The sequence below is a fragment of the Paenibacillus sp. lzh-N1 genome (assembly GCF_002872435.1).
GTDB lineage: Bacteria > Bacillota > Bacilli > Paenibacillales > Paenibacillaceae > Paenibacillus > Paenibacillus polymyxa_C.
The window spans coordinates 1,893,357-2,354,729 of record NZ_CP025696.1; the positions used below are offsets into that span (position 1 = coordinate 1,893,357).

The 461,373-nt window shown below is 45.7% G+C and carries 402 protein-coding genes, 4 pseudogenes and 4 riboswitches (2 of these 410 running past the window's edge); of the genes and pseudogenes, 301 read left to right on the forward strand and 105 right to left on the reverse strand.

Features of this window, described 5'->3' with window-relative positions; all coding sequences use genetic code 11:
- The 10 genes from C0638_RS08595 to C0638_RS08640 all read left to right on the forward strand — a co-directional run.
- A protein-coding gene (locus C0638_RS08595) for an ABC transporter ATP-binding protein (RefSeq protein WP_013373743.1) crosses the window boundary here: on the forward strand, nt 1-201 show its final stretch. It extends 579 nt beyond the left edge of the window; only the last 201 of its 780 coding nucleotides appear in the window; its start codon lies off the left edge, out of view; its stop codon occupies nt 199-201.
- 142 nt (nt 202-343) lie between these two features.
- Entirely contained in the window at nt 344-1,969 is a 1,626-nt protein-coding gene (gene nikA, locus C0638_RS08600) for a nickel ABC transporter substrate-binding protein (RefSeq protein ID WP_058711409.1), read from the forward strand.
- A 46-nt stretch (nt 1,970-2,015) separates the two neighbouring features.
- Nucleotides 2,016-2,960 (forward strand): nickel ABC transporter permease subunit NikB, encoded by a 945-nt coding sequence (gene nikB, locus C0638_RS08605; protein WP_058711410.1) that lies wholly within the window; start codon nt 2,016-2,018, stop codon nt 2,958-2,960.
- On the forward strand, nt 2,960-3,790 hold the full coding sequence (nikC, locus tag C0638_RS08610) for a nickel ABC transporter permease subunit NikC (protein WP_040102553.1): 831 nt from the start codon (nt 2,960-2,962) through the stop codon (nt 3,788-3,790). Before nikB ends, nikC begins: the two co-directional genes overlap by 1 nt.
- A gap of 19 nt (nt 3,791-3,809) precedes the next feature.
- A complete protein-coding gene (locus C0638_RS08615; protein ID WP_058711412.1) occupies nt 3,810-4,631 on the forward strand; it encodes an ABC transporter ATP-binding protein in 822 nt (273 codons plus the stop codon).
- Nucleotides 4,632-4,672: 41 nt separating this feature from the next.
- On the forward strand, nt 4,673-5,482 hold the full coding sequence (gene nikE, locus C0638_RS08620) for a nickel import ATP-binding protein NikE (RefSeq protein ID WP_058711413.1): 810 nt from the start codon (nt 4,673-4,675) through the stop codon (nt 5,480-5,482).
- 140 nt (nt 5,483-5,622) lie between these two features.
- Nucleotides 5,623-6,432: a transporter substrate-binding domain-containing protein gene (locus tag C0638_RS08625; RefSeq protein WP_013373735.1), complete on the forward strand. Its 810-nt coding sequence runs from the start codon at nt 5,623-5,625 to the stop codon at nt 6,430-6,432.
- A gap of 30 nt (nt 6,433-6,462) precedes the next feature.
- Nucleotides 6,463-7,179, forward strand: a complete 717-nt coding sequence (locus C0638_RS08630; protein ID WP_016822612.1) for an amino acid ABC transporter permease — start codon at nt 6,463-6,465, stop codon at nt 7,177-7,179.
- A 4-nt stretch (nt 7,180-7,183) separates the two neighbouring features.
- Nucleotides 7,184-7,951, forward strand: coding sequence for an amino acid ABC transporter ATP-binding protein (locus C0638_RS08635; protein WP_025675738.1), 768 nt, complete (start codon nt 7,184-7,186; stop codon nt 7,949-7,951).
- A 230-nt stretch (nt 7,952-8,181) separates the two neighbouring features.
- Nucleotides 8,182-9,195, forward strand: coding sequence for an asparaginase (locus C0638_RS08640; protein WP_058711414.1), 1,014 nt, complete (start codon nt 8,182-8,184; stop codon nt 9,193-9,195).
- 38 nt (nt 9,196-9,233) lie between these two features.
- Here C0638_RS08640 and C0638_RS08645 read toward each other — a convergent pair whose 3' ends face one another.
- Entirely contained in the window at nt 9,234-10,181 is a 948-nt protein-coding gene (locus C0638_RS08645) for a Gfo/Idh/MocA family protein (protein WP_058711415.1), read from the reverse strand.
- 165 nt (nt 10,182-10,346) lie between these two features.
- Between C0638_RS08645 and C0638_RS08650 the strand changes: the two genes are divergently transcribed.
- Nucleotides 10,347-11,252, forward strand: a complete 906-nt coding sequence (locus C0638_RS08650; RefSeq protein ID WP_058711416.1) for a helix-turn-helix transcriptional regulator — start codon at nt 10,347-10,349, stop codon at nt 11,250-11,252.
- Nucleotides 11,253-11,294: 42 nt separating this feature from the next.
- Here C0638_RS08650 and C0638_RS08655 read toward each other — a convergent pair whose 3' ends face one another.
- The gene (locus C0638_RS08655; RefSeq protein WP_058711417.1) at nt 11,295-11,540 is read right to left on the reverse strand and encodes a DUF6953 family protein; all 246 of its coding nucleotides are present in this window, start codon (nt 11,538-11,540) and stop codon (nt 11,295-11,297) included.
- 211 nt (nt 11,541-11,751) lie between these two features.
- Between C0638_RS08655 and C0638_RS08660 the strand changes: the two genes are divergently transcribed.
- Entirely contained in the window at nt 11,752-13,152 is a 1,401-nt protein-coding gene (locus C0638_RS08660; RefSeq protein ID WP_058711418.1) for a helix-turn-helix domain-containing protein, read from the forward strand.
- A gap of 206 nt (nt 13,153-13,358) precedes the next feature.
- On the opposite strand, the gene C0638_RS08665 is transcribed toward C0638_RS08660, so the two are convergent.
- Nucleotides 13,359-15,101, reverse strand: coding sequence for an ABC transporter substrate-binding protein (locus C0638_RS08665; protein ID WP_058711419.1), 1,743 nt, complete (start codon nt 15,099-15,101; stop codon nt 13,359-13,361).
- A 147-nt stretch (nt 15,102-15,248) separates the two neighbouring features.
- Between C0638_RS08665 and C0638_RS08670 the strand changes: the two genes are divergently transcribed.
- The 4 genes from C0638_RS08670 to C0638_RS08680 all read left to right on the forward strand — a co-directional run bounded on the left by C0638_RS08670 (nt 15,249) and on the right by C0638_RS08680 (nt 18,163).
- Complete coding sequence (locus C0638_RS08670; protein ID WP_058711420.1) at nt 15,249-16,763, forward strand: DUF4153 domain-containing protein; 1,515 nt, start codon at nt 15,249-15,251, stop codon at nt 16,761-16,763.
- A 13-nt stretch (nt 16,764-16,776) separates the two neighbouring features.
- A complete protein-coding gene (locus C0638_RS08675; RefSeq protein WP_013373723.1) occupies nt 16,777-17,343 on the forward strand; it encodes a hypothetical protein in 567 nt (188 codons plus the stop codon).
- Between the two features lie 12 nt (nt 17,344-17,355).
- On the forward strand, nt 17,356-17,511 hold the full coding sequence (locus tag C0638_RS25325; protein WP_167346976.1) for a hypothetical protein: 156 nt from the start codon (nt 17,356-17,358) through the stop codon (nt 17,509-17,511).
- 214 nt (nt 17,512-17,725) lie between these two features.
- The gene (locus C0638_RS08680; protein WP_040102563.1) at nt 17,726-18,163 is read left to right on the forward strand and encodes a hypothetical protein; all 438 of its coding nucleotides are present in this window, start codon (nt 17,726-17,728) and stop codon (nt 18,161-18,163) included.
- Between the two features lie 71 nt (nt 18,164-18,234).
- Here C0638_RS08680 and C0638_RS08685 read toward each other — a convergent pair whose 3' ends face one another.
- Nucleotides 18,235-19,350 carry a WG repeat-containing protein gene (locus C0638_RS08685; protein WP_058711421.1) on the reverse strand — a complete coding sequence of 372 codons (1,116 nt, stop codon included), beginning with the start codon at nt 19,348-19,350 and terminating at the stop codon, nt 18,235-18,237.
- A gap of 686 nt (nt 19,351-20,036) precedes the next feature.
- Between C0638_RS08685 and C0638_RS08695 the strand changes: the two genes are divergently transcribed.
- From C0638_RS08695 to C0638_RS08715, 5 genes are all read left to right on the forward strand, one after another.
- Complete coding sequence (locus C0638_RS08695) at nt 20,037-20,354, forward strand: PTS sugar transporter subunit IIB (RefSeq protein WP_013373718.1); 318 nt, start codon at nt 20,037-20,039, stop codon at nt 20,352-20,354.
- Nucleotides 20,347-20,679, forward strand: coding sequence for a PTS sugar transporter subunit IIA (locus tag C0638_RS08700; protein ID WP_013373717.1), 333 nt, complete (start codon nt 20,347-20,349; stop codon nt 20,677-20,679). The genes C0638_RS08695 and C0638_RS08700 overlap by 8 nt, the downstream gene beginning before the upstream one ends.
- An 84-nt stretch (nt 20,680-20,763) precedes the next feature.
- Complete coding sequence (celB, locus tag C0638_RS08705; RefSeq protein ID WP_040102566.1) at nt 20,764-22,092, forward strand: PTS cellobiose transporter subunit IIC; 1,329 nt, start codon at nt 20,764-20,766, stop codon at nt 22,090-22,092.
- A gap of 71 nt (nt 22,093-22,163) precedes the next feature.
- Nucleotides 22,164-23,573 (forward strand): glycoside hydrolase family 1 protein, encoded by a 1,410-nt coding sequence (locus C0638_RS08710; protein WP_058711431.1) that lies wholly within the window; start codon nt 22,164-22,166, stop codon nt 23,571-23,573.
- 206 nt (nt 23,574-23,779) lie between these two features.
- Nucleotides 23,780-24,490: a GntR family transcriptional regulator gene (locus C0638_RS08715; protein WP_013373714.1), complete on the forward strand. Its 711-nt coding sequence runs from the start codon at nt 23,780-23,782 to the stop codon at nt 24,488-24,490.
- Nucleotides 24,491-24,584: 94 nt separating this feature from the next.
- On the opposite strand, the gene C0638_RS08720 is transcribed toward C0638_RS08715, so the two are convergent.
- Nucleotides 24,585-26,126, reverse strand: coding sequence for a family 43 glycosylhydrolase (locus C0638_RS08720; RefSeq protein ID WP_058711422.1), 1,542 nt, complete (start codon nt 26,124-26,126; stop codon nt 24,585-24,587).
- A 388-nt stretch (nt 26,127-26,514) separates the two neighbouring features.
- Between C0638_RS08720 and hmpA the strand changes: the two genes are divergently transcribed.
- Nucleotides 26,515-27,744: an NO-inducible flavohemoprotein gene (hmpA, locus tag C0638_RS08725; protein WP_058711423.1), complete on the forward strand. Its 1,230-nt coding sequence runs from the start codon at nt 26,515-26,517 to the stop codon at nt 27,742-27,744.
- A gap of 108 nt (nt 27,745-27,852) precedes the next feature.
- Here hmpA and serS read toward each other — a convergent pair whose 3' ends face one another.
- Complete coding sequence (serS, locus tag C0638_RS08730; RefSeq protein WP_058711424.1) at nt 27,853-29,142, reverse strand: serine--tRNA ligase; 1,290 nt, start codon at nt 29,140-29,142, stop codon at nt 27,853-27,855.
- A gap of 579 nt (nt 29,143-29,721) precedes the next feature.
- Here serS and C0638_RS08735 point away from each other — a divergent pair.
- The 4 genes from C0638_RS08735 (at nt 29,722) to C0638_RS08750 (ending at nt 37,157) form a co-directional block, all read left to right on the forward strand.
- Entirely contained in the window at nt 29,722-32,274 is a 2,553-nt protein-coding gene (locus C0638_RS08735; protein ID WP_058711425.1) for a DUF2339 domain-containing protein, read from the forward strand.
- Nucleotides 32,275-32,436: 162 nt separating this feature from the next.
- On the forward strand, nt 32,437-33,786 hold the full coding sequence (locus C0638_RS08740; RefSeq protein ID WP_025675755.1) for a sodium-dependent transporter: 1,350 nt from the start codon (nt 32,437-32,439) through the stop codon (nt 33,784-33,786).
- A 167-nt stretch (nt 33,787-33,953) separates the two neighbouring features.
- A complete protein-coding gene (locus C0638_RS08745) occupies nt 33,954-36,008 on the forward strand; it encodes an acyltransferase family protein (RefSeq protein WP_058711426.1) in 2,055 nt (684 codons plus the stop codon).
- Nucleotides 36,009-36,209: 201 nt separating this feature from the next.
- Nucleotides 36,210-37,157 (forward strand): polysaccharide deacetylase family protein, encoded by a 948-nt coding sequence (locus C0638_RS08750; RefSeq protein WP_058711427.1) that lies wholly within the window; start codon nt 36,210-36,212, stop codon nt 37,155-37,157.
- A gap of 82 nt (nt 37,158-37,239) precedes the next feature.
- Here the strand turns inward: C0638_RS08750 and C0638_RS08755 are convergent, their stop codons facing one another.
- From C0638_RS08755 to C0638_RS08765, 3 genes are all read right to left on the reverse strand, one after another.
- Nucleotides 37,240-38,367 carry a glycoside hydrolase family 88/105 protein gene (locus C0638_RS08755; protein ID WP_025678661.1) on the reverse strand — a complete coding sequence of 376 codons (1,128 nt, stop codon included), beginning with the start codon at nt 38,365-38,367 and terminating at the stop codon, nt 37,240-37,242.
- 49 nt (nt 38,368-38,416) lie between these two features.
- Nucleotides 38,417-39,949, reverse strand: a complete 1,533-nt coding sequence (locus C0638_RS08760) for an MFS transporter (RefSeq protein WP_058711428.1) — start codon at nt 39,947-39,949, stop codon at nt 38,417-38,419.
- 111 nt (nt 39,950-40,060) lie between these two features.
- Complete coding sequence (locus C0638_RS08765; RefSeq protein ID WP_058711429.1) at nt 40,061-41,410, reverse strand: right-handed parallel beta-helix repeat-containing protein; 1,350 nt, start codon at nt 41,408-41,410, stop codon at nt 40,061-40,063.
- Nucleotides 41,411-41,741: 331 nt separating this feature from the next.
- Here C0638_RS08765 and lepB point away from each other — a divergent pair, with 331 nt between their 5' ends.
- Nucleotides 41,742-42,362, forward strand: a complete 621-nt coding sequence (lepB, locus tag C0638_RS08770) for a signal peptidase I (RefSeq protein ID WP_013373702.1) — start codon at nt 41,742-41,744, stop codon at nt 42,360-42,362.
- Nucleotides 42,363-42,455: 93 nt separating this feature from the next.
- On the opposite strand, the gene C0638_RS08775 is transcribed toward lepB, so the two are convergent.
- Together C0638_RS08775 and C0638_RS08780 are read right to left on the reverse strand one after the other, a co-directional pair.
- On the reverse strand, nt 42,456-43,286 hold the full coding sequence (locus C0638_RS08775; protein WP_039271872.1) for a carbohydrate ABC transporter permease: 831 nt from the start codon (nt 43,284-43,286) through the stop codon (nt 42,456-42,458).
- The gene (locus C0638_RS08780; RefSeq protein ID WP_013373700.1) at nt 43,286-44,182 is read right to left on the reverse strand and encodes a carbohydrate ABC transporter permease; all 897 of its coding nucleotides are present in this window, start codon (nt 44,180-44,182) and stop codon (nt 43,286-43,288) included. Before C0638_RS08780 ends, C0638_RS08775 begins: the two co-directional genes overlap by 1 nt.
- Before the next feature lie 122 nt (nt 44,183-44,304).
- Here C0638_RS08780 and C0638_RS08785 point away from each other — a divergent pair, with 122 nt between their 5' ends.
- The 4 genes from C0638_RS08785 (at nt 44,305) to C0638_RS08800 (ending at nt 50,566) form a co-directional block, all read left to right on the forward strand.
- A complete protein-coding gene (locus tag C0638_RS08785; RefSeq protein WP_025676621.1) occupies nt 44,305-46,164 on the forward strand; it encodes a sensor histidine kinase in 1,860 nt (619 codons plus the stop codon).
- Entirely contained in the window at nt 46,157-47,803 is a 1,647-nt protein-coding gene (locus tag C0638_RS08790) for a response regulator transcription factor (RefSeq protein ID WP_058711430.1), read from the forward strand. Before C0638_RS08785 ends, C0638_RS08790 begins: the two co-directional genes overlap by 8 nt.
- Before the next feature lie 106 nt (nt 47,804-47,909).
- Complete coding sequence (locus C0638_RS08795; RefSeq protein WP_040102576.1) at nt 47,910-49,214, forward strand: extracellular solute-binding protein; 1,305 nt, start codon at nt 47,910-47,912, stop codon at nt 49,212-49,214.
- Nucleotides 49,215-49,537: 323 nt separating this feature from the next.
- Complete coding sequence (locus tag C0638_RS08800; RefSeq protein WP_025676626.1) at nt 49,538-50,566, forward strand: NADH:flavin oxidoreductase/NADH oxidase; 1,029 nt, start codon at nt 49,538-49,540, stop codon at nt 50,564-50,566.
- A 93-nt stretch (nt 50,567-50,659) separates the two neighbouring features.
- Here C0638_RS08800 and C0638_RS08805 read toward each other — a convergent pair whose 3' ends face one another.
- From C0638_RS08805 to papA, 3 genes are all read right to left on the reverse strand, one after another.
- Nucleotides 50,660-52,390 carry an ABC transporter ATP-binding protein gene (locus C0638_RS08805; protein WP_102163445.1) on the reverse strand — a complete coding sequence of 577 codons (1,731 nt, stop codon included), beginning with the start codon at nt 52,388-52,390 and terminating at the stop codon, nt 50,660-50,662.
- Between the two features lie 113 nt (nt 52,391-52,503).
- Complete coding sequence (papB, locus tag C0638_RS08810) at nt 52,504-53,907, reverse strand: PapB family radical SAM/SPASM ranthipeptide maturase (RefSeq protein ID WP_102163863.1); 1,404 nt, start codon at nt 53,905-53,907, stop codon at nt 52,504-52,506.
- Between the two features lie 135 nt (nt 53,908-54,042).
- Nucleotides 54,043-54,192, reverse strand: a complete 150-nt coding sequence (gene papA / locus C0638_RS25160; protein ID WP_158657699.1) for a freyrasin family ranthipeptide — start codon at nt 54,190-54,192, stop codon at nt 54,043-54,045.
- 291 nt (nt 54,193-54,483) lie between these two features.
- On the opposite strand from papA, the gene C0638_RS08815 reads away from it, so the two are divergent.
- From C0638_RS08815 to C0638_RS25620, 4 genes are all read left to right on the forward strand, one after another.
- Complete coding sequence (locus C0638_RS08815; RefSeq protein WP_058711026.1) at nt 54,484-55,410, forward strand: ABC transporter ATP-binding protein; 927 nt, start codon at nt 54,484-54,486, stop codon at nt 55,408-55,410.
- Nucleotides 55,403-56,113 (forward strand): ABC transporter permease, encoded by a 711-nt coding sequence (locus tag C0638_RS08820; protein ID WP_013373694.1) that lies wholly within the window; start codon nt 55,403-55,405, stop codon nt 56,111-56,113. Before C0638_RS08815 ends, C0638_RS08820 begins: the two co-directional genes overlap by 8 nt.
- A 27-nt stretch (nt 56,114-56,140) precedes the next feature.
- Nucleotides 56,141-56,878 carry an ABC transporter permease gene (locus C0638_RS08825; RefSeq protein WP_013373693.1) on the forward strand — a complete coding sequence of 246 codons (738 nt, stop codon included), beginning with the start codon at nt 56,141-56,143 and terminating at the stop codon, nt 56,876-56,878.
- Nucleotides 56,879-57,040: 162 nt separating this feature from the next.
- Nucleotides 57,041-57,154: a putative holin-like toxin gene (locus C0638_RS25620; protein ID WP_010347020.1), complete on the forward strand. Its 114-nt coding sequence runs from the start codon at nt 57,041-57,043 to the stop codon at nt 57,152-57,154.
- 182 nt (nt 57,155-57,336) lie between these two features.
- Here the strand turns inward: C0638_RS25620 and C0638_RS08830 are convergent, their stop codons facing one another.
- The 3 genes from C0638_RS08830 to C0638_RS08840 form a co-directional block, all read right to left on the reverse strand.
- Nucleotides 57,337-60,927: a family 14 glycosylhydrolase gene (locus C0638_RS08830; RefSeq protein WP_058711027.1), complete on the reverse strand. Its 3,591-nt coding sequence runs from the start codon at nt 60,925-60,927 to the stop codon at nt 57,337-57,339.
- 271 nt (nt 60,928-61,198) lie between these two features.
- Entirely contained in the window at nt 61,199-63,457 is a 2,259-nt protein-coding gene (locus C0638_RS08835) for an alpha-glucuronidase family glycosyl hydrolase (protein ID WP_058711028.1), read from the reverse strand.
- 41 nt (nt 63,458-63,498) lie between these two features.
- Nucleotides 63,499-65,697, reverse strand: a complete 2,199-nt coding sequence (locus C0638_RS08840) for a glycoside hydrolase family 52 protein (protein WP_058711029.1) — start codon at nt 65,695-65,697, stop codon at nt 63,499-63,501.
- A gap of 166 nt (nt 65,698-65,863) precedes the next feature.
- Between C0638_RS08840 and C0638_RS08845 the strand changes: the two genes are divergently transcribed.
- The 3 genes and pseudogenes from C0638_RS08845 to C0638_RS08855 all read left to right on the forward strand — a co-directional run bounded on the left by C0638_RS08845 (nt 65,864) and on the right by C0638_RS08855 (nt 67,393).
- Nucleotides 65,864-66,808, forward strand: a complete 945-nt coding sequence (locus C0638_RS08845; RefSeq protein ID WP_025676637.1) for a helix-turn-helix domain-containing protein — start codon at nt 65,864-65,866, stop codon at nt 66,806-66,808.
- A gap of 34 nt (nt 66,809-66,842) precedes the next feature.
- Nucleotides 66,843-66,949 (forward strand): annotated as a pseudogene (locus tag C0638_RS08850) (SDR family oxidoreductase); the annotation flags it as partial.
- Nucleotides 66,950-67,135: 186 nt separating this feature from the next.
- Complete coding sequence (locus C0638_RS08855; RefSeq protein WP_025676639.1) at nt 67,136-67,393, forward strand: SunI/YnzG family protein; 258 nt, start codon at nt 67,136-67,138, stop codon at nt 67,391-67,393.
- A 472-nt stretch (nt 67,394-67,865) separates the two neighbouring features.
- On the opposite strand, the gene C0638_RS08865 is transcribed toward C0638_RS08855, so the two are convergent.
- The 4 genes from C0638_RS08865 to C0638_RS08880 form a co-directional block, all read right to left on the reverse strand.
- The gene (locus C0638_RS08865) at nt 67,866-68,768 is read right to left on the reverse strand and encodes an AraC family transcriptional regulator (protein ID WP_058711031.1); all 903 of its coding nucleotides are present in this window, start codon (nt 68,766-68,768) and stop codon (nt 67,866-67,868) included.
- Nucleotides 68,769-69,167: 399 nt separating this feature from the next.
- Nucleotides 69,168-69,515: a KGG domain-containing protein gene (locus tag C0638_RS08870; RefSeq protein ID WP_013373683.1), complete on the reverse strand. Its 348-nt coding sequence runs from the start codon at nt 69,513-69,515 to the stop codon at nt 69,168-69,170.
- A gap of 133 nt (nt 69,516-69,648) precedes the next feature.
- Nucleotides 69,649-70,410 carry an ABC transporter permease gene (locus tag C0638_RS08875; RefSeq protein ID WP_058711032.1) on the reverse strand — a complete coding sequence of 254 codons (762 nt, stop codon included), beginning with the start codon at nt 70,408-70,410 and terminating at the stop codon, nt 69,649-69,651.
- Complete coding sequence (locus C0638_RS08880) at nt 70,407-71,147, reverse strand: ABC transporter ATP-binding protein (RefSeq protein ID WP_013373681.1); 741 nt, start codon at nt 71,145-71,147, stop codon at nt 70,407-70,409. The genes C0638_RS08875 and C0638_RS08880 overlap by 4 nt, the downstream gene beginning before the upstream one ends.
- Before the next feature lie 244 nt (nt 71,148-71,391).
- Between C0638_RS08880 and C0638_RS08885 the strand changes: the two genes are divergently transcribed.
- The 4 genes from C0638_RS08885 to C0638_RS08900 all read left to right on the forward strand — a co-directional run bounded on the left by C0638_RS08885 (nt 71,392) and on the right by C0638_RS08900 (nt 75,580).
- On the forward strand, nt 71,392-71,994 hold the full coding sequence (locus tag C0638_RS08885) for a TetR/AcrR family transcriptional regulator (RefSeq protein WP_025676649.1): 603 nt from the start codon (nt 71,392-71,394) through the stop codon (nt 71,992-71,994).
- A gap of 102 nt (nt 71,995-72,096) precedes the next feature.
- Complete coding sequence (locus tag C0638_RS08890) at nt 72,097-72,735, forward strand: SDR family oxidoreductase (protein WP_013373679.1); 639 nt, start codon at nt 72,097-72,099, stop codon at nt 72,733-72,735.
- A gap of 189 nt (nt 72,736-72,924) precedes the next feature.
- Nucleotides 72,925-73,635 carry an MBL fold metallo-hydrolase gene (locus C0638_RS08895; protein WP_058711033.1) on the forward strand — a complete coding sequence of 237 codons (711 nt, stop codon included), beginning with the start codon at nt 72,925-72,927 and terminating at the stop codon, nt 73,633-73,635.
- Nucleotides 73,636-73,906: 271 nt separating this feature from the next.
- Nucleotides 73,907-75,580, forward strand: a complete 1,674-nt coding sequence (locus tag C0638_RS08900) for a glycosyltransferase 87 family protein (protein ID WP_052452886.1) — start codon at nt 73,907-73,909, stop codon at nt 75,578-75,580.
- Between the two features lie 86 nt (nt 75,581-75,666).
- On the opposite strand, the gene C0638_RS08905 is transcribed toward C0638_RS08900, so the two are convergent.
- From C0638_RS08905 to C0638_RS08925, 5 genes are all read right to left on the reverse strand, one after another.
- Nucleotides 75,667-76,332, reverse strand: a complete 666-nt coding sequence (locus C0638_RS08905) for a hypothetical protein (RefSeq protein ID WP_058711034.1) — start codon at nt 76,330-76,332, stop codon at nt 75,667-75,669.
- A gap of 264 nt (nt 76,333-76,596) precedes the next feature.
- A complete protein-coding gene (locus tag C0638_RS08910; protein ID WP_058711071.1) occupies nt 76,597-77,301 on the reverse strand; it encodes a Crp/Fnr family transcriptional regulator in 705 nt (234 codons plus the stop codon).
- 61 nt (nt 77,302-77,362) lie between these two features.
- On the reverse strand, nt 77,363-77,533 hold the full coding sequence (gene rd, locus C0638_RS08915; RefSeq protein ID WP_013373674.1) for a rubredoxin: 171 nt from the start codon (nt 77,531-77,533) through the stop codon (nt 77,363-77,365).
- Nucleotides 77,534-77,535: 2 nt separating this feature from the next.
- Nucleotides 77,536-78,729 (reverse strand): NAD(P)/FAD-dependent oxidoreductase, encoded by a 1,194-nt coding sequence (locus C0638_RS08920; protein ID WP_058711035.1) that lies wholly within the window; start codon nt 78,727-78,729, stop codon nt 77,536-77,538.
- Nucleotides 78,730-78,765: 36 nt separating this feature from the next.
- On the reverse strand, nt 78,766-80,001 hold the full coding sequence (locus C0638_RS08925; protein WP_058711036.1) for an FprA family A-type flavoprotein: 1,236 nt from the start codon (nt 79,999-80,001) through the stop codon (nt 78,766-78,768).
- Nucleotides 80,002-80,216: 215 nt separating this feature from the next.
- On the opposite strand from C0638_RS08925, the gene C0638_RS08930 reads away from it, so the two are divergent.
- The 9 genes from C0638_RS08930 to C0638_RS08965 all read left to right on the forward strand — a co-directional run bounded on the left by C0638_RS08930 (nt 80,217) and on the right by C0638_RS08965 (nt 91,468).
- A complete protein-coding gene (locus tag C0638_RS08930; RefSeq protein WP_058711037.1) occupies nt 80,217-80,558 on the forward strand; it encodes a cupin domain-containing protein in 342 nt (113 codons plus the stop codon).
- 180 nt (nt 80,559-80,738) lie between these two features.
- Nucleotides 80,739-80,894, forward strand: coding sequence for a hypothetical protein (locus tag C0638_RS25330; protein ID WP_013373670.1), 156 nt, complete (start codon nt 80,739-80,741; stop codon nt 80,892-80,894).
- A 45-nt stretch (nt 80,895-80,939) separates the two neighbouring features.
- Nucleotides 80,940-82,571 carry a response regulator gene (locus C0638_RS08935; protein ID WP_058711038.1) on the forward strand — a complete coding sequence of 544 codons (1,632 nt, stop codon included), beginning with the start codon at nt 80,940-80,942 and terminating at the stop codon, nt 82,569-82,571.
- On the forward strand, nt 82,568-84,334 hold the full coding sequence (locus C0638_RS08940) for a sensor histidine kinase (RefSeq protein WP_058711039.1): 1,767 nt from the start codon (nt 82,568-82,570) through the stop codon (nt 84,332-84,334). The genes C0638_RS08935 and C0638_RS08940 overlap by 4 nt, the downstream gene beginning before the upstream one ends.
- A 164-nt stretch (nt 84,335-84,498) precedes the next feature.
- A complete protein-coding gene (locus C0638_RS08945) occupies nt 84,499-86,166 on the forward strand; it encodes an ABC transporter substrate-binding protein (protein WP_013373663.1) in 1,668 nt (555 codons plus the stop codon).
- A 14-nt stretch (nt 86,167-86,180) separates the two neighbouring features.
- A complete protein-coding gene (locus tag C0638_RS08950) occupies nt 86,181-87,161 on the forward strand; it encodes an ABC transporter permease (protein WP_058711040.1) in 981 nt (326 codons plus the stop codon).
- 390 nt (nt 87,162-87,551) lie between these two features.
- Nucleotides 87,552-88,475 (forward strand): carbohydrate ABC transporter permease, encoded by a 924-nt coding sequence (locus C0638_RS08955; RefSeq protein WP_058711041.1) that lies wholly within the window; start codon nt 87,552-87,554, stop codon nt 88,473-88,475.
- 104 nt (nt 88,476-88,579) lie between these two features.
- A complete protein-coding gene (locus C0638_RS08960) occupies nt 88,580-90,703 on the forward strand; it encodes an endo-1,4-beta-xylanase (protein WP_058711042.1) in 2,124 nt (707 codons plus the stop codon).
- A 48-nt stretch (nt 90,704-90,751) separates the two neighbouring features.
- Nucleotides 90,752-91,468 carry a glycoside hydrolase family 43 protein gene (locus C0638_RS08965; protein ID WP_102163447.1) on the forward strand — a complete coding sequence of 239 codons (717 nt, stop codon included), beginning with the start codon at nt 90,752-90,754 and terminating at the stop codon, nt 91,466-91,468.
- 76 nt (nt 91,469-91,544) lie between these two features.
- Here C0638_RS08965 and hxlB read toward each other — a convergent pair whose 3' ends face one another.
- Nucleotides 91,545-92,102 carry a 6-phospho-3-hexuloisomerase gene (gene hxlB / locus C0638_RS08970; protein ID WP_040102597.1) on the reverse strand — a complete coding sequence of 186 codons (558 nt, stop codon included), beginning with the start codon at nt 92,100-92,102 and terminating at the stop codon, nt 91,545-91,547.
- 4 nt (nt 92,103-92,106) lie between these two features.
- Nucleotides 92,107-92,742 (reverse strand): 3-hexulose-6-phosphate synthase, encoded by a 636-nt coding sequence (gene hxlA, locus C0638_RS08975; protein WP_013312540.1) that lies wholly within the window; start codon nt 92,740-92,742, stop codon nt 92,107-92,109.
- A 444-nt stretch (nt 92,743-93,186) separates the two neighbouring features.
- Between hxlA and C0638_RS08980 the strand changes: the two genes are divergently transcribed.
- Nucleotides 93,187-94,062 carry a hypothetical protein gene (locus C0638_RS08980; RefSeq protein WP_040102598.1) on the forward strand — a complete coding sequence of 292 codons (876 nt, stop codon included), beginning with the start codon at nt 93,187-93,189 and terminating at the stop codon, nt 94,060-94,062.
- Nucleotides 94,063-94,260: 198 nt separating this feature from the next.
- Here C0638_RS08980 and C0638_RS26035 read toward each other — a convergent pair whose 3' ends face one another.
- Together C0638_RS26035 and pepT are read right to left on the reverse strand one after the other, a co-directional pair.
- A complete protein-coding gene (locus C0638_RS26035) occupies nt 94,261-95,097 on the reverse strand; it encodes a methyl-accepting chemotaxis protein (RefSeq protein ID WP_058711044.1) in 837 nt (278 codons plus the stop codon).
- 191 nt (nt 95,098-95,288) lie between these two features.
- Nucleotides 95,289-96,524, reverse strand: coding sequence for a peptidase T (gene pepT / locus C0638_RS08990; protein WP_013373656.1), 1,236 nt, complete (start codon nt 96,522-96,524; stop codon nt 95,289-95,291).
- Nucleotides 96,525-96,755: 231 nt separating this feature from the next.
- Here pepT and C0638_RS08995 point away from each other — a divergent pair, with 231 nt between their 5' ends.
- From C0638_RS08995 to gpmA, 3 genes are all read left to right on the forward strand, one after another.
- Entirely contained in the window at nt 96,756-97,043 is a 288-nt protein-coding gene (locus tag C0638_RS08995; protein WP_013373655.1) for a hypothetical protein, read from the forward strand.
- Between the two features lie 149 nt (nt 97,044-97,192).
- On the forward strand, nt 97,193-97,933 hold the full coding sequence (locus C0638_RS09000) for a Bax inhibitor-1/YccA family protein (RefSeq protein ID WP_013373654.1): 741 nt from the start codon (nt 97,193-97,195) through the stop codon (nt 97,931-97,933).
- A 157-nt stretch (nt 97,934-98,090) separates the two neighbouring features.
- Nucleotides 98,091-98,840 carry a 2,3-diphosphoglycerate-dependent phosphoglycerate mutase gene (gene gpmA, locus C0638_RS09005; protein WP_058711045.1) on the forward strand — a complete coding sequence of 250 codons (750 nt, stop codon included), beginning with the start codon at nt 98,091-98,093 and terminating at the stop codon, nt 98,838-98,840.
- A gap of 64 nt (nt 98,841-98,904) precedes the next feature.
- On the opposite strand, the gene C0638_RS09010 is transcribed toward gpmA, so the two are convergent.
- Nucleotides 98,905-100,398 carry an alpha-amylase gene (locus tag C0638_RS09010; RefSeq protein WP_058711046.1) on the reverse strand — a complete coding sequence of 498 codons (1,494 nt, stop codon included), beginning with the start codon at nt 100,396-100,398 and terminating at the stop codon, nt 98,905-98,907.
- Between the two features lie 261 nt (nt 100,399-100,659).
- On the opposite strand from C0638_RS09010, the gene C0638_RS09015 reads away from it, so the two are divergent.
- Nucleotides 100,660-101,484: an HNH endonuclease gene (locus C0638_RS09015; protein ID WP_058711047.1), complete on the forward strand. Its 825-nt coding sequence runs from the start codon at nt 100,660-100,662 to the stop codon at nt 101,482-101,484.
- A 28-nt stretch (nt 101,485-101,512) separates the two neighbouring features.
- On the opposite strand, the gene C0638_RS09020 is transcribed toward C0638_RS09015, so the two are convergent.
- A complete protein-coding gene (locus C0638_RS09020) occupies nt 101,513-101,908 on the reverse strand; it encodes a rhodanese-like domain-containing protein (protein WP_016822691.1) in 396 nt (131 codons plus the stop codon).
- A 499-nt stretch (nt 101,909-102,407) separates the two neighbouring features.
- Between C0638_RS09020 and C0638_RS09025 the strand changes: the two genes are divergently transcribed.
- A complete protein-coding gene (locus C0638_RS09025) occupies nt 102,408-102,839 on the forward strand; it encodes a DUF1641 domain-containing protein (RefSeq protein ID WP_013373648.1) in 432 nt (143 codons plus the stop codon).
- Between the two features lie 27 nt (nt 102,840-102,866).
- Nucleotides 102,867-104,048 carry an NAD(P)/FAD-dependent oxidoreductase gene (locus tag C0638_RS09030; protein ID WP_013373647.1) on the forward strand — a complete coding sequence of 394 codons (1,182 nt, stop codon included), beginning with the start codon at nt 102,867-102,869 and terminating at the stop codon, nt 104,046-104,048.
- A 95-nt stretch (nt 104,049-104,143) separates the two neighbouring features.
- On the opposite strand, the gene C0638_RS09035 is transcribed toward C0638_RS09030, so the two are convergent.
- Nucleotides 104,144-106,690: a LamG-like jellyroll fold domain-containing protein gene (locus C0638_RS09035; RefSeq protein ID WP_058711048.1), complete on the reverse strand. Its 2,547-nt coding sequence runs from the start codon at nt 106,688-106,690 to the stop codon at nt 104,144-104,146.
- Nucleotides 106,691-106,933: 243 nt separating this feature from the next.
- Here C0638_RS09035 and C0638_RS09040 point away from each other — a divergent pair, with 243 nt between their 5' ends.
- Nucleotides 106,934-107,731 (forward strand): copper amine oxidase N-terminal domain-containing protein, encoded by a 798-nt coding sequence (locus tag C0638_RS09040; RefSeq protein WP_040102604.1) that lies wholly within the window; start codon nt 106,934-106,936, stop codon nt 107,729-107,731.
- A gap of 79 nt (nt 107,732-107,810) precedes the next feature.
- On the opposite strand, the gene C0638_RS09045 is transcribed toward C0638_RS09040, so the two are convergent.
- Together C0638_RS09045 and C0638_RS09050 are read right to left on the reverse strand one after the other, a co-directional pair.
- A complete protein-coding gene (locus C0638_RS09045) occupies nt 107,811-108,854 on the reverse strand; it encodes a stalk domain-containing protein (protein WP_058711049.1) in 1,044 nt (347 codons plus the stop codon).
- Between the two features lie 253 nt (nt 108,855-109,107).
- Nucleotides 109,108-109,284 (reverse strand): CsbD family protein, encoded by a 177-nt coding sequence (locus tag C0638_RS09050; RefSeq protein WP_082689632.1) that lies wholly within the window; start codon nt 109,282-109,284, stop codon nt 109,108-109,110.
- Nucleotides 109,285-109,440: 156 nt separating this feature from the next.
- Here C0638_RS09050 and C0638_RS09055 point away from each other — a divergent pair, with 156 nt between their 5' ends.
- Complete coding sequence (locus C0638_RS09055) at nt 109,441-109,956, forward strand: DUF2179 domain-containing protein (RefSeq protein ID WP_058711050.1); 516 nt, start codon at nt 109,441-109,443, stop codon at nt 109,954-109,956.
- Nucleotides 109,957-110,075: 119 nt separating this feature from the next.
- Complete coding sequence (locus tag C0638_RS09060) at nt 110,076-110,288, forward strand: cold-shock protein (protein ID WP_016822696.1); 213 nt, start codon at nt 110,076-110,078, stop codon at nt 110,286-110,288.
- A 103-nt stretch (nt 110,289-110,391) separates the two neighbouring features.
- On the opposite strand, the gene C0638_RS09065 is transcribed toward C0638_RS09060, so the two are convergent.
- The 3 genes from C0638_RS09065 to C0638_RS09075 form a co-directional block, all read right to left on the reverse strand.
- A complete protein-coding gene (locus C0638_RS09065; protein WP_040103815.1) occupies nt 110,392-111,399 on the reverse strand; it encodes a substrate-binding domain-containing protein in 1,008 nt (335 codons plus the stop codon).
- A gap of 249 nt (nt 111,400-111,648) precedes the next feature.
- A complete protein-coding gene (locus tag C0638_RS09070) occupies nt 111,649-112,848 on the reverse strand; it encodes a glycoside hydrolase family 130 protein (protein WP_058711051.1) in 1,200 nt (399 codons plus the stop codon).
- Nucleotides 112,845-114,020 (reverse strand): AGE family epimerase/isomerase, encoded by a 1,176-nt coding sequence (locus C0638_RS09075; RefSeq protein WP_058711052.1) that lies wholly within the window; start codon nt 114,018-114,020, stop codon nt 112,845-112,847. Before C0638_RS09075 ends, C0638_RS09070 begins: the two co-directional genes overlap by 4 nt.
- 232 nt (nt 114,021-114,252) lie before the next feature.
- On the opposite strand from C0638_RS09075, the gene C0638_RS09080 reads away from it, so the two are divergent.
- From C0638_RS09080 to C0638_RS09140, 14 genes are all read left to right on the forward strand, one after another.
- Entirely contained in the window at nt 114,253-115,572 is a 1,320-nt protein-coding gene (locus C0638_RS09080) for an ABC transporter substrate-binding protein (RefSeq protein WP_013373636.1), read from the forward strand.
- 67 nt (nt 115,573-115,639) lie between these two features.
- Entirely contained in the window at nt 115,640-116,524 is an 885-nt protein-coding gene (locus C0638_RS09085; protein ID WP_102163449.1) for a carbohydrate ABC transporter permease, read from the forward strand.
- 2 nt (nt 116,525-116,526) lie between these two features.
- On the forward strand, nt 116,527-117,360 hold the full coding sequence (locus C0638_RS09090; protein WP_040102609.1) for a carbohydrate ABC transporter permease: 834 nt from the start codon (nt 116,527-116,529) through the stop codon (nt 117,358-117,360).
- 41 nt (nt 117,361-117,401) lie between these two features.
- Nucleotides 117,402-118,451 carry a glycoside hydrolase family 130 protein gene (locus C0638_RS09095; RefSeq protein WP_058711053.1) on the forward strand — a complete coding sequence of 350 codons (1,050 nt, stop codon included), beginning with the start codon at nt 117,402-117,404 and terminating at the stop codon, nt 118,449-118,451.
- Between the two features lie 12 nt (nt 118,452-118,463).
- Nucleotides 118,464-119,423 carry an acetylxylan esterase gene (locus C0638_RS09100; protein WP_058711054.1) on the forward strand — a complete coding sequence of 320 codons (960 nt, stop codon included), beginning with the start codon at nt 118,464-118,466 and terminating at the stop codon, nt 119,421-119,423.
- Between the two features lie 55 nt (nt 119,424-119,478).
- Nucleotides 119,479-119,578, forward strand: a riboswitch (purine riboswitch).
- A 66-nt stretch (nt 119,579-119,644) separates the two neighbouring features.
- Nucleotides 119,645-120,823, forward strand: a complete 1,179-nt coding sequence (locus tag C0638_RS09105) for an MFS transporter (RefSeq protein WP_058711055.1) — start codon at nt 119,645-119,647, stop codon at nt 120,821-120,823.
- 80 nt (nt 120,824-120,903) lie between these two features.
- A complete protein-coding gene (locus tag C0638_RS25335) occupies nt 120,904-121,047 on the forward strand; it encodes an RAxF-45 family protein (protein WP_016822706.1) in 144 nt (47 codons plus the stop codon).
- A gap of 103 nt (nt 121,048-121,150) precedes the next feature.
- Complete coding sequence (gene abc-f, locus C0638_RS09110) at nt 121,151-123,235, forward strand: ribosomal protection-like ABC-F family protein (RefSeq protein WP_058711056.1); 2,085 nt, start codon at nt 121,151-121,153, stop codon at nt 123,233-123,235.
- Between the two features lie 332 nt (nt 123,236-123,567).
- A complete protein-coding gene (locus C0638_RS09115) occupies nt 123,568-124,296 on the forward strand; it encodes an ABC transporter ATP-binding protein (protein WP_058711057.1) in 729 nt (242 codons plus the stop codon).
- On the forward strand, nt 124,293-125,093 hold the full coding sequence (locus C0638_RS09120) for an ABC transporter permease (protein ID WP_082689633.1): 801 nt from the start codon (nt 124,293-124,295) through the stop codon (nt 125,091-125,093). The genes C0638_RS09115 and C0638_RS09120 overlap by 4 nt, the downstream gene beginning before the upstream one ends.
- A 12-nt stretch (nt 125,094-125,105) precedes the next feature.
- Nucleotides 125,106-125,873 (forward strand): ABC transporter permease, encoded by a 768-nt coding sequence (locus tag C0638_RS09125; RefSeq protein ID WP_102163451.1) that lies wholly within the window; start codon nt 125,106-125,108, stop codon nt 125,871-125,873.
- 202 nt (nt 125,874-126,075) lie between these two features.
- Entirely contained in the window at nt 126,076-127,308 is a 1,233-nt protein-coding gene (locus C0638_RS09130; RefSeq protein WP_058711060.1) for an ABC transporter substrate-binding protein, read from the forward strand.
- Nucleotides 127,309-127,324: 16 nt separating this feature from the next.
- Nucleotides 127,325-128,191: a carbohydrate ABC transporter permease gene (locus tag C0638_RS09135; protein WP_025676733.1), complete on the forward strand. Its 867-nt coding sequence runs from the start codon at nt 127,325-127,327 to the stop codon at nt 128,189-128,191.
- Nucleotides 128,191-129,015, forward strand: coding sequence for a carbohydrate ABC transporter permease (locus C0638_RS09140; RefSeq protein ID WP_058711061.1), 825 nt, complete (start codon nt 128,191-128,193; stop codon nt 129,013-129,015). The genes C0638_RS09135 and C0638_RS09140 overlap by 1 nt, the downstream gene beginning before the upstream one ends.
- Nucleotides 129,016-129,125: 110 nt before the next feature.
- Here the strand turns inward: C0638_RS09140 and C0638_RS09145 are convergent, their stop codons facing one another.
- The 3 genes from C0638_RS09145 to C0638_RS09155 form a co-directional block, all read right to left on the reverse strand.
- Nucleotides 129,126-130,811, reverse strand: coding sequence for a DUF4179 domain-containing protein (locus C0638_RS09145; RefSeq protein WP_058711062.1), 1,686 nt, complete (start codon nt 130,809-130,811; stop codon nt 129,126-129,128).
- Nucleotides 130,771-131,331 (reverse strand): RNA polymerase sigma factor, encoded by a 561-nt coding sequence (locus C0638_RS09150; protein ID WP_058711063.1) that lies wholly within the window; start codon nt 131,329-131,331, stop codon nt 130,771-130,773. The genes C0638_RS09145 and C0638_RS09150 overlap by 41 nt, the downstream gene beginning before the upstream one ends.
- Nucleotides 131,332-131,585: 254 nt before the next feature.
- Nucleotides 131,586-132,593, reverse strand: a complete 1,008-nt coding sequence (locus C0638_RS09155) for an acrylyl-CoA reductase family protein (protein ID WP_058711064.1) — start codon at nt 132,591-132,593, stop codon at nt 131,586-131,588.
- 356 nt (nt 132,594-132,949) lie between these two features.
- Here C0638_RS09155 and C0638_RS09160 point away from each other — a divergent pair, with 356 nt between their 5' ends.
- Both C0638_RS09160 and C0638_RS09165 read left to right on the forward strand, forming a co-directional pair.
- Nucleotides 132,950-134,359, forward strand: coding sequence for an MATE family efflux transporter (locus C0638_RS09160; protein ID WP_025676737.1), 1,410 nt, complete (start codon nt 132,950-132,952; stop codon nt 134,357-134,359).
- 290 nt (nt 134,360-134,649) lie between these two features.
- On the forward strand, nt 134,650-135,663 hold the full coding sequence (locus C0638_RS09165; protein ID WP_058711065.1) for a LacI family DNA-binding transcriptional regulator: 1,014 nt from the start codon (nt 134,650-134,652) through the stop codon (nt 135,661-135,663).
- Between the two features lie 180 nt (nt 135,664-135,843).
- Here C0638_RS09165 and C0638_RS09170 read toward each other — a convergent pair whose 3' ends face one another.
- Nucleotides 135,844-136,800 (reverse strand): sugar kinase, encoded by a 957-nt coding sequence (locus tag C0638_RS09170; protein ID WP_013373616.1) that lies wholly within the window; start codon nt 136,798-136,800, stop codon nt 135,844-135,846.
- A 340-nt stretch (nt 136,801-137,140) separates the two neighbouring features.
- Here C0638_RS09170 and kduI point away from each other — a divergent pair, with 340 nt between their 5' ends.
- The 7 genes from kduI (at nt 137,141) to C0638_RS09205 (ending at nt 144,239) form a co-directional block, all read left to right on the forward strand.
- A complete protein-coding gene (kduI, locus tag C0638_RS09175) occupies nt 137,141-137,971 on the forward strand; it encodes a 5-dehydro-4-deoxy-D-glucuronate isomerase (RefSeq protein WP_058711066.1) in 831 nt (276 codons plus the stop codon).
- A gap of 79 nt (nt 137,972-138,050) precedes the next feature.
- Entirely contained in the window at nt 138,051-138,695 is a 645-nt protein-coding gene (locus C0638_RS09180) for a bifunctional 2-keto-4-hydroxyglutarate aldolase/2-keto-3-deoxy-6-phosphogluconate aldolase (RefSeq protein ID WP_013373614.1), read from the forward strand.
- A 49-nt stretch (nt 138,696-138,744) separates the two neighbouring features.
- The gene (gene kduD, locus C0638_RS09185; protein ID WP_040102621.1) at nt 138,745-139,521 is read left to right on the forward strand and encodes a 2-dehydro-3-deoxy-D-gluconate 5-dehydrogenase KduD; all 777 of its coding nucleotides are present in this window, start codon (nt 138,745-138,747) and stop codon (nt 139,519-139,521) included.
- A gap of 248 nt (nt 139,522-139,769) precedes the next feature.
- Nucleotides 139,770-141,008 (forward strand): CynX/NimT family MFS transporter, encoded by a 1,239-nt coding sequence (locus tag C0638_RS09190; protein ID WP_058711067.1) that lies wholly within the window; start codon nt 139,770-139,772, stop codon nt 141,006-141,008.
- Nucleotides 140,989-142,140: a winged helix-turn-helix domain-containing protein gene (locus tag C0638_RS09195; RefSeq protein WP_058711068.1), complete on the forward strand. Its 1,152-nt coding sequence runs from the start codon at nt 140,989-140,991 to the stop codon at nt 142,138-142,140. Before C0638_RS09190 ends, C0638_RS09195 begins: the two co-directional genes overlap by 20 nt.
- Nucleotides 142,141-142,232: 92 nt before the next feature.
- Nucleotides 142,233-143,600: an MFS transporter gene (locus C0638_RS09200; RefSeq protein ID WP_058711069.1), complete on the forward strand. Its 1,368-nt coding sequence runs from the start codon at nt 142,233-142,235 to the stop codon at nt 143,598-143,600.
- A gap of 48 nt (nt 143,601-143,648) precedes the next feature.
- Nucleotides 143,649-144,239 carry a GNAT family N-acetyltransferase gene (locus C0638_RS09205; protein ID WP_058711070.1) on the forward strand — a complete coding sequence of 197 codons (591 nt, stop codon included), beginning with the start codon at nt 143,649-143,651 and terminating at the stop codon, nt 144,237-144,239.
- Between the two features lie 625 nt (nt 144,240-144,864).
- On the opposite strand, the gene C0638_RS09215 is transcribed toward C0638_RS09205, so the two are convergent.
- On the reverse strand, nt 144,865-145,500 hold the full coding sequence (locus tag C0638_RS09215) for an NAD(P)-dependent oxidoreductase (RefSeq protein ID WP_025676748.1): 636 nt from the start codon (nt 145,498-145,500) through the stop codon (nt 144,865-144,867).
- A 260-nt stretch (nt 145,501-145,760) separates the two neighbouring features.
- Here C0638_RS09215 and C0638_RS09220 point away from each other — a divergent pair, with 260 nt between their 5' ends.
- Nucleotides 145,761-146,714: an alpha/beta hydrolase gene (locus tag C0638_RS09220; RefSeq protein WP_013373604.1), complete on the forward strand. Its 954-nt coding sequence runs from the start codon at nt 145,761-145,763 to the stop codon at nt 146,712-146,714.
- A gap of 96 nt (nt 146,715-146,810) precedes the next feature.
- Here the strand turns inward: C0638_RS09220 and C0638_RS09225 are convergent, their stop codons facing one another.
- Nucleotides 146,811-147,308 (reverse strand): DUF1036 domain-containing protein, encoded by a 498-nt coding sequence (locus C0638_RS09225; protein WP_058711218.1) that lies wholly within the window; start codon nt 147,306-147,308, stop codon nt 146,811-146,813.
- 307 nt (nt 147,309-147,615) lie between these two features.
- On the opposite strand from C0638_RS09225, the gene C0638_RS09230 reads away from it, so the two are divergent.
- Complete coding sequence (locus C0638_RS09230; RefSeq protein WP_019688909.1) at nt 147,616-148,173, forward strand: glycerol-3-phosphate responsive antiterminator; 558 nt, start codon at nt 147,616-147,618, stop codon at nt 148,171-148,173.
- 273 nt (nt 148,174-148,446) lie between these two features.
- The gene (locus tag C0638_RS09235) at nt 148,447-150,150 is read left to right on the forward strand and encodes a glycerol-3-phosphate dehydrogenase/oxidase (RefSeq protein WP_040102629.1); all 1,704 of its coding nucleotides are present in this window, start codon (nt 148,447-148,449) and stop codon (nt 150,148-150,150) included.
- 149 nt (nt 150,151-150,299) lie between these two features.
- On the opposite strand, the gene C0638_RS09240 is transcribed toward C0638_RS09235, so the two are convergent.
- A complete protein-coding gene (locus C0638_RS09240) occupies nt 150,300-150,977 on the reverse strand; it encodes a CidB/LrgB family autolysis modulator (protein WP_013373600.1) in 678 nt (225 codons plus the stop codon).
- Nucleotides 150,974-151,345 (reverse strand): CidA/LrgA family protein, encoded by a 372-nt coding sequence (locus C0638_RS09245; protein WP_058711219.1) that lies wholly within the window; start codon nt 151,343-151,345, stop codon nt 150,974-150,976. The genes C0638_RS09240 and C0638_RS09245 overlap by 4 nt, the downstream gene beginning before the upstream one ends.
- 131 nt (nt 151,346-151,476) lie before the next feature.
- On the opposite strand from C0638_RS09245, the gene cidR reads away from it, so the two are divergent.
- On the forward strand, nt 151,477-152,382 hold the full coding sequence (gene cidR / locus C0638_RS09250) for a cidABC operon transcriptional activator CidR (RefSeq protein WP_025676757.1): 906 nt from the start codon (nt 151,477-151,479) through the stop codon (nt 152,380-152,382).
- A 63-nt stretch (nt 152,383-152,445) separates the two neighbouring features.
- On the opposite strand, the gene C0638_RS09255 is transcribed toward cidR, so the two are convergent.
- Both C0638_RS09255 and C0638_RS09260 read right to left on the reverse strand, forming a co-directional pair.
- The gene (locus C0638_RS09255) at nt 152,446-152,619 is read right to left on the reverse strand and encodes an aspartyl-phosphate phosphatase Spo0E family protein (protein ID WP_013373596.1); all 174 of its coding nucleotides are present in this window, start codon (nt 152,617-152,619) and stop codon (nt 152,446-152,448) included.
- Between the two features lie 134 nt (nt 152,620-152,753).
- On the reverse strand, nt 152,754-153,830 hold the full coding sequence (locus tag C0638_RS09260; protein ID WP_058711221.1) for a diguanylate cyclase: 1,077 nt from the start codon (nt 153,828-153,830) through the stop codon (nt 152,754-152,756).
- A 164-nt stretch (nt 153,831-153,994) separates the two neighbouring features.
- On the opposite strand from C0638_RS09260, the gene C0638_RS09265 reads away from it, so the two are divergent.
- From C0638_RS09265 to C0638_RS09275, 3 genes are read left to right on the forward strand one after another with little or no spacing between them, the layout of a single operon-like run.
- Nucleotides 153,995-156,367, forward strand: a complete 2,373-nt coding sequence (locus C0638_RS09265) for an ATP-dependent DNA helicase (RefSeq protein ID WP_058711222.1) — start codon at nt 153,995-153,997, stop codon at nt 156,365-156,367.
- Nucleotides 156,357-156,866 (forward strand): MarR family winged helix-turn-helix transcriptional regulator, encoded by a 510-nt coding sequence (locus C0638_RS09270; protein WP_040102632.1) that lies wholly within the window; start codon nt 156,357-156,359, stop codon nt 156,864-156,866. Before C0638_RS09265 ends, C0638_RS09270 begins: the two co-directional genes overlap by 11 nt.
- Nucleotides 156,867-156,904: 38 nt before the next feature.
- Nucleotides 156,905-157,513: a pentapeptide repeat-containing protein gene (locus C0638_RS09275; protein WP_040102633.1), complete on the forward strand. Its 609-nt coding sequence runs from the start codon at nt 156,905-156,907 to the stop codon at nt 157,511-157,513.
- Between the two features lie 77 nt (nt 157,514-157,590).
- Here the strand turns inward: C0638_RS09275 and C0638_RS09280 are convergent, their stop codons facing one another.
- Complete coding sequence (locus C0638_RS09280; protein WP_025676764.1) at nt 157,591-158,184, reverse strand: hypothetical protein; 594 nt, start codon at nt 158,182-158,184, stop codon at nt 157,591-157,593.
- Nucleotides 158,185-158,396: 212 nt separating this feature from the next.
- Between C0638_RS09280 and C0638_RS09285 the strand changes: the two genes are divergently transcribed.
- Complete coding sequence (locus C0638_RS09285) at nt 158,397-159,353, forward strand: nucleoside hydrolase (protein WP_013373589.1); 957 nt, start codon at nt 158,397-158,399, stop codon at nt 159,351-159,353.
- A gap of 135 nt (nt 159,354-159,488) precedes the next feature.
- Here C0638_RS09285 and C0638_RS09290 read toward each other — a convergent pair whose 3' ends face one another.
- Complete coding sequence (locus tag C0638_RS09290) at nt 159,489-160,673, reverse strand: sensor histidine kinase (protein ID WP_025676766.1); 1,185 nt, start codon at nt 160,671-160,673, stop codon at nt 159,489-159,491.
- 372 nt (nt 160,674-161,045) lie between these two features.
- On the opposite strand from C0638_RS09290, the gene C0638_RS09295 reads away from it, so the two are divergent.
- The 10 genes from C0638_RS09295 to C0638_RS25340 all read left to right on the forward strand — a co-directional run bounded on the left by C0638_RS09295 (nt 161,046) and on the right by C0638_RS25340 (nt 172,313).
- Nucleotides 161,046-161,651, forward strand: a complete 606-nt coding sequence (locus tag C0638_RS09295) for a hypothetical protein (RefSeq protein WP_058711223.1) — start codon at nt 161,046-161,048, stop codon at nt 161,649-161,651.
- On the forward strand, nt 161,635-162,147 hold the full coding sequence (locus C0638_RS09300; protein WP_058711224.1) for a hypothetical protein: 513 nt from the start codon (nt 161,635-161,637) through the stop codon (nt 162,145-162,147). The genes C0638_RS09295 and C0638_RS09300 overlap by 17 nt, the downstream gene beginning before the upstream one ends.
- Before the next feature lie 14 nt (nt 162,148-162,161).
- A complete protein-coding gene (locus C0638_RS09305) occupies nt 162,162-162,539 on the forward strand; it encodes a DUF4280 domain-containing protein (RefSeq protein ID WP_058711225.1) in 378 nt (125 codons plus the stop codon).
- 50 nt (nt 162,540-162,589) lie between these two features.
- The gene (locus C0638_RS09310; RefSeq protein ID WP_058711226.1) at nt 162,590-165,361 is read left to right on the forward strand and encodes an NlpC/P60 family protein; all 2,772 of its coding nucleotides are present in this window, start codon (nt 162,590-162,592) and stop codon (nt 165,359-165,361) included.
- 126 nt (nt 165,362-165,487) lie between these two features.
- The gene (locus C0638_RS09315) at nt 165,488-166,939 is read left to right on the forward strand and encodes an NADase-type glycan-binding domain-containing protein (RefSeq protein WP_058711227.1); all 1,452 of its coding nucleotides are present in this window, start codon (nt 165,488-165,490) and stop codon (nt 166,937-166,939) included.
- 26 nt (nt 166,940-166,965) lie between these two features.
- Entirely contained in the window at nt 166,966-168,378 is a 1,413-nt protein-coding gene (locus C0638_RS09320; RefSeq protein ID WP_058711228.1) for an NADase-type glycan-binding domain-containing protein, read from the forward strand.
- A 25-nt stretch (nt 168,379-168,403) separates the two neighbouring features.
- Nucleotides 168,404-169,411: a glycoside hydrolase family 19 protein gene (locus C0638_RS25630; RefSeq protein ID WP_233902301.1), complete on the forward strand. Its 1,008-nt coding sequence runs from the start codon at nt 168,404-168,406 to the stop codon at nt 169,409-169,411.
- A gap of 35 nt (nt 169,412-169,446) precedes the next feature.
- Nucleotides 169,447-170,721 carry a DUF4163 domain-containing protein gene (locus C0638_RS09330; RefSeq protein WP_233902302.1) on the forward strand — a complete coding sequence of 425 codons (1,275 nt, stop codon included), beginning with the start codon at nt 169,447-169,449 and terminating at the stop codon, nt 170,719-170,721.
- Nucleotides 170,722-170,742: 21 nt separating this feature from the next.
- Nucleotides 170,743-172,137 carry a hypothetical protein gene (locus C0638_RS09335; protein WP_058711229.1) on the forward strand — a complete coding sequence of 465 codons (1,395 nt, stop codon included), beginning with the start codon at nt 170,743-170,745 and terminating at the stop codon, nt 172,135-172,137.
- Nucleotides 172,138-172,166: 29 nt separating this feature from the next.
- A complete protein-coding gene (locus tag C0638_RS25340) occupies nt 172,167-172,313 on the forward strand; it encodes a hypothetical protein (RefSeq protein ID WP_013373577.1) in 147 nt (48 codons plus the stop codon).
- A gap of 247 nt (nt 172,314-172,560) precedes the next feature.
- On the opposite strand, the gene C0638_RS09340 is transcribed toward C0638_RS25340, so the two are convergent.
- On the reverse strand, nt 172,561-172,908 hold the full coding sequence (locus tag C0638_RS09340; RefSeq protein ID WP_040102645.1) for a hypothetical protein: 348 nt from the start codon (nt 172,906-172,908) through the stop codon (nt 172,561-172,563).
- Nucleotides 172,909-172,987: 79 nt separating this feature from the next.
- Between C0638_RS09340 and C0638_RS09345 the strand changes: the two genes are divergently transcribed.
- The 11 genes from C0638_RS09345 (at nt 172,988) to C0638_RS09395 (ending at nt 184,380) form a co-directional block, all read left to right on the forward strand.
- On the forward strand, nt 172,988-174,445 hold the full coding sequence (locus C0638_RS09345; RefSeq protein ID WP_058711230.1) for a lipase family protein: 1,458 nt from the start codon (nt 172,988-172,990) through the stop codon (nt 174,443-174,445).
- A gap of 39 nt (nt 174,446-174,484) precedes the next feature.
- Nucleotides 174,485-174,781, forward strand: coding sequence for a WXG100 family type VII secretion target (locus tag C0638_RS09350; protein WP_058711231.1), 297 nt, complete (start codon nt 174,485-174,487; stop codon nt 174,779-174,781).
- A gap of 504 nt (nt 174,782-175,285) precedes the next feature.
- Nucleotides 175,286-175,630 (forward strand): hypothetical protein, encoded by a 345-nt coding sequence (locus C0638_RS09355; RefSeq protein ID WP_013373571.1) that lies wholly within the window; start codon nt 175,286-175,288, stop codon nt 175,628-175,630.
- A gap of 175 nt (nt 175,631-175,805) precedes the next feature.
- Nucleotides 175,806-176,879 (forward strand): ABC transporter substrate-binding protein, encoded by a 1,074-nt coding sequence (locus C0638_RS09360; protein WP_013373570.1) that lies wholly within the window; start codon nt 175,806-175,808, stop codon nt 176,877-176,879.
- Nucleotides 176,879-177,808, forward strand: a complete 930-nt coding sequence (locus tag C0638_RS09365) for a nucleoside hydrolase (protein ID WP_025676789.1) — start codon at nt 176,879-176,881, stop codon at nt 177,806-177,808. The genes C0638_RS09360 and C0638_RS09365 overlap by 1 nt, the downstream gene beginning before the upstream one ends.
- Before the next feature lie 27 nt (nt 177,809-177,835).
- A complete protein-coding gene (locus tag C0638_RS09370; protein ID WP_013373568.1) occupies nt 177,836-178,657 on the forward strand; it encodes an ABC transporter permease in 822 nt (273 codons plus the stop codon).
- A gap of 6 nt (nt 178,658-178,663) precedes the next feature.
- The gene (locus tag C0638_RS09375) at nt 178,664-179,452 is read left to right on the forward strand and encodes an ABC transporter permease (RefSeq protein ID WP_013312456.1); all 789 of its coding nucleotides are present in this window, start codon (nt 178,664-178,666) and stop codon (nt 179,450-179,452) included.
- 16 nt (nt 179,453-179,468) lie between these two features.
- Nucleotides 179,469-180,527, forward strand: coding sequence for an ABC transporter ATP-binding protein (locus C0638_RS09380; protein WP_025676792.1), 1,059 nt, complete (start codon nt 179,469-179,471; stop codon nt 180,525-180,527).
- Between the two features lie 28 nt (nt 180,528-180,555).
- Nucleotides 180,556-182,283, forward strand: a complete 1,728-nt coding sequence (locus C0638_RS09385; protein ID WP_058711232.1) for an adenine deaminase C-terminal domain-containing protein — start codon at nt 180,556-180,558, stop codon at nt 182,281-182,283.
- A 306-nt stretch (nt 182,284-182,589) separates the two neighbouring features.
- The gene (locus tag C0638_RS09390) at nt 182,590-183,066 is read left to right on the forward strand and encodes a Dps family protein (protein WP_013373565.1); all 477 of its coding nucleotides are present in this window, start codon (nt 182,590-182,592) and stop codon (nt 183,064-183,066) included.
- 150 nt (nt 183,067-183,216) lie between these two features.
- The gene (locus C0638_RS09395) at nt 183,217-184,380 is read left to right on the forward strand and encodes a nitric oxide synthase oxygenase (protein WP_058711233.1); all 1,164 of its coding nucleotides are present in this window, start codon (nt 183,217-183,219) and stop codon (nt 184,378-184,380) included.
- Between the two features lie 12 nt (nt 184,381-184,392).
- On the opposite strand, the gene C0638_RS25345 is transcribed toward C0638_RS09395, so the two are convergent.
- On the reverse strand, nt 184,393-184,566 hold the full coding sequence (locus C0638_RS25345; RefSeq protein ID WP_167346971.1) for a hypothetical protein: 174 nt from the start codon (nt 184,564-184,566) through the stop codon (nt 184,393-184,395).
- A 121-nt stretch (nt 184,567-184,687) separates the two neighbouring features.
- Between C0638_RS25345 and C0638_RS09400 the strand changes: the two genes are divergently transcribed.
- Nucleotides 184,688-185,146 carry a hypothetical protein gene (locus C0638_RS09400; RefSeq protein WP_058711234.1) on the forward strand — a complete coding sequence of 153 codons (459 nt, stop codon included), beginning with the start codon at nt 184,688-184,690 and terminating at the stop codon, nt 185,144-185,146.
- 70 nt (nt 185,147-185,216) lie between these two features.
- On the opposite strand, the gene C0638_RS09405 is transcribed toward C0638_RS09400, so the two are convergent.
- The 5 genes from C0638_RS09405 to C0638_RS09425 all read right to left on the reverse strand — a co-directional run bounded on the left by C0638_RS09405 (nt 185,217) and on the right by C0638_RS09425 (nt 188,408).
- Nucleotides 185,217-185,654 carry an AbrB/MazE/SpoVT family DNA-binding domain-containing protein gene (locus C0638_RS09405; protein ID WP_013373561.1) on the reverse strand — a complete coding sequence of 146 codons (438 nt, stop codon included), beginning with the start codon at nt 185,652-185,654 and terminating at the stop codon, nt 185,217-185,219.
- A gap of 185 nt (nt 185,655-185,839) precedes the next feature.
- Nucleotides 185,840-186,559: a 3-ketoacyl-ACP reductase gene (locus tag C0638_RS09410; protein ID WP_013373559.1), complete on the reverse strand. Its 720-nt coding sequence runs from the start codon at nt 186,557-186,559 to the stop codon at nt 185,840-185,842.
- 119 nt (nt 186,560-186,678) lie between these two features.
- Nucleotides 186,679-187,530: a DUF4097 family beta strand repeat-containing protein gene (locus tag C0638_RS09415; RefSeq protein WP_058711235.1), complete on the reverse strand. Its 852-nt coding sequence runs from the start codon at nt 187,528-187,530 to the stop codon at nt 186,679-186,681.
- A 4-nt stretch (nt 187,531-187,534) separates the two neighbouring features.
- Nucleotides 187,535-188,086 carry a DUF1700 domain-containing protein gene (locus C0638_RS09420; protein ID WP_058711236.1) on the reverse strand — a complete coding sequence of 184 codons (552 nt, stop codon included), beginning with the start codon at nt 188,084-188,086 and terminating at the stop codon, nt 187,535-187,537.
- The gene (locus tag C0638_RS09425; protein WP_013373556.1) at nt 188,079-188,408 is read right to left on the reverse strand and encodes a PadR family transcriptional regulator; all 330 of its coding nucleotides are present in this window, start codon (nt 188,406-188,408) and stop codon (nt 188,079-188,081) included. The genes C0638_RS09420 and C0638_RS09425 overlap by 8 nt, the downstream gene beginning before the upstream one ends.
- Before the next feature lie 379 nt (nt 188,409-188,787).
- Here C0638_RS09425 and C0638_RS09430 point away from each other — a divergent pair, with 379 nt between their 5' ends.
- Nucleotides 188,788-189,321, forward strand: coding sequence for a DUF6985 domain-containing protein (locus tag C0638_RS09430; protein WP_058711237.1), 534 nt, complete (start codon nt 188,788-188,790; stop codon nt 189,319-189,321).
- 88 nt (nt 189,322-189,409) lie between these two features.
- Here C0638_RS09430 and metE read toward each other — a convergent pair whose 3' ends face one another.
- The 4 genes from metE to C0638_RS09450 all read right to left on the reverse strand — a co-directional run bounded on the left by metE (nt 189,410) and on the right by C0638_RS09450 (nt 195,478).
- Nucleotides 189,410-191,728 (reverse strand): 5-methyltetrahydropteroyltriglutamate--homocysteine S-methyltransferase, encoded by a 2,319-nt coding sequence (gene metE / locus C0638_RS09435; RefSeq protein WP_058711238.1) that lies wholly within the window; start codon nt 191,726-191,728, stop codon nt 189,410-189,412.
- Nucleotides 191,729-191,886: 158 nt separating this feature from the next.
- A riboswitch (cobalamin riboswitch) is annotated at nt 191,887-192,082 on the reverse strand.
- A 189-nt stretch (nt 192,083-192,271) separates the two neighbouring features.
- On the reverse strand, nt 192,272-192,769 hold the full coding sequence (gene nrdG, locus C0638_RS09440; protein ID WP_058711239.1) for an anaerobic ribonucleoside-triphosphate reductase activating protein: 498 nt from the start codon (nt 192,767-192,769) through the stop codon (nt 192,272-192,274).
- Nucleotides 192,766-194,715 carry an anaerobic ribonucleoside triphosphate reductase gene (locus tag C0638_RS09445; protein ID WP_058711240.1) on the reverse strand — a complete coding sequence of 650 codons (1,950 nt, stop codon included), beginning with the start codon at nt 194,713-194,715 and terminating at the stop codon, nt 192,766-192,768. The genes nrdG and C0638_RS09445 overlap by 4 nt, the downstream gene beginning before the upstream one ends.
- Nucleotides 194,716-195,007: 292 nt before the next feature.
- On the reverse strand, nt 195,008-195,478 hold the full coding sequence (locus C0638_RS09450; RefSeq protein ID WP_013373551.1) for an AbrB/MazE/SpoVT family DNA-binding domain-containing protein: 471 nt from the start codon (nt 195,476-195,478) through the stop codon (nt 195,008-195,010).
- 233 nt (nt 195,479-195,711) lie between these two features.
- On the opposite strand from C0638_RS09450, the gene C0638_RS09455 reads away from it, so the two are divergent.
- Nucleotides 195,712-198,633, forward strand: coding sequence for a glycoside hydrolase family 3 protein (locus tag C0638_RS09455; RefSeq protein WP_102163453.1), 2,922 nt, complete (start codon nt 195,712-195,714; stop codon nt 198,631-198,633).
- Nucleotides 198,634-198,699: 66 nt separating this feature from the next.
- On the forward strand, nt 198,700-199,197 hold the full coding sequence (locus C0638_RS09460; protein WP_013373549.1) for an Rrf2 family transcriptional regulator: 498 nt from the start codon (nt 198,700-198,702) through the stop codon (nt 199,195-199,197).
- An 87-nt stretch (nt 199,198-199,284) separates the two neighbouring features.
- Here the strand turns inward: C0638_RS09460 and C0638_RS09465 are convergent, their stop codons facing one another.
- Nucleotides 199,285-200,376 carry a diguanylate cyclase gene (locus C0638_RS09465; protein ID WP_058711242.1) on the reverse strand — a complete coding sequence of 364 codons (1,092 nt, stop codon included), beginning with the start codon at nt 200,374-200,376 and terminating at the stop codon, nt 199,285-199,287.
- Between the two features lie 224 nt (nt 200,377-200,600).
- On the opposite strand from C0638_RS09465, the gene C0638_RS09470 reads away from it, so the two are divergent.
- The 3 genes from C0638_RS09470 to C0638_RS09480 are packed head-to-tail and all read left to right on the forward strand — an operon-like array spanning nt 200,601 to nt 204,581.
- Nucleotides 200,601-202,235, forward strand: a complete 1,635-nt coding sequence (locus C0638_RS09470) for a spore germination protein (protein ID WP_058711243.1) — start codon at nt 200,601-200,603, stop codon at nt 202,233-202,235.
- Complete coding sequence (locus C0638_RS09475; protein WP_233902303.1) at nt 202,153-203,454, forward strand: Ger(x)C family spore germination protein; 1,302 nt, start codon at nt 202,153-202,155, stop codon at nt 203,452-203,454. The genes C0638_RS09470 and C0638_RS09475 overlap by 83 nt, the downstream gene beginning before the upstream one ends.
- 26 nt (nt 203,455-203,480) lie before the next feature.
- Nucleotides 203,481-204,581 carry a GerAB/ArcD/ProY family transporter gene (locus C0638_RS09480; RefSeq protein ID WP_058711244.1) on the forward strand — a complete coding sequence of 367 codons (1,101 nt, stop codon included), beginning with the start codon at nt 203,481-203,483 and terminating at the stop codon, nt 204,579-204,581.
- A 120-nt stretch (nt 204,582-204,701) separates the two neighbouring features.
- On the opposite strand, the gene C0638_RS09485 is transcribed toward C0638_RS09480, so the two are convergent.
- Entirely contained in the window at nt 204,702-205,019 is a 318-nt protein-coding gene (locus tag C0638_RS09485) for a YczF family membrane protein (RefSeq protein WP_043921433.1), read from the reverse strand.
- 188 nt (nt 205,020-205,207) lie between these two features.
- Between C0638_RS09485 and C0638_RS09490 the strand changes: the two genes are divergently transcribed.
- From C0638_RS09490 to C0638_RS09515, 6 genes are all read left to right on the forward strand, one after another.
- Entirely contained in the window at nt 205,208-205,603 is a 396-nt protein-coding gene (locus C0638_RS09490) for a Fur family transcriptional regulator (protein ID WP_013373543.1), read from the forward strand.
- On the forward strand, nt 205,579-206,418 hold the full coding sequence (locus C0638_RS09495) for a winged helix-turn-helix domain-containing protein (RefSeq protein ID WP_058711245.1): 840 nt from the start codon (nt 205,579-205,581) through the stop codon (nt 206,416-206,418). Before C0638_RS09490 ends, C0638_RS09495 begins: the two co-directional genes overlap by 25 nt.
- Before the next feature lie 144 nt (nt 206,419-206,562).
- Nucleotides 206,563-206,976 (forward strand): BlaI/MecI/CopY family transcriptional regulator, encoded by a 414-nt coding sequence (locus tag C0638_RS09500; RefSeq protein ID WP_016324858.1) that lies wholly within the window; start codon nt 206,563-206,565, stop codon nt 206,974-206,976.
- Between the two features lie 3 nt (nt 206,977-206,979).
- Nucleotides 206,980-207,840, forward strand: coding sequence for a M56 family metallopeptidase (locus C0638_RS09505; RefSeq protein ID WP_013373540.1), 861 nt, complete (start codon nt 206,980-206,982; stop codon nt 207,838-207,840).
- Nucleotides 207,841-207,962: 122 nt separating this feature from the next.
- Nucleotides 207,963-208,370, forward strand: coding sequence for a DoxX family protein (locus C0638_RS09510; protein WP_013373539.1), 408 nt, complete (start codon nt 207,963-207,965; stop codon nt 208,368-208,370).
- 158 nt (nt 208,371-208,528) lie between these two features.
- Nucleotides 208,529-210,517 carry a methyl-accepting chemotaxis protein gene (locus C0638_RS09515; protein ID WP_102163455.1) on the forward strand — a complete coding sequence of 663 codons (1,989 nt, stop codon included), beginning with the start codon at nt 208,529-208,531 and terminating at the stop codon, nt 210,515-210,517.
- 85 nt (nt 210,518-210,602) lie between these two features.
- On the opposite strand, the gene C0638_RS09520 is transcribed toward C0638_RS09515, so the two are convergent.
- Nucleotides 210,603-211,589, reverse strand: coding sequence for a DMT family transporter (locus tag C0638_RS09520; RefSeq protein ID WP_058711247.1), 987 nt, complete (start codon nt 211,587-211,589; stop codon nt 210,603-210,605).
- A 180-nt stretch (nt 211,590-211,769) separates the two neighbouring features.
- Here C0638_RS09520 and C0638_RS09525 point away from each other — a divergent pair, with 180 nt between their 5' ends.
- The 19 genes from C0638_RS09525 to C0638_RS09620 all read left to right on the forward strand — a co-directional run bounded on the left by C0638_RS09525 (nt 211,770) and on the right by C0638_RS09620 (nt 231,562).
- Entirely contained in the window at nt 211,770-212,627 is an 858-nt protein-coding gene (locus C0638_RS09525) for a LysR family transcriptional regulator (RefSeq protein ID WP_013373535.1), read from the forward strand.
- Nucleotides 212,628-212,696: 69 nt separating this feature from the next.
- A complete protein-coding gene (locus tag C0638_RS09530) occupies nt 212,697-213,410 on the forward strand; it encodes a pirin family protein (RefSeq protein ID WP_025675828.1) in 714 nt (237 codons plus the stop codon).
- 15 nt (nt 213,411-213,425) lie between these two features.
- Entirely contained in the window at nt 213,426-213,764 is a 339-nt protein-coding gene (locus C0638_RS09535) for a hypothetical protein (protein WP_013373533.1), read from the forward strand.
- Between the two features lie 180 nt (nt 213,765-213,944).
- Nucleotides 213,945-215,573 (forward strand): spore germination protein, encoded by a 1,629-nt coding sequence (locus C0638_RS09540; protein ID WP_025675829.1) that lies wholly within the window; start codon nt 213,945-213,947, stop codon nt 215,571-215,573.
- Nucleotides 215,573-216,790 (forward strand): Ger(x)C family spore germination protein, encoded by a 1,218-nt coding sequence (locus tag C0638_RS09545; RefSeq protein ID WP_016324850.1) that lies wholly within the window; start codon nt 215,573-215,575, stop codon nt 216,788-216,790. Before C0638_RS09540 ends, C0638_RS09545 begins: the two co-directional genes overlap by 1 nt.
- A complete protein-coding gene (locus tag C0638_RS09550; RefSeq protein WP_013373530.1) occupies nt 216,783-217,007 on the forward strand; it encodes a hypothetical protein in 225 nt (74 codons plus the stop codon). The genes C0638_RS09545 and C0638_RS09550 overlap by 8 nt, the downstream gene beginning before the upstream one ends.
- Before the next feature lie 43 nt (nt 217,008-217,050).
- Nucleotides 217,051-218,208, forward strand: a complete 1,158-nt coding sequence (locus C0638_RS09555; RefSeq protein WP_058711248.1) for a GerAB/ArcD/ProY family transporter — start codon at nt 217,051-217,053, stop codon at nt 218,206-218,208.
- Between the two features lie 101 nt (nt 218,209-218,309).
- The gene (locus C0638_RS09560) at nt 218,310-219,167 is read left to right on the forward strand and encodes a uroporphyrinogen-III synthase (protein WP_058711249.1); all 858 of its coding nucleotides are present in this window, start codon (nt 218,310-218,312) and stop codon (nt 219,165-219,167) included.
- 198 nt (nt 219,168-219,365) lie between these two features.
- Nucleotides 219,366-219,920 carry an LOG family protein gene (locus tag C0638_RS09565; protein ID WP_016324847.1) on the forward strand — a complete coding sequence of 185 codons (555 nt, stop codon included), beginning with the start codon at nt 219,366-219,368 and terminating at the stop codon, nt 219,918-219,920.
- Between the two features lie 57 nt (nt 219,921-219,977).
- Nucleotides 219,978-220,163: riboswitch (cobalamin riboswitch) on the forward strand.
- A 308-nt stretch (nt 220,164-220,471) separates the two neighbouring features.
- A complete protein-coding gene (gene cobJ / locus C0638_RS09575; protein ID WP_058711250.1) occupies nt 220,472-222,280 on the forward strand; it encodes a precorrin-3B C(17)-methyltransferase in 1,809 nt (602 codons plus the stop codon).
- Between the two features lie 92 nt (nt 222,281-222,372).
- Nucleotides 222,373-223,443 (forward strand): sirohydrochlorin chelatase, encoded by a 1,071-nt coding sequence (locus tag C0638_RS09580; RefSeq protein ID WP_058711251.1) that lies wholly within the window; start codon nt 222,373-222,375, stop codon nt 223,441-223,443.
- Nucleotides 223,440-224,219, forward strand: coding sequence for a precorrin-6A reductase (gene cobK, locus C0638_RS09585; protein WP_058711252.1), 780 nt, complete (start codon nt 223,440-223,442; stop codon nt 224,217-224,219). The genes C0638_RS09580 and cobK overlap by 4 nt, the downstream gene beginning before the upstream one ends.
- 164 nt (nt 224,220-224,383) lie before the next feature.
- On the forward strand, nt 224,384-225,028 hold the full coding sequence (locus tag C0638_RS09590; protein WP_013373522.1) for a precorrin-8X methylmutase: 645 nt from the start codon (nt 224,384-224,386) through the stop codon (nt 225,026-225,028).
- A gap of 74 nt (nt 225,029-225,102) precedes the next feature.
- A complete protein-coding gene (locus C0638_RS09595) occupies nt 225,103-226,248 on the forward strand; it encodes a cobalt-precorrin-5B (C(1))-methyltransferase (protein ID WP_058711253.1) in 1,146 nt (381 codons plus the stop codon).
- Nucleotides 226,241-227,497, forward strand: coding sequence for a precorrin-6y C5,15-methyltransferase (decarboxylating) subunit CbiE (gene cbiE / locus C0638_RS09600; RefSeq protein ID WP_102163457.1), 1,257 nt, complete (start codon nt 226,241-226,243; stop codon nt 227,495-227,497). The genes C0638_RS09595 and cbiE overlap by 8 nt, the downstream gene beginning before the upstream one ends.
- Nucleotides 227,498-227,526: 29 nt before the next feature.
- Entirely contained in the window at nt 227,527-228,243 is a 717-nt protein-coding gene (cobI, locus tag C0638_RS09605; protein ID WP_102163459.1) for a precorrin-2 C(20)-methyltransferase, read from the forward strand.
- On the forward strand, nt 228,240-229,034 hold the full coding sequence (gene cobM / locus C0638_RS09610) for a precorrin-4 C(11)-methyltransferase (protein ID WP_013373518.1): 795 nt from the start codon (nt 228,240-228,242) through the stop codon (nt 229,032-229,034). Before cobI ends, cobM begins: the two co-directional genes overlap by 4 nt.
- Nucleotides 229,027-230,115, forward strand: a complete 1,089-nt coding sequence (locus C0638_RS09615) for a cobalt-precorrin 5A hydrolase (protein WP_058711256.1) — start codon at nt 229,027-229,029, stop codon at nt 230,113-230,115. Before cobM ends, C0638_RS09615 begins: the two co-directional genes overlap by 8 nt.
- Entirely contained in the window at nt 230,108-231,562 is a 1,455-nt protein-coding gene (locus tag C0638_RS09620) for a cobyrinic acid a,c-diamide synthase CobB (RefSeq protein ID WP_058711257.1), read from the forward strand. Before C0638_RS09615 ends, C0638_RS09620 begins: the two co-directional genes overlap by 8 nt.
- A 104-nt stretch (nt 231,563-231,666) precedes the next feature.
- Here the strand turns inward: C0638_RS09620 and C0638_RS09625 are convergent, their stop codons facing one another.
- Complete coding sequence (locus tag C0638_RS09625) at nt 231,667-232,116, reverse strand: AbrB/MazE/SpoVT family DNA-binding domain-containing protein (RefSeq protein ID WP_013373515.1); 450 nt, start codon at nt 232,114-232,116, stop codon at nt 231,667-231,669.
- 430 nt (nt 232,117-232,546) lie between these two features.
- On the opposite strand from C0638_RS09625, the gene C0638_RS09630 reads away from it, so the two are divergent.
- From C0638_RS09630 to C0638_RS09680, 11 genes are all read left to right on the forward strand, one after another.
- Entirely contained in the window at nt 232,547-233,185 is a 639-nt protein-coding gene (locus C0638_RS09630; protein ID WP_017428602.1) for a ThuA domain-containing protein, read from the forward strand.
- 105 nt (nt 233,186-233,290) lie between these two features.
- Entirely contained in the window at nt 233,291-233,650 is a 360-nt protein-coding gene (locus C0638_RS09635) for a phasin family protein (protein WP_013373513.1), read from the forward strand.
- A 1-nt stretch (nt 233,651) separates the two neighbouring features.
- On the forward strand, nt 233,652-235,322 hold the full coding sequence (locus C0638_RS09640; protein ID WP_013373512.1) for an ABC1 kinase family protein: 1,671 nt from the start codon (nt 233,652-233,654) through the stop codon (nt 235,320-235,322).
- 23 nt (nt 235,323-235,345) lie between these two features.
- On the forward strand, nt 235,346-235,918 hold the full coding sequence (locus C0638_RS09645; RefSeq protein ID WP_025677527.1) for a hypothetical protein: 573 nt from the start codon (nt 235,346-235,348) through the stop codon (nt 235,916-235,918).
- A gap of 64 nt (nt 235,919-235,982) precedes the next feature.
- The gene (locus C0638_RS09650; protein WP_016822811.1) at nt 235,983-236,222 is read left to right on the forward strand and encodes a hypothetical protein; all 240 of its coding nucleotides are present in this window, start codon (nt 235,983-235,985) and stop codon (nt 236,220-236,222) included.
- Complete coding sequence (locus tag C0638_RS09655; RefSeq protein ID WP_058711258.1) at nt 236,223-236,627, forward strand: PIN domain-containing protein; 405 nt, start codon at nt 236,223-236,225, stop codon at nt 236,625-236,627.
- 289 nt (nt 236,628-236,916) lie between these two features.
- Nucleotides 236,917-238,365, forward strand: coding sequence for a SulP family inorganic anion transporter (locus tag C0638_RS09660; RefSeq protein ID WP_058711259.1), 1,449 nt, complete (start codon nt 236,917-236,919; stop codon nt 238,363-238,365).
- 219 nt (nt 238,366-238,584) lie between these two features.
- Nucleotides 238,585-239,250 (forward strand): amino acid ABC transporter permease, encoded by a 666-nt coding sequence (locus tag C0638_RS09665; RefSeq protein ID WP_058711260.1) that lies wholly within the window; start codon nt 238,585-238,587, stop codon nt 239,248-239,250.
- Nucleotides 239,231-239,908: an amino acid ABC transporter permease gene (locus tag C0638_RS09670; RefSeq protein ID WP_025677530.1), complete on the forward strand. Its 678-nt coding sequence runs from the start codon at nt 239,231-239,233 to the stop codon at nt 239,906-239,908. Before C0638_RS09665 ends, C0638_RS09670 begins: the two co-directional genes overlap by 20 nt.
- A gap of 17 nt (nt 239,909-239,925) precedes the next feature.
- A complete protein-coding gene (locus C0638_RS09675; protein ID WP_025677531.1) occupies nt 239,926-240,681 on the forward strand; it encodes an amino acid ABC transporter ATP-binding protein in 756 nt (251 codons plus the stop codon).
- 18 nt (nt 240,682-240,699) lie between these two features.
- Nucleotides 240,700-241,578: a cysteine ABC transporter substrate-binding protein gene (locus C0638_RS09680; protein ID WP_058711261.1), complete on the forward strand. Its 879-nt coding sequence runs from the start codon at nt 240,700-240,702 to the stop codon at nt 241,576-241,578.
- A 313-nt stretch (nt 241,579-241,891) separates the two neighbouring features.
- On the opposite strand, the pseudogene C0638_RS26140 reads toward C0638_RS09680, so the two are convergent.
- The 3 genes and pseudogenes from C0638_RS26140 to C0638_RS09700 all read right to left on the reverse strand — a co-directional run bounded on the left by C0638_RS26140 (nt 241,892) and on the right by C0638_RS09700 (nt 244,954).
- Nucleotides 241,892-243,134: pseudogene (locus C0638_RS26140) on the reverse strand (ISL3 family transposase).
- A gap of 200 nt (nt 243,135-243,334) precedes the next feature.
- The gene (locus C0638_RS09695; protein ID WP_058711262.1) at nt 243,335-243,730 is read right to left on the reverse strand and encodes a carboxymuconolactone decarboxylase family protein; all 396 of its coding nucleotides are present in this window, start codon (nt 243,728-243,730) and stop codon (nt 243,335-243,337) included.
- Between the two features lie 27 nt (nt 243,731-243,757).
- Nucleotides 243,758-244,954, reverse strand: a complete 1,197-nt coding sequence (locus C0638_RS09700) for an MFS transporter (RefSeq protein ID WP_442792766.1) — start codon at nt 244,952-244,954, stop codon at nt 243,758-243,760.
- Nucleotides 244,955-245,076: 122 nt separating this feature from the next.
- Between C0638_RS09700 and C0638_RS09705 the strand changes: the two genes are divergently transcribed.
- Complete coding sequence (locus tag C0638_RS09705; protein WP_058711263.1) at nt 245,077-245,913, forward strand: helix-turn-helix transcriptional regulator; 837 nt, start codon at nt 245,077-245,079, stop codon at nt 245,911-245,913.
- Between the two features lie 239 nt (nt 245,914-246,152).
- On the opposite strand, the gene C0638_RS09715 is transcribed toward C0638_RS09705, so the two are convergent.
- The gene (locus C0638_RS09715; protein ID WP_058711265.1) at nt 246,153-246,395 is read right to left on the reverse strand and encodes a helix-turn-helix domain-containing protein; all 243 of its coding nucleotides are present in this window, start codon (nt 246,393-246,395) and stop codon (nt 246,153-246,155) included.
- 168 nt (nt 246,396-246,563) lie between these two features.
- Between C0638_RS09715 and C0638_RS09720 the strand changes: the two genes are divergently transcribed.
- Nucleotides 246,564-246,923, forward strand: coding sequence for a hypothetical protein (locus C0638_RS09720; protein ID WP_058711266.1), 360 nt, complete (start codon nt 246,564-246,566; stop codon nt 246,921-246,923).
- A gap of 249 nt (nt 246,924-247,172) precedes the next feature.
- Nucleotides 247,173-247,280, forward strand: a complete 108-nt coding sequence (locus C0638_RS25165; RefSeq protein WP_016822819.1) for a putative metal homeostasis protein — start codon at nt 247,173-247,175, stop codon at nt 247,278-247,280.
- A 382-nt stretch (nt 247,281-247,662) separates the two neighbouring features.
- Here C0638_RS25165 and C0638_RS09725 read toward each other — a convergent pair whose 3' ends face one another.
- The gene (locus tag C0638_RS09725; RefSeq protein WP_058711267.1) at nt 247,663-248,898 is read right to left on the reverse strand and encodes a PHB depolymerase family esterase; all 1,236 of its coding nucleotides are present in this window, start codon (nt 248,896-248,898) and stop codon (nt 247,663-247,665) included.
- A gap of 411 nt (nt 248,899-249,309) precedes the next feature.
- Between C0638_RS09725 and C0638_RS09730 the strand changes: the two genes are divergently transcribed.
- A complete protein-coding gene (locus tag C0638_RS09730; protein WP_058711268.1) occupies nt 249,310-250,794 on the forward strand; it encodes a phytoene desaturase family protein in 1,485 nt (494 codons plus the stop codon).
- Between the two features lie 25 nt (nt 250,795-250,819).
- Nucleotides 250,820-251,434, forward strand: a complete 615-nt coding sequence (locus C0638_RS09735) for a TetR/AcrR family transcriptional regulator (protein WP_013373502.1) — start codon at nt 250,820-250,822, stop codon at nt 251,432-251,434.
- Nucleotides 251,435-251,499: 65 nt separating this feature from the next.
- On the opposite strand, the gene C0638_RS09740 is transcribed toward C0638_RS09735, so the two are convergent.
- Together C0638_RS09740 and C0638_RS09745 are read right to left on the reverse strand one after the other, a co-directional pair.
- On the reverse strand, nt 251,500-252,918 hold the full coding sequence (locus C0638_RS09740) for an SMI1/KNR4 family protein (protein ID WP_058711269.1): 1,419 nt from the start codon (nt 252,916-252,918) through the stop codon (nt 251,500-251,502).
- Between the two features lie 17 nt (nt 252,919-252,935).
- The gene (locus C0638_RS09745; protein ID WP_058711270.1) at nt 252,936-253,712 is read right to left on the reverse strand and encodes a hypothetical protein; all 777 of its coding nucleotides are present in this window, start codon (nt 253,710-253,712) and stop codon (nt 252,936-252,938) included.
- 158 nt (nt 253,713-253,870) lie between these two features.
- On the opposite strand from C0638_RS09745, the gene C0638_RS09750 reads away from it, so the two are divergent.
- Nucleotides 253,871-255,505 (forward strand): DUF6138 family protein, encoded by a 1,635-nt coding sequence (locus tag C0638_RS09750; protein WP_058711271.1) that lies wholly within the window; start codon nt 253,871-253,873, stop codon nt 255,503-255,505.
- Between the two features lie 165 nt (nt 255,506-255,670).
- On the opposite strand, the gene C0638_RS09760 is transcribed toward C0638_RS09750, so the two are convergent.
- Complete coding sequence (locus tag C0638_RS09760; protein WP_025677540.1) at nt 255,671-256,330, reverse strand: hypothetical protein; 660 nt, start codon at nt 256,328-256,330, stop codon at nt 255,671-255,673.
- Nucleotides 256,331-256,484: 154 nt separating this feature from the next.
- On the opposite strand from C0638_RS09760, the gene C0638_RS26145 reads away from it, so the two are divergent.
- Both C0638_RS26145 and C0638_RS09765 read left to right on the forward strand, forming a co-directional pair.
- On the forward strand, nt 256,485-256,541 hold the full coding sequence (locus C0638_RS26145; RefSeq protein WP_425325345.1) for a hypothetical protein: 57 nt from the start codon (nt 256,485-256,487) through the stop codon (nt 256,539-256,541).
- 217 nt (nt 256,542-256,758) lie between these two features.
- Nucleotides 256,759-257,298: an SMI1/KNR4 family protein gene (locus C0638_RS09765; protein ID WP_058711272.1), complete on the forward strand. Its 540-nt coding sequence runs from the start codon at nt 256,759-256,761 to the stop codon at nt 257,296-257,298.
- 67 nt (nt 257,299-257,365) lie between these two features.
- Here C0638_RS09765 and C0638_RS09770 read toward each other — a convergent pair whose 3' ends face one another.
- From C0638_RS09770 to C0638_RS09800, 7 genes are read right to left on the reverse strand one after another with little or no spacing between them, the layout of a single operon-like run.
- Entirely contained in the window at nt 257,366-257,800 is a 435-nt protein-coding gene (locus tag C0638_RS09770) for an immunity 26/phosphotriesterase HocA family protein (protein ID WP_058711273.1), read from the reverse strand.
- 2 nt (nt 257,801-257,802) lie between these two features.
- Nucleotides 257,803-258,363, reverse strand: coding sequence for a hypothetical protein (locus C0638_RS09775; RefSeq protein ID WP_058711274.1), 561 nt, complete (start codon nt 258,361-258,363; stop codon nt 257,803-257,805).
- A gap of 29 nt (nt 258,364-258,392) precedes the next feature.
- Nucleotides 258,393-259,022 carry a hypothetical protein gene (locus C0638_RS09780; RefSeq protein ID WP_058711275.1) on the reverse strand — a complete coding sequence of 210 codons (630 nt, stop codon included), beginning with the start codon at nt 259,020-259,022 and terminating at the stop codon, nt 258,393-258,395.
- A 29-nt stretch (nt 259,023-259,051) separates the two neighbouring features.
- The gene (locus C0638_RS09785) at nt 259,052-259,558 is read right to left on the reverse strand and encodes a HEAT repeat domain-containing protein (RefSeq protein WP_058711276.1); all 507 of its coding nucleotides are present in this window, start codon (nt 259,556-259,558) and stop codon (nt 259,052-259,054) included.
- A 49-nt stretch (nt 259,559-259,607) separates the two neighbouring features.
- Nucleotides 259,608-260,015: a hypothetical protein gene (locus C0638_RS09790; RefSeq protein WP_013373492.1), complete on the reverse strand. Its 408-nt coding sequence runs from the start codon at nt 260,013-260,015 to the stop codon at nt 259,608-259,610.
- Nucleotides 260,008-260,652, reverse strand: a complete 645-nt coding sequence (locus tag C0638_RS09795) for an immunity 50 family protein (RefSeq protein WP_013373491.1) — start codon at nt 260,650-260,652, stop codon at nt 260,008-260,010. The genes C0638_RS09790 and C0638_RS09795 overlap by 8 nt, the downstream gene beginning before the upstream one ends.
- A 39-nt stretch (nt 260,653-260,691) precedes the next feature.
- A complete protein-coding gene (locus tag C0638_RS09800; RefSeq protein WP_058711277.1) occupies nt 260,692-261,309 on the reverse strand; it encodes a hypothetical protein in 618 nt (205 codons plus the stop codon).
- Nucleotides 261,310-261,632: 323 nt separating this feature from the next.
- Here C0638_RS09800 and C0638_RS09805 point away from each other — a divergent pair, with 323 nt between their 5' ends.
- The 12 genes from C0638_RS09805 to C0638_RS09860 all read left to right on the forward strand — a co-directional run bounded on the left by C0638_RS09805 (nt 261,633) and on the right by C0638_RS09860 (nt 277,032).
- The gene (locus C0638_RS09805; protein WP_058711278.1) at nt 261,633-263,210 is read left to right on the forward strand and encodes a DEAD/DEAH box helicase; all 1,578 of its coding nucleotides are present in this window, start codon (nt 261,633-261,635) and stop codon (nt 263,208-263,210) included.
- A 212-nt stretch (nt 263,211-263,422) separates the two neighbouring features.
- Complete coding sequence (locus tag C0638_RS09810; RefSeq protein WP_058711279.1) at nt 263,423-264,367, forward strand: cation diffusion facilitator family transporter; 945 nt, start codon at nt 263,423-263,425, stop codon at nt 264,365-264,367.
- Between the two features lie 113 nt (nt 264,368-264,480).
- Complete coding sequence (locus tag C0638_RS09815) at nt 264,481-265,494, forward strand: LCP family protein (RefSeq protein WP_058711280.1); 1,014 nt, start codon at nt 264,481-264,483, stop codon at nt 265,492-265,494.
- A gap of 150 nt (nt 265,495-265,644) precedes the next feature.
- Nucleotides 265,645-266,790 (forward strand): AI-2E family transporter, encoded by a 1,146-nt coding sequence (locus C0638_RS09820; protein WP_016822839.1) that lies wholly within the window; start codon nt 265,645-265,647, stop codon nt 266,788-266,790.
- Between the two features lie 138 nt (nt 266,791-266,928).
- Nucleotides 266,929-267,948, forward strand: a complete 1,020-nt coding sequence (locus tag C0638_RS09825; protein WP_016324835.1) for an LLM class flavin-dependent oxidoreductase — start codon at nt 266,929-266,931, stop codon at nt 267,946-267,948.
- A 226-nt stretch (nt 267,949-268,174) separates the two neighbouring features.
- A complete protein-coding gene (locus C0638_RS09830; RefSeq protein ID WP_058711281.1) occupies nt 268,175-269,068 on the forward strand; it encodes an ABC transporter ATP-binding protein in 894 nt (297 codons plus the stop codon).
- A gap of 116 nt (nt 269,069-269,184) precedes the next feature.
- The gene (locus C0638_RS09835) at nt 269,185-269,661 is read left to right on the forward strand and encodes a glutathione peroxidase (RefSeq protein WP_058711282.1); all 477 of its coding nucleotides are present in this window, start codon (nt 269,185-269,187) and stop codon (nt 269,659-269,661) included.
- A 392-nt stretch (nt 269,662-270,053) separates the two neighbouring features.
- On the forward strand, nt 270,054-271,415 hold the full coding sequence (locus tag C0638_RS09840) for an FAD-dependent oxidoreductase (protein ID WP_013373482.1): 1,362 nt from the start codon (nt 270,054-270,056) through the stop codon (nt 271,413-271,415).
- 386 nt (nt 271,416-271,801) lie between these two features.
- A complete protein-coding gene (locus tag C0638_RS09845) occupies nt 271,802-272,647 on the forward strand; it encodes a formate/nitrite transporter family protein (protein ID WP_013373481.1) in 846 nt (281 codons plus the stop codon).
- A 356-nt stretch (nt 272,648-273,003) separates the two neighbouring features.
- A complete protein-coding gene (locus C0638_RS09850) occupies nt 273,004-275,136 on the forward strand; it encodes a molybdopterin-containing oxidoreductase family protein (RefSeq protein ID WP_058711284.1) in 2,133 nt (710 codons plus the stop codon).
- 46 nt (nt 275,137-275,182) lie between these two features.
- On the forward strand, nt 275,183-276,412 hold the full coding sequence (locus tag C0638_RS09855; RefSeq protein WP_040102685.1) for an MFS transporter: 1,230 nt from the start codon (nt 275,183-275,185) through the stop codon (nt 276,410-276,412).
- A 125-nt stretch (nt 276,413-276,537) separates the two neighbouring features.
- The gene (locus tag C0638_RS09860; protein ID WP_025677558.1) at nt 276,538-277,032 is read left to right on the forward strand and encodes a GNAT family N-acetyltransferase; all 495 of its coding nucleotides are present in this window, start codon (nt 276,538-276,540) and stop codon (nt 277,030-277,032) included.
- Between the two features lie 105 nt (nt 277,033-277,137).
- Here C0638_RS09860 and C0638_RS09865 read toward each other — a convergent pair whose 3' ends face one another.
- Together C0638_RS09865 and C0638_RS09870 are read right to left on the reverse strand one after the other, a co-directional pair.
- Nucleotides 277,138-277,686 (reverse strand): GNAT family N-acetyltransferase, encoded by a 549-nt coding sequence (locus C0638_RS09865; RefSeq protein WP_013373475.1) that lies wholly within the window; start codon nt 277,684-277,686, stop codon nt 277,138-277,140.
- 84 nt (nt 277,687-277,770) lie between these two features.
- Complete coding sequence (locus C0638_RS09870; protein WP_058711285.1) at nt 277,771-278,496, reverse strand: hypothetical protein; 726 nt, start codon at nt 278,494-278,496, stop codon at nt 277,771-277,773.
- Nucleotides 278,497-278,702: 206 nt separating this feature from the next.
- Between C0638_RS09870 and C0638_RS09875 the strand changes: the two genes are divergently transcribed.
- Nucleotides 278,703-280,382 (forward strand): glutamine--tRNA ligase/YqeY domain fusion protein, encoded by a 1,680-nt coding sequence (locus C0638_RS09875; protein WP_013373473.1) that lies wholly within the window; start codon nt 278,703-278,705, stop codon nt 280,380-280,382.
- Between the two features lie 126 nt (nt 280,383-280,508).
- Here the strand turns inward: C0638_RS09875 and C0638_RS09880 are convergent, their stop codons facing one another.
- Nucleotides 280,509-281,741 carry an MFS transporter gene (locus C0638_RS09880; protein WP_058711286.1) on the reverse strand — a complete coding sequence of 411 codons (1,233 nt, stop codon included), beginning with the start codon at nt 281,739-281,741 and terminating at the stop codon, nt 280,509-280,511.
- 194 nt (nt 281,742-281,935) lie between these two features.
- Here C0638_RS09880 and mobA point away from each other — a divergent pair, with 194 nt between their 5' ends.
- Both mobA and C0638_RS09890 read left to right on the forward strand, forming a co-directional pair.
- Nucleotides 281,936-282,565, forward strand: a complete 630-nt coding sequence (gene mobA / locus C0638_RS09885; protein WP_025677563.1) for a molybdenum cofactor guanylyltransferase — start codon at nt 281,936-281,938, stop codon at nt 282,563-282,565.
- Between the two features lie 46 nt (nt 282,566-282,611).
- Complete coding sequence (locus C0638_RS09890) at nt 282,612-283,226, forward strand: LysE/ArgO family amino acid transporter (RefSeq protein WP_025677564.1); 615 nt, start codon at nt 282,612-282,614, stop codon at nt 283,224-283,226.
- A gap of 11 nt (nt 283,227-283,237) precedes the next feature.
- On the opposite strand, the gene C0638_RS09895 is transcribed toward C0638_RS09890, so the two are convergent.
- The gene (locus C0638_RS09895; protein WP_040102687.1) at nt 283,238-283,702 is read right to left on the reverse strand and encodes a DUF3592 domain-containing protein; all 465 of its coding nucleotides are present in this window, start codon (nt 283,700-283,702) and stop codon (nt 283,238-283,240) included.
- Nucleotides 283,703-284,047: 345 nt separating this feature from the next.
- Here C0638_RS09895 and C0638_RS09900 point away from each other — a divergent pair, with 345 nt between their 5' ends.
- A complete protein-coding gene (locus tag C0638_RS09900) occupies nt 284,048-284,482 on the forward strand; it encodes an Lrp/AsnC family transcriptional regulator (protein WP_013373467.1) in 435 nt (144 codons plus the stop codon).
- Between the two features lie 99 nt (nt 284,483-284,581).
- Here C0638_RS09900 and C0638_RS09905 read toward each other — a convergent pair whose 3' ends face one another.
- From C0638_RS09905 to C0638_RS09920, 4 genes are read right to left on the reverse strand one after another with little or no spacing between them, the layout of a single operon-like run.
- Nucleotides 284,582-285,514 (reverse strand): 1-phosphofructokinase family hexose kinase, encoded by a 933-nt coding sequence (locus C0638_RS09905; protein ID WP_058711287.1) that lies wholly within the window; start codon nt 285,512-285,514, stop codon nt 284,582-284,584.
- A gap of 13 nt (nt 285,515-285,527) precedes the next feature.
- Nucleotides 285,528-285,842, reverse strand: a complete 315-nt coding sequence (locus tag C0638_RS09910; RefSeq protein WP_013373465.1) for a DMT family transporter — start codon at nt 285,840-285,842, stop codon at nt 285,528-285,530.
- Nucleotides 285,842-286,183 (reverse strand): DMT family transporter, encoded by a 342-nt coding sequence (locus C0638_RS09915; protein ID WP_016822861.1) that lies wholly within the window; start codon nt 286,181-286,183, stop codon nt 285,842-285,844. The genes C0638_RS09910 and C0638_RS09915 overlap by 1 nt, the downstream gene beginning before the upstream one ends.
- A 52-nt stretch (nt 286,184-286,235) precedes the next feature.
- Nucleotides 286,236-286,823: a TetR/AcrR family transcriptional regulator gene (locus C0638_RS09920; RefSeq protein ID WP_040102690.1), complete on the reverse strand. Its 588-nt coding sequence runs from the start codon at nt 286,821-286,823 to the stop codon at nt 286,236-286,238.
- 196 nt (nt 286,824-287,019) lie between these two features.
- On the opposite strand from C0638_RS09920, the gene cls reads away from it, so the two are divergent.
- On the forward strand, nt 287,020-288,531 hold the full coding sequence (gene cls, locus C0638_RS09925) for a cardiolipin synthase (RefSeq protein WP_013373462.1): 1,512 nt from the start codon (nt 287,020-287,022) through the stop codon (nt 288,529-288,531).
- A gap of 42 nt (nt 288,532-288,573) precedes the next feature.
- Here the strand turns inward: cls and C0638_RS09930 are convergent, their stop codons facing one another.
- The gene (locus tag C0638_RS09930; RefSeq protein WP_013373461.1) at nt 288,574-290,070 is read right to left on the reverse strand and encodes a phospholipase D family protein; all 1,497 of its coding nucleotides are present in this window, start codon (nt 290,068-290,070) and stop codon (nt 288,574-288,576) included.
- A 236-nt stretch (nt 290,071-290,306) separates the two neighbouring features.
- Between C0638_RS09930 and C0638_RS09935 the strand changes: the two genes are divergently transcribed.
- The 53 genes from C0638_RS09935 to metK all read left to right on the forward strand — a co-directional run bounded on the left by C0638_RS09935 (nt 290,307) and on the right by metK (nt 351,221).
- Nucleotides 290,307-290,732 carry a DMT family transporter gene (locus C0638_RS09935; protein ID WP_013373460.1) on the forward strand — a complete coding sequence of 142 codons (426 nt, stop codon included), beginning with the start codon at nt 290,307-290,309 and terminating at the stop codon, nt 290,730-290,732.
- Between the two features lie 56 nt (nt 290,733-290,788).
- Nucleotides 290,789-291,493 (forward strand): Crp/Fnr family transcriptional regulator, encoded by a 705-nt coding sequence (locus tag C0638_RS09940; protein WP_040102692.1) that lies wholly within the window; start codon nt 290,789-290,791, stop codon nt 291,491-291,493.
- Nucleotides 291,494-291,550: 57 nt separating this feature from the next.
- Nucleotides 291,551-292,042, forward strand: a complete 492-nt coding sequence (locus tag C0638_RS09945) for a DMT family transporter (protein WP_013373458.1) — start codon at nt 291,551-291,553, stop codon at nt 292,040-292,042.
- Nucleotides 292,043-292,349: 307 nt separating this feature from the next.
- Nucleotides 292,350-293,450, forward strand: coding sequence for a type 2 isopentenyl-diphosphate Delta-isomerase (gene fni, locus C0638_RS09950; RefSeq protein ID WP_058711288.1), 1,101 nt, complete (start codon nt 292,350-292,352; stop codon nt 293,448-293,450).
- Nucleotides 293,447-293,938, forward strand: a complete 492-nt coding sequence (locus tag C0638_RS09955) for a GNAT family N-acetyltransferase (protein WP_025675607.1) — start codon at nt 293,447-293,449, stop codon at nt 293,936-293,938. Before fni ends, C0638_RS09955 begins: the two co-directional genes overlap by 4 nt.
- A 146-nt stretch (nt 293,939-294,084) precedes the next feature.
- Nucleotides 294,085-295,185, forward strand: a complete 1,101-nt coding sequence (ychF, locus tag C0638_RS09960) for a redox-regulated ATPase YchF (protein ID WP_013373455.1) — start codon at nt 294,085-294,087, stop codon at nt 295,183-295,185.
- 336 nt (nt 295,186-295,521) lie between these two features.
- Entirely contained in the window at nt 295,522-296,589 is a 1,068-nt protein-coding gene (prfA, locus tag C0638_RS09965) for a peptide chain release factor 1 (RefSeq protein ID WP_013373454.1), read from the forward strand.
- 3 nt (nt 296,590-296,592) lie between these two features.
- Nucleotides 296,593-297,492 carry a peptide chain release factor N(5)-glutamine methyltransferase gene (gene prmC, locus C0638_RS09970; protein ID WP_058711473.1) on the forward strand — a complete coding sequence of 300 codons (900 nt, stop codon included), beginning with the start codon at nt 296,593-296,595 and terminating at the stop codon, nt 297,490-297,492.
- 75 nt (nt 297,493-297,567) lie between these two features.
- On the forward strand, nt 297,568-298,761 hold the full coding sequence (locus tag C0638_RS09975) for an FtsW/RodA/SpoVE family cell cycle protein (protein ID WP_040102696.1): 1,194 nt from the start codon (nt 297,568-297,570) through the stop codon (nt 298,759-298,761).
- A gap of 214 nt (nt 298,762-298,975) precedes the next feature.
- A complete protein-coding gene (gene spoIIR, locus C0638_RS09980) occupies nt 298,976-299,668 on the forward strand; it encodes a stage II sporulation protein R (protein ID WP_058711474.1) in 693 nt (230 codons plus the stop codon).
- A gap of 180 nt (nt 299,669-299,848) precedes the next feature.
- The gene (locus tag C0638_RS09985) at nt 299,849-301,132 is read left to right on the forward strand and encodes an L-threonylcarbamoyladenylate synthase (protein ID WP_058711475.1); all 1,284 of its coding nucleotides are present in this window, start codon (nt 299,849-299,851) and stop codon (nt 301,130-301,132) included.
- A 143-nt stretch (nt 301,133-301,275) separates the two neighbouring features.
- On the forward strand, nt 301,276-301,836 hold the full coding sequence (locus C0638_RS09990) for a manganese efflux pump MntP (protein ID WP_058711476.1): 561 nt from the start codon (nt 301,276-301,278) through the stop codon (nt 301,834-301,836).
- Between the two features lie 83 nt (nt 301,837-301,919).
- Nucleotides 301,920-302,504, forward strand: a complete 585-nt coding sequence (locus tag C0638_RS09995) for a low molecular weight protein arginine phosphatase (protein ID WP_013373448.1) — start codon at nt 301,920-301,922, stop codon at nt 302,502-302,504.
- Nucleotides 302,505-302,582: 78 nt separating this feature from the next.
- Nucleotides 302,583-302,664: riboswitch (ZMP/ZTP riboswitch) on the forward strand.
- Between the two features lie 206 nt (nt 302,665-302,870).
- Nucleotides 302,871-303,458 carry a TIGR01440 family protein gene (locus tag C0638_RS10000; RefSeq protein WP_058711477.1) on the forward strand — a complete coding sequence of 196 codons (588 nt, stop codon included), beginning with the start codon at nt 302,871-302,873 and terminating at the stop codon, nt 303,456-303,458.
- Nucleotides 303,459-303,579: 121 nt separating this feature from the next.
- The gene (gene glyA / locus C0638_RS10005; protein ID WP_016324828.1) at nt 303,580-304,830 is read left to right on the forward strand and encodes a serine hydroxymethyltransferase; all 1,251 of its coding nucleotides are present in this window, start codon (nt 303,580-303,582) and stop codon (nt 304,828-304,830) included.
- A gap of 148 nt (nt 304,831-304,978) precedes the next feature.
- Nucleotides 304,979-305,887, forward strand: a complete 909-nt coding sequence (locus C0638_RS10010) for a carbohydrate ABC transporter permease (protein WP_439097947.1) — start codon at nt 304,979-304,981, stop codon at nt 305,885-305,887.
- The gene (locus C0638_RS10015) at nt 305,887-306,723 is read left to right on the forward strand and encodes a carbohydrate ABC transporter permease (RefSeq protein ID WP_013373443.1); all 837 of its coding nucleotides are present in this window, start codon (nt 305,887-305,889) and stop codon (nt 306,721-306,723) included. The genes C0638_RS10010 and C0638_RS10015 overlap by 1 nt, the downstream gene beginning before the upstream one ends.
- Before the next feature lie 15 nt (nt 306,724-306,738).
- Nucleotides 306,739-308,004 (forward strand): ABC transporter substrate-binding protein, encoded by a 1,266-nt coding sequence (locus C0638_RS10020; RefSeq protein WP_058711479.1) that lies wholly within the window; start codon nt 306,739-306,741, stop codon nt 308,002-308,004.
- A gap of 350 nt (nt 308,005-308,354) precedes the next feature.
- A complete protein-coding gene (upp, locus tag C0638_RS10025; RefSeq protein WP_013312332.1) occupies nt 308,355-308,984 on the forward strand; it encodes a uracil phosphoribosyltransferase in 630 nt (209 codons plus the stop codon).
- A gap of 111 nt (nt 308,985-309,095) precedes the next feature.
- A complete protein-coding gene (gene wecB / locus C0638_RS10030; RefSeq protein WP_058711480.1) occupies nt 309,096-310,262 on the forward strand; it encodes a non-hydrolyzing UDP-N-acetylglucosamine 2-epimerase in 1,167 nt (388 codons plus the stop codon).
- Between the two features lie 167 nt (nt 310,263-310,429).
- Nucleotides 310,430-310,693, forward strand: a complete 264-nt coding sequence (locus tag C0638_RS10035; RefSeq protein ID WP_016822882.1) for an AtpZ/AtpI family protein — start codon at nt 310,430-310,432, stop codon at nt 310,691-310,693.
- The gene (locus C0638_RS10040; protein ID WP_013312329.1) at nt 310,686-311,066 is read left to right on the forward strand and encodes an ATP synthase subunit I; all 381 of its coding nucleotides are present in this window, start codon (nt 310,686-310,688) and stop codon (nt 311,064-311,066) included. The genes C0638_RS10035 and C0638_RS10040 overlap by 8 nt, the downstream gene beginning before the upstream one ends.
- Nucleotides 311,067-311,095: 29 nt before the next feature.
- A complete protein-coding gene (atpB, locus tag C0638_RS10045; protein WP_040102702.1) occupies nt 311,096-311,920 on the forward strand; it encodes a F0F1 ATP synthase subunit A in 825 nt (274 codons plus the stop codon).
- A 105-nt stretch (nt 311,921-312,025) separates the two neighbouring features.
- Nucleotides 312,026-312,250 carry a F0F1 ATP synthase subunit C gene (gene atpE / locus C0638_RS10050; RefSeq protein WP_007432750.1) on the forward strand — a complete coding sequence of 75 codons (225 nt, stop codon included), beginning with the start codon at nt 312,026-312,028 and terminating at the stop codon, nt 312,248-312,250.
- Nucleotides 312,251-312,359: 109 nt separating this feature from the next.
- Nucleotides 312,360-312,848 carry a F0F1 ATP synthase subunit B gene (atpF, locus tag C0638_RS10055; protein ID WP_040102703.1) on the forward strand — a complete coding sequence of 163 codons (489 nt, stop codon included), beginning with the start codon at nt 312,360-312,362 and terminating at the stop codon, nt 312,846-312,848.
- Nucleotides 312,845-313,390 carry a F0F1 ATP synthase subunit delta gene (locus C0638_RS10060; protein ID WP_013373435.1) on the forward strand — a complete coding sequence of 182 codons (546 nt, stop codon included), beginning with the start codon at nt 312,845-312,847 and terminating at the stop codon, nt 313,388-313,390. Before atpF ends, C0638_RS10060 begins: the two co-directional genes overlap by 4 nt.
- 19 nt (nt 313,391-313,409) lie before the next feature.
- Nucleotides 313,410-314,924: a F0F1 ATP synthase subunit alpha gene (atpA, locus tag C0638_RS10065; RefSeq protein WP_013373434.1), complete on the forward strand. Its 1,515-nt coding sequence runs from the start codon at nt 313,410-313,412 to the stop codon at nt 314,922-314,924.
- Between the two features lie 176 nt (nt 314,925-315,100).
- Nucleotides 315,101-315,967: an ATP synthase F1 subunit gamma gene (gene atpG / locus C0638_RS10070; protein ID WP_013373433.1), complete on the forward strand. Its 867-nt coding sequence runs from the start codon at nt 315,101-315,103 to the stop codon at nt 315,965-315,967.
- Between the two features lie 122 nt (nt 315,968-316,089).
- Nucleotides 316,090-317,490, forward strand: coding sequence for a F0F1 ATP synthase subunit beta (atpD, locus tag C0638_RS10075; RefSeq protein WP_013373432.1), 1,401 nt, complete (start codon nt 316,090-316,092; stop codon nt 317,488-317,490).
- A gap of 70 nt (nt 317,491-317,560) precedes the next feature.
- Nucleotides 317,561-317,974, forward strand: coding sequence for a F0F1 ATP synthase subunit epsilon (locus C0638_RS10080; RefSeq protein WP_013373431.1), 414 nt, complete (start codon nt 317,561-317,563; stop codon nt 317,972-317,974).
- A gap of 346 nt (nt 317,975-318,320) precedes the next feature.
- Nucleotides 318,321-318,572 carry a DUF1146 family protein gene (locus tag C0638_RS10090; RefSeq protein WP_013373430.1) on the forward strand — a complete coding sequence of 84 codons (252 nt, stop codon included), beginning with the start codon at nt 318,321-318,323 and terminating at the stop codon, nt 318,570-318,572.
- 323 nt (nt 318,573-318,895) lie between these two features.
- Nucleotides 318,896-320,251 carry a UDP-N-acetylglucosamine 1-carboxyvinyltransferase gene (gene murA / locus C0638_RS10095; protein ID WP_016324823.1) on the forward strand — a complete coding sequence of 452 codons (1,356 nt, stop codon included), beginning with the start codon at nt 318,896-318,898 and terminating at the stop codon, nt 320,249-320,251.
- A 217-nt stretch (nt 320,252-320,468) separates the two neighbouring features.
- Complete coding sequence (spoIID, locus tag C0638_RS10100; RefSeq protein ID WP_058711481.1) at nt 320,469-321,908, forward strand: stage II sporulation protein D; 1,440 nt, start codon at nt 320,469-320,471, stop codon at nt 321,906-321,908.
- Between the two features lie 70 nt (nt 321,909-321,978).
- Nucleotides 321,979-322,719, forward strand: coding sequence for a stage II sporulation protein SpoIIQ (locus C0638_RS10105; protein ID WP_013373427.1), 741 nt, complete (start codon nt 321,979-321,981; stop codon nt 322,717-322,719).
- A gap of 200 nt (nt 322,720-322,919) precedes the next feature.
- Nucleotides 322,920-323,207: a sporulation transcriptional regulator SpoIIID gene (gene spoIIID / locus C0638_RS10110; protein ID WP_013373425.1), complete on the forward strand. Its 288-nt coding sequence runs from the start codon at nt 322,920-322,922 to the stop codon at nt 323,205-323,207.
- Nucleotides 323,208-323,378: 171 nt separating this feature from the next.
- Nucleotides 323,379-324,377, forward strand: coding sequence for a rod shape-determining protein (locus tag C0638_RS10115; protein WP_016324820.1), 999 nt, complete (start codon nt 323,379-323,381; stop codon nt 324,375-324,377).
- A 123-nt stretch (nt 324,378-324,500) separates the two neighbouring features.
- Nucleotides 324,501-325,385, forward strand: coding sequence for a flagellar hook-basal body protein (locus C0638_RS10120; protein WP_013373422.1), 885 nt, complete (start codon nt 324,501-324,503; stop codon nt 325,383-325,385).
- A gap of 13 nt (nt 325,386-325,398) precedes the next feature.
- A complete protein-coding gene (locus C0638_RS10125) occupies nt 325,399-326,226 on the forward strand; it encodes a flagellar hook-basal body protein (protein ID WP_040102708.1) in 828 nt (275 codons plus the stop codon).
- A 10-nt stretch (nt 326,227-326,236) separates the two neighbouring features.
- Nucleotides 326,237-326,449, forward strand: coding sequence for a DNA-directed RNA polymerase subunit beta (locus tag C0638_RS10130; protein ID WP_007432733.1), 213 nt, complete (start codon nt 326,237-326,239; stop codon nt 326,447-326,449).
- An 899-nt stretch (nt 326,450-327,348) separates the two neighbouring features.
- Nucleotides 327,349-327,795: a 3-hydroxyacyl-ACP dehydratase FabZ gene (gene fabZ, locus C0638_RS10135; protein ID WP_013373420.1), complete on the forward strand. Its 447-nt coding sequence runs from the start codon at nt 327,349-327,351 to the stop codon at nt 327,793-327,795.
- A gap of 97 nt (nt 327,796-327,892) precedes the next feature.
- Nucleotides 327,893-329,611, forward strand: coding sequence for a phospho-sugar mutase (locus C0638_RS10140; RefSeq protein WP_040102709.1), 1,719 nt, complete (start codon nt 327,893-327,895; stop codon nt 329,609-329,611).
- A gap of 260 nt (nt 329,612-329,871) precedes the next feature.
- On the forward strand, nt 329,872-331,887 hold the full coding sequence (locus C0638_RS10145; RefSeq protein ID WP_102163461.1) for a DUF5693 family protein: 2,016 nt from the start codon (nt 329,872-329,874) through the stop codon (nt 331,885-331,887).
- Complete coding sequence (gene csaB / locus C0638_RS10150) at nt 331,863-332,999, forward strand: polysaccharide pyruvyl transferase CsaB (RefSeq protein ID WP_040103817.1); 1,137 nt, start codon at nt 331,863-331,865, stop codon at nt 332,997-332,999. Before C0638_RS10145 ends, csaB begins: the two co-directional genes overlap by 25 nt.
- Before the next feature lie 8 nt (nt 333,000-333,007).
- Entirely contained in the window at nt 333,008-333,769 is a 762-nt protein-coding gene (locus tag C0638_RS10155; RefSeq protein WP_040102711.1) for a WecB/TagA/CpsF family glycosyltransferase, read from the forward strand.
- Nucleotides 333,770-333,906: 137 nt separating this feature from the next.
- Complete coding sequence (locus tag C0638_RS10160) at nt 333,907-335,037, forward strand: glycosyltransferase family 4 protein (RefSeq protein WP_013373415.1); 1,131 nt, start codon at nt 333,907-333,909, stop codon at nt 335,035-335,037.
- A 190-nt stretch (nt 335,038-335,227) separates the two neighbouring features.
- Entirely contained in the window at nt 335,228-339,244 is a 4,017-nt protein-coding gene (locus C0638_RS10165) for an S-layer homology domain-containing protein (protein ID WP_040102712.1), read from the forward strand.
- A 351-nt stretch (nt 339,245-339,595) separates the two neighbouring features.
- Nucleotides 339,596-342,733: an efflux RND transporter permease subunit gene (locus tag C0638_RS10170; RefSeq protein ID WP_102163463.1), complete on the forward strand. Its 3,138-nt coding sequence runs from the start codon at nt 339,596-339,598 to the stop codon at nt 342,731-342,733.
- Nucleotides 342,734-342,752: 19 nt separating this feature from the next.
- Entirely contained in the window at nt 342,753-344,099 is a 1,347-nt protein-coding gene (locus tag C0638_RS10175) for an efflux RND transporter periplasmic adaptor subunit (RefSeq protein ID WP_058710880.1), read from the forward strand.
- A 537-nt stretch (nt 344,100-344,636) separates the two neighbouring features.
- Nucleotides 344,637-347,000 carry a copper amine oxidase N-terminal domain-containing protein gene (locus tag C0638_RS10180; protein WP_058710881.1) on the forward strand — a complete coding sequence of 788 codons (2,364 nt, stop codon included), beginning with the start codon at nt 344,637-344,639 and terminating at the stop codon, nt 346,998-347,000.
- Nucleotides 347,001-347,099: 99 nt separating this feature from the next.
- The gene (locus tag C0638_RS10185; protein WP_058710882.1) at nt 347,100-348,632 is read left to right on the forward strand and encodes a stalk domain-containing protein; all 1,533 of its coding nucleotides are present in this window, start codon (nt 347,100-347,102) and stop codon (nt 348,630-348,632) included.
- A gap of 45 nt (nt 348,633-348,677) precedes the next feature.
- Nucleotides 348,678-349,262, forward strand: coding sequence for a hypothetical protein (locus C0638_RS10190; protein WP_058710883.1), 585 nt, complete (start codon nt 348,678-348,680; stop codon nt 349,260-349,262).
- Nucleotides 349,263-349,398: 136 nt separating this feature from the next.
- Entirely contained in the window at nt 349,399-349,689 is a 291-nt protein-coding gene (locus C0638_RS10195; protein WP_102163465.1) for an alpha/beta-type small acid-soluble spore protein, read from the forward strand.
- A gap of 329 nt (nt 349,690-350,018) precedes the next feature.
- Complete coding sequence (gene metK / locus C0638_RS10200) at nt 350,019-351,221, forward strand: methionine adenosyltransferase (RefSeq protein WP_013373407.1); 1,203 nt, start codon at nt 350,019-350,021, stop codon at nt 351,219-351,221.
- A gap of 127 nt (nt 351,222-351,348) precedes the next feature.
- On the opposite strand, the gene C0638_RS10205 is transcribed toward metK, so the two are convergent.
- The 3 genes from C0638_RS10205 to C0638_RS10215 are packed head-to-tail and all read right to left on the reverse strand — an operon-like array spanning nt 351,349 to nt 356,829.
- Nucleotides 351,349-352,251, reverse strand: a complete 903-nt coding sequence (locus tag C0638_RS10205; protein ID WP_058710885.1) for a TetR/AcrR family transcriptional regulator — start codon at nt 352,249-352,251, stop codon at nt 351,349-351,351.
- Nucleotides 352,252-352,306: 55 nt separating this feature from the next.
- Entirely contained in the window at nt 352,307-355,423 is a 3,117-nt protein-coding gene (locus C0638_RS10210; protein ID WP_058710886.1) for an efflux RND transporter permease subunit, read from the reverse strand.
- On the reverse strand, nt 355,420-356,829 hold the full coding sequence (locus tag C0638_RS10215; RefSeq protein WP_058710887.1) for an efflux RND transporter periplasmic adaptor subunit: 1,410 nt from the start codon (nt 356,827-356,829) through the stop codon (nt 355,420-355,422). Before C0638_RS10215 ends, C0638_RS10210 begins: the two co-directional genes overlap by 4 nt.
- A 267-nt stretch (nt 356,830-357,096) precedes the next feature.
- On the opposite strand from C0638_RS10215, the gene C0638_RS10220 reads away from it, so the two are divergent.
- The 24 genes from C0638_RS10220 (at nt 357,097) to C0638_RS10340 (ending at nt 381,770) form a co-directional block, all read left to right on the forward strand.
- A complete protein-coding gene (locus C0638_RS10220; RefSeq protein ID WP_058710919.1) occupies nt 357,097-359,814 on the forward strand; it encodes a stalk domain-containing protein in 2,718 nt (905 codons plus the stop codon).
- 47 nt (nt 359,815-359,861) lie between these two features.
- Nucleotides 359,862-361,022 (forward strand): sensor histidine kinase, encoded by a 1,161-nt coding sequence (locus tag C0638_RS10225; protein WP_013373402.1) that lies wholly within the window; start codon nt 359,862-359,864, stop codon nt 361,020-361,022.
- Between the two features lie 4 nt (nt 361,023-361,026).
- The gene (locus C0638_RS10230) at nt 361,027-361,749 is read left to right on the forward strand and encodes a response regulator (protein ID WP_013373401.1); all 723 of its coding nucleotides are present in this window, start codon (nt 361,027-361,029) and stop codon (nt 361,747-361,749) included.
- A 167-nt stretch (nt 361,750-361,916) separates the two neighbouring features.
- A complete protein-coding gene (locus C0638_RS10235; protein ID WP_058710888.1) occupies nt 361,917-362,357 on the forward strand; it encodes a hypothetical protein in 441 nt (146 codons plus the stop codon).
- 198 nt (nt 362,358-362,555) lie between these two features.
- Entirely contained in the window at nt 362,556-364,664 is a 2,109-nt protein-coding gene (locus C0638_RS10240; RefSeq protein ID WP_058710889.1) for an ATP-dependent helicase ComFA, read from the forward strand.
- A 96-nt stretch (nt 364,665-364,760) separates the two neighbouring features.
- Nucleotides 364,761-365,588, forward strand: coding sequence for a ComFC family protein (locus C0638_RS10245; RefSeq protein ID WP_233902305.1), 828 nt, complete (start codon nt 364,761-364,763; stop codon nt 365,586-365,588).
- A 383-nt stretch (nt 365,589-365,971) separates the two neighbouring features.
- The gene (locus tag C0638_RS10250; RefSeq protein ID WP_058710891.1) at nt 365,972-366,442 is read left to right on the forward strand and encodes a LysM peptidoglycan-binding domain-containing protein; all 471 of its coding nucleotides are present in this window, start codon (nt 365,972-365,974) and stop codon (nt 366,440-366,442) included.
- A 736-nt stretch (nt 366,443-367,178) separates the two neighbouring features.
- Entirely contained in the window at nt 367,179-367,589 is a 411-nt protein-coding gene (locus C0638_RS10260; protein ID WP_040102724.1) for a TIGR03826 family flagellar region protein, read from the forward strand.
- 195 nt (nt 367,590-367,784) lie between these two features.
- Nucleotides 367,785-368,060 (forward strand): flagellar biosynthesis anti-sigma factor FlgM, encoded by a 276-nt coding sequence (gene flgM / locus C0638_RS10265; protein WP_013373392.1) that lies wholly within the window; start codon nt 367,785-367,787, stop codon nt 368,058-368,060.
- Nucleotides 368,061-368,070: 10 nt separating this feature from the next.
- Nucleotides 368,071-368,571, forward strand: a complete 501-nt coding sequence (locus C0638_RS10270; RefSeq protein WP_058710892.1) for a flagellar protein FlgN — start codon at nt 368,071-368,073, stop codon at nt 368,569-368,571.
- 15 nt (nt 368,572-368,586) lie between these two features.
- Complete coding sequence (flgK, locus tag C0638_RS10275) at nt 368,587-370,167, forward strand: flagellar hook-associated protein FlgK (protein WP_058710893.1); 1,581 nt, start codon at nt 368,587-368,589, stop codon at nt 370,165-370,167.
- Between the two features lie 28 nt (nt 370,168-370,195).
- A complete protein-coding gene (gene flgL / locus C0638_RS10280) occupies nt 370,196-371,104 on the forward strand; it encodes a flagellar hook-associated protein FlgL (RefSeq protein ID WP_058710894.1) in 909 nt (302 codons plus the stop codon).
- A gap of 84 nt (nt 371,105-371,188) precedes the next feature.
- Nucleotides 371,189-371,632 (forward strand): flagellar assembly protein FliW, encoded by a 444-nt coding sequence (locus tag C0638_RS10285; RefSeq protein WP_058710895.1) that lies wholly within the window; start codon nt 371,189-371,191, stop codon nt 371,630-371,632.
- The gene (gene csrA / locus C0638_RS10290) at nt 371,632-371,868 is read left to right on the forward strand and encodes a carbon storage regulator CsrA (protein ID WP_058710896.1); all 237 of its coding nucleotides are present in this window, start codon (nt 371,632-371,634) and stop codon (nt 371,866-371,868) included. Before C0638_RS10285 ends, csrA begins: the two co-directional genes overlap by 1 nt.
- Before the next feature lie 186 nt (nt 371,869-372,054).
- Nucleotides 372,055-372,825 (forward strand): flagellin N-terminal helical domain-containing protein, encoded by a 771-nt coding sequence (locus tag C0638_RS10295; protein WP_058710897.1) that lies wholly within the window; start codon nt 372,055-372,057, stop codon nt 372,823-372,825.
- A gap of 147 nt (nt 372,826-372,972) precedes the next feature.
- Nucleotides 372,973-373,335 carry a flagellar protein FlaG gene (locus C0638_RS10300; RefSeq protein WP_058710898.1) on the forward strand — a complete coding sequence of 121 codons (363 nt, stop codon included), beginning with the start codon at nt 372,973-372,975 and terminating at the stop codon, nt 373,333-373,335.
- An 18-nt stretch (nt 373,336-373,353) separates the two neighbouring features.
- Nucleotides 373,354-374,832: a flagellar filament capping protein FliD gene (gene fliD / locus C0638_RS10305; protein ID WP_058710899.1), complete on the forward strand. Its 1,479-nt coding sequence runs from the start codon at nt 373,354-373,356 to the stop codon at nt 374,830-374,832.
- Between the two features lie 30 nt (nt 374,833-374,862).
- Nucleotides 374,863-375,252 (forward strand): flagellar export chaperone FliS, encoded by a 390-nt coding sequence (fliS, locus tag C0638_RS10310; RefSeq protein ID WP_058710900.1) that lies wholly within the window; start codon nt 374,863-374,865, stop codon nt 375,250-375,252.
- Nucleotides 375,249-375,587: a hypothetical protein gene (locus tag C0638_RS10315; RefSeq protein WP_058710901.1), complete on the forward strand. Its 339-nt coding sequence runs from the start codon at nt 375,249-375,251 to the stop codon at nt 375,585-375,587. Before fliS ends, C0638_RS10315 begins: the two co-directional genes overlap by 4 nt.
- Before the next feature lie 6 nt (nt 375,588-375,593).
- Complete coding sequence (locus C0638_RS10320) at nt 375,594-377,579, forward strand: glycosyltransferase family 2 protein (protein WP_082689626.1); 1,986 nt, start codon at nt 375,594-375,596, stop codon at nt 377,577-377,579.
- Nucleotides 377,580-377,600: 21 nt separating this feature from the next.
- Nucleotides 377,601-379,328 (forward strand): glycosyltransferase, encoded by a 1,728-nt coding sequence (locus tag C0638_RS10325; RefSeq protein WP_082689627.1) that lies wholly within the window; start codon nt 377,601-377,603, stop codon nt 379,326-379,328.
- Between the two features lie 26 nt (nt 379,329-379,354).
- Entirely contained in the window at nt 379,355-380,425 is a 1,071-nt protein-coding gene (locus C0638_RS10330) for a tetratricopeptide repeat-containing glycosyltransferase family 2 protein (protein ID WP_102163467.1), read from the forward strand.
- Nucleotides 380,426-380,485: 60 nt separating this feature from the next.
- Nucleotides 380,486-381,028 (forward strand): CatB-related O-acetyltransferase, encoded by a 543-nt coding sequence (locus tag C0638_RS10335; protein ID WP_058710921.1) that lies wholly within the window; start codon nt 380,486-380,488, stop codon nt 381,026-381,028.
- A gap of 544 nt (nt 381,029-381,572) precedes the next feature.
- Nucleotides 381,573-381,770 (forward strand): cold shock domain-containing protein, encoded by a 198-nt coding sequence (locus C0638_RS10340; protein ID WP_013373372.1) that lies wholly within the window; start codon nt 381,573-381,575, stop codon nt 381,768-381,770.
- 159 nt (nt 381,771-381,929) lie between these two features.
- On the opposite strand, the pseudogene C0638_RS26150 reads toward C0638_RS10340, so the two are convergent.
- Nucleotides 381,930-384,259, reverse strand: a pseudogene (locus C0638_RS26150) (hypothetical protein).
- A 435-nt stretch (nt 384,260-384,694) separates the two neighbouring features.
- Here C0638_RS26150 and hpf point away from each other — a divergent pair.
- The 4 genes from hpf to C0638_RS10370 all read left to right on the forward strand — a co-directional run bounded on the left by hpf (nt 384,695) and on the right by C0638_RS10370 (nt 390,750).
- Nucleotides 384,695-385,255 (forward strand): ribosome hibernation-promoting factor, HPF/YfiA family, encoded by a 561-nt coding sequence (gene hpf, locus C0638_RS10350; RefSeq protein ID WP_016324800.1) that lies wholly within the window; start codon nt 384,695-384,697, stop codon nt 385,253-385,255.
- A gap of 411 nt (nt 385,256-385,666) precedes the next feature.
- Nucleotides 385,667-388,117 (forward strand): preprotein translocase subunit SecA, encoded by a 2,451-nt coding sequence (gene secA / locus C0638_RS10360; RefSeq protein ID WP_013373368.1) that lies wholly within the window; start codon nt 385,667-385,669, stop codon nt 388,115-388,117.
- Between the two features lie 522 nt (nt 388,118-388,639).
- Nucleotides 388,640-389,753 (forward strand): peptide chain release factor 2 gene (gene prfB / locus C0638_RS10365; protein WP_102163469.1). Its coding sequence is split into 2 segments (ribosomal slippage): nt 388,640-388,711 and nt 388,713-389,753, totalling 1,113 coding nucleotides; the frame shifts between segments, so codons are not numbered across the junction.
- 97 nt (nt 389,754-389,850) lie between these two features.
- Nucleotides 389,851-390,750, forward strand: a complete 900-nt coding sequence (locus C0638_RS10370) for a YitT family protein (RefSeq protein ID WP_040102741.1) — start codon at nt 389,851-389,853, stop codon at nt 390,748-390,750.
- 93 nt (nt 390,751-390,843) lie between these two features.
- Here C0638_RS10370 and C0638_RS10375 read toward each other — a convergent pair whose 3' ends face one another.
- A complete protein-coding gene (locus tag C0638_RS10375; RefSeq protein ID WP_040102742.1) occupies nt 390,844-391,731 on the reverse strand; it encodes an SMP-30/gluconolactonase/LRE family protein in 888 nt (295 codons plus the stop codon).
- Between the two features lie 379 nt (nt 391,732-392,110).
- Between C0638_RS10375 and argC the strand changes: the two genes are divergently transcribed.
- The 13 genes from argC (at nt 392,111) to C0638_RS10440 (ending at nt 408,526) form a co-directional block, all read left to right on the forward strand.
- Nucleotides 392,111-393,160: an N-acetyl-gamma-glutamyl-phosphate reductase gene (gene argC, locus C0638_RS10380; protein ID WP_058710906.1), complete on the forward strand. Its 1,050-nt coding sequence runs from the start codon at nt 392,111-392,113 to the stop codon at nt 393,158-393,160.
- Nucleotides 393,161-393,265: 105 nt separating this feature from the next.
- Nucleotides 393,266-394,492 (forward strand): bifunctional glutamate N-acetyltransferase/amino-acid acetyltransferase ArgJ, encoded by a 1,227-nt coding sequence (argJ, locus tag C0638_RS10385; protein ID WP_058710907.1) that lies wholly within the window; start codon nt 393,266-393,268, stop codon nt 394,490-394,492.
- 117 nt (nt 394,493-394,609) lie between these two features.
- Nucleotides 394,610-395,449 carry an acetylglutamate kinase gene (argB, locus tag C0638_RS10390; protein ID WP_013373361.1) on the forward strand — a complete coding sequence of 280 codons (840 nt, stop codon included), beginning with the start codon at nt 394,610-394,612 and terminating at the stop codon, nt 395,447-395,449.
- 52 nt (nt 395,450-395,501) lie between these two features.
- On the forward strand, nt 395,502-396,764 hold the full coding sequence (locus C0638_RS10395; RefSeq protein WP_058710908.1) for an acetylornithine transaminase: 1,263 nt from the start codon (nt 395,502-395,504) through the stop codon (nt 396,762-396,764).
- Between the two features lie 48 nt (nt 396,765-396,812).
- The gene (argF, locus tag C0638_RS10400) at nt 396,813-397,769 is read left to right on the forward strand and encodes an ornithine carbamoyltransferase (protein WP_058710909.1); all 957 of its coding nucleotides are present in this window, start codon (nt 396,813-396,815) and stop codon (nt 397,767-397,769) included.
- Between the two features lie 51 nt (nt 397,770-397,820).
- Nucleotides 397,821-399,056, forward strand: coding sequence for an argininosuccinate synthase (locus C0638_RS10405; RefSeq protein ID WP_013373358.1), 1,236 nt, complete (start codon nt 397,821-397,823; stop codon nt 399,054-399,056).
- 87 nt (nt 399,057-399,143) lie between these two features.
- Nucleotides 399,144-400,556, forward strand: a complete 1,413-nt coding sequence (argH, locus tag C0638_RS10410) for an argininosuccinate lyase (RefSeq protein WP_058710910.1) — start codon at nt 399,144-399,146, stop codon at nt 400,554-400,556.
- Nucleotides 400,557-401,071: 515 nt separating this feature from the next.
- A complete protein-coding gene (locus C0638_RS10415; protein ID WP_013373356.1) occupies nt 401,072-401,323 on the forward strand; it encodes a hypothetical protein in 252 nt (83 codons plus the stop codon).
- On the forward strand, nt 401,316-403,775 hold the full coding sequence (locus C0638_RS10420; RefSeq protein WP_058710911.1) for a cyclic di-GMP-binding domain-containing protein, MshE-related: 2,460 nt from the start codon (nt 401,316-401,318) through the stop codon (nt 403,773-403,775). The genes C0638_RS10415 and C0638_RS10420 overlap by 8 nt, the downstream gene beginning before the upstream one ends.
- A gap of 23 nt (nt 403,776-403,798) precedes the next feature.
- Nucleotides 403,799-404,806: a glycosyltransferase family 2 protein gene (locus C0638_RS10425; RefSeq protein WP_017427078.1), complete on the forward strand. Its 1,008-nt coding sequence runs from the start codon at nt 403,799-403,801 to the stop codon at nt 404,804-404,806.
- A complete protein-coding gene (locus tag C0638_RS10430) occupies nt 404,769-405,188 on the forward strand; it encodes a GtrA family protein (protein WP_013373353.1) in 420 nt (139 codons plus the stop codon). Before C0638_RS10425 ends, C0638_RS10430 begins: the two co-directional genes overlap by 38 nt.
- The gene (locus C0638_RS10435; RefSeq protein ID WP_058710912.1) at nt 405,185-406,786 is read left to right on the forward strand and encodes an ArnT family glycosyltransferase; all 1,602 of its coding nucleotides are present in this window, start codon (nt 405,185-405,187) and stop codon (nt 406,784-406,786) included. Before C0638_RS10430 ends, C0638_RS10435 begins: the two co-directional genes overlap by 4 nt.
- Nucleotides 406,787-406,891: 105 nt before the next feature.
- A complete protein-coding gene (locus tag C0638_RS10440) occupies nt 406,892-408,526 on the forward strand; it encodes a glycosyltransferase family 39 protein (RefSeq protein WP_058710913.1) in 1,635 nt (544 codons plus the stop codon).
- Between the two features lie 79 nt (nt 408,527-408,605).
- Here C0638_RS10440 and C0638_RS10445 read toward each other — a convergent pair whose 3' ends face one another.
- A complete protein-coding gene (locus C0638_RS10445) occupies nt 408,606-409,394 on the reverse strand; it encodes an alpha/beta hydrolase (RefSeq protein WP_058710914.1) in 789 nt (262 codons plus the stop codon).
- Between the two features lie 266 nt (nt 409,395-409,660).
- Between C0638_RS10445 and C0638_RS10450 the strand changes: the two genes are divergently transcribed.
- Complete coding sequence (locus tag C0638_RS10450; RefSeq protein ID WP_058710915.1) at nt 409,661-410,833, forward strand: S-layer homology domain-containing protein; 1,173 nt, start codon at nt 409,661-409,663, stop codon at nt 410,831-410,833.
- 72 nt (nt 410,834-410,905) lie between these two features.
- Here the strand turns inward: C0638_RS10450 and C0638_RS10455 are convergent, their stop codons facing one another.
- Nucleotides 410,906-412,324 (reverse strand): VanW family protein, encoded by a 1,419-nt coding sequence (locus tag C0638_RS10455; protein ID WP_058710916.1) that lies wholly within the window; start codon nt 412,322-412,324, stop codon nt 410,906-410,908.
- A gap of 223 nt (nt 412,325-412,547) precedes the next feature.
- On the opposite strand from C0638_RS10455, the gene ftsE reads away from it, so the two are divergent.
- From ftsE to C0638_RS10500, 9 genes are all read left to right on the forward strand, one after another.
- A complete protein-coding gene (gene ftsE / locus C0638_RS10460; RefSeq protein ID WP_007432660.1) occupies nt 412,548-413,234 on the forward strand; it encodes a cell division ATP-binding protein FtsE in 687 nt (228 codons plus the stop codon).
- Nucleotides 413,224-414,141: a permease-like cell division protein FtsX gene (gene ftsX, locus C0638_RS10465; RefSeq protein ID WP_013373346.1), complete on the forward strand. Its 918-nt coding sequence runs from the start codon at nt 413,224-413,226 to the stop codon at nt 414,139-414,141. The genes ftsE and ftsX overlap by 11 nt, the downstream gene beginning before the upstream one ends.
- 84 nt (nt 414,142-414,225) lie before the next feature.
- Nucleotides 414,226-415,509, forward strand: a complete 1,284-nt coding sequence (locus C0638_RS10470; RefSeq protein ID WP_058710917.1) for a murein hydrolase activator EnvC family protein — start codon at nt 414,226-414,228, stop codon at nt 415,507-415,509.
- A 204-nt stretch (nt 415,510-415,713) separates the two neighbouring features.
- Nucleotides 415,714-417,180: a S41 family peptidase gene (locus C0638_RS10475; RefSeq protein WP_016324785.1), complete on the forward strand. Its 1,467-nt coding sequence runs from the start codon at nt 415,714-415,716 to the stop codon at nt 417,178-417,180.
- A 164-nt stretch (nt 417,181-417,344) separates the two neighbouring features.
- Nucleotides 417,345-418,661 carry a PDZ domain-containing protein gene (locus tag C0638_RS10480; protein WP_058710918.1) on the forward strand — a complete coding sequence of 439 codons (1,317 nt, stop codon included), beginning with the start codon at nt 417,345-417,347 and terminating at the stop codon, nt 418,659-418,661.
- A 178-nt stretch (nt 418,662-418,839) separates the two neighbouring features.
- Complete coding sequence (locus C0638_RS10485; protein WP_016324784.1) at nt 418,840-419,397, forward strand: class I SAM-dependent methyltransferase; 558 nt, start codon at nt 418,840-418,842, stop codon at nt 419,395-419,397.
- A 273-nt stretch (nt 419,398-419,670) separates the two neighbouring features.
- Nucleotides 419,671-420,054, forward strand: coding sequence for a hypothetical protein (locus C0638_RS10490; RefSeq protein ID WP_016324783.1), 384 nt, complete (start codon nt 419,671-419,673; stop codon nt 420,052-420,054).
- 372 nt (nt 420,055-420,426) lie between these two features.
- The gene (locus C0638_RS10495; RefSeq protein ID WP_058712038.1) at nt 420,427-424,491 is read left to right on the forward strand and encodes a glycosyl hydrolase; all 4,065 of its coding nucleotides are present in this window, start codon (nt 420,427-420,429) and stop codon (nt 424,489-424,491) included.
- A 278-nt stretch (nt 424,492-424,769) separates the two neighbouring features.
- Complete coding sequence (locus C0638_RS10500; RefSeq protein WP_058712037.1) at nt 424,770-425,132, forward strand: BLB8/JUQZ-1 family protein; 363 nt, start codon at nt 424,770-424,772, stop codon at nt 425,130-425,132.
- 58 nt (nt 425,133-425,190) lie between these two features.
- Here the strand turns inward: C0638_RS10500 and C0638_RS10505 are convergent, their stop codons facing one another.
- Both C0638_RS10505 and C0638_RS10510 read right to left on the reverse strand, forming a co-directional pair.
- Complete coding sequence (locus tag C0638_RS10505) at nt 425,191-426,333, reverse strand: DUF4179 domain-containing protein (protein ID WP_058712036.1); 1,143 nt, start codon at nt 426,331-426,333, stop codon at nt 425,191-425,193.
- On the reverse strand, nt 426,305-426,880 hold the full coding sequence (locus tag C0638_RS10510) for an RNA polymerase sigma factor (RefSeq protein ID WP_058712035.1): 576 nt from the start codon (nt 426,878-426,880) through the stop codon (nt 426,305-426,307). Before C0638_RS10510 ends, C0638_RS10505 begins: the two co-directional genes overlap by 29 nt.
- 294 nt (nt 426,881-427,174) lie before the next feature.
- On the opposite strand from C0638_RS10510, the gene C0638_RS10515 reads away from it, so the two are divergent.
- Nucleotides 427,175-428,548, forward strand: a complete 1,374-nt coding sequence (locus C0638_RS10515; protein ID WP_102163471.1) for a helix-turn-helix domain-containing protein — start codon at nt 427,175-427,177, stop codon at nt 428,546-428,548.
- 67 nt (nt 428,549-428,615) lie between these two features.
- On the forward strand, nt 428,616-430,013 hold the full coding sequence (locus C0638_RS10520; protein ID WP_058712034.1) for a helix-turn-helix domain-containing protein: 1,398 nt from the start codon (nt 428,616-428,618) through the stop codon (nt 430,011-430,013).
- Between the two features lie 99 nt (nt 430,014-430,112).
- Here C0638_RS10520 and C0638_RS10525 read toward each other — a convergent pair whose 3' ends face one another.
- Nucleotides 430,113-430,463 carry a helix-turn-helix domain-containing protein gene (locus C0638_RS10525; RefSeq protein WP_102163473.1) on the reverse strand — a complete coding sequence of 117 codons (351 nt, stop codon included), beginning with the start codon at nt 430,461-430,463 and terminating at the stop codon, nt 430,113-430,115.
- 132 nt (nt 430,464-430,595) lie between these two features.
- On the opposite strand from C0638_RS10525, the gene C0638_RS10530 reads away from it, so the two are divergent.
- Together C0638_RS10530 and C0638_RS10535 are read left to right on the forward strand one after the other, a co-directional pair.
- A complete protein-coding gene (locus tag C0638_RS10530; RefSeq protein ID WP_102163475.1) occupies nt 430,596-432,017 on the forward strand; it encodes a tetratricopeptide repeat protein in 1,422 nt (473 codons plus the stop codon).
- Between the two features lie 258 nt (nt 432,018-432,275).
- Nucleotides 432,276-432,503, forward strand: a complete 228-nt coding sequence (locus C0638_RS10535; protein WP_013373325.1) for an aspartyl-phosphate phosphatase Spo0E family protein — start codon at nt 432,276-432,278, stop codon at nt 432,501-432,503.
- A gap of 233 nt (nt 432,504-432,736) precedes the next feature.
- Here the strand turns inward: C0638_RS10535 and C0638_RS10540 are convergent, their stop codons facing one another.
- Entirely contained in the window at nt 432,737-433,552 is an 816-nt protein-coding gene (locus C0638_RS10540) for a flagellar motor protein MotB (protein WP_013373324.1), read from the reverse strand.
- Nucleotides 433,536-434,363 (reverse strand): flagellar motor protein, encoded by an 828-nt coding sequence (locus tag C0638_RS10545; protein ID WP_058712197.1) that lies wholly within the window; start codon nt 434,361-434,363, stop codon nt 433,536-433,538. Before C0638_RS10545 ends, C0638_RS10540 begins: the two co-directional genes overlap by 17 nt.
- A gap of 208 nt (nt 434,364-434,571) precedes the next feature.
- On the opposite strand from C0638_RS10545, the gene uvrB reads away from it, so the two are divergent.
- The 3 genes from uvrB to C0638_RS10560 all read left to right on the forward strand — a co-directional run bounded on the left by uvrB (nt 434,572) and on the right by C0638_RS10560 (nt 441,215).
- Nucleotides 434,572-436,563, forward strand: a complete 1,992-nt coding sequence (uvrB, locus tag C0638_RS10550; RefSeq protein WP_013373322.1) for an excinuclease ABC subunit UvrB — start codon at nt 434,572-434,574, stop codon at nt 436,561-436,563.
- Nucleotides 436,564-436,732: 169 nt separating this feature from the next.
- On the forward strand, nt 436,733-439,594 hold the full coding sequence (gene uvrA / locus C0638_RS10555) for an excinuclease ABC subunit UvrA (RefSeq protein WP_058712198.1): 2,862 nt from the start codon (nt 436,733-436,735) through the stop codon (nt 439,592-439,594).
- A gap of 409 nt (nt 439,595-440,003) precedes the next feature.
- A complete protein-coding gene (locus C0638_RS10560; protein ID WP_058712199.1) occupies nt 440,004-441,215 on the forward strand; it encodes a hypothetical protein in 1,212 nt (403 codons plus the stop codon).
- Nucleotides 441,216-441,333: 118 nt separating this feature from the next.
- Here C0638_RS10560 and C0638_RS10565 read toward each other — a convergent pair whose 3' ends face one another.
- Nucleotides 441,334-442,959, reverse strand: a complete 1,626-nt coding sequence (locus C0638_RS10565; RefSeq protein WP_058712200.1) for a nitrite/sulfite reductase — start codon at nt 442,957-442,959, stop codon at nt 441,334-441,336.
- A gap of 353 nt (nt 442,960-443,312) precedes the next feature.
- Here C0638_RS10565 and C0638_RS10570 point away from each other — a divergent pair, with 353 nt between their 5' ends.
- The 4 genes from C0638_RS10570 (at nt 443,313) to C0638_RS10585 (ending at nt 450,155) form a co-directional block, all read left to right on the forward strand.
- Nucleotides 443,313-444,545 (forward strand): S1C family serine protease, encoded by a 1,233-nt coding sequence (locus C0638_RS10570; RefSeq protein ID WP_058712201.1) that lies wholly within the window; start codon nt 443,313-443,315, stop codon nt 444,543-444,545.
- 49 nt (nt 444,546-444,594) lie between these two features.
- Nucleotides 444,595-446,508: a stalk domain-containing protein gene (locus C0638_RS10575; RefSeq protein WP_058712202.1), complete on the forward strand. Its 1,914-nt coding sequence runs from the start codon at nt 444,595-444,597 to the stop codon at nt 446,506-446,508.
- Between the two features lie 241 nt (nt 446,509-446,749).
- Nucleotides 446,750-447,211 carry a GNAT family N-acetyltransferase gene (locus C0638_RS10580; protein WP_058712203.1) on the forward strand — a complete coding sequence of 154 codons (462 nt, stop codon included), beginning with the start codon at nt 446,750-446,752 and terminating at the stop codon, nt 447,209-447,211.
- A 433-nt stretch (nt 447,212-447,644) separates the two neighbouring features.
- Nucleotides 447,645-450,155 (forward strand): U32 family peptidase, encoded by a 2,511-nt coding sequence (locus C0638_RS10585; protein ID WP_058712204.1) that lies wholly within the window; start codon nt 447,645-447,647, stop codon nt 450,153-450,155.
- A gap of 101 nt (nt 450,156-450,256) precedes the next feature.
- Here the strand turns inward: C0638_RS10585 and C0638_RS10590 are convergent, their stop codons facing one another.
- Nucleotides 450,257-450,694, reverse strand: coding sequence for a GtrA family protein (locus C0638_RS10590; RefSeq protein WP_225683697.1), 438 nt, complete (start codon nt 450,692-450,694; stop codon nt 450,257-450,259).
- A gap of 13 nt (nt 450,695-450,707) precedes the next feature.
- Complete coding sequence (locus C0638_RS10595; protein WP_058712205.1) at nt 450,708-451,739, reverse strand: glycosyltransferase family 2 protein; 1,032 nt, start codon at nt 451,737-451,739, stop codon at nt 450,708-450,710.
- Nucleotides 451,740-451,926: 187 nt separating this feature from the next.
- On the opposite strand from C0638_RS10595, the gene galU reads away from it, so the two are divergent.
- The gene (gene galU, locus C0638_RS10600) at nt 451,927-452,808 is read left to right on the forward strand and encodes a UTP--glucose-1-phosphate uridylyltransferase GalU (RefSeq protein WP_058712206.1); all 882 of its coding nucleotides are present in this window, start codon (nt 451,927-451,929) and stop codon (nt 452,806-452,808) included.
- Nucleotides 452,809-452,894: 86 nt separating this feature from the next.
- On the opposite strand, the gene C0638_RS10605 is transcribed toward galU, so the two are convergent.
- Nucleotides 452,895-455,351: an O-antigen ligase family protein gene (locus C0638_RS10605; protein WP_058712207.1), complete on the reverse strand. Its 2,457-nt coding sequence runs from the start codon at nt 455,349-455,351 to the stop codon at nt 452,895-452,897.
- A gap of 229 nt (nt 455,352-455,580) precedes the next feature.
- On the opposite strand from C0638_RS10605, the gene C0638_RS10610 reads away from it, so the two are divergent.
- The 4 genes and pseudogenes from C0638_RS10610 to C0638_RS10625 all read left to right on the forward strand — a co-directional run.
- On the forward strand, nt 455,581-457,506 hold the full coding sequence (locus C0638_RS10610) for a hypothetical protein (RefSeq protein WP_102163477.1): 1,926 nt from the start codon (nt 455,581-455,583) through the stop codon (nt 457,504-457,506).
- A 223-nt stretch (nt 457,507-457,729) separates the two neighbouring features.
- Nucleotides 457,730-458,493 (forward strand): annotated as a pseudogene (locus tag C0638_RS10615) (IS5 family transposase).
- 175 nt (nt 458,494-458,668) lie between these two features.
- A complete protein-coding gene (locus tag C0638_RS10620) occupies nt 458,669-459,685 on the forward strand; it encodes an acyltransferase family protein (protein ID WP_102163479.1) in 1,017 nt (338 codons plus the stop codon).
- 638 nt (nt 459,686-460,323) lie between these two features.
- Nucleotides 460,324-461,373 carry the 5' end (the start) of a glycosyltransferase gene (locus C0638_RS10625; RefSeq protein ID WP_102163481.1) on the forward strand. It continues 1,263 nt past the right edge of the window, so the window shows 1,050 of its 2,313 coding nt (coding positions 1-1,050); it begins with the start codon at nt 460,324-460,326; the stop codon falls past the right edge of the window.

Sequence of the window (461,373 nt, forward strand, 5' to 3'; positions counted from 1 at the left end):
CTAGACATGCTCAAAAGAATGCAACTCGAACGCCAGCTGTCCTATCTTTTTATCACTCATGATCTTCAGTCCACCCGTACGTTCTGTGATCGTGTTGCCGTCATGGTTCAGGGAGAGATCGTGGAAATATTTGAGGATTGGGATGAAGAACTATTGAAGCATGAATACACGCGTGCCCTATTTCAAACATTGGCGGATTAATCCATAAATTCAATATTATAAAAATTCAAAATAAATAATAGCTCTGCTTGCCGAATATTGTTGACAAAATATAATGTGGTACCTATTCTAAATATGATTATGATAATCATTATCACATATATAGAAAAGGGGAAATACATTGATGTCCGTTCGACACCGCAAGACTGCCACCCTTATGTTGGTGACTCTCCTCTTATTATCCGTTATTCTGGGCTGCGCGAAGCAGGAGAACACACCTGCATCCACCTCTACTAACGGAGCTGCCAATGAAAAGTCGATCACGCTATCGTGGCCACGGGATATTGGTACAATGAATCCTCACGTATACAACCCTTCCCAACTTTTTGCACAATCCATGATTTATGAGCCGTTAGTCAGCTACAAGCAAGGAGGCAAGCTGGAGCCTGCTTTGGCTGAATCTTGGACCATATCCAAGGACGGCAAAACATATACGTTTAAGCTGCGTAAAGGTGTGAAATTTTCCGATGGAACGCTATTTAATGCGGCGATTGTCAAAAAGAACTTTGACGCTATTATGAAAAATGAGAAAACGCATAGTTGGCTTGGTATAGTAGGCGTTCTCGACAAAACTGAAGCTGTAGATGACAGTACGTTCCGAATGACGCTCAAAGAGCCATACTACCCGGTTCTTCAGGATCTGTCTGTCGTTCGCCCGTTCCGGTTTTTGGGTGAAGCCGGGTTCCCGGATGATGGAGATACGTCCAAAGGAATTAAGAAACCTGTAGGTACAGGACCTTGGATGCTGGATGAATACAAGCAGGATGAGTATGCAACCTTTAAGCGTAATCCGAATTATTGGGGTACTGCACCGAAGGTGGACAAAATTACGGTCAAAATTATTCCCGATGGTGAAACACGTGTAATGGCCTTTGAAAAAGGCGACCTGGATCTGATTTATGGAGAGGGTGTTATTAGCCTGGATGCTTTCAAACAGCTTCGCGACACGAATCAGTATGTTACTACGCTGTCCGAGCCTGTTGGCACAAGAAGCCTGTTGCTCAACTCGTCCAATCCCAAGCTGGCAGACCTTCGGGTACGTCTGGCACTCCAGCATGGATTTAACAAGCAGGCGATGGTGGAAGGCGTAACCTCAGGGCTGGAGGAAACAGCGGATACGGTTTTATCCAAAAACTACCCATATACAAATGTGGACTTACAGCCAATAGGCTATGATGTGGAAAAATCCAAAGCATTGTTGGATGAGGCTGGCTGGAAGCTGCCCGCAGGCGGCACAGTACGGGAGAAAGACGGACAACAGCTGGATTTTGAGCTGATTTTCGACAAGACCGATCCGATCCAAAAGGCGATGGCTGAAACCATTCAGGCCGAATGGGGAGAGCTGGGTGTCAAAGTGAATCTGACCGGACTGGAGTTGACGGTTCAAATCAAGCGGCTTAGATCCAACCAGTTTGATCTGTATTTCTGGTACAACTATGGTGCGCCTTATGATCCGCATTCCTTTATTAATGTTATTGCCAAGAAGAGCTTCGGAATTTCTGAGGTGTTGAGCGCCCTTCCCATGAAGAAGGATCTGGATCAGCAAGTACACGAAGCACTTTCATCGACAGATAAAACCAAGCGTCAAGAACTGTATGCTTCGATTTTGAAGACGCTCCAAGAGCAATCTGCCATTGTGCCTATTTCGTATATTAAGAAAACGGCAGTGTATCAGAAAAAGATTACTAACTTTGTTTTCCCAGCTAATCGGGATGAAAATCCATTTGAGGGAATTGAAATTGGAAAGTAACTGAAACGGTGAGGTAACGTTAATTTACAGGATAGGAGGACAACTTATGATTAGCTATATCGGGAAGCGAATGGTAGCGGTCATTCCTATTGTTCTCTTTGCCACCCTCGTTACCTTTGCACTCATTCACATTTCACCGGTTGATCCCGCTGAAGCTTATTTGACGGCTGCTCATATTTATCCTACCCCGGAAGTTCTGGAGCAGAAAAGACATGAGTTCGGACTGGATCAGCCATTGCTGACACAGTATATGCATACAATTCAAAGAATCAGTCGGTTGGACTTTGGTACTTCGTATCTGACCAACAAGCCCGTGTGGGATGAGGTGAAGGCTCGATTGCCTGCCACTGTTGAGCTGGCATTAAGCAGCATGGCACTATCCATCGTTGTGAGCATCCCGTTAGGTGTATTGGCGGCGATGCGTAAAAATGGCTGGATCGACATGCTGAGTCAGGGGATTTCGTATTTCGGAGCGTCTATTCCCCAGTTCTGGCTGGGATATTTGTTAATCTTCTTTTTCTCTGTCCGATTGGACTGGCTACCTGTAGAGGGCCGGGGAACGTGGCAGCATCTGGTGTTACCGACGTTGACTCTGTCGCTGGTTCTGATTGCTTTATATACGCGTCTGTTGCGATCCAGTGTGCTGGAACAGCTTCAGGAAACGTATGTACAGTATGCCAGAACCAGAGGAATACGCGAGCGGGTGATTATGCTCAAGCACATACTCAAAATGGCTATGACTCCGCTAATAACAAGTATGGGCATGAATCTGGGCAAGTTGCTGACTGGAACGATTATTGTGGAGCAGGTGTTTTCATGGCCCGGGTTTGGCCGTTATTTTGTGGAAGCCATTTTTAACCGGGATATTCCCGTCATACAATGCTATGTGTTTCTGGCGGCATGCCTGTTCATCGTATGCAATTTGCTCGTTGATCTGGTGCAGTTGTATATGGACCCCCGAATTTCCTCGAAGGGACGAGCAGAGCAGTGATGATAAGGTTGCGTAAAATGTTCAAGGATCAAAAAGTAATCGTGGTTTGCTCAGTCGTGCTGGCAGCCCTTTTTATCATAATGGCGCTGGCTCCGTGGCTGGCTCCCCATGATCCCGTTAAGGTCAATTTACTGCACAAGCTGGAAGGCCCTTCAAAAGAGTATTGGCTAGGAACGGATCATCTGGGTCGGTGTAATCTATCCCGGCTGCTGTATGGAGCACGAATTTCGCTTGGCTTTGCGACATTAATTTTCCTGTCCTCGCTTAGCATCGGTGTTGTAATCGGATCAATTGCAGGTTATTTGGGCGGTTGGGTCGATAGTGTACTGATGCGGTTTTGCGAAGGCATTATGGCGTTTCCCAACTTGGTGCTTGTGCTCGGCATTGTCGGTATTTTTGGGCCGGGTCTCATGCAGGTGCTGTTTGCCTTGATGCTGGTGCAGTGGGTGTACTATGCCCGAATGTGCCGCAATATGGTCGTCAGTCTGAAAGAGCAGAATTTTATAGCGGCCGCAAGGATTAGCGGCTCCTCCTCAGGGGCCATTATCCGGCGGCACATCATTCCAAATGTGCTGCGGCCGATTATGGTCATTGGTACGCTGGAGATGGGCTGGGCGATTATGGACATCTCCGCGTTGTCATTCCTTGGTCTAGGTATCCAGCCGCCGACTCCTGAATGGGGAGCCATGATTCATGAGGGAACGGGATACATCCGCAGTCATCCAGAATTAATGATTTATCCGGGTATCATGATTCTGGTGGTGGTGATGGCCTTCAATATATTGGGGGAGACGCTGTCCGACCGATACGGGATTGCCAAACGTCAGTAAAACAGGAGTGGGGACAACGATGGATGACACGGCCAAGACGCAGGTGCTGGAGGTCAGCGACTTGCAGGTAAAGCTCAAAACTGATGCAGGGGCGGTATCTCTACTAGAACCTACCCATTTTGAACTGAAAAAGGGGCAGGTTCTGGGTCTTGTCGGCGAGAGTGGGAGCGGCAAAACAGTAACCTGTAACGCGCTTCTCCAGTTACTGGATCGCCAGACGATGGATGTGGAAGGCAGTGTCCGTCTGAACGGTCGTGAGTTGAACGGAATGGCAACTGAGGAGATGCGCCGCATTCGGGGCAAGGAAATCGCTTTTATTATGCAAAATCCGATGAGAGCTTTTACGCCAGTATATACGATTGGGGATCAGTTTATGGAAACGATCCGCACGCATACCGGATTAACCAAACAACAGGCTCGCGATCTTGCCATAACGGCTCTGGAAAATATGAATCTGCCTGATCCAGCCAAGCTGATGAAACGTTATTCGTTTCAGTTGAGTGGCGGGATGCTGCAACGGGTCATGATCGCCATTTCCATGTGCCTGCGGCCAGCAGTGGTTATTGCGGATGAACCGACAACGGCACTCGATGTGGTTAATCAGCTACAGGTGCTGAGAGAGTTGGATCGCTTGCGTACGGAATATGACACGTCTATTTTGCTGATCTCGCATGATCTGGGTGTCATCTCCCAAATGGCGGATGAAGTGGCAGTGATGCAGCGGGGACGTATTGTTGAGCAGGCAGAGGTTTTTCAGTTGTTCGACCAGCCACAGCATGAATATACGAAAATGCTGCTGCAGGCCAGACCTAAGTTGTCCCTTCAGGGCATAAATCAGTAGGGCGATTAGTTGCCTATTGGATACTTTCAAAAGGGGAGCGAATGCGTGTGCTGCAAGTGAAGGAAGTAACTCATAGCTATAGAAAGCGCAAATGGCTGGGCCGCTCCGAATCACGTCTCCCTGTGCTCACTGATGTGTCGCTTACCATAGAGAGCGGATTTTGTCTGGGACTGCTGGGAACCAGCGGAGCGGGGAAGAGCACGCTGGGCAAGGTTATTCTGGGGCTGGAGAAGCCGCAGGAGGGTCAGGTACTGTTTCAGGAGCAGGACATCTATAATGGAAGTCCTCAAGTACGCAGGGGATTGCGACGGGATATGCAGGTTGTATTCCAGGACTGCTATTCTGCTGTAAACCCTCGCATGACCGCCGGACAGATTGTCGGAGAGCCTTTGGATAATTACGAGCGGTTATCAGTGCAGGAACAAAAAAGAACGGTAGAAGGCCTGCTGGAGCGGGTGGGTCTCAAGCCGGAGGATCGGAATAAATATCCGCACCAATTCAGTGGTGGACAATTACAGCGGATTAATATTGCACGGGCGATTGCGCTCAGACCCAAGCTGATCGTGCTGGATGAGTCCGTCAGCAGTCTGGATATGGTTCATCAGATGCGCATTTTATCCCTGTTGGAAGAGCTGAAAACTTCATTTGGATTGTCATATCTGTTTATCACGCATGATATTCGAGCGGCTTACGCCGTCTGTGATGGCATTGCTGTGATGGAACAGGGGAGATTAATCGAGCACTGTGATAAGAAAGATCAGATTTTTGAATCTGCTCACCCGGCTGTGCAACGTTTAATTTCGTCCATTTTGCCGGAGCACCCTGCAGACCGTTTTCCACTTCATGAATAACAACTGACCCGCAAGGGTCTTTTTTTGTGCAATATCTGGTTAGATAATCGAAATGAAATTTGCTAGTTGTATTATTTGAATAACTCGTTATAATATAAAATCATAGTAAATTACTTGGATTTCAAAAGGGGATATCACTTATGAAGAAATCTGCTTTAGTAGCAGCGATTGGCCTATCTCTTGTGTTATTAACGGGTGCTTTGAGTGGATGTTCCTCGAAGGAAGCGGCATCAGGGGATAAGGTACTCTATGTGGGGACACAAAATGACTACCCGCCGTTTGCTTTTACGAATGATAAAAACGAGCTGACCGGATACGATGTGGAAGTAGTCAAGGAGATCGATAAGAAGCTGGACGGCTATAAGATTGAATTTGTACCTTCGGGCTGGGATGCGATATTCCTTGCGCTGGATGCGAATAAAGTTCAGATCATCGCAGATGAAGTTGCCAAAAATCCGGAGCGTGAGAAGAAGTATCTGTTCTCGGATGAGTCCTATTTCTCCGCTCAGTCGGTTATTATTGTGAAAAAGGGTAGAACGGATATCCATTCTCTCAAGGATTTGGAAGGCAAGAAGGTAGCCGCCTCGGTAGGGGATTCCTATACGCAGTTGCTAGAGCAGTATAATGCGAAGAACGGGAACAAAATTATTTTAAAATATAACGATACAGGCACTTCGTCCGATAACCTCCAAGACGTGCAAAATGGCCGAGTGGATGCTTATGTGAATGATCCAGTGATGGCCGCAGCAACGATCAAGAAGGAAGGCTTGCAGGTGGAAGCTGTGGGCGAGCCTGTGCAAAGCGATAATATCAATCTGGTGTTCAAAAAGGATAAGCAGGGTGAGGAGCTGAAAGCTAAAATCGACCCGATTATTAAAGAACTTAAAGCGGACGGAACACTGAAAAAATTGTCTGAACAGTGGACAGGCGGAGAATTTATTCCTCAGTAATAACAATGTAAAAAGTAGAGTGGGGTTCCTATGGAAAAGCTGTTTGATTTAGATTATATGCTGAAAAGCCTTCCCCAGATCGTGGAGTATCTCCCTGTTACATTATGGATTGCGTTTGTCTCCATGTTGCTGGGTGCGATCATCGGGTTGGCTACGGCCTTAATCCGGATATACAAGGTGCCTGTCTTGGCGCCCTTGTCTACGTTGTATGTCTCGTACATCCGGGGAACACCGCTCATTGTGCAGCTGTTTCTCGTATATTACGGAATACCCAAGTTTTTGTATTATTTTCAGAGCGAGTATGGCTTCTTACAGCAATTTAATGTCTATGTCATTCCGCCCGAGCTGTTTGCGTTGCTTTCATTTTCGTTGAACCTTGGAGGATATTTGTCGGAGACATTCCGGGCAGCGATTCATTCAGTCGATCGGGGACAATTTGAAGCTGCCAATTCCATCGGCATGAGCCAAACACAGATTATGCTCAAAATTGTATTGCCGCAGGCGCTAACGGTGGCTTTGCCCAATTTGGGAAACACACTGATCAGTACAGTGAAGGATACATCATTTATTTTTATGATTGGTGTCGTCGATATGATGGGACAGGCCAAAATTATGGGCGCGCGAGCGTTGGCTTTTTTTGAGGTCTATGTTGCGGTGTCTTTGATCTACTGGTTGGTGTGCATCATTATTGAGCGCGGGCTTGTTGTGCTGGAGAAGCGTATCCGAATATACGAAAGAAGTGAATAAGGGCATGATTCAACTTCATCAAATTCATAAGCATTTTGGGCAGCATCATGTGTTAAAGGGCATAGACCTGACGGTGGGCAAGGGAGAAGTCGTGGTCATCCTGGGACCAAGCGGATCGGGGAAGTCTACACTGCTGCGTAGCATTAATTTTTTGGAACAGCCAACCAGCGGTATCATTGAAATTGACGGTCTGAAGGTAGATGCGGCCAAGGCAGGAAAAAAGGATATTCTCGGATTGCGGATGGCAACGGCAATGGTATTTCAGCAATATCAGCTGTTTAAAAATTTGAATGCACTCCACAATGTGATGATTGGTCTGACCAGTGTGAAAAAGATGGATCGCAAGCAGGCAAGGGAGATCAGTGAGGGCATTTTGGAAAAGGTCGGGTTAAAGGATCGTATGACCTATTATCCTGCCCAGCTTTCGGGTGGACAGCAGCAGCGTGTTGCGATTGCCCGCGCTTTGGCGCTGAATCCGCAGGTGTTGTTGTTCGATGAGCCAACCTCCTCACTCGATCCTGAGCTGGTGGATGAAGTGCTGTCCGTAATTCAAAAGGTGGCGAGTGAAGGCAATACGATGATTATTGTTACGCATGAGCTTGGTTTTGCGAGGGATGTAGCGGATCGGGTCGTGCTGATGGAGCATGGTGCGATCGTGGAACAGGGGCCGGTGGAACAGTTTTTCAATCATCCGAAGGAAGAACGGACACGACAATTCTTGGGCAAAGCTTTGGGGCAAAGAACGTTACAGGACCAGCCAACATCGCCATAAAAGTACGTGAATGGGTTAAAGGTATGTGCAGTGCTGTAGATTCATTGCAACTATCGTAAAAAGCACGCTAAACAAGTCGCGGTAGGCAGGAAAGTCGGCGCTTGTTTTGTCGTGCTTTTTTAGCCTTACATTCGAAGTTATTTTCCTTTGCAAAGTAGCTAATCACCCTTATTCATGATAAATTCTAAGAACAATAAAGTGAAGTTGTAATCGGGAAGGAACATTGGCAAATGAAAAAGGTTCTGTTCATTAATACCGGAGGAACAATTTCTTCCTCCTATCAGGAAAACGGCCTGACTCCAACCCAATCGGCTGAAAATATTTTGGCTGAAATTCCGGAGCTTCAGGAAATTTGCGAGATTGATGCCTGCAATCTGATGAGCATTGATAGCACCAATACACAACCAGAGGATTGGGCTTCCATCGCTCGGATGGTACATCGTTCGCTCGATCAATACGACGGTATTGTTATTGCCCATGGCACGGATACGATGGCTTACACAGCTTCAGCCCTGAGCTTCATGTTGGGCACTGTAGACAAACCCGTCGTTGTGACAGGTTCGCAGGTATCCATATTGGCGGAGCACAGTGATTCCAAAAAAAATGTAATTGACTCATTCCTGACCGCATGTGGCGAGGTGGCAGGGGTTTTTGTCGTGTTTAATGGCAAAATTATCAACGGTAGTCGCAGCTCGAAAATCAGAACACGCAGCTATAACGCTTTTGAGAGTATTAACTATCCGTACATAGGTCTCGTGGAGAACGGCAAGGTGGTCTATACGGAGGGTGTATTTGCAAATCGTGATACCGTTCGTCACCCATACAATGACGGGTATGCTGCTGAAGTATTTCTGCTCAGGCTGATTCCAGGTACGAATCCCGCGATTTTTGATGCTATTCGGAGTTTGGGCTATAAAGGTATCGTCATTGAGGGCTTTGGTATGGGGGGCGTGCCTTTTAAAGAAAGAAGCCTCATTAGCAAAATTGAGGAGCTGATGAAGGACGGTATGAGTATTGTCGTCACAACTCAATGTCCTTATGAGGGCGGGGACCTGACGATTTATGAGGTAGGTCAGAAGGTACTGGAGAAGGGTGTTATTCCGGGCTATGACATGACAACGGAAGCGCTGGTGACGAAAATGATGTGGGCATTGGGACAGACGACAGACCCGGCCGGGGTAGCCAAGATTATGGCAACGAACTACGCGGACGAAGTGTCCTTGCCTGCGGATACAGCTTCCTGATAGGAAGCTGATTTCCGTAGGTGCCAGCTACATACCGGCTAACGCCGAGCCTGCTCCAGCCTATTTTTAATCTCAATGGCCATTTCCAGTGCTTGTACGGCCGACTCCAGGGGAATGAGGCATTCCGCATGTCCGCCAAAGCATTCAAGTGCATGATCCCAAATTTTTTCGTATGGATTGGCAGATTCGAGATTGATTTTTTGCTTTCCTGATGCGGTATACTCAAATAATGCGGTGGGTATAGGATCGTTTTCGTCACTCTCATGAAATACCAGTTTGGCTTTTTCAAAATAAGCCTCATAGGCTACCGTGAAAGGATAGCTTTTCGGCATATGGGAAGAAGCGATGACTTCTGTGAAGGCATCCCGATGTTGATAATAAGCCCGAACCTGTGCCTGTTCGGGATGGACTACCTCTGTGCCCCACACTGTATATGGATCACAGGGACCCCATAGCCAGGTGAATAAATCCAGTTCATGAATCATGAACTGCGTAGGGATGGAGCTTAGTCCAAGGTCTCCCCACAAGGGAGGGGTTTCTCTTTTCAAGGACAAGGAAATGAGTTTTCCGTATTTTTGTTGGCGATAAGCCTCGTACAGATAGGTATAGGCAGGATCAAACTTAATGAACTGGTTGACCAGAATTTTTTTGCCATATTGCTTCTCAGCTTGTTGCATAAGAAGAGCGTCTTCGAGATGAAAGCAAACCGGTGTTTCACAAAATACATGCTTCCCGTGCTTTAGCGCATCAATGGCATGTGACCTATGCAGGTGGGAGGGCAGGCATAGATCGACGATATCCACGTCCGGATCCAGCAGAATATCCTCTATATTTTGTGTGACTTCTACGTTTAGCTCCTCTTTCAATTTTTGCAGCTTGGTTTCGTTTCTTCCAAATACAATGAGTCTGTTTACCTTGGGATGGTTGTTTAACAGTGAGGCATGATACGCTCCGAATCCCGTCCCCAAAATTCCAATATTCATCATCCATTACACCCCTTACTTCTATGATACACACCTATTGTTGCCAACAGGGTGTCAACAATCTTTGCATCATCTTTTCATTTCGGGTTAACCATCTATTGTGGAGGTATGATTGTGAGACTGCATCGTTTAATCGCGATTTTATTATGTATCGAATCTAGAGGGAGAATGAAAGCCAGGGAATTGGCGTTGGCATTGGAAACCTCTGTACGCTCCATTTACAGGGATATCGACCTTCTGGCTGAAGCCGGAGTTCCGATTGTTACCGCATCCGGCCCGAAGGGCGGAATTTATTTAATGGACGGTTATACAGCGAATCTGAAACAGTTGAATGGCGGGGATGTCATTCAGTTGTATTTAACGGGGATGGGCATTTATACGGACGGGTCCACAGAATCGGGTTTGAAGTTAAAGAATACTTTGCTCAAACTGGAACAGACGATGCCGGCCCCATATCAGTCCGATATTAGGAAAGCCAAAGCGCGGTTTTATTTTGATGATACACCGTGGTGGACGGAACGTGTAACGATTCCTTGCCTGGAAGCCGTGAGAGCGGCAGTGTGGGGGTCCTATAAAGTAACTATTCAGTATGAGAAAGCTGACGGCTCTTGTTCTTCTCGCGATGTACATCCCTATGGACTTGTGGTGAAAAAGGGAGATTGGTATCTTATTGCCTTTTGTGAAGTCGGGCAGGAGGTTCGGACCTTTAAGTGTGAGCGAATTATAGAGATTCAGCCGTCTGCCGAAGTCTTTGAGGTTCCTGGAGATTTCTCACTGGAGCATTATTGGATGAGGCAAGAAAGCACGTTTAAGCAGCTTTGTAGAGAGAAAGAATACTATCCTGTTCTGATCCGAACGACTAAGAAGCAAGCTGGAATACTAGCGAAAAGGATGGAAATCATTCAGTCTGTGCAGGAGGGCAGTCACTTCATTGTAACCGTTAACATGTATAGCTATGAAGCGGCTTGCCGCGATGCGATGGATTGGATCGGCCGGGTTGAAATCGTGGAGCCTGCAATACTCCGACAGTTTGTGAAGGAGGAAATTAGCCGACTCCAGAGGATCTACGGTTAAATCATCAAAAAAACATCTGCCGATAGCAGATGCTTTTGCTTGTTAAGTCCAGGCCCAGAGGAATGCATCACGATCCCAGGCGATTCGGCCACCATGTAGCTTGCGAAATGCCTTTTTGATCTCTTTTTCCAAAGATACATGACCATGCTCGCTTATAAACACATACTGCTCTCCGTATTCAGAGCGTACATATGCAATAGCATCTTTTTGTGTCAGAGTGCCCACTTCACGGATCTGCGCGATCATCCATTGTGCAATTTGTTGTTCTATAGTTGGGGTGTTGTCCATTTGTCGTATCCTTTCCTGCGACCGATTGGGTGTAGCTGTTCAGCTCGCCTCCTGTAGTATACGGCAATTCGGAGAATTATTGAATTTTTTGATATAAATGTACTTATGCAGTTGGCTAAGTGGGCTTTCTTTTGTATAATTAAGGGAATATTCACGGGAATTTTCTTTTTTTGTATTGAAATCATGCAAGTTATCCCTGGGGGTGCCTGATTTGAAGGAAACAACCACTATTCGCGCAGAGCTGGAGCAGTACATCAGACGAGAAGGAATTACGATTAGTAAGTTTGGGGAGAAGACAGGTATTAATGCAGGTACGATCAGTGCCATTATCAACGGTAACCGGCCAATTGCGATGCTGTTGCTGGATCGGATTGCTGCAGGCATGGGGCTTGAAGAAGGGAGTCTCTATGAGCTTTACATTGATGAGTTTATACGGAATACGGCACCGAATTGGCGACGGGTTCGTCCCTTTTTGCATCGCTGTGCAGAGCTGAACAAACTGGATTGTATTAAGCAAGTCGTGGAGTTTATGATGGACTATCTCATATACGCCCCGGCTTTATTTGAGACAGCGGAAGAATTATTCAACGAAGGCAGGCACGAGGCTGCGGCCATTATCTATAAAAATGTCGCGGAAAGCGAGAAGTATCAACATTCCGAGCGGCTGGCGCTATGCCAATACCGTTTGTTTACGATTGCCATTGGTGATGACCAGGATGAAAATTTATGGGCAGCCACACATTTTGAAAGCTTTGTGGAGCGGTTGGGTGAGGCAGACCAATTGGATGCCTTAAGAGACTTGGCTAATACGTATGCCTCCTTGCGGCGTTGGGATAAAGTAGAATGGTTTGCTGAAAAAATGGCTCAAAAAGCTAAAGTACAATATGAGCAAAAATACGGAAATAACAGAAAATCAGAGCGTGGCAAGGAACCTAAGGGACCTTTGTTTATGTATATTGTATATTCTTACGTGCTGCGTGCCGGCGTGTGGGATGAGCGCGGGGATTATCAGAAGGCGCTGGAATATGTATCCCTGTACTCTGATTTGAGCTGGGTGCAAGAGGATACGGAAGAAGCTCAGCGTTTGAAGGCTCTTTGTAGCAACTGGGCTGAGGCCAACGGGTATTTGTATCAGTTGATGTCCGGCAGCTTGGATGTAATTCCACAGTATGTAGATTATTTGGAAAAAAATGAAGGCGAAATTCTAGTGGGGTTACATAAAATAATGGTAGCGGCCAACCGTTATGATTTTAATGTAGATCATGTACTGCAACACTTTGAAAAACAAATTGAGGCATTTGCAGATCAGCATGCCAAGGTAGGCACCTATACCGAGCAAATGTCAGCAGATCTCTATGCACGATTTTTGGCAGAGATGGCTTGTTACGATCTCAACAAACATCGTTATTCCAAAGGTATGAAATTCCTGCTCGAGAGCCTTTCCTATTCCGTCGTGCTGAATGGTAATCCTGTCACCATCAAATGTGTAGGACTATTTGAAAAGTATCGGCATACTGCCACTTCTGAGGACAAAGAGGAGTATAAAAACTTACTTGGAGAGGTAGAGTACATCCATGATAAAAAAGATCGTTTTTTCTCTGCTCGCATTTAATGTTTTTATCCTATTGCATTTTCCACCCGTCACCCCTCCTATAGAAGACCCAAGCGATGTCCACAGTCATGGGCTGGGGGGATGGGCATTGTCATCTCCTGAACCATTCGCATAGAGGGTCTGGATAACATTAAAAAAGGTATTCTCTTATGAAGAAGAGGATACCTTTTTTATTTGGAAGTGCATTTGAAGGAGCGTCCTTGCCGTCAAGTGAGAGGAGTTGGGAGCTGGGCAGGCGGAAACCATACATGACGCAGATCCACCCAGCCCTGGCTGTTAAAGGATACGCCGCGTACAGTAGGAAGATATGCCGTTTGAACGGGCTTTTCATATAAGATATGCAGCTGGTGCTCATCCATGAGCCGAGTTTCGATATGTTCAAATTGCTGCGCTCTGACGGTATGATCAGCTTCCCGTACAATTTCGCGCAGCAGTCTTTCGATATCCACGCGGCTATGCGGCTCCACATGTCCGGATACATTAAGATACAGATCAAACAGGCGCAATTGCTCATCACGGTCACGAAACAGAGAAAAGATGATTAAGTCTGACTCCATACGAATCGATGAACTTTTAAATTCATTCATGGATGCGGCCACGATGTTACAAGTATATCCACAGGATTCGAGCTGGGCCGCGACCCGTTCTGCATCCGCTCTATACTCAGGAATGGTGGCAATTTGCAACGCCGCCAGTGGTTCACATGAATCGTTAGCGTTAGATGAATCCACTGCTGAAGGAAGGGGGCGATGATCCAGACATGCTACAATCCGAGCACGTATTTCCGGGTTGCGCAGCGGTCCGTCCTTGTGTGTGTTACATGTGATAAATTTGCGCACCGAAGCTGCCGAGTGAATCTGGCTCCATGCGGTATCCGTGTCTCTTGCCAGGATAGGATTATGAATAATGTGAAAAGAGGAAGCGGTGTCTTCCATATCCGACGATTCCAGCTTAGTTGCCCACGGGAGTTGGACGATTTCCACCCGATCTAGATGAGCACGACCTTGAAAATAAGGTGCAAAAGCCTCAAGTAGGCACAGGCTTTCGTTCATTTCCGTGACCTTGAAGGCCCCTGTACCGATAGGACGGACGCCAAATGCGGCTTCACCCACCTGATTAAGCTCACGCGGTACAATTGCAGCCCGGCTGGTACACAGGAAGGATAGAAATAGCTCGTTCGGCTCCTTTAGTACAAAGCGTACCATCGTCGGACTCAACGCCTGAACGTGCTGAATTTGCCGGACGATAAAATGGTAAAGTCTCCTTCCCGGCGCCCGGCTCAGTCGCTCAAAGGTATAAACGACGTCTTCTGCGGTCAGTATTTTGCCGTTATGAAACAGCACTTCTTTACGCAGGAAAAAAGTCCACTGCGTACGAGTAGTGTCCACTTCCCAAGCGTGCGCCAGTCCGGGCAAAATCTCGCCGCTCTCGTTCGCCCGGCGGGCCAGCCCGTCAAAGACATGGCTGGATACGAAGGACTCGGCGAGCCAGTTCAAGTACAACGGGTCCAGCGTATAGAGCTGCTGGCGAATAGGCAGACGCAGCGTGTCGATCTGCTGCTGATCACTGCGCACCTCTGCGTGATGCCCGAAATAATTCAGCAGCCAGCCTTGTAAATGCTCCTGCATGGTGGAGGAGCGTGAATGAGCTCGGATTTCATCCAGTGCGCGTTTGATATCATGGCGGTCTATGGCTTGCATCATGGATTGCACGGCAATGTCTTCCGGCTGAATGAGGAAGCGTAGACTGGAACGGCGGCCTCTGCCTCGGCGGGGAGTCCATTGTATCCAGTCGTGCTGCTCCATTTTCTGAATGATCATCAAGGCGTTGCGGTGGGTGCAGTCAAAAATAGCCGCCAGCTCATCCAGTGTAGTCTCTATGGTATAGTTCTCGTCCCTGTCGTCAGCTGCGTGGGAGTGAAGCCGTAAAAATTGGGCGTGAAGTTTCATTCAGGAATGCTCCGTTTCCCCTATGCTTGAGTAAAAGCGTAACTGCTTTTATAAAATAGGAAATTTTATTTCAATTAATTTCTCTTTATCTTCTTATTTTATCATCTACAATAAGGGTTATAAAGCATAGTTGTGGAGGTATTTACCATGCATGACAAGATGAGTGGATCGTCTTTGCCGAAAGCGTCGTTGTTGTCCGCCTTTGCTGGCGCCATTGTGTTGGCGCTGGTTCATCAATATCTGTTCTTCGGACATGGGCTGGGCGTGTCTATGCCTATTTTTGTTATTGTATTTTACGTGTATATGTATTCCTTTAATCGAGATCGTTGCCAGCCCCTTTCATGGATAGGACGTCTGCTGTTCGTGGTCATTATGATGCTGGCACTGACATATGTGCTGTTCGATAACCCGATCTTCTATGTGTTAAATGCCCTGGCTATAGCTGCTCTGATTAGCGTGCATATGGTGTTGCTGTTCGGGGAAAAAAGCCATGGCTGGTCGGAAATCGGTATTATCGGTCAGGCGCTAAGCCATTGGTTTTATCAAAATTTTCGCCATATCGTGACCCCGTTTCGGATGTTTAAGACGGCAGCCTTTCGGAATGTAAAGGATGAGCGTAAGCGTGTATTGGGTAAAGTGATAATCGGTCTACTTATTGCCTTGCCGTTGCTACTCATTATTATATCTCTGCTGGCTTCGGCAGACGGGATGTTCGAAAAGTTGTTATCAGGCATACCCGCATGGATTGGCACATTGACCTTTGGGAGTGGTTTGCCGCGGCTGATCTGGACCTGCTTTTTTACCTTCTGTTTTTTCTGTTACTTGTGGGGATTTGTACAGCCTGCTCCGCGGAATACGGAGAGAGAGGCTCAGCCAGCAGTAGCAGTACCTTATCACGAGCCGGTCGCGATCAAGTTTGATCCTGTCATTACCGCTACAGTGCTGATTGTCATGAATCTGGTGTATGTTGTGTTCGTTGTGCTGCAGTTCGGATATCTGTTTGGTGCATGGGAAGGGGCTTTGCCAGAAGGAACCTCGTATGCTGAATATGCGAGAAGAGGATTCGGGGAGCTGGTTATGGTAACAGGTATCAACTTTGTGCTGATGATCAGTGTATTGAAGTGGACTGAATTCGGCTCAGGTATAGTACAAACATTGAACAGCGGCCTGCTGTACATACTCGTTGGTTGTTCGGGTGTGATGCTGTACTCGGGATATACCCGGCTGGTCATGTACGAAGAAGCATACGGCTATACGTATATCCGCTATCTGGTACACGCATTTATGATTTTTCTAGGCTTGCTGCTGCTCGTTGCAGCTGTGCGCATTCATGTCCGCCAGCTTCCGCTGGCGAAATATTATATTGTACTCGCTCTAATCGCCTATGTCGTCGTGAACTATGTGGGCATTGATGTACGGATAGCTGAAAATAATCTCGAACGGTATCGTACAACATCGGTGATAGACAAGGAATATTTGAGTGAGCTGTCAGCGGACGCGATTCCACTGCTGATTGATTTTAGCCGTAAGGAACATGGAGCGCTGGATGAGTTTTTACAAACCCGCTTGATGAGCATGACGAGAGAAGAATCGAATTGGCCAGAATTCAATTGGGCTAAGTATCGAGCGCAACAGGAATTGCACGACTATATTTTGGAATGAGAGGTGTTTGGGAATGATCGGAACAGATACGACACAGGATATGGTATTAGAGCTACAGGATGAAATGTCACAGTATCAGTATCAATTTGGTGTAAGGCGGAATGATTTTCTCGTGGAGGCTATGTCCTACGGGATGAGTGAGGAGGAAGCCCGTGCTTATGCTATCCAGCGTATTGGCCCGGTCGTTCCCGTCACCTGCATCCCTACGTTGGCTCTAGGCAAAGTGAGACCGCTCAGTCCAATGTTGGCAGCGCGGTACCAATATGCAGGGGATTGGAAGGACATCCATGAGCATCTGCTCCTTCCTGATGAAGTGCTGCGAATCGCAGGTACACAGCATTTTCGCAGCTGGATCAGCGATATGCGAAATTACTGGGTAGAATCGGCCCCTTACCGATTCGGGGATGATCGTCTTTCGCTGCTGTCGGTTGCAAGCGAGAAAGAAGGTCACTTTTCCATGCTCGTCTGGAGGGAACCTGGTGAAGAGCCAGAGGTATGGACGTATGCTTCCCAGCATGAATACCGATTCAGTCATTTGCTCCACTGGTTCAAGTGGCTGAACGGGCGCAGTGAAGAATGAGAGGTACAGGTGATGAAAAAGAATCGTAATTGGATCGTGCTGTTTATTGGCATTGCTGTAATGGTGGGGGTTGCAGACTATTTTACACCCGCTAAGCCTGCGACTACTCCTGAGCTTATCGTTCCAACCGTAATCAGTGAAGAAAGTCTTCAAGTAAGTGATGATTAATCAAGCAAAAGCCCTGGTTATCACTGTGAATGGAATCTGAATAGGAAATATAAAAAGAGTTCATTTTCTGTGGTATTGCGTTGTTAAAGTAAGCCGGAAATCACCCTAATAGTTGAGAGGGAATTGAAGCCAACATCAATTGAATGTGGAGCCATTCAGATGTTCAAGCGACTCCGTCATTTCCTCTACAACTTATATTCAGGGGGAATTTTCAATGGCTAGAAGTGCAAGCACATACGCATCTGTAATCGATGGCTTTAAGGTAGAAACGAACAAAAAGTATTCACCAGTAGGTGGAACAAAATGTAATATCTTCGCGCAAGATGTGATGGCTGCGATGTCGGCTTCCTTGCCAGGTGGCTTAGCCAATCAAATGGCTGATGCTTTACTGAATAAAAAGGCGCCAGGCTGGTCCTCTGTAACTTTTCAGGATGCTCAAAAAAGAGCAAATCTCGGGTACCCTACGATTGGGATCAAAAAAGCGGACGGACATGGTCATGTCGTAGTCGTCAGACCGAAGGGATCATCGATTACGATCTTGAAGGAAGTACAGATCGCTCAGGCGGGGACCAAAAATTACAACAGTAATACTATTAATTATTCTTGGGTGGCAGCTGATCTGCCTGGCGTAAAATTCTATACACACGACTAAGTGGTTTGAGATATTGGCAATCTAAACAACCCTGGAAGCAGATCCATTCGATCTGCCTCCAGGGTTGTTTTTTATTTTGAAACAGAATGTTTAGATACAATGAAGGCTTTGCCTGGCTTGATAAAAGCAACAGCATAACCATTAGAGAAGGAAGAAGATTCCGATCTGTATTCAAGCTTGGTCAGCAGTTGACCTTGGCGATTGATGTAACCGAATTTTCCGTCCGAAACGGATGAGTTTGCTTGTTTACCGACTAAAGCAATGCCTTCCTTGAATGGAGATGTAACGTCATATTTTTGTTGATATTTAATGACCAATGTTCCGGTTTTATCAATAAACCCAACTTCATTTTTCGCATTTTTCACACTGGCCAGACCCTCGCTAAAATCCTGTGCATCCGTAAATTTAAAGGGAATCAAGACTTTTCCCTGTTTATTGATGAATCCCCATTTACCCTTGGCATTTTGTACTGGGGCCAATCCTTCCGAGAAGTCTCCGCCGGATTTGTATTGAGGTGGAATGACTTCTTTGCCTGCCGTATTGATATAACCGTATAGCCCCTTGCTATTTTGAACAATAGCCAAGCCATCCGAGAAACTACGGCTGTATTTATATTGATAAGGAATCGCTAGTTTACCGGAAGCATTCACAAAACCAATCTTCCCAGTGTTAGGGGCATAGGCAAGAGCCAGACCTTCTGTAAATACATATTCTGAATCCACATTTTCTTTAAAATGAGAAAGGATTTTTCCCGTTCGATCTATAATTGCATTTTCTTTGGTGTCTGCTATTGTGACCTTGGCTTTGCCTTCGGAAAAGACATTGGCTTCGGTATATTGGCAAGGAATAACCAGTGTCCCTTTGGTATTAATGTATCCATAGAGATTGGTTTTTGTATTTTTGACTACAGCTCGTTGCTCTTGAAAATCACCAATAGGTTTAAGCTCGGCGGGAAGAGAGAAAGCTTTTTGTCCTTTGGTATTGTAATACACAAGGTTTCCGGCAGATGTTTCAGCGGCCAATAAGCCATCATGGAAAGCACCATCGCTTGAAGGACGAGCAATGTTGTAATCTACAGCGGTTTTAGAGACTTCAATGGTTGTTGTACTGGATGCGGCCCAACCTGTTCCCATAACGGAGAGGCTAGTCACCAGAATCAATGCAGCTAATCCTAACTTTTTCAACATGCATAAGCTCCTTTGTGAGTTGATTTTAACTTCGGGCTTCAAAGAATTCTGCCCTCATACGTAAGGCCTTCCATAATATAGACGATAAAAATGTAGGAATGTTTCTTGATATTCAAATTTTTTCTAATTTTCAGTGTGTGAAAGCTCTAAACCTGACCTACATCTTTCGGATGCTCAACAGAGAGTTGCCGTTACGCATAAACTCATACGGGACCTTGGCCTCCGTCACCCGTAAGCCTTCTGCCTCCAGCTCAAGAATCAAACGATCTAGCAGATCGTGTACCGTTTTTTTATGAAACTCATAGTGAGTCGATCACTATACCTAAACAGAAACTGGGCAGACAGCACGATATTAAACTGTTCATCCTCAAAGCGAAGCTCCGGTAGTACCGCAGCAACGTAGCGTTCTGGGTGCTTCCTCATATATCCTGCGTGCAATCCTGAAGTGCTTGATGCCGCTGCTCGCTAAGCCTCGCACATCTCTTATAGTGAGAATCGATTATTATTGAGAGATTTAAGATATATCAGTTCATTTTTCAAAATAAAGAAGAAAATGTGTCATTTTAAAAAAAGTCTATACATATATGTTAAATGTATAGACAAATTCGAAAAGCGGATTTATAATTACGCTGTAAACGTTTTCTAGTAGTTATCATCCAATCAGACCTTGAAGGGAAGGAATAATCATGAAGAAAATTTTACTGGCGTGCAGCTCAGGTATGTCTACAAGTTTGCTGGTTACCAAGATGCAGGAATATGCTAAGTCCATTGGAGATGAGGCTGAAATTTGGGCAGTAGGTCAAGATCAGGCAGCAGAAGATATGGCTAAGGCTGACGCGGTATTGATTGGCCCGCAAATGAGTTTTCTTAAAGGACAACTGGAAAAGGAAGCATCTCAATATGGTATTCATGTAGAAGTGATCGACATGATGGCCTACGGAATGGTTGACGGTAAGAAAGCCTATGAACAGGCCGTAAAGCTGGTGGAACGCAAAAATGGATAAGATCAATATAGCTGAACTGACGGAAGAGCAAATTAGTTTCCAACTTATTCTTCACAGTGGAAGCGCTCGCAGTAAAGTAATTCAAGCGCTGACTGAGTATCGAAATGAAAATGTAGAAGGTGCGGACGAACTGCTCAAAGAAGCCAAACAAGATTTACGTGCTGCACATGATATCCATTTTCAAATGGTTAAGAAGGAAGCGGGAGGTACTCAAACTCCCTTTTCGCTCCTTCTGATGCATGCCGAGGATCATCTGATGTCCACGGTGACCATGAAGGATCTGGTTAAAGAACTACTGGAGCTGTTCAAATCCAGAAGTTTATAGCAGGACCTGTAAAATTGTGAATTTTGGGACATGAAATGCTTGCAACCCTATTGATGCAAGTCACTTCGCGGGGAGGAATAGGCTTTGTTTGAAAAATTAAGCCGGATACTGATACCTATTGCCGGTAAACTGAACAACAACCGCTATCTTACTGTACTGCGTGATGCATTTATGTTGTCATTTCCATTAACAGTTTTTGGCTCCATCATTGTCGTTATTATCAATCTGCCGTTTCTCAAAGGTTGGATGGGTGACGGTAATTATGCGACTTTTAACAGTCTGCTGAACATTGCGCCGAGTGCCACCCTGAACATCATGACCTTATTCGTAGTTGTCGGGATCGGCTATTATTTATCCCGAAGTTATAAGGTCGAGCCCATATTCGGCGGCATGATCGCGTTGGTCAGCTTCTTGATGCTCACCCCATTTGTGCTGACACAAGAAAGCGGTGCCACGATTGCTGGTGTCATTCCGTTGGATCGAATTGGGGCCAAAGGCATGTTCCTTGGCATGATCGTTGCTTTTATAGCTGCTGAAATTTATCGAAGAGTGACACAGCGGAACATTGTTATCAAAATGCCTCCAGGCGTTCCGCCAGCTGTTGCCAAATCGTTTGCCGCTTTGCTTCCGGCGTGTATCACATTGGGCATATTTTTGATCATTAATGTTGTAGTTACACTGACTCTTCATAATAACCTGCATGATCTGATTTATCATGCTGTACAGGCACCTCTGGTGCATTTGGGCAGTGGTATTATACCTACATTAATTGCTATTTTCTTTGTTCAGCTTTTATGGTTCTTTGGGCTTCATGGTCAGATTATTATCAACTCAGTCATGGAACCGATCTGGAATACGCTGGCACTTGAAAACTACGAAGCGTACTCCAAAGGAGCAGAACTGCCGCATATTATCACCAAGCAGTTTGTGGATATTTATACCGTAGGTATCGGTGGTACAGGTATGACACTGGCAGTCGTGCTCACGATTCTGATCTTTCTAAAGAGCAAGCAATTGAAGCAGGTCAGTAAGTTGGCCATTGGACCAGGTCTATTCAATGTCAATGAACCCGTCATTTTCGGTTTGCCGATTGTGATGAATCCGCTTATTTTTGTCCCATGGGTCATTGCTCCAATGATCGTTACGCTGATTACTTACTTCGCGATGTCCACCGGGCTTGTACCACCGCCTAACGGAATACAGGTCCCTTGGACGATGCCGTTGTTCTTTAGTGGAATGATGGCTACGGGATCTCTAATGGGAGGCGTACTGCAGTTGTTTAATATGGCTGTCGTTTTTGTCATTTGGTTCCCATTCCTGAAATTTATTGATCGAATGAACGTCCGTAAAGAGCAGGAAGAGGAGATTAACCAAGCAGCCATTGCAGGTAAGGATCAAACTGTTGGAATGTAGTGTGAATGAGCCTGAACTAGCGGCTTATTCATTGCAAAAGAGAGAGGAGTAGAGCTGTGAATCATACCGAAATGAAAGATACAGAGCAGCAAGCCATTCAATACTGTTTTCCATCCGACTTCTGGTGGGGGTCATCAGCCTCGGCTACCCAGACAGAAGGAACCGTGGAGGGAGACGGCAAAGGACCGAACATCTGGGATTATTGGTTTGAGCAGGAGCCAAACCGTTTTTATGACGGGGTGGGGCCTGGCGATACATCCCGCTTCTATACTCGTTACAAAGAAGATATTGCACTCATGAAAGAGCTTGGCCATAACTCCTTCCGGTTCTCCATTTCCTGGTCACGCCTGTTTCCGGCAGGAAGAGGTGAATTGAACCAGAAGGCGGTTCAATTCTATAATGCCGTCATTGCAGAGTTGCATGAGGCAGGGATTGAGCCGTTTGTGAATCTATATCATTTTGATTTGCCGATGGCTTTGCAGGAAAAAGGAGGATGGGTAAACCGGGAGACGGTCGAAGCTTACGTGGATTACACTAACACTTGCTTTGAGCTGTTCGGGGATCGTGTAGCCAAATGGTTTACACATAACGAGCCGATTGTCCCGGTGGAAGGCGGCTATCTGTACGATTTCCACTATCCAAATGAAGTGGATTTCGGGAAAGCTGTACAGGTGGGATATCATACCCTGCTATCGAGCGCGAGTGCCATTAAGGCTTACAAAGAAGGCGGTTATAAGGGCAAAATTGGTATTATTTTGAACCTGACGCCAACTTATCCGCGTAGCCAGCACCCGGCAGACGTGCAGGCTGCTGAAATATGCGACGCGTTCTTTAACCGTTCCTTTTTAGACCCATCTGTGACGGGAGAATTTAATCCTTTGCTCGTGGAGTTGTTACGCCAAGAGGGATTCGTACCAAACATGGAAGACGGAGACCGGGAGATTATACGTCAAGGCACTGTGGACCTGCTGGGGATTAACTATTATCAGCCGCGCAGAGTCAAGGCTCGCGAAAGTCTTCCGAATCCAGATGCGCCTTTTGTGCCGGAACGATTCTTCGATTATTACGCCATGCCTGGTCGTAAGATGAATGAGATGCGAGGCTGGGAGATTTATGAGAAGGGCATTTACGACATTCTGACCAATGTCAGGGAGAATTATGGAAACATTGAATGCTTCATATCAGAAAACGGAATGGGTGTTCAAGGCGAGGAAAAATTCAGGGATGAGAACGGCATGATCCATGATGACTATCGCATTGATTTTATCCGTGAGCATCTCAAATGGGTCCAACGTGCCATCTCAGAAGGCTCCAATGTAAAAGGTTATCACTTATGGACATTTATGGACAACTGGTCCTGGACGAACGCTTATAAAAATCGCTATGGCTTCGTATCTGTCGACCTTCAGAACGAAGGCAAAAGATCCGTTAAACAGAGTGGGCACTGGTTCAAGCAAGTGATCGAAAATAACGGATTCTAAGGTGGTGGGTGGTCCTCTGGACCACCTTTTTTTATCACCGAGCCAAGTTCCCCTGTATACTGCTGGTGAGAAAGTATATTGTTCGGTATACTTACTTATACCATAATACCTCGATGTCCCCGCCTGCAGAACCAAAAGAACCAGCGCTACCGATGTTTTTGGTAAAATGCTGACATAAAACAAATTTTAGTACAGGTGGTAGACAGATGAATAAATACCAACGGATTGCACAAGAGGTCAAGAAGCGTATTATAGATAAGACCTATAGCAGTGATGATCCGATCCCCGATGAAATTTCACTGGCCAGTGAGTTCCGGGTAAGTCGGATGACGATTAAGAGGGCATTGGATACATTGGTGTCGGAAGGGCTGTTGAATCGTAAAAGAGGACACGGAACCTTTATCGTCAAATCGGTCTACAATGGTCCGGTTAATGTCGTTGTGAATGAAATGCTGGGGCTGACCAACGTACTGCGCGGGAAAGAAATCAAAAGTAAAATCATAGCCTTTGACGTTCAATTTCCATCTGAAGAGGTAGCGGCGCATCTATTTATTGATGCCAATTCTCCTGTGTATCATGTAGTCCGTCTGCGTATTGTAGAAGGAGAGCCGTATGTGATAGAGCGCACATACATGCCTACCAAGCTGATCAGCGGTATTACCGAGCAGGTGTTGCACGGCTCAGTGTACAAACATATTAAGGAGGAGCTGGGCCTTAATATTGTCAGTTCACATCGTACCATCCGTGCGTCCAAGTCGACCGAGCTAGATTGGGAACATTTGGATTGTGGTGCGGATGATCCGGTTTTAGAAATTGAGCAGGTAGGTTATCTGGATACGGGTATACCGTTTGAATACTCATTCTCACGGCATCGGTATGATAAATTTGTGTTTACCACAGTAAATCGGATACGTTGAGCGAATGAGTACGAAACAGGTGGTAAAGCAAACATGGCAGAAGAAGCCTATCTAATATGGGATTCTCCTGCCTGTTCTTTTTTAATGAAGCAAGTTAATGACCAAGCAACCTGACTTCATGCACCGTTGGGGTGTACCAGTTGTTTGGATTATTAAATAACACCGCATTAACAAGATTGATGCGCACGTAACGGGCTTGGAAGTTAACTTTGTCACTGGTAAAGCCATATGTGGTATTGCTTGTGCGGTCAATGGTGGAATAATGAACACCATCCGTACTATATTCGATTTTATACTTGTAATATGCCTCAGATCCTTTGTACATAAACCATGAAATATCCACTTCGCTAATCGTCTTGGTACTGCCCAAATCGACCTGCCACCATGCAGGCCAGGATGCAGATGTAGCCTTCCATGAAGTTTGAGGGTTACCATCGTTCGCCAGTGAAGCCGGAGAAGCGGAGGCGGCTGAGCTGGCAGTTGCTGTTTTGCCTTGCGCGTGATTCACAAGAGAAGGCAGGATGACTGTGCCTGTGGCAGCATCCAAATCCCAACTACTGTACCAATTGAGGGTTGCCGTTTTATTAGCATCATTCAAGGTCAGTGGCAACCAAATAAATTTGTGATCGCTCAGATTGAGCGGGTTCCAGCGGTCGCCCATATAGATGTAGCTGGTTCCAGCGTTGCCTGTAATTGTGGCGATGGAGTGGATTTGTGAGCCATAAGCCGCCGGATCGCCGAAAGGCGACAAAGCAGACCAGCTTCCAGTCATGGAGCTGGCGGTTGCATAAGCACCCTGATTCGGATACCAGCCGGATGCCTGTGAGGTAAACAGGTAGTAGGTGTTATTCTTTTTCACAACAGCGGGGGCTTCACGATAGCCATTTTCAAAAATCCAGCCAACGAACGACTGCACACCTGTATAATCGGCCGTCAGCTTGAAGATTGCCATCGTATCGTTGGCGCCGCCATTTTTACGGGAAGCTGTAATGAGGTAGCCGCTACCGTCAGTATCCGTAAATACCGTCATATCACGAGACTCATAATTCAGCGGGCGGAAGCTGCCTTGGTAAGTAAAATTCCCGTCGGGTGTATCGCTGGTAGCGACAGCTACGCGACCGAGTGAGTAATCCGTGCCATTTTCATAGTGTGCCCATAATACATATTTTCCGGTGGATTTGTTGTAAATGACTTTGGGACGCTCAATTTTGCTTGAATTCAGCTCAGGGGCGGAATCTTTGGTGAGAATACTACTGCGGAAGGACCAATTTTTCAAATCGGTCGAGGTGTATACGTTCACTTTTTCAAATTTCCAGTTCTCAGCATGCTCGCCGTACCAATAATAAGTGGAGCCTACTTTTAGGATATTGCCGCTGTTTGCCTGAATCGGGTTACCTGCGGTGTCTTTCCAATCTGTTCCGTTCGTAATGGCTGTGCTTGCTATTGCACTCAAGGACAGTTCTGTATTAGCGGCGTCTACGCCTTTCAGCGATGGGTTCATCTCGCTCCCATAGGTTGCTTGCGTAACGCCTGTAGTATTGGCATGTACCGCATCAGGTTGAAGACCTGCACCGACCACTGCGAGTATAATACAAATCCATGCGGCTAACGATTTGCTGTTGTTGATCCACTTCACGATATCATCTGCCTCCTTTAACACGGATAGGATGGGCCAGAAGGGCTTGTCCGGCACCTCACCTTTGATTTTATCTCAACTGGAAGCGTTTACAAGTGGAATAAATTGAAGTCTTTAGAATGGTAAACTGCTGTTAGAAGAAAGAACAAATTTCATCATTACATACAAAATAGGTATATAGATAAGCTCGTCAGTTATATTAGAATTGTTTGTGATTGTGCGCTTTGTCATTGACACGTTCATGAATTATTTCAAATTTAAAGTGACTGGAATCACATAAACGATTTCTTTATGTGGGTATACTTGCCTTAATTGAGGGTTAACAAAAGGGAACTATGTTAATAACAACTATTGTTCATCTTATTATGGAGAGAAGAGGGATACTACGATGTTAAGTGAGCAAACCATTGCAACGATCAAATCGACTGTACCTGTTTTGGAGGTACACGGAACTGCGATCACCAAGCGTTTTTACCAGATGATGTTCGAGGCCCATCCCGAGCTTCTCAATATATTTAATCACGCGAATCAGAAGCAAGGACGCCAACAGGGGGCGCTGGCCAATGCTGTATATGCGGCCGCACAGCACATTGACCGTCTGGAGGAAATTCTTCCGGTGGTACGTCAGATTGCACATAAGCATCGTAGTTTGGGGATTAAGCCAGAGCATTATCCTATCGTCGGGAAATATCTGCTCGCTGCGATCAAGGACGTGCTAGGGGATGCAGCAACAGATGAGATCATCAACGCATGGGCCGAAGCCTATGGTGTGATTGCGAATGTATTTATAGATGTGGAAGCTGAAATGTACAAGGAGGCTGAAGAGCAGCAGGGAGGCTGGTCAGACTTCAAGAACTTTGTTGTGCAGAAAAAGGTTAAGGAAAGCGACCAAATTACGTCCTTTTATCTGGTGCCGCAGGATGGACAGGTGCTGCCTGCATTCGAGCCTGGGCAATATATCAGTCTGCAGTTGCAGATTCCGGGTGAACATAACACCCATATCCGTCAGTATAGCCTTTCCGATGCACCGGGCCAACCTTACTACCGGATATCCGTAAAACGCGAGGACGCCGTCGGGTCTCGCCCAGCGGGTAAAGTATCTGTGTATCTGCATGAGCAGGTGCAGGAGGGCGATGTGCTGCGGGTGTCTGCACCTGCGGGTGATTTTACGCTGGATCAGACAGATCGCAGACCTGTTGTATTGATTAGCGGTGGAGTCGGGCTAACCCCGATGGTCAGTATGTTGGCTTCCTTGGTGAAGTCTGCTCCAGATCGGCCCGTCACCTTTGTCCACGCAGCGGTCAACGGAGATAACCATGCTCTGCGTAATGAGGTGGAAAAGCTGGTCGCCACACATGCACAGGCGGCCGTTCGGTGGTGCTACAGCAGACCAACCGAGCAGGATCGTCTAGCCCAGGCTTTTCACAAGGAAGGACGTTTAGATCTGGCTTGGCTGCAATCCGTAATACCGGAACATAATGCCCAATATTACTTTTGCGGCCCTGTGGGATTCATGCAATCGGTATACGGCCTGTTGAAGGAGTGGAATATCCCTGCATCGGATATCCACTATGAATTTTTTGGTCCTGCCAGTGCATGGGAAGCAGAAGCGCAGTGAGACATTAAAAAAGACGAAGGATCGTTGTCCTTCGTCTTTTTTGTGTTTATTACTGTGAGGAAATCCTACTCATTTGTCTCTACGCTTCTTCAGAGTGTGCCCATATTTTCATGACGTGGGCACACGCAAAAAATCTATATGCTGCGGCATATACTGGCGTAATGCTTCTGGAATGCGAATCGAACCGTCCTCTTGTTGGTGATGCTCTAGCAGCGGGATTAAGATCCGAGGCGAAGCGACCGCTGTATTGTTGAGTGTGTAACAATATTGTAGCTTGCCGTCCGCGTTACGGTACCGGATGTTGGAACGACGCGCCTGAAAATCAAGCAGCTGGGACGACGAGTGTGTTTCGCCGTAAGCCTGTCGACTAGGCATCCATGTCTCAATGTCCACCTGCTTGTAGGTTTTTTGCGACATGTCGCCTGTACAGACAGCCATCTTGCGGTAAGGCAGCTCCAACAGTTGAAGCAAATCTTCCGCATTATGCGTAATCTCCTGAAACATCTGCTCTGAAGCGTCCAGGCTCGCCTCACAGATGATGACCTGCTCCACTTTGGCAAACTGGTGCACACGATACAGTCCGTGCACGTCCCTTCCGGCCGAGCCGACCTCGTTGCGGAAGCATATGGATACCGCCGCCAGCCGAATCGGGTCTGTAACGTCCACAATCTCACCGCTGTAATACGAGACCAGCGGAACTTCCGAGGTGCCTACAAGCCATTGATCCTCCCCTGCGATACGGTACGTCTGATCCAGTCCAAGCGGGAAAAACCCAGTGCTGCGCATTGCCTCAGAGCGTACCATTAATGGAACGTCCAACAGCTGAAATCCTCGTTCGCTTAGCAGATCAACAGCAAGCTGCTGCACAGCCCGGTGCAACGCCACCCCAGCTCCCGTCAGATAGTAGTTACGGGTACCAGCTGTTTTGACACCGCGAGGCACGTCGATCAGGTTGTGAAGCTGGCCGAGCGCCATGTGATCTTTGGGTTCAAATCCAAAGTCAGGTATCGTTCCGACCCGCTCCAATTCTATATTATCTTCATCTGTTCTTCCCCATGGCGTATCTGGCGATACGATATTAGGCATCAGAAGCAAAAGCTGTTGAAACTGTTCCTCTACTTCCTGTTGCGGAACTTCCAGAAGATCTAGTCGTCCGTTAATTTCTTTAACCTGCCGCTTAGCCCGTTCCACCTGTTCATTCTTTCCGGCATGAATCAGTGCCCCAATATCCTGACTGCACTGGTTGCGTGTCTGACGAAGCTGTTCTACTTCCTGAAGCAACTGCTTTCTCCGATCATCCAGGGTTAACAGCTCTGTGACCGATACCTGTATTCCTTTGTCGTCCGCTGCTCTCTGAACTTGCTCTTGATGCTCTCTGATCCATTTGATATCCAACATGACACCGCACTCCTTCTTCGGATAAAAATACAAAAAGCGCCCTCATCCACATGGGACGAGGAGCGCTTTAATCTCGCGGTGCCACCCAAATTGACCGGACAGCATGACTGATGTCATGGCTCTCCAATCCACTTTGCTCCACTTTAACGGGCGGGTCCGGTTTACTTAGGAACATATCGCCATATCGTACACTAACGTATAATCCTTGGCGTAAACGCCTCCGAGTTGGATGCTCTTCATAGGCATAATGTCGTTTGCTTTTTTGTTAGTATACGGATTTTTGGCAAGTTAATCAAGGGCGTGAGTCTGTACATTGGATTACTTCCGTTTTTCAACATGATCTTTCCAATAAAAATAAATACACAGTGTAAATAATTCGGATTTCATGTTTGCGAAGAGGAAAGGTAGGCTTTATTTCTTATGTATATCTATTCTGCTTCATCTGCGATGATGAAACTGGAAGAATATTTAAGTAATAGCCTCAATTCAGCGTCCAAAATGGGCTATAGTCTCTATAATGCTATTTTAATTTCATGTAAAATGTATTGATTACCACAACGAACAGCGATGGAGGAGAACATGGAGGATTTTAAAGATCGTTTACATACGATCCGCCAAGAACAGAATAAGCTGCTCAAGGAGTATCAAACATTAATTGCAGATTACGAAGCTTCAGATATCATTCTGGAGAATGAGGTGCTGCGAAAAAAGTTCGAGGATTATCAGGCTCGCTGCATTCATTTGGAAGAGCGGGTACGACATATTGAGCAGGAAAATGGTAAGCTGCGTACTGCGCTGACAGAGCAAATGCTGAGCGAAAAGGCGAATATGATTCGCATTTCGCGGGAAAAGCTGGAGACCTATTTTGCTTCCAGAACCGCAGAAGGGGAAAATCGGCTGACATCCATTGAGTATGGGGCTAAAAACCGGGTGGACCAGCTTATTCAGCAAACCACTCATGAGCTTAAAGAGGATCAGGACGAGATCGTCGCTAGACTGAGACTATTCTCAGAGGAGATTCGTGACCGGATCATGGAGCAACGCAGGCGGTTTCAGGAGGCAGAGCGCAAATTGCTTCATCAGACGGCACACGAGCTCCATCAACTCGGGGAAGAAGAGATCAGCGAAGAAACGATGCAGAAGCGTATGGAGCAGAATCAGTTTGAAATGATGCTGGGATTGAACTGGATTAACAAGCTAGGGATTTTGCTCATTATCTTGGGTGTGGGAGCCGCTTTTAAATACTCATACTCAAACTGGTTTACAGGAAATATGAAGGGCGTTGCCTTCTTTTTGCTAGGAGCGCTAATGTTGGGCGGCGGCGAGTGGTTATATCGCAAGCAGAAGCAAACCTTTGCGCTCGGGATTTTGGGCGGTGGTATTTCTGTACTGTACGGGTCCATTTTTTATAGCTACTTTTTGCTAGAAATCATAGGAATGTATACAGGCATAGGCTTGTCCGTTCTCGTTACGGTCACTGCTGTGCTGTTGTCATTAAGATATGAATCTCGAACAATATGTTCTTTTGGTTTAGTAGGGGGCTATCTCCCGTTATTCTCCTATATGGCAGCAAACGGGCTGGAAGGAAACGCCGTGTACATCGCAATGGGCTATTTATTCCTGCTGAACTTGCTGATTCTGCTCGTATCCTTCCGCAAACGGTGGGTCATCGTGCAATATATCAGCTTTCTGCTTAATACCCCATTAATGGTTGTACTCGCGTGGTTATCAGACAGCACCATAGCCAGCATGCTATATGCAATCATTACATTTGCAATGTATCTCGGGATGACGCTATGGGTGCCGTTCCGATTCAAAACAAAACTATCATGGCTGGATTTCTCCCTGTTGGCTCTGAATACAGTCGTGAGCTGTTCCGTATTGTATTCTCTATTCGGCGATGCAGGCCTGGATGATTACAAAGGCTTGCTGGCACTCGTCTTTTGCCTGGTGTATGGGGGCTTTGGACAATGGGTTCGTCGGTATATTCCAGAGGAGAAACAAACCAAAATACTATTTTATGCGACATCATTGACCTTTGCCATTCTCATGATTCCATTCCAGTTTGGAGTCAGATGGTTGTCCATGGGCTGGTTAATCGAGGCAGTGCTCCTCACATTATATGGACATCGCTATCGCTTGAAGGAATTAGAGCGTGCAGGCTGGGGTATTCTAGGACTGTGTCTGGGCGCATTCTTTTTCATCGATTTCCCTATATATCTGTTATCAGGCTTTGAGACGGATTATTTTGGGCTCAAATATACGCTCATTACATTGGGAATGTTGATCGTTACTGTCTTTTATGCGATTGAATTTAGCCGTCCGAATGCTTTCAAAAACAATCGTTTGTACGAAATGCATATCATGCAAGGATTTAAGTATGTAGCTTTGGTGAACGTGTACTTCTATCTTTTGTATGAAGCTGGTCATTGGTATAACATCGTCGTATCCGATGAGTTTGCACATTACACCTTGTACAAGGTGTTGTTGTTCACCTGCGTATCTCTGGTGTTAGCTTATTTCCTGCCTAAAGTGAAGCTACTGTACGATCGGGTGATTAAATACTATAGCTTGACATTGTACATCATAGGCTACGCTCTTGCATTGGTGGTTACCGTAGCGATTCCAACCCTGCATGAGGATTACGCGCAGAATACGGCTGCTGATTACGTGGCGTTAATTGTACTGGCAGCCTTTAATGTACTGGTATTCTTCAGCAGCAGGGACTTCCTAAACGCACTGATGACTCGACAGTATAGAAGTAATGAGCTGTATCCGGTCATTATGGGAGTATATTTGTTGGGTATCATTACCGCCTTTCTCGGAGTTCAGTTCCGTCTGGGAGACGCAGGTCTTGTGTTCAGTCTGGTGTATCTGCTGCTGGCTATTTTGTATATTGTATACGGCTTCCTCAAACGAGTGGTCTACATCCGCCGATTTGGATTGGGTTTGACCCTGCTATCGACAGGTAAGCTGCTTTTGTACGATCTACATTTGTTAACGTCAGGAAGCACTATTGTAGCCTATTTCTCCTTTGGGGTTGTATTGCTGGCCATTTCGTATATTTACCAAAAAGTATCCAATCGTATGGGAGAGACCATTATTAAGAAGGATACTGAAGAAAAAATGTAGTTTTTTGTTGTATTGTGTAGATACCGAACATTATGAAAATAAATCCGGTAATAGTGAAAAATTATGCATGACCTTACATCCTACTTACGCTATAATGAGAAAAAATTATTTATGTACGCATGCTCAAGTTTATGCGTAAGTAGAGAGAATGAGGGGGATACCATGAATTTGGGCAAGGGGAAGAATAACCTGTCTGATAAGAATGAACGCTTCTCGTCGGCTGGATTCATTTTGGCAGCGATCGGGAGTGCGGCAGGACTAGGTAACATCTGGAAATTTCCGTATATTACCGGACAATATGGCGGAGCTGCATTTTTCTTGTTGTTTATTGTCTGCTTGTTGCTTGTTGGTTTGCCTGTGCTTTTAGCAGAGCTTGCGCTTGGTCGTGCAGGTCGAGGAAGTGCTGCCTCTGCAATGGTGAAAGTAGGCGGACATCCAATTTGGGGCAAGATGAGCATTATGTTTGTTATCGTGCCGTTTGTTATTTTGTCGTTCTATGCCATTGTAGGAGGATGGACACTGCATTATGCTGTAGAGGCATTTAGCGGAAGTCTGTTTTCTAATAATGATTTTGCTGGCCAGTTCGCTTCATTTTCTTCCGGCTATGCACCGTTGGTGTGGTTGTTAATTGTTTTTGCATTTACAGCAGTCGTGGTTACCCTAGGGGTATCGAACGGAATTGAAAAGTTCAATAAAATTCTGATTCCTGCTAAGGTTATCCTGTTGCTCGTGTTGATGATTAACGCTCTTATGCTGCCAGGTTCTGGTGCGGGTGTATCCTTCTTTTTGAATCCCGACTTTTCTAAGCTGAGTATTGAGTCTGCATTGGTTGCTTTAGGACATGCCTTCTTCTCCCTCTCACTGGGGATGGGGATTATGGTCACATATGGTGCTTATGTGGATCGTCGACAATCGCTGGGTGGAGCCATGCTGGCAGTTGGTGGCGGGGATTTAATTTATGCGTTTATCGCAGGTATGATCATTTTCCCTACAACCTTCTCCTTTGGTATTAACCCTGCCCAAGGACCGTCTTTGGTCTTTATTGCTTTACCGGCTGCATTCTCTGCCATGCCTTTCGGAGCTTTCTTCGGTGGTTTGTTCTTCGTATTGCTGGCGGTTGCAGCATTAGGCTCTATGGTATCCCTGCTGGAGGTACCCGTAGCTTATGTTATGGAGCGATTCCGTTGGGGCCGGGTTCGCTCGGTTGTCATCGTATCGATCCTGTGTCTGTTGCTGGGTGTCCCTTCTGCATTGTCTATGGGGTTGGTTCCAGAGTTAAAGGTGGGCGACAAATCCTTCTTTGACTTTGTTGACTTCACAGCGTCCAACATCTTCTTGCCACTCGGTGGCTTACTGATTGTTATATTCACAGGGTACTACTGGAAAACTGCTGGCGAGCATGCCAATCTCAAGCCTATTTGGTTCCGTGTATGGTTGTTCGGCCTTCGCTATGTTGCACCGATCCTGATGTTGTTGGTATTCCTTCATACTTCAGGGATCATCAAATTTTAATAGATACGAATTTTAAAAAAAGGTATTTTCTTCCTAAGGGAAGAGATGCCTTTTTTTGTATATCTATCAGCAGTTACCTAACTGTGGAAAGGAATGATATAATAAAAACATTGTCATTAATTTTAACTTCAATGAAATCATTACGATTATGAAGTTTTATATAATGAATGAAAAGGCTACAGGGCATCGCACAGACGATGTGCAGGAGAGGGAAAGGGCAGAAGAGCATTGAAACAGACAGAGAGTTCGAATTTGCAAGAAGGACGGCGGCTGAAATGAAGTCTAATCGGTTGTCGTCACAACGTCGTTATATGCCAGGTTTGGATGGACTAAGAGCACTGGCGGTCATCGCAGTCATTGTGTATCATCTGAATCCGGATTGGTTGCCGGGTGGTTTGTTGGGTGTAGGCGTCTTTTTTACTTTGTCGGGGTATCTGATTACAGATATTCTAGTCAGTCAGTGGGATACATATCATAGTTTTAAAATGAAAGATTTCTGGGTGCGTCGTGCCAGAAGGTTGCTGCCTGCCATGCTGACGGTTGTGGCTGTCATTGTCCTGTGCTCGTTGCTTTTCGATCCGTCACGGCTTACGGCCTTGCGCGGAGATGTACCTGCCGCATTGGTGTATATGAGCAATTGGTGGTTTATTTTCCATCAGGTTTCGTATTTTGAAAGTTTCGGCCCTCCTTCTCCGCTTGGGCATCTGTGGTCGCTTGCGGTGGAGGAGCAGTTTTATATCCTGTGGCCTTTACTGCTGGCGCTTGGGCTAAAGTACATGCCCAAGCGTATTGTACTGGCCGGATGGGTGATTTGTCTGGCGTTAATATCCGCGCTCCTCATGGCCGTGATTTACGTACCGGGAAGCGATCCGAGCCGGGTATATTATGGAACGGATACACGTGGCTTTGCTCTACTGATTGGTGCGGCGCTGGCCTTGGTATGGCCAAGCGGCAAGCTGAAAGAGCATGCTTCTGCGAAGGCGCGCCTGCTTCTCGATGGCATCGGTGCAATCAGCTTGCTGCTGCTATGCCACTGGGCGTGGGCCTCGAATGAATATGATCCATCTCTGTACCGCGGCGGCTTGCTGGGGATTGCTGTGGTCACTGCTATTGTGGTCGCAGCGTTGGCACACCCAGTGAGCCATCTCGGTCGCCTGCTTGGACGCAAGCCGCTACGCTGGATAGGCGCCCGTTCCTACGGACTGTATCTATGGCATTTTCCAGTTATCACGCTAACTACACCTCAGGTGGACACCGATGGTGTGCATGTGATGCGTATCGTTATACAATTGCTAGCTACCATACTGCTGGCGTCTCTCTCGTTTAAATATGTCGAGGAACCGATTCGGCACGATGGATTCCGGCACTGGATTGCAGGAATTCGTTCAGCGGTTCGTCGACAGGTGCGGTGGAGATGGATCTCTACAACCGCAACAGCAATGTTTTGTATAGGTATTGGTGTGGGTACAGTTCACCTGTACGTGGTATCTCCTGACGCAACGTTGCAGGCAGCATCTAGTGATGAGCAGCCAATTGCAAAGGCAAAGGCGATGCCGCCGCTTCACGGAACGGTGTCCGTAGCTTCCAAGGAGCCTACAGCCACCAAGTCACAAGGAGTCCAGGACAGTAAAGCTCCGTCCCAAGCCCAGACGCCTAAAAACACGACAGTCAAGGCTGGTACTGCGGATGGCGTTACGACGAAGACGGAACCTTCGACTACATCCAAACAGGCTAAGTCTATGACAGGCGATGGTTCGAGCGTGACCGCCATTGGAGACTCTGTCATGCTCGATGTACAGTCGTACATTCAGGAATACTTCCCGGGGGCCGTTGTGGATGGACGGATCGGCCGTCAAATGACGGAAGCGCCTGCTGTACTGGAGCAACTGAGACAGAACGGACAGCTGGGTAAGACGGTGATTATTGAACTGGGTACGAACGGCGCTTTTACCAAGGACCAGTTATCTGATCTGCTCGCCAGCCTGAAGGATACGAAGCGTATTATACTTGTGAATACCCGTGTACCACGGCCCTGGGAGAGCATTGTGAACAAGCATCTTGCCGAAGCTGCATCCCAAGATCCGCGAATTACAATGATTGACTGGTATGCAGCAAGCTCCGGTAAAAACTCATATTTTGAGCATGATGGAGTACATTTAAAACCTAAAGGCGCTAAAGCCTATGCATCTTTGCTGGCTGAGGCCCTGACGAAGCAATCTTAATGAGCAGAACCGCAATGATATTCATAAATTATGCAAATGCAAGATAAGAAACCACCGGGAGTAGGTTGTGCGTCCCCTGGTTGAAGTGCACCCTTAAACTTTCATTGGCTAAACTTCAGAGTTTTGCAATGTTCGTTGTAAGGTGCCCTTTCACCCTGCTCCGGTGGTTTTTCTTATTTTAGTGTGGAGGTACATAATCTAATGGAAAAGGGTTATTCACATAGTAGAACAAGTGAGCACCGTTTGAAGAGGAACAGAAGAAGGCTGATACTGATTGCTATTATATTATTTGTGGCAGGCTGTATTACTTTTATTGCGATAAAGGTTTCGGATAGCAAGCCACACGCGCCGACCCAGGAGCTTGCTAAAAAAACGGATTCCGGCTCATCAAATGTTAAAGCCAGCGCAGGGGCAAAGGGTAAAGCGACCTCTCCAAAAAATGATCCCGATGTAGAAGACGGTGCCTTTGTCGAAAAATATTTAAATCAGCAAATGCTAGGGCAAATGCCCGATGGAGCTGATGGTAAAAAAGTGGCCTACTTATCCTTTGATGACGGACCATCCGTGACGGTCACACCTCAGATATTAGATATTCTGAAAAAGCAGAAGGTCAAGGCAACCTTTTTTATTGTAGGTAAAGAAGCCAATGAAAATGAGCACACCAGGAACCTTATCAAAAGAATTGTCAAAGAGGGTCACGCGATAGGAAACCATACGTACTCACATAATTATAAATATTTATATCCGAACAGACGAGTAAATACGGATCATGTTATGCAGGAGATCGAGAAGAACAATCAGGTTCTAAAAAGCATTCTGGGGCCAGAATTCTCCACCAGAATGATCCGCTTCCCTGGGGGCCACATGACATGGAACAGAAGAGATCCACAGGGAATGGCTGCTCTGGATAAGGTTTTGCGTCAAAAGGATTACCATCAGGTGGACTGGAATGTATTAACGAAGGATGCAGAGGGAAGATCCAAGAAAGCACCGGCACTAATCAACCAGTTTATAAGGTCAGTCAAAGGTCGAGAAAAAGCAATCATACTCATGCATGACACCTATGGTAAAGAAGAAACGGCCAAAGCATTGCCGCAAATCATAGAATATCTGAAGAAACAGGGATATGAATTTAAGGTTATGAAGTAAGTAAGATAGGCATAAATGAGGAAAGGACGGGGCTGATCGCCACCGTCCTTTGTGCTATCTAAGAGTATATAGTCCGCATCGTTTAGATGCGCTCCGCTTCTCCCATCGCCTGAATGAAAGCGCCAATACCTTTGGGATCGTTAGTTATAATCGGCTCACTGATATAGTAAGCGAAGGTACCATCCCGGCGATCCTTACCTCCCAGACCGCTTACTTGTACTGTTTTGTTCAGATTCACAAGTCCTTCTTCAGTAATCGTGATAAACTCATCAATAATACCTTTACGGATGATTTCCGCCTCTTGACGATAATGCTCTGGCAGATAGCCTTTGCGAACACCTTTGGCAATAGCATATAGAATCATGCAGGAAGCAGATGCTTCCAGATAGTTGCCTTTCACATGGCCCAGATTGAGCACCTGATAAAAGACGCCGCTTTCCTTATCACGCACTTTCAGCAAGGCCTCCAGTGTTTCGTTCAGCATATCGATCAAGACGGGACGATCTGCATGATCTTCTGGGATGTAGTCCAGCACGTCGACGAGTGCCATGACAAACCAGCCCATTGAGCGGCCCCAGAAATTTTTGGAACAGCCTGTTTCCGGGTTGCACCAAGGCTGCTCCAGCTTCTCATCCCAAGCGTGATAGAGCAGACCCGTTTCAGGATCACGCGTATGCTTGTAGCATAGCTTGAATTGCAGGGTCACATCGTCAAACTCTGATGGATCTCCGAATTCGCGAATAAACTCAGCATAGAACGGGGCACCCATGTACAAGCCGTCAAGCCAAATTTGATACGGATAAATTTGCTTATGCCAGAATGCGCCTTCGCTTGTGCGTGGGTGTTTTTCCAGCTGACTGCGTAATTGGTAGGCTGCCTTTTTATAACGTTCATCTCCTGTGGCACGATACAGAGTGAAGAGCAGCTTGCCGTTATTTACGTGGTCAATATTATACTCATCTACTTTATAGCGCTGAATCACGCCATTTTCGTCAACAAAGTGATCCATATGTTTTTTTATATATTCCATATACTTGGGATCACCTGTCAGTTCGCCAACCCATTCCAGACCTCTGTAAATCACGCCATGGTCATATTCCCATTTCTCATAACGTTCTGGACTCCGTTTAAGCACGGATTCGCTCATACGTACAGCCCAGGATTCTGTTTTTGTAGGATTGGTTGTTGGTTGCGAAGTTGAATTTGCCATGATACAGTCACCTCTTCAGTAAAGTTTAATCTGTAATTGTTATTGCTGATTACATAGACGGAGTGTGTGTCTTAGGGTCAACGGGTCTGCTCTTGAAGCCCACATTGTTGTTGCCCCAGCACCGCTCGTAGCTGAAGCCTGTCAGCTGTTCGAACACTTTGCGAGCCTCTGGCTTGGCTGATTTCATCGAGCCGCCGTTTTTGAGGCGGTCAATCTCGGCGATTAGCTTCTTGTGGCTGTCAATATCCAGCTTCATTACGACAGAAGCAATCATCCCGATGATCGCGAGAACAATCGTACCCACCACGAGTACATAAAAGATCGCGTGCTGAGCAGAGACTGGCTGACTTTCAGCTCCGGATACAAAGCCAAAGTGCTGTAACACCCAGCCGAGAATGAAAACGACAACGGCCCGCACCATTTTTCCGGCAAAAGTCATCATACCCGCATAAATACCTTCCCGGCGACGACCAGTTAACGCTTCATCCACATCGGCAAGGAACGTGTATTGATTCCAAGGGATGTAGTAGACGCCACCCGTACCAAGTCCCATGAACAGTGTGATGACATATAGCCACATCATTGTATTAGAGGCTCCCGTCATATAGAGCAGGCCATAACCTGCTACGCTAAAGCAAACGACGACGAGTGCGGCGATGAAAGGCATACGAAACCCTTTACGCACACAGAATTGGATGAAGAAATAGGTAGAAATTAGTTGAATGACAGAGTTAAAGCTGTTCAGATTGGATACCATCTCCGAGCTTTGGAACAAGGAGAAAACAATAAAGTACGTAAAAGCTGAAGTAAACAGCCACTCGGCTGAAAATCCGCCCAGGTACATCCCGAGATGATGACGGAACGTCTTGACCCGAAAAGTGGAGGAAATGTCGATAAACAACTTTTTCATGGAATCTATAAAGGAAAGCGGAGCTTCACCTTCCAGTTCCTTTTGCAGTTCTTCACTTGGACGTTCCCAGGAGTTTTTGTACAAGAAAGCCATGGCAATCAGCAGAATTGCTGCAAAAACGAGACCGGTATACAAGAAAGGCAATGGAGAGTCTTTGCTGTAAGCAGCAATAAAGCGACCAGGGATAAAAGCGGCAGCAAAATTGGCGATTTTACCAAACATGGCCTTCCATCCAGTCAATCTGGAGCGTGCGCCGAAGTCTCGAGTCATCTCGGACGCTAGTGCTTCATACGGCACCATGACAGAGGTGTACACCAGTTCAAACAGCACGTACGTACTCAGGTAATACCAGAAGCCCAGCCCATCTATCCAAAGCATCGGATACACGAGCATCAGCGGGATACCCATCATGATGAAAAAACGGCGTCTGCCGAATTTACGGCCTAAGCGGGTTCGGTGAAAGTTATCGCTGATAAAGCCCATGATCGGATTGCTGACCGCATCTATGATGCTGGCAACAGAGAAAATGGCTGCGGCCTGAACAGGAGACAGTCCGCAAAAGGTTGTATAAAAGTACATTAACCATGCACCGCTAATAGCAAGTGCGCCACTTCCCAGCATGTTACCGCTTCCATAGGCAAGTGTATGTTTCAGTGTGATTTTTCGTTCCATGATCTGTTCACCTCATATTTTGTCTGGTTATGAGGACAATCACCGGTCGCTATATTATGCAGAATTGTCTAGGTTGGTAGATGGGCCAGGCGTCCTGATTAGGTAGGGCTTTTACCGTGCCCCTATATTTCCGCTCGGAGTACCCGAGCCAATCAGATCGCTTCCTTTGGCCAGCTTAAGGAAATCACCCAGCTGGATGGAACCGTCTGCGCCTCGAGTGATGGAAGGCACGAGACTGACAAAGTCGTCTGCACTGGCTGCGAGACCTTTGGCATTCGTCGTTTTTTTGTTTTTCCACCAAACATTTGAGTTATCTTGATCTGTGCCACTTGTTTTATCACTTGCTGTTCCTTCAAAAGAGAGATTGTTAATGAACACGTGTTCACCCTTGTCAAAGGCGAAATTGCTTTGTCCATTGTCCCATGAAGTATTGTTGGTCAAAGTAATTGTGCCAGGGTTGCTATTGTAGGTGAATCCGTGTTTTTTGTTCTGGAAAGCAATACTGTTTTTTACAATATGGTTGACTTTGATTTTGTCTCCACCCAGCTTAAAGCCGTTGCCGTCACTGTTCGCAGTAGACGTTCCATCAGAGGTTTGCCCGTTGTGATGGGCCACACTGTTCAAAATGGTTACGGCACCGATAGGGCCTGTTTCCGTTTTGCTGTACAGATCCCAGCCATCGTCTACGTTGTACGCTGCCAAGCAGTTATCGAACACATTGCCTGATCCTACAGTCAGTTTGGCTGCGAAGCCATCGGCATCCTCACCATTATCGGGATCGGCATTATCGTGAGAGTAGGAATTCAAGATCAAATTGTTCGCAGGCCACTCACTGGTGGAAGCGTTAGGGGAATAACGCCCGAGTTGAAGTCCGGTGTCCCGATTGTGGTGGGTTTCAACATTTTCAATTCGGTTATTACTGCCGCCGATATAGATACCGTTATCTCCGGCACCTTTGACTTCAAGACCTTTGACCAGCCAGAAGTCTCCGTTAAGCTGAAGTCCCCGATTGGCTGAACCAAAGGCCTGAGCAGAAAAATCAAGTACAGGCTTTTCGCTACCGTAAGCGACTAACCCCTTGAGTGAGCCGTTACTGCCGTTATTTCCACGCTGAATTGTAATCGTTGAAGAGTAGGCGTAGTTACCACCGCGCAGGTAGATGGTTTTACCAGGAGCAATTTGTGTCAGTGCTGCTTCGAGGGTGGTAGGACTAGATATCGTGCCTGGATTGGACACGTTACCATTAGGAGCTACATACAGATCACCTGCCGCTAACGTGGTGGAAACAGCTGCTGAATCGGTTGCGCTGACGGCCTCCTCTGTGAGTGTGGTAGAGGGGAGGTTGTTAGATGGAACATCTGCGTAAGCGGTTCCAATAAGGCAAGAAGAAGCAAAAACAAAAGAAACACCGAGTCTTAGAGCGTTAAAGCCGTTTTTTGAACGATCATTCCGTTTAAACATGTAAATTCCTCCTTATCTGAGCTCATATTTTAAAAGAAGATAGCACATATAAAAGTGGATCATGCTGTCTTTCCATTAAAAAACAGGACACCTCCTGGGGGACAGATTGATCTATCATAAGTCCAAAACGCTCTAAGAAGTATATGCACAGTGTAATATATGTTAACGTTTGCATCAACAGTTTTTTGTTGTTTTTTTGATATTGTGAAAAAAAGTTCACACTTTTGTTTCAACTAAAAATATGGTTTTGCAAGGCTGGGAAAATTTGATTATACTTAAACATTATACATATAATAGAAATGAAAACTGGGAGAAAAGGTGGGTTTAGCGCATGGAGAGCGGGAAGCATTTGACGAGTTCAACTTCCGAACCATTGCAGGAAAAGCGACCGCGAATGAACAATGAGATGATCGATTGGCTTAAGGCAATTATTGCAGCCATTGTGCTCGTGTTCATTATACGTTGGCTGTTATTTGCGCCATTTATTGTTGAGGGAGCATCCATGGAACCGAATTTCAAAACAGATGAACGAGTGGTCGTGAATAAGGTGATTTACGATTTTCGTGACCCCAAGGCAAGCGAGGTTGTTGTATTCCATGTAAAAAAGGAACAAAAGGACTTTATTAAGCGTGTTATTGGAGTGGCTGGAGATACAATTCAGTATCAAGGTGATCATCTTTATGTGAACGGTAAGAAAGTAGAGGAGCCATACATTCAAGGAGCTATCCAAGATGCTCACGCCAAGGGAGAATTATATAATAATGTGGACTTCCCAAACGGAACCATAACCGATTCCAAGGTTCCTGAGGGGTATATTTTTGTGATGGGTGACCACCGCAATAATAGTAGGGATAGCCGTGCTATTGGTTTTGTTTCCATCAAGGACATTGTTGGACGTGCGGATGTGATCTTTTGGCCGATGGATAGCGCGCAATGGGTTAAGCATAAATAATGTCAGAGTACGGGCATGGACATCACGAAGACAAGAGGACTTGCGTAAACTTTACGCAAGTCCTCTTTGGGCCATCTGTAAGGGATAGTTGTCTCAGCCTTTGACGGCCCCGGCCACTACGCCCTTAACAATATATTTTTGCAGAAAGATAAATACGATAATGGAGGGCAGCACAGCCATTACCATCGCGGTCATGGCATATTGCCAGTCTGATGTATATTGCCCAACGAAGGTATAGGCAGCCAGCGTAAGTGTTTTGGTGCTGGGTGAGCCGTTAACCATGAGAAGTGGAAGTAGAAAATCGTTCCATATCCACATCACGTCGATAATAACAATAGTGGCGGTGACCGATTTCAGCAGAGGAAAGATGACGGAAAAGAAAAGCCGAAAGCCTGAGGCTCCATCAATCTTGGCGCTTTCGTCAATCTCGACCGGAATGCCTTTCACGAAGCCGTGATAGATAAACACTGCCAGCGGGGCTCCGAAACCCCAGTATAGCAGGCCAAGTCCCCAAGTGCTGTCTGCCAAATTTAAGTCTTTTGCCAGTCGCAGGACAGTGAGCATGATGGACTGAAACGGGATCAGCATCGGCATAATGCATAGCATGTAAATCACGGAGCTCCATTTGCTTTTGGTTCTTGCCAGCTTGTAGGCCGCGATGGAGGATATCAGTACGATACCTGCCAGGCCGACGACGGTGATAATAGTGTTATTCAGAAATAAACGAGGATAGTCAATGAACTTCCATACGTATACGTAGTTATCCAGCGAAAGCTGCTTGGGCAGCGCAATGACGTCGGTCATGACCTCAGCGAAGCTTTTGAACGAATTGTTAATGGCGAGAAACAGCGGGTACAAAAATAACAGCGATAATACAATCATGCCCGCTTCCAGCAAAATACGTCCTGTACGGCTGCGTTGCATCAGGCTTCAACCTCCCTGCGTTTGAAAATAGACAATTGAATAATCGTAATGATCAGTACTGCAACGAATAAAATCAAGGCTTTGGCTGTTCCGTAGCCATACAGATTGTTCTGGAACGTATCTCGGTAAATATCATACGCAATGCTGTATGTCGTACCTCCTGGTCCACCGCCAGTCAGAGATAAAATGACGTCAAACACCTTGATCGAGTTGGTCAGTGCCATGAAGACCGAGATCGTAATCGAGGGTGCGAGCATTGGCAAAATAATACTGAAAAATCTCCGGATCGGCCCTGCTCCGTCAACGATGGCAGCCTCTTTTAGATCCTCAGGTACAGATTGCAAACCTGCAATATAAATGACCATGTAAAAGCCAATGGATTGCCAGATGGATACCGCCAAAATGGAAATAAACGCGAGCCCTTCCTCGCCTAGCCAACTGAGCTGGAAGATGCCCCAGCCTGTACTGTGGTCCAGTGACTCAAAGCCTTGCATAAAGATGAATTTCCATATAAAGCCGACAATAACGAGGCTGAGGATATAAGGTATAAAGAAAGCCGCGCGTAGCCAGGCCGAGCTTTTGAGCTTCATGTCGAGGACGAGTGCCAGCAAAATGGCCAGCACGTTTACCAGCACAATGTACAAAATGGCGTATTTGATTGTAAACCAGGCTGCATGTGCAAAGTTAGCGTCTCCGAGCAGGATTTGCTTGAAGTTATCTAGACCCACGAATTTCGGATGTTTGGATATACCGTTCCACTTGGTCAGGGAATAGCGTATCGTCATCAAAAACGGAATATAAAATGCAATTGTAATGCACAAGATTACGGGCAATGTGAATAAACCAAATTCCAGCTTGCTGCCCTTGTCGCCCCATGTTCCCCTTTTTTTCAGCATAACGCACCTCTTTTTCTCAGCATTTTCCGGTCTTTCGCTCCAAGCTGTTTAAGATATAATGAAAGTATAGGATAGCCCCTAGGGCCGGACCAATGGATTTAAGAAAACAGTTGAGGGTAAAAATGTGTACGCTTTCAAAAGGAGCGGTTATCATGATGTCAGGGCGTGTAGGGACAATTCTTCGATCCATGTGGAAGCGGATTACGCAAAAATTAGTGAACAAGCTCATTCTGCTTTTTACGTCGGTGATTATTCTGGTGGTGGGCTCACTCACGATTATTTCCTATCAGATGATTGAAAAGGAGTCGGTCAACCATAGCATCGCCAGCACGACGAATAATCTGCTGCTGGTCAATCAGAATTTGGAGGATTACTTGGAGGGGATGCAGCAGCTGGCTCTGCCACAGCTTCGCTATAACGATATCATGAACGCGATTGCTAATGAGAATCGGGACTATGCTGCACGAATGGTCATTGAAAATTACTTGCGCAACATGTTTTATTCCCGCAATGATCTGGAAGCGATCTATCTATATGTGGCGGACCGCCATCAATACTACGTAGTGACTAGGGAGACGTATAACATAACGGTACGCAAAGGAATAAACACGGATCTTCCCAAGCTTCCCTGGTATAAAGAGGCGATGGCCAGCACTGCAAACGAATCTTTTCAATCTTTTGTGGAATCCCGCTCTGATATGGGCTATGTGGCGCCGCAAGCCAGTTTTATGGCTTACCATCGAGTGCTGAGATCGATTGCATCCCGTCACCCGCAGGCAGTGTTGTCCTTTTATTACAACACGAGCGCTGTAGATGAAATCATGCGGAATATTCCACTGGGTAAAGGGGATCAACTGATGCTGATCAGCCCCGAACGGGTTCCCTTTTATGTGAACAGTCTTCCGCTGTATGAACGAATGCGTGATTCTGGAGTATTAGCTCAGATCGGAGAGGGAGGAAGCGGACAAGTAACGTGGTCAGACAGCAACAGCAACCAGGAGTATTTGGTCGTTTATGATGCAGGCCAAAAGGACGGGTGGCAGCTCATCAAGCCGATTCCATACCGCCAAATTTATGAAGCCGCTACGACCACACGGAATTGGAGTTATGTCATCGGGGCTTTATTTTTAGGTGTGTCTATTATTTTGGTGACATTGACCTCGAACGCGATTACCCGACCTTTACATAAGCTATCTACCCAGATGAAACGGTTCAGCACCGGAGATTTTGAGGCAAGGGCTCCTGTGAAGGGGCACGATGAGATTGCCTATTTGTCGCTGCATTTTAACGAAATGGTCCAAAGAACCGAAGAACTTATTAATGAGCGCTATCGTATGAAGCTGGTCGAAAAGAATGCCATACTCAAGGCGCTGGAGGCTGAGATTAATCCCCATTTTCTGTACAATGCCTTACAAGCCATATCCACACAGGCATTAAAGCGGGAGATGTTCGACATGGCGGATATGGTGGATGCATTGGCCCAAACTCTGCGCTATTCCATCAACGGCAAGGATATTGTAGCTGCCCGCGAGGAGCTCAGGCATATTGAACGGTATATAGGTCTGCAAAAGGCAAGATTCGGGGCGAGACTTCGAGTCGAAGTGGTATGGGAGGACACGCTGATGGAGCTGCCGATTCCGAGGTTATCCGTGCAGACGTTGGTAGAAAACTCTATCAAGCATGCGTTGGAAAAAGTATCAAGCGACATTCTGATCGTCATTTCGGCCGAATCAGGTGCTACAGACGCTACAATTGCAGTCAGGGACAACGGACCTGGAATTTCAGAGGACAAGCTGAAAGTAGTGCTGGATTCGTTCGATGAAAAATGGGAAGACCGGGAGAGCGAGCATATTGGCCTGAAAAATCTGAACACACGGTTGAAACTTTTGTATGGAGATCAGGCAGGGTTATTCATACTTACGGATGAAACGGGAACAGAAATGAGAATGCAAATTCCCCGGGGAGGAGTCAGCCATGTATAACGTATTGATTATTGACGATGAAGAACCGTTACGCGAAGCCATTCGTATTGTTGGAGACTGGGATCGTCTGGGTATCGAACATATTTATGAGGCGACGAATGGAAAGTTGGGAATGGAGCTGCTGGGTCAGCACTCTATCGATGTGGTGATGGTCGATATGAAAATGCCGGAGATGAATGGCATTGAATTTCTTCGTGTTATCGAGAAGGCATATCCCCATCTGCTGACGATTGTCATTAGTGGCTACAACGACTTTGAATTTACACGACAAGCGATTCAATCGCGGGTGGTAGATTATCTGCTCAAACCTATCAACCGCCAGGATCTGAATCAGGCACTGCGCAAGGCGGTGGACATTCTGGAAAGCCGTAAGCAAAGCCAAGACGAGTTCATTAATCAGAGCATTACGCTAAATATGTCACTACCGAAGCTGAAAGAAAAGCTCTATATGTCCATTTTGGACGGTAGCTTTAAAAAGCAGGCCAATACCGCGTTGCTGTCATTGATTGGAGCAGATCAGCAGGGGAACCGCTTTGGCGTGATCGTGCTGCGGCTGCTGAACAGGGATGAGATTCGCAGGACACGTTTTCATGGCGATGCCGATCTGATGGATTTTGCTGTAACGAATGTATTAGCGCAGACATCAGATGAACGGTTGCGTTGTTTTAGCTTCCCCCATCCGCGAAGAGAGCGTGAGGTCGTTTCTATCTGTACCCTGGCCTCAGGACAACAAGAACATATGTCCCTCCTACTGGCACAGGTGGCACAGAAGGCGGTTGCGAACCTGCATGGGCTGTTCAATATGGTGGTAGTAGCCGGCGTGGGCAAGCTCTGTACAGACGTGGTGGAGTTGGCTTCTGCTTATAGGGATGCCAAGACGCTCATTCACAGCACGGATGTGTTGAAGTTGGAAGGAGAATCTATTCTCCATACGGTGCCCCGGCAAGTGGGTGCGTCAGAGGAAGTGCCATGGACGGATCGACTGTTGTCGATCCAAAAGGATGCTCAGACCGGTCAAGCAAACCGGGCAAAGGTACTACTGAGCGATCTGTTGAAGCAATTGGCAGCAGGCTCTGTTTTCCGTTTGCAGGATGCGGACCGATTGCTGCGGGAGTTCCATTTTTTACTGAGAGAAGCAACGATTGAGCTGGGTACGCCTGTGTCTGCGTCTAATCAGGAGGAAACCTTAGGAGAACTGGGGCGCGTGGTTGAAGGCAATCTGTCTGCTGATTTTACGAGCTTTGCCGACTATAGTCAGAGATTACACCGCATGCTGGAGCTTTACATTGCCGGGGTCCAACATGCACAAGCGGGAAACCAGCCCTTTGATATTACAGAGATCAAAAGGTATATCGACCGTTACTATTTTGAAGATATCAAAATCTCATTTTTTGCCGAAACCTATTTTTTGAGCCGGGAATATCTGATGAAATTGTTCAAACAGCAGTTTGGTTACGGCATTCACGAATACGTACAGAAGGTCAGAATGGACAAGGCAAAGGAACTGCTGGGTGATTCCAGTCTGAAAATTCAGGAAATTTCCGATATGCTCGGTTACAAGGATAAAAACTATTTCAGTAAGGCTTTTCGCAATTATTATCAGGTGTCACCGTCGGAGTATCGCGTGAGCCTGCAATAAACCACTTTTTTACCCTTAACGCTTCACTAATCTGCCTTTTTAAATTGGACTATATTTTTTAGAATGAGCGCATGGACGTTGATCACAAACAGATGGGGGAGTATCCATGTTAAAGAAGATGATGGCGTTATCCGGCAGTTTGCTTTTGACGGTCGGTTTGTTGAGCGGATGTGGAGGCAGCGGCGGCACAGATGCGGCTAAAGAAAGCACTGGCGGCAAAGAAGATTTGAAAACGGTTACAATAAATATGTTTACAGCCTCACCGGAGTATACCGATGCTTTTAACGCGTATATCGAGGAGTATAAGAAGGTCAAACCTAACGTGAAGATCAATCTGGAGATCATGCAGGCAGACTACAACACAATTCTCAAGTCAAAAATAGCTTCAGGTAGTACACCGGATGTGTTCCAGACCACAGCCGGAGGCGACATCGACACCTATGCTGATTATAGCGCCGATCTGACCAATGAACCGCTGGCAGCAGCCATGACGGATGCTGTCCGGGCGAATATGAGTTCCAGTGACGGCAAGGTGCTCGGACTCCCGGTGAAGGGGAACCTGTTTTCGTTGATTTACAACAAAGATTTGCTTACCAAAGCTGGGATAACCTCCCCGCCAAAGACGATTGCAGAGATGCAGGATGCTGTTACCAAGCTGGAGGCGAAGGGCATTACTCCATTTGCGAACGCATATAAAGAGTGGTGGGTATGGAAGCACATCTTCATGCACTATGTAGATGCTGCCGCACAGGATGCAGGCGTGGAGTCGAAGCAGCTCGTTAGTGATTTTATCGCAGGTAAAGCAAAAATCAAGGACTACCCCGTGCTGTACAACAACTTCTTTAGCTTCATTGATTTGACGGTGAAACATGGCACAGATAAGCCGCTGGAACGGGACAGCAATGCGGGAGTAAGTGATTTTGCATCTGGAAAAGCTGCATTTATGACGGGTAAAGGTGCGTGGGATGAGGAAGCGATCAAGAAAATTAACCCTGATCTCAAGATTGGCATCATGGGATATCCGGTGAGTGACAAAGCGGATCAATCGGTCATCATTACCGGTGCAGATCAGGCGCTGCGTATCAATAAGGATTCCGAAGTATCGAAGGAAACAATTGAATTCTTCAACTGGCTGTACACTTCGGAATACGGTAAGAACTGGTTCTCCCAGGTAGCGAAGGTGATTCCTCCAATTAAGGATGCACCGCTTCCTGATCTGGAAATGCCTAAGGAAATGGAAAGCATTTTGAAAACGTCGAAGTCTGGTGATCTGTCTGTCAACTACTCGCTGGATACATTCCACCAAAAGTTTGGCGAGCTGATGCAAGCTTATATTAGCGGCAACATGAACAAGGATCAGGCGGTTGCAGAGATTGAGAAGGCATGGGTTCAATTAGGCTCAGCGCAATAAGACTAGTTTTCACAGAGGCGCCCTTACGGGCGTCTTTTTGTGTTATTGCTAAGAGCCGTCAAAAATGCAGACAAAAAAATATTTAATAATATTTAAATATTTACTTGCAAAAAGTTATTGAGTTGTGGATAATAGATTGTGTGCAATATATACAACTTTACGATATACATAATGACTGCACAGTGCAAATACGAAGGGATACCCCGGTTGGGGGAATCTCTTTATTTCGTTTGGACCGTGCCGATTATGCTTATAATAGACCGTGTAATTTGGAACGCATTTTTTAGTTATGTGGTAGAGATGAAAAAAAGGAGATGAGCGTTTTGAAGACTTCGTTGTTTACACCGTATACACTCAAAGATTTGGAGTTAAAAAATCGTGTGGTCATGGCCCCAATGTGCCAATACTCGGTGACGGCCAAGGACGGAATTCCGAATGATTGGCATCATGTTCACTACCTGAGCAGAGCTATCGGAGGCACGGGTCTGATTATTATAGAAATGACGGACGTGGAACCGGATGGACGGATTACGGATTATGATTTGGGACTTTGGTCAGACGAGCATGTCCCGGCTTATAAAAAGCTGGTCGACGGTATTCATGCGCACGGGGCCAAGGTGGGCATTCAAATTGCTCATGCAGGCCGTAAAGCTGAGGACGCAGCGGAGCCGGTGGCTCCTTCGGCCATTGCATATCCGGATGCGAATTATAAACAGCCGCGCGCACTGACCACGGAGGAAGTGCGTGGCATGGTGCAAAAATTCGCAGATGCTGCCCGCCGGGCGGTTCAAGCGGGCGTGGATACGATTGAGCTTCACGGTGCACATGGTTACCTGATTCACCAATTCCATTCGCCAGTTACGAACAAGCGGGATGACGAGTATGGTAAGGATTTATCCCGTTTCGGCGTTGAGGTTATCCAGGCTGTACGCAAGGAAATGCCTGCGGGTATGCCGTTAATCTTCCGCATCAGCGCGGTGGAATATGTAGATGGTGGATACGATGTGGATCATGCCATTGAGCTGAGCCGAGCATATCAGGCTGCGGGCGTGGACGTGATCCATGTCAGCTCGGGTGGAGAAGGCCCGGCTGGAGCCAGAAAGCCAGGCAACTATCCGGGCTACCAAGTGCCGTTTGCTCGCCAAATCCGCGAGGCGCTAAACATCCCAGTAATCGCCGTCGGTATACTGGATGACCCAGCCTTGGCGCAGTCTGTAATCGGCAATGAGGATGCCGATCTGGTCGCTGTGGGACGCGGATTGCTGCGCGATCCTTATTGGGCGATTCATGCAGCGGTGGCGCTGCGTGGCGAAAAGCCTTCCGTACCTGAACAATATCAACGTGGCTACTGAGGCCTAAGTAATCCCACGTTGTTTATATATAAACAGGCACCTGCAACGAAGTGTACGCTTCGTCGGGTGCCTGTTTTGTTTTATGGGCTGTCTTTATTTGTAGGATGGCTCCGGCACTTCATTTTGTAGAAAATTTATTTGTTTCATATAAGAGTTAGAATAAGTGCTGCTATAAGACATTAGATCCGCATGGCTGCCCTGTTCTACAATTTGACCATTTTGAACAACTAATATATGATCCGCGTGAATGACTGTTTGGAATTTATGAGCAATAATAATGATAGTTCGTTTACCCTTAAGCTCATTTAAAAGGTGCAAGATTAGAGATTCAGTTTCAGCGTCAAGGGCAGAGGTTAGCTCATCCAAAATGAGCACAGGTGCATTGTGAAGCAGTGCCCTGGCGATAGCCAGACGTTGTTTCTGGCCTACCGATAAATCATATTTTCCAGAAATAATATTAGTGTTATATTTTTCGGGAAGGGATGAGATATAGTCATGTAACCCCACCTTCTTTGAAATATTAACAACTTCATCTAAAGTAGCATTTTTATTGCCAAAGGCAATATTATCGAATATGGTTCCTGTTGTTAATAATTCTTCTTGTGTGACTACCGCTATATTTTTATAGAAGTAATTTTTATTCAAATCGTGCAATCTGTTATCCCCATAGTAGATCTCGCCCTTAGTCGGAATGACTTCTCCGGTTAGGAGCTTCACAATAGTCGTTTTACCAGATCCACTTTCACCTACGATACCTAACATTTGATTTTTTCTGATTTCAAATGAGATGTCATCAAGAATAGGAGTAAGATTGCTATAGGAAAAAGAAACACTTTTTACGTATATTCCATTTCCCATAAATCCCTCAATATTTGTGCCGTTCCAAACATCATTTAAATTGAAAAAGTTAAGAATCCTTTCAGCTGAAGCTACCGCTGATTGCACACCTACGTTTAATTGCGACAAGCGTGATACAGGTTGTAGCAACTTGACTATATATGTACTGAAAGCAACCAGTGTACCTAAAGTAATCTCTCCATCAATCAGTAAAAAGCCTCCAATAACTAGTAAAAGTAAAGGGAAAAATCCGCTTAAAAAATTACTGATTATACCTAGTAGCAGTTCTCGCGCAAAAAGTTTTTTCAAAATACGAACCAAAAAGATTTGTTCTCTGCAAAATAGCGCACTACTATATTTTTGACGGTTAAATCTGATTGAAGTCCATTTTTGTTTCAAACCTAACTGAAGGGTTTCTGTCATATTTTCATATTGTTTTTTGTAGGCCACATTTAATTGGTACACTTTCTTTTTGGAATTGTAGTATAAGAAAAAGTAAATAGGGATAAAGATCAGGGAGACCGTTGCCAGTTTCCAATTCATAAAATAGAGAACAACAACGGTTGCGACAATTGTCAGACAGTCCGTAAACATAGCTATAAATGCTTGATTTAGCAATCCAGTAAGAGCCTCGACATCATTATAGAGTAAGGAAATAATTTTTCCGGGGGGCTGATGACTTCGTAAATTAAGATTTTGTTGATAAATATCATTCCTCAATCGGAACTGTAATAAATTTTTGATTTTAAAAATGATTGAATCTCTCAGTGCTCCTGTCAATCCTCCACCAATTAGTAGTAATAAAAAAAGGCTGCCTAAATAGCTGATTTCTTTAGCTGAGAGTGTTTCTGTGTTATAGGAATCTATCAGCCGTTGCATTAAAATAGGTTGGTAGATCATGAATAATATATTTATAACAATGATACTAAGTACAATAATTTGTAGTGCCAGTAAAGGCTTAATGTATTTTCTGATTAGTTGGAACATAAAGTAGGCCCTCCATATTTGGGGATAAAGCCAGATAGAATCAGAGTAGCTAGATCGGCATTGTTAATAAATAATATGAAGTGATATAGAGGCACAATGCCGAGTAGTTATTATTAACCTAAAAGGATACTTCTTTGTTCTTGGGTAAGTTGGAGGTATAAATTTATAGTGGCGTTAATGAAGTTCTTAGTTACTTTGCAAAGTTTACCGACAGGTTGATTGACATTTCCGTTCTCCGCGAAGTTCTCTTGATGGCATCCCCCACCACAGAGATTTTTGGCCCAACACTTTGAACAGGTGGTTCTATTTCTTACTGTTGAATTCTCAATGAAATCATACTGTTTGCTCAATGGATTTTCATCAAATAGATTGCCAATAGAGCATTCATCCTCGCCTACAAAACGATGACAAGGGAACAAATTTCCCCTAACATCAACAGCGGCCGCATTCGTACCCGCTCCACAAAAGTGGATTCTAGGACCGCCGGAATGAATTTTACTAAGCATGCCAAGGACATTGGACATTTTTTTTGCTGTAGCATAGTCTTTCCGTTCCAGCAACTCTCGGAAATGCTCTACGAGTTTAACCATTTCTTTGGATAAAGTATCGTAATGCTCGTCCGATAGGGAATAAAGTGCTGGAGATAAATATATTTTTCTAAACCCCAGTTTCACTAAATGGTCAAAAGATTTAGAAAGGTCAAACTCTGCAGGAGTTACAGTACCTCGTGCGCCAATTTTATGGTCTTGTCTCATTTCTTCTGTGCGTTTCAAAAGTAAATCGTAGGATCCTTGTCCACCTTTGAAAAAACGATTGAAATTATGTGTTTTCTCATCACCATCTATGCTGGTCTGCACAGCAAAATGGTGTTTGTAAAAAAAGTTTTTGATTTTAGGAGTAATAAGTGTACCATTCGTAGTTATTGAAAAAGTAAATTTCTTATTATGAATTTCAGATTGCTCATGAACATACTGCACCGTCTCTTGTATGAGAGGGAAATTTATCAAGGGTTCCCCACCAAAAAAAGTGATATTTAACTGTTCAATTTCTCCCGATTGTTGGATCAGAAAGTCTACAGCAGATCTAGCAATCTCTGATGTCATTTTCCCTTTTTGATTATATTCTCCCTCCTCCCCGTAACAGTAAGTGCATCTAAGGTTACATTCTTGGACCATAAACAACGTCAGAGAGGATAATTTAAACACTTTATGCGATTTATCAAGCACCCCTATTTTTTCAACATCTGATATGTTGGTATCTGTGGTAATAATATATGCTTCTTTCATATTTTGGATGGCTTCTTTTACTTGTGATAATTCATAACGCTTGGCCAAATCCTTAACAACGTGCTCCTCGTTTTTGCCTTTACTATGTAGAATATCGATAATTAATGAGTCAATCTCAAATATGGCATTCGTCACAACGTTATAAAAGAAGGTTTTTGAGGCAACTTCAAACAATTTATAAGGGTGAAAATGAATGATTTCATCTTTTTTATCCTGAATCAGATTAGCCATTTCAAAGACCTCGCTTTTATTATTGGGATATTTTAAGAAAGGGAAAACGGGATTAATTTTAATTAATCCCGTTTGGTAAATAAAGAAATCAAAACATGATATTAACATCTCTTAATAAACATTCCTAGAAATATTCTAGGTATCGGAATTAAAACACCCATCAAGTGTGTCACATGCTGCGCAATAATCTTTAGTATCACAGTAATAGCAGAAATCATTTGCCGAACAACCGTAAGCACGTACAGGTTCTTTAATCCCTGCAATTACGTTAATTTGTTTTAACATCGTTGTCACCTCCTTCTATTAGGCTATGCGGTGTATGGATATGTAAGGTATATAGAAATCATACACTCAAAAAGGAAAAATATGTGTTACAAAATTTTGTATAATATTATTATTTTTTGTATTATTCGAGCGACTTATATCACATCTTTAACTACTTTCAAGATGTAAAATAAATAATTTTGTTATATATGTAAATAAAGTTTATAAGAAGATATAATTGCAATTTTTTATTGATTCATTACTACAATAAATGTATGATAAATGGTGATTATTGTAATGGGAGGTTTAGAAATGGATTATATTATTGAAACGAAAAAGCTCCGCAAACAGTTTGGGACGCCGGTAGCCGTAGACGATGTTTCCTTACATGTGGAGCGGGGGAGCATTTACGGTTTTCTTGGTGAGAATGGAGCTGGCAAGACCACTACCATCCGTATGCTGATGAGGCTGATTGAGCCTACAAGCGGGGAGGTTTTTTTATTTGGCGAACGGCTGGAGAAAAACTATCCGTCTATCTTTTCCAAGATTGGTACAATTATTGAAACGCCGGGTCTATATGAAAACTTGAGTGCACGCGATAATCTGAGAATATGCTGTAAGTACATGGGGATGAAGGATGATGGAAGAATAGAACGTACCTTAACCACGGTAGGTTTAGAGCACACCGGAAAAAAGAAGTTCAAAGATTTTTCTCTAGGAATGAAGCAGCGATTAGGGATTGCCAGGGCACTTGTTCATGATCCTGAGTTGCTCATATTGGATGAGCCAACAAACGGACTGGATCCATCTGGAATTAAGGAAATTCGTCAACTTTTGAAGCGGTTGTGCGAGGAAGACGGGAAAACAATTCTTATTTCCAGCCACATTTTGAGCGAAATTCAGCAGTTAGCTACACACATCGGGATTATACATAATGGAAAACTGTTAGCGGAAGATCGTTTGAGCCGGTTAGAGGAAGGCTTTGAGCAATATACAGATGTAAAGGTAGATGATGCAGAAGCAGTGCAAGCATTTCTGCAAGAGCACATGAAGCAGCTTCAATCTAATGTGATATCCCCACAACAACTAAGAATTCATAGTCAGATTGAGAATACAGCTGCGTTAAATAAGCAGTTAATAGATCATCAGTTTTCAGTCTATGAGATACACACCACAAAGCAGACACTGGAGGAGTACTTTCTAACACTCATTTCAGAAGAGGGTGAGCGGCATGATTAGAGCAGAACTTATTAAGCTTAAAGGCTCTAAAGCCTTCTTGTTGAGCTATATTATATTACTGGCTGTTGTACTGTTGATGTTTGGATTGAGCGCTATTTTTTACAGATATTCAATTGATAATCTGGGTTGGGACTACTATTTTACAAATATTGTTTCCTTGGTCAATATTGCAGCCGGATTTATCAGCTATTACATTTTAACTGGTCATATTTTTGCAAGAGAGTATCAGGAAAACACGCATCTGTTTATGTTTACCACGCCTGTCACCAGGGTTAAATTTTATTTTAGTAAATTGATCCTTATTTATGGATTTATAATGGTATCCTTATTTTTTGTGCTGTTTTTGTCTGCATTATTAGGCATGCTCATTACAGATCGTCCCTTAACGATGGCTATCTGGGTATACCAAATCCATGTGTTTGCTAGAATGTGTGTGATGCATGCCATGTTAATCCCGATCGCCTCTTTTTTTGCTATACGCTGGAAGAGCATTATGGTGGTTGTGCTCGTAGTTTGTACTGCTATATTTTTGAATTTTATATACAAAAGTGAATGGTACCCTTGGATTGTTCCCGTTCTTTTATCTCCCAATGAAGGAAGCGCGGTCAGACATGTCAATATTCCTATAGCGTGGTTCAGCTTATTCGTGATCTTTCTTCTTGGATTGTTTTTATCCGTATGGACATATCAGAGAAGAGCCTAAATGAAGAGTTTTTGAAGGAGGGCTACTATGTTTGACCTGTTTAAAGCAGAGTGCTTGAAACTGAAAAGAACTAAAATTCTTTGGTTGAGTGTGATAATTTTAGCATTAACCATTATTTTGCAATTATATAGTTACGCGGGTAGTCCCAAGTATTCGATAGATCGTGATGGTTGGAATGACTATTTTATGAGTATTGTTACTCTTATTAATTTTCTGACTGGGTATATGAGCTACTACATTTTGACCTGCTATATCTATGCGAGAGAGTATCAAGAGAAGACGCATATTGCCCTGTTTACAAACCCGGTTCGTCGGAGTCGTCTTTACTTCAGCAAGCTGCTTGTTATTTACATGTATATCGCTGTTAGCCTGTTGTTGGCATTTGTACTATCTGCTCTATTGGGTATGTTAATTACGACCAGACCGCTAACCTTTGAAATCGTTAGGCATCAGCTTGGAATCTTCACTAAAATGATTCTTATGCACGCTATGCTCATCCCGATCATTACGTTCTTCGCTATACGATGGAAAAAATTTGTGCCCGCTATTATGGGGATGTGTACGGTTATGTGTTTAAATTTTGTTTTGGTTAATGCACCGGGGAATACCTTTTATCCATGGACAGTACCCGTATTGTTTTCTCCGCATGGCACGCTTGGGAGAACATACACGAATGTCTCTGGAGGGCTCATCAGTATTTGTTTCATTTTTGTGCTGGGACTTTTTTTGGCGTTGCGAAGCTATACCCGTATAGAGACAAAGTAGAGTGTGTAAGCAGAAAAAGACGATGAGTGTCCATATAAGATTGGCTGGATAAGTATGTAAAATGTTGTCGCTTAAGGACGGATTTACGTGCTATAATTCCAGTAACAACAGAATGGCTTAGGTGGGCGGTCGGCTAAGTCTCCCGGAAGGGAGGTGATGCCTGTGGAGGTTAAGGATGCTCTGACATTAATGATGATGTTCGGCACGCTACTAGTAGCGTTGATCGGATTAATCGTTACCATTGTTATTGCGCTGAACCAAAACAAAAAGAAATAGACCGCCCTGCTCAAGGGGAAAACGGTCTATTTCTGTAGATCGCCTTTGAACAGCCGACCGCTCTTCAAAGCGGCTGTTGCCAAGAGTAGGGATGTTACCAGCATCCTTGCTCTTTTTTTAGTATATCCTTCTATCATTTATTTTAGCACATCTGAATAACCAATGTAACTGAATAACGCTGTTTACTTGGTGAAGATTTTAACTTCCTTTGGAGCAAGAGTCACAGTGATCGAACCGTTGTTAATCTGAACGGAGTCGTTGCTCAGCTGGTTAGTCAGGCGGGTTCCGTTGGACAGATTATCGAAGTTGCCAATCGTGCGGGTTTGACTATTCCAGGAGTTGTTGATAAATACGATGGCCTCGTCGCCATTTTTAGAGCGCTGAAAACTGTAAAAGGAGTCGTCCACCCATTTTTCCTTTTGGCTGCCGTTTTGCAGAGCAGGGTGGTTATTGCGCACATTGTTTAGCTTAGCGATGTACTGATACAGGTCATGGTTGGCGTTGAAATTCATATTTTCCCGATTGGCGGGATCATCTCCACCACTATAGCCTTGCTCTGTGCCTTGATAGATAATTGGAATCCCACGCGACGTCAGAGTAAAGCCCAATGCAGCTTTGAGCTGTGGCCATTTGTCATAGTTAGCACCCGGCTTGCCAGAGGCGTCATTCAGGAAACGTTTTACATCATGATTGTCGATAAATACACCGTTAGTCTGAGCATCACGATAGTAACGATCATCGGAGTAGCGGTCCTTGATTTTTCTCATGGATTGATCGTGTCCGAACACGTCCTTGATTGTATAATACATCGGAAAATCTAATGCGGCATCGAGATACCGGGTGTAATCCCCCACATAAGCAGGGTCGCCATGGAAAATTTCACCCATGGTGAAGGTATTGGCGGCTTGGTCAAAATCCTTTAGAAAACCCTTCGGTACATGCTTGGCGGTATCCAACCGCAGTCCGTCAATGCCTGTCTCATTAAGCAGCCATTTGATCCAGTTTTTAAGCTCGTTTGCGGTAGCGGGGTTTTCATGATTTAGGTCATCCAGTCCAGCTACATCACCATTTTCGATTTTCCATTGATTGTTGGAGTTGTAGTCCCCGTCTGTAATGTCACCATTGTGATGATACCAGTCTGCTTTGTCAAAAGGAGCCTTGGCGAACCCGTTCCCCGGTTGGAAATCACCTGTGTGATTCACAACTACGTCCAGCATCACAGCAATATTTTTGTCATGTGCCTTGCGAACCAGCTCTTGGAGCTTGTCCATTGTTCCGAGATGCCCATCTACTGCATAAAAATCATACGTATGATAGCCGTGGTAAGCGTATTCACTCTTTTGCATCGTTACCGGGGTAATCCAGATTGCGGTAAACCCCATATTTTTAATGTAGTCGAGTTTGTTAATAATACCTTGAAAATCGCCACCATGCCACTTGCGCTGATCACTATTGTTGGAATTGAAGCCACCGTAGTTATCGTTGGATGGATCTCCGTTGCTGAAACGATCTGTCATGATAAAATAAATGCTCTGTTTGCTCCAGTCTGTGTTGAGAGAAGTGGGGTTGGAAAGGGTACCCAAATCCATAGGGGTAAAGGCGCCTGAAGGCGCCTCCGTTTGAGCAGTTACTTCAACTCCGTTAGAGTTGGGTGCGTAGGTAGAAGTGCTTACGTTTAAGGATACACCTGAAAGTTTTTCTGCTTGGATAGGTCCTGTAACTTCGTTGAGGTCGGTTGCGTAGGTGGAAGTCACTACGCTGAGGACGCTCCCGGAAGGTGCCCCTGTTCGGATAGTTCCTGCGGCTCCGTTAGAGCCGGGCGTGTAGGTAGAAGTTCCAGTGCTGAAAAGGTAGTTTTTGGTATTGTTACTGTCCCAGTTGTTATTGCCATCATTAAAAGCGGCTTCCAATTGGGAGGCAGAACCGATATCGACGGTAATTTTAGCATAGCCGCTAATTTCGGCATCCTGCATTTTCACACCAGGTGCAGCAGTCCAGCTACCACCAGCCGGACGGTAGTGAATGTAAGGTGAGTTAAAGCCTTTTTTGTAGTATACCGTTACTTTGTTAGTTGTACCGCCGCCATCCCCGGGATTCGCACCCGATGGAGCGCCTGAAGTGATCGTTCCTGCATTGCCACTATTACCGGGCGTGTACGTAGAAGTGCCCGTGCTGAAGGAGTAGTTTTTGGTATTGTTGCTGTCCCAGTTGTTATTGCCGTCGTTAAAAGCGGCTTCCAATTGGGAGGCAGAACCGATATCGACGGTAATTTTAGCATAGCCGCTAATTTCGGCATCCTGCATTTTCACACCAGGTGCAGCAGTCCAGCTACCACCAGCCGGACGGTAGTGAATGTAAGGCGAGTTGAAGCCTTTTTTATAGTATATCGTTACTTTGTTGCCTGTACCGCCATTATTGTCAGGCTTGGCTTTGCTGATGATATATTGTTTGAATCCACTCAACTCACCGGTTGGTGAGCCATCATTGTTGACGAGATTGTTGATGCGCAATAACGTAAACCCGTGATAACCGAACTTCGTGATTTTCTCCTCGATTTTTTGGAAGCCGCTACCGCCTGTCGGAAGTGCATTTTCACCATTCAGGCGAACACCCTTGGCATTCGCGATGGAGGAGATGGTATCAACCAGGGTGGATGGCAGCGAATAATTCGGTGCTGTGCCACTGTCACTCATCTCCAGGCAAGTAAATGTCAAGTCTAGATCGGCATCCTTGAATTTCTGAATGAGACGGTTGTAATCATAATATCCACCCGCTTGTTCTGTGCCGTGCGGCATGGCAGGATTGTTCATTTGCCAGTGCAGACCAGAAATTTTGGCCCCGATCCGGACACCAAACACAGAATCGAAGTTTTTGTGGGCAGCTGCTCCGATGACACCTAGATGCTTCTCAAGCACACTTTGGTACCACGACAGGAAATCCTTTCCATACGCGGAATTATACCCGCCGTTCGTGTAAAATCCGTCCCCGTCGGTCGGTGGATTGATTTGGCTAAGGCTGGTAAGCTTGGTGCCCCAAGCAGCATTAATCTTGTCCAATGATCCGTACTTGTCATTCATAGCTGTGCGGAATGCATTTTTGGCTGTTTCAGTATAAGCTTGGAACTTGCCTCGTCCCGGGTAGCTCCATCCTGCTGCTGGATAGTAGGACGGATAGCGCAATTCCCCGGAAGGACCGCCGCTCAAATAAATTTTGGGAATGATACTTTTATACCCGGCAAAGTTTTCAGCGAATGAGGCATACAGCTCGTCATATTGTTTACCGGTCCCGCTCCACAATGGGGAAAGGGCTTCGCTATTGGCATAGCCGTTTTCGTCCTTGAACTGCATTTCATCTGCACTGCCCTTGCTCGATAGCCAGCTTGGCAGTGGGATGTTGCAGTCATCTCCCACATTTCCTCCACATTTATGCGTTGAGATGATAGGGACCCACTTCAGTCCCGCTTCTTTCACGGCATTTGCATAGGTCTTGTAGTAGCTCCAATCAAACTGGTTATCTCCTGCGCTTTCTACATAGCCCCACCAGACATCAGTGGTAATGGCATACACGCCATTGCTTTTCAACGTTTGTAGCTGCTTTTTAAAGGAACCCCAGTCATTGATTTTCGCCAGCGGTCCCATAACGGAAGCTTGAAAATCATCTGCAACCGCAGCGCTCGCCGTATTAGAGGGTGAGCCAATGAAGGCGGTCAGAGACAGCACAAGGCTTAGTAGAAGCATACACCCTTTTTTCCATAGACTTTGATACAAGGTCAAACCGATCATCCTCCCCAAAGCATAGTCTAATTCGACAACATTTTGTAAACGTCTACAAAAATAGTATAAAGCAAGCGGTTGCACAAAAAGAAGAATTTATTGCACATTAGAGGTGGACAAATATGACATTTTGCGTTAGCAACCGTATGCATAAATTAGACCATACAAAAAAAGACACAGGTCTGATTAAGACATGTGTCTTTTATCGCTATTCCCGTGAAAGGGGAGGAAAAGCCCAGTGTGTATGCAAGCAACGCATGAGACTATCTGCTTAATAGATAGGGCGATTTTTTTCGTCGGGAATACCACTTTTGCGATAAAAATACGTATTGATCCGATCCCGCCATTCCTTGGCGTGCTCTGTCTGATGCTCCAGCCGCGTCAGCACCTGTTCATAGACCAATTCATTTAGATGCTCCCGCAGACTAATCCATGTTGCTTGGAGATGGGCCGCACGTTCGGCACCTTCAAAATGAGTATCATAAATATGCTGTATGACCGTTTGGCTGGAGTGGAGCACGTGCGTATAAGGAACATGGTGAAAGAATAAGAGCAGCTCATCCGGACAGGTGTCTGTAGATTCGTAGATTTCGGCAACAGGAGGAAAATATTGTCCTGCATAGCCCGTTCCAGTTGCAGTCGTGCGATCTACCCCGATCCCCCAGCAATCGGCAAAATGGTAGGTGCCCCACATCGAATATTCATATCCATCTACATCCGGCCCATAGTGGTGATTGGGACTGACCATCCAGCCGACCCCCAGAGGGGCGGTGTAGGACTCGTAGATATTCCAAGAATCGAGCAGCATTTGCTTAATAGTAGGAATCAACTCAGGATCGCCGTAGTCCTTGCCTTGATTGCTAAATGTCAGCCGAACCCATTCATCCGCGATTTCATCTGCGGATAGATCCGGGTCCCATGACAACCGGCCGTAGCCGTAGAGATTGGACTGGGCGAGCAAATGTCCGGTCCAATTGGTGTCTGCACCAATATTGGAAACAGCGGCTATTCCAAAGTTCGTGCCCTTGGGAACATGATTCGTTGGCTCCTCCTGGAAACTGCCGCTGCCTGCATGGACAGTAGCCTTCCTGTGATGAGAACCAGATTCGCTGTTGCTATGCAAAGCGCCACTCACGATACGTTTGATGGTGGAGCCTTTCCCCTGTGCATAGGTGTCAAAATCAAGCACTTCCTTCCATTGCGGAACCAGGTAACATAGATGCTTTTGTTGTCCGGTATACTCCTGTGCAATTTGGAATTCCAGCAGTACCTGAGTGGCTTCCAGCGCGCCGAACAGGGGGGATACAGGCTCTCGCACCTGAAAATCCATAGGGCCATTTTTAATCTGTAAAATGACATTATCCCGGAACAGTCCATCCAGCGGTTTAAAATGGTCAAAGGCCGCGCGAGCCCGATCCGTCTTGCGGTCACGCCAGTCCTGTTTGCAGTCGTAGACAAAGCAACGCCAAATCACACGTCCGCCATAGGGCCGTAGTGCATCCGCCAGCATATTGGCTCCATCGGCGTGGTGGCGTCCATAGCTGAAGGGTCCGGGCCGATTTTCAGAATCGGCCTTGACCACAAAACCACCCAGATCGGGAACGGCTGCGTAAATCTCCTGGGCCTTGGTCTTCCACCATTCAGCTACACCAGGGTCTAGAGGATCGGCTGTAGTTAATCCACCGAGCTGAATCGGGCTGGCATAGTTAATGCTCAAGTAGATTTGGATACCATAGGCGCGAAAGATGGCAGCTACTTTGGCTACATCCGGTAAAAAACGATCTGTTATCAGCTCGGTTTCTACCTGATGGACATTCACATTGTTAATGGATATCGCCTGAATGCCTACAGAAGCAAGTAGACGGGCATAGTCTCGAAGGCGCTCCATATTTGTAGTAAAGGCATTGTTGTTGTAGAAAATAGATGCGCCGGCATATCCACGTTCAACACTACCATCCATGTTATCCCAGTGATTGATCATGCGTATCGGATTAGCTGGATTGGACAATAGGTCTAAACTGGGAGCATGCAATGATTCCTTGGCAGTGGGCTTCAGTTTGCCGTCTAGTCCTCCTTGCAGGTAGCGCAGCAAGTGAAAGACTCCATATAATACCCCTTTGGAGGTCTGACCCGCAATTATAACGCACTGTCCTTTGATATCATCGTGATCTTGACCAGTTGAATCAGCCAGTTTCTTAGCCTCTACCCCGCGAATTCGATAGCCTTCTGCGCTCACTTCTGCCTGTTCCTCTGCACTAAATCGTTCTGCAATACATGAATGGTCTTGGAACGTACCCAGCGCAACGAATGGTACATGGACAGGAATGGTACTCATCTTTGGCTGCTGTCCAAACATAGAGGCCAATCCTTGCTGAAGCTCACTCGCAGCTGTCTGAAGCACTTCATCATCTGTGTCATGAACCACGATGACCCTGCACCAAGCAGGCATTTTTTCTATAAGACGATCGCGGTGGTAGTGTAGCCAAGCGTCATAGCCGCTCCCTTTAGGCATATCCATACGCTTGCTCATATTATTTGAACCTCCTTTGGGCGAGTGAGGGTTCGTTTGTCTTAGACATGCTGCTTCTCATCTTGACTCATATGCTGAGGGAGGGTAAACCGATTCCCTTTGCCTTCATACAGCCACAAAATAGCGGTAACCCCGCGTGGGTAATATTTGCTGCCGTGGGCAATGCCGGAGAGCATTTGGTCGCTCCAGCACCAATAGGATTCTTCAGGATGGAGGAGCCATGAAACATGGGCTGCGTCAGCCGCCTGCCCAGTTTCCTGCCAAGGCAGTTCCAGCAGCTCACGGGCAATAAACTGAGACAGATAGATTTTGCTCAACCAGGAGTTGTTACTGGTCGAGGATAGCTTCCAGCCTCCATCTTCAAATAGACAAACTCCTGGTACCAGTACGGTTTGCAAATGGCGCCGAAGTGCTTGGATATATTCACCGAACCGCCCATCAGGCTCAAGCGCATCCTCGCATCCTGTAAAATAGGGGAAGATCAGCCCTTCAATGGCAGGAATAATCTGTGAGTCGTTGCCTTCCTTAATGACTGCAGGGATATAGCCCTTGTCTGTCATGTGAGCGGTGATCGATGCTGCGCATTTGTCTGCCTGTGAGCCAGCTTCCTGTGAAAGGGAGTTAAGCCCCTTTGAGGCAAATATCTTTTCCAGCGCAACATATACCGCCCAGCATTTGCTGCCTAAATAAATGTTATTGCGGGACTGACCCAAGGATACATCTAGACTATCGTAAGTCGTAATTTCGGCGCCTCCTTGGGTTCTTGAGCTATCCAGGCCCATTAAGCCGTTTCGCTGTGCCGGATCTGGATGATCCCGCCGCAGCATGCTTTCGAAGCAGTCGCACAAGACAGGCAGCATACGTGTCGTAAATGACTGATCCTGTGTCTGCTCGATATATACCGTGGCGCAGCAAAGCCAGTTCACCAGTTCCTCGTGGCTCATGTAAGAGAAGCAGTCGTCAATCCCTGCCAGTTCATAACAGGAGTACCCCTGCCGGGAGAACACATTGGCCACGCCCATATCATGCGTAAACGTGATCCCCCCCGGATAGGATTGTTCCTCTCCCGGGAAGCGCACCTCATCCCGATAGCTGTACCTTTGGACAAACCATTCCAGTTCGTTGCGTACCGTCCATGGATTCAAAATCAATTCATAATAAAGCTGATCTGCCGTCAGATCGAGTGTATTCATCATCCGGTACTCGCCTTCGTTCACAATCCAGATCGGTTCGCCATCCTCTTGCTGACTGAGCAATTGGGTGCTGCCATAATAGCTGTGAATTGCCTGAGCGAGCATAAATTCCTGATCCGGACTCAAGTTCGCCGATTCGATCCAGTCATTCCCCTGAATACAAGCTGCAGTCAGGTCGGTAAAATGCTTCAACGCATAGCTTCCCACGTCTTCAATATCCTTGAACAGCCGGGTATAGTAATACGATGCTTCGATGCCTGTTGTCACAATGCCGCCGCGATAAAAGCATATGGCGAAGGAATACGTGCGCTTCTCTCCTGCGGGAACGTCCATCAGGAGCGCACCCGTTGTGCCCAGGCCAAAGGATAAGTTATCGGCCATGGTCTCCCCAAGCAGCTTCTCCATTGCAAATCCGCTGGCAGGTATGGCTTCACTGCTGTTGGTCACAATAGCCGTGCTTCGTCCTTGACCGATGCCTGTGAGTCTTTCCTCCAATTGGGTAGATTCCGTAGCGTCCCTGCGAGGATCTTCTCCTATAATGCGTATGCCGCTATAGGGATCACTGCCCTGATAGCCGAAAAAGGCTCTTCGTGCAGCAGCACCCTCTGTATTATCGATCGTCAGCTCGGCAAATACTGCCGGAACTAACGCTGCCCGCAGCTCATCTATGCCCGCAATTCCCGGCTCGGGCACCGGGCGAACGGGAGAGTATAGCCGGAACGTCAAATCGCCTGCCTGCCATGTATCTGTTCCTGCTTTTAACTCACGGGTGATGTCCTGATCGGCAAAGGCAACGAGCAGAGGCTCCGTTTTTTTATCCTTTTTCTCCACATCATAGCGGGTACTTTCGTCCTGTGTGGATGCGAAAAAGGGAAGCGCCTCATAGGATCCGCCATCCCTGGATTGCAGTCCGATGTATACATTTTCATCGGCAGGCTTGCCCAGCTCCAGGCCGAGTCCGCCGCGATTACCCTTAAACCCAAGTGTAAAGCTGGAGAATGAACCGATAGGTGCATGCTGCGTGTTATAAAATATATTTTTCGACATATATTGAAACCCCTTTCATGATAAAATGTAACGTTGACTAACTTCAATTAGAGCCTAGCATGACATGTGCCGAGGAACCATTGTCAAATCGCTCCACTATTTATCCAAATCGCGCTGAAAACGATATACTAGAGGATATTGATGTAAATAAGCTAGGAGGGAAAGCATGTCGTCACCACATTTACCTAAGCGTCCCCATGATCCAGCCCTTACGGTCGCCGGAGAGGAATTCTTTTTTCCCGATGTGCGGACTACGGTCAATCTGTTTGCCATTCATACGCGAAGTGTCGGAAGAGACTGGAGTTATCCACCACATGAACATCCGCAATATGAAATTAACATCGTGCTTGCGGGAGAGCAGATCATGGTTGTGGATGGTCGCAGCTATATTCAGCGACAGGGTGATCTGATGCTTTTGCGCCCGGGAATTGTCCACTCCAGCTGTAGTAACGGGGAGGGATTTACGTATTTTTGCATGCATTTCGACATTGATGATAAATTGTTTCTTTCGCTACTGAGCCGTTTGGAGCAAGTGCTTTTTCCTGCGGATGGCACGGTGGCAAGGCAGATGGAGCCAGCGCTGGGCAAGCTGCTTGATCTTTCTGCCCTGGATGACATGGGGATAAATGGTGACTCGGTGGCAAAACGTATGCGGATTCAATCTGCTGTATTTGAACTGTTCGCAACGTTGTGGGAGGCTGTATCCAGTGAAGCTGCTCATCTGCCGGGACGTGGATATGTGCAGGCAGAGCTTGCTCATCAAATTGCCAGTCGTCTTCAGGGCAGAGTCAATCTGTCTTATAGACAGGCCGGCTCGTTGGAAAAACAGGATGGGATCGAGGGGATTTCATCCGAGCTGGGTATTAGCGTGTCCCATTGTAATCGCGTATTCCGTAGTGTTTTTGGCGTATCTCCGCGTGTGTATCTATCCGAGCTTGTCTTGCATGAGGCCAAGCTGCTGCTGGCTGATCCGCAATGGTCGGTGCAGCAAATAGCCGATCTGCTAGGCTATGGGGATATTGCACATTTTAGTAGGCAATTTAAGCGCTGGTCTGGCCAGTCGCCGACATCCTACCGCAAGAGCATAGCCCCTGAAAGCTCATCCGAATAAAAATATATATGATTATAAAATAGTTGTGATATGGCGAGTGGGGTATAATGAGGAAATCGCAATACTGTGTTGTACCTGATGACTAACAAGTTCACCACCGGAAGCGTGCTGTTCCCAGATGGCGGTTATACGCTGATCTAATTGCTGGAAGCTGACGTGTGCATATCCACCAGTCCAATACACATTTACAATGTGTTGGACTGGTTTTCTTTTTACAGGAGATGTAGCGGGATGCAAAAAAATCATCGTATTTATCGGAATAATACTCCAGCAAAGGTCGCATTTCGTTTTACAATTTGTGTTGAAAAAACTTTAGGAGGAAACAGCATGTTGGGAATCGATATAAAAAAGGAGAGTAATAATTTAGTTATTACTTGGCAGTTATCTAGGATAGAAGTATCTCTTGAGGATATTGAAGATGTTTCGTTCGATAATACTTATGCTGGACAAGAGAAAGATGCAATAAGAATAGGTACTCCTTATGCAACAACGGACAGAATTGTAATTAAAACCAATTCAAAGACATATATTTTGTTTACTACAAATGGTCAAAATATTCTTAAAAAAATACAGTCCTATCTTTAATTAGATCCATAAAGATACAGCATGATGTACACGGAGAATGATATTGCATTACTTCATGGACATATATGATCTGTATTGTACCCCATTGCTCAAAATAAGGAATGAGGTATGTACCGTGTTTGTACAGCTTATTTATTTTTAGCGAGTTTCAATTTTCTAATCAAACGATCGATAACATACCCTATGAGATACCAGAAACCTATTGTAGTGAAGTAAACAAGGGATATGGGGATATGTGCTTTGCGCACAAATTGAAAAGATTCATACATCCAAACCAACGGGCTAATAATAGCCAAAAGTATATTATAGTCGTCATATCCCGTAAGATTTACAGCAATAACTATACATGAGACTAGGACCAACCAAAAGCGAAAGGACTTCATGGCCTATACCTCCATTCCATTTTCAAAAGAGAAGCCGCGAGACGATTAATAGCATTCTGATCGCAGCGGCTTCTTGGGATTCTTCTGCTCTACACTTTTCTCACAGGGCGCAACACCGCGTAGCCGTATCCCTCAGGGAAATGCCGTTGATAATCCTGCTTCGTTTCCTCATCCCATTCATACCCCAGGCTGCTAGGATCAAAGTTCCAAGCTTTCTCCTCCACCGTTCTCATAACGTCTCCGTTGTTTTTTAAATAATTGAAGGGTGGGTGAAAAAAAACCAGGTAATCTGATTCGGGGATGTCCCGGCACTTCATTCCTGCGGGAATCTCTCCGGTGTAGTCAGCGGCAACCGGTATTCCATAGAGGTAGCCCTTCTGACCATTCTGATAGAACCAGCCTGCCGTTTGGCCCAATTGTCCGGGAAGCTTGAGGTGAGACATGCTTTCCAGGGTTCCGCAAATTTCATCACAATTATGACCATTTCTCCAGAAATCGCCGTAATTTCGAGAAGAAATATCCCAGAGACCAATAAATTTGTGTGCTGGTATATGCTCAATTTTGACTTCGGCTTCTTGCAAATGCTCTTTAACCATCTTATCCCGCTCCTTCAAATGGTAATGATAAGGAGAGAACACCTCAACGCGAATGGCTAGTGGAATAGGTCTCGGCTCCTTCTGGTATACAGCCGGAGTTACCTCAAATGCTTTTACAAATGCTCGTGTAAAAGCTTCCTGTGAAGAAAACCCATACTTTATGGCCACATCGAGGATGCGGACATTGCTATCCCGGAGTTCAAGAGCTGCCCGGCTAATCCTGCGCATCCACACATAATCCCTTAATGTCATTCCTGTCAGAGAATGAAATTGCTTTGTACAGTAATAAGGGGAATAGCCTAGCTGGTCGGACATTCTCAACAACGATGGCGCTGAGGTCAGATTATTATCAATCCAATCAATCATAAGCTGGACCATTTCGTTCCATTCGTACACGAGGGTTCCCTCCTTTCGACTCCATCTTAACAGCCGGAATGCAGGAATATTTGATTTGAGTTGCATCCTCTAGTGTGTTGCATGGTGCTCAATTCAAGGGCTGCGGTATTTGTCTTGTTCGCAATAAGTAAGATGACATGAGAAAAGAATCTGACTATTCCATTCTTTCATTTGTAATAAAATATGTATGATGGTTATTTAACCTGTATATGTATATTGTATGACGTATGTTCGGATGATGAAAGTAGCCTTTTGATGAAAGTAACTTCCAAACAAAAAGCCTACCTACCGGAACACCGGCAGATAGGCTTTTATAACATAAACATTCACTTACTTCGTATTCTATGCAGTCGGTGCCTTTACATTGCAAATGCATCGACAATGCATCCTGATCTATCGTTAGTTATTTTTACGCTGACGGGCGCGGGCCTCGCCGCCTTTGCGGCCTGCTTCTTCTCTGCTCATTTTCCCGTCGCTATCACTTTGGTCTGAATTGCCACGGGCTTCACCGCCCTTGCGACCGATTTCCTGATAGAACTCCTTGCCATGGTTTTTGGAAGTGGCTTCGCCGCCTTTTTCACCAATCTCCTGATAGAAGTCCTTGCCATGACTTTTGGAAGTGGCCTCGCCACCTTTTTCGCCGATCTCTTGGTAAAATTCTTTGTCGTGATTTTTAGCAGTAGCTTCTCCACCTAAACGTCCTGCCTCTTCGCGACTCATTTTGCCATTTTGGTTGTTGTTAGCCATGTTCAATCACTCCTCATCGAATTTTAGTAAAGCGTCTACGTGTATCTATTAACCCTCGTGTCAGGAATTAAACATGTCTATTTAATTTTGATAAATGGAAATTGGTTGGTAAATAACTGGGTATACCCGTCTATCAGACTTCCCAAGACTCTGTACGCAGTTGTTGCTGGCGGGTAAATAATGTCGGGTAAATGAACAGGCTGAGCAGCACGCTGGTCAAAATGGCAGAGGTCATGGTAGTGAATACGATGAGCAATTGCAAACGCACGGCGACAATTGGATTGGCGCCTGCAATGATTTGTCCGGTCATCATGCCGGGAAGCTGGACAAGCCCAAGTGTTTTCTGCCCCTCAATGGTTGGAATCATACTGGAACGTATACAATTCTTCAGTATAGGGAAGATGGCTTGTCTCGGTGTTCCTCCCAACGCAAGAATAAGCATGATTTCAGGCTTGCGCAGCAGGACTTCCGACTTGAGCCGCGATACCAGCAGACTGGACAAAATCATGGAGCTGCCAATGATCATGCCGCTAATCGGAATCATGTACCGGGCTGTCGCCGGAATGATATGCAGGCCAATTAGAAATGCCTGTGTAACGATTTCCACACACAGCAACGTCAGGAATGACTTCCACATGAGCCGGGGAATAAAACGTCCTTTGCGCGCAACATTTTGAGAAGCTACAGTGATCATGAGCAGAATGAATAACACGATAAATCCGTAGCTTTGCATCCCAAAAATCAAATGCAGTACATATCCAATCACCAGTAGCTGAACGGATGCTCTGATCGTGGCAATAATAATATCTCGGTCCAGACCGAGTTTGAAGGACTTGGACATGACGATGGCGATAAATACAAAACCAAGAGAGAGAATCAAGGCAACAATCGTCATACCCATTCTCCTGCTACAAACCTGCGAGTTTCACTATGCTGTGGAGCGTTAAAAAACGTTTGCGTATCCGTTTGTTCTACCAAACTTCCGTTGATCATCAGCCATGTTTCGTGGCCTACCCTGCGGGCTTGTTCCATATGATGCGTAATCCAGATCATTGTTGTTCCCTCTTCTTTGTTCATTTGAAGCAGCAGTTCCTCGACCTCTTTGACTGAGGTGGGGTCCAGTGCAGAAGTAATCTCATCCAGTAGTAAAATATCCGGACGGTTCGCGAGCGTCCGCGCCAGGGCCAAGCGCTGTCTTTGTCCGCCGGACAGCTCCTGCGCCTTTTGCTCCAGCAGGTCACGGGTAAGTCCTACGCGCTCTAACAGGCCAACCGGATCTTCCAGTACCGTGCCATGCAGCCGCTCTACAGTTTGGAGATTGTAGAGGACCGTCCCTTGAAGCATGGGGGCATCTTGAAAAACCAATGCTACTTTCCGTCTCAGTTCAGGGATTTCCCACTCGGTTATAGGCTTGCCGAGAACGTTGATTTCTCCTTCATCCGATGCTAGCAAAAGATTGCATAGTGAAAGCAGTGTGCTTTTACCAGATCCTGATGGACCGACCAGTGTCGTGATTTTTCCGCGCGGGACCTTTGCCGTAACTCCGTTCAGGACAGCACGTTGTTGTCCCGACCCGGTGAAATATTTAGTGACACGATTAAACTCAATAGCTGGAAGTGGATTGGGTTCCATAAATATAGCTAGCTCCTTTGCAGGGAATCGGAAAAGATATTAAATCTGCTCTATAATCTCTTTGTATTATAGCAGTAATATCCTACCGGCTCTTCTTCTAAAAAAGAGTTAGTGTATGGAGCTGTTGCAAACGGTACTTTCTTTGTATAAACTAACGGGATTAGTTAAGATGAAATAAGAATTTAGTCTGTATATGTATACGAAATTAACCTTACATAGGAATTTAACGAAAGGGGACCGGATGATGTCACCTAGAAATGGAGTAAAGCTACAAGATATCCTGGAGGCTGCCGAGGATGTTGCCAATGAACGAGGGATGGGAGAGGTCACGCTCACTACATTGGCGCAAAAGCTGCATATTCGTCCTCCATCTTTGTACAACCATGTGGACGGATTGAACGGATTGCGTCAAGCGCTGGCATTACATAGCCTCGAGAAGCTAGAGGAAGCATTGATGAGCGCAGCCGTAGGCAGAGCAGGCGAAGAGGCGCTGATTGCTATGGGGAGAGCGTATATGCAGTATGCGCGCGAGCGGCCTGGTTTGTATGAATCGATGCTGTATGCAACCGACCGAAATGATACCGAGCTGAGACATGCAGCGGATCGCGTAGCGGAACTTGTCATTACTGTGCTGTCCAGTGGCTATGGTTTCAACGAAGCGGATTGCATTCATGCAGCGAGGGGATTCCGTAGTCTTCTTCATGGTTTTGCCTCACTTGAACAAAAGGGTGGCTTTGGTTTACCTGTGGATGTGGATCAGAGTATTGAAGTGATGATGGACACCTTTTGCGCAGGTCTTCGCGTGTTACAGCAAAAGCGAGAGGGAGAGCATTCAGATAAAAACTGAGTTCAATCTGATATAGCCCATATGATTGCGTCCTGGACTCAAAGGGTAAAATATATTCAGTATACTGTAAGCGAGAGACCGTGAATACAGGAGGGGATATGAGTGAACGTACTGGTGATTGGTGCCAATGGAAAAGTAGGCAGACATCTCGTTCGCCTACTAGGGCAACATGAGTCGCATCGCGTAAAGGCACTGATCCGCAAACCGGATCAGGCCGAAGCGCTTGAACGTTTGGGTGCAGAAACGGTAGTAGCTGACCTTGAAGGGACGGTAGGTGAAATTGCCGCAGCTATACAAGGCAGTGACGCTGTCGTGTTTACGGCAGGCTCCGGTGGCAACACAGGAGCGGATAAAACGCTGCTCATCGACCTTGATGGAGCAGTCAAGGCGATGGAAGCCGCTGAACAAGCGGGTATCCGGCGCTTCATTATGGTCAGTGCTCTATATGCGGAGAACCGGGAGCAATGGCCCGAATCGATTAAGCCATATTATGTGGCAAAGCATTATGCAGATCGCTTGCTGGAAGCGAGCAATCTGGATTACACGATTCTTCGTCCGGGAGGGTTGACAGATGATGCGGGTACTGGCAAGGTTGCTACCGGTGAAGATCTCACCAGCCATACTATCTCACGTGAAGATGTAGCGGCAACGGTGGTAGCAGCACTAGAGGAAAAGCAGACGTATCATCGAGCGATTGATTTGGTGTCCGGCAGTACGCCTATTGCTGAGGCCATCCGGTAGAGCTGATGAATTGAAAGACATATGCATAATATGGATAAAAGCAGACCCGAAGGTAGGATTCCGGGTCTGCTTTTTGCTTTTTGTATAACGTTCCGACAGGTATTTACGAAATAATTTGCTTAAAACTAATTATATTATTTATAATACTAACATAATTAGTTTATGATCAAGACAAGGAGATGAGATAAAATGCGTATCGTTCAGGTGCAGCATGTGTATCAATTAACGTTTATGCCCCGGCTGTTCCCAGTGAACTGTTATTTGGTGGAGGAGAAAGAGGGGCTTACCCTGATCGATGCCGGATTGCCATACAGTGCTCAGCGTATTGAACAGGCTGCGGCGCGGATTGGGCAGCCGATTATACGAATTGTACTTACCCATGCGCATGGAGATCATGTGGGTGCGTTGGATAAGCTGAAGGCAAAGTATCCTGAGGCGCAAGTATTCATTTCAAGGCGGGATGCTCGGCTACTGAAGGGTGATGTATCGTTGGAGGCAGGCGAACCAGACACTCCTATTCGGGGCAGCGTGCCGAAGAATATCCTTACCCAGCCTGACGTTTTACTGGAGGATGGAGATAACGTGGGTTCGCTGCTGGCGATCAGCGCACCGGGACATACGCCGGGCTCGATGGGATTTTTGGATACCCGTACCCGTGCATTGATTGCAGGCGATGCCTTCCAGACTCGGGGTGGTGTTGCGGTGGCGGGAAGGCTCAAGCCACTGTTTCCTTTTCCAGCACTAGCTACCTGGAACAAGGAAATTTCGCTGCAAAGCGCCAAAAAACTGGCATCTTACAATCCTTCTCTATTAGCAGCCGGTCATGGAAACATGCTGAAGCATCCACAATTTCAGCTGGAAAGAGCGATTATGAAGTTGGAGCAACAATGTTCAGTGTGATGATTACGTATTCAGCCAACATTCAGCCAGAACTCACAAAGTCCTAAGCTAAGGCAGATACAATATGAGGAAAATAGAAACAGAGAGAGGTGCATCGGATTTGAACGTTTGGAAAGCGAACGGTCTGAAATATATACTTCTATTTAGTCTCATATTGTGTGTTGCCGTTAGTATCGTTTCGTTATGGAGTTATTCAGGTAGTTCCGCGTCTCAGTCTGCGGCTGTTAGGCAGGGACCATCCGGCGGGTTCGGAGGGGGAGCAGGCGGAGGCATGGGAGGGCCGGGGCAACGTCCCTCTGACGGTCAGACCGCAGGAAACCGGGGAACAGGAAGTGTAGGACAAGATCAGCAGAATTCTCCCCCAACATCTACGGATGCGGCGAGCAGCTCTGACAGCAAGAATCAGGGGACGACGGGCCAGACGACCAACTCCTCTAGTGAGAATTCGTCGACATCGGGTGACAAAGGTACAACGGCCGGGAATGATACGTCTGCCTCGGTCGGCAGTGGTGTTGCTAGAGACGGGCAGCACAGAGGCCCCGGTGGCATGTCTGGTAACGGATCTGGAATGGGTATGGGCGGTCCTGGCGGTGGTATGGGTGGGGGAAGAAATGGAAATTCTTCATCTGCTTATGCTACTCCGATGGCGTTTTTCGCTGCTTTGTTCTTCGGTGCGTTCGTGTTTATTGCGTATCGTTTTCGGGCTCAAGAATGGAAGCTCGGGGAACGTAACCGGGGACTGATGCTGTGGACTGTGCTGGGTGTGGGATTCTTTTTAAGAATGGCGATCGCCCCATGGATCTCGGGCCACATGGATTTAATGCTATTCCGAAACTGGGCTACGACAGCAGCGGATAGCTTGTCAGGCTTTTACACGAATGGTTCCAGTGATTATCCCCCGTTCTATATTTATATTTTATATGTGATCGGTAAAATCGGCTCTACGGATGCTTTCAGTCCTTATATGTCCGTATTGCTGCGGCTTCCGAATATTTTAGCTGATATCGTGACAGCGTACATGCTGTACCGGTTGGCAAGCAAACGGGTCGGCTATGGAGTGAGCCTCGGATTGGCTATATTCTATGTGTTTAACCCAGCTGTATTTATTAATTCAACCTTCTGGGGGCAGGTAGATTCATTTTTTACCATGCTGATTGTGGGCATGATTGTGCTGCTGGTGGAAAACCGGATCGGCTGGTCCGCTGTACTGTTTACGATAGCGGTATTGATGAAGCCACAGGGGATTATTTATGGGCCGGTTCTGTTCTTCGAGCTGCTGAGACAGCGCAAAATACAGCCTTGGCTGTTGTCCGTTGGTGGTGCCGTTGTGACAACCATTCTGGTCATATTGCCATTTTCATGGGGGCAGGAGCCGCTATGGCTGCTTGATTTATACAAGGGGACAGTTGGCGAATATCCATATGCTTCGGTGAACGCGTATAACTTCTTCGCACTAATTGGTGGCAATTATACGCAGGACACTACAACGCTGTTCCTGTTCAGTTACCATACATGGGGGATGATCTGCATTGTGCTGGTGACTCTGTTTACATGGTGGATGTATATCCGTAGTCGGAAACCACAATTTGCAGCAGCAGCTGCACTGGTACTCATTGCAGGTGTATTTACCTTCGCTTCCAGCATGCATGAACGGTATCTGTTCCCTGCGGCGGCGTTAGCTGTACTGGCGTACCTGTATTTGAAAGATCGCAGATTTTTGTGGCTTGCGGGTGGATTCAGTCTTACGATTTTCCTGAACACCTTTGATATTTTCTATAGCTCCAATTCTCAGGATCATTACGGTATTATTTTGTGTGTGACATCATTGCTCAATGTTTTGTTGTTTGGGTATTTGGTCAAAGTAGTGTGGGATTGCTCCAGGCCGGCTACAATTCAGGCTGCGCTTCCCAAGGCCACCAATATAGCTCCTTTATCCGCAGAATGAGTGATGGGCGGTCACCACACAGGTGATCGCCCATCTTCCAGCGATGAAGGCACGTTCTCAATACGGCGCGCCAATACCTTTTCATTTCACTGCGGCAAGGAAATGTTTCTCTCCACCATAAGAGGGATCAATTTGCGGAATGCTATCGTGCTGGCAGCTTGTTCATCCCTTTGATAGGCTTCATAATCTTTCCTGAAGGTGTTCTGCATTTCCTCCGATAAATGACGGATGTATCGGTGCGCACATTCGGTTACCTGTACCGGCGATCCGAAATCAACCACCAGATCCAAAACGTCCAGCACATAGAATTCCATGGGATTCGACTGTGGCAAAAACCATCCGGTCAAGATGGCTTGTTCAAGCACCTCGTCGAGATTAGCACCATACTTGTCCACCAAAGGAACGACCTTGTCTCGAATCAATGTGATAATTTCCGCCAATTCCTTCTCCCGAGACGTTTCCTTGGCCAGATTCCATACCTTGCCTTTGTTCCGGAAGCTGCTCAAGCTGATAGCCCAATATACTTTTCCGCTTTGCGTATTCATGATTTGGCAATTTACATTAAACTCCAAATAGCTGCCGGCCACATTGAAAGCATTACTCGAAAAACGCACCTCGGCCGTAAAGGGGTCCACGTGCTTGACCATGCTTCGCCTGGATTTATAGTATTTGAATCCGCAAGGCTCACAGGCTGCAGCAATCCTAGAGCAACATTCTCGAAAAATATCCTTGCTGGTTTGATGATCCGCCATATCTATTCCTCCCCATTTTGCTTATTTTATAAAGAGTATGAAGACACAGAAATCTTGGCTTGATTTCAGGCTTATAAACTTTGTATTACTACGCAAAAACAGGTTTACGGTTTCTATTGTTATTTTACAGAATAGCTAATAGCCAAATGCACAGAATAAAAGAAACCGCCCTTTAACAACATGGAAGTGGTTGATGAATCAACTACAATCCATAAGTTAAAGAAGCGGTTTTTTTGTCCTCATGCCAGAGTAACCTGGTATATATCAATCCATATATTCGTTCAGTTTCTGTACATCGCGGATGGTAATCTCACGTGTACCCTTGATATGAATAATCCCCAGCTGTTCAAACTTTCCAAATTTTCGGCTGATCGTTTCACGTGTGACACCCACATAATTAGCCATCTCTTCGCGTGAAAGGGGGAGATTTATTTTAATATAGGAGCCGTCCGGCTTGCCGTATTTGTGGCCGAGTTCGAGAATCATGTAGGCGATACGAATTTCCGGGTCTTTGGTAGCCAGGCTTTGAGCCAGGTTTTCGGTATGTGCCAAGCGTTTGGTAATCGTTTTGAGCAGCCTCAAAGAGATATCGGGATTGTTGCGGATCAACTCCTCCATATCATCTTTGGTGAGCATACAAATATCAGTATCCTTTAAGGCGTACGCACTAAAATTGCTCAACTCGTCGTTATTAAATATATTCAACTCACCAAAAAAATCGCCAGTTGTCAGAATGTGCAGAATTTGTTCTTTGCCCTGAGGTGTCATCTTCAGCAGCTTAACATGCCCGCTTTTAATAATGTACAGCGTATCGGAAGCCTGTTCCTCGACAATCAAGGCCTCGCCTTTCTGGTATTTTCGGTGCCGGATCATAGAGCTAACCTTACACAAATCTTCGCAGGACAAAGAGGAAAAGATAGGCACTTTGCGGGCACAGGGCTCCTGTTCACACTGGCAGGGGCAGGACATCTCATTCACATTCATTCACTCCATTCATCAACCGGAAACTAGAAAGTATAGCGTGTTCTTGTTATTCTGCATCATCTATAGGGGCAAAATGGCTTTGATCCTCACCGCAGACTGGACAAACCCAGTCTTCCGGAAGGTCTTCGAACGCTGTACCTGGCATAACGTCTTCATCAGGGTCACCCATAGCAGGATCATAAACGTATCCACAGGGCTGACATACATATTTTTTCATCTTTAGTTCTCCTTGTCATCCAAAATTTTTGTAAGCTCTGGTGCATCCGGACTGAGTTCTTGGATAATGGCTGCTTTATATGGAAGTGAAGCGAGAGCATCCCCAAAGCCGATCACACCGCAGATAGAGCCGTTTTGTATGAACATACGTGTATAAGAAACTTGATTTTCACGGGTCAGGCTGGTGTCACAGACTTGTTCGTCTACCAGACCGATGGAAAACAAGGGGCTTTCATAGCTGTTGGACAGGGTGACAGGAAGAGGACGCTGGTAAGCTGTGGAGGTACCCGCCATATTAGTGCCTGCTATTTTCCCTTGCTCCATAGCACTTTCCCATAATCCATCTACTCTATTGTGGAACTCGGCTACATCACCTGCCGCATATATATGGGCGGAGCTGGTCTCCATCTGCGCATTCACCAGAATGCCTTGTCCAATATCAAGGCCGATTTGGCGAGCAAGCTCCGTATTAGGTACAATTCCGATAGAGTACACGACATGTTCGCAGGGAATAACAGTGCCGTCCTGCAGTTCTACGCCCTCTACATGATCTGTGCCTGTAATACGCTTTACGCCTTGCCCAAGGCACACCTGGGTACCCTGTTCGATAACTCGGCGGGTCAAAATAGCGGATGCCTTTTCATCTAGCTGGCGAGGCATGAGCCGTTGCGAAGCTTCCAGAATGGTAACGGCATATCCGGCTTGCTGGAAGGACCAGGCGGTTTCTACACCCTGAATACCACCGCCGATGATACATATCCGGTCACCTTGTCGCAATTCCGTTTTAAGTCTGTCTGCATCTTGTCGAAACCGAATATTGTGAACGTTCCTTAGTGAAGCTCCGTCCAGCACAAGCTTACGGTTGTGGGCTCCTGTACACAGCAGCAGCTTGTCATAAGCAACGGTTTGCCCGTTGGCTGTTTCGATGGTGCAGTCCTCTGCGTGTATCGCCGTGATCTTTACGCCGGAATACACATGAATCCGTTGACTGGCAAACCACTTTTCCTTTTTGATCAGGATTTTGTCGCTGTGCAAGTCAGTGAATAGTGCCTTCGAAAGCTTGACTCTGTTATATGGAAGGGAGGACTCTTCCCCGTAAATAGAAATTTCTGCTAGCTCATCATGATCTCTAATCGCTTTTGCCGCGTTGATAGCGGCAACGCCCCCTCCGATAATAACGTAATGTTGGTTATCCATTCGGCATCTCTCCTATTCCCTCTAAGCTTCCTGTGCTCAAATAACACTAAGCAGCAGATCTGAGACGAATTCAGCGGCATTTTTAATTTTTTTCACTTTTTCATCTTCTGTAGGAGAGAAGCGAATGCGTACCGGGAATTCCACATGCGTCATACCTGTTGACTTGATTACATCTGAAGTGCTCTGGACTTTCATATTAGTACCGTTCAAGTAATCCTGTACGACTTCAATGGCTTCACCGCTCCAGCCGTAGGAACCAAAGGCGGCAGCAAGCTTACCTTCCAAATTCATCTTTTGCATTTTTTGCAGCAGATCTTCCAATTTGCCTGTCATGTCGGCATATTTGGTAGAGCTGCCGACGAAAACAGCATCAGCTGAGGTAATACTATTTAATATCTCGGTTTCATCCGCTTTATCTACATCCCATAGCTCCACCTTGATTTGGTTCTCCAAAAAGCAATCTCTCAGGATGTTTGCCATTTTTTTAGTATTATTTTTTAAGGTGGCATAAACAATCGCTACTTTTTTATCATCCTTGGTTTCGGTGCTCATCGATGCGTACAAATCAATAAATTTGGCAATATCATGTCGGATCGCGAAGCCGTGGGAAGGAGCAATCATCTCAATATCCAAGTCAGATACAGCTTCGATTAATGTACGCACATATCTGCGATGAGGATGAATGATAGCCTGATAATATCCGATAAAATCCTCGGTGATATCAAAGCCGGCCTCATCGGCAAATAGATGCTCTACAGCCACGTGTGTGCTGAAAATATCGCAAGGGAACAAGATTTTGTCTTCGATGCAATACGTAATCATAGTTTCTTCTGTATGGAGATAAGGTGTTTCCTTGAACAGCAGTGTCTTGCCTCCAATATCCAGTTGATCCCCGTCCTTGATGACGAGGAAATTCCGATGCTGGAGCTTGTACATCTGCTGAATTTCCGGAACGGCAATCTCCGTGCAGACAATTGTGGCGTTTGCTGCTTTGGAAGCAAGTGCCGCTAACCCGCCGGAGTGATCTGGTTCCGTGTGATTGACGATTATATATTGAATATCCAACGGGTCGATTAATTCCGCTACAGCTTCCGCAAATTCTCTGCCGAACGCCATATCTACGGTATCTACAATAGTTGGTTTTCCTGTTTTCAGCAGATATGCATTATATGTTGTACCCTTTGATAGTAGAAGACGATGAAAGGGGACCTCACGATTATCAATTTTTCCTACCCAATAAATATCCTTTGCCAGCTTAAATCCTGGTTTCATAGGAATAACCTCCTGCTTTTTTGGTTTGTCTGACACAATTCGATTTTAGTTGGATGTGATGATGAAAAAGATGATTGAAATCAAATTTTTGAATATTTCAAAGTATTTATGACTTAAATTTATGTTTGTGATCGCAATCACAAGACGAGCGTAATAATCAAATACAATAAGACTATATAGGCCCAATCCAATTACAAACAGGAGAGTGAATCTACATGAAAAAATCAAACCTCATTCAATTTCAGGAATATAAAGAAGCTGCATTTACAAAACGAATTGTGCATAAGGAAGCCGACAATGTCATTTTTATTCTCAACTTCACCCCTAATGCTGAGCTGCCAACACATAATCATCCAGGAGCGAATGTATATTTGCTTGTTCTGGAAGGAAGCGGTACTGTAACTGTAAATGGTGAAGAAACGGAAGTTGTCCAAGGGGATATGATCCATATGACCGGAGATGAGCACTTTTCCTATCGTGGTAGTGCGGAAGCGAATTCCAGCCTGCATGTGGTGTTGACCAAAACGCCAAGTGAAAACTATGCACAAAATATATAAAGTATAGAAATCGCAAGAAGAGGAACTGCAGTCCAAACATATAAAAGCCGCTTGGTCATTTAGACCAGGCGGCTTTTATATTGGAGAGACACACCCCGGAATACGCTATAAACCGGCTGTCTAGCGGGATTACTGTACCTGTGACAGCGCTGAATGTCTAAGCCACAGTAGGTCACGGTTGTGTTCAGTGAGGAAGAAGCTGGGGGCAATAGTTTTCACGCTTTGGAGCGACCTTATGATGAAATCCCGTCTGTACAAATGGCTTCCGAAGTGCCACAATACGTTTTAAAGGCCATTTTTCTCCAGCTGGAATATCGTGCAAGGCTCGTGAAGTAGTTAACCCCAATAAAATGACGTTTCATCGAAAGGAGGAAGCAGGTTATGAAGCTGCATCGAGCCATTGTAGTGGATGATGAAATTTTCACCCGCAAAGGGCTGATTCAACTTGTCGATTGGGAAATCTGTGGCTTTGAAATCGTGGGTGAAGCTGATAACGGTGAGGATGCGCTGGAGCTAATCAGTCGTCTTCACCCAGACCTGATCATTACCGATATTCGTATGCCTGTGCTGGATGGATTAGAGCTGATTCGATCTGTACTCGAACGGAGTACCCAACATCCTGCTTTTATTATCATGAGCGGCTACAGTGATTTTGCTTATGCGCAGCAGGCACTCCGCTATGGAGTTCATGATTTTATACTTAAGCCGGTTGATGATGAGGACTTTTCGGCTACACTGCGCAAGCTGAGTGAAAGATTGCACCGTGAACAACAGAACGCGCAGCGATATCAGAACCACCTTACAGGCGGGCTGCTAGAGACGATGATGATGAACCCAGTGGATGATGCAGTGGTGACACATTGGGAGCAACAGTTGCGGCTTGGAGAAGCCACGTATATGTACTATGTACTCGTCGAGCTGAACGATCAGCATCCTTGGCACTCCGGTGACGATGGCGTCATGCTATCACTTTTCCAGTTCAGGGAACTTATAGAGCAAGCGCTTCATCGTTTAATGGGCAGCAAGTACCCTCTCTATGTCCATGAGCATCGTAACCGGATTGGTCTTATCGTACCGGACTTCTTTTTAGAGTGTTTTGAAGCCAAGGTGGAAGTTTTTATGAAAGCGCTACAACAGGAGATAGAGGGGATGGAGTCACTAAAAGACCGGTTGGGAAGTCGGGTGTTCGTTTATGCGGGAAGTCCTGTGAATCAGTTGCGGGATATCCAGCAGTCCTATGCCAGTGCAAAGGAGGCAGTGCTCCATAAATACATTCATGACCATAGTGGTATTGTTGTCTATCTGCAGGGAGAAATGCCACCCCTCCACTATAGGACCATTCGTCAGGACGTACTCGATAGCTTGACAGAGCAGATCGAGGAACTCCAATTGGAAGAGCTGCGTGCGACCGTAGATTATTTATTTAGCAGCTTTCGGGAAGAGCATTATGCCCCTGAGGCTATGAAAATGAGTCTGCATCAATGCGTTCTTAGTATCGTGCGGGTCATTCAAAACATGCAGGGAAATGAGCGCTCAATTCAGTCGCTGGAACCGATGATCAACTGGCAGGATATGAATCTGTCGCTGGGTGAACTCCAGCGATTGTTTACAGCCTTTGCCGAGGAAAGTGGAAAATATATTGGGACGCTGCGCAAGGAATGTCAGCAGGGAGGAATCCAGCATATCCGTGCTTACATTGAGCAGCATGCTGACGAGAATATAAGTCTGAAAAATATTGCGGCCCGCTTTTACATGAATCCGGTATACCTCGGTCAATTGTTCAGAAAAACATACGGTGTGTACTTTAACGAATTCCTGCTGAAATTACGCATTCAGGAGGCGAAACGCCTGCTACGGCAGACGGATCTGCGTATATATGAAATTGCGGAGCGCGTGGGCTTCGGCAGTTCAGACTATTTTGTGACTCAGTTTGAAAAGCTGGCGCACGTCACGCCAAGTGAATACCGCAATAGCCTGAGTGTTGGGTACGAGCCAGAGAGGTCCGGCGAATGAAGAGGCTGAGAACTATCCTGGATCATATACGGCTGCGAGATAAAATGCTGCTGCTTTATTTCCTCTGTGTTTTTACACCTATAGTGCTGACCAATCTGATCTTTTACCATGTTACCTCGCAAAATGTGAAGGAACAGCGTATTCAGGATATTACGCGCGCACTGGAACAAATTAAAATTGAATTTCACCGGGAATTTGAAGATGCGATGGAAATCTCGTCTATCTTTTATACCGATTATCGACTCAATGAGGTGTTGGAAGAAACATATCCCCACCCTGCTGACTATATTGCTGTTTATGACTCTTATTTACGTCGTATCTTAAACAATACGTACAGCCCTGTGTACCAATCCGTAGGTGGAATTACGATCTACACTGATAATTCAACGCTGCTGAATTCCGGGGGAATCAGCTTTATAGATGAGAGGGTCAAAAGCTTCCCCTGGTATACCCAAATCCCGCCTGGACGCCAGTCCAAGCCTATATTTGTCCGTACCGACGACAGTACCGACGAGCAGACACACCCCTTCAGCCTGATTCGACGGATGAACTACTTTTATTCCCCAAGTGGTCGTGAAAAAATACTAAAAATAGAGCTGCGAATGTCGTCCATTCGGGAGATTTTCAATAACCTGAATTTACAGGGGAGTCTCTTCCTGCTTAACGAACGGGGAGAAATTGAATACACAAATGATCCCAAGGTGGATATAAACCATAAAAGCGTGGCCTATAGTACCCTCAAGCTGCCCGAGAACACCATGGAGTTCAAGACCAGTTATGTGCTTACGAATAATCTGAACGGCTGGAGCATTGTGGCCGCAGTATCAAGGGATGAAGTGCTGTATGAAATGCAGGAACCTCGCAATTTTGCGCTCTTGTTAACCTGTGTGAATATGCTGCTGCCCACCTTGATCATTATTTGGATTACACGTTCGCTGAACGTGCGGCTTCATCGCATTTTGAAACATGTGAAAAAGGTGAAAAATCAGCATTTTGAACTCATTCCAGGTATGGAGTCGAGTGATGAAATCGGACAGCTAACAGGTGAATTTAATCGGATGACGCTGAGAATCAAACGACTGATTAACGATGTTTATATGGCCGATATTCAGCGAAAAAATCTGGAGATTCAGCGTAGACATGCCCAGCTGAATGCACTTCACAGCCAGATCAACCCCCATTTTCTGTTCAATGCGCTGGAGACGATTCGCATGCGAAGCCTGATGAAGCATGAGGATGAGACAGCCCGCATTATTCATAACATGGCACGGATTTTCCGCAATTCGCTGGTGTGGAACAAGGATCGAGTTACTTTGCGGGACGAGTTGGAGTTGATCCGTTGTTTTCTGGAAGTCCAACAATATCGCTTTGGTGAGCGAATACAGTACGATGTACAGGCGCGCTCTGAAGACTTGGACAATCTGATTCCCAAAATGGTCGTACTGACGCTGGTTGAAAATGCAAGTATCCACGGCATTGAGCCGCTAAAGCATGGGGGACGCATTGAGATTCTTTTTGAGCATGAGGAAGGACGACTGATTCTAACGGTTCGGGATGATGGGGTTGGCATGTCTGTGGAACAGGTGCAGCGCTTATATGGTTACATGCAAAGGCAGGAAGAAATGGGTGAGCGTATAGGTCTGCAAAATGTCATCTATCGTCTAAAACTTTACTACGGGAAACGCTTTGAGCTCGCCATTCGCAGTGCACCCGGCGAAGGTACGGAGATTCGTATAATGATTCCTGCGGATCGGGACCTATAGTTTCCTAAGTAACACCTTTAGATTGACAGGTGAACAAAATGAACGGCATTTTATAAAATGAAAGTGCTTACAATTTAGGATGCGCGGGATTCTCGTTGTTCAAGGGGCGTGCGCATGATATTCACACATAATTGACAAAAGAGGCCGAAAGGGGAAGGTCTGGCATGACAAGCAAAAGGTTCGGAATCATCAGTCTGGTAATGGTTATGATGGCATCTATGATCACTGCTTGCTCAGGGAGCTCGGATAAGGAGCCTGCGTCGGGAGATAGCAAGGAGAAGGTCACGTTCACGTATTTTAATGCCACGGCGGGAAGAGACATTAATACCAATGAAACGCGGATCGGAAAAGTTTTGGAAGATCAGACCGGCGTGAACTGGAAGCTGGAGCATTTGGTAGGGGATTCGAATACGAAGATTGGCACGTTTATTGCAAGCAACGATTATCCGGACGTAATTGTACCGGATGGGACGATTGATAAACTGCTGGATGCCGGGGCTTTCATTCCCCTGAATGATTTGATCGACAAATATGGACCAAATATCAAGCGTGTATACGGACCCTACTACAACCTGATGAAAGCGGAGGATGGGAATATCTATTTCCTGCCGTTTAGCGCGGTGGTCGGCGATTATTTGTCTGCTCCTAACATAGAGCAGGGAGCTTTTTGGATACAGCGCAGAGTGTTGAAGGAGGCGGGATATCCAAAAATAAAAACGTTAGATGAGTACTTGGCTCTGATTCGGAACTATACGAAAAAGCATGCAGACGAGGGATTAACCGGGTACTTGGCGCTAACCACGCAGGATAGGTTTTATGCGCTTACGAATGCGCCGATGCATCTGGCAGGCTATCCCAACGATGGCGGCACAATTATTGATATGAAAACACACCAGGCGACGGATTATGGAGATAAGGACATCACTAAACGGTACCTGAAAGAGCTAAATCAGCTTAACGCAGAGGGCCTGTTCGATAAATCGTCCTTTGTGGACAATTACGATCAATATTTGGCGAAGCTGACCTCGGGCAAGGTGCTGGGCTTTTTCGATTACCGCTGGCAGGCAGGGCAGGCTCTAAATAACCTGCAGGAGGCTTCCAAGCGATCGGGTAATGATGATCTGGAATATGTAGGGCTGCCTGTTGTATACGACCGGAATATAAAGGATCAGTATCTTGATCCGTCGTCATTTGTTAATAACCGAGGCATTGGAATTACAGTCAGTGCCAAGGACCCGGTACGTATTATCAAATTTTTCAACAATCTGCTGACCGACGAAAACCAAGTGTTATCCAACTGGGGGATCAAAGGTGAAACCTATGATGTAGATAAAAATGGGCGCTTTTATCGGACCAAGGAGCAAATTAAAAAGACGGGTGAGGATGCGTTCCGTGACTCATTTGGGTTCAAATATTTTGAATACAGCTGGCCGCGATACGGTAACGGTTCTTCCTTGCCCGACGGCAACTCGGCTAGCCCCGGACGGCAGCCTGAGGTTGCGCGTATGTCGTATACCGAAGGTGATAAAAAGCTGCTAAAAGCAAACGGTGTAGAGTCCTTCTCGCAGATGTTTTCCGCACCTGACGAACGTCCATGGTTCCCAGCCTGGAGCATTCAGGTTGCCCAAGGCTCACCAGCGCAGATCTTTCAGCAAAAGAAAGGAGACCTGCAGCGCAAATATTTCCCGCGCTTGGTGCTGTCTGCACCAGCACAGTTTGATGCCATTTGGAATGAATACACCACCGAGTTTAACAAGCTGGATGTGAAGGCTTTTGAGGAACTGATCACGAAGGAGGTTGCCAAAAAAGTCAAGACGGTCGGGAAAAAATAAAGGAGGAAGCAGCTATGAGCTACACGTCACCGCCACCTGTTACGACCTCCTCGGGTCGTTTGCCGTCCTCACGGCGGACCGGCTTTAGGGGATTTATACACAAGCTGAACCAGCAGCGTGCACTCGTATGGATGTCCGTCCCTTTTTTAATCTGGCTGTTTATATTTAAATATTTACCTCTGTGGGGCTGGACGATTGCTTTCCAGGATTTTAAGCCTGCCCGGAAGCTACTTGATCAGCAATGGGTTGGATTGAAGCATTTTCGTTTTCTGTTCCAGGATGAACACTTTCTGCGGGTGATGCGTAATACGCTGGCGATGAGCTTTATTAACCTGGTGCTGGGCTTTGTCACCGCTATAGCATTGGCGATTTTGCTGAATGAGCTTCGCCAGCTCGTATTTAAACGGGTGGTTCAGACGATCAGCTATTTGCCACACTTTATTTCTTGGGTGGTCGCGGCCAGCATCATTAGTACTGCACTGTCTGCGGACGGCGGTATCATCAATGAGGTGCTGATGTGGCTTGGGCTGATTAAGGAACCTATTCTGTGGTTAGGTGAGGGAAGCTACTTTTGGGGTATTCTCGGTGCGTCGGAGGTATGGAAAAATGTCGGCTGGAATACCATCATTTATTTGGCCGCGATGACCATGATTGATCCCTCGCAGTATGAAGCGGCCGAGATAGACGGAGCAGGACGGTTTCAGCGGATTTGGCATGTGACATTACCAGGATTAAAGCCTGTATTTATCATCCTGCTCATTATGAACATTGGCAACCTGCTCGAATCAGGCTTTGAACCTCAATATTTACTGGGCAACGGCATGAACGTGGATTACTCGGAAAATTTGGATATTTTCGTACTGAAATATGGTATCCAGATGGGGAACTTTTCGCTTTCCATTGCTGCCGGAATGTTCAAAACGGTGGTTAGCTTCATACTGTTGTTTAGCGCCAATTATATTGCGAAGCGGTTAGGGGAGGAGAGGTTGTTCTAAAAAAAGAGTGAGTTTCTGGGGAGGGCTCGTTGTCGCTTCGCGTGCAAATTGTTCTTCCGAACGCTCCGCTTCTTCAGAACAATTCCGCCCGCTCCGCTACTACCCGCCGTAAAGTCACTTTTTTTAAGAACTGAGGGTAGTGGCAGGGAAGAGCTTAAGAAAGGCGCGTGACTCGCGCCTCCTTGTAATAACTGCGTCATGATGGTTGGCTCAGCTTCGCTATCGCCATTAGAGGATGTCTTTGGGAATGGGCTATTCGAGGCGATAGCAGGAGTGCGTGCTTATGCATACTACAGGTGCAAGTCTGTGGATTTTTAACAGGCCGCTTCGCGGACCTCATCAAGACCTTAAGTGCTGGGCTAGGCGATGTTTCAGAAAGGAGAGGAAGTCATGGGCAAAGGGAAGGCCGTACATGGGCGATTTCGGGCGCCCTTGGATCGGATTTTTGATGCGTGCAATGTTGTGTTTATGCTGTGCCTAATGGTGTTCACGCTGTATCCATTTTTAAATACGTTGGCGGTTTCATTAAATGAAGCGAATGACTCCATTCGGGGTGGAATTTATTTGTGGCCGCGTGAATTCACGTGGAGTAATTATGAATTTGTATTCAAGGAAGCGACGATTTTCCATGCTACGTTGATTTCTGTATTACGTACGGTCGCGGGTACAGTGACCTCGGTGTTTTGCTGCGCGATGGTGGCGTATACGATCAGCCGGCCGGAATATGTGCTGCGCAAATTTGTTTCGATTGCTTTTATTTTGACGATGTATTTTAGCGGTGGCTTGATCCCCAATTTTCTCTTAATTCGTGAGCTTGGGATGCTGGGAACCTTTTGGGTGTACATCGTACCGGGGTTAATCGGGGTGTTTAATGTAATAGTCATTCGCTCCTTTATTGAGGGCTTGCCAGAGGGGATTTTGGAGTCGGCGCGTATTGACGGTGCTGGGGAGTTTGCTACTTTTATGCGTATCGTTTTGCCACTGTGTGTGCCGGTGCTGGCAACGGTGTCGTTGTTCACGGCGGTCTCGCAATGGAATTCATGGTTCGATGTATTTTTGTACAATTCGTCGTATGAGCAGTGGAGCACGCTCCAATATGAGCTGATGAAAATTTTGCAAAATTCCAATACGTCCGTTAACGCTCAGGATTATGCCAGCCAGTTTTCAGGGTCAGAAAATCTGGCGAAGGCGGTTACGCCTACCTCTATTCGTGCCACGATGACGATTGTCGCCTCAGTCCCTATTATTTTAGTCTATCCGTTTTTACAAAAATACTTTGTGAAGGGTATGACCTTGGGAGGCGTGAAAGGATAGTAGATATTTTACATTTATTCTAGGAGCCACTTTTAATCCGCAAGTAACTGAAATCCAAGGGTGCCAAATACGAATTCAAAAATTTGAGTGCAGGAGGGACTGCTTTGCGGTCAGGTTGGTATACGCCTTTTTGTCTGGTGCTGGCTGGAGTGCTGTTGTTATCGCCTATCGGATGGTGGGGAATGTCTGTAGCGAAGGCAGCTCCATCTGTGGAACATTCTCCGTCGGTTTCGAACACGGTGCTATCGGCAGGGAAGATCATTGGAGCGTATGGATTTGAGCAAGGAAACAGTGACGGCTGGAAGCCACGGGGAGCTTATACCCAAATTGCATCCGTCACGGAAGTGGCATATGGCGGTACGCACAGTCTGAAGGCAACCGCTCGTACGGCGGCTTGGAATGGAGCAGAGTTAGATGTGAAGCCACTGTTGCTGCCGGATGTGGAGTATGAAATTAGCGGATATGTGAAACTGGACGGCAATGCTGCAATTCCAAGCGTGCTTAAGTTTACGATGGAGCAGCAGCCGACAGGCGGGACTACAGCATGGAAGACCCTAGCTCAGACGGAGACAACAGATACATCGTGGATCAAACTCCAGGGGAGATATACTTTTACCGGGGAGATGAATGCATTGAAGCTGTATGTGGAGAACTCGAATTCTGCTCAGGCTTACTATGTGGATGAGGTGGAAATCAGGCAGGTTTCAGTAACACCAACAAATCCTACAAGTGGGATCGTATCCGGATTCGAAGACGGTACAGCCCAAGGATGGGTATCCCGCTTGGGAGACGAGACCGTGCAGGTCTCGAATGCCGATGCACGGACCGGCTCATACAGTCTGCTGACAACGGGCAGACAAAAGGCATATGCCGGACCCAAGCTGGACGTGACTGCCACAATGCAAAAAGGCAACCGATATACGGTCAGTGCCTGGGTGAAGCTGGCTCCGGGTGAGCAGCCTGCTAAGGTAAGGCTCAGTGCACAGCGTGATTACCAAGGCCAAAGTGCATATGAAACGGTTGTAGGCGATACGGCTGTCACGACAGGGGGATGGGTGCATTTGTCTGGTACGTATACGCTCGCACATGATGCAGATACCGTTTCTATGTACCTGGAATCGCCAGAAGGGACGTCTTCCTTTTATATGGATGATTTCGAATTGTCGCTGGTGCCGCCGCTGGCGATTGAAAAGGACATACCTGCTTTGCATGGATTATATCAGGGACAGTTCAGCATCGGCACAGCGATTGAGGCTTTCCAGACCGAAGGGGCTTACGGAGAACTAGTACAGAAGCATTTTAAAAGCGTCGTTGCAGGGAATGCGATGAAGCCTGTCTCCTTGCAACCATCTGAGGGGCAGTTTCATTGGGAGGAAGCAGACCAAATTGTGCAATTTGCCAGACAGCACGGATTGGGAATTCGTTTCCATACGTTGGTGTGGCATAACCAGACTGGAGATTGGATGTTTAAGGACAAAAATGGACAGCCGATGACGCAGACTGCTGAGAATAAAAAGCTTTTGCTGGACCGCCTGGAGACGCATATTCGCGCCGTTGCGGCCCGGTATAAAAATGTCATTACCGATTGGGATGTGGTAAATGAGGTCATTGATCCTGATCAGCCGGACGGCATGCGCCGCAGCAAGTGGTATCAGATTACAGGAACCGATTATATTGAAAAAGCGTTCCGTGTCACGAGGGAAGTGGCAGGGCCGAACGCGCGATTGTTCATTAACGATTACAATACCCATGAACCGAAGAAACGCGATTTTCTGTACAATCTGGTGCGTGATTTGCTTGCCAAAGGCGTACCTATTGACGGCATAGGTCACCAATCGCATATCCGCTTGGAGTTTCCTGCCATAGCCGAAATTGAGCAATCCATCGAGAAGTTTGCTTCACTTGGGCTGGATAATCAGATCACGGAGCTGGATATGGGCCTTTACTCTAATGATACGGATCGCTACGAAACGATCCCTGAAGCCATGCTGATTCGGCAGGCTCATCGTTATCAGGCGCTGTTCGATATGTTTACACGACAGCAGGACCATATCAGCAATGTGACCATTTGGGGGACAGATGATGGCAATACGTGGCTCAGTACGTTCCCGATTGCCCGGTTGGATAAGCCGCTGCTGTTCGATGAACGGTTAAAGGCCAAATATGCATATTGGGCGCTGGTGGATCCATCCAAAGTGCCGCCGCTACCAGCAGGGAGTAACGAATAAATGATTTGAGACAGAGGAGTAGAGCTGTTCAAAAGGAGAGCTGAAGCTATGGCTACCTTGCGCTATACGAATCCGGTTGTCCCCGGATTTTATCCTGATCCGAGCGTGATACGTGTCGGAGAGGATTATTACATGGCGACAAGCTCATTTGAATACATGCCGGGGTTGCCGATTTTTCATAGCCGAAACCTGACCGATTGGCGGCAGATCGGGCATGCATTAAATCGGCGCAGTCAGATTGATTTGTCCACACGGAAGAGCTCAGAAGGTATATATGCGCCCACATTGCGCTATCATCAGGGTGTATTCTACCTGATTACGACAGATGTGATGGGGATAGGCAATTTTTATATTACGTCTGTGAACCCTGTGGGACCTTGGTCTGATCCGATCCGTATTCCTTACGGAAATATAGATCCGTCCCTGCTATTTGATGACGACGGGAAAGTGTATGTTACCGTACAATCCGGGGCAGATGCCGAGTCGCATATTATTCAGTACGAACTGGATATTGCTACAGGCCAGGCATTGACCGAGCCTGTGGCTATTGCTCATGGAGATGGCGGCGTATGGACCGAAGGGCCGCATCTGTATCACATCGACAGTCGTTATTACCTGCTGTGCGCCTGTGGCGGCACGGGGCGTGATCATCGTACGCTCGTGTATCGGGCCAATAGCCCGTATGGTCCATTTGAACGGATGAAAGAGCCCATGCTTCAGAATGAATATCCAAACTTGTGCAGACAAGAGAATCACCTCATTTAATACAAAAAAAAGCAGGCTGCTTACATGCTCGGACATGTAAGCAGCCTGCCTTGTTATCGCAAAAGAAAAAGCAGTTTTATTCCAAGTTGGCGTGTTGACCATACATGGATTCGGAGGTCAGCTTGCGCAGCTTCATCGTTCTGAGCACCAACGCATCTCCATACAGCAGCAGAGTTTGCTCAAACAGTGAGCCCATGGGTTGAATGGTCTGGTAATCCTTGTTGGAGGGGTCCTTGGGTGCGCCGGGCAGCTTTACGATGATATCGGCCAGTTTGCCGATGGTGGACTCGGGGGCAGTGGTAAGCAGCGCCAGTGAGGCCCCGAGTTTCTTCGCTTTGTCTGCCATGGAGACTAAGCTTTTGGTTTCACCAGAGCCTGAACCGATAATCAGCAGATCTCCCTCGCTCAAGCCAGGGGTTACGGTTTCCCCAACTACGTAAGCTTGAACCCCCATATGCATCAACCGCATGGCCAGCGAGCGAATCATGAACCCTGAGCGCCCCGCTCCTGCTACGAATACCTTATTCGCAGCAGCGATGGAGTGGATCAACTGTTCTGATTCGGTATCGCTGATTAGCTGTGGAACGAATTGCAGCTCCTTGATGACCTCAGATAAATATTGAGAGGTTTCCATTGGATTAACCTTGTTTGATGAGCTGCTGCATTTGCGAAGCTACAGCCTTTTTGTCGTCTTCGCCAGTGATACCGCCGCCTACGATAACCAGATCCGGTTGAGCTTTTACCACTTCAGCCAATGTACTCAGCTTGATGCCCCCAGCTACGGCTGTTTTGGAGTTTTTTACGACTTTTTTGACGGTTTGCAGTGCTTCGAACGGACTTTGACCTTCCGCTTGCAGATCGTAGCCTGTATGCACACAGATGTAGTCAACGCCTAAAGCGTCGATTTCTTTTGCACGTTGCTCCAGGTTTTTAACACCGATCATGTCCACCAGGATTTTTTTGCCGCCCTGTTTCTTAGCTTCTTCTACAGCACCTTTGATCGTTGCATCTTCAGCTACAGCCAAAATCGTCACGATATCTGCACCAGCCTCGGAAGCTTTCAGCACTTCATAGCCCCCTGCGTCCATAACTTTCAGGTCAGCCAGCACTTTTAGATTGGGAAATGCTTCTTTCATTGCTTTTACAGCATGAAGTCCTTCATTGATGACAATCGGCGTACCGATTTCTACGATATCAATATACGATTCTACTTCTTTTACCAATGCGATACCTTGCGGGATATCTACCAAGTCTAAAGCCAATTGAAGTTCCATGTTATTAACTTCACTCCTTAAGTGAATTTGTATTTTAGTGAACAGGTACATGCTTTGTTGAGTCGTACTTATACTTTGTTTTCATGCACAGGTTTGATTGTAAGGCCCCGGTATTCGGTTGAAAAGTACGCACTAATTCGTAACGTAGTTACCCTGGCGATACTATAGACCATGAAACCACCCATATGAGAGCCAATATTTTGTCTTCTTTAGCATTATTTCGATAATGAAAATCATCTATTCGTAACCAGTAGAATATACACATCCATGTCAGGTTGCAAAAGTATGAATGTACCGATGATTGAATTGACTTCAAGTTAGGTTTTGACTATATTTGTAATATACTGGTATGCAAAAAAAGGGAGTCTAACAGCATAACTACCCTGAAGAATAGCCACTAGGCTAGGGGTGACTTTAATTTTCAGGATAGGGAGGCGGGGTTTAGTGGAAGAGGTCCTGAACCACAGGGAAGCTATTTATTTGTTGTCGGACAGCCACGAACTCGATAAAGCTTGTGAGTTGTTTAGAATCAGCTACACACATAATGATTGGGATGAAGCGAACAAGGTTGCGGATTATCTGCATTCGTTGGCTGAAAGCCTGTACCACACCCAACTGAGAAATGCTGCGGACGGCAAGTACGAGACATTGAACACCAAACACCCGCTGGTGTTTTATTATGCTTACAGCTATCTGGCAAAATCAATTTATTATCAGAATATGGGCCAGTATGAGGAAGCCAGAGATTATATTATGAAGTATAGCGAAATGGGTTGGTTTATGGGGCTGGATCAAAGCGGTCACGAAGAAGTAGAGAGATTCCGTTTTCTCGCCAAGGCCAATTTATATACGATTGATTTACTTTCGGGGAAGAAGGAACTTTTACCAGAATATGTTCAGTTTCTTCACGACAATGACGAGGAGCTACTCCCGGGATTGGTTGGTATTGCTGAAGCAGCTAACTTGAACAATTGGGACATTGACGACCTGCTGAACGAGTTTGCCGATGATATTGAGATATTTGAAGGTTATGAAGATAGAGCCAACCGCGTATATTATTTAAAACTGGTCAACCAATTAGCTATTTACCAGTTGAAAAAGAAACAGTACATCGTTGCCTTGAATTATATCCTTGTTTCTCTGCAATTCTCTATTGGTGTAGAAGCCAATACTGATTTTAGGACACTGGTTGCACTGTTCGAGACTTATCGAGATTTGGCAACCCTGTCGCAGCAAGAGCAATACCAAACTATTTTATTAAGGGGGCTTCATAATGAAAAAGGCATTAATCTCGATAACTATGGTCTTAGCGTTTCTTAGTGTTGCTCTTCCGGTAGGAAATACATTGGGACAGTTAGACCCCGTGTATCCTTCGAATCATGGTGTTTTTTCTTATATTGCTTGAGTTTAGATTTGGATTGTTAGACCCAGTAGGGATTTTGTAAATAAGGGGAACGCACTTTTACGCCATTTGCGGATCAGTGCGCTCCCCTTTCTCATGCCAATAAACAATATTAGTTATTTTACAATATAGGAAGTCAGGTTCTCGGCCAGATGTCGCATCGTTTCGCTCGCCTTTTGCATACGCTCCATGACTTCGGTGAAAGAGCCTACCAGAGTCGCCTGCTCTTGAGAAGAAGCAACAATTTGCTCTATTTCCTGCTCCATCTGACGAATGGAGTTCTGTACATCCTTAAGGGCTCCCTCAATATCGACTGTCGCTTTTTTGGACTCTACAGATAGCTTGCGTACTTCTTGAGCAACGACACCAAAGCCTGCTCCTGCTTCTCCGACACGTGCGGCTTCAATCGCGGCATTCAATCCAAGCAGGTTGGTTTGATCGGAAATTTCCTTGATAAATACAGCGACCTGATTAATTTTACCCGAGTTTTGTACGGCAAATTGGGTGTTCTTCAAAATGTGTTCACTGGTAGCTTGTAGCTCCTCTGAATGTGCTGTTACATGCTGCACCATTTCAATGAGCTGCTCGGTAATGGAGTGGTTTTCAGATACGATTTGATCCAGCTGATTTCTGTTGGTCAAATTATAGGAAGCGGCAAACGCTGCAATGACGTCCCCATTATCATCAAGCACAGGAATACTGATCATATCGAGAGGATATCCCAGAACTTCAGCTGGAATGTGGGTCAAGCTGGCCTCATGTCCATTTTTAAGCATGGCGAAATTTTTGTAGCCCTCAAGTAGCTCCGAGCCGGTTTCAAAGCCAAGATTCATACCCTCTGATTGGGTATAAGCCAGAACGTGAGTACGGTCGAAAAGAGCAAGGGTTACTTTCTCCCGCATAATCTGTTGTATGTAGGGAATGGCTGCAATTAATGCATCTATTGTATTCAAGTGGATTACCTACCTTTCTTTACTAAATATATTTTTTATAGTCCTATATATTTGTCGGTCTAAAGACGGATAAAAGTTATAAAAGTATTGAGAATTTAAAGAAAATTCAGAAAAAAAGGCATATCGTTTCATAATAGAAACGATATGCCTTCCGATTTAATTTGAACGTGTCAGTGCTGTGTATAAGCGGCTTACTTGCCACGCTGCTCGAACAATTGTGCAATCCCCACAATAACCTTGGTTGCAAGCACCATGTTATCCACCGACACATACTCGTACTTACCGTGGTAGTTCTCCCCGCCTGTGAAAATATTCGGTGTAGGCAGTCCCATGTAAGACAGCTGTGAACCGTCTGTGCCTCCACGAATCGGCTTGATAATGGGTTCAATATTCAGCTTCGTCATTGCTTCATGAGCGATATCGACGATATGCTTGACAGGCTCAATTTTCTCTTTCATGTTGTAATACTGGTCTCTCAGCTCCAGTGTAATACGGTTGTCTCCATAGGCAGCCTGGAGCTCTTTTACGATATTTGTCAAATAAGCTTTCCGGTTCTCAAAGCTCTCACGATCAAAATCGCGGATAATATAGTATAGTTTGGCTTGTTCTGCTGTGCCAGTAGACTCCAACAGATGATAGAAGCCATCGTACCCATCTGTATATTCCGGGGCTTCATTCACAGGTAATCTACTGTGCAGTTCCATAGCGATTTTGGCAGCGTGGATCATTTTGTTTTTAGCCGTACCGGGATGTACATTTACACCATGAATGGTAATATGAGCAGCCGCGGCGTTGAAGCTCTCATACTCCAGCTCTCCGAGCGGTCCGCCGTCTACCGTATAAGCATATTCAGCGCCAAAAGCGGCTACATCAAAGCGTTCAGGTCCTCTTCCAATCTCTTCATCCGGTGTAAAAGCAACGCGAATTTTGCCATGTTGAATTTCGGGATGATCAATCAGATAGTGGATTGCTGTCATGATCTCTGCGATGCCGGCTTTGTTGTCTGCACCGAGCAGGGTGGTGCCATCTGTTGTGATCAGGGTGTGGCCTTTATATTGAGTCAATTCGGGAAACTCACGTGGAGAAAGGACTACACCAAGTGAGGCATTCAGCGTGATATCGCCCCCATCATAGTTCTCCGTCAACTGTGGCTTTACTCCTGCGCCAGTTAGTTCAGTAGCCGTATCGAGGTGTGCCAGAAAACCAATGACGGGCACTTCTTTATCCGTATTGGAGGGAAGGGTTGCCATCACATAACCATGATCATCAATGGTTACGTCTGTCATACCGATGGCTTTCAGTTCGTCTACCAGGAGGTTGCCCAATGTGAGCTGTCCGGGTGTGGTGGGGCATGTGTGGCTGCTTTCGTCGGATTGGGTATCTACCTGTACATATGTAGTCAGGCGGTCAATCAGTTCCTGTTTCATGTGGTTATCCTCCTTGGGTCATTTCCATTATGGTACGTATTTTATCATGATTAGGCTTATGATATGAAAAAAATGGTTTAACCTTTCAGAATGAAAGGTTGTTTGTAGCACATATAGAGAGATGTTAATCTATGAGTCTTTTAAATTGTGTCTTATTACTGAGTCACTTAACGTTACGTTCATAGATTGGAAGCATAGAATACACTATCAAACGCAAGGGAGGTGAATTCTATGGCGATCCTTTTACCTTCGCAAATTTACAATCTTGCTGCTGGTGTAGGTAAGTCCTTTTTTGAAAACCTGAGAGGCGGTAGTAATGCTACAATTACCGTTAATAATTTCGGTGCCAATCCGGTGGATCTTGTGGTTACCCGTGTCAATGCTCCTGTGATCACTTATACTATTCCGGCGGGCAATAGTCTGACGTTAGAAGTTGCCTTGCTGCTGGTAGCTGCTCTCCAAGCTACTCCAGTTGGAGCAGTAACAGGTAGCATCCAAATTGCTACTGCTGATTTTTAATCTGTAACGACTTGACCCTCTAACTCTAGCTTTGCTGAAAAGCAAGGTTAGAGTTTTTTTATTGTTTGAAATTTTCTGAAACTTTTCTCAGGTTGTACCGATATATACATATGGCATCGTAAATAACACATCGAAAAGGAGTACCCTGTATGAGCTTTAGCAACCCGGTTTTACGTGATGACATCTTTTTGCGTGAAGATGAAAGAGAAGCTAGCGAACAACGTATGACTATCGGAGGAACGGTGAACAAAACGTTGCTTCTGCTAGTCCTGCTCATCGTCTCTGCCAGTATTACCTGGTATATGACCTATCAAGGAACCATAGAGGTGCTATCGTTGATGACGGCAGGCTTTATTGGGATGGCAGGCATAGCACTTTCGATATCCTTTTTTCCCAAAACGGCTCCATTGCTCTCTCCTGTATATGCGATTCTGAGTGGCTTTGCTTTGGGTGGCGTTTCCGCTTTTATGGAATATGAGTACCCTGGAATTGTAGTTAATGCCATTTTGCTGACAGTGGGTATCTTGTTCTTGATGCTCTTTATGTATACACAACGAATCATCAAGGTGACACGTGGCTTTATCTCATTTGTTGTCCTATGTACGATGGCGATTTTTCTAGTGACGTTGGTTGATTTTATTTTGAATTTTTTCGGTATGAATGTTCCGTACATCCATGAAACGGGCTGGGTGGGTATTGGTATTAGTTTATTTATCGTCATCATTGCCGCTTTGAATCTGCTCGTAGATTTTAATTTCGTTGAGGAACAAGCTGATCAAGGTGCACCCAAATATATGGAATGGTATGGCGCTTTTGCATTGCTGGTAACGTTAGTGTGGCTATATGTACGAATATTGGATCTGCTAGCCAAGTTGAGCAATAGGGACTAAGGTCTGCGATTACTTCATATGGTTAAGTAGAATGAGAAGAAGGACGGCTGAATGTCGTCCTTTTTGTATGCAAGAAGCGGTTTAAAAAATGCATTTTACGTTAAATACATAGAAGTTGGGTAAAACATAGAGGATAGATAGGTGAGGAGTGAGGTATATGTATCAAGTGGTGTTGGTGAGGCATGGAGAAAGCGTGTATAACCAACAAAACCTGTTTACAGGCTGGACGGATGTCGATCTGACTGAGCAGGGAACTCATGAGGCTATCGAGGCAGGACGTATCCTCAAGGAGGCTGGGTATACGTTTGACTTGGCATTTGCTTCTGTGCTAAAACGTTCTATCTGCACGTTGTATCATATCTTGGATGAGCTGGATCATCTGTGGATACCCGTGCAGAAGTCATGGAAGCTGAATGAACGCCACTATGGTGCGCTTCAGGGGCTTAGCAAACTGGATTCCGCCGTGCAATACGGAGAGGAACAGGTTCATATTTGGCGACGTAGCTTGACGGTGCGACCTCCTATGTTGGATGCGCAGGATGAACGGAGTCCACATCGAGAAGAGCGTTATCGCCATATTAAGCCAGAGGAGCTTCCGCTCGGGGAAAGTCTGGAAGACACGGTGCATCGGGTTGGTGGGTTTTGGAAGCAACGGATCGTGCCGTTGATTCTTAAAAAGGACCGGGTTATCATTTCAGCACACGGTAATACCTTAAGGGCCCTGATCAAGTTTATGGAAAATTTGGATGAAGCTACTCTGCTGGATTTAAACATTCCGACAGGCATTCCACTGGTGTATGAGCTGGATGAGCATATCGATCCTATTCGGCGCTTCTATCTTGGTGATCCGAGTCATGTAGAGGCAAAGAAACAGGCTGTGGCCAACCAAAGCAAGGTGACGGAATGACTTTCCATACAACAAAGAGGACAGGGCGCCTTCTTGCATCCTGTCCTCTTTGTGTTGATATACATTAAGCGTTCGCAGTATCCTCTGCATCCAGGCTGTCTTCCTCAGTAGGAAGTGCCCATACCGATACACTGCCGGCACGAACGGGAAATGTGCCGTAGCCATCCTGTTCGATTTTTACGGTATGATCGTGATGCCCGGTCAAATCGATCCATTTTTCCCCTGCACGTTGTTTACCTACAAACATGCGCTTTTCCCCGTCATTTGCGTTAGTGATCACCACAGCACATCCAGAGCCGTGTAGCTCAGGAATGCCCTGACGAACCCATCCAATCGTATGGGGATCATCAAAATAATCTTTTTGCTCACCATAAGCTTTGTGGTATCGGGCATATAGGAGCGGGTCTAGCTCAGCCTGCTTGCCTTTCACAGGCGTTTGTCCCTGGATACCGTAGTAATCACCGTAGAATACGCAGGGATAACCATCTTTGCGCAGTAGGATGAGTGCATAGGCACTGGGCTTAAACCAGTCCTCTACCCAAGATTCGAGCGCTTCGTGCGGCTGGGAATCATGATTATCGACAAAAGTAACCGAGTTCAGGGGATGGGTATGAACCAGCGTATCCTCGAAAATGGTGCTTAAATCGAAATCCTTACCACCCAAGGAAGCGCTATGTAGTTTGTAGTGGAGGGATACGTCAAACAGGTCGATTTTATAATCGATGGTATCCAGAAACTTTTGGCAAGATTCTAGATCCGGTTTCCAAAATTCGCCTACCATATAAAAATCCTGCCCACGCTTTTTAATCATTTCTGTAGCAAACTCTCGTACAAATTCATGATTAATATGCTTGATCGCATCCAGACGGAATCCGTTGCATTGTAGAGTATCCACCAGCCATTTGCCCCAGCGGATCATTTCCTTGCGCACATCCTGATGATTATAGTCAATATTGGCGAACATTAAATAATCATAATTGCCGAATTCATCATCTACATTATCGCTCCAGTTTTTGTTTTTACCTAAAATACGATAGATTCCTGTCCGGTCCTGACTTGCATCGTAATCCGTTCCATTAAAATGTTCGAAGTTCCATTGAAATGTGGAATACTTACCTTGTCGGCCGGGGAATGTAAATTTAGTCCAGCCTTCGATATCAAAGGGCTCGGAAATGACCTCATTACGATTATCCGGGTTGACCTCGACGACTTTGAATACTTCGGTTTCATCCGCACCAGCCTTATGGTTCATGACCAGATCGACATAGACGGCTACGCCGTGGCGAACGCAGGATGCGACAGCTTCCAGCAGGTCTTCCCTGGTTCCGTATTTGGTGCGCACTGCACCTTTTTGGTCAAATTCGCCCAGATCGTAAAGGTCATAGACGCCGTAACCCGTATCCTCAGGAGATTGGCCTTTGGTGACAGGTGGAATCCATATCGCGTCAATTCCTTTGGCCTTCAGTTCCGGTGCCAGGCGGGCAAGCTTTTTCCAGTGAGAACCGTCAGCTTTGACATTCCACTCGAAAAATTGCATCATCGTATGGTTCCTTTTCATGTGCGTCCCTCCTTCATATATAACAAGTTACCCACCAAGTGAGGGGGGCTAAACGTCTGATGGCCAATATGATGTTGATGAAGAACATGGATCGCTGTATAGCGTATGCTAAATCATTAAAATTTGTTATACATTGAGTGATCACAACGACTCGATGGCTAGAAAAAGAAACGTGAAAACGGTAAAATGAATCTAACTTAGCAATAGTTCGGATTTCGGGCAAACCATAAGCTCGACCAAGAGAGGGAAGGAGGGATGAACGTGACAGACCTGCAGCAGGATAAGGATGAAGCGAGAGAACCGCTGATGAAAAAATGTACGTATTGTCAGGAGACAAAACCATTAACGGACTTTCAGCGCAGAACCGGTCGCCGGGCTGGGCCTTATTCCCGGCGTGGTCCTTGCCGTTCCTGCCGGGGGTTAGCCCCGCAAGAACGGGCGGTTACGTCCGCTCCTTCCCATGAGGAAACGAAGCCCTTGGCTGCTCCTGTAGAGCGGCATAGCTCCGTAGCAGATACGGCTGCGTATCGTCTGGAAGCGTCCGCGCAGCCTTCTAATGATTCTCAACGCCCCCGTAGGAAGCCCGTCACGGACAAAGCGCGTGAGCGCCATCGGCAACGGGTTCGCCATTTGCTTAGCAGGCTGAAGCCTGCGGATACCCGTGCGTTGCGGCTTAATCGCAATGGCATGATTCGGCTAAGAGGCAAAACCGACCAAGGGAGACGCTGGCATCAGGAGATTGAACTTGATTTGGCGATGACTCTGGTCAGAGAACGCATGGCGGTGATTGTAAATCCGTACACGGTCCGCAGACTTTATAGCAACAAAGAATTCCGCCAATATGTGCTTAAACGTGACCGCTATACCTGCTTTTTTTGCGGTGGCTATGGTGACACGATTGATCATTTACTTCCTCGGGCTAAAGGTGGACACACCACGCCAGTAAATTGTGTATGCGCCTGCAACGAGTGCAATCAAGTTAAAGCTGCCCGTGATGTAGAGGAATTCATCGAGTCTGGTGTGCCATTGCCGATTCCGAATGATTTTGAGCCTCCCGATACTTCTGAGGACACCTTACGTACCTAGGACGATCTGGGGAATCGGCAACATTCCCTTAGTACAGTTCTACTTCAAAGCCGGATTCCTTCCAGGCTGTTGTACCGCCTTCGATAAAGGCCACATCGGTAAAGCCCATCTGTTGGAGTATATAAGCTGCCAGTGCGGCTTGTCCGCCTGCTCCGCAGGTGGTGATAATCGGGCGATTGCGGTCACGTAAGCGTTCATCACGCAAATCTTGTGGAACGCCTAGGTCAGCGCGGATGGGCAGCATGCCTAGTGAAATATTGGCGCTTCCGCGAATTAGGCCGCAAGCACCTGCATCATGAGAATCCTGTACGTCGATAACGAATGTATCCGGATTTGATTCAATTCGCTGACGTGCCTCCTGTGAAGTAATGCCCTGAACATGCTGCCTCGCTTCTTGAACCATATCTGCAAATGTTTTAGCCATCGTTCAACCCTCCGTAGGAATATGTTTTGTATTGGTTTTCATATTAATGAACAGAAACTCACTCTCTCTATTACCCATCTCTAGTATAAAATGCCCCTTTTTTAAGGTAAACTTAGACAAAAATCGTGCTTATTCTAGTTTTTATCTAAAATAACAATAAAAAATTTGCAGAAATTTGTGCAAATTTAAAATTTCTTCGACGATTGGGTTGTGAAAGGTGTAATATAGAGGTATAGGGTTCCGTTTCGTCCTGTTGTAGTCACGAGGGAGCGCTTCGTGAGATATTCCGCAGCAGTAACAACAACAGAATAACGTCCAAGCAATATACAATTGGCATCTGCGATCATCAGTCTTGCCCTTTAGGGTATAGGCCGGTTTAAGCTGTGCTTCTTGCATGTTTAAGGGCGAATTCATTGAACGTTTTATTGCTAGAGTTTATGATACAGGTTACGAGAAAGGAATGGACTTCTATTTTCACAGTAAAGGAGGACGTTCACGCATGTCTGAAAACCAACAAGAGGTGGCCGTAACACAAGAAGCTACCAAAGAGTCTCGGGATGTATTGGACCAATTGATGAAACCGGAGGTTCAGCAATCGCTGACCGTACTGGTAGAGAATCTGCCAAAGTTGACTGAGATGGTTACTTTTATGACCGATGCTTATGATGTAGCACGCAGTCTGGCAACTGACCCTGTCTTTATCGGAGATATGAAAAACTCCATGGGAGAGTTTGTGAAGCCTGTTACAGATTCGGCTAAAGGATTGGCTTCTGCTGCAATTGAAGCAAATGACCGTGTACAAACTACGGACGGCAGTGTAGGTCTGTTTGGCCTGCTCAAAATGCTTAAAGATCCTAATGTACAAAAAACGCTACGTTTCAGCCAGGCTTTCCTGGATATTCTGAATGAGCGCCAACGCGAAAGCAAATAATTACCTGATCGAGAACGGAGGATGGACATGTCGAAGCAAATTTTGATCTTGGGCGGCGGATACGGCGGATTGCTGGCCGCTCTTACAGCACGCCAGCATATGGACGCTAGCCAAGCAACCATTACAGTGGTAAACCGCTTTGCGTCGCACCAAATTATTACGGAACTGCACCGTTTGGCGGCAGGTACTATTGCCGAAAAAGCTGTGGCGCTTCCTTTGGAAAAACTGCTGCGCAACAAAGATATTATCCTGAAAGTGGATACTGTTTCCGAAATCAAGCCGGACGATAAGAAAGTAACCCTGGCCAGTGGTGCTACGTTGAGCTATGACGCTCTCGTTATTTCCCTGGGCAGTGAAACGGCATACTTCGGTATTCCAGGGCTGCAAGAACATAGCTTCACGCTGAAATCAGTAGCAGAAGCTAATCGCATCCGCGCACATGTGGAAGCTCGTCTGGATGCTTACAAGCAATCCGGTAACAAAGCGGACGCTACAATCGTTATCGGTGGTGGCGGTCTGACTGGTGTTGAGCTGGTGGGCGAATATGCTGACAAACTGCCTGCAGTTTGCCGTGAAAAAGGCATCAACTACGAAGATATCAACTTGTATTGCGTAGAAGCTGGACCATCTATTTTGGCAGGCTTCCCTCAACCATTGGTTGATCGTGCAGTAACAAGTCTTGAAAAACGTGGCGTTCAAATCGTAGCGGGTGTTCCGATTACAGAAATGAAAGCTGACGAAGTTCTCCTGAAAGACGGACGTTCGATCAAAACGAACACACTGATCTGGACAGGCGGCGTACAAGGTAATGCACTGGTTGGCGCATCCGGTATCGAAGTAAACCGTGGTCGCGCAACTGTGAATGGCGCACTGCAATCGACTTCCCACGAAGACATCTTCCTCGCTGGCGACAGCGCAGTAGTGTTCCCAGGTGAAGGCGAGCGTCCATACCCTCCAACTGCACAGTTGGCTTGGCAAATGGGCGAATTAGTTGGTTACAACATCTTCGCTTATTTCAACGGAGCGAAAATGGAACGCTTTACGCCAGTGTTCTCCGGTACACTGGGCAGCTTGGGAAGAACAGACGCGATCGGTACTGTAGGCGCGAATGGCACCCAACTGAAAGGCGCTGTAGCTACTTTGATGAAAGAAGGCAGTAACATCCGTTACTTGTCCCACATCAAAGGACTTTTTGCATTGGCCTACTAATATCTATATGGTTTATTAAAAGAGAGCGCTGTTCAGCGCTCTCTTTTTTCATTCTTTGACACTAGTGATGCTCACCATTCACAGATAGTTTTAATTCACTTCATCTGGGCTAACTCTTCCACCTGTGCAGGAGGGAGGGCGCCTTCAAAAATACTCAGCTCATCCATAGAACCATTGAACGCAGGGTCCCACCAGTTGACCCCTAAGCTGAATGTTCCAGCTTTAGAGGTAAAGACATCCGGAAACCCTGACCCTGTAAACTGAATTTTCCCATTCACATACACCTCTAGCACTCCATGATCTACAGTAAAGGCGAGATGTGTCCATTCATTGGCTTTGATCTTCCGGCCAGTACTGCCGGTATACCAAGTTGAGCTGCCGGACCAGACCATGGTGTTATCCTTCTCAGGTCCTCTGGGCAGAAGGCTAACCCAGTGGTTGCTATCCATAGCTCCAAAAAAAGTAGGTGTATGCACAGTCAATTCGCTAGGTTTCACCCACAGTGACACAGAATAGGCTGAACTGGATATGAGTCCTTCAGGCAGAGCAATACCTGACTGTCCATCAAGGACTACAGCTTGGCCTCTTACGCCTTCAGCGTAGGATATACTTCCTCCCTGACGATCGATTCGGTCACCAATAACCTTACCATTGGCAAAAGCATCATTCTGATCCTTTAGATTATTTTCAAATGGGTATGAAGCAGTCAATGTTGCCTTCTCATAAGGAGCTACCGTAATGTTAAAAGCTTTGTCCCGACTGCTGTCCCCTTTGGTAATGGTAGCTGTCAAAGTGGCGGATACAGCCTTTTCTCCGATCCCGGGGCGCTTGATTTCACCAGTATCGGAAATGACGCCTGGGTCTGAAGTTTTCCAGGTAATGGATGATTGCCGACTGCCTTCCTTCGGAAGCGTCAGATTACCCGTCACCCGGCTCGTATCGCCAAGATCTAATTCACGATATACACTGTCAACGACTGTCGTATCCGTCATATCAGGGAGCTTACTGCCCCAGGCCATTTCACCTTTATTCGATAGAACTGTAAACGCAAGGATGTATTGATTTGTAACCTGGTCCCATTGTCTCAGGAATACTCCATCATATACAGCACCATCCAGTGTTAGTTGGACATTCGCATCCCCCGACTTGCGCCATGTTCCTTGCACATCGCCTTTAATCGTATGGTCTGCTCTCAGCTGAATGAACTGTGTATTTTTGACCGTCGCCGAGGAATCACTGCCATGGTTAATATATTGATAATCACCAATGAATTGTTTCTCATCCAGCTTTGTAAGCGTCTCGCCGCCGTAACGGTAAGGAGCTACAACAGGCCAGTCCTCCTGATTCATGAACATTTGGTGTACACGCAGCTCATGAGTCTCCCCTTGCTGAGGGAATCGGGTATGAAAGACAACAAACATTTGTCCGGTAGCAGGATCGGTGTATACCGAGTTATGCCCAGGAGATACATAGCCGTAGCCCACACCTGTACCTGGATCGCCTATTTTGCTATCGAACAAGAAGTTACCCATTAGTTTGTTGCCATAGGCTACATTTTTGGTGTTTGCTGGTAGAACGGCATTCTGTCCTTTGGCATCCTTATAAGGTCCTGCTGGACTCTTGGAACGGAATAACCTCATGTTATACCCACCGTCCGCTGCAAGTCCGCCATAGGTTACATACAGATAGTAGTAACCTGTCTTTGAGTTGTATTCAATATATGGACCTTCCCCGGACTCGCCGTATCCACCTGCGATCTTGGTGCCAAAATAACGATCAATCAGACGGCCATCCTCTGTAGTTCCATCTTGGCCTGGATAGATCGGTTTGCCAGTTGCTTTATCCAGCTCCAGCAAAAATATTCCTCCGGACCATGACCCGTACGTCATCCATAAGCGCCCGTCTGTATCATAAAAGACTGCTGCATCAATTGCATTCGGGAACACCCGATTCGCATAAGAACCATCGGCGTTAAACCATCCTGCTCTAGGCCCCTTCAGCTTGCCTTCATTAATGAGTTGAGAAATCGGCGTATTTGTCCACTTTTTATCCACTTTGCTTTCTTTATCGAATGCAGTCTCCTTTGTAAAACCAGTGTTCACAATGGTATCGACATATTGATAGGGGCCTTCAATGTTGGGTGCAACGGCAATACCGATCGCGGAACGTATATAGGTGGAGGAGGCACTATAATAAATCATATAGGCTCCTTTTGAGCCATCCTTATTGACATAATGCTCATTCCAAAATACATCCGGCGCCCATACTGAGAATCCTCCCTTGCTATCCGCATCATTCTCGCCCGCCCAAGCGAAAGATCCGGCCAGATTCTTCGATAAATCTCCGTAAAGGGTATTCCTAGGCGTTGTGTAACCGTTTGCAAAAGAAGTCCAGTTTGTGAGATCTTTGGATTTCGCTGCGGAGATATGCGACCCATACACATAATAAGTATCGCCGTCTTTGACAATCGAAGGATCATGAACCGATACATTAGAGAAGGTCGGTACATTCTGCTTATTATTCTGGTTCGGATCCGCTGCGGCGGCATCCATTGTACCTGAAGGTACGGCTGCAATTGCCAATAATAAAGTCATTGTTAATGCAATGCTAGACCTGACTCTACGTTTAACAAAACTTCTCATCGTATACATTTACCCCTTTCTAAATTGGAATACAGTGATACATTCTGCTTTCATCGCTAAAATACCTTTATATTTATAAATATTATTAATGTATTTATGAATTACATAGCTACAAAGAAGTTGATTAATCTATAATTAGGTAGAGATTATAAATTATGGTTGACGATATGTATCTATGGAGGTACGTTATATATGAACAAAACAGTTATATTTGTGAGCTGTTTATCAATAAAGGAGGGTATTATGAAAATCAGGTTGCTAGTATGCCTTATAATTTTATTTAGTGTTGCTACTGTACACTCGAATTCGACATCAGCCCAAGCTCAGACCCCTATACACCTGAAGGTAAATAATCATTACGTTTTATACACCTATCCTGCATCACCTTTTATGGATACGAAGGGCAGACTGCTTATACCGCTTCAAGCTGCTGAAGATATACTAGGCGCCAAAGTAACTTATAATACAGCGAACAAAACGGCTTCTGTTGATTTGCTAGGCCGTAATGTAACGGCTACGATCGGATCACCCGAAATATCGGTTAACGGTGAGCCGGTGACAATGGACACAGTCCCCATCATGAAAAGTAACGCGATGTTTTTACCAGTATCCATTTTGTTGAAAGATACAGATGCGCAGATGGAGTGGGATTCCAAGCGTGGCTTATTGAAGCTAAGACATGATAGCTTTACGGAAAGCCCAGTTCTTATGAGGTTCAAGGGACAAGACTTGGCCCAAGTCATTGATGCAAATGCATTTGATCTTACTTCTTTTAACTGGGATCAAACGCAGGGTGTATTGAATATTCATGCTACGTATAAGAGCGACTTATCGCCCGTATTCAAGCAAATTGACTTTAATCCTATGATTGTGTATAGCAAAGGGACCTATAGCGTAGATCCTTATTCTAAACCCGGTTCATTTCACAAAGTCAAAATAACCAGCGCAGGTCATTTGGTTTATACAAAAAATATCGGTACAACTAATGCGGATAGTGATTATATAAAATACATTACTTCTGTAGGCAGGCTGATTCAATAATTGAATGTAGGATATTTGCACAGATAAAAAAAGCGACAAGGGCTACAAAGCCTTTATCGCTTTTTTCGGAAGGTTAATCTTAGAAAGTAATGATTTGGCTGCTGTTTCCTTTATTACGTACATATCCAACGACTTTGGATACTGACTGTCTGTCTTTAAGATAATCACTAACGCCATCTGTCAGGTTGTTTTTTTGATTGTTTGAAAGTTTATTCCAGTCATCCAAATTTACATAAACCTCAACGATAGCTTCACTGCTGTCGCCTCTTACGGTGAAATCAAAGCCGACTCCATTATAGGTGCCATATCTATCGGACAAGTTACGTTGGATCGTACTTGAATCCAGAGAAGAAGCTACCTTTTTAATCGTTACATCGCCTCTGCTGTTGGTTGAAAAGGTCGCCAATTTATCTCTATTACTGGAGTTCTTCACTGTGCCGTCAATATCGGCATCTTTGTACTCTTTCAAAATGTCCTTAACGATGTCCTCCAGGTAGCTTTCCTTTCTGCTGTCGGACAGGTCATCCCATCTGGACTTGGTCATTTCGATGGTCACGTCAATATCGCTTTTGTTACCATCCAGCGTGATATCCGAGTTCGTGTTGTAGGAATCACTGTAATCCTTGTTCAGTTGCTTTTGAAGATCTTTCAGGGTGCTTGAACTATTTTTGCTCGCTTCATCTTTCAGCGTCTGATTGTCTTTTTGCAACTGAGCAATGGTAGCGTCTTTCGTAGTGTTCGCTGCTTTAGCTGTGTTCAGTTCTTGAGTCAGCGTCGTAATCTGGTTGTTCAGTGCTGTAACTGTAGATTGATCAATAGGAACGCCGTTGTCAGCAATGACTACGCGTTTGTTTGTGCCATCCCATGTTACTTTTTTATCCAAAGCAGTACCTGCCAGCTTCAACGGGATATACGTCACGCCATCCAGCAGAAATGGTTCTGTTTTAGCATCAGCAGGAACCTCAGTTCCGTTATAGATAATTTTAATATTGTTATATACTGCTTGGATCGGCTTAGTTACTTGTGCAGCATATGTAGATTGGCTGAACAGAGCCCCGGAGATGGCCAAGGCCGACACGGCAGTGATGATGACTGGTTTCTTCATGGACTTCAATGATTTCATTCGTTGGTCTACCCCTTTATTTAAGAATTATAGCTTGATACATAGACTAGAGTAACATTAATACATACAAAATCCAACAGGTTGGAAGGGTTGTTATTGGTTGTGCTTATATTAGTTAGACGCAAAAGCGACTGTAAAAGTTGCCCTGTTTGCGTAAATATTTTTCCAAAAGTAACCGAACAAAATAAAACAGTCCGCTGTACAAGACAGCGGACTGTTTGGAGTACAGTGCGTTAGGGTATCAAAAGTTGGATTATTTGTGGTCCTTCAGTTTGCCTGCTGTTTCCTGAAGATGGCCTTTGGCTTTATCCAATTTACCTTCGGCTTGAAGTGACTTATTATCTGTAGCGTTCCCGATTTGATCCTTGATTTCGCCTTTAGCTTTATTTACATTACCTTTGATTTTTTCGCTAATTCCGTTATCCTTCATGGTATAGCCCTCCTCATATAATCAAACTTTCTTTCAGCATGCTGTAGTTACTCATTACCCGAGCGAGGGTAATACGAAACGTAAGGCTGTAGATCACAGACAGGGGCATAATGTTGGAGACGGGGTTAACTAGATCGTGGAATGGGGAGTGAGCGTATGCTCAAAATTTTATTGTTTATTCTCGTTATTCAACTTATTTATGTATCGGCGTATACACTACGTATGATTTTGACGCTGAAAGGACAGAAGTACATTGCTGCACTCATCAGCACCGTGGAAGTTACGGTCTATGTGTTGGGCTTGAATGTCGTGCTTAAATATCTGGATCAAGTGGCAAGTCTTGCGGTATACGCCATCGGCTACGCAGTAGGTATTCTTATTGGAGCATGGATTGAAGAAAAAATAGCGCTCGGTTATGTCACTGTGAAGGTGATCAGCAATGAGATCAATGGAGGAATTGCCAATGCACTACGAGACAAAGGCTATGGCGTTACAGCTTGGCTAGGCAGTGGACGTGATGGAGAACGTCTGGTGATGGAGATATTGGCCAAGCGAAAAAACCAGAATAAGCTGTATCAATCCATTCTGGATCTGGATCCCAAGGCTTTTGTCATTACAGTGGAGCCAAAGCAATTTCACGGCGGTTTCTGGACCAAGGCTATCCGCAAATAAGGATTTTGGTAAAATACGCATATTTTCCGTAGGTTGGAGCATATTAATACCCGCACAGGAGGGAATTAACAGTATGCCGACAGGGGATGTTCCCCTATAACAACCAAGGGGGGATATAGATGTACAGACGCCAGGCCCCGGAAATCATTCCAGAGGAAAATACGGCTATTTGGTCGTGTACCAACGAGGGTTGCAACGGATGGATGAGAACGGATTTTACCTTTTTGAGCGAGCCAGCTTGTCCACTCTGCCAAGCCACGATGGGACAGGAAATGCGGATGCTGCCGATTCTCAATCGGACGGGCAATTCCTTTGTCGCCCAGCGTTCTTAATTGAAGGTAAGCCTATGATTACGCTGCAAAGATTCTAAACGTCAAAAGCCGCTCCAGCGACATGCTGAGCGGCTTTTGGTTGTGGAATATTCACTGATCATGATCACTCAAGGGGCTGCACGGAATCACGATATACAATATGACCCTGTACAAGGACTCGACCAAAACGACTGCCGGGATGGCTTATTTTTTTCATCATTGAATCCACCGCGGTACGTGCCATTTGCTCAATGTCTACTCCGACCGTGGTCAGTTGCGGAACAATAAGCGTGGCGTATACATCGTTATCAAAGCCGACTACAGAGCAATCCTCGGGTACGCGGTATCCCAGACCAATCAGCTGGTGCACCAGATTGTGAGCAACCTGATCGCAGTTGCATACAAAGGCGGTCGGTAGTGGCTGAGGCAGCTCCATTTCAACATAGGACCCTTCGTCGTCCCGGTCACTGAGTACCCACTCGTTACGGAGGGGCAACCTGTGCTCCAGCAAGGATTTATAGTAGCCGAGGAAACGATCTTGAATACTACTGGTGGAATAGATATTTCCCACATAAGCAATATCCCGGTGCCCCTGGGCGATCAAGTAGTTGGTCAGCTCATAGGCTCCGTAAAAATTATCCGTCACCACAGAGTCGATATCGGCATGCTCATCATAAAAGTCGAGAAACATTTTAGGTTGGTCCATGGTTTGTACCAGCTCAATATATGGCTTGCTCACCTGGCCCAGAAGAATGAAGCCGTCCACCTTACGGTCGTAATAGATACGTGGCAGATTAAGCTGTTCTTCGTCCTCGCGATGGAGGATGTGAAGGATCCCGTAGTAGCCGTATGGCTCCAGTGCTCGTGAAATTTGCTGGTAAATATGCAGATAAAACGATTGGCCAGGACCGGTAAAACGTTCAGGGATGACAACACCAATGTTATAGGTGAGCCCTTCCTTCATGGACTTGGCAACGGTATTGAAACGATAACCCATTTCGCCCGCGAGCGTTTTAATACGTTCTTTTAGCTCCTCGCTAACCCCATCCTTGTCATTGAGCGCCTTCGACACGGTCACGCTGCTTATTCCCAGCTTATCTGCAATATCCCGCATCGTTACGTTGCTCTTCATTCCTGTTCCGCCTTCCAATTTTAAAAAGATAAGCATTTTGCCTACATCCAGATAAGAGTTGCAAAATGCTGGGGTGAATATGGATAGCTTATCCGCTTGTAGAAATTCAATTAGCTTAGCGGTGCAGCTGCTCTATAAAGATACAAGGACTGGCAGCCATAGCTGCCCATAGAACAACAATTAGCCTGCGGGTAACAGTTGTTCTATGGATAGTATACATGGTTCCGCAAGCAGGATAAAGCTTACGGCTTAGATCCGCTGGGAAGGACGGTTGCTTGCTTGCAATAGTGCTTCATTGCGATGGATCAGCTCACGGCGGATAGCGGCGCTGCCGAGAGAACGCAATGGGTCGGACGGTGTATTGAAGGTGTAGTCTTCTAGACGGGCAATGGTGGTCGTCGCTACGTGGATACGTGTATCACTGGACGCGTAGTATATGAAGACTTCATCTCGTTCATTAACGACTGCCCCATTGCAGAAAATAACATTCGAAACATCACCCACGCGTTCCTCATCATAAGGAGCCAGAAAATGCCCGCCAGGCTTGGCAATGACGCGCGTAGGGTCTTCCAGACTGGTGGCAAAGGTATACAGCACATATCGCAGCCCGGCGGCTGTATTGCGTACCCCGTGAGCGATATGAATCCAGCCGCGACTCGTTTTGATCGGAGCAGGACCTTGCCCGTTCTTGACTTCGTATACCGTATGATAGTAGCGCTCGTCAATGACTGTCTCATGTTCAATCACGGGCTGCGTAATATCTTTGCAGAGACCGAACGCAATGCCTCCGCCTGAGCCGGTGGAAATAAACCCATCTTGGGGACGAGTATAGAAGGCATATTGACCGTCCACAAATTCGGGGTGCAGGACAACGTTGCGTTGCTGCGGGGACTGGGTAGTGATGTTGGGAAGCCGGGTCCATGTGCGGAGATCACGAGTGCGGACCAGTCCAGCCTGAGCGACAGCGCTGGAGGTATCGTGGGCTGGCGCGTCAGGGTCCTTTTTCTCCGAGCAATAAATACCGTAAACCCAGCCGTCCTCATGCTTCACCAGCCGCATATCGTACATATTGGTTTCATCCGGGTCGATATCATCCCATACTAAGGGAGCGTCAATGAACCGAAACTGATCAATGCCGTTATCGCTCTCTGCCAAGGCAAAAAACGACTTTCGATCCAGTCCCTCGGTGCGTGAAACAAGAATGTATTTTCCTTCATGATAGATCGCTCCAGGATTCAATGCCGCATTCACCCCCAGTCGTTCCATGAAAAAGGGGTTGGTTTGTGCATCCAGGTCAAACCGCCAGTGAATGGGAACATGATGGCGTGTGAGCACCGGATAGAGGTAGCGTTCATAGATACCATTGTAAAAGGAGGTTTTAACCTCATTGGGGCGCGTAATCAGTTCTTCTTGCTGCAACAGCAGCTCATTGTATTTGCTATGAATCATTGTTTTTCCATCCTCTCCAGCATTTCGATGCAAAATCGGCTGTTATGATATGGGCACTTCCAAGGGCCTGCAATCTCTCTCGCATCAGGCTTACCGTCGGCTTGAACTGACCAGAACCATTCGCCTCCGGCGCGCGGATCGATGATATATTGCCGGGTATAGGTCCATAGATTTCGCACAATGTGCAAAAATCGTTCATCCTGTGTCCGCTGAAACGCATTGTAAAAACCAACCATTGCTTCGGCCTGTACCCACCAGATACGTGAAGTGTCTACCCGCTCTCCCTCCCGCTCGTTGATGAGCGATCCGTCTGGCTGAATAGCCCGCTCAGCTACCGCGCCGGCAATATCCACCACCATGTTCACATACTCGGATGGATGATAACCCAGTACATTCATTGCGTCCTCCATCAACCAGCTGGCTTCGATGTCGTGACCATATGAGGTCAGATCGAGCAGTGAGCGCCATTCGCGGTCGAAGAAGACTCCCAAGCGCCGGGCGGAAGCATCGTAAACACGATGGTATAAAATGTCCAGCACGTTTTTCAGTGCGTCCCGAACCTCTTCGTTTGGGTAGGCACGTAGCAATTGGGTATACGCTTCCAAAACATGAATATGCGTATTCATGGTAATATGCGCGGTAACTCCATTTTCGCTGAGTAGCTCATTAGGCTGCGCGTTCCACGAACGATCATATTGTTCACCGTATGCCTGTAGAGCAGGATCATATCCTTTCTGCTCCACAAGGTGAAACAGTTCCATTGCCAGTGGTAATGCATTCGGGTCATCCGTAGCTCGTGCATATTCTGCCAACGCATAGATGGCGAATGCCTGCGCATATACATGCTTGCACGTATCCACAGGCTGCCCGGTGTAGTTCACCATCCAGTACATTCCTCCATGTAACGGGTCAAGCAGGTGATCTTGCAGAAATGTAAAGGCATGTCGTGCCGCGTCTGCATAGGCGCGTTCCCCAGTTACACGGGCTGCTGCTGAGAAAGACCAAAGTAGTCGCGCAGTGGCGATGCCACCTTTGTCCGCTTGTTTATGGATGTGCAGATCCACGTCTACCTCTCCATAAAATCCGCCATGCGCTTCATCTTTCAAGCCTAACCAGAATGGGAGTATGTGTTCCTTCCATTCCTGTCTAATTTCGTGTACTAGTGTTTCCAAGAGACAAAGCCTCCTTCGGAAAATTATTTATTAGTTTATCGTTAACCTTACAGAAGTATCATATCTAGGTGTTTATAAACTGTCAACCATGCTAGACTCGTGTTTTTTACAAGAAGAGGACCGCGATATTTTACAAAAAAATATTGTAATTGACACAGTAAGCGCTAACATAATAAAATGATTTTGTTAGTTTAACGATAACCTTATTAAAAACAACAGGAGGGGTCGTCTCATGAAGTTGTCCAAGGTTTTGATGTCATTACTATCCGTGCTTTTGATAGCGGGGCTGTTTACTGGCTGTAGCTCAAAGAGGGATACGCCAGCTGCCGGTTCTGATCCGAAGGGTCCGGAAGGGGAAATTACGGTGATCACACAGCGGACAGATATTGTGGATACCGTATTTCAGGATTACGCCAAGGAATTTAACAAACTTTATCCGAACGTGAAGGTCAATTTTCAGGCATTGGCCGATTATGATGGTCAAATTAAAATTCGGATGGGAACCCGGGATTACGGAGATGTGTTGCTGATTCCTGGCAGCATTCCGATTGAGGAGCTTCCTAATTTTTTTGAGCCACTAGGTACTTATGACGAGATGAAAAACAAGTATACCGGCATTGAAGAACGTACAGTGGATGGTAACAGCTACGGTATTCCGATTGCGATGGTTTACTCTGGCGTGATTTATAACAAAAAAGTGTTCAAGGAAGCAGGGATCACACAAATTCCTAAAACACCGGATCAATTCCTGAAAGCGTTACAGCAAATTAAGGACAAAACCAAGGCAGTACCGCTGTTTACGAACTATGCCTCTGGTTGGGCACTGACCCAGTGGGAGTCTAGCCTGGCGACAGTAGCGGGTACGAAGGAATACGTGAATGTGACACAACCGAATTCGGATGATAATTTCACGAAGGGCCAGCCCCACTATGAGCTGTACAAGGTCCTGTACGATGCGGCTAAAAATGGTCTGATTGAAAAAGATCCAACGACTACGGATTGGGAGACCTCCAAGGCGGATCTTGCACAAGGCAAAATCGGTACGATGGTGCTTGGCTCTTGGGCGATTGATCAGATCAAAAGCGTAGCTTCTAACAAGGATGATATCGGTTTTATGCCTTTCCCGACGAATGCCTCCAAGGTACTTGTACCGCTGGCAGGTGACTTTAACCTCGCTATTAACGTAAACAGTGAAAATAAAGAGGCGGCCCGTGCCTGGGTGGATTGGTTTACCGAAAAGTCCAACTATGCCGTAGAGCAGGCAGGCAGCATTAGTCCGCTGAAGGGTGCCGCAATGCCTGCCATTTTGAAGCAGTACGAGAATGAGGGCGTTGCTTTTGAAGCGCTGACTCCGTCTCCGAAGGGGCAGGAAGGAATTGTCGATAAAATCGATAAAATGGGAGAAATCGGCTTGTGGCAGCCTGATTTCAAGAAACGCATTATTGAGGCAGCGGTGGGTAATCGCCCGGAATCGTACGACACCATTATGAAGGATCTCAACGATGCATGGGTGAAGGCGCGTGCTGAAGTGGCAGCCAAGGAAGCAAAATAGCCATCTGAACTGACCATAAGAAGAGATTGACGTGGCAGTTGATGGACGGATAGCCAGGAGGTGCAGCATGTTTAAATTTTCGAATCTCAGCTACTCCAAACAAAGATTAGCGATTATTGTTGCCTTTTCATTTATTCCGCTGGCGCTGCTGGTCACTTTTGCATACTTGCCGGTGATCAATATGTTTAAATACAGCTTTTCGGACTGGAACGGCTATAGTAAGCGTCTGGAATATGTGGGCTTTGAAAACTATATCAAAATCTTTACCGACCCCGAATATTTCTCGGTGTTTAAGGTCAGTCTGTATTACTTTGTAGCCACGTTTGTACAGATGGGTTTGGCCCTTTATTTTGCAACCATTCTCAGCTTTCAAACCTGGTTTAAAAATTTCTTTAAAGGCATTTTGTTCTTTCCTTCTCTGATGAACGGGGTGGCGATTGGTTTTATTTTTCTATTCTTTTTTAAACCGGACGGTACCCTCGATACTCTGCTTCAGGCAGTGGGGCTGGGTTCGTATGTCAAGCTGTGGCTGGGCAACCCGGAGGTTATTAATATTTCGCTGGCTGGTACGTCGATCTGGAGATACATGGGCTTTAACTTTATTGTGTTTCTAGGTGCGATTTCTTCTATATCCAGTGATCTGTATGAAGCAGCCGATATCGACGGAGCCAACCGCTGGCATCAGTTCCGCTCTATCATTTTGCCGACCATCAAGCGGATTTTGCAGCTGAACCTGATCCTGGCAATTAGCGGTGCGATCAGTGCATTCGATATTCCTTACATTATGACCGGTGGCTCCAACGGTAGTAAAACGTTCGTCATTCAGACGATTGATGTGGCATTCAAATACAGCAAGGTTGGTTTGGCCTCGGCGATGGCGGTTGTTCTGCTGTTGATCGTAATTGCTGTTACTTTGCTTCAGCGGTTGCTGATTCGGGGGGAGGAGGACTAATCATGTATAAGCTAAAAAGATTGCTGGCAAACAGCATCAAGTATGCCGCGCTATTGCTAGGTGCGTTCATTGCTCTACTGCCGATTGTTGTGATTTTGTTTGCATCTTTGAAGACGAAGGCTGAATATGCGACAAGCAGTCCTCTGACTCCCCCGGTGAACTGGCTGAACTGGGCGAACTACGCCAAAGCCTTTGTGGATGGAAATATGCTAACTGGATTTTTGAACACAGCCTTTATTTTGCTGATCTCCATCATCGGGGCTACGTTGACCGGTTCCATGATCGCGTATATTTTGAATCGTTTTAAATTTAAAGGTAAAAGTCTCATGCTGGGTGCGTTCTTGCTCGCCACGCTCATTCCGGGGGTGACGACACAGGTATCGACATTCCAGATCATTAACAAACTGGAACTGTTTAACACACCTTGGGCAGCCATTTTACTTTATTTGGGGACCGATATTATTGCGGTGTATATTTTCCTTCAGTTTCTGGATTCCATCGCAGTGGCGCTGGATGAGTCGGCCATGCTGGATGGGGCTTCCTATCTGACCATCTACTGGCGCATTATTTTGCCGCTGCTGAAGCCTGCCATTGTGACGGTAATCATCATCAAGGGTGTTAATATTTACAATGATTTTTACACCCCGTTCCTGTATATGCCCAAAACAAGTCTTCAGGTTATATCGACGGCACTGTTTAAGTTTAAAGGGCCATACGGATCGCAATGGGAGGTCATTAGCGCGGGCATCATCATTGCGATTATTCCGACGCTGGTTGCGTTTTTATCATTACAAAAGTATATCTATAACGGATTTGCACAGGGCTCAGTGAAATAGAAAAATTAAAATTTAGTGTCTAGGTGAGAGGAGATTCAAGTATGAGTAAATTGAATGTGGATTTGAACGTAGGTAATGTACGAATTGTAGGAGATAGCCTGTCGAAAATGCCGTGGCAGGATAAGCCGGAAGGCAGCGAGGCTCCGGTATGGAGACATACTGAAAACCCGGTCATTGGTCGGAATCCTGTGCCTGGGATCGCCCGTATTTTCAACAGTGCAGTAGCTCCGTATGAGGGACGGTTTGTAGGAATATTTCGTGCTGAAACGATTAATGGACGTCCGCATTTGCATCTCGGCTGGAGTGACGATGGGCTGGCTTGGGATATTGAGACAGAGCGTCTGCATCTGGTCGATGAGGAAGGGAATGAGTATCAGCCTAATTATGCTTACGATCCGCGTCTGGTTCGAGTGGAAGATACGTATTATATCATCTGGTGCACAGATTTTTATGGAGCAGCGCTGGGGATCGCACAAACGAAGGATTTCAAAAGCTTTGTGCGATTGGAAAATCCGTTCTTGCCGTTTAATCGCAACGGAGTGCTGTTACCTCGCAAGCTAAATGGAAACTTTATGTTGCTATCCCGTCCGAGTGACAGTGGTCATACGCCATTTGGGGATATTTTCCTTAGCGAAAGTCCTGACTTGGTTTATTGGGGCAAGCACCGTCATGTAATGAGCAAGGGAGGTCAGGGCTGGTGGCAATCGGTGAAGATTGGCGGTGGACCAGCACCGATTGAGACGACTGAGGGCTGGCTGATGTTCTACCACGGGGTGACAGGCACGTGCAATGGATTGGTATACAGCATGGGCGTAGCCGTTCTTGATCTGGATGATCCGTCCAAAGTTAAATATCGTTCCTCCAATTTCGTGTTGACCCCGGAGGAATGGTACGAAGAGCGTGGCTTTGTGCCGAATGTGGTGTTCCCGTGTGCTACACTGCATGATGCGGACACCGGAAGAATTGCAATTTATTATGGAGCCGCTGATACGTATGTAGGTATCGCATACACGACAGTATCTGACATTATGGAGTATGTCATCGCAACGGATGAAGTAGTCGCAGATGACCGTGAGTCAGGCCGGATGTAGGAGGGAATTTACATGCCGGAGGATATGTCTTTACAGCAGCTACAATCCTATATGGGAAGTAATCCGAAGCCGCAGGATTTTGATAAGTATTGGGAACGGGCGCTGCAAGAACTGGAACGACAGCCACTTGAATATACACTGGAGCCTGCCGATTTTGTCTCTCCGCTGGTGGAGTGTTACCATCTGTATTTTACTGGAGTGGGCGGGGCAAGGGTACATGGGAAGCTGGCTCGTCCCAAGCATCTTACGGAACAAGGTCCAGCCTTGGCGATGTTCCATGGGTATTCCTGCGATAGTGGCGACTGGTTCGACAAGGTGAGCTATGCGGCACACGGATTCACTGTGCTGGCTATGGATTGCCGAGGGCAAGGCGGACTGTCCGAGGACAATTTGCAGGTTCAGGGAACGACGGTTCGCGGCCATATTATCCGCGGGATTGACGACCCGGACCCGGATCGGTTGTATTACCGCAACGTATTTTTGGATACGGTACAGACGGTGCGCATTCTAATGTCTATGGAGCAGGTTGACCCTGAACGGATCGGTGCATTTGGCTGCTCCCAAGGCGGGGCACTAACGGTTGCCTGCGCTGCATTGGAGCCGCGTGTCCGTGTGGCGGTCCCGGTATATCCGTTCCTGTCGGATTATAAAAGAGCTTGGGCGCTGGATGCAACGACATCGGCCTATGAGGAACTGGTTTATTATTTTCGCTGGTTTGATCCCAATCATGTACGTGAGAGCGAAGTGTTTCACCGCTTAGGCTACATCGACATTCAACATTTAGCAGACCGTATTCGAGGACGGGTGCTATTCGTGACAGGGCTATCCGATGTGATTTGCCCACCTTCCACACAGTTCGCAGTGTACAATAAAATCGTATCGGACAAGGAATTGCTTGTGTATCACGAATATGGTCATGAGTATTTACCCTATCTGTCAGATCGTTCCATGAGCGAATTTTTGCGGCTGTAGGGGTTGAACTTAACCAGAGGCTCCTTTATAGTAATAGCTATAACCTTCGTGAAGCGTAATAAATGAATGCCCCATTTGTATAACCTCAATAATATGGTTTGAGGGTCTCTACCAGGAACCGATAAATCCTGATTACAAAAAGTGTACGTCTTGTACATTTCTTGTGGTCAGGATTTTTTGCGTGTTACGAGGGATTTACATGACAGCAAAGGAGCTATGTAATGAACTTCAAAGTAGTTATTTTAACCATTGCGACCTTTACGGTAGGTCTGGTGGAGTTGATTATTGGTGGCGTGCTGCCCCAGATTGCACAGGATTTGAATGTCTCTGTAAGCACAGCAGGACAGCTTATCATGATCTATGCGCTTGTGTACGCTATTGCCGGGCCGACTTTGTTGGCGTTGACCGCCAAAATTGAACGAAAACGACTGTATTTGTGGTCGATGTTTATCTTTATCCTGGGAAGTCTGCTGGCTTTCTGGAGTCCGAACTATGCTGTATTGTTTGTATCCCGTATCGTTACTGCTGCAAGTGGGTCGTTGATCGTGACATTGTCACTAACCATTGCGGTTAAAGTGGTGTCCAAAGCTTATCAAGCCCGCGTTCTCGGTGTGATCTCCATGGGGGTCAGCTCCTCTATCGTACTAGGCATCCCAGCCGGGGTACTGATTGGAAATGCGTTTGGCTGGCGGGTGCTATTTCTGATTATTGCCTTGTTGACCGTAGTTTCTATGATCATTATGAACTTGTTTATGGAACGGATTCCGACAGAGCATGTTGTGCCTATGCGTGAGCAATTGAAGTCCTTGAAAAATGTTAAAGTGATCAGTGCCCATCTGGTCACTACGCTGACACTGGCGGGACACTACACGTTGTATGCGTACTTCACTCCGTTTTTGGAAAACCTGATGGGCTTGAACGCTTCATGGGTGAGTGTCGCCTATTTTGTCTTTGGATTGGCGGCAGTGAGCGGCGGCTTTATTGGCGGCTCTTTGGCCGACCGATTCGGCACAGCGAAAAGTATTCTCATTGTCGTAGGTGTGTTTATCGCTGTGATGTTCCTGCTGCCGTTCTCGATTCACTCGATGTATGTGTTTGTGCCGCTTCTGATCATCTGGGGAATCCTGAGCTGGGCCTTGTCGCCCCCAATGCAAAGTTATCTTATTGAAAATGCACCCGAATCAGGCAGTATTCAGCAAAGCTTTAATTTCTCTGCACTCCAGGTCGGGATCGCCCTCGGTTCTGCCTTGGGAGGGGTAGTGATTGATAATAGTACTTCTGTTGCCACGAACGCCTGGGTGGGCGGGGCATTTGTGATTGTTGCTTTTGTCTGCGGCGTATTTTCGATTACGAGAGCGGGGACATCGCAGACAGTCAGAGGACACCACTCCGTCTCATAGCCCAGTAGGATATTTCTCCCTTTTATTATTCGAAAAAACATGTTATACTACTTCCAATTATGAAGAAGGGGGTGAGGTAGGTGAATCACGAGATGCTGAACAACCGTATTAGCCAGCTGCCGATTGCTATGGCTGGCATTGTTCATGCTTTTCCGTACAACGGGAGAAGTCTGTCCAATTTTAATCATACGGTTGTAAACATCGCGAGAAGACGCCTACCTTAACTCGAACGGATTGCTACATCTTCCGAAGAGTCGCGGGGTTGCTCCTGCGGCTCTTTTTGTGTTACCTGGGTAAGGGTCTTCCTAAATAAAGGAGAGCCTGAACATGTACATTGTAAACGGTCAACAATTGAAAAAATACCACGCTGCCAATCTGATTTTAGATGGTGCAACGTTTGATATCCATAAGGGAGAAAAGGTGGGGCTTATCGGTCGCAACGGAAGCGGCAAAACCACCCTATTACGCCTAATTGCACGTTTGTCCCGCCCGGATGAAGGGCAGCTCGTCATCGCCAAGGATACGAAAATCGGCTATTTGCCGCAAATCCCGGCAGAGTTTGAAAGCTTCACCGTATACGAAACGCTGGCTTACGCCTATCGTGAGCTGAAGGATTGCCGCAATCAGATGACCACACTGGAACGGGAAATGTCAGATCCGGTTGTGGCAGCGAATCCCGAGCTGTTGGAGAAGATGCTGCAAACGTATGCTTCCCTACAGGAGCAGTTTGAGCGTAACGGCGGCTATGAAATGGATGCAAATATGGATCAGGTAGCGGATGGGCTAGGTATTCCCAAAGCTATGTATACGCGCAACTTCGGATCACTGTCAGGCGGAGAAAAAACCAAAATAGCACTGGCATCACAGCTCATTGGACGGCCGGATTTGCTGCTGCTGGATGAGCCAACCAACCATCTGGATTTGAAAGGGCTGGAATGGCTAGAGCAATTTTTGCAGAGCTACACCGGGGCCTGTGTGGTTGTATCCCATGATCGCTATTTTCTGGATCGAGTTGCTGGCAAGATGATCGAACTGGAGGATGGCGAGGCCTTTACGTACTATACGAATTACAGCGGCTACGTTAAGGAAAAGGAAGAACGTCTGCTGCTGCAATTTGAGGATTATAAGGAACAGCAAAAGCGGATCAAAAAGATGAAGGAGACCATTCGGCGTTTGGAAGAGTGGGGACGCAATGGCGACAACGAAAAGTTTTTCAAAAAGGCAGCCTCAATCCGCAAGGCGCTGGAGCGCATGGAATTGGTGAAGCGGCCTGTACTGGACCCGCAGGGAGCGGAGTTTAACTTAAGACTGGAGGATCGTTCCGGTCGCCGGGTGCTTCGGTTTGAAGAAATCGCCAAAGCCTATGGAGAACGTCAGATATTAAACGGGGCTACGGGTAGCCTAGAATTCGGTGAAAAGGTAGCTTTGTTAGGCGATAATGGCGCGGGCAAAACGACGCTGCTCAAGCTGTTGCTTGGTCAGGAAAGCGTAGATGCAGGCACGGTCCAATGGGGCGCGCGCGTCGAGTACGGATATTTGGCGCAGCAAGAGAGAGAACGGGATAGCCGGGCGACGGTGCTTGCTTATTTTAAGGAGGAAGCAGGACTGGAAGAAGGCGAGGCGCGCGGACAGCTGGCAAAGTATTTATTTTACGGCGCGGATGTGTTTAAGCCTGTGAGCATGCTGTCCGGTGGAGAGTGGTCCCGCTTAAGGCTGGCGCTGCTGGTCATGAAAAAGCCGAATTTGCTGGTGCTGGATGAGCCGACGAACCATTTGGACATCGACTCTCGTGAGGCCTTGGAGGAAGCGCTGGACACCTACACGGGAACGGTGTTGGCGATTTCACATGACCGCTACTTTGTGAACAAGCTGGCTGAGCGCGTGTGGGAGCTGGAGAACGGGAAGATGTTCTTTTATCTGGGTGGCTTCGATGAATACCGCGCGAAGAAGCGGGAGCTGGAAAACGCTCGCTTGCAACGTGGGGCGGATGCAGGGGGACGATCGGCATCTGCAAGTAAAGCCGCATCTGGTGGCGGCTCAGGCTCGAGCCTAGCTACGTCTGCTGGCACAGCGAGCAATGATGCGGGAATGGCTTCGCGGACAGGAGCGACCACCGGAGCCGATGCGAGCCGTGCTCGCTCCGGGTCGGCAGGTCGCTTGGGGGCACCCGATGCCAAGGGTGGGGCACGCGGAGCGAAGGCCGCGAAGCCATCCCGCTCGCCCGCTGCGTCCCGCGAGCGCTTGGAGCGGGCGATTGCCGCCAAGGAAGCAGAATTGGCGGCGACAGATGCCGAGCTGGAGCTGCTCGGTACTAGTAGTGACACGGCGCGCATGGCGGAGCTGTGGGATGCGCGTGAGCAGCTGCAAGCGGAGCTGGACACGTTGCTCGGCGAGTGGATTGAACTAGAGTAAGTGATAGGCTGGTTACTGGATCGGCAACGTATATTTATATAAAGGGTAGCCCTGAGGTAGCACGCCTACTGAAGGGCTACCCATTTTGCAGTGTAAAGACATCAATGCTGAGAATTAATAAACATCTATTATATAAGTTGGTATTAATAAATTATTATCATTTTATTTTACATATAAAGTGAATCGTTTACATTTGGCAACATGTGATATTTTTTAACTGTGAGTATAATATCAGTCATTGTTAAGTGAAGTTTATGTTGTCATTAGAAATCTTACATATCCGTGCCCACGTTGTAACTATTTTGTGATTCGTTATGGATGGGGGAAATAGTATGTCGGACTCCTTGCTGGAGGTCAGTCAGGCGACGAAAAAAATGGGAAAAAGTTATTTGTTAGATCGTGTCTCCTTTAAGCTTCAAAAAGGAAAGATATATGGTTTTATTGGACCTAATGGAGCGGGCAAAACCACAATGATGCGAATCATGACCGGATTAATGCAGCCAACCAGCGGTTCTGTAAAGATAGCTTCATATGATGTATACACAGATCGGGAAAAGGCGCTATCCAAGGTAGGGGCCATTATTGAATCTCCGGTCTTTTTTGATTATATGACAGGTAGGCAGGTTTTACGCAATTTGTCACGGCTGCACTCTGAAATTGCACCCTCTGATCGGGAGATACATATTGAAGAGTTACTTACAAAGGTGAGATTAGAAAAACGAGGGGACGACAAGGTGAAAACCTATTCTCTCGGAATGAAGCAAAGACTAGGTATTGCGCAGTCCATGCTAGGCGCTCCTGATCTCCTGCTGCTGGATGAGCCATCCAACGGTCTCGATCCTATGGGGATGAGAGAACTGAGAGATATTGTGCTTGGTTTGCGTGATTCAGCGAATTATGCCTTTTTTATCTCCAGTCATTTGCTGGATGAATTGCAACAGATATGCGATGAACTCATCGTAATTAAAGAAGGTAGGTTAGTTTGGCAGGGGCCTGCTGATCAGCTGATAAAGGAGGGCCAACGTCTAGAGGATGCTTTTATGGGGTTAATGGGACTATGAAGTTATTAATATACAGTGAGTTCGAACGATTATGGAGACGAAAATGGTTCTGGCTTTTGGTATTATGTACACCGATACTTGCCTGTTCGACAGGAGTATACTTCTTGCGCACGATGAAGATTCCTGTAGAGGTATTATCCTTAAACTTTGTCGTTACTGGTCTGCGTGAGAATTTGTTTTTAGCATGCAATATAGCTGTGGCTGCTTTAGCGGCTGCTGTATACACAGAGGAATTTCGAAGCGGACAACTGCGTTTGTTATTTATGCGCCGATTTACCCGCAGTCAGATTTTCTGGAGCAAGCTGTTGGTTTTGAATACATCTATCTTGTTTCTTCTCATTGCATTTGCAGTATCCTCGCAGGTGATCGTTGAAGTATGGACTCTTTCATATGATATAAGTGATGCGGGACTGTCTGGATCTCAGGGACTACAGATGCTTGAATACTATGGTTGGGCACTTGCCTCACTATTAGCAATAAGCTCCTTATACTGCCTTGTCGCTATGTACAGCAAGAGTGTAACGTATGCAATCGGTGTTTGTATGGTATACAATCTGGGCTCACTGTTGTTTGATTCATTGTATTTAAAATTGGCCGCTTTGGTTTCTCATATCCCCTACTTATACAATGTGATTGCATTTATGATTGTTCCATATATGCAGCATACAGGACTAGATAGGTCCTTAATGGGGAATTTGTCTGTGAATGGAGCGATTATCACTGTTGTTAGTCTATATCTTATCTTTTTTACTTGGGGGGCTTACCGGCGTTTTGTGACCGATGATTATCTATATTAGGGGGATTTCCTCGTGCTAGGAATCTGGCGAAGTGAAATGGAACGAATTTGGAATCGAAAATCCACTTTTTTATTATATATAGCCTATATATTAATCGTGATTGCAATTATATGGAGCCATAAAGTAACGGGTACGAAGGTCTTACGTTTTGGTGAAGGGACTGTGGTCGTAAATAATCTCAACCTGCCGTGGTTGATGATGAGTGAGGTTGCTTTATTTCTCATTACAGCAATCCTGCCCATTCTGTATGTGGACCAACTAAGCGGAGATCTCTATTCTGGAGCCTATAGGCTATATATGCTACGACCGTATCGACGTTTTCAGTTTTGGCTTGCCAAGTTGCTGGCACTATCAGCCACGACGGTCATTTTTATGGGGACAAGCTTGCTCATAGGTGTAATCGCTGGATGGTTGTTTTTCCCGCACAGTTCTACTTTTTTAAAATACGGTTCATCCGTTGCCTCTCTCCGGTCGGACTCTATATCCTACATACTTGCGTTTTATTTGGTATTAACGCTGGTTTGTCTTGTAAAGCTCATGTTGAGTAGCGTTGTATGTTTGTTTGTGTCACGGCCGTTATTTGCCTATATAGTGATTCTTATGTTATCCGTATTTCTCTTCGAGTTGTTTAGGCCACTCATTATGTTAATGGACCCGTTTCAGCAAATAATGCTTGCTTTAAGATTAGACAGCTCCTTGAATTTTTGGATGTGTGCAGGAGGGTTGATTCTGGTAAGCATCATTATTAGTTTTACACGATGGCAAAGAAAGATTGTTTAGAAATATGACTTTGTAGCCTTACATTATAAAAGCGAAAAAGATCCAAGCGACCGTTTGAAGGTTAGCTGGATCTTTTTTTATACGAACGGTGTTGGACTTCGTGGCGGTAATTGCATCCGGTGTATCGTTTCTTTTCTGCAAGGGACGGGTATTAATTGTCTAGTCCCGCATAGATTGACATAGGGGAAAAGGAGGTATGAGCATGTGGAATGGGGTCAAAAGACTGTCTACACTAGCGGCGATCCTGCTGCTAGCGATCATTGTAAGCGCATGCAATAGGAGTGACAATTCAGGCAAGGTGCAAATTGAGTTTTTCCAAAACAAGCCGGAGGCCAAGGGTTCGTTTGATAAGCTGATCGCTCAATTCAATCAGGAACATCCCGGTATTGAAGTGACACAGGTCAATCCGCCAGAGGCAGAAACGGTGCTATTGACCCGGGTTGTCAAAAACGATGTACCTGACATTGTGGGTCTTGGGGCCACAGATACCTACTCCATTTTGGCGCAGAGCGGTATTTTTACGGATCTGGCGAATACAGAATTACCGCGTACGGTGGACCCGATTTACCTCAAAATGCTTAAGGATGTGACCGGGGTCGATCCTGTGTATGGAATTCCTTATGCTGCGAATGCGAATGGTGTGATGTATAACAAGACACTTTTTAAAGAAATGGGATTACAGGTGCCCAAAACGTGGGATGAACTGATTGCAACGGCGCAAAAGATCAAGGCTGCTGGTAAAATCCCATTTTATTTTACATATAAAGATGATTGGCAAACGAACCTTCCTTTTAATGCACTGGGTCCGAATTTGGTGGGCATTGATTTTTTCCTGCAACGGCGTGAGAATCAGGTCACCTTTCAGGACAAGTACCGCGAGGTTGCGGAAAAGCAGCTGGAGCTACTGAAATACGGACATAGTGATAATTTTGGCAAAAACTATGCTGACGGTAATCGTGCTTTCGCTAACGGGCAGGGACTGATGTACATTCAGGGCTCGTGGGCTATATCTGAAATTCGCAAAGCTAACCCGAAAGTGGAACTCGGATTTTTCCCGTTACCCACAGGGAATGACGCAAAGGCGGTCAAGCTGGTGTCTGGTATAGATACGCTTTTAGCTGTTTCGGAAAGCACGCCGCATAAAAAGGAGGCGGAGGAGTTCATTGCCTTCTTATTAAAACCGGAGAACAGCAAGCAATACATTACGGAACAAACGTTGTTTTCAGCGGTGAAGGGAGTCACGCAGGATGACCCGAGTGTGGCAGAGCTGCTGCCGTATTTTAAATCAGGCCGTGTCATTGATTTTGCCGATCATTATATTCCCAAAGCGGTCCAATTGAATTCAATTGTACAGGCGTTCCTGCAAAACGGAGACATCGATGCCTATCTAGCCAAGCTCGACCGGGAGTGGAATAAGGTAGCTAACCGCCGATAGGGGAGGAGGACGAGACATGAATAAGCGACTAACGACTTTTTACTGGATGACGGTGCCGGCGGTGCTATTGTTTTTTATATTTTTGACCTTACCTGCCTTGCAGGGATTTTATTACTCGCTCACCAATTGGAACGGATTCGGCCATCAGTATCACTTTGTCGGGTTTAAGAACTATATTAATTTGTTTCAGGACGACAATGTGGGCAATGCTTACTGGTTTACTTTCAAATTTGCGATTGTGGTTACCATTGCGATTAATATTCTCAGCTTGCTGATTGCCATGGGGCTGAACGCTAAAATACGTTTTCGTAATTTCTTTCGCGGGATTTATTTCTTACCTAATATTTTGAGCGTGTTGATCGTAGGTTACATATTCAATTACCTGTTCTCGAACGTGTTTACGATCTGGGGACAGAACTTAGGTATTGGCTCACTATCGACGAACATCTTAGGCAGTGAGCAGTTGGCTTGGGTAGGAGTGGTCATTGTAGCTGTATGGCAGGGCATCGCCTTTAATACGATTCTCTATCTGGCAGGGCTACAAACGATTCCGACCAGTCTGTATGAGGCATCCAATCTGGATGGTGCAGGTAAATGGCGTGAATTCTGGAGCATTACCTTTCCGTTGATTGCTCCGTTTTTTACGATCAATATGGTATTGGCGATGAAAAATTCCCTGATGGTATTTGATCAGATCGTGGCCTTGACGAACGGCGGACCGGGACGGGCCACGCAATCGATTTCCCATCTGATATACACCGGGGGCTTTAGAGGTGGGGAATTTGCATATCAGTCGGCTAACTCAGTCATTTACTTTATTGTGATTGCGATCATTTCCATCTTACAGCTGCGATTCCTCCAGAGAAGGGAGATGGACAACTGATGAAAACAAGCAGACGTACCAACTGGCCTGTGCTGATTCTGGTAGCGTTGGGGACAATATTTATCCTGTTTCCCCTCTATATGACGGTGACGATTGCACTTAAAAATCCCGAGCAGATGGCGCATTCCGCCTTTGCCTTTCCGACCGAGCTGCATTGGGAAAATTTTAGTCGTGCAGTGGAAATGACCAACTTTTTCAGTGCTTTTCAGAATAGTGTGATGGTGACAACATCGACAGTCATCCTCACTTTGCTCACCAATTCCATGGTTGCGTATGCCATTGCTCGTAATATGCAGCGGCGTTTCTTCAAGGGGTTATATTTTTACTTTGTGAGCGCCATGTTTATTCCGTTCCCGATCATCATGCTGCCGATTGTGAAGCTGGCCTCGGGCCTCCATATGACCAATCTGTTGGGTCTTATCGTGCTGCATACGGTATATGGCTTGGCGTTTAATGTCTTCGTGTATGTCGGTTATATTCGCTCCATACCGGTGGCATTGGAAGAGGCAGCTACGGTAGATGGCGCGACGACATGGGGGACATTTTGGCGGATTATATTTCCGCTGATGGCGCCGATTAGTGCTACGGTGGGGATCCTCACTTGTCTGTCCACATATAATGACTTTTTACTGCCGCTCATTATTATCAGCGATGCGGAGCAATATACACTGCCGCTCGTTCAGTATGTATTTCAGGGACAGTTCAATACGGATTTTAATCTGGCCTTTGCCTCGTACCTGATGGCCTTGCTGCCGATGATTATTGTCTACCTGATTGCACAAAAATGGATTATCAATGGTGTTACGCAAGGTTCTGTGAAGTAAAGCGGAGTTACAACAGCTTCACGCAGACTGTGCCTTGTTAGACAAATAAAATAGGGGGTTCCTATACTGTGAATCACACAGGTATAGAAAACCCTCTTTTTATAGCATTGTTATTTAGATACTTTGCTGTTGCTTGTCAGTGGCTGCAAGGGTACGGTCGTCTCTGCTTCCGGGTCGTCTGTTGTATAGTAGAACATATAAATAGAAGCTTCCTTTCCCTTGAAGTTCTTGTAGACATCCACTGCCTTATTATTGCCATCTCCGGCGAAGTTGGCCGTGATCGGCTTGCCAATAATCCTTTCTTTCCCCAGGCCAATATGCGTCTGGTTAATCCCCCCAAAGTGAGTGTCCTCACTTTCGGTTTCTACGAACAAGTCCGAGTCTTGCTTGTAGTAGGTCCACTTCACAGGATAGCCACCGATTTGCGTCGTTAGCGTCTGTTTTTGCTCAGAAATATCAGCTAAACGCTGTGGCGTTTTGTCATCCGAATGGGTCGTAACCTTGTATTTGCCTGTAAATGTAATGGGAGTGTCCTTGGTAATCACAAGATTGGCCGGTCTTTCAAAACGGATCGTGTTCAGATCGTGTTCCTGATCAGGTGAAGACCAACGGCTACCCTCTAACGTTGTACCGTTCACAGAAAGAAAATATTTTTGATAAGGTAACATGGCGAATTTCTCCTTGCTTCTGATCGTGACACGGATTTGTGTCGGTGTGACAATCATTTGTTCCAGCATAAAATTCGGATTGCCGTTCTCTAATGGGGTATTCAGCACGCTTTTTATTGTACCGCTCTCCATTTTCTTCTTGCTTAACTGCAGGTCAAATTTTAGGGGCTCATGTATACTTTTCTCGGTTTGTGCATATTGCAGTTTAAAAGTAGTTTGCCCTTCAGGTATATCCTCTTTAGTAAAATACTGCTGGGCTGTGTATTCTCCGTTCTCACCGGGTGTACCAAATGTCCCTCCAGATTGAGGATTCACAGGCTTCCCATCTTTGTAGGCAATAATTTGTGGATTGTCCCATTCCTTTGGTATGGACGAATCGAAGGTAATTGCTGAGGACAGCATCAGCTTGTCCTTACCTTGTTTAAATACTTGTACCTTCATATCTTGTAAGCCGTTACGATCCAGTTTGAAAGTCTGCGTCTGAGGTGATTTGATATCGAGCGGCAAATCCAATTCCTGAACGCTGGTGAGCTCAACATGATCTACAGTCAGCCGCACGTTCTCTGTTTCTTGCTGCGGTGTCCAATCACTTTCAAAGTAACCGTTATAGCGTTGATTTTTCTCGTCCCATTGCTGGAAGCTGTACTCCCCTTCGCTGCTTTTCCCCGCAGCATTTTTAAGTGATACGCCTTTGACATTCCAAAACTCGTTGTCTGTACGTTTCCCGACTTCCAGGCTGTACAGAATCACAGTCCGATTCTCATCGACAATAGCGGTATGCAACGTCAGCTTTATCCCGTCTCTGGTGACAGACTGTTCTAAAGGCTGTCCAAGGTTTTGAGCTAAAGCCGTCTCAATTCCACTTCTTCCGTGCAGCAGATTGTCCCAATTATAATGGATGGCGGCATAGACGGGAACGGCAACGAGAAGTGCACTCAGAGAGGCGGCGATAGCTATTTTGCGCCAATTTCTATGTCGGTGCGGAGTGAATGAATCGAAAGTGTCGGTTAGCGTAGGGGCAGTATGCCCTGTCTGTTCCATCCGGTTCCACATCTCATCGAAGTCAGGATAGGCCATTTTCGAATCATCATTTAACTTGCGCTTCAATGCCTTTTCTACGTTGTTCATAGTTCTCTCCTTCCAGCTCGGGAATCTGTGCGCCAGCCTCCCGCAGTATTTGTTCCATTAACTTTAGCCCTTTGTGTGTCCTGGATTTGACGGTTCCCAGCGGAATTTCCAGCAGTTTGGATATTTCCGCCAGCGTGAAATCATGCATATAGCGAAGTGTCAGCACAGCGCGGATTTTGGCCGGAAGGCAATTCATATAAACGGCCCATTCCTCAGCCGACTCGCGTTCCTCCACCTGCCTGTCTACTGACTTGCTTTCGGTTCCGGTAAAAAGATGGAGATTGGCCGATACTTTCAGATGCAGGCTTTTTCGGCGTTTAAGATGGTTCAGACAATGATTGACCGTAACTTTCATAATCCAGGCTTTTAGTTGCTCGATGTGCTCACGATTGCTGCGAAACAAGGTTATAAACACTTCCTGTGTTAAATCCTCTGCATCCGAGGCGTTATGGACCATGTAGTAGCAGGTTCGGTACACATCCCGTTGATACAGATCAAACAACTCTCGATTACTTTGCAATGATGGCTCTCCTTTCTCGTGCAGTTTATCTATACAACAATTGGAGTTCACAAAAGGTTCATTTGGTTATGAAAATAAATCGTCCGCTTCGAATGTGTCCACTTTTTCTCCAATGTACCACACAAAAAAAGAAGCCTGTAAATCTCAAAACTGCAGATTTACAGGCTTCTTATATGTTTCATTGCTAGACCCTACGGGATGACACACCTTCGCGTAAAAACCCGTCAACGAATAGCTTATGGACAACCTTCCGCTTAATCAGCCAGCCGTACAATCGTTCTACCCTGTGAGCGGGCTGCCAGGATGTCTTCAAGCGCGCTTGGCAGGTCACCCAAGCCAATTTCGCGCTCAACGAGCTGTTCTAGCTGTTTCGGCTTCCAGTCACTGCCGAGGTGCTTCCAGATCGCTACGCGGGTGTCATAGGGGCAGAAGACAGAGTCTATGCCCAGCAGATTTACGCCGCGCAAAATAAATGGGAGCACCGTCGTAGGCAGCTTGGTGCCTGCCGTCAGGCCGCTCACGGCAACAGAGCCGTTGTAGGCGATCTGGCTGAGCAGCGAAGCGAGCGGCTTTCCGCCTACAGGGTCTACAGCCGCTTGCCAAAGCTGCTTGGCTAGCGGTCGAATGCTCTCGGCACCGTCGTAAACCTCCTCACGCGAAATAACATCGGCTGCTCCGAGCGCCTTGAGGTAATCATGGGATTCGACTTTGCCACTGCTGGCTACGACATGGTAGCCCCTCTTGTGCAGCAAGGCAATGGCTGCACCGCCTACGCCACCCGTCGCACCGGTGACGAGCACCTTACCCTTCTCCGGCGCAACGTCGTTTTGCTCCAGCCGATATAACGACAGGGCTGCGGTGAATCCGGCTGTCCCAAAAATCATCGCCTCTCTCAGCGTGAGTCCGTCGGGAAGTGGAACCACCCAGTCCGCAGGCACGCGCGCATATTGGCTGAATCCTCCGAATTGAGACACACCCAGCCCGTACCCGGTAACGAGTACCGCTTGTCCTTCGCTAAAACGGCTATCCTCGGAAGAAACGACGGTTCCCGAACAATCTATGCCGGGTACGAACGGATAGGATTTGACAATATTGCCATCCTTGCGGGCGGCAAGCCCGTCTTTATAATTGATGCTGGAATAAGCGACACGAATCAATACTTCTCCAGCAGGTAAACTGTCAGTTTCCAAAGAACGTACTTCTGCTTGAACCTCTCCGTCCTGCGTCTGATCGACGACAAGGGCTTGAAATGATTGAGTCATCTGTAAAAGCCTCCTTTATTACCGTTTAAGTCTATGAATGACCTATATAATCCATTTCTAAATTACAAATTATGCTTGGGAAGCATACAACAATCTGCACGTCCTGTCAGCGGCAATGCTCACAAGCTCTTAATCTATTATACCCTTTAGCTCATCAAGACATCGAGCGGACCGGATTATGGCTATATTCTTGCAACAGCTTGTTTCAATAAAGTTCGATAATCAAATATAAAGAAGGTGATAAATGAATTCTTACGTATTTTTCAAATCATTTTACGTAAACGGGATGTATTTTCAGAATGACTGTGCTAACATACCCTTTGATCATTAAATATTCTATGAAGAAAGGTGAATGAATGACAACCAGAGCACTAAAAAATGGTTCGGTATTGTCCGAAGCCAAGGAACTGAATTTGTTCCGTTTGACATGGCCTATTTTCCTTGAATTGTTCCTGTTTATGCTAATGGGAAGCGTCGATACATTCATGCTCAGTTCTGTATCTGATAATGCAGTGTCGGGTGTGGGCGCGTCCAATCAAATTATTTCAATCGCTATCCTTGTACTGGAGGTTATCGGCAACGGCGCTGCTATCGTCGTAGCTCAATATATCGGTTCTAAGAAACTTGTCGAAGCGGCTCAGGTGACGGGTACGGCCATTACTCTGAATTTAATGGTAGGTCTTTTGCTAAGCGTGATTTTTCTTGTGTTTGGTACTCATATGTTGCAATGGCTGAATGTCCAGGGGGATATTCTGACTTACGCGGAATCCTATATGAGTATCGTCGGGGGGGCCATTTTCCTTCAGGCATTGATTAACTCGCTGGCGGCGACCATTCGTACGCACGGTTTTACCAAAGAAACGATGTATGTATCGGTTTTTATGAACGTGATCCACGTGGTCGGCAACTATGTTTTGATTTTGGGGCATTGGGGAATGCCTGCACTCGGTGTAGAAGGTGCTGCTATTTCTACAGTAGGTAGCCGCTTTATTTGTCTCTTGATCTTCTTCTGGCTGATGTACCGGGTAACTGAGGTCCGTGTCGAGTGGAAATATTACGTCCATTTATCCAGAAAATTTATCACAAAAATATTGCGTATTGGTGTACCATCCGCGCTGGAGTCCATCATGTATCAGTCTTGTCAGCTCATATTTACACTGTATGTGACTTATCTGGGCGCTGAAGCGATGGCGACACGTCAATATGCCAATAATATTTCGAGCTATATTTATTTGTTCAGTATGGCAGTTGGTATGGGAACGGCTATTGTAGTGGGGAGGCTCGTGGGAGCCAGGGAGAAGGATACGGCTTATAAACGTGTATTGAGCAGTGTGAAATGGGCGCTGCTCGTGACTGTGATCATTGATGCGATAGTTATCTTTTTCCGTGTACCCCTGCTCGGTTTGTTTACGGAAAACCCTGAGATTATTCGTTTGGGTGCACAGGTTATTTTACTTAGCATTCTGCTGGAAACTGGCCGGACGACGAATATCGTCATTATTAACTCGTTGCGTGCTGCTGGAGATGCCAAGTTCCCAGTCTTTATGGGCCTGATCTCCATGGTCTGCATGAGCTTGCCGCTGGGTTATCTGCTGGTATTCAAGCTGGATATGGGACTCGCTGGTGTGTGGCTGGCGATTGCTGCTGATGAATGGACTCGTGCTGTCATCATGTATGCCCGCTGGAGAAGCCGGTTATGGGAAAAGCATTCGCTGGTCGAGCACGATACACCGGATCAACCTGCAACGCCTGTTCCGGCACACTAATCCAAGTAGTTATTCGGGTTAACTGGAACCTAGCTTTTTGATAGAGTTGTATACGTGGAGGTAGTTCAAGAGAACATCTTGAACTACCTCTTTTTCCTGCATAGAGAGGAAATAGCAGAGGACCAAAAACTGTATATGTAAAACGGAGTAGGCGGAGTGGCAGCACAGGTAAGTTTTAAGCTCAGAATATATCATAATGGCATTCATAAATAGAAGTATGGTAAATTTACTAAAAGAAAGATATACTTTTGTTGCACTAACGCAGTACATGAAAGACAAGGAGTGTACCGATGAAGAAGCCGACGATTGAAGATGTTGCCCAGAAGGCGGGAGTGTCTAAAAGCACGGTCTCGCAATTTCTGAACAAACGATATAAATATATGAGCGACCAAACCAAAGACCGGATCGCCGAGGTTATTCAGGAGCTGAACTATCAGCCTAACGGGCTGGCCCGCAGCTTGAAGCAAAACCGGACGTTTATGGTGGGAGTCATTGTGGCCAACATTGATTATACGCTGTCGATTCAGTCTATCCGTGCGATTGAGGAGGAATTGCAGCGCTTTGGCATTCAGGTGATCATTTGCAACGCCGATGAAAACCCTGACAAGGAAAGTCAGTATATTGAGATGCTCAAGGCCCGCCAAGTGGACGGCTTAATCATCTTCCCGACAGGAAAGCATGCGGACATTTACAACCAGCTCATTCGGGAAAAATATCCATTGGTGTTTTTGGACCGCCTGGTGGACGGTGTCAATACACGCAGCCTGCTGCTGGATAACGAAATGGCGATTAAGCTGGCGATTCAGGAACTTGTGGCTCACAAGCATGAACGAATTGCGTTGATTACCTTGCCCCTTGGCTTGAATCGGATTACTCCACGAGTGGAGCGGCTCAGCGGATATAAGAAGGCGCTGGAGGAGCATGGCTTGCCATTTCGTGAAGAGTATATGCACAGTGTGCCGAGAGAAGAAATCCAGCAGACACTGAAGGAACTGTTCCAACTGCCGGAGCCGCCGACTGCACTATTGGCCGGGAATGATATCGTGTTGGCTGAGGTGTTGAAGTATGTGAATGCCCGCCGCATCCGTATTCCGGCAGAGCTGTCCGTTATCGGGATTGACGATGCGGAGTTTGCCCATATTTACAATCCGCCCATTACGACCATTACACAACCGATTGCGGATATGGGGAAGCAGGCGGCAAAAACGCTGCTGTCCAGCATTGAGGAAGGCGGCGAGTCGGTTCCGATTATTTACCGATTTGTGCCGGATATCAATCGAGGAGAATCCGTCAAAATGCTGTAAACGAGTATATGTCATATATATAAAAATAGCCCGTATTCCTTTGTACGACCTGAGTATGCGTATGCTGCTCAGGTCGTACAAATGCGAATACGGGCTATTGGAAGTTAAGGCTGACTTAGGATTCGGCCTTGTTGAGCTTGCGCTCATAGCGGTGAAGGTTATGCGGGGAATGAACCCAAACTAATTGGTGCTGGCGCTGAGCAAAAAAGATTCCAATTCGGCTCGCGTCGGATAGCCGTCCATGTCTCCGGCTGACATGACAGCCAGCGCACCAAGTGCATTACCGCGCTTGACTGCTTCAGCCAGGGGTAATCCTTCCAGCAGTGCGCTGATAACACCTGCGGCAAAGCCGTCACCTGCGCCGACGGTATCCACGACATGATCTACGCGGAAACGCTTGACATATCCCTCTGCATCTGCGGATTTGTAATAGGCGCCTTCGGTTCCCAACTTGATGATCACCAGCGAGGTGCCGCGATCGAGGTAGAACGAAGCGATATCTTCAGGCGAAGTATAGCCTGTTAGTATTTTACCTTCATGAATGCCTGGCAGCAGCCAGTCGCAACCCTCGGACGCTTCGTTAATCGCCTCCACCATCGTTTGTGTGTCAGGCCATAACTTGGGTCTGAGGTTGGGATCGAAGGATACTGTTTTGCCTGCCTTTTTCATAAACTGCTTCGCATGTCGGGCGAAGTCGCGGCATTCAGGGGAAAGTGCGACAGAAATACCTGTAAAGTGCAGGTGGCGAGCCCCGGCAAAGTAAGCTTCGTTAAAATCAGCAATGCTCAGTGTGGAAGCGGCGGAATGCCTGCGAAAATATTCGACCTCAGGATCGCCGCTGGTAACTTTGGATTTAATCAGCATCCCGGTAGAGTGGTCTTTGGTAAACATGACATTTTGGGTGTCAATCTTCTCCTGACGCAGTGCATCGGCAATGAACTTGCCGAACGTATCCTCGCCGAGTTTGGTCACGAGTCCGGCTCGTAGTCCCAAACGCGACAAACCGGCCGAAACATTCGTCTCCGCTCCGGCCAGCGCTTTGGTGAATGAACGCACCTCATCCAGAGAGCCTGCTTCATTGGCGTAAAACATGGCCATGGGTTCTCCGAAGGTAACAGCATCCAATGTTGCGGTCATTTGAATTCCTCCTTATGTTTAGTAAACTAAATCTGTAAGCGTATGCACCACTTGAATAAAATGAAATTATCACATAAATCGGTTTTTCACAATGAGTAAGTTGATATATTTGCTAAAAACTTTTTGGGTAATATAGATAAAAAAATATGTTCTTGTTTATCAAAAGGTAAAAAGTATGTAAAAATTCGCGAATATTAAGGCTTTTTCTAGGAATGATGAAGTTTTGGGTTGACACCCTCTTAGATAATTATTACAATTCTAGCTAAGAAGTAGAGTTAGAAACCGCTTTTATAACAATTCCGTTGATAAAAAAGTTTATCTAAACAGGAGGAATGTTTTTATGGAAATGCGTTATTCAACTCATCCCGAACATGCCAAGCATTTTACGACTGAAGAGTTGCGTCAGCACTATCTGATCCAGGAGCTTTTTGTACCTGAGGAAGTAAAGCTGGTCTATACGCATGAAGATCGTGTCATTATCGGGGGCATTCACCCCGTGAATAAATCTGTTGCACTGGAAGGTAACGATCAAATCAAAGCGGAAACTTTCCTGGAGCGCCGTGAACTGGGTGTTTTTAATGTCGGCGGCAGCGGTACGGTCAAGGTGGATGGTGAAACTTACGAGCTGGCCACAAAAGACTGTCTTTACGTAGGTAAAGGTGCCAAGGAGTTGATCTTTGAAAGCGATTCCAGAGAAAAACCTGCGAAGTTTTATATCGTTTCAGCCTTGGCTCATACCACGTATCCGACGACGAAGCAGTCCTTTGCCGATGTGCCGTCTGAAAGTTTGGGTTCGCAGGAAACAGCCAATAACCGCACGTTACGTCGCTTTATCCATGATGAAGGCATTCAAAGTTGCCAACTGGTTATGGGTATGACCACATTAGAGAACGGCAGTGTGTGGAACTCTATGCCAACACATGTTCATGACCGTCGCATGGAAGTGTATTTCTATTTTGAGCTGGATGAGAACGCCAGAATGTTCCACCTGATGGGTGAGCCGAACGAAACGCGCCATCTGGTCATGAAAAATGATGAAGCCGTTATTTCCCCACCTTGGTCTATCCACTGCGGTGCGGCTACGGGTAGCTATACCTTCATTTGGGGCATGGCCGGTGAAAATAAAACATACAAGGACATGGATCAGGTAGCCATGAGCGAGCTGCGTTAATCCGGTCATTGCATTGGAGCGTAGACCTGCAAGCGGCTGAGGAACCATGGTCATCCCATTCGTGGAAAGGATCAGGAACATGACGAAAAAGAAAGTTTTGGAACATATCACTTCGGTTGGTGTTGTCGCAGTCATTCGGGGAAACACAGCGGAGGAAGCGTATCAAATGTCCAAAGCCTGTATTGAAGGCGGCTTGGATAATATTGAGCTTACGTTTACCACACCGGATGCGGATCAGGTCATTCGAAGATTGAGAGACGAATTTAAGGACCGGGCCGTTATAGGTGCAGGAACTGTACTGGAGTCACTGACGGCGAGAATTGCTATTCTGGCCGGAGCAGAATTTGTTGTGAGTCCTTCTTTTGAAGAAGAAACAGCGAAGCTATGCAATTTGTACGCGATTCCTTATATGCCTGGCTGTATGACGCTGAATGAGATCAAGGAAGCCATGAAATTGGGCAGTGATGTCGTGAAGTTGTTCCCGGGCAATACGATGGGGGCGGACTTTGTTAAGGCCGTGAGAGGACCAATGCCTCACGTGCAGATTATGCCAACGGGTGGCGTTGATCTGGATAATATGGAAACCTGGCTGCGTAACGGATGTGTGGCTGTGGGAATTGGAGGCAATTTGACGGCTCCAGCCAAGGAAGGTCGCTACGACTTGATCACAGAAAATGCAGCGCGTTATGTAGCTAAATATAAAGAAGTACGTGCAGCGTTGTAGGCTTCAGGAAATATAGGTTTTTATACTAATTTGTGATGGAGGCGTAGGCATGGGTCTGGACAATTTTTCATTGGATTTTTTCAGTCTAAAAGGTAAAACGGCGATTGTAACAGGGGGCAACAGTGGACTAGGTCAAGGATATTCCGTGGCTTTGGCCAAAGCAGGCGCAAACCTGTTCATTGTAGCTAACAATGATGATTATGAAGAAACAAGACTTCTGCTGGAGCCAACGGGTGTAAAGTTTGCCTTTTACCAGGCTGACCTGACTGAAAAAGCATCCATTAAAAAACTTGTAGAAGAGTGCGTCAAGGAATTTGGCAAAATTGATATCCTTGTCAATAATGCGGGTACGATCCGCCGCGCTCCTTTGCTGGAGTATAAAGATGAAGATTGGGACGCTGTTATGGAAATCAATCTGAATGCTGTATACCATTTGAGCCAGGAAGTGGCGAAGATAATGGTAGAGCAAAAAAGCGGAAAGATTATTAATGTCGCTTCTATGCTTGCTTTCCAAGGCGGCAAGTTCGTTCCGCCGTATACAGCAAGTAAGCATGCAGTGGCTGGCTTGACCAAGGCATTTGCAAACGAGCTGGCGGTTCATAACGTTCAGATTAATGCGATTGCCCCTGGTTATATTGCTACGGCGAACACAGCTCCAATTCGTGCGGATGAAAATCGCAATCAAGAAATATTGTCGCGTATTCCTGCTGGTCGTTGGGGTGATCCGTCTGATCTGATGGGAGTTGTTGTTTTCCTCGCCAGTCAGGGTTCGGACTACATGAACGGTCATATCTTGGCGGTGGATGGCGGCTGGCTGGTACGTTAAGCAGCGCTACTCACATCGAAGTCATGAACTGAAAGCTGCCTCAAAAGGAATTCATCCTTTCAGGCAGCTTTTTTGTATGATGAAGCGATAAGCTGAACATGAAGATTTGGGACGCTGTGTCGATTCCGTCCTATGCATGTGACACGAATGCCTTTATAATTTAATGAGATAAAAATTGCCTAGGCTCCAGCCGTTACACTTGGTTGGAGCCTTTGAGCATAATACAGAATGGATTGGAGAATGGAGAGATGAGTTCACAGCAACACCAACGAGCTTTGGTATACAAATCTTTGTGGCATGCAGGTCCTTGGGTGCTTGCCGCAGGGATCATCCTGGTGGGTGCCAATCTGCGCGCCTCGATTACTTCGGTAGGACCCCTTATCGGTTTGATTAAGGATTCTTTGCATATTTCGAATACACTAAGTGGTCTGTTAACGACATTACCGCTGCTTGCTTTTGCACTGTTGTCGCCTTTTGTAGCCAAACTGTCGCGCCGCTTCGGGTCTTCCTTTATTATTTTTGCAGCCTTGCTGCTGTTGACCGCAGGTATTGTGGTGCGCTCGACGCTAGGAGTGACTGCATTATTTGTCGGGACTGCGATGCTGGGACTGGCTATTGCTGTATGCAATGTTTTGCTGCCCAGCCTAATCAAAGAGGAGTTCCCCCGCAATAGTGGACTAATGACCGGCGTATATTCCGTATCCATGAATGTGGTCGCTGCAACAGCATCCGGTCTGAGTATACCGCTGGCACTGAACGGAGGAATGGGCTGGCGCGGTGCTTTGGGAATTTGGGCGATTGTCGGTGTCGTAGGTATTTTACTCTGGGTGCCCCAGCTTCTTAAGGCGCGCCGAACGGCTAATCAAGCGGCAGTGTCTGCCCGAACGGTGAATGTGTATAAATCGTCTTTGGCTTGGAAGGTAACGCTGTTTATGGGGCTGCAATCTGCCCTGTTCTATGTTCCTGCTGCCTGGTTTCCCGAAATGATGAGCGGACAGGGAATGGATTCAGAGACTGCGGGATGGATGCTGTCTGTGATGCAATTTTCACAAATGCCATTTACTTTTATTGTGCCTATTTGGGCGGCGCGAGTGAAGGATCAGCGGCTATTGGTTCTGATTATGGCAGTGCTGTATTTTATCGGTCTGGGTGGATTTCTGCTCGGGGCTACACAGTGGAGTGTGGTTTGGGTTATTTGTATTGGAATAGCAGGTGGTTTTGCTTTCCCGCTAGTCATGATGTTCTTTAATTTGCGGACGCGAACACCGCAGCAGGCGGCAGAGCTGTCAGGTATGGCGCAATCCTTTGGTTATTTGCTGGCAGCGACAGGACCGACACTATTCGGTTATTTGCATGATGCGACACAAGGCTGGACAATTCCGTTACTTTTACTCTTGTGCCTGAGTGTGCTGCTCATGTTTACAGGCCTGGGTGCAGCCAAGAAACGATATGTCGGAGGCGAGGTGGATGATCAGGCTGCAATTTGATGCAGATGGCTATAGCGTGGTCTATAATGCAGATCGTGTTATGTTGTTGGCTAAAGAGTTTGCGTTGTTGCGCTTCCTATACGATAACCGGAATCAGGTGTTCACCCGGGAACAACTGCTGGATCGTGTGTGGCCGTTGGAATATCCAGTGGAGCGTACCGTGGATGATCATATCTACAGATTGCGCAAAAAACTTAAGGCATGGACTGGGCTTCGTATTCATACGGTTAGAGGGTATGGCTACAGCTTGACCCTGACTGACGTGCAGCAACAGAACCATCCGTCCTTGCACGATCAGGAGGTGCAAGACGCCGTACATGGACTATTCCGCAAATACCAGCTGTTGGGACAGGGAAATTCCATCGTAGCACTGGCTGCCCAGCAGGAGCAGATGGGTTTTCAAATGTCCTCCTTTTATCAAATGTATACCCGTTTTGTACAGGCAGATGTGGCTTGGTTCTTGAAGCAGGAGGATTTTGCACCCGAGGACCGTTTGTATTGGATGCTGCTGCTATATACGGGCACAGCAGGGGTAACGGATGAGGGGCTTGCTCTATGTGAGCGTGCGCTTGTCAGTGAATTGCTGTCCAGTGACCAAGAGCGCGAATTACGCATCCTCAATATCCTGGAGGCTTATGTGGAAAATGGACAACCTGAACGCGCACAGGAAGGTCTACCACTGACCTTAATGGTAATGGAGCGGGATGATCTCGATAAATTTGTGATGCCGGTTGCGCTCATGGAGATGTACATGCATCTGGTTGCCAATCACATGGAAAAGGCTGCTGAACTTTCTGATCGTCTGGAAGGCATGCTGTCGAAAGCTCCGTATTTGCGTGAACTGGGTCGTTATCGCATGATGCGCGGACTTATGCTGCTGCGTACTGGAGATGTGGACAACGCCGAGCGGCTCATGGATGAGGGGCTAGTTACCCTTGATATGGCGAAACAGGAACTGCTAAAAATCAAGGCGGTTTGCCAAATTCGCGGTTTTTTGAAGCTCTGTGGCTCTTATCCCATGTTGGAAGAGAAATACGCGGCTCAATATAATCGGCTTGATCGGGACAATAATTTAACATTGCATCGTCCGGCGCTAAGACGCTGGCTGGAGCAGATCCTTTCTGGGGCCTGACTTTTTTTAGCTGTCTGATTTTCCTCTGATATAGGCCCGCTAGAATGTTCTTATTGCTAAAGAAGCAGAAAATGAGAGCAGGGTGAGTAGAAATGAAGGAAAATAAAGAATTGCAATCCACGCCCAGCATTTGGCGTAACGGTCGTTTTCGGCGGATGTTTGCGGCCCATACGGCTGCTTCCTTTGGCGATTGGTTTGATGCTATCGCCATTCAGGTGCTTGTTGCTTACCGCTGGGAAGCCGATCCCATGCTGATTGCGCTGATTCCGGTAGTCATGGCACTACCGGGTCTACTACTCGGTTCCATTGCAGGCACGTTAGCCGATCGGGTGCATAAGGCCCGACTGATGATCATCTGCGATGCAGCTATCGCCTTATTGACGCTGGCGATTCTCGCCGTCCCAGGTCCGGCGTGGCTGTTGCCTTTGCTTGGTTTGCGCGCGGCGGCTGGCGTATTCCAAATGCCTTCACAGCAAGGCTTGACCCGTACAGTAGTCGCCAGTGGCGACCTGTTCCGTGCAACCTCACTGAATGGGCTGGTCAATCAGGCCTCCAAAGTGGCGGGACCCTTGCTGGGCGCCATGACCCTGACTGTGCTGTCTCCGCAAGCATGCATTATCATGAATGCACTGCTGCGCCTCTGCTCTGGCCTGCTGCTCTGGCCGCTGCGTGGCATCGGCCCGACGCTGGCTACCACAGACCAGCAAGCGGTTGCTGGTGCTGACGCGCAGCTAAGGAAGTCGGCATCGCTTACAGCGGATGAGGCAGATGATGCCAAGATACAGGGAGGGCTTGCTCACGCATCCCGTTTTTTCAGCCAGTGGCGGGAGGGCTGGGCGTTCCTCTGGCGCAGTCGAATGCTTTTGCATACGCTCATATTCGGCCTGTTCGGTTTGATCGCCATTCTTATGATCGACTACCAGTTCCCTACATTGCTGCGAGTGCTCGCTCCGGGCAACGAATCGCTGCTCGGTTGGCTGGTTTCAGCTATAGGTGCTGGCGCCGTCGGCTGCATGCTTGTGCTTAATCGCTTGAATCGTATAAGCGCAGGCTGGGGGCTCGGTGGAGGGTATGTGCTGGTTGGCGGAGCTATTGCCGCTTTGGGCTGGGCGCAACCCGGGACAGGACTCCCTGTTCTGCTTACGATCGGGGCCATGCTAGGTGTGGGGAACGGCCTGTACATTATCACCCAGAATTACATATTACAAGCCAAAACCCCTGCTGATATGGTGGGGCGTGTCTTCGGTATTCAAAGTACCGTCATTGGAGCGATCATGGTTATTTCGCCGCTTGCCGGGGGAGTATTGATCCGAATAGCAGGGGCGGGGACGGCTTTTGTCTGGATCGGGATGACTGTAGGAATCCTAGGTTTGGCAGGACTACTGCTTCAATCCGTAATTTGGCGCGAGTCTCTCGCTAATCCTACCCCTTCTACTGAAGAAAATGTCGATCTAGCGTAATCGTTTGCTTCCATTCTAGCAATTTATATTTTTAGCATAGGAGAGATCATGTTGACTCAAAATTCTTCGTCCGTAACGCCTGTGGCACGATTGCTTGAAGGATCACGGGTATACCTGCGTCCCATTAACGTGGAGGACACCGAGTTATACTACAATACATTGTTCCATCAGGAAGTACGGAGGCTGACGGGCACACAGCGAAGCTTTACCAAAGAGCAAATTGCCCGTTACATTGAAGGTGAAGGGCAGGATTCCTCAAGCTTGCTGCTTCTCATTGCACTTCAGGAGGATGATCGTGTCATCGGCGATATTGCATTACAGGATATGGACAGCCTGAATCGCAGCGCCAACATCCGTATTGCGATCAATGAGCAAGGAAATCAGGGGAAAGGCTATGGCACCGAAGCGCTTGTACTCATGCTGGGCTATGGGTTCGGTGTTTGTAACCTGCATCGGATTGAGCTGAATGTATTTGATTTTAATGAACGAGCCATTCGCTGCTATGAAAAAGTAGGCTTTAAGCGTGAAGGTGTGCAGCGGGATGCTTTATACTACAATCATCAATACCATGATTCGATTTTGATGAGTATGCTGCAGCATGAATATCGCGACAGATATGTGAAACAAGCAGAAAGTTGAATCAATACGTTTACACGGGTTTGCAGAAGAGATATAATTAAAAGATAACGTTACTTGTTTGCGCAAGGATAACCGACAACATCAAATGAATATATGAATTACCGGAGGAGCCTGTCACCAAGGCTCCTTTATGTCTTTTTAGGGGAACCTGTGCTGTATGTCGGGTTTCCCTTTTTATTTTGTGAGTTGTTGGTCTGTTTAAGGTCAGACACATATTTTGGACGATTGTTCTGCATTTTATAATTATCCGTTTTCTTCAATAAGAGTTATGCACAAACAAGTTCGAGGATAGACAAAAGGATGCAATTTATATTGTATCTTCTGTAGATTCTGTTGTTTACAAAAAAGCCGGTCATCTATCGGTTAAGCTCTGTCAACCTGCAGTATTAGGAAAGCTGATCGCTGGTATTGTGCTGGGGTGGGTAAACCTCGCTGGGACTTCTTGTTGGCAAGAAGTTGATTTTCTTCGTGGGGGCTATTCTGGGTGGCTGGTTCGTTGTTCCATGGATTATGAAAATACTTGCCCCCCCAAAGTGACAGAACCCTTCGGGGTCATTTTCCAAGCAGGGTGGAAAATGACCCCGAAGGGTCTTTTTATGTTAGAATGTTCGGTCCAGCTGCAGAATTAGGACTCGGATACGACAGTGAAGCGTTGATTTAGATGTTGTGGTTTTTCAATTTCGTCTACTACGGCAACAGCATAATCCTCATAGCTGACATAGCTTGCACCTTTGGAATTAACCAGCAGGGTGTTTTTACCCACTTGGTAAGAGCCTGTACGTTTGCCGAGAGCAAATTCTGCAGAAGGACTAATGAAAGTCCAGTTTAGGTCACTGGTACCGCGTAGAATTTCCAGGTTTTTTCCTTGGTTATGAGCTGTTGGATATACAAAATCAGGGAAGTCAGGAGTATCCTTTACCAAGAGTGTCTCGGATTCATCCGTAAACAAGCTACCTGCACCACCTACAACAATCAGGCGAGTACCGGATACATTGCGGAGAGCCTCAATCAGTACATTACCTGCATCTACATGCAGATGCTCTTGTCCAAACGGAGCGGCAAAAGCATTAACAACGACGTCAAAACCTTTCAGATCATCTGTTTTCAGATCAAAAACGTCTTTTTGTACTACAGCAGCACGATTGTCCGTTACTTTAGCCGGGTCACGCACGATGGCGGTTACTTCATGCCCTCTGTCTAATGCTTCTTTTACGATATTACTTCCTGCTTTACCGCCTGCACCAATAACTGCAATTTTCATAATAGAATAGCCTCCTAAAAAATGATTTGGATGATTTATTTGCTTGATTCATGCGTTGCATGATGTTCATACTTGAACTTTAATATGTAACTATTATAGTTACAATACAAATTAAAAGTCAAGCTCTTCTGTTGGGCAAGATAGAGTCCTCCGATTGGAAAGAGAGGAACTCGTTTAAATATAAGATGATACTGAATAAGTAAATGTAAACCATATTGAATACATGTAGACCGCAGATCAGAAAGGAAGAGTGAAACGATATGAGTAAAAAAGTACAGCTGGAGCCCGCAGCGCAAAAATTTGCAGACGATAATGCCAAACCTCCGTTTCTGTATGATTTGGGTCCTGAAAAAGGACGTGAAACGGTCAATGAAGTTCAATCCGGTCCAGCAGATAAACCTGCCGCAGACCTGGAGGACCTGTCGATTCCAGGTGGCCCTGGCGGTGAGGTGAAGGTCAAAATTGTTCGTCCACAACAGGTGACAGGCGATCTCCCGGTCATTGTATATATCCACGGAGCAGGCTGGGTATTCGGTAATGCTCATACGCATGACCGTCTGATTCGTGAACTGGCGGTAGGCTCACAGGCAGCCGTTGTATTCCCGGAATACAGCTTGTCGCCTGAAGCCAAATATCCGACGGCGATTGAGGAAATTTACGCGGTCGTTCAATGGGTGGCACAGCATGGGCGCGAGCATGGGCTGAAGCCCGATACGCTGACGATCGCCGGAGATAGTGTCGGTGGTAACATGACTGCAGCTGTAACTCTGCTGGCCAAAGAACGCAGTGGTCCTACCATTCGGCAGCAGTTGCTGTTCTATCCAGTGACGGACGCTTCTTTTGATACGGAGTCGTACCATGAGTTCGCCACAGGATATTTCCTGAGCCGCGAAGGGATGCAATGGTTCTGGGATCAATATACGACAGATCCTAACGAACGGGCGCAGATCACGGCGTCTCCGTTACGTGCTACCACTGACCAGCTCAAAGGGCTACCGCGTGCGCTGGTTATTACAGGCGAGGCCGATGTGTTGCGTGATGAAGGGGAGGCCTATGCGAACAAGTTGCGTGAAGCTGGGGTAGATGTAACCGCTGCGCGCTTTCAAGGCATCATACACGACTTCGTGATGCTGAACCCATTGTCGGAAACCGCGGCCAAGCGCGGTGCAATAATGCTGGCTACCTCGTGGCTGCGCCAAGGGTTTGAGGGCTAGTTTTATAGACGAGTAAAGGAATACACAGTTAGTATGTAAGGAAGCACCTCCCAGCTCATGGCTGGGGGTGCTTCTTTTGGTTCTGTTTATATCATTCTAATTGCGTTTACCATATAGTGGTTTTCTAGTCTTGCCTAGTTTACCTATTCTTCCAGGTGATTTTATAAAGCTGAACTTCCCTAATTTAAAATTAGTTTTTCTTTTTTTCGCTACTAGAGTACGTCTTGACTTAGATGCACCTTGGGTACTATCTACAAGGTTTAGTGTGTAGTTTTCGAAATTGCCAACATTGATCTCATCGAACCCCACATTTCTACAGCCCTGGCCTTGGCAACCTGCTATCCAGCATCTTGTGAAAGCCTCTCTAGGAACATCTGTGTAGAAATTGCCACCCCACCAATTACCAAAACTGTCATGCCCGTAGACATAAAACGTTTGGTTTGCGGCTGACCCAGCTACAAGAAATGCGCGTCTACCGGGTTCTATACGGTACCAGCCTCTCTTAGCATAGGTGATGGGACTACAACCAGAATCATAGTATCCAACAGCAACCGAAATAGGATTAGGCGTACTGTTACGAACATAAAAACCCATTCTAATCACTCCATTCTTTGAAAGATTAATATCAATCTATGCGAATTTTCTGGAAAAGAAATGGACATGTGGACGATCAAAAAGTACAAAAAATGAATGCAATATCTCAATGTTTTTGTGGTAGGGAAGTAAAAGAGGTGGGAGTAGTCGAGCGCACAATTGGCATATGGGGAGTTCGCGGTTTATAAATAAAGGAACATATGGAGTATGAAGGGGGATTCTTATGAGACCGCTTCACGTTCGTCGAACAGAGTGATAATATAAAATTTGAACGAGTTTGACCGACTTCGGCCTAAGGGGGATATCCATGCCATTTCAGGGACAACGCATTTTACCTGCAGCTAAGCACATGAAGCAGTTGGAGGATATTTTGGACAGCTCTTATGAGTATGCTGTTTTTCTGGATACGCATGTAGCGCAGTTGCGCAACCTATATCAGATGGCAAGGAGCCGCAATAAGCAGATGCTTCTGCATGCCGACCTGGTGCAAGGTTTGAAGAATGACGAGTATGCCGCTGAGTATTTGTGTCAGGAAATTAAGCCATTTGGGATTATCTCGACCCGTTCCGGGGTGATTGCAACTGCTAAAAAAAAGGGGATTCTTGCTGTACAGCGAGTGTTCCTGCTGGATACGATTGCGCTGGAAAAAAGCTACGCACTGGTGGAAAAAACGCGCCCCGATTATATTGAGGTGCTGCCGGGTGTTGTGCCGCCGATGATTGCGGAGGTCAGTGAACGCACGGGTATTCCTATTTTGGCTGGCGGACTTATTCGTACCCCTGAGGATGTGGAAGCGGCGTTGGCAGCGGGAGCTGCAGCGGTTACGACCTCCAATAAACAACTGTTTGAGCACTATAAGCGATAGCCTTTCTTGAATCAAGTGGGCAACCTACATAATAGCAAGGAGCGCGGCCTTTGGCTTGGCGCGGGGAACGACCTGCTGTAAATGCAGGCAGATTCCTCTTTTCATCGTGTACTGTGTGTGCTACGATATAGATAAGTTAATACTCGTCAGGAGACTTGGAGAGACCATGAACCGCTCGGCATCCGCCGCAGCGATGTTCGTGGTCTTTTTTTGTACCTTTGATGATTCGGTGGACATTGATAGCAGACATGTACAAAGTTGGAGGGATAGATGATGGGAGAACAGGGATTTGCTGCACAGGAGAGAACGGCCGTTTTGGAGCGTATGGGGCGTGAGCATTTTGATATTTTAATTATTGGCGGCGGCATTACAGGGGCGGGAATTGCACTGGACGCAGCGGATCGTGGTTTGAAAACGGCTTTGGTGGAAATGCAGGATTTTGCAGCAGGTACATCCAGTCGTTCTACCAAGCTAGTGCATGGTGGTCTTCGTTATTTGAAGCAATTTGAGGTTAAAATGGTAGCCGAGGTCGGGAAGGAACGAGCCATCGTATTCGAAAATGGTCCTCATGTGACCATTCCGGAGCGTATGCTGCTTCCTTTTCACCAGGGTGGCACATTTAATGCTTTCACCACTTCTATCGGGCTACTGGTGTATGATTTCCTCGCTGGCGTGAAGCGTAGTGAGCGCCGCTGCATGCTGGACATCCAGACTACGCTGGAGCGCGAGCCTTTGCTGAAGAGAGAAGGACTGAGGGGAAGCGGTAGTTATGTGGAGTACCGCACAGACGATGCTCGCCTAACGATTGAGGTGATGAAGGAAGCTGTTACACGAGGGGCGCTGGCCGTGAACTATGCCAAGGCTGACAAGCTGCTGTATGACAGCGGACGAATAAGCGGCGCCAGTGTAACCGATCGGGTAACGGGAAAGCCATACGAAATTAGGGCTTCGCTGGTCATTAACGCAGCCGGACCATGGGTAGATACGTTGCGGGAAATGGATCGCTCCAAAGAGGGTAAGGTGCTTCGCCTGACGAAGGGTATCCACTTGGTATTCGATGCTGGGCGCTTCCCGCTTCAACAGGCAGTGTACTTCGATACACCAGATGGACGCATGGTATTCGCGATCCCGCGTGACGGCAAAACCTATGCAGGTACGACCGATACGGTGTATGAGGGGGATACGGCGCATCCCCGGATGACCGCCGAAGACCGGGCGTATGTGCTTCAAGCGATCAACGGGATGTTCCCGGATGTGAAGCTGACGGTTACAGACGTGGAATCCAGTTGGGCAGGGGTACGGCCGCTCATTTATGAAGACGGTAAAAGCCCTTCAGAAATCTCACGTAAGGACGAAATCTGGGAATCCCGTTCAGGTCTGATCACGATCGCAGGCGGCAAGCTGACAGGTTACCGGAAAATGTCCGAACTCGTCGTGGATCGTGCGGTACGTGAATTAGGCCGCTTGCATGGGCAGAGCTTTCGGGCATGCCGCACAAGGCATATCCCCATTTCGGGCGGCAGTGTAGGCGGCTCGGCGGGTTGGGACGCTTTCGTGAGCAAGCAAGCCATAGCGGGCGCTGCGCTCGGTCTGCCGCCGGAGACCGCCAGAGCATGGGCTGTTCGCTATGGTTCAAATGTGGAGCGACTGTTTGCTATAGCGACACAGAGCATGAAGAACTCCACCGAGACGGAAGCGGCGCTACCTGTGGAATTGCGTGTTCCGCTTCTGTACGCGATGGAACAGGAAATGACGGTGACACCGTCTGATTTTTTCATACGTCGCACTGGAGCATTGTTCTTCCAAATTGACGAGGTGAAGCGCTGGAAACAGGCTGTCATTGCATGGATGTCCGAATACGCAGGCTGGAGCGCCGAGCAAGAACTCCAATATACGACTGAGCTGGATGCTTACCTGTATGAAGCTGTGACACCTGTAGAGATAGAAGCCGAACCCGGCGCCATTAAAGTCATCTGATATAGCTTAAGGATGCGTATCCTTGACCGCTCCGCTTCTCTATAATTGTTTCGTTCGCATCACTGCTTTAAGCGAAAAAGGGGCCTACAAAACAAAAGCAGCGATCCTCTATTCATAAGAGAATCGCTGCTTCTTTGTATACAGATGGCTTACAGCATCAAGTGGAACAGGAACGGCGCGGCCGCCAAGGTAAAGAGAGCGGCGAGCACCATCGAGATGCTGGAAATCGTGCCTGTCAGCGAACTGAACTCGAACGCTTTGGAAGTACCCGTACCATGAGCACCGGTACCGAGCAATACCCCGCGTGAAACTTCATTTTCGATACGGAACAGTTTGACGATCATCGGGCCGATAATAAGACCGCTCAATCCGGTCAGAATAACGAATACCGCCGTGACCGTCGGGTTACCGCCAATCGTTTGCGATACATTCATCGCAATAGGTGTCGTAATCGAGCGAGGAATCAGGCTGCTCAGCAGCGAGGAGTCCAGGTGCATCCACTTGGCGAGCGCCATGGAGGACAGCACGGCTACGACAGATCCAGATAGCACGCTAAGCACGATTTGGGCCGCGTGTTTTTTTAACACAGGGAAATATCGGTACAAAGGGACAGCAAATGCAATCGTAGCTGGCTGTAGCAGCATGGATAGAAAATGAGCGCCTGAATTATAAGAACGGTAGTTCACACCCGTCAGCGTCAAAATCAAAATGATAACCACAGGTGTAATGAGCAATGGGGACAAATACACCTTGGGCAATGTGCGGTACATGCGTTTGGCCATCCAGTAAATAGCAAGTGTCAATACAATACATAGAAGACCGGTCATGATGATTTATGCTCCTTTCGTTTACCAAGCAGACTGGCGATCATACCTGTGCAGGCCATCACCAGAAAGGTGCCGAGCAGCACGACCAGCATAATGCTCATGCCATCGTGTTCCAGCATCGGCCAATAATTCATAACGCCAACAGCGGAGGGAATAAAGAATAATAGCAGCTCGGCCAGCAACCAGTTTGCGCCAACCTCGATCCAGCTTAGTCGGACCACACGGGTTTGCAGCAGAATAAAGAGAATTAGCATACCGACGATACTACCGGGTATAGGCAGGTGGAGCCAGGAGACCACCGTGTTCAGGATGAGCGAAAAGGCCATCAGGACGGCGATCTGAAGGACACCGCGTATGAAGCTTTTCATATATAAAGTCTCCTATCTTTGAGATCCGTTATTTTCAAACTGTAATGAAATTTTACATCACAAGCTTTCATGAGTAAAATGCATATAAAGAATGAATTCTATTCCGTTTGTCTATGGGAGGAGGTATAGCTTTGGATATCCGACATTTGCAATATTTTCTGGAAGTCGCGCGGTTACGCAGCTTTACGAAGGCAGCACAGAGCATGTTTATTACTCAGCCGACGATTAGTAAGACGATTAAAAGCCTGGAAGAAGAACTGGGAGTTACTTTGTTCGATCGGATTGGCAAAAGAATCGAACTCACGGATGCGGGCAAGGTCATTGAGCTTCAAGCACAAGCGATTGTGAAGTCCTTTCAGAGCCTGTCCTCGGAGCTGAGTGATTTGATGAACCTGAAAAAAGGACATATCCGCATTGGTCTGCCTCCTATGGTCGGATCGAGCTTTTTTCCGCGTGTCATTGGAGAGTTCCACAAGGCCTTTCCCGATGTGACCATTCAATTGTTCGAGGATGGAGCGAAGAAAGTGGAGCAGGACGTAGAAGCTGGGGCACTGGATATCGGGGTGATTGTGCTGCCTCCGGTTGGAGATATGTTCGAGACATTTCTATTTGTGGAAGAAAAGCTGAATTTGCTCGTTCATCCGACGCATGCATTGGCCGACTGCAAGGAGGTGCCACTATCTGCGTTAGCAGAGGAGGCGTTTGTGCTGTTCCGTGAGGATTTTACGCTACACGACCGTATCATTGCCGAATGTGTTCGTGCTGGCTTTCAGCCGCGTGTAGTCTATGAAAGCTCTCAATGGGATTTGATCAGCGAAATGGTTGCTGCCAACCTGGGAGTAGCGTTATTGCCGGAGGCGATATGCCGGGATTTGGATTCCGAACGCTTGCGTGTTCTTCCATTGGTAGACCCTGTCATTCCTTGGCATTTGGGGATGATCTGGCGGAACGATCGTTATCTGTCCTTTGCTGCCAGAGAGTGGATATCTTTCACACAGCGATTGTTGCGGACAGAATATGGCGGAAGTCGTCGGTGAGAAGGACGGATGTGGCTTACATCATAAAAAAGCTGCCCTGAGGGGCAGCGAAGTAGCTTGCTTCTATGAGTGTGTTTGGTTTATTGCGCGCTTGGTGTGAAGGTACTTGTCCATAATACGGTCAAGCCTGGAGGATTTGTCCAATACACGTTCATCTCTTAATCCGTGTAAGTCAGCCATGCGATTCAGTTCACGGCGTTCTTTTTCCATGAGTTTTTCCAATTGTTCGAGGTTCACAAAGCCCACCCCCCATGTCGATTGTAAGGCATGTCTCCACTAGCGGCAGCAGTTTTTTTGATAACGATGTTATTTCCATTTTACCACTTTTTATTAACATTAATCCAGCTTTCCTGACATTTAGCGACTAATAATTATGGTTTTGCCAACTCTACCCGATTGCGTCCTGATCGTTTAGCTTCATATAACGCTTCGTCTGCTTTTTCCAATAAAAACCTCGATGCAATAACAGGAGAGCTGCCTGCTCCGATGGATACGGTTAAGGAGATTATGGTTCCGTCATTCAAGAGAAAACATTCATTTTCCACAGCTTTTCGAATCTTCTCGGCAAAGCCTGCCGCCTTTTCGATATCACAATCTCCGAGTAAAATGGCAAATTCCTCTCCGCCCTTACGGGAGGGGTATGCTCTCGTTGTAGATTCCCGGTTTAACAGAATTCCCAGTTGGCTTAAGACGGTGTCTCCGTTCAAATGGCCATACGTATCATTAATTTCTTTAAAGTGGTCAATATCTAGCATCACAAGTCCAAAGGGTTTTTTTGTAGTCTTGGAAGTATGAATTACCTCTTCGAACAGTGCATCAAAAGCACGCGGACTGTATAACCCGGTTAAATGATCCCGATTTGCAGCTTCTTCCAGTAGATGAATGGCCCGCTCAGTCTTTTTAATATGATGCATCATAAAATAGGCAAACAAGCCGCCAAGTGTCTTAATGGTTGTGAATATAATAATAGATCCATAATGGGGATGACTAGCCACATAAAAAGTGGCTAACAGCGACACAACTGTAGATCCAAGCACGGCTGACATCCATTTGCTGAGTTTTAGGATTTTTTCTCGAATAAAGGTAAGGGAAACGGCTAGTGTCATGATGCCATTGACCGTAGCAATCAGGGAAACCTCTGTCCAACTGCCAGTGATGTAAATACGGTACAGGATAATGATCAGGGTGGTTAGCAGACCGGATACCGATCCTCCCATATAAACAGATACGATAATCGCCAATTGGCGCAGATCGACCACAAAATCCCCGGGGATCCATAAACCGGCCATCATTAAAAGAATACCAAACAAGCCCAACATTAAGCCGTTTATTACCCGATGTATATATCTATGTTTTTCCAGGTAACGTTCGTATTTTCGTAAAAGCAAATTTCCAAAGAATAAGAAGCTTGTTAATAAAGCAAAATTGTTAATTAATTCTTTTAACATGTCCCTGTCCTTTATGCTGTAATGTGAGTTGTAGTATCTTGGAATAAAGTAAGACCTCGTTTCTATATTTCGGTAAAAAGTAGATATGAATGAATACCAATCGATCACAAACGATTCTTATGTCCCTTACGTTTCGTTGATCTACGTGGTACAGTGTAAGGACTATGACCGGAACGGGTGATCGCATGAAGGAACCAATTCACATTTCGGTGCGTCCACTTGTGGAATATGTGCATCGGAGTGGCAGCATTCAAAGCGGTTTTCGCTCGAATAGCAGTATGCAGGAAGGAACTCGTGTGCATCAGGCTATCCAGAAGAGTTACAAGGAGCATGACCGCAAAGAGGTACATTTACGTACCGAAATTTCGTATGAGGGTGAGTTGTTTATCATTGAGGGCCGCTGTGACGGACTGATTGAGCTGGATGGCGTATGGACGGTTGATGAAATTAAGTCGATCTCTCAGCCCCTCGAAGATATTCAGGGGGACGGCCACCCCGTGCACTGGGCACAAGCATTTCTGTATGCCTATATGATTGCTCGTGAGGAGCAGCATCATTCCATGCAGGTTCAACTTACTTATGTACAAGCACACAGTGAAGACATTCGTCGCTTCAGACGGATGCTATCTTTTGCAGAGCTGGAAGCTTTCGCCCAGGAGATGATTGCTGGTTATGCACCGTATGCATTCCTGCTGAGAGCACATGCGGCGAAGAGGGATGCCAGTATTGCTATGTTGGAGTTTCCTTTTGACACGTATCGTTCAGGTCAGCGAACTTTAGCGGGTTCAGTGTACAAGACGATTGCTGAAGGAGTCAACCTGTTTGCCAAAGCGCCCACAGGTATCGGTAAAACGGTATCCACCTTATTTCCTGCAATTAAGGCGATTGGCGAAAGGCTGGCTAGGCGAGTATATTATGTAACGGCTCGTACCACCACTCGGGCAGCAGCTGAAGAAGCTTATGCCCGAATGCAGGCTCAAGGGCTGCACATGCATGTGGTAACGTTGACGGCGAAGGATAAAATTTGCTTTAAGGATGAACATGATTGTGATGCTGGATCATGCAGCATGTGTGAGGGCTATTACGACCGGATCAACGGTGCAGTATCCGATATTTTGGCGAATGAGACGTTAATGACGCGGGCGGTGATTGAGCATTATGCGCGCAAGCATAAGGTATGTCCCTTTGAATTTTCGCTAGATGTGGCGTATGCCTCGGATGGTATAATCAGTGATTATAATTATGTTTTTGATCCACGGATTTCTTTGAAGAGATTGCTGGAAGAGCACAAGCGAAAAGGTGTTGTGCTGGTGGATGAGGCGCATAATCTGGTGGAACGCGGTCGGGACATGTTTTCGGCGGAAATCCTAAAATCTTCTTTTTTGGAACTGAAAAGAGAATTTAAGTTGCTAAGCCCGGAGGTTGCTACGACTGCGAGTGCAGTGAACGCACATATGATTACGCTGCGCAAGCTGCATGCAGATACAGGAAAAGCAGTGGAAACAGCAGCACCGCAAGAGGTGCTGGAGTTGTTGGTGCCTTTTGTGGAGGCCGCTGAACGTGAACTGGTGACGGGGAGCAGTACAAGTCGCGCAAGCAGTGAAAGTACGGCCTACGCATTGCTTTTGGATACGTATTTTACCGCCCAAAATATGCTGCGAATCGCTGCTTTATACGATGAACGTTACGTTACTTATATTGAAGCAGGGCGCAGTGAGGTGAGGATCAAACTGTTCTGCCTCGATCCTTCGCACTTGCTGGGACAGGCTGTAAAGAACTACCGCTCGACTATTTATTTTTCGGCGACGTTGACACCGCTTGCTTATTACCGGGACATGCTTGGAGCAAGCGAAGAAGACTATACGTTACAGGTCCCTTCCCCTTTCCATCAGGAGCAATGGGATGTACGTCTGCTGCCGCTCTCCATCCGTTATCGGGATCGTGAGCGTTCTAAAGGGGCGATTGCGGATATGCTGGCTGGATTGGTTGCGGAGCGGAAGGGGAACGTCCTCGTGTTTTTCCCGTCTTATCCGTATCTGCGAGAGGTATACGAGGAGTTCATGCTTCAGGACGTGTCTGCAGATACATTGATACAAAGTCCGGGTATGACCGAACCGGAGCGTGATCGGTTCCTAGAGGCCTTCCAACCTGGGCAAGAGCGCACCCTGCTCGGCTTTGCCGTACTAGGTGGTGTCTTTGCTGAAGGTGTCGATTTACCTGGGGATCGCTTGAACGGGGTAGTGGTCGTCGGCGTCGGCTTGCCGCAAATTGGAGCGGAGCGGGATGTGCTGCGGGATTATTTTTCGGAACAGGGACGAAATGGTTTCAACTATGCGTATGTATATCCGGGGATGAACAAGGTTCTTCAGGCAGGTGGCAGACTTATTCGCACAGAGCATGACGAGGGGCTGCTGGTCCTGGTAGATGATCGTTTTGCCAAGGAGCCATATGCCTCTTTGCTGCCAGATGAGTGGAAAAGCTACCGTTTGACGGAACAAACGGGATTAAGGAAGGAATGGATGGACTATGAATTTTAATTTTCATAATGATTCCATACGCGGGGTGCTGCGTAGCTTTGGACATGAGGATGCCGAAGTAGATAATATAGAGACATTTGTGACATTTGCGCGCTTGGCTAACGGTATTTTCAGAGAAATGGATACAGATTTGACCAAACTGGGGGCTTCTCAGGGCCGGATTATCGTTCTTAGCTTGTTGCATTGCCATGCGCCGCATCGCATGACACCATCGGAGTTAGCGGAAAAAGCGGATGTCACGCGTGGGACCATGACGGGACTGATCGACGGTTTGGAGCGAGATGGAATGATAGAACGTGTGGCTCACGAGAGTGACGGACGGATGGTGACTGTCGGATTAAAAGAGGCAGGACGAGAACTGTTAAGCAAAATAGTTCCTTATTATACGAAGCTGATTCGGTCATGCATGTCTGAGTTTACGCCACAGGATCATAAGATGATGAAGGGTTTACTGGGGAAAATGAAAGGCGGTTTTGAGCGGTCCTTGCCGAAAAGCTGAATCCCTGATGTCGGGAATAAGGAATAGGAGAGGGAAATATGTTCTTTTATACAGATGAGGTCTATGAAGGCCGTGATTTTGGCTCAATGGATGCCAGAGAAGGCGAGTGGAGAAATTGCGAGTTTACCCGATGTCGTTTTCGGGGTGTGGAGATGAATGAGTCCCTTGTGGAAGACTGTACTTTTGTGGACTGTGATTTTACCGGAGCCATTCTGAATGCATCTCACTACAAGGAGTCCGCTTTTACCAATTGTCTATTCACCAGCGCGAATCTGTTTGTAGTCCGGTTTGATAACTGTAAGCTGGTAGGTTCAGACTTTGCGGGGGCGAATATGGATGGTATCACGATTACGGGCGGAGACTGGTCTTATACGAATTTGCGTCATGCAGATTTAAGAAAACAGGATTTGCGAAAAATACGATTCAAGGAAGCTGATTTATCCGAATGCCATCTGGAAAAGGCAGATTTGCGCGAGGCGGATCTTACCCGGATAAGGCTGCACAAAGCCCACCTCCAAGGAACCGACCTGCGCGGTGCGAAGATGGATGGCGTGAATTTTAAAGATCTGGACATCACCGGAGCCAAGTTAGATATCGAACTGGCAGTAGCAGTGGCCCGCTCTTATGGTGCCAAGATAGATGGTTAAAAGCACGGAGATGCAGGAGCTGTCTCGACCTGTGTTACCCCGTGCTGGAGAATTGGAGGAATACTAAATCTGAAAGATTAATCTTTATGGGATGCTGGCAGTAGCGGAATCGCTGCTTCTGGATTCTGATTTGGTAACTTATCGACACCTACAGGATCTAGAGGTTGCTGTGGTACCGTCCAGTTGCGTGCCGTATCTGCGGCAGTTTGCTGCTCCAGCAGGCGTTTAGCCACTTCGTAGCACTCATCGATATGCCGATTGCCAATGGTCCGCATCGCAGTAAAGCCAATCGCTGCGGCTAGTCCTTGCCCCAGTAGAGGGACAAACTTGCTAACCTGCTTGGTGGCGATGCGAATGCCCATTTTCTGCAAAATCTTCACGATGGCTTCTCGGGTGATGAGTCGCCCGATCAGCTTGCTGCCAATTGAAGTGATAAAGCCATACACCATCGACTTGGTTTCTGCATCCAGACCATCCAGCTGCTGCTCAGATAATCCGAATTTTTCATTAATGGCAGGCAGCAGCTGCATCAAAATGCCGACATCAGCAAGAACGTCAGCCCCCGGAATCGGGACCAATACAGCTCCTCCCGAAGCTGCAGCCCTTCTCGTTACCATGGATTTGCACTCTTTGCGGATCTGCTCCAACTCTTCTATTGTTCGGGCTGTCATATGCATCTCTCCTTCCTACGCTTCCGATTAGGACCCATGGTTCTACCCTGTTATTACACACATTTCTACCTTGATTAAGCACGGAGCAAACAAAAAAATCCCTCATTCAGGCGCTATCGCACATTTACTCCTGTGAAGCGATCAGGCATAATGAAGGATGGTTGCTGATAAGAACAAGCCTGTTTTACGGGGATAAAGGAAGGAAGAGACAGATGAGTCAGACAAACGTTTATTTTAATCATGATGGTGGCGTGGATGATTTAGTATCCCTGTTTATGCTGCTTCAGATGGAGCAAGTTCATTTGACCGGAGTATCGGTTATTCCAGCAGATGGTTACCTGGAGCCGGCGACGGATGCCAGCCGAAAAATTATTGATCGTTTTGGACAAAATAAAGGGCCTGTTGAAGTCGCCAAGTCTAATTCACGCGGTAAAAATCCGTTCCCTGCCGCTTGGCGTTTACATTCATTCTATGTAGATGCATTACCTGTGCTGAATGAATCGGGACGAATGGAAGCGCCGCTTTCATCTCTGCCAGCTCATCAGCATCTGATCGAAAAGGTACGCGGAGCTGAAGGTAAAACGCTGTTGCTATTCACTGGACCGCTAACCGATCTGGCACGGGCGCTGGATGAAGCACCGGATATTGAAGCCAAGATTGAAAAGCTGGTATGGATGGGCGGCACCTTTGAAAAAGGGAATGTGGAGGAGCCGGAGCATGACGGTACCGCAGAGTGGAATGTGTTCTGGGACCCGGAAGCGGCCTATCGGGTGTGGCAAAGCGGCATCACGATTGATCTGGTGGCGCTGGAAAGCACAAGCAAAGTGCCGTTAACTCCAGCCGTACGCAATCGTTGGGCTGCCGAGCGCCGTTATGAAGGCGTTGATTTCCTGGGCAATTGCTACGCTGGATGTCCTCCGCTCGTGTACAGCGAGACGAACTCTACCTACTACCTGTGGGATGTACTGACCACTGCATCCGTAGGACGCCCGGACATTGTCAAGAAAAAGACGGTGCATTGCAGCGTTATTGCAGAAGGCCCAAGTCAGGGCAGAACGGTGGAACAGGCGGATGGACGCCCTGTGAATCTGGTATATGATACAGACCCGGAAGCTTTCTTTACGTATATGGCGGATTTGGCCAAGCAGGCTGCTCCCAAACGTTACTAAACCCAACTGTGTACAAATGTGTGGCATAAAGTGATCACACTGCCTAGTGCGTATTCATAGCAAAACCCGTGACGTTATCCGTCACGGGTTTTATTACTGTAATTGGCCCCACATGATTGCAAGCCTACCGTTTGTTCAGGCTGACTCCTGATATGTTTTTAGGGTAAATTGGAGCGTTATCTCCGTCCCGTTACCAGGTTCGCTAACCCCTGTCATTGTACCATTCATTCGTTTCAACAGCTGTTTGGTAATCTGCCAACCCAAGCCGGGATTGCCATAGGAGGGAGAGGGCCCGAAGTCATGCTCCAGCCACATTTTTAGTTTATTTGGAGATATACCAATCCCCGTATCCTTTACCCTTACTTCCAATTCAGCCTCAGGCGCATTGGTCACGAACTGGGTATTTGCAGATAAGGTGACTGATCCTGTGCTTGTAAATTTCACTGCATTATCTACCAAATTGATCAGCATACGGCGAATTTTAGCCTCATCCCCGATAAAAATAGGCGAGCTTGCAAGATTCCAATCCAACCTCAATTCCAAATTCCGTTGCGCAGCTACCTCTGTGTACAAGCTCAACACATTTTCCATCATCGTTCTCAGATCAAATGGATCTTCAATGTCATCGATTTGCCCGGATTCAATTTTGCTGTAATCCAGAATATTATTCAACAGCATCATAAGCGAGCGACTGCTAGCTTCCATAATACTCATATATTGCTGTTGTTCCTCTGTTAACTCCGTGGTCATCATTAGATCCGTAGCTCCCCATATTTCAGTGAGCGAAAAACGAATTTTGTTACTCAGGGAAGAAATCAAATCCAGCTTGCTCATGGAAGAAGCTTCTGCATCGATCTTGTCTTTTTCCAGTTCAACCACATAACCCAGAAATACAGCCATAGCCTTGAGAGCCTTCATTTCTGTTTCAGTCAATTGTGCAGATGGCGCATCCAAAATACAAATGGTTCCATACCCCTGGCCATTTTTCATACGTATGGGTATTCCCGTAAATGAGTGATTTCCAATGGTTTTAGTCACATCTAAATCACGTGTTTGCGGATGAGTAGACGTTTCCGAAATGGTGAGGTGATCCGCGGAATGGTTCAGCACCAGACTGCAATAGCTAAGCTCAAAAGGAAGCTCCTCTCCATTACGAACCAGCACTTCTTCCCGGTTAAATGAATCTACAATTACATTGGTAACCCCGTCATTAGCGGCAATAAAAATGGTATTAACATGTAGAATATCACTCAACACATCAATGACATGTGCGGTAGCCTCTTGAATACTATTATAAAAACCTGTAGGTGAAGTAGTCATATGTCTCCAATCTTGATGCAAAGTGGTGGTGATCAAAACTCTAATAGTTTGTGTACCCCATTCCTGTTCCTCTGAATGTATTTTTGGAGCGTATCCTTAATTATACATCATTATTTCGTTATAAACCTGAGTCTAACTACTTCCAATTACCTATTCGTTTGCACAAAACTTCATGTCGTAGGCCGAATGCTAGCCTTTCTGGGAAGGTTTTTGTTTGTAATATTACACATTCACGAAAAAGTATGATTATTTTCATTCTGTTTTCATAAGTTCATATGTAATCTCATGATATGAAAATTGTGTAATAAAATAGGAGGATGGAACCAGTAATATCATGTAAATATTCTATATAATAGGTTCAGAGGTGGGATTATGAATAGACGGGAAGCCCTAGAACACTTCCATAAGACCTATGCAGAAGATATGTTGCATGAGAAATTATATCAGGTAGCGGTCTTGTATGAGCATAGAAAAGAGGAACTTATCTTCTCTTTTATCCAATCTTTTCAATCGATTTGCTTACAAGCCATTTCTGCAGAAGCGGACAAGACAACAATTGGATACATTACCTATTCTATGAGGCGTACGTATCTAAGGGAGCACATTTATAACTATGTCATTGAGGTCTATGGTGCGAACTGGTACTTTGATCCTCTACCTTATCGTGGAACCTATGATGCAGGCTGGGCGTTCGGACTGTTGGCAGAACTGGAGGATGAATTGAGTCAGCTTCGAAAACCTTATATGAATAAGGTTATTCAGCCGGATGTCGAGCGATATGTGCTTCAGGCTGCGTGGGAATTTCATCACTACATTTTGAAATTAGCCAAGGACGCTATGCAGCAGGCTGTACAACTGCCTGAGTTCAAGGCGTTGAAATGCGAGGATGATTTGGAAATAAGAGTAGGGGAGTATAAAGGGATCAGTAAGGTGGTGTATTGTACGGCTTATGGAGTACTACATGATTCAACAGGATAAACGTATTACAGAGTATATGTTTCCGGTGGAGATACATCGTGGACAATTACGGGAATGGGCCGAAGGCTCACTATATACTGATGAAGAGTCTGTTTTGCAATGCTATGTATCGGGCGATGCAGACTATATTGATTTTATAGAGCAACCGGTAGCCATTGTTTCTGAACAACTAAAGGAAATCTTTGATATATATCAAGCCGGATTAAGCTGGAGGCTGATTGTTTTTGCCGATATGCAGCGTATGCAGCAAACGGGGTATTGGCTGGCTCATCCGCCTAGTCTAATGTGTTTATCACCACTTACTGAATATCATAGAGACGGTACACTGAAGAAAATCATTTTAGATGAATATGCAGTGGAGAATCATAAGATATTCAGGGTTCAGCATGGCAGTCAGCATATCATTGTGGATCTAGATGTGGCTGAATGTATTTTGAAGTTTAATCTGGCTGGCTTGAAATTACAAAAGGTCGATACGGAGAGGCCGTCTATATAAAGGAGAGTCCGATCATGAGTGAGAGCTATGTAGTGGATGGGGCGCAGATACACTGTACCTATGGAAGTCATTCGGGCAGGTTTAGTGTTTCAGCTAACAGGGGGATTAGTATTGGTGATAAATTGCAAGGAAATATTCAGGATTTTCACCCGCAGACGCATATCCCATCTTTCGGCATGTGCCGTAGTATGCACAATCCTGCAGTTTCTTCTGCTAGCAAGGGCAATTCTGGGAGAATCATTCCGCAGCCCTGCAAACCGAGTGTATCTATGCCTTGGTTGAATGGAAAAAGAGATGTATACGTAGATCAATCTCCTGCCCTGATGAGCTGCTCTACGAATTTATGCATGTGGTGTGGGAAGATTTCATTCACGTCAGACGGGCAGGAATAGCTACTCATTGTAGAAACATCATATGTTAAGAGACAAATGGGGGGAGCAAGATGGGACTGGCAGGAACTGTGTTGACTTATGGAAATATTAGAGTGAATGCGCCGTATGAAATTGTCCGTCTGCTGGATTTTAAATTGACACAGAAGGTAAATGAGCATGGCAGGGTGTACATCACTGCTCTTATACCGGACGAAGATCATGCGAAATATGATGGTTTAGCGCATGATGAGGATGTGCTAGAGGTATACGAGATGGATGAAGATCGAGGCACAGTAAGCATCTTTAAAGGAATCGTCACCAATATTAGCATTGGATTCAAAAATGGTGTATATCACATGTACATAGAGGCTGCCTCTTTTACATATATACTGGATCGACAACGGAAAAATCGTTCTTTTCAAAACGGGAACTTGACGTATTATCAATTGTTTCGGGAACTTATAGATACCTATCCACATGGCGATTTTATTGACCTGACAGACAGCGATCAAAAGCTCGGCGGCTTTACTATTCAGTATGGGGAGAGTGATTGGGAGTTTCTGAAAAGAATGGCCTCTCATCTACACTCCGGGTTGATTGCCGAGATTACATCCGTATACCCGAGATTATGGTTAGGTACCTCGAAAGAACAGGTGAAAGGTGAACTACGCAGCATTAACTTTTCCCTCCAAAAAACAAAGTCAGGCCCCCGGTATACATATGCTGAAGTGGAGGATACGAAACGTTTTGAACTTGGAGATGTGGTCTCGTTTCGACGAAAGCATTGGGTTATTGATCAGGTTCATGCAGAGATGAAGCAAGGTATTATGACCTATGACTATGTTCTCGTTCCTGAAGAGGGTAATCCGAGGGAGGTTATACATAATCAGTTTATTAAAGGTACCTCTATTGAAGGGAAAGTTATTGATTTAAATAGTGAAAACGAATCCGTTAAACTTCACTTGTCCGTGGATTCTATGCAGTCCAAAGTCGAAGGGTGCTGGTTTTCTTATCCCACCATGTATACCGGTGATGGGATCGGTTGGCATTGTATGCCTGAGTTGGGGGATCATGTCCATTTGTATTTTCCATCCAACAATGAAAAGGAAGCCCGTGTAGTTCAATCCCTACGTAAGAGAGACTACAAAGGAGATGAAATCAGCCAGCCGTCAAGAAAGCTGTTTCATACCAAAACACAAAAAGTGGCGAGATTCGATGATAAGGAATTAGCCCTCTCCACCCAGAAAGAAAAAATACTTGTACGCTTAAACCCTGCATCCGGTATTCACGTGTATAGTCACCATGATCTCACCTTTCACGCCGATACAGACCTGGTGCTGCACGGCAAAAAAGTACAAATGAACGCTACGCACGAAATATCTCTAACTTGCAAAACCAGCTATATCCGAACCGATGGAACACTTCATATCAAGGCTAGTAAGTTCATGAAAAGTCAGGTGCCTGATGCCGAACTGAAAGCCTATAAATCCCTGGTTCAAGAATTGAAGGGAAAAGGGTATCCGCAATGGGTGCAGAATTTGCTTTTGCAATATAAAACGGACTACTACAAAGCCGTGGCAGTAGGGGATAAAAAGGGAGCCAAGGAAGCAGCAACCAAAGCCAAGCAATTGCGCCAACAGGTGGCAGAAATAGATCGTATGCCTGCCTGGGCCAGAGCGCAAATGCATGAATACACGTCCCAGTGGTGGGAAGCACATGGCGCCAACGATAAAGCCAAGCAAAAGCAGATGCATCTTCTCGCCAACCAACTGCGTGACAACGTGCTAATCAACGAGCTGATTCGTGGGCATTCAGACAAATCCTATCTGGATGCGAATCGGCTAGAGGAGCTGTCCGGACAATACGCAGATGCGGCCCATAAGTTGACCATCGCCGATCAAAAGGCTATGGCTAAGGAAGCGGCGGCCCTGCGGAGTAAGTACGGGGTGAACAGTCAGCTTGCCAGAGAGAATTTGAACAAGCTTGCCAAGAAGTATCCAGACAGCTTCTCGTACAAGCTACCAACTACGGGCGATTGGGATCAGGAGCTTAACGCCGCACTGCATGATTTTGCGAAAAAATATGGCCTGGAAAATAAGAGATATGGTCGTGATGTGCTGGCCGTATACCTGCATCAAGTAGCCAATGGGATTCTTCCATGGCCTAAGGTTAGCAAGCCTGCAACACCAACAGTTTCAACAACCACGACAACAACGAAAACGGAACCGGAACCGGGCAAGAAGCCACCGACTACTCCTGAAAAGCCGCCAAAGGAGGAACTGAAGCCTACTCCATCCAACAGTTCTGCTGAGGAGAAAAGGAAAGCCATTGTAGAATTCGCCAAGAAGTTTTTAGGTAGAATCCCTTACTGTATGGATTCTAAAATTAGAACGATGAAGCTTGATCCCAACAACCCTCCTGAGTATATGGACTGCTCTGATTTTAGTTCCTCAGTGTACTTGACCATATTAAATGTGCGTATAGGCGGCACTACAAGTGATCAAATCCATCGGGGGATAGAGGTTGATCACCAAAATTTACGCGTTAGGGGAAATTATAAAAATCTGAAGTTAGGTGACTTAATCTTATTTGATTGGGGGAGTGCGGAGAAAACCAAATTCAAAGTAGATCATGTTGGAATATATATTGGAGATGGAGAGTTCATTCACGAGCATGGTCGTGCACAGACTCGTGACGAAATGAAGAACGATCACAAGCCTTCTCACAATGTAACAATAGATAAATTAAACACTAATTGGGGAAAGGGTTATGGTTTTATATACAAAAACGTTATAGCAGTTAGACGTATTATACAAGATGATGGCTCAATAATTAGCAAATAAGAAAGTAAGCAAGTAGTTTAAACGTCATAATAATATTTGATTCCAAGCTATCCGCTCAAGAGAAAATAGCACTGACCTGATTAATAGGTAGGTTTTATTGAGAAGGGATAAGAAAGTGGTGAGAAAGTGAATTCTATAAAAATCATACTGGTTATTACTTTCGTAGCCATTATATCAGCATGTAGTGGGTTTAAAGGAGAGGAAGCTGTCCCGTCTCCTCACCCCCAAGAAATATCATCACACAGGGTCACACAAGATGATAGAAATGTTACTGAAAAAGAAGCACGGTGGCTTTTAAATGGAGAAGAAGACCCATATCCGACTCAATTTTTGACCAATTTAGATGATCCTACAGGGAAGACCTATATACGAATCGATGACTTGGTAGATGCGATGCAAACTAAAGAAGAGCGAATAAAATATCGCGGCTCCCAAGTAACTGTCAGTAGAGTATCAAATGATGGAAGTCGAATGGCGATCGTAAGGACAATCTCTGATGTGGAAGAAGGGGACGAAAAACACATTCTTGAGGTATATGATCTGAACTCAGGAAAAAAAGAGTTCGAGTTTGAACTGCCTTCAACGTCTTATCCTGTAGTCTCTCCTGATTTAAGTAAATATCTTTATGAGTTGAATGAGCAAGTGTATGTATACGATGCAGTAAAGAGGAAAACGACAAAAATATACCTTGGGAAACGTAAAATAGATTTAGGTATCATTAGTTCAGGATTATTTTCTCCAGATGGCACTAGATTCTGTTTTGAGGAAAATGACCAACCAGGCATCATCATGTTGAATCTGTCTGATATTAGTGGAGCAAAACGTTTACTTGCAGGGTCTATGGTTTCGCTTTTGCAATGGGATCAAGAAGATAAATTAATTTATACAATTTCTGAAGAGGACGACAATTACACAAAAGATGTGTATTCATTTGATATAGAGAGCGGAGAAAAAAGGTGGATAACTAAAAGTACGGCACCATTTATACTATCCCCTGATCAAAAATTGGCGCTGTCCGCAGAATACGAGGCTTCAAAAATGTATCTGGTTCATCTGAGCGATGGAAGAAAGGAGGATATATCCTCTTTTACTAAAAACCAAGGAATACGCACGGCTCCAATACAGTGGATCGAAGCAAAAACCAATTATATGAAGTATAGCAACAAGGTTAAAGTGAAAAGAATTACTGCCTCTTCTACGCTACCTGATCAGGGTATTCGTTCTTTTAATGTGGACAATTTAACGGATGGAAATTATTCAACCTCTTGGTGTGAAGGAACCAAGGGGGGCGGAGTAGGGGAAACGGTAACTATAGATTTGGGTTCAACTCAAGAGGTGAGAGGTATAGATATAACCGATAACTTCATGTGGGTTAATAATAAGTATTTAAACGTAAGTAAAATCAAAAAAATGAAACTTGATTTTTCGAATGGGCAATCTGAAGTGTTTGAGGGCAGTGACGCACGTTTCAAATTTGATGAACCTATACGGACTTCTTTCGTTAAGATTACCATCCTGGAAGTGAAAAAAGGCGCGGATTTCCCAAATACTTGTATAGGTGAGCTGAAGTTATTGTGATGAATTGTAGAAAATGAGGAAAATCTATGATGCAGATAAATAAAATTGCGTTGCTCGTCTTGATCTTTTCTATACTAGGCGGGTGTATACAATCGAATGAGGGTCAAAAAGCGCAGGAGCAGAATGAAAATCATGCTGCTGTCTCTCAGCCCAAGAAACTTCCTCCAGCAAAAAGGCCCATAAATTGGTTGTTGTTTGAAGCGGAAAATGGAAACATGCCTGTGGATTATCTCGCTGATATGGATGATCCTACAGGCAATACCTATATTGAGTTAGATGACATTATAGATGAATTATATGTAAGTGAGGGTGAAGCGTATCCTGAAAATGAACTGTATCTTGAGGAGTTCTCGGATGATGGCAGGCGTATCGCTTTATGTAGAGAATCGCAGGATTTGGATTATTTAATCATTAAAATTTTTGATCTGTCTACCACAAAGAAAATAACTGAATTTAAAGTGCCGAATAGGGACTACGCTGTTATGTCTCCTGACTTACGCAAGTGTGTTTACACAGATGATGCAGCCTTTTTTTATTATATGAACCAGGGGCAGGAAACTAAAGCATTAGGACATTTAAACGATGGCCACTATCTCGTTCTTCCCGTGTTCTCACCTGACAGTAACCAATTTGCCCTTGTCAATAGTAACCATAATATATTGATCTATGACTTGTCCAAGAACAAGCTAATCCAACAAATCAAGTCAGGATTAGACGGCATACAGATTGAGCAGTGGCTTTATAACGATAATTTACTGCTCTCTTCTTACGATCTTGATAAGACGTATTTGCTCAATATCAGAACAGGAGAGAAGAGGTTATTAATGAAAGCCACAAACTCTCCTGTTATAACCTCGGATAACCACAGGGTTGCTTATTTGAACTCGAAGGGTGAAATGCAACAACGAGACATCCCAACAGGTCTGCCTATAAAATACTCCAATCTATTTCACAGGATAGGCTATAACGTGTCCCCTACACAATGGATACAAACAACAACGGATTTAATGAAATATCGAAAAAGTATCCCGGCACGGAAAATCATTGCCTCTTCTACACTTCCAGACCAAACAGGAAATTCCTATGCTGCCCAAAACATCATGGACGGAGATACGAGTACAGCCTGGTGTGAAGGAGTTAAAGGAGACGGGATCGGGGAGTGGATCAAAATTGATTTCGGCTCTATGCAAGAACTGAAGGGGTTTGAACTTTTTAATGGTTTAGCCAAGTCATCCAAAGATTTTCAAGCAAATAATAGAGTTAAACGAATGAAACTGGAGTTTTCAAACGGGCAGACCAGGGTGATAGATAATGATTTTATAAGCAACGAATTTCTTGATAACCCCATTCATACCTCTTTCGTGAAAATAACGATTGAGGCCGTAGAGCGAGGAAGCAAATATCACGATACCTGTATGTCAGAGATACGATTCTTTTAGTATTCGTAAAAAAGGAGAAAGACATATGAAATGGAAAGAGCCAACGTTTGATGCAACTCCTATGTTGAAAGCTTTAACAACTGCTAATGCACACAGGAAAGCACAGGCATTTGATCTTGCAGCAGAACAGAAAAAACAAAAACTAAATTACCCCGACTGGGCCCAAACCTGGATGCGTAAATACAAAGAAGATTGGTATATTGCTCAAGCCAATGGTGACGAGGTTGGTAAGCGTAAAGCGCAAAAGCTGGCAGAGGGGCTGCGAAGCAAATTACGTGAAATGGCTAAGTTCCCCAAATGGGCTCAAGAGCAAATGCAAAAAGAAACCGTTCGTTGGATGACTGCGGAGGCAAGCGGGAATATCAGGGAAAAATTAGCTGCTGAGAAGGCGGGACAAGCCATTCGTGAGAAGTTGGGACTGATCGATACCACAGAGAAGGCGCCGCCAATAGATAAGGAAGTGAAATCTAATAAATCGGAAGTCAAAGAAGTTCCAGCCGTAAACGAATCAAAGCAATATGTTAGTGTGAAACAACTAGAACAACTTGGTTGGATTAAAATAAGTAAAGCGATGATAACCGATCTGAACAATTGTTTGGAAAGATACAATATCACAACACCGGCCAGAATAAGACATTTTATAAGTCAATGTAGTCATGAATCCGCTGGCGGTCGCTATACAAAAGAAATTGCAAGTGGCAAGAAATATGAAGGGAGAAAGGATTTGGGCAATATTTATAAAGGTGATGGCCCTAAGTATAAAGGTGGGGGATACATTCAATTAACAGGACGACACAATTATCAAAAACTATCTACTGCTTTAAATGATCCTAAAGTTATGGAAGGTGTGGAATATGTTGCAGAACATTATCCTTGGACAAGCGCAGGATTTTGGTGGGAGCAGCATAATATGAATGCTCTGTGTGACAAAGGTGCAACAGTAAGGCAAATTACTAAAAAAGTTAATGGCGGGTACAATGGATTAAAAGATAGAGAAATGTATTACAAGAAATGCGAGAATATTTTCAAATGAATTTATTCTTAACGTTGTGAGATGAGGGAAAGCTCTTGATTAGAATTCATTATAAAAAAATAGCATTTATTATACTTGTGTTAATGATAATGGCCTCGTGCGGAAAAGTTCCAAAAGATGTAAGTTCAATTCGCGTTGAAAACAGTAAAGGTAATGATGTTCGGGATAATCAGCCAAGCTATGAACTCATTCAAGAGAAATATTCGGAAAATGGGATCATTATTAAATATCCTCAAATTACAAAACTCAAGGATACTGCAAAGCAAAAATCTTTAAACCAAATTCTTAAGACCGAAGCTTTAGAAGGATTACACGACTATGCGGATTCCAATTCTGGAGTCCATGTCGAAATCGATTATGAGATCAAACGACAAAGTGAACGATTCTTGAGCGTTCAATATACTGGTGTTTGTTATGTGAAGGACGCAGCCTATCCTAGTCATATGTTTTATACGACGAACCTGGATATGAAGCAGGCTTCAAGAATAAAATTGAAGGATCTGGTAAAGGTCGAGAAATCTTTTATTGAGCTTATAAAAAGCGGAAAGATTACAGCTGTTCAGCCGGAGCAACAAGGATTAATTAGTGATTTCACAAAAGATGATTTGATTCAATTGTTAGCAAACGCGGATGTAACCAAAGGTTCGCCTGAGGAAGCAGAAATGGAATCGTTTAGTTACCTCACAAGTGATTCATTAGGTATTAGTATCCCTGTGGCTCATGCAGTAGGGGACCATGCGGAATATGAAATTCGTCTTGCACAGATTCCAGATAATATTAAGCAAAATAAAGAACTATGGACTGAGCTAAGTTCTGTCGTTGATCAGCCAGCTACCGTTGTAAATGAACAGAAATTGAATACTGACCAATATGAAATTGAAGAGTCGCAGTCTTTTCAAACTACTTTCGAAGGCTTTGGGAAAGTACGGTTTGTATCGACTAAAACAAAAAAAGATGAAATTCCTAAAAACTACTTCTTTCTATTAGATGACCGAGAACGGGTTATTTATTCATTTCCGGATTTATATGGAAATGAATGGTGGTATGCTGATGAAGGCGTAGAAGCAGTGGCATTCAAGGATCTAAATAAGGATGGATTAAAAGACGCTATCATTATCGCTTATTATGAAACGGGGTCTGGACCAGATGGTGCAAAACCATTTCCTATAGCGGACATATATTTTCAGAAAAAAAATAAAACTTTTACCACAATCCCTGCATTAGATGAGACTCTTAACGATCAGGGACATAATCGAACCATTAAAGATGTCATTCAATACGTAAGCAAACAACGGATAAACGTAAACTAACCGACAAAAAGGAGCGGTAACATGGGATATCCAATCATCAAGTATAACGGAACAGTTTTATCTCTTAAAAATCCGAAAGTTAAAGTTGTACAGAAAATGAATGAGCATGTGAAGGTCATTTTGACAGGTGTATTAACGGGTGCTCAAATGGAAGAATATACAGATCATATGGAGGCAGGGGCGAAGTTAGTTGTTTCATATATGAATGACGATCATAACCAGAGTGTGCTATTTCGAGGGCCAGTCACGCAGTTCAGAATCAAGATGGTATCCAATGTAGCTCATTTGGTTGTCGAAGCTCTTTCTTATACATGCCAGATGGATGAAATACCTCATAGAAAATCTTTTCAAAATGTAAAGATGAAGCTGCAAGCATTGCTTGAACACGTGCTCAAATCCTATCCCAAAGCCAATTGTACGAGCCGCTTGAAGGATCAACTTTTACAGGAATTTACGATGCAATTCGACGAAACGGACTGGTCGTTTTTGAAACGTATAGCGTCTCGGCTCGGTTGGGGACTGATACCTGATCCGATTGGTGAAAAACCTCAGTTTTATTTTGGATTACCGGATGGCGTCAATCAGCCTGAGCTCAGGCAGTATAACTACTCCATGACCAGAAAAACCAAACCAGGAGCCAGCAAGGATGACAACCTTCTATATTATAAAGTGCAAACGACAGGGGCTAGAGATGTCCTACTGCAAATTGGGGCGGAGGTTAAATTTAAAGGGAAAGCATTATACGTCCTGCAATCGGTTGCGTTTATACGCCATAGTGCTTTGTGGCATGAATATGTGCTGACTACATTGGATGGAATGAAGCAGGATTTGATTGTAAATGAGAGCATTCGTGGCATCTCGTTAAAATCGAAGGTTATTGGAATCGAGCAGGACCATGTGAAGGTTTTCTTTTATGAAATGGATAAGATCAAGCCGAATGTTAAGGAAACCTACGCTTTCCCAACGGCTACATTTTATACATCGGAAGGAAATACAGGATGGTACTGTATGCCGGAGTTGTTTGACTTTGTAGACATTTACTTTCCGACCGCTAAAGAAAAGGACGCCATTGTTACTCATTCAATCCGCAAGAGATCCAAAGGGGGCGACTTTATTCAGGACCCGTCCACGAAGATCTTTATGACCAAGTACCGCAAAGCCATTATTTTTGAGAAAAATGAAATTTTAATCACGGGGAACGACGATGAAGTGGTGATTCGACTGCTAGATGACCACGGCATCGAATTGCGGAGTAAAAAGGACATCCGTGTTAAGGCTGATGGAAACCTAGTACTCAATGCGGGTAACACAATACAAGTCACAGCCAAAGATGCCATCGGTTTAAAATGTAAAACGAGTTTGGTTGAAATGGACGGAAACATTAAAATGACTGGAGAAAAGATAAAGACGCAGTAAATAAAACCACCAAGAGAGGGGGGGGAAGCATGGCTAAAGTAACTACAGGAGCAATCGTGAATGAGAAACCGTCGACCCAGGAAGATATGGTCCAAGAATGGAAACGTAAAATAAGCAAAGGCGAATATCCTTTTATTCATATAAATCAGCCTCGCACCCAAAGTGAAAAACGGTAAATGTGTCAGACAACGAGGGAATAAGGCTCCTAAGGAGCCTTATTTGTTCATCTGTGCAATTTTCTCCTAACATACAGTTACAAAGACCTATTCCGCCTAAGCTATGTACTATGACCAGAAATACTGAATCCAATGACTTTATACTTATTTTTCCTCCCGGCTATATCGCTCGTAAATAGGATGCACTATAATTATACTACTTCTTAATTTGGGAAAAATTAGACGGTGAAATTTATAATAGCCCTTCTCAGGAAGAAGGGGTCTTGTATTTGGGAACTTCGCTGTCGATAAACCAATCTGGCCCAGAGACGTCGATTACTTCTTTGGTTTTATAACTGTAATAAATAGTAATCTTGCTGTCTTCGTGACCTTTAATGTACCCATACAGATATATCCTTGAGTGGACAGCAGGATCATCCACAGTATAATCCTTTAGTATAAAATCGGCATTATAGTGTTCTTTAATAAACTCCACGCCGATGGGAGTAGCGACGTCTACTAATTCTTTCTTCTCTTTGTCGGACAAGCTGGAACAACCTCCTAAATACATAACAATTAAAATAAGTGCCAGAATCAGTGGGATTTTTCTGTTCAAGTTACAATTCTCCTTTTCTGGTAATCACCTTTTTCATAACTCTATAATATATTTACACAATAGACAAGGTGGGAATAACTTGACCTACATTAACGACAAAACATATTGGACCATTGCAGATAGAGTTTATGACCGGGAGTTGACTGCTAAAGATTCTAAAAGCAGAATCCTTCCTGATTGGAAGATTGTTGAACCCGAAGGAGCTATGCTGCATGACACGAACGGTTCGGGATTCGATGCGACCGTATTCCATAACGAAAAAACCAATCAGGTGATCATCGGTTATAGAGGTACAGAACCTCCGGATCGGCCCAAGTGGAGCGTGGCGATGGACTGGGGAACGGATTTTAGCGATGTCGTCGGAGGACGCGCGAAAACGTTGGAAGAAGTCCATCAATATTATGAAAATAATAAGGAAGAGGTGGCCAAACTCCCACCACAAGTGCAAACTGCATTTCTTCAATATGAGGAAAAATATCAGAATAATCAATTTACACAAGCTCAAAATCTATATGATGTTGTAAAAAAAGAGTATCCCTCTGCTGAAATAACGACCACAGGCCATTCTCTGGGAGGAGCGGAGGCAGAATATGTGGCGGTGCGGAACGGACTGTCATCCGTCAGTTATAATCCACCAAGCATTGTACATCTATTACCGGATGATCTTCAAAAGAAGGTGGAAAATGGCGATTTTCGAAAGACGAATGTCGCTTATGTCAATCCGAAAGATACTATTGGTTCGGGAGTTAATGATGCACAGCCACATGTGGGTGCAACCTACTTTATAGACAATGATTATAAGACAGCTAATGAAGCCAAAATCACTGTTCCTGTTTCATTACCAGTCAAAAGGGAAAATAAGTGGGCTGACTTTTTTTTGGGACCCAAATGGTCTCCCATTGTCTATATCCCAATTACGTTGCCTATGATGCAGCAAGATCCGATTACGAAGTTCTATAATTCAGTATTTGGAGAAGCAACGCATAGCATGGAGCATTTCACATTTGATGAAAACGGCAATATCAGCAATCCGCTGTACACTATGGACGGACAATTGGTAGAAGGTAATCCGCGGGTGCAGGCGTACGAGCAAATGCTGGCCGCACAGGCAGAGCTTAAGCAAGTCATGGGCAATTTGATCGAACGCTACGGGGGACAATTAGGTGCCTTCGGGCAGTTTGCTGCTAATGCACTCGGTGTGAATTTGATGGGAGCAGGCCAAAATGACCGCGCTAATGGTGGAGCTTATTTTGTAGGCAACAAAAATGGGGGCACAATTCAATTAACACCCGAAGAGCTAAAGCATGCGGCAAATCAGATGCGTTCTAGCTTACATGGATTTTCCAGTGATACCCGTGCGTCCATTCAGTTATTTCAGGCTCATATCGGGACAAGTGAAAGCCAGTCTTTGACCCCGCTTGCGCATAGTGCTACGGCGACACTGGATCGAATTAATCGCTGGTATCAAGAGTCGATCACAGAGATAGCAGAGTATATCGATCGTAAGGGCCAGGAATTTACGATGGTGGATCAATAAGAAAGAGCAGCTGGAAGAACACAACAGGAGGCGAAAGAGATGAGCAGAATATCTTTGAGCCTGGGGGATCTGCGGAGAGCTGTACAGCAGTGCGAGCAGCTAAGGCAAAGACTTCAGCATCAGGAGCAGCAGATGAAAAACATATATGGTCGTCTCCAAGACTGGCGAGGTGAATCAGCTGCTGAATTAACACGCAAAATGGAGGCGTTTCTCCAAGGAACCACATTACGGATCCACGAGTTGGATGAGCATAAAGAGCAGTTGAAGCGTTATATTCGCAAAATGGAGGAAGCTGATCGGCGTGAGGAGAGACGCAAACGGGCAGCACAATGGTGACAGGCGTATATCATAGCTAACTTTATGCTGTTGTGGCCAGCTACATAACTTACAAGAACCGTACTATCGCTAGGAGACTTCTGCGGGGTACGGTTTAATTGTGTGTACATAAAAACTACATATATACTACATATATAGTAGAAGGAAAAAAATATCTCACGGAATGCGGCGATAGTAATCTTGAAGTCTGCATCTTAAGGTTGCTGTTATGTTGGAGCATTGTTGTATGAGCTACAGTTAATGTAAGTTTCATCTGATCAATGGAAATAGTAAATTGTTTCCTTTCGTTGTTATCGGCCCTTTGGTAGGATGGATCTAAACCGAGATTTTTGAGATCAGTAAGTATAAAAATGTCGCAAAGCTACAAACTTCGACATATTGTTCGCTTTTTCGCGATATACGTTATTGAATCAGGGATTTTCGTTTGCTATTTAGCGTATATTTATGTATAATCTATCGTGTTAAGAGATTGATTGTACGTAATATGCTGATGAGGGTGGGTTCATGACGCTGCTCGACAGTAACGAAAGCAAAAAGCGGATGTGCCAGATTTACAATGAAGTTTCAAAGGAACTGTTCGGCTTCGGGACCACGCTGTTGCGGGCCACCGTTGAGAACAACATTGTTACCTTTGTAGCGAAGCACCGGCGTTCTCCACGCTCGGCGGCATTGGAAGTGGAAGCCCCCGGCTTGAAGCTGGAAGTGGATTTCCGAATGTCCATGCTGTATAAGAAGAGACTTCGCGAGAAGCTGATTGAGGATATGGAGCTCGATATAGAAGCTTTACTGCGCGACTATGATTCAGCAACGCAGTGGGCCATTACGAACATCATACTGAAAGAGTCCTAATAAAATTGGATATTCGGCTTTTCGCTTCGGATCTATCTGAGGGGAGAACCTGTTATAACGCGCAGCGGGATCAACTTATTCTTTGTTTACGAAGAAAAGTATTCTTGTTTTACAAGAGTACTTTTCTTTTTTGTGTCATAAGGTGTGCAGAATAAAAAAACAGGGGGAGTTTCATATGAAAAAGTGGTTTAAAGGATTTATGGCTGTGACCTTGGCATCTGTGGTACTGGCAGGTTGCGGCAGCAATGCTACTAGTGGTCAGACAGATGGAAAAGATGGCTCAGCTGATGGGAAAAAGAAACTAGTTATTTCCACATGGGGCTTCTCCGAGGACTTTTTTAATAAAGAAGTGTACGAGCCTTTTGAAAAGGAACATAACGTTGATATTGTTGTAGAAATCGGAAATAATGCGGAACGATTGAACAAAATCAGTCAAGGCAGTACTGATGTCGATCTGATTTATCTGTCTGATTATTATGCCCAACAGGGAATTCAACAGGGGCTATTCGAGAAGTTGGATCGCAGTAAAGTGCCAAACTTGAACCAAATTTATGATATTGCCAAAGCACCACTGGGTGAGGAATATGGCCCTGCTTATACAGTTGGACGCCTTGGTATTGCCTATAATCCAGAGCTGGTGAAAAAAGACGTGACCTCCTGGGCCGATCTGTGGGGCACTGAATTCAAAGGAAACGTGACTCTGCCGAATATTACGGCAACGGCTGGCCCGATGATGGTAGACGCGGCTTCCAAGGTAGCGGGTAGCAAGGAATTTAATGAAGACCAAGCCTTTGGGAAGCTGAAGGAACTGAGTCCGAATATTGTTAAGTTTTATAGTAAAACGTCCGAGTTCGTAAACATGTTTAGCCAGCAGGAAATTGCAGGCGGCCCGATTATGGAAATGTATTTCAAAGATTTGCAGGCTGCCGTGCCAGGGGCGAAATTTGTAGCTCCTAGTGAGGGTGCTTATGCAGTCATGAACACGATTAATGTAGTGAAAGGCTCCGACCAGAAGGAGCTGGCTGAGGAATTTATCAACTGGCAGCTGAGCAAGGAAGTTCAAGAAAAATCCGCCAAGGCAAAGGTTGATTCTCCGGTGAACACACAGGTAGTACTATCCGGTGCAGATACTCAAGGGATTACGTATGGTGCAGATGTAGTGAATAAGCTGACCAAGCTGGATATGAAATTCGTTAACGACCATATCAAGGCATGGACAGATCGCTGGAACCGGGAAGTTACACAATAATGAAAAAGATCATATTAGATGTAGATACAGGCATTGATGATGCGTTGGGTATTTTACTTGCGGCCAAAAGTGGTCAGCTGGATATCCAAGCGATTACTACGGTATGCGGGAATGTTTCACTTAAACAAGCAACACTGAATACATGCAAAATCCTCAACCTGCTGGAAAGACCGGATATTCCGGTCTTCCGGGGGGCAGAGGCTCCATTAATACGAAAAGGCCTGCACGAGCACCGTGTTCATGGAGAAGACGGCATCGGAGGTGCATTGAGTGGAATAGTCCCAGCCATCTCTGCATCTGAAGGTTTTGCACCGGATATCATCATTGAGACCGTGATGGCTCACTCGGGGGAAGTAACGCTGGTTTGCACCGGACCGCTCACCAATCTGGCGTTGGCGTTGCTGAAGTGTCCCGATCTGACGGATCACGTTCATGAGGTCATTTTTATGGGCGGTGTTATTCACGGGTGCGGCAATATTACACCTGTAGCGGAGTATAACATGTACGCTGATCCTGAAGCCGCACGGATCGTATTTCACGCTGGATTTAGTCGATTGATACAGGTTGGTCTGGATGTAACACGCAAGGCACTGCTGACTGCGGATCATGTTGCTCGTCTGACCCGCCCAGAGATTCGTAATTATGTAGCTGAAAGCACGGCCGTGTATACCAAGCGTTATGAAGAACGCAACGGCGTAAAAGCGTGTGCGCTTCATGACCCGCTTGCCGTAGGTGTGGCATTGAATTCGAGGTTAGTAGATACCTCGCTGTTATATGTGGACGTGGAAACCTCCAGTCGCATATGTGACGGACAAACGGTAGGAGATGTGCAGAACCGTCTCAATCATAGTCCCAATATGAACGTGTGCGAGCAGGTGGACAGTGAAGCTTTTCTGGAACTGTTTATCCAGGTGCTGAACAAGGAATAACATTTTGATAACCGCAAGGAGCTACCCATGAAGAAAACATACTTGTATTGGCTGCTGCTGCCAGGTTTGCTCTTTCTGGCGGTGTTCATGGTCATTCCGATTGTGTTGACGATCGGTTCGACCTTCGTACAGAACAGCTCATTCACCCTAGAAGGCTATCTCCATTTCTTCAAGGACCCTTATTTTCTGAAAATATTGCTGACTACGTTGGAGGTCAGTGTCGTAACGACCCTCGTATGCGTATTGCTCGGTTTTCCGACGGCTTATTATATTTCACAAAAGGCCCCGCGTCGTAAAGGGATTTTGCTGGCGCTGGCTATCTTTCCCTTGTTGACGAGTCCGGTGGTGCGGTCATTCAGCTGGATGGTCATTTTGGGTCGCAAGGGGTTATTAAACAACGTGCTAATGAGTTTAGGACTCGTGGATGAGCCGCTAAATATTTTGTACACTCCGGCAGCGATGATTATTGGTCTGGTCCATTTGTTTTTACCGCTGATGATTATTTCATTGATTGGTGTGCTTGAAAATATTGACGGTGATCTTGTCCATGCTGCTCAGAGTCTTGGAGCCTCCAGATTCAGCGCATTTCGTAAAATTGTATTCCCGCTGTCTGTTCCGGGTCTGATCATTGGAAGCATTCTTGTTTTCGTAGGCAGCCTGACAGCTTATACGACCCCAGCACTATTGGGAGGGAAACAGCGGGTTATCGCTACATTTTTGTACCAAAATGCGATGACGCTTAACGACTGGTTTTTAGCCTCTGTTATCGCAACAATTATGATTGCTATTACATTTATCGTGGTCGGTCTCTTAAATAAGGCGGCCCATAAACTCAATCCGAAGGGGTAGGTGGATATGCGGGAGAAACATTACGGACTAGGCTTCTTTAGCCTGCTGGTCTTCATCTTTCTGCTCGGTCCGCTGTTGATCATATCGGTCACTTCTTTCGAGCCGGGCACAGTATTAAAATTTCCTCCGCAAGGCTTTTCCTTGCGCTGGTATGAAAATATTTTTGAAGTGGATTTGTTTATGTCCACGTTCAAAACGTCGATTGTCGTCTCTCTGCTGGGCAATATCTTGGCGTTGTTAATCGGTATGCCAGCCGCTTATGCGCTTAGTCGGTTTTCGTTTCGCGGGAAGGATGCACTGAATGCCTTGTTCCTTTCCCCGTTGCTTATACCAGGTATTGTGCTTGGATTTACACTGCTGCGTTATCTGATCATTGTGTACCATTTACCGGTATACGCTGGACTTTTGATCGGACATACGGTGATTATGCTGCCGTTCATTATTAGAGTCATTGCATCCAGCTTGTCTAACTTTGATTTTGCGATTGAGGAAGCAGCGCTTAGTTTGGGAGCTGGACGGCTGGAAACCTTTTTCAAGGTGGTTCTACCCAACATCCGCTCAGGCATTATTGCGGCTATCCTGATTGCCTTTCTGGAATCATTCAACAATGTCGACATTTCCGTCTTCATGACAGGACCGGGCTTCAGCACCCTGCCTATTCAAATGCTGACTTACGTCGAAAATTATTTTGATCCGACGATTGCAGCGATTTCGGTTATGCTGATGATTTTAACGGGTATCCTGATGTTCTTGATTGAACGACTGATGGGATTGTCTTACTTCACTAAAAGGTAATGGAGGCTTCAACCTTATGGCACTGCTTACTCTGGATCGCGTTTCGGTCGCTTATGACAACCAACTGATCTTGCAGGATTTCGATTTGCAGCTCGAACGAGGGCAATTGCTCTCGTTGCTCGGACCGAGTGGTTGTGGCAAAACGACTACACTTCGTCTTATTGCAGGATTTCTCGAAGCTAAACAAGGAACATTTTTGTTTGGTGATAAGGATTATACCCGGGTTCCAGTGAATAAACGGAACTTCGGTTTTGTATTCCAAAGTTATGCGCTTTTCCCGCACTTGTCGGTTTTTGATAATGTTGCCTTTGGTTTGCGGTTACGTAAAGTAAAAGAAGATGATGTGAAACGACGCGTTATGACTATGCTGGATACGGTTAGCTTGGGGGGATTCGAAAAACGTTTCCCTGGCGAATTATCAGGCGGGCAGCGTCAACGTGTCGCGATTGCGCGAGCGCTTGTAATTGAACCTGATCTGCTGCTGTTTGATGAACCTCTGAGTAACCTGGATGCTAACCTGCGTGTAAATATGCGCGTAGAAATCCGCCGTATTCAACAGGAGCTAGGCATCACCACCGTGTATGTATCGCACGATCAGGAGGAATGTTTTTCGATTTCTGACCAGGTTGCGATTATGAATAAGGGGAACATCGAGCAATTAGACGCTCCATCGACCATTTTTAAATATCCGACGACCGAATTTGTTGCCCGCTTTATTGGGTTTAATAATTTTCTAAGCTTTGACGAGCGCATTGAAGAAGGAGAACGTATTCGACTGAATACAGGCGACCTTTCGTTTAGCGTAGTGCGTAATCAGGGCACAGTCCAGCCAGGGGCTCGCCAAGGCGCTATTCGCCCGGATGATTTGGTCATTCGAACAGAAGGCAACGAGACAGGAGAAAATGAGCTTTCTGGTGTCATTAAGGTAAGTACTTACCTAGGGCGCAGCTATCAGTATGTGGTAGAGACAGCGAAGGGAAACTTTACGGCTAATCAGGAAATGGATACGCCTTACTTGAGTGGTCAACGGGTTACCCTGCATTTTCCGGCAGACAAAATGGTGCTGGTCCAATAATCAGCGGGTTCAATGAAGGAGATACATCATGCGTGCAGACAAAATGATTTTACAAGTTAAGGTGTATAACAGTTACTACAAGACGTTCGAGGTAGGCAATGTTGCTATACTTGACGGCAAGTTTATGTATATCGGTCAGCGTGGTCTGGAATCTTTCGAGGCTGCTGAAATTGTGGAGGGGCACGGGAAATATATGATTCCCGGCCTGATCGATATCCATTTGCATATCGAAAGTACAATGGTGACCCCAGCAACCTTTTCCTATGGACTCATTCGCAATGGGGTCACGACGATTGTACCGGAACCGCACGAAATGGCGAATGTTTTCGGATTGGAAGGTATTCAGGAAATGATGGAGGCCAGCAAAGATTGCGTGGCTGATATGTTTTACGGAATTCCTAGCTCTGTCCCAGCGACACCATTGGAAACCTCAGGGGGCGAGATTGACATCCCCGAGATTGATACTTTGTTGCAAACGGGTGAGATGATCTGCCTGGGTGAAATTATGAATTATGTAGATGTCATTCGTGATCCGGAGAGCAAGACGAACCGCATCTTACGCCATGTTCGTGAGCACTACCCAGAGCTGATCATTGAAGGCCATACGCCGCAGTTGCTTGATCTGGATCTGCATCAGTTGATCTATGCAGGAATAGGCTCAGACCATACCCACCAAAGTATTGAAGGTATGAAGGCAAGAATGGCCGCCGGGATGTTTATTGAGATCCAGGAAAAATCCATGACCCCTGAGGTGATGGACTATCTCATTCAGGAGGACGTGGCACAACATTTTTGCTTCGTAACGGATGATGTAATGCCGGATTCTTTCGTAGAGCGGGGACATCTGAACCATATTGTAAGTAAAGCGATCGGAATGGGCATGAAGCCTGAGGATGCGATTTATGCAGCTACGTTTACTCCTGCTGCCCGGATGCGCATGCATGATCGCGGGACAATTGCGCCAGGGAAAATAGCTGACTTTGTGCTACTATCGGATCTGGAGCAGTTTGATGTGGAGCAAGTCTATAAGGACGGTCATAAGGTATTTGATAAATTTGAGGAATATCATCAGGCACAGGTAAAGTGCCAGTTCCCTGCCCACTTTTATCAAAGTGTAAAGCTCAATCCACTCACAGAGCAGGATTTTACTGTGAAGTTGGATGTAGCTGATGGCACACATCAATGCCGTATTATGATGGTCAAGGATGGATCAACTTTTACAAGCGAACGAATTGCACCTGCCCAAGTAGAGCAGGGTGAACTGGTATGGGAACATGGTGAACATGGACTCATTGCTACGTTTGAGCGGTATGGCAAGAACGGCAACCGTGCTTACGGTTTGATCGGGGGAGATACGATTAAACGTGGAGCCGTGGCAACCACCTATTCGCACGATAACCATAACTTGCTGGTCGTGGGGCATAACAAGCAAGATATGATTTTGGCTGCGAATACGGTTCTATCCAGCCAAGGGGGCTTTTGTGTAGTTGAAAATGGCAAGGTGCTGTCCCATTTACCGTTAACAGTGGGCGGAATTTTAACAGAGGGACCGCTAGAAATGGTTGCTGCCCACGTAAAGGAACTGCGTTCAGCCTTACTGTCGCTAGGCTATCGCCATTACAATCCAATCATGTCGCTGAGTACTCATTCTTTGCCAGTCAGCCCGGCTTTGAAAATTACCGATCACGGCTTGATTGATGTAAACGCAGGCAAAGTTGTACCCTTGATTGTAAACCCTTCGGAAATGCAAGAATAAAAAAAGAGTCGACCCTTTTACGGGGCGGCTCTTTTTTTGCTGTGTTTAGATTATTGAGGTGGGTTGCGAATTTGTATGAAGCGTTTGCCTGTCGATCAATTCACGTAATCTTCATGATTTAACCATAATAAGGTCTTGCAAAACACATAGATAGTGTTATAATTAAAACAGGATTTAGATTAAGTCTAAATTAATTGTTGAATATTTTTTGGTTTCACGCATGGGATTTAGAAGAAAATCAGACACTACTGCTAGCGAGTATCACTCCAACTATATTAATGATAATAACGAGAGGGGATTTTAAACATGAGTACATTAAATCATACGAACGCACCTACACAAGAGGCTATTCAAGAACTGCACAAAGCTTTAAACCGTCACGTGGCTACCTGGTCTGTACTGTACACAAAACTGCATTATTTTCACTGGTATGTAAAAGGACCTAAATTCTTCACACTGCATGCTAAATTCGAGGAGCTTTATAATGAAGCAACAGCTAATCTGGATACGATTGCTGAACGTTTGTTGGCTATTGGCGGTCGTCCTGCTGCGACCTTGAAGGAGCATTTGCAACTGTCAGCTATTCAGGAGTCCGCAGGCGAGCAGACAGCTGAAGATATGGTGAAGGCCGTTGTAGCTGATTTTAAAACGATTACTGTTGAATTGGCTAGTGGTATGGAAGCAGCAGAAGCGGCACAGGACAAAGCAACAGAGGATCTTCTGAATGGCTTGAGAGAAGAAATGGATAAACATATCTGGATGCTTACCGCATATTTAGGATAAATTTCCGGGAGTGATTTCCACGGATATGGAGATCAGGTGAACAAGCTATACATCCCGTTGGTTCCAGCCTGCCGCTGGAGTATAATGACGAATAGGCATGGAAGACCATAGGCTCATAAGGAAGTGAGCTACCGGGATGGGGTGTAGGTTGTGGAAGTGAAACAACAGCTTTTGCATGAAGCGGAGCAGTTTATATATACATGTTATGAGGAGCTGGGCCGAAGCCGCGATGATGCGGAAGCCCGGCTTCTTGATATTCGTCACGACATAGAGACTATTGGAACGTACGATCATACTTACGAAGAGCTGGAACACGGGGCACTTATGGCTTGGCGGAATAGCAATCGCTGTATCGGTCGCTTGTTTTGGGACAAGCTTTTGGTCAGGGATGCACGTGGAGCGTCAGATGCGACGCAAGTAGTTCACGAGCTATTGGAGCATATCCGCATAGGGACGAATGGCGGTAAAATTAAGCCTACGCTTACTGTATTTCGCGCCTCCCAGTCGGGCCAGCCGGATATTCGTATCTGGAACCATCAACTCATTCGTTATGCTGGATATGAAACGGATCAAGGGGTCATCGGGGACCCGATCTCGGTGGATTTTACGAATGCTTGTAGGGATTTGGGGTGGCAAGGAGCAATGACTGCTTTTGATATATTGCCGCTAGTTGTGGAAGCGGGAGGCCAACCTCCCAAGCTCTTTGATATTCCTGAACATTTGGTGATGGAGGTGCCCATTGAGCATCCGGAACTCTCGTATATAGCCTCTCTGGGATTGCGCTGGTATGCTGTGCCTATGATTTCAGATATGACGCTGGAGATTGGCGGTATCATCTATACAGCAGCTCCATTTAACGGCTGGTATATGGGGACAGAAATCGGTGCCCGTAATTTTGCGGATACCTTCCGCTATAATATGTTGCCACAGGTGGCAAAACTGATGGGGCTGGATACGACGAGTGAAACAACGCTATGGCGTGATCGGGCGCTGGTAGAGTTGAACATTGCTGTGCTGCATTCTTTTAAAAAAGCGGGGGTCAGCATTGTCGATCATCATACCGCAGCAGCACAATTCAAGTTGTTTGAGGAACGGGAAGCCAAGGCTGGTCGCGCGCTGACAGGTAATTGGACGTGGCTGATCCCACCGTTGTCACCAGCAACCACGCATATTTTTCATAGTTCTTACGATAATCGGCTCGTGAAGCCGAATTTCGGAGTTCAGGAAAAGCCATATATGACGAGACAGGCTAAACCAACAACAGATGCAGCGCTGCCGCAGAAGCCGCAAGGCTGTCCTTTTCATTCTGGATAACCTAACGGGAGACTAATTGTTGGATCTGGACTCCGGTTTATCCCATACAACGATCAATAGGGTCGCGATCGGCCCTATGAGTAGTGAGAGCACAAACCAGCTAAGCCTGCTCCGATTTTTGGACTGTGCCAAGCCGGCATTAATAAGGGCAAGCGTTCCCCAGCCGATATAATAATCTTCTGGCATGGTATTCTCCTTTGTAAAAAGGTATAATATCGTACTGTGTATTGTATGAGTACATTCATAATTTCATAAGTTATATCGTAAATATAACTTTATATATCTTGGTTTGAGGAGCGAAGCTAAGTTGGAGAGAAATCAGGCAGAGCGCATTGTCGCTGAGCTTTTGGAACGAGCTGCTATAGGCGTAACAGTTAAGCTGGAGAAACGTTTTCCTGGTGGACGGCTGATTGGGGGCAAATATGCCATGCATGCTCACGCCATTACCATGTATACGGATGTTATCGAAACACAATGTTTACAGATGTTCGGCAGCGCAGATCGGGTTGAGGAATATTTTACGGTTGTGCTTGCGCATGAGATCGGGCACGCCGCCGATACTGAATTAGAGGGCCTCTCCGATGCGATGGAGCAAGAGAACAGGATCGGGACCCGGCAACGGCTTGCGCTGCAAATTGAGGAAAACGCATGGAACTATGCGCTTAGACTGGTGCCTGAAATAGAAGCAACGTTTATTTCTGCCGTAATAGACGAGTCCCTGCTTGCCTATCGAGTCCCGATTATGGAGCAGTCTGACATTGCGTAATGATGAATGATCCAAGAGCCGTTAGGCTCTTTTTTTATTAGTTTTTAACAAACGAGGTGGACAGACAGATTCAAAGGAGCAGCTTTTTAAGCTGTGACACACGACCTTGAGACAATTCCAGCATTTCGGCTAATTCTTTTTGAGAGACATTAGGGTATTCCTCCATGAGCTGCTTTAGTTTATTCAGGAGCTCATTCTGATTCCTGTAGCTTCTTCTTTTCTTCGGCTGGACAGGACGTGCTTCACTCAAATGACTGGAGGGATTATCGCTCTTCAGGTTTTCAATACAACTCTTGCAGATCAGATGATCTCTGAAATAGCTTAAATGATCAACGGCGCCACAAAAATAACAAGAAACCCCTGTATATTTGCGAATCATCAGTCCCTCTGGTGTAATAAAAAAATCGAGGGCATCTCCAATATTAATATTCATAGAAGTGCGTAGTTCTTTGGGTAGCACAATGCGTCCCAAATGGTCTAGTGGTCGTGTCATTCCTGTGTTCTTCATCATTTTTCCCCTTTCTTGGAATGCGCTTATGGTTGCAGGAATTGTATGTTATGTATGCTGGAAGTAGAAAGCGCTTATATTAAAGTTTGTTTTGGTATAGCTATCCTAAAAAAAGCTCCGGCATGACGAACAATTACGTCTGCCGGAGCTTGGTGCAGCCAATGAATCTAAGATGTCATGTCGAATTACTGTGGGTTGGTTGTCCAAATGCCGGCTACTTTTAATTGAACCCGTGGCGGCAGCTTTAATGCAGCTAACGTCAGATCGGCCAAATCCTGCGGCTGAAGCATGCGGTCCTCGTCACCAATAGGCAATCCCGCATTTACAGCCAATTCTGTATTGACCGTGCTTGGTGTCAGCGCGGTAACCCGAATGTTGGATTTGCGAACTTCCTGCATCAGTGCTTCCGTGAATCCCATCAAAGCAAATTTGGATGCGCAATATGCAGAGCCTGTTGCAAAACCTCGTTCTCCTGCTGTGGAGGAAATGTTAATAATATTTCCGCTCTGTTGCGCCAGCATGCTTGGAAGAGCGGCGTGTGTCACATAATAGGTTCCCATCAGGTTTACGCGAATAATACGTTCCCACTCTTCGGGGTCCATATCTGCGACTGTGCCGAAGGTGGCGATGCCTGCATTGTTGATCAAAATATCGACGGCACCCAGTTCATGCTCCAGTGAAGCTACAGCGGCAGCGGCCTGTGTGCGATCGGATATATCCGCAACAGCACTCACCACTTTCACACCGTATGTACTCCCCAGTGAATCCTGCAGCTTTTGTAGGTCGGTCAATGTGCGTGAGATTAACCCCAGATTAACGCCTTCCTTGGCCAAGGTTTCGGCAATTGCCTTACCGATTCCTTTGCTGGCTCCTGTAATAATGGCTGTTTTGTTCTTAAGTTCCATCCAGTCTCCTCCTTATCACTATATAACGTGGTTGTGCATCTGAGCACATGGTTTCATTATACTAGGTTGAACCCCTTGAACCAAACTTCGCCTCTAATGAGGCATTCATTTAGAGGTCTCTATTTGGAAATATCAATATCCCCTGAAGTGGTTTCGACCTTAATCACGTTCACACTACCGGGAACAGATTCGGGAGTATTGATACTCCCAGAGTCAGATCGGACATTATAAACACCTTTAAAATCGGGAGCTTGCTTAATCTTCACGTCACCAGAATCAGCATTCACTTCCAAGTTGGCTACGGCACGTTGTGTAATATTTGTCTCCCCTGAGGTTAGGGAGAGAAGACCATTACCGCTATAATCGTGGATGGTGACATCTCCTGAAGTAAGCTTTAGCTCCATATCTGCAGTAAGCTGACTGGCTATAAAGTTACCGGACGTTAGATTTGCGATCAGGTGGGTACTCCGGAGGTTTGTAATCTCGGCAGTGCCTGAAGTAGCGGTGATAGAAGTATTTTTCACAGAGGCATCTTGAAGTTTTACATTCCCTGAATGTGCATCTACCTGTAGGTCAGTTAGTGTTTCGCCAGAGGGCATCTCTACGGTAATCGTTTGATCCAAATCAGGAGTGATCGAAAAGAATGACAAGGAAGGGGCCGGCTCCGATTGAATGGTAAGTTTACCGTTCTCAATTTGGGCATTATGAATTTGGTCGGCTACTTTTGTTTGAACTTCTCCGCTGATGCGTATCGTACCTTGGTCGCCAGAGCCAGGAGTGAACAAAATAGAAACATCATCAGAACTGTCCACTTTCAGGTTTTGTAGCTGACCACGTGTGAATGTCCACCTTTTATTTATAGCTGTTGTTTCTTTCATTACTTGTTGATTCCATGGAGCACCGTAGGCCACCATTCCGGCTGCACCGATGACAATGCACAGACCTGCTGCAATAAACCACTTTTTATTCATGTTTTTAGTAAGCTCCCCTCAGGGTAATCTGATTCCATTTCCAGTATCGTACTGTGCTCTTGACCATAAGGAGTAAGAGGTAACGTACTCCAGGCAGCAGCAATAGACCTATACCCGTCAACGTGATAGAGAAAAAGAATTTGGCCGGGTAAAAGGTGCTGTTTAGCGCATAATCAGTAACAGCGAGAAGGGGGGCTACAATGAAGCTGATCGATACCACAGCCAATGAAGCCCATACTGCCCATAGGGTAGCCATAATCGGGATGGAGATTAGCAAATTGAGAAACAACAGCCCTAGGAAAGTAAAAATATTGCGTGCAAAGCTGCCCTGGCGAAGCGGAGGAGAAGCGTTCCAGCCTGCATTGGGAACATCTAATGCTTCTCGGGCAATATCCTCTGGGTTCCCCAACTCATGGGCAATCTCACTTTCGCTTTTGCCATTAACCAAGCCGTAGTCAAAATGCTGGCTCAAATCACTAAGCAGCTCATGGCGTACCTCTGCAGGGAGAGGAGAAAGACGCTGTTCCACCTCTGTAAGAAACTGTTTTCTATTCATCGGAATTTCCTTCCTCCAGTAGGCTTGCGACATGATGGACAAAATCATTCCATTCCCGTGTAAGTAGTCTTGTATAATGGCTACCGGTATCGGTTAGCCGATAATATTTACGGGGCGGACCCTCGGTCGATTCCTGTAAATACGTCGTGCAGTATCCCTCTGATACCAGACGGCGAAGCAGTGGATATAGGGCTCCCTCTGCTACTTCGATATGACGGGAGACGGCTTGAGCCAATTCGTAGCCATAGCGGTCTCTACGTCCAATTAGAACTAGAACGCATAGTTCCAGTACCCCTTTTTTGAATTGGATGTTCACATTCACGAGCGATGCTCCCTTCCTGATGTAATCATAATTCATAGGTGTCGTTCGGAATAAGGGGAAGAAACGTGTGTTTGTGCAAATTTGTCACAGGTACTAATTATAAATCAGTAGTCAGGTATAATTTAACATCATGTACTGATTAATGCAAGGTACTAAATTTTTAATAATAAAATCTTCGGGTCAAAATGGGCTGGTTTTCTTTCTTTAAGGCTTACATGAATAGCGAATCTTGTAGAATAAAGTAGTTTCATTTGGAAAATTCTCGATTTCTGGCTGGGTGCACCCATAGGATGTTACTTTAATTTCATTCATTAAAATGATAGATTGTAAAGTGTTCAATAGAGTTAAAGATTACCTATGATGAAGAGGTGGATAAAGGATGGACTGGAAACACTGGTATAGGGAATTGGAACAGGATGATGAGACTTGGGATGTGTCGGAGGAGGTTGTACTGCGTGGTGTGGTACATCTCGATTTTTGCGGGCAGGCATCGGAGGTAGAAGCTGAATTTATCGTGGGAGCCGACTCTGAAGAACAGGTACAGACTATAGAAGAACCTACAGAGCTGCAAAAAAAGACATGGGAGACGTATATGGCATGTTCGTCAGAGATCCATCCTCAAGTATTGGAGTCCATACACCATTATTATGTAGACATAGTGGAAAAGTATCGGAAGGCATACAGCTCATGGGGAGAGGACCCTAATGAATATGCGCCTTATGTGGAGCGACCAGAGCAATTGCTGGATCGAATGCAGCTTATATCTATACTGATTTCCGACTCATCGGAAAAGGATGAACTATATTTGAATTTTAGTTGTTCCTGGGATCGAGAGCATGGCTTAGGTGTACATCTGAAGCAGATGAAAATCGAGCATATTCAAGGTGCATATACATTATATGACTTGGAATAAATAAAACCCCCTTCCGGTCTCTAATAGAAAGACCGAAAGGGAATAAGATATGGTGGACATGATGACGCGATTGGATATGATAAAAATATTAGTTGGATACAGACAGCACGGCACGGGCTGCTTGAGCCGCCTGTACCATTTGCCGCAATGCGGTAACAGATTCTTCCTTGGTACGGGTTTTCAGCCCACAGTCTGGATTAACCCAGAACAAATCTGATGGCAGTACGCGCAAGGCACGCTGAATCATGCTTAGCATTTCTGATACATCAGGAATGCGCGGGCTGTGGATATCGTAAACTCCCAGGCCGATGCCTTTGTCGTAAACCTGATCCTCAAAGCTAACAATCAGTTCTCCGTGGCTACGAGAGGTTTCAATAGAAATCACGTCGGCATCCATGTCTGAAATGGACTGGATCATATCCTGGAATTCGGAATAGCACATGTGTGTATGGATTTGGGTCGCAGGCTGAGCGGTGGCCGTGGTCACAAGGAAGGCTTGAACAGCCCAATCCAGATAGGCCTGCTGTTGTTCTTTTTTCAGCGGAAGCCCTTCACGAATTGCGGGTTCATCCACCTGAATCATGCTAATACCCGCTTGTTCGAGTGCCTCTACCTCTGCCCGTAATGCCAGAGCTAACTGCAAAGCTACTTGCCTGCGTGGAATATCATTACGTTCAAAGGACCAGTTCAAAATGGTCACAGGGCCTGTAAGCATCCCTTTAACTGGCTTGGAGGTTAACGACTGAGCAAATGCCGTCTCTTCCACGGTCATAGGTTGATCGAACGACACATCTCCGTAAATGATCGGCGGTTTAACACAGCGGGAGCCGTAGGACTGCACCCACCCGTTTTGTGTAAAAGCAAAGCCTTTCAGCTTTTCGCCAAAAAATTCAACCATGTCGGTCCGTTCAAATTCCCCATGTACAAGCACATCTATGCCAATGTCCTCTTGGATATCAATCCATTCCTTGATCTGCTGTTGGATGAATGTCCGATATTGCTCGGCAGACCATTCTCCTTTGCGATAGTGCAGACGGGCCTTGCGGACCTCAGCAGTTTGCGGGAAGCTGCCGATGGTCGTCGTAGGTAGTGGGGGCAACTTCAGCCTATTTTGCTGAATCACCCGGCGCTCGGCGAAAGGAACGCTGCGTGACAGTGGCTCTTTTGCCAGCAGGTCGGCCAAATCGGCAGCTGTCTGTACCCTTGCCGCGGAGCGGTTGAAGCGGGCTACCGCATCCGAACTTTGCTCAAGCTTGGCAAGTGCGGATGGATCGTGCTTGCCAAGTGCAGCCGTCAAGCCTGCGATTTCATCCAGCTTTTCATCGGCAAAGGCTAGTGCATGCACCAGTTCTCGGTCCAGCTTATGCTCTGCGTCCAGACTGACCGGCACATGCAGCAGACTGCACGATGGCTGTACGATAAGCTGTGCGGCAGTGGTCTGTTCTGCTAACTGGTCCAACAGTGCAGCCACGGCATTCAGGTCGCTGCGCCAGATATTGCGTCCGTCAATGACACCAGCACCCAGCGTTTTCCCTTTAGGGAAGCCATGCTGGCATATATGCTGAAGATTTTCGCCATCATCGTATACAAAATCAAGACCCAGTCCCTGTACCGGAAGTTCAGTCAGACGCTCATAATGGTCCAGGCTGCCAAAGTAGGTTTGCAGCATGATGTTCAACGAGGGTGCAGCTTGGGTCAAAGCTTCATAGACCTCCTGAATAATCTCCAGATCCTCTGCCGGGAATGAGGTGGTCAGGACAGGTTCATCGATTTGGACCCATTGAACGCCTTCTGCTGCTAGCTCTGACAAGACTCGGGCGTATAAAGGCTGGAAGGTTCGTATAATAGAAGCGAGATCCTTACGATCATAGCCTTTGGATAAAACAACAAATGAATAGGGACCGATGAGAACCGGTTTACCTTCAATGCCTAGCTCCTGCTTTGCTTCACGATAAGCTAGTAATGGTTTGTTTTCAGTGAGCACCGGAGCCGCGTTCGCCAATTCGGGAACGATGTAGTGGTAATTGGTATTCATCCATTTGGTCATTTCACTGGCAGTAGCTCCCTTCTGCCCACGTGCGATCCCGAAATACACAGATAGAGGAACTGGACCTGTAAAACGATAGTTGAAGCGTTCGGGGACGAGACCAAACATCACGGATGTATCCAGCACGTGATCGTAATAGGAGAAGTCTCCGACAGGAATGCGATCAATCCCTTTGTCACGTTGCTTGCTCAGATGCTCCAGACGCAATCTTTTCATCTCACTATGCAGTTCGCTTTCGTCAATACTACCCTGCCAGAAGCGCTCCAGTGCTTTCTTCCATTCCCGGTTCCCACCAATACGCGGATAACCCAGATTACTGCTAATCAAACCCGACAATGCAGATCGTTCGTTAATGGACATGTAGGTTTCCTCCTAACTGGTAGCCAGTTTATTTTTACGTACCAAAAAAGGCATTCTGTCCCCAAGGCTAAAAATGAGTAGGGGAAAGAATGCCTCCGCGATTAAAATTCAAAAATACGGCGACTGCTCTTAACACCTCCCTATCTTCCGTAGGTACTGCGATGTTGTTAAAATAGGCAGGTCTCCTGACTTGCGGATCATGACGTTCAGCATCCCTTCCCGGTCTTTGGACCAGTGGGTGTATGAGTAGCTGAACATTCCCCGTTTACAGTGGCGGGACCGTCCCGGATTTGCACCGGCTTCCCTTTTAAGTCTGATCTGAATAGAACAGACACCTATTTCCAGGCTATGCGATTAAGGTATGACGAATAATTATGCACTCGTATACTTGTTCACCATCATAAGTGAAACTCACAGGATGTGCAATAGAAACAGTAATAGAAACTGGAGTGGAATCTGTTAGTTATATGCAAAAAAGACAATCCCAACCCATCGTGGGGGACTTGTCTTTTGTATAGCATCTTGCTAAGTAGAACATCGCCTTTAAGCCAATGAAACGGTGTAACCTGCCTGAATACTGGCTCTCACATCTACCAGACGTTGATTACGACTGCCCCGAAAGGGGAGGGTCAGATCCTTTTGCTGTTCAACAAAACGGCCATCTACAATCACGTCACACAAAAACGCTAGCTCCTGTCGTTCCGGATCCATGAGCAGATCCTCGTAAACAAAGCCTGTATAGGCCCATACGGTTCGGTCGGGACAAGCCGCGCGGAAGTCACGTACAAATTGCGAGCATTCTGCTGCTGAGAAAAAAGGGTCTCCCCCGCAGAGAGTCAGTCCGTCCAACAGCGGGTTATCCATGATATCATGGATAACCTCCTGTTGACGCTCAGGCGTGAATGGCTCCCCTGCGCGGAAATTCCACGAAGTTGGATTAAAACAGCCGGGACAGGCATGGCGGCAACCGCTAATGAATACAACGGTGCGCAGGCCGTATCCTTCATTCAGAGATTCCGGAATATAGCCGCACAAATTCACTTATGCTTCACCCGGTCGCGGACTTCGGCTTGCTTGGCAGCATTAAAACGAACGGTATAATCTCCTGTCAGATATCCGGTTACCCGACGTAAACGCTGAAAGTGCGTGTGTTCCTCATCTGTGCCGCATTGAGGACAGCTTGTCCCGATAATCCCTTCATAGCCGCATTCCGTACAACGATCTACCGGATGGTTGATGGAAAAGTAGCCGATGTTCTGTTGAAGTGCGTACTGAACAATTTTAAGAAATGCATCCGGGTTATTCCGTGCATTACCGTCCAGCTCAATGTATGAAATTGCACCCGCATTACATAGATTATGGAACGGAGCCTCCAAGCTGATTTTACGTGCAGCGGGAAGCTTGTAATACACCGGAATATGAAAGGAATTCGTGTAATATTCCCGGTCATTGACCTCGGGGATAATTCCGAAGTCACGTTGATCCAGCAATGTGAACTTGCCCGACAGACCTTCGGCAGGCGTCGCGAACAGTGTAATATTTAGATTGTAGTGCTCACTCATTCGATCACAATACATGCGCATGGAAGTGATGATTCGCTGTGCTTCACGGTATACAGCATCATCTTCCCCGTGGTGTTTTCCATATAATGCTTTCATGCACTCAGCCAGCCCGATAAAACCAATCGAAAGTGTACCGTGCTTGAGGACGTTTCCCACCTTCTCATCAGGTGCCAGTTCTTTTCCGCCTTCCCATACCCCTTCGCGCATCATAAAGTCCGAGGCTTTGGCTGGCTGGCTGGTCTGGATATGATAGCGATGGATTAGACCGTCTACTGCAATTCGCATAACCTCTTCCAATCTCGCGTCAAAGCGATCACGGTCAGGTGTCAGACGCTTGCCTGTGCAAATACCATATTCAATCCCGAGCCGTACCAGATTAATGGTATTAAATGAGAGATTTCCCTTGCCGCTCTGACGGTTTCTGCCGAAACGGTCAGAAATGGTGCGGGTACGGCACCCCATCGTGGCAATGATGGTATCGGGGTCATCTGCGCGGTAATAGGGTAGGTTGAAGGTAGCATCCACATTCACAAAATTGGGATACATCCGCTTGCTGGAGCACTCTACCGCCTTTAAGAACAAGTCGTAGTTGACATCGCCCTCTGCCTGGTTGACTCCTTCTTTACATTGGAAAATATGTTGTGGAAAAATAGGAGTTTCCCCGCTGCCGAGTCCGCGAATTGTGGCTTCCAGCAGTGATTGCGAAACAAGTCGACCTTCAGCAGACGTACACATCCCGTAATTTAGTGAAGTGAACGGAATTTGCCCCCCTGCCCGACTGCTCATCGTGTTCAGGTTATGAATGAGCGATTCAGCGGCCTGCCGGGTTTCTGTCTCCGTCTCTTCGCGTGCGAATGAGTATGAACGAGGACAGATTTCTTGCAAGTGGGTATTGGCTAGATGCAGTTCTTCGTCAGACCAACGGGAGTCTAGCTCTTCCTCGAACAGCCGGAGTCCTTTGCGCAGATGCTTGCGGAAGGAACGAGCAACGTATGGAGCAAGGTCCCAATCTATTTTATTGGCAGAGACACCACCAAATTGGCTATTTTGTTGAGACTGAAATATGATGGCGACCAGTGCCATCGCAGACATAATTGTTTGCGGTGTGCGTACAGAGCCATTGCCTGTATTGAAACCGTCTTGTAGCAAACGACCAAATGGGATAAAGATACAATTTGTAGTTCCGAGCGCATATTGGTCCAAATCGTGAACATATACATACCCGTGGTCAATGGCGTCTGTCAATTCAGGCGGAAGTACACGCAGGCGCGCATACCATTTGGCATATTCCGAGCCAAGCTTGCTCATTTTGCCACTGAACGATTCTCCATTTAAATTTGCATTCTCCCGCAGCATGTCCAGATCTTGTGCCCCAATGACTCGCTCGCCGATGTCGTATAATTGATGTTCCTCCAGCACCTTCATCGTAAAACCCTCCATATAGTAAAAAATATATATTTTTCACAAAAACAACATATTGATGATATCTAGTGATAACCAATTGTTTCGATCTATATATTGTATATACGTAGACATGGAGAGTATGTGACTATTGTCACATTGATGGGAGCAGGAAGCACAAAAAGGCCAGGTATAGAATAAGAGACACATCCACAGATATGCGCCTTACTCTATACCTGGCCACCGCAGTTGCAACGAAATAAGTAGGTTTGCAAGTACATCGTATATGATATTGGGAAATAAACTTTTAGAAGGTTTAGAGCAGCTTTTTCAGTTGGGACACACGGCCTTGGGAAATATCGAGCATTTCTGCATACACTTTTTGTGGCAGGTTCGGATGTTCCTGAATCAGCTTGCGGAGCTTTTTTACCATTTCACCTTGCTGTACTCTGGATTGCTTGGGCTGCCAGGTTGTGTTGGCTTGGATCGGTTTGGTGCGTTCTTGAGCCTGGATGGCATCATTGCTTGTGGCATGTACATGTTCATCGTTCTTTAATAACTGAATGCAATCAGCGCAAATAAAGCTGTCCCGAAAATAAGTTAAATGATCCACTGCGCCGCAAAATTTGCAGGAGACACCCGTGTATTTCCTTAATACAAATCCTTCTTCATCTACGAAGAATTCAAGCGAATCACCGATATTGATATCCATTGTGGTACGCATTTCCTTTGGGAGTACGATTCGCCCCAACTGGTCCAGAGGCCGTGTCATTCCGGTATTTTTCATCAGTGCTTCCTCCTTCAATGATATATCCTGATTATACCAAAAAATATCATTTTTAGCTTTATATATGAAAGGGAAAATGTAACTTTTTTTCTCGTATGCCGCAGTCTGACTTTCATCCAATTTAGGATGATTTCGGTATTGTTGCCGGTGTACTCCTTTTCCGCTATGATATATTAAAGCGCTTTCGTGAAAGGATTTTTTATCATCTTAATGAAGCTAAGGAGATGACGGATTTGAGTCATGAAACAACGGGTATCGAATATTTATTTCAAGATCCGAAGATTCACCTGGACGAGCGTGTACGGGATCTCGTGTCGCGACTAACCTTAGAGGAAAAGATCGAATCTATGCTGCAATACCAGCCGGCCATTGACCGTTTGGGAGTTGCAGCTTACAAGCACGGTACGGAAGCGGCACACGGGATCGCCTGGTTGGGGGAGGCAACTTCATTTCCTCAGCCTGTGGGATTGGCCTGTACTTGGGATACGGAGTTAATGCGGCAGATCGGCTCTGTTATTGCAGATGAGGCGCGTGTCTACTATCGTCGTGACCCAAAATTGAACGGTCTGACCCTGTGGGCACCTACAGTGGATATGGAGCGTGACCCAAGATGGGGACGTAACGAGGAAGCCTACGGCGAAGACCCGTATTTGACGGGAGAATTGTCGAAGGAGTTAGTCAAGGGGATACAGGGTGATCATCCGGTATACTTGAAAGCGGTTGCGACACTGAAACATTTTCTCGGTAACAATAATGAAGTGGACCGGGGAGCCGGCTCCTCCAGCATAGACCCCCGAAACCTGCGGGAATATTATCTAAGAGCTTTTGAGAAGCCTTTTACGGAAGGCGGAGCCCAGTCGATGATGACTTCCTACAACTTGATTAACGGAACGCCTGCCACGTTGTACCATGGTGTTAACGATATTGTCAGAGGCGAATGGGGAATGGACGGCTTTGTCGTAAGTGATGCGGGTGATGTTATGGGGATTGTAAACGACCATCAATATTACGATTCCCATACGCCGGGCGTGGCTGAATCTATTCGCGCAGGAATTGACAGCATTACGGATGATGCGGAGCTCTCCAAGCAGGCAATTCGAGAAGCTTTGGAGCAGGGCTCTCTACAAGAAGAGGACTTGGATCGGGCATTGTTCCATACGTTCCGTGTTCGTTTTCGTTTGGGGGAATTTGATCCGGCGGCAGACAATCCCTATGCCTCCATCGGTGAGGAGGCTTTAATGACAGAGCAAGCTCGTGAATTGTCGTTGCGTGCGGCGAGGGAGCAGATCGTACTGCTCAAAAATGAGCAAGAACTTCTGCCATTAAACCCTGCCCAGTGCGGCAAAGTAGCGGTCATTGGTTCGCATGGCAATGAGGTGTTCCGCGACTGGTATTCCGGTACGCTTCCTTACCGGATTACCCCGCTGGAGGCGATTCGTGCCAAGCTGGAAAGCGGGAGCGCGGAAGAACGTGTCGTGTACTCCGATGCCAAAGATCGTGTGACCTTGACGGCGGCGACTGATGGCGCGAAGCTCACAGTTAATTCTTCAGGCGATATGCGCCTGTCCCAGAATGGAGAGCCAACGGTATTGACCATGACAGATTGGGGCTATGGTAGCGTGACGCTGCATGATGAACATCTGGGTACCTATGTGACGAGCGATGAGGAGACGCTTCGTGTGACAGCTGATGAAGCGTATGGCTGGTATGTTAAAGAGGTCTTTGGACTGACTCCTGTGGAACAAGGAGAGCATCTGTGGACCACATGGAACGGTAAGCCAGTGATCGCAGGAACGGAGGGCTTATTAAAGGTGATGGAATCCGCAAGTCCTGCACCTAACGCCTCAGACTTCAACCATACGACTTTCCGTATAGAGACGGTATCGGATGGCTTAGCGGAAGCGATAGCCGCTGCGCAAGCGGCAGATACAGCGATTGTATTCGTTGGAAATCACCCGCTTATTAACGGAAAGGAAGAGAATGATCGCCCAGGCTTGGAACTGGCTGCTTCCCAGCAACGACTTATCGAGGAAGTATATCGTGTCAATGCGAATACGATTGTGGTACTGACGGGTAGTTATCCATTTGCGATTCCTTGGCTTCAAGAGCATATTCCAGCGATCATATACACATCTCATGCGGGACAGGAGCATGGTACAGCTATAGCGGATGTATTGTTTGGAGATTATGCACCGGCAGGGCGTCTCAATATGACCTGGGTTGAGAGCGAGGATCAATTGGGTGATATCAAGGATTATGATATCATTCGCAGCGGCCGTACCTATCAATATTTTGAAGGTGAACCGTTATATCCATTTGGACACGGGCTAACGTATTCGCCATTTGAGTATAGTGATCTGCATACAGACGCCCATAAGGATAATGTTAAATCTATGGCTACACTTGACGCCGCGGATACTCTCCAGGCGTGGGTTGATGTGACGAACCGGGGCGAATCTGCTGGTGAAGAGGTTGTACAGCTATATGTACGCTCTGAAGCCTCGCGTGTAAAGCGACCATTGAAGACGTTGTGCGGATTTCAACGCATTCGCTTGGAGCCAGGTGAGACACGAACAATTACTTTTACGGTTCGAGTGAAAGATTGGGCGATTTGGGATGTAACACGGGATGGCTATTGCGTGGAATCAGGTGAATATATACTGTTGGCAGGCGCCTCCTCAGCAGATATTCGATTGGAGCATCCTGTGTACGTTCGGGGTGAAGTTATTCCACCACGACAAGCTGGACCAAGGATTCGAGCTGAAAACTTTGATGATTGCTTCGACATCCTGCTGGATGAAAGCAAGGAGCAAAAGGAGGCCTGTGTACGTCTCCGTTCACCGCAACGTTCCGGTTGGATCGCCTTTCATGGCATAGACATGAATACGGTGAGTGTGGTCGAGCTCCAGTGCCGCGTGTCAGGCAACAGCAGTGATGCAGCAATCGAGTTGCATTTGGATGCGCCGGACAGCCCTGCTGTGGCGCGCATCAACGTGGGCAATACAGGAGGGGCACAAGCATGGGTGACACTCTCTGAAAAGGTACAATCAGCCTCCGGCATCCGTGATGTATATCTGTCGCTCAGTGGGGAAGTGCGACTGGGTCATTTTACTTTGGGAGCTAGGGATCCAGAGGGTTCCGGCTTTCAGGCTTGAACTTACATCTGACATCACGTACAATGCATTCATCGAAGTTTCTACAGCTTAGGGGTGTCATCTCATTTGAATAGTGAAAAAAGACTACGCACCGCAACGCCCAAATGGCTTGGAATTGCGTTAAAGGCGCTTGTCTATTTGGAAAAACACGGGGAGCTTTGTGCCAGCGGTTCTATTGCCCGCTCCATTGATTGCGAAGTTACTTTGGTGCGCAGAGTGCTGACGCGGCTTGTGCAGGCAGATTTGATTGCAGCACGTGAAGGGCGCGAGGGAGGTTATGTGCTTACCCGTTCGGCGGATCATATTACACTTGCTGATATATACCACGCCATTGAAATATGTGATCCCATATTCCCGGGTATGATGCATGAACCGGAGACGAACCCTTTTTGCGGGGAGTTGGCGATAGCCGTATCTGAGATTTTAGCTGAGAGTGAACGTCGTATGCTGGAGGTATGGGAATCTCATACGCTTGCTTCGCTCGCCAAGCGTACATCGCTTGTGGTAGGGAATTGCAATCATACTGAAGATAAGGATGCCAAGTCATCTTCCCAAAGGGAGTAACATCTTTTCATTTAAAAGGATAATAGCCGATACGATCCTCAAGAGAGGGTTGTATCGGCTATTTCTGTGTAAGGGTCATGCCTCAAATTATATTTCATATGAGCAAACCCGGTTACGTCCTGCTTTTTTAGCTTCGTATAGTGCTTTGTCTGCCTGTTCCAGCAGGGCTGCTCCAGATATATCTTCTCCTGTACCAGGGAAGGTGGTCACGCCAATGGACACGGTGACTTTAAGAATAAGCCCGTCCGCTAAAACAAACTCATACTGATTTACTCCGCTAAGAATCTGATTAGCTATGCGTAGTGCTTGCCGAAAAGCACAATTCGGCAAGAGTACGGTGAATTCTTCTCCCCCGCTGCGGGTGACTACATCATTAGCACGGCACTTTTCCATTAGAATCTGTCCAAGCTGACGCAGCACGGCATCGCCTGCAGCATGTCCGTAGGTATCGTTTACTTCCTTGAAGTGGTCAATATCCAACACCAGTACAGATAAGTGCTCATGCCGTTGGCGGGCTTGGGGAAGCTCCTCTTCCAATGAAAATTCAAGCTGCCTTCTGTTGCTTAAATTGGTGAGATGGTCCGTATAGGAGGTACGCTCCAGACGGAGTAATAGCTCATTGGAGGTATTGATGGACTCAGCAATGAGGTACAGAAGACATCCACCAACCATCGAAATGAAGAATTGGAGCGGATACACGTGCAGAACATCATCGAGATTTTTCAAATTAATCATAAGGGGACAGAATATAATGCCCAAAGCAAAAACATTCATAATCATCAGCTTGGGTAAACGTGACCAGGACAAATGTGACAGTACAGTACACCCCAGACCGGCAAGTAGCATAAAAACGGCGCCTACGATAGCTTGATTGTTGATACCAAACAGCAATAGTCTGCCTAGACATATAAAAAGCGTTGCCATGAGCGCAGCCGGGCCACCGATATAAGTTGCGGTAGCTACGATAGCCAGATGACGAAGATCAGCGATGGTATTAAAGCCTACTGGAATAGAGTAGTACATGATAACAATGCCATAGCAACCGAAAAGAGCGCCTCCGATCCAATGCACCTTATGCGTTAAGGTGTGTAGACGGATTTTATACCTTTGTGAAATAAGGCCGGTTATGTACAAAAAGGTGACAAGGATACAGGTATTTACAAAAAACGTACTGAACAAGATGATAACCCTCCCGAGAGGCATATTCCTTCATTTTATCAAAAAGAACTGACATTAGGCTTAAAAAAGAAAAATTTATTGAAATTTATTACGTTAGGTTGACTTATAATGTTTCGATCATGTGCTTGGTGCATAACTGGGAATAGATTGAGCATACTCCAAAGATACATTAATTAGGAAATAGGTAGTGTTTACTGCTGCCATCTTGGAGATGAGGTTTGCTCATGATTCGCTATCCCTATCGCAAACATAATAGAAAATCGGGTGTGGATAAGAAGAATGGAAATTCTCCGCGCTATTTAAAAATCGAGAATTGCTTGGAAACCAACCTGCAGCAAATTAAGAAATTGACATCAGATAGTCCGGATTTTCTGATTCGCCGCTTTAAAGTGGGGATTAGAGAGGATGTTCCCGCCGCTATTGTATTTCTGGATAGTATGGCCAAGACGGATACGGTGAATGAACTCATCATGAAATCCATGCTTAGCAGCCCATCTGCTGAAGTGGCTGCTGAGGTCGAGAGCGCAGAAGCGCTGTACACAAAAATACAGAGTCACGCGCTTACGCTGGGAGAAGTGAAGGATTGCGATGATTGGAGTTCCATGATGAAACAACTACTAATGGGGGACACGATCATCCTATTAGAAGGCTGTGAAAAAGCGATTGCGTGCGGTACGCGTGGAGGAGAGACACGCGCGGTCAGTGAGCCAACCACCCAGACAGTCGTCAGAGGACCAAAAGATGGTTTTGTGGAATCCCTGTTCACGAATATTTCTCTGGTTCGGCGCCGGATTAAAAGCTCCGATCTTACACTTGAGATGTTCCAAGTGGGAAGCACGTCCCTCACAAATGTGGCCATGCTGTACATGAAGAATATTGCAAATCCACGCGTCGTAGATGAGGTTCGTAAACGGGTAGAAAGCATCAATATTGACGCAATTTTTGAGTCTGGCATGGTTGAGGAGATGATACAGGAAAATCATTTCACTCCATTTCCGACGATCTTTAACACGGAAAGACCCGACACCATCAGCAGCAATATTATGGAGGGCCGAGTGGCGCTCATTATAGACGGAAATCCGTTTGTATTGGTGATGCCCACAATATTTGCCCAATTTTTTCAGAATTCTTCGGATTATGAAGAGCGTTACGATATGGCGACGGTGGTCCGCCTCATTAGATATATCAGCTTCATTATTCTTATTCTGGGGCCTTCTCTCTACATTGCCTTAACAACGTATCATTATGAAATGATACCGACTCCACTGCTGATCAGCATATTGGCTCAGCGGGAATCCGTTCCTTTTCCGGCATTTCTAGAGGCGTTAATTCTGGAGGTCACCTTTGAGATTTTGCGTGAGGCGGGTATTCGAATGCCGCGTGCGGGTGGTCAAACGGTATCCGTTATAGGAGCGCTTGTGTTGGGACAAGCGGCCGTGGAAGCCGGAATTGTCACCCCGCTGCTCACGATTGTAGTAGCCCTGACAGGGATAGCTAGTTTCGCGATCCCAGCCTATAACATGGCAGTGGCCGGGAGATTGTGCCGATTTATTTTCATGATACTGTCTGCGTCCATGGGCCTATACGGCATTACATTGGGGCTGATTGCACTAATTGCTCATATGAACAGTCTGAGTTCGTTCGGGGTGCCCTACATGGCGCCTTTCAGTCCTTTTGTGCTGGAGAGTCAAAAGGATGCCGTATTGCGACTCCCATTCTGGATGATGAAGAAACGCCCTAAAAGCATTACGTCTAATAATCAGAAACGAATGAAGGATGGAAGCGGAACTTCCTCTTCTGATAAAACCACGCCGATGCAGGAGGGGGGCAATCAGGGTGTATCAGGGGAAGAGGAATGAACAAAGTGCAGTAACTTTTAAGGGAAGAATAGGGAGACTGTGTTTAGTCCTGTTACTGTTCGCTCCATTGTTATCCGGTTGCTGGGATTCTGTGGAGTTAAACCAGAGAGCAGTAGTAGCGGGGATAGGAATTGATATAGTGGGGGAGTCAGAATATGAGGTCTCCCTGCAAGTGATCGTGGCAGATGAAATCGCTGGAGCCAAAGCGAGAGGAGATACTCCTGTCGTTTTGTATCGGGAAAAGGGCAGAAGTCTGTTTCAAGCGATCCGCAAGGCTTCACAAAGGGTTCCACGGGTCATTTCTTTGGCGCATACCAAACTGGTCGTTATTGGTGAAAAGCTGGCGCGGGCTGGAATCGGCGATACGATGGATTTTCTGGAAAGGTCTACAGAAATCCGACTACCGGTGAAAGTGCTGGTGGTACGTGGTAATACTGGGAAGGATGTACTGGCAATCATGACCGCGATCGGCCGTATTCCTGCCAATGATATTTCAGGAAAGCTGGAAACATCGGAGCGTTTGTATGCCGGGGATTACGCGGTGACTATCGACGATGTCATTCGCAGCCTGTCTCATAAGGGTGGCGGTCCTGTGCTTACGGGCATAGGGGTCAATGGGAATTTGGAGCAGGCCCCAAGCAAGAGCAATGTGGACAACATTTTACCGAAAGCTATTGTTCACATTAACGGAATGGGGGTGTTCAAAAAGGATCGGCTTGTCCGCTGGTTGGACGATGACCGGGCCATTGGACTGTCTATGATCAACAACAAGGTGAAAAGTGCCCAAACAACACTGAGCTGCGGGAAGAATAGGGAAACCATTGGCATCGAAACCTTGTTTTCTGCAACCAATATACACACTCGGATGGAGCAAGGAGAGCCTATTTTTGTGATTAACTTAAAACAGACCGGGGCAATACAGGAGGCCGAGTGCTCGATTAACTTACAAAGTCCGGAGGCGATGAAAAGATTGCAGGAGCAATGGACAGAGGAGACGAAAAAAATGATCACTTCAACAGTCAGGGAGGTTCAGCATACCCGCAGCGATGTAATAGGCTTTGGCCTTGCGCTGGAGAGGAGCTATCCCAAACAATGGAAAAGACTCTCTTCTGATTGGAGCCGTTATTTTGCGGAAAGCACCGTTCGTGTTCAAGTGACTTCTGTACTGAAACACACTCAGTCGCGGACTAACCCATATTCCAAGGGAGAATCAGACTAGTGAAAATAGAACAAGGAGGGAAGGCCATGAAAAAAAAGGTACAGATAGGTGCAAAAGAGATGATCTCTCTTATGGTGTTGTTTGAGATGGGCACATCCATGATGTCTATTCCCGGAAGGAATGCGGGCAAGGATGCATGGATCGCCATTCTCATTTCCACGGTTTTGGGGGCAATGCTTTTTGTATGCTATGGCAGCCTTCACCGACGCTTTCCCAACTTGCTAATGACACAGTACTGCAGAACCCTTTTGGGGAAGAGAGCAGGGAGTACGCTTGCTTTTTTATATATCGTGTTTTTTCTTTACGGCGGAGCACGGGATCTTCGGGACACGGGGATCCTGATTGCCGACCGGACACTTCAGCATACGCCGTTGACAGTCATCTGTGGTTTAATGGTTGTACTTGTCATGTATGTGGTGTATTTGGGAATCGAGGTTGCAGGTCGGACGGCCATCATCATGTTGATTTTGCTACTGCTGCTGGGCCTTGCTACGAATATATTAATTTTGTTGGCAGGCATTGTAGATATGGGCAATATATTGCCCATAGCCGAGCATGGCTGGCAGCCGATATGGCAAGTTGTTTATTCGCAAGCCGTGATGCTACCGTACGGCGAGATGGTTACGTTTGCGATGATTCTCCCTACATTAAAAAAGGAATACCGTGCCAATGGGATAGGGATTTCCGCTATATTGCTGGGAGGGCTGCTCCTGTCTATTATTACACTGTCCAATGTGCTTGCACTGGGAGAGGATGTGTTCAAACGGGCGACTTACCCGCTACTCACGATGATCAGTAAGGTCGAAATATCTGATTTTATCGACAGAGTCGATGTCATCGGCGTGATGAGCGTTATTATTTTTGATTTTTTTAAAATTTTGATTTTCTATTATGCCGCGGTTAAAGCCGCAGAGGATGTATTGAGAATACCTTACCATAAACTGATCCTGCCATTTGGTCTGATCATGTTAGTCTCTTGTGTATTGATGGCACTGAACTATCAAGATCACCTTCAAACAGGCGAGTTAGTGCTGAAATGGCTGTTTCCGATATTTGCCGTGTTTTTTCCTATCTTGCTGCTAATCGTGTCGTGGCTGAGAAAGACCTGGAATAAAAAAAGAGGGTAAAATATCTCAAGAGTCATCATCTTGCCGACAAGAAAACATCGGTATCGGTCAAATGCTCATTTTGATGTTCCATTTTATTCTGGGAAATGCGGTCGTAAGGGTGCCTTGTTCTTTCATTCATTATTTGTTTGCGTTATCCCTTGTTTGTTCTTTCTGCTGGCTCTCTTGCGAAGAAGCAGAGGAAGGAGTAGAAACTTTGAGGAAACGTGACCATTGCGAGAACAGGAAGCGAAATGTGTTTCCTATTGGCTTTTTGCCCACATTTATAAAGAACACTATCAGCATTCCTGCCAGAACGACATATTCCGATGGTCGCATCGTGCGAAAAGCCAATGAAATAGGTTCCCAAGGATGACGGGCACCGAAAAGCCATTTTATCGATATACTTGTTCCGAGCATGAGCAGCATGAAAAGCGTGAATATCCACAGTATCTTCATAAACTATCCCTCCGATTGTAAATAGGCTAAGCATGTACTCCATGTATACATTGTGTTGCAAAGCGGCACAATTTATCCGATCTCATTGACTTGAAATAAATTAAGATTTATACTTATTCTAAATTAATTTTTATTGTGATTATAAGTTTATAATAAATATAATCTGCGTTGATTAAGGGAGATGCGGTATGAGAACTCTAAATTTAACTTCGCAGCGCCAAGCGGTATATGATGTGGTTCGTGAGGCCCACGATCATCCTACTGCTGCCGATGTTATGAATCGGCTAATGGAGCGCGGTTATAATCTGGCCTATGGAACGGTCTATAATTCATTACGTTATTTAACGGATAAGGAATTAATCCGTGAGCTGAAACTAGGAGAAGCTGCTAGTCGTTATGACGGTCGAATGGACGATCATCAGCATATTATTTGTCAGGTATGCGGCCGAGTAGATGAAGTGATGAGTGAAGTCCCACACGATTGGATTGATACGGTTGCGCATGAAACGGGATATACCATTGCCCATGCCCATGTCGTATTCGGAGGAGTGTGTAAGGAATGTCAAAGCAAGCGAATCAAGTAACGAATCGTATTAAAGTGGCTGACATGCCTAGACGCGTAAAGGGCAGTTGGACATCGATGTTGTCTGCCCCGTCTACACCTGCGGTGCAGACCGTTCCTTCTAATGAACCTTTGTATTGTCCGACCACACGTCGCATCATTCTGATCAGTTCCGTACCGGGTGTAGTCCATGGTGTGGTGCGTACGTTGTCAGATGCGTGTTTTGACGTGATGGTCTTCCATCGCTGGGAGCCTGAAGTGCAGCGTCATTTGGGGAGCGACCTCTTGATTTACGATTTGACCGCCACCGATCCACGGCGTGAATTGCTGAATATCCGCAATGACCTTGAACATGAATACATGAAAGATACACCAGTTATGTATGTAGTTCAGGATCGGATGTCTGTACGTGCGCATGAGCTGCTTCCTTCGGAAGAGGTGCTGGTATGGCCACTGGCATCCAACCAAATGGTGCATGACATCGAGCGGATGATTGTGCGTCATCCGGTGATTTCCCGCCAGGTAGCGCAGACCAGCCGTCGTACGGTGTTCAAGGACATCTGGATTGATCGTGATAAAATGTTGGTATATAAGGAAGAGAATCCATTGAATCTGACCAAAACGGAATACGATTTGCTGCTGAAGCTGATAGATTCTCAAGGAAAAGTGATCTCGCGCGAGCAAATGATGCATGATATCTGGGAAACTGATTTTGTTGGCGGCAGCAATGTTGTGGATGTGCATGTCAAAAGTTTGCGCAAGAAGCTGGACGATCGACCTGCGGAGCCTGAATATATCGCTACCGTAAGAGGTGTAGGATACAGATTGGCAGACTAAACGGAAGGTTATGAATATCGATGAATTTCCGCCGGATGGAGACCATTCGGCGGTTTTTATATACGAACCTAAAGTTGACACTAGGTGTGACAGTTGACTTTATCAGGATACATACACTACAATCGGTAGTGTGAGGTGCTTCTTATGAAACGACTGAATTTTAAAGCTGGCGAAACCGGACTTAACCGATTTTTTGGGCCTCTGGAAGCCAAAATCATGGATATTTTATGGTCCACTTCGGATCGGAGTATCAAAGAAGTGCAGACCGCATTGGAGGGGGATCGGGACTTTAACTTCAATACGGTAATGACCGTGATGAATCGTTTAGTGGAAAAGGGGATTTTGAGCAAAAGTATACGCGGGAGAACGTCCTTATACCGTCCTGTCTTAAGCAGAGAAGAGTTTATGGATGAGCAATCCAAAGAGCTGAGTCACGAACTGGTGGATGAATTTGGTCCTCTTGCTGTCAATCATATGATTGATGCTCTGGAAGTAGCTGATCCGATTTTGATCGAACGTTTGGAACAAAAAATTAAACAATGGAAAAAGGATATGTAGACGATGTGGAAAACACGTTCTAAATTACTGTTTACAGCAGGCGCCTTGATTTCGGGTTTTGCCCTTATGCAAATGGGGATGTACGCCGGGCAGCATGTTTTCGGCTGGAAATTGAATTTTAACGTGTTTCAAATTTGCAGAAGTTTGTTGCAGCACTACGGAATTGGCTACATGGTGGATGCGCTCAGCGGACTGGTTTTTGTAACCTTCGGTATCGCCGGAGGAGAAGCAGTCAGACAGTGCATGGCTACCAGGGCGGCTTTCCGCAGACTGCACCGAATGCGCGACCTGCCGTTGACCGAAGCACTGGGTGAGCGATATCGTGAACTCGGGACCGATCGGATTTGGGTCATTGATTATGCCAAGCCTGCTGCCTTCACCATGGGGTTATGGAAGCCGCGTATTGTATTGTCCTCTGCACTATTGTCCTTACTGGACAAGCATGAGGAAGAAGCGGTTATATATCATGAAGCATATCATATGAAACATTATGATCCATTGAAGACCTGGTTCCTGCAAATGTGCGCTACACAGCTGTTTTATTTGCCGGTGCTACGTCATATTACCAACCATTACAAGACTGCCCGTGAAATCTTGGCGGATAACGAAGCGATTCATCGAGCCGGCTCACCGGTTGGGATTGGGAGCGCATTGCTTAAGCTTCTGAGTATGACGCCTGCTAACGCCCGTCTGGTAAACTCCGCTGCTTGTTCCTCTTTTGCAGAAACGTCCATTAATTATCGGATCTCACGTATTCTTGACCCTCAGCAAGAGCCGATCATTCAAATGCCTTGGCGTTCGATTATGTTTTCAGGCTATGTACTAATCATGCTGACGCTTATGTTTACACTGGCGTTAATCTAGTTTGGTCAAAAGTTATCTTAAAGGGTGGCGCCTTGTGCGCTGCCGATTCTTGACGTATATTACACTACGCATTGTAGTATAATTACCTAATCTGTACACAACTTAAAAGGAGATGAGTTTACATGAATCAAACGCTTGCGAATATTGGATTGTTATTGGTACGAATTTTTACAGGAGTTATTTTTATCGTTCACGGTGCACAGAAGTTTCAGGGACTAGACGGAACCTCCGGCTTCTTCCAGAGCCTCGGACTTCCTGGCTGGATGGCCCCTGTGGTCGCTACGGTTGAGCTGGTTGGAGGCATTGCACTGGTTCTGGGTATTGGAACACGACTGGCTGGAGCAGCATTGACCATCGTAATGATCGGTGTATTGCTCACTGCTAAAAAAGGACAGCCTTTTGGCTCGATTGAATTTGATCTCCTGATTTTGTTCACCAGTCTTCAGCAAGCCCTTGTCGGTGGACGCTTTCTGGCGGTTGATCAGTTGTTTGGCCGTAAAAAGGCTGAAAATAGTAACGTACAGGTCTAAATATTCATATAACCGCGTCCTTAGTCTCATAGGGCGCGGTTTTTGTTTTGCTCCTTTGTGAAATTTTCTTGTAAATCATTTGCTGCTTTCAACCGATATAACTAACATTGAATGTAATACAAATATATCGCTTTTTAAGCAAAGGGGAAGAAAGATACATGGGAACAAGGCGAAAGAGAAAGACAATTTGGACACTCAGGAACAAGTTAATTTTAGGTTTTTTACTTGTTTTGCTGATTCCGAGTTTAAGTATTTCCATTGCAACCTATAAATCATCATATAATGCTATGGAGAAACGGCTTTACAGCAGTGCAAATCAGGGGGTAACGACAGCTAACTCCGTTATTGAATATGCAATCGCCAGTAAAATTGAAGATGTGGGATATTTGGCGGAACGCCTCGACGGTTCGATGATTGATGGGCCAAACAGTCCCTTGATTCAGCCCAAGCTGATCCAATACATAGGCTTGCACGAAGACGCGAAGGATATTTTCGTGGGAACACCGAAGGGGCTGATGATCCGTGGAGTGCCCAAAAAGGACGAAGGAACATTTGACCCACGCACACGACCATGGTACATCGAAGCGATGAAGCAACCGGGCAAGGTAGTGATCACCCCTGTTATCATCAATTCATCAGGCATTCCTGTAGTCATCGTATCTCGGACGCTTTCCGACCAGTCTGGCGTGATCGGGGTCTCTCTGAATCTGGAAAGTGTACGTAAACTGGCCTCCATTAAAGTGGGCCAGGAGGGGTATATCGTCATTCTGGATCACACGAAGAAATTCGTAGTCCACCCTACGGCTAAAGCGGGTTCATTACCTCAGGATAATTCTCTTGATAGGCTGTACACTGCGCCGAGCGGGAACTTTAACTATATGTATGAAGGTCAGGAAAAATATTTGACCTATGTAACGAATGAGGATACCGGCTGGAAAATTGCGGGTACCTTCTATCGATCCGAGATTAGCGATGCCACCGCTGCCATGCGTTATGTAACCATTATTGTGCTGGCTGCCTCGTTGGTGATTGCGCTTATTGCGATTTTCCTGATTACCCGTTCTGTTCTGGTTCCGATTCGTAAGTTGCAAAAATCAGCAGAACGAATCAGTGAAGGAGATTTGACGGGCGATTTAGAAACGGGAAAAACAGATGAGGTAGGCGAACTATCTGCTCATTTTCAAACCATGGTGGATAGTTTGCGTACGATGATTCGAAGCGTACGCGAAACAACTGATCGGGTAAGTTCTTCAGCGGAGGAGCTGGCTGCGGGTGCAGATCAGACGACCCAAGCCATTGAGCATGTTACTATTGCTATTCAGGAAGTAGCTGTAGGCAGCGAACGTCAGCTGCAAAGCGTCAAGCATGGCTCTGTGAGTATGGAGGGACTGGCTCAGCAAGCAGCGGATGTATCTGAGCGCATGGTGGGTGTATCTGAACATGTGAAGATGAATGCCGAGTCGGCACAGGAAGGCAGCAAGGCTGCTACGCAGGCTGTACAGAAAATGCATGATATCGACGAGACTGTTCATGATCTTGGACACGCTATGGACTCCCTGAGTGAGCGTTCAGGTGAAATCGTGAATATTATCAGTGTTATATCTGGTATCGCCAAACAGACCAATCTGTTGGCACTGAATGCATCCATTGAGGCGGCACGGGCTGGGGACCATGGCAAAGGATTTGCCGTGGTTGCTGCAGAGGTACGCAAGCTGGCTGAAGAATCCGCAAAATCGGCTACCTTGATCTCGGAGCGCATTGAAGCGATGCAGGTGGATATGAACCATGCTTTAGGCGCGATGCAACAAGCACGGGTACGGGTGACGGAAGGTATTGATTCGGTAACCACATCGGAGCATTCCTTTGCGGAAATCAGTCAGGCTGTTGAACGCGCGATGGGGCATATCCATGAAATTACCGGAGTGACTCAGGAAATGGCACGGGGGACTGTAGGTGTCGTGGATATTATGAGCGATATTTCCCATATTTCGGACGAGGCGGCGAGCAACACCGAGTCGATCTCAGCAGCGGCTGAGCAACAGCTTGCTTCCATCGAGGAAATTGCTTCATCCACAGCAGACCTCAGTCAAATGGCAGAGGAACTGCGCGAACTGGTTGGACGTTTCCAGATTGAAGAGAAATCATAAATGGTAAAAAGCGCCCGGATACCGGAGGTTATATTCCGTATCCAGGCGCTTTTTGATGTTTTATTAAACCTTTTGGTTCGCAGGGTTAGAAGTCACCGTTGAACGACTTGCGGCGATTCAGACGGAAACGGGCACCCCGTGAGCTGTTGGACGGACGCAGAGAACTTCTCTGAAACATATTGTTCAGAATCAGTGCGAAAATGACCAGTACAGTCCCATACAGTTCATAACGGCTAATGGTATAGCCTTGGAAATACATAAGTATCAGCGTGGTAATCGGTACAAAATTAATAAATAGAATTCCGTTCAGCGGAGACAGCTTGCGGATTCCGGCATTCCAGCTCAGCAAGGCCGCTAGCCCTGGAAGCAGGATCATAAAGCTCATTTCATATTTGACTGACCATACGTGTTGCCAATCCGGCACTGTAATCCAGTTGAAAGCAGAGGCAAAGGTCACGACTACAAAAGAGACCAGAGTTCCAAGCAGGCAGGTCAAGGTTGAATATCGAAGCGTAGACCACCCTGCAAAATGACTGCCTCCCATGGAATATACGACCCATCCGACGACACCTACGAAAATAAGCAGCAGCGCCAATAGATGTTGTCCGGCAAGCGTGAAAAAGGTCCATTTGCCGTTCGTGATAACCAGTAATGCTCCAGCCAGCGCAATCAACATGCTGATTAATGTATATTTTGGAGGTATTTTACGGGTCATGACCCACACCATCGCAATGGAGATCATCGGCATTAGCACTTCCATAATGGAAGCAACAAGGGTACCTGCTGCCCCCATCGCGTGCTGTCCCTGGAAAACGGCCATATTATAAATGGTAAATCCCATAGTTCCGAAGAACAACAACACCTTGCCCTTGCCCTCAAAGCGAAATGCAGTCCGTCCCTCTTTGAGCCACAATAGCACAATTAATATGAGTGTAACCGATAAATAGCGCAAAAATGAAAAGTACAGTGGATTAATATGCTGTAATGCAATGTGCGAAACCGGAAACATCGCCCCCCAGGACATACTGGCGATCAGGCATAATAAAGATCCGGTCATGATCTGTTTGTTCATGGTGTACAAAAGCTCCTCCTTGCCGGTCTCAGCGGACATATCTTATGGACACATCATAAAGGATAGGAAGCTGTTGGTAAAATGATTGAAAATAAACATTATGATCATTTAAAATGATGATAAGTGACAAGGCGCGTCAATTTTGGTGGCCCTTGCCCTTCACAATAAGGGGGAACAGTAGTGGATCTGAACGATTTAAACATTTTCCAGACGGTGGCTGCACATGGCAGTGTCAGCAAGGCGGCAGCCGAGCTTAGCTACGTCCAGTCTAATGTAACGGCCAGAATCAAGCTACTGGAAAAGGAACTGCAGACACCTTTATTTTATAGACATAAGCGGGGGATGATCCTCAATGCTGAGGGTAAGCGTCTGCTGCAATATACGAAAAGCATTTTATCGCAATTTGAGGAAATGAAGCATGCGTTTCAGAACACCTCCGCACCTTCAGGGGTACTGGAGATTGGTATCGTGGAGACTGTCATTGCCCTTCCGGCCATTTTGCATGCTTACTACAGTAAGTACCCGGATGTCGAATTGTCCCTTAAGGCAGGGGTTACGGAATCACTGGTGCAGGAGGTTGCAGAAATGCGACTGGATGGAGCCTTTGTAACCGGACCGGTCAAGCATCCGCTCATTGAACAGTTTGATGTATTTCAGGAAAAGCTGGTCCTCGTATCTCAAGGAAGTGACTTTTCGGTTGACGATTTTGCAACTCGTCCGCTCCTGGTATATAAAAAAGGCTGCGGATATCGGGGAAGACTGGAAACCTGGCTCAAAATGGAGGGGATTATCCCCAAGCGGATCATGGAGTTTGGGACATTTGAGACGATTATCGGTAGTGTAGCAGCAGGCATTGGAATGACCGTTTTTCCCGAATCCTCGATCAGCGGGCTGGTGGCTCAAGGTCTTGTGTGCGGTCATGCCATCCCAGAGCCTTACAATGAAGTGACAACGGTGTTTATCCGCCGTAAGGAGGCCTTCGTTACCAGTACCTTGCAGTCTTTTATAGATGAAATTACCACTCAGACAGAAGCGTAGCTTTATCGCTTGGGCTCGGGTACAATGAGAGGGATTTGATCTCATTGTTCATCCTGAAGGAGGGCTATTATGTTTACAATATATCCGGCTGCTTCCCGATTCAGCTTCGATAAGGGATGGCTGCGGGGGAGCCACAGCTTTTCATTCGCGGAGTATCAGGATGAGAACAATACAGCGTTTGGTCCTATGCGTGTCTGTAATGACGATGTCATCACACCGGGCCGGGGCTTTGGGGCGCATCCGCACAGCGATATGGAGATTGTCTCCATTGTACTGTATGGGGAACTGCGTCATGAAGACAACCGTGGACATGTGGCAGTGACCCGTTTTGGAGGCATTCAGCGAATGTCAGCGGGCCATGGCATCATTCATACGGAGCACAACGCTTCGCAAACCGAGGATGTCAGTCTGCTGCAATTGTGGTTTAGTCCGCACACGAGAGGATTGCAACCTTCCTATGAGACTACAGCGTTCAATACGGAGCGTCTGCACGGTCAGCTTCTGCCTGTTGTTGCTGGAAAGCGTGTACCAGGCACGGAGGGTGAAATAGCTTCAATCAATCAGGATTTAACGATTTATTTAAGCAAACTTCAGCCCGGGGAACAAGTCGAATTCACACAGGCCGAGGGTCGGCGCGTGTTCTTGTTCGTCATCGAGGGCTCACTGCGTGTGAACGGTGAATATCTTCTGCAAGGGCGCGATTCTGCTCGTATAGAGGAGGAGCCGAAGCTATCACTGAAGGCAGAAGATTCTGTTTTTTATATGCTGATTGATTTGCCCTAAAAGGAGGTGCGCACAATGGCGCAGCAGGAAACATGGCTGATCAAGCATGCTGTCACGGGGCGAAGCTTTGCTGACAGCCGCAAGCAGCGTTTTGATTGTCGTTTGGAATTGGCGGACGGCGTGTTTCGCTTCACACTTCAAGAGTTGCCGCGTGAGGCAGCGGAGGCGATTGTGCGTTTCAGCGAGGAGCTGAACGTATTTCGCTTTGTAACGCCCGCAGACGGTGGACCCGTGGTAAAGCATTGGTATTACGTCACCCCGGAAAGTGTGCAATATCATGCTCAGATCGGTGAGCTTACGTTTGAAGCTGGTTCTGAGATTGAATACCATCCCGAGGAGTATTGGGGAGACTAAATCTTCTTAATCATAAATGTTCGAATGTATAATCGATTTTCGAAGGCTCTGCATCATTGCAGGGTCTTTTTGCTATGTGTTCAAGATGGTGAGTTCATTGGATACATAATCCTTTGCAGGCTGGTACATCCTATATGTCATATTTACCTGATCGGCTTATTCGTAAAGGGGGGACTAACGATGAAGAAAGGGCGCTTTCCCAAGTTGCCAAAGCTACCGTGGAGCCGGAGAGCGATTCCAACCGGTGAGCGCAAAACACGAAATTCTTCTCGTGTGCCTAAAGGGCTGCCGGAGTCTTCATGGCTAGAAGAGCCACTGCGCAGCAGTCTGGAAGACAATAGGGTCGCATTGCGTGATATTTTCAAGGAATGCTCTGATATCGTCTACCGAGAGCTCATGATTTCCCCTGAACGAAAAGGGTTGCTGGCATATTTCGAAGGCACGGTAAAATCAGAAGATTTGCAGGATCATATCCTGCGGCCTGTCATCTTGGGCATGATGCTCAAGGACCCTGAAGTGAACGGCAAATTGGAGCCGCTGGATGAGACTCGTATTTCCATGTCCCAGACCAAAACGATGGATGAATGGAAGCAGGTATCGGCAGCGATACTGGACGGCAATGCCGCTCTGTTCGTAGATGGAACGGCTCGTGCTTATATTTTCAGCGCCAAGGGGGGCGTCCGCCGTGGTGTGGAGGAACCGCAGACCGAGGCTGTTATTCGCGGGCCGCGTGAGGGCTTCACTGAAACACTTCGCGTGAATACGGCACTGCTACGGTTCAAGCTGAAAACCTCCAAGCTCAAGATGCACAGCATGACCCTCGGAACAGAAACCCAAACGAGTGTCGTCCTTACCTATATCGAAGGGATCATAGATCCGAAGCTGGTGGAGGATGTTAAAAAGCGCCTCAGCGATATTAAAATTGATGGTGTTCTGGAGACTGGATATATTGAGGAACTGATCGAAGATCACCCATATTCGCCGTTTCCGCAAATGGAATACACTGAACGTCCGGATACCGTCACCGCGCAATTATTGGAAGGACGTTTTGCCATTTTTGTGGACGGAACCCCTTTTGCCCTGATTGGACCAGTCACGATGTGGCAAATGATGCAAGCGAGCGAGGATTATTACGAGCGCTTCTTCATCAGTAATATGGTGCGCTGGATTCGGTTTCTTTTTCTCATCATGGCTCTCTTTCTGCCAGCATTATATGTAGCGGTGACAACCTATCATCATGACATGCTGCCGACGACGCTCATCTTGAGTATAGCGGCGGCTCGGGAATCCATCCCTTTTCCAGCACTGGTGGAAGCGTTGATGATGGAGATTTCCTTTGAGGCGTTGCGAGAAGCTGGGATTCGTCTCCCCAAAACGGTCGGTCAGGCCGTCAGTATCCTGGGCGCGCTCGTTATTGGGCAGGCCGCAGTACAGGCAGGGATCGTATCGGCGCCAATAGTCATTGTTGTGTCGCTCACAGGTATTGCCTCGTTTACCATACCGCGTTTTAATTTTGCCATTACGGTTCGTCTACTGCGATTTCCAATCATGCTGATGGCTGGTTTATTTGGATTGTTTGGCATCATTATTGCGACAACGCTGATTGCTACGCATCTAACCAAGCTAACATCGTTTGGTGTCCCTTATATGAGTGGATATAGCCCGTACAACCATATGGATCAAAAGGATATTATCGTCCGTGCACCTTGGTGGAAAATGACCAAACGTCCTTCATGGATTGGTAAAGACAACAACAAACGAGCGAAGAAAGAGATGAATGGATCGCCTAAAACCGAGGAGGGATGGTGATGAAGCCCACATCGAATACACAGCAAATGCGTAAAGCAGCTGTACTCTGTTGTCTACTGCTTTGTTCTGTTCTTTTGGGAGGATGTTGGGATCGTCGTGAAGTGAATGATGTGGCCTTTGTGATGGGTACCGGGCTTGATAAGGAAGGCGATCAATACCGGGTAACGATGCAAATTGCTCTGCCCGGACAGCTCGGATCTTCGGGCAGCACAGGAGGAGGGGGAGGTACAAGTGGTACGAAGTCCTATTACCTGGAGTCCAAAACAGGTCCAAGCTTTCGGGGAGCAAGTACTGAGGAACAGCGAGAGGTTTCGCGGACGCTGAATTATTCTCATCGACGGGTGCTGCTGCTCGGGGAGACGCTGGCACGAGAAGGGATTAACAAAATGATGGATGTCATTGCACGTATTCCGCAGAACCGCCTGTCTTCCCTTGTTGTTATCACAAAGGGGTCAGCGATGGAAATGCTTCAGGCAGATGCTCCGATTGAGCAATATCCAGCAGAAATGGTGCGTGAGCTCAACTTTTCCTATATGAAGAACCCTCGTTCCGTTAAATTGCTGATGAATTCCGTCCTGCTGGAAGGCATTGATCCGGTAGTGCCGGTAATGTCTCTGGTGAAGAATGGGCCTGATAGTCTTAAAGACAAGAAGACAAATATTCAGGTCGATGGACTGGCTGTCTTTCGACAAGACAGGTTAACAGGGGTTATTGATAATCACCTCAGCCGGTTTCTACTGTTGGGTATGGAGCAAGCCAAGGAAACAGAAATTTTTATCCCCCCTCCCAAAGGTAGAGGTTACATATCTGTGCATCTCATCGAAAATAAAGTCCATATCAAGCCCTTTATTCGGGGGAACGAAATTCGAATGACTATTCATATGAACTGCAATGGGAATGTGAAGGAAAATGAGACGAGCTTCGATATTTCCAGAGAGGAAAATTTGAAGTGGCTGGAGCAGCAGACGGTCGAGGAAATCAAGAGGGAGCTGGGAGAGGCCGTCAAGGAAATCCAGCAAAAGTATCATTCAGACGTGCTTGGCTTGGGCCGGGCTATAATTACGAATCACCCGGATGAGTGGAAACGGATTAAACCTCAGTGGGAGCAATTGTATCCCAAGGTGGAGGTCACCATAGATCCGGTCGTCCATATTGAGAATATCGGTGCGGTCACCAAACCATTCGGGGTCAAAAAGGAGCAAATCCAGAATGAATAAAGTATTTCTATTACCTTTATTGCTGGCTATGCTCTTCATGTATCTGATTGACCGTAAACGTATTAGCAATGCACCTGCCGTCAATCGCTGGGTCTCCCGCGTACTGTATGTCATTAGCATTGGTATCTGGATTTACGGCACATCGACGAAGAGCACTGTTTATGTGGCTACTTGGCTGACCCGATTTATTGACATGTGGCTCCCCACCGCGTTGTAAATCGTGTAATGGATGCCTGCGGGAAAAAGGAGGATGTACCTGCATGAAACAGTTCACAACCAGACAAATTGTGCTGCTTGGTATATTAATGGAGGTCGGTATTACTCTTATACATGCTCCAGCGCAGGCAGCAGATCACGCGAATCAGCATGCCTACTGGACCTGTGTAATTGCGGCTATTGTGCTATGCTTGCCGATTTGGGCGATGTTGAGACTCAAGCGGCGCTTTCCTGATCAGGATCTGATGCAGGCGATGGTAAGCTCTCACCCTGTGCTGGGGCGTTTACTGCTTGCAATTTACCTTATTTTATTCCTGATCATTTTTGCGCGGGATTTGAGGATTATTACCGATCTGGTGGAGGTGGTGCTTTTGCCGCTGACTCCGATTGTGGTCGTATCTCTTATTGTGCTATTGACTATGGTATTTATGGTTAAAGGTGGAATGAATACACTCATCAATATGACCGAGATTTTTGTCCCGTTGTTGATTGTGACGCTGTTGACTATGCCGCTTTTTTTTGGAGGTAATATGGATTTTTCAATGCTGAGACCCTATTTACATCCGGAGGTAGATGGAGTGATCAAGGGTAGCTGGCGCATGCTCGGATATATGGCCGATATCATGATCGTTCCCTTTGTGATTTCTGGGAAGAGCTATAATGGACGTAGTGCATGGTTTGGGCATTTACTCGGAACCGCTATTCTGATCATGCTGGTGTTGCTGTCGGAGTTAGTGATTGGAGTTCCTATCTTGTCACGACTGTTTTATCCATCGTATGAACTGGTGCGTCAGTTGCAGCTAACGGACTTCCTGGATCGGTTCGACTTGTTCGTGACAGCACTGACCGTACCCACCTTTCTTACGAAGATTGGAGTTGATCTGTACGTTACCAGTTTGGCGGTAAAGCGTATGTTTGCCCATGTCTGGGGGAGTCTGATGGTTTGGCCCGTAGGTTTGTTAGGTTATGTCTGTTCGTTTATGCTGTTCTCCAATATCGTACAAATTTATGATTTTAGCCGGGAATGGACTGCGGTGATGGTCATTTTTTTTGTATTCATGCCCTTCTTGCTGTGGATGTTGCTACGGCCCAAATTTAAAGGGAGTGGCAACGATGATAAGTCCTCATCTGGTAGGGAGAGGGATAGAAGTGATCAGAAAGAAGGCCAGCAGGAAAGCGAAACAGGACACACCCACTTATAAGATTACTATATTTATCGAAAAAGTAATTCTTATTTGTGTTTTGCCTCTCTGATTGTATACTTGGTAGAAAGAAATATGACTTCTACAAGGGAGGCAACAGCATGGCACAACGCATGGCAGGTAAGAGAGTCGCTCTTGCCGGTCCCCGTAAAGCAGAAGAAATGGCACTGCTAGTTATGAAGATGGGGGGCGAGCCAGTAGAGCGTCCGGCCCAGGGGACTGTTTTTCTAGATGATATCGAGCTGCGCAACGCTGTTGTATCATGGGTGAAGAACCCTCCGGACTGGTACATCTTCACGACCGGTATGGGACTGGATGCTCTGTTCGATATGGCGGAGGATATGGGCGTGGCCGAGCAGATTATAGAGCTGCTGCAATCCTCCAACATTGCAGCACGGGGCTACAAGACGGTCAATGGACTCAAAAAGCGTGGCTTTACGCCAGCAGTACGGGACGAGGACGGAAGTTTGATCGGATTGACACGGGCCTTTGCCCCATATGATCTGAAGGGGAAGGAAGTGCTGTTGCAACTGCATGGAGATCCGGCCCCCCGGTTGGTAGAGTGGCTGGATGAGCAGGGCGCAGTGACCCGCCAAGTACTTCCTTATAAGCATATCCCACCTGAAGAAGCAAAATTGCAGGCGTTACTAGATGATGTTATAAACCGTACGATTGATGCCGTTACGTTCACGAGTGGTCCGCAAATCCGATTTTTGGCCCAATATGCCAGAGAGCAAAATCGATTTGAGGATTTACTGGAAGCTTTTCGTGAAGATGTAATTGCTGTATCGGTGGGCAAGGTGACCGCACAATCCATTTTGGAAGAAGGGATTGAACGAATCGTGTATCCAACTGAAGAGCGCATGGGTGCGATGATGGTGGAGCTGGGCAAATATTTTGAACATAGTGATTCGGTGCATGGCTGTGGTCTGAAGAGCGTGAACGGTCATTTGAAATGAGCTAGAAATGATAATGCAGTAAGCTAAAATGAACTTATATTTACTAATACAGCGTAAAATAGAGATAAGGGCCTACGAGGTCTTTATCTTTTTTTGTTGGACATGCATCGACAAAGTTTTTTGTTATAGCGAAAATATTTATCTAATATAATGAATAAGTTTCGATGCATGATATTGAGGACAGGAGCTGAGACGTTTATGAATTCTATTTGTGTATTTGCAGGGTCCAGACCTGGACATTCATCGGTATATGTTGAGGCGGCAGGCAAGCTGGGTGAAGCTATGGCTCGCCAGCATATCCGTCTAATTTATGGTGGCTCCAGCAGGGGGCTGATGGGTAAAGTAGCGGATGAACTGCTGGCGGGTGACGGTCAGGTCACCGGCATTATGCCCACCCTGTTATTCGATGCAGAGATCATTCATCAGGGAGTTACCGAGTTTATTGAGGTAGCAAGCATGCATGAACGTAAAGCGGCGATGAGTGAGATGGCTGATGCGTTTATAGCCCTTCCGGGTGGGTTGGGAACCTTTGAGGAGCTGTTCGAGGTATTGTGCTGGGCGCAAATTGGCATACATCGCAAGCCCATTGGGCTGCTGAATGTGAATGGATATTTTGACCCGTTGATAGAAATGGTACGTCATAGCGTGCAGGAAGGGTTTACCGGAGCTGATCATCCAGCACTACTGAGTATCTCTGCGGACCCGGATGAATTGCTGCATATGCTGAAAAATAAGGCAGAGAACTTGAAATAAAGCTTTTTTCGTGCTTGCACAACTGATTGAGGCAAGGTTATGATAAGACCCATAATCAAATAGCGGACAGACAAGGTGCCTTTGCGGTTGAGCAAAGGGTAACAGGGAATCGGGTGCAAGTCCCGAGCGGTCCCGCCACTGTAAGGAAGAGGATTCTTTTAAATGGTCACTCGTACAAAACGGGGAAGACGAAAGAATCCGTTGATGCCAAGCCAGGAGACCTACCTTGATCTGTATGCACCGTTAACCTTCGCGGAGAGGATGGGTGTACGAAATCAGGAAATCAGGCACACGTTGCTTTTTCCATGTTGGTTAGAGGTTTGCGTGGATATGAACGTGCAGCAGCGTTTGAAGCGTAAACAAAACAGATGGAAAACAACGGCAGATTGGAGGAAGACAAGACTGTCCTCTTACGCTGTTTCGTCTGATGAGAGAGATACGTACATAGGAACCCCATCCGGGCAGGATGGGGTTTTTTCGAGTTACAGGATGCCACAAATTATTGAAATAGATAGTATAGCTGCCCTGAAAAGGATGATAGGAGGAGCACGATGAGCCCATTAGGAAAATTGCTGGTGATTGGATTTGGACCAGGAGATATGGAACATATCACAAAACGTGCGTTGGATGCGCTGGCCGAAAGTGAGGTCATTATCGGCTACAATACCTACGTTGATTTGATCCGTCCGTTGTTGAACGGACAGGAGATTGTACGCACAGGGATGACAGAGGAAGTGAGCCGTGCGCAGGAGGCGGTTCGCCAAGCAGAGATGGGCAAGAAGGTAGCCGTCATTTCCAGTGGAGATGCTGGGGTCTATGGCATGGCAGGTCTGGTGTACGAAGTGCTGATGCAAAAAGGCTGGCGTCGCGAGGACGGGGTTGAGGTGGAGGTTGTGCCGGGGATCTCGGCTATTCAATCCTGTGCTTCGTTGTTGGGAGCGCCAGTTATGCATGATGCTTGCACGATCAGTCTGAGTGACCATCTGACCCCGTGGGAAACAATCGTGAAGCGTGTAGAAGCTGCGGCTTCGGCTGATTTTGTGATTGCATTATACAACCCGCGTAGTGGTCGGCGTACCCGCCAGATTGTGGAGACGCAGTCCATTTTGCTTCGTTACCGTGATCCGCAGACTCCGGTTGGGCTGGTGAAGAGTGCTTATCGTGAACGTCAGCAGGTTATTGTGACGACGCTGGAAGATATGCTGAACCATGATATCGGGATGCTGACGACCGTAATCATCGGCAATTCCTCGACGACAGTGTATGACGGCTTAATCGTGACTCCGCGCGGCTATCAGCGTAAATACACGCTGGACGCGACCGAACAGGTGCTTAAACCGCATCAGCGGCTTCGCACGGAAGCGGAGCCGTGGTCGCTGGGCGCGCAAGAGGATCGCGCGCTAGATGCACCGCAGGGAGGCGGAGCTCTGACTGCGCCTACCGGGCCTTCCGCGAGCGGTGCTGCGGTTGCCACGCAGGCACGCCCGCAAGCGATGGCTGCTGTACAGGTGCCGCCTGCGAAGCAAACCGGGGCGACCCCAGCATCGCTGGCAGCAGAGGCGCTCGGTCGTCTTGCTGTTGGCGGCAAGCTGCCAGGCGAAGCCAACGCTCGCTGGAGCGGGCAAGCGCCTACCGCCCAGAGCGCCGTTGGAACGGCAGCAGGGGCCGGAGCAGGAGCTGCGGCTGCGAAGGCGTCAGGCGGCTTTGGCAAGCCTGCGCTGTTTGAGGTGGGGGTTTCCCCTGGCGTGGGAAACAAGAAGTTCACTGCTCGGCAGATGGCACTGCTCGCCGAGGTAGCGGGTGATGATGGCGAGCTGGAATACACGCCAGATCATCAGATCGTGCTGCGCGTGCCGTGCCTAGACCCTGAGGAACTGGTCGGTCGGCTGCGGGATGAACGATTCATTGTCATGCCGCTCGGCGATGTGTTTAAGGTCAAGGCGTGCGACTTCTGCAATATGGAGAAAGATGACGCTGTGCCTGTGGCTGAGCACCTACAGGTTGTACTCGGCGGATTACAGGCACCCAAGGAAACGAGCATTGCTTTGAACGGATGCGGCATGGCCTGCTATGGAGCGGTGCTGGAGGATATCGGAATTGTCTACCGCAAGGGAGGATATGATCTTTTCCTCGGCGGCAAAAAATTTGGCCGTAATGCTCATGCCGCTCAGCCCGTAGCGGAAGGAATTCCGGGTGATCAGATTACGGACATCGTGGAGAATATTATCGCTGAATACAAGGAAAAAGGGCATCCGAACGAGCGTTTTCATAAGTTTTTCAAACGTGTAGGCATCGTTGCGGGTTTCCGGCATGAAGATGCACCGGCAACAGTAGAAGTGAACGCGGTTTGTGGTGATTAATAGGTTGGTAGGCTTGATGAACCGGATACAAGCATATATATAAAATAGGGCGTATGTAGACTATCCCTATAAATGAGGAGGAACAAACAGCAGTGGATGCAATATTGTTGGTTGGACATGGAAGTCGGGACCCAGAGGGTAATCAGGAACTGCTGGAATTTGCACAGGCGGTGGCAGATCGGGCGCCAGGTACGTGTGTAGAAACCTGTTTCCTAGAGTTGGCACGCCCAAGTATTGCCGAAGGAGTACAGGCGTGTGTGGAGAAAGGGGCGACACGTGTCGTTCTTATTCCGATTATTTTGTTCGCAGCAGTGCACGCCAAAATTGATATCCCGATGGCTATTGATCGGGCAAAGGCAAAATATCCGCAGGTGGAATTTGTATACGGACGCCCGATTGGCGTTCACGAGAAAATCGTTAGCATACTGCTGGACCGCTTGAAAGAAACCCGTCCGGTTGCCGTTCCAGCGGGGATGCATAGCGCGGTGGAGGCATCTGCCGAGGTATCCAACGAAGAAACAGCGGTACTTGTATTAGGACGCGGAAGTAGCGATCCAGATGCGAACAGTGACTTTTTCAAAATCACCCGTATGCTATGGGAGAAGCTTTCTTATACATGGATAGAAAGCAGCTTTATCGGTGTGACGCAGCCTTCCTTTCCCGATGGTCTGGAGCGTTGCGTACGATTGGGTGCCAAAAAGATTATCGTGCTTCCGTATTTTCTGTTCACAGGGGTGCTGATTAAGCGCATCGAAGAAATGACCCAGGAATTTGCTGAGGCTCACCCTGCATTACAAGTGGAAATGGGCGGATATTTTGGCTTCCATCCTCAATTGGTTGAGCTGGTGCTGGAGCGAGCTAATGAAGGCTTGTTCGGTAAGGTTACGGCTAATTGTGATAACTGCCAGTTCCGTCTGGAAGCGCAGGAGCATCACCATCATCACCACGACCATGACCACGACCACCATCACCACCATGATCACGATCACGACCATCATCACGATCATGATCACCATGCACATGAGCATGATCATCATCACGAGCACCATACACATAACCACGCTCACGATCATGTCCATGCTCACAGCCATAATGACCATGATCACGATCATTCACATACGCCGTCTGTAGTGAACGTAACCGGGCAGGTGAATGGCTCATGATTTTCATGCTGTGTGGAACGAGCGATGCACGGGAATTGGCGCTGCAAATTCGTGACATTGGCTTTAATGTATTGACTTCGGTCGTAACCGAAAGCGCGGCGGCCAGCTTGTCCGAAGCAGGACTGGACGTGCGTACAGGCCGAATGACAGCCGACGAAATGGGTGCAATGATTCGGGAGAAGGGGATAAAGGCTGTTGTTGATGCCAGTCATCCTTTTGCAGAGGAAGCACATGCGAATGCGATGGCAGCCGCTCGCGAGTCGGGGGTTCCTTATATCCGCTACGAGCGGACGGGACTAGTGTATGACAATCATCCGTTGCTCCATATCGTTCCTTCCTATGAAGAAGCGGCATTAGAAGCGAAGCAACTCAAAGGCTCTGTCATGCTTACGACGGGCAGTAAGACGCTTGGCACGTTCACCAAGCATTTACTCGGAGATCCGGAGATTCGTCTGGTTGCACGTATGCTGCCGCGTCTGGACAATATGGAGAAATGTGGCGAACTGGGGATGGAGCAAAAAAATATTATTGCTATGCAGGGACCCTTTTCCCGTGAGCTGAACGAAGCATTGTACAAGCACTTTGGTACGACCGTGATGGTCACCAAGGAAAGCGGACGCACAGGAGCAGTGGATGAGAAGGTTCAATCTGCTCTGGACCTGGGTATCCACGTCATTTTAATTTCCAGACCGGAAGTGGAATTTGGAACGGTATTTGATCATTTCGACGGAGTAATTGATGCACTGCGCACAGCAACTGGGAAGATTTCAATTTGAGTTGAGTCAAGTTCCTACAGGTTCAGTTAATCCAGAACGACGGCTGGCATGTATCTAAAATATAGTCATCTTAAAATACGTGTTTTAATAGAAATATCTGTTATTTCAATACACGAGCAGTTATTTTTCCTAAACTAATTTTCCATAAGGGAGTGGTCGATACCATGGACTTTAAAACAGATTTTAAACCGCTAACGGTACAGCCGCAGGAGATTGAGGGTAAAAGCTTCGCGATGATCACAGAGGAATTGGGAGAGCATCCATTTACAGCAGAGCAATATCCTGTTGTACAGCGTGTCATTCATGCATCTGCTGATTTTGAGTTGGGCCGCAGCATGGTATTTCATCCGAAAGCCATTGAAGCCGGAATTGCAGCTATTCGCGCAGGGCAGCCGGTGGTGGCAGATGTGCAGATGATTCAGGCGGGGCTGAGCAAGGATCGCATCCGTCAATTTGGCGGGGATGTTCATGTGTACATATCTGACCCGGACGTGATGGAAGAAGCCAAAAGGCTGAACACGACGCGCGCCATTATTTCCATGCGCAAAGCGATTCAGGCGGGCGAAGGTGGAATCTATGCGATTGGCAATGCGCCTACAGCGTTGCTGGAGCTGATTCGTTTGGTGAAAGAAGGAGCGGCTAAGCCCGGACTGGTAATTGGTATGCCCGTAGGTTTTGTATCGGCGGCAGAATCCAAGGATGAGCTGCGCAAGCTGGATATTCCGTTCATTACGAATATTGGACGCAAGGGCGGAAGTACGATTGTCGTAGCGGCATTGAATGCGATCTCCTTAATGGCTGTCCGCTAGATGCGGTTGTCCGTTTGCTGTATCATGAAATGAATTAGAGCATGATCAGCAGAAGAGGTTAAGGAGGAATTGGCATGGAAAAGGAAGCGGCGTCCGCCGACAGGCCCAAACGGATGAAAAGTGGTGAAGCTCCCACGCCGGACAAGCCGATGCGGTCAGGCTTTACGACGGGGGCTTGTGCGGCTGCAGTAGCCAAAGGAGCGGTACAACTGCTCATTACGGGCATTCCGCCGAAGGAAGCGGTGATATCGCTGCCCGCGGGCTTCGATCATGCGTTTGAGCTGATCGAGCCTGTGTTGGATGCGGACGAAGCTTCCTGCACGACGATCAAGGACGGTGGCGATGACCCGGATGCCACGCATCAGGCGAGAATTAGCGCCTCTGTTAGCTGGCGGGAGGAGCCGGGTATTGAGCTGGACGGCGGCGTCGGAGTAGGGCGGGTAACGAAGCCAGGTCTGCCTGTGCCTGTCGGGGAAGCAGCGATCAATCCAGTGCCGCGCCGGATGATTACGGAAGCCGTATCTGGCGTGCTTGAGGAGCACGGATCGGCCAAAGGTGTCCGTGTCGTTATCAGTGTGCCGGACGGTGAAGAAATCGCCAAGAAAACGCTGAACGGACGGCTTGGCATTCTTGGCGGTATTTCCATACTAGGTACACGCGGTGTGGTTGTTCCGTTTTCCACGTCTGCTTATAAAGCCAGCGTGGTGCAGGCTATATCGGTTGCACAAGCGATGAACTGCGGGGAAATTGTCCTGACCACAGGCGGCAGCAGTGAAAAATATGCAATGCAAATGTATGATCAGCTGACGGAAGAAGCCTTTATTCAGATGGGTGACTTTGTCGGCTTTGCAGTCAAGCATGGTAAACGATTAGGAATGAAAAAAATTATTCTCGTCGGTATGCCTGGCAAGCTGTCGAAGATTGCTCAGGGCGTCATGATGGTTCACTCCAAGAGCGCTCCGGTGGATTTTGGATTTTTAGCCGAGGTTGCGCGTGAGGCAGGTGTGGACGAGTCGCTTGCAACGGCAGTAGCTGAGGCGAATACAGCTACGCAGGTAGCGGATATGATGACCGAAGCGAATGCGCTGAGCTTTTTTGAAAAGTTATGTACCTATGGGTGTCAGCATTGCCTGGAGCATGCAGGTGGTGGAATCACCGTAGAAATGGTACTGGTAACGATGAAAGGGAACGTGCTGGGGAGGGCGAGAGTCGGTGAGTAGAGTGATTCGTGTCATTGGTATCGGTGAAAATGGAGCGGCAGGTCTGTCGCAGGAGACGCTGGAACAAATTGAGCGTGCCGACCTGCTGGTTGGTGGTGAGCGCCAGCTAGCCTTTTTTGAGGCAGCCGCAGGAGAAAAACGAACATTAAAGAGCGGCTTATCCACCGTGGTGGAAGAATTGGGACGGTTGCGTGAGCACAAGGATATTGTCGTGCTTGCGTCAGGAGATCCGCTTTTTTTTGGCATTGCAGGCTATTTGTCTGCCAAGCTGGGGGCTGAGCACCTGGATATTTTACCTCATCTCAGCTCGGTTCAACTGGCGTTTGCGCGTCTTGGTGAAAGCTGGCAGGATGCGGTGTTGGAAAGTGTACACGGCCGTCCGATGACCGGACTAGCGCAGCGGATCGACGGGCAGAACAAGATCGCGCTGCTGACGGACGACCGCAATCATCCCGCCGCGGTTGCCGCTTATCTGTTGCATTTTGGCATGACGGAATATGATGCCTTTGTCGGCGAGCATTTGGGAGGACCAGATGAGACGTATCGTCATTATACGCTGAAGGAGATGTCGCAGGGAACCTTCCAACCCCTGAACGTGGTTGTTTTGCGCCGCCGTAAGGGGGAAGACGTACCAGCGATTCGCCGGGGATTTGGCTTCGAGGATGCGGAATTTCACCAGCGCAAGCCGGAAAAAGGATTGATCACGAAGCGTGAAGTGCGCGTATTCAGCTTGTCCGAGCTGCGACTGACCGAGCGAAGCATCGTATGGGACATCGGCGCAGGCTCAGGTTCTGTAGCTGTGGAATGTGCCCGGCTGGCCAAGTACGGGCAGGTATTCGCCATTGAAAAGAACGAAGGCGATTTGGCTAATGTGGAAGCGAACAAGATCAAGTTCCGTACTGATTTTCCAGTGATCCATGCCAAAGCACCAGCCGGGTTGGACGAGCTGCCAGACCCGGATGCCGTGTTTATTGGCGGGAGCGGTGGAGAACTGGCAGAACTGATTCGTCTGTGTGCTTCGCGTCTGCGTAAGGATGGACGAATTGTAGTGAATGCTGCAACCATTGAGACGCTGCATGACGGTATGAAGGCGATGCAAGCAGCAGGACTCGAAACCTCGGTGACGTTACTGCAAACAGCACGTAGCAAGCCGATTTTGAATATGACCCGTTTTGACGGACTCAATCCGATATATGTCATTACAGGGCAGCCGTCGGTGGACGTGGCTGACGGAGCAACAGGGGAGTAAGCTGGTAAATCAAGAGGGGGAGAGACAGCATGAATACGGCGGCAACAGGAACACTTTACGGCGTAGGTGTGGGGCCGGGTGATCCCGAGCTGATTACGGTCAAGGCGTACCGCATGATTCAGGAATGTGCAGTTGTGGCTTATCCGAAGAAACGCCGGGGAGGCAAATCGTATGCTCACGAGATTGTGGAATTATACGTTAACCCAGAGGAAAAGGAGATGTTGGGACTCATTTTTCCAATGACCAAGGACCCGGTTGTACTGGAGCGGGAGTGGAACAGAACGGTGGTTGCTTGTTGGGAGGCTCTGAGTCAAGGAAAGGATGTAGCCTTTGTCACAGAGGGAGACCCTAATCTGTACAGTACCTTTATTCACTTGGCGCGTCTGATGAAGGATCTTCATCCTGAGGTGCCGATTGTATCTATTCCGGGCATCTCTTCTGTATTGGGAGCAGCGGCAGCCCTGGAATTGCCTTTGGCAGACGGAGATCAGCAGGTCGGTATTATTCCGGCTACGGATGATCGGGAAGCGATGAAGCGGGCCATTGAGAATCACGATACGGTTGTATTTATCAAGGTTGCCAAGGTACTGGATTTGATTTTGGATGTACTGGACGGGCTCAACCTCGGGGATCGTGCATCTGTCATTACCAAAGTCACTTCACCTTATGAAATGGTATGGCGTAACGCCCGTGAGCTGCGGGGACAGGAGCTTGAATATTTGAGTTTAATGGTGGTGAGCAAATGACGTTGGAGCCAAAAGTATATATCGTAGGAGCAGGTCCTGGCGACCCGGAGTTGATTACGGTCAAAGGCTCACGGATTCTGCGCACGGCAGATGTGGTGTTATACACGGATTCACTTGTGAACGATGAGCTGATTGCTACGGCCAAGCCGGAGGCGCAGGTACTGCAGAGTTCAGGCATGGATCTGGAACGGCAGGTTGAGATTATGAGCGAGGCTGTGCAGGCTGGACGTAGCGTAGCTCGTGTACATACAGGTGATCCAGCAGTATACGGTGCGATTTTGGAGCAAATGGTGCTGCTGAAGCAGCGCGGCGTAGCCTATGAAATCGTACCCGGCGTCAGCTCGGTCTTTGCTTCTGCGGCTGTGCTGGGTGCAGAGCTAACGGTACCTGATCTGACGCAGACGGTTATTTTGACGCGTGCCGAAGGCCGTACACCTGTACCGGATCGAGAAAAACTGCGTGATCTGGCATCCCACCACTGTACGGTGGCGCTGTTCCTTAGCGCAACGCTGGCGAAGAAAGTGGTCGTCGAGTTTCTGGCGGCTGGCTGGAGCGAGGACACGCCTGTAGCAGTTGTGCAGCGCGCAACCTGGCCGGACCAAAAGATCGTGCGCACGACGCTTGCCCAATTGCCAGCTGATTTGCGCGCAGCGGGCATTACGATGCATGCCATGATTTTGGCAGGTTGGGCGCTTGACCCGGGGCTGGTGGACAAGGACGCACATCGTTCCAAGCTGTATGATAAGTCATTCACCCACGGCTACCGGAAGGGAGTGAAGCCTGGTGAGTAATCCATTTGCCGCTGTGGCGATCACGAAGCATGGAGTCGAGATGGTCCGCAATTTGGGAGCCAGCTTTCCGGGTACGGATGTGTATTATATGTCCAAGTTTGAGCGTGGTGACGAGCAGGAGCGTGGCATTCAATTGTTCGAAGGTTCGGTCAAGCTGATTTTGCCGGATTTATTCAAACAATATAACGGTATTATTTTATTTATTTCCCTCGGTGCGGTGGTTCGTATGATTGCACCGATTTTGGTGGATAAAAAGGTAGACCCCGCCGTGGTCGTCATTGATGATCGCGGAGAACATGTTATTAGCGTACTGTCTGGGCATTTGGGCGGCGCGAATGAATTGACCCGTCATGTAGCTGCTGTACTGGGCGCACGTGCGGTAATCACGACTGCATCGGATGTGCAGGGGACGATTCCGGTGGACATGTTGGGTCGGGAATTGGGCTGGGTAGTCGATAGCTTCGATAAGGCTACTCCTGTAAGCGCCGCTGTTGTGAACGAAGAGCCTATTGCCTTCATACAAGAGACAGGCGAACGGAATTGGTGGCGTTATGACAAGCCTGTACCTGCGCATATCAAGGTATATGCCTCGATGGCGGAAGCGTTACAAGAATCGTTCAACGCCGCGTTGGTCGTGAGTGACCGCTTGTTGGAGCCTGAGGAAGAGGAGAGGTTTCTTTCTAATGGCGTGCTGTACCGTCCCAAAAGCTTGGTGCTTGGCATTGGTTGCAATCGGGGAACTGCTTTGGAGGAACTGGAGGCGGGTGTGCTGGACACCTTGCAAGAGCTGCGTTTGTCTGTAAAAAGCGTACGGAATATTGCTACGATAGACCTGAAAAAGGACGAAGAGGGCTTGCTTGCCCTTTGCACCAAATACGGCTGGGAGCTGGTGACTTACACCCCGTCAGAGCTGAACAAGGTGCAGCTTCCCAATCCATCGGATACCGTTTTTAAATACACCGGCGCATATGGAGTCAGCGAACCAGCGGCCCTGTTGTCCTCCGGTGCAGACCATTGGCTGCTGGAGAAGAAAAAAAGCGGCAATATGACGTTGTCTGTAGCGCGGGTTTCCTATGACTGACGGTATGAAGCAGGCTATACAGCCAAATTCGTCTGCCGCAGCACGCAGAAGTCGTATCGTTGTTGCCGGTACGGGCAGTGGTGCGGGCAAAACCACGGTGACCCTCGGGCTGATGAAGGCGTTCGCCGATAGCGGCTTGCGAGTGCAGGGGTTTAAGTGCGGTCCGGATTATATTGATCCGACCTATCATACAGCCGCGACCGGAACGCCTTCCCGAAATCTCGATTCATGGATGACCTCGCCAGATACGGTGCGTGAAACCTTTATCCGCGCATCCGAAGACGCGGATCTCTGCGTGATTGAAGGCGTCATGGGGCTATATGACGGCAAGGACCCGCTCAGCAATATCGGGTCCACCGCCGAAATTGCCATACTGACGGATAGCCCGGTATTGCTGGTCGTCGACGTGCGCAGCATGGCCCGCAGCACGGCCGCTATCGTGCTTGGCTTTCAGCGCTTGGAGCCCAAGCTGCGCATTGTGGGCGTAATTGTGAATCGCTGCGGTAGCCAGGGGCATTACGGCATTGTCAAAAAGGCGATCGAGCAAGAGTGCGGCATTCCTGTGCTCGGCTGGTTAAAGCGCGATGACGGGCTGGATATTCCTGAGCGTCATCTGGGCCTGGTGCCTGCTGTAGAACGCGGCGAGCTGGAGCCGCTTTTCCAACGGGCGGCAGAGCTGATTCGCGCGGGTACGGATCTGGATGCACTGCGGGCATTAGCGGATTCGGCTCCGCCGCTCAGGCTGCCCGAGCACCCATTATTTCCTCCGGATTGGCTTCCAACAGCAGGGCATGAAGCCGAGACTGGGGAACGTCCCGTCATTGCTGTCGCCAGAGATGCGGCGTTCAATTTTTACTACCCGGAAAATATGGATTTGCTGCGCTATGCGGGAGCGGAGATCGTCTATTTTAGTCCGCTGGCGGGAGAACGCGTCCCTGAGCACGCCAACGGCCTATATCTGGGTGGCGGCTTTCCTGAGGAGTTTGCGGCAGATATCGCTGCCAATACAGGATTTCTGCAAGATATCCGCAACGCAGTGAGCCAGGAAATGCCTGTATTCGCAGAGTGCGGTGGTTATATGGTACTGGCCCGGACACTTACGGATCGGGCGGGTCATTCCCATCACATGGCCGGGGTTATCCCTTCGGACGTTCGCATGCAGGAGAAGCGGGCTGCATTGGGATACCGGGAAGCAACCGCATTGCAAGATTGCTTGCTGCTGGAGGCTGGAGAGACGATTCGTGGACATGAATTTCATTATTCGGTCATGAGCTATGATGAATCTGCCGCCCCCTATCCCTTTGCCTATCAAACCAAGGGGATGCGCGGACTTCAGAGTGAAGGTTATGCCAAAGGGAACCTTTTGGCAGCCTACACACACATTCATCTCGCTTCTCTACCCAAGGCAGCAGCACGCTGGGTTGAAAAATGTCGGGCTTACCACTAAAACACAAAAAAGCCGGGTCCCTATAAGGGTCCGGCTGTTCTAAATAAAGTGAATTAAATCTTACATAACATGGAAGCGTATACATTGTTTTTTGGACGATTCGCCTACATAAGCTTTTTCAGTTGGGAAATCCTTCCCTGACTCACGCCAAGCATGGAAGCGAGTTGTTTTTGTGAAGATGCCGGATGTTCTTCCATAAGCTCTCTCATTTTCTCCAAAATAACATCCGTGCGCTGATAAATCTTTTTCATATGCATGTTTTGCTTCAGTGGAGGTGACTGGGTTTCAGTCGCTGTGACTGGAAGTAAATCTTCCGTTTTCATCGAGGTGGCACATGCATCGCAGATAAACTGATCTTTAAAATAGGTGTTGGTATCAACCGAACCGCAAAATATACAATTGGTTGATTTGTACTTACGGAGCATGAGTGTTTGGCCTTCAATAAAAAACTCTAATGGATCGCCGATGTCAATCTCCATCGTCATGCGCAACTCTTTAGGAAGCACAATTCGTCCCAAGCTGTCCAAGGGCCGGGTCATTCCAGTCCTTTTCATTCATGCAACCTCCCCAGTGTTTTAAGATTTATAGAATGTATAAGCTTTGAGGCAATTCTTATCAATTCTATAACCGCAAGCATAGATTTCTTACGAAAAGCGGCCCCTCATTGCTAATAGAGCATGGACGCACTTTTTTTCTTACGAGTATACCATAAACGGGCGGAATCGCCAGCGTTCATGTTTATAAATTTATAATTAGTTTATTCCGAGCGAACATATATGCTATAATCTTCTGCTAAAGGATTTAATAGGCTGTCTGTAGAATTATTTAAGTATGCCGTAGCTTGGACAACGATGGCGGTGTTATGGGAAAAAGATGAGGGCCAAAGGGATTTTTTAGAGCTTTTTGACCCCACAAACAAGAGACCGTTGGCACGGGACCCGCCTTTAAAGTCCTTATATACAAGTCAGGCAAGGAGGATTTATGATGGAAAAAAGAAAAGCATTGTTGCTAGGAGATTATTCATATCCAGAGTTTCACCCGCTACAAGGGGTGGACGAAGAGATTAGCCATATTTTACAAGATTGGATGACGGTACAATGCAGTGAAAATCGTAAAATGCTGCTCAAGGAAAATCTAGCCTCATTCGATCTATGCATCTCGTATTGTGATAGCCGTAAGGAGGTTCTGTCTCCTCAACAAACAGCAGGACTGCTGTCCTACGTCAGCGGCGGAGGTGGACTGCTTGTGCTGCATAACGGGATTACATTGCAAGGACGGTATGAAATTGCACAGCTCATGGGAGCGCGTTTCCTGCGACATCCGGCAGCGGAGCAGCTTTCCTTCAAGGTAACAGAGCCGGATCATCCGATTATGGAAGGGATCGAGCCGTTCGAGATTCAGGAGGAGCCGTATCGTTTTGATTTTGACCCATTCACCGAAAAAACACTGTTGATGGAATACGAGTATGAAGGTCAGTGGTGGCCGGCTGCATGGTCATTGTCCTATGGCTTGGGCCGGGTTGTCTACCTGATGCCTGGACATAATCAGCCAAGTTTCCAGCACGAGGGATACCGTAAGCTGCTGCTTCAGGCTGCTAAGTGGGCCGGACGCTTTCCGGGTTAAGTATAATCATTCATTCCAACCATTATGGGAGGGGAGCTGCGAGCTTTATGCGGCTCCCCTTTTCAGGTTATACTATAGGTAATCACAGGTAGGGGAGGATATATTATGAGCGATTTGTTCAAAAAAGCCATCTCATTGGGGTGGGGCCTCACCGTTGTCAGCAAAGAAAAGGTGGAGAAAGCCGTCGAGGATCTTGTAAATCGGGGAGAACTTGCGCCCTCGGAATCCAAAGCGCTGGTCGATCGTCTGATCGAACGAGGAGCAGAGGAGCAGGGACAATTCAAAACCATGATCCGCGAGCAGGTTAGCCGCATTTTGCAGGAACTGGAAGTACCTACCGAAAATGATGTCACAAGTTTGGAGCAGCGTGTGGCATTGTTGGAAAAACAGGTAGCGGAGCTGGAAAAAGAAAAGGCGGCGCTTACGGGTTCGAGTGACGCTGAAGAAGCGAACCGGTTGGATTAAAATGGCCGTTCGCATGAAGCACGCCGGTCGTTACCGGGAAATTGCCATGGCGCTGGCGCGTCATGGCTTTGGTTATATGGTGGAAGAAATGGGACTGTTCCAGCTGCTATCCCTGCCCCGCAAGTGGCTGACGAGAGAAACCCCCGAGTCCAAAACGCTAGGTGAACGGATTCGGCTTGTGCTGGAGGACCTGGGGCCTGCATTCATCAAGCTTGGACAGTTGGCAAGTACACGTGCTGACCTGCTGCCAGAGCCTATTATTCGCGAACTGGTTAAGCTCCAGGATCAGGTACCGCCTTTTTCGCCTGAAACAGCGCGTGGCATTCTGGAACAGGAGCTGGATACGTCATTGGAGAACATACTGGTTCGTTTTGACGATGATCCGCTGGCGGCTGCTTCGATCGGGCAAGTGCACCTGGGCAAGCTGCACAGCGGCGAAATGGTCGCCATTAAAATCCAGCGTCCAGGCGTTAATCGCATCATTCGGCGGGATTTGGACATTTTACGGGAACTGACCGCAATGGCAGCCAAGCGCTGGGAATGGGTGGAGCGTTATCAGCTTCGCCAGATGGTGGAAGAGCTGGGGAGATCGCTCATTCAGGAGCTGGATTACAACCATGAAGCCCGTAACACAGAGAAGATTGCGCTCCAATTTGAGCAGGACCCACATATCTATATTCCGAAAATATACTGGGATCATACCTCCTCACGTATACTGACCATGGAGTTTCTGGACGGGACTCACTTGGGGAGTCGTGAAGAGTTATTACACCGTGGTTACAACTTGAAAGAACTGGCGCAGCGGCTGGTCAACAGCATGCTGCATCAAATTTTTATAGAGGGCTTTTTTCATGCCGATCCCCATCCGGGCAATTTGCTCGTCCTGAGAAATGGAAGTCTCGCCTACTTGGATTTTGGCATGGCGGGTAGGCTGAGCGAAGAGATGAAGAATCATCTCGCTTCCCTTATGATCGCCCTGATGCGCAAAAATACCGATGCTATGGTTCGGGCCATCGAACGACTGGGGCTGGTCGACCCGGATGCTGACCTGAATGCGCTGCGAGCTGATCTGGACAAAATACGCGAAGATTACTCGGATGTTCCTTTCTCACAGGTCAGTATTGGCGATGCCTTGAACGACCTGTTTGGCGCAGCACAGCGCCATCGGATTGGTTTGCCATCGGATGTCCTGCTGCTTGGCAAAGCGCTGCTGACACTGGAAGGGGTCGTAGAGCATTTGGACCCCGATCTCAGTATTATTGCTTTGGCCGAGCCTTTTGGCAACAAGCTGCTGAAGGAACGCTTCAGCGGTCGTCGGATTCGGGGCAAGCTGTTGGGTGGTGCGACCGAGCTGGTGGAGACACTGATGGAACTGCCGAGACAGACGAGGCATCTGGCCTCAATTATCAGCAAGGGTAAGCTCAAACTGGAAGTTACTGTACCAGAGCTGGAACAGCTTTTGCGCAAGCTGGATCAGATCAGCAATCGCTTGTCATTCAGTATTGTGCTGTTGGCGTTCAGCATCATTATGGTCGGACTGATTATCGGTTCATCACTAAATCATCAGGCGACCATGCTGTGGAACGTACCTGCGATTGAAATTGGTTTTGTCGTAGCGCTCTTAATGGTTGCCTTCTTACTATATTCTATTTTTAAATCAGGAAGATTCTAGATACCGACTACAAAGGAGGCGTCATGGATACTCATAAGACGAACACAGCCTTAATGAATACTCTTGAAATTACAGATGTACCGTGGCACCGCCTGACTACTCCTTATGGTAGGGGGACGGACTTGCCGCATTTAATATTCAATGGGGAGTATGCAGCCATCGCTGATCTGATAGAACATCAAGGTACATTGTGGCAGGTTACCCCATGGGCGCTACTATTCTTATTGCGGAATATGCATGCGAGAAGACCGGAGGATATCACGCTGAGTGAGTTGGAGTTGTACCATACGGTTGTTCAAGCATTGGACATAGAAAATCTACAAGCAGACTCACAGGAGTCTGTGGAATCCTTGACCATGCTGCTAGATGAGAAATATTTATGGCCGGCAGACAGTGACCCAGAAGAAGATGAACTGGAGTGGGAAGAGGAAGAAGCACGTGGCTATGATCCGGTAGCTTTTTGGAGCTATTATGACTGGAGCTGTCGGCTACTAAAGCAAGCGCTGCCTGATTTTGAGAGCTTGCTCCAGCGCTATGCAGACTCTGAGATTGCTGAATCCCTATCGGAGCTTGTGCAGCAATTGCAAAAATTTTAAATATAAGAAAACGAATTAAACAAGCTATGAACGGAAACTAAACTTTTGCTAAGGAGTGATTTTAGTGGCAAAAAAATTAACGGATATACATCGAATACGTCTCCTAAGTCTCCTTCGTGATATTGGGTTCGAACCATCCAAAGTTACTATTGAGAACAAACAGGGGGAAACGGAAGTCATTGATTTAGAGTCCCCGTTACCCAAAGGGTTGCAAGCTGTTTTGAATTCCCGAGGTAGCCTGAGCAAGGAACAGTTGCTTGAAATCGAGGAGAGTGTTAAGCAATCCAGGGAGGATTGGGATTAGATGGGGTATTTATTTGATACGAATGCAGCTATTGCCCTTCATAGACTTGATACATCCTTGGATAAAGTAATACAACAAGCTGAGAAAGATAAAGAAAATATTTTCTTTTCTGTTATAACTCAGTCCGAGTTTATAGCTGGATTGTCCACTGAAACAGACTTAGGCTCGATACCTTTTCTTAGCGGGGAATTTATTGAAGTTAATTCAGAAATCGCAATTAAAGCGGGTCGTATCAGAAGAGAACAAAAGGATAAGTTTGCAAGAAGACTTAAGACCCCAGATGCTTTGATTCTTGCGACAGCTATTATAAACCAATTGGTATTGGTTACGGCGGATCAAGATTTACAGTTCGCAGAATCAGAGTATGAAGTTAAGGTGATAAACTTTAGTAGGTTGGAATCTTAGAATTGCGAAAATTTTAAATATAAGAAAACGAACCAGATAAAGAAAACGGGCGATATTTCAAGTAAAGAGATGTTTTCTTTCTGTAAACAGCCTTTTAACTCATTCGTCTCTACGATTCCCTTGCGTTATAATGATGGACTGGATGTAACGGAACGGGTTCGTTTGAGAGAGACGAGCTGAATGATAGGAGAGCCTTGGCGATTGACCGCTGGACGGATGCCCAAAGCAATATCGGGTTGCAGGTCAAGATGCTGTTCTCTGTGAATATAGGAGGCTGGAACGAAACAGTATGAATCTTAAACAACAATGGTTCGGTAATATCCGGGCTGATATACTTGCGGGCATGACTGTGGCGCTGGCATTGATTCCGGAGGCGATTGCCTTCTCAATCATTGCAGGTGTCAACCCCATGGTCGGACTGTATGCCTCCATCTCGATGGCCATTGTCATTTCTTTTGCAGGCGGACGTCCGGCGATGATCTCGGCAGCAACCGGGGCTGTAGCTGTACTGGTTGTGGGTCTGGTCAAGGATTATGGCGTGGAATATTTATTTGCAGCTACTATTTTGGCTGGGATCATTCAGGTGCTGCTGGGTGTTTTGAAAATAGGTCGCTTTATAAGCTTTATTTCGCAGCCGGTCATGACCGGGTTTGTGAATGCGCTGGCGATCCTCGTCTTTATGGCGCAGCTCACCCACTTTCATGGAGCGAATTGGATCATGTACGCGATGGTAGCGGGAACATTGCTCATTGTGTATATTTTACCGAGGTTTGTGAAAAGCGTTCCCGCTCCATTGACAGCAATTATTATCATGACGATCATTACGTATGTATTTGGATTGAATGTCAAAACGGTAGGAGATATCGGTACGCTAACCAGCTCGCTGCCCTCATTCCATTTGCCACAAATTGAGTGGTCGTGGCACACGTTGCGGATTTTGCTGCCGTATTCCTTTACGATGGCGCTAGTTGGACTGCTGGAATCACTGCTGACAGCCAGTATTTTGGATGAAATGACCGAAACGAAAAGCAATAAAAACCGGGAAGCCCGTGGGCAAGGGATTGCCAACTTTGTAAATGGCTTTTTTGGGGGTATGGGTGGCTGTGCTATGATTGGACAATCCGTCATTAATGTCAGCTCAGGCGGAAGAGGACGTCTATCCACTTTCACGGCCGGGGTGTTCTTGGCCTTTCTGCTGCTCGTGCTTGGTGGTGTTGTAAAGGAAGTGCCTATGGGCGCATTGGTGGGAGTCATGTTCATGGTGTGTATCGGAACCGTAGATTGGAAGTCACTTCGAAACATCGCCAAGGTACCCAAAGCAGATACGTTTATTATGGTAATCACGGTCATTATCGTGGTGGCTACGCATGATTTGTCCAAGGGTGTGATCGTAGGTGTACTGTTGAGTGCCCTGCATTTTGGCTGGAAAATGGCTAAAATCCGTATCAGTACGACTGAGGATCATGAAGCAAAGGTGTACCATGTCAGGGGGCCGATGTTTTTCGCCTCAACGACTCATTTTGTTGATCATTTTGAGCCTTCACATGATCCGGAGCGCGTTGTAGTCGACTTTAGCCATTCACATGTGTGGGATCACTCGGCGGTTACTGCCATTGGCAAGGTGCTGCAAAAATACAGAAACTCAGGTAAAACTATTACCCTGCAAGGGTTAAATGAGGAAAGCCGTTTAATTGTAGAGAAGCTCGGTGGTCCTGTAGTTACAGAGCCGATCATGTGATGAATCATATAGCATAAAGCAGAGCCTAAAATGGAACTTATCCATTTTAGGCTTTTTTTTATTTATTTCTGAAAAAAATAACGGTTTTCTTTCTTAATCATAGATAAATATGACAAATTTTCATCAAAGTATTGACGTAATAAATGGGCAGGAATACAATCATTGTTATTAAGCAAAGCAAATACATAGGAATAATTGAAAATTGAAAGGTATACGCATATGAACTTAGACTGGGAGTTTATTGTAGAAAGCTTGCCGCTATATGGAGAAGCTATGTGGCTGACGTTAAAGATTGCCTTTTTTGCTATTCTGTTTTCACTAGTCGTCGGTTTGCTGTGCAGCATCGTGCTGTATTACAGGGTGAGAGGAATTAGCGGAATTATTGTAGCCTATATCGAGCTTTCCCGTAATACGCCGCTGCTTGTACAGTTATATTTTTTGTACTACGGCTTTACCAAAATAGGCCTGCATATGAGCGAAATGACATGTGCGGTTGTGGGTATGACCTTTTTGGGTGGTGGCTACATGGCTGAGGCCTTCCGTGGTGGAATCGAAGCCGTGAGTAAAACGCAAACGGAATCCGGGCTGAGCCTCGGACTGTCCAAGATACAATTGGCGAGATATGTTATTTTGCCGCAGGCATTTGCTATCAGTATTCCGTCCTTGGGAGCCAATGCAATCTTTCTGCTCAAGGAGACTTCCATTGTGGGTGCCATTGCTTTACTAGATCTGATGAATGTGGCAAAGGACCTGATCGGTATGTACTACAAAACGACAGAATCGTTGATTCTGCTGGTATTGGCATATCTCATTCTGCTTTTACCTTTGTCGATGCTGCTGACGTGGGTGGAAAGGAAGGTGCGATATGCTGAGTTCGGGGATTAATGTGCTTTTTGAGGGTTCGAATTTTGAGCGTCTATTAGGAGGATTGCTCGTTACGCTGGAGATTGCATTACTTTCCATTATTATCGGTACCCTGCTAGGCATTTTGATGGGTCTATTGCGCACCTTACAATCAAAACCGATTCGATTTGTGCTGAGATTCTATTTGGAGACATTCCGCATTATTCCGATTTTGGTGTGGTTGTATGTCGTGTATTTTGGATTTACGCCTTTGCTGAATGTGAATATCAGCGGGGAATTGACAGCAGTTATCGTATTCAGCCTGTGGGGAGCAGCCGAGATTGGTGATATTGTTCGTGGTGCGCTGGAATCACTGCCTAAGCATCAGGTGGAGTCCGGGCAGGCACTGGGGCTGACCTATTGGCAATTATACCGTCATGTGCTCATTCCCCAAGCGGTGCGCCGAATGCTTCCGGGTTCTATTAATCTGGCGACACGGATGATCAAAACCACATCATTAGTGGTGCTGATCGGTGTAGTGGAAGTGGTGAAGGTTGGACAGCAGATTATTGAGCTAGGTGTAATCAAAGCGCCTTCGGCATCCTTTTGGGTGTATGGTTTTATTTTTATATTGTATTTTCTTGTATGCTATCCGTTATCCAGACTTTCCAAAAGATTTGAACGCAGATGGCAAAATTAGCAGGATGGGGTGGTGTCATGGGAGAGGCTGAGGAGGTTTTATTGGAAATTCGAGAACTGGACAAAAGCTTCGGCGACCGAAAAGTGCTGCAGCAGATTAGTCTGGACGTAAGGAAAGGGGAAGTGGTGGTCATTCTCGGTCCTTCGGGATGTGGAAAAAGTACGCTTCTTCGATGTCTCAATGGTCTGGAGCCGGTCCAGGGCGGAGATATCCGTTACAGAGGACAGGATCTGACGGATACAAAAGTGAATTGGCGTGAGGTGCGGCAGCATATCGGAATGGTGTTCCAAAACTATGAGCTGTTTCCGCATATGACCGTCTTGGAAAATATATTGCTTGGTCCGCTTAAAGTTCAACGGCGAAACAGGCAAGAGGCGCTTGCGCAAGCGGAGCAGCTATTGGAGCGAGTCGGTCTGCTGGATCGCAAGGATGCGTATCCGAGACAATTATCAGGCGGGCAAAAGCAACGGATTGCGATTGTGCGCGCCCTGTGTATGAACCCTGAAATTATGCTTTTTGATGAGGTCACCGCATCCTTGGACCCGGAAATGGTCCGAGAGGTGCTGGATGTTATGCGGGAGTTGGCCCAACAGGGGATGACGATGATTATCGTGACGCATGAAATGGGATTTGCCAAGTCGGTAGGAGATCGTATCGTTTTTATGGATCAAGGACAGATATGTGAAATGACTACACCACAGCAATTTTTCACACAACCGGAAACAGAGCGTGCCCAGCACTTTCTGGATATATTTCAGTACGAAACGATATAAACAGGGGGATGAATACAGATGAGAAAAGGAATGAAGTTCACAACGTTATTACTGGCTTTGAGCTTGCTGCTCATCGGCTTGGCAGGATGTGCAGGGGCTGGTAATACCAACGGTAGTAGTTCGGGTTCGGCTAAATTTGCTTCAATTGAGGACATTAAAAAGAATGGCAAGATTCGAATTGGTGTTTTTGCGGATAAGCCGCCTTTTGGCTACGTAGATTCAGAAGGGAAAAATCAGGGCTTTGATGTGTATATTGCGAAACGTTTTGCCAAAGATCTCTTGGGCGACGAGTCCAAGGTGGAATTCGTCCTGGTGGATGCTGCCAGCCGGGTTGCCTATTTGGAATCCAACAAGGTAGATATCATCATGGCTAACTTTACTGTGACCGATGAGCGTAAAGAAAAAGTCGATTTTGCTAACCCTTATATGAAATTATCCTTTGGCATTGTGTCACCCGACAGCGCTCCAATCACCACGATTGACCAATTGAAGGGATCGGATCAAAAGCTGATTGTTGCCAAGGGAACGACGGCAGAGACCTATTTTACAAAAAATTATCCTGACATCAAGCTGCTCAAATTCGATCAATACACCGAAATTTTCTCGGCTCTCAAAGACAAACGCGGTGCCGCCATTGCCAACGATAATACAGAGCTGATCGCTTGGGCCAAGGCCAATCCCGGCTTCACTGTAAGCATTCCAGCCTTCGGTGGTCAAGATACGATTGCTCCCGCAGTGGCGAAGGGAAATAAGGAACTGTTGGACTGGATCAACAACGAGCTGGCTACGTTGGGCAAGGAAAATTTTGTCCATAAAGCCTATAAGGACACACTGACCTCTGTTTACGGAGAAGGCTTTACGGATCAATTGGTTGTAGAGGGCGGAAAGGTGAATTAATCATCGTATAAATTACTTATTAAGCATAAAGAAGCGTTGGGCTTGCTGTCCCAACGCTTCTTTCATATGGGGAAAGGGAGATTTGTAACTTCTTATTTAGTCATGGGAATGTCCGCTGGGCCAATAGTAATCTTCATTATCATATTATAGTCTCACTGTCTCTCCATTCCATCTTCGGGGATGTATTCTATAATATCAGCAAGAGTAATAGTCCTTGAAAATCTTCGTTGATGGGCAATTCTGTTCAAAGCATCAAGTATATGGACAAGTGTTTCTAATTCAAGGGCTCAATCTCAAAATCAGTGCTTGACCATTAGCTTAACATCTGATGGCGGTTGCATTCGACGAGAATGTCTGCTTTATAGCGACTGCGGTTTCTTGTGAAATAATGACGGCGCTGAAAAGCTTTAATGCGATTATGGCGACCTTCTACTATCGCGTTAGTCCAGCGGCACTGATGATAGTTCACGATCTCCTCTTTCCAATTACGCATCGTCTTGATGGCGCTTCGAACGGCGGCGTGGTCGATTTGGTCACCTTGTTCACACCAATGCTCAAATCCCAGTTTGGCAACGGTAAAATTGGGCGAGCAGTCATACCAATTAGTGAACGCTTCTTTCCATACCCATACACTTCGAAGAAGTGGAGAGTAGCTCAGCAGCACTTCCAAATGCTTTCTACTTTCCTCACCAAGCGCTTCTACAGGTGGATTAAGCAAGCGATGACCGGCTTTCAGATAAGCCCTTGCCAGCGGCGACAGCGTACGCTGGACGCTTTTACGAACTTCCTGTACACTTTCGATCACATAACCGTGAACATGAAACCGATCTGCAATGCGAATCGCATTCGTAAAGCATTCGCTGATCCAAGTATGGTAAGCCTGAGCCAGATCCATGACCACCGCTTTGGGTTCAGTAGAAGGAGCCTGGATTTTCTTTGACATACGTCCGTAAGATCCTCTAGCTTTCGCCCCGGCAGCAGATCCAGCATCGTCTCGCCTCTGAGATTGTGTATGCCCGTGTTATAGGTATGACCTTTTTTGCTGGCAAAGTCATCGATACCTAAAACCAGATCTTCTGCTTCTTTTGCTTCTCCCCAAACTTGCTCATAGATCCGCTCGTATTCAGCCGGGACCGGACTCGTTATGTATACGCTGTACGGTGCTAGCGGGTACTCGATGCATGCAGGGAGCTATGAGTTGCCGTTGCCCCAAGAGTCTGTTCGATAGTATGGGAGCGAAAGAGCTTGCTGTAACGCTGTTTGGGTCCGACAAATGCGTACACCCAAACAAACCCAATCTCACAAGCTATGCAATACATGCGAATGGACGGCACGTGCAAATAGGTTTTCTTCTCAAACACGGGAAGATGCCGAACAGTCCGCATACTGTTACATCCTTTACGGATAACGTTTTGATCGGATTTGCAAATTGGGCAGCATTGCTTTTCACTCAGTGGCAGGGCTTCAATGTGAAGTTCATCGCGATCAATGAATAAAATTTGGTTTATTTTTAACTCTGGTATGTCCAGCAGTTCATTGATATACTGAGTTTTCATGTGTGTATTCCTTTTGTTGTTCAATTAACTTGCCTTCCAAAAGAATAACCAACCCGGATAAACCGTGTTGGTTATTCTTGTCGCACGGATAGTGCGCCGTGAATCGTCTTCGGCTGCTTCCGTAGCAGCTCGGTCGGCTTCTTAGACTAAAGTGATAGTTTCAGCCAATTTGTGCCTCCCAGATGTCCGAAGATAACGGATTATTCCGATTTGTGTTTTCTTTCTTCAAACACTTCTGCTGCGACGGTAAGTATCGTGTTTAATCCTGCTGGAAATCCTGCATAGATGATCATTTGCATCATGCATTCGACGATTTCAACTTCGGTCCACCCTACATTTAACGCGCCATTGATGTAAAATTTCAGCTGCTGCGTATTTCCCATGGCTGTAAGACCAGCCACGGTGGCAAGAAGGCGCGATTTCAAATCCAAGCCGGGACGGGAAAAAATTTGCCCATAGTTAAATTCTACGGCCAATCTGCCCAGATCCGGTGCTACGGAATCCTGAAAGCTGTCCACCATGGCCTTATAATTTTCACCATCGATTTTAGACAAAACTTCCATTCCTTTTTTGTAGTTTTCGTCAACAAATGTCATGCTAGATTCATCCCTTTCTTCATGAACTTATCGTTTGTGGCTGTTCCCGCCGTTTTTTGTTCCCAGAGCAGCGCTCATCCCGGCCGCAATCATGACCATGCCGCAAATGCAAACCCCCGTCCAGTGCCACCGGGTCCATGCCCATACACCTAAATAGGATCCCAATGCTCCCCCCAGGAAGGTGCAAACCATATACAGCCCGTTCAATCGGCTTCGCGCGGAAGCGGAGAGGCTGAAAATGTTTGCTTGACAGGCTACCTGATTCGCCTGTGTTCCGACCGTCAACAAAAAAGCGGCCAAGATCAAAGCCGGTAGCCAGTGTCCCGCTGTCACGGCGATCAGGAAGGAGATCAGAGCCGCAAGCATACACATTTTGTTGGCGAAAGAAGCACCCTTTCTATCGATGACCCTTCCGATTATAGGTGTAGCGATCGCGCCACCGATTCCTACCAGACCAACCAGACCGACGACAGCGCTACTATAAGAGTAAGGGGGCGCTTGCAACAGGAATCCTATTGTCGTAAAAAATACGCTAAAGGATCCAAAAATCATCCCCTGACTTAAACAAGAACGCCGAAGCACGTCTTCTTTCATAAATAGAGGTCCCAGGGAAAGAAGAAGTCTTCGATAAGGTAATGAGGCCGTTCCTTTGCTTACAGGAAAGCGGAGCCGAATCAGTAGGGCAAGCAGAAGCATGCATCCGAACGAAATCCAGTACATGCTTCTCCATCCCCACAAGCTGTCCACCAAGCCGCTGACAAGTCTGGCTCCCAATATGCCACAGACCAGTCCGATGGCTACCGTCCCCAGCACTTTTCCGCGATTGCGTTCATCCGCCATCCCTGCGGCCAAAGGAACGATAATTTGAGGAATTACCGTGGTTAAGCCAAGACAGAAATTACTGACGATCAACCATGTAAGCGAACCGGAAAGAGCCGCTGATACCAGTGACAGGCTTGCCACACCCAGCAAGGCAAGAATTAGTCGGCGTCTTTCGAAAATGTCTCCTAGCGGCACGATCAAAAGGTTCCCTAGGGCATAACCAACCTGGGTGAGTGTCGTCACGATCCCCGCCTCGGCTTCAGCCGCCCCGAATGTTCCGGCTATATCGACCAGAAGGGTCTGGTTCAAATAGACGTTCGCTACGGCAAATCCGCAGGCTGCCGCCATAAGCGCAATCAGACCTTGCGTAAGCCCGGGTCTGACGTTACTTTGCAATACAATCACTCCTTTGTCTTCAAATTGGAGTTGCTACAGTTGTAAGATTAATGTAAATGCAATACTATGAATAGAATCATATTTATCATAGTATTAAAAGTAATTGTTTTAACGAAAGGAAGTTGAACATGAGCGATCAGGAAGAGAAACGCAGGGAGTTAGGAAAGTTTTTAAAATCGAGACGTTCCAGACTTACTCCTGAACAATTCGGATTGCCCGTAGGGCCGCGACGGAAAGTCCAAGGCCTGCGCAGAGAAGAGTTGGCGCAGATTGCAGGCATCGGTCTTACCTGGTATACATGGCTGGAGCAAGGAAAAAATATACAAGTTTCAACCCAGGTACTTGAATGTCTCGTAACGGTCATGCAGCTTAATGCTGAGGAGAGGAATCATCTGTACAAACTAGCTCTCGGGCAGCTACCAGTAGAACAAACGGCTTCGATCGAGGAAAGCCTTATTCCGATCGTACAAAACTTCATGAATGAATATGAGAGATGTCCGGCTTATGTGACAGATCAGAGGTGGGATATATTACTTTGGAATAAAGCTGGCGAGCAGGTCTTTGGGGATTTTGAAAAGATGGATAAAAAAGAGAGAAACGCGATTTGGCGATGCTTTGCTTCGCCCGCTTACCGGAATCTAATTGGGGATTGGGAAAACCACGCTAAACGACTATTGGCTCAATTTCGGTCAACAAGCACTCCTTTTGTAGGGGAAAAATGGTTTAAGGATCTGGTCGCGGAGTTAATGGTGATCAGTCCCGAATTCAGGCAATGGTGGCCGAGTTATGATATTTCGGGTACACCAATCGGTAAGAAAATGATCAATCATCCGCGTGTTGGAACCATGGTTATGGAACATATCACCTTTCGAGTTTACGATGCCCCCGAACTGAAGCTAACTGTTTATCGCCCTCTTGAAGAGAATGATACTGTGCAGAAAATGATCCGTTTACTGAACGAATAGGAGGCTACCGGCATTAGCCGGAGCCTCAAACCTTTTAGCACTCAGATTCAGCGCACTTAAGTGATTGCATTTGGTATCGTAAAAACCTTCTGTAGCGTGTTGGGGTCCGACAAATTCGTAAACCCATACTAACCCAACATCACTGTGTTTTATTACCAAGTACTGATTTTGGCATTGAGCCAATTCAAGTCTTTTGTTTTTTTCATTTACCATATCTATCGGATTATTCTATCAATGAATTAGTGGTTCTCTAGTTCATCTTCAGGTATATATTCGAGAACATCGTTCAAGGTTAGTGGGCGACCAGAAAGGCGAATCAGCGTTTCCATTACGGTATTAAACGTTTTAAATTCGATCCGCTTGGATGTATTATTACACATTTCGTAGATAGTATTGGGTCTGATTTTAGCCTCACGAGCGAGGGCATTTTTAGTTATCCCGATTTCTTGAAGTAATTCATCAAGTTTGAAAGTAATTCCCATACATACACCTCATTAAAAAATTTAGATATAATAATATTAACTATTGAAGTTTATCTCTAAAGGTTATAAAATAACTACAAAGGTTGTACTTCAAAGGCTTATGTATTATGAACCCAACTCAACAACCTTTCATAGAGGACAAGCAAATATGAAGGGAGCTAAATTCTAATGAACAGAAGTAATTTCGAAAAAGTCAGCCTTATTCTTGGTCCCTGTGATCTTCCGCATATGTATGAGCTTTTTGAGGGCTATCTGATTAAGGATCGGTATGTCATGATGATCGACAATAGCGTGCTTACTCTTCGACATGTAAAAAAGGAAAGACATCATTCGCATCTATATGTTGACGGCGATACAGGCGGCATCACTCTTGCCAGACATGTACAACGTGAGGACATAGATGTGATTACTGAGTTGGTTGAACGATTGTGCAACATGGATGCATTAAGTTTTCTTACAGATGAATTATTATGGAACACATGCCGAGAAGATATAGACTTTGATTTAGTTCGGAATAAAGGACTATGAAAAAATGGCAAACATAAATTCTGATTTGAATTTATGTTCTCGTTCTACTTATATAATGTAACATAGAAGCGTAAAAGGGTGAAATGAACACCGTTGTAAAAGAGATACATAATGCCCCAAAAGCTCTTGCATGCTTAGTAGATTTCATTATATAATTTTTAATGATTATGATTCTCATTATCATTATCATTAAATCTTTAGGCGCAGACTCCCAATATGAGCCTAAGTGAATAGGATGGTGCTTTACACATGGCTAAAACGGATGTGGCTACTGCCAGAAGACAACTCAGCAGTCCGAATAAGGTAACGCGCAGGCGGGCTTTGAGAACGATCAAAGCTGCGAAGCGCGCGAAGTAACAAGCTTCAAGTTAACTGCAAATGCAATACCAGTGTCAAAATTTTTAGTCTCCTCGTTTTGATATTGCACCTGCTTTCCTGATGGTGGTACACAGGAAGGCAGGTGTCTTTTTTTTGAATAATAATAAAGCGCCAAGCGGGTATTGAACCGTTATGGCGCATTATTTGGAGATATGAGATACCAAACCAAAATGAACATAAAAACGGAGTAGACGGAATAGTGCTGTACAAGCGAAGCGATCGCTTTTGTCCCCGGATTTCTACTCTATAAAAGGCTTTGTTCAAGAAAACCGGGGGCGGTGGCGATGGGAAGCACTATCCGACTGCGTAGTGGCACAATATGAAACTTTTAAGTTCGATTTTAATACAGACAAAACTACATTTATTTCTTTTGTGCAAACAGCCATTCAATCATGTCCTGATTTTGTAGAGCCGGAACCCAGGAGAAGTGTCCTGTAGGTTTGATAATCCCTGCTTCGTATTCAGTGAAGTGAATGAGGTTTCCGCTTTGTGCTTTAATGGCAGCGACCATTTCTTGCGAGTTCTTAGGACTTACTGTCGTATCGTCTGCAGCATGGAAGGCCCAAATCGGAACGTTTTTCAACACTTCAACGTGTGCAGGGTCAACAGGGGCATACATGTTCACAGCTTTTTCATAGTTGGTCAGACCGGCAATCGGCACGCCCGCAGCGAACAGATCAAGATTTTTTTCTAACAATCTCCATGTCCCCATGGCACCTTGAGAAATACCTACGATATAGATGCGGTTGGTGTCGATCGGATATTTCAAGGCCGTTTCACGTACCAAATCGGCAACAGCGCTGTTGCGTGGTTCATCTGCCCAAATAAATTTATGCTCCAAGTCAATCGGGCTTTGAGGAGCGATGACGAAGGATGGGTGTTTGGCTTGCTGCTCAGGGGAAGCCCAAGTGACAGCACCAGCATTTGCTAACAGGTTGACTCCATTTCCATCACCACGTTCGCCGTTTCCGTGTAGGAATACAACCAATGGGTAGGTTTTGCCAGGCTCTACTTTAGGTTCAAATGTAAAGTAGTTCAGTTTGAAGCCATCTTTATTTTCAAAGGTGTTTTTTTGGAAATCGTCTACAATGGGTGTCACTTTATCGGTTGCTTTTACAGTCTGTGTAGAAGCTGGAATGACTGTTTTCTTTGAAGTTGCAATATCTTTCTTTTGGCTAATGTAATAGTTCAATGGATTGATGCGGTTGACTGCGCTTGTGGAATCGTAAGTGAGAGTGCTTGCATTTTTGTCCTGTGTATCCAGTTCGATCAAGACATATTTGCCATGAGTACTTCGGTTGGTGATGGCGCCGGTATCGTTGGTATATACGCCGGTCACGGTTCTGTCCGTGTATACATCATTGAGTACAGATTGAACCTGAAAGCTGGATGTGGACAGGGATGCTCCGTCAATATTGGTGCTGTATTTCAGTACAACGGCAGAAACAACCTCACCCAGAGGCTGTACCTGGGTAAGCAGGGTAGCCTGTGGTGCTGGAACATCGGCTGCTGCCGCGGCAGAACTGGAGGATGGATAAAAGATCGTAAGCAGGAGCACGAAAGATAGTAGAACAAGGGCGAAACGTCTTTTTTGCATAAGATAATCTCCTTTGGTGTTTATTTTTAAAGCGCTTACTATATGATCGGGATGCTTGAGTGTATGCTATGGAACTCATACAAATCAAAAAAAGGCAAACTCCGGGTACACAAGTGTACTCGGGTTTTGCCTTTTCAGTAACAATCCCACTTGAAGAATAGCATCCTCCTTGGAATCTGACAAGTGAAAGCGCTACAATTTTGGATGTTTTTATAATATATATTTACCTTCGCAACGGGAGACTACTAAAATCTCTTGAGTGACTTGTGCTGAGCAATATGAAGATTGTGCTCATTGTTCTATAGCAGGAAACAAGAAAATAGAGCTTTTCAACGGGGATACGGTAGTATATAATCTCTTTAACTTAACACTGTTAACTTATATAACGACGTTAACAAGGGAGATGAAATCATGAACCAATATGATGTTATTGTCATTGGTGCCGGGCTGGGTGGTTTGTCTTGTGCAGCCAGACTTTCTGCGTTGGGTTACCGGACAGCTGTGTTTGAAAGTCATACTTTGGCTGGCGGCTTTGCTACTGAATTCACAAGAAAGGGATATACCTTTGATGTCTCCTTGCACGGCGTCGGCGGACTCGAAGAAGGCAGCTTCGGCCGGATGTTAAAGGACTGCCATGTGGACCAGCAAATCGTTCCTCTACGCAAAAAGCATCCTTACTCCATTCGCTGGGAAGGACAGACCATTGATATCCCATCTGATGTGCGGGAGTACACGCAGCTCCTCAAAGGCATGTTTCCTGCTGAGACAGCAGCCATTGACAAGCTTTTCGCAGGTATTCGCCGTTTTGAGGCAGGCTTTTCTGCTTTTTCTTCCCGTACTTCCTGGCGTAAGATGGCGGGCCTGCTCAAAGCAGGCACCTTCTTCCGCTGGACGCAAATGACTACCTGGGAGGCTGTAAGCCAGTTTGGCTTGTCTGACCGATTCACGGAATTTTTCACCGCCCTATGGGCTTATTATGGTTTGCCCCCGAAGAGGCTTGCGGCCTTGTATTTTTTCATTCCTTGGATGGGCTATCATCTGGAGGGGACGTATTACATTCAGGGAGGTGCACAGGCCTTGTCCAATGCGCTGGTCGAAGCTATTCAATCAGCTGGAGGAGAAGTTCACCTGCGCAGTCAGGTGTCTGAAATTATACTTGAACGTGGTAAGGCAGCTGGTGTTCGTCTGAACAAAGGGGATGTATATAAAGCCAACTGGGTTGTGTCTGGTATCAGTCCTCATCATACCTATGGTCGTCTGCTGGAAAATCATAATGCCGCCCGTCGTGAGCTGGAGGCTGTCACCAAAATGGAGACTGGCACATCTATTACTCAGCTATACCTAGGGCTATCATGCGAGCCTCGCGAGCTTGGGATCACCGAAGAAGACTTAATCCTGTGTAACGAGCCGGATTCGGAGACGGATTATGAAGTCATGATGAGCGGCCAGTATACGAAAGGCAACTGGATGCTCACAAATTATAACGCCATGGACCCTACACTCAATGAAGCGGGAAAGGGTGTCATCACCGTTACATTTTTGGACAGATTGGAGAACTGGCCTAGCGCACGTCCCGAATATAAAGCCAAAAAAGAAGCAGTAAAACAGCAGATACTGGAACGCCTTGAACAGCTATACCCTGGTTTTAGCAGTAAAGTGGTAGTGGCAGAGTTGGGCACACCACGCACAATGCAGCGATATACCGCTAATCCCGGCGGGGCTGTTTACGGCTTTGCGCAAACGGTGCGACAGTCCGGTATACACAGACTGAAGCACAAATCAGCAGTGAACCGTCTGTCATTGGTAGGGGCCTGGACACAGCCTGGGGGCGGGTTTCAAGGAGCTATGAACTCGGGTATAATGGAAGCTGATCGTATCGCCGCCAAATTGAGATAGGCAGAAAGGGCACGTATATCTATTCATGAAACATATCAAACGCCGAGAACGTGAAAGCAGTGAGATTCGCCGCAAAATCATTGAGGCCGCCCGATCGCTCTTCTTGAACCAAGGGTATGCTGAAGTCTCTATGCGTAAAATTGCGGATCAGATCGAATATTCACCAACAACAATTTATCATTATTTTTCCAATAAGGAAGCAGTTGTCCGTGAACTGCTGTTAGAAGGGAATGCTTTGTTCCTGAAGGCTCTTCAGCAGCGCGTGGATGAAGCACAGGCAGCCGGACTGAACGCTCTGGACACACTGAAAACAGTGTCCGATGCTTATGTCCGTTTTGGCATGGCTAATCCCGAATACTACAACATCCTGTTTATCAGCAACCTTGAATCTGTAAGCTCGGTTAGCCTTATAGACAGTGGGAGTTTTAAGGGGTTTGAGTTGCTTGAGGGCGGACTCAAAGTCGCTATGGAGGAAGGGGGCATCATTCAAGGGGATGAGCACCTGATGGCTAGATCCGTATGGAGTATGTTACACGGACTAACTTCTCTTCTCCTGAATTTTGAGCTTCCTATGGCCAAAGCAAATAATGAATTGATTTCATTTACTATAGATACTTTTTTTCGAGGATTAAGCCGCTGATGCAGCGGCTCATTTTTTTGTGCTCCCACCCCGTACAGGCAAGTCTGCATACGCCGGCTCCTGTGTTAACGAAGTTTCAAATCTGAAAGCTGCTCCAGCACGGCTTCAATGCGACGTTTATCTTTTTTGAGCATCACGAGTTGTAAAGAAGCATGAAGCAGGTTTGAGATGCTAGCCCAAACGTCTGCTTCTAGACCGGGCAGAAGATCGCGCTGAATCATGATATCCAGCGCCTCGGTTGCAATTTTCTGATGAAGTTCGCTACTAAATAGCCATTCAATCACCTGCTCAGCTGTAGGACGAGAGTAGGCGAAAAGTACTGCCCAGCCATCGACCGGATGATTGACCTTATCCCGCATCCAGTCAATGACCTGCGGTAAATGAAAATGCTGTAACTGCCCGCTAACGGTGTATCCTTCTAATTTTCCATCCTTTGCCGTATGCTGCATCAGATCATTATAAACATTTTCTAATCCTTCCTGTTCGGGCAGACAGCGGGCGGATAGATAGGCACGTGTCGAGACAAATGCTCTCTCAGCATGTATGTTATTTGAAGCGGATGAATTCCATGCTTGCGTGATATCCGTGTCCGGCTCCCATAAGGAGCGAACCCAGTCAGCAGCCCCAATACCTGCGGTCTCCCCAATAAAAAATGCCCATGTAGCGAATTGGGCCGGGTTACGCTGAATGCGCTGCTCCCAGGCAAGAAAAATATCCTTTGGATCATAGGCCTGAAAAGCCTGCAGTACAGCAGGATGATCTACGCCATGCATGGTGGTGTAATGGATCAGTGTTTCCAGCGACCGGGCGGCATCCTCCAGCTTCATCGTACAGAACGTGTTCAACCAGCGCTGCCACAACTGCAGTCGTGGGCTGTCTAGTTGAATACCAAGCTCATCTGACACGTTAGACCAATCCCACAGCCATAACCCGTGTAAGGCAAGCATGGTTTCTATATAGGTAGGTAGACTTTCTGCGAGCAGCATGAACCGGTCCAACTCATGCTCATAACAGAACACTGCTGGCTCTGTTGCGGATGTCGCTCTATCAAGCAGGATCGGATCACCGGCACCGTTATAGTTTAAAATTAGATATCGTTGTTCGTCCGCTGCTGAGTCGGTGTTTTCTCCATAGGATGTAAAATAGCTTATATACTCATGATTCCAGCCAAATTCTCCTGTAATATCGTCAAGGATATTCGGTTTTTGTTTAAGGCCATTACTGCTTTCATATGAACAAGCCGGTTCATCGGCTACAATACAGTGTTGAGGGAGGCACCATAGCAAATGTAAGCTGCCACACCGCTTTATCAATTCAGAAAGGGAGGCAGGCAAAGGGATTTGCAGCCGTTCCTCCAACTCAGTCAGTTCCTCTTCGGAAATCCCCTTCGTCCATTGGTATACTACGTCAGGCATCCCACCTTGTCTCAGGCGCTCAGCGATCCCTCCGAGCTTTTCTAAGATATGTGCAAAATGTACTGTCATTTGTATTCGTCCTCCTCTTACTCTACAACCTGGCAATGTTCTTTTTGCAGGAATGATAGAACTTCATCATGAAGTGCTATCGCTTTAGGTTCATAAATGATCGCCACTTCGCGTCCATATGCATAATTGAAACGTACGTATCCGCCAAGAGACTGAAGAAAAGCCAAGCAGATATGCTCGTTTTCAATCCATAGATTTGAGTCAAAATGCTGTTTAAAACGCTGAGCCAATACCTGTATAGATGCTGGAGCTACTTGCAAGGCTTGATCGTTCGGATTGGCTGAACCGTAAGCTTCCGCCGTCTCCGGTGGATTAAATTGTAGAAATGTTGCAACTCTATCCAGACTGACAGGCTCGAAATAACGGGGGAATGGCTCTATTCTTCCGAATTCATCCCGTAGTATATGCTCTAGTGTATCTATAAATGGGGCTTGAACATCTAATGGCTTCATAGTAATGACCTCCGAATGTCGCGGTAGCCAAAGCAAGCCTTCGACCTGAGGATGCACCGCTAGAAAATCACCATCTATGGAGCTGCCGATGAACACGCACTCGCCCAGCTGTTGCGCGGTGATCGGACAGTTATCATTATGCGTCCACAGTTCGTAATCCGCATAGGATTGCAAAAGTTGAGGATCAGGTCGTTCAATCACCAGCAGGCCGCAATAGGTACCTGGCCCGTATTGGGTGAGAAATGAAGCATAGGGAATTGGTAAAGTTATGCCATAGGTATGTTCGAAATTTGTCAGTTCATCGGCAGCTACTGGCGTGTGCTGTGTGGAAACCCAATACATGTAGAATACACCTGCTTTCTGGCACTCTATCTATAGGGATGGAGTCCAAATGTAAATGAGAGATATGCTATAATCAGGAAATAAAATAGTTAAATATTAGTCTATCTCAATTATGTAAGAACTACAATTTGTGAGGGTATGAAAGGGGAGCACATCGTATGACATCGGGGGTACAGGCCTACATAGATCCAATTTTTGAGGAGATTGACCAGAGATACGCTTCTGAGCAAAAACGCATCGCGGAATTCAAGACCAAAAGCGTCCTTCACGAAGGGATTCATGAATACTTAAAAGTTACCTGTAAGAGCGACGGGTTATGGGTGGATACCTACGAACCGTTTGATTGGGATCATCGTAGACCAGATATGGATATTCTTGGTTTTACGGAAGGAGTGACGCTCCAGCAGGTGCAGGATGAATGGATGCCTGTGTTCAAAGAACGGATAGCGGCCCTGTATAATTCAGAAGAATTTAGTCCTATGTTTTTTCGTTATCGGCTGGAATTTCATCTAGAGGTGGTCTTGGAGAATAAGGCCAGTCATTTTACATTCTCGCTGTTGAACGAAGATAAGCGGCAGCATCTGTTAGCCACTATCGAACAGTTTGTGGAGCAAAAGCTTGACCCTGCCAGTAAAGCTATCCCGAAGGAAGAGGACGATTTTTTCTTAGTAAGGCACTTGCTTGATCCTCATTTGTACCCTATAGACGCCCAGCGGGTGAATGAGCTGTTGAATCGAATGGATGCAAAAGTGCAGGTTAGCCGTAAGCGAGAAGAAGCATGGAGGCATCAGCTGAGCAGAGGCTTAATGCATTGGGCTGAAGATGAATTTTTGGCCAAATACGCAGATCGGGAAAAAAACTACGGGCTGGAGTATACGGTGAGGCCCGATATTCTTCCTTCAGATATTCCTGCCCCCGCCATGGAGATGTTCCTGCTCACCGCGATGCGTGTGGGTTCGACCGATGCCGATGCACGGCAGAGTTATTTGGAGATTGCTGCACAACTGGGTTCAAATCAGGCAGCCGAGTGGCTTAAGAGTGGATCAGGTAGCATTCCAGCGTCATATACAAGTGAACGAGTCACCTGCCAAGCGAATGATATTTTGCAAACACTGGAGGTTCAGATTCGTTCTGAGGAAGAAGAGAGCTATAGAGAAGCACTCGTATATCTATGTGATATATTACGAAAAGGCTTTACTAAGGAATATGGGATGAAGTTCAAAAGCAAAGTGAAAAACTATCTACCCGTACCCAAGTTAGCCAAATCTGCATTACATCGTTTCTTTGCCAATGCACTTGAATACCCTTCGCTGCACCCGTTGCTGGCGGAATATGCCGAGACTGTGATGGAAGAATTCAAGTGGTACAACGATGTAGAGCCGGGGGAGAAGTCAGCAATGCCGGGAACCTATGCGGTGATGGGATTAGGACTTAAAGGAACGGAATATTTTCCGTTAGTGAGTCGTTATATGAAGCTAGTGGATAGTGAGCACCAGTCGGTGCAGGACGGTTACGCCGCTGTGTTTGCTGAGGCACATGGACTGACACCGGATACGATTCCCGTATGGGCGAGAATTCTTTTGGCAGGTAATGATTCTGCCAAACCTCTGAAATCGGCTGGCATTGAAAGTGCAGAACAGGCGAAGGCGCTAGTAGATGTACTTGAGAAGTTGGAAGACTACGAACAAGAGATGATCGTTTATCGTATATGGGGTGGTGCAAAGAAACTAAAAAACAGCCTGAAGCAGGCTGTCCCTGAGGTAAAAGAGATACTGGAGACGCTTATTCCATAAAAGCATCGTATTCATGATCATATCGCAGTCCCTGCGCAATGTGTTGAACATCCGGCTCGCTTCCACTGCGGCGCAGTACTTCAATAACATCTGTACAGTCGCTATCTCCAGCCGAGATTGCACGTGGTGGTCTGACAGACGGCCTGGACCAGTGCTTCTAGGCTGTCAAAAGTTTGTATACTCATGTTTGGAATGCTCACCCTTAGACGCTTGTTTATGCTGTAGTTTTTGTAATATTTTTAAGATGGCCTGGCGATTTTTCGCATCCTTAATGTACTTTGGAATGGAATGGGAAGCCGTGCGCATCATACCGGATGTGGGTTTTTCCCGCAACTCGGCAGAGATATAGGAGAGCAAATAATTCAGGTGTATCCGGTTAAGAGCCCACACCGGTTTCCCACGATAGTAATCAAGGAAATACAGTTGGAGCTGGAAAATAGGATCTTTCCCATTTTGGATCACGTCTGTATGCCATTCACGTGACTGCATACGATGCACCGGAACTTGATTACGTGTCTCACAGTGCGGACAGTGTATATTCGTATTTTTATGAGTAACCGTTCGGTCATCATGGATTTCAATATTAAAATATCGCTCGCAATGGCTGCATACACCGCGTGCATAGAATTTATACGATTCTGGCTGCTGAAATGTGTAGTAACAATGAGAGCAGCGAACAACGTAATAACAGTCTTCTTTAGATCTGGAAATAAAAGCTTGGCCCTGACAGCGAGGACAGTGAACAGCTACCTGTTCTCCTCTCCAGATCACGGCGGCAAAGTCATATTTATATCCATATTCATCTTTGAAGCGTTTTTGCTCCATGTTCGTTCCTCCTTTTCGGAAAGAGCGTAAAAACGTACTTTTTATATATCATATGTTATAATATTCCTTAACAACAGAATGGCTTAGATGGGCGGTCGGCTAGTCTCCTGTAAAGGAGGTGAGGCCTGTGGAGGTTAAAGACACCTTAATGTTGATGATTCAATTTGCAACGTTGGTGATTCTGATTCTTTCCTTCCATAAAAAGAAATAGACCGCCCTCGACAAAGGCAAACGGTCTATTTCAATGATCATCCTTTGACACGGCTACCGCCCTTAAAAGCGGCTGTTGCCAAAGAGTGAGGATGTTGACGCATCTTCACTCTTTTTTAGAATATACATCTTATTCCCATTTTAACACTTGAAAAAGGCCTTTTCAATGTGCCTAAGAGTGAAAAGGCGAATAGGATGTGCAAAAGGAGAGGGCGAGCATGAGCATTTTTACAGGGCTGCAACGTTCGCAGTTTCAGGCTTATTATGATGAAGAATTTCTTATAGAGCATCGTTTTGAAAATGGTAGGGGCTTTCCGCCTTCCTATATAGATTACGTCAAGACTCTTGGCTACGGGCGGTTATGCGGCGTATGGAACATCCATATTCCTCTCGGGGATCATCCGGATTCATGGCTTCATCGTTACCGTGACTGGCGGACCTGGTTTGATGATGTACTGGAATCGGAGGAGGTCTTACAAGAAGCGGCGTTGGAGCCAGATGGTTTCCCGGAATTATTGGAGCATGCCGTTCCCTTCGCTTCCAGTGAAGAGGATGACCTGCTGGTCTGGGATATTCAATCGCCTGATAAACGGGGGGAATTCCCGATTTATGCTTTGAATCTGCGCACATGGGGCAACTTTCGGTATGCAGCCCCGGATTTGTATAGCTTCGTCGAAGCGCTGCTGGATGGAGAACGCGTAAAGTCGGTTTTGGGAACACATCGTACACCATTCCCTTATACATTTGACCCCTTTTAAATCGTTAAAGAGCCACCCTGGTTTTCGAACTCTAAGGTGGCTCTTTTCGTTGCTATTCTTCTAGTTTTTATGCCTGGGCTAAATATTGCTGTACCAGCTCATATCGAGCCACGCCCATTACAGTATATTGATTATATTCTTCCAGTTCCAGATTGCGTATATATTCATCCCCGCAATACAGATGGCCCGCACAATTAAAGTATTTTAGCTGCTGTTGCTCCTCGGATAGAGGGCGATGATCGATAATGGGCCATACTCCCTTCGTCAGATTTTGGGTGGCGGTGAATATAACCTCAAATTGCCCCCGATAATCTGTGAAGGAGAGATATGTAGTTTCACCCTCGTATGCTTGATTCTGACCTATGGATAGAACACCAAAGGAGAACGCTTTTTTGAATCGACCATACAGCGCGCAGATCACCTGACATACCGCAAATCGGCCGTCATGCAAAGGGATAACAAAAATATCGCCTTCCTGATGTTTGATTCTTTTAAATACCATCGTCAGGCCAGCTCTTCCTGAAGGATCTCTGTTTTTAGACCTTTAGCGCTGGTAATCGTAATGCTAATCGCATCAAAACCGTTTCGCTTGGCCTCTTCAAAATCACAACGTTCGCCGCTGATCAGCTCCAGCTGCCCGTTCTCATCCACATCATCTGCAAATTCGTCATCCCAATCAACATTATAAAAAGCAGTCACGGTCACCTCAAAGGTATCTTCACCATCATCGTCCAGATAAGGCAGCAGGGGGGTGCGATTGTTCTGCTGTTCCTCCGTATATACTTCACACAGCAGTGCATCGTAGCCATGGCGGGTTCCATCAAAAATGACGATCTGCTCACCTGTGACCGCATCTTCTGCAATAATGAGCTGGGGTGCAAACACCGTTACAGCAATCAGCTCATCCATGAATTCTCCATAGTAAAAAATGTGGAATTTCGTATTTCCGGTCTGTGAACGGAGCTTACCTGTCCATTCCTGTTCACCCCATGCCTCCGGGGTTTCGGGTATAACCCAACCATCCAAATAAGCGGGTCCTGATTTAGTATGATGTGTTTCTGTCATTTGTAGCGTCTTCCTTTCTTTTCGTTTTATTATGACATGGACAGGGTAACGATTTTGTTGTCCTCATCCACATCTACCTTCACATTTACTCCAAGCTTGTCCTTAAATAGCTTACTGATATTAATATAATCATCCTTCACCGGCCTACTTGAATTACCAGTGGTGCGAGTCATTCCAGCGGTGATGATAGAGCGCACGTAGGTTTTGTCGAGGCTGGCTTCAGGATTGTAAGTATAAATAACCTGTTCCTGTTGGTTGTAATAATGGGTTAACTCCGTATAGTCGTTGGCGTTCTCGTACTGTTTTTCCTCACGTACATACTCAGGATGGTCCATGGTATAGTGGATTCCCCCATCCAGAAAAGGATTTTCTTTGGAGGGCTTGAGTTCATACTGTCCATAGGCAAGTTGAAACAGATACTCTATGCCTGAGCCCTCCGCCTGATAGTAGAGCTGACGATGGTCCCCCTTTTTATCTATTGCGGTATAGCTGCTGATTAAAGGCCAGGCATCATATTTTTTACCCTTTACCTCAAGGGCAAGCTTGTAATGTACAAGCACCTTCTCATTTTGGAATAATCCAAAGCTGCTCATAATGAAATAGGCAGGCACACAAATAACTCCGATAATCAATACGAAAATAAATATTCTTACACGCATAAGTAGGGTGATTCTCCTTTGGTTGTCGATTATGTGGACAGCTCACGCTGGGCAGATGCACCGAATTCCTCATGGTGCAATAATTGCTTCAGCGCATGTTGTGCGAAGGGGTGGGCTTTATGTGCGCGGAGCAGTGCAAAAGCGGCCCCCTTGACTAAGATATATGTATCACTGCGGATTAAGTCCAAAGCTATACGTAGCTCTGCTTCTGAACAAGGCATCCACGCCAAAGCTTGTAAAGCTGCGTTCCGTACATCATCATCTTCATCAGGCTTGGACAGCAGCTCGCGAATTCCTCGCATGATCATCGGCTGCTGGCTTTGATCCGCATATAGCCCGATGACCTTCAGCGCTTCTATACGAAGCAGATCATCCTCAGATGATTGCTGCACAAGCTGCAAAAGGAATGCGATGGTGTCCCCCATGGGCTGGGGTATAGCTGTTAATTCGCGTAATGAGACCAATTGATCTTCATACGATAGTGTAGGGAAAATAGATAAGAACGTCTTTCCGTCATCATCGGTTTGTATGGACATATACCCCCCTCATTTCTTAGCCAGATTACTTTTTGACATTGTGTATTACCTACTCTCGTTGTCTGTAGTTCGATAAAGCTTCTTCCGTTCCGCCACCCTCTAGCAGCACCATAACCGCATAGGAAATTGTATCAATCCAATCGTCAAGCGTACTAATCTGCTCTACGGTCAGCAGGTGATTTCGCTGCAGCATACCATCAGGATGCAACGCCCATGCCCGTGTATACTGGCAAATCCCCCACAGAGCGGATATAAGCTCCCGTTCTACGGACGGTTTCTCCAACTCATCTGCCAGAACTTCAATGATAGTCATGAGCTCATGAAAATTATCCTCGATCAGTTCTCCCTGGAAGGGACGAAGCATCCCTAGGAATCCGCTTCGCATTTTGGGATGCTCCAGATCATCATGAATAAAAGAATGACAGCGCAACAGCTCACGGGCTTCATGTTTATTCATGAAGTTCCGTAATCTCTGCACGGATGCCTCTGCACAGAAAGCTGCCTGACAGCCCTGACAAGGCATCGATGTCAACGACCATGTCTGCTTCTTCATAGCGGAAATCGAGCTGCAAGATGATATTTTCTGTTTCTACAGGGGTTAATACATGCTCTTTGGTTTCCAGAAATGTAAAAGTCACTGCATAGCGTGGAATATCTTTGGCTGGAGCCTCAGGGATCACTGGTGCATCAGCCGAAGGTTCCAGATCCGGTGATTTAGGAACTAGCACGCTAGCGGGCGATAGCTCAATTGTCAGTGTAATCTGGTCTTTCGTCATATTGGCAGCCGTGATTCGGTCATAGTGAAAAGGTGGAAAATAGCCGAGCTTTTCTACAATGCTGTCTGCACCTTGAATAGAAACGGTTGGAGAGAAAGCCAGTTCCAGTCCGATGGACCCTGTCAGTTGGTCTTCATATTCTGGATTGATACGGATAAGGACCTGTTCCGACTCTACCTTCAAAATCGTACCTATAAAATACTGTTTGCCATGGATCAGAACAACATCATGCGGAACGAACGGCAGAGCTCCTCCCGCTTGATAATGAATGAGATATTCGTTTTCTTTTTTTTCAGCCTTTTGAACTTGAATTTGCATAAATTGCAGCCTCCTAGGGTTAATGGGATGACGGATTGTTTAAGTGTGTGGTAAAGGATACGGAGTCCACGATTGAAAAACATACTTCATATCCGGAGTATTCTTTTCGAGCATAAATGGAAGAATATCCATAATGGCACGTGCTTTACTACCAGCATAAAAGTTGCGCGAGCTGTGTAACAGTTTGGTTGCCTTTATCCACTGGCTCAGCTGCATCATAACGTCTTCGACGATTGTTTGGTCGATACGTTCATAAATGTCCTGACGGATCGAAACAAGCATCCCGCAATTGTTGGGAGATTGACCCATAGGGTCATTGGACAAAAGAATGTAGACTTCCGGCGTTGTCCCTTTGTTATAGGACGATTTGATACTGGGAGCCTCGATAACCAGCATCAATGGAGTCAATTCATTATCGGTTACAATGCGGAGCAACTCCTGCTTGTCCCAGCGGATCTTACCGTGTTTGGCTTTCTTGGATTGATAGACAGACACACGGGTATTGCGGATTCCTGATATGTTCAGGAATGTTTCAAAACAATCGAACAGGTTAGTAAAGCACTCTTCGGCAAACAAAGTGTGCTTCTCCGATAAGGAACCTGTCATTATGAAATTATAATGTAGATTGTTAACCACAAGCATCCATCCTTTATTCATGAATTACCAATTCTCCTACCATAATATATGACATGGTGATTGAATTCACCTTTTGCGTTATTCGTTAAAATCGTTTGGAAACCAGTTCAACTTCGCGTATACTAGGAAAGTCATATATGGAACGGCCTGAGCCGCCTTGCGGCCGTATGTTGAGTTACATGAACAGATTCAACGATAACGGATATGCTCCCTTCCTGAAAAGGGGAGAATGAGAACCGATACAAAAATGGGAATTCTGAACTATGGAACGATAGATGTCATATGGCACATGAACCTATTTTACGTGACACATATTGAATACAGATAAGGGAAGTGAATAAAACTTGAAGAATTTTACAGCATTAGGCGTGGAGCAACATTGGGTAGAAGCCTTGAAAGAGCAGGGCATCTCAGCGCCAACACCTGTACAGCAGGAGTCCATTCCACTGTTGATGGAAGGTCAGGATGTGATTGCCGAGGCACATACGGGGACAGGGAAGACGCTTGCGTTTTTACTGCCGATTTTACAAAAGCTGAATTTGGACAAGCGGCACCCGCAGGCGCTTGTGATTGCACCTACGCGTGAATTGGCACTCCAGATTACAGAGGAAGCTAAATGCTTGGCTGCTGCGGAGCCGAGTTTATCTCTACTAGCTGTTTACGGAGGACAGGACGTGGAGCGTCAGCTTCGTAAACTAAAAGGCGGCGCACAACTGATTATTGGTACACCTGGGCGACTGCTGGATCACCTGAGACGTGGCACGCTCGATCTAGGCGGCATTAAAATGCTGGTCCTGGATGAGGCTGACCAAATGTTGCACATGGGCTTCTTGAACGACGTGGAGACGATTCTGCAGGAGGTTCCTTACCGGAGACAAACAATGCTGTTTTCCGCTACGATGCCAGCAGGTATTCGCAAGCTGGCTCGTGTCTATATGAACGAACCCGTTGATGTCAAAGTGAAATCGGCTTCTTCCGTTCCAGTGAGCCAAATCCGTCAGGTCGTTGTACAAACAACAGACCGTGGTAAGCAACAGGCATTGGTAGATATGCTGAATACGGATCGTCCGTATTTGGCTGTTATTTTCTGCCGTACTAAGCGTCGGGCTTCCAAACTGAATGAGGAGCTCCAGGAGATGGGGTTCGAGAGCGGTGAGCTGCATGGGGACTTGTCCCAGAACAAGCGGGAGCAAGTGATGAAGGCGTTCCGTGAAGCGAAACTTCAATTGCTCGTAGCGACAGATGTAGCCGCACGCGGCTTGGATGTAGAAGGCGTCACGCATGTCTTCAACTATGACATGCCGCAGGATGCCGAAAGCTACATCCATCGCATCGGGCGTACCGGCCGTGCCGGAGGCAAAGGCGTTGCGGTGACGCTCGCCACGCCGAGGGATGTTCCGGAGCTTCGGAACATCCAAAGAGTTGCTGGTGTCACATTCACCAGCAGTGAGGGCGGCGGGCAGCGTAGACCTGCTCCCGATACGGCTGAGCGGCAGGGTAGAAACGACCGCTCAGGCAGAAACGACCGCCGTTCCTTTGGTGGCAACGATGCTGGCGGTGGACGCCGTAGCGGCCGCGAACAGTCCGGTCGTCGTGACGGCGCAAGCGGCGAGCGTCGCTCCAACCGTAGCAGTAGTGAACGCGGCGGATATGATCGCGATCGCAGCAACGGCGGTTCCACACGCGGAGGTCAAGGCCGCTCGGCAGGGCAAAGCAGCGGACGCGGCGGGTATGACCGCAGCAGCGGTAGTTCTGCACGCGGAGGTCAAGGCCGCTCGGCAGGGCAAAGCAGCGGACGTGGCGGATATGACCGCAGCAGCGGCGGTTCCGCACGTGGAGGCCAAGGTGGACGCGGTGGACAAGCCAAAGGCGGTCCGCGTGGGGGTCAAGGTCAAGGAGGCCGACGCGGTCGGTCCAGGTAGATAAAATGGGGGTATTCTCATAGAATGCTCCACTATGGTTATCATAATAGCCCCGGGGAGGCTCATCTTCCGGGGCTATTGTAATCTTCAACTATGCCGCTTATGCCGCTGCAAGAACAGCATCATAAGATAAAGAGCAACGAAAGATGCCTTGAGATAACCGAATAGCGGGTAGGGCATTTTTAAAAGATAATTTGGAGGGGTTATACATCATGCAGGAACAGGATATGGGCAAGCGTGCCATGGTCTCAGCATGGATCAGCCTGATTAGCAACATCCTCTTAACCGGCATCAAAATCATCGCAGGGCTCATGTTCAACAGTAAGGTGCTGGTGGCCGATGGTGTGCATAACGCCGGGGACGTGATTGCTTCTGCAACCGCACTGGGAGCGATGAGAATATCCAACCAGCCTCCGGATGAGGATCATCCTTATGGTCATGGCAAGGCAGAAGTCATTGGTGCTAGTGTGGTGGCGGTCATATTGTTCGGGGCAGGTATATTTATCGGCTATCATTCCATTGCTGCGCTGTTTGAGCCGATGCCACAGGAGCATATACTGGCCTTAGTGGCAGCCATTATTTCCTTGCTCTGGAAACAGTGGCTGTATATCTACACAATTCGTATTGGCAGAGCGGCCAATAGTCAGGGTCTCATTGCGACGGCAAAAGATCACCTCGCTGACGTGTATGCCTCTGGAGCCGCTGTATTAGGCATCGGATTAGGGCTGATCGGGGAACACTGGGATATTCCGATTTTATCTTACGGGGACCCCATTGCGGGGTTTGTAGTGGCGTTGCTGGTTCTGAAATTGGCGTGGGAAATGGGCCGCGAATCCATAGATGTGCTTATGGAGAAGGCCATTGCAACAGAGGAAATCGAAAGCTACGCAGCAGCCGCACTGAGTGTAGCCGAGGTTCAGCGTATTGACCGTATCCGTGCCCGTGAGCACGGTCATTATATTATTGTAGATATCCGAGCTTCAGTGGATGCCTCTTTGACGATTCAGCAGGGACACGATATTATCCGGCTGATCAAGAGGGCCGTCATGAAGCGGGAGCCACGGGTTTATGAGGTGCTTGTCCATTTGAATCCGTGGTATGCAGACGACCTCCATGCTGTAAAATCAACACAAAAAGAGCCTGAAGATAAGGTGTAACCGATACGAATAACGCCCCTCGAACAAACGCCACGAATTGACAGATAACTTGCCGGAAGGGTATGCTTTTAAAAGCCGAACGATGATGAATAAAAGCGAGGTTACCCGAAAATATGCGAAAATTTTTAAAATGGCTAGGTATTTCTATGACTGCTGCAGTCCTTTTAGTGGGCGGATATTATGCTTATTCTATATATCATTTTACGAATCAAATTTCGGTTGCTTCTGGCCAGGACTCGAAATTTAAACCGCAAACCCAAACATCAACCAATGTACAACCTGTAGAGGTATCACTCCCACCGGAATGGGATGGAACAGAGAGAGTGAATATTCTGCTGCTTGGCGGCGATTCTCGTGGAGAAGATTCAGGGCGCTCTGACTCGGTTATGGTTGCTTCTGTTGATCCGGTTACGAAAAAGGCTACCCTGATGTCGATTCTTCGTGATACGTACGTCAAGATCCCGGGTCATGGGCAAAGTCGATTGAATGCAGCCTTTTCCTACGGTGGGCCTGATTTGACCAGACAGACTGTGAGCGACCTTCTGGGCATACCAATTCAATATTATGTATATACTGATTTTAATGGTTTCATTGCGTTGGTTGATTCTGTAGGTGGTATTGACCTGGATGTCGAAAAAGATATGCATTATACGTCCAAGGCAGACAAACACCAGTTTGATATTGACTTGAAAAAGGGAATGCAGCACATGGACGGCAAAACAGCCTTGCAATATGTACGTTTCCGTCATGATGCGACTTCCGATTTTACACGTACGGAGCGACAGCGCAAATTCATTACCGAACTGGGCAGTAAAATACAATCGACATCGTCGCTCATTAAACTGCCAAGTATTTTAAATAGCATATCTCCTTATATTGAAACGAATCTGAGTACAACGGAAATGCTGCAGTTGGCTTCATTGGGTTTTAATATCGATGCTAAAACAGTAGCGAAGCAGCAAATCCCGCCAAACGAACTGGTGCGCGGGGAAACCATCAAGGGTGCGCAGGTGTTGGGTGTGGACGAGCGGAAGCTCAAGCGATTCATACAGAATCTTTTTGAACAAGAAAACAAACCTGTGACTACGACGGTGGAGGCTGCCACCACGACAAATGATACTCCATAACCCTTCAAAGCAAGCGAAGTTCGTACAATAACGTACAACTTTGTTTGCTTTTGTGTTTATTTGGGTATAACCTTGTATATTTTGTTGCAAAAATATATCGTAATTATGAAGAACGTATACTCATCTGTCTAAAGAGAAGGGGAATGTCATGTGGAAATAACTCCGGCATGGAAAGACCGGTTTAAGAAGTTTTTTCTGAACAATAAGTTTGTGTTATTCCTGTTGGTATTGTTGCTGATCGGCTTGAATATCTTAGTGCTTACCAAAATTTCATACATATTTACGCCTGTCATCGTGTTGCTGAAAACGATCATTCTCCCGGTCATTTTGTCCGGTGTATTGTACTATCTGCTCAATCCGTTGGTAGATGTACTGGAGCGGAATAAGGTAAAGCGGGTATACTCCATTGTTGTCCTGTTTTTGCTCATTATAGGGATTATCGCTATTGTGGTTACATCGGTGGTACCTGTGATCCGTGATCAGATACAGGGCCTTATCCAAAATGTTCCTGCCTATACCGAGCAAGTCAAACAACAGTTTGAGCGACTGATTGGCAGTAACTTTGTCAACCAATTCCAGAACACCATTCAAATAGATCCATCTGAACTGGCCTCCAAAGCTTCTGAAAAGTTATCTGGCTTTATCAATAATGCATGGACGGGTGTGGGAAGCTTTTTGGGTGTGATTACGGAAACTGTGCTTGCGATCGCTACGGTTCCGTTCATTCTGTTCTATTTGCTGAAAGATGGACACAAGCTGCCGCAGTGGATTCTAAAAATGCTTCCACCTATGTTTCGTAAAGAGACAGATCGTATCATGACCGAAATGAATCATCAGGTCAGCTCGTATATTCGTGGACAGATTATTGTCAGCTTCTGTATTGGAGTGCTGCTGTATATTGGTTATCTGATTATTGGATTGGACTACTCTTTGACACTTGCGGTCATTGCGTCCTTTACGAGCGTGGTTCCCTACTTAGGTCCTGTAATTGCCATTACACCCGCGTTAATCGTAGCTATAGTTACCTCACCGATCATGCTGCTCAAAATGGTTATCGTATGGACAGTCGTCCAGCTTATTGAGGGTAAATTTATTTCACCACAAATTATGGGTAAATCTCTTCGAGTACATCCGATCACGATTATCTTTGTTATTTTGACAGCAGGCAATTTGTTTGGTGTGGTAGGAATTGTACTGGCTGTTCCAGGTTATGCCGTCTTGAAAGTAATCGTGACCCATCTGTTTAGTTTCTTTCAAAAGCGTTCACATCTTTATGAAGCAGATAAAGTAAAGTAAAAAGCAAGTCTCTATAAAAAGTAAACATGGCTAAATATGTGCGGTAAATCTGCTATTTTGCCCCTCTTGGTTAACTGTGGCTTTACGTGCTATAATTAATGCCTATTCGTATTCCAAAATAGAAAGGTCAGACTTTTTATGATAAAACTCAGCATTCTTGACCAATCTCCGGTATCGGAAGGCATGACGCATGCACAGGCATTACAAAAGACTGCTGAGCTTGCTATAGAGGCGGAACGCCTGGGTTATCATCGCTTCTGGGTATCCGAGCATCATGCAGCCTCTAACCTTGCAGGCTCCAGCCCGGAGGTATTGATTTCACACCTGGCTGCCCGTACCTCTACCATTCGAGTGGGGTCGGGTGGTGTGATGCTGCCTCATTACAGCGCTTATAAAGTAGCGGAAAACTTCCGGGTACTGGAGGGATTGTATCCAGGACGCATTGATCTGGGTCTGGGGCGAGCACCTGGAGGAATGCCGATTGCTACCAGAGCTTTGCAGGAGGGGAAAATGCGGGGCGGTGTTGATCTGTACCCCGAGCAGCTAGATGATCTGCTAGCCTATTTGCACGATAGCACAGGCAACCAGCATCGCTTCGGTTCGCTACAGGCGATGCCGCTCGTAGAGACCGTGCCGGAAATGTGGCTGCTTGGCTCCAGCGGCGATAGCGCAGGTCTGGCCGCCGAGCGTGGCGTAGGCTTTGCGTTCGCGCAGTTTATTAATGGTGAAGGCGGCACAGGTGCTATGAAGGGATATCAGGAAAGCTTCCAGCCTTCTCAGCATAGTGAGCAACCGCGTTCGCTTGTTGCCGTATTTGCGATCTGCGCGGATACCGAGGAGGAGGCCAATCGTTTGGCATCCAGCATGGACTTGTCCCTGGTGCTTTTAGAACAGGGCACGCGTTCCGCAGGGACACCTTCTGTCGAAAAGGCGCTTGCGTATCCGTATACGCCATATGATCGGATGCGCATTCGTGAGAATCGCAAGCGTATGGTGGTCGGTTCACCCGAACAGGTGAAGCGTCAGCTTGAGCAATTATGCAAGAACTATAATGCACAGGAGATCATGGTTGCGAGCATCATTCACGACTTTGATGCCAAAATGAAATCAATACGCCTCATGGCTGAAGCATTTGGACTGTCCTCTGTACAGGCTTAATGCGAATGGCCAGAATTAAAAGATCACAGCTTTAGGGCTGTGATTTTTTTTGACTTTTGAGGAAATATTGAACGTTACGCATTGTAAATTAGAAGGAATATGCCAGTTAACACTTGATAATGATTATCAATATCTTTATTATATAAAGATAGAATGAAGTTTTGATGAATGTCGTGCGTTAAGCCCGTGACTATATATATTGGATTAGGGAAAGGGATGATTCCAAATGTTTCGTCTGAAAACGGCAAATCTGGATATTGCTTATGAAGATCGATTGATAGTAGAAGATCTGAACGTAGAAATACCGCAGGGAAAAATCACAGCATTGGTGGGGGCAAATGGCTCCGGTAAGTCAACCATTCTGAAAACGATGGCTCGCATCATGAATCCTAAAGGCGGTAGCGTTCTGCTGGATGGTAAATCCATTCATAAGCAATCCACCCGGGAGGTAGCGAAACAGTTGGCTATTTTGCCGCAGAATCCGACTGCGCCGGAAGGGTTGACCGTGACGGAACTGGTATCTTACGGACGTTTCCCCTATCAAAAAGGTTTTGGTTCCATGAAAGCGGAAGATCGCAAAATGGTAGAGTGGGCCATCCAAGTAACGGGAATGAGCGAATTTCACGATCGTCCGATTGATCAGCTTTCTGGTGGTCAGCGTCAGCGTGCCTGGATTGCTATGGCGCTTGCGCAAGATACGGATATATTGTTTTTGGATGAGCCGACTACATTTTTGGATATGGCGCATCAACTGGAAGTGCTGCATCTGTTAGAGTATCTGAATACTTCGGCAGAACGCACCATTGTTATGGTCGTGCATGACTTGAACCATGCAGCCCGGTATGCTCAGCATATGATTGCGATCAAAAAAGGGAAAGCGAAGGCGGTAGGAGCCCCGACTGAGGTTATGACCCCCGATGTGCTGCGTGAGGTGTTCGGGATCGAGGCGGATATTGTTACTGATCCTCGTACAGGGGTACCACTCTGTCTTCCGTATGCTTTGGCTGGTCAGCCTGCGGTAAGCCAAGTAGTAAAGGGAATGAATGTAGAAGAGAAGCAAACGGTGGGTTCTGTTGCCGAGCGGCGTGATGCTAGACCACAAGTAGCAGCAAGAGGTTAGAGCGCCATCAAGTGGCAGCATCAGCGGTAAAGGGTCTGTGGATATTGGCATGTCCGTCACGTTTTGGGTAAAATAGGTTAAGAACCTAAACCAAGCGACATGAAGGAGGATGCTGTATGTCTGTCTATTCATATAATGCCGTAACACCAGCCAATCAGGAGGTTTCTCTGGAAACTTTCACAGGTAAAGTGCTGGTTATTGCGAATACCGCCAGTAAGTGCGGACTTACCCCGCAATATGGGGATTTGCAGAAGCTTTATGACGAATATAAGGATCGAGGACTCGTTGTTTTAGGCTTCCCTTGCAACCAATTTGGCGGTCAGGAGCCGGGCAGCAGCGAGGAAGCGGCTGAATTTTGTCAATTGAATTACGGGGTTAATTTCCCGGTATTCGCCAAAGTGGATGTGAACGGACCGGATACAGCAGCTCTGTTTGAATATTTGAAGAAGCAGCAGCCTGGAGAACAGGAAGATGGTACAATTCAGTGGAATTTTACTAAATTCATTGTGAATCGTGAAGGTGTGCCTGTGGGGCGTTTTGAGCCTAAGGAGTCACCGGAAGCGATGAAAGCTGCCATTGAGCAGTTGTTATAATAGCTACGTGTAATTCCAAAGTATATGTATAAACAAGGTCTGATTTCTGCCTGTCTCAGGGGAAACAGACCTTTTTTTATTCTCTAAATGAGCATATACCTAAGAATTGACGCATCGTGTGGAAAGTCTGTTCCAAGGGCATAATCAGGGGGTAGACAGGGAAAACTGAATGGAGCAAAAAAAGATTTCAGCAAACGGCTGATCTCAGACATCCTTACCTTTTTAAATGTGGACAAACTGTGAATATCATAAAAAGCTATTGTAATGTGAAAAATATCACACTATAATAAGTGCATGAAGTGAAATAAATCACAAGAAGTAACGAGTTGCCTAAGTGAAAGTATTCACAATTATTATACATTTTATGCCCACACACCAAGGAGGAATTCAACATGAAAGTAGCAGTTATCGGATGTACACACGCAGGTACAGCAGCCATAGTCAACACAGCTAAATGTTATCCAGATGCCGAAATTACGGTTTATGAGCGTAATGACAATATTTCATTTTTATCTTGTGGTATTGCACTGTACGTAGGTGGTGTCGTCAAAGATCCGCACGGATTGTTTTATTCGTCCCCAGATCAACTGGCTGATATGGGTGTAGTGACCAAGATGCTTCATGAGGTAACGAGTGTGGATACAGCCGGCAAAACGCTGCATGCACGTAATCTCCAAACAGGTGAGGAATTTACGGACACATTTGATAAATTGATTGTGACTACTGGATCGTGGCCAATTATTCCGAAGCTGGAAGGCATTGAACTTGATCATATTTTGCTCTGCAAGAACTATAATCATTCGAATGAAATCATTGAGAAAGCCCAGCACGTACAGAACATTACAGTCGTCGGAGCTGGATACATTGGTGTTGAACTGGTAGAAGCTTTTCAAATGAACGGTAAGAACGTAACGCTGATCGACAGTGCTGATCGTATATTGAATAAGTATTTAGACCATGAGTTTACAGACCGGATTGAGAATTCCCTGAGAGAACATGGCATTAAGCTGGTACTTGGCGAGACAGTAAGTCGTTTTGAGGGGACTAACGGTAAAGTAAGTAAGGTCGTGACCTCTAAAGGAGAGTATGAAACAGAGCTTGTTATACTCTGTATCGGTTTCCGACCTCAAACGGATCTGCTCAAAGGTCAGGTAGATATGTTGCCTAACGGTGCGATCATTGTGGACAATTATATGCAAAGTAGCTGCCCGGATGTGTTTGCAGCAGGCGACAGTTGTGCAATTCGTTATAATCCGACTGGCAAAACAGCTTATATCCCATTGGCGACGAATGCGGTTCGAATGGGGACGCTGGTGGCACGCAATCTGGTACAGCCGACCATTGCCTACATGGGAACACAAGGAACCTCGGGTATCAAAATTTACGAAGATAATATTGCGGGAACAGGAATGACAGAAGCCGCAGCAACCGACGAGGGGATGACTGTAGAAGCTGTAACCATTGAGGACAGCTATCGTCCTGAGTTTATGCCAACCTCTGAAAAGGTATTGCTGAAGGTTGTATATGAGCAGGAGACACGGAGAATTGTTGGGGCGCAAATTATGTCGAAGGTCGATTTGACGCAATCCATTAACACGCTGTCTGTAGCCATTCAAAATCATATGACCATTGACCAGTTGGCTTTTGTCGATTTCTTCTTCCAGCCGCACTATAACAAGCCTTGGAATTTCCTAAACGCGGCAGGTTTGCAAGCATTGCCTACAATATCCGAACGGAACCCAGTTACTGTATAATTCGATTTGTCTGTGACATTGTTCATAAGTTTGTCAACAATCTGAAGCGTACGGATGAATCCTTATAGTACAATATAGAGAGCATAAGGATTAGGGGGAGACTTTATAATGGATTTGTTTTATATCCTTTTTCTTGTAGTTGTTGCAGCCGTCGGTCTGGGCGGAGTTCTTTGGTTCTTGAGAGCTGTTGAAAAGGAAGAATACAATTAAATGTAAAGCGCGTAGTAGCGCAGTAGATGTAATAAAATAGAAAAACAGTCCTTTATCCAAGGGCTGTTTTTTTTACACTTTAGAAAGTGATTTTTTTCACAAACAAAATCACTGATTTTAAATAAAATATAAAAGAAGAATATTTTGTTTAAAAGATATTAAAGGAGCGGGGGCAGATGGCAAGCTATAAACCGGGGCAAATTGCCGAAAAGACGGTGGAAACAGGAGTGGCCAAGGCGAACAACCCGTGGACTGTGGCGGTAGTATTGGGATTTTTGGCAGGTGCATTTATTGCACTCGGGTTTTTGCTGGATATACGCGTTATTGCAAGTGCACCTAAAGAATGGGGAAGCATTGCTACCTTTATTGGAGCTGCGGTGTTCCCTGTAGGTCTGGTGTTAGTTTTGATCGCTGGTGGGGAATTGCTGACCGGCAATATGATGGCAGTGCCTTTGGCGAGATGGGCAGGACGAATTAAGACAGGAGCCATGCTTCGTAATTTGGCGATTATTACGCTCAGTAATTTTGCAGGTGCATTATTTGTTGCATTTTTCTTCGGGCATGTTCTGGGCTTGACCGAAACGGGTCCTTACCTGGATAAAGTGGTGGATATGGCAGGGCATAAGCTGCATGAAAGCTTTTTGCAGTCTTTTATATCAGGTATAGGATGTAACTGGCTCGTAGCACTGGCTGTATGGATGGCTTATAGCACAGACTCCATCGGCGGCAAAATTATGGGAATTTGGTTCCCGACCATGGCCTTTGTTGCTATTGGATTTCAGCACGTTGTAGCCAATATGTTTCTCATTCCGGCGGCTATTTTTGCAGGTCATTTTTCGTGGGCAGAGTATGTTATGAATTTCATTCCGGTCTGGTTGGGGAATTTGGTAGGAGGCAGTCTGTTTGTGGCTGGAGCCTACTGGCTGGCCTATCTGAAAAAAACTCAAACCAACACACATTCCGTGAATGAATCTCAAATTACTCCTTCCGTTGCATCCAATCCGTTGAGTGATCATGCATAATCACGTTACTTTATGAAGCAATGAACAAAGCAAATCCGCCATGACAGGCCCGGGGGAACGAAACCTGTCATGGCGGATTTTTTTGGGAGTGGTCCATGATTTGGCATGGAGGATGAGTGTGCTCTCGTCCATAATGCCTTGATCTCTTTTACCCTGGGTATGTAATGATGAAACAGAATGATAAAAAAATAATTATGATTTTTAAAATCCGTTTTGCTCTATACAGCAGGCGGATTTTTATATATTTTGGAGAGATGCTGTGTGGTAAAATCCTTCTCTTGCCATAGGCCAAAGCTGTAGATATGATAAGAACAGTGTAATTTTTGGAAACGGTAACGGAAAGGAGCATTAACACCATGGATCACCGCAATAGTGCGCCTCTTGAGGCCACACTTCAACACAACTTACACGGAGGACAGCGGATGACGGAGCAGCAGAACGGTATTTTTCCGGCCGTATGCCCGTTGGATTGCCCGGATACGTGTGGGCTCCTGCTTCACAAGGAAAATGGAAAGATAGTCAAGGTGACTGGTAATCCGGATCATCCCATTACCAAAGGGGCTATATGCAACAAAGTCCGGAATATGACCGAGCGAGTATATGATCCGGATCGGGTGCTTTATCCGTTGAAGCGTGTAGGCGCCAAAGGGGAAGGGAAGTTTGAACGAATTAGCTGGGAAGAGGCGGTCGATACCATTACAGGTCGGTTCAAGGAGCTGATACGTACGGATGGACCGGAATCCATTCTCCCCTACAGCTTTTATGGCAATATGGGTGTATTGAGTGTGGATGGAATGGATCGTCGCTTTTTCAATGCGCTGGGTTCAAGCCAACTGGATCAGACGATTTGCAGTGTGGCTGGGAATGAAGGCTGGGCATCCGTTATGGGATTTAAGGGCGGCACAAGCCCGGAGGACACAGAGGATGCAGAGCTCATTATTGTATGGGGCGGAAACGTCATCAGCACCAACATGCATCAGGTCGTATTGGCTGAGAAAGCACGTAAAAAAGGTGCTAAGGTGGTCGTTATTGATGTCCATCGCAACCGGACGGCACAATGGGCGGATTGGTTCATTCCCTTATATCCGGGAACGGATACGGCGCTTGCGCTGGGGGTTATGCATGTGCTGTTTGATCAGGGGCTGACAGACGACGAATTTTTACGTCGCTACACCGTAGGTCACGAGGAACTGAGCGAGCATGTTAAGACCTATACACCAGAACGGGTTTCGCAGATTACCGGCGTGCCGAAAGAGGATATTATCCGTTTGGCGGAAATGTACGGGAAGGCGCGAGCGGCCTATATTAATATCGGAAATGGGCTTCAGCATCATGATAATGGCGGTATGAACGTACGTGCAGTTACATGCTTGCCTGCACTCACTGGACAATGGTTGAAACACGGCGGGGGAGCGTCGCGCTCCAATGGTGCTTATGCCAAGATTAACAGCGCCCATCTGGAGCGTCCTGATCTGCGACAGAACCCGGATGCCCGGGTGATCAACATGAACCGGATTGGAGAGGCGCTGCTACAGAAGGAACAACCGATTAAGGCGTTATTTGTATATTGTAGTAACCCGGTAGTTGTAGCACCCGATTCGGAACGGGTGACGGAGGGATTTGAACGAGAGGATCTGTTTACGGTTGTTCATGACCTGTTCCTTACCGATACGGCCTGCTATGCAGATATTGTGCTGCCTGCTGCGTCTTCTTTTGAAGGAACAGACTTATACAAATCGTACTGGCACCACTATATCCAGATGCAGAAGCCTGTCATTGATCCGCTTGGGGAAAGCAAAAGCAATTATGAGCTATTTAGCCTGCTCGGACAGGCAATGGGCTTTGATGAAGCTGCCTTTACAGAAAGTGAAGAGGATATGATCGCAGGCGCGCTTGATAATCCAACGAACCCTTATCTCAATGGTGTAACCTTGGATGCCTTAAAAAAGTCGCCTTTTGTAAAGCTTGATATGACGCCAAAGGCTACTTATTTGGAGCGTCTAACTACGCCTTCAGGCAAGATTGAGTTGTATTCGGAAAAAATGAAACAAGCAGGTCTGCCCGCATTGCCCTCCTATGTACCGCTGATCGAAGGGTATGACGGAGAGCATCGGCCGCAAGCGGATGACCGTTTTCCATTGATGTTTGTTTCACCGCCAAACCATAATTTTTTGAATTCTACATTTGCTAATTTGCCCAAGCATCAGCGATTGGAGCGGGAGCCTTTGTTGCAAATTCACCCGGAGGATGCTCAGGCAAGAGACATCGCAGATGGTGATCCGGTTACCGTCTGGAATGACAGGGGAATGTATGAATTGAAAGCCAAGGTTACCGATCTGATGCTGCCCGGCACGGTGATTAGCCAAGGATTATGGTGGAAAGGCAAAGGACGCAGACAGCGTGCCAATGCGTTAACCTCTGACCGGCTGTCGGATATGGGGCAGGGGGCTACTTTTTTCTCAACGGTGGTGAATGTGAAGCGCCAATGAGAATATGCCTTTAATGGCGTCAGGTGCAAAAGGAGAAGCAAAATATATGAAATGGTTGGAGTCTTATCCGAAAGAAGTAAAAGTATTTCTCATTGCCAGCCTGATTAATTCCGCAGGAAGTTCCCTCATGTGGCCGCTCGTTAGCATGTATGTATTCGACGAACTAAACCGTAGTATGGGAGATGCGGGGATTGCGATTTTAGTGCAGTCTTTAGGCGGGATTTTTGGTCAAGTGCTGGGCGGAGCCCTTTATCATCGTATTGGAGCCAAGAAACTGATTGTCGGCTCACTGGCCATGAATGCGTTGGGACTTCTCTCGCTTCCATTTACCAGTGGTCATTGGGTAGCTTTTGTCATCATGATGGGCTTTATCGGCTTTTTTAATGTGGTATCTGTGCCTGCGATTCAGGCCTTTGTAGGTTTTCGTTTTGCTGACCGACGTGGAGAGCTGTTTAATATCATTTATGTCGCGAACAATATTGGGGTGGCACTCGGAACGGGACTGAGCGGCGTTCTGGCCGACCTTTCCTATCAGCTCAGCTTTGTCATGAACGGGGTGACTTCTGCGGTATTTGCCGGATTCTTCTGGTCGTATCTAAGCAGAGTAGATCGGGAAGAGGGGGAAGTTCAGCTCAGCAAGTCTGTGATGAAAAGAGAAGAAATACCAGCTCGGTTGCTGTTTCGTGATACCAGGCTGTATCTCTTTGTGGGGTTAGGCTCACTTTTTTTGTGGTTCGGTAATTCGATCTGGAATACGGGAGTCTCTCCCTATATTATTGAACAGGGCTTGCCTAAAACGATGTATGGGCTACTATGGACGTTGAATGGTATTCTTATTTTTGCCGCACAACCTATTATTTTCTGGATCAAACGGCTGTACGCTCATCACGCTTCGGCGCAAATGACATGGGCTGGAGGATTTTATTTGGCAGCTTATATTGTCATACTGGGCACACAGAACTATACTGGGATGATATTCGCTATGGTACTGGCGACTCTAGGAGAAATGCTGATCGCACCTGCGGTTCCAGCATTCCTGTCTGATCATGGAGGTCGGGGTGCACCTTTTTACATTGGACTTGTAGGGGGCATTGGCGCAGCCGGACGGGTGATGGGACCTTATATTATGGGGAAGTTATATGATGGCGGTGGGTTACCGCCCACACTTTGGCTGGCATTAGGCGTAGCCGTATTATCCATTCTGTTTTTCATTCTGCATAGCTGGTTGAACCGTTTTCGGCATGATTTGGATAATTTGGATACTACTCCTTCTTAGGTGGATGTTCCCAGTCCTTAAGTCCCGATAAAAGTTCAATAATGAGCTTTTATTATGGTACAATAGGTGACAGCTGGTTGCAGTTATTGCTTCAGGAAAGCCTTCACAGGAAGGATTGAAAGGAATTGTTTACAAGTCAACCTTTGACGATACGTCATTCGGAGATGAAGGATGCTCCTGATCTGATTGCGCTGGATGAACTGGTATGGAATGAACGCACGGCTCCTGCTTCGCTGTCATGGAAGTCGCGCGGAGAGTTTCTGCGCAACACGCCTCCAGGCTCTCAACTGGTCGCCATCGAACAGGAAGTGCTCTGCGGGTATATTGGATTTCGTCCTCCAACACTGTTGGCTAGTAATTGTCATGTACTCGAAATAAATATAGCTGTACGTCCAGACTATCATCGCAAAGGTATTGGGACGGCGCTCATGAACTCCATGAAGGAGATTGCAGCTGCGGAGGGCATACGCAAGTTAAGTTTGCGTGTACTCTCCTGTAACACGGAAGCCCTTATGTTTTATGAAAAGTGCGGTTTTGCAATTGAAGGGCGCCTGCATGACGAGTTTTATATCGCAGGCCAATTCGTGGATGATGTTCTAATGGCCTATTTCTTAAAATAGACCGGAGGCTCCAGACAGGCAGCAACATTCGGTTGTGATGTCCAGCTCATAACCAACAACGCCGCAGACCTGATCAGGCCTGCGGCGTTGTTGTGCAGTACTATGTTATCGAAGTTGCTTCCATTCATTCTGGAGCATACCATACACTGCGTGGTTCATATAGCCATCTGGCAGCAACTCTGCTTCGCGTACAATGCCTTCGAGCACAAAGCCCAGGCGTTCTGGAATACCGCGGCTGCGGCGGTTCGTCGTTGCACAACGGATTTCGACCCGATGCAAGTCCAACTCCATCAACGCATATTCGACGAATACGCGGCAGGCACTGGTCATGAGACCCTGTCCTTCGTAACCGTGCCCAAGCCAGTATCCGATGCTAACCGACCGGTGGGCCCAATTGATCTCATGGTAGCTGATGATGCCAGCGAGCTCGTTGTCTATCCAAATTCCAGCGGTCAGGCTACCGTTCTCTGCGGCTTGTTTCAAGGCGCCTTGCACGAACTGCTCTGTATGGCTGATTTCCGTGGTGGAGTCTACCCATGGAAGCCATTGACGCAGACGGTCACGGGACATTTCGATCAGCTCAAACAGAGGCTGCACATGCTCCTTGGTGAGCGGCCGAAGGACTGTGCGTTCGTCCAACGCATATGTAAACATGATTAATCCCCTCTTTCACTCGGAAAATCGCTAAACCAGCCAGTCTAGCATTTAATCCCATGCTACCTTATTCTGCGAGAGTCGTCAAAAGGGAGAGGAAGCTTCAAATTTTATAGGTCCCACCCGGAACCGCCCCTGCTCATATACATATTTCAGATCCAAATCCCCTACAAATTCGCTTGGCGATACGCTACCAGATACAGTGGCATGCAGTGGGAACTGTTCGGCGTCATACATTACAACAGAGCTAAAATCGAGATGCTTTGTAAATTGGGCTGGATCATCATAAAATACGGACGCTTTGGGGTCCATCGTGTGTGTAGTACCGTCAATCATAACAGCGATATGCACCTGGCGGTTGTGGTCACGTAGCTCCACGGAGCTATGTACTCGCTGAGATACAGCATTTGCTGCTGATTCAACTGCATATTCCTCCATTGTTTGTACGTTAACAATATGCAACTCCTGCAATTCCACACCCGTTCCCGAGGCACGTGTGAGAATTACAACGGCTTCACGGATCCCATCTTCGTTTACATCTCTGTAAAATAACTGTGGTGCGGTGGAAATATCCGCTGAGCCCGACCACTGGAATGTGCGGCGCTGCTGGCCGATTTCCAGTACGGCTGAATGAAAGAGTCCCTGGGACGGGCTCACGGCGTATAGGCGGACAGTTGAGTCTTCTGGTGCGCTAGCCAGCGCATGAGATAATGCAGTTTCGGTCACCATGCTTGAAGAAGGATGATCGGAAGTCATAACGGAAGAGGGCAGCAGCATAGACAGCAGGATGACGATCAACAGCTTAAACACGGGTGGGTCTCCTTTTCCGGTAAAATAAAAGATATATACACTATAACGAATTTATTTGCCGAAAATGTTAACTCTTTTTCATAACTTGCATCTTTTTTTGCTGAAGAGAGCGTCCCGATTTTCATTTTATTGAGTTATGCGGTGTGAAAGGGTATATTTAAGGGAACAGGTTATACACAGATTATACGGAAGAAAGGTTGATTAGCGTGGAGAAGCCGATTACTCCCCCCAATTTTATTAAAAATGTTATTGAAGAGGATTTACGTACGGGTAAGGTAAAGGAGGTTGTTACACGCTTTCCACCTGAACCAAACGGATATTTGCATATTGGACATGCTAAAGCCATCTGGATTAATTTCTCGTTGGGAGATGAATTCGGAGGACGCACGAACCTGCGTTTTGATGACACCAATCCGGCGAAGGAAGACACGGAATACGTAAACTCCATTCAGGAGGACGTGAAGTGGCTTGGTTATGAATGGGAGGAAAAACATTTTGCCTCCAATTACTTTGAAGAGATGTACAAGCGTGCTATCCTGCTGATTCAAAAGGGGAAAGCCTACGTAGATGACCAAAGTGCGGACCAAATTCGTGAAACACGCGGAACACTGACAGAACCGGGACAAAACAGCCCCTATCGGGATCGCAGCGTGGAAGACAATTTGAAGCTGTTTGAAGAGATGCGTGCAGGCAAATACCAGAATGGTGAAAAGGTGCTGCGTGCCAAGATTGATATGGCTTCGCCAAACATCAATTTGCGTGACCCGGTTATTTACCGCATTTCACACACAGCCCATCACAATACAGGCGATACCTGGTGCATCTATCCGATGTATTCCTATGCGCATCCGCTGGAAGATGCGATTGAGGGCGTAACGCATTCGCTTTGTTCGCTGGAGTTCGAAGATCAACGCCCACTGTACGATTGGGTTGTAGCTGAATGCGAGATGGAAAACGTACCTCATCAATATGAATTTGGACGGCTAAATCTAGCTCAAACGGTAACCAGCAAACGTAAGCTCAAGCTTCTGGTTGATGAAAAACACGTAGATGGCTGGGATGATCCGCGGATGCCGACCATTTCTGGTTTGCGTCGTCGCGGCTATACGCCAGAGGCCATTCGCAGTTTTGTATATGAAACAGGCATTTCCAAAGCCTACGGAGTCATCGATTTGCAGGTGCTGGAGCATTTTGCACGTGAGGATTTGAAGCTTAAGGCACCCCGTACGATGGCAGTTATAGATCCGCTGAAGGTGGTCATTACGAACTATCCTGAAGGACAAGTGGAAATGCTGGAGGCGGAGAACAATACAGAAAATCCGGAACTTGGAACACGCCAAATTCCGTTTTCTCGTGAAATTTATATCGAGCGTGAGGACTTCATGGAGAATCCGCCGAGCAAATACTTCCGTTTATTCCCTGGTAATGAAGTGCGTCTCAAGCATGCTTACTTCATTAAATGCAACGATGTCATTAAGGATGCGGAAGGTAATGTAACGGAGATTCACTGTACTTATGATATAGAAACCAAGAGCGGATCAGGCTTTACGGGACGTAAAGTGAAAGGGACAATCCATTGGGTAGAGGCTACTCAGGCTGTTCCGGCCGAATTCCGTTTGTATGAGCCATTGATTAACGCAGAGGAACCAGAGGTGCTGGAAGAGGATGGATCGGAAAAAACATTCCTTGATCAATTAAATCCGAACTCTTTGGAAATTGCTCATGGCTATGTGGAGCGGAATATGAAAGAAGCACAATCGCAGGACAAGTTCCAATTTTTCCGTCATGGTTATTTCAGTGTAGATCCGAAGCTTTCCAAACCGGGTGAGCCTGTATTTAACCGTGTGGTATCATTGAAAAGCTCTTTCCAATTGCCTAAGCAATAAGATGTTGGAAAAGTGGGACGGATGGTTGCTTCGTGCGGCCAAGTGAAAAAGGAGTCTGCCAACGGCAGACTCCTTTATTTTACGCATACCCGTTCTTCAGAACATGACCATTGACTTGAAGACACTCTATTGTCGTTGTGGTGCTTCTTCTATTGGTTTATGCTCGCCGCCATGTCCTGGCTGGTAGCCGTTCTTGTACAGCATATACCACATGATAGCGAATCCCGCAGAGCCAAGCAGGGCGAAGAAGACACCTGCATGGTACATCATTTCACCACCGAAGTTCTGGAATAGCCAACCTCCCGCGAAACCTGCTACGATACCGGATATACCACTCCAGGTCAAGGTATATACGGCCTGTCCGGATGATCGATATGCTGCAGGCGTGAACAGGACGGTCAACTGGGTGCCTACATAGAAATATCCACCGAAGGTGACGCAATGAAGTGCTTGAATGAACACGATCTGAATCGGGTCTGTAGCCAGAGCCATGAGTTCCCAACGTAAGGCAAACAGCAAACTGACGAGTGCCAAACAGCCGACCATCACGGTCATTTTTTTCTTCAAGAAGCGATCAAACATTAAAAAGACAATAATTTCAAATACCGATGACATAAAAACGGCAAAACCAAGCATCAGCTTGGACCCACCCAGTTCGGTGATGTACAAGGACATAAAGGCGCCGTTGATTGAATTAGGAATCGATACAAGGATGCCTAACAAAATGAAGGATATAAAGTATCCGTTTAATAAAATACTGCCAAAGCCACGTAAATGAATGGTTGCCGTCTCCACAGTGCTTTTCAGTGGTGGGATTGCCAAGGTGCAGATCAATGCAGCCAGAAGAAGTATCGTAAAGATGGTGGATATACTGGATACTCCTGTGTGGTCAACAACGATGCCGGCAACTGCCGCAGTCACAGCCCAACCGAAAGAACCCCATATGCGAAATGAACCAAATTTCCGGTCTGTGCCCTCAATATAACTGAGAATCAGGGTATTGCTTTGGGCAAATAACGGACTTTGAAAAAAGTAAAAGCCAATCATCGACACATAAATCATGACATACGTGTGAACATGAAATAAAGCTTGTAGCAGTAACAGTGTACCTATAATCATAAATAGTAGAATACGTCGGAGATTTCGGCTCCGGTCGCTTGTATATCCCCAAAAAGGGTTCGCGAATACAGATACAAAAGGTCCGATGGCCATCAGACTCCCGATTTCCAGCTTGTCCATACCGATATCTTGCAAATACAACGGGAAGAAGCTGGAAAAGATGACCATAGCTCCATATAGAAAAAAGTTATATAGCTTTAGGGAATATAGGGGAGTCTCTTGAATTTCTCTCTTTTGCAAGACAAGCCATTCCTTTCTTAGCCCGATAGAGAACTACGCACCGATGTCGATCTGTGGGAATGTTCTTTATTCCAATGTATCATGTGTTGAAAGGGTTAACAAACCAATAAAATTACAATTATGTAAATTTCAATTTTGTCCAAAATTCCATATGCATATTTGTGATTGTTTTTGGAAAAAAGGAGGAGTTTTTAGTGGAAGTGACTGGTATTATCATCGCAGGAGGACGTTCCAGCCGAATGGGGCAGGATAAGGCTCTGCTAGAGATTGAAGGAGCTACTATGCTTGAACGGACATATATTACATTGCAGCAGGCGACCCAACGAGTGATAGTAGTCACTCGTGACGATCAAGGATATGAACAGGACAGTATGGAAGCTGTATCTGATATCTATCCGGGTATGGGGCCCTTGAGTGGTATTCATGCAGGATTATCTGCATCTACTACGGAATGGGGAATAGTCGTGGCCTGTGATATGCCTTTTGTACAGCTGGAAGTGCTGCAAGCCTTGCTTGTTTTAACTGAGAAGTGGGCGGCATCCAAAGGAGCAGCGGAATCACCACTGCAAGCGGTAATTGCTTCTGTGGCCGGACGTATGCATCCTTTGCTGGGAGTGTATCATCGGAGCGTATTGCCATCTGCTGAGGAACGTTTGCGGAATAAACGGCTTCGTCTCACCGAATGGTTGGAAACGTTGAATGTTCGGTATGCAACCATAGCGGATATGCCGGGAGTGACTGAGAATATATGGCACAATGCCGTGTTCAACATGAATAATCCTCAGGATTACAAGCTTGTGTTAGAGCAGTTCCGGAAGGATTAGAAGCATTTAGAGAATATTAAGCAATGAATTTGGGGGAGTACATAACATGCTGGAAGCTACTATACATGCCGTTTTATTGGCATTGGGATTGATTTTGCCTTTAGGGGTACAAAATGTATTTGTGTTTAATCAGGGGGCGTCTCAGTCGCGGTTTCGCAATGCACTGCCTGCTGTCATTACAGCGGGTGTCTGTGACACCATTCTGATCACACTTGCTGTTGGGGGTGTATCCCTTGTTTTGCAGCAATTTCTATGGCTCACGAATGTGCTTTATGCGGCGGGCTGTTTGTTCTTGCTGTATATGGCTTGGACTCTTTGGAGATCGAAGGCTGCTTCCTCGGGAGAAAGTCAGCCGATGCTGCCGAAACGCCAGATGATTTTTGCCGCCTCGGTATCACTACTGAATCCACATGCTATACTCGACACGGTTGGTGTAATTGGAACCAGCTCCCTGCAATATAACGGCGTGGAACGTTGGGCCTTCGGTCTGGCCGCTGTGTCAGTATCGTGGATATGGTTTGTGGGTCTGGCAACGGCGGGACGCCTTGTAGGACGTATGGATTCAGAAGGAAAGTTTGGTACTGTGCTCAATAAAATATCGGCACTGATCATTTTGGGTCTGGCCTTTTATATGGCGATAAATTTTATGACCAGTATGTGACCCGATCCTTGTTAGAAGAAAAATTTTAATAAAGCGAATACCCCGCTCAAAGCAAAGGGGACACCAATCAAAAACAACATAAAGGCCAGGCAGCCTGCACCATTTAAGCCGCCAGCAATTCGGGCGTCCCGAGGGTTAGCCGGATTGTATAATACCTTAATCTTGCTGCCAACCCGGTTAAGGCTGAGATTGGTACTATAAGGATTCCAGAATTCCACGACTTCACCTGAAGCTGTATAGAAGCGTACCTTTAATCGGCGGGTGTAGCTGGTATCTACCGGATCATCACGGTCAAAGGGAACGACATCGATATCTACTTCGATATGCGCGTCAACGATTTGCCCTTTGGTACGGACCCAGTGGCGTTTACGATAACGATGGCGACGGATCGTTTTAAAACCAAAATAGATGAATAGCAGACCGATCAAGCTGAACAACGGCATGAGCAGATCGGAGCTAAAATGAAACCAGTACACATTGAAATCAATTGAAATGATAATCTACTCCTTTAACCAAGCGATAATCAATATATCGGATATACTTACAAATAGTTTAATTTTTCCATAGGGAATAAGGCGCAGAGGAATGGAATACAAAAAAGATCCACTTTCCCTGGGAAGTGGATCTTTTCAATAGCTCTTGAACTACTTTTTGCTCGATAGAGACATATCAAAATCAATATCCTCGATAACCTTATTATATGAATTATTATGTGCTACATATATATTTAAAATAAGATTTTTATACGATATTAGTTATTAAATAAAATCTAATTTGGATGAAAAACATTACTTTTTAAATTTGATCAGGAGGTGCTTGATATGCAGCATCAGATGGACGATATAGACCACAAAATCATGAAATTGCTACAGCATGATGCCCGAATAACGATTTCCCAAATCAGTAAAGAAATTTCGATGTCACAGCCGTCCGTTAAAGAAAGAATGACCAAGCTTGAAGAACGAGGGATTATTTCTGGATATAATGCTGTATTTAATTTACGGGAACTGAATCGGGGGACAACAACGTTTATTCTGGTAAAGACAGAACATTGCCAAGAGCTGATTGATTTTTGTAAGGCGGCGAAGGAAGTTACCGATTTATTCCGCATCAGTGGGGAATTTAATTATCTCATTAAGGTACAAAGTTCGTCTGTAGAAGAAATTGCAGAGTTTCAGGATTCTCTAGTTAAGCTGGGCCCCTCGAAATCGCATATTTGTATGAAAAATATACTGGAAAACAGGGTTTTGTTGTAGGTCAGCAGAGAAACGCATATTTGGAACAAAACATTCAGTAAAGCTGTTATTCGTGACATTAAATTAGGTGAATGGTTGGATGAAAAAAGTGACGCTGAATTACACCAGCGTCACCGTAATTCCCTGCTTCAGACGCTCCACGTCCTGGAGCTCGATCTTGCCGGCCATGGCATGCAGAGCCGCCGCTGTGCCGCAGGCCGCTCCCTGCCGCAGCATGGCAGGGAGATCCAGGCCCGCCGCCGCGCCGGTAACCATTCCGGCGACCATGGCGTCACCGCTGCCGAGCGCGCTGACAATGTCCGCCTCCGACAGGCTCACACGGTAGCGCGCATCGCGCGTTACCGCCAGCGCCCCGCGTGCGCCGAGCGAGATGACGGCCAGCTGCGCTCCTGCTTCCAGCAGCTGCGATGCTGCCGCTTCAGCGGCATCTGGACGCGCTGCGTCGATTCCCGCGAAGCGGGCGGCCTCGTCCTCGTTAGGCTTCACGAGGTCGGGCTTTCCGCGCAGTCCCAAGCGCAGCGCCTCGCCGCTCGCGTCCAGCGCCACCCGCGCGCCGCGCGCCTTCGCCAGCGTGCACAGCTCGGCATACAGATCGGGCGGGCAGCCGGGTGGCAGGCTGCCGGAGAGAACGACCCAAGCCGAATTCTCGGCAAGGGTCGCGATTTTGCGCCGCAGCGCGGCTAGTTCAAGCGGCCCCACGGTCGGGCCGCTCTCAATTAGCTCGGTCTGCGTGCGGGCAGCCGGGTCGAGCACGGTTATGGCGAGACGGGTTTCCCCGTGTGCCGTTTCGATGAAATCGGCGTTTACGCCTTCCGCGCTCAAGCCGTCGATGAGTAGCCGTCCGGTGTGTCCGGCCACAAATCCGGTCGCTCGTACAGGCTGACCTAGTGTGCGAATGACACGAGCGGCATTCACGCCCTTGCCGCCTGGCACCGTCAGGCCGCCTTCAATGCGGTGGACGGCATTCAATCCAAAGCCTGCAACCGTGTAGATTTTATCTACTGCCGCGTTAAGTGTTACGGTGGTAATCACAAGGCATCACTCCTTAAGAAATCAGCTTTAAGCCCAATGCTGCGGCAAGAATCATGGCGATGAACAAAACACGCAGTACGCTTTTTTGCTCGCCATACAGGAACATGCCTGTAATCGTACTGCCGACGGTCCCAATGCCTGTCCATACGGCATAGGAAGTTCCCATAGGCAAACTATTCATGGCGTAGCTGAGCAGAGAGAAGCTAAGAATAAAGGATAAGATCATAAGTGCTAAAGCCTTCCACCCTTTGCCGACCGTAACTCCCTTCATGCCGATGACTCCAAGCACTTCCGAGCATCCCGCGATAACCAATGCAATCCAAGCCATTATGCACCACTCCCTTCCTGAGCGTCACGATCGGTAACTAACTTCAAGCCGATCACACCCGCTAGCAAAAGGGCGATTAACAGTGTTTTGGACCATTGAAACGGCTCCCCGAATAGCAGCATTTCACCTACGACGGTTCCCCCTGTCCCCAGTCCGGTAAATACAGCATACACCGTTCCTACAGGCAGACGCTTTGCAGCCTTCATGATTAAATAAAAGCTGGCCACCACAGCCAGCACAGTTACAGCCCAGGTGAGTACAGAATCTGCATGCTTCAAACCTGATACCCATACGACCTCAATCAGGCCTCCAACAAAAACGTAAATCCAACTGCGGTTCATGATGAATTTCTCCTCAATTCAGTATAATTTTACAATTACATTAACTTCACCTTTAACGAGGTGAAGTTAACGTAATTCCACGCCAAAAAATAGGCCATGCAGCGTTTAGCCTTCGGTGGTAGTTGGTGCTTCCGCTGTAAAGCAGCTCTACTATAATTCCATCCACCAGTGTCATGTAGCCTAAAGCCACATCCGCTGGCTCCATATGCCCAAAGGGTTCCCGATCCCGTACATTTCGGAGGCGACGAGTTAATTTTCGCTCCATTTGTTCCAGAAAAGGATTCACAATATTCAGTACCTCGTTATATAAAGATACAGGTGGAAAAAAGGAAAAACGAAGCATAAACTTGGCTGAGTTGTTGCCCTCATATTCCTGTTCCATCCAGAACAAGAAATTATGCAGTGTATGCTCCAGCGACTGTTCTTTGCGTTCCGTAAAGTATTCAAAAATACGTAAATTCTGCTCTTGAAACGCGTAACTTGCCACCTGCAAAAACAAATCCTCCTTACCCTGAAAATGCGCGTATATAGACGGTTTTCGGATTCCAACCTCGGCGGCAATACTGCTCAAGGATGCTCCCTCATACCCATTGGTGGCAAATTGGAAAAGAGCGGCCTTTCGAATCTCTTCCATTCCCATTATCATCACCTACCTAACGTTCGTTAGTTTATTTTCACATGAAAAAAAGTAAGTGTCAACCCATCGACATTTCGTTATGTACTCTGGATTTTTTTATTCAACATTTAAATAAAAAAGTGGGAAGAAATAAGGGGCTCATGTACAATATAATGAGGAATACCTGTTCAAATGCAGTCCATTGGAAGTGAGGTTAGTTATGAGGCGAAGCTTACTGGCCGTATTGATCGCGGCTATGGTGTTTATTATTTATTATTTTGGCTTGTTTAATTACATCGGTAAAAATGAAGGAACTGTCATCAGTATTTTCTCTACTCTGACGGTTATTTCCATAAGTCTGATTATTTTCACGGAGAATCGTAATCCTTCCACCACCATGTCATGGATTTTGCTGCTGGCGTTGTTGCCAGTCGTTGGACTTCCTCTTTATTTTTTATTTGGGCAAAATGTATTCAAGCGCCGTAAGTATGACAAAAAGGCATTGCGTGACCAACAGGCGTATGAGCGTATCGAAAAGGATGCTTTGCGGGTCAAACGAGATCTGACCTGCTTTACAGATGAGCAGCAGCAGTTAATGCGCCTGGCCCGGAGATTGGCCCGCTCCCCGATTTATTTTGCGACAGAAACCCAGATTCTGAATAATGGAGATGAAACCTTCTCCACGCTGCTCGAAGAACTGCGCAAGGCGCAGCATCATATCCATATGGAATATTACATTTTCCGCTCGGATGATATCGGTACCAGCATTCAGAAAATTTTGATTGAAAAGGCTAAAGCGGGTGTTAAGGTTCGGTTTATGTACGATGCAGTCGGTAGTATTCAGTTATCGAAGGCATTTTTGAAGGAAATGAAAGATGCAGGAGTAGAGGTTGTTGCATACGGAGGCGCTCGGATTTTGTTCTTCTCCAGTCGGGTAAACTACCGTAATCACCGTAAAATTGTAGTTATCGACGGTAATATTGGATTAATCGGTGGCCTAAATGTGGGAGATGAGTATCTCAGCCGCAACAAAGCCTACGGCTTTTGGCGTGACACGCATATGATTGTGAAGGGCGAAGCTGTGCGGACGTTGCAACTTATATTTTTACAGGATTGGCTTCATATGACGGGTGAATCGGTACTGGATAGCGAATATCTGTCTCCCGATATTGAACCGATCACGGATGGCGGCGTACAGATTATTGCCAGCGGACCAGACAATGAGCGGAGAGTGCTTAAAAATCTATTCTTCTCCATGATCACATCCGCTCGAAAATCCGTCTGGATTGCCACTCCTTATTTTATCCCGGATGAAGATATCCTGACTGCTTTACGGATGGCTGCTCTATCCGGGTTGGATGTGCGTATTCTATTTCCCGCGAAACCGGATAAATGGCTGCCTTTTCTCGCATCCCACTCGTATTTCCAATCGTTGCTGGAGGTGGGAGTCAAGGTATATGAATATGAAAAAGGATTTCTTCACTCCAAGCTTCTCATTATTGACGGGGAAGTTGCGACTATTGGGACAGCCAATATGGATATGCGCAGCTTCCATCTGAATTTTGAAGTGAACGCTCTGTTGATTCAAACACACAGTGTGCAGCAGATGGTGACCGACTATGAGCGAGATTTGCAGAATGCCAGTTTGATCGTACGCGAGGAATTCATGAAAAAACGTCTGTTCAAACGTTTGATGGAATCGCTGGCTCGGCTGCTTTCACCGCTGCTGTAATGCACAAATGAAGAGCTGTGGATAAGGTAGCAGATCCTATAGTCAAAATGTAGTAAAGCCCAAAATATCCTGGAGACGGTATACAATATCTTTCCAAAATGTTGAATGATCCTCGTAAGCCGCCAGATCCAGACTGTATTCAGCTCCCCGGTTATTCCACAGCTTATCAAAATAGGCCGCCACCTGTCGGGTCAGCTTGCTGTCCGCCGGAGCGGCCACCCACAGTTCATTCTCCAGATTTAAATCATCCAAATTACGGGGAGTCAAATTGGTAGAGCCACCCCAAATCAAATGCTCTCCTTGTGCCTTGGCAATATAAATCAGCTTCGTATGGAATTGCTCATGGGTAGTATGATACCAACGAATTTGAATGTTTCCATCCGATTTATCGGACAACTCTTGGGCAACAGGACGATTAGGGATGCCTATTTTTTCCTGCCCGAACGCGTTTTCATTGGGGTCTAGCAGCAATTGGATGTTTACGCCGCGTGCCGAGGCATCCAGCAGGCTATTCAATATTTTGCGATCAGCCAAATAAAACATGCCCATATGAATGCTGTCACCTTGCTTCGTCTGCTTAATGCCATTCAGAACGGAGGCATACACTTTGCCTTCAGTGAGATATTTGATCCGGTAGCTGTCCTTACCTGATGGGACTAGGGGCTCTGCTTGAGGTGTGTAGACAGGAAGTTGCCCTCCGCCCGAGAAGTCCAATACCGCCTGCTCTGTTTGTAAAATATCTCCGATGATCGGTCCCTTCACTTCTAGGGCAACATTGGAATGATAGGCACTTGCATCGTGAACATTACCTGTAGAAATGAGAGCAGTTTGCTCGTTGGCAACCAATTTTCGGTGATTGGCCTTGACGTTTAACAGCTTTAAATAAGAGCGAGCCGTAACGTCAGGTCCGTCACTGGCCATCAGATTGGGAATCCAGCCTGTGCCATGCTGCCCGAACCACTGGAAAAAGGTACGCCACACCGCTGAATAGATAGGCGTGGAGTCCCGCAACGGGTCTACATCGGTCTGTACGACCTGAATTCCTACTTGCTTCATATTCTCCAACAAAGGATTGGGAGCAGAATTATAGTTGGTATTGACTTCATCTGTAATGAAAAAGATAGGCATCTCAGGATAAGCTTTCTTTTTGGCGATAAGATGATTAGTCATTTGTGCGCTAACTTCGGGGAAATGCTGGCCTTTATGCTTATAATCGTTGAACAGAAACAGGTCAATGACGATAAATTGCTGGGCTTCATCAATGATGCCGAGCATACGATTCAAAATTTGCCCTTCATGTTGTACAGTGCTTCCATCCCCAGTAGGGTAGGTCAAATCCGTCCAAAAGTTTACCTCGTTTGTTGAATACTCCTGACTTTCATAAGAGACGAACGGAGGCAAGGGTTTATGGGTCTGATACAGCATGACGGCAATCAGCCAGAGGATAAGCAGCAGAATAGCGATTTTAAGAGCACGGCCCTTGTGCACGGTTTTTCTTTGATATTCCGGCACAGAATGCAGCGGATTTTGTTTAGTCATACGACGATCAGCTCCTTAATTAAATGCTGCATTCATCTTATCGTGTCCGAACATGCAGATTATGAAATAGATACTGTCTAATTATTACCGCAAGTCCACAGGATTGAAGCGGAATGCTGAACAGAATGAAATGGAGAACGTTTTATTAATTAATTGAGGACATATGTCCTTTATAGGCAGGCTGACCTATACTTAAATAGATACAAAAGTCATTTACATGGGGAGAATAACGATTTATGAGAGGAATCTTGTTTGCTTTTCTGGGAGGCGCTTGTATTACGCTACAGGGGGTAGCGAATACACGGATTAGTCAGGATATCGGGACATGGCAGGCGGCTGCCGTTACTCAGCTAATAGGTTTTATTTTGGCAGCATTAGTTTGGATGTTTACAAAGGATGGCCGTGTGTCTGAAATGAAACAGGTAAAGCCGATGTATCTTTGGGGTGGTGCTTTTGCGGCTATCATTATATTTAGTGAAGTCACCGCCATTCAACATATTGGGGTCACGTTCACGATCTCGGCGCTGTTGATTGCTCAGTTATGCTTAACATTTCTGGTAGACATCAAGGGATGGTTTGGCATTGTGAAGCAAAAGATGAAGCTGCCACAATTTATAGGTATTGGTATGATGATCGCGGGTGTCATTATTCTAAAGCTCTAAAATAAAACATTATTATAGAAAAAGCTTAGAACGTAGAATTGAAGGTGAGCTGAGGAATGAGGGAAATACAGGATCAAGAGCAGCTAAAGTATTTTTTGCATCTGCATCAGTTGGAATCCATACTCTACGAGCCACTACATCCCTATTTGTCGCTGTATCGTTTGGAGCAAGGGGAAAAGCTCTGTTCGCAGGGAGACGCCATTGAACATCTGTATATTCTGGTGCAGGGCAAGGTCAAAATTTTTACCAGCTCTACAGAAGGGAAGACTCTGATCCTTTGCTTCAAAACCCCGATCGAGGTCATAGGAGATGTTGAATATATTCGTAATAGTCACGTCATCAATACAGTAGAGGCAGTGTCGCCGATCTATGTGATTGGTGTCCATCACCAATGGATGAATAAGTACGGCAGAGATTATGCTCCTTTGCTGCAATTTCTATTGGATATTGTCACGCGAAAGTTTTGTCTGGACTCTGATTTCTCCAGTTTCAACCTTATGTATCCGGTGGAAGTCAGGCTGGCGAGCTACCTGCTATCTGTTTCTTTTGACGAATCCAATTCTGCCTTTCATGAGGAACTACGGGCATCTAGTCTGGTGGATGTGGCGAATTTGATCGGAACCAGTTACAGACACCTTAACCGTGTCATTCGCAAGATGATTGAAGAGGGATTGGTTGAACGGGCAAAAGGCTATATTGTCATTAAGGACAGAAAAGGTTTGAGTGAACTGGCAGGCCATAATATTTATGAATCGTTGTAATCATAGTGCTTTGAAGTAGAGCAGCACAATAAAGGGACTATCAAGGGAGAGGTAAACATGTTATTAGGGCTCATATTGGCAGTTATCGCAGGTGCTTTGGTCAGTCTGCAAACGATATTCAATAATAAGGTGAATGAGCGGACAGGTTCATGGGCCACAACGACATTGGTACTGGGAACGGGCTTCTTGGCTTCCTTGCTTGGGAGTCTTATTTTTGAAGGGAAAAATACATTTGCTTTACATCATATGCAGCTATGGTATTGGTTCAGTGGCATGATTGGTGTTGGCGTTGTGTTCTGTCTGGTGCAAGGAATGAAGCGACTGGGCCCAACCTATGCGATTTCCATCGTATTGACGGCACAATTAGGTACCGCTCTGTTGTGGGATTCGTTAGGATGGCTGGGATTAGAAAAGATTCCGTTTACCTTCAATAAGTTGATCGGTGTAATCGTCATTATTGGCGGTATTCTCGTTTTCAAATTTGGACATGGGCGGACGAAGGAACCACAAGAAAATATTACACCTATACCTGATTCGATGAAGAGCTAAAGGAGGTTGTGATGACCTTTATCCTGCTGTGATTGGGATCCCGCTTTCGCAGGGGCATTTTGTAGAAAAGCTGCATCTTAAGCAGGTGCTGCTTTTCATCCCATAGGCAAGAAAAAATGTTCACAGTCATGTATATATTTTTCCATCCATGATACAATGAAAATATCTTAAAATAGTGCTTTAAGGGCTTAGATATTTGATATATGAGACGATAAATAGATCGGTTACCGTGTTCGGGAACGGTCTTATTTGTGCTTCACGAACCTGATGGAATAAACAGAGTGACTTTGGATGAGGTGGAACATAGATGAGTAATACAGAAAATAAAAAAGGATCACCTGACGACTCGAACAGATCCGGTTCTTTGTTACCTGCCGCACAGACAGGTGAACGGAAGATTGAGCATGTCCGCCTTTGTCTGCAAGAAGATGTGGCCGGACATGGTATCACCAGTGGGCTGGAGCGGTATAGCTTTAAGCATTGCGCTTTGCCGGAGCTACACTTTGACGAGGTGCGTCTGGATACCAATTTTATGGGACGTACTGTACGGACACCGCTGCTCATCAGTTCGATGACAGGTGGCAGCGCCGAGACAGGAGCGATTAATGAGCGATTGGCAGAGACAGCAGAGAGACGTGGCTGGGCGCTGGGTGTCGGCTCGGTACGAGCTGCGGTGGAAAAAGAAGAATTGGCCTCAACTTTTGCGGTTCGCCGTCTGGCACCCAGCATCCCGATCCTTGCTAATCTGGGTGCAGTGCAGCTGAACTACGGATTTGGCGTGGATGATTGCCAACGTGCAGTGGAAATTGCCGGAGCGGATATGTTGGTGCTGCATTTGAACGGATTGCAGGAGATATTCCAACCTGAAGGGAATTTGGATTTTAGCAGGCTGCTTGAGCGCATCGAAGAGTTGTGTCATCGTCTTTCGGTTCCAGTAGGCGTGAAGGAAGTAGGCTGGGGCATAGATGGTGAGACGGCATCGAGATTATATGATGCAGGCGCCGCTTTTATTGATGTGGCTGGTGCGGGCGGGACAAGCTGGAGCCAGGTGGAGAAATTTCGTAATCCTGATCCTGTACGCCGTGCAGCGGCAGAGGCATTTGCGGATTGGGGCAATTCGACCGCTGATTGTATCGTGGAGGTTAGAGCAGCTCAGCCTAATGGCACTCTGATCGGTAGCGGTGGACTGAAAAACGGTGTCGATGCTGCGAAGGCACTTGCTTTGGGCGCCGACATGGCAGGCTTCGGTCGCTCTTTGCTTGGCTCGGCGGTCACCTCCAGCGAGGCGTTGGAAGCGCGATTGGAGCAAGTAGAGCTGGAATTGCGCACAGTCATGTTTGGCATCGGAGTTGCTGGGATCGAAGGTCTTAAAGACACGACCAGACTAAGAAAGAAGGCGAACGGATGAGTGGATTCATTAAGTTGGTTCCGATGAACGCAGAGCAGTATGAACGCTTTGAGCAACGCTCACTCGCGGATTATGCGGAGGAGAAAATCCAGGCAGGCACGTGGACGGTGGAAGAGGCACCGGAACGGGCAAAGGAGAGCTTTGCAACATATTTGCCGCAAAGGCTAGACACGCCCCATGCTCACCTGTACATGCTTGAGTATTCAGCTAGTGCGGGTCAGGGCCGAGAGGAAGTGGGATATATCTGGTTCAATATTACAGAAGGTACGCAGGGCAAAGAGGCCTTTTTGCTGGATATTCTCGTTTACGATTCATATCAGGGGCAAGGCCTGGGTACGTTGACGATGCAGGCGTTGGAACAAGAAGCTCGGAAGCTGGGTGCGGTTCGCATCGGTCTGCATGTATTTGGGCATAATGAGCGGGCTTTACATGTATATCGCAAGTCTGGTTATCGGGTTACGGATATCCAGATGAGCAAGGAAATCTAAATAAAGAAATCTAAATAGGGATGCAGCAAAACCCTAAATTCACAGTCATATGCTTGCCGCATGTATAGGTTCTCCTATATAATGTGGGTTGGTAAACTAACAGATGGTATAACGCATATTTTATATAAACGGGAGTTGTTCTGATTATGGCTTTAAAAGCGGGGATCGTGGGTCTGCCGAACGTGGGCAAATCAACACTGTTTAACGCAATAACGCAGGCGGGGGCGGAATCCGCAAACTATCCATTTTGTACAATTGACCCTAATGTAGGGGTCGTTGAAGTACCGGACGAGCGGCTGGATAAGCTGACTGAACTGGTAGTACCGAACAAAACGGTACCAACGGCTTTTGAATTTGTTGATATTGCAGGACTTGTACGAGGTGCCAGCAAAGGCGAGGGTTTGGGCAACAAGTTTTTGGCTCATATTCGTGAAGTAGATGCCATTGTTCATGTGGTACGCTGCTTTGAAGATGAGAATATTACCCATGTGGACGGCAAAATTGATCCGATCAGCGATATTCAGACGATTAATCTGGAATTGATTCTGGCGGATATCGAAAGTGTAGACAAGCGCATTGAACGTTCCCGCAAAAACATGAAGGGCGGCAACAAGCAGTATGCCCAAGAGGTTGAAGTACTGGAACGGATCAAGGAATCGCTGTATGCTGACAAACCTGCACGTAGCGTAGAATTGTCAGAAGACGAAAAGTTGATTATACGCGACCTTCATTTGCTTACAATGAAGCCTGTATTGTACGCGGCTAATGTCAGCGAAGATGGTGTAACGGAAGCTGACAGCAATCCATATGTGCAAAAGGTACGTGAATTTGCAGTGGCGGAAAATGCTGAAGTGGTACCGATCAGCGCCAAAGTAGAGGCTGAAATTGCTGAGCTGGAAGGCGAAGACAAGGCAATGTTCCTTGAGGAGCTGGGGCTGGCTGAATCCGGTCTGAACCGTCTGATCAAAGCAGCTTACCGCTTGTTGGGACTGTATACGTATTTCACAGCAGGTGTGCAGGAAGTACGCGCATGGACTATTCACAAAGGAACAAAAGCACCTGGCGCTGCGGGCGTAATCCACTCGGATTTTGAACGCGGATTTATTCGCGCTGAGGTTGTATCCTATGATGATTTGGTCGCTGCTGGATCTATGAACGGGGCCAAGGAACGTGGTCAGCTTCGTTTGGAAGGCAAGGAATATGTGGTGCAGGACGGAGACGTAATGCATTTCCGTTTTAATGTTTAGTATGCATCTCGGCGTATAACAAACAGAGTTTATATACAAACATATTAAGTAATGATATATGTGTTGCCTGCATGTACCAATTACGTAGTCGCTGCCTGTCCCGGGCGGCGGCTTTTTATATTTGATTCGCATTTCTTTTATTAGTTGAGAGTTTGTTATTCAACTCTTTAGCGAGATTTTGTTTATTCGACTTCAATCGATTTGCGGAATTTTGCAAAATCCTAAATTAGCAAGTATTTTATGTAGCTAATTAATCGAATAGTTGTTATAATAAAGAGCTGTAGCCAGTGAATTTAAAGCTGGTTTCATATTAATTTAACTGAAGAGGTGAATCGCTTGTTGGACCGATTGCAATCATTGGCGGACCGCTACGATAAACTGAGCGAACTGCTCTGCGATCCGGATGTGGCGAACGATAGCAAAAAACTTAGAGATTATTCCAAAGAACAGTCTGATTTACAGCCTGCTTATGAAGCATATACCGAATATAAAACTGTCGTTGAGGAGCTGGACGCTGCTAAAGCCATGCAGGCAGAAAAGCTGGACGACGAGATGCGTGAAATGGTCAAAATGGAGATTGAAGAGCTGAGTGCCCGTAAGCGGGAGCTGGACGAGAAAATTCGTATTTTGCTGCTGCCGAAGGACCCGAACGATGATAAGAACGTTATTATCGAAATTCGTGGTGCTGCGGGTGGGGACGAGGCCGCGCTGTTTGCAGCGGACTTGTACCGGATGTACACGCGTTATGCAGATACCCAAGGCTGGCGTGTAGAGTTGATGGATGCTAACATGAATGACCTTGGAGGCTTTAAAGAGGTTATTTTCATGATTAACGGACGCGGTGCATACAGCAAAATGAAATTCGAAAGTGGCGCGCACCGTGTACAGCGGATTCCGACAACTGAATCTGGCGGACGTATTCATACGTCTACCTCCACGGTGTCCGTGATGCCTGAGGCAGAGGAAGTGGATATCGAAATTTTAGACAAGGATATCCGCGTGGATACTTTCTGCTCCAGCGGTGCGGGCGGTCAGTCCGTTAATACAACCAAGTCGGCGGTGCGTGTAACGCATATGCCAACAGGTATTGTGGCAACCTGCCAGGACGGCAAGTCCCAAAACTCCAACAAGGAGAAGGCGCTGCAAGTTTTGCGTGCCCGTATTTCGGATATGATGCGCCAGGAAGAGGAAGCCAAATATGCAGGCGAGCGTAAGAGCAAAGTAGGTACTGGAGACCGCAGTGAGCGTATACGTACTTACAACTTCCCGCAAAGCCGTGTAACGGATCATCGCATTGGTTTAACCATGCACAAGCTGGACCAGGTGATGAACGGAGAGATCGAAGAAATCGTATCAGCACTCACGATTGCAGAGCAGGCTGATTTGATGGAACAAGAGGTTTAAGTTTTGGGGAACGAACGCGATTGTGTGTATCGGATGCCGCCGGAACGGAACATGAGTGTCAGAGAAGCCTTAGTTGAGGCTTCTTCTTTTTTAGGAAGTTGCGGCGTGTTGGAGCCGCAGCATAATGCCCGCTTGCTGCTGGAACATGTGCTTGGACTGGAAGGTACGAGGTTTTACGCCGCTCTGGGCGATCCGTTCCCTTCCTCCGTCAAGGACACATGGGAACGGATCATCGCCCGCAAAGCTGCGGGTGAACCGGCGCAGTATATTATCGGACAGCAGGAATTTTATGGCCGCCCGTTCGCGGTTTCACCGTCGGTGCTGATTCCGCGCCCCGAGACGGAACTGCTCGTCGAGGCGATACTCCAGCACGGCGACCGGCTGTGGCCGAGCGGTGCTCCGCACGCGCTCGACATCGGTACGGGCAGCGGCGCGATTGCCGTGACACTGGCGGCTGAGCGGCCGCGCTGGCACGTGGCGGCGGGGGATATTTCTGCTGCTGCGCTCGAAATGGCGGCCCAGAACGCCGCTGCGAACGGCGCAGTCATAGAATTCCGCGAGGGCGATCTGTTGGCGCCGTTTGCGGGAACGGCGGTAGACATCCTCGTGTCCAACCCGCCATATATCCCGGCTGCTGACATCGCTGGCTTGCAGCCGGAGGTGCGCGACCATGAGCCGCGGATGGCGCTGGATGGAGGTCCTGACGGGCTTGGCCCGTATCGGGCAATGCTGGAGCAACTGGGGCTCCTTCAGACCCCACCCCGGCTAATCGGGTTTGAGCTGGGGATGGGACAGGCCAGAGACGTGGCTGGCCTGCTGGAACAGGCAGGTCACTGGAAGAACATTCTAATCATTCCTGACCTTGCGGGGATCGAGCGACATGTCCTAGGCGTCTCGGAGTAGTGCTGCATTTTCTTTTTGCGAGTCTTTCCTTTAGAATAAGAGGAGTATGACCGAGAAACGGCTCAGGGGGAAATCATGCTTCAGAAATTGAAAAAAATTGATGGTCCGGTTATTTTTATTCTGGTTTTGCTCATGGCGATTAGTATCATAACGGTATACAGTGCTGGTAGGGGTCCTACGAACTTGGCAGAGCACGGCAACGACTACCAGAAGATGATCGGGTATTATATATTGGGCTTTGTAGCGATCTTGGGTTTAGCGATAGTCGATTTTCGGATATTCATTAAAAAAGCCTTGTATGTATATGGAGGCGGGATATTCCTGTTGATTCTTGGCTTTTTTGGCGGGACGGTTAATAACTCTCAAGGCTTTTTGAAAATTGGTGGCTTAAATCTTCAGCCTGCCGAGGTATTCAAGCTGGTTCTTATCATTTTTTTGGCGTATATGCTGATTAAAAAGCGCAAGAGCAAGCTGTATTTTATTCAAGATGTTCTTCCAGTTGCTCTGGTGAGCTTTGTCCCGTTTGCCATGGTCATGGCACAAAATGACTTGGGTAATGCGCTCGGTTACATTGTCATCGTCATTGGTATGCTATGGATTGGTAATGTGAAGGCATCCCATGCGCTAATCGGATTTATCGTATTTGCAGTCGCCGTTGGTGGAGGGATCAAAGCGTATATCTCGTTTCACGATGAGATTGATTCCTTTATGAAAGGTATTGGCCGTAGTCACTGGGTAGAGCGTTTGGACCCTTGGCTGGTACCGGAAGAAGCAACCGCGAAGGCATCTTATCATACGAAAAATGCCAAACTGGCCATAGCTTCTGGCGGGATGATGGGCAAGGGCTTTTTGCAAGGAACCTCGGTACAGTCCGGGCGTGTTCCCTATACGTATGCGGATTCTATTTTTGTAGTTGTAGCAGAGGAGTTTGGGTTTGTAGGCTCTTCAATGCTACTATTGCTATATTTTATTTTGATTCACCGAATGATCCTGATTTCGCTGGAATGTCGGGATCGAGCTGGCCCGTATATAATTGTCGGGATTGTGTCCATGTTGCTGTATCAGATTTTTGAGAACATTGGTGCGTTTTTGGGCATTATGCCACTTACGGGGATTACGCTTCCATTCATAAGCTATGGCGGTACCTCGTTGCTTATTAACATGGCTAGTATTGGCTTGGTTATGAGTATTAAGGTGCATGGCCAGGAGTTAGAGGATGACCTGCCACAGCCTTCCAGAGTAAGCTTGACGAAGGCGAAAAAAGCCTAGTATAGGTGGATTGTGACTAAATATTGATGGTTATTTGTGCGAGTTGAAACGGTGCGACAAAAGAGTCCAGATTGTGAAATCTGGGCTTTTTTATATTCCTAGGTGACGATCAAGCTTGCAATAGACCTGAATTTTTACGAGATTCATAGGTTTAGACTCTCCCAAACCGGACAGACTGATAGACATGATAGAGTTTGGGTTTGGGGGGACGAAAATGAGAAGTTGGATGAAGCAAACTGCAATGATACTCTTTTGTATATCGATATTAATGATGTCTTGGGAAGGTCAAAAAACGGATGCTGCGATGACCACGGGAGCAAGAGGGACTTTAGCGTCTGGAGTGGCCGCCACAGGGTTGAAGGTAATTCCGCACGATTCCATCCGACTGCGCATTTTGGCTAATTCGGATCGTCCAGAGGATCAGTTGGTTAAGCGCGAAATACGGGATGCCATTGTGCAGCAGATGAATGCGTGGGTGGGTGAGCTGGACAATCCACAAAGCCTAAATCAAGCCAGAGTGTTGATTGATGCACATTTGCCTGAAATTGATCGCTTGGTAGGTTCGGAACTAGCTCGACGCGGTATAGCGTATGATCATCAGGTGGAACTGGCAAGTGTACCTTTTCCGACGAAAATGTACGGTGGTCTTGTCTACCCGGCAGGGAATTATGAGGCACTTCGGGTTACACTGGGGCAAGGAAAAGGACAAAATTGGTGGTGTGTGCTGTTCCCGCCGTTGTGCTTTATTGATGCAGGCAGTGGTGAAGCAACAGCACAAACTGTATCGGCAAAAACGAGTCAAGAAGACAATCGAACGAATGCTGCTGACAAAGAGCCGGAAGTACGTTTTTTCCTGTGGGATGCCCTTACGGGTCTGTGGAGCTGGGTGAGTGGTTTGTTTGCCTAAACGTCTCGCCAGAGCTATGGAAAAGAGAACAACGAGTGTAAGTTTCCCCATATGTTATAATGGAACTTACGATAGATATACAGATAGCAGAGCCAAATTGATCTGATTTGTTAAAGTGGGTTTTTGGGGATCAGGGCAATGAAATGGCCTGTATGACAATAAGATATGGGATGATCTGATATGAGCGATAAGGTGAATCAAATGAATGACTTGCACGCAGGTTTTGTGAAAAAAGAGATAGCAGAGCAGGAGCAGGCATTACAGCCTTCGCATACACACTGGTGGGATGTAAGATGTCTGGTTTCTGATGAGGACACGACTATACCTGCTACCTTGTCTTTTGAGGTGGAAAAAGCGGCTTCCGTTGGTTCTGTGAACAACACAGACGGGGATGATCCTGACGAGCTTTCAGCTGGACAGGCTCTAATCACTGCGGAAAAGGGCATACGGGAGGCCGCCGTACTTCTCCAGGCTGGAGAGACGGTAGCCTTTCCTACGGAAACCGTGTACGGACTGGGGGCTGATGCGCGCAGCACTAAAGCGGTAGAGGCGGTATTCGCTGCTAAAGGGCGTCCGTCCGATAATCCGCTCATTGTACATATTTCCGATGCTGCTCAATTAAAAGGCATGGTAGCGGAAATAAACGATACAGTCCGAGCGCTGATGAATACATTTTGGCCAGGACCGCTGACCATCGTATTGCCGGTAGTGCCGCAGGCACTGTCATCGCGTGTGACCGCAGGCTTGGACACGGTCGGTGTGCGCATGCCGGATCATCCGATCGCGCTGCGCTTGATCACGGAAGCTGGTTGCCCGCTGGCTGCACCAAGCGCCAACCGCTCGGGAAGACCCAGCCCGACTCTAGCACAGCATGTGCTGGAGGACCTGGAGGGCCGCATCGGCGGCATTTTGGACGGAGGCCCCACGGGGGTGGGACTGGAGTCCACAGTAGTACAAGTCGGTGACGACGGAACCGTCACCATTTTGCGCCCAGGCGGTGTGACTGCTGAACAGCTCGCTACGGTTGCTCGCTCTGTCGTACTGGACCCGGCGCTGGCTGACACACACGGGCAGGACGCCGATAGCCTGGCGCCACGCTCGCCGGGCATGAAGTATACGCACTATGCGCCACGAGGGCGCTTGAGTGTGGTACAAGGCCCGTCGTCTGGTGAAGTGACGGGCTGGATTCGCACCGCGTTGGCGGAGGCTACCGCGCGCGGGGAGCGCACGGCGGTGCTCGCGTTCGACGACCATGCCGCCAGCTACGCCGGAGAACGAGTCTACACGCTGGGCAAGCTGGACGCGCTTCATGAGGCGGCGCAGCGCCTATACAGCGTACTGCGCCGCTGCGATGAGGACGGCGTCACCTACATTTTGGCGGAAGCCTGTCCGCCGAAAGGATTGGGAGACGCCGTCATGAATCGACTGCTTAAAGCGGCAGGTCATCGAATCATCCGTCTGTAGCTTCTGTAAACAATTGAGTCTCTTATTTTAATTTCTCCTCTCTCCTTATCTCTGTTTTGGGTATTTTCAGTGCCTGCTTGTACTGATTTGCCCCTTGTCCGCATAACGTGTACAAGAACAGACGGATAATGGAGGGATGGAGTATGCTGGCAGCCTCTGCCGATGCTGGGCAGGTTGTAACGATTCTGATCATGGCGGTAGCGCTAGGGATGGATGCGCTATCGCTGGGCGTAGGGATCGGTATGAAGGGGATACGCCTGCGAGACGTGCTGCGCATCAGCATTGTGATTGGTTTTTTTCACATCCTGATGCCATTGCTGGGAATGTTCACAGGCCATTATATGAGTTCTTTATTAGGCCATGTGACGACCTACTTCGCAGGGGGATTACTCATCCTTTTGGGCGGGCATATGGTATATAATTCCTTCAAGGGGGACGGCGTACACGTATTGGATCATCGGTCGCCTTTGGGTCTTTTGCTGTTTGCGCTTGGGGTGAGCATTGACTCATTTTCTGTGGGAGTGTCACTGGGAATGTTCCAGAGTGACCTGGTGCTGACTGTTCTGGCCTTTGGTTTTTGCGGGGGAGCGATGGCGATGCTGGGGCTGTTACTGGGGCGCAAGGTCAGCCGTAATCTTGGGGATTATGGAGAAGCGGTGGGCGGTGCTATTTTGCTGGCATTCGGCTTTATGTTTATGTTTTGATTTTAACGTAGACAGTGTAAAATAAATACAGGATTTGAGTAATCCTCTGTTTATATATTTTCAACATACGGGGGGTGAAGACGTTGAAGAATATTTTATTTGTATGCACAGGGAACACCTGTCGCAGTCCAATGGCTGAGGGAATGCTGCGTAAGCTGGCTGCTGAGCATGGTCTGGAACTGGACGTGCGTTCCGCTGGAGTAGCTGCGATGGACGGCACGCCGATATCCCGACATGCAGAGGCGGTTCTGCGTGATCACGATATATCCGATCAGATCACTTCAACTCCTTTAAGCGACGGGCTTGCCGAGTGGGCACATCTGATCTTAACCTTGACACAAGGACATAAACAGCATGTCGTACAGCGGTTCCCCCAAACGGCAGGCAAAGTATTTACGCTGAAGGAATATGTGGAGGACCGGGACGCAGTGCTGAATGACGTACAGGAGTTAGATGGCTTGTATGCTTCACAGCAGTTGATGGCTTCACTCGGACAAGAGCTATCGACGCAGGAGCGTGAACGAATGATTGAATTACACCAACGGATTCCGGGCTTCGATATCTCAGATCCATTTGGTGGTTCGCGTGAGGACTACGATGTCACAGCGGCAGAAATCCGTACGGCTTTGCATAAATTGTTGGACAAGCTAAAAGGTTCTTCCGAATAAAATCGGTACCGTTCCTCTATTTTGTACGGAATCTGTTGATTTTCGACGGTTAATCCGTTAAGATAAGGTGGAAAAATGAGAATCCGGTGTAACTGGCGACAAAAGTGGGATCAACCACGATGGAGCATCGGATATACGGCCGGTCGCCTGGGCAAAAGAGCAATTCCACATAGGTGTGGACTGCTCTTTTTTCGTATACAAGCTACAGCAGATCTTCTGCTGCCTTCTTGTTCTTCCATTTTTTCTGCTCGAAATCTGAAACATCGGCTATAATATAGTCAGATTGTGATCAGGAGAGAGTGTGTTGAACTTGGGCATGAAACCGTGCCTAGTCTCTGAGAGGCTGTTCAACCAAAGGAGGTTCCAATGGTAGAACAATTGGATCATGAGATTTCACTCGAAGCACAGACCGCTTCTGTCGTGCGGGAAATTGCAGAAGCGGCCAGTCTCAAAGCTGGTCGCCTGCTGGTTATTGGCGCAAGCACGAGTGAAGTGGCTGGAAGTCGGATCGGCACAGCAGGAGCGCTCGATGTGGCTCAGCAAGTGCTGTCTGGAGTAGAATCCGTTCGCAGAGAGTATGGCTTTGATGTGGCGTTTCAATGCTGTGAGCACTTGAACCGAGCACTGGTCGTTGAGCGTTCTCTACTGGAGCGATTAGGACTGATGGAGGTTGCGGCTGTTCCTATTCGTACAGCAGGAGGCTCTATGGCTACCGTTGCCTATCGCTCTATGGATGATGCATGTCTGGCGGCGAACGTGCAGGCTCATGCCGGGATAGACATCGGCGAAACGCTGATTGGCATGCATCTGCGCCCAATTGCCGTTCCGTTTCGCCCAAGCCTTCGCTGGATTGGTGAAGCACGTGTGACAGCTGCGTTCACTCGTCCTCCACTTATTGGCGGACAACGGGCAGTGTACAGTCTGGAACAAGAAGCCGGCGGAAACTGCGATTAGCATTTGTCATGTCGGCATGTTAGTACTGATCTTTTTTGCATTAATGATGAGGTACCCAACAGAGGAACAGGCATATGCTTGTATACCCAACAATTTGACCATGGAGAGGGAGTAATCAATCATGATGGAACATCTGCGTAAAAGTGACCCGGCAGTGATGGAAGCAATGGGGCTTGAACTAAAACGGCAACGCCACAATATCGAGCTGATCGCATCCGAGAATATCGTCAGTGAAGCAGTAATGGAAGCCATGGGCTCCGTGCTTACCAATAAATATGCTGAAGGTTATCCGAACAAACGCTACTATGGTGGCTGTGAGCATGTAGATATCGTCGAAGATATTGCACGTGACCGCGCGAAAGAATTATTTGGCGCCGAGCATGCGAACGTGCAGCCTCACTCTGGAGCACAAGCTAACATGGCTGTATATCTGGCAGCTCTTCAACCTGGAGATACTGTACTGGGTATGAATCTGGCACATGGCGGCCACTTAACACACGGAAGCCCGGTTAATGCCTCCGGTTTGTTGTATAACTTTGCTGCTTACGGTGTACGTGAAGACAACTTCCGTATCGACTACGATGAAGTGCGCAAAGCAGCCTTCAAGCACCGCCCACGTTTGATCGTAGCTGGTGCAAGTGCATATCCGCGTACTATTGATTTTGAAGCTTTTGCTTCCATTGCTAATGATGTAGGTGCTTTGTTCATGGTGGATATGGCACATATCGCAGGTCTCGTGGCAGCAGGGATTCACCCTAGTCCAGTTCCTCATGCCCAATTTGTGACAACAACGACACACAAAACGCTACGTGGTCCGCGTGGGGGTCTAATTCTGACTCGCAAAGCGTGGGCGCAAGCGATTGATAAAGCTATCTTCCCTGGTACTCAAGGAGGACCACTGATGCACGTGATCGCATCCAAAGCAGTTGCTTTGGGTGAAGCGCTCCAGCCATCATTCAAAACCTATGCGCAAAACGTAGTTCGCAACGCACAGGTGCTGGCTGAAACACTGCTGGCAGAGGGGATTAACATTGTATCTGGTGGTACGGATAATCACCTGATGCTGTTGGACACACGCAATTTGAATATCACAGGTAAAGAAGCGGAGCATGTATTGGATTCCGTGGGTATCACGGTCAACAAAAACGCCATTCCTTTTGACCCAACGAGTCCGTTTGTTACTAGCGGGATCCGTATTGGTACACCTGCTGCAACTTCTCGTGGTATGGATGAAGAGGCTATGGTTAAAATCGGTAAAATCATTGCTGATACTCTTAAAAATCCAAAAGATGATACTGTATTGTCCAAAGCAAGCCAAGCAGTTGGCGAGTTAACAGACAAGTTCCCAATCTATCCAGGAACCCAATACTAATTCATCGTCATTCCTTTTAATCTTATATGATAAGGCTGTTTTCCTTTCGTTAGCGGAGGGGGAACAGCCTTTTTTGTGTCCAGACGACTCGAAACTTACATTTTTGGGTAATAAGCGATTACAGTAAGGATTATGCGCGTTTTCCTTCATGATCTACGACAAAGGAGTGATTGCATTGAGCCAAAGAAAATCCGCGCAATTATTGCAGCAGCTCGTATTTGTGGGACCGATGGCGTTGTTTTTCGTCTTAATTATGGTCATTCCGTTCCTGTTTGGGCTGTATTATTCCATGACGAACTGGGATGGTGTATCTGAACATGTCCGATGGCTCGGGCTAGGGAATTACGTTCATATTTTTAAAGATGATCCAGATTTCCGTAATGCATTTTGGTTTACGGTCCGTTTTACCGTATGTGGTGTCATTCTAACTAATCTGGTGGGCTTTTTCCTGGCCTATGCGCTTACAAAGCCATTGCGTACCCGCAATGCACTGCGAACTGTATTTTTTATGCCTAATATGATCGGCGGCTTACTGCTCGGCTTCATCTGGCAATTTATATTTGTACGCGGTTTTTCGGCGGTGGGAGAGGCGACAGGGCTATCTTTTTTCAAACTACCGTGGTTGGGTGATGGGCCTACTGCTTTTTGGGGAACTGTCATTGTGTTTGTTTGGCAATACGCAGGTTATCTCATGGTTATTTACATATCCTCTCTAAATAATGTTCCGCACGCCCTTATTGAATCGGCCCAAATTGACGGTGCGAGCCGAAGACAGATTTTGCGTCATATCGTGGTGCCGCTTATTATGCCAGCAGTGACCGTCTGCTTGTTCCTAGCGATATCCTGGTCCTTTAAAGTATTTGAGTTGAATTTGGCTTTAACAAAGGGTGGGCCATTCAAGGCGACTGAGTCTGTAGCGTTGGACATATATAATGAAGCGTTTACAAATAATCGGCTTGGATTGGGAACTGCCAAGGCTATGATTTTCTTCGTGGTCGTTGCGATCATTACCAGCATTCAGGTGCGTCTCACGAAGAAAAAGGAGGTCGAAATGTAATGGAAAAAACATCAAACTATCGTTTAAGCACATGGGTAGCTGAAATATTGCTTATTGTGGTTGGGTTGATCTTTCTAGTTCCGTTCTATTTTTTGCTCGTGAACTCCGTTAAATCTTTTGGAGACATTTTGGCCCATTCCGCTTCGTGGCCGACAACCTTCCGTTTTGAAAACTATGCTAACGCCTGGAATAAAATAAACTTTCCCACAGCACTGGGGAATTCACTGATCGTCACCATCGTCAGCAATGCGCTTTTGCTGCTGATCAGCTCGATGGCCGCCTACCAAATGGTTCGGCATGACACTCTTTTTAATCGGTTCCTGTTCGGACTGCTTGTGGCTGCGATGGTCGTACCTTTTCAATCGATTATGCTGCCGCTTATGGAAGTGTCCAACGTATTGAGTCTGAACAACAGCATACCAGGACTAATTTTGTGCTATCTGGGTTTTGGAGCGCCTTTATCAGTTTTTCTGTTTCATGGCTTTATTAAAACGGTACCTATTGAGGTTGAGCAGGCGGCGAGAGTGGACGGGTCCTCTCGTTACGGGGTGTTTTTTCGCATCGTTTGTCCACTGTTGCTCCCTATGTTCGTGACCGTACTTATTTTGAATACGTTATGGATCTGGAATGATTACTTGCTGCCTTCGCTCATTTTGAATGATCCTGAGCTGCGTACGATTCCGATTGCGACCTATATGCTGTTTGGTCAATATACCAAGCAATGGGACTTGGCGTTGCCCGCACTGGTACTTGGAATCACGCCAATCGTTGTGTTTTTTCTGGTGATGCAAAAATACATCGTTTCCGGCATTGCGGCCGGAGCGGTTAAAGGCTGATGGGAGGGATATCGGATGAAAAAGACAGTGCTGCTTGTCATCTCCCTGATGTTGCTGCTTACATGTATGCTTGCAGGTTGTGGTAATACGAAGGCTCAACAGAGTGGGATCAAAACGATACACATTTATCAATTCAAAGTGGAGATTTCGGAACCGTTGAACAAGCTGAAGGCTGAATATGAAAAAACGCACCCTGGCATCAAGCTGGATATCCAATCTGTCGGTGGGGGTACAGATTACGGTGCTTCGTTGAAGGCTAAGTTCGCATCAGGCGATCAGCCGGACATTTTCACAAATGAGGGTTACCAAGATCGCGATACGTGGTTTGAGTATCTGGAGGATTTGTCGGATCAGCCATGGGTAAAGGACTTGGACGATTTCGCCCGTAAGCCGATGACGGTTAACGGTAAGATTTATGGACAGCCTATGAACCTGGAGGGATTCGGTTTTGTCTACAACAAGGATTTGTTCAAAAAAGCGGGTATAACCAAACTACCTCAGACGTTAGATGAATTGGAGGAAGCAGCCAAGCGACTGAAAGCAGCAGGGATTATCCCTTTTGCTAACGGCTATGCAGAGTGGTGGGTTCTGGGAAATCACTTTATCAATATCCCCTTTGCCAGACAGTCGAACCCGGAGAGTTACGTTGCGGATTTAAACAAAGGAACTGCTCGCATCCCTGGTAATCCCGTGTTCGATCAGTGGGTGAAGTTGCTTGACCTGACTTTAAAATATGGAAACCCCAATCCGCTCACAACGGACTACAACACACAAGTGACACTGTTTTCGACAGGCAAGGCCGCTATGATGCATCAGGGGAACTGGACGCAGCCGCAAATAGATGGAATTAATCCTAACTTGAATTTGGGTATTCTTCCAAGCCCCATAGACAATGATTCCTCTACCGGAGACAAACTGGCTGTGGGAGTGGCCTCAAACTGGGTGGTCAATAAAAATTCTCCTGTGAAGCAGGAGGCAAAGGAATTTCTCAATTGGCTGGTTACATCAGAAACAGGCAAACATTATATCACCAAGGAGTTTAAGTTCGTTCCTGCCTTCAAAAGTATCACGTCCAGTGACGAGACCACAGGTGATTTGGGTGCGGAAATATCTCGGCACGTGAAGGAAGGCAAGATATGGAGCTGGAACTTCCAGCGCTTCCCGAAGGGACTGAATCAGGATTTAAGCAGTAGTATACAAGCCTATATTGCAGGGGTTATTACGAAGGACGAAATGCTTCAGCAATTTCAGGGAGCGTGGGACAATCTGAAGTATAGATAAAGAAATTGCATGGGGTGGCAGAGGCTATATCTCAGGCAGAAAGTTTAGAGCTGGTAGGCTTTGACGGTCAAGGGCCGTCAAAGCCTTTTTGATATGATTTTATATGACAAAAGTCACACGTAAATGGGCCTTGCCAAGCATTTTACTTGTCATATCTTTCCCTTGACAAAAGGTTGCGGTGGCAGGTGTTAAATCAACCAAGGGAATGTTATAATAAACAGGATTTACAGGCACGCATTGCATCTGTGCTTATTTGGTTTGTACAAATAGGTTACATAGATCCTTTCGAATCAGGATGTTCGATATGCTGGTGCGGAAGAACGTGACGATAATACCGGAGGGAATATATTATGGCAAAACTGGTGGTTTGCGATCACCCTTTGATCCAACACAAACTTACATTTATCCGCGATGTGCGGACCAACACGAAAGATTTCCGTGAGCTGGTTGATGAAGTAGCAACCTTGATGGCTTATGAAATTACACGGGATATTCCGCTGGAGAGCATTACAGTGCAGACTCCAGTTGCTGAAACTGAAGGTAAAGTGATTTCCGGTCGTATGCTGGGCCTTATCCCAATTTTGCGTGCAGGCTTGGGTATGCTGGATGGTGTCGTAAAGCTTTTGCCGGCAGCAAAAGTAGGACATGTGGGGTTGTTCCGTGATCCTGAGACATTGCAACCTGTAGAATATTATACGAAGCTGCCTACGGATGTAACTGAACGTGAATTGATCGTAATTGATCCAATGCTTGCAACGGGCGGGTCGGCGATCGCAGCGATTGATGTGTTGAAAAAGAGAGGCTGTACTCAAATTAAAATGATGAATCTGATTGCCGCTCCTGAAGGAGTGAAAGCTGTGCAGGATGCACATCCTGATGTAGACATTTATGTCGCTGCACTGGACGAGCGTTTGGATGATCATGGCTACATCATTCCGGGTCTTGGAGATGCAGGAGACCGCTTGTACGGAACCAAGTAGACTGCTTTTAGCGGTTTGGCACAATCTATGGACGCTAAGACAGATCATCTATCTGAAGAACGGAATGATCTGGGAAGCAGATGTTTATTATGAAAAGGGGTTCAACAGAAAATGTCTAAAATCAAAGTAATGACAATTTTCGGTGTGCGTCCGGAAGCGATTAAGATGGCTCCTCTCATTTTGGAGCTTCAGCGCCATCCGGAGCATATCGAGTCCGTGGTATGCGTTACAGCTCAACATCGCCAGATGCTTGATCAGGTTCTGGAAGTTTTTAATATTCACCCTGACTATGATCTGGATGTAATGAAGGATCGCCAGACACTCAATGAAATTTCCATACGTGTACTTCAAGGTCTGGAGCCCGTATTGCGTGAGGCGAAGCCTGATATTGTGTTGGTTCACGGCGATACGCTGACGACTTTCCTGGCTAGCTATGCAGCCTTTATGCAGCAAATTGAAGTAGGGCATGTGGAAGCAGGTTTGCGGACATGGAACAAGCTTTCTCCATATCCTGAGGAAATGAATCGTCAGCTCACAGGTGTGCTGTCCGACCTGCATTTCTCGCCTACTTCTTTGTCAGCTGGAAATTTGCGGAAGGAAAATAAGCCTGAATCGCGAATATATGTAACAGGCAATACAGTTACGGATGTGTTTCAGTATACAGTTCGCCAGGACTACGAGCACCCTGTACTGGACTGGGCTCAGGGCAAACGCCTAATTCTCATGACAGCACATCGTCGGGAGTCCCAAGGGGAACCGCACCGTCAGATTTTTAACGCGGTTAAGCGGATCGCAGACGAGTTTGAGGATATTGCTATTGTTTACCCGGTTCATCCGAGCCCGGCCGTGAAGGAACCTGCATTTGAAATTTTGGGCAACCATCCGCGTATTAAGCTGATTGATCCGCTGGATGTAGTGGATCTGCACAATTTTTATCCGCACACGCATCTGATTCTTACGGATTCCGGTGGTCTTCAGGAAGAAGCGCCTTCGTTCGGAGTACCTGTGCTGGTGCTGCGTGATACGACCGAAAGACCGGAAGGGATTGAAGCGGGTACCTTGGAACTGGTGGGTACAAGTGAAGAGAACGTGTACAGTCGGACCAAGGCTCTTTTGACAGATTCCGCGTTGTATGAGTCTATGAGTCAGGCAGCGAATCCTTACGGTGATGGACAGGCATCTGTAAGAATTGTCAATGCGATTTTGCACCATTATGGTGTTCAAACAGAACGTCCTGAAGAATTTCACACAATGTTCACAAAAGGCGTTCGTTCGTAATCATTAATCTTTACAAGGTAAGCATACAGTTAAACTGTACGGTTACCAAGGGATACAGCATTTTTAGATGCTTTGTCGACTGATTTTTATACTTTAGGGCGCTAAAATATCTCAATTGACAAAGCATCTTATATTTAAGTAAAATGGACTGGAATTGCAGGGGTGACATGAGAAAAGTGGTCAAACCTTCCAAGCAAAACAACAACCGAAACAACACCGGAAATGCCTTTAAGGCTATAGGACTGGTGAGCGCGATCGGCATTGATTTGACGATATGCACACTGGGTGGTTTCTATGCCGGAAAATGGCTTGATACCAAACTTGGTGGCTCCGGAATTTGGATTGGCGTAAGCGTTCTCGCAGGCTTGGTTGTAGGCGCATTAAGTATTGCCCTTGTGATCGGAAAGGTATTGAGGGATAACCATGAATGAGATGACCCGTATGCAAAAAATGTTATGGATCGTAGCGCTTGGTATTATGGCTCTGTGTTTCCTGGTCTCCGCCTTCATGCCCCAACATCGTGACATTGCTCACGGAATCATTCTGGGAACGGGAGTAAGCTGTCTAAATGTGCTGTATATGGCCTACAAGATTCGACAGGTTGCGAGTGCGGCCGCCGGTGAAAGAAAGAAGAGAGTGTTTGGTATTGGCTTTGGCGTTCGATTAGGGACCTCAATTTTGGCAGTGGTGCTGGCTATAGAATTCCCGGCCTATTTCCATGAGATCGCTGTAATGGCAAGCTTGGTGACCGGACAATTTCTTCTGTTAATTATAGGCATCATATTCGCGCTTCAGGAAAAATGATAGCTCAACTGAGAAAGGGGTGAGAAAACATGTTGCATGAATCACCGATTATCCAATTGGGCGGGTTTAACATTGACTTGTCCGTCATTATTATGCTGGTTGTGACCTGCGCGATTGTATTTGGACTGGCATTTGCTGCAACGCGCAATTTGTCTGTGGACAATCCGAGCAAGTTGCAAAATTTTATGGAATGGGTCGTAGAATTCGTTCAAGGACTGATTTCCAGCACGATGGATTTGAAAAAAGGGAAGCCATTCCTCGCTTTGGGAATGACGCTGATCATGTTCATTTTCGTGGGCAATATGCTGGGTTTACCGTTCGGTATTGTGACTGAATTCGATAATGTGCAAAGTGCCCAAGTATTTGGACATGAAATCATTCCAGTCAAAGAAGCACTGGAACAAGCACAGGCGTCTCACCCGGGCGAAGCTGCCCATGTAGGTATCAGCTGGTGGAAATCACCTACCGCAGATGCAGGGGTATCCATTGGACTGGCATTGATGATCTTTGTCCTAGTTCATTTCCTGGGGATCTTCCGTAATACCAAAGCTTACTTCAAGCATTACGTTCAGCCATTTCCGTTCTTTTTGCCAATTAACTTAATTGAGCAGTTCTCAAAACTATTGACACACGGCATGCGTCTATTCGGTAATATTTTTGCCGGCGAAGTTTTGATTAGTGTTCTGCTGAAAATGACAGCCCTTGGCGTGGGAGGTATGGTTGCTTCCGTATTGGGACTCGTGGTCTGGCAGGGATTCAGTATTTTTGTCGGCAGTATCCAAGCGTTCGTCTTTACGATTCTAACGTTTGTATATATTTCACAGTCCATTGACACGCATGAAGAAGAGCATTAGACAAGCACGTTTTCCGGTTTTTAGTTAAGTTCAGGAGTACGCTTCGCGCTTAACTGCAAATACATGTACAATACAAATACACATCACTAAGGAGGATTTTTTAAAATGGGAGTTTGGGCATATATCGCAGCTGCAATCGCAGTAGGTTTGGGCGCTTTGGGCGCAGGTATTGGTAACGGTCTGATCGTAAGTAAAACAGTTGAAGGTATTGCTCGTCAGCCTGAAGCTAAAGCAACATTGCAAACGGTAATGTTTATCGGTGTAGGTCTGGTCGAAGCCCTGCCAATCATCGGGGTCGTTCTGGCATTCATTTTCTACGCAGGTGCTTAATTGAATGGAAGCAAGGTTTGGCGGGGAAGGCACAGCCATCCGCGCCTTCTTTGTTCGTTTGAATATGAAAGATCCAGAACCGACGTTCACCGGAAAGGAGTGACTTCAATTGAGTTTAAATTGGACAAGTATCGTTTTCACTATCATTGCATTTTTGATCTTGTACTGGTTACTGACGCGCTATGCATTTGGCCCTCTCTTTTCCGTTATGGAAAAGCGGCGTCAACTCGTGTTACAGCAAATGAATGAGGCGGCACAAACGCGTGAACAGGCTACTGCTTATGTTGAGGAGCAAAAGCAGGCTCTCCAGCAGGCGCGTAAGGAAGCCTACGATATTATAGAGCAGTCAAAACAAACAGGTAACAAGCAAGCGGAGCAAATTATTACTCAGGCTAAAGACGAAGCTGTCCGCCTGAAAGACGAAGCTGTTCGTGAAATCACAAGCGAGCGTAATAAGGCAGTTGCTGAACTGCGCAGCGAAGTGGGTAAAGCTTCGGTACAAATTGCTTCCAAACTGATTCAAAAGGAAATCAAGGAAGACCAAGTCCAGGGAGAGCTTGTCGACCAATACCTTAAAGAGGTAGGAGGCAAAGCATGAGCCGAGATACGGTAGTTGCCAAACGGTATGCGAAAGCTTTGTATGAAGTAGCAGAGCAGGAGCAAACCATTATGGAAACCGAACAGGAGCTACGTGCTTTTGTAGAAGCTGTATCGGGGGATGCTGAAATCCGTAAATTCATTAATTCTCCTAACATTACGGAAGCAGTCAAGCTTCAGGTTCTGGCTAGCAATTTTGAAGGCAAGTTGTCTGCGTCGCTGATTAACACGATTAAGCTGCTGATTCAGCGCAGTAGAGCAGATTTGTTCGAATCTCTCTTGGCCGGATATCTCGATATTCAGGAATACAAGCTGGGAATTGCCCATGCTAAGGTGTATTCGACTTATGCTTTAAGTGAGCAGGAAAAAACAGCGGTAGCCGAGGAATTCGGAACCCGTGAACATAAAACAATCCGTGTGGAAAATATAGTGGACCCGAGTCTGCTGGGCGGATTGAAAGTGGTTATCGGCGATACACTGTACGACGGCAGTCTGGCCGGCAAGCTGGATCGTCTCGAGAAATCCTTTAACAGACGAGTATAGAAGATAGGGGTGAACACACTTGAGTATCAAACCTGAGGAAATCAGTTCATTGATTAAAAGTCAGATTGAACAATATAAAAATGATATCGAGGTCGTTGAAGTCGGCACTGTTGTTGAAGTCGGCGACGGTATTGCCCGCGTCTACGGACTGGAAAAAGTTATGGCCGGTGAATTGGTCGAATTCGACACTGGCGTATTGGGCTTGGCGCTCAACGTGGAAGAAAGCAATGTCGGTGTTGTTATTTTGGGTCAATTCTCCGACATTCGTGAAGGTGGTCAAGTAAAACGTACAGGCCAGATCATGCAAGTCCCTGTAGGCGAAGCAATGATCGGGCGTGTAGTTAACCCGCTGGGGCAACCAGTAGACGGTAAAGGACCGATTGCTACAACAGAATTCCGTCCGGTTGAAAGTCAGGCTCCAGGCGTTATGGCCCGTAAATCGGTACATGAGCCTATGCAGACAGGAATTAAAGCTATTGATGCGATGGTACCGATTGGTCGTGGTCAACGTGAGTTGATTATCGGTGACCGTCAAACAGGTAAAACTTCTATCGCAATCGATGCTATTTTGAACCAAAAAGGCAACGGCATGAAATGTATTTATGTTGCTATTGGTCAAAAACAATCCACGGTTGCTCAAGTTGTTGAAACATTGCGTCGTCATGGTGCGCTGGAATACACGATTGTCGTTACGGCATCTGCTTCCGAACCATCACCATTGCTGTACATTGCTCCTTACTCTGGCTGTGCCATGGGTGAGTACTTTATGTACAAAGGCGAGCACGTCCTCGTTGTTTATGATGACTTGACTAAACAAGCGTCTGCTTACCGGGAACTTTCCCTGTTGCTGCGCCGTCCACCGGGTCGTGAAGCATATCCGGGTGACGTTTTCTACCTGCACTCTCGCTTGCTGGAACGTGCAGCGAAGCTGAATGATGAGTTGGGTGGCGGATCACTTACCGCATTGCCATTCATCGAGACACAGGCTTCCGACGTTTCTGCATATATTCCAACTAACGTTATCTCCATCACGGATGGACAGATCTTCCTGGAAGCTGACTTGTTCTATGCAGGGCAACGTCCGGCGATCAACGTAGGTATTTCCGTATCTCGTGTAGGTGGCTCCGCTCAGATTAAAGCGATGAAAAAGGTTGCAGGTTCCCTGCGTCTGGATCTTGCTCAATATCGCGAGCTTCAAGCGTTCTCCCAATTCGGGTCCGATTTAGATAAATCCACTAAGGCCCGTCTCGATCGCGGTGCACGTATGATGGAAATTTTGAAACAAGGTGTTAACCAACCGCTTGCTGTAGAGCAACAAGTAGTGAGCTTGTATACTGCTGTAAAAGGCTTCCTCGATGATATCCCTGTATCGGATGTAAAACGTTTTGAAAAAGACTTCCTGTCTTTCATGGAGTCCGATCATCAGGATGTGCTTCAATCTATCCGCGACACGAAAGACTTGGTTGCTGATAATGAAGCAGCTTTGAAGGCAGCTATCGAGAAATTCAAAAAATCATTCGCCACGTCGGTTTAATTATATTGGAATTTGCCTGTTTATGATGAAAGATGTCCTAAGGAAGCGTACCCTCTGGGTTGTGGCTTCCTTGGCATGTTTTACTCTCAATAACAGGCCCTTTAACATATGTGCGGCTGGATTTTAATCTTATGAAGTTAGCTTTGGTTTGGCCAAAGCTTGAAGGTGGTGAAATCATGGCAAAAGGTATGCGCGACATTAAACGTCAGATTAAAAGTGTGCAGAGTTCGAAGCAGATTACGAAAGCGATGGAAATGGTCGCTGCCTCCAAACTGAGAAGAGCTCAAGAGAAAGCAGAGTCGGCTCGACCTTACTCGGAAAAGCTCAAAGAAGTTGTGAGTAGTATTGCCTCTGGAGCGAATAACATCAAGCATCCAATGCTGGAGAGTCGTCCGGTTAAAAAGACGGCTTATCTCATCATTACATCTGATCGTGGTCTGGCTGGTGGTTATAACGCTAATATTCTGCGACAGGTTACGCAGACGATTGCTGAACGTCACCGTTCACAGGATGAATTCGTGATTTTCATCATTGGGCGAAAAGGACGGGATTATTTCAGACGTCGTGAATTCCCTATTGCAGAATCGGTAACAGATCTATCAGATACACCTGCATTTTCAGATATCAAAACGATTGCTAGCAAAGCCGTACAAGGCTTTGAACTTAAAGAATTTGATGAGCTTTATCTATGCTATAACCGCTTTGTTAACGCATTGACTCAAATTCCAACAGTTGATCGGTTGTTGCCGATGGCAACACCGGATTCAGCTACCGCTTCATCCTCAATTAATTATGAGTATGAACCTTCACCAGAGGGAGTGCTGGAAGTATTGCTGCCCCGTTATGCGGAAACGCTCATTTACGGCGCTTTACTGGATGGTAAAGCAAGTGAACTGGGAGCGAAAATGACGGCGATGGGAGCTGCTACGAAGAATGCTACCAAGTTGATTGGAGAGCTTTCCTTGACCTATAACCGTGCTCGTCAAGCGGCTATTACCCAGGAAATTACGGAAATTGTCGCAGGGGCTAACGCTCAGTCTTAATACGACTGGCTTGCGACTATTTGATAACAGGGTCTACACTATTATGATAAACTGCGGGCGCAAAACAAATCAGAATGGTTCAGATTTGCGGCTGTGCAAGCTTGTAGGAGGGAAACCAAAAGATGAACAAAGGACGCGTAGTGAGCATCATGGGTCCGGTTGTCGACGTTGAGTTTGAACGTGGACAGCTTCCGGAAATTCTGAATGCTATTCATATTGGGACTGTGCTGGAGAGCGGAGTCAAAATTGATCTGACGCTCGAAGCTTCAAAACATCTAGGTGACAACCGTGTGCGTTGTATTGCCATGTCTTCCACAGATGGTTTGGTTCGTGGAGCTGAAGCAATAGATCTGGGAGCGCCTATCTCTGTACCTGTCGGCGAAGCTACTCTTGGACGTGTATTTAACGTGCTTGGAACGCCAATTGACAATGGTGCTGATATGAGTGAAGCGGCTAGAAATCCGATTCACCGTCAAGCGCCTTCTTTCGAAGAACTGACAACTCAGGCAGAGATGCTCGAAACTGGTATTAAAGTTATCGACTTGCTGGCTCCTTATGCCAAGGGCGGTAAAGTCGGATTGTTTGGTGGTGCTGGTGTAGGTAAAACCGTAACCATTCAAGAACTGATTAACAATATCGCTCAGGAGCATGGTGGTATTTCTGTATTTGCGGGTGTTGGTGAACGCACACGTGAAGGAAATGACTTGTACCATGAAATGAGAGATTCCGGCGTTATCAACAAAACAGCGATGGTGTTCGGACAAATGAACGAGCCCCCAGGTGCACGTTTGCGTGTTGCCCTCACAGGTCTAACGATGGCGGAATATTTCCGTGACCAAGAAGGCCGTGATGTGTTGCTCTTTATTGATAACATTTTCCGCTTTACCCAAGCAGGCTCTGAGGTTTCTGCCCTGTTGGGACGTATGCCTTCTGCAGTAGGTTACCAGCCTACGCTGGCAACTGAGATGGGTCAATTGCAAGAACGGATCACTTCTACTAAAAAAGGTTCCGTTACTTCCATTCAGGCGATCTACGTGCCTGCGGATGACTATACTGACCCGGCTCCTGCTACAACGTTCGCTCACTTGGATGCTACAACGAATCTGGAACGTAAAATTTCCGAAATGGGTATTTACCCGGCGGTCGATCCACTCGCATCGAGCTCCCGTATTTTGTCTCCAGACGTTGTGGGTGAAGAGCATTACAATGTAGCGCAAGGGGTAAAACAAATTTTGGCCCGCTACAATGAGCTTCAGGATATTATTGCGATCCTGGGTATGGACGAGTTGAGTGAAGAAGATAAAATGCTGGTAGCACGTGCCCGTAAAATCCAGCGTTTCCTTTCACAACCTTTCCACGTTGCTGAGGCATTTAACGGCTTCCCGGGTAAATATGTACCGGTTAAAGAAACGGTGCGTAGCTTCAAAGAAATTTTGGAAGGCAAGCATGACAACCTTCCAGAAGCGGCCTTCCTTTTTGTAGGAGCCATTGAAGAAGCAGTTGAAAAAGCTAAAACGTTGTAAACATACAGGCAGAGAATAGCCGAGCCTTACGAAGTGAGCTGTCTGTGGACAGCTTCCAGGAGGGATTCAAGTGAGCACCTATTTACTAGAGATTGTGACGCCGGAGCGCCTGGTCTATGCAGAACAGGTAAACAGCATCAGTGTTCGCGGCTCGGAAGGCGATCTTGGGATTTTACCAGGACACCTTCCCTTGGTCACTCCCTTGAAGATTGCACCGGTTCGCATTAAAATCGGTGGTCAAACCGAAGTGATTGCGGTCAATGGGGGCTTTATTGAGGTCCGCAAAGACAAAGTGGTCATTTTGGCTGAGAGTGCGGAACGTTCCGAAGATATTGATGTGGAACGTGCCCGTGCGGCAAGGGAGCGGGCAGAACTGCGGCTCCAGAGCAAGCAGGAACAGATAGACCATCATCGGGCAGAAGTCGCTCTGCAACGGGCGCTTAACCGATTGAATGCCACAAGTATCAGAACCAATAAGAATTAATATTGGATTTTGAGTGGAATTTAAAAAGGGTTCGGCATAGTATACGGATGGAATGACAAAGAGACCACTTCATAACTTCTGCCCAAGAATGCCTGCAGAAGGTAAAGTGAGGCCTTTGCTTCCTTCGATCACTGTGATCGAGCCCTTTTTTAGCTGTCTTTTCCAAAAGTATAGTCCTATTTCTAGGTTGATAGCTAGGTATTTAGTACCTTTTAAATTCGCGAAACAGAAGTGATTATTCACATTTTGTCGAAATAAATGTATTGGAAACAGAAATAGCACTAGCATATTAGGCGCTTGCCGAGTATTATAAAGAAGTCTGTGACGCAGATGGGAGGAATTACGAATGAACGGGAAGCAGCAGTTGGCTGAACAGTTAAGTCAATCGGCGAGTATGACCGCGCTGATCTCTATGATCGTATCGCTCATCTGTATAGCGTTAGCTTGGTGGGCTTTGCAAAGCTTAAAGCTGGATTTACTAATCCGGCAACCCAAAGGACCGCAGGGCAGATTGCTGCACTTGTTTCTTGCTATTATTTTGGGACAGTTGGTTTCTGGTTTCTTATTGAGCTACATCTCTTGGAGCCAGATGCTGTAGAATTTGTTTTAACATGAAGTAAGCGGGTTATATGACTTTATGACTCTGTATGTGCAGGAATTGTCGAATAACATCATGCCATATTGTTAACAATGGTAAACAAAAGCACCGTACATGTATAACAGCCTGAATCCGTTAGAACGCAGGTGGTCGTCAAGTGTAAAAAACGCTTGTATACTTGTTTTAATCAGTGGTATGATGGCAGTTAGGGTATTAATAAAATCTTGTTTTTTTATGTAATGAAAAAGCAAGGCATGAAAATAGCGGAATATGTTCTTTTTTCCAGAATGGAAAAGGGAAATGACGCGCGGAGGGAACCATAGATGAGCAAATTTATCGTCCGCGGTGGCAACAGATTGACCGGGAGTGTCAAAGTCAGCGGAGCCAAAAACTCAGTTCTGCCGATCATCGCCGCTTCTCTGTTAGGAGAAGAAGGAGAAAGTGTTATTATGGATGCACCTCCTCTAGACGATGTGATGACCATTAACAAAGTGCTGGAGTCCTTAGGAGCAGGCGTTACATACCAAGACGAGGTCATTCGTGTTGACGCGCGGAAGATAATTTCCTGTGAAGCCCCTTACGAGTGGGTTAGGAAAATGCGCGCATCATTTTTGGTTATGGGGCCATTGCTTACACGTTTGGGACGTACAAGAATCTCGCTTCCAGGCGGATGCGCAATTGGAACAAGACCTATTGATCAGCATTTGAAGGGGTTCGAAGCGTTGGGCGCCGAGATAAGCTTGGGCCAGGGCTTTATTGAAGCTAAAAGTAACGGTCGTCTGCGCGGAGCTAAAGTTTATTTGGATGTAGCCAGCGTAGGAGCAACCGAGAATATTATGATGGCCGCTACTCTTGCTGAGGGCGTAACTACCATTGAGAATGCTGCTAAGGAACCTGAGATCGTTGATCTCGCCAACTTCCTGAATGGCATGGGAGCCAAAGTACGCGGTGCAGGCACAGGCGTAATTCGTATAGAAGGCGTCGAGAAGCTGCATGGTGTAAAACATACGGTCATTCCCGACCGGGTAGAAGCAGGTACTTATATGGTTGCTGCTGCGATCACAGGCGGGAACGTATATGTAGAAGGCGCAATATCCGATCATTTGGGACCGGTTATATCCAAGATGGAAGAAATGGGTGTAACGATTCAACCCGATGAAAATGGTATTCGTGTCATTGCGGATAAGCCGCTAAAGGCCGTTGATGTTAAAACGCTGCCTTATCCTGGGTTTCCAACCGATATGCAGTCTCAGATGATGGCACTTCAACTTGCCGCTGAAGGAACGAGCATCATTACGGAAACTGTGTTTGAAAATCGTTTCATGCATGTGGATGAGTTTCATCTCATGAATGCAGAAATTAAAGTCGAAGGTCGTTCGGCGATTGTAACTGGCAATGCTAAGCTGACGGGTGCGAAAGTAACCTCGACAGATTTGCGTGCAGGTGCGGCGTTAATTCTGACTGGACTTATTGCAGAAGGTACAACGGAGGTATCTGGCGTTCATCACATCGATCGTGGTTACGTTCATTTGGCGGAGAAACTGACTGGATTGGGAGCGGATATTTACAGAGTGACTGTAGATGAATCCAAACTGGATCATTCGGCCAGCACAGAGCGCGTTGTGGCAGAAGAAACGCCGGGGAATCTGTTCAAGAAGATTCAGCCTTCCCTCGCCTAACCTTTAACTTATTTGCATAGGTATAAACTTGAGCAATTAGAACCAAGTCCGGAAGGGCTTGGTTTTTTTTGTGTTTTTGCTGCTTGTCTTTTTCATTCTTTCAGTTCTCTTAAAACGGTTCTATCAAAGTGGACGACCTCATATGATTGAAAATATCTGCTGGAGTATATCTGTACTTTCAGCCGGACACTTAGCCCTTTGATGGAGGTTTCAGCCTATGAAAGATTCACAGGTTCGCATCCGTATACCAATTCATCATCCTCAGGAACATCGCCAGGCCTCACTTGCAGAGGAAAGCTCTGGCTCTATAGCAACTTCGTTGCAGGAAAATAAACTTATGCAGCAGCATGCAGAATCAACAGGTGGATTGCTGACTATCGCCAAGACCAATCGGCGTACCACAGCGTTGACTTCCACTACACACACTGTCGGTACGATGCTTCCTGACGCTGGAACATCGCCCGGTAACACATACGACGCAAGCAGGCGGCGGGGACCGCAGCCGCATCTGCGACCTGCAGCCGGGCGAGCCCCACGTTGGGGCAGCCGCCGCCCATGGCTGCCATTTGCCGCCATGGCAGGGGTGCTGGTGCTTGCCATGGCTGTGCCCGCACTCATGGCATGGCCTCGCCAGGCGGCGCAGCCTTTGCCGACTGGGAGCCGCACAGCCGCACCCGCGCAGTCTAATACGACGGCAAAGAGCGAGGCACCCGTCACGCGCCTGCCGGGTGTCCCGCCGATACCGGCTGTACCCGCTGCTCCAGCGCGTAGCGTGCCAGTCGCGGCAGAGCCGGACGTGCGGGTGTACGTCACGTCTACTGGCCGGACGGAGACATTACCTTTGGAGCAATACATTGTCGGCGTAGTAGCAGCTGAAATGCCGCCCAGCTTTGAGGAAGAGGCATTGAAAGCACAGGCTATCGCCGCGCGTACGTTCATTATCCGGCGTTTGTTGGCTGATGACACCAGCGGCGCCCCGGCGGGCGCAGATGTGACAGATACCGTTAAACACCAGGCTTACATCTCCAAAGCTAAACTTACTAGAGAATGGGAGCGTTCTGGTAAATCCGCAGATCTGGCAAAAATTCGCCAGGCTGTGCGCGAGACCAAGGATACAATCATGGTATATGAGGGTAAACCCATTACAGCTTCTTTTTTTTCTACCAGCAACGGCTATACCGAAAATTCAGAGGATGTATGGGCGAAGGCCGTGCCCTATTTACGAAGTGTGTCTAGTCCATGGGACAAGCAACTGGCCCCCCGTTTTACAGAAACCGTCACACTGAGCCGTCAGAGCGTGTTCGATAGATTGGGATTGAGTCGTGCTGCGGTCACTGCTTCTACTGGAGGTGGGGGTATGCCAGAGATTCGTATACTCTCCAAGACAGAAGGACACCGCATCAAGAAGATTGAGGTGGGAGGCTTGGTCTTTACGGGGCCGGAGATTCGTAACAAACTAGGGCTACGATCGGCTGAATTTACGTGGAAGACCGAAGGGGACCGGATTGCTATAACAACCTATGGGTATGGCCATGGCGTCGGTATGAGCCAGTGGGGAGCCAATGGAATGGCTAAGGAAGGTCATACCGCCACTCAGATTCTTCTTCACTATTATACTGGTATTTCTTTTGCGAATGCCTCTCGTATTCTAAGTTAGTAAATTTTTCGTAACTTTGAAGTATAAAAGAGTTGCGCCCGGTAACACTGGTTACTGAGGTGATGAGCAAATGAGTGAACAAAATAAAAACCAGAACCAAAATCATGAAGATACACCCAAAACCTTTCAGGGTGGAAGAGCTTCACGGCCGTCTTCGTGGAAAAAGCTGTTGTCCAAAAGGTGGGCATACCCGGCAGCCTACATTGCCGCAGCAGCCATTATACTAACCTTAGTGTGGGTCTATCAGGATGCTAGCCAGAAGTCTTTCAAACCTGACCCAGCTAGTCCATCGGTACAAAGCACAAGCGCAGTGAGTACTGATGTTAACGAACAACAACCAGAAAGTGTGGAGGTTGTTGCTCAGTCAGAAAATATCGCGTGGCCGGTGGCAGATGCTAGCGCAGTGCAGGTCGTAAAGCCTTTCTTTGACGAAAACGCGACAGCTGATGAGCAAGCGGCAGCTATGGTAGAGTACGATAAAACATTTACCGCTAACACTGGGATTGACCTTTCTCGGTCCGACGATCAGGCGTTTGAAGTGAGAGCCGCTCTGAGTGGAAAAGTATCTCGTGTGGAACAACATCCGCTGGTAGGTAATGTCGTAGAAATCACGCATGATAATAATCTCAAAACAGTGTACCAAAGCTTGAGCGATCTGAAAGTAAAAGAAGGCGATCAAGTGAAACAAAATGATGTGATTGCTTCAGCAGGTCGCAACGAGCTTGAAAAGGATTTGAAAACACATCTGCATTTTGAAGTGTACCAGGATGACAAGCCGGTGAATCCGGCAGGTCTGCTTCCTAAAAAATAAATGGATCATAGCTTTGCATGCAAAGCGGGGAATTCAAATTCCCTGCTTTTTTCTTGTGTAGTTTTAGCGCATGAGGTAAACATAAGCTGCTTTTGCCAAATAAATAGGCCTTCCGAAGCATGTCTTCCCACCAAACCGCGAATATATAGGCACGCTCCTCATATAATGTACCAAACTATCCACAGTAGGGAGGCGGGAGCGTGCACGATTACATCAAGGAACGGACCATCAAAATCGGTCGCTGTATCGTGGAAACAAGGAATACGGTCCGTACGATTGCCAAGGAATTTGGTGTCTCCAAGAGCACGGTGCATAAAGATCTGACCGAACGGCTGCCTGAAATTAACCCGGATCTTGCCGATCAGGTTAAGCACATTCTCGAATACCATAAATCCATCCGCCATCTGCGGGGGGGTGAAGCGACGAAAATTAAGTACAAAAAAACGAGTGGGAAAAGAAGGGGAATTCTTGTTTCGGGCAAGTCCTAAAAATATATAGTGAATTGGCTGGCAAAGCCATTGAATCAACCCCCTGAAGTATGATATGTTAAAAGATGGTACAAGACGAAAAATGACATGTAACCGTAGGTTTATACATATATTTGCCGCTTCTTGTCGAATCTTAGCTTTTTAAAATATCACTTTGGGGGCCTTTTTAATATGTTCAGTAATGATATCGGTATCGACCTCGGTACGGCCAACGTGCTTATCCACGTCAAAGGTAAGGGGGTTGTTCTTGACGAACCTTCCGTTGTTGCGATAGAAAGCGATACAAAAAGAGTTCTGGCTGTCGGAGAAGAAGCGCGCCGTATGGTAGGACGTACTCCTGGTAATATCATAGCCATCCGTCCATTGCGTGATGGTGTCATCGCCGATTTTGAAGTAACAGAAGCGATGTTGAAATATTTTATTAATCGGGTAGGGGGAAAAAGCTGGTACAGCCACCCTCGTATTTTGATTTGTGCGCCGACGAACATTACCTCAGTGGAGCAAAAAGCGATTCGTGAAGCGGCGGAGCGTAGCGGGGCGAAAGAAGTATTTTTGGAGGAAGAGCCAAAAGCGGCTGCCATCGGGGCAGGAATGGATATCTTTGAGCCTAGCGGCAACATGGTCGTAGATATCGGTGGCGGAACAACAGACGTTGCAGTCCTCTCTATGGGAGATGTTGTAACAGCTTCTTCTATTAAAATGGCAGGGGACAAATTTGATACAGCCATCATGAAATATGTAAAAACGAAGTACAAGCTTCTCATCGGGGAACGTACGGCTGAGGATATCAAGATTGCTATCGGAACCGTGCATCCGAGCGGACGACGTGCTGAGATGGACATCCGTGGACGGGATATGGTATCCGGATTGCCCAAGACGTTAAGTATTTCCGCGGAAGAAGTGCAGGATGCGCTGAGAGATCCCGTGTCAGCGATTGTAGCTGCAGCTAAGTTTGTACTGGAGCAGACCCCACCGGAGCTATCAGCCGATATTATTGACCGTGGTGTCATTTTGACTGGCGGTGGTGCGTTGCTTAGCGGTTTGGACGAGCTGCTTGCTGAAGAATTGCGTGTTCCAGTGCTGGTTGCTGAAGATCCGATGCATTGTGTCGTTAAAGGTACAGGAATTATGCTGGATAATTTGGATCATGTGGTTAAGAAAAAGTTCTAATCTGCCGATAGTGACTATAAGAGACTCGTGTGCGGTCAGGCAGGTTGCCTAGCATTTTGGCTTTAGTGCCTCCATGCGAGCATATAATTGATGAGCAGAGTATAGGATTGGGGTGCACGATACATGTTGAGAGGTTTATATACTGCGGCCGCCGGAATGATGACACAACAACGACGTCATGACACTGTGACGCAAAATATTGCTAATATGAATACCACGGGATATAAACAGGAGAATAGCGTTCAACGCTCATTCCCCGAAATGCTTATTTCCATGACGGGGGGAAACCCTGATAACCCGGACCGTACGGTCGGCAAGCTCAATACTGGCGTTTTTGCTGAGGAAAGCCTCTCTCCTTACATTCAGGGAGCGTTGAAGGATAGTGGACAAACTACGGATTTTGCGTTACAGTCCAATATTAATGTGAACGACCCGGCTACTGGTCGACCTATGGCTTTTGATCAGGCTGGAAAATTCATCAATGCTAACGGTGAAGTCACCTATCGTCCAGAAGCGTTTTTTACGGTACGGGACAATAATGGTAATGTCCGCTATACACGTGATGGGCATTTCCAAGTAAATGGAACGGGAGCATTACTTTCGTCGACTGGTTCAGCAGTGTTGGATACGAATGGAAACCCAATTCAATTGACGGGGTCTGTCTCAGCGCTTAAAGTAAATGAACGGGGTCAATTGGTGGACAGCCAATCCAACCAGTTGCTCGGAACGACGCTTGGAATTAGTGTGATTGATCGGCCGTACCAGCTCGTTCGTGAGGGCAACGGTAATTTCCGCCTGAATGATACGGATGGTGCTACGGCTAGAATGATGACCGCTAATGATACTGTATCTGTTCGCCAGGGCTATCTGGAAGTATCTAATGTAGATGCTGCTCAGTCGATGGTGGACATGATGGCTGCGTTAAGAGCGTATGAAGCGAATCAGAAGGTTATTCAATTTTATGATAAAAGCTTGGACAAGGCCGTTAACGAAGTAGGCCGTGTATAACAGGGGGTAAGTGATGAACAACTCCATGATTGGCGCAATGGTGTCTATGGCCAGTGTGCAGCAGCGTTTGGATTTAATTGCCGATAATATCGCCAATGTCAATACGGTTGGTTATAAGAGTAAACAAGGTTCCTTTGAAGATGTATTGGCTAATGTGCAGCAACAGCCTTCAACGTATCTCCAAAATGGACGGGCGATGCCGCTCGGCTATAATTTGGGCTACGGAGTCAAAACAAACGCAATTATGAAAAATATGGAACAAGGTCCGCTCAAGGAGACGGGACTTCCTACGGATCTGGCGATCCAGGGGAATGCCTTGTTTGAAATCCAGGGAAATGGGCAAAAAGCTTGGACGCGTGACGGCAGCTTTCATTTTATTCCTGATCCGAATGATAATGAGACGATGATGTTGACCACTGCCGAAGGTTATTCTGTGCTGGATAATAACGATATTCCTGTGACTGCGCCAGCGGGTTCCAAAGTAGCTATTAACTCCGATGGCGAATTGCTGATTCGTGCTAATGGAACTGGCGCTCCGACAGTTGGTCAGCGAATTAAGCTAATGGATGTACAGCGTCCAGAAGGATTGCAACAGCGGGATGATAACCTGTTTGTGTTAGCAAATGGTGTGACAGAAGCCGATGTATTCGGGGCAGCAGGGGTGGCAGGTGCTGTTCCAACGGACGTATCTGTGCGTTCCGGTTATCTTGAGGAGTCTAATGTGGATTTAGCGGGCGAAATGACGGATATGATGCAAGTCCAGCGGATGTATCAAATGGCGGCACGGGCATTAACCTCTAGCGATACGATGATGAACCTGGCCAATAATTTGAGGGCTTAAGGATTTGGTGATGAAGGAAGAACAATCTGATTCCCGTCCGGTGCCTGAAAAGACTAAATCCCGCTGGCGTACTGCTCGTTATTTCGTAGTTCCGTTGTTGCTCCTGTTCTCGCTGTTAGGCGGCTTAATTGCAGGATATGTAATTGTAGGTAAGCAAGGGCTGGCAGGCGTATTTGAATGGAAAACCTGGCAGCATGTCATTGATCTTATATTTGCGCCTTGATTTATTTTTTAAAAAGTGATTGTGGTGGGAGAAGGTCGCTCCGCGAATGATTTGATCTTACGATCGCTGTTGCAACGGAATTTTCATATTATTAAGTTATTTAGATGTAAAAATCCCGTTGCAAAGGCGAACACTTACGCTTCTCCAGATTCAAATCCTTCGTTCCGCTGCTACCCGCCATTGTCCACTTTTGTAAAGGTAAATCAACCCGCTATTTTGTGGGTAGTAAATAAAAAAACAAACCCTGTGCCAGTGGCGCAGGGTTTTATTATGTTTTCACCGCAGAACCCTCCAGTGTAGCGAGTATGGATTGCAACCAATTGAGGCCGTTCAGAGGCCTTCGTTTGTTTTGTTTGCTCTTCGCGACAAGCGAGTATTATTGAAGCGAGTCTTCTTTTTGAGCCAAAAGTAACTCGGCGGAGGGGATGGAATCGTTCTGTAGAAGCGATAGCGTTCGCCTTTATCCTCGGATTTTAACCTTTCCGGGTTTTAAATAATGAAAAATCCGAGGATAACAGCGATCGGAAGAACGATCCATCCCCGTAGCCCTCTCCCCCTTGGCTCAAAGGAAACTTCGCTTCACCCCCATAATAGGAGCAACAAATATGGTACTTCCGCATAATTTTCTTTTTGCATCTGATGAATGTATAATGATGGGGAGTTTATAACACTACGGGGTAAAACCAAGCACGAGCAAAAGGGCTTCTTCTCGCCTCTGGTTGCGTAACCGGCGGAAAAAGCCCCTTATCTCAACCTTCACTTCTGCAGTAGGTGAAGGATATCTAACATTGTTGCCGTGATGAGCTGTTTTTATACAGCGTTAGCGGGGTAATATTATGCTTGCAGTAACTCTGGCTGAACAGAGTCAAATCTGCAAGCGAGAGGAGTTATTAAGGTAAATGGACAAATTGCAATTGGATGTTAATCAAATTCAGGAGATTATTCCGCATCGACCGCCATTTTTGTTGGTGGACCGTATTATTGAACTGGAGGAAGGTAAAAGAGCAGTAGGCATTAAAAATGTAACGATGACTGAGCCCCATTTCATTGGACATTTTCCGGGTTATCCTGTTATGCCTGGTGTATTGATCACTGAAGCGTTGGCTCAAGTCGGAGCAGTCGCATTACTGCACCTAGAGAGCAATCGCGGCAAAATCGGCTTTTTGGCAGGGTTGGACGGTTTCCGTTTCCGTGGACAGGTAGTCCCTGGGGATACGCTGACACTTGAAGTGGAAATCACTCGTTCCAAAGGTGCTTTTGGTAAAGGGAAAGCTACGGCGAAAGTGGGCGACACAGTAGTAGCTGAGGGCGAGATTATGTTTGCTTTATCAGACCCACCCCAATAGACAAGCCCTACCGACATAAGCACGACGTCTGAACCGAGTGCATGTGTACATAGAGATCCTGTTTTGACAACCCAAAAATGGAGAGGGGAAATTCCGTATGACGCAGTTGAGTAAAAAAGCATTAGAAGGCATTGAGAGCTGGCTGCAAGACCCTTATATTGATGAAGAAACCAAACAGGAGTTGCGCGCATTGCAAGGCAACGACCAGGAACTAGAGGATCGTTTTTACAAAGAACTAGAATTCGGTACAGGCGGTCTACGTGGAGTAATTGGGGCAGGCAGTAACCGGATGAATCGTTATGTGATCGGACGTGCGACTCAAGGGCTCGCTCGGTATATTTTAGAGCAGCATGCTGGCAAAGAAGGCAAACCTTCGGTTGTCATTGCACATGATTCGCGTCATTTTTCGCCAGAGTTTGCTTTGGATGCAGCTTTGGTGCTGGCGGGCAATGGTATCGTAGCTAAGTTGTTCCCTTCCTTGCGTCCAACGCCACAGCTTTCGTTTAGTGTACGTCATTTGGGAGCCAGTGGAGGAATTGTTGTCACGGCGAGTCACAATCCTCCCGAGTATAATGGTTACAAGGTATACAATAATGAAGGTGGTCAGCTTGTTCCAGATCAGGCTGAAAAGGTGATTGGCTATATTCGTGAGGTTCCTTCTTTTGCTGACATCAAAAGTCTGACACGTGAAGAAGCAGAGGCACAGGGATTGTTGGTTTGGCTTGGAGAAGAGGAAGATGAAGCGTTTGTGGATACGGTAGCCGGTGTGAGTGTGAACCGAGAACTGATTGCAGCTGGACCGGGCAAGAACTTTAAAGTTGTGTTTACACCTCTTCATGGCACTGGAAATACACCTGTTCGTCGTGTACTGGAGAAAATCGGTTTTGAACAGGTGCATATTGTGCCTGAGCAAGAGCAGCCAGATGCAGAATTTTCGACCGTTAAGTCGCCTAATCCGGAAGAACGTGATGCGTTCAAGCTGGCCATTGCGCTGGGTGAGAAAATTGGTGCAGATCTGTTGATCGGAACAGACCCTGATGCTGACCGTATGGGGGCAGTTGTGAAAAACCGTGATGGCGAATATGTGGTATTGTCCGGTAATCAGTCCGGCGCAATTATGGTTTACTACTTGCTGAATCAACTGAAAGAAACTGGCAAGCTTCCGAATAATGGTGCAGTTATCAAAACCATCGTAACTAGCGAAATGGGTGCAGTCATTGCCGAACATTTTGGAGCAACAGTGTTTAACACGCTAACCGGCTTCAAGTATATTGGCGAGAAAATGAACCAGTTTGACCAAACTGGCGAGTATACCTACCTGTTTGGCTATGAAGAGAGCTACGGCTATCTGGCAGGAAATTACGCACGTGACAAGGATGCTGTCTTGGCGGCCATGCTGATCGCCGAAGCTGCTGCTTATTACAGCACGCAAGGCAAGACGCTCTATGATGTTTTACAAGAGCTGTACCAGCAGTTTGGCTACTTCCTTGAGAAGCTGGAGTCTCGTACACTCAAGGGTAAGGATGGAGTGGAGCAAATCCAGAGCAAAATGACGGATTGGCGCACCAACGCACCTCAAGAGATTGCAGGCGTAAAGGTAGACAAAGTACTGGACTACTCGCAAGGCTTGGACGGACTTCCGCAGGAAAACGTACTCAAGTTTTTATTGGAGGACGGTTCTTGGTTCTGCCTGCGTCCTTCGGGCACAGAGCCTAAAATCAAAGTATACTTTGCAGTACGTGGTTCCTCGCTGTCAGACGCGGAGCAAAGAATCGGTCAGCTGGTCGATGCTGTTATGGCCCGCGTAGACGCTTGAGAAAATTCCCTTTATAATAGAATAGGTTAAGGTAATTAGATATGGAATAAGTAATCGGTGACCTCTCACGGCAAAGGGCAGTACGCCGTGGAGGTCATTTCTCTGTATTGCAGAATAACCTGGAAGAGGCTTTGGAAAAATAGGCTTATTCCGGCAACGGAGGATTTTGCAAAATTCAATGAGTGGCCTACTCAAGAGTAGAATGGCAAGGTGGGCAGCATTGAATTTTGCAAAATCCCGAATATTAAGGAGGTTCTTTGGTGTATCAGAAATGGCAGTATTGGAATACAGCTTCTCGAAAATGGTTGTGGATTCTGGTTGCGGTTGGCTTGCTGGCTTCCATTCCAGTTATCGCCGATCGTGTAAAGACAGAATCCTCGAGTAAAAAAGTAGAGATTGTATTCGATTATCGGGATTTGACGGAGGCGGCTTCGTATCAGGCTCATCCGCAGGACTATCTGAATGAGCAGCTTGACCGCTTACAACAGGCTGGTGTGAACAGCATGGCGATGTATGAAAGTACGTTGGATGATTTCCGTAAAGCGGGCCGTATTGTAACTTATACGACTCAGAATGTTGCGGATCTGGAAAAACGTCTTTCACCTGCAAATGAGAATTATACGTACATGGTATTCGCTGACAAAGAAAATGCCGAAGCATTAAAGCCGTTAATTTTACGTACCTTCACAAGTCTGGGCATAAATGTAAATCCGTGGAGTTATCAGGGACAGGAAGGGCTTGTTGTGGAAACATCCCCGGAGGATGCGTATCTCAAGCCTATGCAGCCTGACCCGATTGCTATGAAGCAGCTCCGGAGTAAAGGATTTTTTATTGTTCCACGCATGAGTGACAGCCTTCCCTATAACCAGGAGTTGACGGAAGAGATGCTGGCTTCCTTTCAGCAAAATGGTGTAAAGCGCATTTTGTTTGAAGGTGATTCAGTCAAAGGCTTTACTGATAACGAGAAAGAGCATAGCTTAGCGGCATTTGCTAAATTGCTGAACAAATACGATATCGGCCTAGCTGCTATCGAAAATTTAAAGAAACCGCAGGCAGGCTTCAATAAGCTCGCTTACGATATCCACTATAATGTTGTGCGTCTATACTCACTAAGTGATAAAGATTCAACACTCGATGTGGAAACGTTGGCCGATCGTTTTGCACTCGCCACCAAGGATCGGAATATTCGCATGTTGTATCTGAATACCGCGCCTAGCCGCAGTGTTGCTGAGGCCAAGGTGAAAGACTCGGTTGATAACCTGATCCACAGCTTAGACAAACCGGGCAATGCTGTACAACGAATGGAGAAAAAAGGGTTTGAACTTGGACAAGCTGAACCGTTCCAAGTGGTTGATTCCTCCATTCAGCGCTATCTCAAAATGATCGTCGTACTGGGTGCGCTAGCTTTCTTCTCCATTATGGTGTCCTATTTCGTTCCGGCATTGACTTTGCTGGCATTTGCACTCGGTTTGGTTGGTTCTGTTGGGCTTTATGTTTTGAACTCCAGCCTGATGGAACAAGGTTTGGCGCTGCTTGCAGCGATTAGCGGACCTACAGTTGCAATGATCATTGCAGTGCGTACGATCAGAATTAAACGTGAACAGGGGCCTGAACTTTCTGTAGGTCAACGATTGACTCGCACGCTTATACTGTACGTACAGACAGCGATCTTGTCGCTGGCTGCAGTGCCTTTTGTTATTGCGCTGTTGAACAGCATTGCCTACAGCCTGGTGTTAAACCAATTTAGAGGTGTAAGCTTGCTTCACATTCTGCCGATCTTCTTGGCGGCGATTTATATTTTCTTTTATCGTGGCGTTTCTATACGGGAGGAAATCACCAAACTGCTACGTACGCCGATTACTGTATTGTGGGTTATTGCACTGGCTGTTATCGCCGCGGCAGGCTACTACTATTTGACTCGTACTGGAAACGCAGGTACGGTGTCGAACACCGAGCTGGTTTTCCGTAACTTCCTGGAGAATGCGTTTGGTGTACGTCCGCGCAATAAGGAATTCTTAATGGCTCATCCACTGTTTATTGCAGGGGCATTCCTGGCTTTGAAATATCGCAAAGCAATCTATTTGCTGATCATAGCTGCTATTGGTCAAGCCTCGATGGTCGATACCTTTGCTCACATTCACTCTCCAGCTGCACTCTCGCTTAGTCGTGGGCTGTTGGGATTGGGACTTGGATTGGTGCTGGGAATCATCGCAATTGTCGTGTGGCAAGTGCTGGAAGGATGTTGGAAGAAATGGTCACCACAGCTAAAACGATAATAATCTCGGGTTATTACGGGTTTCGAAATAGTGGGGATGAAGCGGTGCTCAAGTCGATTTTGACTGCTTTAGAAGAGGAAAGCCGTCAGGCGGGGATTACGATCAAGCCTGTTGTTCTATCTTCTGACCCTGCTTGGACACAGAAAATGTACGGAGTAGAAGCTGTTCCGCGTATGAGCCTGGGGGAAGTGCGGAGAGCGATTAAAAACAGTGACGGGCTCATTAGTGGCGGCGGGAGTCTGCTCCAGGATGCTACAAGCCCTAAAAGCATTCCGTATTATCTGGCGATTCTGAAACTGGCTCAATGGGCTGGAAAGCCAACGTTTGTATACGCTCAGGGCATGGGCCCAGTACAACGGAAGATATTTTATCCTATGATCCGATCTGTATTTCAACGCTGTGAATATGTTTCCGTCAGAGATGAGCAATCTGCTGCTTTGCTGAGTACCATGAAACTGAAACGTCCGGTTGTTGAGGTTGTTCCTGATCCTGTAATGGGGCTTCCTTTGCCCTCCGGTTCCGAGCTGCATGATGCTGCAACTGAGACTGATGAGAATGAACTCCCAGTCGTCGGCATTTCTGTACGCTACTGGGATAAGGAACAACGCGATTTAACGGCTATTGCAGACGGCTTAAAAAGATTAGCTGCGGAACGCCGTGTTCACTTGCGTTTCTTACCATTCCATTTACCTGACGATGAACAGGCTTCAAGGATGGTAATGGATTTGTTGGGGGATATTAGTGGGACGGGAAGCCTTGTCAGTATGTGTGACCAAGTTACCGATCCTCAACAGATGCTTTTGGAGGTCAGCAGATGCAGTTTGATGATCGGGATGAGGCTGCACAGCTTAATCTATGCAGCGTCCCATCAAGTGCCCCCGTTGGGTATATCCTACGATCCCAAAATTGATCATTTCCTCAGCCGTGTTGGTAGCCAGCCTGTTGGTACTACAGATGCACTGGATGCGCAAAAGCTGGCTAACGAGTCTATGCGGCTGCTGGATCAGCGTAGTCAATGGATCGAGAGCCAAGGGGCAGCAATTGCATTGTTAAAAAGTGAGGCTCGCTTACCAGCACAGCATATCGTTAATTACTTGTGTCGCAAAGGATGATGGATACAGTGACAGTTGATAAGGTTACGAGTGTGCCTACCGTCCCGATTTTCGGTGTTCAGGTATCAAGGCTTAATATGAAAGATACATTAAATGTATTAATTCAGGCGGTGAAGTCTCGCCGCCCCCATCAAGTGATCACTGCCAATCCGATTATGGTCATGGCTGCATTGGAAGATCCAGTGTATATGAATGTGATGAAGCAGGCAGAGTTGATTGTTCCAGATGGAACTGGTGTGGTCTGGGCTGCGAACTATGTTGGACATCCTGTACCCGAGAGGGTGGCAGGTTTTGACTTGTTACATGAATTGCTCGCAGCTGGAGAAAACTATCATTGGAAAGTTTATTTACTTGGATCAACGCCTGAAGTGATTCAAGCGACCGCTCAGCGGGTACATGAGCTTTATCCTGGAATTACGGTTTGTGGCAAGCGCGATGGTTTTTTTGGTCCTAACGAGGATGAAGCGGTGATTAGGGCTATTCGTGAAGCGAACCCTGATTTGTTGTTTGTAGCGCGTGGAGCGGATACGCAGGAACCTTGGATTGGTAAATATAAGGAACAACTGGGCGTGCCGGTGATGATGGGGGTCGGCGGTAGTTTCGATGTTATATCAGGAAAAACAAAACGCGCACCTAAACTGTTTCAAAAGCTACGAGCTGAGTGGTTATATAGACTCCTAAAAGAGCCTAGTCGTTACAAAAGAATGCTTGCGTTGCCGAAATTCGCAGTGAAAGTGATGCGTGAAAAAGAAAACGTCACAAAAGTGTGATAAATAGCTTGAATCTGCCTTTAAAACCCGCTAATTTGCCAGAATATGAGGCTTGGTATTTATTTTTGATCAGAGTATAATTCAATGCGGTTACATCTGAAAAGGCATTGCTTTAAAATTGGGGGTCGAATGATCAAATGTTATTGATCTATATTATTGGTTTCATCATGGCACTGGGACTTGCGCTGTTACTTACGCCGCTTGTCAAGAAATTCGCTGTGAAGGTTGGAGCCGTCGATGTGCCGAATGCCCGAAAAGTACATACCCGAATTATGCCGCGTCTTGGCGGTCTGGGGATTTTCTTGGCATTTCTGTTGTCCTTATTGGCGATGTTACCTTTTGTGCCTGACGGAATGCTGTCCTCGCGGGATATTAACTTTATTGCAGCCTTTCTGATTGGCGGTACGCTGATTACATTGATTGGTGCTCTCGATGATCGTTTTGATCTTAATGCAAAATTGAAATTTTTGGCTCAAATTGCCGTGGCATGTATGGTCGTGTTTGCTTTTGATATTCGTGTGGATTTTGTAAATGTACCTTTTCAGGATGCATACTCTTCTTTAGAAAGCTGGATTTCCATTCCGCTTACGATATTTTGGATCGTAGGTGTGACCAATGCTATCAATTTGATTGACGGTCTGGATGGACTAGCTGCAGGTGTCTCAGGAATTGCGATTGGAACGATCGCTGTGATGTCACTACTAATGGGCAATTACATGGTGGCGATGCTTTGCCTTGTGCTGTTAGGTAGTATTATCGGATTTTTATTTTTTAACTTTCATCCTGCAAAAATATTTATGGGTGATACAGGGTCCTTATTTTTAGGTTTCTCTCTAGCTATGCTTTCAATGCTTGGTTTCAAGCAAATTGCTATCGTATCATTTATTACGCCATTGATTATTATCGGTGTGCCTTTGTCAGATACATTCTTTGCTATTATTCGTCGCAAGTTGCAGAAAAAACCGATATTCTCACCGGATAAAGGCCATTTGCATCACTGCTTGCGCGAACTAGGCTTCAGTCACAGACAGACGGTGTTGATTATCTACGGTATTGCTGTATTTTTCGGTATATTAGCCGTTATCCAATCGTCGGCTGCGCTTAATGAAGCAAACTGGGTCACCTTTGTCGTGATATGTATCATGATGTTCTTCCTACAGATCGGAGCAGAAGTTATTGGTCTCGTTGGCAAAACCAAACGTCCTGTTCTTAACACACTAATTCGGTTGTTGGCTAAACCAGATTCCCAGACGCGATCGAAATTATAATTTTAATTTAAATGTAAGCCTTCAAGCTTAGCGGTATACCGCAGGTTTGAAGGCTTTTTTGATGTTTGCTGTAAAAAAACTCCCTCCTTTTTTGAGAATTTACTAATTTTTTGTATGTTTGCTACCGATAAAAAAAGTAATGAATGATTACGTACCCCAAGGTGCGACAGAATCAAAGGAGGACAATGATTTGAAACGATTGCTATCCATGTTGCTGACGGTTGGTCTCATCATTGGCTTGGTGCCGGCGGCCCTGGTAGGTACGGCTCATGCTGCGACAGGAACTTATTTCATTTTTCCAAATGAAAAATATGATGCGGATTCGGCCAGAATGGTAAATACCGACCGTGTTACAGTTAACGGTACGATTAACGGAGTGAATGGAAGTACTATATCGTATAGTGTATTCCAACTCTCTAAAAATGGAACAAACCTTAACGTAGTTAATAAAAATGAGAGTCAAAAGGGCGGAATTACGGTCAATGGCTCTACGATTCAAATTTCAGACATTAAACTGTTTCCTGGTTTGAACCGAATTACATTCCAAAGTAGTCAAAATTCGGCTGAAATGAAGGACTCCATTTATATTGAGTATCAGGATGGACCCAAGCTGTATGATCTGTCAGCCACACTGAATGGTGAAACCCAGCAGTTAGTAGAGAATCAGACGGCGGTACTGACAGACGCACGAAATAGCGGTACGGATGATGTGAAAGTAGTCATTCAAGGTACGGCGCCTAATGCTGACAGTGTAACGCTTACTTCTACAAAAAGTAGCAATACGTATACTGTTAACTCCTATACCAGCTATAAGCTAACAGGAAGTGTTGTACTCAGCCCGGGTAAAAATATAGTGACGATTAAAGTGGGTAACGGAACTCAAGCTCTTACGGTTACGCGTGAAATCACGATTTATACGGGTAAACCTGAATTTTCTGATCTGACATTGAACAAGGACGGAAATGTGTCTGCTGATCTGACGACTTCGCCTGACTTTACTGTATCGTCTACGAGCGGTGTGGTTTTGAAAGGTAATGTTCTGGTTCCTTCCGGAGCAACTGATCCAGTAGTGAGCAAAATTAATGCTAGATTTACGGACGTAAGCAATAACGGTAGCGCAATTGGTGATACCAATGGAATTGATGCTACGATTGATACAGCAAATGTTGTTACATCTACTGGTTACAAATTATATCCGTTCCAGGTAACATTGCCTGATGGCATCGTAACTGACCACTTGATTCGTGCATCTCTGAGTGTAGGTTTTGCAAATGGAACGAGTTCCAATGCATCTGCGGTTCAATTTACATTGCGCAGCAGCACACAGCCTTATATTGATGACGTGAACTTTCTCCCGGATCTTAATAATCAGCTGTTGAATAGAATCAAGGGTAGCGGGTCTGATCAAGCAGCTGCCATAGATGAAGCCATGAAATTAACAGGAAGTTCTATGAAGAACAAGACTACTGATGCTCCATCAGTGCCTGTAGGTATGGAGTTTATCATTGTTAATGGTACGCCTAGCTCAATTAACGAGCTTTCTGGTGTATCGGTTCATACCGTGGGTTCACCCCAAGATGTGATTCGGACAATTAATGGTAAGTCAACACAAGTGAAAAAAATTGTTGCTTACGTAGATACTTTGCCTAAAGAAGGACAAAACGTACTAAATTTTTACCTGAATGGTGACTCAAGTAAATTGATCAAGGCAACCGTTAATTTATTACAGGGTCCATTCATGAAATACGATACCATTTATGATGGTCAACAAATTCCGTTGAATACATCGAGTGCAAACTTAAATACGTACAAACTGAATCAATTAGGTTATTTTAAAGGTAAATTGCTGGACGTGAGTAATGCTGCGGATATTCACTACACTGGCAGTAACCGAAATGTATTCTTGTATGTGAACAACGTATTAGTTGATCTTGATGGCTCAGGAGCGAACTTTAAGTTGGCTGCTTCCTCGGAAACAGCGGCTGCCAACGCACTAGCAAACGGAAATAATGAAATCAAATTTGTGTTCAAGCCAGGCATCGAGTATAGCAATACGGTAAAAGTAAACTTTACACAAACGAATATTCCAGTAATTCCTGTTCCAAACACACAAGGTATTATTCCTTTTACACCCGTTAGTGGTCTAAGCAATACGCCGAAATATAGCGAAATTGCACCGAAATCAAAAGATGCAAACTTCACTAAAGTAGATGACACTAACTACAATACATCGCTGAAAAATATCAATATCTTTGGTACTTTCAGTCTTGCTGATTTGGGTAAAGCGGATCAGGTGAGTGGTTCGTTAAGTGATATTGCCAATAAAGATCAATACATTTTAGAAATTAAAGGTTCGGACGACAGTGAGGTAAACTGGACGCTGAATAACGAGTTCTTCTCAGCGGAAGATGCCAAAACTGCATACAACTCTGGTGCTACTACGGATAAGTTTACAAGCAAAGATTTGAAAGACCTGCTCGTATACTACCATCCGGACAAAAAGTATTTCAGTTTTGTATTGAAAAACCAAACTATTTCGCAAGATGGAACGCCAGTAGCTTATAACATTACCTTGTACAACAGCGGCAAGAGCGGACCGTTTGCTACTTTCCGACTGCAAGTATCCGGTCAATCCACATCTTTTGATATCTTGCGTCCGCTTCCTGAAAAAAGAATCGTGAATCAAAACTTTGTGCAAGTTGTTGTGAACGCAGGTAATGCAGATAGTGTTATGGTAGGTAAGGAAAAAGCAGTTCAAGAAGGTTTTGATTCTGATTACGATGGTACTGTTGATTACCCATCAACCTACAAAGCCATCGTTACAGGTCTAAAAGCCAACAAAGATAATAAAATTGATGTAGTGGTTACAGTAGGTAAGGAAAAATTAAAACAAACCATTACTGTTAAATATGTGCCTACTAATATTCCTGGCGAGCAGTACATGGAAGCGATGAAAACATCGCACAAAGTGTTTGATGGTAATCTTACACTTGCGTTCGCGAAGGGAACGAGCCTGATTCGTCGGGATTACGATCAACCGCAGCAATTCAAAAACCAGGTTTTCTCTGGCCATACTTTGTACTTTGCGATCGCAAATAGCGAGGATGGTGTGGTGGACCGTCATGAATTTGAAACTGAAAAAGCATTGTCCGATATGCAGAGCTTGATTGCAGATGGAAGTAGATACTTCAACAGAGATTTCCCAAGTCGCTTTACCAAGTCCAGTCCAGTATTCTGGATTGACCCAGGTACAGCAGATGATATCAAAACAGATGCTTACGATCCGGTAACGTATGGTGCTGATCCATATCAATTGGCTAACAAATCGCAAAATGACAGTAGCAAGATCAAAAACTTCTACTGGCGTGACCCATCTAACGAGCTAGTACCTTCCAAGCGTGCTACATTGACGCTGACGTATGATAGCAGTATTGCTCAGGATGCAGGGAAACAAATGACAGTGTTCTTTTTTGATCCTGATTTGAAGGATTGGCAGAACATTGGTGGTGTGGTGGATCCGAAGAAACATACCATTAAAGTACCATTTGACCGTTTCGGATACTATGTAGTCGCTAAGGTTGGGGAAACGTATAGTGATGTCATTAAGCACAAATACGCTAGAGATTATATCGAAGCTATCTTGGCCAAAGGTGTCATGAACCCAATGGATCCAATTAATAGCTTTGGACCTGACAGCTACATTAAAAGAGGCGAATTCACGTCGATGATTGTCAAAGGTCTGCAAATTCCGCTTAATTTCAGTGGAGCGAAGCATTTCGACGACGTGTCTATTCCAAATACGATATCCGCAGATGCGCTCTACGATTATCGTTATATTGAAACAGCTGCGCGTGCCGGTATTGTCAAAGGTTCGCAACCAAGAATCTTTATGCCGGAAGATGTAATCACGCGTCAAGATGCAGCAGTCATTATCGCCAAGGCATTGAATTTGAAGCTGGAAACAGATCATGACAAGATCATGAAAAATCTGTCCAAGACCTTTAAAGATGCGGACAAGATCGATTACTATGCGCAAGCATCTGTATTGGCTATCGCCAAGAAAGGCTTTATCACAGGATCGCCTGTAGATGCAAGTGATCTGAAAAAAGGATATATGTTTAACCCTACATCCTTGACCTTGCGCGGAGATGCGGCGATTATTGTAGCTAAAGTTATGGCTGATAAAAAACTGCTTCCTAAAATTTAATCATTCAAGAACCTGAAATTATCAAACATCCCTCCATGCGAAATGGAAATTCCCTTTCATATACATGAGAGGGATGTTTTTTATAAATCAGCTATTTGACTGGAATTACGGGCCTATGCCATAATATCAATGAGATGAAAACTTTGGAGAAGCATTACGGCATTTTTTATTTTAGCTTTGCCTTAAATGGGTGTATTAATTGCTTTTTTTTAAGAATTTATCTCAAAATGTGTTTATTATTTTTGTATATGTTTTTTTTGCGCATTTATCTGAAACTTTACGCCTATTTCATCGTAGTAGAGGATGTGTGTGCTTAATTATTACATAGAGAAGTGAGTGGGGAGTGATGAGATGTCTCAGTTTTCAATACGCCGTCCTGTAACAGTATTTATGTTAATTGTTGCTTTGTTAATCGGGGGCGGTATTTTTGCGTTAAGGCTTCCTGTCGAGTATATGCCAGATATGAAGCTGCCTTACGCTGCAGTGGTGACCAGTATTCCAAATGCAACGCCTACTGAGGTTGAGGAATTGGTTACTAAACCTATTGAAAAGAGTTTGGCTTCTATCGAGAACGTGGATACTATCACGTCCGAGTCTTCAGAAGGATCATCTATGGTCATGATTCAATTTAACTGGGGAGTAGATATGAACCAAGCAACCCTCGACATGAGGGATAAAGTTGATACCGTTAGAGGATCTCTTCCAGACACGGCAAATTCGCCGCGTGTTCTAAAAGTGGACCTCAATGCAACGCCAGTTATTACCCTCGCTTTTACAGGAGACCAGGATATTAACAAGCTGAAGCCTATTGCTGAAGATATTATCGAGCCGCGGCTTGAAAGAATTGCGGGAGTAGCTGCAGCCAACATGTCAGGTGGTCAAGAACGACTCGTAAAGATCACTGTAGATCAGGCCAAGCTTCAAAGCTATGGCATTACGCTGGATCAAATTCGCCAGGCCCTATCGGCTAATAATGTTGCTGGCTCTGCGGGTTCTGTATATCGTGGTAATACACAAATTCAACTTCGAGTTCAAGGTGAATATAAAGCTGTTTCGGAAATGGGCGAAACGCCGATCCCTGTAGGTAAGGGAAGCGTGAAATTGAAGGATATCGCGACAGTTGAAGACTCCGTAGAAGAAGTCACCACTATTTCTACTTATAATGGGAAGCCAAGTATTAATATTTCTGTTACTAAGGCTACTGGTGGAAATACTCTTTCAATCGCTAATTCTGTGAAGGAAAGTTTGGATTCGATACGGAAGGACCTGCCTCCTGGAACACAATTGGATATGGTAACTGATGCTTCCAAGCCTATTAGAGACTCCGTACACTCACTAATAGAACATGCTATATTGGGGCTTATTATCGCAGCTATTGTGTTGCTATTATTTTTGAACAGTATACGTTCTACTATTATTGCTGCGATCGTTATTCCAATTTCCTTTGTAGCAACGTTTATGATGATGTATTTCACTGGACAAACCATTAATGTTATTTCATTGAGCGGTTTGCTTCTAGGGTTAGGATCATTTGTCGACTTTGCCGTTGTTATCATTGAAAATATTTTTAGGCAGCGACATGAAGGGAAAAGTATGCTACAAGGGGCAATTGATGGCTCCAAGCAAGTGGGCAATGCGGTTATGGCATCTGCACTTGCACAGATTGTAGTATTTTTACCGGTTGTTTTTGTTGACGGAATTGCAGGAGTTATGTTTAAACCGTTGGCATTAACTGTTATCTTCTCCCATATAGCAGCCTTGCTGGTATCCCTTATGATTGTGCCAATGCTTGGCTCGCGTTGGATGCCTACTGTACCGGATGAATCCATATATTCTTCAGGTACTTATAAAGGTATTAACCCTATTGTGTGGTTTAATATCGGATTTGAGAAATTTAAGGGTGGTTATCGCCGTGTACTGAAGTGGGGAATTAATCATAGAAAATCTGTTTTAATCATTACTGTATTAATGTTTGTGGCAGCTGGGTCTCTGATTTCTATGGTTAAGGCTGAATTTATTCCTGAATCCGACACTGGGGAATTCTCAGTGAAAGTGAAACTTCCTAACGGAACAGTTCTAGAAGAGACTGAAAGAGTTGTTCAAGGTATAGAAAAAGAAATTCTGAAAGTTCCTGATCTGGACAAAATGACAGTGACTGTTGGTGCTGGTGGTCTTTCTGGTTATTCAGGGGCAGCTCCATCCAATTCGGCAGAACTAAGTGTTGCGCTGAAGGATGGGCATCAGCCAACAGACGCTGTAGTTGAAGGCCTTCGTAAGAAATTCGATAGTATTCCGGATGCAGAGATTACACTGGCGTCTGCAACAGGCCTTTCGACTGGAGCGGCGGTTAATATTAATCTAAAAGGCGATGATATGGACGTCTTGAGGGAACTTTCCGACAATCTCGTTGCCGGCGTAAAGAGCATACCAGGAACGGTCAATGTAAAAAGTTCTTTGAATGCGGTTCGCGAAGAATATGAGATTACCGTTAATCGAGAACTTGCTAGTCAATATGGCTTATCAGCAACCCAAATTTTATCCGCGGTGAACACTTCCTTTAATGGATCTGTTGCAACAAGCTATCGCACAGGTGATGATCAAATCGATGTGAAAATATCTCTGCCTGAGCAGGATCGACATGACTGGTCCTATTTGAAAGCATTACGTATTACCACTTCACAAGGGATTGATGTGCCTTTATCTTCAGTAGCAAGTATTGATAAACGTGCTGTACCGGATAGTGTTACCCGTGAAGACCAGACACGTCAAGTACAGATTTCTGCTGACATTGATGGATCAGGGGACATTCTAACCGTCAATCAAAAAGTAGATGCTCTTTTGAAGAGTACCCACTTCCCAGAAGGCTATAGTGCAGATACGGGTGGCGGTGCAAATGAACAAATGACGGAGTCATTTATGAACTTGGCGATAGCTATTCTGCTATCTGTAGTTCTGATTTATATGGTTATGGCAGGACAGTTTGAATCTCTGCTCACACCGTTTGTTATTATGTTTTCGATTCCGCCTACTTTAATTGGTGTACTTATCGGTCTAGTGGTAACGGGAGCGAGTCTCAGTGTTTCGGCTTTTACCGGTTACATCATGCTCGTCGGTTTGGTCGTAAATAATGCAATTGTCATGATTGATTTCATTATTCAGCTTCGAAAAGAAGGCGAAGATCGAGATGAAGCTATTATTCATGGCGCATCTGAGCGGTTGCGTCCGATTTTGATGACAACGTTGGCTACAGTACTTGCTTTGATTCCTATGGCATTTGCTAAAGGTGACGGTAATGAGACACAAGCTCCTATGGCGGTTGTTGTTGTATTCGGGTTATCCTTCGCAGCTTTGGTCACGCTGATTCTTATTCCGGTTGTTTATGTTATTTTGGACAACATCATTCAAAAACGTAAAAATCGCAAACTAAAAAGACAAGAGAAGAGACAACTGAAAAAAGAAGCGAAACTACAAAAAAGTGTTCATATATAAGGTGAGGTGGAGAAACATAATGAATAAAAAAAGTGCTCTGATTGCCACAACTTTGCTTTTATCAGTTGCATTAGCCGGCTGTGGTGGGGGGGAGGCCCCCGCTGCGCCAGCTTCAGTGCAGAAGGCGATCCCAGTCCAAGTGGCAAAAGCGGCTAAAGGCAGTATTAACGACTCAACAGGTATTATTGGAAGCTTTGCTCCCAAAGAGACGGCTCAGGTATCTCCAAAAATTAGTGGTAAGATTCAAAGTATTAACCTTACAGTGGGGCAAAAGGTAAACAAAGGCGACACATTGTTTACTATAGACCAAAAGGATATTCAGGACTCGATTAAGCAATCTCAGGAATCGTACCAGGTTGCCTTGGCCAACTTAAAACAGGCTGAGTCAGGCGCAGCACAATCTGTGCAACAGGCGGAGTCCAGTGTGGATCAAGCCAAAAGTGCGCTTGTACAGCAAGACAATTCCATTACTCAATCTCAGACCAGTTTGGTTGATGCTCAGAATTCCGTGCGTGATGCTCAAAATACGCTTAATCGCAACCAACAGTTGTTTAGTGCGGGCGCTCTATCTCAATCTGAGTTAGAACAGTCCCAAATAGCGTATAGAAAGGCTCAAACTGCTGTGGAGAATGCTCAGATTGCGCTGCACAATGCACAAACATCCAAGGAAAGTGCGCAGACCACATATAATAATGCTCAGAAATCATTACGACTTGCACAACAGAAAACGGGCATAGACGTAGCGCGTGCCTCTGTAAATCAAGCCAAGGCGAATTTAGACACAGCACGTAGTCAACTGGTGGATGCTGTAGTCAAAGCTCCGATTTCCGGCACGATATCGGTAGTCACAGGAGTCCAAGGACAAATGGTTAGTGCGCAATCTGCAGTTGTTTCAATTGCAAATACCAATCCTATCATAGCTAAAGTCAACGTTTCTGAATCAGAGCTTCTGAAGCTGCAGGTAGGTTCGTCTGTAACTGTAGGTGTGGATTCATTGAATAAGCGCATAGAAGCTAGAGTAACTGCCGTCAATCCCGTAATGGATAATGACCTCAAGGCATATCCTGTCGAGATTTCGGTTCCTAATGGTTCTGGGGAATTGAAGTCAGGCATGGTTGTAACTGTATATATGAAGTCAGAAGCTCCTAAAAATATTTTGGTATCCCAGGATGCCATTACAGAGCAGGCAGGGAAGAAGTATGCCTATGTAGTGGAGGGAACTGTCGCGAAGCGCGTAGAAGTGCAGACAGGTCAGGAAAGTGCCAAACAGGTTGAGGTCACCAAGGGGCTTACTGAGGGACAAAATGTCGTCGTTAAAGGCGTGAGTTTGCTTTCAGATGGTGCGAAGATTAATGTAGTAAAATAATTAGTTTCGTTATATTTACATTATATTACTGTTCTCCGTCATTTCTACTATTTAAAGTGTATTAGAGTATTAGATTTCTAAGGAATCTATAGCCTTTATGTACTTTATGTATTCTATGGATTATTCGTTACGAATATACTCCATTAAAGACCTAATTAATGTACAGAAAATACCCTTGTACATTTAAGGTTGAGAAGGTAAAAGTTGTAGGATGACGGAGGAACAGGTTCAATAGTATAATTATGACTGTGGAAAGCGGAATACATAATCAAAAAAATAAAATTTTTTTTGAAACAGACGCAACTTTTTGGACCCATGCTACGTCTAATTGGGTGAGTATGAAACAAAGGGGTACAAAAGCGTAAAGACAAAATTCGCTAAAAAAAATCTTTACTGCATTGTTATCACATTGTATAATACTGGAGTACGTCATAAATGGACGCTTTCTTTCAACTAGATTCCAAGCTTCTGTGATATTGTCACAGATATCATTTTATAAGGGTTCTCATAAAGCTCGGAAAGGAGGTGTAACGACTGATGAGTGACAAGATCCGACAAAAAGACAAAAATAATATTTCTGTTTATATTCAAGGAGGAGAAAAAAAGGTTATGACAAAGTTTAACAAAAAAATGATCAACGTGCTGGCAACAGCAACATTGGTTGCTGGTGTAGCGACTCCAATTGCAGCATTGACTGCACCAACAGCAATTCACGCATCTTCCAGCTTCAATGTAATTAGTACTCCTAGTATCAACTCAAACCAACAAGATAATGCTGTTTTGGGTAGATCGAAAATAACTATTAGCCAAGCTTCAATTGCTAAAGGTGCTTCTTTCACTATTACTATGCCTAAAGGCTTTGACTTTGGTAAAACTGGAGATCTTCAGGTTGGCCGTGCTACTTCCGCTACTGACGCTACTTATGGATTGGGTATTTATCTTGATGCACAAGATAACGCACTCGATAAGAATGCCGCAGCTACTGGATATAATGAAGCTACTGCACTGACAGTTGAGAAATTGTCTAGTAACTCTGCAAGAGTAACGCTGAATTTTGATAACTCCAAGGATAGCGCTGATGTATATCTGAACTTTGCTAACATTAATGTAAGTGGACCTAGCAATGGACCTGTAAAAGCTACAATTGATGCTTCTTCCCTGAGTGGTATTACTAGTGGTGAAATTACAATTGCAAACGTAGTATCTTCCGGTCAAGTATCTTTGTCTGCTCTGGATACCGTTTCTAACACAGATAATTTCACTGCAACGTTGAAAGTAAAAGAACAAACAGCTGGTGCTTTGGCTAACAATAATAACATCAAACTGAAATTGCCTAGCGGTTTTAAATGGAACGCTCCAAAAAGTGCTAGCATTCTCTTTGGTGATATCGCATCTGGTGATGTAGTTTCTAATGTCGATGGTGACACTCTGACTGTGTCTTTGAAAAAAGAAAGCAGTAAAGAAACAACATTTAACCTGCCGTTGAGCTTCTACGTTGACGATGAAACTAACGCTAAAGAAGGTGATGTTACTGTTAGTATCTCCGGTAACACAACTACTGACGTTAGCTCTCTCGTAATTGGTAACTATGGTCAAATCGGTGGCGGTGTTACAGTAGCTTCTCCAACTACAATTCTTGCTGGCCATGACGAGCAAAAAATTGGTGATATCGTAATTAAAGAAAAAGTTGCTGGTTCTTTTGTTAACAACCGTACTGTAACTTTGCGTTTGCCTGAAGGTGCTCGTTGGCAGTCTACTTTCGAAAGCAACAACCCAGGAAGTAACTTCTCCGGTTCTATGGAGAACACTAACGGTTTGGGTGGAGCAGAGGTATCTTACACAGATTCCGACAAACGTACTTTGAGACTGACTTTCAAAAACGTTAATAGTTCTAAAGACCCTGGTTCTTTGAAACTGAAAAACGTTGAAGTTGCAACTCAACCTGGTTTCTCTGGCGATCTGAACGTTGAAGTTGCTGGTAGCCAAGGTCTGAGCGGTAATGTTAAGGTTGCAACTGTAAAACAAGCAGTTACTTTGGCTGCTGCTTCCAAACCAACCCTGACAATCGGTCTGGGCGATCAACAAGTTGGCGATATCACAATCACTGAAGCTGCTAAAGAAGCTTTCGTTAAGAAAGATGGTAGCCGCGAAGTAATCTTGGAATTGCCAACAGGCGTACGTTTTGCTTCTACTCCAGAAGTAAAAGTTACAGCTGGTGACGTTAAAGTGAAGAGCGTATCTACTGATACTTACGGCGAAAGCAACAAAGGCCGTCTGAGCTTCTACATCGACAGTGAATCTGCTACTCCAAGTACAATCACAATCTCTGCTCCTAAGCTGACTGTTGACCGTACTGTAGCTCAAGGTGACATCGTTGCTAAGCTGAAAGGTAGCGCAGTTTCTTACACTGCATACAAAGGCGCAACTGACAACACTCAAAACTGGAAAGACAACAACACTGCAGCTGCTGAAGTAGCAATCGCAACTGTTGGAACTCCAGCTCCAGGTGCTACTAAAACTAAAGCTGTCTTCACACTGGGAAGCACTTCCTACACTGTGAACGGCGAAAGTAAAACAGCTGATGTATCTGCTTATGCTGAAAACGGACGCACTTACTTGCCAGTACGTTATGCAGCTGAAGCTTTGGGTGTATCCCCACAAAACATCCTGTTTGACAAAGCAACTTCCACAGTTACCTTGATCAAAGGCAACACTGTTGCTCAAATCAAACTGAACACAAACCTGTTGACTGTTAACGGTACTGTGATTCGCATGGACGTTAAAGCTGTAACTAACAAAAACCGTACTGTATTGCCTATCTACTGGGTAGGTAGAGCGCTGGATGCATCCGTTAACTACGATGCAACTTCCAAAACAGTAACTGTTGAAAACAACAACTAATTTAAGAGCAACTCTTTTGAGTTAACTGAATTAGATGAGAAGAGGGTTCCTTTTGGAGCCCTTTTCTTTTATTAGTCTTATTGACAAAGGAGAGAAATTATGAAACGTTTTGCAGTGGCAGTACTATCCACAATGGTTCTGACTTCTACGTTTGCCAATCTTGCAGGAGCTCAGTCAGGGGATATAAAGGTTATTATTAACGGTGTAACTCAGCAATATACACAGCCTCCGGTGGTTAGTCAAAATACAACCTTGGTACCTCTTCGGGGCGTTTTTGAAAGCTTAGGAGCGAAAGTGGAGTGGGACAGCAAGGCTAAAAAAGTAACCGCATCTAAAAACGACGATACATTAACTTTAAATATTGGTTCCAAGCTTGCTTATAAAAACAGTAAGCCGGTACAGCTTGATGCAGCAACTCAAATTCAAAAGGGTCAAGTACTCGTTCCTTTACGTTTTGTGAGCAAATCATTAGGCGCCAAAGTAAATTGGAATCAAACTTCACGAACAGTGACCATTTCCAATCAAGCTAATGATAGCACTCCTGACATCAATAGCTTGTCCAGCAAGCCACTCGCTACTCCTGTGACAAAAGTTACTTACGATACCTACTATAATGATTCTTTAACCTATGAAGATGCAGTAAAACTGGCTATTGCTGATAGTACTTCAGTTAAAACAGGAGAAGTGAGCATTGACCAAACAGGAAAAATTATGAAAGAAACTGGCAAAAATATTGATTTTGTTCCTGCTGAAGCAGGTGATGAAGCACAAGACAAAGCCTTCAAGGGTTATGCCCAAACGAACCTTAATTATGAGGCAGCTAAAAAGAACCTGGAAATGACCAAAGAAGGTATTGAATATAACGTGAAGGATCTATACAATAAACTCCTTCAAAAACAAAATGCGGTTAAGCTAGCAGTATTGAATATTGAAGATGCCGAGCGCAAGCTTAAAGTTGCACAAATCAAGAGAGATAATCAAATGTCGAGTGATTATGAGGTTACCCAAGCGACCAATCAGTTGACTCAAAATCAAGCAGCTTTGGATAAAGCTAAAAAAGATTTGGATAGTGCATATGTATCTTTAAATCAATTGATTGGCTACAAACCAGAGCAACGTTATGAATTGAAGGATAAGCCTGTATATTCTGAATTTAAAGATAATGTAGAGACAAAAGTAAGCCAAGTACTCACTAGCAGCACTGCCATTTGGTTGAGTGAGCAAAAAGTGGATTTGGCTGAACTGAGTTTGAAGCTTTATAACTTTAGCACTCCAGGAAATACCCCTTATGAAGCTGAACAACTTAATGTTGAAAAGGCTCAGTATGCTACAGAAGGCACAAAGAGACAATTGGAAGAAGCTGTGAGAACAATTTATAACAACATCAAAGCATTGGAAAGTCAGTACTCACAGATTCAAGCCGGTTTGGTGAGTGCAAGAAGTGCGGCTGATATGGCTAAAAAGCAGTTTGATGTTGGATTGGCTACAGAGCTTCAGGTTTACGAGGCTAATTTGAAAGTGACTACCGCTGAACAACAAGCGGAAGATATTGTTTCAAGTATTGATACTTTGAAGCTGGCTTTCAATAAGCCATGGGCTATGCAAGGTTCTGCTGGAGCAAGTGCGCAATAATTTAAGCTTACCTATACTTGTTATAACCTGCAGTAGGAGGTCTTCATGAAATCACGCTATAAAGTATCGTTGGCTGCTGTTTTACTTGGAGGAGGAATTGTGGCTGGCTCTTTGATGAACAACTCAGTCAATGGAGCCTCCAGTTCTGGACAACCTGGAACAGCTGATGATCCAGTCGTAACCAAAAGCTATGTCGATCAAAAAATTGCTCAAGCCATCAAAGGTGGGGGAAGTGCAAGCAGTATTAGTAGTAAAACAACTAGCTCAACTGCTCCAGCAACAAACACCACTACTTCTAATACAACCTCGTCTTCAGGAACCTCTAATGCAACTAAAAGTTCAACGGTGGAGCAGACAGAGGCTTTGAAGGTTGTTGATGTAAAGCCTGGTCAGAAACTAATTGCTAAAGCTGGAGCAGAATTTATTTTACGTAATGGAAATGCTGTTGTGTATAGCATGGATGCCAGTGGTGCTATTGATATTACTTCTGGAACTGAAATTGTTCATAACCAGGCTGTCGAAAAAAATCATTTATTATCGTTTCCTAGAGAAGGAAGAGGTATTCAAGTAAAAGAAGGCCAAAAGTATGGCTTAGTCGTTATGGTACGTGGCGGCTATACTGTTCAATAACTGGGGTCTATCTCTTTTTAAGGTACTCTTTTTCTTAAATCCTGCTTGGGATAGCAAATTGTTCTTGGCTAAGTTGACTTTAAACACTGCACACTAACTTCATGAAAAATAATTCATTGAGTGGAGGGTGCATACAATGGCGTCGAGAGGTCAAAGACGATTAATTCCTGAAAGCCGTGCCAGGTTAGATGATTTGAAGTATGAAATTGCTGCCGAGTTTGGGTTGCCTGTTTATAATCCTCAATATGCACATATACATCCGGATGCTGACAGTGAATTTGCTGCAGAGTTGGGAGAGTTTACGAGGAGTCAAAATGTAGCGTGGCGCGATTTAACTTCAAGACAAAATGGCTCCGTTGGTGGAGAGATTACTAAAAGATTGATACAATCCGCTGAACGTAGCTTATCTGAATTTGGTACATTATAAATTGTAATTATTTATACAGATTTTAAACAAATAGTAGGTATAAACTGGAGCTATTTACATGTGGATCAAAATGGTTCGCATGTAAACTCACTTCATTTTCGAATTTTGTTATTTGGATGACATGAATTGACACCTTGTTTTAAATAGGATATCATGGCATTTGAGGCTTGTACGCAACCTTTTCCTACCGGAAAAGGTTCATTTTTTGTTAATCAGGTGTAAAAGATATCTTCCGTCATTTGTTGGGTTGAAGGTAACTGAATAATGCCATGCCATGTTAGGATTTATTAAAAATCCTCATGTATTTTAATTGTGGGAGGTTGAAATTCATGTCTGTAAAAGGTCGTCATTTGTTCACGTCCGAGTCTGTAACAGAAGGCCATCCGGATAAAATTTGTGATCAGATATCCGATGCTGTATTGGACGCCTTTTTGGCTAATGACCCTAATGCACGGGTAGCATGTGAAGTATCGGTAGCTACCGGTCTTGTTCTCGTCATTGGTGAAATCAGCTCCAAATCGGAATACGTGGATATTCCATCCATTGTTCGTAATACGATTAAGGAAATTGGTTATACACGTGCAAAATACGGTTTTGACTATAATACTTGTGCTGTATTGACTTCTTTGAATGAACAGTCGCCAGACATTGCTCAAGGGGTTAACGCTGCCCTTGAAAGCCGTGATCCTGCTGAAGTAGATAAGGAAACAGAAAACATTGGGGCTGGGGACCAAGGATTAATGTTCGGTTTTGCTACGAACGAAACACCTGAGCTAATGCCTCTTCCTATCGCTATGTCTCACCGTATTGCACGACGCTTGTCTGAAGTGCGTAAGGATGGAACACTGAATTACCTTCGTCCAGATGGTAAAACTCAAGTAACGGTAGAATATGAAAACGGTAAACCTGTCCGTATCGATGCCATTGTGGTTTCCACGCAGCATGCAGAAGATACTACTTTGGAGCAAATTCAAGCAGATATCAAAGAGAAGGTCATTTTGCCAGTGGTTCCTGCTGAATTGCTGGACGAGCAAACCAAGTACTACATTAATCCGACAGGGCGCTTTGTTATCGGTGGTCCTCAAGGGGATGCAGGTCTGACAGGCCGTAAAATTATTGTAGATACGTATGGTGGTTATGCACGTCATGGCGGGGGAGCATTCTCAGGTAAAGATCCAACTAAAGTAGACCGTTCTGCTGCTTATGCTGCTCGTTATGTAGCGAAAAACCTTGTGGCAGCTGGATTGGCTGACAAGGTTGAAATACAGCTTGCTTATGCAATCGGTGTAGCTACGCCTGTTTCGATTAACGTCGATACATACGGCACAGGGAAAGTCAGTGATGAAAAACTCGTTGAATTGATCCGAAATAACTTCGATCTTCGCCCAGCAGGCATCATTCGCATGTTGGATCTGCGTCGTCCAATCTACAAGCAAACAGCTGCCTACGGCCACTTTGGACGCACAGATCTGGATGTACCATGGGAGAGTGTAGATAAAGCGGAAATTCTGAGAGAGCAAGCGGGGTTATAATCCTCGTATGTCATCAGAATAACGCATTAACCTAAAAAGACTGTTCATGCTATGCATGAGACAGTCTTTTTTTGATATGCTTTGCTATTAACTATGAACTTGCCACGGTGTACTTAATTTCGCTCCACTATTCGGATATCGGTGCGAGACCCAATAAATTTCTGAGTAAATGACATATCTTCTGTACTTCCTTATATTGCTCCAAATACGCAAAAAGAGCTTTTAAGAGACCTTTCTGAGGGTTCGATTTCAGAGCCTCTTCCTTTAATTGAGCGTAAATTTGCTGACACTCCTGTTTCTCCTCTGAGCTCCACGAAGACAGCAGTATACTGTCTTCCAGGGAGTGGAGAAGGCCGTTAATTTGACGACCTTGGTCAAAGGGATTACTTAAAGCGCTCTCGGGTAACCAGCCTTTCTTGCTCCAAAACAAATGTGGAGCGGGATCAGCACTGCTCAGGCTGGTTGCCAAGGAACTGGATAAGAAGATGATAAACTGTGTTAGATGCTCAATCGTTTCATCATTCATCCGATCGGCAAAGAAGCGAATATATTCAAACACAATACTTTTCAGCACAAAGGTTATATCCCATGCATGATCTTCAATGCCTGGTCCAAAAATATCAATCAGGCAGTCGCGAACCCATTTGTATAATTTGTATTCATGCTGTTCAAATGCACCATTGAGTTGTTCATTTTGAAAAATAAGCATGGAAGGCTCAGGAAGATCCATCATGAGATACACTTTGTTTTCAACAAGATTTTTCAAGTAGAGTACAATAAAACCGTGCAGCTTATCGTGTTTAGATAGGTCAGGTTTACTGTAGAGAGCTCGGATGTCTTGTTCAATATTGTTTTCCAAAATGATACACATTTCCAAAGGCAATTCTTCTTTCCCTTGAAAATATTTATAGAAGGATGCTTTTGCCATCCCACTTTCTTTGGCGATTTCTTCAACAGATGTTGAATAATAGCCTTTTCTGGAGAACAGCCGAATGGCCGCCTGTAAAATATCATTTTTTTTACTTTCCATACATACTCCCTCCAGGAACCAACTCGACAGCATGCGGAATTCGATACTTCATACATTACAAAGGTTGGTCACGTGTAATAACTGTGTGCTGCTGTTTTTTGAATTGCCGGTGCATCTTGTACTTGGCCATGATCATATACAAGGACGGCACCACAAACAAAGTTAACAAGGCCGAAAATAACAAACCGAAAATGACGGTGAACGCCAGTGGCTTAAAGAGCAGGCTCCCTAATAGTGCTAATGGAATCATACCTACAATGGCAGCCAGGGAAGTCAACAAAATCGGTCTGAAGCGAGCAGCGGCGGCTTGTATAACGGCTTCCCTTAACTCCACTCCTTCATGTCTTGCATCCTCGATAAATTCAATTAAGACAATCCCGTTCCGTACCACAATACCCGCAAGTGCGATAATTCCCATGATACTCATAAAACCGATGGGCATACCAGTTAGAAAAATACCAATAATCCCGCCGGCAGCTGCTAGGTACACGGTCGTCATAATAATAATAGGAATGGAGAGTGAATAAAACTGCATCGTGATCAAGAGTAAAATGAGTAAGACTACAACAATCGCCAGCTTCCCTAAATCTCCGAATATGGTGGACTGATCGGATGTTTCACCGCCTACCTCCCATTTATAGCCTTCAGGGAACTTCATTTGTGCCAGTTTGCCTTCCACATCTACCATGGCTTCACTTGCAGTTCTTCCATTCAAGTCAGCTTCGACCGTAATCGTCCGCTCCATATTGTAATGCTTGATTTGCTGAATAGCAAATGACGGTTTAATCTGTACAAGCTGGTTTAATGGGATTTGCTTGCCAGCTGCATTCACTACACTTAATTGTTGGAAAAGCTTACTTGGCTCCTCGTTACTGTGATTCAAATACATCTTGATATCTACCAGACTGCTTCCCGTATCAAATTGACTGACTTGAGCTCCTTCTTTTAACAGAAGAAGGGTACGAGTCAAATCTGTATAGCTTACTAGATACTGATCCATGGCTTGTTTGTTAACCTCAAGCTCGAGGGCATATCGTTCAATTCCTATGTCATCTACGATGCCCGTTGTGCCCTCAACTGTCGCGATCTGCTCCTTTGCTTTTTGGGCAAGGGTTTGCAGTTCATTCAGATCCTGACCTGAGATACGAATAGAAACGGGTTTACCTACTGGAATCCCAAGACGGGGAACATACATGGTAACCGTAACGCCAGGGTAGGATTTCTTAACATGTTGTTCCCAAGCATCAACTGTCGAATTGAGATCGAATACGTTCTCTTTTCCGACAACAGCAATCTGACCTACGGTTTCGTTATAACTGATAGTTCCACCCGCACTATTAATGTCACTAAACAGTTGGGGGGCAGTCCCACCTGCACTGTAAACGACCTTGGAAGTTTCGGGTTGCTTCTTAATCCAGCCTGCAAGATCTTTAACGACCTGGTCGGTTTCCGCAATGGAAGTGCCTACAGGCATTTTTACATTTAATGCAACATGAGGATCTTCAGATTCAGGGAAAAGCTCAACCGATGTAAAGGGAACTAATCCATAAGCGGCTGTTCCAAGCATGAGTCCAACTATAGCCGTCAGCAAGGGACGCTGAATGACTTTAGGCATCAGCTTTTGTGAATAAAGCTTGTTTAAAGAGTGAATCTGCTGACCGAGCAAGCCTACTGGTTTAGATTTCCTCTGAAGATGACGAGTCTGTCTGCGTTTCTCATACCACTCTCGAAAAATAGGGATGATCGTGAGAGACATGATCATAGAAGCTAACATGGCCAGAGAAACAATGGTGGGAATGGGTCTAATAAAGGCACCTACATTTCCGGGCAGAAACAACAATGGAGCAAAGGCAGAGATCGTGGCCAATGTTGCAATCAAAATAGATAGCATGACCTCTTTGGTACCTTTTATAGCTGCAACGGAGGGTGGCTCTCCTAATTCCGTAAGTCTGCGCTCAATATTATCGTTTACCACTACAGCGTCATCCACGAGTATGCCGAGTACAATGATCAGACCGACAACGGAAATCTGATTTAGAGTAATGCCGAACATAGGTAAAAAGATAACGGCAATCGAAACCGAAATAGGGATTGCCAGCGCGACAAAAGCTGAGGTGAGTAAATTCAAGCCCAACATACAAACAAGAATAACCGCTGCAATGGCCAGAATCGTTTCACGCTTTAAGTCGTCAAAGATATGGCTTACCTGATCCTTTTGTGCAAAGAGAGTCTGTAAGTGAACACCCGCAGGGAGTGTCTTCTCCAGCTCTTTGAGCTTGCTATTGACCTTTGCGCTCATAGAAGGGATGTCTGTGCCTGTTTCCGCTCCAATACTTAGTGTAATGGCCGGTTTACCCTCTACGTAAGCGAAATATTCTGCCTCAGGATGTGCCAGCTCAGTTGTGCCGATATCTCTTAAATAAACAGGGTTACCTTCTTTTGTACGTGTCAAGATGACCTGATTTAATTCGTCAGCTTTTTCGGTCTCACGAACAACGAGTTGATAGGTTCGTCCGTTGTATTCAATATTACCAGTAGGAACCCGATCAATCTGAGACTGGGTCGCTTGTGCCACTTGTCCCCACGACAATTGATATTGCTGAAGCTTTTGGTTGTCGATATGGATACGTACTTCCTGATCGGGAAGACCATTGAATTTGACACTGGATACGCCGGAAATTGTATTAAGTTGATCTTTCCAGGTGGTGGTCAAATCATTTAGTTTATACAGTGGGGCAGATGAGTCGGCGGTCAGGGCATAAGAGCCGATAAACGAGCTGGTTAGCTTGTCATTTATAACAGGCACTTCAGCGCCTTGAGGAAGATCAGCTTGTGCATCCTGCACTTTTTTACGCATATTATCCCAAACCGTTTGAGGATCTATTCCATTTTTGGATTCGATTAAAATAGAGGAGAATCCGTTCCCAGAAGTCGAAGTAATCGTTTTAACACCTTCAACCTCCTTGATGCGTTTCTCCAGCTCTTTAGTTACGGTTTGTTCTACTTTTTGTGGTGAAGCGCCGGGATAGACGGTTGTGACCGTAGCATTCTGTATGGTCACATCGGGCATTTCCTGCTGTGGTAACTGAAAAAAACCAAAAGTTCCAACTACAATCAGCATGACAAAAAACAGCAACGTAATTTTTCGTTTTTTTACGATATACTCAATCATGGACGTCCGCCTTCCTCCGACTGAATCGCATTTCCATCAAATAGGGATTCTGCCCCTTTAATGACAATACGTTCTCCTTCACGAAGCCCGGATACAATTTGCAATTGATTATCTACAACCTGATTGCCAAGCTCCACAGGGGTTCTAACCGCTTTTCCTTGAACATCTTTGAAAATAAAAGGCTTGCTTCCCGTATTGATGACTGCTTCAGCAGGCACAAGAATACCATTCTTGTCTGTCATCTGATGCGCAGCTTTGATGACCTGGCCGGGTAACCAGTCTCGCTGTGGATTGGCAATGACAATCTCTACGTTAACCCTCCCTGTATCGGTGCTGGTTGAAGGATAGACGTTGGACACCGTACCCTGACGAGTTTCTTCATAGAGCGCCACCTTTACCTGTTGTCCCTTTTTCCAATCCTTAATTTCACTGTCTGGTACGGGAAGGAGCACTTTAAGACGGTCGATGGAGCCTATGCGATAGACGGCTTGGCCCGACGCGACCAAATCACCTGTATTCACGATTTTGTCTAGGATTACGCCGTTCACAGGAGAAGCTAAACGGGTGCGTGACAGTGCCAGCTCTGCCTGGTCCTTGGCAACAAGTGCTTTTTCGTAGTTGGCACGCGCTTGTTTTTGGGAAGCCTCAGCCTGTTCGCTGGCTGCAAGAGCTTTAGTTTTACCTGCTATCGCATCCTGAAAGGAAGCTTGGACAGATTGATGCTCTTCGGCTGTGGCTCCTTCCAGCAAAAGAGATAAGGAAGCTTTCGCTTGCTCCAGATTTTGGAGAGCAGTGGTAGTATTCAAGCGGGCGTTCTCGTTATCCGACGCGGTAGCTGCCCCCGCCTCAAACAGCTTTTGTGTCCGCTCGCTATCCGCCTTGGCTTTGTTATAGGCGCTTTGTGCCTTATCGACAGTGGTTTGAGCTTGCTGTTTTTCCTGAGCGCGCGCACCCTTGTTGACCTTGCTGACATTTGCACGAGCATTCGCAATACCAGCATCGGCAGATTGAATCGCAGAGTTAGCTGCCTGTAGGTTAGCCTGTGCGTTATCTATACCGGCTAGAGCTTCTTGGATCGAGGCCGTTGCCTGTGCAACCTGCAGCCTATAGTCAGCGTCATCTAGACGGGCAATGATTGTGCCTTTTTGGACAAGAGTACCGGTCGTGATCTCAGCGCTAGCGACGGTACCTCCGTTTTGAAAGGCTAGTGTACGTTCCTCATAGGCCTGAAGGGTACCTGACAAGTCATAGGCGGTATGGAGTGGTGTGTTTTTGACGACTGTAGTGCGCACAACGGTCGGCTGTGCGGATGAACCTGAAGCAGCATCTTTTTTTCCGGTAGAGCATCCAGCGATGGCGAGGCTCAGTGATAAGGTGAGTATGATGATGGCCCGTTGTTTATTCATGATTATTATCCATCCTTCCAATAGGGTCATAAGTTTCTATTTAAACTTACTGGTTTAAATTGAACTCATAAGTTCATGTGTATTATAGTGCGCCAATATTGTATTCGTCAATTCACTGTTTTGGATTTTATGAATTAGTTGGCGGGATTTCGGAACTTTTGCCTTTATAATAAGTCTATTAACATAAGAGGATTTTTTTGTTTATTGGTAGAGTACATGTGCGGGTTAATCCGTTTGAATACAAAGAAGATGGGAGCTATTATCCAAATGTTTTTAAGTAATAGAAAACACAGCAAAGTGAAAGTAGATGGCAAAGGAATCGCTAAAAGATGGGCTGTATTAACGCTGGCAGGAGTATTATGGGTCGGTCCGGTTGCTGGAACTGGGGTTCTAATCCCGTTAAACAATTGGATATCTGCTCCAATCGCGAGTGCTGCCTCCGGTTCAACGGTAAAATTGGGTGAAGAGATTATTACTTCGGGCGCAACATTATTGAAATATCGCTTTAAAGGGTCTAAAGGAACAGCGCTGGCTGATATCATTCGAGTAGACCTGCAAAATCCGTACGTAAAGCTGGATGTCATGACAGGGAAGAACGGACAGTTTACGACCCGTCAGAGCACAGGCGGTATGGCAAAAGAGACCGGTGCGGTTGCTGGAGTGAACGGGGATTATTTTAATACCTCTAGTGAGGGAGCACCGATCGGTGGACAGGTATCCAAGGGCGTGCTGATGTCTACACCCTCTGATTTAACAGGGATGTATGCCTTTGCTGTTACGAAGGATGGCTCGCCGATGGTTGAGCAATTTACTTTCGAAGGTACAGTAAAAGCTGGGGATGGGTCTTCCTTCTCCTTGGCAGGGATGAACAAGGCTTCGTACTCGCCAGAGACGAGTGGGAGCAGCTACAGTCACTCCAATGCTATGTATATTTATACATCTGCTTGGAAAGCGATTGAGCGACCTAAAAACAGTTCGACAACGCCTACAGAAATATTGGTACAAAATGGCGTGGTTACGCAAGTCTCCGAAAATGCTACATTGAATATGACTGTTCCGCAGGATGGCTATATTTTACGTACACACGGTAAAGCAGCTGAATATGCCAAAGCGCATCTGACTGTGGGACAGACCGTAGAAACGAACTATCACCTTCGTGTCAAATCAACAGGGAGTGAAGTAGATCCTTCCAACCTTCAGATGATGATCGGTGGACATACCATATTAGTAAATGACGGACAGAAGACTTCGTTTTCCCGAAGTACAACAAGTATTGGCGGGACACGTGCGCGTACGGCTTTGGGATATTCCCGTGACAAACGATACGCATATGTCATTGCCGTTGAGAAGAATGGGAACAGCGTTGGTGTATCCCTGAGCGAGCTGCAAACACTGATGAAAGATATCGGTGTCTGGAAGGGGATGAACCTTGATGGTGGCGGCTCTACCACTATGGTCACTCGTGATTTGGGAGATACGACAGCGGGGCTTACATTCAATACAGAATATGGTACAGAGCAACGTAGCATCGTAAATGGAGTGGGAGTATATACCACTGCTCCTAAAGGAACGCTCAAAGGCTTTACCATCAAGGGCAATAAAACGCTGCTGATTGGTCAGACCGGAAGCTACTCCTTCAAAGGCTACGACAACTACTACAATCCGTTTGATACATCGAAAGTACAAGTGACGTGGAAGTCCAGCAACCCTGCTGTTGTGTCCGTGAGCGGCGGTGTTGTGAAGGGGGCCCAACCGGGAACTGCTACCTTAACAGCATCCAGTGGTTCAGCCAGTGCGACAACCAAGGTCACCGTGCTTGGGGCAGATGAAATTTCATCACTTACTGCAGGAAGTGGGACAGGCTCGCTTACTGCAGGAGCAAAAATCGCAGTACCGATAACGGCCAAGACGAAAGATGGACAGAGTGTCAGCATTACATCAGATGCGCTCAAATGGGAGTTCATCGGCTTTAAGGGAAGCGTTAAGGACAATCAGCTTACGGTAAATACAGTGGATGCGGGGTTGAAAACAGGCTACGCCATTGGCCGCTACGATGGTTTCAGTGCAGTTGTCTTCCTGTCTGCTGGCGGGGCAAGTACAAATAACTGGGAAAACTTCGAAAATGTTTCGTATCCGGTTGATTTTACTTCAAATGCGGAAGGTGTTACCGGTACAGCGGCTGTTGTACAAGGGGATGGAGACCATGCCAATTCCAAAGTGCTGGAGCTAAGCTACGACATGACGAACGGCAGTGGTAAAATGTATGCTTACGCTCAATTAAACGGCACATCCGGCAAGACGCTGGAGCAGGCAGCTACATCCATCTCGATTGATGTCAAAGGAGATAAGAGTCTGAACTGGCTGCGTGCAGAGCTGGAAGATGCCCAAGGCAAAACTGCATATATTGATCTTGCCAAAGTGATCGACTGGAACGGCTGGAAAACGATTAACGCAGATATGAGCGGTTTGAATATTTCGTATCCGGCGAAGCTGAAACGTCTCTATGTGGTCAATGTAGCCGAAGGTCAGGATGAGCGTGCTAAGACAGGTAAGGTCGCTTTTGATAATATCTCTTTTAATACACCAGGAACAGTCGGCACAGAAGGACTTAAAAAGGGAACAGCTCAGATGACGATCGGTCAAAAATCGATGACGGTAAATGGAACGCCAACAACGATTGATGCAGCTCCGATGACTCGCAATGGGTCGACGTATGTTCCAATCAAGTATGTGCTGGACGCATTTGGCGGGCAAGCCAAATGGAATGCGGGCGATCAACGGATCACCATTATGCGCGGTGGTGTGCTGATAGATTTGACTGTAGGAAAAAAAGAACTGATTCTAAACGGAAAGCGTAAGAGCTCTGAAGTTGCACCTATTGTACTAGGAGGAAGGACTTTAGTCCCATTAAGACTTGTGTCTGAACAGTTAGGAATGACTGTAAAATGGGAACAAGAAACGAAGACCATCACCCTCCAGTCATGATATGGTATGATATATACTTGAAATGCTAGGATTGGAGTAGAACATTTGTGGACTTTCAAGCCGATATCATAGACCGAGTCATTAAAAATGCCATCCAGGTGATGGAGAACAGCAAATATCAGATGTTCGAAATATTGGACACGGCCCGGACCGAGCTGGTCACGTTAAATCAAGAGCTCCAGAGCGTATTGAAGGAAACGGCAGAAACGATCGAAAAAGTGGACCAGCTGGAAATGAACTATCGGCGGTCCCGAATTCGGTTGACTGAGGTCAGTCGTGATTTCGTCCGCTACTCGGAAGAGGATATCAAGCAGGCTTATGAGAAGGCAACACAGCTTCAACTCGATGTGATGATTTTTCGCGAGAAGGAAATGTATCTCAAAGCCAGAAGAGATGATCTTCAAAAGCGGGCCAAAAGTGTCGAGGCTTCTGTCGAGCGGGCCGAAACTATTGGTTCGCAGATGGGGGTCGTGCTGGAATATTTATCGGGTGAATTGGGACAAGTGACGCGGATCATTGAATCGGCCAAAAATCGGCAGTTTATTGGTCTGAAAATTATTTTGGCTCAGGAAGAGGAGCGTAAGCGCATATCCCGTGAAATTCACGATGGACCTGCGCAACTCCTTGCGCATCTAGTGCTTAGGACGGAAATTGTGGAAAGAATGATCGCCAAGCAGGAATTTAAGATGGTTCAGGACGAAATAGTAGACTTGAAGAAACAAGTTCGCTCCAGTCTTGAGGAAATGCGAAAGGTCATTTTCAACTTGCGTCCCATGGCTCTGGATGACCTGGGGCTTATTCCGACGCTCCGGAAATATGTGCAGGATTTTGAAGAAAAAACAAAGATTAGAGCGCTTTTTGAAACAAGGGGCAAGGAACACCGTCTCTCTTCCGCGATGGAAGCAGCCATTTACCGTCTGATCCAGGAAGCTTTGACTAACGCTGCCAAGCATGCTTACCCTACCTATGTGCTTGTTGAGATTACCTACCAGGCACAGCTTGTAAAAATTGTTGTGCAGGATAATGGTCTGGGCTTTAAGCCAGAGCTTTTTCAGCAAAAAAGCAAAGACCATGGGCATTTTGGTCTGATTGGTATGCGGGAAAGGGTTGAACTGCTCGAGGGGAGAATGGAGATCGAATCAGCTGAGAATCAAGGCACCAAGATAGTGATTCATATCCCAACCAACGTGGAAAAGGGAAAGGAGTAACAACATGGAAAATCAGGAAATGAGTAATGCACCCATTAAAGTTCTCTTAGCGGACGACCATCAGTTGTTCCGTGAAGGACTTAAACGTATTTTGAATATGGAGGACGACATTGAGGTCATCGGAGAATGTGGCGATGGCATTCAAGTGTTGGAATTCTGCAACGTAGAGAAACCGGATATTGTTCTGATGGACATTAATATGCCAATTGAAAATGGTGTAGAGGCAACTGAAAAACTACGTGAGATGTTTCCGGACGTCAAAGTGATCATTTTATCCATTCATGATGATGAAAGCTATGTATTCGAGACGTTGCGCAAGGGGGCCAATGGCTATCTGTTAAAAGATATGGAGGCCGAATCCCTCATTAATGCTATTCGTTCAGTACATGAAGGATATGCATTCATTCATCCGAAGGTAACGGGTAAGCTTATTCAGCAGCTCCGTCGGATGACTTACCTGAATGAAACAGGGGCTATGGCGGAAGGCCATACTAAGGAAGCAGGCGTGAAGTTTGTCGCAGGTGAAAATAATCCACTGACCCGCCGTGAAGCAGAAGTGTTGCGTCTAATGGCTGAAGGCAAGAGCAATAAGATGATTGGTGAATATTTATTCATTAGTGAGAAAACAGTCAAAAACCATGTTAGTAGCATTTTGCAAAAAATGGAAGTTGATGACCGTACACAAGCAGTTATTAACTCCATCAAATATGGATGGGTTACGCTGTAAAGTGTAGTCTTTTCATGCATTAGACGATGCAGCTGCCTAGATATGAATGCTGTACCGCCTTTCTTTTAGAGCGAGATATCCGCTCGTATGGAAGTCCAGTACATAACCGTGACACCTCTTCCTGTTATACGGCATATATTGTCGCTATAGGAGGAGGTGGAACCCTCGTGACGGCTCACTTGGTTTGGATATTGCTTATATATGGTGTGGGAGCTGCAGTCGTGCATCTCATGTATATACGACAGGCGGTTCAGGCTTATCACAATGGCGAAGATGCACACACGACATCGCTGGATCATCGTGCGACTCGCTACATTGTGATTACATCCAATGATGGAGATCGTGTGGAATGGGTGATGCGTTCATTGAGTATCCTTGCCTGGCTACACCGGAGGCCGCTACATGTAACGGTACTGGATGATGAATCTATAGACGATACGCTACCGATTCTGACCCGGCTGGTGCGCTATAGTCATATGGATGTTTCAGTCATCTCATGTCGTTTTTCACCGGGGAACCCGGTTTTGCCGAAGTCAGGCGGTGAAAAACAGGTTGTTATTGATCTTAGAACAGCAAACCCGTTGGCGGGCGCCCCATTTGTTCCTTAGTGACAGGGATCTGTGGACATCGTGGTTAAAATCAGATATAAATATTTATAGACAGTTGCATATGCAAGACAGTAGGGATTTCGTTGAAATCTGTTTGATGTGAAGCACACTTCAGGCTAACAGCCATGGAAGTGTGCTTTTTTGCTGTTTTCTGGGGTGATAAGCACTAGGAAAAATGAATGAAAGGATAGATTGAACATGAAAATTGCAGTATATGCAGTCAGGTATAAAGGGAAATGGAATCTCCGATTATCTGTGGATATTCGAGTAGATATGACATGGTGGTTGCGCCAAGTTAAGGACCAGGAGAATGCTGTCGAAAGGTGGGTGTTATTAGGAGACGAGCTTCCCTTGTCTTGGGGAGTAAGCCTATGTGGAAGATTTAAGGGATTAGCAGAAATGGAGCAGTGGGGGGATCGGCAATGGTGGGCTTATATTCTTTCACAGCTAAAGAATGAACTGGTTCTTGAGTCTTCTAATGGAGAACGAATCTTATCTGGAGGAGTAGAAAATATATGCATTTGGGACCGTCAACAAGGGTGGGTTTCTCGCACTAAACATGGGAATGAGGGACGGGAAACAATGGGAACTGTACGTTCTATTCAAAACAGGAAGCTCGCTACGGGAGTAGATGGATTGGATATGGAAGGTTTAACAGGACAAGCGAACGAGCTGACTCATTTGTTGGCAGGACGCCAGTTGCTCGTACCTGAAGCTGAAGCACTGCTAGCAGAGGCAGCCCCGGATTTGGAGCCTACTTGGCGTTCAGCTGCGCAACTTGCATATCTGCAAGGCCGACTCAGCTTTGCTGCTGGTCTGGCTCCAGCACCACTTGCGCGCTGGTCTGCCGCGCGTAGGCATGAACTCCGCTGCAACCGTTGTGGCAGCGGAAAGGTGCACCGCACAAGCTGCGCGTCGTGCGGCTGTAAGGCGTGCGCCTACTGCGAGACATGTCTCACGCTTGGGCGCAGCCGTGAGTGCTCGCTGCTGCTGCGCGGTACAGAGAAACCTGCCATGCCGCGCGCGGCAGAGGTAGCGCCGGCGGCGAATCTCGACCGCTGGGGGCTGAGTCCTGCACAACGTGCTGCCGCCGAAGTAGCGCTGCGCTTTTTGGCTGCACCACCCCGCAGGGTGCGGAAATGCTCCCGCCCGGAAGGCCAATGGCAACGAGCGCGCGAGTTATTCCGGCGCAGCATGCGTGTGCGCCAGGAATTAGGTGCTGCCGCTGCGCATGGCAGCACTCTTGCCGGCTACAAGCAGTCCTCGCCCAAATCTGGCGAGTGTGCTTGGGGGATTGCTGGCCGGCAATTACCTGATTCTGCGGTCGAACGTTTTCTGCTCTGGGCCGTGACTGGCGCAGGCAAGACGGAAATGATGTTTCCGCTTTTACAGCATGTGTTGGAGCGCGGAGGGACAGCGCTTGTAGCAACACCACGCCGAGATGTGGTATTGGAGTTGGCACCTCGCTTGGCAGTTGCCTTTCCTCAAGTTAGTATGGTGACACTTTATGGAGGGAGTGCAGAACGGTGGCAAAGGGGACAACTGACACTAGCAACAACACATCAGCTGTTGCGTTATCGCCAGGCCTTTGATTTGGTTGTAATTGACGAGATTGATGCATTTCCTTATCACAATGATCCAATGCTTGCCTTTGCTGCCCAAGCAGTATGCAAGCAGGAAGGGAAATTTATTTATTTGTCTGCGACGCCACCGCGTCCTTTGCAGAAAGAGGCTGCACGTGGTCAACTGCCACATGCCAAGGTTCCCGTTCGTTTTCATCGTCATCCCCTACCTGTCCCCATTCGTTTGGGGACTGCTCCAGTGCATCATTGGCTGCAAAAAGACCAGCTTCCTGCTTCATTTATTCAGCGCCTATACATATCCATTCAACGAGGGGCGCAGGTCTTTCTATTTGTGACACGAATCTCATATATTCAAGGTCTTGTGGAACTGCTGATGAGACAATTTTCTGATATACCTATTGCCGGCACATCATCGCAGGATGAAGAACGAACCGCTAAGGTGCGTTTGTTTCGAGCTACTGAAATACGTGTGCTGGTCACAACCACTATTTTGGAGCGGGGTGTGACTGTTCCACGAAGTGATGTGTATATATTAGACGCGGACAGCAGTCTTTTTGATGAAGCATCCCTTGTCCAAATGGCTGGTCGCGCGGGAAGATCTAAGGATGATCCATCTGGTAGTGTTATTTTTATATCCCCTCAATGGACTAGCGGTCAAAAGAGAGCGATTAAGCAGATTAAACGCATGAATGCACTGGCTCGGAAAAAAGGATATCTGAATTGACGAAGCACTAAATGCATTAAATAAAAAAAAAATTTTGGAAATGTGAAACCTGAAACAATGTTGGTACGTAAACTACCAGGAAAGGTGCATTTTGGTATGGGGATGATTCCAAGAACCCGTCTGTTTTTGAATTGGTTATTCCATCGTCAGTCGCAAACATGTGTTGCTTGTGGCAAGCTCGCAGGTCATTTTTCCGAATTTACTGGGCTTTGTACTCATTGTTCGATTCAAATTCCTTGGATTTACAACATTCGTTGTGTACATTGTGGACGTCCGACGTTTTGTCCGGATTGCGTCAGGCCCGACCGATTAGCGCGTTACTATATATGCAATCGGAGTGCGATCAGCTATACGCCGATGGCGAGAGAATGGATTGGGCAGTTCAAATATCGTGGCAATGAAAAGTTTGGTCCCCTGCTGGGCGAGATCTTGAACCGAGCCTATCAGGCGATGAGACATGAGTTTGCGGGTCATAATTGTACTCGTTTCAAGCGATCTTTGTGGGATGTAGATATAGTGACCTGTGTCCCGGTAAGTGAAAAGAGGTTGACGGAGCGAGGTTTCAATCAGGCCCAAATTTTGGCGGAAAAGATTGCTAAGCAAAATAAGCTCCCCTTCCTTTCTTTGCTTGTTCGCCCACAAGATACAGGCAAACAAAGCTTTAAATCAAAAAATGAACGCATGAATACAATGAATAATGCATTTTCCGTTATCCCCAATATGGTGAATTTGATGGATTCTTTTATTTTAAAAGCTGGATCTCAACGTGCTATGGAGCATATGCATTCCGTTACAATTTTGCTTGTAGATGATATTTATACAACGGGGAGTACATTGCAGGCGTGTGCACGTGTTTTGAGAGAAAAGGCATTAGAACAAGGAGTACATTTGGCTATCTTTTGTCTAACCTTAGCGAGATCATGAGTCTGAATTTCTATTATATTCCATAATTTTGTGCTTGAAACTATGAAAAAAAGGTTATAATTCTTTTGAAAGAGGGATTAAATGATAGAGCATAAGCCTTTTAATCCGTACAATCAGCAGAATTTGACAACAAGCTAGAGAGAGATATATAATAAAAATATAGACACGAACAAAAAGTTAGGAAGTGAGGGATGAAATCAGAATATTTCAATTTAGAGGTTGATTTTTTTGGAAAAGAGGAGTACAATTTCTTTCTGTTGATAGCTAACATGATTGGTAATAAGTGATTAGCTAACGACAAAAGAGCGGACATTGGGAGTGTCTCGCTCAGTAGTAAAGCAGTTAATTAAAATTTAAAGCTAAAAAGAGGAGAGAATAAAATCATGAAAAACGTAATGAAAAAAGTAGCAGTTTCTAGCATGCTGGCTGTTAGCTTAGGTGCAGTATCTTTGTTGAGTCCACTTGCAACAGGTCAAGTAATGGCAAAATCCGGTTCAGATTACATCAAAGATCAAGCTGAAGAACAACTGATCATTCAACAACAAGAAGCAGCACAAAAAGCATTTGAAGCAAAAGTTTATGGAACTGGAACTACTGAAAATGCAGCAACTACAACACCTGCTCAATCGACAACAGAGAACAGCAACCAAACAACAACTACAAAACCAGCAGCAACTACAACTGAAACACCAGCAACAACTGTAAAAACAATCACTGTAAATGTTCAAGAAGGCGACACATTGGCTTCTATTGCTGAAAAATACGGTGTAACTGTTGAACAATTGGTAAAAATCAACAACTTGATTAAAGTTGGTCAAGAACTGCAAGTACCACAAACAAATACAACTAAATAATTAACATTATAAATTGTTTTATAAAATATATTTATTAAACCAAGCGTTTGACTATAGTATACGGGAAGGCCTCTATTAAAACAATGCTTTTTTGAATAATTATTTGTAAAATCGCTTGTTTTTTTGGGCTGCAAATTTCCGATGGTACATCTAGCTTAATTTCAGATAGGTTATAGGTTGAATTGATGTTAGGTGTATGAGATTTATGAATACCCACACTCCATGTGCGGAGCATTCGTATGGACGCCGATCCCCCGGATTTATAGCATTTTCTTGATGCATCGGGGCACAGGTGAACATGAATTCTTCTGAGGATTGTTTCGCCCGGTTTTTCCCTCATTTTATTTCTACATTTTAACCATATTCATATATAGCTATTTAATGATAATGAAGCGCTATTCCCGAGAAGAACTGGAATGGCGCTTATTTTATTTTTTTATCTAAAGTACGGAGGGATGTTTGACGATAAATACTCACATGTAATAGGCTGGATTAGAAGGACTTATTTGCCTCTACACTTTATGTTGTTGCATATTAATGTACATAGAGATGGGAAAGATTTTACCCGTTTAATCTTCCTTTCTTATAACTTTTACTATGATAACGAACGAAATGTAGAATTGTGTTAAAACTAAAAAAAAATTCGGAATATTTGCTAGACGAGGCTCTTCACTATAAGTTAATGTAAGGATAATAGTAATTAAAGACCGGAACTTGGAAAGGGGCGCTACAGAGGATGAATTTGGATAACTGTCCTCGCTGTGGAAAGTTGTTTGTTAAGAATGTTAGAGGGATTTGCCAGAACTGTATTAAAGAAATTGAGGTTGAATACGAGCACTGTGTCAAACATATACGTGAAAATAAAGGTATTCATATGCATGAGCTTTCGGAGGCTACAGGCGTCTCTGTTAAACAAATCACGACATTTATACGTGAGGGACGTATTTCCATTGCTAATGCGCCCAATATGACGTATCCTTGCGAGGTATGCGGGATACCGATTCGTGATGGGCATATGTGCGATTCTTGTCGAACACGTCTGACTAAAGACCTGAATCAGGCCATACGCGAAAGTAGTAATCAGGATCAAAGTAATAATATGGGCTCAGGTACCTACAGCGCGATGGATAAACTTCGTGGAAACTAGTACAGGGGAATTAAATACGCATTCAGCTATTCAAAAAGTTTCAAATACCGCCGATAATCTTTATAGAGCTTATCGGTTTTTTTATTTTAGCAACCATGCACAAAATAAAGAAGTAAGGCATAATACGAACCATGTTCGACGCTATGTCGTCTGATACATTCTGACCATATCAAATAACTAAGGAAGGTGGAAGTTATGAAAATTAACGAGACCAACCGCATCGGAGCTATTAATCCATATCAACGAAATATTGAAACAGGACGTCAGGAGGAGCAAAAGAAATCCCGCCGTAAGGACGAGGTTTCCATTTCTCCAGAAGCAATGGAAATGCTGAACCGCAGCAGTGATGCAGACCGCGTTAAGAAAATTCAGGAGCTTAAGCAGCAAGTAGCATCTGGAACCTATCGTGTGGATGCCGATAAAATTGCAGAGAAGCTGTTACCTTTCTTTAAGCAGTCTTCCGAAAGCTAGGTGAAGGAATATGCCTTTAGAGCGTTTGATGGATGTGCTGGAGCAGCTTAGAGAGTCGCACGAGCAGTTGATTGCATTAGGAACTCAGAAAAAAGAAGCACTGATATCAAATAAGGTTGAGCAGCTCATACAAGTCATGAACCAGGAATCGAAAATGTCCAGACACATTGAACAGCTGGATGAGCGACGCCTGCAGGCAGCATATGAATTTTTGCAGGAACGTGGTATTAAGTCTAAGTTGAATCTCAATATTACGGAGTTGTCTCGTCTTGTGTTTGATGTAGAAGACAAGCAGCGCCTCCTTCAAATTCAAAAAAATCTAGCGGATACGCTTGTAGAATTGAAAAAATTAAATGAGTTGAATCAACAGCTTATACAACAGGCGCTTTCCTATATTGATTTTTCTATTGAGAGTATGTCATATTATGCGGAATCTGAAGCGGTTTATCAGCGTCCAGCTGACAAAAGCACCTCTACTGTACGAGCGGGACTATTTGATACACGCGCCTAATTGAAGGAGGAAAATATGGTCTCAACATTTCATGGTATAGAAACAGCAAAAAGAAGCTTGAATACACAAACGGCAGCATTAAATACAACTGGACACAATATCTCAAATGCCAACACAGCGGGTTACTCCAGACAAGTGGTTAGTATGAAGGCCTCGGAATCTATGGAAGCCTATGGTTTGAATCGTTCTGTTGTACGAGGCCAAATGGGTACAGGGGTGGAATTTACTGCTATTGAGCGTGTTCGTCAGACGTTTTTAGATGACCAGTATCGCAATGAAAACTCCTCTTTAGGTGGATGGAGTATCCGCTACGATACGTTGAATAAGCTCGAAACGATTATGAATGAGCCTTCTGACACAGGTATGCGCAAAGTCATGGACAATTTTTGGAATGCTTGGTCGGATTTGAGTCAAGATCCGCAGGATGTGACTAACCGTAAAATCGTAAAAGAGACTACGTTGGCCTTAACGGATGCCTTGAATCAAACAAGTAAGCAGCTTGATGCACTGGAGACTGATTTAACTAGTAATATTACTTTAAAAACAACAGAAATGAATTCCCTTTTGCAATCTGTAGCAGATTTAAATAGTAATATTACCAAATTGGAGTCTTTAGGGGATAATCCTAATGATTTAAGAGATCAGCGAGATTATGCGATTGATAAGTTGTCTAAACTGGCTAACGTGCAAGTTACTCAATTAGATAACGGATATCAAGTAACAGTAGCCGGACAGATAGTTGTAACTGGTAGCGAACTTACTCCAGTAACTGCAGACGGTCTTCAGGCTGCTTTTACAGGTGGAACCTTGACTGGCGGCGAAGTTTACGGAATGGTATTGTCACGTGACAGATATGTTGCGGACTACAAAAACCAAATGAACCAATTGGCGAACACACTGGCTAATGGAAATATTGAAGTTACCCTTCCTAAGGGAACTGTGCTTCCTGAAGGAACGGTATTAAATACAGGTCCAAATAATACAGCGGTTACCTACTCTAATGCAAATAATAACCGGACTTTAACAAGCGATTTGAAAGTTACTGTCCAAGGGATCAATGCACTTCATCAGTTGGGTTATACAATTAGTGGCACAACTCCTACCAAAGGGGATGCTTTTTTTACTTCTAAAGACGGTGCTGCGATTACAGCTGGTAATATTACGTTAAATCCCGACATACAAAATGATCCTAATAAAATCGCAACTTCTCTGCGGGTAGATGGCATGGGAACGACCGATGAGAAAGTGATACTCGGGAACAATGCTTTAGCTATGGCTATGGCTAATTTGAAAAATGTGAAATTTGATTTTGGGACAGCTTTATCCAATCCAACGTCAGTGGATGACTACTTTAGCTCTATTGTCGGGCAGCTTGGGGTTCAGACTCAGGAAGCGGAACGTCAATCACAGAATGCGCAGCTCCTGACGGAGCAAGTGGATTTAAGTAGACAATCTGTCAGCGGGGTGTCTCTGGATGAGGAGATGTCCAATCTGATCAAATTTCAGCATGCTTATAGTGCGTCTTCTCGTTTTATGACGACATTCGATCAGCTGTTGGACAAGCTAATTAATAGTACAGGCCGTGTAGGACTCTAATTCTATTTTTGTTAGTAGGAGGTAGCGTATGGCGATTCGAGTAACCTCGGGGATGATGAGCATGCAGACGCTCAATAACCTGAATCGTAACTACAGTAATATGAATAAAATGGAAAATCAGATCACAACTGGGCGTAAGCTCAATAAACCTTCAGATGATCCTGTAGGTGTAACTTATGCCCTTAGGTATAGATCTGAGTTAGCTTCTAATGAGCAATACTCCAGCAATGCAGATGCAGCCGTGAGTTGGTTAGATTTTACCGACTCTACTATGCAGCAGGCTGGAAATGTCATGAAACGGTTAAAGGAGCTGACGGTTCAAGCTTCAAGTGAAACTGTTCCTCAATCCGGATTGGATGCAATTAAGTTGGAAGTCGATCAGCTTAAGGAACAAATGACCAACATCGGGAATAGCCAAATCCGTGGTAAGTATATTTTTAATGGTCAAAAGTATGACCAGGCACCTTATGAACTTACGAGTATCATTACTAGTTATGACCAAATTGATACAGATCGGGGTGCTGTGAATTATGCAATAGGAGATCAGTCCACGTTTCAGGTAAATACACCTGGGAGTGAATTTTTTGGAGCTTCAACGGATGCGGATAATGTATTTAAAGTTATGGATAACTTAAGTGCCGCTTTAACAACTGGTAACTATAGCGCTATTAGTGCCCAGTCCGTTAATATTGAATCGCGTTTTACAAAAATGCAGGCTAGTTTGTCTGAGGTTGGTGCACGGACAAACCGTGTACAACTTGTTCAATCTCGTTTGGATGATAGAAATCTGAATTTAACAAGCTTGCAATCTAAGACTGAGGATGCTGATATTGCAAGCTTGATGATTCAGGCAACGTCTGCCCAAACCATTTATGAGGCAGCCTTGAAATCATCTGCTCAGATCATGCAACCTTCTTTAATGGATTTTATGCGTTAATTTTTTAAAGTCTTTGACATTGGTACTGTAGAGCTATGGATGGAAATCCGTAGCTCTTTTGTTGATTTTTAAGGAGGATAAGAAATGACCCGAAAATTGAATGGAATAAGATTGCGTGATGAAGAAGTAGTTTTTGTTTTTCCTAAGGGATTACTCGGTTTTGAGCATTTACGTGAATATAAGCTACAAGAGCATAATGAATTATTCAGTATTTTGAGCGCCGTAGAAGAGGCGGCAGTCACGTTTATTACGGTCAATCCATTTGATTTTGTATCTGATTATGAGTTTGAACTATCCAATGATACACTTGCAGATATCGGTGTAACAGATCGAGAGCAGATTGAAGTTCGCTGTATTGTGACTTGGCATAGTAATAGGGAAAAAGTAACAGTCAACTTGCTTGCACCTTTAATTTTCAATGTAGAGAAGTCTATTGGCAAACAAATTGTTTTACAACATACTGATTATACTACAAGAGATGCATTGTGGCCGAAGCCAACACATGAAGAGCAGGGTGGTGAATCCTAGTGCTTGTTTTATCCCGTAAAAAAGGTGAGTCCGTTGTAATCCATAATGACATTGTAATAACTGTATTATCTGTTGAAGGTGATAACGTAAAGTTAGGTATATCAGCACCAAAAGATATAGATATATATCGCAAAGAGATTTTTGATGCAATCCAGGATAACAATCAAAATGCAGTTATGGACCTTGAAGCTCTTAAGAACGCCATGTTGGAAATGGGAGAGAGAAGCAAAAATTAGTGAAGAAATGAATATGTCCAATTGATATTGGAAGATTACTGAATAAAATTTTGAAATGCTATAAACAATTTTGTGCGAGAGGTCGATATATAATTTAGAACGGTAATTCTTCAGGGCGGCCGACCTGTGAAGACGTTCATACCACAAGGATGTGGGCATTAAACCATTTCAGGGAGGAAATTTACAATGATTATCAACCACAATATTCCGGCATTGAATACACACCGCAACATGGGTCTGAACACAAATGCAGCAAGCAAAAACATGGAGAAACTGTCTTCTGGTCTGCGTATCAACCGCGCAGCTGACGATGCTGCTGGTTTGTCCATCTCCGAATCCATGCGCGGTCAAATCCGTGGTTTGGAGCAAGCTCAACGTAACGCTCAAGACGGTATCTCCTTCGTACAAACTGCTGAGGGTGCAATGAACGAAGTATCCTCCATGCTGACTCGTATGAAAGAACTGAACGTTCAAAAAGCAAGCGGAACTTACAGTACTAACGATAGAGATAATATTGGACAAGAGTTGGATCAACTGGGTGCCCAAATTGATGAAATCATGACCAAAACTACCTTCAATGGTATCACGATTACTGCTGGAGCAAGCATTACAGTTAATGATAAAGCTACCAGTACTATTGCTATTGCTTCTATCACAACTACATCGTTCAGTGGTTTGAATTCCACAACAACACTTGTTAGTGTAGAAGATTCAATCAAAGCCGTTTCGACAGAACGTGCTAAACTGGGGGCTGTCCAAAACCGTCTGGAGTACACTTCCAACAACATTGGCACTACAGTAGAGAACCTGAGTGCTGCTGAATCCCGTATCCGTGATACAGATATGGCTAAAGAAATGGTTGCTTTGTCCAAAAACAACATCTTGCTGCAAGCTTCCCAATCCATGCTGGCACAAGCAAACTCTGCTCCACAAGGTATTTTGTCTGTACTTCGTTAATCTATACTTTTTCTTTAGAAGAGACCTTGATTTTCAAGGTCTCTTTTTTGTTATTCCCTTCATAATTAGCACTTATTATCCGATATAAAGAGTATTAAATTTAATAACGTTCTTGATGATGCTTCAACACGATAAGGGGGGTAAGTTGTGGATAATAGTATTTCTGGTCTTGGCCCAATACCAGGACAGGCGAAATCTATCTCGCCCAAGGGTGTCGCAGATGAACCATCAATTATAGCTATAAATCAGCAATATGTTAACCAATCAGTCGAAAAGTTGTCTGGTGAAGAAGAAAATGCACTTCAGCAATTAGAAAAGGCGATTAGAGCTGTACAGGGACCTGAAAAAAAGTTTGAGATTTCCGTTCACAAGGAGACCCACGCGATTATGATAAAGGTCTTTGATAAACAGACGGGGGACTTAATTCGGGAAGTGCCGCGTGAGAAACTTCTTGATGTAGCGGCGAATTTTATGGAGATGAATGGGCTTATTATTGATGAAAAGGCTTAATATTCAGGAGGATTAGTTATGACAATGAGAATTAGCGGTTTGGCATCAGGTATGGATATTGATTCAATGGTCAAAAAGTTAATGACTACAGAGAGTATTCCATTGAACAAACTGAACCAGCAAAAGCAACTGACCGAGTGGAAGCGTGACGGATATCGTCAAGTAAGTACAAAATTAGTTACTTTTAATGAAAAATTAACAAATTTTAGTTTGAGTAGCGCTATTGATTCAAAAAAAACAACCGTTACAGGAGCTTCTAATGTACTCACAGCAACAGCGACAGGAGCATCTGTGGATTCTGTGTTAAATATTAAAGTCACCAATTTGGCATCTGCTTCTAATGTTGTATCTTCTGGAGGGACGGTAGGTGCTTCTCCTGGTACAACAAAGCTATCAGATATCTATACGGGTACTGAAACCAGTATTAATGTAGGAGCAGATACTATAAATTTTACTGCGGACGATACAATCGACTCACTGATTTCAAAAATTAATGGGAGTACAAAAGCGGGTGTGACCGCTGTATATGACTCATTATCTGGTAAAATTTCTCTAACTAACAAGGAGACAGGAAATAAGGATATTACATTAGGTGGAGAGCTTCTTGAACAAAGCTTCGGACTTAAAACAGCTAATGTAGTAAAAGGGGTAAATGCGATTGTTGAAATTAATGGTCTGACAACAGAGCAGACCTCAAATCGTTTCACAGTTAATGGTGTCGAAATCAGTTTAAATGGAACTACACCGACAGGACAGTCAACACAAATTGAAGTTTCACAGGATGTTGACGCAATGGTTAACACTATAAAATCTTTTGTTGAGGCGTATAATGATACACTTTCGACATTAAACCAAAAAACAAGTGAAGAACGTTATCGTAAATATCTACCATTGACTAGTGATCAGAGAAAGGACATGAAGGATGATGAGATTACACTCTGGGAAAGCAAAGCTAAGAGTGGTATGCTCAAAAATGATTCCATCGTAGATAAAACACTTAGTGATATGAGGTCAGCTATTATAACAGACGTAGTTCTACCGAATGGTGAAAAAATAAATTTGACTCAGATCGGAATTACAACTGGTAGTTATAGTGAGAAAGGGAAACTTTACGTAGACGAGAAAAAGTTGCGTGCGGCTTTGGAGACCACTCCTGAGAAGGTAACTGCCTTATTCGGGCAGACGGATAATTCCTCTTCGACGAACTATACGAGTTCCGATGGTATATTCAGCCGACTGAAGAAGACCAACCAAGGAGCTCTGCAAAGTCTGGCGGATAAGGCTGGAACATCGAAAGTCAGTTCTGATTTAACGGCAGCTTTTCAGCCCAAGAGTCAAATAGGGGACCAGTTATCGGATTATGATAAGCGGATCGATGCTCTACAAGACAGGCTTACAATGATAGAAACCCGTTATTACCAACAGTTTACTGCTATGGAAACAGCCATGAATAAATACAATAGCACCTCATCCAGTCTTTCAAGTATGTTTAGTTAAAACCAATCTTATTAAAGGAGAGATCCAGGTTTGATTAATTCACCCTACCAAAAGTATCAACAAGCCCAATTGCAAACTGCTTCACCAGGACAATTGTTGCTAATGCTGTATGATGGAGCGATCCGTTTTATACGGGCGGGAATTAAGGGGATAGAGGAAATAAATCATGAAAAAGCTAATACGAACTTGTGTAAAGCACAGGCCGTTATCAATGAACTTATTGCCGCTTTAAATCATGATTATCCGATTTCCGCCACTCTTTATCAAGTGTACGAGTACATGCTTCACCAGCTTATCAATGCCAACTTGAAAAAGAATATAATACCTGCGGAAGAAGTCATTTCCCATTTAACAGAATTAAGGGGTGCTTGGGATACAGCTATAAAATCACTAAATCATAATGTAGAGTCGATTGAATGATTGCTGTTCAGGAATATGTAACCCAACTGGAAAATATTACGATAGAGCTTATAGAGCGAATCAATCAAGTTAGTTACACAGAATTAAGCCAGTATGCAGATCAAAGAGAAATAATTTCCCTTAAAATCATTTCTAATCAACAAAGCCTTAATGAAGCAGATAAAAAACGAATTCAGCAACTTACTCGTTTCGACAAAGTTATTCTTTCCAAAATGGAAAGTTATAAAACGGAAGCTAGTGAGTGGTTTGCAAAAAAAGGGACTATCCAAGGTCAACAGGCAGCATACAATGCTAAATATACACCTGATAGTTTGTTTTTTGACAAAAGGAATTAATTAATAATGGGAAAAGAATGGGTTGGTAAAAAGATGAAGCTGCTTAGTGTGTGTATGATCGTAAGGGACGAGGAAGCATTGCTTCCTCGCTGCCTTGACAGTGTGCGAAATATTGCTGATGAGATTATTATTGTGGATACAGGCTCGTCCGATCGGACAAAAGAGATAGCTCAAGAATACACGGATCTCATTTTCGATTATGAATGGTCTAATGATTTTGCAGCCGCACGTAATGAATCCATTCGTTTTGCTACAGGCAAGTGGGTTTTAGTGTTAGATGCAGATGAATATCTATCTGCTGATGATGGTCCCAAGTGGCTGAATTTTATAACCCAACAAACTCCTAAGCCTGGTGTAGGGTACACGCTTACTGTAGTAAATTACTCAGGCTCGTCGGAAAGAATGGATCAAATATCGACTGCTCCTGTAACTCGATTGTTTCCTAATTTCATGGGGATACAGTTTTACCGCCCCATTCATGAACAATTGTGTGTAGGTGAGCAGAATGGAAAAGTATACACACAAATGACAGAGCTTTGTATATACCACACGGGTTATCAGGAGGAAACTATAGTAAAGAAAAATAAGCACAATCGTAATATGGAAATATTTGAGAGGATGCAACATCAAAAAGACATGAGTGCTTATGACTGGTTTACTTTGGGGAATCAATACAGGTTTACAAATGATATTGTTAATGCAATGGAGGCCTATGAAAAGTCTTTTGAAGGGGCAGATGAAACAAGTGCTTGGTATCCATATTGCTTAATTGCGCTTATCTCCCTATATATCGAAAATGACAAACTAAAAGACTCTTGGTTTTTGACGGAAGAAAAACTATCTAATTTTAGATCTTACCCAGAGTACTTTACTATAAAAGGAGCACATTACGAGTCCTTTGGTTTTTATGAAAAAGCAATTGAGTGTTATAAAAAGGCTATTGAAAAAGCTGATCGTAAGGCTCGGTTTGCGGCAACTGCCTGGCTTGTAAATCCTGCTTACGGGTATGATGTTCCAGTAAATCAATTAATTAAATTAAGTTTTCGGTTATGTCGTAATGAAGAGGCTGTATACTGGCTTGGTAAAAAGCTTCTTAGGGATAAAAAGAACGTGAATGTATTATTTAGCTTGCTTGAATGGTTAAGCTTGAACGACAATGAACAGTCTATAAAAAGGTTTTTAGATGCGAATTATGACACTCAGGAAATGTCACATTGTCTTATTCTTTTTAAAGTGTTCCTTGCCTTAGGAAATCATCGTATGGTGAACTATTATTATGATCTACTCAGTGATGAAGTAACATTAACAGATCGAGATCAGCTTAGGTATGCTCTGATAAATAAAAATAAGAAATTGTGGGCGGAATCTGTTCGAAAATTATCCTCAGAGATAAAAAAAGATTCATTTTTACAACGTCAGTTAATCATTGGTTGTATGATTTTTAATCAAAAAGACAAGTTGTTGGAGTTGTTCAAATCATCTGATTGCAGCGGTGACAATGAGTTGTTAAATGCATTGTACAACTTCATGGAAAAAAAAGAAATAGTAAGTGATGATGTTGCTGAAAACTATTCGACTGAGTTGTTTTTATTAGCTAAAGACTTATTTTTGCTTGGCTATTATGAGGAGTTTGATAATTTAGTAAATTATACGAATCATCCCAAGCTGATTAATGACGTTGGAAACTATTTCTTTAGCGTAAACCAAATGCAAGACGCAATGAATTACTATTCTTTGTTATTGTCACGTCAACAACTAGATGATAGAAGTTATGAAAATCTTGCTTTTTATCATGAGGCACAAGGTTACAGGGAAGATGCTTTAGAATTTTTTGCTGAGAGTTTAAAGCTATCACCAGAAAAAAAACATTTGTATTATCCAATTATTTGTATATCAGAACCAGAGGGGAAGAAGTCTTACTTTAATAAACTAGTTGATAATTACCCTTATGTCTCTGATATATCCTTCCTTATGGAGATGTGCAATAACTAAAAAATAGTATTGGAGTAAACTATGAAAACCAGCATAATCATTTTAACATATAACAAGCTAGAGTACACAAAACAATGTATTGAAAGTATACGGAAATACACCCATGAGAATGCATATGAAATCATTGTAGTTGATAATGCTTCTCAGGATAATACGGCCGAATGGTTAGCACAGCAAACAGATATTGTAACGATCTTAAATAAGGAAAACCGTGGGTTTCCAGCAGGATGCAATCAAGGAATAGAGGTCGCTACGGGTAATGAAATCCTTCTTCTCAATAACGATACAATCGTGACTCAGAACTGGCTCTCAAATCTTCTAAAAGCATTATATAGCTCGGATGAGATTGGGGCAGTTGGATGTGTTACAAACAGTTCTTCCTATTTTCAAGAAATTGATGTTCCATATAAAAATATCGATGACATGCATTTGTTTGCCAAAGATTATAATATCTCCAATCCGTTATCTTGGGAAGAACGCTTGAAATTAGTTGGTTTTTGTATGCTTATCAAAAAAAGTGTCGTTGAGCAAATAGGTTTGCTTGATGAAAGGTTCTCACCAGGGAATTATGAAGATGACGATTATTCCATTCGCATGCGAAAAAATGGTTATAAGTTATTGCTATGCAAGGATACATTTATTCATCATTATGGCAGTACATCATTTAAAGAGAACAATGCTTATTTTAATGAACTTTTAGAGAAAAATGCCAAAAAATTCGAAGAAAAATGGGGATTTGATCCTATTTATTCGCAACATAAGCGAGATATCCTTATTAATCTTATTGAGGCCGATGCGTCTTCTCAAATAACTGTACTTGAAGTTGGATGTGCCTGTGGAGGAACTCTGCTCGGAATCAAGAATAAATTTAAAAATAGTGTGCTCTATGGTATAGAGCTTAACGAAAATTCAGCTAGTATAGCTTCTCTAGTTGCTGATGTCATTCCACACAATGTAGAGAACGGAGATCTGCCATACCCGCAAAGCAGTTTTGATTACATCATTTTTGGGGATGTGCTGGAACATTTATATGACCCTTGGAAGACACTTGAAAATATGCATCGATTGTTGAAGCCTGACGGAAAAATATTGGCAAGCATACCCAATATAATGCATTATAGTGTGATAAATGAATTATTGGATGGGAAATGGGAGTATGCTGATGCTGGGATTTTAGATCGTACACATGTAAGATTTTTTACATTAGCATCTATTCAAAAAATGTTTATCAATAGTGGGTTTGTTAATCTGGATTTCTTGGGAGTTAATTTGCCAAGAGATAGTACTGCAGTCAAAGGACTTGAAAGACTATCTAAAGTTGCCCCAAATGAAATCTTAAATCAATTTGAAGTTTACCAATATATTATTTCTGCTTGTAACAATCAGCTTCTGGATATTATGAATGATATCAAGAACGGTCATATTAATAAGCAAGAGATATTTGAAGTTACATCTTCCCAGACTAATGATGAAATATTAAGAAATGTTAAGTTCCTATCTAGTGTAGCGGATAAAGTAGAGGTTCTGAATACGATCGGAGTCATTCACTTTGAGCAGGGGGAAATTGCAAAAGTCCTTCCTTTATTTGATGAAGCACTGGCGCTTGATGAAACTCATTTAGAGGTTATATATAATATTGCTTATTTCCTTCATCATATAGGAGAAGAAGAATTATCTGAAGAGTACATGCTCAAGCTTAAGAATCTTGATTTTACATGGTATCAGAAGCTCATGGAAGTATTAGTTTAAGCTAAATCTGGCATAAGGATAATTTTATGAAACCGACAATCTCTTTGGTTATGATTGTGAAAAATGAGGAAGCAGTACTCAAACGTTGTTTGGATAGCGCAGTAGAAAATGTTGATGAAATAGTAATTGTAGATACTGGCTCTACGGATCGTACTAAACTAATTGCAGCTGATTATAAAGCGAAAATATTCGATTATCAATGGAATCATAATTTTGCGGATGCTCGCAATTTTGCATTAGAACAGTCTACAACAGACTGGTGTATGGTTTTGGATGCAGATGAGTTTATCATCAATGATTGTAAGGATATTATTAACGCTTTTATAGCGGATGGCCCCCAAATTGGGAGGGTTAAACATACAAGCAAGTTTACTTCTAAAGACGGGCTAAATTATGAACATTGTTATATTTCTAGGATATTTCCATCGTATTGTCGGTATGTTGGGAATGTTCACGAACAAATCCAGTCCGATTTGCCCAGAGTAAAATTAAATGTAGAGATTATGCATGATGGATATATGGAAACTCAGAAGCATGATAGAAATATTCCATTACTACAAAAAGCAATTGAAGAGCATCCTGATATTTCTTATTACTATTATCAAATTGCAAAAGAATATCGTGGGTTGGGAGACGCTGAGAAAGAATTCAATAATCTTAAGAAGGCATATAAGTTAATGGATCATAAAGAGACTATTTCGACCAGTATTATAGTTAACTATATGTATTCTATTATATCTTCCGGGAACCTTAAGGAAGGTTTAGCAGTCTTTAATCATGAGGAAAAATTTATGGGCCATTCTTCTGATTTCTATTTTGTCTCTGCCCTATTTTTTTTGGAATTAATGATTAGCGATCCTCGAAAATACCAAAGTGTTCTACCTAATATTGAACAATTATATAAAAAAGCATTAGAAATAGGTGATACAGGTGAAGAGGGTAATGTAAGAGGGACTGGAAGCTTCGCAGCCCATCATAATCTGGGAGTTCTTTATGAATCAACAGGTAACATTCAGAGAGCTATTGAGCATTACAAAGCAGCAGTGGTATACAACTATGAACCATCTTTAACTAGATTACACGAACTAAAAGTTTAAAGGGCACTTGAATAAGAATGGGGAGGTAGCTCATTGAATTTGGAACAAATTAAAAACGGTATAGTATTTACAAATCAAAACCCCATATATGCTAATTTTGAAATAGGAGATTGGACCTACGGAAATCCGAGTATCTACTGTCATACAAAAAGTGAAATTCTCAAAATAGGTAAGTTCTGCTCAATTGCCGATAATGTTACTATTATGCTTGGGGGAGAGCACAGGGTTGATTGGTTAACTACTTATCCATTTAGTGAGATATTTGCGGAAGCCCAGTATCATCTAGGGCATCCAGCAACTAAAGGTAATGTCACCATTGGAGATGATGTGTGGATCGGAAATAATGTAATGATTCTGTCTGGTGTTTCTATTGGTGTCGGTGCTGCTATTGGTGCTGGAAGTATAGTTACTAAGGATGTCCCACCGTATAGTATCGTAGGAGGCAATCCTGCGCGAGTAATTAGATATAGATTCAAACCAGAGGAAATTGAACAGTTAGTAAAAATCGCGTGGTGGGATTGGTCCATTTATAAAATTAAAGCTAACTGGGATCTGTTGCTGAATGACGATATTTCGGAATTTATAGAAAGACATGCAACATAGGTGGATATGAACAGTGAAGCAAAATTACTGATTCAAAATAATAGATCCGTTTTTAGTGGGAATTGCAGAACAGCACATTCAAACGCTAAAACAGGAAGCCCAAAATTGGCTTGTCCAAAGAAATATAGCCAGATCTCAACGCAATGCTTATGAATCTAACTATACACCAGATAGCTTTCTGATGGATCGTAGAAAATAAATTCAAGAAGCTCTCGTCTAACCGCTTTATTATGTGGACGAGAGCTTTTTTAACATTTAAATAGTTTCTAAATAAAGAAAATAACCTTCAAAAGCAAAAAAATCTATCAATTTATCGTTTCAGACTCTAAAATGTAGTTTAAAACATGATTAGTAAGTCTGGCTTGGTTCAAGTTCTAATGAACAAGGAACAAAGTTGTTGACTATTTACCCATTGTATTATATATGGAATAACTATACATGAAAACATTATCAATTCCAATTGACAATGGATAACTTTGGGTGGTATAGTCAAAAATGTGGGCGAGAGCTTCACTTCATTTGATGACGAAGGGAATGTTAGTGCATGCAAGGTAAAGTAAAATGGTTTAACGCAGAAAAAGGTTATGGTTTCATCGAAACGGCTGACGGCGGCGACGTATTTGTACATTTTTCCGCAATTCAAACAGAAGGCTTCAAAACACTTGAAGAAGGACAAGACGTGGAGTTCGACATTGTCGAAGGCGCACGTGGACCACAAGCCGCTAACGTAACCAAATTATAATCATCCCCGGCATAGCCGACCTACATAATTGGTAAGATGGTTAGCAATGGATAACGCGCTAGCAACTGCCCTGGAATATATTCCAGGGCTTTTTTATGTTTTCTAAATACATAAAAAAGCCCCTTACCACCGGGTAAGGGGCTCATCATAACAGTATCTTTACTCTAGAGAACCGTCAAAGTCAGCCATCTCCACAAAAATGGTGTTGGAGGAGGCAGATTGTTTCTCTACGCGTCCGTCTGGATAATGGAACTGATAGCGCAGAATGGCCTGGGCGATCAGATACGCGCGGAGTGCAGATTCGATATCGAATGAGAAGACGAAGACGGCTTTGTGGTCAGGATCAAGCTGGCCTAATGGGATACCTTGGAGCAAATTAGGATGTGGAAGCGGTACTGAGTTCACGGTGACGGTTCTCAGTACAAGGAAATCTTCGGCTGAGAATGGTGCTGTGAGCAATAGTTCTTCCAATGGAGTATTCCCGATGTTTTCCACCTGGAATGTAAAGGACAGGGTATCTTCTTGCGCGACACGCAAAGCGCTGGAGCTAAGTGTAAGTTTAGGAATAGCTGCAATGACGGCCACGTCTACAGTGTTGGTTTGGGTGGTTTCCTGCAGGGTCTTTTTACTACTACGACGTGAGGTATATTCGATGGTGGCCTGGTTGCTGAATGTTCCATCTGCAGGTGCTTCACGAATTTGTACCTGGAGCGTGAGGGTGGGTGTCTCCCCTGGTGCAATATCTGGGAGCGTAATACCAGTGCCGGATTTGCGCCTGGCTGTGCTTTCTCTTGGATAGTCAGGCTGTTGGGTACATAAACAAGTCCATGCGGCAACAGGTCCGTAAACAACGGAAACTACGCCGAGACTCCTCCTTTATTTGTAATCTGAAGGGTGAAGGTAAGAGTGTCTCCTACAGAGGCGTCATAGGTGTTTACTTTTTTCACCAATTCGTGCAGTGGGAATCCCACTGGGATCGTCACGGTATTTGTAGTCAATGTGCCCGGTACGATTCTTCCTCCAGACAATGTAAATGAGTAGGTAAAGGCAGCTTGATTTACGATGTAGCCAGATGGAGGTGTCTCGGATACGGTTACCTGATAAGTCAGGGTCAATGACTGGCCAGGTACCACAGACCCTAGACTAACTCCGACAGCAGGGTTGGCTTCTGCAAACGTTTGACCGTTCAACTGGAGACTGCGGAATGTATAGAGTTCCGGCAGGAATGAAATTTTGCAGAATAACTTCTGAAGCAATGTTGCCAAAGTTATTATGGAGTACCGTGTAGGGCAGGTTTTCCCCTGCTTGGGCCTCCTTATGGTCTGTGGAGATGTTTGCGGCAAGCTTTGGACAGAAGTTTGGAAACTCACGATAAATGTATTTCCAGGTGCGACATTTCCAATGGCAATTCCAGCAGTTGGCGAGGCGTTAGGGAAAGGTACACCGTCGATAAGGACACTACCCGGAACGAAGGAAGTACCTGCTGGGATTGTATCGGTCTCAACGGTATCTGTGACGGAATCCACACCGTTATTCGTAATGCTTAGTGTATATCTGATCGTATCTCCAACTACAGCAGCTGCCAGACTGGATGTTTTAGTCACCTGAATATTAGGTGCAGACACAGCGACATTAACTGTATTAGTGGTACCGAAGGTCCCCGTCGTGACCAATGTGCCGTCATCCCCGTTAATTTGGGACGCAAAAAAATTAGTCGAAAAATTGTTGGGCCCAGACAGCGCAGTTAAGTTGGATGTGGTAGGTCCAAACAACGCACGATCCCCGGTGATATCTACGTCACCCTCTTGGGCGCTAATTAACGCCCTGCCGCGCAAAGTCCCCTGTACAGGCGTGGCAAACCCGCTTATTACCACGTTGACCGAGCCAGTAGCGCTGCTGACTCCTTCACCACCTACACGCAGCGATAGGTTACGGAAGGGGAGAGACGGGTTATTGTACACCACTGCCAGCGTCCATCCAGCGTGATTGGTGTTGGTAGAATCGGGAACCGTGATGGTGCCCGTCACATTTCCGACCGTATATGCCCCTGCGCCGCCTTGAATGACCAAATTTGTTACATTTGCGGTTCACACATAGGTACTGAGACTGGTGACGTTGATCGATGTTGCAGATTCGGGACTGACTGTAGTAGATAAAGCAGGCGTCTGAAATGTGATCGGATTGCTGGCGCTGGACAATACATTGGTATTGCCGTTGGCATAGCTTCCTCCCCAAATAAGTTCAGCATATAGCACGGTACTGCCCGCAGGGAGCACAAGGAATGCCGTCGATGAGTTACTGGCAAAAGCAGAAGTCGTGCCGAATGGATATGTGCCGAAGCGAGAGGCTGTATTGGTTGTGATGAAAGCGCCAATGCTGGTCACTGTACCTGGCACCCCCGCCGAAGCAGAACGTGCCAGCCCGAGTGTATTTCCTATAAAGGTAATAGCCCCGGTCTGGTTCGTTGCATAACGCTGAATAAAAGCCATGGATTAACTTCCTACTTTCCATCTCTCCCCAATTAGCTGTCTTAGGATTTTTGCAGGGGAAGAGCCAGCTGGGCTGGGTGTAATGATCCTTTCGTATAAATTGCCTGCATGATAGTCAGGTCTTGCTTTTAGCATAGGTTCTATACCGGATTCAGTCTGACAAATAACTCCCTCCCCAGTCGATAAAATACATAGCATGAACTCGAAATAGTTGATTTGTCATGACACCAGCAGAGTAACTTTTTAAATTTCTCTTCATTATTCACATATGTATGCGAGCTGAATTTAAACATGACCCTTTTCATAGAATGGCGTTATGGGAAGTGTTTTGTCGAATCATGAGGAAAATTGTAAAAAAACTTCGAAATGTTGATCTCCTTTTTTACTTGGCGTTAACATATGTGTTATACTGAAGAGGCAAAGGAGGCGTGCCCTATGAACTTAACAGTACGAGGTCAACAGATCGAGGTTACCGACGCTTTGAAGGACTACGTTGAAAAGAAATTCAGCAGACTTGAAAAGTATTTCGATGCACCCCCGACGTCTGATGGAAGTGTAACGTTAAGCACAACCAGAGATTTGCACACTGTAGAAGTAACCATTCCTTTGCCGGGGCTTGTACTCCGTGCCGAAGACGAAAGCGATGACATGTATGCATCCATTGATGCCGTGGTAGACAAGCTAGAACGGCAAATTCGCAAGCACAAGACCAAACTAAACCGAAAATTCCGGCAGGAAGGTAGTTTAAAAACCCTTTTTGTGGAAGATCCGGCTGGTGGTGTGGCTGTTGCTGAAGATGAGGATGCAGAATTGGATGAGCTGGAAGTCGTCCGCACCAAGCGTTTCTTATTGAAACCTATGGATGTGGAAGAAGCTATTCTGCAAATGAACATGATTGGACATAATTTCTTCGTATTTGCTAACATTGATAATGAAGAAGTTAACGTAGTTTACAAACGCAATGATGGTAAATACGGTCTGATCGAACGGGAATAGCCTGTAAAGCAAGAACTTATTGCATTTTAAAATGAATAGAACTTTTTGATTGAAGCATGCTTCATGGATATCAGGAAAATGATAATAACACGAGCCTTATCCTTGCGAACCTGGCGGGATAGGGCTCTTTTATATGTTTATTATAAACATGAATGGAAATTTAAACTTAGATCGATGTAACCAATTGTGTATTTCGTGCGTCAATTGTTTTGGTATCTTTAACCGGATGCAAATCTGCAGGCTGCTTGTGTTGCGGCATGTCCTACAAACTGTTACAATTTATGCAAAGAACATCGCACGATGGGCTGGTATAGCCGGGCCTGTCAAACATATCGGGAATCAATTTCATCATGGACCCTTTCTTATTGTGAAATTGATTCTATTAATTGTTTTGCGCGAAAGGGGTAAACCATGCTAGGAATTGTCAAAAAAATTTTTGGGGATACAAATGAACGTGACGTCAAACGTTTAATGAAGACGGTTGAACTGATCAATAAAATAGAGCCTGATTTTGAGAAGCTCTCGGATGAGGAACTGAAAGCCAAGACGGCGGAGTTTAGAGAGCGGATTGAACAAGGTGCTACGGCTGAAGAAGTGCTGCCGGAAGCTTTTGCAACGGTTCGTGAAGCGTCCAAGCGGGTGCTGGGCAAACGTCACTATGACGTACAGATGCTCGGCGGTATTGCGTTGCACGAAGGAAAAATCGCCGAAATGAAAACCGGTGAAGGTAAAACACTGGTGGGAACACTGCCGGTTTATTTGAACGCTCTGTTGGGTAAAGGTGTGCACGTGGTTACAGTCAATGACTATTTGGCACAACGTGACAGCGGAGAAATGGGACAAATTTATAATTTCTTGGGAATGACCGTAGGTCTGAACCTGGCCAATATGGATCATGCTGCCAAACAGGAAGCTTATGCATGTGATATTACGTATGGTACAAACAATGAGTTCGGCTTTGATTATCTGCGGGATAATATGGTGCTTTACAAAGAACAGATGGTACAGCGTCCGTTGTACTTCTGTATCATTGATGAAGTGGATTCCATTCTCGTCGATGAAGCTCGTACACCATTGATCATTTCAGGACAAGCTCAAAAATCGACCGAGCTGTATTTTGCCGCTGATCGTTTTGTAAAGAGTCTGAATGTTGAAGAAGATTACACGCTGGATATTAAGGTGAAGTCAGTTGCTTTGACCGAAAACGGCGTATCCAAGGCTGAAAATTTCTTTGGTCTTGAAAACCTGTACGATCAGGAAAGTGTTACAATCAATCACCACATCGTACAAGCCTTGAAAGCTAACGCTATTATGCGTTTGGATGTGGACTATGTCGTGGCTGATGGTGAGGTCCTGATTGTCGATGAGTTTACAGGTCGTCTGATGGCTGGACGTCGTTACAGTGATGGTTTGCACCAAGCTATTGAAGCGAAGGAAAACATCATTGTCCAAAACGAAAGCATGACACTGGCGACAATTACATTCCAAAACTATTTCCGTATGTACCGCAAATTGGCGGGGATGACGGGTACAGCGAAAACAGAAGAAGAAGAATTCAAAAAAATCTACGGTCTGGAAGTGCTCCAAATTCCGACGAATAAGCCTAACCAGCGTGTAGATATGCCTGACGTAGTGTACAAGAGCGTGAAAGGTAAATTCCATGCTGTGGTAGACGAAATCCTGGAGCGTAACAAAAAGAACCAACCGATATTGGTAGGTACGGTTTCTATTGAAAACTCCGAGCTTCTTTCTGAAATGTTGAAACGCAAAGGCGTTCGTCATAAAGTGCTTAACGCCAAGTATCATGCCGAAGAAGCTGAGATTATTTCTCGTGCAGGTGAAGCTGGCGCGGTTACCATCGCTACTAACATGGCTGGACGTGGTACTGACATCGTACTGGGCGAAGGCGTTGCAGAACTCGGTGGTTTGCACATCATCGGTACAGAACGTCATGAATCCCGTCGTATTGATAATCAGCTTCGCGGACGTGCAGGACGTCAGGGCGATCCAGGCTCCACGCAATTTTACTTATCGCTGGGCGATGAGTTAATGAAGCGTTTTGGTGCAGACAACGTACTGAATATGATGGAGCGCTTGGGCTTTGAGGAAGATCAACCTATCGAGAGCCGTATGATTTCACGTGCTATCGAATCAGCTCAAAAACGTGTCGAAGGGAATAACTTTGATCAGCGTAAAGTCGTTCTCCAATATGATGACGTGATGAATCAGCAACGTGCTATTATTTACAAACAACGCCGTGAGGTGCTGGAATCAGAGAACATCAAGGAAATTGTGTTCGACATGATCAAGCCTGTCATTGAGCGTGTAGTGGAAGCTCACTGTGGTGATGATATCCCTGAAAACTGGGAACTGGATGAAGTAGCAGAGTATGTGAACAACAATCTGCTTGAGGAAAACACACTTTCGCGCGACGATCTGTGGGGTAAGGAAAAAGAAGAGATGGTCGATATGATCTTCGAGAAAGTTACCAACAGATACCACAGCCGTGAAGAGATGATCGGCGAAGAAATGGTACGTGAGTTCGAGAAGGTTATCGTACTGCGTGCAGTTGACAGCAAATGGATGGATCATATTGATGCTATGGATCAATTGCGTCAAGGTATTCACTTGCGTGCTTATGGTGGTACTGATCCATTGCGTGAATACCAATTTGAAGGTTTCGAAATGTTCCATGCTATGATCGCCAGCATCCAAGAGGAAGTTGCGACATACATCATGAAAGCACAAATCGAATCCAACCAAGAGCGTCAGGCTGTCGTTGATGAAGATAAAATCTCTACGAGTGGCGAACCTGCGGCTCCTAAAAAGAAATCCGCTCCTTCGCGTCCGCGTAGAAAATAACGGATTGAAATTAAGGGATAGATCTTGATATACACTATCCCCTGCAATGCATATAATGGCAGGCGGCAGTTCAACCACTGACCGTCGGCCATTTTGTGCCATCAGGGGACGATGCTGATGTATTCAATATAGCTCTTCTGTGAGATGGTCAGGTTATGGTCAGGTTGAATATGGCGATGACTGTGCTCTCCTAGTACTTTTAAAACAATTATGACAAGTAAGCAGTTCCCTGCTTGCTTGTCAGTCAATTCCGCAGTTGATCTGGCTCACATACCAGAGCCTGTTATTTAAAAGTGGTTTGACTTTACGGCGGTTGGGAGCGAAGCGGAGGATTTGAATCTGGAGAAGCGCCAGCGTTCGCCTTTGCAGTGAGATGCCAACCTTTGAATGTGTTATTTTAATCAGGGCATCTCGCTGCAACAGCGATCGTAAGATCAAATCATTCGCGCAGCGCCTACCCACCAGCCGTAACTCACAACGCTTTTATTCCCCCTAACCCTATATTAAAAGGAGAATGACATCATGATTGATCCAAGTGTAAAACATGATTTACGAGAAATAGGCAAGAAACTAACAAACCTTAGGGGGTCTCTTTGACTTAGATCTCAAACAGGAAATGATCGCGAACTTTGAGGAAAAGATGGCAGCGCCTGATTTTTGGGATGATAACGAAAAGGCCCAAGGCGTAATTGCTGAAATGAATGTTGTGAAGTCTTCTGTGGACAGCTATGAACAGTTGCGTCAGGAATATGAAGACGCAGGTATGATGGTTGAACTGGCTGAAGAGGAAGGCGATGAATCGCTGGTTGGAGAAGTTGAAAACAGTATCAAATCCCTGCTGAGCAAGCTGGAGGAATTTGAGCTGCAATTGCTTTTAAATCAGCCCTATGACAAACTTAATGCTATTCTGGAGCTGCACCCGGGGGCAGGTGGTACCGAGTCCCAGGACTGGGGTCAAATGCTGCTGCGTATGTATACACGCTGGGGAGAAAAACGAGGTTTCAAGGTGGAGACCCTGGATTATCTGGCAGGGGATGAAGCGGGAATTAAGAGCGTAACCCTGTTGATCAAAGGCTACAATGCCTACGGTTATCTCAAGGCGGAGAAAGGTGTACATCGGCTTGTTCGCATCTCTCCATTTGATTCCTCTGGTCGTCGACATACATCGTTCGTGTCTTGTGATGTGGTACCGGAAATTGCGGATGATGTGGATATTGAAATCCGCACGGAAGATCTTAAAATTGATACGTACCGGGCCAGCGGTGCAGGTGGTCAGCATATTAATACGACCGACTCAGCTGTTCGGATTACGCATTTGCCTACTGGTATTGTCGTGACTTGTCAAAATGAACGTTCCCAGATCAAAAACCGTGAACGTGCGATGACTATGCTTCGTTCCAAGCTCTACGAACGCAAGATTGAAGAACAACAGCAGCAATTGGACGAAATCCGTGGTGAACAGTCCGACATTGCATGGGGTAGCCAAATTCGCTCCTACGTGTTCCATCCATACAGCATGGTTAAGGATCATCGTACCAGTGTGGAAACTGGCAATGTAGGGGCTGTTATGGATGGCGATCTCGATCCGTTCATCGATGGTTACCTGCGCAGCCAAATTAAGCTGGACGCAGAATAATTGCCTGTACGTTTTCCTACAGAACCGCAGTCCATGTGCCTGCGGCCTGTAGGAATTTTTGTGTGACGGTATTTTTTATTAAAGGAGAACATGAATGATGTCTCAATTGAATCCTCCCGCTGCCCGCCGAAGAAGGCGTAAGCCTCTGATTGCCGCCAGTGGACCAGCGCGTAACGTGACCGATGTCCTGCTGATTATACTCGGCTCCTTTATTACAGCGCTGACCTTTAACATGTTCTTGCTGCCCAACCGGATTGCATCCGGGGGTGTATCTGGCTTGTCTATCTTGGGTGAGGACCTGTTTGGCCTGGAACCGGCCTATACGCAGTGGGGAATGAATATTCCGTTATTTATAGCAGGAGTACTGCTGTTAGGAAAAAAGTATGGCTTGCGTTCCCTGCTGGGAAGCATCATGCTGCCACTATTCGTTTATGTGACGAAGGATTGGGCAGTACCGACAACCAATCCGTTGCTGGCTTCGCTGTATGGTGGAATCGGAGTAGGATTGGGTTTGGGCACTGTGTTTCGGGGCAGAGGCTCGACGGGTGGACTGGCTATTTTGGCGCAGATTATTCAAAAGTATACCGGTTTTAGCCTTTCTCTTTGTGTCATGCTCATGGATGGCACGGTAATCACGCTAGCTGGTTTCGCCCTATCGCCGGAGCGGGCCCTGTATGCATTGATTGGCTTGTTTGTAACCGGCAAAGTCATTGATGCTGTAGAAATGGGGCTGGGCTACTCCAAAGTAGCTTATATCATATCTAATCAAAAAGAAAAAATTACGCAAACGATTTTACAGGATTTGGATCGGGGTTTGACAGAGCTTGCAGGACGGGGGGGTTACACGAACGAAGAACGTCCTGTACTTATGGTTGTAGTCGGGCAAAACGAGGTAACCCGCCTCAAAACGCTCGTCCGCTTGGTAGACCCGGAAGCTTTTGTGATTATTAGTAACACACGTGAAGTATTGGGTGAAGGGTTCAAAAGGGAAGGCTAACTTAATGTGACCTTCTGAACGCTTGCTCTTAACTGAATCAATGTAGAAGAGCTCACTGATGTAGTGGGCTCTTCTCTTTTCAGAACCGCTTTATCAATTCCTTTTTAGTAATAGATCAAGCCAATTTGCCGGTTGTCCTTGATTAAAATATGAGGTTGGTACTCCTTTTACCCCGGTTTTGACCATAAATAAACCACCTGCTAGTGGTTGGCTGGTATTATCGTCATCTTGAGCAGTTGTGATATACAACTCATCCAGATGTTCACCACCAAAAGCGCACGAAGTCACACGATTGACTGGAAGTAACACCTCAGCAATCACTTCTCCCTGAACAGGATGGATACGAGATACACGTTTACCGCCCCAACGCGCGATCCACAACATGCCCTCTGCATCGATGGTCATGCCATCGGGATATCCTTCACTTTCATCCAATCTAGCTACCAATTGCTTATTCCTAATAGTACCTTGTGTCACATCGTAATCGAAGGAGACCACTTCTAAGGTCGGAGTATCAATATAATACATGGTACGGTGATCTGAGCTCCAAGCTAAGCCATTAGATGTGGAAGCTTTATCAACCAGTAAGGAGACATTTCCTTTTGTACTCAGACTATACAATGCTCCTTGCGAACGTTCGCCATTTAAACTCATTGTTCCAGCCAAAAACCGTCCTGCAGGATCGCATTTACCATCATTAAATCGATTTCCTGGCCGACCTTCCTCAGGATCGTGGATCAATACTTTGGTCCCTGTCTCTATATCCAAACAGTATAGACCGCTGATCATTGCTACGATTACTTTATTTTTAAGATAAGATACAACTGCACTAATATGTTCGCCTACATCTATAGTACGATCTGTGCCTATAGATGGATCGTAGATGTGCAATTGAAAGCCTTCAATATCGACCCAAAATAAACGTTGAGACTGGTGATCCCAACTAGGACCCTCGCCTAATTTGGCTTTAGCATCCATCACTATATTCGCTGTATAGGTTTCGATGTGTAACACTCCTAACGTATAGGTTTATTTTCGAACATACTCACTCTTTTTACCCTATTCAATGTTCAACGAATACATAAGTGCAGCAAATAGATAATCCAGATGAATACCAATATACAAGATAATATAAAAAAGGAACGATCTTTTTCTTTATGCAAAATAGCAGACTGGATTCACAAGGGGGTCTGTCTTTTTTGGTTTCCTCAGTTATAGCCTGTACAGCTTGTCGGTCAAAAGAATGGGCAAGAATGCATATTTTAAATTTGGAAGAATAACATGACATGAGGTGTTGTATTTATATGAATAGAGTCGTATAATAATACATATTTCATAGGGACGGAATGGAGGAAGGTCTGTGAGCAGTAAGCTAAAAGTGGCAATTGTCGGTTCCACTGGATATGGTGGGGTGGAGCTGATTCGATTTTTGGTTCATCATCCGCAGGTGGAGATTGTATCTGTTATTTCTTCGTCCAGCGCGGGTGTCCCGATTAGTGATGGGTTTCCACATCTAACGGATATTGTGATGCAGGATTTGGACGGTGTCGATATCCATGAAATTGCTGCCAAGGCTGATCTGGTTTTCACAGCTACGCCATCAGGCGTTAGTACCCAGTTAGTGCCACAGCTTCTGGATGCCGGACTGAAGGTGATTGACCTTTCCGGGGACTTTAGGCTCCGAAGCGGGGAAGTGTATGAAGCTTGGTATAAAAAGCCTGCGGCTTCACCTGAGTATCTCAAGCAAGCAGTATACGGACTCAGCGAGGTGTATGCAGAAAAGCTTGCTGGAGTTTCTTTCATTTCGAATCCAGGCTGCTATCCAACGGCAACACTATTAGGAATTATTCCTGCCTTGGAGGCGGGGTGGATCGACCATCGGTCACTGATTGTGGATGCCAAATCCGGGGTATCTGGCTCCGGTCGGGGAACAAGTCTTGTTTCGCATTATGCGGAGATGAATGAGAACTTTAAGGCTTATAAGGTGAATAAGCACCAACATATCCCTGAGATCGAACAGGTATTAGGTGATGTTGCGGGCGAGGACGTTACGATTACGTTTACGACACAGCTTGTGCCTATGACGCGAGGAATCATGAGTACAATTTATGTCACGTTGAAAGGTGATCATACGGATCAGGATCTCATCGGGTTATACCGGGATTATTATAAAGGTCATCCTTTTGTCCGTGTACGTGGCGAAGGTATATGGCCGGCAACGAAAGAAGTATTTGGTTCAAACTACTGCGACATCGGTTTTGCAGCAGATGCTCGTACCGAGCGTCTTACCATTATTTCTGTCATTGATAATGTTGTGAAGGGTGCCGCCGGACAGGCGATTCAGAATTTAAATTTGATGATGGGATGGGAGGAGAACCTCGGACTGGGCTTCATACCGGTATATCCGTAAGTAGCACGTAAACGCAACAGGCTGCGGGGACGACAGCGAGCAGGTTGGAGAACGCAAGCGTCCAGCTGTCATGACTCCTATATGTTGCGAACGAGGGCACATATTATGGGCAAAGTAGGCTTTACAGTAGTACATGAGGGCAACATCGTAACTCCGCGTGGCTTTACAGCTGGGGGATTGCACTGTGGATTAAAAAATACGAATCGCAACGATATCGGCGCGATTCGCTGTGAGGTAGAGGCGACAGCTGCTGCGGTGTATACCACCAATGTGTTTCAGGCTGCGCCGCTGAAGGTGACTCGCGAGAGCCTGACAGACGGTCGATTGCAGGCGATAGTAGTGAACAGCGGGAACGCCAATGCCTGTACGGGACAGCAAGGGGAGCAGGATGCTTACGCTATGCGTTCGGCCGCTGCTCATCAGCTGGGTGTGGCAGAGAGCGATGTAGCCGTTGCCTCGACTGGTGTAATTGGCGAGAATCTGAAAATGGACCGTGTGCTTGGCGGTATATCGTCACTACCTGAGCGGATGAGCGAGGCAAGCGATGGAGCGGAGCAATTTAGCCAAGCCATTCTGACAACGGATTTGGTTAAAAAGGAAGCGTGCGTGTCAGTTGAAGTGGATGGTGTGACTGTGCACATCGCCGGGGCGGCAAAGGGATCGGGTATGATTCATCCGAATATGGCAACCATGCTCGCTTTCATAACTTGTGATGCAGCCATTGGACAGACGGCCCTTCATCAACTATTAAAGCAGGCCACGGATACCAGCTTTAATATGATTACGGTCGATGGGGATACCAGTACGAATGATATGCTAATCGCTATGGCAAGCGGACTTGCAGGCAACAGCGAGTTGAACGTAGAGCATCCCGATTGGGAGGCTTTTGCCGAGGCATTCACTTATATCTGCCGTGAGCTGGCGAAGGCGATTGCCCGTGATGGAGAAGGTGCTACGAAGCTGGTAGAGGTGTCTGTAAGCGGAGCGATAAGCGATGCATCTGCCCAGGCGATAGCCAAGACTGTGATCGGGTCCAGTCTGGTGAAGTCAGCCGTTTTTGGCGCAGACGCCAACTGGGGACGGATTATTGCAGCCGTCGGACGTGCCGGAGAACCGGTGAATCCGGATACGGTAGACATTCGCCTGGGGGATATTATCGTGCTAAGCCAATCAAGTCCAGTAGCTTTTGATGAAGCCGAGGCGCTTTCCTATTTACGTGGAGATACGGTGCAAATTATCGTTGATTTGCATCATGGGAACGGGACCGCTACAGCATGGGGCTGTGACCTAACCTATGATTATGTGCGGATTAATGCGGCTTATCGGACATAGATACCCGATTTAATTACGGATGGATATTTAATAGTTAATAGAAGAAGCGAGCGAATATAGCTTCGGCATCATTTGAAAATCGCACAAAATTGTGCAGAGGAGAAAAGGAGAGATGATATGCAATCGGCAGTGGGACACGCGGATCAAGCGAAACATGCGGGAGTGGCACGTCGTAATTTTGTGATGAAATGCGGAGGAAGTACGCTGGCTGCGTTGCCTGATTCCTTTTTTGACGACTTGGCCCGTCTGCAGTCGGAAGGCCTTCAACCAGTCATTGTACATGGCGGTGGGCCTGCGATCTCTGACAATTTGGCGAAGCTGGGAATCGAAACGGAGTTCATTCATGGATTGCGTAAAACGACTGAACCCGTGCTGGATGTCGTGGAAATGGTGCTGGCAGGCAGCATTAACAAGCAGATTGTTCGCAGAATAGGGATGCACGGAGGGCGAGCGCTGGGTTTGTCAGGCAGTGATGGCTATTTAATTGAAGCAAAGCCTGTGACGAATGCCGCAGAGGTCGGCTGGGTTGGAGAGGTAACACATGTTCAAGCTTCGATTATTACCGGTGTGCTGGATATGGACTATATGCCAGTTATTGCGCCTATTGGCATTGATCGATCCGGTCAGCGTTACAACATTAATGCCGATACAGCGGCGGGCGCGGTGGCTTCTCATCTCGGCGTCAGTCGAATGATTGTTGTGACGGATGTACCCGGTATATTGAAAAAGAATGGTGTAGAAAAGAAGGTGCTGGAGTCAATTACCATACAGGAAATTGAAGATATGATCAGTACGGGTGAAATCTACGGTGGTATGATTCCGAAAGTGAGAGCGGCTATAGCCTGCATTCACGGTAAAGTGAAGGAAGTTGTCATTGTGGACGGCAGCGAACCGCAGGTACTCAGCCGTGTGCTGGGCGGAGAATCAATTGGAACACGCATTGTGCGTATGCAGTAATTGCGATATATGCTCAACCTATATAACCAAACGATAAAGGGGCGTGAACGATATGAGTAAGGAACCGAATACGCTGGTGAGCGAGGAAATGCCAAGTACGAATGGAAGCGGAGCGCAAGCGGAAAAGCGGGCGGCAAAAGTGCAGGCAGATAGCTCTCTTTTTCCAAACTACGCAAGATATCCGCTTACACTGGTGAAAGGACAAGGAAGCTGGCTGTGGGATGATCAGGGCAAACGTTATCTGGATTTCATGTCAGGTATTGCCGTTACCAATCTAGGCCATGCGCCTCAAGCTGTAGCGGAGCGTTTGAAAAAACAGATCGATGAACTGTGGCATGTATCCAATCTGTTTCATATTCCCGGGCAGGAACGGGCCGCTGCCTTGCTGACAGCCAATAGCAGCGCAGATGCCGTGTTCTTCTGCAACAGCGGAGCTGAAGCGAACGAAGCTGCCATTAAGCTGGCGCGTCGTTACCACCAGAAGGTGAAGCAGACCGGTCGCTATGAAATCATTACGTTCACGCAATCCTTTCACGGACGGACGCTGGCAACCTTGACTGCTACGGGTCAGGACAAAGTGAAAGAAGGTTTTTTACCGCTTCCCGCCGGATTCAAAAGCGTTCCGCTTCATGATCAGGCTGCGCTCGAAGCAGCTATCAATGAGAATACAGCGGCAATTATGCTGGAAATGGTGCAGGCCGAAGGTGGCATGTATCCGGTAGACCCTGCTTTCGTAGACGTGATTACCAAGCTGTGCCATGAGCATGGATTGCTGCTGATCATTGACGAGGTCCAAACAGGTATGGGGCGGACAGGTAAGCTGTTTGCCTTTGAGCATTATGGAATAGAACCGGATATTTTTACATTGGCGAAAGGATTGGGCAGTGGCTTTTCGGTCGGTGCAATGCTAGGCAAAGAATATTTGCGTGAAGCGTTCACAGCGGGCAGTCATGGTTCTACCTTCGGGGGTACACCGCTTGCTATGGCAGCAGTTCAAGCAACCATTGAAACGATTATTGATGACAAGCTGCCAGAACGTGCTGCTGAAATGGGAGATTATCTCTTTCATAGTCTGCAAAAACAGCTTAAAGATATTCCTTTTGTCCGGGATATCCGCGGAAAAGGTCTGATGGTCGGGATTGAGTGTGCGGAGCCGGTAGCTGAGCTTGTTTTGGCAGGACAGAAGAAGGGCATTCTGTTCATTACAGCAGGACCGAACGTGATTCGCCTGTTGCCTAACCTGTATGTAACGAAAGACGAAATAGATCAGGCTGTAACATGGATTGCTGAATTGATTCGGGAGCACGTAGCTTAGTGTAGAGCCAGAGGCATCCGAGATTAGAGTGTAAAAGGAGAGGATCGCATGAGTCAGGGCGGCGCATTGCAACAGGTGAATTTGAAAGGACGGGACTTTCTAGAACTGGACGACTACTTGCCAGAGGAAATCCAGTATTTAATTGATCTCGCCATTGAAATTAAGCGTAAACACAAAAACGGAGAAGCTTATCAGCCGCTGAAGGGGAAAACACTTGGACTGATTTTCGAAAAGTCTTCCACACGCACACGGGTATCCTTTGAAGTCGGAATGTATCAATTGGGTGGGCATGCCCTTTTCCTCAGCAAAAATGATATTCAACTGGGACGCGGTGAACCGATTAGCGACATGGCCCAAGTCATGTCACGTTATCTGGATGGCATTATGATTCGTACCTTCGGGCACGATAATGTCGTAGAGTTGGCCCGTTATGCATCCGTTCCGGTAATCAATGGCTTGAGCGATTTGGCGCATCCGTGTCAGGTACTGGCTGATTATCAAACCTTGTATGAGCAAAAGGGTAAGCTAAAAGGGCTCAAACTGGCTTATATCGGAGACGGCAACAATATGGCGCATTCCCTCTTGATTGGTGGAGCCAAGCTCGGAGTGCATGTCTCCATTGCAAGTCCAGCTGGATACGAGCCTGACCCGAGTGTGATCGCAGTTTCCCGGGAGATTGCCAAGCAGACAGGTAGTGAAATTGTGATCACTCAAAGTCCGCAGGAAGCAGTAAAAGATGCTGATGCGATCTACACAGATGTGTGGGCAAGCATGGGTTTTGAGGAAGAGCAAAAGGAGCGTGAGCTTGCTTTTGCCGACTTCCAGGTGAATGAGGAGCTGGTTAAGCTCGCTAAGCCAGATTATTTATTCTTGCACTGTCTACCTGCACATCGTGGGGAAGAAGTGAGTGCGGGAGTAATCGATGGTCCCAATTCGGTCATTTTTGATGAAGCGGAAAATCGTCTGCATGCACAAAAAGCGTTGCTAGTTGCTTTAATGGGATAAGGTTGATCGTAAAGAAGATAGAGGTATAAGCATTCGGGGAGGACTTCAATAATGGCAAAAGAAAAAATCGTACTCGCATATTCCGGCGGTCTGGATACGTCGGTCATTCTGAAATGGCTCAAGGAAACATATGATGCTGAAATTATCGCATTCACTGCAGATATCGGACAAAAGGAAGAACTGGACGGTTTGGAGGAAAAGGCACTCGCTACGGGAGCTTCCAAAGTGTACATCGATGATCTGCGTGATGAATTCGCCAAGGATTTTATTTATCCGATGTTTCAGGCAGGTGCTTTATATGAAGGGCAATATTTGCTCGGTACGAGTATTGCACGTCCATTGATCGCTAAGCGGATGGTCGATATTGCGATTGCCGAGGGAGCAACAGCCATTGCTCACGGGGCAACAGGCAAAGGTAACGATCAGGTGCGCTTCGAGCTGAACGCGGCGGCGTTAACGCCGGACATCCAAGTCATTGCACCTTGGCGGCTGGAAGAGTTCCGCAATCAGTTCCCGGGTCGGGCAGAAATGATTGCCTATGCAGAAAAACACGGTATTCCGGTAACCGCTTCTGCAGCCAAACCGTACTCCATGGACCGCAACCTGCTGCATATCAGTTATGAAAGCGGCGTGCTGGAGGACCCTTGGTTTGATCCGAGCGCTCCTGAAAATAAAGAAATGTTCTTGCTCAGCAACGCGCCTGAGGACGCGCCTGATGAAGCAGAATACTTGGAGCTGGAATTTAAAGCAGGCAACTGCGTTGCTTTGAACGGTGAACAGTTAACTCCGCTGCAAGTGATGGAAAAACTGAATGAACTGGGCGGCAAGCACGGGATCGGACGTGTAGATATGGTTGAGAACCGTTTTGTGGGTATGAAGAGCCGCGGAGTCTATGAGACGCCAGGCGGTACAATTCTGTTCACAGCTCACCGCAAAATGGAATCCATCACAATGGATCGCGAGGTTATGAATCTGCGTGATAGCCTGATTACCCGTTATGCTACCTTGGTGTACAACGGATTCTGGTTTGCGCCGGAACGTGTTGCCTTGCAGGCTCTAGTTCATGAAAGCCAGAAAAATGTCAGTGGTACGGTGCGCGTAAAGCTGTACAAAGGCAATATTATCGGTGCGGGTGTTAAAAGTCCGGTTAGTTTGTACAACCCAGACATTGCAACCATGGAAGCTGATCCGACACAAGCCTACGATCAAGGCGATGCCACAGGCTTTATCCGCTTGAATGCTTTACGTTTGAAGGTCAATGCGGGCGTAACACAAAATCATAAATAAAAAAGTAATCTAAAAAAATGTACGGGATGTGGGCCGTTCTTGTCCAAATGACGAGGGCGGCTTGTATTGCAGAGAGGGGATCATGCAATGAGTAAGCTATGGGGCGGACGGTTTACAAAGCAAACGAACAAGCTGGTAGAGGAATACACGGCTTCTATTGGATTTGATCAGGCATTGGCGGAAGAAGATATTCAAGGAAGTCTGGCTCATGTGGCCATGCTGGGCAAATGCGGTATTATTCCGCAGGAGGATGCGGACACGATCAAGGGAGGACTGCACACCGTTCTGGAGCGTATCCGCCGTGGGGAAATTGAATTTTCCGTTTCGGATGAGGATATTCACATGAATATCGAAAAAAACCTGATCGAAGTCATTGGTCCGGTCGGCGGTAAGCTGCACACTGGACGCAGTCGTAACGATCAGGTAGCAACAGATATGCACTTGTATTTGCGCGGACGTGTCGTATCACTGGTGGGTATGCTGCATGATGTACAAGTTGCATTAATTGGGCAGGCCAAGGACAATCTGGACACAATTGTACCTGGATACACACACTTGCAGCGTGCGCAGCCTATTTTGTTCGCGCATCATTTGCTGGCGTATGTGTCTATGCTGGAGCGTGATATTGACCGACTCAAGGACAGCTACAAACGCATCAATGTGTTGCCGCTGGGCGCTGGCGCTCTGGCTGGAACCACTTTCCCGATCGATCGTCATTTTGTAGCTGAGCAGCTTGGGTTTGATGGCGTCTATGAAAATAGCCTGGACGCTGTCAGTGATCGGGACTTTATCGTAGAGTTTTTGGCCGGGGCCTCGCTGATTATGACGCATTTGTCCCGTCTGAGCGAAGAACTGGTGCTATGGAGCAGCACAGAGTTTGGTTTTGTCGAGTTGGATGATGCTTTCTGCACAGGCAGCAGCATTATGCCACAGAAGAAAAACCCGGATGTACCGGAGCTAGTACGTGGCAAAACCGGGCGGGTCTATGGAAACCTCGTCGGTCTGCTGACCGTACTGAAGTCCTTGCCGCTGGCATACAACAAGGACATGCAGGAGGACAAAGAAGGGATGTTCGATACGGTTGCTACGCTGGAGGGAGCCTTGCAATTGTTCGCTCCGATGATCGCCACGATGAAGGTGAACAAGGATCGGATGCGTCAAGCGGTCAACCAGGATTTCTCCAACGCAACGGATATTGCGGACTTCTTGGTCGGCAAGGGGCTTCCGTTCCGTCAGGCCCATGAGGTTATCGGCAAAACGGTGCTGTATTGCATCCAGCAGGGCAAATATCTGCTTGATTTGAAACTGGATGAATTCCAGCAGTTTTCGGATCTGTTCGACGAGCGCATTTATGAGGTGCTTCAACCAGAAGCGGTAGTCAATGCTCGGAATGTGTATGGCGGAACCGCCACCGGTCAGGTGCAGGCAGCCATTGGACGCAGTGAACAGCTTCTAGTGAACACGTCAACATGGTATGAAAATCATAAGCCAAAAAAATAATCCATACAGAAAGAATTATTCTCTTGCACAGCAACGGGATGCTGTGTAAAATCAGATTTTAAGAATATTTGCCATCTATGTTTTCAAAGGCACCGTTCGCGGTGTCTTTTGTGTTTTCTGAGGTATTTGAATGATTTATGATCAGAATAATCATGAACTACATAGATTTATTGGAAGAATATCGTTCAAGATGTTTAATATCTAGTTCTATATACCTATCTATACATTAGTGTGAAAGTTTCTAGAATTTACATTTTTGTATACTACACCTACTAGGATTATGGTAGAATAGCACTAAGTTTTTCATTGAATTACCAATTCGATAGAACAAGAAGCATATGCGATAAATCATTTTCAAGTTTTTATTGGTTTTTTTGACCAGGGAAATTGCATAAATGTGTAAATGAAGGGCTTGAATGAGAAAGCAGGTGTGTCCTGGTTTTAGAAGAAAGCCAGTAAAAATATTGAAGTAGCGACATAGCAAAGGCAGAGTCGGGACGATCCAGGGAGGTATTATGAGAACTAAACGAACGACGCGTCAGCTAAAGAGCGCTTGGATCGGTTATCGCGCTTCTGACGCCGATGGATTGGTATCCTCATTGCATGAGGAGCGAATCCAGGCAGAGAGGTTGCTACGTGAGGAGCGGGAGCTTTTCCATGCGGCGCTGGAGCGGAAAAAGCAGCGGGATACCGAGTTAAAGCAGCTGCTTGCAGATGCGCTTGCGGAAGAGCGGCGCTGGATTGAAAGGGCGGGAATTCATGGGTGACAAGCTTAGGTGGCAGGTTGGAGGAGTTTCAATTCGCCAAACCAAGAGAAGAATAAAAGAAGAGCGTCAGCGAATCGAACAACTGCAACAACAGCTAGAGGCTCAGCGTGCAGAGCAGGCCCCGATACTGTACAAGCTTGATTTTCACATCGAAGAGTTGGAACGACGACTTCGGGATACAGAACTTCGTATTCAGGCTATACAGAATGCCAATGATACAGCAGCAGCTGTGGAACAATTGCTGGATGAAGGAATACAGGATGGACAGGTGCAGGAGGCGCAAGTCCAGTATGCATCTGGGCAGGAACAGGCAGCGGCAGGAGCAGCCATGGGTCTTGCTTCCAGTATCCCTGGTGCAGAAGGCGGAGAGGCGGCAGCAGGAACGCAGACCGGACGAAACGGCAAGGCCCGTCTGGGAGATCAGCTGGTGGAGAACGGGATGATTACCCGGGATCAGCTGACAGATGCTATCCGCAACCAGAAGCGTTACGGTGGTAGACTGGGCGATATTCTTGTAGAGATGGGTTTCATTACAGCTGAGCAGCTACAAGAGCAAATTGACGGTGATGAATCCAAGGAGAGACTGGGCGACATGCTGGTTCGTTCCGGCTATATTACACCAGAGCAGCTAGAGCGAGCGCTCGAGTTCCAGGCGAAGAGCGGCGGGCTGCTCGGCGACATCTTGCTATCATTGCAAATGCTGGAGCCTGCGGATTTGTACCGCGCGATTGCAACCCAGAACCGAATCGGGCGTATAGGTGAGGAGCTGGCGCTGGATGCGGCGTACAAACTACCCGAGCAAGTGGCAATGGCTTATGGCGTGGTCGTCATCCATCAATATATGAACCGCTATATTGTAGCGGTCAGTGATCCATTACCAGAAGAGCGACGCTTGAAGCTGGAGGGAATTCTGGGTATGCCGGTAGAGCAAGTGCTTGCAACAAAGGAAGAGATGGAGCAGCTCTGGGGTAAAATCTACGGCGAGGAAATGATGCAGGAAAGCACAACCGGATTGTTGGAAAAGGAACCGCACAATTCGGCGCGGATCACCTTTACCAAGGGTCAGCTCTGGGTGTTTGCAGCTATGGGAATGATTACGCTGCTCGGCCTCCTCTGGAACAGCTGGAAGACAGTGCTAATCATTAATATGATGATCCAGCTGTTTTATTTTGCTATGACGCTATTCAAGTTTGGAATTATCTATCTCGGTTCCCGGCGTGGGGCTCAGCTTCGCTTTACGAAGGAAGAAGTAGACGCCATGGATGAAAAAAGACTGCCGATCTATACGATTCTTGTACCGATGTATAAGGAAGCGGGCGTGCTTCCGATGTTGTTGCGGAATTTGGAGCAGCTGGATTATCCAAAGTCCAAGCTGGATGTACGGCTGCTGATTGAAGAGGACGACATTGAGACGATTGAGCTGCTGCGTGAAATGAAGCTGCCTGCCTATTACACGACACTGGTCGTGCCTGATGGCTTGCCGAAAACCAAGCCGAAGGCATGTAATTATGGACTTATTCGTGCCCGCGGCGAGTTTGTCGTCATTTACGATGCTGAGGATCGTCCCGATGCTGACCAACTTAAAAAAGTCATTGCAGCGTTTGATTCACTCCCTGAGAATTATGCGTGTATTCAAGCGAAGCTCAATTATTTTAACAGTACACAAAATTTGCTGACCCGCTGGTTCACACAAGAATACAGTATGTGGTTCGAATTGCTGCTGCCAGGAATTATGCAGTTAGATACCCCTATTCCGTTGGGCGGTACGTCCAATCATTTTCGGGTATCTGTATTGAAAGATATTAATGCGTGGGACCCCTATAATGTAACCGAGGATGCCGATCTGGGCATTCGTCTGTATAAAGGTGGTTACAAAACGGCTATTGTCGATTCCCGCACATGGGAGGAAGCGAACAGCCGCGTGGGCAACTGGATTCGTCAGCGTTCACGTTGGATCAAGGGATATATGCAGACATGGCTGGTTCATATGCGCAATCCGGTTAAGCTGGTGCGCGAAGTGGGCTGGAAGGGCTTTTTCGGTTTTCAGGTAATGATTCTGGCGACTCCGATGTTGCCGTTGCTGAACCCGATTTTTTGGGGCTTGCTTATTTTATGGTTTGGCTGGGAGTTGTCCTTTATTCCCAAGCTGTTCCCGGGTTATGTGTACTACCTAGCCAGCGCGGAATTTTATATCGGTAACTTTCTGTTCGTATTCAGTAATGTGGCTGGCATGTATTGGGTCATCGGTGAGCTGGAAGAGCGCGGTGAACGAACATTTTCATACGCGATGGTCAAATATGGGCTACTCTCACCGTTATATTGGGTACTTATGAGTATAGCTGCGATAAAAGCAGCTTGGCAGCTTATAACCAAGCCGTTCTATTGGGAGAAAACGACGCATGGTCTGACCGATATGCATGACTTGGATGATGCCCCGGCACAGTCCTCCTGAATATGAAGAAAGAAGGAGCAAGAATGGAGACAAAAAACCCTTTTTTATCCGTCGTCATTCCTATGTACAATGAAGGCTCACACCTCGAACGTTCTCTTAAGGTGATTGATGGGGTGCTGTCTGTTGTCACCTCACGTTATGAGCTCATTATTGTAGATGATGGTTCCAAAGATGATACATGGCTCAAGTTGTCCGAATTGTCCCGTCGTATGCCCTCTTTGCTCGCACTCCGGCTGAGTCGGAATTTTGGTAAGGAGCTGGCGTTGTGCGCAGGTTTGGAAAATGCTTCTGGCGATGCGATCATTGTCATGGACGGTGATTTGCAGCATCCTCCTGAAATGATCGGGGAAATGGTGCGTTTGTGGCAGAACGAAGGTTATGATTTAGTTGAATGTGTGAAAGAATTTCGGGGAGAAGAGTCTGTAGGCAAAAAGCTCGGAGCTTCTTTGTTCTACGCGACTTTGAATCGCTTGACGGGCTTTAATCTCAAAGATGCCTCCGATTATAAGCTGCTGGATCGACGAGTGGTGGATGCCTGGATGGCGATGCCAGAGCGTATGCCGTTTTTTCGCGGGATGACCGCCTGGCTCGGTTTTCGTAAAACCCAGATTACATTCCGGGTGGCTCCACGAGAAGAGGGTCCAAGCCGCTGGAGTCCGTTAGGGCTGTTTCGATTGGCCGCGGAAGCGATCGTTTCGTTCTCGACGGTACCTTTGCGGGTAGTGAGTTTAATGGGTCTCATTTTCATGCTGATTTCGGTCGTGTTGGGGATTCAAACCTTAATGCACAAAATAACGGGTGACGCTGTGACCGGGTTTACCACTGTCATTTTACTGCTTTTGATTATCGGCAGTGTACTCATGCTGTCGATTGGAGTGGTAGGAGAATATATTGCCGCCATATATCACGAAGTCAAAGCCAGACCCCGTTATCTAATTGCAGACAAACGGGCGAATGCTGACCGATTGTGGGTGGATAGGGAGTTTAATCAACATGATCAGACGTTCGTATCTAAAGTATCCAATCATTAAATATGGTATTGTCGGACTGCTGGGTACAGGCATTCACGTCGGTGTGCTTGTGCTGCTGGTGGAGCTGTTTGCAATACCTGCAGTAACGGCTACTACCATAGGTTTTATCGTTACGCTGCTCGTTTCGTATGTGCTGAATCGTAACTGGACGTTCGAGCCTACCGGCGAAGGAAGCCGCACTCAGTTTCTTAAATATTTATTGGTCTGTACCTGCGGCTTGCTCCTGAATGCCGCTCTGATGTACGTAACCATTCACTGGATTGGTTGGTCGTATCTGATCGGTGAAGTCTTAACTACCATCATCGTGCCAGTTCATAATTATATCTGGAACCGCTATTGGATCTTCTCCGTTCCGCAACAGCGTCAGAAAGAGGTTTCATGATCGTAAGGAAACATGGAAAGTTGTTGTCATTGTTTGCTTGTATTGCTGCTCTAGAATTAGCCGTGGGTGTTTATTTTGCATGGCATCTTGGCTATATGCATACCGATGCGCTCAGTCGAGTAGCTAATGCATTTTATGTACTCTATAGTCGTGACCCACATTTGGGTGCTATTGGGTTTGTGTGGAATCCGCTACCGAGTTTGATGGAACTCATTGTGCTGTTGTTCTATCCTTTGTTTCCCGCACTCGCTTCCCATGGGCTGGCAGCAGTGATTGTGAGCAGCCTGTTTGCTGGGGCGAGTGCAGCATTATTGTACGGGACGGGAAAAGAACTAGGGCTTCACGGTGCAACCAGTTTGCTGATTGCGCTGTTATTTTCACTGAATCCGTTTATGTTTCTGTTTGGCTTCAACGGCTTGAGTGACTCGCCATATATCTTTTTTATACTGCTGACAGTGAGTCGATTCTGTATGTGGCTTAAGGATCGCAAGGCGGCGAATTTGATCGTATCCGGTTTTGCGCTTGCATTGGCATTTTGGGTTCGCTACGAAGCAGTTCCCCTGGGGGTTGCGCTGGCTTTGGGCGTATTACTGACGATTTTTTCTCTGCATCGGTGGCGTACAAACAGAGAGAGCGTTAGAACGCAATTGTCTTTAAAAGAGCGCCTGTACAAGGTAGAAGCGACATGGCTTCTATTGTTGCTGCCGCTTGTCTTTTCCGGTTTGCTGTGGCTCTTTTTTAACTGGATTATCATGGGCGACCCGCTTTACTTTTTACGTTCGCAGTATTCCAATTCCACACAATCAGCGGCTTTGCTGGAGGATCAGCGCTTTGTGGAAATGTTTGCTCATCCTGTGCTGATGCTAAAGTTTGTCGGGCAACGAACCTTATGGTATGCGGCTCCGTTAATTGCCATTTTGCTTATACGCCTATTGGACAAACGTCTGTGGAGTTGGAGCACGTTAACGCTGCTGGCTATCTTTTTATCGGTACCCGGGCTTCAGCTTTTACTGATGCTTAAGCATTCTTCGTTTGGCTGGTTCCGATATTTTATGTATGTATTCCCAATTACGGTTGCTTGGCTGCCGTATGAGCTTAGTCTGTTGAAGGGGAAAATGCGGGGGATCGGAATCTCACTGGTAACGGCAGGGATGTTGGTAACAGCAGGCTTGTTATCCTACGCACTGACGAACCCCGCAATTGCGGCGGATGAGCATAGCTATCTGACGCATAGTGGCAATGAAAGCTATACTCGGCAAATTGTTGAACGGAAAATAGGGTCATGGCTGGATGAACATTATGGTTCATCTCTCATTTTGACTGATTCTTATACGGCCTATCCGATCATTTTGAGCAGTAAAATTCCGAAGAAGTTTATGATAACGAGTGATTATGATTTTGGAAAATCTTTAACGGATCTGCCCGCCTCCAAGGTGGATTATGTTTTGGTTACGCGCTTGGTAGAAGGGGTACCGCTGGATCAGGTGAACCGGAACTATCCTGATTTGTTTGAAAAGGGGGCGCCATGGGCCTCGTTGGTGCATGACTTTGACGGGGAGTGGCGATTGTACAAGATAGAGCATGAAGAACTGCAATAATTTTATTGTATGTTAGTGCATCGTAGCGGAGGAAAGGATACAGCTGTCGGGCGTAATTTCCCTACAGCTGCACCGCCGCAAGAAGTTTGAGGGGGAACGAGAGGAATGTCCTTTCGAAAAATGTCTGCAAGCAGATGGATGGCTATAGGTCTGTTTGTGTTTATACTTGCATTGGAGCTGTCTGCTGGCATCTATTTTAGCTATGTTCTGGGATATATGCACACAGACGCGCTCAGTCGCGTAGCTAACGCATTTTATGTGCTGTACAGCCGTGACCCGCATTTGGGCGCCATCGGATTTATCTGGAATCCACTACCCAGTCTTCTGGAAATGGTAATTCTATTGCTGTATCCAATCTTTCCGGCATTAGCCTCCTATGGATTGGCTGCTGTTATTCTGAGTGCTACCTTTTCTGCTTTGACCGCAATGCTGCTATATCGGGCAGGTGTCAGAACAGGGCTTAGCTCTAGGATGAGCTTGCTGCTGGCTTTGTTGTATGCACTGAATCCGTTTATTTTACTGTTTGGTGCCAACGGTCTGAGCGATTCGTTATACATATATTTTATTATGATGACAGTGATTGAATTTGCGCTGTGGCTCAAGGACCGCATGACGGCAAGTCTGATTGTTTCTGGATTAGCGCTTGCCATGGCGTTCTGGACTCGTTATGAAGCGGTGCCTCTAGGCGTGGCAATGGCTGTTGGCGTAGTCTTGGCGATCTTATTTCTTCATCGCAACTTGGGTAGACGCGAGCTGGCCCTGCGGGAAAAACTGCATAAAGTCGAGGCAACCTGGTTACTTCTTTTGCTTCCTGTGGTCTTTTCCGGGCTGTTGTGGATTTTCTTTAACTATCTCATTATGGGGAATGCCTTTTATTTCCTGAATTCAGAGTATTCGAACACGGCCCAATCGGCAGAGTTGCTGAATGATGATAAATTTGTAGAAATTTTCTCCAATCCACTGGTAGCCTTGAAGTTTATTGCTTCCAAAACCATCTGGTACTCTGTACCATTGTTTGCTATTCTGTTCATCCGTCTGTTGAGTGGACGCTTATTCCGGTGGGGAACCCTGATTATTTTGTTATTGTTCCTGTCTGTGCCCGGCTTGCAATTTTTACTTATGATGAGACAATCCTCGTACGGGTGGTTTCGTTACTTTATGTATGTATTCCCAATTACCGTAGCCTGGTTGCCTTATGAGTTGAGCCAGCTTCAGGGACGATGGCGGAGGGCGGCCTTTGGTCTAGTGTCCGTCAGTCTGCTACTTACCGCTGGATTACTCTCCTATGCGTTGACTCGCCCGGATATTGCACCGGATGAGAATAGCTTTCTCACACGCACGGGGAATATAAACTATGTGAGACAGGAATCAGATCGTAAGATTGCCGTTTGGCTGGATGAGCATCTGCCGAAGTCTACCATTATGACAGATTCGGCTTCAGCCTACACGATGATTGTCTACAGCCAATATCCCAAACGTTTTCTGATCACCAGTGATTATGCGTTCAATAAGGCATTAAGTTATCCGCAGGAGAATCATGTGGACTATATCCTTGTACCTAAGATTATGTCAGGCATGCCGCTGAGTAAGATTAATATGGTATATCCGAATTTATATGAACATGGTGCCCCATGGATTCAGCTTGAACGTGAGTTTAACGGCGAGTGGCGCCTGTATAAAGTACTGCCTAAGTCATTAACTAAAGAATCTCCATCGACAGAGACAAAGACAAATCCCTGATGGGTATAACAACAATCCCCGGAGCTTAATTCCTTCGCATGGTGCGATGAGAAAGGCTTCGGGGATTTTTTTGCCTGTTTTAGTGTCCTTTAAGCGGTAGCCACGCCAGTACGTCCTGGATTTTAGCGTCCCAATATCCCCATTCATGAGCTCCAGGACCTTCTTCGTAGGTCAGCGGAACTCCAAGAGAGGTGCATGTTTCACGAAAAGTCTGATTCCCCTTATATAAGAAATCCTCTGTACCGCAGCATTGATAGAGTTGGGGGAGTGAGGTCCCCGCGGTGGCATGACGTTGTAGCAGCTCCAGCAAGTCGTGATCTGTTCCGCGTATTTCATCTGGTCCAAAAATGTTAAGCCATTCCGCTGGACTCATAGCATTTTGCTTAGGATCGGTGCGTGATGCATGTAAATCCATGACCCCCGAAAGACTGGCAGCGGCTGCAAAGCGCTCTGGATGCTGAAGTGCCAGTTTGAAGGCGCCGTAACCACCCATAGAAAGCCCGGCTACAAAATTGTCTTCACGCTTGTCGGACAGAGGAAAAAATGAACGTGCCAAAGCTGGCAATTCTTCACTGATAAAAGTCCAATAAGCCGCTCCTTGCTCCATATTTGTATAGAAACTCCGGTGTACCTGAGGCATGACGACCGCTAGGCCCATGGAGGCGACGTAGCGTTCAATGGAGGTTCGACGCAGCCAGGTTGAATCATCGTCTGACAGGCCATGCAGTAAATACAGCGTCGGATGTGGCCCTGTTCCTTGCTTGCCCTCCATTCCAATCTGTGAGCGGGTTGCCTGCGGAAGAATAACATTCATGGATGTGCTTAGACCAAGAACTTCCGAGTAAAACTGACATTGAATAAGTGCCATAAGAAAACCTCTTTTCCTTGGGGGTATGACCTCATTGACCTGTTCCAGCATACAACTGATTATTCATCCAGTATACAGTGACCTGTCCAAATATACATATCCAAGTGAATGGCTAGGTATTAAGTCCTGTTTCTTTTTTATCCTACATTAGGAGGGGGTATGGTTATATGGGACGATTTTTTTAATTTAGGGGTTATTTGGGTTTGATTTCTGGTAAAGTGTTTAAAAAAGATTGATGAATCCAATCTGAGGGAGGAATTTATAGCATGGGGAAAAAGTTAAGGAACACAATTACAGGTGTACTGAGCACAGGTCTTATTCTTAGCGCATTCAGCGCAGCGGCAGCTGCTCCTCAAACTACAAGTGGCCATTGGGCAGGAGATCAGGTGCAACGCTGGTCAGCTACAGGGCAATTGAATGGAGCGGTAAAACCGGATGCGGCGATCACACGCGCAGAATTTATCGTTCTTCTGAACCGCAGCTTGGGAACGTTCACGCAGGAACTTCCAGCAGTGACAGACGTAACGTATGCAGGTGGTGTGAAGGTAAACGGTAATGGAAGCAGAACGTTCACAGATGTTCCGGCATCCCACTGGGCATACAACGAACTGACAAGTGCCGTAAATGCAGGCTACATAAGCGGCTATGCAGATAACAAGCTCAAACCAAATGGTAAGGTAACTCGTCAGGAAGCAGCTGCGATCATTGGCAAAGCTATCGGACTGACTGCAGGTAACGCAGCAGATGTTACTAAATTCATTGACTCCAACAAAATCGGATCTTGGGCGAAGAAAAGTGTAGCGGCAGCTGCGGAGCAAAAAATCATCAACGGATATCCGGATGGTAAATTCCAGCCGCTGAAGCCGTTGACTCGTGCAGAGGCGGTTGCTATTCTGGATGCTGCATCCGGTTACAACCTGAGCTCTGTCGATAATCTGACGACGACTCCTGGTGGAACGGTAACGAATTCCACGTACGGTAACGTGACAGATTCCACTTACGGTAATACGTCGATTACCTCTGGAACTGAAACAGAAGATAGCAGCACAAGTACTAGCACAGATAGCACGACTGCGACTACTACAGACAACTCTACAACAACAGATACAAGTACTGATACCAACACAACTACGGATACGACTACAGACAGCAATGCAGACACTTCCGCTGACGCGAATGCTACTTCGAGTACACTGAAAGTCAACGATGTGCATGATGGTGAAGGTACAATTACAGGAACAGCAAAAGCTGGTTCCACAGTAACTGCCTATTCCAATGATCTGCCTATCGGCAGTGCAGTAGCCAAAGATGACGGCACATTTAGTATCAGTGTGCTTACTCAAAAAGCGACAGTTAGACTGGTGATCAAAGCTAAAGATACAGACGGCCATGAAAGTGAGCCTGTAGAAATTTCGGTTTTGAGTAAACGCAGCGAGTAATTTAGAAACAAAAAAACCCCTTTCACTCTGTCTGGAACCAATCCAGCCAGTAGTGAAGGGGGATTTTTTCGTTTATTCGCTTATGCCATCTTCCACAATAGGTTTCTCCAGTTCGCGTGTTTGTGGCTCAGACGATGTGCTACCGCCATAACTAGCTATAATGCGCTGCTGCGCTCGGTACGTATCGCGACTGATTCGGGTGCGCTCGACGGGTTTTCCATCCACCTTTTTTATTCGAAATGTCTCTACCACATACCCTTCTTTGCCCTGTCGAATGACTTGATAGAAGCCGGGGGATAGGGAGTCATTACGTATTCTTTTTACCGGTATAGGGAGTACGCGAACGGTGTGAGATTCAAGTTCATATGAAATATTGGATGGGAATGTACCAAAAATTTTGATAGTAAGCGTTCGATTTTGGACCACAGCGCGAAGGAGTAAATGTTTGCCGGTATTATTTCTAAAACGAAAATTAATGGACCCTGTAGCAAAAGTCGCATCCTGACCTTTGGGCAAGTAGCTGACTGGCAAGGAATGGTTGCGGCGTTCGACAATGTCCAAGCCGACTCGCAGCGCTGCATTATACACCGTGCTGGATACCTGACAAATCCCACCGCCAATGCCGGACTCCAGCCGTCCGTTCACGATCACTGGAGCCTCACGAAAGCCATGGGTGCGCTCAGCCTTGGCAATCACCTGGCCGTAGTCGAATATGTCACCCGGTTTGAGAATTAAACCATCGACGGTGCTTGCCGCTGAATTAACGTTATACACACGTCCTTCCGAACTGCTGCCGAGACTGGTGGAAAACTGGGTGATTTTTCGCTCTATACCTTCGCTGCGCAGACTGTCGACTGTAATTTTCGGCTCCAGCTGGTAGAACGGTAATTCCACCCGGATCGGCTCCTCAGAAGCCGTAAAATCCTTGGGGAGTGCCTGGTTCATTACGACGTCCAGTTTGGGCCAATCCAGGCGCCGGGCAGAGCGCTCCGGAATATAACGAACCTGATCGTTTGCATCGATCTGACGCACCGCATTGACAGGCATGCCGTATCGTTGCTCCTCCCAATCAGCTCCAAATTTGGATTTCAAGATCTTCTCTTGCTGGAAAGGTGTGATAGACCATTCCTTCTCGAATCTAAAACGTGTCTGTACGCGAGTCCATAGATGCTTCGCGCTTAGTGCCTTCACCGCATTTCGGAATGCATCCGCTTTATAACTAATCCCTGCTTCCGCGAGTGTTAGCTTTATATCCTGTGCACTGCTGTCACTGTCCGTGAGGAGCAGAGGACGCTGCTTCAATGCATCCAGTTTTTTCTCCACCAGCCGAAGAGCGTCCGTTTTATACATACCGCCTACGTTGACTCCTCCGACTCGCACTCCCTCTGGTAGCGTTTGTCTGTCGGCGTACAGATGAAGTCCTCCCCACAGCACGGCCAGCGCCAGAACACCAGACCATATCCAAATGACAGATAAATGAATTTTTTTCATAATGCAGATGTCTCCTGTCTGATAAGCTTGATAGCGTTTCGTGTGCCACAATATTCATATATATGTGCCAAAAGCAGAAAACTTTCGGTACTATTTAGGTAACAAATTTGTTACAATGATAAACGGTATGATGAAATACAGAAGTTTTTAAAGGAAATGCATGGAATATGTCGAATGGATACTAGGTTATACGTAATATGATTAAGCAGCGGGAAGTGATCGAGTGATTGAAATGCAGGATGTGTGGAAGACCTATACGAACGGGACCCACGCACTTCAAGGAGTATCGGTCAGAATTGACCGTAATGAATTCGTATACGTAGTCGGCCCGTCTGGAGCGGGTAAATCGACTTTTATGAAGCTTATTTATAGAGAAGAAGTACCGACCAAGGGACAAATTTCAGTCAATGGTTTTAATATCGGGAAACTCAAGCAGCGCAAAATTCCCTACGTTCGTCGTAACATCGGAGTCATTTTTCAGGATTTCCGGCTTTTGCCGCGTTTGACAGCCTATGAGAATGTGGCATTTGCTATGGAAGTTATAGAGGCTCCCAAGAAGCTGATCCGCAAGCGGGTTCCAGAAGTGCTCGAATTGGTTGGCTTGAAAGAAAAAATGAATCGTGAGCCTGCCCAGCTTTCTGGTGGGGAGCAACAGCGTGTAGCGATTGCACGGGCCATCGTGAACAATCCCTCGGTCATCATTGCTGATGAACCAACGGGGAATCTGGACCCCGAAACATCGTGGGAGATCATGCAACTGCTGGATGAAATTAATTTTCGGGGCACGACCATTGTGATGGCGACACACAATAAGGACATCGTGAACTCCATGCGTAAACGCGTCATTGCGATCGAAAATGGCAATATCGTAAGAGACCAGGTAAGAGGGGAGTACGGATATGACTTTTAATACCTTCTTGCGTCATATGCGGGAAGGTTTCAAAAACATATTCCGCAATGGCTGGATGTCCGTAGCATCCGTCACCTCAATTATTGTGTCACTGCTCATATTGGGCGTTTTTATCATGCTGGTGCTTAACGTCAACTCCTTGGCTGATCAAGCAGATAGCCAGGTGGAAGTTAACGTGTTTCTGGAGCTCAATGTCGATCAGAGCATGCGTGAAACGCTGCAAAAAGAAATCGCGGCAATGCCGGAAATCAGCAAAACGACCTTTGTGACGAAAGCTCAAGGTTTGGAGGAGCTGCGCAAAGATTTGGGAGACAGTGGCAAGGATCTGCTAGAGGGCTTTGACAAGGACAGCAATCCACTGCCGGACAAAATCGTGGTAGAGGTTATTGAACCAACGACGGTTCCATTTGTGGCTGAGAAAATTGAGAAGCTGAATACATTACATCCCGAAAAACCGATTTTAAAGGTTCGTTACGGAAAAGGCACTGTAGAGACGCTCTTTACTATTACCAAGCTGATCCGCAATGTTGGCTTTATATTTGTCGCCGGACTGGCGATCATGTCTATGTTCTTAATTTCGAATACCATTCGAGTAACGATATTGGCACGACGCAGAGAAATCAGCATTATGAAGCTGGTCGGTGCGACCAACTTTTTCATACGATGGCCGTTTTTTATCGAAGGCGCGCTTATTGGTCTTATTGGTTCTCTTATTACTGTAGGAATTTTATTTACAGGCTATCAGCGTTTGCTGACAGCCGTTCAAGGAGATATCGCTCTCAATATGTTGAAGCTTATGCCGCTTGAAGGCATTTGGATTCAGCTGAGTGCATTGCTGGTTATTTTGGGGATGCTGGTCGGAATTGTTGGCAGTACCCTGTCCATGCGCAAGTTCTTGAAAGTCTAAGAAGCATTTGGTGGAACGTCGTGGTCGATTTAATAGAACGGGGAAGCCCGGTGTTATTTTGCGATAAAGGATGGGGAGTGCAAGTTGAAAAAAATAGGATCTGTGTTGGCTGCTACGTTGGTAGCTGCATTGCTAATCCAGCCTTCTGACGGATATGCCAAAAGCGTAAGTGAAATCAATTCGCAACTGAACCAATTAGAAAAGCAAGCCAAATCTGCGAAGCAACAGCAGCAAAAGGCTGCTCAAGATAAACAGTATGCTCAGCATTATAAAAATAAAACCGTGCAAAACCTGAAAACGGTACTTGCTCAAATTAACAGCGTCAGTGATCAACTGACTCGTGTAGCGGTTCAGATCGATCAAACGGAAGATAATCTGCGTGCGACTAAAAAAGATTTAGCCGAAGCGATTGATCGCATCAATTCGCGGGAAAAAATGCTGGAAACTCGAGTGCGTCTCATGTATACGGATGGAACGGTATCCTATATGGACGTGCTTATGTCCTCAACCAGCTTTAGTGATTTTCTCAGCCGGGTGGATTCTCTGAAAACGATCGTGGAGCAGGACCAAATTCTGTTGGACGAGCATAAAAAGGACAAGGCTCTGGTCGTTAGCAAGAAGAAGCAGCTCGACACGGAATATAAAAATGCCAAGAAGTTGTATGCACTCAAGCAGGACGCCAAAGCTCAACTGAATTTGAAGGAAAAAGAGAAGCAAAGACTGATTGCCAACTACGATCATGATATTGCTGAATCCGATGAAATCAGTGAAGAGCAAAACGATATGCTGGTAGCCCTCGCGAACAAACGTGTGGCGCTGGTGCAGGAGAAGAACAAGCTCAGAGCGGAGCAGGCTGCCAAAGCAGCACGCGCTAGAGCGGCTGCACGTGCAGCTGCAGCTAAGCGATATGCATCTTCATCCTCAGGCGCCGCCTCGAATTCCAGTCATACGGCAGCCAGTACGTATACAGGCGGATCAGGTACTTTGGCTACGCCTGTAGCCCATTACCGACTCTCATCTACTTTTGGCATGCGGGTACATCCGATAACCGGCAAGCTTAAAGGCCATACAGGTATTGATCTGGCGGCTCCGCAGGGAACCGATATTCATGCAGCTGAAGATGGTGTTGTTATTGTTGCTGAATGGTGGAGCGGGTATGGGAACACGGTTGTCATTGATCACGGAGACGGACTATGGACTTTATACGGACATATTCGCAACGGTGGTACGGTAGTTCATACGGGGCAAACGGTGAAACGTGGTCAAAAAATTGCGGAAGTGGGTTCGACGGGGAATTCCACAGGACCTCACTGTCATTTTGAAGTGCGCGAGAATAACAAACCTGTAAATCCGATGAACTATTTATAATAGATAAGGTAAGCCCTATTTGTAACCAATCCGGTTGTAGATAGGGTTTTGCTTTAATGGTTCATATCCAATGAAGAACATGTGCATTGAAACACAGAGTAGGATACAATTAACATATTCCGTACAAGCTAGACGTATACTTCGTGAATGGATGCGTTGTGAGGAAATAGGATACAAGATAAAGAGAAGGCGGTGGACGATTAGATGTTGAAAAAAAGTACAGCGGTACTCTTGATGGTGATCGGGCTGCTTGGCGGCAGTCTGCTCACTTTTGCTTATACTGGAACAACCACAGTTGGGAACAGCGCTCTGGGCGAAGGACTGCTGGCGAGTGTGACAGGAAGTAGTTCCTCCTCCAGAAGTGATATCCGCAAAATTGAGACAGCGATGGACTTAATCCAGGGACAGTATTATCAGGATGTGGACCGCACCAAGCTGGTGGATGGCGCCATTAATGGGATGATGGAGTCGCTTGGCGACCCGTATTCCTCTTATATGGGTAAAGAAACTGCACAGCAGTTCGAGCAATCCATAGAAGGTTCTTTTACTGGGATTGGAGCCGAAGTAGCGGCTGAAAACGGGAAAGTAGTCGTAGTCACACCAATTAAAGGCTCTCCGGCTGAAAAGGCGGGTCTACGCGCTAAGGATATTATATTGTCTGTTAACGGTGAAACACTGGACGGATTGGATCTGAACAAGGCCGTTTCCAAAATTCGTGGACCAAAGGGCAGTCAGGCAAAAGTCAAAATTCAGCGTAACGGTTCTCCGGATCCACTTGAATACACGATTACCCGTGACAACATTGATATGGAAACTGTAACGGCTCATATGGAAGGCGACGGTGTAGGTGTCATTACGATCACCCAGTTCTCCTTAAATACGGCAGAACGCTTCAAGGAAGAGTTAGCCAAGCTGGAAAAACAAGGGCTTAAAGGACTCGTCATTGACGTGCGTAATAACCCGGGTGGAGTGCTTTCTGTCGTTATTAATATTGCAGAGCAATTTGTACCTTCCGGCAAAACGATTGTACAAGTTGAAGATAAAAATCAGAAACGTGAGGAAGAAAAATCCAAAGGTTCGCGCAAAAATTATCCGGTGACTTTGCTCATGAACAAAGGTAGCGCAAGTGCGTCCGAAATTCTGGCAGGTGCTCTCCAGCAATCCGCTGGCGCAGTGTTGATCGGGGAAAACTCCTTTGGTAAAGGTACTGTACAAACCAGCTATGACAAGCAAATGGGTGACGGTAGCCTGCTCAAAATCACGATTGCCAAGTGGCTAACGCCAAACGGAACATGGATTCATAAAAAAGGGATTAAGCCGGATATCGCGGTGGATCAGCCTGAATACTTCACGGCAGCGCCGCTGAGCAAGGAAAAATCCTTGAAATACAATATGAATAGCAGTGATGTAAAAAATGCACAAATCATTCTGCAAGGCTTGGGCTACAAACCAGGTCGTGAGGACGGCTATTTTGACAAAGTGACTGAAAGTTCTGTTATGGCTTTCCAAAAAGAGGCGAAGCTGACGACTAACGGCATCATTGATGCCAAGACAGCAGCAGCAATGGAAGCCAAGCTGATTGAAAAAATTCGCGATCCGAAAAATGATAATCAACTCAAGCAGGGGATTGAAGAGATTCGGAAGGAAATGAAGACAAGCGCAGCGAAATAATAGTGAGGCTACAACAAGGGGGCTGGAAACAGCCTCCTTTGTTATTGGGATTTATTTGCAGTCTGTCGGTTTGTCTTCCCTACGTTGGCAATTTCATATAGAATAAATGGATATGAAATGTACGTGATCCGCTATATAGCGGGCCAGGGGCATAAGGAGTGTGAATGGACTTGGAATGGGCATTACAATGGGGATGGAGCGTCTTGAATGCTTGCTTGTATCTGCTTTTGCAGCCGTTTTATTATATCTCGATACTCATTGTCGCGCTTGGCTATCGTCGGCAAATGCTACTAGAGCGCAAGCTATTTCATACTAGAATTCATAGCTGGGCTGCAGAGACCTGGCGTGTCGTATGGAGCGGCTTGCTTGCCGGGATGGCACTATCCGCTCTAGGAATGTTCGTCAGCGTGCATCTGAACCCGACTTCCATCGTGTGCCTGTGGATAGCCACATTATTGCTCATGCTGGTACGCGTCCGCTACCTGTGTCTTGCTTATTCGGTAGGTCTGCTAGGTGTAGTTCAATTTTTTCTAAACGTAGCCAGTGGCTGGCAGCCTGGGGGAGCGCTCGGGACATCGGTAGCAGCTATCCGCGGATTGGATATTCCAGCACTCTTAGTGCTCGTTGCTGTGCTGCATGTGGCTGAAGCGCTGTTGGTTCGCTGGCAAGGAGGAAAGGCAGCTATGCCACTGTTTGTTGAGGGCAAACGGGGGAGATTGGTCGGTGGCTATCGTATGGAAGATCTCTGGCCCATTCCGTTGCTGTTGCTGGTACCTGCTCAGGGAGGATTCATGCTTCCCTGGACACCTTTGTTCGGCGGCGATGCCGGAACGGGGTATATGCTAGCAGCTCTGCCAGTCCTGATGGGCTTTAGCAGTGTGACGCTCGGCCAGCTACCACGACAGAAGGCAGTACTCACTTCGAACCGATTGCTCCTGTACAGTGTGGCTTTGCTTCTGCTAAGCCTGTTAGCGGCCTGGTGGAGTCCGCTAATCTTGCTGGCAGCGTTATTTTCCTTCCTGGCCCATGAAGCGCTGATTTGGTACGGAAATATAGAGGAAAGCCGTCTTAGCCCGATGTTTGTACATCCAGAGCAAGGGATGCGTGTTCTCGCTGTGCTGCCAGATAGCCCGGCGACAGCCATGGGCATACTACCAGGCGAGGCCATTTATCGTGTGAATGGCATGGTTGTGAACAGCCGTGCCGAGCTGCACCAGGCCTTGCGGATCAACTCTGCTTTTTGTAAGCTGGAGGTACGCAATCTGCAAGGTGAGAGCAAGTTTGTACAGCGAGGCATGTACGATGGCGATCATCACCAGCTAGGGGTTGTTCTTGCACCGGATGAACACGCAGGCTGGGCCGTATCCATACAACCGGCCTCCATCTACCGAATTGTGGCCATGCACATAGGCGCACGACGACGTAAAGCGGAACAAGCATCCAAGGCAGAGAGTACGCATTTGGACACCATGGACCAATAGATATTACAACAAGAGGGTAGTCATTATTTGATTAGAATCGAATAAGGCTATCCTCTTTTGTATATGGCGACAGTAGCCTGCTTGAAATCAATATTCTCATCGGTATACAATGAATATGTAATGGAAACCTTTGATGAACCGAATGCCTATCATGTGTGTCAAGCAGGGAGAGGAAAAGATGAACGCGATTCACTTTATTCGAGAGTACATCAGGCACCCACGCAGCGTAGGCGCTGTTATACCCAGTTCAAGACAGCTGGCCAAGCAAATTGCCACACCGATTTACTTTGATAAAGCCTCATGCATTATTGAATATGGGGCAGGGACCGGTGTGTTTACGCAGGAGTTGATTTTGAACAAGCGTCCAGAAACGTTACTGTTAGTGATTGAAGCTAATGAATCGTTTTATAAAACATTACAAAGCAAATACGGACACTTGGAAAGGGTACACATTATTCATGGATCGGCCGAGCATGTAGCGCGGTATATGAAACAGTATCATGTCTCGAAGGTGGATTATATCGTATCGGGGCTCCCTTTTACCAGCTTACCCGCTGCGTTATCCAGCCTTATTTTGGGACAAACGGCCGAGGTACTAGGCCAGGAGGGCAAGTTTATTACGTTCCAGTACAGCAAGGTTAAGCACAATTTCTTCCGTACTTTTTTTGCAGATATCCAGATTAAAAAGGTAAACTATAATGTTCCGCCAGCCTATGTCTTCACTTGCAGCCTGTGACCCTTCAGCTATGTAGGAGATTAGAATAAATACGAATATCCATATGCGGATGATTATGAGAAGACTAGGTCAGCATCATTAAGATGTTGAAACGGTCTTTTTTGTTGCCTACTTTTATGGAAATATAAGAGAATGGATATGTTAAATAGCAAAATTGTTTTAAGGAATCATATTTTAAAATGGGGCTTAACCTATATATTACATAAGTTGGAACCTGTTAGATTTTTGTAGGATTCATAATAAATCTGAACTTTTGTTAAAGGAGATTTATATATGGTAAAACCGCTGATGTTCATGCGCTGGTGTGAGTATTATGGGTTAAGCGACCGTGAGACAGATTTTGTATCTTTTTTTATGATGAATTTTTCGGCTGCACGATCAGGCAATCAACCGAAACTTAAGGAACAATTTGTTGAGATTCAAAAACAAACCTTTCCAGAATACCCGTTTGATATTAGCCCGGAAGAACTGGATTATAACAAATTTGAAGAACTGATGAAACGAGTGTTGAACATTCATTTTGACACGGCTGAACTGCTGTACTCCTTCTATCTCCAAAAGCTGTGTGCACCTTTAGCAGAATACATTTTATCTACTGGAGATGCCGAGCCTGCACGAATTTACTATGAGCTTATTCAAAAGGATAAAGTACGGTAGAGATAAAAAAGCCCCTTGACTAAGGGGCTTTTTTCTATACTCAGGCTATAAAGTTATTTAATAAGTTAACTCTAGTCAATGTTCTGCTATATGGATATATGGAATAATCTAAGTATATGGACATTACGTCCCATAAATGGTTCGATATGAGGATTTGGTCGGTAGAACGTATAGCAAAGCTGTATTACAACATTTGAAGATCCGAGCAATTCTGAATTTCGGACGGAGAGGAGAGTGTAATCAACCGAATACCTGGAGCTTCGAGACGCTGTACCGGAAGATTAACTCGTTAGGAATCAGGAGCCTTAAAGCCTGATGGAGCGGCACTCGTATGGGGTGCTGCTCTTTTCAAATGTAAAGGAGGAAAGTGGTATGAGGGCGAAAAATAGTAGTAATCTTTTGTTCAAACGTTCCAAATGGCTGCCTGTCGTCATGGCATGCACAATGATAGTAGGAGGGGCTCTACCAGCTCCAACTGTAGTTCACGGTCAAACGGCAAAAACTATTACCATTAAAGTAGATACATCCAAGGATCGTAAGCCTATTAGTCCTTATATATACGGTACGAATCAGGATTTGGCAGGCGATGAAAATATGGCTGCCAGACGACTTGGTGGCAATCGAATGACCGGATACAACTGGGAAAACAATATGTCCAATGCAGGAAGTGACTGGCAGCAATCCAGCGATAACTTTTTATGTAATAACGGTGGCCTGACAGGAGCAGAATGCGAAAAACCGGGAGCGGTGACGACTTCGTTTCATGATCAATCGCTGAAGCTAGGCGCTTATTCTTTAGTTACGTTGCCGATGGCCGGCTACGTGGCCAAGGATGGAAACGGCAGTGTGCAGGAAAGCGAAAAAGCCCCTTCCGCTCGTTGGAATCAGGTCGTAAACGCCAAAAATGCACCGTTTCAGCTACAGCCTGATCTGAATGACAATCGGGTCTATGCGGATGAGTTCGTCCATTTTTTAGTGAACAAGTATGGCGCTGCTTCAACAAAGACGGGTGTGAAAGGATATGCACTCGACAATGAACCCGCTCTCTGGTCGCATACACATCCGCGTATTCATGGCGAAAAGGTTGGGGCGAAAGAGTTGGTAGACCGGTCAGTAAGCTTATCCAAAGCTGTGAAGGCGGTTGACGCGGGTGCAGAAATTTTTGGGCCGGTTCTTTACGGTTTTGGCGCTTATAAAGATCTGCAAACCGCACCTGATTGGGACTCTGTAAAAGGCAGCTATAGCTGGTTTGTGGACTATTACCTGGATCAAATGCGCCTCAGTTCGCAAGCCGAAGGCAAGAGATTGCTGGATGTCTTCGATGTGCACTGGTATCCCGAAGCGATGGGCGGAGGCATACGAATTACGAATGAGGTAGGCAATGACGAAACGAAGAAAGCCAGAATGCAGGCACCTCGTACTTTGTGGGACCCGACCTATAAGGAAGATAGCTGGATCGCCCAATGGAACAGCGAATTTTTGCCTATACTGCCTCGATTGAAGCAGTCGGTGGATAAATATTATCCAGGAACCAAGCTGGCAATGACCGAGTATAGCTATGGCGGCGAAAATGATATTTCCGGCGGGATCGCGATGACCGATGTGCTCGGCATTTTAGGCAAAAATGATGTCTATATGGCAAACTACTGGAAGTTACAGGATGGTGCCAACAACTACGTTAGTGCCGCTTACAAGCTTTACCGCAATTATGACGGAAAAAGCTCTACTTTTGGTAACACCAGTGTTAGTGCGCAAACGTCGGATATTGTCAACAGCTCAGTGCATGCTTCCATATCGAATGCATCCGACAAGGAACTGCACCTCGTAGTCATGAATAAAAGCATAGACAGCGCATTCGACGCCCAATTTGATCTTTCTGGCGAGACGACTTACGGCTCCGGTAAAGTATGGGGCTTCGATAAAACTAGCTCGCAAATTAAAGAAGCAGCGCCAATCACGCAAATTTCAGGCAACCGTTTTACTTATACCGTACCGCCTTTGACGGCTTATCATATCGTGCTGACTGCCGGTAAAGATACGTCTGTGCCACCAGTGGAAAATCCTGAGGGCTTTAAGCTGAAAGCAGAGGCAGGCGATGGGCAAGTCCATTTGTCCTGGGACGCTTCCAACGGAGTTGTGGGCTACAGTGTACAGCGGGCAACGGATGAAAACGGTCCTTTTACTACTGTAGCAGCCAGCTTAATCGAAACGTCTTATACGGATACTAACCTAACGAACGGCTCTTCATACTATTACAAAGTAACCGCCAAGACAAATAAGGGAACGAGCGAATCTAATGTTTTGAAAGCGGTTCCGGAGGTGTCTGTAAACGATCCGGTTCGCTATGAAGCTGAAGACGGCACGCTGAAGGGAACCATTGTAGAATCCAGTGGAACTGGCTACTCCGGTACTGGTTATGTAACGAATTTTCACAATGCAGGGGATTCTCTAACGATGACGATCCAGGCTCCCACGGCAGGTCTGTACAATCTTACAATCGGCTATCGTTCTCCTCATGATGACAAACGCACGAATTTCTCATTAAACGGCAAAGCGTTTGGAGAACTGGTGCTCGGGAAAACGGCTGATTTCAAAGAAACTTCCGGAGGCAAGCTTCTGTTGAATGCAGGCGCGAATACGATCGGTTTTGAAACAGGCTGGGGCTGGTATGATATCGACTACGTCAGGCTGGAGCCTGCTGCTGATCGCCCACCCCATGCGGTAACCAAAACGCTCACTAATCCGAATGCGACGGTAGAAGCAAAAGCATTGATGAACTACCTGGTTGATCAATACGGGAAGAATATGCTCTCTGGTCAAGAGGAAATAAATGAAATTGATTGGCTTCAAGCTAATGTAGGTAAAAAGCCGGCGATTGCAGCGCTTGATCTGATCGACTATTCGCCAAGCAGAGCGGAGCATGGTCTTAGTTCTACAGAGGCGGAAAAGGCGATTGCATGGGATAAGCAAGGGGGCATCGTTACCTTTGCATGGCACTGGAACGCGCCGAAAGGTCTGATCGATACGCAGGGAAAAGAATGGTGGAGAGGCTTCTATGCCGATTCGACCACATTCGATATAGAATATGCGATGAGCCATCCAGAGTCCGAGGATTATAAATTACTTATTCGCGATATCGATGTGATCGCAGCGCAATTGAAGAAGCTGCAGGATGCGAAAGTTCCTGTCCTGTTCCGTCCTTTGCACGAAGCAGAAGGCAAATGGTTCTGGTGGGGCGCCAAAGGTCCTGAGCCTGTTAAAAAATTGTATATTTTAATGCACGACCGATTGACGAATGTGCACAAATTGAACAATCTGATATGGGTATGGAATTCTGTTGCTCCGGACTGGTATCCTGGAGACGAATATGTGGATATTTTGAGCTTTGACTCTTATCCGCAAGCAGGTGATTACAGCCCGCAAATTGCAAAATACGAAGACCTTGTTACATTGGGCAAGGACAAAAAGTTAGTTGCCATGAGCGAAAACGGACCGATCCCAGACCCTGATCTAATGAAGGCGTATCAAGCCCATTGGAGCTGGTTCGCTACATGGTATGGGGATTTCCTGAGAGACGGTAAACAAAACAGCCTCGAGCATCTGAAAAAAGTGTATAATCATCCGAACGTTATTACGCTTGATGAGCTTCCAACGAACTTAAAAACGTATGGCATTACCGAACAGCCGTCAGTACCGGGCAGCTTCACGCTGAACGCCGCGGGCGAAACGGCGAAAGTATCGCTAAGCTGGACAGCATCGGCGAATGCAAAAAGCTATGAAGTGAAGCGTTCGACGGCTGAAAACGGCGCGTTCGCAACTGTAGTGAGCGATGTATACGGCAGTAGCTACACCGACACAGCTGTAACGGCAGACACGACGTACTACTACCAAGTCGTAGCGAAGAACGATGCAGGACAGACCCTGTCGAACACGGCCAGCGCAGCGCCAAAAGCGGATACTCAGCAGCCAACAACAGGACTGCTGCTCCAGTATCGCACAGCGGATACCAAGGTGAACGACAATCACCTGAATCCGCACTTCCAAATTGTAAACAAAGGGACAGCCTCCGTACCGCTCAACGAGTTGAAAATTCGTTACTACTACACGATCGACGGTGACCGTGAGCAGACTTTCAACTGCGACTATGCGGCGCTGAGCTGCTCGAAGCTGAACGGTAGACTGGTTAAAATGGAGAAGCCTACGACCGGTGTCGATTATTATTTGGAAGTCGGCTTTAACTCAGACGCAGGCGTGTTAGCACCTGGAGGAAGCACGGGCGAAATCCAAACCCGTATTCACAAAACAGACTGGTCGAATTACAACGAAAGTGACGATTACTCCTATAAAGGCACACAAACCTCATATGCCGATCATATGAAAGCTACCTTGTATCATAACGGTGTACTTGTTTGGGGAACTGAACCGACAGCTAATTAAATGATATAAATACAATCGCTGAAATGAGCAGGGGGATTTAGTATCCTATCTGCTCATTTTTCATACGAGAAAACTCATATATGATTATTTTGTAAAAAATGAAATGATATGTTTATTTCTATTTTTTTTGTAACACATCAAGAATTAGAATGGAATTAATTAGAAGGAAGGAGATGAAAAAAATGAAATAACTCGTATTTTGATAATGTCTACTGTCTACAATTGCTTGGGAGTCTAATGTTTAATCAGTACAAATACTTAAAGAGGAGAAATGACAAATGAAAAGAGCGATCTTAGCACTATCAATTTCTGCGTTAGCTTTATCTTTAGGGGGAGTAGCTTCGGCTTCACCAGTAAGTTCAACGGCATCAGCTGTAACCCCAGCAAAAGTTACGGTAACTTTTGAACTTGCAAAAGGAGAAAAAGCGCCCATTACAAAGCAGGATACTCCTCCACTTCGTTTAGGAATAGGTAGCACGTATAAAATGGATGGTTCTAACTGGATGATTTTGTATGGAAGTGATGTTGTCGAACTTCATGGAAATAAAGCTAAGATGATTGGCTATGGTACAGCTCAGGTTGAAGCCTTTAAATCTAATGGAGACAAACTTGGAGTTTATACTTTTAAGGTTGAAAGATAGTATTTATATGCAGTGAAGGAGGTGAAGTACGCTTCACTTCCTTCACTTATTTTTATTATCATGGATTAATCGGGTAAGTAATCTCCAGATCAGGGAAATACTCTATTTTCGGATTTCCATCTTTGTCTAGTTCAAATTTACTCTTATCATCCTTTTTTAAGATAGTTTTGTAGACCTTTATAGTAATTGCTTTGGGGAGAGAGGTGAAAGGTTCAAAACGTGAATCACTTATCAGAACGTTTCCATCCGTAGCACTCCAACCGTTGTTGCTTATAAAATTTAGTTGCTTTCCTTTGTCATCGTAAATTTCATAACTCAAAAAAGGAAGTGACGAAGAAATTTTTAAATTGTCAGGTAGCTTTATGCGAGTTGTGATGCTGGTTGTAATCGGCGTGAGCTCAATCTTTTCCAGAGTATAGTCGATGTTTTGGTACTTTCGTTTAAGAGATGGCGTAAAAGTCAGGTTATTTTTTGTGTTTTTTTCCACTGGAATTTCTATTTTGAAGGGCTGCTTGATACCAGAGACAGGCATGGAAATTGTTAAATCAAACTTATCTGGGAAAGATTTACCCCCTTGGTTGCGTAAATCTGAAAACTGTATAATTGTTGAGTTTTTATTTTTCCCAGGTATCATATATGGGTCAATAGAGTTAGTAGTGTTTGCAGGCGCATAAGAAGAGTTGATTTCTTTTCCATTAATAAAAAATATTAAGTCATCAAGTAATAAGGGTAATTCAGTGTTTAAAAATCTTTTGTCAGTGGTTTGTCGTTCTAAGGCAATGGATACACGTGTTCCATCAAACATGACCTCTGGTACGCTGAGAGTCAGGCCATCGTGAGTATCACTAAGATTTGGCTTTGATACTAGCCCTTTTTCGTCTGCTGTTTGTAAACCAAGATCACCAGCAAGCTGGAATATAGAATCTATACCTGGGATTTGTTTCAAGGACGCAGCCATTGTTGGTGAAATAAATCCAGTACTAACGACAAGTGCAAACGCTACTACAAGTGCAGCGGAGGTTCCGAGAAAGGTATTGCGAACCCTTTTCGAACGGGAGTTAGAGCGTTTATAGTGTCTTGTTTTCATTGTATTATAGCGTTCCATAGTTCTATCAATTAAATCCACTTGGAAAGGGGTATTTCGAATAAGCTTTTGTAAGTGCTCAATTTCTTTATCTTCCGGGTTTAAATGAGTGCTCAATTTGTTTTCCTCCCTTTTCATTGTAGTTGATTAGCTTTTTACGGAGTCGCTCATATCTTTTTCGGATCGTGGACGATTTTAGCCCCATAATTGTAGCAATCTCTTCGTAGTTGTAATCCTCAAGCGAACGTAATAATAAAATCTGGCGATCTTTTAATGTTAGCTGATCCAGTAACTCGTGGATTAAATTTGTATATTCGTATATTGGCTGTTGCTTTAGGTTCAGTTTGTACTGAATGAAGGATTTGAATGATCTAGCCTTTCTTTTTAATAAGTCAGTACAGTGGTTTTGAGCGATTTTATAAAGCCAAGCTGAAAAAGAGACAGTAGGTACAAAATGATGTATATGTTCTAGCCCTCTAATGAATATTTCTTGAGCAGCATCTTCCGCTTCTTCCCGATTTTTAAGTAAATAGTAGCAGTATAAAAAGATCTGTTGTTGATAACGCCGTATGATATGTGTGTACGCTTGTTTGTCGCCTGCTTGGACCTGCTCTATGACAAGATTGATATCTGCATTTTGATTATTTGTATTTAGCTTTTCCATTAACGTCCCTCCCTTCTGCCTATATAACTGAAAAAGATATGCATTTGTGACATTCAAATAAAAAAACTTGAAGTTTGCTTTTAATGCTTCTCCACATGCACCTCATTCAGCTTTCAATTATCACGGAATTCGTAAAAAAAAGGCTTCCTTCTAAGGCATCATAAAATAAAATGACTTTATAGACCATATATTTCACTATTTTAATTATTTTGTAATGAAATGAAGTTCTTACGAGCGAAATCACATGTTAAGTATGACTTACGATATATCTGCACTATATTGAGGGGGATTGAAATGGAACATACACCTACGATCCGCTCGACGATAGAGACCGAACTAAAGCAAAGGGGATACACATTTAGCAGCTTTAGTAAAATATCTGGTATTAATCGTGGTACATTTAGCACCATGCTGAACAGTAACCCACCCAAGCCAATCTCCGTTCGGCAGATGGACTTGATTACTAAGGCATTAGGATATCCAGAAGGCTGGCTGTATGAGCTGTACATAGATGAATGCTTTCACGAGGGGAAAGGGCACTGGAAACGGATCAAACCTTTTTTATTGCGTTGTGTAGAGTTGGGGAGGAAGGAGTGTATTCAAAGGGTTTTGTCGAGACTAACGGAGGACTTGTCCTATGTGTCGACGGTATTTGAGTTTGCAGAAGAACTGCATGAAGGTGGGAAGGAAAACGAAGCTGTCCCTTTTTACGAGTGTGTGATAGAGAACGAAAGGTATCATCATTCCGAGCGGTTGGCTATTAGTCAATACAGATTGTTTCGCATACAATTAGGTACCAATGCAGAAGAGAATTTAAAACTAACTACTTTATTTTCTCCTTTTCTAGATCGTTTACCTGAAGCTTATCAGTTGGATGCTTTATTGCAAATGGCTAATATTTATTCTTCTTTGCACAAGTGGAATCAAACCATTTTTTGTAGCCAGAAATTGCTGGAACTCACAAAACGTATATACGAATATAGGGTGGCTCAAGATAATATAAATCATGAAGATATAGAGCCATATTCCAGTGAACGATCATTAGTAGTGTATTATGGACAAGCGTTATTGATGCAAGCATTCTCATTACAAAAGCAAGAATTATATCAGGAGGCTAAAAAAATTGTCTTGAGATACGCAGATTTAAGTTGGTTCAAAGGTTTGGATGAGGTAGGCCAAAGAGAAGTTGAGAAATTAAAAATGTATGCAACAGCTAATGGGTATGTACTGGATTTATTAATGGGGGATAAAAGTAATTTAGAAAAGTATATTTTACTACTGGAAGAGAATGAGAAAGAGATATTACCAGGGATTCTCACATTATTAGAGGTGGCTAATAAGCAATCTTTTAATATAGACAATATATTAAAGCGTTTTAGTGGTTACATTCAAAAGTTCTCTGAAAATGAAGATGCATTATATATGGATGATTATTGTAATTTTAATTTGCAATTAGCCATCTATCAATTTAATTTTAACGATTATACGGCTGGAATAAACACGATTCTTAAAAATATAAAACTGGCTACAGTGGTGAATAATTCAAGTGTATTTGCACAATCTATTATATTGTTTGAGAAGTACAAAAATTTTGCTACAGAGTGTCAGTATAATGAACTTACAATTCATAAAGAGAATTTTGGGAAGGACTTTAATTTTGCGTTTTAAGCCAACGATCAAGGAAGTATGAAGTCGATTTTGAGCTAACAGTATTATTTGAAAATGAGGTGTTAACATGGAACACACACCTACGATCCGCTCGACGATAGAGACCGAACTAAAGCAAAGGGGATATACATTTAGCAGCTTTAGTAAAATATCTGGTATTAACCGTGGTACATTTAGCACCATGCTGAACAGTAACCCACCCAAGCCAATCTCTGTTCGACAGATGGACTTGATTACTAAGGCATTGGGATATCCCGAAGGCTGGCTGTATGAGTTGTACATAGATGAATGCTTTCACGAGGGAAAAGGGCACTGGAAACGGATCAAACCTTTTTTATTGCGTTGTGTAGAGTTGGGGAGGAAGGAGTGTATTCAAAGGGTATTGTCGAGACTAACGGAGGACTTGTCCTATGTGTCGACAGTATTTGAGTTTGCAGAAGAATTGCACGAAGGTGGGAAGGAAAACGAAGCTGTCCCTTTTTACGAGTGTGTGATAGAAAATGAAAGATATTACCACGCCGAGCGGCTGGCTATTAGTCAATACAGATTGTTTTGTAACTCTCTGAATACTGACTTGGATAATAATCGTCAAGCAGCTATAAAGTTTGCTCCGTTTCGAAGAAACCTTCCCGATAATTACCAATTAGATGCATTATTAAAATTGGCTAATGCCTATTTTCAACTTGATGATTGTGAGACGGTTATACAGTATGCTGAAGAACTAAGAGTACTAGCTACGAATATCTATCAACAGCAGGTCAGAGAAAAATTGAAGAGTCGTGAAGTTAAGCCACTAAACACAGAAAGGCGTCTAATCGTGTATTATGGTCAATCCTTTTTATTGAAAGGAAATGCCTACGAGAAACAAGGGTTATATCAAAAGGCCCTGGATTTTATTCCTTATTACGCAGAGTTAACTGGTTTTGAAGGGCTTGACGATATAGGGAGGATAGAGGCGGAAAAATTTAAAATGTGGGCGAAAGCAAACAAGTTAAGTCTCGAAATTCTAATGGGGAAAATGGATAGTTTACCAGCCTATGTTGAGCTTCTTAGAAATAATCCACAAGAGATATTACACGGGTTATTGGCAATTGTTGAGTCAGCTAATGCCTACAATTATCCAATAGATGAAATCTTAATTCTCTTTGCTGATAAAATTGATAAATTCAAAGAATTAAATACCAATATTTCTTATTATCATACGAATTATAATCTGATCACCTATTCTCGTTTTTTTCTTGAGCTTAGTCGTTATTATTTCAATACAGGAGCTTATTTGAAAGCCATGGATGCTATGTTGAAAAGCTTCAAAGCATCTTCTCAATTGAATGATAAAGCCTACTATATCAAGTCTATAACACTATTATTTGAGAAGTATAAAGATCATTCCACGAACGGACAACGGGAGGAATATGAAAAATTGCTTGAAGAAGTACAGCATAATGTAAACCAGATGATTCCTTAAATCACAAAAAGGCTAGGTACTTTCTTACTTTTTAAGTAGAAAAGTACCTAGCCTTTTTATTCTTCGTAGAATATATAACAAATAATAAAAATATTAAACTCATCTCTTGCCTTTGGAATCATCGGAGTTATCTTTAAGAAGCTCACTCTCTGTAAACAGTTCCTTTAAAATGCGATAAGCTTTATTTTGCTCCGTTTCACTCTGCTGTGAAAGAATATGAATGTATTCCCATATCCAAGGCTGACTTTTGAGTTCTTCATAGGGATTGAAGTCAAAAAATGCAAAAACGTTTGTGTTGAGTGCTTCGGCTATTTTCTCCAAAGTTTTAATTTGTACATTGATCTCGCCACGCTCCAATTTGCCGATATAGGAACCTGTTGAATCAGATGCTTCTGCTAACAACACATGATTTTTTAGAATTGGTGGATTATTATACACATTAAATTCCATAATATATTGAAATGGTGTAGAATAAAGGATTGACCTCCATCCAATTTATTCATATAATTTCTAGTATATTGTAATTGATTGTCGAGGAGGGTGATTTTTTAAAATCATTTGAATACGCCGGGGGTGTTTTTATTGGAAAATACAACCACGATTCGTTCGGAAATTGAGAAAGAATTAAAACTTGGTGGCTACACTTTTAATAGTTTTGGACAAGCTACGGGACTTAACCGGGGCATTTTTAGTGCTATGCTTAACGGAAATCCACCTAAACCTATCTCCGTACGACAAATGGACTTGATTACTAAAGCGCTTAATTATCCAGAGGGCTGGCTATATGACCTATATGTTGATGAATGTTTTTATGATGGAAGACCACATTGGAAAAGAGTTAAGCCATTCCTTATACGCTGTGTAGAAATAGGAAATCTGAGGTGTGTAGAGAAAGTACTATCCCGATTAATGGAGGATCTTAACCATATTCCAACAATCTTTGCTTTGGCAGAGGAGCTTTATGAGGAAGGGAAACTACAAGAGGCAATTCCCTTTTATGAATGTGTAGTTGAAAATGAAAAGTACCAACACTCTGAGAGATTGGCAATCAGTCATTATAAACTGTTTGTTGCTTCTATAGGTCAAGATTTAGAAAGGAACTTAGAAGCGGTTTTAAGATTCATCCCCTATCGTAACAGACTCCCTGAAAATTATCATTTGGATGCTTTGTTGAAATTGGCTAATATCTACTTTAGTCTTCATCAATGGAAAGAGGTAGAGAGGTATGCTGACGAGCTACGTAACTTAGCAACAACTGTGTATAAAAATGAGATTCAAAAACGAAAAAATATAAATAAGTATAGACAATTAGAGACTGAAAGACCACTTGTAGTTTACTATGGGCAAGGTTATTTACTTAAAGGCAATGCTTTGGAACTACAAGGAATGTATGAAAAGGCAATGGAATATATTGATGGCTATGCTGATTTAGGCTGGTTTGAAGGACTGGACGAATTAGGTTTAGAAGAAGTTGAACTACTTAAATTATGGGCAGAAGCAAATAAACTTAACTTAAAGGTTTTAATGGGTGAAAAGGGAAGTTTACTTTCGTATGTTAATTTCCTTAAAAAAAATCCCCTTGAAGTATTGCCTGGCTTGCTTACTATTGTTGAGTCTGCTATTAAACATAAATTTAGCATTGATGCCGTACTTTCAGAATTTTCAGAGGATATTAGAGTTTTTAATGATAGTTTCTCTTTGGATAGTGGTTATTATCAGCTAGCACCGACTGTAGATAGATATGCTGATTTACATTATAAACTAGCAATTTACTATTTAGGCAATGAAAAAATCGATCAAGGTCTTGATTCTATTTTAGAAAGCCTAAAGTTTTATAAAAATATTAATAATAAAACAAAATTTGTGGAATGTGTTGCTTTGTTCGAAAAGTTCAGAAAAGACTCCACATCTCAGCATAGAAAGAATTATGAATTTATAATGGAGGAGATATTAGATGATGAAAAAATTAACGATGTTCTCCTTGTTGGCAATAAGTCTAATTAGCTTTGTTAGTTTTGAAGAATCGCTTAATGCTAATGCGGATCTATTCGGACATGGTAACGGGAACTATAGCACTTATGGGCATGGAAATGGACATTAAAGAAATAGAGATTGTATTTCTAAAGCCAATTCATTTGGATTGGCTTTTTTGATGCATCCTGTTAAAGGGATGAAATGGGTTTTATTATATTTTTAACCTGTAGGGAAGGTATCAGCTTGTAAACTAATGTAAATACCACACCGAACAGGAGGTTTATTGATGTGAAATGGCAACAATTGGAGGAGTGCATCGAAGAAAAGCGAAAAGAATTAAATGATTTGGCGAAAGAGGTGGGATTGAAGGATCGACGGGTGTTGACCAAGTCTATGGAGTTGGATCGGCTCCTTAATAAGTACAGCGACTGGAAATATAGCTATCGTAGACAACAGAGCGTACTTCAAAGTTCACAGATACAAGAAAAGCAACACGAGCTCGTCCTATCTTATTAACATCAAGCATCATGACAAGATAAAACCTAACTTCACCTTGGCTTCTAATACATAGTGAGATATAGCATAAACAAAATAATCTCTATTGCATCTTGTACGCCGCCCTTATCCACGTTGTTCGTACAGTTTATTGTTCTACGTCTACATCAGAGCGGAAGCCACGTAACATGATGATACATCTTAAAAAAACCTCCCCATTCACGTTATTGCGTGACTCGGGAGGTTTTTGGATTTTACTGCTGCAGCTGGCGCAGCACAGTGATTTCGACACGGCGGTTTTTTTGTCGTCCTGCTTCGGTGCTATTGTCACCAACCGGACGGGTATCTGCATAACCCGCATACTGGAAGCCTGATGGGGATAACTGCTCTCGGTCGATAAAAAACCGGAGTACAGACAGTGCCCGAGCGCCGGAAAGCTCCCAGTTGTCCTTGTAGGTCGACGAGTTAGAGGAACGCGTGAATGGAATGTTGTCCGTATGACCTTCAATGCTAATCGGTGTTTTCAAATCTCGAAATAGACTGGCTAATTTGGATAACGTGTTTGCAGAACCCTGCTTGAGTGCCGCTCTGCCTTGGTCGAATAGAAAGCGGTCATTCAGCGTAATGACAATGCCACGCGGTTGATCGGATACGAAAATCTGGTTTTGTAGCTTGTTGTCTGTAATATATTCCTGAATGACACCCATTAGGTTTTGCAGCTCTTTTTCCTGCTTGCGAAATGCTTGTTCACGCTCGGTGAGCTTGGTTGATCCCGCTTCTTTTTTATTAGAGGCCGGTTGCTTCGTCGCGGGTGGATTCTTGCTGGTATAACGATCGGCAGTTCCTGTAATGCCCGAGCCTTGTTCCAAAATAGAATCTCCCTTGTGGAACGTATCCTGGAGGGATTGAACAACGACGTCGTATTTCTTAGCATCCAGACTGCTCATGGCATACATCACGACGAAAAAAATAAGCAGCAGGGTGATCAGATCGGCATAGGTAATCATCCAACGATCTCGTTGGTCTCCGCCGCCACCTTGACGCCCACGGCGCTTAGCGCGCGCTCTCATGGAAGTCCTCCTTTGGAGTAGCGCTCTCTGTACGTGAGCGACGAGGTGGTTTGCGATCTATATGTTGCTCTGAGCGGATAAAAAACTCCAACTTCTTGCGTACAAGCTTAGGGTTCTCTCCGTTTTGGATAGCCAGGATACCTTGCAGCAGCAAATCCATCGTAATAATTTCACTTTCACTGGCTGCTCTTATTTTGGACGCGATGGGCAGAAAGATCAGATTGGCGCTAGCAACGCCGTATAATGTTGCGATAAAAGCTACAGCAATCGACGGTCCGAGCGCAGTAGGCTCGGTTAGGCTGCCAAGTACATGGATCAGACCCATGACCGTCCCGATAATCCCCATCGTAGGGGCATAGCCGCCTGCCGATTCAAATATTTTGGCGTACCCTTCATGTTTGTGCCCAATAGCATCTAACTCTAGTTCTAAAATTTGCTTGATCTGTTCCTGTTCAGTGCCGTCAATGACTAGTTGAAGACCTTCCCGCAAAAATGCATTCGGATGCTCTGATGATATACGTTCTAGCGCAAGCACACCGGATCGGCGGGAGGTGGCTGCCATGGAAACCAAATCTTCTATATATTGCTCCGTTGGATTGTCCTCACGACTAAAAGCCATCCGCAGAGCGGTGGGTATAGTCTTCAGCTTGGAGGCAGGGTAGCTGATCACAACGGCGGCGAAAGTTCCGCCGAATACGATCAGAGCTGATGTACCTTGAAGCAGCCCTGTGAATTCTCCGCCTTCCCACAAGAAGCCACCGATTAATGCTATGATTCCGGCGATGATGCCCAATACGATGGTGATATCCAAAATTCAATTCACTCCTATTCAAGACTTATCGTTTGCATCCGCGGTAAGAAAGAGGTATAATACGGGAACAAACATTCTTATTCAACCATATTTCCCAAGTATCATTGCTCGGGAAATATCGACATAGAATTACAGGTAAAGACGTTAAAGCTCGATTGGTGTAAAAACATGATGTTTCCATTTTAGACGATAAGGGTGATGCAGGGCAATGAGTGATATCGTTGTTAGCGATAAGACTTTTGAAATTCAGTCGGAATTCCAACCTCAAGGCGATCAACCCCAGGCCATTTTTGAATTGGTAGAAGGAATTGCAGAAGGAAAGAAGCATCAAACTCTGTTGGGTGCTACGGGAACAGGTAAGACGTATACCATCGCTCAGACCATTGCCAAGCTGAATCGGCCTACACTGGTTATTGCGCATAACAAGACCTTGGCTGCTCAACTGGCAAGTGAGTTTAAAGAATTTTTTCCAAACAACTCAGTTGATTATTTTGTCAGCTACTATGATTACTACCAACCGGAAGCGTACATCCCTTCTTCCGATACGTATATTGAGAAGGATTCCAGCATCAATGAGGAGATTGATAAACTTCGCCACTCAGCCACAAGCTCTCTGTTTGAGCGCCGTGACGTTATTATTGTAGCTAGTGTCTCTTGCATTTATGGTTTGGGTTCCCCGAAAGAATATTCAAGCTTGCTGCTCTCGCTTAGAGTCGGCATGGAGAAACCCCGCAATCAGATTTTGTCCCGCCTGGTCGATATTCAATATCAGCGGAACGATATCAACTTCGTGCGGGGTACTTTCCGTGTACGGGGGGATGTTGTTGAGATATTCCCGGCTTCCCATGGAGAAAATGCAATACGGGTAGAATTGTTCGGAGATGAAATTGAACGAATTACTGAGATTAATGTGCTTACAGGTGAATTGATCGGTGAACGTGAACATATCGCTATTTTCCCAGCATCTCACTTTGTTACTCATGAGGATACGATGAGGGTAGCATTGGTTAACATTGAACGTGAGCTAGAAGAGCGGTTAGCAGAGCTGAAGGAACAAGGGAAGCTGTTAGAGGCGCAACGTTTGGAGCAACGTACCCGCTATGATATCGAGATGATGAGAGAGGTTGGCTTTTGTTCCGGTGTCGAAAACTACTCGGGTCCACTGACATTCCGCGAGCGCGGAGCGACACCATATACACTTTTGGATTATTTTCCAGATGATATGCTGATCGTCATCGACGAATCTCATGTTACATTGCCGCAGATTCGTGCGATGTATAACGGGGACCAAGCGCGTAAAAATGTGCTGGTTGAACATGGTTTCCGTTTGCCATCTGCCTTGGATAACCGTCCGCTGAAGTTCGAAGAGTTCGAGGACAAAGTGAATCAGATTATCTATGTATCGGCTACTCCAGGCCCGTATGAGATGGAAAAATGCGATACGATGGTGCAGCAGATTATCCGTCCTACAGGTCTCCTTGATCCTATTATTGAGGTGCGTCCGAGCAAAGGGCAGATTGACGATCTCATTAATGAAATACGGCAGCGCATAGAACGTGAAGAACGGGTACTGGTCACCACACTCACGAAGAAAATGGCTGAAGATTTGACTGACTACTTAAAAGAAGTGGGCATCAAAGTTCGATATATGCACTCTGAGATTAAGACTTTGGAGCGGATGGCCATTTTGCGGGATCTTCGTCTGGGAACCTTCGATGTGCTGATCGGGATCAACCTGTTGCGGGAAGGTCTCGATTTGCCGGAAGTATCGCTGGTTGCGATTTTGGATGCGGACAAAGAAGGCTTCCTGCGTTCTGAGCGCTCTCTGATTCAGACGATCGGGCGGGCAGCACGGAATAGTGACGGACGTGTTATTATGTATGGCGATAAGATTACCGATTCTATGGATAAAGCGATCAAGGAGACGGAACGTCGCCGTGCGATTCAAATTCAATACAATGAAGAACATGGAATTACCCCGCAAACCATCCGTAAAAAGATTCGTGATGTCATTGAAGCAACCAAGACGGCAGAGTCCAAGAATGATTACCTTCCTAATGAGACGGGTAAACTTTCCAAGAAGGAGCGTCAATCCCTCATTCAGCGCCTAGAAGCAGAAATGAAGGACGCGGCCAAGAATCTACAATTCGAACGGGCCGCCGAGTTGCGTGATGCTTTGCTGGAGTTGCGGGCTGATTAAACATTGGGAATAAGCTAGAAGCACAACATATTGATAATAAAATGTTTGATTGCTTTTAAGAATTAGTGAGGACGGCCGATGTGGTCGTTCTCTTTGCGATATATCACTTCCATCGGATAATCCAATGCGATATAGGATGACGTGAATTACGGCTAAGGAGATGAAACATTTGGCGAATGAAAGCATCATCATCAAAGGCGCACGCGCGCATAATCTCAAAAATATTGACGTGACGATTCCACGGGACAAGTTCGTCGTCCTGACGGGGCTTAGCGGCTCAGGTAAATCATCACTGGCTTTCGATACGATCTATGCAGAAGGACAGCGGCGGTATGTGGAATCATTATCTGCGTATGCCCGTCAATTCCTCGGGCAAATGGAGAAACCGGACGTCGATTCGATTGACGGCCTGTCTCCTGCCATTTCCATTGACCAAAAAACGACAAGTCGGAATCCTCGTTCTACGGTCGGAACAGTTACAGAAATTTATGATTACTTGCGGTTGTTATTTGCCCGAGTAGGTCATCCTCATTGTCCTGAACATGGCATTGAAATCACTTCACAGACCGTCGAACAGATGGTAGACCGCATTTTGCAGTATCCTGAAAAGACGCGGCTGCAAATCCTGGCTCCATTGGTATCCGGTCGCAAAGGTGAGCATAAAACACTGTTCACTGATATAGCCAAGCAGGGCTTTGTACGGGTACGTGTGAATGGCGAACTGCGTGAATTGTCCGAGAAGATTGAACTAGAGAAGAACAAGAAGCACTCGATTGAAGTGGTCGTAGACCGGATCGTAGTCAAGGAAGATGTACGTGCGCGTCTGTCCGACTCTATTGAGACGGCACTGAATCTTTCAGGCGGACAGTTGCTTGTAGATATTATAGGGCAAGAGGAGTTGCGATTTAGCTCCAACTTTGCGTGCCCGATTTGCGGTTTTAGCATAGATGAGCTATCTCCACGGATGTTTTCTTTTAATAGTCCGTTCGGCGCTTGTCCAGATTGTGATGGGTTAGGAGTTAAAATGGTCGTTGACCCTGATCTGCTCATACCTGATACAGAAAAAAGTGTAGAAGATGGGGCGTTCCAGGCATGGAGTGGAGGAACTTCCACTTATTATCCTCAATTTTTACAGTCCGTATGCGAACACTACGGTATTCCGCAGGACATTCCTGTAAGCCAATTGACGTCAGAACAAATGAATCTTATTTTGCACGGAACAGGTGACCAGAAGATCCGTTTCCGCTATGAAAATGATTTTGGTCAACGTAAGGAAGCCTATGTGACCTTTGAAGGCATTATCCCGAATTTGGAGCGTCGTTACCGTGATACCGCTTCTGAGGGAATACGTGAATTTATTGAAGGCTTTATGAGTGCAAAGCCATGTAACACCTGTAAGGGGCACCGACTGAAAAAAGAAAGCCTGTCGGTAACCATTCAAGAGCGCAATATCGCTTATGTGACAGCTTTGTCTGTCGGGGAGGCTTCTCACTTTTTCCATACACTGGAGCTGAGTGAGAAAGAGCAGTCGATCGCCAACCTTATTTTAAAGGAAATTAACAGCCGACTGGGATTCCTTGTGAACGTTGGTCTGGAATACCTGACTTTAAGCCGTGCAGCAGGTACATTGTCCGGCGGGGAGGCACAACGTATCCGATTGGCGACACAGATCGGGTCCAGTCTGATGGGCGTGCTTTATATTTTGGACGAGCCAAGTATTGGGCTGCATCAGCGAGATAATGATCGTCTGATTAGTGCTTTGGAACATATGCGGAATCTGGGCAATACGCTGATCGTGGTGGAGCATGACGAAGATACGATGATGGCGGCGGACTATATCATTGACATTGGGCCAGGAGCCGGAATCCATGGCGGGATGATCATGTCGCAGGGGACTCCACAGGAAGTTATGGAAGATCCGAATTCCCTGACCGGGCAATATTTGAGCGGTCGCAAGTTTATTCCGGTCAATACCGAGCGGCGCAAGCCTGCGGATAAGTGGCTGGAGATTCGCGGAGCCAAGGAGAACAATCTCAAAAATGTGAATGTCAAAATTCCATTGGGTGTTTTCACGGCTGTTACTGGCGTATCCGGGTCTGGAAAATCGACGCTGGTCAACGAAATTTTGTACAAAACGTTGGCGCGTGATCTGAACCGTGCGAGAGTACGCCCAGGTCAACATAAAGAAATTCGCGGGCTAGAGCATATCGAAAAGGTTGTTGAGATCGATCAATCGCCAATCGGCCGTACCCCGCGTTCCAATCCTGCAACTTATACAGGTGTGTTCGATGATATCCGTGACTTATTCTCGCAGACGAACGAGGCTAAGGTTCGAGGCTACAAGAAAGGCCGGTTTAGCTTTAACGTTAAGGGAGGCCGATGTGAATCTTGCAGAGGCGACGGGATCATCAAGATTGAGATGCACTTTTTGCCTGATGTGTACGTACCATGCGAAGTGTGCAAAGGCAAACGCTATAATCGGGAGACCCTTGAGGTTAAGTATAAAGGGAAGAGTATTGCTGATGTGCTGGAGATGACGGTAGAGGATGCGACAGCATTTTTTGAAAATATCCCCAAGATTCATCGCAAGATTCAGACGCTGATGGATGTAGGTTTGGGGTATATCAAGCTGGGTCAACCAGCGACTACCTTGTCTGGTGGTGAAGCACAGCGTGTGAAGCTGGCTTCCGAATTGTATCGTCGCAGCACAGGCAAAACCATTTATATTTTGGATGAGCCGACAACCGGTCTGCATGTTCACGATATTGACCGATTATTAACCGTGTTGCATCGTTTGGTCGATTCAGGCGAAACCGTACTGGTTATTGAGCATAATCTAGATGTAATTAAAACAGCCGATTTCCTGATTGATCTGGGGCCCGAAGGTGGAAGCGGCGGTGGAACGATCTTGGCTACCGGGACACCAGAACAACTTGTAAAAGTAGAGGAATCCTATACAGGCCGATACTTAAAGCCGATCCTTGAACGGGATACACAGCGCAGTCAAGCGCTTCAGACCGTCGATCTATAGATACAGTTTTAACGTACGTTGTGAAAGCCCTGCACAGACAGGAAGGCAGAATACAAATTAGCGTATTTGTGCCTTCCCGTTGGCAGGGTTTATTTTTTTTGTAAAAAAAGAAAACTTTTATTAAATTCCTGCGTTAAAGCATGTGACACATAGTTTACCAAGCGCTGGAATAATAAATCTATAGGTATATTCTTCGATAGAAAGTCTCTGAGTAATCTCTACATTTTAGAGTTTTGGATGTTTAGGCTCGGGCTTGAAGAGGTTAATATATAACTTATGATTATCTAGCATCATACGAAGTTCCGTGCCCACGTGACAACCATTACTAGTTGAAGCGACCGTTTATAGTTAAATTGCATCTAAGGTTTATATCACATCTCTGAGGAAGTCATGAAGGGAGCTGGAACGTTTGAAGGTTAAGCAAAGTAGAGTTCTACGTACACGTGTATACTCATGGGCAGCAGGAGTCACTTTAGCGGCATGGTTGTTGGGTTATAGTGCTGTACCGGCCTATGCATCCGAGGTGTCCGAGGCGTATGCGCCCAAACAAGCCGAGATCGAAACTAGTGCAGCGATTGGCAGTATTAAGGATTCCGAGAGCGCTCACAATTACATTCAGCCCGCAGCAAAGGGCGGGTTCTTAATGCTGAACGTCGAAGACGATACAGAAGCAAGTGTAGTACACGTCACGTATGGCAAGCTGGATAGTTCTCTGGAGACAGTATGGAAACACCAGCAAGACCTGAGCGTACAGCCGGGAACAAGCAGCAAGGGAGTCCAGCGGGAGACGTCGGATGGTGGCTTGCTGTTTCTGCTTGATTATACCCAACCGAACGGAATGCGAGATGTGCAGGCTTCACGATTGGATGCGGATGGAAACCCCCAGTGGTCCAAAACGTTATCCACTGACGGTTTGATATCCTATGGGGAGAATTCTCAGGTAGGATTGGAGCCACTGGAGGATGGTAGTTTTCTAGTGTCCTCGCTGAACCCTGCGGAGCAGTCCTTCACTGTACTCAAATACACTGAAACTGGCGATATACAATGGAATCGAACGACAAACGGAGTGACCTCGGGTTGGCTGGTCGGCAATCACAATGGATATTATGCGCTATTGAACAGCTCAGATGGTCCCGTGGGGGTACAAGCCGATGTGTATGGTCGCAATATCCGTGATGTCCATCTGGACTTAGGATCAGGTAAAGAAATTGCCGCGGTACATGAGTTGTCTAGCGGCCATATTGCTGTAACAGGGCTTAAAGGAAACAGCAAACGCACCCAGGTGTTAAGTAATGGTCTGCAATTGTTTAGTAACACAGAGGACTATGCGGCTGACCGGGTATATCTGCCCGAGGAGCAGTTGTACGTCCAGTTCAGTGATCAATATGACCCACTGGGTAAAACCACGAAGATGCATGGCATCACTATCACAGGCTTAAAAGGAAACGGTACGAAGGTATGGGAAACGAAGACTCATTATAAGGAAGATAACTCCTTCGGCATCCGATATGATACGGGATTGATATATAAGATACCTTCAGGCTACGCGGTGGTGACATCTACAACAGGCGCTCATAAGCCAATAGTACTCGATTTTGCGAAAATATTGATACCGGAGTAATCCGGTGTCTTTTTTTATGCAATCAAAGAAGTAGGAAGTAGGTATGGCGCTGGTTTATGGCATAAGAAACAGCCTGCTTGTATATAAAATACAAGCAGGCTGTTAATGGACTTAATGTCTAGGATGCAACGTGGCTGGACTGTAAAATGGCGGACAGCTTTTCCTGGAAAGACGGAATGCCTACACGCTGTACATACGCATAAAAGCTTTCGCCAGCAATCCTATTTTCTTTGTAGAACAGAATAAGCTCTGCCAATACAGGACCAACCTGGTCCCCACGTACGCGGCCTTTGAGTGTCTTGTTGAACTGGGCACCAGCTCCAAGCGCCCCGCCAACAGAGATGTCGAACGCGTCAACCATGCCTTCAGGTGTCTTAAGGAGCGAGCCTTGCAGTCCAATATCCGCAATATGCTTTTGACCGCAGGAATTCGGGCAGCCGATAAAATGGATGCGCACCTTTTCATCCAATTGTACGTGCTGATCCAAATACTCGGCAACGTCAACCGCGCGTTTTTTCGTTTCCACAATCGCCAGATTGCAAAACTCATTGCCTGTGCACGATACGGTACGGCTCATAAAATGCTTGGGCTGGGGTGTCAGGCGTTGTAGGACTGGAGCCTCCAGTAGCTCATCCACTCGGTCATCCGGCACACCGCTCAGCAAAATATTTTGCGACATCGTGGTACGAATCTGTCCATCGCCGTAGCGATCAGCCAGGTCGGCCAGTTCGTGCAACTCGTCAGCACTGAGGCGACCGACAGGTACGTTCAGACCGACATAGTTCAGACCTTCTTGGGCTTGGGGATGTATACCGTCAAAATAGGCGGCTTGCCACCCAATGGTTTTATCTTCACCTCGTCCTGGCATTTCGCCAGTGTACTCGGTAAGCTTGGCTAGAAATTTGTCCGGGCCCCAATCGGCAATGAGGAATTTCAGACGGGCATGGTGCCGTTTTTCCCGATAGCCGTAATCACGGAAGATGGTTGTGACAGCAATAGCAACCTTCAGCACTTCCTCAGGACGGACAAACAAGTCCAGCGGATGTGCCAAATGCGGCTTGGCAGATAATCCACCGCCAACCATCACATGGAAACCAACCACTTCTTTTCCGTCAAGGATCTTGGTTGCCGGTGTGAAGGACAGGTCGTTAATTTCAGCCTGTGCATTGTTGTAGGTATTACTGGAGATGGACATTTTGTATTTGCGCGGAAGATTGGAAAAGTCACGATTTAATAAGAAAAAGCGGTTTACTTCATCTACAATCTCCTGAGTATCCACCAGTTCATTAGGATCAATGCCAGCCAGCGGATTGCCGACAATGGTACGCGGGCAGTCCCCACAGGCTTCAAAGGAATACAAACCGACCTTTTCCAATCGTTCGAAAATATCCGGCAAGCTTTCAACGGTCAGCCAGTGAAATTGAATCGCCTGACGGGTGGTGACATCTACGAGACCACGCCCATACAACGCGGAGATGTCCGCTAAGGCACGTGCCTGGGCTGAAGTCATGATCCCTGTGTTGATGCGGACGCGCATCATGAAATGGCCATCCTTGGGTTTTTGCTGGTAAACCCCAGCCCATTTGAATCGGTCCATATCGTCCGCAGAGATCGAGTCATAGCCTTTGTGCGCATAGCTTTCGATGATAGTACGTATAACGTCGAGACCGTCTTTTTCCAGCTTGACTAACTCAAACTTGTTAAGCTTATCGGGATGAGCATTCCAGATTGGTTCATAGGCCATCCTTTTTTAACCTCCTTCAGGTGCTTATTTATACTTGAGATTTGGATGTAGGACTCGCGATTTTATTTCCGACAATATAACTGAGATATAATGTGATGGTATCATAGTTGGTTACGCCCGTAAACGAAGGAATGACCCAAAAGGTATAACGATTTTTTATTGTTTTTGCTTATTTTTTTGATATAAGGATTTGGAAAATTTATAATATAAATAGTATGAGAGGATAGGGATGCAGCAAACGGTCCTTTTTTAGAAAAAGATAGGGCTTAAAGCGATTGTATGCGTGCCCCCTCTATGGTAGATTTGGACTAACTGATAGAACAGGGTCATGTTGGAGAGGAAATGGTGAGTATATGCGTAAGATGGGGAAAAGGGCGGCTGTACTAGCTTTGGGCAGCGCTCTATGTATTTCTGGAACAGCGGGTGCAGCCAGCAGTGGAACTGCATTAAAGGCCAAGGTCATTAATGGCGGGGTCTATGTTAACGTAAGTGATATGAATAAAGCATTAGGAACCAGCGGCGCGTATAACAGCGCAAATGGTACATATACGTTATCGGCCGATCGTGTGCCACAGGTCGTTAAAAATGTTTCTCCTTCTGTAGTCGGTATCATTGGCCGTTCAGCGACAGGAGAGACCGTAGCAGGGGGAGACCGATACAACCTGGCTCACGGCACCGGTGTCATCATTCGGGCAGATGGATGGATTGTTACGAATGCGCATGTTATCGAAGGATTAGGTGATGCCGTAGTTGTAACCTCGGACGGAAAATCTTACGGAATCATCGACAGCTACAGCGATCCGATCAGTGATTTGGCGTTGATTAAAATTAAGGCAAGCGGCCTTAAGCCTGCTACCTTTGCAGCTTCTACGAACAGTTTACAGGTAGGCGAGCAGGTAGTGGCTATCGGTACGCCGATCTCTTTCTCACTTCGTAACTCGGCAACCTCAGGTGTTGTTAGCGGGCTGAATCGTGGTGTCAACGCTGCTTATCGTCTGATCCAAAGTGATACCGCGATCAACCCTGGTAACAGCGGTGGTCCGCTGGTCAACCTCAGGGGCGAGGTCATCGGGATTAATACAATGAAATTCTCAGCGGTCGGAATTGAAAATATGGGTTTTTCGATTCCGGCAGATACAGTGAAATATGTCATCAATCAATTTTTCAAATATGGCGAGGTTCGGCGTGCTAGTCTTGGCTTAGGGCTCGAAGAGAGCTGGTCAGCTATCGTCGGATTGCCTACCGAGGATCCTTTGAAAGTCACGAAAATCACTTCAGCCAATGCCGTACAGGCCAAAATCAAGGAAGGCGATGAGCTGTATAGTATTAACGGCAAGCGTGTAGCCTCTGCCATTGATGTCAATGAGCTGCTTAAAAACTATCAACCAGGGCAAACGATAAGTGTACTTATGCAATCGGACGGTGATATTGTAAAGCGCAAGCTGGTACTGACACAGGATAATGGTGAAATTTATGATTCCATTCAGTCTGGAGAAGATCTTGAGGATTCGAATGAATCAGGAGCTACTGTAGATGACGGCATAGCGCCTTCGAAAGAAGCATCAGATTCAGCTACGGGAAAATGAACGATAACGGCTCATGAATCTATAAAATAAAGCTAAAGGGAGATTTACTGTGAAGCATATGCAAAGAAAAATGATGCGTAAGCTGGGGGTCGGCGCTGTCGCATTGTCCCTTCTGCTTGCCGCTTTACCAGCAGTTGCAGCAGATCAAGATAAAAACATATTGGAATTGCGGCTGCAAAGTGGCAGCAATACAGCCATCGTGAACGGTCAAAATGCGAATATTACGAAGCCCTATTCCAAAAGTGGTGCACTGATGGTTCCGGCTGGTGTGTTTAAAAAGGCATTTAACAGCAAAATTCGCCTAGCTGAAGATAATGTGGTCAAGATCACCAGCGGCACTCACGTCGTATCGCTGACAATTGGTAGTCGTACAGCCTGGGTGAGGGGCCACAAGGTAACACTTCCGGCTCCGCCAGAAATGTCATCAGGGATCCTCATGGTGCCTTTGCGTCAAGTAGCAGAAGGGCTTGGCGGTAAGATGGAGAAGAATGGCGCAGGAATCATCATTCGGATGCAAGCCCAAGAAGAGGCGGGTACGGTAGCTGAAGAAACACCGAATATCGATAATGATGAGGGCAAGACGCAGATCGGAAACAGTTACTACGAATGGTCCATGAACTATCCAACAGGACTTGTCATCGGTCAGGGAGGTGGAGACGAGAGCATTTCCACCTTTATGGATGAAAATAGCGCATACTATATGGAAGTGCATACAGCGTCACAGCCGGTTCCACTGAATGCGGACGATCTATTGCAGCAATTAGTACAGGCAGCCAAGGAAACGGGAGAAACTGTGGTGGACCGAAAATCCTTCCCGAAAGCGAAAGTGCCTTATGCGCGTGTTATTACGAAGGATGGGGACGGCGTACTATGGGAAAATCGTCAGTACTATGACAATGGACGACTGTATGTAATATATTTTTCCGATGCTAAAGCAACGAACTATAAAGATCTGGCCCAGTATGCCGGACTGCTGAACTCCTTTAAAACCTCTTTTAACGCACAGGATAAGAGTATTAAAGACTTGTCCACTGTTGTAGGGGGCACACGCGAGGCTGGAAATCCAGACTATGGTGTGTCACTCAAAATACCTGCAGGCTGGAAAATGGACGACCAGCGAATGCAATATGAAAGCAATGACGGATCAAGCTTCCAGATGAAAGTCACCTCAGCTCCTGCGGATGGAAAATTGGAGAACTGGGGTCAGCAGCTGCAAAAATGGCTGAGCGATTCATTTGTGTCCACTGCTTATGAGGCACAAAAGACGTATCCGCTGGAGGTTGCAGGCGTTCAGGGATTAGTGCAGGAGTACCGCTATAATTTTGGGGATGAATGGGTCAAGCAGTACAATGTGCTGATTCAGCAAAATGGATACCGCTACCTGGCTGAATATGCAGTGCCTGAAAAAGTAAGCAAGGGAAATGACCAGTTCAACGCGATCATCTCCTCGCTTCAAATTGATTTTCAAACGGTAGCAAATAACTTTGGACAATTGGAAGAGGATGACTACCTGGCGGACAAAACGAAAACGATTAAAAAGACGTCTAAAGCATATGAATATACAGTGAATATCCCACGCTATTGGACCGCGGTTAGCGATCAATTTGAATTGGGAGATATAGAGTATCAATTTACCGGAGGACGTTTTTCCATCAAAATCGACAACGACCAATCCTTTGAATTAACGGTGTCTCAGCTTAAGGACTTCTATGATAAGCAAGCCAAGAACTATAAAAACCTCAAAGTAGAGGAAGTGAAGGACGTAACGTTTGCTGGAGTTCCAGCAGTGTCCTTTACATTCCACCGTGTAGAGGAAGGTATCGGTTATACAGGTCGCCAAATCGTTTTGGAGCATAACGGCAAAACCTACACCGTGACAACAACATTAAACGATGCGAACAACACAGCGGCACAGTCTAATGCACTAGATTCGACGCTGAATTCGTTTCATTTTGTGAAGTAGAGGGTGTGGGTAAAAGATTAGTGAGTTATGTGGGAAGACGCTACGCGTGCCATTTGATCCTACGATCGCTGTTGACCCGGGATTCTTGGATTATATAAGGATTTAATAGTAAGAATCCCGGGTCAAAGGCGAACGCTGGCGCTTCTTCGGATTCAAATGACCCGCTTCGCTGGCGCCCGCCAAATATCCCCAATCTTTTAAAGAGTGAAGTAAGCAGGGGAGAGCGAAGATGTCGGACTAAATGTATAGGAGGAATCCGAACATAATTACGCTAAAGGCAGTCGACAAAAGTAATTGGGAAGAATGTGCTGAACTTCAACCGAACCCTGAGCAACAAAGATTCATGGTATCTAACCTTTACTCAATTGCCGAATGTCAGTTTTTAGATGGATTTTTATCTAAAGCAATTTATAATGATGACGTATTGATTGGCTTTACGATGTTTGGTTTAGACCCGGATGACGGAAACTACTGGGTTTACCGATTTATGATTGACGAAAGATTTCAAGGTCGAGGTCATGGTTACCATGCAATGTTGCTGGTTATCGACGAAATCAGGAAAGCCAGTGATAGGACTGATGTTATCATGATTGGATATAAACCAGACAATGAACTAGCTAGAAAGCTATACAGAAAATCTGGTTTCAGGGAGGAAGGAATATCACCCTGGGGAGAAATGCTTGCGAAGTATAGGTTTGCCTAGTTAATGATATGATGACGCACCTCCAAAGCACCGCTAACCCGGATTGGAGGTGTTTTTGTGCTTTTAGTATTATATTTTTAAAGGAATCGCTTGGAAAGTGTAGAAGCTTGGGGCGCAGTCTGGTACACTAGATTAGTTACAAGATAAGAATAATTTCTGCCGCAGATGTTTGTGATGCGGATTTTTTGAGTTGGATGCGATTCATGCGGAGGACCGATGGTTCAGCATGTGAATGATCGGACAAGATGATAGAGACAGATAGGACTTAATGATATGATTCTTAGTAAGTTTCCATTCCCCTGACTGAACATAACCAGCTTTGGAATGAGTGGATGGAACGTTCTTGAGATTACCAAGTAAGCAGCATAGCTGCCCTGAAAACAACGAGATTCAATGAGGGGTCATTCGTTTTCAGCATATAGGGAGGGCAATAATGAAATCAGCAGTACGAAGAGAAGATGTCGAGCTTCTGGCACCCGCAGGTGACTGGGACTGTATGCGTGCGGCGGTAGCGAACGGAGCCGATGCGATCTTTTTTGGGGTGGAAAAGTTCAACGCACGAGCACGGGCGAATAATTTTCGCATGGATGAACTGCCCGAAATTATGGCTTTTTTGCATAGCTACGGGGTTAAGGGCTTTTTGACATTCAATATACTGGTATTTGAAAACGAGCTGGAGGACGCTAAAGAGCTGGTTGATGCCTGTATTGATGCCGGAGTCGATGCCCTAATTGTTCAGGATATGGGTTTGGTGAAAATGATCCGCGACATTTCACCGGATTTCCCGATCCATGGTTCTACCCAAATGACGATCACCTCGCCGGAGGCTGTAGAATTCACAAAGCCGTACAACATGGAACGGGTTGTGCTGGGTCGTGAAAATAATCTAAAACAGATTCAAAAAATTGGCGATCAAGCGAGACTTCCGATGGAAGTATTCGTGCATGGAGCGTTATGCGTATCTTATTCAGGCCAATGCCTGACTTCAGAAATGTGGGGCGGACGCTCTGCAAACCGTGGTGAGTGTGCACAGGCATGCCGTTTGCCTTACGATTTGATGGTGGATGGAGAGCAAAAGCCGATGGCCGATGTGACATACCTACTATCCCCCAAGGATTTGGCGGCCATTGATTTGATGCCAGAACTGATTGATGCCGGGGTGGTTTCCTTTAAAATTGAAGGGCGACTGAAAACGCCTGAGTATGTAGCGAATGTGGTTAGCAAATATCGCAAGGCCATTGACAAGTATTTTGATGGCGATACGTCCAAGACGAGCAAAGAAGATATCCGCGAGCTGCAGCAGAGCTTTTCACGCGGCTTTACGCACGGTTTTCTGGAAGGAACGAATAACAAAAAGCTGGTGGACGGTACGTTCCCGAAAAGCCGGGGCGTGTACCTGGGCCGAGTGGAACAAATCCTTCGTGATGGGGTAGTATGCCGCATCGATGCCCCGCTCAAGCGTGGCGATGGTATTGTATTTGATGCAGGAGATCCTACGCAAAAAGAAGAAGGCGGACGTGTATACGATATCCGCCGCAAGGGTGTGAAGATTGAAGGCGAAGCCGGAGAAGGCTGGATCGTTGACATCGTAGCAGGACGCAATGATGTGGATCTGCGCCGTGTGCACGTAGGCGATCGTATTTGGAAGACCAACGACCCGGCGCTGGACAAGCGTCTGCGCCAGTCGTACGAAACCGAAAAGCCGTACCGAGTTTTCCCGGTACATGTGCGGGTCAGCGGCTCCCCAGGACAGCCGCTTTCAACGTGGTGGACCGATGTGCAGAAGGGCACAACGGTCCGCGTGGACTCCGAGCTGGAGCTTGAAATCGCCCAGAAGCGTCCGATGACGCACGAACTGCTCGAAGAGCAATTCGGCCGACTGGGTGGAACAGTGTTCCAGCTGGAAGAGCTGGACGTCCATCTGCATGGAGACGTCATCGTGCCCATGCGCGAGCTGAACAGCATCCGCCGTCAGGCGGTGGAACTGCTCGCGGGCGAACGCCCCAAACCACCCGTATACACGAAACGGGCGGTAGAGGTGTATGGCGATGCCTCGGCTCCGGCATCGTCTGTGGCACGCGGTCAGGCAGAGCTGACCGCGCTGTGCCGCAGCCTCCCTCAGGTGGAGGCTGCGCTTGAGGCCGGCGTGGAGTTCATCTACGCCGACTTCGAGTTCATCAAGCAATTCCCGGCAGCTGTAGAGGCTGTGCACGGCGCTGGGCGCCGAATTGCGTTGGTGACTCCGCGTATTCACATGCCGGGCGAAAACGGATATCACAACAATATCCTGCGCCTGAAACCGGATGCTGTGCTGGTACGCAATCCGGGAGCCTTGTATTTTTACATGCGTCATCGCTTGGAGAACCCGGATGCACATCATCCGCAATTGATTGGCGACTTCTCGCTAAATATCGCCAACCATAAAGCGGCTGATCTATTCCTGGATTCCGGCTGTGACCTGGTAACACCGTCGTATGACCTGAACATCCAACAGATGGTCGATATGCTGGGACGTACACGTACCGACAAGCTGGAGATCGTCATCCAGCAGCATTTGCCGATGTTCCATACCGAACACTGCGTATATTGTACCTTTATGAGTGAAGGCACAGACTACACCAACTGTGGTCGTCCGTGTGAGGATCATCGCGCATCCCTACGTGATCGTATTGGGATGTCTCACCCGGTTCGCGTGGACGAAGGATGCCGTAATACAGTGTATAACGCGATTGAGCAATCAGGCGCGGAATACCTGTCTAACTTCCTAGAATTAGGCGTATCCCGTTACCGCGTGGAATTTTTGGAGGAGACACCAGAGCAAGTTCATGAGGTTATTGATCTCTATAACCGTGCCTTGCGCGGTGAAATCAGCGGAACACAAGTATGGAAGACACTGAAAGCGACGAATCAGCTAGGGGTTACACGTGGGCAACTGGTGAAGTAAAAAGTGCTATAGAAAAACAAAAAATAGGGGATGTGCTTTGACAGCACATACCCTTTTTTTATCTGTTAGTTTATTTAAACTATGAATGAAACCTCAGATTGTTATACTTTTTGGGCTCTTGTTTTTTTAGAAAAAACAATGAACTTTTGTCCAACATAATTAATTAAAGTATAGAAGACATTCCCGATTAGAATGGATACATTGCCTAGAATTTCATTGTTTTTAATACTCAAACTTGAGATCAGGAAGTGACTGAGTAGATAGCTGAGACAATACGACAGTATATAGCATATCAATATAATAGAGATGAACTTCCAAATGGTCTGTCCATGGCTCGCATTATTTTTGAAAGTAAATCTTTTATTTAAGAAATAGCTTACAGTGGCGCCTACAGAATTACCAATAAAGGTCGATAACCAGTAGTTAGTCTCTAAAATATTAAAGAGCAAGAACATGACGGACATGCCGCATATTGTATTTAGAACACCTACAACAAGAAAACGGAAAAAACTATTCTGAAATAAAGTCAAATTAGTCACCTGTTCGCATCTGTTATTGGACCGCCACAGCTTCCCTTTCCCTATTATTCACTTTCTTTGTGTTTTCAGTATTTAAGGTGCTCTGGGAATCTAAAATAGTCTCAATAATATATTTAGGTCTTTGTTTTACTTCTTTATATATTTTACCGATATACTCGCCAATGAGTCCGAGTGCGACGAGTTGTAGACCGCCTATGAACCAGATGGACAACATTAAAGAAGACCAGCCCCAAACAGTGGTGCCAAGGAACTTGCTAATAAGGGTATAGGCAGCTATTAATAAGCTTATGCCAAACATTCCAAAACCCACAGCCGAAATAAGCCTTATCGGGGTTACGCTAAACGAGGTGATTCCATCGAAAGCAAAAGCGAGCATTTTCTTTAAAGGATATTTGGATTCACCTGCAAAGCGTTCGTGTCGATCGTAATACACTTCAGTAGACTTATAACCTATTAACGGAACTAGACCACGTAAAAAGAGATTTACCTCTTTAAAGTTGCTTAATTCCTGGAGAACTCTTTTGCTCATTAAACGGTAATCCGCATGATTGTATACGATATTGACGCCCATTTTACTCATCACACGATAGAAGCCTTGGGCTGTTGAACGCTTGAAAAATGTATCGGTAGTTCTACTTTTTCGCACCCCATACACGATGTCATAACCTTCTTTGAATTTTATTATGAATTCTCGGATGGCATTGAGATCATCCTGAAGGTCAGCGTCAACGGATATCACACAATCTGAGGTTTCTTTAGCTTCCATTAACCCAGATAATAGAGCGTTTTGATGGCCCGCATTTTTCGCCAATTTGAGACCACTGACAAAAGGATTTTTTAGATTATATGATGCTATGATGTCCCATGTGTGATCACGGCTACCATCATCAACAAACAACATTTTACTATGTTTAGAAATGAGCTCGCTCTCAGCCAACTCTTCCAGAATGACCGTAAGTCTGCTTATGGTTTCAGGTAGTACTTCTTCTTCGTTATAGCAGGGAATAACTAATGTTAAAACAGGGTTACTGATTATTGAATCCAAAGAACTCTCTCCTCAAATTTTGGCTTATCTGGTACTCAAATTTCTATCTTTTTTAGTCTATAATATGGTTTACTTAAATTATATAACAATGCGATGACTAAGTGCTATAATAAACTATTAGCAATTTCCAAACGTTACTCAAACTATTGAATAATTTAGTAAGATTTGTCGAAAAGGAGTTTTACCTATGAAAATCCGTAAAGCAATTATTCCTGCTGCGGGATTAGGAACCCGGTTCCTTCCTGCGACGAAAGCGATGCCTAAAGAGATGCTTCCCATTGTAGACAAACCAACAATTCAATATATCATTGAAGAAGCTGTTGCATCTGGTATTGAAGATATTATTATCGTTACTGGTAAAGGCAAAAGAGCGATAGAGGATCATTTTGACTATTCCTTCGAGCTAGAGCATAATTTGACCTCAAAGGAAAAATGGAACCTGCTCAATGAAGTGCGCAAACCATCAGAGATGGCAGATATCCACTATATTCGTCAAAAGGAACCTAAAGGGTTGGGACATGCCATCTGGTGTGCTCGTAAGTTTATCGGTGACGAACCCTTTGCCGTCCTTTTGGGTGATGACATCGTTGAGTCTGAAAATCCATGCCTCAAACAGATGATTGACGTGTTCGATGAGTATCAGCGTTCTGTTGTAGGTGTAAAACAAGTCGATTGGAACGAGGTACATCGTTACGGGATTGTTGAAGGCCATGCACTTACTTCCAGAATCTCTGAGGCGGAACGATTGGTAGAAAAGCCAAAGAAGGAAGAGGCCAAATCCAATTTGGCGATCATGGGACGTTATATCTTGACGCCGGATATTTTCGATATCCTAGGTCAGCAATCCGCAGGAGTAGGCGGGGAGATTCAGTTAACGGATGCATTGTCCAAACTGGGAGAAAAGAACCCTATTCTGGCTTACGAATTTGATGGAAATCGCCATGACGTTGGCGAGAAGCTGGGATTCATTGAAACGACCATTCATTATGCTCTACAGCATAACGAAATCAAGGATGAAGTACTGGCTTATATGAGACAGGTTATTGAAAAGATTGACCAACAAAAATAAATATCTCATCAAACCACTCTTCCTCAAAATATAAAAAAGAGACTACCGGATGATATAACGTCATCTGATAGTCTCTTTTTATTAAACTATTTCTCCGATTTCAACTGAGCAATTTGCTCTTTTTCCTTCGGATCAGCCTTAATCAGCTTATCGTACAAAGCTTTGTCATCTTGTCCCTGCTGTTGCAGAGCGACGATATAATAGCGAGCGACCTCACGATTTGTAGCATCACTCAGGTCGTCTTTCAAGCCGCTTTTGAGGATGCTTGCAGCCTCAGCAGGCTTACCTGACATGAACTCTATTTTACTAGTACTGAGCGCAATACCTGGAGTTACTTCAAAAGTACGTGTCAACTCAATTTCAGGTGGAACCGTCTTAATATGAGCTACCCCATCCAGAACCTTCTGATAAGCAGCAAGACCTGCTTGGAAATACTTCTGTTCTTTGGCGGTGTCTTTTTGCTCACGTGCCTTATTACCAATGGTGTAAGCTTGGGTAATCAACATATTGTACCAGTCATTGTCCCAGTTAAAGTTGGAAATGTTATTTTCCAAAATACTGAAGGCTTGCTCATTCTCACCTTTTGCTTTTAAAAGGTTAACTTTGGAGTTTAACATGATTTTATTATACGGTTCTGCCTTCAGGCCCGTATTTAGTACCTCTATTGCAGCGTTATAAAATTCCTCTTTTTTCGTTTGATCATAAACATTCTTGTACAGTGCAGCCAGTCTTATAACCGAATCCGGATGTGTAGGACGAAGCTCAAGATCTTTATTAATAGCACTTTGAATTTCCTCAAATGATGTGCTTACCGACATAACCTGTTTGGCATATACGGCAGCATTCGCTGATTGTACGAAGCGAAGACCTGCAAACAGAACGACGATGCTCAGGATACCTAAGACTGCACTGTACATGATCCGAAAACCGGAAGCACCCACAGACAAGCGTTTAAGAGGCTTGCTGTCCATAGCAGCGGCCATACCACCAAGACTCGTAAATATCAGTATGCCCATGAACACGTAGCTCAAATTAAAGTCCAGCAAGCTATGAAGTAAGATCGAGAGTGCCAAAATGAGATACAGGAAGTGAGAATCCCGTTCTTCATCATCTTGTCTAATATAGCTACGGATATATTTATAGAAAATATATAAGATAAATGACATGAAAATTACGAAGCCGAGAATGCCTACTTCAACTAAATACTGCATGAAAAAATTATGGGCCTGACGGCTAGTATAAGGATAATCCTGGTACTTTTCGTACAAAGTAGCCCAACCACCACCGCCGCTTCCAATAATAGGATGATCCTTAATCGATTTGACGGCATCCTGATAGAATACAAGTCGTTCCAGTACACTATGCTGTCGGAAATTGATATTTTCAAACCGGACCTGGACGTTTTCTGGCAGTACGCTGCGCAGGCCAGTTCCAATAAACAGAAAAGCCAGCAAGCCAATCACCACAACTGATCCGACAGGTAGCCACAGGTTGGATAACTTGCGGGAGGTCCACCCTTTGAGTGCATTCTCCAGCTTTGGTGCCAGATACCGTTCAACAAGCCACAGTACAACAGCGACAGCAAGGGAGATTCCAATAAGTATGCCCCAAGCCTTGGCAGCCTCTCCGCCGTTGTAGGTCTTATTGAGTTGTAATCCCATATTTGTAATCGGCGCCAAGATAGATATTGACGCTATACCAGCAATGGCGCAATGCAAAATCCATATAATTTGGCGTGCAGGTTTAAGGAAAAGCAAGAGCAGCACGAAAACGACTGGCAACATAACCAGACCGCCCCGTGACAAGGTCAGAAACAGCGAGACCAAAATGGGCACCAACATGAAACCATGAGTAGCCTTGCCATACCATGATTTTGATTTCATTAAACAAAATACGGCAGCGAATAGGAAAGCCATTAGAAAGGCGGCATATGTATTCGCATATTGAAATACTGATGTCAGCCGGAGACCATTTGTATCTGTCATAACTGCATTGATATAGCGATACTGATACACATATTGGGTAAACCAGCCTACCATTTTGCCAGCAAGCACCCACTGTCCGAACCAGTTAATAAAGCCAAAACCTACAATGATATAAGCAACAGTCATAATCAGGTTGTGAATAATCTTATTGCCTAAGCGATCCTGTAGTAGATAGATTGAGATGATAAACAGGGCAGCATATATGCACTGTACCACCACCATATTCATGGCCAGGTAATGCGAAGCTGCTGAAGTCAGTGAAAGCACATAAGTCAGGGGGAGCAGTAGTACTAATACAGCCAGCCAATCCCTTTGCTCTTCCAGCTTGAATTTCTTATAATAAGATACGATTGCCAGGATCAATAGAATCGAGGCGAAGATGACAGCCCAATAGAGCGGCTTTTCAAAATCAAGCATTTGCCCATTAAATAGTGCAGCCTGGAAGGGAGACCAAGCTAAAAACAGAATCATGCCAACAATTAACACCCAAAACATAGCCGGCCTTTTATCGTCACGGGTCGACGTTTTGGCCTGTTTCCCGTATACTGGATTCGACAAGGTTTACAATCTCCTTTTCTTGTAGATACGTCAACATTTTAGCATACCCTTTTAAAAGGAACCAGTTCACTATTAAAAATAGAGTAAACTAGTTTGACAAAAAAAGAACATACTATTAGTTAATTGTATTTGTAAAAGTAAGAATTGTATAAGGTGATAATGAAGTCGCTAATAATATGATCCCAAAGGTCTGAATACTCGTAATAAAATGTTGGAGGTAATTATAAAAATGCACTGTGCTACAAATAAAGTTTTAAAGTTTTTTCAGAGTGGAATAGATCGTACATGGATCACCATTTATTTAGTAGTCTTACTAATAGGGATGCTTTTAATTAACTCTACAATTAATCCTCTATGGATAGGTTTTATCAACTTATTTATATTTTTATTTCCTGTCTATTATCTGGTTTTCAGAATAATTAGGAAATTACTCTCTCCTGAACATATTCAAAAGATTTTTGATAAAAAAGTGATTATTAGCATTGTTATGATTTATACCTTAATTGGTTTATTTGTTGTGTCTTATAATTCCCAAGAAAGATTTGTTTATTTCTGGGATTTTTCTGGTTATTGGACTACCACAATAAGTTATACGGATATGTGGTTTAGTTCTCCAATAGATGCTATTACTAAAATTTATGCAAGTATTTTAAAGGATGAGTATAATGTAGTTCCTCAAGTACCATTAGTTTTGTTATTAAAATTGCTAGGTGCATCATTTCCAATGTTCACATTAAGCATATATATAGCATATGTTATTCCTTTTTTTTCATTGATAGGTGCTATGATTTTAAGAGTTATTTCTGATAATAATAAAGAAATTTCATCTAAAATTGTTATATTAATAATATCCTCTATAGCTTTGGTTACTTCAATTATTCAGCCTGTATTATCTGGTTATTTAGACTCAGCTGGTTTAATTGCTTGTATATTTATTACAGGAATTGTTTATTTAAGAGAAAAAAATCAAGTAAGGACTATTCCTTTCTATTTTACAATGATCTTCTTTTTAATCGGTCTGGCGTTTATTCGTAGGTGGTATGCTTATTGGATTCTAGGTTTCTTTATAGCTTATGGTTTAATTATCGTATACAGACTCATGTTTTCAAAAGGAGAAGAAAGAAAAAGAGCAATAGTATCTTTAAGGGATATATTTCTGATTGGGCTAAGTTGTTTAGTTATTTTGCTAGTAGGCTTTAGAGAATTTTTTACAAGAAGTTTGTATACAAACTATCAAGATCTTTATTCCGCCTATCAGAGCGGGGGATTACCTCATAATATTGAATTGTTGTTACAAAATTTTGGATGGTTAACATTAACAATATTAATTATAGGAATTATAGAGGGGTGGATAAGAAATAAAAAATTAAGGCCTTTTATATTCGGTTTAGTTATACAAATGGTTATCTCTTTTTACTTATTCGTGAGAGTACAGTCTATGGGACAACAGCACTATTATATACTAGTGCCAAGTTTGACAGTTTTGTTTGCTTTGGGTGTATTCAGTTTGACTAAATTGTCTGGTCGAGACTGGTATAAGATTATTGTGTCTTGCTTAATAATGATATTATTAATAGGTAATTTTTCGCATTCTTTCATTAGACAGCAGCTCCCTTTGTTAAAGAATTTCAACGGGATATATACTTCTAACCAAACATATCCAAGAGTTAGAACTGACTTAGAGCAGCTAAGATTAATTTCTTCATACTTAAATGAACTGTCTCGAAACGAAAAACCTATTTATGTGATATCAAGTTCCTTTATTTTTAATGATGATATTTTAAGGAAATTATCTATGCCTGATAATCTTAATCCTGTCCCTTCACTAATAGGTGTCAGTCATGTTGATAAAAGGGATGGATTACCCAAAGGATTCTTACAAGCAGAAATAGTAGTTGTTGCTGATCCAATTCAATATCATTTAAATCCTGATGACCAAAGAGTAATTGGAGAACTTGCCAAGCCATTCTTACACAATACAGGTATAGGAAAGTCTTTTCTTTTGAAGAAAACTTTTACTATTTCTGAAGGCATAAAAATCAATGTTTATGAGAAAAAAGAGGCCTTAAAAGAAAGTGATGTATTAGCTTTGGAAGAAAAATTTCAGGAATGGTATCCTAATTTAAAAGAAAAATTTAAGTTTGAAACTGAATAGTAAAAGATAGTGATCGAATGCAATCGATTGTCTCTTTATTTAATTACAGTAAGGATTTGGTAAATGGTACAACTTGATAATTAAGACATACGAAAGGGGCTGTTAGAGATTTCTAGCAGTCTCTTTTGTTTGTAAGAGATCATATTCTATATCTATTTTTGGTAGCTATCTAGGGCCTGTACGCAAACTGTACAACTCGTAGAAATCTAGTAAAATAAGGCACATGAGACGAAGATACGAGTTAACGGATGAAGAATGGAATATAGTTGACCCCCTGTTGCCCCCAGCCCGAAAAAAACAGGGAGGACGTCCGCCCAAGGATCGGCGCCAGATGCTCAATGCCGTGCTTTGGGTTGCTCGAACGGGCGCGCCATGGCGGGATTTACCGAGTTACTATGGCCCTTGGTCTTCAGCCTACAGCTTTTTCTGGCGGCTACAAAAAGCGAATATTTGGGGTGAAATACTGAAGCATGTCGCCATCGAGCCGGATTGGGAGCAGGTCATGGTCGATGCCACCATCGTCCGCGTCCATCAACATGGAGCGGGCGCAAAAGGGGGCAGGACCGGCAAGCAATCGGACGTTCGCGCGGAGGATTAACTACCAAAATTCATGCGATGGTGGATGCGCTCGGCTATCCGCTGCGTTTCGAATTGACGCCAGGACAAGACCACGATTCTGTCACCGGCTATCGCCTTCTTCATGAACTGGACTTCTGCCCGGGCGAAGTGTTGGCTGATCGCGCCTACGATACCAATGCCATTCTGGAGCTTTTGCAAAGCCGAGCGATCACTCCGGTTATCCCAAGCAAACGCAATCGGCGGGTAAAGCGCCCGTTAGATTCTGAAACGTATAAAGAGCGACACTTAATTGAATGCTTTTTCAACAAAGTAAAAAACTATCGACGCTTGGCCACTCGCTATGAAAAAACAGCGAACATGTTCATGGCTTTTTTGACGCTGCTTTCAATTCGTTTATGGCTCAAATAGGTTTGCGTACAGGCCCTAGGTTCTTATATTCTTAATAAAGATGCTTAATTCCTAATTTCATTATTTACATGGCTAAGTGATATGATTGCTGAAATGATATATATCTAGTGCCTCTTAATCTATTCGACAAATTAAACATAGATCTATTCTTTGATCGTGAAAGGGAGTTAAGCTTTTGAGTACCATTAATGAAAGAAATCGAACTGTGGATATTCTTCGATTTATAGCTATAGTAAGTATTATAATAGCCCATGCTTCGCCCAATGAATTATTATTTCGAATTAGAAATTTTGATGTAGTACTTATGGTGTTACTCATGGGTGCTTCTTTTAATATTAGTCAAAAAGAACATCCAGTTATTTATAATTCATATATACTAAAAAGGTTTAAAAGATTAATTTTTAGCACGTGGATTTTTTTGACAGCTTTCTTTGCGCTATTTTATTTGATTTCTAACTTTTCAAGAAAAAATTTATTTTTTGATACAAAAACAATTGTGTTATCTTTTTCTTTTAATGGGGGTATAGGGTATGTCTGGATCATGTATGTTTTCTTTGTAGTTTCCCTTTTCAGTCCACTCTTTCTTCAGTTAAGTGAAAAAATTGAGAGCAATAATAAATATTTATTATTGTTGATTTTTCTCTATGTGATTTACCATTACTCAGTTAATTTGAATAGATTACTACCTGTTATTTTAGGTGGGAATCTGCAAAATTATATTCTCACACCATTTGGCTATTGTTTAATCGCTGCAGTAGGAATAAGATTTAAAAACTTAAATAAAAAAGAGATATTGATGATGACTGGTGGATTTTTATCAATGTTTCTTATCTTCATGTTATTTTACAAATTTAAATCTACTCAGGATTTCAAATACCCTCCCACTATTTATTATATAAGTTATGGATTGTTTATGAGTTTTATTTTGTATTTAATTGTTAACCAAAAATGGGTTCAAAATTTAATTTTCAATCGTTTTGTATTTTTCTATTCTAAAGTATCGTTAAATCTTTACTTTTTTCATATTATCTCGATATATACACTGAATTTTTACGGAGAAAATATTCCCTTGATTTCAGAATATTTTATTGCACGATTCTTGTTTATTATTTCTAGCGCAATGCTAATGACCTATCTGTATGAGTGTTTAATTACAAATTGGTTGATGAGGCGCGTCTTGAAAAAAATATAAAATGTATTAATTTTTACTGATCATTATTACAGAACAAAAATATCTTAAATTAGAAATCGTCTGGATGCTTAATAGATATTTGTTTGGAAGTAATGTGATCAGGAAATCAGATTTAAAACAATACTTTCATATTTTAATAAAAACAAGGCAAGGAACTCTAGTTCTAGCCTTGTTTTTATTTTTGTGATCGTTAATCTTTTTAGTTAATTTAAAATTATTATAAAAATTGGAAATCATTATATCTGCTAATTAGTTCGGAGTATAAATTACCCATCTTCATTGTTTTTTAGGGAGTTAGAAGATTAAGTGCTGTCCTTAGTAAAATCAAATGATTTAATATTTACAAAGCGGTGAAAGGTCGCTCAGCAAAAAAAAGAAGAGTAAACCAATAATTAACATTTGGAAAACAGTGCTCCGCTCACTCTCACGGGTCGACGTTTTTGTATGTTTCCCGTATACTGAATTGGACAGTCTTCTTTTCCTAGTTACGTTAGGTTTATTCTGGTACTTAGCTTTATTGGAAAGATGACAAAATGGGGATTGGATAACATAAGAGTATACGTTTAATTATCTGTATGATCGTAAATTTTTAGAAAATAAGCTTAATAAACAACTGCCGACGGCAGGAGGTAACCATTTTGAATTCTAATTTTAACTATACGCAAACCCCTGGTAGAGTAAAACTAGCTAATTATACAAATAACAATGAGCACCCTTTGATCAGCATAATTACCCCTTTTTATAATTCAAAGGAGTATTTTTCTCAAACTTTTAATAGTGTAGTAAATCAAACTTTTCCCTATTTTGAATGGATTATTGTAGATGATGGAAGCATTGACAAAGAAGCTATTTCGTTATTGAATGAGCTAGCGGAAGCTGAGAAGCGTATCCGAATCTTTCATATCGAAAATGTTGGACCATCTGCTGCAAGAAACTATGCGATTAACCAATCGCGAGCAGAAATTGTTGTACCGCTTGATGCAGATGATTTGATTGAACCTACTTATTTAGAATGTGTCTATTGGTCATTGTACACTAATCCGGAAGCAAGCTGGAGCTATACAGATAGTATAGGTTTTCAGAATGAAGAGTATCTGTGGAAGAAACCTTTTAATTCAAAACTGATGAAAGTTGAAAATTTATTAACCTGTACTGCTGGAATACGAAAAAAAGATTTATACGAAGTCGGTTTATATACAACTAGTGAAACTTATTTTAATGAAGATTGGCATTTATGGCTTAAGTTGTTGAATGCTAAGAAATTTCCTGTTCATATGGGATGGTACGGATTTTGGTATCGACGAAGTAATAATGGTGTCTTAGGACATTTGAAATCCAATAGAAGTGATCAAAAAAAGTCTTCTTATTTAATTAAAGATATTGGTAGAAGTATTACTGATATCAAAGCAATTGAATTTCCTAGATACAATCTAAAAAAGGGATTTCCTAAACCTCGAAAATGGGATTGGGATAGGGCTCCAATCAGTGTGAGTACCAAAACCAAAGTATTAATGATTCTTCCTCATATGGTAATGGGAGGGGCAGATTTATTTAATTTAGACATTGTTTCTAGGATCAATAAACAGAAATTTGAATTATCAATCATTACAACCAATCCTGGGGATTCGACATGGAGACAACGGTTTGAAAAACATGTTACTGATATATTCGATCTGACAACTTTTTTG

Coding starts and splice junctions, on each gene's coding strand:
- C0638_RS10090 (WP_013373430.1), top strand. CDS start 318,321: ATGAACGGGAAGCAGCAGTTGGCTGAACAGTTAAGTCAATCGGCGAGT.
- C0638_RS08805 (WP_102163445.1), bottom strand. CDS start 52,390: ATGTTCCAACTAATCAGAAAATACATTAAGCCTTTACTGGCACTACAA.
- C0638_RS25340 (WP_013373577.1), top strand. CDS start 172,167: ATGGCTAAAGTAACTACAGGAGCAATCGTGAATGAGAAACCGTCGACC.
- C0638_RS09850 (WP_058711284.1), top strand. CDS start 273,004: ATGGATCACCGCAATAGTGCGCCTCTTGAGGCCACACTTCAACACAAC.
- C0638_RS10240 (WP_058710889.1), top strand. CDS start 362,556: ATGAAAATTGCAGTATATGCAGTCAGGTATAAAGGGAAATGGAATCTC.
- C0638_RS09420 (WP_058711236.1), bottom strand. CDS start 188,086: ATGAATAGAAAACAGTTTCTTACAGAGGTGGAACAGCGTCTTTCTCCT.
- C0638_RS08910 (WP_058711071.1), bottom strand. CDS start 77,301: ATGTCCTGCCCCTGCCAGTGTGAACAGGAGCCCTGTGCCCGCAAAGTG.
- glyA (WP_016324828.1), top strand. CDS start 303,580: ATGATGGAACATCTGCGTAAAAGTGACCCGGCAGTGATGGAAGCAATG.
- C0638_RS09305 (WP_058711225.1), top strand. CDS start 162,162: ATGAGTGAGAGCTATGTAGTGGATGGGGCGCAGATACACTGTACCTAT.
- C0638_RS08795 (WP_040102576.1), top strand. CDS start 47,910: ATGTTAAAGAAGATGATGGCGTTATCCGGCAGTTTGCTTTTGACGGTC.
- C0638_RS09260 (WP_058711221.1), bottom strand. CDS start 153,830: ATGTTAAAAGAATTAATTAACAATTTTGCTTTATTAACAAGCTTCTTA.
- C0638_RS10020 (WP_058711479.1), top strand. CDS start 306,739: ATGAAAAAGACAGTGCTGCTTGTCATCTCCCTGATGTTGCTGCTTACA.
- C0638_RS09225 (WP_058711218.1), bottom strand. CDS start 147,308: ATGGGTTTTTATGTTCGTAACAGTACGCCTAATCCTATTTCGGTTGCT.
- C0638_RS09545 (WP_016324850.1), top strand. CDS start 215,573: ATGAAGCCCACATCGAATACACAGCAAATGCGTAAAGCAGCTGTACTC.
- C0638_RS09190 (WP_058711067.1), top strand. CDS start 139,770: ATGAGTTCACAGCAACACCAACGAGCTTTGGTATACAAATCTTTGTGG.
- C0638_RS09930 (WP_013373461.1), bottom strand. CDS start 290,070: ATGACTAAACAAAATCCGCTGCATTCTGTGCCGGAATATCAAAGAAAA.
- C0638_RS09505 (WP_013373540.1), top strand. CDS start 206,980: ATGTGGAAAACACGTTCTAAATTACTGTTTACAGCAGGCGCCTTGATT.
- kduI (WP_058711066.1), top strand. CDS start 137,141: ATGGAAATGCGTTATTCAACTCATCCCGAACATGCCAAGCATTTTACG.
- C0638_RS08870 (WP_013373683.1), bottom strand. CDS start 69,515: ATGGCTAACAACAACCAAAATGGCAAAATGAGTCGCGAAGAGGCAGGA.
- C0638_RS08740 (WP_025675755.1), top strand. CDS start 32,437: ATGAATTTGGGCAAGGGGAAGAATAACCTGTCTGATAAGAATGAACGC.
- C0638_RS10160 (WP_013373415.1), top strand. CDS start 333,907: ATGTTATTGATCTATATTATTGGTTTCATCATGGCACTGGGACTTGCG.
- cobK (WP_058711252.1), top strand. CDS start 223,440: ATGATTTTCATGCTGTGTGGAACGAGCGATGCACGGGAATTGGCGCTG.
- C0638_RS10370 (WP_040102741.1), top strand. CDS start 389,851: ATGTCTCAATTGAATCCTCCCGCTGCCCGCCGAAGAAGGCGTAAGCCT.
- C0638_RS08735 (WP_058711425.1), top strand. CDS start 29,722: ATGGAGGATTTTAAAGATCGTTTACATACGATCCGCCAAGAACAGAAT.
- C0638_RS09195 (WP_058711068.1), top strand. CDS start 140,989: ATGATCAGGCTGCAATTTGATGCAGATGGCTATAGCGTGGTCTATAAT.
- C0638_RS10325 (WP_082689627.1), top strand. CDS start 377,601: ATGAAAACCAGCATAATCATTTTAACATATAACAAGCTAGAGTACACA.
- C0638_RS10440 (WP_058710913.1), top strand. CDS start 406,892: ATGTCCTTTCGAAAAATGTCTGCAAGCAGATGGATGGCTATAGGTCTG.
- C0638_RS09090 (WP_040102609.1), top strand. CDS start 116,527: ATGTATAAGCTAAAAAGATTGCTGGCAAACAGCATCAAGTATGCCGCG.
- C0638_RS09495 (WP_058711245.1), top strand. CDS start 205,579: ATGTCAAAGCAAGCGAATCAAGTAACGAATCGTATTAAAGTGGCTGAC.
- C0638_RS09745 (WP_058711270.1), bottom strand. CDS start 253,712: ATGTATTGGGTTTCCACACAGCACACGCCAGTAGCTGCCGATGAACTG.
- C0638_RS09535 (WP_013373533.1), top strand. CDS start 213,426: ATGGCGCAGCAGGAAACATGGCTGATCAAGCATGCTGTCACGGGGCGA.
- flgL (WP_058710894.1), top strand. CDS start 370,196: ATGGCGATTCGAGTAACCTCGGGGATGATGAGCATGCAGACGCTCAAT.
- C0638_RS09405 (WP_013373561.1), bottom strand. CDS start 185,654: ATGAAGAACACAGGAATGACACGACCACTAGACCATTTGGGACGCATT.
- C0638_RS09025 (WP_013373648.1), top strand. CDS start 102,408: ATGTCTGAAAACCAACAAGAGGTGGCCGTAACACAAGAAGCTACCAAA.
- C0638_RS09205 (WP_058711070.1), top strand. CDS start 143,649: ATGTTGACTCAAAATTCTTCGTCCGTAACGCCTGTGGCACGATTGCTT.
- fni (WP_058711288.1), top strand. CDS start 292,350: ATGAGTAATACAGAAAATAAAAAAGGATCACCTGACGACTCGAACAGA.
- C0638_RS09430 (WP_058711237.1), top strand. CDS start 188,788: ATGGACTGGAAACACTGGTATAGGGAATTGGAACAGGATGATGAGACT.
- C0638_RS09730 (WP_058711268.1), top strand. CDS start 249,310: ATGAACCAATATGATGTTATTGTCATTGGTGCCGGGCTGGGTGGTTTG.
- atpE (WP_007432750.1), top strand. CDS start 312,026: ATGGGAGTTTGGGCATATATCGCAGCTGCAATCGCAGTAGGTTTGGGC.
- C0638_RS09720 (WP_058711266.1), top strand. CDS start 246,564: ATGAACAGAAGTAATTTCGAAAAAGTCAGCCTTATTCTTGGTCCCTGT.
- ftsX (WP_013373346.1), top strand. CDS start 413,224: ATGACTTTTAATACCTTCTTGCGTCATATGCGGGAAGGTTTCAAAAAC.
- C0638_RS08875 (WP_058711032.1), bottom strand. CDS start 70,410: ATGACGATTGTTGCCTTGATTCTCTCTCTTGGTTTTGTATTTATCGCC.
- C0638_RS09520 (WP_058711247.1), bottom strand. CDS start 211,589: ATGAACAAACAGATCATGACCGGATCTTTATTATGCCTGATCGCCAGT.
- C0638_RS09145 (WP_058711062.1), bottom strand. CDS start 130,811: ATGAACAACGTAGAAAAGGCATTGAAGCGCAAGTTAAATGATGATTCG.
- fabZ (WP_013373420.1), top strand. CDS start 327,349: ATGGACAAATTGCAATTGGATGTTAATCAAATTCAGGAGATTATTCCG.
- C0638_RS10585 (WP_058712204.1), top strand. CDS start 447,645: ATGAAATCAGCAGTACGAAGAGAAGATGTCGAGCTTCTGGCACCCGCA.
- C0638_RS09365 (WP_025676789.1), top strand. CDS start 176,879: ATGAAAAAGATCATATTAGATGTAGATACAGGCATTGATGATGCGTTG.
- atpB (WP_040102702.1), top strand. CDS start 311,096: ATGTTGCATGAATCACCGATTATCCAATTGGGCGGGTTTAACATTGAC.
- C0638_RS09735 (WP_013373502.1), top strand. CDS start 250,820: ATGAAACATATCAAACGCCGAGAACGTGAAAGCAGTGAGATTCGCCGC.
- C0638_RS09740 (WP_058711269.1), bottom strand. CDS start 252,918: ATGACAGTACATTTTGCACATATCTTAGAAAAGCTCGGAGGGATCGCT.
- pepT (WP_013373656.1), bottom strand. CDS start 96,524: ATGAAACAGGAACTGATTGACCGCCTGACTACATATGTACAGGTAGAT.
- C0638_RS10295 (WP_058710897.1), top strand. CDS start 372,055: ATGATTATCAACCACAATATTCCGGCATTGAATACACACCGCAACATG.
- C0638_RS10450 (WP_058710915.1), top strand. CDS start 409,661: ATGGGGAAAAAGTTAAGGAACACAATTACAGGTGTACTGAGCACAGGT.
- C0638_RS09915 (WP_016822861.1), bottom strand. CDS start 286,183: ATGAACCGCAGTTGGATTTACGTTTTTGTTGGAGGCCTGATTGAGGTC.
- C0638_RS08630 (WP_016822612.1), top strand. CDS start 6,463: ATGGAAAAGCTGTTTGATTTAGATTATATGCTGAAAAGCCTTCCCCAG.
- C0638_RS09500 (WP_016324858.1), top strand. CDS start 206,563: ATGAAACGACTGAATTTTAAAGCTGGCGAAACCGGACTTAACCGATTT.
- C0638_RS09705 (WP_058711263.1), top strand. CDS start 245,077: ATGAGCGATCAGGAAGAGAAACGCAGGGAGTTAGGAAAGTTTTTAAAA.
- C0638_RS10485 (WP_016324784.1), top strand. CDS start 418,840: ATGAACGCGATTCACTTTATTCGAGAGTACATCAGGCACCCACGCAGC.
- C0638_RS08965 (WP_102163447.1), top strand. CDS start 90,752: ATGGCTACCTTGCGCTATACGAATCCGGTTGTCCCCGGATTTTATCCT.
- C0638_RS09335 (WP_058711229.1), top strand. CDS start 170,743: ATGGGATATCCAATCATCAAGTATAACGGAACAGTTTTATCTCTTAAA.
- C0638_RS10195 (WP_102163465.1), top strand. CDS start 349,399: ATGGCGTCGAGAGGTCAAAGACGATTAATTCCTGAAAGCCGTGCCAGG.
- C0638_RS08955 (WP_058711041.1), top strand. CDS start 87,552: ATGGGCAAAGGGAAGGCCGTACATGGGCGATTTCGGGCGCCCTTGGAT.
- C0638_RS10140 (WP_040102709.1), top strand. CDS start 327,893: ATGACGCAGTTGAGTAAAAAAGCATTAGAAGGCATTGAGAGCTGGCTG.
- C0638_RS10320 (WP_082689626.1), top strand. CDS start 375,594: ATGGGAAAAGAATGGGTTGGTAAAAAGATGAAGCTGCTTAGTGTGTGT.
- C0638_RS10500 (WP_058712037.1), top strand. CDS start 424,770: ATGAAAAGAGCGATCTTAGCACTATCAATTTCTGCGTTAGCTTTATCT.
- C0638_RS09475 (WP_233902303.1), top strand. CDS start 202,153: ATGGAAGCGGAACTTCCTCTTCTGATAAAACCACGCCGATGCAGGAGG.
- C0638_RS09415 (WP_058711235.1), bottom strand. CDS start 187,530: ATGAATAAAAAGTGGTTTATTGCAGCAGGTCTGTGCATTGTCATCGGT.
- C0638_RS10035 (WP_016822882.1), top strand. CDS start 310,430: ATGAGAAAAGTGGTCAAACCTTCCAAGCAAAACAACAACCGAAACAAC.
- C0638_RS10190 (WP_058710883.1), top strand. CDS start 348,678: ATGAAATCACGCTATAAAGTATCGTTGGCTGCTGTTTTACTTGGAGGA.
- C0638_RS09045 (WP_058711049.1), bottom strand. CDS start 108,854: ATGAAATCATTGAAGTCCATGAAGAAACCAGTCATCATCACTGCCGTG.
- hmpA (WP_058711423.1), top strand. CDS start 26,515: ATGTTAAGTGAGCAAACCATTGCAACGATCAAATCGACTGTACCTGTT.
- C0638_RS10610 (WP_102163477.1), top strand. CDS start 455,581: ATGCACTGTGCTACAAATAAAGTTTTAAAGTTTTTTCAGAGTGGAATA.
- C0638_RS10125 (WP_040102708.1), top strand. CDS start 325,399: ATGAACAACTCCATGATTGGCGCAATGGTGTCTATGGCCAGTGTGCAG.
- papA (WP_158657699.1), bottom strand. CDS start 54,192: ATGTTAAAACAAATTAACGTAATTGCAGGGATTAAAGAACCTGTACGT.
- C0638_RS09445 (WP_058711240.1), bottom strand. CDS start 194,715: ATGAAGGTGCTGGAGGAACATCAATTATACGACATCGGCGAGCGAGTC.
- C0638_RS09480 (WP_058711244.1), top strand. CDS start 203,481: ATGAAAAAAAAGGTACAGATAGGTGCAAAAGAGATGATCTCTCTTATG.
- C0638_RS10340 (WP_013373372.1), top strand. CDS start 381,573: ATGCAAGGTAAAGTAAAATGGTTTAACGCAGAAAAAGGTTATGGTTTC.
- metK (WP_013373407.1), top strand. CDS start 350,019: ATGTCTGTAAAAGGTCGTCATTTGTTCACGTCCGAGTCTGTAACAGAA.
- C0638_RS08625 (WP_013373735.1), top strand. CDS start 5,623: ATGAAGAAATCTGCTTTAGTAGCAGCGATTGGCCTATCTCTTGTGTTA.
- C0638_RS10580 (WP_058712203.1), top strand. CDS start 446,750: ATGTATAGGAGGAATCCGAACATAATTACGCTAAAGGCAGTCGACAAA.
- ychF (WP_013373455.1), top strand. CDS start 294,085: ATGGCTTTAAAAGCGGGGATCGTGGGTCTGCCGAACGTGGGCAAATCA.
- C0638_RS09385 (WP_058711232.1), top strand. CDS start 180,556: ATGCGTGCAGACAAAATGATTTTACAAGTTAAGGTGTATAACAGTTAC.
- C0638_RS10475 (WP_016324785.1), top strand. CDS start 415,714: ATGTTGAAAAAAAGTACAGCGGTACTCTTGATGGTGATCGGGCTGCTT.
- C0638_RS09120 (WP_082689633.1), top strand. CDS start 124,293: ATGAAGTTATTAATATACAGTGAGTTCGAACGATTATGGAGACGAAAA.
- C0638_RS09040 (WP_040102604.1), top strand. CDS start 106,934: ATGAAAATCAGGTTGCTAGTATGCCTTATAATTTTATTTAGTGTTGCT.
- C0638_RS09275 (WP_040102633.1), top strand. CDS start 156,905: ATGTTCTTTTATACAGATGAGGTCTATGAAGGCCGTGATTTTGGCTCA.
- C0638_RS08670 (WP_058711420.1), top strand. CDS start 15,249: ATGCATGACAAGATGAGTGGATCGTCTTTGCCGAAAGCGTCGTTGTTG.
- C0638_RS08895 (WP_058711033.1), top strand. CDS start 72,925: ATGCGTATCGTTCAGGTGCAGCATGTGTATCAATTAACGTTTATGCCC.
- C0638_RS09815 (WP_058711280.1), top strand. CDS start 264,481: ATGCGAAAATTTTTAAAATGGCTAGGTATTTCTATGACTGCTGCAGTC.
- C0638_RS09670 (WP_025677530.1), top strand. CDS start 239,231: ATGCTGAGTTCGGGGATTAATGTGCTTTTTGAGGGTTCGAATTTTGAG.
- flgM (WP_013373392.1), top strand. CDS start 367,785: ATGAAAATTAACGAGACCAACCGCATCGGAGCTATTAATCCATATCAA.
- C0638_RS10000 (WP_058711477.1), top strand. CDS start 302,871: ATGGTAGAACAATTGGATCATGAGATTTCACTCGAAGCACAGACCGCT.
- C0638_RS08840 (WP_058711029.1), bottom strand. CDS start 65,697: ATGTCGAAAAATATATTTTATAACACGCAGCATGCACCTATCGGTTCA.
- secA (WP_013373368.1), top strand. CDS start 385,667: ATGCTAGGAATTGTCAAAAAAATTTTTGGGGATACAAATGAACGTGAC.
- upp (WP_013312332.1), top strand. CDS start 308,355: ATGGCAAAACTGGTGGTTTGCGATCACCCTTTGATCCAACACAAACTT.
- C0638_RS09370 (WP_013373568.1), top strand. CDS start 177,836: ATGAAGAAAACATACTTGTATTGGCTGCTGCTGCCAGGTTTGCTCTTT.
- C0638_RS09635 (WP_013373513.1), top strand. CDS start 233,291: ATGAGCGATTTGTTCAAAAAAGCCATCTCATTGGGGTGGGGCCTCACC.
- C0638_RS09470 (WP_058711243.1), top strand. CDS start 200,601: ATGATTCGCTATCCCTATCGCAAACATAATAGAAAATCGGGTGTGGAT.
- C0638_RS10315 (WP_058710901.1), top strand. CDS start 375,249: ATGATTGCTGTTCAGGAATATGTAACCCAACTGGAAAATATTACGATA.
- C0638_RS08950 (WP_058711040.1), top strand. CDS start 86,181: ATGAGCTACACGTCACCGCCACCTGTTACGACCTCCTCGGGTCGTTTG.
- metE (WP_058711238.1), bottom strand. CDS start 191,728: ATGTCCATTAACGAACGATCTGCATTGTCGGGTTTGATTAGCAGTAAT.
- C0638_RS09180 (WP_013373614.1), top strand. CDS start 138,051: ATGACGAAAAAGAAAGTTTTGGAACATATCACTTCGGTTGGTGTTGTC.
- C0638_RS09510 (WP_013373539.1), top strand. CDS start 207,963: ATGAATCAAACGCTTGCGAATATTGGATTGTTATTGGTACGAATTTTT.
- C0638_RS09285 (WP_013373589.1), top strand. CDS start 158,397: ATGAGTCAGACAAACGTTTATTTTAATCATGATGGTGGCGTGGATGAT.
- C0638_RS10455 (WP_058710916.1), bottom strand. CDS start 412,324: ATGAAAAAAATTCATTTATCTGTCATTTGGATATGGTCTGGTGTTCTG.
- C0638_RS08930 (WP_058711037.1), top strand. CDS start 80,217: ATGAAAAAATCAAACCTCATTCAATTTCAGGAATATAAAGAAGCTGCA.
- C0638_RS10120 (WP_013373422.1), top strand. CDS start 324,501: ATGTTGAGAGGTTTATATACTGCGGCCGCCGGAATGATGACACAACAA.
- C0638_RS10445 (WP_058710914.1), bottom strand. CDS start 409,394: ATGGCACTTATTCAATGTCAGTTTTACTCGGAAGTTCTTGGTCTAAGC.
- wecB (WP_058711480.1), top strand. CDS start 309,096: ATGTCTAAAATCAAAGTAATGACAATTTTCGGTGTGCGTCCGGAAGCG.
- C0638_RS08775 (WP_039271872.1), bottom strand. CDS start 43,286: ATGCAACGCAGCCGTACAGGACGTATTTTGCTGGAAGCGGGCATGATT.
- C0638_RS08835 (WP_058711028.1), bottom strand. CDS start 63,457: ATGAGCAAGCGTATGGATATGCCTAAAGGGAGCGGCTATGACGCTTGG.
- C0638_RS08645 (WP_058711415.1), bottom strand. CDS start 10,181: ATGATGAATATTGGAATTTTGGGGACGGGATTCGGAGCGTATCATGCC.
- C0638_RS09855 (WP_040102685.1), top strand. CDS start 275,183: ATGAAATGGTTGGAGTCTTATCCGAAAGAAGTAAAAGTATTTCTCATT.
- C0638_RS08815 (WP_058711026.1), top strand. CDS start 54,484: ATGGATTATATTATTGAAACGAAAAAGCTCCGCAAACAGTTTGGGACG.
- C0638_RS08680 (WP_040102563.1), top strand. CDS start 17,726: ATGGCTAGAAGTGCAAGCACATACGCATCTGTAATCGATGGCTTTAAG.
- C0638_RS09865 (WP_013373475.1), bottom strand. CDS start 277,686: ATGTTTACATATGCGTTGGACGAACGCACAGTCCTTCGGCCGCTCACC.
- C0638_RS09985 (WP_058711475.1), top strand. CDS start 299,849: ATGAGCGATAAGGTGAATCAAATGAATGACTTGCACGCAGGTTTTGTG.
- C0638_RS09565 (WP_016324847.1), top strand. CDS start 219,366: ATGAATTCTATTTGTGTATTTGCAGGGTCCAGACCTGGACATTCATCG.
- C0638_RS09140 (WP_058711061.1), top strand. CDS start 128,191: ATGAAAACAAGCAGACGTACCAACTGGCCTGTGCTGATTCTGGTAGCG.
- C0638_RS09035 (WP_058711048.1), bottom strand. CDS start 106,690: ATGAGAAGTTTTGTTAAACGTAGAGTCAGGTCTAGCATTGCATTAACA.
- C0638_RS09840 (WP_013373482.1), top strand. CDS start 270,054: ATGAAAGTAGCAGTTATCGGATGTACACACGCAGGTACAGCAGCCATA.
- C0638_RS08755 (WP_025678661.1), bottom strand. CDS start 38,367: ATGGCAAATTCAACTTCGCAACCAACAACCAATCCTACAAAAACAGAA.
- C0638_RS08790 (WP_058711430.1), top strand. CDS start 46,157: ATGTATAACGTATTGATTATTGACGATGAAGAACCGTTACGCGAAGCC.
- C0638_RS10520 (WP_058712034.1), top strand. CDS start 428,616: ATGGAACACACACCTACGATCCGCTCGACGATAGAGACCGAACTAAAG.
- C0638_RS10525 (WP_102163473.1), bottom strand. CDS start 430,463: ATGGAATTTAATGTGTATAATAATCCACCAATTCTAAAAAATCATGTG.
- C0638_RS08945 (WP_013373663.1), top strand. CDS start 84,499: ATGACAAGCAAAAGGTTCGGAATCATCAGTCTGGTAATGGTTATGATG.
- C0638_RS10285 (WP_058710895.1), top strand. CDS start 371,189: ATGACCCGAAAATTGAATGGAATAAGATTGCGTGATGAAGAAGTAGTT.
- C0638_RS09760 (WP_025677540.1), bottom strand. CDS start 256,330: ATGGAGCAAAAACGCTTCAAAGATGAATATGGATATAAATATGACTTT.
- C0638_RS10330 (WP_102163467.1), top strand. CDS start 379,355: ATGAAACCGACAATCTCTTTGGTTATGATTGTGAAAAATGAGGAAGCA.
- C0638_RS25630 (WP_233902301.1), top strand. CDS start 168,404: ATGAAATGGAAAGAGCCAACGTTTGATGCAACTCCTATGTTGAAAGCT.
- C0638_RS10130 (WP_007432733.1), top strand. CDS start 326,237: ATGAAGGAAGAACAATCTGATTCCCGTCCGGTGCCTGAAAAGACTAAA.
- C0638_RS08615 (WP_058711412.1), top strand. CDS start 3,810: ATGGATGACACGGCCAAGACGCAGGTGCTGGAGGTCAGCGACTTGCAG.
- C0638_RS09630 (WP_017428602.1), top strand. CDS start 232,547: ATGGAAAAAAGAAAAGCATTGTTGCTAGGAGATTATTCATATCCAGAG.
- C0638_RS09380 (WP_025676792.1), top strand. CDS start 179,469: ATGGCACTGCTTACTCTGGATCGCGTTTCGGTCGCTTATGACAACCAA.
- C0638_RS08880 (WP_013373681.1), bottom strand. CDS start 71,147: ATGGAACCCAATCCACTTCCAGCTATTGAGTTTAATCGTGTCACTAAA.
- nikA (WP_058711409.1), top strand. CDS start 344: ATGTCCGTTCGACACCGCAAGACTGCCACCCTTATGTTGGTGACTCTC.
- C0638_RS08920 (WP_058711035.1), bottom strand. CDS start 78,729: ATGGATAACCAACATTACGTTATTATCGGAGGGGGCGTTGCCGCTATC.
- C0638_RS09100 (WP_058711054.1), top strand. CDS start 118,464: ATGCCGGAGGATATGTCTTTACAGCAGCTACAATCCTATATGGGAAGT.
- C0638_RS10215 (WP_058710887.1), bottom strand. CDS start 356,829: ATGAATAAACAACGGGCCATCATCATACTCACCTTATCACTGAGCCTC.
- C0638_RS25325 (WP_167346976.1), top strand. CDS start 17,356: ATGAAAAAGAATCGTAATTGGATCGTGCTGTTTATTGGCATTGCTGTA.
- C0638_RS08820 (WP_013373694.1), top strand. CDS start 55,403: ATGATTAGAGCAGAACTTATTAAGCTTAAAGGCTCTAAAGCCTTCTTG.
- C0638_RS10115 (WP_016324820.1), top strand. CDS start 323,379: ATGTTCAGTAATGATATCGGTATCGACCTCGGTACGGCCAACGTGCTT.
- C0638_RS09590 (WP_013373522.1), top strand. CDS start 224,384: ATGGACTTTAAAACAGATTTTAAACCGCTAACGGTACAGCCGCAGGAG.
- C0638_RS09940 (WP_040102692.1), top strand. CDS start 290,789: ATGAGGGAAATACAGGATCAAGAGCAGCTAAAGTATTTTTTGCATCTG.
- C0638_RS08685 (WP_058711421.1), bottom strand. CDS start 19,350: ATGTTGAAAAAGTTAGGATTAGCTGCATTGATTCTGGTGACTAGCCTC.
- cobI (WP_102163459.1), top strand. CDS start 227,527: ATGAATACGGCGGCAACAGGAACACTTTACGGCGTAGGTGTGGGGCCG.
- C0638_RS10540 (WP_013373324.1), bottom strand. CDS start 433,552: ATGAGAGCGCGCGCTAAGCGCCGTGGGCGTCAAGGTGGCGGCGGAGAC.
- C0638_RS09375 (WP_013312456.1), top strand. CDS start 178,664: ATGCGGGAGAAACATTACGGACTAGGCTTCTTTAGCCTGCTGGTCTTC.
- C0638_RS09265 (WP_058711222.1), top strand. CDS start 153,995: ATGACCGGAACGGGTGATCGCATGAAGGAACCAATTCACATTTCGGTG.
- gpmA (WP_058711045.1), top strand. CDS start 98,091: ATGTATCAAGTGGTGTTGGTGAGGCATGGAGAAAGCGTGTATAACCAA.
- C0638_RS08905 (WP_058711034.1), bottom strand. CDS start 76,332: ATGGCGGATCATCAAACCAGCAAGGATATTTTTCGAGAATGTTGCTCT.
- C0638_RS09530 (WP_025675828.1), top strand. CDS start 212,697: ATGTTTACAATATATCCGGCTGCTTCCCGATTCAGCTTCGATAAGGGA.
- C0638_RS10490 (WP_016324783.1), top strand. CDS start 419,671: ATGGTAAAACCGCTGATGTTCATGCGCTGGTGTGAGTATTATGGGTTA.
- C0638_RS10250 (WP_058710891.1), top strand. CDS start 365,972: ATGAAAAACGTAATGAAAAAAGTAGCAGTTTCTAGCATGCTGGCTGTT.
- C0638_RS08635 (WP_025675738.1), top strand. CDS start 7,184: ATGATTCAACTTCATCAAATTCATAAGCATTTTGGGCAGCATCATGTG.
- C0638_RS09160 (WP_025676737.1), top strand. CDS start 132,950: ATGACAACCAGAGCACTAAAAAATGGTTCGGTATTGTCCGAAGCCAAG.
- C0638_RS08940 (WP_058711039.1), top strand. CDS start 82,568: ATGAAGAGGCTGAGAACTATCCTGGATCATATACGGCTGCGAGATAAA.
- C0638_RS09725 (WP_058711267.1), bottom strand. CDS start 248,898: ATGCAAAAAAGACGTTTCGCCCTTGTTCTACTATCTTTCGTGCTCCTG.
- C0638_RS09900 (WP_013373467.1), top strand. CDS start 284,048: ATGCAGCATCAGATGGACGATATAGACCACAAAATCATGAAATTGCTA.
- C0638_RS09695 (WP_058711262.1), bottom strand. CDS start 243,730: ATGACATTTGTTGACGAAAACTACAAAAAAGGAATGGAAGTTTTGTCT.
- argJ (WP_058710907.1), top strand. CDS start 393,266: ATGGGCAAAGTAGGCTTTACAGTAGTACATGAGGGCAACATCGTAACT.
- C0638_RS09390 (WP_013373565.1), top strand. CDS start 182,590: ATGAGTACATTAAATCATACGAACGCACCTACACAAGAGGCTATTCAA.
- C0638_RS09130 (WP_058711060.1), top strand. CDS start 126,076: ATGTGGAATGGGGTCAAAAGACTGTCTACACTAGCGGCGATCCTGCTG.
- C0638_RS09625 (WP_013373515.1), bottom strand. CDS start 232,116: ATGAAAAGGACTGGAATGACCCGGCCCTTGGACAGCTTGGGACGAATT.
- C0638_RS09620 (WP_058711257.1), top strand. CDS start 230,108: ATGACTGACGGTATGAAGCAGGCTATACAGCCAAATTCGTCTGCCGCA.
- C0638_RS09810 (WP_058711279.1), top strand. CDS start 263,423: ATGCAGGAACAGGATATGGGCAAGCGTGCCATGGTCTCAGCATGGATC.
- rd (WP_013373674.1), bottom strand. CDS start 77,533: ATGAAAAAATATGTATGTCAGCCCTGTGGATACGTTTATGATCCTGCT.
- C0638_RS09010 (WP_058711046.1), bottom strand. CDS start 100,398: ATGAAAAGGAACCATACGATGATGCAATTTTTCGAGTGGAATGTCAAA.
- C0638_RS10175 (WP_058710880.1), top strand. CDS start 342,753: ATGAATAAAAAAAGTGCTCTGATTGCCACAACTTTGCTTTTATCAGTT.
- C0638_RS09560 (WP_058711249.1), top strand. CDS start 218,310: ATGGCACAACGCATGGCAGGTAAGAGAGTCGCTCTTGCCGGTCCCCGT.
- C0638_RS10495 (WP_058712038.1), top strand. CDS start 420,427: ATGAGGGCGAAAAATAGTAGTAATCTTTTGTTCAAACGTTCCAAATGG.
- C0638_RS10510 (WP_058712035.1), bottom strand. CDS start 426,880: ATGGAAAAGCTAAATACAAATAATCAAAATGCAGATATCAATCTTGTC.
- argB (WP_013373361.1), top strand. CDS start 394,610: ATGCAATCGGCAGTGGGACACGCGGATCAAGCGAAACATGCGGGAGTG.
- C0638_RS10105 (WP_013373427.1), top strand. CDS start 321,979: ATGAGTGAACAAAATAAAAACCAGAACCAAAATCATGAAGATACACCC.
- C0638_RS10395 (WP_058710908.1), top strand. CDS start 395,502: ATGAGTAAGGAACCGAATACGCTGGTGAGCGAGGAAATGCCAAGTACG.
- spoIID (WP_058711481.1), top strand. CDS start 320,469: ATGAAAGATTCACAGGTTCGCATCCGTATACCAATTCATCATCCTCAG.
- C0638_RS08995 (WP_013373655.1), top strand. CDS start 96,756: ATGGCGATCCTTTTACCTTCGCAAATTTACAATCTTGCTGCTGGTGTA.
- C0638_RS08825 (WP_013373693.1), top strand. CDS start 56,141: ATGTTTGACCTGTTTAAAGCAGAGTGCTTGAAACTGAAAAGAACTAAA.
- C0638_RS10185 (WP_058710882.1), top strand. CDS start 347,100: ATGAAACGTTTTGCAGTGGCAGTACTATCCACAATGGTTCTGACTTCT.
- C0638_RS08695 (WP_013373718.1), top strand. CDS start 20,037: ATGAAGAAAATTTTACTGGCGTGCAGCTCAGGTATGTCTACAAGTTTG.
- C0638_RS09320 (WP_058711228.1), top strand. CDS start 166,966: ATGATGCAGATAAATAAAATTGCGTTGCTCGTCTTGATCTTTTCTATA.
- C0638_RS10425 (WP_017427078.1), top strand. CDS start 403,799: ATGGAGACAAAAAACCCTTTTTTATCCGTCGTCATTCCTATGTACAAT.
- lepB (WP_013373702.1), top strand. CDS start 41,742: ATGGAGAGCGGGAAGCATTTGACGAGTTCAACTTCCGAACCATTGCAG.
- C0638_RS08780 (WP_013373700.1), bottom strand. CDS start 44,182: ATGCTGAAAAAAAGGGGAACATGGGGCGACAAGGGCAGCAAGCTGGAA.
- C0638_RS10420 (WP_058710911.1), top strand. CDS start 401,316: ATGGGTGACAAGCTTAGGTGGCAGGTTGGAGGAGTTTCAATTCGCCAA.
- galU (WP_058712206.1), top strand. CDS start 451,927: ATGAAAATCCGTAAAGCAATTATTCCTGCTGCGGGATTAGGAACCCGG.
- C0638_RS09790 (WP_013373492.1), bottom strand. CDS start 260,015: ATGAATAAACATGAAGCCCGTGAGCTGTTGCGCTGTCATTCTTTTATT.
- C0638_RS09050 (WP_082689632.1), bottom strand. CDS start 109,284: ATGAAGGATAACGGAATTAGCGAAAAAATCAAAGGTAATGTAAATAAA.
- C0638_RS08745 (WP_058711426.1), top strand. CDS start 33,954: ATGAAAAGGCTACAGGGCATCGCACAGACGATGTGCAGGAGAGGGAAA.
- cobM (WP_013373518.1), top strand. CDS start 228,240: ATGACGTTGGAGCCAAAAGTATATATCGTAGGAGCAGGTCCTGGCGAC.
- abc-f (WP_058711056.1), top strand. CDS start 121,151: ATGTACATTGTAAACGGTCAACAATTGAAAAAATACCACGCTGCCAAT.
- C0638_RS09115 (WP_058711057.1), top strand. CDS start 123,568: ATGTCGGACTCCTTGCTGGAGGTCAGTCAGGCGACGAAAAAAATGGGA.
- C0638_RS09640 (WP_013373512.1), top strand. CDS start 233,652: ATGGCCGTTCGCATGAAGCACGCCGGTCGTTACCGGGAAATTGCCATG.
- C0638_RS09825 (WP_016324835.1), top strand. CDS start 266,929: ATGATAAAACTCAGCATTCTTGACCAATCTCCGGTATCGGAAGGCATG.
- fliD (WP_058710899.1), top strand. CDS start 373,354: ATGACAATGAGAATTAGCGGTTTGGCATCAGGTATGGATATTGATTCA.
- C0638_RS09830 (WP_058711281.1), top strand. CDS start 268,175: ATGTTTCGTCTGAAAACGGCAAATCTGGATATTGCTTATGAAGATCGA.
- serS (WP_058711424.1), bottom strand. CDS start 29,142: ATGTTGGATATCAAATGGATCAGAGAGCATCAAGAGCAAGTTCAGAGA.
- C0638_RS09845 (WP_013373481.1), top strand. CDS start 271,802: ATGGCAAGCTATAAACCGGGGCAAATTGCCGAAAAGACGGTGGAAACA.
- C0638_RS08925 (WP_058711036.1), bottom strand. CDS start 80,001: ATGAAACCAGGATTTAAGCTGGCAAAGGATATTTATTGGGTAGGAAAA.
- C0638_RS09310 (WP_058711226.1), top strand. CDS start 162,590: ATGGGACTGGCAGGAACTGTGTTGACTTATGGAAATATTAGAGTGAAT.
- atpG (WP_013373433.1), top strand. CDS start 315,101: ATGGCAAAAGGTATGCGCGACATTAAACGTCAGATTAAAAGTGTGCAG.
- C0638_RS09935 (WP_013373460.1), top strand. CDS start 290,307: ATGAGAGGAATCTTGTTTGCTTTTCTGGGAGGCGCTTGTATTACGCTA.
- C0638_RS09765 (WP_058711272.1), top strand. CDS start 256,759: ATGAGCATTTTTACAGGGCTGCAACGTTCGCAGTTTCAGGCTTATTAT.
- cobJ (WP_058711250.1), top strand. CDS start 220,472: ATGAGCCCATTAGGAAAATTGCTGGTGATTGGATTTGGACCAGGAGAT.
- hpf (WP_016324800.1), top strand. CDS start 384,695: ATGAACTTAACAGTACGAGGTCAACAGATCGAGGTTACCGACGCTTTG.
- C0638_RS09070 (WP_058711051.1), bottom strand. CDS start 112,848: ATGATTCATAGCAAATACAATGAGCTGCTGTTGCAGCAAGAAGAACTG.
- C0638_RS10230 (WP_013373401.1), top strand. CDS start 361,027: ATGGAAAATCAGGAAATGAGTAATGCACCCATTAAAGTTCTCTTAGCG.
- C0638_RS25345 (WP_167346971.1), bottom strand. CDS start 184,566: ATGCCAGAAGATTATTATATCGGCTGGGGAACGCTTGCCCTTATTAAT.
- C0638_RS09240 (WP_013373600.1), bottom strand. CDS start 150,977: ATGACCGGTCTTCTATGTATTGTATTGACACTTGCTATTTACTGGATG.
- C0638_RS10210 (WP_058710886.1), bottom strand. CDS start 355,423: ATGATTGAGTATATCGTAAAAAAACGAAAAATTACGTTGCTGTTTTTT.
- C0638_RS10430 (WP_013373353.1), top strand. CDS start 404,769: ATGATCAGACGTTCGTATCTAAAGTATCCAATCATTAAATATGGTATT.
- C0638_RS08715 (WP_013373714.1), top strand. CDS start 23,780: ATGAATAAATACCAACGGATTGCACAAGAGGTCAAGAAGCGTATTATA.
- C0638_RS09000 (WP_013373654.1), top strand. CDS start 97,193: ATGAGCTTTAGCAACCCGGTTTTACGTGATGACATCTTTTTGCGTGAA.
- C0638_RS10570 (WP_058712201.1), top strand. CDS start 443,313: ATGCGTAAGATGGGGAAAAGGGCGGCTGTACTAGCTTTGGGCAGCGCT.
- C0638_RS08650 (WP_058711416.1), top strand. CDS start 10,347: ATGAAAGCCAGGGAATTGGCGTTGGCATTGGAAACCTCTGTACGCTCC.
- C0638_RS09055 (WP_058711050.1), top strand. CDS start 109,441: ATGCTCAAAATTTTATTGTTTATTCTCGTTATTCAACTTATTTATGTA.
- C0638_RS10010 (WP_439097947.1), top strand. CDS start 304,979: ATGATCTACGACAAAGGAGTGATTGCATTGAGCCAAAGAAAATCCGCG.
- C0638_RS09515 (WP_102163455.1), top strand. CDS start 208,529: ATGGGAACAAGGCGAAAGAGAAAGACAATTTGGACACTCAGGAACAAG.
- C0638_RS09095 (WP_058711053.1), top strand. CDS start 117,402: ATGAGTAAATTGAATGTGGATTTGAACGTAGGTAATGTACGAATTGTA.
- C0638_RS08640 (WP_058711414.1), top strand. CDS start 8,182: ATGAAAAAGGTTCTGTTCATTAATACCGGAGGAACAATTTCTTCCTCC.
- C0638_RS09165 (WP_058711065.1), top strand. CDS start 134,650: ATGAAGAAGCCGACGATTGAAGATGTTGCCCAGAAGGCGGGAGTGTCT.
- C0638_RS10260 (WP_040102724.1), top strand. CDS start 367,179: ATGAATTTGGATAACTGTCCTCGCTGTGGAAAGTTGTTTGTTAAGAAT.
- C0638_RS09020 (WP_016822691.1), bottom strand. CDS start 101,908: ATGGCTAAAACATTTGCAGATATGGTTCAAGAAGCGAGGCAGCATGTT.
- hxlB (WP_040102597.1), bottom strand. CDS start 92,102: ATGGAAACCTCTCAATATTTATCTGAGGTCATCAAGGAGCTGCAATTC.
- C0638_RS09270 (WP_040102632.1), top strand. CDS start 156,357: ATGAATTTTAATTTTCATAATGATTCCATACGCGGGGTGCTGCGTAGC.
- C0638_RS08760 (WP_058711428.1), bottom strand. CDS start 39,949: ATGGAACGAAAAATCACACTGAAACATACACTTGCCTATGGAAGCGGT.
- murA (WP_016324823.1), top strand. CDS start 318,896: ATGAGCAAATTTATCGTCCGCGGTGGCAACAGATTGACCGGGAGTGTC.
- C0638_RS10480 (WP_058710918.1), top strand. CDS start 417,345: ATGGACTTGGAATGGGCATTACAATGGGGATGGAGCGTCTTGAATGCT.
- csaB (WP_040103817.1), top strand. CDS start 331,863: ATGGTCACCACAGCTAAAACGATAATAATCTCGGGTTATTACGGGTTT.
- C0638_RS10415 (WP_013373356.1), top strand. CDS start 401,072: ATGAGAACTAAACGAACGACGCGTCAGCTAAAGAGCGCTTGGATCGGT.
- C0638_RS09085 (WP_102163449.1), top strand. CDS start 115,640: ATGTTTAAATTTTCGAATCTCAGCTACTCCAAACAAAGATTAGCGATT.
- C0638_RS08845 (WP_025676637.1), top strand. CDS start 65,864: ATGTCGTCACCACATTTACCTAAGCGTCCCCATGATCCAGCCCTTACG.
- C0638_RS09485 (WP_043921433.1), bottom strand. CDS start 205,019: ATGAAGATACTGTGGATATTCACGCTTTTCATGCTGCTCATGCTCGGA.
- C0638_RS09645 (WP_025677527.1), top strand. CDS start 235,346: ATGGATACTCATAAGACGAACACAGCCTTAATGAATACTCTTGAAATT.
- C0638_RS09955 (WP_025675607.1), top strand. CDS start 293,447: ATGAGTGGATTCATTAAGTTGGTTCCGATGAACGCAGAGCAGTATGAA.
- C0638_RS10405 (WP_013373358.1), top strand. CDS start 397,821: ATGGCAAAAGAAAAAATCGTACTCGCATATTCCGGCGGTCTGGATACG.
- C0638_RS09910 (WP_013373465.1), bottom strand. CDS start 285,842: ATGGCTTGGATTGCATTGGTTATCGCGGGATGCTCGGAAGTGCTTGGA.
- C0638_RS09170 (WP_013373616.1), bottom strand. CDS start 136,800: ATGACCGCAACATTGGATGCTGTTACCTTCGGAGAACCCATGGCCATG.
- argH (WP_058710910.1), top strand. CDS start 399,144: ATGAGTAAGCTATGGGGCGGACGGTTTACAAAGCAAACGAACAAGCTG.
- C0638_RS09065 (WP_040103815.1), bottom strand. CDS start 111,399: ATGAAGAGCAACGTAACGATGCGGGATATTGCAGATAAGCTGGGAATA.
- C0638_RS08885 (WP_025676649.1), top strand. CDS start 71,392: ATGTCACCTAGAAATGGAGTAAAGCTACAAGATATCCTGGAGGCTGCC.
- C0638_RS10220 (WP_058710919.1), top strand. CDS start 357,097: ATGTTTTTAAGTAATAGAAAACACAGCAAAGTGAAAGTAGATGGCAAA.
- C0638_RS09200 (WP_058711069.1), top strand. CDS start 142,233: ATGAAGGAAAATAAAGAATTGCAATCCACGCCCAGCATTTGGCGTAAC.
- C0638_RS09360 (WP_013373570.1), top strand. CDS start 175,806: ATGAAAAAGTGGTTTAAAGGATTTATGGCTGTGACCTTGGCATCTGTG.
- C0638_RS25165 (WP_016822819.1), top strand. CDS start 247,173: ATGGCTAAAACGGATGTGGCTACTGCCAGAAGACAACTCAGCAGTCCG.
- C0638_RS09410 (WP_013373559.1), bottom strand. CDS start 186,559: ATGGAACTTAAGAACAAAACAGCCATTATTACAGGAGCCAGCAAAGGA.
- C0638_RS09060 (WP_016822696.1), top strand. CDS start 110,076: ATGTACAGACGCCAGGCCCCGGAAATCATTCCAGAGGAAAATACGGCT.
- C0638_RS09105 (WP_058711055.1), top strand. CDS start 119,645: ATGAACTTCAAAGTAGTTATTTTAACCATTGCGACCTTTACGGTAGGT.
- nikE (WP_058711413.1), top strand. CDS start 4,673: ATGCGTGTGCTGCAAGTGAAGGAAGTAACTCATAGCTATAGAAAGCGC.
- C0638_RS09300 (WP_058711224.1), top strand. CDS start 161,635: ATGATTCAACAGGATAAACGTATTACAGAGTATATGTTTCCGGTGGAG.
- C0638_RS10170 (WP_102163463.1), top strand. CDS start 339,596: ATGTCTCAGTTTTCAATACGCCGTCCTGTAACAGTATTTATGTTAATT.
- C0638_RS10515 (WP_102163471.1), top strand. CDS start 427,175: ATGGAACATACACCTACGATCCGCTCGACGATAGAGACCGAACTAAAG.
- C0638_RS09215 (WP_025676748.1), bottom strand. CDS start 145,500: ATGAAAATTGCAGTTATTGGTGCAGGCGGTAAAGCAGGAAGTAATATC.
- C0638_RS09665 (WP_058711260.1), top strand. CDS start 238,585: ATGAACTTAGACTGGGAGTTTATTGTAGAAAGCTTGCCGCTATATGGA.
- C0638_RS10565 (WP_058712200.1), bottom strand. CDS start 442,959: ATGGCCTATGAACCAATCTGGAATGCTCATCCCGATAAGCTTAACAAG.
- C0638_RS08710 (WP_058711431.1), top strand. CDS start 22,164: ATGAAAGATACAGAGCAGCAAGCCATTCAATACTGTTTTCCATCCGAC.
- C0638_RS09680 (WP_058711261.1), top strand. CDS start 240,700: ATGAGAAAAGGAATGAAGTTCACAACGTTATTACTGGCTTTGAGCTTG.
- C0638_RS09655 (WP_058711258.1), top strand. CDS start 236,223: ATGGGGTATTTATTTGATACGAATGCAGCTATTGCCCTTCATAGACTT.
- C0638_RS09290 (WP_025676766.1), bottom strand. CDS start 160,673: ATGACTACTTCACCTACAGGTTTTTATAATAGTATTCAAGAGGCTACC.
- C0638_RS09780 (WP_058711275.1), bottom strand. CDS start 259,022: ATGCGTGTAAGAATATTTATTTTCGTATTGATTATCGGAGTTATTTGT.
- C0638_RS09350 (WP_058711231.1), top strand. CDS start 174,485: ATGAGCAGAATATCTTTGAGCCTGGGGGATCTGCGGAGAGCTGTACAG.
- nikB (WP_058711410.1), top strand. CDS start 2,016: ATGATTAGCTATATCGGGAAGCGAATGGTAGCGGTCATTCCTATTGTT.
- C0638_RS10015 (WP_013373443.1), top strand. CDS start 305,887: ATGGAAAAAACATCAAACTATCGTTTAAGCACATGGGTAGCTGAAATA.
- C0638_RS09595 (WP_058711253.1), top strand. CDS start 225,103: ATGGAAAAGGAAGCGGCGTCCGCCGACAGGCCCAAACGGATGAAAAGT.
- C0638_RS08750 (WP_058711427.1), top strand. CDS start 36,210: ATGGAAAAGGGTTATTCACATAGTAGAACAAGTGAGCACCGTTTGAAG.
- C0638_RS10205 (WP_058710885.1), bottom strand. CDS start 352,251: ATGGAAAGTAAAAAAAATGATATTTTACAGGCGGCCATTCGGCTGTTC.
- C0638_RS09990 (WP_058711476.1), top strand. CDS start 301,276: ATGCTGGCAGCCTCTGCCGATGCTGGGCAGGTTGTAACGATTCTGATC.
- C0638_RS09550 (WP_013373530.1), top strand. CDS start 216,783: ATGAATAAAGTATTTCTATTACCTTTATTGCTGGCTATGCTCTTCATG.
- C0638_RS08765 (WP_058711429.1), bottom strand. CDS start 41,410: ATGTTTAAACGGAATGATCGTTCAAAAAACGGCTTTAACGCTCTAAGA.
- C0638_RS08900 (WP_052452886.1), top strand. CDS start 73,907: ATGGGAGGGCCGGGGCAACGTCCCTCTGACGGTCAGACCGCAGGAAAC.
- C0638_RS10270 (WP_058710892.1), top strand. CDS start 368,071: ATGCCTTTAGAGCGTTTGATGGATGTGCTGGAGCAGCTTAGAGAGTCG.
- C0638_RS09785 (WP_058711276.1), bottom strand. CDS start 259,558: ATGTCCATACAAACCGATGATGACGGAAAGACGTTCTTATCTATTTTC.
- cls (WP_013373462.1), top strand. CDS start 287,020: ATGAGGCGAAGCTTACTGGCCGTATTGATCGCGGCTATGGTGTTTATT.
- C0638_RS09775 (WP_058711274.1), bottom strand. CDS start 258,363: ATGACAGAAACACATCATACTAAATCAGGACCCGCTTATTTGGATGGT.
- C0638_RS09355 (WP_013373571.1), top strand. CDS start 175,286: ATGACGCTGCTCGACAGTAACGAAAGCAAAAAGCGGATGTGCCAGATT.
- C0638_RS09675 (WP_025677531.1), top strand. CDS start 239,926: ATGGGAGAGGCTGAGGAGGTTTTATTGGAAATTCGAGAACTGGACAAA.
- C0638_RS09890 (WP_025677564.1), top strand. CDS start 282,612: ATGCTGGAAGCTACTATACATGCCGTTTTATTGGCATTGGGATTGATT.
- C0638_RS09490 (WP_013373543.1), top strand. CDS start 205,208: ATGAGAACTCTAAATTTAACTTCGCAGCGCCAAGCGGTATATGATGTG.
- C0638_RS09230 (WP_019688909.1), top strand. CDS start 147,616: ATGCCATTTCAGGGACAACGCATTTTACCTGCAGCTAAGCACATGAAG.
- C0638_RS08665 (WP_058711419.1), bottom strand. CDS start 15,101: ATGAAACTTCACGCCCAATTTTTACGGCTTCACTCCCACGCAGCTGAC.
- C0638_RS09030 (WP_013373647.1), top strand. CDS start 102,867: ATGTCGAAGCAAATTTTGATCTTGGGCGGCGGATACGGCGGATTGCTG.
- C0638_RS09660 (WP_058711259.1), top strand. CDS start 236,917: ATGAATCTTAAACAACAATGGTTCGGTAATATCCGGGCTGATATACTT.
- C0638_RS09555 (WP_058711248.1), top strand. CDS start 217,051: ATGAAACAGTTCACAACCAGACAAATTGTGCTGCTTGGTATATTAATG.
- C0638_RS08935 (WP_058711038.1), top strand. CDS start 80,940: ATGAAGCTGCATCGAGCCATTGTAGTGGATGATGAAATTTTCACCCGC.
- C0638_RS09975 (WP_040102696.1), top strand. CDS start 297,568: ATGCTTCAGAAATTGAAAAAAATTGATGGTCCGGTTATTTTTATTCTG.
- argF (WP_058710909.1), top strand. CDS start 396,813: ATGAGTCAGGGCGGCGCATTGCAACAGGTGAATTTGAAAGGACGGGAC.
- C0638_RS09920 (WP_040102690.1), bottom strand. CDS start 286,823: ATGGGAATGGAAGAGATTCGAAAGGCCGCTCTTTTCCAATTTGCCACC.
- C0638_RS10180 (WP_058710881.1), top strand. CDS start 344,637: ATGAGTGACAAGATCCGACAAAAAGACAAAAATAATATTTCTGTTTAT.
- C0638_RS09080 (WP_013373636.1), top strand. CDS start 114,253: ATGAAGTTGTCCAAGGTTTTGATGTCATTACTATCCGTGCTTTTGATA.
- flgK (WP_058710893.1), top strand. CDS start 368,587: ATGGTCTCAACATTTCATGGTATAGAAACAGCAAAAAGAAGCTTGAAT.
- C0638_RS09295 (WP_058711223.1), top strand. CDS start 161,046: ATGAATAGACGGGAAGCCCTAGAACACTTCCATAAGACCTATGCAGAA.
- C0638_RS09715 (WP_058711265.1), bottom strand. CDS start 246,395: ATGGGAATTACTTTCAAACTTGATGAATTACTTCAAGAAATCGGGATA.
- C0638_RS10435 (WP_058710912.1), top strand. CDS start 405,185: ATGATCGTAAGGAAACATGGAAAGTTGTTGTCATTGTTTGCTTGTATT.
- C0638_RS08785 (WP_025676621.1), top strand. CDS start 44,305: ATGTGTACGCTTTCAAAAGGAGCGGTTATCATGATGTCAGGGCGTGTA.
- nikC (WP_040102553.1), top strand. CDS start 2,960: ATGATAAGGTTGCGTAAAATGTTCAAGGATCAAAAAGTAATCGTGGTT.
- spoIIR (WP_058711474.1), top strand. CDS start 298,976: ATGAGAAGTTGGATGAAGCAAACTGCAATGATACTCTTTTGTATATCG.
- atpD (WP_013373432.1), top strand. CDS start 316,090: ATGAACAAAGGACGCGTAGTGAGCATCATGGGTCCGGTTGTCGACGTT.
- C0638_RS09245 (WP_058711219.1), bottom strand. CDS start 151,345: ATGAAAAGCTTCATACGCGGTGTCCTTCAGATCGCCGTCCTGATGGCC.
- C0638_RS09750 (WP_058711271.1), top strand. CDS start 253,871: ATGACATCGGGGGTACAGGCCTACATAGATCCAATTTTTGAGGAGATT.
- C0638_RS09770 (WP_058711273.1), bottom strand. CDS start 257,800: ATGGTATTTAAAAGAATCAAACATCAGGAAGGCGATATTTTTGTTATC.
- C0638_RS09135 (WP_025676733.1), top strand. CDS start 127,325: ATGAATAAGCGACTAACGACTTTTTACTGGATGACGGTGCCGGCGGTG.
- C0638_RS09540 (WP_025675829.1), top strand. CDS start 213,945: ATGAAGAAAGGGCGCTTTCCCAAGTTGCCAAAGCTACCGTGGAGCCGG.
- C0638_RS09795 (WP_013373491.1), bottom strand. CDS start 260,652: ATGCAAATTCAAGTTCAAAAGGCTGAAAAAAAAGAAAACGAATATCTC.
- C0638_RS09945 (WP_013373458.1), top strand. CDS start 291,551: ATGTTATTAGGGCTCATATTGGCAGTTATCGCAGGTGCTTTGGTCAGT.
- C0638_RS09450 (WP_013373551.1), bottom strand. CDS start 195,478: ATGAAAAATACCGGAATGACACGGCCTCTGGACCAGTTGGGGCGAATC.
- C0638_RS10245 (WP_233902305.1), top strand. CDS start 364,761: ATGGGGATGATTCCAAGAACCCGTCTGTTTTTGAATTGGTTATTCCAT.
- C0638_RS09835 (WP_058711282.1), top strand. CDS start 269,185: ATGTCTGTCTATTCATATAATGCCGTAACACCAGCCAATCAGGAGGTT.
- C0638_RS09220 (WP_013373604.1), top strand. CDS start 145,761: ATGAGTAAAAAAGTACAGCTGGAGCCCGCAGCGCAAAAATTTGCAGAC.
- C0638_RS09155 (WP_058711064.1), bottom strand. CDS start 132,593: ATGACTCAATCATTTCAAGCCCTTGTCGTCGATCAGACGCAGGACGGA.
- kduD (WP_040102621.1), top strand. CDS start 138,745: ATGGGTCTGGACAATTTTTCATTGGATTTTTTCAGTCTAAAAGGTAAA.
- papB (WP_102163863.1), bottom strand. CDS start 53,907: ATGGCTAATCTGATTCAGGATAAAAAAGATGAAATCATTCATTTTCAC.
- C0638_RS10040 (WP_013312329.1), top strand. CDS start 310,686: ATGAATGAGATGACCCGTATGCAAAAAATGTTATGGATCGTAGCGCTT.
- C0638_RS09280 (WP_025676764.1), bottom strand. CDS start 158,184: ATGACAGCCCGAACAATAGAAGAGTTGGAGCAGATCCGCAAAGAGTGC.
- C0638_RS08855 (WP_025676639.1), top strand. CDS start 67,136: ATGTTGGGAATCGATATAAAAAAGGAGAGTAATAATTTAGTTATTACT.
- C0638_RS08675 (WP_013373723.1), top strand. CDS start 16,777: ATGATCGGAACAGATACGACACAGGATATGGTATTAGAGCTACAGGAT.
- C0638_RS08700 (WP_013373717.1), top strand. CDS start 20,347: ATGGATAAGATCAATATAGCTGAACTGACGGAAGAGCAAATTAGTTTC.
- uvrB (WP_013373322.1), top strand. CDS start 434,572: ATGAGTGATATCGTTGTTAGCGATAAGACTTTTGAAATTCAGTCGGAA.
- C0638_RS08655 (WP_058711417.1), bottom strand. CDS start 11,540: ATGGACAACACCCCAACTATAGAACAACAAATTGCACAATGGATGATC.
- C0638_RS09800 (WP_058711277.1), bottom strand. CDS start 261,309: ATGAATAAAGGATGGATGCTTGTGGTTAACAATCTACATTATAATTTC.
- hxlA (WP_013312540.1), bottom strand. CDS start 92,742: ATGGAACTTCAATTGGCTTTAGACTTGGTAGATATCCCGCAAGGTATC.
- C0638_RS09235 (WP_040102629.1), top strand. CDS start 148,447: ATGGGAGAACAGGGATTTGCTGCACAGGAGAGAACGGCCGTTTTGGAG.
- C0638_RS10060 (WP_013373435.1), top strand. CDS start 312,845: ATGAGCCGAGATACGGTAGTTGCCAAACGGTATGCGAAAGCTTTGTAT.